The following is a 428,225-nucleotide window of genomic DNA, read 5'->3' on the forward strand; positions in this document are numbered from 1 at the left end:
CGTGATCCCGGTTCGATCGGCACTTCGACTTTGCGAGCTTCAATCCATAAGCGTGCTGATATACGCGCCATAATCATTCTTTGCGAACCGCTCGGCACGGTCGACAAGAGCCTTCTTGTCGATCCAGCCATGCCGGAACGCGATTTCGTCAGGGCTCCCGGTTTGCAGGCCTTGCCGAGTTTGAAGCGTCCGCACGAAATTACCCGCATCAAGGAGGCTGGCGTGGGTTCCGGTGTCTAGCCAGGCATAGCCACGCCCCATCGTCTCAACCGTAAGCGCGCCTTCTTCCAGGTACATCTGCAGGAGTGCGGTAATCTCCAGCTCACCGCGCGCAGAGGGCGTGACGCGCGCGGCCTTCTCGGGTGCCGTGCCATCGAGGCAATAAAGCCCAGTCACCGCGTAGTGCGACGGCGGGTCCTTTGGTTTTTCGATAATCCCCTGCACGGTGCCTTTGGCATCAAAGTCAACTACGCCGTAACGTTCCGGGTCCGCCACGCGGTATCCGAAGACGGTGCCGCCTGCGTCACGTGTCGTAGCGCTTTTTAATAACTCGGGCAGGCCATGGCCAAAGAAGATGTTGTCACCAAGAACCATGAGCGAAGGCGCTCCATCAAGGAAGCCTTCAGCCAGAGTATACGCCTGCGCCAAGCCATCGGGGCTTTGCTGGGTTATGTAGTTGAGCTCGATACCCCACTGACTGCCGTCGCCCAGCACGCGTCGGAACTGCTCACTGTCCTGGGGCGTGGTGATTACCGCGATCTCGCGGATTCCCGCCAGCATGAGGACCGACAGCGGGTAATAAACCATCGGCTTGTCGTAAATCGGCAGTAATTGTTTCGACACGCCGATGGTAACGGGATAGAGCCGTGTGCCGCTCCCACCGGCCAGAATTATGCCTTTTCGATTTGTCATGCTGAAATCTCTCCGAGTTCTGTCAAAACATCCACCAAGCCGGAGCGCCAGTCGGGGCGCGGCAAGCCAAAAACCATCTCCGTGGTGGTGCAATCAAGCCGGGAATTGAGCGGCCTTTGCGCCGGTGTCGGGTATTTGGTCGTGGGAATGCCCGTGACGGTTGCATCACGCCCCGCCATGGTGAGGATTTCTTCGGCGAAGCCCTTCCAGCTAATGTCCGGCGCACCTGTATAATGGTATGTGCCAGTCTTGTCGTGATCGGACTTTAGCTGAGCAGCCATCGACAGACAGGCAGCGGCGATGTCAGCCGCAGGCGTCGGGCCGCCAACCTGATCATCGACGATACGCAATACCTCATGTGTCTGCGAAAGACGCAGCATGCTACGCACGAAATTGTTCCCATGAGCCGAGAACACCCATGCAGTGCGCAGGATTGCGTGGGGCCCCCTCGCTTTGGCGATCGCCTGCTCTCCGACCAGTTTCGACCGACCATAGGCATTTTTTGGCGTGGGAATGCCATCCAGATGCCATGGCGTGCTCCCACAGCCATCGAACACATAGTCGGTCGAGATATGGATCATTGGGATGTCGAGCGCGGCGCAAGCGTGGGCCATCTCCGCTGGCGCATACCCATTGACCCGCGTCGCAAGCTGCTCCTCACCCTCGGCACGGTCGACAGCGGTGTAGGCGGCGGCATTGATCACCGCGTCGGGGATGTGAGTACGGATCGCGCTTGCGCAGGAGACCGGATTGGCTAGGTCGGCCTGTTCGCGCCCGAGGAAAACGGCTTCGGGCGCCCGGCGCGCCAGTTCCGTCGCCACCTGGCCGGTTTGTCCAAAGACCAACAGCCTCATGCGGTGAGACCCAGCCTCTGACCTACGCCGGCGCGGTCCTGCAACGCCCGCCACCAATCTTCGTTGGCCAGATACCAATCGACCGTGCGCGCCAGCCCCTGTTCGAGCGTGACCGATGGCCGCCAACCCAACTCCTCCCGGATTCGGGTTGGGTCGATAGCATAGCGCGCGTCATGGCCTGGCCGGTCGGCGACGAACGTGATCAGGTCGGCGTAGGGGCCTTCCGCACGCGGGCGCTTTTCATCAAGTATCGCGCAGATCATACGCACCAGATCAAGGTTGCTGCACTCGTTCTCGCCACCGATATTGTAGCTGCGTCCCACACTGCCCTGTTCCAGCACCATCAGCAGCGCGTCGGCATGATCTTCGACGAATAGCCAGTCCCGTATGTTCGATCCATCACCGTAGATCGGCAGCGGCTTGCCCGCCAGTGCGTTCAGGATGATCACGGGGATCAGCTTTTCCGGGAAATGATAGGGACCGTAATTGTTGGAGCAATTGCTTAGGAGCACTGGCAGGCCGTACGTCTCGCCCCAGGCGCGGACCAAATGGTCGGAGGCCGCCTTTGAAGCCGAGTATGGGCTGCGCGGGTCATAAGGCGTATCCTCGGTGAACTGTCCTTCGATCCCAAGCGACCCATAGACCTCGTCAGTGGAGATATGGTGAAAACGAAATGCTTCAGGTTTGCCTCGCTCCACCCAATTGGCGCGGGCGGCCTCCAAAAGCTGGTAGGTGCCCGCGATGTTTGTCTCAATGAAGGTACCTGGCCCGTCGATTGAACGGTCGACATGAGATTCAGCTGCCAGGTGCATCACCGCGTCGGGGGCGTGGGTAGCAAAGATCCTGTCAAGTGCGGTTCGATCGCGGATATCCGCATGTTCGAACTTGTAGGCCGGGTCTTGCGACACCTCGGCCACGTTCTCGGCGCACGCAGCATAAGTCAGTGCATCGAGGTTAACCACTTGATGCCCTCGCGCGACCGCAAGACGCACAACCGCGGAACCGATGAAGCCGCATCCCCCTGTGATGAGAAGTTTCAATCCCTTTCCCCCTCCCATTCGAAATATGCGGGTAAATCGCGCAGCCGCGGCGCGGCAGCGTCCTTCTCCGACAGCACCGGTGATGCCTCAAGGCCCCAGTCTATGCCGATGTCCGGATCATCGTAGCGCACGGCTGCATCGCAGTCGGGGGCGTAGTAATTGGAGCATTTATAGATGATCTCGGTATCCGCCTGCCGGGTCACGAACCCATGCAGGAAGCCTTCGGGCACCAGCAATTGCCGACCGTCGTCAAAGCTCAACTCGACGCCCACCCAGTGGCCGTAGGTCGGACTCCCGTGGCGAATGTCGACGGCCACATCGAAAAGCGCGCCGCGGCCGCAGCGCACCAGCTTGGCCTGAGCATGCGGTGGGGTTTGGAAATGCAGCCCCCGTAACGTTCCAGCCTCGTGCGACAGCGAGTGGTTGTCCTGAACGAAATCGATGTCGATTCCGAGGTCGGCCAAGCGCTGCCGGTTCCAGCTTTCGGAGAAAGACCCACGATGATCACGAAAGCGCGGTGGAGTCAGGATGACGACGCCTGACAGTGGGGTTTGTTCGATTTCCATGTAGGTTGCCTCTTATTTAAGGGTCGCCACCGAAGGTCACAATCTGTCAACCTAAGGAAAGTACGACCGGCAGGCCGTAGGTCTCGTGCCAGGCGCGCACCAGATGATCGGAACGGGCCTTGCAGGCAGAGTTGGGGCTACGCGGATCATATGGCGTCTCTTCTGTGAACTGGACTGCAGAATCCGCGGGGAGTGATCCGAACGCCTCGTCGTCGAGATGTGGTGAAAGCGGAAGTCTTTGGGTTTGTCGCGGATCTCGCAGGGTTTGCGCACCGCCTCCGGCATGTTGAAGGTCCCAACAATATTCGTTTCAATGAAATCCGCAGGTCCGTCGATCAAGCGATCAACATGAGATTCAGCTGCCAGGTGCATGACGAGATCAGGAGTGTGGGTCGCAAAAATCCGATCCAACGCGGCACGATCACGGAAAACTACTTGTTCGAAAGTGGAGAGTGGGCTCTCCGCAACCTCTGCGACATTGGCAAGCCATGCAGCGTAGGTCAGTGCATCGAGGTTGATCACCTGATGTACACGCCCGATCGCTTGGCGCACCACAGCAGATCCGATGAAGCCTGCGCCGCCGGTTACTAGGATTCATATGTATTCCCGTCCCATGAGAAGGTTGAGTCAATATCTCCAAGCAGCGGTGCCTTTGCGCCTTTTTCCGACAGAGCCAGTGCGATGCCTGAGAGAGGCCACTCAATGCCGCAGCTGTCCCAACGCACGGCACCATCACACTCGGGGCGCATAATAGTCCGAGCACTTGTAGATGATTTTGGTGTCTGGCTCAAAGATCATGAACCCGTGCAGAAACCCCGTCGGGAGCGGCAACTGCTTGCCGTTCTCGAAGCTCAGTTCAATGCCAAACCATTTGCCATAAGTTGGGGAGCCATTACGAACGTCGACGGCCACGTTAAACAGGCGCCCTCTTGCACAGCGAACCAGCTTGGCTTGGGCGTGCGGCGGTGCCTAGAAATGAAGCCGCGCGCCGTCCCAACCTCGTCGCAGAGGGAGTGATTGTCCTGCACGCACTCAATATCGACACCAAACTCGGAGTAGTCTCAACGTTTCTGCAAAGAAGCCACGATGATCTCCGAAACGTTCAGGATCGAATAAAAGTATGCCCGCCAAGCCGGTCTCTTGGACGGTTGTCATCTACTACTCCCTTTCGGTAGCTCAGGGTGGACGTCAGCCATATTGCCTTGCGCCGTCAGCCTGTTCCGATCTGATAAGGCACCCAATATCGGGAATGGGTCGCAAAATTGAGCCAGACGAATAGGATTGCGGCATAGTACGCCAGGATCAGAGCTACTATGGCTTGATTTCGTCTACCAAAGACACCGATCGCATCTGGTAGATGCGCAAACACCACTAGTTGCAGCGGGATTATGTATAGCGCCATGCGATCAAGCGCAGTACTCAGATTAGTTGGAAAGAACGCGAGAAACATGCAAAGCGCAATAAGCGATAGGATCAGCCAAAGCTTTCTCTCGTGGGGGGATAAAGCGAAGCGCTTGCCATAAAGCAAGAACACAGCAGCCGGAACTGCGTTCATGGCAAGACGAATGAAAGCACCCGCAGACTCAATATTCTGATCGACATAGGTCTGGATCAGGCGGGAAGCACTGTCCGCCAATAAGACCACGTAGCCAACCGCCGTCGCCGCCGTGACAAGTGACAAGGTCAAGAAACGGTTCTTCGAAATGGTCAAACCCGCAATCGGTAGCAACACGACGGCAGACCTGTGGAACAGCGCTCCGGCCAGCACCCAAAGTGCAAAAGCCACAAACCTTTGATGGCCTAGCATGACGAGACCGATCATCACCAAACCCAAGGCAATAGCTTGACGCGTATAGCCCATTGCAACAACGGTGACGAGATAGGGCATAGCGCAGGCCAGTGCCAACCATGGGCGGGGCATACTTCGACAGAATAGCACAAGGCCGATCGTGAAGAGGAAAGCACCAAAGGTGTTCACCCCTGTGATGCCTAGGCCGAGGTGTGTCGAGAGAATATTTAGCGCCCAATAGCCTGGATCGTCCTTGGTAATCAGATCCGCGAAGTTTAGGCTTTGAGCCGCCAATAGATACCGGAAGTAATTTTCCCAGTCACCACCCACTTCATAACGAAATCCGACGACAAAAGTGAGCGCAACAATCACTAGCATCCACGTGACATTTGGCCGTAGCGGGCGCAACCCATCAGCCCGTAACCTCATTTTTGGGGAGGACGAGAGAGCCACCATTGCAGGAACGCTGAAGAAAATCCAATAAGGCAGCATCAGTTCTTTTCCGCTAACATGCTGCAGCCTGATTGCCGGCGATCATTCCATCCGCAAGGTAATGACGATAGTGTGCCAGCCAATCGAGAAGCATAAGGATAGTCCAGAGTTTAGTCCCGTTGTTTGAGGAGGCGTTTCGATGGCGGGCCCACAGTTCACGCACCAAGGCAGGTTCAAGACCCGCCAGATCAAGAAGCTCACCATCTGAAAGGCGTTTGTCAGCCCAACCGCGCAGGTCTCCGCGCAGCCATCGATCGAGAGGAATAGAAAAGCCTTGCTTCGGGCGTTCGATGAGGTCTCTTGGCACGTGTCGATCAAGCAGGGACCGGAGTACCTGTTTGCCTTTGCCGTCAGCGATCTTCATCTCGAGTGGTAATCCCCAGGCGGCTGCAACCACGCGCGCATCTAAAAAAGGCGCCCGTGTCTCAAGCGATGCCGCCATCGCTGCACGGTCCACCTTCACCAATATATCACCAGGTAAGTATGTGGCACTGTCCATTGCCATCATCCATTCTGCTCCCTCGACAGGGAAAGGCGGCACTGTGAAGTTCGCGCCTCTAGCTTCACGCATTAGATTCTCGGGATCGTAGATGCTCCGGGTGAAATGTTGATAGAGAGCAGATAGATCATTGATATCGCCTAGGTGCGGTGCGAGCTTAGTGGCCTTGTCCAGTGCTGTTATTGGCAGACGCATCCTTGAAGCCATGCGGCGCGGCCAGCCATCCTCTGCAGTTACCGCCGAACCGAAAGCCGAAACGATCCGTCCAGTTGAACGGCGAAAGCCACGCGGCATGCGTTGAATTCTGGACAAGAGCTTCGGCCCAATTACGTGGCGGTTGTAGCCTCCAAATACTTCGTCGCCACCGTCCCCTGTCAGGGCCACCGTGACCGCTTTGCGAGCCTCGCGGCACAAAAGGACAGTTGGGATTTGTGATGAGTCGGCGAAGGGCTCATCATAGATTTTTGGCAAGTCAGGAATCACGTCGAGCGCGTCCTGCTCGGACAAGATAAATTCCGTGTGGTCTGTTCCAAGATGCTGGGCAACAGCGGCAGCATGTGGCGCCTCGTTAAACCGCGCCTCGTTAAAACCAATGGCGAATGTGCGCACCGGTTGCACGCTGCGGCTCTGCATCAAAGCAGCGATAAGCGAAGAATCCACGCCTCCTGAAAGGAAGCAGCCCAACGGGACATCGCTCAGCATCTGCTCTTCGACAACCTGCCCGAGTGTTGACTCAAGATGATCGAGCGATTTCGCATTGTTTGACAAGCGGGAAGCAAGGCCAGCATCAAGGAGATCGCTAAAGGTCTCAAAGGGCAGAGTTGTGTCCATCGCGTCGACCAACGACAAGCTAGTCACATGTCCAGGCTGCACTTTGCGCACGTTCTGAAAGATGCACTGCGTTTCAGGAACATAGCCATAGGCAAGATAGCTCGAAACGGAGTCACGACATAGGCGTGCCTCAAAGCTTGGTACAGCGAGCAATGCTTTCAGTTCAGACCCAAATGCCCAGAAACCATCGGGAAGCCGCGCAAGATAGAGCGGCTTTTCGCCCATGCGGTCACGTGCGAGATGAAGCTGCTGTGCGTGCCGGTCCCAAAACGCCAGAGCAAACATGCCATTGGAGCGCTGCAGGGCCTCACGAAGGCCCCAGTGCGTGGCTGCCGCGAGCAGGGTTTCGGTGTCTGAACTCCCTTTCCATGCAGGTGCCGCGCCAATGGTTTCCAGCTCGTCACGTAGAGCGAGATGATTATAGATTTCACCATTGAAGGCAATGACATAGCGCCCGCAAGGCGACATCATCGGCTGCGCGCCAGCCGGGCTGAGGTCAATGATTGAAAGCCGGCGGTGTCCCATGGCCACACCTGCTTCAGGATCGGCCCATACACCGACAGCGTCTGGACCACGGTGGTTCAAGGAGTCGGCCATTATGCGTGCAGTTCCCTCCAGAGAGGGCTCTGGCCCGGACGACAAAAGTCCACAAATCCCGCACATCTCAGCCAGCCTTACACATGTTGATCCGTGTTACACATTATTTGCCTTACCTTTGATCAACTCTGCCGCAGCAGCGAGGAAATCATCCCGGTAGAGCGGTTTCGCTTGCCAATACTCGGCCGCCGCAAAAGACATACGCTTATAGCGATCCGGGTCCGCTAATAGGGCCATTACGGCATCGACAGCAGCGTTATCTTCTTGAACGAGAATCGCATTCTTACCATCAGTACAGTAGCGCGCAAGTTCGCCAACCGACGTGACAATAGGAACAAGGCCAGACTGCATTGCCTCGACAACCGAAAGAGCCATACCTTCGTCGACGCTGGTCTGCAGATAGAAGGAAGCTTGCGAAGCCATGGTACGAATGTCCGCCCGAGATCGTGCGCCAATGAAGGTAATGTTTTCTGAAATTCCCAATTGCTCGACCAACGCTTTCAAATCATTCTCCGAACCACCATCAGGGCCAATGATTTTGAAATCGGCTTCTGGAACATGACGCACGATCTTTGAAAAAATCTTGAGCGCGCGCTCAAGACCCTTTTGTGGGCTGAGGCGTCCCCAAAAAATGAATTCTGGGGTCGGATCTGAAACCTTAGGCAAGGAGTGGCGTTCAAGCAGAAACGAAATCACCCGGCCCTTGTGACGTAGGTTGGGTGAAATGCGCTGGTCCATCGTCGCGGCAGAATCCGCCCAAATACCATCAGCAAGGCGCATGGCGATCCGGTTCGCGATGCGGTCAAACCAATGCACATCATGGGCTAAGTGCAAGAAAAGAATAGCCTTTTGTTTGGGTCGCGCCATCTTCAGTACGATCAGCACCAACGCGGAGCGCCAAAGGGAAGCGACCAGCAGATCTGGCGGCTTGCGGTAGAGTCGAAAGAAGGCGTGCAGATAGGGGCGCGGATCATAGAGACTGCGATAGGGACCGTGATAGTCCGCAGGCCCACACGCGCTCCCTTTGCGATTGACGAGATATTGGCGTTCGAAGCGCAGGTCGCCATCGGCTCGGTTATGATCACCGGCATAAATGGACTTCGCCGCCACTTCGACGCCTCCGATCGCATCATACGGGATCAACTGTAAGACGCGCTTCATATCCCTAGCAGCCGGAAATGCTCGGTCAGAACGGCGTCCTCTTGAAAGGGTTTGATTGCTTCTGCCAAAACCTCGGCCGGGACAGGTTTGCTCAGGGCGCTCTCAATGCCTGCGGCTAGCGCTTGGGGATCCTGTACGGACACCAGATAGCCATATCGCCCACTCTCGAGAATTTCACGCGGCCCAGTGGGGCAATCCGTGGCCACGGGGGTGCAACCCGCCATCATGGCCTCAATCAAAACGTTTGGCATGCCCTCAAGTAGCGAAGACAGCACAAAAACATTTGCATTCGCAAAATATTTGAGCGGATTATCGACGTGCCCTTCAAGGGTGATGCTGTCACTCATCCCCAGCTGGTTAATGAGCGCTTGCAGCTCCGCTCGCTGTGCACCTTCGCCAAAGATCGACAGCCGAACGGGCCGCTTTTGGGCTACAATGTGAACAGCGCAAATCAGATCCGAAAAGCCCTTCCAAGGCCCCAATTGCCCCGCAGCGACTAGAATGGGGATAGTGGGATCGTTAAACCAAGGGTGGTCTACCTCCTCCGCAATCCGAGCACGGGCGGCCGGCGTATCCACGATGTTGTAAGCGCATACATGTGGCGCATTTCGAAACAGGGTACGGTATTGATCGACCATCGCTTTCGAAACACAGGTCAAAGCGGTTGCCCGCCACATAATTAAACCCATGATTTTCTTTAGAAACCATTGTTTGGAATGGATCTTCGTGCTGTAAGTGTCGAACGGGTTCACGCGGGATGAGCCACTAATTTTAGCCTTCGAACCTGAAAGGATCGCGCTGACAATAACAATTGCATTTAGGTGATCTTCTGCGGAGAAGATCGCATCCGGTTTCGTTTTGCGCAGATAACGCATCATTTCGAACAGGATGTTACGTGCCTTTGGCCTGTTGAAGTTGAGTACGGTCACACCGTCCAGTTCCGGCACCGGCAGGCCTTCAGCGACATATCCGATGACTAGATCAACTTCATGGCCGCGTGCGGCCAAAGCGCTGGCCAGCCGGGCCTGAGCGAGTGGAACGCCGGTGATGGCGTAGCGTGCGACAATGACGGTGAATTTCATAGTATTCTTGCTGGTACGGTGCGTGAGCGTGCTTTCGAGATATCTTGTTCTTCAAGTTATCTTGTGACGACACGCATTTTCGAGAATTCTTTTGAGCGTTGCACGCATCGAATCTCCCGAATGATACTGGACATAGCGTCTGCGCAATTCAGGATCAAACCCCGCTTCAACTGAAACAGCCCCCTGCAAGACCCCCAGGAAATCTGCGGGCGTCGTACAGCAGTCGAGCCCTTCGTCCGCCACAAGATCATAACCTTCGAAAGCTTCGGCAGTACCTGCGATTGGTTTGCCGTGCATGAGAGCTTCGGCTACCTTAGTTTTCATGCCCGAGCCTGACAAAATGGGGGCAACAATGATTTGCGCGTGGGCATACCAGATTGCCATTTCATCAACCTCACCGACGACATGCACTCCGCCCCATCGCTCCAGACGGGTGCGGTGCACATTCATTCCCCGACCTATGACAACCGTATCGAGCGGCGCGTAAGGGGCAACCTTTTCAGCATACCAGGCCATCCCTTCGAAATTGGCGTAGAAGCCACCGCCCACAAATAGAGCATACGGCTTGTCCCAAGGGCGTTCGGCCATTGCGGCTGTGGGATCATATTGATCACGCAGCGCCATGGGCAGGAGATCGGTTCCTGCGCGGCGATACAGGCGGGCGTGTAGCCGTGCATCTCTTTCATTTAGAAGGACGCGACGATGAGAGTATTTTGCGGCCCATCGTTCCCCCATGGTATTAGCGAAAAGCACCCCCAAGGCACGTACCGATGGTGCGGCTCTCAGCGCATCGAAAAAGAAACGGGCCTCAACGTTATGGTAAAAGGTCACGATCGGCAGCGTGATGCCAGATTTGCGCAGTAATCTTGCAAGCCGCCCCAAATTGGAGCCATCTATGAAAATACAATCTGGCGAGATTTGGGATAGGCGTTTGAGCAGATACGCTTCGGTCTCCGCCGTGATTCCGTCAATCCGACCCGACAGCCGTTCTAGCATACGCGTCTTGACCTGAAGGCGGGGGAGGCGAAATACTTCGATCCGGTTCGCCGTGACGTTACGCAAACTTTCCTCCATCAAGCGTGACAACTGCTCGCGCCCGCCTCGTTCCTTTGAGTCAGGCGTGATCAGAAATACGCTTATGTCGGTTCTTGATTCGGGTGCTATTGTGTGCATTCCCATAAAGAATTATTCGTTAAAGAACGCGATGTTCGAAATTATATACCATACTCAACAGGAATTCCCTTCTTCCAACACGCGCCGTTGAATAGATGCGAACGCCAGCCTCAACGCACCGTCTAGTAAGATCAAGTTCTTGCAGAACACACATTGCCTTCAGGGTCAAATGACTTCGTGATGCGCGTTGGGAGCCGTGCCAACCAAGTGAAGGGTCGGCTGGTCTTAGCCAATCCTCGACTCGCCGCCGAACAACCTCAGGAATGTCTTTTGAAAGTACGAAATTACCATCCCCATCGACATTTACCATCGACACTATTTCACTTTTTGATAGCGCGACACCACTAGTCTTTTTTGCTGCCTCGGTTGATATAGCAAATATGTGGGTCCTTACCCACTTTAGTACACACTTTTCCCTTCTCATTATAAAATTATGGTTTATGTGCCAGTGCAAATCTCCAATAAGATAAGATCTTGTATGCGACCTGGCTTTTACCAGTTCTTCAAGGAATCTTCTTTCTTCCTCTTCACCAAAGGCTCTTCTCGTATTGAAAGTATCATTCGCACAGATAAATATATCATATTCTTCATAATCCTCGTCACAAATGCCCTCTTCCCATCCAGAGAACTCGGCGCAATCGTTACTGCCGACTATATCGCCCTTAATGCCGGGGTGGTTAGTTACTACTCTGATACAATGGTCTGAAAATGAATTGGCGATAAAATCTTTAAAACGCGCTACTGCAGACGATGCCCTCAATGGATCATAAACAACAATCACGCCTAAGCATCGTCCCATAATCAAAGACATACGCTAATCATCCTTGCCCCGCACCGAGATCGTACGCGCGGGAACACCGCCAACAATAGTGCCGGGCGCAACCGAGCCTGTAACGACTGCGCCTGCGGCTACAATGCAGCCCTTGCCCAGTACAACGCCGTCCAGGACCCGGGCGCCGGCCCCGATCCAGACATCTCCTTCGATCAGGATGCCTTCTTGGCGTAGGCCCTGATCCCTGATTGGAATGTCTGGGTCCGAAAAAACATGATTAGACGGAACGATGACCGTATGAGATGCGATCCGGGTGTCATTCCCAACGCGCAGATTTCCACCACCTTGTAAGACCGAATAGGCATTAACGGAGCAATCGTCACCAATCTCAATCGTTCCTCCCAAACCGCGTAGGATAACGCCATGGTCGATAAACGTTCTTGCCCCGATAACAATTTTCCCGCCCGATGGCTCGATAATAGCACCAGGGTGAATTGCTGCGCTCGAATCGACCAAAACGCCGCGCAGCCGAAGATCAGCTATCTTGAGACGCCGACGCATCAATCGCAGAAATCGAACAATTCCATAAGGAAGCGTTAGAAGAGCATTCATCCGAGTTTTTCCTAGCACCAAATTGAGGAAGCATGGAAACGCAGTGGTTCAGAGACATAATTTGTGCAGCATATCATTGCTTTGCATCTTTCTGGCGAAAATAACCTGCCATGAACTTAAAGGCTAGAAAAAGACGCCTTGGCATCAACCGAGGAAATGCCCATCTAAGAAGAGTCCGTTCCATTTTGGGAAGTGCCATCAATCTCTGCTGCGAATTCATATTCCACCAATTAGCGACCAGTCGCTGATTATTCATATCCCTCTTAATTAATTCAATGTCGATCCTTGGTTCCTCGCCTTGATTCATACGACGATGAGATTCCAATATGAATGCGCACCTGTTAGAGCTAGACCGGGCATACATTGCGATCGTTTCTTCTGCTTTGATCAGTTTAGACCATGAAAGTCGCCGCCTGGTCGAGTTGGTGAGAGAGTAATCGTGTTTTCTGTATTCCACCAGCGGCGCGCCAATATATGTGACGTCTTTGTCTAGAATGTGGAGCAACAAGCTTAATGCACCATCCTCGGCCAGAATGTAGTCGTCCTCGGGCAGTGTAATGTATTCAAATACTCGCCTGTCATAAGCAGAAGTCGCGCCATGAACTATATTGTGCTCCTTTGTGCGCCCTTTAATGTAGGATGCTAACCCGTGCCTTTTTTCACCAATCGCCTCAAACTTACTGTGCTCCTTGGTGACCTTACCTGTGTAATCAATATCTGCGAAATCTGAGAAGATTGCCCAGCTGCCTTGGCTGCTCCAGGCATCGTAGAGCTTTTCCACTCTGTTTGGGCGTGACACGTCATCCCCGGCGGCAAGAACAATAAAAGCACCCTTTGCTTCATCTACAGCCAATTGAAGATGGCGAAGCGTTCCAGAATTTTTGGTATTTTGCCTTACATGGACGCGATGCGGACCGTCGTAACTTTCGGCGAGCTCTTTCAAAATATCAAATGTTCGATCATTTGAGCAATCATCGGACAGAATAATCTCCAATGGCTCGTAATTTTGCGCAAATGCTCCCTCTACAGCCGAGCGAATATAATCCTCTTGATTATATGAAATAAGCAAAAACGTCACCAGAGGCCGACTTGTCGCGTTATCAGGCATTTTATCTGACGTCTCTGTCATAAGACTTTTATCTTTCGTTCAAACCGGAGCCTTGATCGGCCATCCGATCCGATCAAACAGGCCATAAAGTTGTGTCGGCAGGCGTCCTTCTTTCCCGATCTTCGCCAGCACGACCCGCAGTCCGAAGACGCCGGTCCCCAGCGCCAAAACCATCGAGACCGCTGCGGCAATATGGGGCAAAGTCTGGGCAGCCAGCAGGAGGCCCGTCGCGAGCGAGACGTGGAGCAGGAGCAGTGCCAACGACAGACCCTGCCACCGAAACCCCTGAAGCGTGTGCGCCAGGATATTCACGGCTGCAAAATACACCATGTACCCGGCAAGAAAGGCGATGGCCGTCACCATCAACCCAAGAACAGGAAGGAGCCACCAGGTTAATGTCAGGAACACAGTGTTAAAGCTGAGTTCCATGAAAAAGAACGTTTTAGATCGCGCCGCCGCCACAACCGAAAACGACAGAGGCCAACTGGCTAGCTTGAAAACATTGCCCACCGTTTGCCACTGCAGCAGGGACACAGCTGGGGCGAAATCCGCCGAGTAAAGAAGCGTGATGACCCAGGGCGCCGAGCCTATCAATAGCAAGAGCACCGGTCCGCCGATTGCCAGGCCGAGTTGCGCCTGATCGTTCATCAGCCGGATTGCGGTAGGACGATCCTTGATGACCTCCGTCAGGCGTGGGTAGTAATCCGCCCCCATCGCTCCCAGCAGGAACCCGACATAGGTCATCGTGATGCCCCAGGCTGCCGCGAAATGTCCCGCCGCCTCCAGCCCCAGCTCCTGCGTGATACGGCGGCGGACCAGCAGCAATGTTGCTGTCGTGACGAGCCCGCCCAGCATGAAGGCTGCCCCGAGCTTGGCCATGGGCTTCCAGATCTCCCAGGTTTCGGCGAGGCGTGGGCGTTTCGATGAGGGTGGTGGCAATCGACGCGTGTACCGCAGGGCAACCAGGATCGTCGCCAGGGGCTGAATGAGCACAAACCAGATGAGGCCGTTCTCGCCCCAGATCCCGACTGCTGTGAGGCCAACAATAGTGGCCGTCAGAGCACTGAACACAGTGATGCGCCCCAGATCGCCAATCCGGCGCATACCTTGCAGGAGCGCAGTTTGGGCTGTTCCAAGGAGTCCAAGCAGTATTGCAACGCCAATCAATCCCACCGCTGTGGTGTATGCCGGATCTCCGATCAGCCATTTAGCAAGTGGCTCGCGGAGCGCCCACACGGCCACCATAGCCAATCCGCCCTGAACGATGTGCGCAGCCAGCAGCACGCGGCGCACTCTGCTCAAGGCCTGTTCCTCGCCCTTCACGCTGGCAATTTGGCGCACGCCACTTGACCCCATGCCGAGGCCTGCCGCGGAGGACGCCATGGACAACAGGTTGTTGTAGATACTGAGCAGGCCCACCCCCGTTGGACCGAGGAGAAGCGCGAGCACCTTCATCCGTATAATGGATAAGAGGATGTTGATCGCCTGGGCACCACCGATCACCATCATGGACCGGAACAAGCCGCGTGAATTCTCGGACACCGGTTCGTTCAGACTCTTTGATTGAGAATGTCGCAAACATGCGCGACCTGGCTCGCGTTAAGATGTGGCCCCATGGGCAAGCTCAGGACCTCGTCTGCCAATTTCCGCGCAACTGGATATGTGTCAGCAGGAAATGCAAGCCGTACATAAGCCTCCTGCATATGTGGCGGGATTGGATAGTGGATCAGTGTTTCAATCCCGGCCTCACCAAGTCGCGCTTGAAGTGCGTCCCGCGCAGGGGATCGCACCACATACAGGTGCCAGACCGGCTCCGCGCAGTCTGGCACCGTCGGCAATGTGAGTAAGTTCCCAGACAACTGATCTTGATAAGTCGCTGCGACCGAGCGCCGTCGCTCTGTCCATTCATCGAGATGGCTCAGCTTGGCGCGCAAAACCGCCGCCTGGATAGGGTCCAAACGGGAATTCACACCCTGTTCTACGTGCACATATTTCTGCTCTGAGCCATAATTTCCAAGTCGGCGAACACGGTCCGCAATTTCGGGGGTGTTCGTGGTAATGGCGCCCGCATCCCCCATGGCCCCTAGGTTTTTGCCAGGGTAAAAACTCCAACACGCCACGTCGCCATGCGCGCCGATCCGCTTTCCCTTGTAACGCGCCCCATGAGCCTGAGCTGCGTCCTCGATGACCTTGAGAGAATGTCGCTTTGCGATCTCCGAGATGGGGTCAAGATTGCAGGGTTGGCCATAGAGGTGGACGAGCAGGATCGCGCGTGTCGCCGATGTTATTGCACCTTCGATGCGCTCGACATCCATGTTGAATGTCTCGGGGTTTGGCTCAACAGGCTTGAGCGTTGCGCCAACGGCCGACACGGCGAGCCAGGTTGCTACATACGTATGGGAAGGCACGAGAACTTCATCACCCGGGCCGATATCGCACGCCCTTAGAGCCAAGGTGAGTGCATCAAGACCGTTGCCCGTCCCGACGCAATAGTTGGCCCCACAATAGGCTGCCCACTCCTCTTCGAACGCTGTAACCTCGCCGCCGCCAATGTACCGGCCACTGTCGAGAACGCGGCTGACAGCCGCGTCAATCTCGGGCTCAAGCTCGAGATACGCTGCTTTCAGGTCCAGGAATGGGACCGAGGTCATGACTTTTCTAGGGCCAGTTGCGCGGTTCTTACGAACTCATCGTAGTCGCGGATGTAGTCGGCCTCATCATAAGAGTGGGATGCCAGTACCATGCACACCGCCCCCTGGCTGAACCGGTCCATCTCACGCCAGATGAGGCGATCGATCAACACGCCCTTTCGCGGATCTCGCAGCCAGTATTCTTCCTGGCGGGTGCCATCGTCGACTGTGATCCGGAAACTGCCCGAAAGAGCGAAGACGATTTGCTGCAGCTCCTTGTGCGCATGGCCGCCGCGCTCAGCGTCCACAGGCACGTTGTAGAGGTAGTAGACCCGGGCAATATCAAACGGGACATGGTTCTTGCCTTCGACAAATGTCAGGTCGCCACGTGGGTCCGTGACAACAGGGAGATCGATCAATTTGGCCATACCCGGCATTGCGTCGTCGCCCAAACTCATCAGTCTGCTCCTGCCATCAGAATTTTCAGATATTTGTCACGATCCGCTTCATATCGCTCGAATGGATATTCAAAAAAAATGTCGAGGTCATCGGAACGAACTTGGAACATGCACAGGCGTCTATAAAACGCAAGAGCACGAACGTTACCGCGCCGCACGTCAACTAGGGCCCTCCGTTTCCCAAGTGCCTCAAAGCCAATGCCAAACGACAAAACTGCGCTCTCAAGTGCTGCCTTCGGCGTCTTGTTCTCACCCAGAATCCAGCTGCCCCACGTGAAGTGATCGCCCTCGATATCGTAGAGGCGGACAACTCCGCAGCGCTGACCATCCGCGCGACGTTCGATCACGTAATAATACTCGAGGCCGACGCTCTCCCTCGTCTTATACTTTTCGATCCAAGCGCGCTGATCCGCAACAGTGCCCGACACCGGCGAGAGGTGCGTGTTGTAATCTGGATTTGTCCGCAATTCATAAACGTAGTCCGCGTCGCCTGGCTCGATGAGACGCAGCACGAGGTTCGGGCCCTCGACACGGAATATGCTGGCGCTCTCGCTCACAGCTGCAACTCGACGTCATGGTCAGGGAAAAGGTGCTTCAGGTCATAGAGCACGTGCGCTTCACGCCCCAATTTGCGGATTTTTTCGCGGCCCATCTCACGGAATTCATCATGCGCTACCGCAAGGACGATGCCGTCATAGGCACCCGTCTCCGGCGCAGCAACCAGCTCTAACCCGTATTCCTCTTGCGCCTCAGCCGGATCCGCCCACGGATCGAACACGTCGACGTTGACGCCGTATTCCCGCAGTTCTGTCACCACGTCCACCACGCGCGTGTTGCGCAAGTCCGGGCAATTTTCCTTGAAGGTGAGCCCCATCACCAGGACCCGGGATCCATCCACATGGATACGCTTGCGCAGCATGGCCTTGACCACCTGCCCCGCCACATAGGCACCCATGCCGTCATTGATGCGCCGCCCTGCCAGGATCACCTGCGGATGATAGCCCAACGCCTCTGCCTTGTGGGTGAGGTAGTAAGGATCGACCCCGATGCAGTGCCCTCCCACGAGCCCGGGGCGGAAGGGGAGGAAGTTCCACTTGGTCCCTGCGGCTTGGAGTACGGCGTCCGTATTGATGCCCATCTTGTTGAAGATGATGGCGAGCTCGTTGACGAGCGCGATGTTGAGGTCGCGCTGGGTGTTCTCAATCACCTTGGCGGCTTCGGCCACACGGATACTCTCGGCCTTGTAGGTTCCGGCCTCGATGATGTTGGCGTAGAGCGCGTCAATCTGGTCCGCCACCTCCGGGGTGGACCCGGACGTGACCTTCAGGATGGTGGTCAAGCGGTGCTGCTTGTCACCCGGATTGATTCGCTCAGGGCTGTAGCCACAGAAAAAATCCTTATTGAAGGTCAGGCCGGAGGTGCGCTCTAGCACGGGCACACAGTCCTCCTCCGTGGCGCCGGGGTAGACCGTGCTCTCGTAGATGACGATATCGCGAAGCTTAAGCACCGCCCCCACCATCTCCGAGGCTTTGATCAGAGGTGTGAGATCGGGCCGCTTGTGGGGGTCGATGGGCGTCGGTACCGTGATGATGTAGATCTTCGCTTGCGCGAGGTCCGCGCTATCATCCGTAAACGTGAGGTTCTGCGCCGCGGCCAACTCCTCCGCCTCGACCTCGCGCGTGGTATCCCGGCCCGCCCGTAGCGCGGCAATCCGCTCGGCGTTGATGTCAAAGCCAATGACATGGCGGTGCTTGCCGAACTCCACCGCAAGCGGCAGGCCGACATAACCCAACCCGATCACAGCGATTGTGGCGGTTTTATCAATCATTAAGTCACTTCCCATAATAGTCCCGGAACCAGGTGACAAAGCGGTCAATCCCGTTCCGGAAATCCGTCTGCGGCCGGTAGCCCGTCAGGCTGTGTAGAAGCGAGGCGTCGGCCCAAGTCGCGGGCACGTCGCCCATCTGCATTGGCATGTAATTCCGAATGGCGGTCTTACCGAGGCGCGCCTCGATGGCGTCGATGAAGTCAACGAGCCGCACCTTCTCGGAATTGCCAATATTGACGATGCGGAAGGGCGCCACCGGAGAGAGGCTGTCCCCGGGCTCGATGTCCTCGGGCGATGCGGGCCGTTCCGGGACAGTGTCGATCAGCAGGCGGATCCCCCGGACGAGATCATCCACGTAGGTGAAGTCGCGATACATGTCACCGTGATTATAGATGTCTATGGGGCGGTCATCGAGGATGGCGTCGACGAACTTGTAGAGCGCCAGGTCGGGCCGACCCCAGGTCCCGTAGACGGTGAAGAAGCGGAACATGGTGGTGGGCAGGTCCCAGAGATGCGCGTAGGCGTGCGCCATGCTCTCACTGGCCTTCTTTGTGGCTGCGTAGATCGTGAGCTGCGTGTCGGCCTTCTCGGTCTCGGTGAAGGGCATGTCCTCATTGGCACCGTACACCGACGACGTCGAGGCCATCAGCAGGTGCTTCACTTCACGGCGACGGGCGGCTTCCATCACATTGAATGTGCCAATGACATTGGCGTCAAGATAGGCGCGCGGGTTTTCCAAGCTGTAGCGCACGCCGGCCTGTGCGGCGAGGTGGACGATGACGTCCGGCTGGACCTCGTCCACCACGCGGTCGAGGGTATCCTGATCCTCCAGCATGGCCTCGGTGGCAGAAAACCCCGGCTTTTGAAGGAGCGAGGCATGGCGGCGCTGCTTGAGGCGAACGTCGTAGTAGTCCGTCATCCCGTCAAAGCCGTGTACCTCGAAGCCCTCATCGAGAAGGAGCTTGGCAAGGTGGAAGCCGATGAAGCCGGCCGTGCCGGTTATAAAGACCCGTGTCATTCTTCTCTGCCTATTCTGAGGATGTATGTATTCATGCCCCCAGCTGCCCATTGGGGACCACGTCCCGGAGGGCGGCGCGGTAGGCGTCGACCACGATCGCCTGGTCGAACTCGGCTTCCATTTTCGCGCGACCGGCCTGACCCATCGCCGCGCGCTGGAGGTGGGGCAGCGCTAGGACCCTCGCGCAGGCGGCAGCCAGGCTTTCGCCGCTGCGCACGTCGCAGAAAAATCCCGTGCGCCCCTCGTCAAGCACAGTACGGCAGCCCGGCACATCCGTCGCGATAACGGGCCGCGCCATGGCGGCCGCCTCGATCAGCGTGCGTGGCGCGCCCTCGCGGTAGGAGGGCAGGACCACGCAGTGTGCCGCCGTGATCGCTGGACGCACGTCATCGACCGTGCCGAGATACTCGATGACGCCCTCCTCCTCCCAGCCCTGTACTGTCGCGCGGTCAATGGCCGTGCGGTTGATCGCATCCGTCGCACCAAGGACCTGGAAGCGCGCCTCGGGATGGTCGGATCGCACGCGGCGGGCCGCCTCGACATATTCCAGCACGCCCTTGTCGCGCAGCAGCCGCGCTATCATCAGGAAGACCGGCGCGGTGCTCTCCGCCGGGAACGCGGCAGGGGCAAAGCGCGCAAGATCAATGCCAGATCCGGGTAGGAGCTGCGCCTGTTTCTGGGACACGAGGCCCAGTTCCAGGAACAGCGCGCGGTCGTCTTCGTTCTGGAAGAAGACCACGGGCAGGTTGCGGAAGGCGGTGCGGTAGAGGGCCACCGCGACACTCCGGAGAAGGCCCCCGGAGAGGAAAGCGGTCCCGAGCCCGGTAACGTTGGGCACAAAGGGAATGCGTGCTGATTTCGCGGCAAGCGCGCCGAAGATGTTGTTCTTGATGGTGAAGCTCAGGATCACGTCCGGGCGCTGTTCGGCAAAGACACGAGCGAAGCGACGCTGGAGCCCGTAATCCTGAAGGGGGTTGAGCCCCTTCACGCTCATCTTCAGGTGCCGCACGCGACAGCCCATGGCTTGCAGGCGTGGCACCGTGTCATCCTCCGGCGCAAGGATGGTGACCTCGTGCCCCGCCGCGAGCATCGCCTCCACGAGCGGGCGCCGGAAATTCCACACATTCCAGGCAGCATTCACAGAGATCAGGATTTTGAGTCTTCTGTCGACGTGGCCCATATCGTGTCTTTTACCGAGCGGCCAGTGTGTAGGCCGCGCGGGCAATCCATTCGGGCAACCCTATGCTCAGCATGTCGAGATTGCCCGGAAATGCCAGCCCAAAGTGTACAAGCGCCGCGTCCCCGCCGATCCCGAGAGGATCGAGAAAATGTTGCTGGCACTCGTACCACCATCTGTTCAGGGGGGCCGTCCCTCGCTCAACGTCGTTCTTAAAGCAAAGGATCGCAGGTCGCGCATCGCGTCCGTTTGCCTGACATCTCGTCTCACTCCACCGTCACCGATTTAGCGAGGTTTCGCGGCTGGTAAACATCCGTGCCCTTTTCCACGGCGGTGGATCTACTCAGGAAGCTCCTCCTTGCCCGCCTAACTCGACTCCCTATCAAGCTCGTAGTTTGCATAGAAGTGATCCTCAATGGCCCTTTTCGTCTGACCCGTGACAAAAATGACATCCGTCATCCCGGCTGCGATCACATCCTCCACAGCATACTGGAGGATCGGCTTGTCAGAAATTCCTTCGGCATGGCTTTTGTGGCCGGCAGGAATCGCGTGCCCATGCCCTCCACGGGAAAGACGGCCTTGCGTATGTCAGTTGGAGCGGTCGTGGTCATGATCGATTGTGCTCAAAATTCATGTTTCGATAGGATGTCTTAGTAAGCATATGAAATATTTAACCCTAATAGCGCCTAGACTTCTCTCTTTAAGCGATTCAGCAGCCCCAAACCCCCGATAACGCAAAGAGTTGACTTCCGTCGAATTGCATGGTCCTGGCCTGCCGACGCACACCACCAATAACGCAAACTCGCGTCATCCCGGATCCCCCTCCCCCGCCTCCGAGGCCGCGACGTCCGTCTCCAGCGTCTCGATCTCCGCCTTCAGCGCCTCGAACTCCGCCTTCTTGCGGGCGAGGAACTTTCGCGTGAGCTCGGCCTTGGCGGCGAGGCCGCGGGGCGTGAGGATGTAGGCGTAGCGGCGTTTGTCGGGGCTTGCCTGGAAGTTCGACAGCTTCACGTGGCCCTTCTCGACCAGCGCGTGGAGCAGGTAGTGGGTCGCGCCGCTGCTGATCCCCACGGCGGCGGCGATCTCGCGTTGGCTGAGTTCGGGGTTGTCGGCCAGGAGCCGCAGGATGCGGAACCGGGCCTCTTCGCGCAAGGTGTCGCGTTTTGCCACGGCTACCGCAGAAGAACCGGCGTCACGCCAATTCCCCAAGCTTCAAGGACAACAAAGCGCGCAAGTCGCTCATGCGTGAACGATATCCGATGGTGCGGAATGGTCAACCGTCGGCGAAGGGCTCGGGCGAGTTTCTTTCGGAGGTAGATCCCCTGCCCCGGCGGGCGTCGCGCGGATCCTGGGGGATGGTGGCGGAGAGACAGGGATTCGAACCCTGGAGACGGTTTCCCGCCTACACGCGTTCCAGGCGTGCGCCTTCGACCACTCGGCCACCTCTCCGTGCCGGGGCTATGTATCCGCTCACCGCACCGGCTTGCAAGGCCCGATTTGCGCCCCGCTCGAAACTCTTTTCGCCCGTCGCTCAGTCGCCGTCGGCGCCCTCGTCGGCTTCCGGCGTCGCCTCATCCTGGGGATCGCGGTTGGGGTCGTCCGGTGCACGTTCGCGCACCCGGTTCACCTCGCGCTGCTCGCGCGGCTCGGGGCGCAGCGCCTCGGGGTTGCGGATCCACAGGTCGCGCTGGACGAAGGGGATCTCGACGCCTTCCTCGGCGAAGCGGCGTGCGATCTCGTGGTTGATCTCGTCGCGCACCACGAGGACGAAGAAGACGTCCGACAGGATCGCGCGGATCTGGAACATGAGGGCGCTGTCGCCGAACTCCATGAAACCGACCTGGGGCTCCGGGTTCACCGTGACCATCGGGTGATCCATGACGATCTCCGTCAGGATCTCCTTCACGCGCTTGGTGTCCGAGCCATAGGCGACGCCCACGTCGATCACCAGCCGGCCCACGCGGTTGCCTTGGGTGTAGTTCGTCACGACGCCCGAGATCAGGTCGGAGTTCGGGATCACCACGTCGGTGCGGTCGAAGGTCTCGATCGTGGTCGAGCGCACCGAGATGTCCTTCACGATCCCCATGTGCCCCCCGGTGTCGATCCAGTCGCCTTCCGAGATCGGGCGCTCGATCAGCAGAATGATCCCCGAGACGAAATTCGACACGATGTTCTGGAGGCCGAAACCGATGCCGACCGAGAGCGCACCGGCGACGACGGCGAGCGAGGAAAGGTTGATCCCGACGGACGTGATCGCGACCACGGCGGCAAGGAAGATGCCCACGTAGCCGATACCCGAGGTGATCGCGTTGCGCCCCCCGATGTCGATGCGCGTCTTGGGCAGCACCGTGGTCTTGAGCATGCCCTGGATCAGGCGGGTGAGCGCCACGCCCAGCAGGAAGACGATGATGAGAAGCAGCACGTCGGTGGGCGAGATCACCGTCTCGCCCAGCGTGACGCCGCGCATGATCGTGCCCCAGATCTCGCGCAGGTCGGTCTCGCGCGCGCCCCAGATCAGCGCGAAGATGGGCGTCGACAGGATCAGCATCGCGAAACTCGCGAGCACCGGCAGAAGCGCCTCCGAGGCCTCCTGCTGCGTGAGCCTGCGCACCATGCCGTAAAGGTCGACGAAGAAGCCGTGGAGCACGAGGAGCACGCCCACGGCCCCGAAAGTCAGCGCGGTGTTGAAGATCGCGTTGCCCGCAAGCTGCGAATAGCCCACGAAGGCCAGGAGCGGCCCCACCACGCCCACGATCATCAGGAGCCGGCCCGCGAACGACAGCGAGCGGTCGATGAAGCTCGGCCCCTCTTCGCTGTCGTCATCCTCGATCGACTGGCGGTGGTTGAGAAGAAGCCGGCCCATGCGCACCATGAGCACGCCGGCAAGGAGCATCGGCCCGATCTCGAGCACCGCGACGGTGGCGGCGTCGTATTGCTCGAACTCCGACATCGTCTGGACGGCCGCGTAGAGGCCGTAGGCAAGCCCCAGGAGCGTGGCTTCCACCCGGCCCTCGATGCGCGCCGTGGTGTCGAGTTGCAGAACCTGCGCTTCGCCGATCCCGGCGCCGAAGACGCGCACACCAAGCCAGCGCGCGACGATCAGGCTGATCCCGATGGAGAGCGCCATCGCCGAGACGACCTCGGCACGAAAGCCCATGACGCCTGTCATGGAGAACGCCACGACCGCGGCGGCCAGACCGATGACCGGCACCACCACCTGCCCCAGCGAGATGAGGAAGCTCCACACGCCGCGTGACGGGCCATCGCCGCGTTCGCGCACACGGTCGCCCGCGCGCATCACCCAGGTGCGGCCGCGCCAGAGCAGCACGAAGGCCACGACGAGCAGGAGCAGCACCGGCACGATGGTGCGGCGCAGCTCCGCCCGCTGCTCGGACGAATCGAAGGAGGTCGTGAGCGCCCGCCCCGCCATGCGCGCTGTGGATTGCAGCTGCGCCAGCGCGTCGGGCCAGACCGCGGGGTTGAGCGGGCTGGGCCCGGCCGCGAAGAGCTCTTCCGTCTGGCGCGAGCGCAGCGTCGCGTCGATTTCCTCGATGATCGCGTCGGCGCGGGCATAGGCCACTTCGGCCGCGCGCACCGGGGTCTCAACCTGCGCCAGCGCATCGGTCAGCTCCTGGCGCTGGCTTGCGAGCGTCCGGGATTCCGTTTCCCCATCGGCGGGCGGTTCGGGAAGGGCCGCGATCTGGTTGCGCAGCGTGGTGATGCGCACCTTGTTCTCGTCACGCGCTGCCGCGAACTCCTCGCGCCAGCGGTCGATTTCCTCGCGCAGCCGCTGGAACACCGCGTCCGAGGCACGGCCGACCTCGAGCACCTGTTCGGCGCGCGCCGCGACCTCGGCCCAGTCCTGGTAGTCCGGCGCACCCTCCGGTGCGTCGATACCCTGCATCATCTCGGCGGCGATGGAGCCCGACGGGTCGGTGTCGACGCGGGCGGCCTGCTCCTTGGGCGGCGCGTCCGCGTCGCCGGCCGCGCCATTGTCCTGCGCCACAGCGACGCCCGCCGCCAGCAGAAGCGCCGCGACGCTCAGCCAGAGCGTATGAGCCCAGGCGCGGATCATGCGTCGGCGAAGACCGTCGGGATGTCGCGCTTGTCGCGGTCGAGGAAGCCCGGCACCGGAAGCCCCTTCTCGCGCAGGAATTCGGCGTTGTAGAGCTTCGCCTGGTAGCGCGTGCCGTAGTCGCACAGGATCGTCATGATGGTGTGGCCCGGCCCCATCTCGCGCGCCATCTGCACGGCGCCCGCGATGTTCACGGCGGACGATCCGCCGACGCAGAGCCCTTCGTGCTCCAGCAGGTCGAAGGCGTAAGGCAGCGCCTCGGCGTCCGGCGCGCGGTAGGCCATGTCGGGGGTGATCCCCTCGAGGTTGGCCGTGATGCGCCCCTGCCCGATCCCTTCGGTGATCGAGGAGCCTTCGGACTTGAACTCGCCGGTGGTGTAGTAGCTGTAGAGCGCCGCGCCTTCGGGGTCGACGAGCGCCACCTTCACGCCCTTGGGCTGGAGCGCCAGCGCCACGCCGCCCAATGTGCCGCCCGAGCCCACGGCGCACACGAAGCCATCGACCTTGCCGTCGGTCTGTTCCCAGATCTCCGGGCCCGTCGTCATCTCGTGCGCGCGCCGATTGGCCACGTTGTCGAACTGGTTGGCCCAGATCGCGCCCTTCGGGTCGGTCTTCGCGATCTCCTCGGCCAGGCGGCCTGAGTATTTCACGTAGTTGTTCGGGTTCTTGTAGGGCACCGCCGGCACCTCGACGAGCTCCGCGCCCGCGATCCGGATCATGTCCTTCTTTTCCTGGCTCTGGGTTTCCGGGATCACGATGATCGACCGAAAGCCCATCGCGGACGCCACGAGCCCGATGCCGATACCGGTGTTGCCCGCGGTGCCTTCCACGATCGTGCCACCCGGCGCCAGTTCGCCGCGTTCGATCGCGTCACGGATGATGTAGAGCGCGGCCCGGTCCTTGACCGACTGGCCCGGGTTCATGAATTCGCACTTGCCGTAGATGTCGCAGCCGGTCTCCTCGGACACCTTCTTCAGCTTCACCAGCGGCGTGTTCCCGATCAGGTCCACCAGATCCTTGCGCATGTCCATGTGCCAGCCTCGTTTTCTCAATTGTTCCGGTCTTTGGTATGTGACCACCGGGCGGGTATCAAGCGTCTCCGCGCAGTGTGGCACGGTTCAGCGCGAGCCAGAAGGCCGAGATGACCAGAGGCCCCGCCCCCGCCTCGCCGGTCTCCACCAGCGACATGAGCGTGTCAAAGCTCACCACGTGCGATCGGATGTCCTCGCCTTCGGTGTCGAGCCCCGCCACGGTGCCGTGCTGTCCGGACAGGTCCGCCTCGGCGACATAGGCATAGACGAACTCGGTGACGGCCCCCGGGCTCGGGTAATGACCGTTCACGAAATGCAGCCGGCCGAGCGTGAGCCCCGCCTCTTCCAGCGCCTCGCGCCGCGCCGTGGTCTCGATCGCTTCACCCGGATCGACGCGGCCCGCGATGGGCTCGAGCACCCAGGGCATCACGTCGCCGCGCGCGAAGGGGCCCATGCGGAATTGCTCGACCAGCAGCACTTCGTCGCGCACCGGGTCGTACGGCAGCACCGTGACCGCATCGCCGCCCGCGAAGCCCGCGCGGGTGAGCACCGGGCTTTGCCGGTCGTTGAACTGCCGGAAACTGAGGTCCGCCTCGAGGACGGCGAAGTAATCGGCATAGGGCCGGCGCAGCGCCTTCACGGCGACATCCGTCTCGGCCCGCCGGGCGCTGCGCACGGTCGCCGGTCCGGGTTGCTCGGCCCGCAGCCGGCTGCCGGCGCGCATCCGGATCATCGGCATGCGCCCCGCAAGCGTCGCACCGTCGATCTCGCCGAAATACGCCATCGCCTCCTCGGCGGCCGCGACCCAGAGAGGCGCGTGATGGTCGGCCCAGTCTTCGAGGCTCCAGGGCCCGGCCGGTTCGGCCGCGTCGTCGTGGAGATAGCGCAGCGCGCGGCGCGGACCCGCGTCGGTCTCCACCTCGACCGGCACCAGGTCGTAACCGAAGCCCCCCTCGAAGTAGTCGAGCCGCGCGCGATGCACCTCGCTCAACCCCTCGAGCACGAGCCCTTCGGCCCGGCCATCGGGGTCCTCGACCAGCATCGGGTAATCAGCCCCTTCGACCCAATGCGCCCGCGCGCCCGACAGGACGGCCGGGACCGCGTGCACGCCGCCCGCGTCGCCCAGGACCGTGGCCCGCAGACCGTCGTGGCGCAGCGTTCCGAAGACGAAGACCGGATCCATGCTCATCGCGTGTGCCGCGCCACCCAGGCTGTCAGGAGGCCCACGACCGCGCCGCCCAGCACGATCGCCCCGATGATCTCCACGTGCACGATCTTGTCGGAGTAATCCATCATCGCCTCGAACACGCCGACCACCGCCTCCATCACGGTGCGGTAGGAATTGCGCAGCGCACGCTCGGTCATCAGCACGACCGCGAAGGTGAAGAGCACGAGAAACGCCTGCGCCACCGACGAGGTGATGCCGATCGCCACGGGCCCGCCCTTCTTGAGGTGCAGCCGGGGCCCGGTGAAATACCACCCGATGACGACCCCCATGAAGGCCGCGACCGGGTGCAGCCAGGTCAGGGGCGTGCCTTCGAGAAAGTAGGGTCGCGAGAGTTCCGAGACACCGACACCGAGCGCCGCGAGCAGGATCGCGGCGGACAGTCCGGTGAAGGTGGGCATGCGTCTGGCCATGATCTCCCGTCTCAGGCTGGTCGTTGCACCGTGACCTGCACCACGTCGCAGTTGCCGGCGTGGAACGCCGCGGCGCAACCTGCGAGGTAGAAGTTCCACATGCGGCGGAACCGGTCGTCGAACCCCATCTGCGACACCTGTCCCCATGTGTCGTTGAAGGTCTGGTACCAGCGCCGAAGCGTCTGGCTGTAGCTTTCGCCGAAGGCGATCTGGCCCCGGAACGCGAGGCCGGAACGGTCGATCTGCTCGCGCAGAACCGTCTTAGACGGCAGCATGCCCCCCGGGAAGATATACTTCTGGATGAAGTCCACGCCCTTGCGGTAGCGCTCGTAGCGCCGCTCGGTCAGCGTGATGATCTGGAGCGTCGCCTGCGCCCCGGGCTTGAGGCATTTCTCCAGCGTCTCGAAGTAGACCGGCCAGTATTTCTCGCCCACCGCCTCGAACATCTCGATGCTGGCGATGCCGTCGTATTGCCCGGTCTCGTCGCGGTAATCCTGGAGCTTGAACGTCACCTTGTCGGAAAGCCCGGCCTTTTCAATGCGCTCCACGGCGTAGTTGTATTGTTCGCGGCTGATCGTGAGGCAGGTGACCTTGAGGCCCCGCTCGCGGGCGGCATATTCGGCGAAGCCGCCCCATCCGCAGCCGATCTCGAGCACGTGGTCGCCGGGCTTCGCGCCCATCTGGTCGATCATGCTCGCGTATTTCTGTTCCTGCGCCTTTTCAAGGCTTTCCTGCCCGGTCTTGAAGTAGGCCGAGCTGTAGGTCATCGTCTCGTCCAGCCACAGCGCGTAGAAATCGTTGCCCAGGTCGTAATGGGCCGCGATGTTCTTCTTCGCCTGTCGCTTGGAGTTGCGTTGCAGAAGATGGCGCAGCCGCTCGTAGGCGCGTACCAGTCCCGCGCCGCTGAACCCGGTGTAGAGCGCGTCGTTGCCATCCTGGATGAAATCGAGAAACGCCTGCAGGTCCGGCGTGCTCCAGCCGCCCTCGATGTAGCTGTCGCAGAACCCCAGGTCGCCCTCGCGGATCAGGCGCGCGAAGACGTCGTTGGAGTGGATGTGGACCTCGGCCACCTGCCCGGGCTCGCCGCCCTCGACCCGGAAACGGCGGCCGTCGGGCACCACGAGATCGAGGCGTCCCTTGCCGATCTTCTGGGCGACCTGGAAGACCTGCGGGAAATAGCGGGGCAGATCGTGCTGCCCCTTCGTGGTGGTCAGGATCATGTGTCGTCTCTATCTTTCTGACAGGTGAGCGGATTTTGCGTCCGACGGCAAGGGGTCAGCCCGTCTCCGCCCATTCGCGATGCGCGTAAGCCTCAAGCGCGGCCTCGCGCCCTTCCTTCAGGCCCACGACGGGACGCCCGGGATAGGCATCCTCGGGCGACAGGCCCCAGCGTCGCGGGATCGCCGCGAAGTAATCCGTCGCCGTCTCGGGCGGGCGCGCCTGGCCTTCCGCGATCCAGCGCTTGAGGTAGTGGTGCCGGGGGTCGAACTTCTCGGCCTGCGTCTCCGGGTTGAAGACCCGGAAATAGGGCGCCGCATCGGGCCCGGACCCCGCCGTCCATTGCCACCCCAGCGCGTTCGACGCCGGGTCCCAGTCGATCAGGCAGTCGTCGAACCAGCGCTGGCCCACGCGCCAGTGGATCATGCAGTGCTTCGTCAGGTAACTCGCCACGATCATGCGCGCGCGGTTGTGCATGTAGCCGGTGACGTACATCTCGCGCATCGCGGCATCTACGAAGGGTACCCCCGTGCGCCCCTGCTTCCATGCCTTCACCTCGGCAAGCCGTTCGTCGTCGCGCCACGGGAAGGCATCCCACTCGGGCCGCCAGTTGTCGGTCATGATCTGCGGCGTGTGATAGACGAGGTGATAGGCGAACTCGCGCCAGACGAGCTCCTTCAGGTAATGCTCCGCGCCCTTCTTGCCGTCTTCCATCGCCCGCGCGCCGGCGGCCCAGCATTGGCGCGGCGAGATCTCGCCGTAGGTCAGGTATTCCGACATCCGGCTGGTGGCATCCTCGGCCGGCAGGTCACGGTCGGTCTTGTAGGCGTCCACCTTGTGGGCCATGAAGGCCCCGAGCCGCGCGGTCGCGGCCTCCGCCCCCGGCTTGCAATGCTTGGCGAGGATCGCGGCGCCCCGCTTCATGGCCTCGCCCAGCCGCCAGTCCTCCAGCACGTCACTGTCGGGCCATGTCACGGGGGCCGTCACCTCGGGCGTCGGCAGCGGCTCGTCGATGTGCCGGTCCTTCACCGCGCGCCAGAAGGGCGAGTAGACCTTGTAGAAGCCACCGTCCTTCGTCTCGACCGTCCACGGCTCGAACAGCAGGTGGCCGGTGTGGCTTTCGGCCGTGATCCCCGCGTCCTTCAGCGCAGACTTCACCTCGGTGTCGCGCTCGATCGCCTCCGGGTCGTAGAGCCGCGACCAATGCACCTCCCGCGCACCGGTTTCGTCCACCAGCTCGCGCAGCACGTCGCGGGCGTTGCCCCGGCGCAGGATGAGCCGCAGGCCGCGCGCCTCGAGCGTTTCGGCGAAGGCGCGCAGCCCCTCGCCCAGCCGCCAGCGCGCCGCGGCGCCCAGGCTGTCGACCGAATGGTCGCGGATGAACACGGGTATGACGGGGCCCGCCTTGGCGGCGGCGGTCAGGGCGGGATGATCGGCCAGCCGCAGGTCACGGCGCAGCCACAGGATAACGGGTGTCTCACTCATGCTTGATCTACGCCGGGCGGGCCCCCGCGGTTCACTGGCGTTCCGCGAAATCCTTGAACGCTTCCATGTTCTTGCGCGTCTGCTTGCGAAAGAGCCCCGGCATCACCAGCGTCATGACCCTGAGCGTCAGCGACGTCGGGCGGAATTCGCACAGCATCGTCCACTCGGTGTTGCCGTCCTCGGTTTCCTCGAAGTGGTTCTCGTTGCAGTTCCACATGCCCGCCGCCTCGTAGACCGCCGTGAAACGGTCGGGCATCGCGCGCTCCTCGATCGTCTCGGTCATCTCGATGGTGCGCTTGCCCATCTCGAAGACGAGCTTCGATTGCGCCCCTTTCGTGCCGGGCGCCCCGGACAGGTGGGTGAAGGACACGAGCCCGTCCTGCCATTTCGCGAGATTGTCGGGATCGTCGAACAGGCGGATCACCGCGTCACGCGACCGTTCGATGAGGATGCTTTCGACGTATTTCATGGGATCGCCCTTTCCGGAAAAAGGAAAGGCTGCAAATGTCCCGCCCGTCAAGCGGCGGGGCAGCCCCCGGCGACCTGCGCCGCCGGGGACCCTGTTCTTACTCGGCCGCGGCCAGCTTGACCGACTGGCGTTCGGCCACGAGACCGCGCCAGATCGAGAAGCACATGATGAGCAGCACCACGGTGAACGGAAGCCCCGTCGAGATCACCATGGATTGCAGCGAACTGAGCCCCCCGGCCGAGAGCAGCAGCACGATGGCCACGGCGCCCTCGAAGATGGCCCAGAACACACGCTGCGGCACCGGCGCGTCGACCTTGCCGCCCGCCGTGATCGTGTCGATGACCAGCGAACCGGAGTCCGACGAGGTCACGAAGAACACGATCACCAGGACGATCCCGACGAGCGAGGTGAGGCCGGCCAGCGGCAGAACGTCGAGCATCTTGAAGAGCTTGAGTTCGAGCGCCGCGTCCTGCGCGACGGTGTAGCCGTCCTGCACGACCTGCTGGATCGCGGTGCCGCCGAAGACGGCCATCCAGAGCACGCAGACGAGCGAGGGGATCAGAAGCACGCTGACGATGAACTCGCGCACCGTGCGGCCACGGCTCACGCGGGCGATGAACATGCCCACGAACGGCGACCAGGAGATCCACCAGGCCCAGTAGAACGAGGTCCAGCCCTGCATGAAGTTCACGTCTTCACGGCCCACCGGGTTCGACAGCGCCGGCAGGTACTGGAAGTACGCCACCAGGTAGTCGACGAAGCCCGTGAGCACGGCGACGGTCGGCCCGACGATCAGCGTGAAGAGCAGCAGGAGACCCGCGAGGCCCATGTTGATCTCGGACAGGAGCTTCACGCCACCGTCCAGGCCCCGGATGATCGAGACCAGAGCCACCGCCGTGATCCCGGAAATCAGGAGCACCTCGGCCGTGTTGTTGACCGGAATCCCGAAGAGCTCGTTCAGACCGGCATTGGCCTGCGTCGCCCCGAGCCCCAGCGAGGTCGCGAGACCGAAGAGCGTCGCGAACACCGCCAGCGTGTCGATGATGTGGCCCCACCAGCCCCAGACGCGCTCGCCCAGGATCGGGTAGAAGGCCGAGCGGATCGAGAGCGGCAGGCCCTTGTTGTAGCTGAAGAGCGCCAGCGACAGCGCCACCACCGCGTAGATCGCCCAGGGGTGCAGACCCCAGTGAAAGATCGTCGCCGCCATGCCCAGCCGGATCGCCTCCTGCTGGTTGCCCTCGGCCCCGCCGAGCGGCGCCCAGTCGGTGCGCACCCCGTTCTCGACGGTCGTCCCGCCCATCGCGGTCGAGAAGTGCGTCATCGGCTCGGACACGCCGTAGAACATGAGCCCGATGCCCATGCCGGCCGCGAAGAGCATCGCGAACCATCCGACGTAGCTGTAGTCCGGTGTCGCGTCGACGCCACCGAGCCGCACGTTGCCGAGCGGCGTGATGATGAGGAGCAGGCAGAAGATCACGAAGAGGTTCGCGGCCCCGAGGAAGAACCAGTCGAACCCTTTCGTCACCCAGGAAAACATCGCCGAGAACGCCGAGCCCGCCTGATCGGGCAGCGCCAGCGTGTAGAACACGAAGGCGATGACCGAGAGCCCGGAGATGAGGAACACCGGGTTGTGGATGTCGAGCCCGAAGGGCCCGATATTCGTTTCGATATTGTCCTGACCGATTTCGTAATCGGTCTCGATCAGGTCGGAATGGCCCGTCGGTGACGGGATCCCCTGGTCGTCGGTATCTGTCATGTCACGTCCTTCCCTGTTCGCTGTTCAATCGCCGCGCACGACCAGAACGGAGCATTTCGCATGCCCCGCGACCTTGCCGCCGTTGGAGGGCCAGATGTAGTCCATCAGCCCCGGCACATGGCTCTGCATGACGACGAGGTCGGCCCCGGTCTCGTCGACACCCTTCATCAGCGCGTCGTCGAGCTCCGTGGTCGGGTCATGCGAAGTCATCGCGTGGCCCTTGGTCTTCAGTCCGTGGAGTTCACCCTGCTGGGCCGCGAATTCCGCGACCTTGCTGCGGAACTCGTCAGGGTTGTGGCCCAGCTTGCCGGGCGTGTTGGCCGCGACGCCCACGTAGGTCACGTCGCAATCATAGAGCTTGGCGATGTCGGCCGTGACCTTCAGCGCATGCTCCAAACCGTCCAAATGCGCCAGATCGACCGGCGCCATGATGTGTTTGAACATGGTCCCCCTCTCGCGCGCGGGTACTGGCCCGCGTCTTGTTCTTGCCCATGGGGGGCGATGCGGCGCCTCCGCATCGCGTCCGCCCGTAAGGATAGGTTAGCGCGAAATGGGTGTTTTTCCAATGTCTTTCGCCATTTGCGACACCGGGGTCGCAAATGGGACGAGGACGGTCGGTCGTGGGTTAGTCGGCGTTCACGTCGACGACCACCCGGCCCTTCACCTGGCCGTTGAGGATATCGGCGCCCAGCTTTGGCAGATCGGAGAGCGTCGCGGGCTGAACCATCGATTCGAGCTTCTCCATCGGAAGGTCGCGTGCGACCCGCTCCCAGGCGCGCAGCCGGTTCTCGTATGGCTGCATCACGCTGTCGATGCCCAGGAGGTTCACGCCGCGCAGAAGGAACGGCACCACCGTGGCCGGGAGAGCCGCGCCCCCCGCCAGCCCGACGGCCGCGACCGAGGCGCCGTATTTCATCTGGCCCAGCACGCGCGCCAGCATCTCGCCGCCCACCGCATCGACACAGCCCGCCCAGGTCTCGGATTCGAGCGGCCGCTTCACGGTCTCGTTGAGCTCCACGCGCGGGACGATCCGCGCGGCCCCCAGGTCCCGCAGGTAGTCGGCCGTCTCCGGCCGCCCGGTGACACCCGCGACCGAATAGCCGAGATTTGCGAGAATCGCCGTCGCGACCGATCCGACACCGCCGGCCGCGCCCGTCACCAGCACCTCGCCGTGGCCGGGGGCGAGCCCGTGGTCCTCGAGCGCCATCACGGCCAGCATCGCGGTGAAGCCCGCGGTGCCCACCGCCATCGCCTGTTTCGTGGTCAGCCCCTCGGGCAGCGGGACGAGCCAATCGGCCTTCACCCGCGCCTTCTGGGCATAGCCGCCCCAATGCGCTTCGCCCACGCGCCAGCCCGTGAGAACCACCTTGTCGCCCGGCTTGTAACGGTCGTCGTCCGACGCCTCGACCGTGCCCGCGAAGTCGATCCCCGCCACATGCGGGTAATGACGCACCAGCCCGCCGCCCTTGGGAGAGAGGCACAGCCCGTCCTTGTAGTTGACGGTGGAATACTCGACCGCGACCGTCACGTCCCCGCCCGAGGGCAGATCGTCTTCGGACAGCTCGGTGATCGCGGCACTGGCGACGCCGTCGTCGTTCTGGGTGAGCAGCAGGGCTTTGAACATGGGGATCCTCCTCTGGTTCCCTTGGGTGTAGGACAGGCACGCAGGTGTGGGAAGGCCCCGCTTGAGCGTCCGTTGACCACTTTGCGGGCAGGATGGCCTGCATGGAAAGCCCCGGACCGTTCTCTGCCGACGACTGGCCACGCCGTTTTCGACGCGCAAGCAGCGGCGCGCCTCCTTCGCGCGGTGCGCAACGGGGCGCAGGTGGTGGTTTTCCGCGACCGCGAGCCCGGGGCGCCGCCCTGCGACCCTGAAACCCCATTTTCGACGCCGAAATCGCCCCGGACCCGAATTCGTCGCACGATTTCGCATCAAAATCCGCGCCGGATTTAGCATCCACCCCCTTCTCAAACCGGTGACGCCGCCCTATATCTCGGGTGTCCCGCAAGGGACTATGGACATAAACGCGCTCGTAATAAGCGGATCGGACCCGGGGGCGGTACCCGGCGGCTCCACCAAATATCCCATCGTTGGGGGATCAAGGGGCCGAAACAGGATCGACGAACGTCTAAAGGGGTTAGCTTTGTCCCGGTGAGATACCACCGTTATCGGTTCACTATGCATAATTGCCAACGACAATCGTGCTCCGGTTGCTCTTGCCGCCTAAGCGGTAAGAAAGACCGAAATTTAAGCCCAGTCGTCTAGCAACGGCTGGCGGGGTTCGCAGGCACCTGGCAACAGAAGCCTGCATTTTCATGTCTTGCTGCCGTTGTCTTTTTGCGGTCCCACTCGCGGACATGACCCCCGTTGCTCTCGCCCCTCTCACGCGTAGTTTCCTGAAGATCGGTCTTTTGTCCTTCGGCGGGCCGGTGGCCCAGATCGGCGTGATGCACCGCGAGCTGGTCGAAACGCGCGGGTGGCTCACCGACACCGTTTTCACCCGGGCGCTCAGCTTCGCCATGCTCCTGCCCGGCCCCGAGGCCATGCAGCTGGCCACCTACGCCGGCTGGCGGCTGCGCGGCGTGCCCGGCGGGCTTCTGGCCGGGGCGCTCTTCGTGCTGCCCGGCGCCGCGATCATGGCGCTTCTCGCGTTGGCCTACCTGGAATGGGGCCAGCTCCCCGGCGTCGAGGCCGCCTTCCTCGGCATCAAGGCCGCCGTCATCGTGGTGGTCGCCACAGCGCTCCTGCGCCTGGGCACCCGCGTGCTGGGCGACTGGCGCGCCGGGGGGCTCGCCCTGGCCGCCTTCGTGGCGCTGGCCGCGTTCGACCTCCCTTTCCCCGTCGTGGTGCTCGCGGCCGCCCTCGCGGGCTTTCTCGTCTCCGGCGACGACACCCGCGCCGAGGCCCATGCCCCGCCGCTGCGCGCCACGGTCCTCACCGCGGCCGCCTGGACGCTGATCTGGCTCGCCCCCCTCGCCCTCGCCTGGCTCGCGGGCGAGGCCCGGCTGACAGAGATCACCGCTTTCTTCTCGCGCCTCGCCATCCTGAGCTTCGGCGGCGCCTACGCGGCGCTCGCCTGGATGGCGCAGGCTTTGGTCGAGACCCAGGGATGGCTCACGCCCGAACAGATGGCCGACGGGCTGGGGCTGGCCGAGACCACGCCGGGCCCGCTCATCCTCGTCACCCAGTTCGCCGGCATGGTCGCCGCTGCTCCGCTGGGCCTCGGTGGCATCCTCGCGGCGGGCGTTCTCACGCTCTGGGCGATCTTCGCGCCCTGTTTCGGGCTCGTGTTCACGCTGGGGCCGCACCTCGACCGGCTGACCGCGCAGCCCCGCCTCGCCCGCGCGCTGGAGGCCGTCAGCGCCGCCGTCGTGGGCGTGATCGCCGCGCTTGCCCTCTTCTTCGCGCGCCACGTCCTCTTCGCGGGCGGCACCATTGCGCCGGACACCCTGTCCCTGCCGGCGCTCGGCCTCACCGCCCTTGCCGCGCTGCTTCTCGCGGCCCTGCGCCTGCCCCTCCTCGCGGCCCTGCCGCTCCTCGCGGCCGCGGGTCTGGCCATCGGCGCCATCCTGTGAAAAAAGCGCCATCCGGCTTTTCATCGCCTTCGAATCCCTTATGGTGAAGGCAACAGACCATGGGAACCTACATGTCGCGGTCGATCGATTACGGAAACCTGATGCACGACGCCATGCGGAGCCTGATCCGCAAGGTGCTTACCGACGTGTCCGAAAACGGGCTGCCCGGCGCGCATCACTTCTTCATCACCTTCGACACCATGCATCCCGACGTGGAAATCGCCGACTGGCTGTCGGACCGGTTTCCGGAGGACATGACGGTGGTCATGCAGCATTGGTTCGAGGATCTGGAGGTCACCGAGGACGGCTTCGCGGTGACGCTGAACTTCGGCGATGCGCCGGAGCGCCTCTACATCCCCTTCGACGCGATCCGCACCTTCGTGGACCCGTCCGTCGAATTCGGCCTGCGTTTCGAGACGCAGGACGACAGCGACGCGGACGAGGACGCGGAGATCGAGGAGCTGGGCGAACGCCCCGCGGCCGAGACGAAGGACGACGACACCGACGACGACGCGCCCCACAAGGACGCCGAGGTCGTGAGCCTCGACAGCTTCCGCAAGTAGGCTGCGCGCGGGCCCCCGCCCGCGCTTTGCATTCCATCGTATACAGCAAGGCCGTTGCACCGCCCGCGCGACTTGGTATGAAGGCCCCGACAGCATCTGGAGGCCTTTTGCCATGACCGAGACCCGCACAGAAACCGACAGCTTCGGCCCGCTCGAGGTGCCCGCAGACAAGTACTGGGGGGCCCAGACGCAGCGCTCGCTGATGAACTTCCCGATCGGCTGGGAAAAGCAGCCCGTGGCCATCGTCCGCGCGCTGGGCGTCATCAAGCAGGCCTGCGCAGAAGCCAACAAGGCCTCCGGCGCGCTCGACGCGAACCTTGCAGACGCGATCATCCAGGCGGCCTCCGAGGTCGTGGCGGGCAAGTTCGACGACAACTTCCCGCTGGTCGTGTGGCAGACCGGGTCGGGCACCCAGTCCAACATGAACGCCAACGAGGTCATCGCGAACCGCGCGATCGAGATCCTGGGCGGCCAGATCGGCACCAAGGACCCGGTGCACCCCAACGATCACTGCAACATGGGCCAGTCCTCGAACGACACTTTCCCGACGGCGATGCACATCGCCACGGCCATGTCGGTGCGCGACGTGCTCCTGCCGGGGCTGGAGAAACTCGCCGCCGGGCTCGAGGCGAAGTCCGAGGAATTCAAGGACATCATCAAGATTGGCCGTACCCACACGCAGGACGCCACGCCGCTCACCCTGGGACAGGAATTCTCGGGCTACGCCCACATGATCCGCCAGGGGATCGAACGCGTGAAGGCCGGCCTGCCGGGCATCTACGAGCTCGCCCAGGGCGGCACCGCCGTGGGCACCGGGCTCAACACCCGTCCCGGCTGGGGCGAAGAGGTCGCGGCCAACATGGCGCGCATCACCGACCTGCCCTTCGTCACCGCGCCCAACAAGTTCGAGGCGCTCTCGGCCCATGACGCGATGGTCTTCCTGTCCGGCGCCATCGCGACCGTGGCGGGCTCGGCCTACAAGATCGCCAACGACATCCGCTTCCTGGGCTCGGGTCCCCGCTCGGGCCTTGGTGAGCTCATCCTGCCGGAGAACGAACCGGGCTCCTCGATCATGCCGGGCAAGGTGAACCCGACGCAGGCCGAGGCGCTGACCCAGGTCGCGGCCCACGTGATGGGCAACGACGCGGCGATCAAGTTCGCGGGCAGCCAGGGCCACTTCGAGCTCAACGTCTACAACCCGATGATGAGCTACAACCTGCTCCAGTCGATCCAGCTCCTGGGCGACGCGGCCGACAGCTTCACCGAGCGGATGCTGAACGGCATCCAGGCCAACGAGGAGCGCATCGAGAAGCTCATGCGCGAAAGCCTGATGCTGGTGACCGCGCTCGCGCCCACGATCGGTTACGACAACGCCACCAAGGTGGCCAAGACCGCGCACAAGAACGGCACCACGCTCAAGGAAGAAGCCATCAATCTCGGCTTCGTGGACGAAAAGACCTTCGAAGAGGTCGTGCGCCCCGAACAGATGATCGGCCCCAAGGCCTGATCCTGTGCCGCCGGGCCCGGCGCCCGGCGGCACGTCCCCTTTTCATCTTTCCGAAAATACGCATGCGGCATTGCCGAACGCGCCGCATCGCGCCATCCTTGTCCCATGTCCAAGGTCACCAACCTGAACCAGGCCCGCAAGGCACGCGCCCGCGCCGAGAAACGCGCGCAGGGCGACGAGAATGCCGCGCGGTTCGGGCGCACCAAGGCCCAGAAGGCCCGCGAGGCAGCCGAGGCCGCGAAGGCACGCAGGACGCTCGACCAGCACCGCAAGGATGACTGACGCCCGCCCCCGCAAGCACTCGGTGACGCTCCGGGGTCACCGGACCTCGATCTCGCTCGAGGACGAGTTCTGGGACGCGTTCCGCGAGATTGCCGAGGCCCAGGGCAAGGGAATCAACGAACTCGCCGCCGAGATCGACGAAGCGCGCGGCCTCTCCTCGGGGCTGGGCTCCGCGATCCGGCTCTACGTGCTGCGCCATTACCGCGGGTGAAGGTCGCAGAGCTCCCGGATTTCCTCTTCCTTGTCCTTGACCATGCGCCGCCCCTCGGCGATCGCCTCGTCGCCGCGAAAGAGCTCAAGGACCGTGAGGTCGTCGAAGGCCGCGTCGAGCACCACGTGCGGCGGCTCGCCCGCGAAACGGGCGCGGCGGATCTGCTCGGTCATGATGTCGATCGAGGCGTTAAGCACCGTGAAGTAATTCGGCGCGTCGCGGCCTGCCTCCGACCCGTTCAATCCCAGCGCCTCCGAGATCGCCGGCGGCAGCATCTCGAGCCAGCTGCCCGCCTCGTCCTCGCGCGCCTCGTCCTTCCACGCCCGTCCGGGGCGCTTGGCGTTGGGGTTCACGGCGATGATGAACTCGGCCCGCTTGGCGAAGACCGCCGAGACCGGCACCGGGTTCACCAGCCCGCCGTCGAGCAGCCACATGCCCTCGTGCCAGAGCGGCGTCATCACGCCCGGGATGCCGACCGAGGCGCGCACCGCCGGGTAGGTCGGGCCCTCGTCGAACCAGATCTCCCGCCCGGTACGCATGTCGGTGGCCACGGCGGTGAACGGGAAGTCGAGGTCCTCCAGCCGCTCGGGCACGCCGATGTCCGCCAGCATCCGGGTGATTTCCTGCGCCTCGACCAGCCCGCCCTTGAAGCGCGGGTCGATGAGGCCGAGGAACCGGCGCGGCGTGAGTTCGCCCACCCATTGCTTCAGCGCGTCGAGCTTGCCCGAGGCCCAGGCGACGCCCACCAGCGCCCCCATCGACGTCCCCGCGATCACGCCGGGGCGCACGCCGATCCGGTCGAGCTCTTCCAGCACGCCGATATGGCACCAGCCCCGCGCGCCGCCCGAGCCGAGCGCCAGCCCGATCACCGGCTCATGTCCCATGCGATCCCTCCTTCGTCTCCTTCGACCGCCATTCGGCGATGCCGCCCGTGATGATATCATCACGTTAACGGGAACGACTCGCCCGCGCACGGGCGGAATTGAACCAATCCGTCCGGGCACACGTTTTCCGTTCAAAAACAAGGAGCACAGATCATGCGTGCATTATCCATCCTGCTTTTCGTCGCGGCCGTGGCCTTTGCCCTCGGCCCCTTCACGACGCCGGGCTTCGGCGGCTTCGACCCGAACCTCTACCCAAACCCGCAGACCGATCCGCCGGTGCAGCCCGCGGGCTATGCCTTCGCGATCTGGGGGCCGATCTACCTGTGGCTGGTGATTTCGACCGGCTTCGGGCTGTTCAAGCGTCACGACGACCCGGACTGGAACCGGCACCGCCTGCCCCTGCTCATCTCGTTGGTGATCGGCGCGGCCTGGTTGCCGGTCGCGATGGTGTCGCCGATCTGGGCGACGATCCTGATCTTCGCGATGCTGTTCACCGCCGCCATAGCGCTCGCGCGCGCCCCGGCCCGGGACCGTTGGCTCGGCAAGGCGCCGATCGCCTTCTACGCCGGCTGGCTCACGGCGGCGAGCTATGCCTCGCTGGGTCTCACCGGCGCCGGGTTCGAGATCGCCTACGGCGAAGTGACCTGGGCCTATATCGGCATCGTTCTTGCCTTCGCCACCGCGCTCGTGGTGCACGGGATGCGGCGCGATGAGCCGATCTACTTCCTCTCGACGGTCTGGGCGCTGGTCGCCATCGCCGTGAAGAACTGGGGCGACGTGCAGACGGTCGCCTGGCTGGCGCTCGCGGGCGCGGGGCTTCTTGCCATCATCATGGTGGCAGAGTTCATCCGCTTCCGCCCGGCGCGCACCGGCGCGGCCTGATCAGCCGAGCGCGAGCCTGAGCACCCCGTCCACGTCCCGGCTCATCGGCCGGGACCGCGCCAGGACTTCGTGTGCGGGGACCCATTCGGCGGCGGAGACGTCATCGGCCGGTGCGGGTGTCCCGGTGACGTAGGAACACAGGTGCGCGTGCAGGTCGAAGGCGAAGCCCTCCTGGCGCACCTCGATCAGCGTGAGCGCGCGCGACGGGCGCGCCTCGACCCCGGTCTCTTCCCGCAATTCCCGGATGGCGGCCTCGGCCGGCGCTTCGCCGGGCTCGACCCGCCCGCCGGGATAGCCCCAGAGCCCCGCGTCAGGCGGGTTGCGGCGACGCACGAGCAGCACGTGGTCGCGATGCACCACGACCGCGAGCGCCGCGTCGACGACCGTCATTCGGCCGCCGTGCGCCGCGCGTTCAGCATGTCCTTGAGGTAGCGCCCGGTGTGCGAGGCGCCGACCTCGGCCACGTCCTCGGGCGTGCCGGTCGCCACGAGCGTGCCACCGCCGTCACCGCCCTCGGGTCCGATGTCGAGGATCCAGTCGGCGGTCTTGATGACGTCGAGGTTGTGCTCGATCACCACCACCGTGTTACCGGCGTCCACGAGCTCGTGCAGCACCTCGAGCAGCTTCTTCACGTCCTCGAAATGCAGGCCCGTGGTCGGCTCGTCGAGGATGTAGAGCGTGCGGCCCGTCGAGCGCTTCGACAGCTCCTTGGACAGCTTCACACGCTGCGCCTCGCCGCCCGACAGCGTCGTGGCCTGCTGGCCCACCTTGACGTAGCCCAGGCCCACGCGCATCAGCGCGTCCATCTTCTCGCGGATCGACGGCACGGCCTTGAAGAAGTCCTGCGCCTCCTCGACCGTCATGTCGAGCACGTCCGCGATCGACTTGCCCTTGAATTGCACCTCGAGCGTCTCGCGGTTGTAGCGCTTGCCCTTGCAGGTCTCGCACTCGACGTAGACGTCGGGCAGGAAGTGCATCTCGATCTTGATGACACCGTCGCCCTGGCACGCCTCGCAGCGCCCGCCCTTCACGTTGAAGGAGAACCGCCCCGGCTTGTAGCCGCGCGCCTTGGCCTCCGGCAGCCCGGCGAACCATTCGCGGATCGGGGTGAAGGCCCCGGTGTAGGTGGCGGGGTTCGAACGCGGCGTGCGCCCGATGGGCCGTTGATCGATGTCGATGACCTTGTCGAGATGCTCGAGCCCCTTGATCGTCTCGCAGGGCGCCGGCGTCTGGCGGGCACCGTTGAGACGCATGGAGGCCGCCTTGAACAAGGTCTCGATGGTCAGCGTGGACTTGCCGCCACCGGACACGCCGGTCACGCAGACGAAGCGGCCCAGCGGGAAGTCGGCCGTCACCTCCTTGAGGTTGTTGCCGGTCGCCTTCACCACCGACACCGACTTGCCGTTGCCCGGCCGCCGCTCCGGCGGCACCGCGATCTCGCGCGTGCCCGCCAGGTACTGCCCGGTGAGCGAGGCGGGGTCGGCCGCGATGTCCTCGGGCTTGCCCTGCGACACGACCTGCCCGCCGTGAACGCCCGCCCCGGGACCGATGTCGAAGACGTAATCCGCCTCCCGGATCGCCTCTTCGTCGTGTTCGACCACGATCACGGTGTTGCCCTGGTCACGCAGGTTCTTGAGCGTCGTCAGAAGCCGCCCGTTGTCACGCTGGTGCAGGCCGATGGACGGCTCATCGAGAACGTAGAGCACGCCCGTCAGGCCGGAACCGATCTGGCTGGCCAGCCGGATGCGCTGGCTCTCACCCCCCGACAGCGTGCCGGAATTGCGGCTCATGGTCAGGTATTCGAGCCCGACATTGTTGAGGAAGCCAAGACGTTCGCGGATTTCCTTGAGGATGGCGCGCGCGATCTCATTCTTCTGGGCGGTCAGGTGCTCGGGCACCGTCTTGCACCATTCGTAAGCTTCCTTGATCGACATCTCGACCACGTGGCCGATGTGCAGACCGGCGATCTTCACCGCCAGCGCCTCTTCGCGCAGCCGGTAGCCGCCACAATCGCCGCACGGGCGGTTGTTCTGGTAACGCTCAAATTCCTCGCGCACCCAGTTCGAATCCGTCTCGCGGTAGCGCCGCTCCATGTTCGGGATCACGCCCTCGAAGGGCCGCGTCACCTCGTAGACCCGGCCGCCTTCGTCGAAGCGGAACTTGATCTCCTCGTCACCCGAGCCGTGCAGGAAGACCTGCTGGACGTGGGCCGGCAGGTCCTTCCACGGGGTCTTCATGTCGAAGTCGTAGTGCCGCGCGATCGACTCGATCGTCTGGCGGAAATACGGCGACTTGCCCTTGCGCCACGGCGCGATCGCCCCGTCATAGACTTGGAGCGCCGCGTCGGGGACGACGAGGCGTTCGTCGAAGAAGAGCTCCTGGCCCAGACCGTCACAGGTCGGACAGGCCCCGAAGGGCGCGTTGAACGAAAACAGGCGCGGCTCGATCTCGGGGATCGTGAAGCCCGAGACGGGACAGGCGAAATTCTCGGAGAAGGTGATGCGCTCCGGCTCGCCCTCCTTCGGCGCGGTTTCCAGCACCGCGATCCCGTCGGCGAGGTCCAGCGCGGTGCGCAAGCTGTCGGCCAGCCGGGTTTCGAGCCCTTCGCGCACGACGATCCGGTCGACCACCACGTCGATGTTGTGGCGGAACTTCTTGTCGAGCGTGGGCGGTTCCTCGAGCTCGTAGAAGGCGCCGTCCACCTTCACGCGCTGGAAGCCCTGCTTGCGCAGCTCGGCGAATTCCTTGCGGTACTCGCCCTTCCGGTCGCGTACCATCGGGGCAAGAAGGTAGGCGCGTGTGCCCTCTTCCATCTTCATGATCTGGTCGACCATGTCCTGCACCTGCTGCGCCTCGATGGGCAGCCCGGTGGCGGGCGAATAGGGCGTACCGGCGCGCGCGAAGAGCAGGCGCAGGTAGTCGTAGATTTCGGTCACCGTGCCGACGGTGGAGCGCGGGTTCTTCGACGTGGTCTTCTGTTCGATCGAGATCGCCGGGCTCAGCCCCGCGATGTGGTCCACGTCCGGCTTTTCCATCATGTCGAGGAACTGGCGCGCATAGGCCGAAAGCGACTCGACATACCGGCGCTGCCCCTCCGCGTAGATCGTGTCGAAGGCCAGCGACGACTTGCCCGAGCCCGACAGGCCGGTGATCACCACCAGCTCGTCGCGCGGAATGTCGACGTCGACCGACTTCAGATTGTGTTCGCGCGCGCCGCGCACTTCGATGAACTTGAGTTCCGGCATTTCACACCTCGGGAGGGACGCCCCAATAGATAAGGCAAACATGGCGAGGCGCAAACCGAAAATGCGAACGAAGTGTGAACACGGCGTTCCGGCGGCGTGCCTCGGCAAGGACCTGCTCTCCCCCTACGCGCAGCCCCCGGGTCTGGATCCATTGCACCCGGGACGGCCAAGCCTCTGTCTTCGTTCGGTCCCGCCGCGCGCCCTGCCCGGTCGCGGCCATCCCACGCCGCTCCCGGCAGCCGCCGGATCGCCCCCGCGCGCACCGGGTTCACGCGCGAAGTTGTGACCGGAGCGGCGGTTTTCCCCGCCCCGTGCGGCGGGGTCTTGTCATATGCATTTTTACGAATATATTTGCGTCAACCACGAACAAGAGGACATGTTCCATGTTGAAAGCAATGTTTGGAGGGCACACCATGCCCGCAATGAGTGCCAAGGACGCCGTCGAACGCGCGGCGAAGGGCGAAGTGACCGTCGTCGACGTGCGCGACGCCAACGAACTCGCCGTTTCCGGCAAGGCGAAGGGCGCGGTGCACATGCCGCTCGCGACCCTGCGCATGCAGGCCGACCCGCGCAGCCCGGATTTCCACCCGGCGCTCAAGGACGGAAAGCCCATCGCGGTCTACTGCGCCTCGGGCGGGCGTTCGTCGATGGCCGCGCAGGTGTTCCAGGGCTTCGGCCACGACGTGTCGAACATCGGCGGCCTGGGCCATTGGCAGATGGCCGGCGGCGAAGTCGAACGCGCCTGAGCGCGCCACGCAACCGCACATGAAAACGGGGGCCGAGCGGCCCCCGTTTCGCGTTTCAGGATCGCGGTCCGATCAGAAGTGGATCGCGCGCCCGTAAGCGTCCAGCACGCTCTCGTGCATCATCTCCGACAGCGTCGGATGCGGGAAGACCGAGGCCATGAGGTCTTCTTCCGTGGTCTCGAGCTGGCGGCCCACGACGTAGCCCTGGATGAGCTCGGTCACCTCGGCCCCGACCATGTGGGCGCCCAGAAGCTCGCCGGTCTTGGCGTCGAAGATCGTCTTCACCAGCCCCTCCGGTTCGCCAAGCGCGATGGCCTTGCCGTTGCCGATGAAGGGGAACTTGCCGACCTTGATCTCGTAGCCCAGCTCCTTGGCCTTTGCCTCGGTGTAGCCCACGCTGGCGACCTGGGGGTTGCAGTACGTGCAGCCCGCGATGCTTTCGGGCTTGACCGGGTGCGCATGCTGGCCCGCGATCAGCTCGGCCACCATGACGCCCTCGTGGCTCGCCTTGTGGGCCAACCAGGGCGCGCCGGCGATGTCGCCGATGGCATAGACGCCGTCGACGCCCGTGCGGCAGTATTCGTCGGTGACGACATGGGTGCGGTCCACCTTGACCCCGAGCTCTTCGAGCCCGAGCCCCTCGACATTGCCGACGATGCCCACGGCCGAGATCACGGTATCGAACTCTTCGGTCTCGGTCTTGCCGTCCTTCTCGATATGCGCGGTGACCTTGCCCTTGCCGCGGTCCAGCTTCTTGACCGTCGACTTCTCGCGGATCTTCATGCCCTGCTTCTCGAACTGCTTCTTGGCGAAGGCCGAGATCTCGGCGTCCTCCACCGGCAGCACGCGGTCCATGACCTCGACCACCGTCGTGTCGGCGCCGAGCGTGTTGAAGAAGCTCGCGAACTCGATCCCGATTGCGCCCGAGCCGATGACGAGCAGCTTCTTGGGCATCCGCACCGGCTTCAGCGCGTCCTTGTAGGTCCAGACGAGATCGCCGTCGGCCTCGAGCCCCGGCAGCTGGCGTGCACGGGCGCCGGTGGCGAGGATGATGTTCTTGGCGGTAAGCTCCTCGGTCCCCTTGTCGGTCTTGACCGAAACCTTGCCCTTGGCCGGGACCGACCCCTCGCCCATGAAGACCGTCACCTTGTTCTTCTTGAGCAGGTGCTGGACCCCGGAGGAGAGCTGCTTGGCCACCCCGCGCGAACGGTCCACGACCTTGCCCAGGTCGAAGTCGGGCTTCTCGACGGACAGGCCGAAATCCTTGGCCCGGTGCATCAGGTGGAAGACTTCCGCGGTGCGCAGGAGCGCCTTGGTCGGGATGCAGCCCCAGTTGAGGCAGATGCCGCCCAGATGATCGCGCTCGACCACCGCGGTCTTGAGCCCGAGTTGCGCGGCGCGGATCGCGGCGACGTAGCCGCCCGGGCCGGAACCGACCACGATCACGTCAAAGCTGGTGTCAGCCATCGAATTCTCCCTCGCGAAAAAGTAGTTTACCTTTAAACTATTTCCGCAGGCGCTTCAATCGCCGCAGAAAACCGTGCAAAAACAACGCCCGGCGGCAGAACCACCGGGCCCTGTCACCCTAGTCGATTCGGATCGCCCGGTCAGGCGGACATTTCCCGCAGCATCGCGCCGTAGCCACCCTCGGCCACGAAGGCCGCCTCGGGGCCGGTGGTTTCGCGCGACAGCGCCTCGTTGCGGTAGGGGAAGCGGCCGAAGCGGCGGATCACCTCGCGGTGGACCTTCGCGTGCAACAGGTTCTGCTTGCCGGTCTCCGGCATCCGCGTGAGCATCAGGCGCACGCAGCGGTCCTGGTCGATCAGGCTCTCGGAATGCATGAGCGGCATGTAGAAGAACTGGCGGGCCGGCTCGTCGATCTTCATGTCCCAATGCTTGTCGATCGCGCATTTCGCGGCCGCCAGCGCCACCCGGTCCGTGGCGAAGGCCTTGCCCTGCCCCCGGAACATGTTGCGCGGAAACTGGTCCATGAGAATGATGTAGGCGAGCGTGCCACTGGGATAGGTCAGCCAGAGCGAATAGGCGCCGTCGGTCGCCTCGCGCCAGGCTTCACCAAATCTCTCGGTGATCTCGCGGTCCAGCTCGTCGGAGCCTTCGTACCAGCCCTTCGGCCCGACCTCGTCCAGCCAGAAGCTCAGTATCTCTTCGGGTTTGGCCATCGTACCCTCCTCGGCCGTCACCTGTCCTCAAGATCGACGCTTGCAAAATTTCTACATCGTATCAAGCGGACTCCGCGTCAACGCATTGTCGATGACGCATGTGTGTCTTCGGTGTCGGGTTCCGCGGCTTCCGCCTCGTTCGCCTCGGCCACTTCCTCCAGCGCGTCGGCGTAGTACTCGGTCGCGAGCTCCATCGCGACCGGGGAGGTCTGGCTGAAGACCGGGGCGTAGCTCGCGGTCTCGTCGACCGGCACCGACGGACGCCGCGTGGTGCGCCACAGGCCATAGAGCATCACCGCGGTGCACAGCACGGCCAGCACGACGAAGAACCCCTGCGAGCCCAGGGGTCCCATGATCCAGCCGACGGCCAGCGGGCCGGCGATGGCGCCGATGCCGTTGAGGAACATCAGACCTGCCGCCCCGGACGCCATGTCCTCGTTGTCGAGGAAGTCGTTGGTGTGCGCGATCAGCAGGCCGTAGAGCGGCCCCAGCATCCCGCCGATGAAGAAGGCCGCGGTCAGGAGCAGCACGAACTGCGGCAGGAGCCACCCGGCCAGCGACGCGGCGATCGCCACCGCGGCCGCGCCGATGATGACGAGCCGCCGGTCCACGCGGTCGGACACGAAGCCGATCGGCACCTGCAGCACCAGCCCGCCTACGTAGAACATCGCAACGAAGAGCGACAGCTGCGACACCGGAAGCCCGGCCTCGGTGCCATAGACACCGGCCATGCCGAACACGGCCGCGTTCGCCCCGCCCACGAGTATCATGCCCACGGCCCCCAGCGGCGAATTGCGGAAGAGATCGCGCAGCGTCATGCGCCGCGCCGTGTCGAAGGCGGGCGTGGGCGAGATCGACAGGAGGATCGGCGCGAAGGAGATCGACACCAGCACGGAGGGCAGGATGAAGAGAATGAAGCCCGACGGATCGCCCACGGCCACGAGGCCCTGCGCCGCGATCACGCCGATCATCTGCACGATGAGGTAGAGCGCCAGCGACGTGCCCCGCGTTTCGTTCGTCGCCTGGTTGTTGAGCCAGCTCTCGGCGGTCACGTAGACGCCGGAAAAGCAGAAGCCCACGAACAGGCGCAGCGCCGACCACGCGATCGGGTCGGTCAGCGTGGGATAGAGGATCAGCACCGCCGAGATGAACGAACACAGCGCGGCGAACACCCGCACGTGGCCCACCCGCCGGATCAGCTCGGGTGCAAGGCGCGAACCGAACAGGAAGCCCACGAAGTAGCTCGACATGACGATGGACATCTCGAAGGTCGAAAAGCCCTCGATGCCGCCACGAATACCCAGGAGCGTGCCCTGGATACCGTTACCGACCATCAGAAACATGATCCCGAGCAACAGGGCCCAGGAGTTGCCAAGTACCTGAATCATCGCGCGCTCCTTGCGATCAGTGCCAATCGCCTAGCAGCCCCCGCGCCGGGATGCGAGCCTTGTGCGCGCCCTCGGCGGCAAATCCCGTCAGAGGGACGTCACCCACAGGATCGTCGCGTCCTCCGGGCTGGTCGAGATCACGTTGTGCCCCATCGACGCGTCGTAATAGGCGCTGTCGCCCCGGCGCATGTCGACGGGCTCGTAGAACTCGGTGATGAAACGGATCTCACCGGTGAGGACGTAGAGGAATTCCTCGCCATCGTGGCGCACCCAGCCGTCGAATTCGTCGAAGCTGCGCGCACGCACGCGGGCGCGGTAGGGCAGCATGGATTTCTTGGTCAGGGCCCCTGCCAGCAATTCGTGTTCGTAGGTCGCCGTGGGATGGGCCTGCCCCTCGCCGCTCTTGGTCACCGTCATGCGCCCCGACACGCGCGGGTCCTCGGGCGGGGTGAAGAGCTGCGGGACCGAGATCTCGAGCCCCACCGCCAGCTTCTTCAACGCCTCGAAGGTCGGCGACATCTGGCCGTTCTCGATCTTGGACAGGGTCGAACGGGCAAGCCCCGCCTGCGTCGCGGCCTGTTCAAGCGTCCAGCCGCGCGACTTGCGCAGTTCGCGCACGCGCTCCCCCAGGTCGAGCGGCTGGGGATCGGGCGCCGTGCCGCCGCTTTCGCGGGCCAGCCGGATCAGGCTGGGGATCTTGGGGTCGGTGTCGGTCATGCGATGTATTAGGCGCGAATGGTGCCCTATTGCAACTGCGCGCACGGCGGGACTAGGTGTCGCCATGATCGCCGAAACCGCCCCCGGCCCCGCGCTGCCGCCGCCGCCCGCCGCCTTCAACATGGCCCGTTACGTGCTGACCGACGCCCGGGCCGCGCCGGACAAGCTGGCACTGTCGGTGCTGGGCTCTCCGCGCGACGACTGGAGCTACGCGCGGCTCGAGCGCGCGGTGCGGGGGATCGCGGGCGGTCTCCTTGCCCGCGGCCTCGCCCCCGGCGACCGGGTGCTTCTGCGGCTGGGCAACAGCGTCGAGTTCCCGCTGGCCTTCCTCGGCGCGATCGCTGCCGGGCTCGTGCCCGTGCCGACCTCGGCCCAGCTGACGGCGCGCGAGATCACCGGGATGGCCGCACAGATCGGCCCGGCGCTCATCGTGGCCGGCGACGGCATCGCCCTGCCCGACCCGCTGCCCTGCCCGGTCCTGCCCGAGGCCGCCCTTCACGACCTCGCGGATGGCCCGGCGGCCGCGTACCACCTGGGCGACCCGAACCGCCCGGCCTACGCGATCTTCACCTCCGGCACCTCGGGCACGGCGCGCGCGGTGCTGCACGCCCACCGGGCGATCTGGGCGCGCCGGATGATGTGGGACGGCTGGTACGGGCTCACCCCCGACGACCGGCTGATGCATGCGGGTGCGTTCAACTGGACCTACACGCTGGGCACCGGGCTCATGGACCCATGGTCACGCGGCGCCACTGCGCTGATCCCCGCCCCCGGCACGAAACCCGCCGACCTGCCTGCGCTGATCGCCGCGGAGCGCGTCACCATCTTCGCGGCCGCCCCCGGCGTCTATCGCCAGTTGCTGCGCGCCGGGATGCCCGCGACGCCCGCCCTGCGCCACGGGCTCACGGCGGGCGAGAAGCTGGCCGACCCGATCCGCGCGGCCTGGGAAGAGGCGACCGGCACCACGCTCCACGAAGCTTTCGGCATGTCCGAGTGCTCAACGTTCGTCTCCGGCAACCCGTCGCACCCCGCGCCCGCTGGCACGCTGGGCTATCCGCAGCCGGGACGCCACGTGGCGGTCCTGGGAGACGACGGGCCGGTCGCGCGCGGCGAGGCCGGCGTGCTCGCCGTCCACCGCGACGACCCCGGCCTGATGCTGGGCTACGTGGGCGCCGAGGACGAGACCCGCGCGCGCTACCGCGGCGACTGGTTCCTGACCGGCGACACCGTCGAGATGACCGATGACGGCGCGATCCGCTATCTCGGCCGCGACGACGACATGATGAACGCGGGCGGCTTCCGCGTCTCCCCGGTCGAGGTCGAAGCCGCCCTGCTCACCCATCCCGAGGTGCACGAAGCCGCCGCGGTGGAGATCGCCATCAAGGACACCGCGAAGATCATCGCGCTCTTTTACGTGGCCGAACCGGGCACGCAGCCTGACGCGGCGGAGCTTGCGGCCCACGCCGCCGACCGGCTCGCCCGCTACAAGTGCCCGCGCGTCTTCATCCCGCTCGAAGCCCTGCCGCGCGGGGCGAACAACAAGGTGCTGCGCCGCGATCTGCGCCGCCGCGCCGAGGCGGGAGAGTTCGACGGGCATCTGCGCACCGGCTGAGCGCTCACGCCTGCGCGAGCCCGGTGACATTTCCCCCGCATGGAGCTAGGAGAGGGCCATGATCAAGCTCTACATCTTCTCCGACCCGGTCTGCCCGTGGTGCTACATCGGCAAGGCCCGGCTCGACGCCGCGCTGCTTCAGCGTCCGAACCACCCGTTCGACATCGAATGGCACCCCTTCATGCTGAACCCCGACATGCCCCGCGAAGGCATGGACCGGCGCGCCTATCTCGAGGCCAAGTTCGGCGGCAAGGAAGGCGCGGTGCAGGCCTATCTCCCGGTCCAGAAAGAGGCCGAAGCGAGCGGGCTGGAGATCAACCTCGACGGCATGGCGCGCACGCCCTCGACCATCGACGCGCACCGGCTCATCCACTGGGCGCATCTCGAGGGGCGCCAGACCGCCATCGTCTCCAAGCTCTTCCACGCCTACTTCGTGGACGGACGCGACATCGGCGACCGCGCGGTGCTGGCCGACATCGCCGAAGATGCGGAGATGGACCGGGCGATGGTGGAGCGGCTTTTCGAGACCGAGGCCGACACCGACGACATCCGCGCCCGTGACATCGACGCGCGCGAAAAGGGCGTGAACGCGGTCCCCACCTTCGTGATCGCCAACCAGCACGTGGTGCCCGGCGCGCAGCCCACGGACCTCTGGCTCAACGTGATCGACGAGCTCGCGGGACAGGTCGAAGGCGAAGCCTGAGCGCACAGCGGATGTGCCCGGGGGGGGCTCTGGCCATCCCGGGCGGAAAATCGTATGCCATGCGCACGTAATTACCGCAGGCACATGTCCCAGGACGCTTCCCAGATACGCCGCATCGGCACGATCGAACTCGTCGCCCTCCTCGCCGCGCTCATGTCGCTCATGGCGTTCTCGACGGATTCGATCCTGCCGGCGATGACCGAGCTCGCGGCCGAGCTCGCCCCCGACGACAAGTCGAAGACCCAGTTCCTCGTGAGCATCTTCCTTCTGGGCGGCGGTGCCGGGATGCTCGTCTTCGGGCCGCTCTCCGACAGTATCGGGCGCCGCGCGGCACTCACGGCGGGGATCGGGCTCTACGCGGCCGCCGCCATCGGCGCGGCCTTCGCCACCTCGCTCGAGATGCTCGTGTTCTTCCGCTTCGTGATGGGTGCCGGCGCCGCGGCCGCGCGCACCGTGTCGCAGACCGTGACCCGCGACCTCTTCAGCGGCGCGCAGCAGGCGCGCGTGGCTTCGCTCATCTTCATGTTCTTCGTGGCGGTGCCCGCGCTCGCCCCACTCATGGGCCAACAGATCATCTTCGTCGTTGGCTGGCGGGGACTTTTCGGCGTCTACGTGCTTTTCGGCACCGCCATCCTCACCTGGTTCCTGCTGCGCCAGCCCGAAACGCTCGACCCCGCGCACCGCCGCGCCTTCCGCCTGAAGCCCGTGGCCGCGGCCGCGCGCGAAGTGCTGACCACGCCCGTCTCCGTCCGCTACCTGCTGGTCCAGGTGATGATGTACGGCCAGTTCATCGCCTATCTCAGCACCGCGGAACAGCTCTGGGTCGACGCGATGGGCGTGGGTGACGCCTTCCCGCTCTACTTCGCCGGCGTCTCGGTGCTGGCCGCGCTTGCCGGTTTCGTCAACTCGCGGCTCGTGATGCATGTCGGCATGCGCCGGATGCTGATCGCCGCCTTCGGCTCCCAGGTGCTCTTCGCGGGGGTCGCGCTTGGCTTGTGGGTCTTCGGGCACATGGAACAGGCAAGCGACGGCACGCGGATCGCCGTCTTCATGATCTGGTCGACCTCGCTTTTCTTCATCAACGGCCTCACGCTGGGCAATGTCACCGCGCTCGCGATGGAACCGCTCGGGCATGTCGCGGGCACCGCGGCGGCGGTGATCGGCGCCTTCGGCATGGGGCTGGGCATGCCCATCGCGGCGACCCTGGGCCAGCTCTTCGACGGCACGCCCCGCCCGCTCATGGCCGGCGCGGTGGCGTGTTCCTTCATCGCCCTGATGCTGGTCGTCACCGACATGGGCCGCGAGCGGCGTCAGCGCGAGAGATAGACCTCGCGCGCACCGCGCGCCGAGTTCCACATCGTCCCGAGCGCGTGGTGCGGCGATCCGAAGGAATAGATCCCGTCCGAGCGCCGGCTGCCCGCCCCGAAGGTCCAGGCGAATTGCGGCGCCACGTTCATGTCGCAGCCCAGCACCAGCCCGAAATCATCGACCGAAACGTCCACCGCGTGGGCGGCTTTCGGCAGGGCCTTCCCTTTCAGGAAGTCATAGCGCAGCGCCTTGCGCGTGCCGTGCACCGGCCTCAGCTCCGCCTTGCGGGCACCGTCCGAGATGTAGAGGCGACCGTTGTTCATCGAGATGGTCATGGTGAAGGTCTGCACCCCCATCGTCACGCCGATCCCGGGGGCCGTCCCGGTCCATTGCCCGGTGATGTGCGGGCCGATTTTCGAGACGTCGAACCTGAAGCTGTCCGGCCCGCAGACCGGGTTGTCGTCCTGCGCCGCGGCCGGCGTCGCGAGCGCGCAGATGGCAAGGGCGGCGGCCAGGGGGCGAAACAGGTGTCGTGCAATCATTGTCGCAAAATCTCCTCTCAACAGCGCGGCATGCCCGGTCGGCCGGGACGGCCGCGCGATCCTCGTACAAATGCCGGAAACTGAACCACGGCGCCCCCCGCCGGGTCAACGGCGGGGGGCGCGGGGGTTCCGACGCCGAAATCGCGTCGAGATCATGCGATGGTTACAACGCGGGGCAGGACATCCCCGCCGGAGGGCGCTCAGGCCTTGGCCTTCGCCTTCTTCTTCTCGGCCACGACCTTCTCGGCCAGGTCGCGCGCGATGGCGAAGGCGCCCTTGATCTTGTCGGAGTCTTTCTTCCAGTCCCGGCGCACGACGATCTTGTTGTCCTTCACCTTGGCGAGCCCACGCTGGTCCTGCATGAACTCCACCAGCCCCGTGGGCGAGGCGAACTTGTCGTTGTGGAACTGGATCGTCGCGCCCTTCGGCCCGCCGTCCAGTCGCGCGATCCCGGCCTTCTTGCACATCGCCTTGATGCGCACGATCAGGAGCAGCGTGTTCACCTCCTTCGGCAATTTGCCGAAGCGGTCGATGAGTTCGGCCGCGAAGCCCTCGAGCTCCACCTTGGTGGTCAGGTCGGACAGCCGGCGGTAGAGGCCCAGGCGCACGTCGAGATCGGGCACGTATTCTTCCGGGATCATGACAGGGACGCCCAGGTTGATCTGGGGCGCCCAGGTTTCCTCGTATTCCGTGAGCCCTTCCATCTCGCCCGAGCGGATCTTGGCGATCGCGTCCTCGAGCATGTTCTGGTAAAGCTCGTAGCCCACCTCGTTCATCTGGCCCGACTGCTCTTCACCCAGCAGGTTGCCGGCCCCGCGGATGTCGAGGTCCTGGCTTGCCAGCATGAACCCTGCGCCCAGGCTGTCGAGCGATCCCAGCACCTTGAGCCGCTTCTCCGCACCCGCAGTCAGCGGCACGCGCGGCTTGGTGGTGAGGTAGCAATAGGCCCGCGTCTTCGCGCGGCCCACGCGGCCCCGGATCTGGTAGAGCTGGGCCAACCCGAACATGTCCGCGCGCCACACGATCATGGTGTTCGCGGTCGGGATGTCGAGACCCGATTCCACGATGGTCGTCGCCACCAGCACGTCGTACTTGCCGTCGTAGAAAGCGTTCATCCGGTCATCGAGCTCGCCCGCGGCCATCTGGCCCGTGGCGGTCACGAAACTGACCTCGGGCACCTGGCTTTCGAGGAAGGCCTGCACCTCGGCCACGTCCTTCACGCGGGGCACGACGAAGAAGCTCTGCCCGCCCCGGTAATGCTCGCGCAGAAGCGCCTCGCGGATCGTCACCGTGTCGAACTCCGACACGTAGGTGCGAATCGACAGGCGGTCGACCGGCGGCGTGCCGATGATCGACAGATCGCGCACCCCCGACAGGCTCATCTGGAGCGTGCGCGGGATCGGCGTGGCGCTGAGGGTGAGCACGTGCACGTCCGAGCGCATGGCCTTGAGCCGTTCCTTGTGGGTCACGCCGAAGCGCTGCTCCTCGTCGATGACGAGAAGTCCGAGGTCCTTGAACCGCACGCTCTTCGACAAGAGCGCATGGGTGCCCACGACGATGTCGACGGTGCCGTCCTTGATGCCCTCGCGGGTGCGCTGCGCCTCGCCCTGGCCGACGAAGCGGCTCAGCTGACTGACCTGGATCGGAAAGCCCCGGAAACGCTCCGCGAAGCTCTTGTAATGCTGGCGGGCGAGCAGCGTGGTCGGCGCGATCACCGCGACCTGCATGCCCGTCATCGCCGCCACGAAGGCCGCGCGCATCGCCACCTCGGTCTTGCCGAAGCCCACGTCGCCGCAGATCAGCCGGTCCATCGGCGTGCCCGCCGACAGGTCCTCGATCACGTCGCCGATGGCCGAGAGTTGGTCGTCGGTCTCGGTGTAGGGGAAGCGCGCCGAGAATTCCTCCCAGGCGTGATGCGGCGCCTCGAGCACCGGGGCCTTGCGCAACGCGCGCTCGGCGGCCAGCCGGATGAGCTTGTCGGCAACCTCGCGGATGCGTTCCTTGAGCCGGGCCTTCTTGGCTTGCCACGCACCGCCGCCCAGCTTGTCGAGAAGCCCCTCTTCATGGCCGTACTTGGACAGAAGCTCGATGTTCTCGACAGGCAGGTACAGCCGGTCGCCGCCGGCATATTCCAGGAGCACGCAATCATGCGGCGCACCGAGCGCCTCGACCGTTTCGAGCCCGCGATAGATGCCCACGCCGTGGTCGACGTGCACGATCAGCTCGCCGGGGCTGAGCGACTGGTGCTCCGTCAGGAAATTCTCGGCCCGGCGCTTGCGCTTCGGTGCGCGGATCAGCCGGTCACCCAGCACGTCCTGTTCGGAGATCACCGTGAGGCCGGGGGCCTCGAAGCCGTGTTCGAGCGGCCAGACCGCGAGGTAGAGCCCGCCCTTGGCGTCCGGCACGTCGCGGAAATCGGCGACCTCGGTCTGGGCCGTCAGGTCCTCGTCCGACAGAAGCCCGGCGACGCGTTCGCGGGCGCCCTCGGAATAGGAGGCGACGACAACCGGCCCCTCTTCGCGTCGCGCACGAATATGTGAGGCCAACACCTCGAAAAGGTTGATCTTTTCCTGCTGTCGCTCCGGCGAGAAGTTGCGCCCGATGCGCCCGCCGCCGTCCACCACGCCGGGCCCCGTGGGCTGCGGCAGCGCCACGAGCTGCAGCACCCGCATGTCGGCCAGCGCCGCGTCCCAGGCGGCATCGTCGAGGTAGAGCATCCCCGGCGGACAGGGCTTGTAGACCGTGTCGAGCCGGTTCCTGTCCAGCATCGCCTCCCGTCGGGCCTGGTACTGGTCCTCGATCCCCTCCCACCGGGCGACGCGGGCCGCGTCGACCTGGTCGTCGAGCATCACGGAGGCGCCGGGGAGGTAGTCGAAGACCGTCTCGAGACGTTCGTGGAAGAAGGGCAGCCAATGCTCCATGCCCGAATGCTTGCGCCCCGCGCTCACCGCCTCGTAGAGCGGGTCGTCGGAGCCGCCCGCGCCGAACTCGACGCGGTAGTTCTGCCGGAACCGCGTGATCGCCGCCTCGTCGAGGATCACCTCGGATACCGGGGCAAGCTCGATCGCCGACAGAGTCTCGGTCGTCATCTGGCTGACCGGGTCGAAGCGGCGCGCGCCGTCGAGCACGTCGCCGAACAGGTCGAGCCGCACGGGCCCGGCTTCACCGGGCGGGTAGATGTCGATGATCCCGCCGCGCACCGCGAAGTCGCCAGGTTCGGTGACGGTCGGGGCCTGCGAAAAGCCCATGCGCACCAGGAAGGCACGCAGCCCGCCCACGTCGATCCGGTTGTCGACGGTGGCCGACCAACTCGCCTCCGCCAGCACCTCGCGCGCAGGCACGCGCTGGGTCGCGGCGTTGAGCGTCGTCAGCAGGATGAAGCGCCCCGGCATGCCGTGGGCCAGTGCGGCCAGCGTGGCCATGCGCGCGGCCGATACGTCCGCGTTGGGCGACATCCGGTCGAAGGGCAGCACGTCCCAGGCCGGGAAGGTCAGGACCGTGACATCGGGCGCGAAGAAGGACAGCGCGGCCTGCATCGCCGCAAGGCGCTTGTCGTCGCGCGCCACGTGGATGACCGGCCCGCCGGTCTTTTCCAGTTCGCGTGAGACGAGAAGGGCGTCAAAGCCTTCGGGCGCCCCCGAAAGGGTGATGTGGTCGCGGCGCGTCATGACGGGGAAGTAACCTTGCAGTCCTGACTGTCAACCGCTCATTGCCCGAGGGCCCCGTAGGTCATGTTCTGATACATGCCCCAGAGCGCGGTGACGAAGATGGCGAGCATGCCGATGAACTGGGTCAGCGTGCGGTGGCGGCGCATCAGCCGGCGCAGGGGCCGCCCGTCAAGCGCCTGGTCGCGGATCACCCCGGCCGTGTGGACCGACAGCCCCCCGACCGCGATCATCGGCACGCCCAGCAGAAACACGGCCTGGGCGAATTCCATGTCGTAGTAGAACCCGAGGAGCGCCAGCATCGTGACCAGCATCGCGCCGATCCCGATGAGCCAGAGGCCCGACACCCCCGCGACGTAGAGCAGCCGGTTGCAGTTGATGCGCACGAGCTCTTCCATGTCCGCCTCGGCCTGCCCGCCGTTGCGTTCGGCCCGCTGGATCATGTCGTAGGGGACCCCCAGCACGTAGCGACTGGCCTGCGACCAGACCGCCGCGAGCGCGATCCAGTACCACAGGTTGGAAAAACTCCTCATATCGATGAGTTCGAATACGGCTGAGTACCAGTCCACCGCGCTGCCTGTCCCCGTTTTGGGTCTGTTTGGCGCGACCATACGCGCCTCGTTCCGGGGGCGCTACCCCTTGAGGGGCGGGATTTGGCGTGGCAATGAATGCGGGCAGCCGAAAAGGAAGGCCCATGACACGCACCCTCGCCCCCTATCCCGCGACCCGCCTGCGCCGCAACCGCCGCTCGCCCGCCCTGCGCGCGCTCGTGCGCGAGACGACGCTGACGGTCGACGACCTGATCTGGCCGGTGTTCCTGATGGAGGGCGAGAACGAGGTGTTCGACGTGCCCTCGATGCCGGGGGTGCAGCGCATGACCACCGACCGGGTCGTCGCGGCGGCGAAGGACGCCGCCTCGCTGGGCATCCCGGCGATCTGCCTGTTTCCCTACATCGAGCAATCGGTGAAGACCGAGGATTGCGCGGGCGCCTGGGACCCCGACAACCTGTCGAACCGCACCACGCGCGCGATCAAGGACGCCGTGCCGGAGATCGCGGTGATGACCGACATCGCGCTCGACCCCTACAACATCAACGGCCATGACGGCTTCGTCGTGGATGGCGAGATCGTGAACGACCGCACGGTCGACGCGCTGGTGAAGATGGCGCTGGCGCAGGCCGAGGCGGGCGCCGATATCCTGGGCCCGTCGGACATGATGGACGGCCGGATCGGCGCGATGCGCATGGCACTCGAGGCCGAGGGCCACCAGAACGTCTCGATCATGTCCTATTCCGCGAAATACGCGAGCGGCTTCTACGGCCCCTTCCGCGACGCGGTGGGTGCCTCGGGCGCGCTCAAGGGCGACAAGAAGACCTACCAGATGGACCCCGCCAACACGGACGAGGCGCTGCGGCTTGTGGAGCGCGACCTCACCGAGGGGGCCGACATGGTGATGGTGAAACCGGGGATGCCCTATCTCGACGTCTGCCGCCGGGTGAAGGACACCTTCGGCGTGCCGACCTACGCCTACCAGGTGTCGGGCGAATACGCGATGCTTCAGGCGGCGTTCCAGAACGGCTGGCTCGACGCGGAGAAGGTCATGATGGAAAGCCTGGGCGGGTTCAAACGCGCGGGCTGCGACGGGATCCTGACGTATTTCGCGCCGGAGGCGGCGAAACTTCTGAACGGGTAACGGCGGGAGCCTGTCGGCCGGCGTCGCGGGGTGGCCTGGCGCGGGCGCGTGGGCTGTGGCCGCATGTCGGCTCTAGAATCCTAGAATCCTAGAATCCTAGAATCCTAGAATCCTAGAATTTTATTGGATACCAGCCCTTTAGGAACAGGAATTGACCCGAAACGTGAGCACGGCGCGCCGCGGCGCTCAATGTCCATCGCCCGACGAACGCCCCTTGCTTTCGGCCTTGAGCGCCCAGCGACCCGTCTCCTGGCTCCAGTATTTCGCCACCACGCCCGCGTCCGACATCGCCTTCCACTGGCCGCGCGCCACATTGACCGCGTCGGGGTCGTTGCCGTCGAACAGGATCATCACCCGTGTCGCACCCGCCGTCTCGTCCGGGCTGACATCGGCGCCGTCGACGGACACCACGCATTCGGCCACCTCCGACCCCGCGCTGAGCAGGATCGGCTGGTCCGCGTCATGCGGCCCCCCGGCCAGGCCGTGCGGCAGGAATCCGTCCCCCATCCACAGCCGTTCGTCGAGCCACTTGAGCCGGCCCGCGTCCCGGCCGCGCACGACGACGCGCCAGCCGGCCTCGCGCGCCTTCCCCAGGAGCGCGGGCAGCGTCTCTTCCAGCGGCGTGCGCGTCATGTGGTAGAAATACGCCTCGCCCAAGTCAGCCCTCGTAGCGCTCCGCGACAAGCCGGTCGAGCGCGCGCACGCCCCAGCCGGTCGCGCCCTTGGGCGCCAGCGCCGTGTCCGCCTTGACGTCGGCCACCCCGGCGATGTCGAGGTGGATCCACGGCACGTCCTCCTTGATGAACCGCTGCAGGAACTGCGCGGCCGTGATCGAGCCCGCCGGGCGTCCACCCACGTGCTTGAAGTCGGCCTTCGCGCTTTCGAGCAGCTTGTCGTAGGCCTCGCCCAGCGGCAGGCGCCAGGCGCCTTCTTCCTCCGTCTGCGCGGCCTTGAGGAAGCCTTGGCAGAAGTCGTCGTCGTTGGAGAAGACCCCCGCGTTCTCGTGCCCCAGCGCGATGACGCAGGCGCCGGTCAGCGTGGCAAGGTCGACGACACCGGCGGGCTTGAAGCGTTCCTGCGCGTACCAGAGCACGTCGCAGAGCACCATGCGCCCCTCGGCGTCGGTGTTGATGATCTCGACCGTGTCGCCCTTCATCGTCTTCACGATGTCGCCCGGGCGCTGCGCCCGTCCGTCCGGCATGTTCTCGACCAGCCCGATGAGACCCACGACGTTGGCCTTGGCCTTGCGCCTGGCGAGCGTCTTCATCACGCCGGTCACGGTGCCCGCGCCGCCCATGTCCATCGTCATGTCTTCCATGCCCGCGCCCGGCTTGATGCTGATGCCACCGGTATCGAAGACCACGCCCTTGCCGACGAGCGCCAGCGGGGCATTGCCTTTCGCGCCGCCGTTCCACTGCATCACAACGACCTTCGAGGGGCTTTCCGACCCCTGCCCGACGCCCAGCAGCGCGCGCATGCCGAGCTTTTCGAGCTCGTCCTCCTCGAGCACTTCCACCTCGACCCCGAGGTCGGACAGCGCCTCGGCGCGGGCGGCGAACTCGGTCGTCGTGAGCACGTTGGCGGGCTCGTTCACGAGGTCACGGGTCAGGAACACGCCCTCGGCCACGGCCAGGATGCCGTCGACGCTGTCGGCCCATTCCTCCGACTGGTTGGTCAGGAGCGTCAGGCTGCGCGCCTTCACCTCGCCCGCCTCGCCGGTCTTGTGATCCAAGAAGGAATAGGCGCGCAGGACCGCGGCAAGAGCCAGTTGGTCGAGGTGCTTGTGGGACCCGGCGATCACCGTGGCGGATGCGCTTCCCAGCGCCTTGCCCACGATCGCGCCCACCTTGCGTGCGGCCTCGGGCGTGAGCCGCTTGTCCACCTTCACCACTTCGACGGCCTCGGCGGCCATGCCCGCGGGCCAGGCGAGCGTGCCGGATTGCCCCGGCTTCATCTTCCCGAACGCCTCGCTTTCCAGGTAACGCTCGAGCGCACCCTTTGTCAGCCGGTTCACCCGCCGCGCGCCCTTGTCCATCGGGCCACCGTCCACGGCGAGCACGACGACCCGGCCCTCGGCCTCGGCCAGGGTGTCGATGTCGAGGGGCGCGAAGGTCGGTTTGATCACGTCGGTCATGCTGTCTCCTGTCGGCGAAAATGGGTCTGGGCGATCTCGCGCCCGGTCGGGGTCACGTAAGCACCAAGCGGGGGGCGGTGCAACCGGGACCCGGCGGCGCGACGGGCCGTCACCGGGGAATCGGGCGCGCCAGATGTGGTGGACGCCGCGCGCCTCCCCACCGCATATCGCCGGAATCGCGTCGGATCGGCGGCGAAAACCCGGCGCGCGGCGAGATTCCCCCTCGCACCGTCGCCGAGTTCCGACTAATGTGACGCGTGAACCGGGGGGTGGAGCCACGGCTTCCGGCCTGCGAGAACGACACGACAAGGTTGGGCGGTATGAGACAGAGCATGGCTTGGACGCAACTTACGAAGCTGGGACGCGGTGTCGGGCATTCGATCGCCGTCGCAACGCTGGCGCTCGGTGCCAGCCTCGCCCCGGCCACGGCCCAGAACCTGTTCGAACCCGTGGCCAAGGTGAACAACGAGGCCGTGACCGCCTACGAACGCAACCAGCGCATGGCCTTCATGACGCTGCTGCGCGCGCCCGGCGACGTGCGCGAACTGGTCATGGACCAGCTCATCAACGAAAAGCTCCAGCTGGCCGAGGCCGAGCGCCTGGGTGTCGAGCCCGACCCCGAGGCGGTGCGCCAGGGCATGGAGGAATTCGCCTCCCGCGGCAACCTGAGCGTGGAGCAGTTCCTCGAGATGATCGGTCAGGCGGGCATCGCCGCCGAAACCTTCCGCGACTTCGTCACCGCCGGGATCACCTGGCGCGAGGTGGCCCGCGAGCTCTTCCTCGAAAAGGTGACGATCACGGAGAGCGAGATCGACCGCGCCTATGCCGAGGCCGAGCCGACCCCGGGCCAGAAGTTCCTGCTCACCGAGATCGTGCTGCCCGCCTCGTCCGCCGCGAGCCTCAAGGCCTCGCGCATGCGCGCCGAGCGGCTGGCGCAGATCCAGACGGCCGACGAATTCTCGGACGCCGCCAAGCGCTTCTCGATCGCCCCCACCCGCCTCAACAACGGCGAACGCGACTGGGTCGACCTGCAGGCGCTGCCCGCCCCGGTTCAGGCCGCCATCCGCAACGTCGGCGAAGGGGCCACGAGCCGCCCCGTCGTGCTGGGCGAAGACGGCGTGGCCGTCTACTTCGTGCGTGACCGCGAAACCGTGCGCACGACCAACGTGGGCACGGTCATCGACTACGCTGCCTTCTTCATCCCCGGCGGACGGTCCCAGGCCGCGCTCGCCGAAGCGGCCGAGATCCGGGCCGAGGTGCAGGTCTGCGACGACCTCTACCCGATCGCGCGCGGCCTGCCGACGGAGCAGCTCGTGCGAGAGGAAATCCCGTCCGGCGCCGTGCCCGCGAACTACAAGGCCGAGCTCGACAACATGGACCCGGGCGAGATATCGACGAACCTGACGACCTCGAGCGGCTCGCTCGTGGTGCTGATGCTGTGCAACCGGCGCAACGACGTGCCCGACAGCGTGAGCCGCACGCAGGTGGCCGAGTCGCTGCGCAACCAGCGCATCGGTGCGCTCGCCAACGATTACCTGGCCGAGCTGCGCGCGAACGCCGTGATCGAGTATTACGACTGAGCCATGCCATTCACACCGGATGACGCGGTACCGGGCGCCTTGACGCGACCCGGCCGCGAAAGGACCCATGCCCCGCTCTGACGCCCCCATCGCCCTGTCCATCGGCGAGCCCGGCGGGATCGGGCCGGAAACCATCGCCAAGGCATGGGACCGGCTCGGCGCCGAGCTGCCGTTCTTCGTGATCGGCGACCCGACCCATATCGACGGACCGGTCGAGGTGATCGCGCATCCCGGCGAGGCGCCGCGCGCGCTCCACCGGGGCGTGCCCGTGCTGGCGCGCGACTTCGGCGCCCCCCGGATCCCCGGTACCGCGCAGCCCGCCCATGCCCAGCCGGTGATCGACGCGATTCGCGACGGCGTGGCGCTGGTCATGGCCGGCGAGGCGGCGGCCCTGACCACGGCCCCGATTCACAAGAAGGCGCTGATGGACGGCGCGGGCTTCGCCTACCCGGGGCACACGGAATACCTGGCGCATCTCGCGGGTGTCGAGGACGTGGTGATGATGCTCGCCTGCCCCGAGCTGCGCGTGGTGCCCGCCACGATTCACATTCCGCTCGCCGACGTGCCCGCCGCGCTCACCCGCACGCACCTGACACGCGTGATCCGCATCACGCATGCCGCGCTCATGGCGCAGGGCCACGCCAACCCGCGCATCGCCGTCGCGGGCCTGAACCCGCACGCGGGCGAAGGCGGCGCGATCGGGCGCGAGGAGATCGAGACGATCATCCCGGTGCTCGACGCCCTGCGCGCCGAGGGGCTGGCACTCGCCGGCCCCCTGCCCGCCGACACGATGTTCCATCCAGCCGCGCGCGCGGGCTACGACGTGGCGATCTGCATGTACCACGACCAGGCGCTGGTCCCGATCAAGACCATCGACTTCGCCGGTGGCGTGAACGTGACGCTGGGTCTGCCCTTAATCCGAACCTCGCCCGACCACGGCACCGCCTTCGACATTGCCGGGACCGGGCGCGCCGACCCGACCTCGCTCATCGCCGCGCTGCGCATGGCGCGCGACATGGCCCAGGGGACCGGTGCGTGAGCGCGATCGACGGCCTGCCGCCGCTGCGCGAGGTGATCGCCACCCACGGGCTGGTTGCGAAGAAATCGCTGGGCCAGAACTTCCTGCTCGACCTCAACCTCACCGCCAAGATCGCGCGCAAGGCCGGCGACCTGACGAAATGCGACGTGCTCGAGGTGGGCCCCGGCCCCGGCGGGCTGACCCGTGGGCTGCTGGCCGAGGGTGCGCGCCGCGTGCTCGCCGTCGAGAAGGACGCGCGCGCGATGGCGCCCCTGGCCGAGATCGCGGCACATTATCCCGGGCGGCTCGAGGTGGTGAACGCCGACGCGCTCGAGATCGACCCGCTGGAACATCTCACGCCCCCGATCCGGATCGTGGCCAACCTGCCCTACAACGTGGGCACCGAGCTCCTGACCCGCTGGCTCACGCCGCCCAGCTGGCCGCCGGTCTGGGAGAGCCTGACGCTCATGTTCCAGAAGGAGGTGGCGCAGCGCATCGTGGCGCAGCCCGGCTCCAAGACCTATGGCCGGCTCGCGATCCTCGCGCAATGGCGCTGTGACGCGCGCATCGTGATGGAACTGCCGCCCGAGGCGTTCACGCCGCCGCCCAAAATCCACTCCGCCGTGGTCCACCTCACCGCGCTGCCGGAGCCGCGTTTTCCGGCCAACGCCGCGACGCTGCAAAAACTGACCGCCACCGCGTTCCAGCAGCGACGCAAGATGCTGCGGGCGTCCCTGAAGGGGCTCCACCCGCGGATCGAGGACCTGCTCGAGAGCGCGGGAATCAAGCCCACGTCGCGCGCCGAGGAGATCGGGCTCGAGCATTGGTGCGCGCTGGCGCGCGCGCTCGACGCGGCCTAGCGGTTTCGGGCCGGGCCGACGCCCGTCCCGACCCGCGCGGGGGCACTGCCCCCGCACCCCCGAAGTATTTTCGGAACGATGAAGGGGAGCCGGGTCAGCCGTCCGGCCGCGAAATCCGGCCGCCGCCGACATTCGCCGCGACGCCGGTCGTGGAGGGACAGGACGTGGCGAGGCCGCGCGCCACGCGCACGGCGAGGAAGGCGAAGGCCTGCGCTTCCAGCATGTCGCCGTCGAGGCCGACCTCTTCGACGGGAACGGCGGGTACGCCTGCGCGCATTTCGATCTGCGTCACGAGTGCCGGGTTCTTGCGCCCCCCGCCGCACAGGAGCAGGCGGTCGGGTGGCGACGGGCAATATTCCAGCCCAAGCGCTACGGCGGCCGCGGCGCAGGCGGTGAGCGTCGCGGCGGCGTTTTCGTCCGAGAGATCCGAAACCGCGCCCGCGAGATCCGTGAAGGCGTCCCGGTCGAGCGACTTGGGCGGCATGCGGTAGAAATAGGGATGCGCGAGGAAGGCGGTGACGATGTCCTCGTCCACCGTTCCCCGGGCAGCGCGCGCGCCGCCTGTATCGAAGGATTGCCGGTGTCGGGCCCACATGAGGTCATTGATCGGGGCGTTCGCGGGCCCGGTGTCGAAGGCCAGCAGCGCGCCGTCGTCCTCGGGCCGGGTCCGGGACGGGTCGACCCAGGTCAGGTTGCCGACGCCGCCGAGGTTGAGGAAGGCCAGCGGCGCCCGGGCCCCGATCCATTTGGCGAGCGCGAAGTGGAAGAAGGGTGCGAGCGGCGCGCCCTCCCCCCCGAGCGCCACGTCCGCCGAGCGGAAATCCCAGGCCACCGGCAGCCCCAGCGCCCGGGCGAGCCGGTCGCCGTCACCCGCCTGGTGCGTCGCGCCGCGCCCGCGCGGGTCGTGGGCGAGCGTCTGGCCATGAAAGCCCACGAGTTCGGCGCCGTCGAACCGCGACAGAAGCGCGACATGCGCCGCCTCGATCACACCGGCCGCCGCCTCCACCCCCGGCTCGCCCGGCCAGTGGCCGAGCGCCGCGCGCAGGACGCCCGCCTCGTTCTCGGAGAAAGCCGCGTACCGGCTCTCGCCGAAGCCCAGGATGGTTTCCCCGTCGGTGTGCACCATCGCCGCATCGACGCCGTCAAGCGACGTGCCCGACATCGCGCCCAACGCCCAGATCGCCTGCGCCTCCAACATGGCTTTCCCTCTGCCCGTGCCCCCGATATAGAGGCTCCATCAGGCGACAATGGACAGAAAAGCGATGACCTACCACCCGAAATCAGACTTCATGCGCGTGATGATCGAGCGCGGCTACCTGGCCGACTGCACCGATTATCAGGGGCTGGACGAGGCCCTGAATGCCGGCGTGGTCACCGCCTATATCGGCTATGACGCCACCGCCAAGTCGCTGCACGTGGGCCACCTGCTCAACATCATGATGCTGCGCTGGTTCCAGAAGACCGGCAACAAGCCGATCACGCTGATGGGCGGGGGCACCACCAAGGTGGGCGACCCCAGCTTCCGCTCCGACGAGCGCCCGCTTCTGGGACCCGAGCAGATCGACGAGAACATCGAGGGCATGAAGCAGGTCTTCGCCAAGTACCTCAGCTACGGGGACGGGGCGACCGACGCGCTCATGCTCAACAACGCCGAGTGGCTGGATGATCTCAACTACCTGGAGTTCCTGCGCGACATCGGGCGGCACTTCAGCGTGAACCGGATGCTGTCCTTCGAGAGCGTGAAGTCCCGGCTCGACCGCGAGCAGAGCCTGTCGTTCCTCGAGTTCAACTACATGATCCTGCAGGCCTACGACTTCCTGGAACTCAACCGCCGCTACGGCTGCACGCTGCAGATGGGCGGGTCCGACCAGTGGGGCAACATCGTCAACGGGATCGACCTGACGCGGCGGGTGCTCGACACCGAGATCTACGGCCTGACCTCGCCGCTCCTGACCACGTCGGACGGCAAGAAGATGGGCAAGTCCGCGGGCGGTGCCATGTGGCTCAACGCCGACATGCTGAGCCCGTACGAGTTCTGGCAATTCTGGCGCAACGTGACGGACGCCGACGTGGGCCGGTTCCTCAAGCTCTACACGGAGCTGCCGGTCGAGGAATGCGAACGGCTCGCGGCCCTGCCCGGCAACAGGATCAACGACGCCAAGATCGTGCTCGCGAACGAGGTGACGACGCTGTGCCACGGGGCCGAGGCGGCGGCCGCCGCGGAGGCGACCGCGCGCGAGGTCTTCGAGAAGGGTGGCGCGGGCGACGACCTGCCCACGCTGACGCTCACGGCAGAGGAGATCGGCGAAGGCATCTCGATCACCCAGCTCATCACGCGCTCGGGGCTCGCGAAGTCCGGCAAGGAAGCCAAGCGCCTCATCGCCGACAAGGGGGCGAAGATGAACGACGCGGACGTGACCGATGCCGGTCTCATGATCACCGCGGACGACCTGGGCGAGCCGATCAAGCTTTCGGCGGGCAAGAAGCGGCATGCCCTCGTGACCCTGGGGTAAGGTTTCGACGCGGGCGTGGCCCGCGCCGACCCCTCGGGGGGACGCTGTCCCCCCGCCCCCCTGAGGTATTTTCGAAACGAAGAAGGGGACCGGGCGGCTTTCGATGAAACGCTATCGCACGATCATCCTCGGGGCCGGTGCGGCTGGCCTGATGTGTGCGGCGCATGCGGGGCCCGACACGCTGGTGCTGGACCACGCCAGGAAACCGGGCGAGAAGATCCGGATTTCCGGTGGCGGGCGGTGCAATTTCACCAACCTCGACGTGACGCCCGCGAATTTCCTGTCCGAGAACCCGCATTTCCACAAGTCGGCGCTCGCGCGTTACACCCAGTGGGATTTCATCGAGCTCGTGTCGCGCCACGGCATCGCCTGGCACGAGAAGACGCTGGGGCAGCTCTTCTGCGACGGGAAATCGACGCAGATCATCGACATGCTGCTGGAAGAGATGCGCGCGGCCGGGGCGGAGCTCAGGCTGGAGACGCAGATCACGGACGTGCGCCACGCGGACGGACGTTTCATTGTCACGACCGACCGGGGCGCGGAGACGGCCGAGACCCTCGTGCTCGCAACGGGGGGCAAGTCGATCCCCAAGATGGGAGCGTCCGGGTTCGCCTATGACGTGGCCGGCCGGTTCGGCCATGACATCGTCACCCCGCGCCCCGCGCTCGTGCCCTTCACCTTCGGCGACCGTTTCGCGCCGCTGGCCGGCGTGTCGGTGCCGGGCCGGGCGTTCAACGACCGGATCGCCTTCGCCGAGAGCCTGCTCTTCACCCATCGCGGCCTGTCCGGGCCCGCGATCCTGCAGATCTCCTCCTACTGGCGCGAGGGCGAGCCGATCACGCTCGACATCTGTCCACCGGGGCTTGTCGAGACGCTGCGCGACCAGCGGCAGGCGCAGGGGCGCCACGCGCTCACCACCGAACTCGCCCGCCACCTGCCCGCCCGGCTCGTCGAATACCTGACGCCCGTGCTGGGCCTGTCCGGCAACCTCGCGGATCAGTCCGACGCGCGGCTGCGCGAAATCGGGGAAGCGCTCGCCAACTGGACGCTTACCCCTGCGGGGACCGAGGGCTATCGCACCGCGGAAGTCACCGCCGGTGGCGTGTCGACCGCGGGTCTTTCCTCGCAGAGCATGGAATCGAAACACGTCCCGGGTCTTTACGTCATCGGGGAAGCCGTCGACGTGACCGGCTGGCTCGGCGGTTTCAATTTCCAGTGGGCCTGGGCCTCGGGCCATGCCGCGGGGCGCGCCATCGCCGACAGGGCGCACGCCTGACCCTTTCATCTTTCTCCAAATACGCAGGCGGCATCGCGGCCTGGGCCCACGCATGCAACAACCCGCTGGTCCCCGGGTCGCACGCCCGCTACCTTCGGGCCAAATCGAGGAGCGCCCATGAAGATTGCCAGTTTCAACATCAACGGGATCAAGGCCCGGCTGCCCGCCGTCACCGACTGGATCGAGGAGGCCCGGCCCGACGTCGCGATCTTCCAGGAGATCAAGTCGATCGACGAGAACTTCCCCCGCGAGCATTTCGAGGACCTGGGCTACAATGTCGAAACCCACGGGCAGAAGTCGTTCAACGGGGTCGCGCTGATCTCGAAGTTCCCGCTCGAGGACGTCGTGCGCGGCCTGCCCGGCGCCGACGGCACCGGGCGCGACGGGGCCGATGACGCCGAGGCGCGTTATATCGAGGCGACCGTGGTGGGTGACGCGGGCGCGGTGCGCATCTGCGGGCTCTACCTGCCCAACGGCAACCCGGTGGGGGACGAGAAATTCGCCTACAAACTGCGCTGGATGGAGCGGCTCGAGGCGCGGGCGCGTGCGCTTCTGGCGCTTGAAGAGCCCTTCCTCATGGCGGGCGACTACAACGTGATCCCGCAGGCCGAAGACGCCGCGCGGCCCGATGCCTGGCGCGATGACGCGCTGTTCCAGCCGGAAAGCAGGGGCGCGTTCTGGCGGCTTCAGAACCTCGGGCTCACCGATGCGTTCCGCGCGGTGAACCAGGCGCCGGAGCAATACACCTACTGGGATTTCCAGCGCGGTGCGTGGCAACGCAACGACGGCATCCGGATCGACCATTTCCTGTTGTCGCCGCAATGTGCGGACCTGCTTGAGGATTGCCGGATCGACAAGGAGGTCCGGGCACGCGAAAAGCCCTCGGACCACGTTCCGATCTGGGTGAAGCTCGCCGCGTGAGCCATTGACATGACACGAAAGATCATCATCGACACCGACCCGGGTCAGGACGACGCGGTCGCGATCCTCCTGGCGCTGGCAAGCCCCGAGCTCGAAGTGCTGGGCATCACCGCCGTGGCCGGCAACGTGCCGCTTGCGCTGACCCAGAAGAATGCGCGCATCGTCTGCGAACTGGCCGGGCGACCCGACATGCGGGTCTTCGCGGGCTGCGAGGCCCCGATGACGCGCACGCTCGTCACCGCCGAGCACGTGCACGGGCGCACCGGGCTCGACGGGCCGACGCTGCCCGACCCGACCATGCCGCTCGACGCCACGCACGCGGTCGATTTCATCATCGAGACCCTGCGCGCGGCCCCCGAGGGCGAGGTGACGCTGTGCACGCTGGGCCCGCTCACGAACGTGGCCACGGCCTTTCGCGCGGCGCCCGAGATCATTGCGAAGGTGCGCGAGATCGTGGCGATGGGCGGCGCCTATTTCGAGGTGGGCAACATCACCCCGGCGGCGGAATTCAACATCTACGTCGACCCGCAAGCCGCTGATATCGTGTTCCGATCCGGCGTTCCCATGACCGTCATGCCGCTCGACGTGACGCACAAGGCGCTGGTCACCCGGCCCCGCAACGAGGCGTTTCGCGCCCTGGGCAACCGCGTCGGGGTCGCCACGGCCGAGATGACCGATTTCTTCGAACGCTTCGACCGGGAGAAATACGGCTCCGACGGAGCGCCGCTGCATGATCCGACGGTGACGGCCTTCCTGTTGCGGCCGGACCTGTTCGAGGGGCGCCACGTGAACGTGGAGGTCGAGACCGGTTCCGAGCTCACGCTGGGCATGACGGTCGCGGATTGGTGGCGGGTCACGGACCGCGCGCCCAACGCCACCTTCATGGGCAACCTCGACGCCGACGGGTTCTTCGGGCTCCTGACCGAACGCCTTGCCCGGCTGCCCTGAGATGCCTACCTGATGGGCATGAGCATCGCCTTCGACAATTCCTATGCCCGCCTGCCCGACACGTTCTACAGCCGGCTTTCGCCGGAACCCGTGTCGCGGCCCGAGATCGTCGCACTGAACCGGCCCCTGGCCGACGAACTGGGCATCGACCCGGACGCGCTGACGGCCGACATCCTCGCGGGTAACGCCCTGCCGGACGGGGCCGAGCCGCTGGCGCAACTCTACGCCGGCCACCAGTTCGGCAACTTCGTGCCGCAGCTCGGCGACGGCCGCGCGATCCTGTTGGGCGAGGTCATCGACACCAACGGCAAACGCCGCGACATCCAGCTCAAGGGCTCGGGGCGTACACCCTATTCGCGGGGCGGCGACGGCCGGGCCTGGCTGGGCCCCGTTCTGCGTGAATACGTGGTGTCGGAAGCGATGCACGCGCTCGGCATCCCGACGACCCGCGCGCTGGCGGCCGTCACCACCGGTGACGACGTGATCCGGGAGGCCATCCTTCCCGGTGCCGTAATGACGCGCGTGGCCTCGAGCCACCTGCGCGTGGGCACGTTCCAGGTCTTCGCCTCGCGCGGGCAGTTCGACGCGCTGCGCGACCTAACCGACCACGCCATCGCGCGCCACTACCCGGACGCCCAGGGCCCGCTGGACCTTCTCTCGGCCGTGACCGAGGCTCAGGCGGAGCTCATAGCGGCCTGGATGTCGGTGGGTTTCATCCACGGCGTGATGAACACCGACAACATGGCGATTTCGGGTGAGACGATCGATTACGGCCCCTGTGCCTTCATGGACGCCTATCACCCGAACACCGTGTTCTCGTCCATCGACCAGATGGGGCGCTATGCCTACCAGAACCAGCCCAACATGGCCGTGTGGAACCTGGCGCAACTGGCCTCGTCTCTTCTGCCGCTGATCGAGGGCGGCGAAGATGCCGCGATCGAGGCGGCCGAGGATCGGCTGCACGCCTTCCCCGACCTCTTCGGCGCGGCGTGGATACGCCGCTTCCGCGCGAAGATCGGCCTCACCACCGAGGAAGAGGGCGACGGCGCGTTGATCCAGGGGCTTTTGCAGCGCATGGCCACGTCCGGCGCCGATTTCACCAACACGTTCCGGGCGCTGGCCGATGGCGACGCCTCGGAATACCTGGCCGAACCCGGCGCCTGGGAAAGCTGGGCCGCCGACTGGCGCGCGCGGCTTGAACGCCAGGGACATGACGGGCGTGACGTGATGCGGGCGGCGAACCCCGCTGTCATCCCGCGCAACCACCGGGTCGAAGAGGTGATCCAGGCGGGCATCGACGGCGACTTCGCGCCGCTTCACCGGCTGAACGCCGTGCTGGCGGAGCCGTTTTCGCACAACGCCGACACGGACCACTTCGCCAAGCCGCCGGCCCCGGAGGAACGCGTCACGCGGACGTTCTGCGGGACCTAATCGCGCGCGGCCTCTTCCTCGGCGATCCGTGCCTTCAGCGCGTCGCGCTTTTCCCGCAACCGTTCGGTCTTGCGCTCGATCTTGTCGACCTTGTGCTCCGCCGCCCGCCGGAAGTAGCGGCGGTTGTTCAGCACGAACTGCGCGACGATCCCCGACAGGCCGTAACGTGACCGCCCCCGCAGGAAGGCATAGCCCGACGCCGCCCCCAGCGCGGCCCCGAGGCAGTCGACCATCAGGTCGGTCATCGTGTCGTCGAGCCCGGATTTCTGCATGTTGAAGCCGAAGACCTGGTCGACCGCGTACTCGAAGATTTCCCAGGTCACGCCGATCGTCACGGCGAAAGCGAAGGCGATACCGGCCACGGCATAGGCGGGTGCGGCATACCGGTCGCCCTCGAACATCAGAAGCGTGAGCACCACGCCCACGATGCCGAACCCCACGGCCGAGGTCGCGTGCAGGAACAGGTCCCACCACCAGAACCGTTCGTAGAAGTCGAAGGCTTCGCCGAGAAATACGGTGCCGAAGAGGAAAAGCACGATGCCGGCGTAGAAATAGACCGGGATCTGAAGGTGGAGCCGTTCGGCCATGATCGCGGGCGCGATGGACAGGCCCAGCGTGGCCAGCCCGACGGCGCCGATCATCCAATCCCCCAGGGCGAAGGCCCATATGCTGGCCCCGATGAGGATCACCCAGACCGCGTAGGTCACGATGGAATGGCGACGCAGGAACATCAGGTGCATTTAGTCGCAGGGCGCCAGAGGTTCAATTGCGACGCGGGGGTCCCCATATCTGGATCAGGCATGAAACTGGCGAGTTACAATATCCGCAAGGCGGTGGGACGGGATCGGCGCCGTGACCCGGGCCGCGTGATCGAGGTGATCAACAGCCTCGGCGCGGACGTGGTCGTGCTGCAGGAAGCCGACCGGCGGCTCGGTCCACGCCCCACGGCACTGCCGCGCAAGATGCTGGAGGATCACAGCGATTACATCCCCGCGCCGCTCGCGGCCAACGACGTGTCACTGGGCTGGCATGGCAACGCGGTGCTGGTGCGCCGGGGCCTCGAGATCACCGACACGCAGCGCATCGAACTTCCGTCGCTCGAACCGCGCGGGGCCGTCAGCGTGGAGATCGACGGAAAACTCCGGATCGCGGGCACGCACCTGGCGCTGATGCGCCGCTATCGCCACCCGCAGATGCGTGCCCTGCGCGCGGCGCTGGCGCGCGGCGAGACGCCGACGGTGGTGCTGGGCGATTTCAACGAGTGGTCGCTCACACTGGGCATGGAGGAACTGCACCACGGGTTCGAAACGAACGTGCCCGGGGCCACCTACCCCACCTTCCGGCCCGTGGCGGCACTCGACCGCATCGCGCTCAGCCCCGAGGTCAAGCTCAAGCGCAGCGGCGTCCACGTCACCGAACTGTCGCGCATCGCCTCCGACCACCTGCCGATCTGGGCCGAGGTCAGCCTGCCCGCCGCGGCGGTGCCGGAGCCTCGCTCGGCGGTTGAACATGCGCCCGGGGCGCCCGGTTGATCAGCAGGATGCCCACTGCCACCAGCGCGAGTTGGGCGAAAAGCGCCACGCTCACGGGCTCGTTCAGGATGAGCCAGCCCATGCCCACCCCCACCACCGGCGACAGGAAGGCGAAAGAGGCGATGCTCGACGCCTTGTAGGTGTTGAGAAGCCAGAACCACACCATGAAGGCCGCGGCCGCCACGACGATGGTCTGGTAGGCCAGCCCCGCCCAGTGCCACGGCTGAAGGTCCCGGATGAAGGGGCCGAAGAACGGGGCCGCGATGATCAGGAGCGGGCCGGAGACGGAGAGTTGCCAGAACATCTGCATGTTCGAGCTCACCTCGCGCACCCGGGTGATCCGCGCAAAAAGCGCCAGCGCCGTCCAGCCGAGCGCACCCACGAGCGCGAAGATGTCGCCGCGCAGGGACGCCGTGCCGCCGCCGCCCTGGTCCGCGATGGCCCAGGCCACGCCGAAAAAGGCCAGCGCCAGCCCCGTGACCTTGAGCACCGTGAGGCGTTCGCCGGGCAACAGGAAATGCCCCGCGAGCCCCAGCCAGATCGGCATCGAGTAGAAGATGATCGAGGTGCGCGTCACCGTGGTCAGGTCGAGCGCGAGGAACAGCCCCAGGAACTCGATCGTGAAGCACAGGCCCAGGATCACGCCGGGCCAGCGCGTGCCCGCGCGGAAGTTCAGCCGCTCGCCCCGCACCCGCATCCACAGCCACACGCAGAACGCCGCGCCGAAGCTGCGCAGGGCGGCCGCGAAGACCGGCTGAAGCCCGTCGTTCACGAGCTTGATGACAACATGGTTGAAACCGAGCGCCATGGAAATGGTGATCAGCATGCCGGCCCCGGCCAGGGTGAGATTTTGCTTTTCTTCCATGGCGGTGAAAGGACGTGGACGGCGCCGGGAAGTCAACCCCGGCGCCCCTCTCTTTCGCGACTTTGCCCGCGCCGGGCGCCCATGCTACCGTCGCGAAAACGCGCAAGGGACAGCCATGACCTTCCTCCAGATCGCCTCGCTCCTGATCGTGATGGCGGGGCTCTTCGGCGCCATCAACTACCTGTTCCTGAAGCTTCCCTCCTCGATCGGGATCCTGATCGTGTCGCTCACCGCGTCCATCCTGATCCTGCTGGTCGAGGCGCTGACCCCGCAGGTCTATTTCGCCGATACCGTCACCTCGATCGTGCGCGACATCGACTTCTCCGACGCGCTGCTCGAAGGGATGCTGGGGCTGCTGCTTTTCGCCGGGGCGCTCCACGTGCGCACCTCGGACCTGCGCGCCCAGTGGCGGCTGGTCTTTCTCATGGCCACCTTCGGCGTGGCGCTGTCGACGATGATCGTGGGGACCGGGTTCCACTGGCTCACCGGCATGCCCTTCCTCGTCGCGCTGGTCTTCGGCGCGCTGATCTCACCCACCGACCCGGTGGCGGTGCTGGGCGTGCTGCGAGACGCGAGCCTGCGCAAGTCGCTCGAGGTCAAGATCGCCGGCGAGTCGCTCTTCAACGACGGGGTCGGATACGTCGTCTACCTGGTGCTCGTCGGGCTCGCCTTTCCGCTGGCCACGAGCCACGGGGGCGACGCGGACCACACTGCCACCTTCGCGGACGCCGCCCGCCTCTTCTTCGTCGAGGCCGGCGGCGGCGCGCTCCTGGGGATCGTGCTGGGGTGGCTCACCTTCCGGATCATGCGGCTGATCGACGATTATTCGCTCGAGGTGCTGCTCACCCTCGGGCTCGCCTTCGGCGGCTACGAGCTTGCCGTCGCGCTCCACGTCTCGGGGCCGATCATGGCGGTGTGCGCCGGGCTCCTGATCGGCGAAGTGGGCACGAAGCACGGGATGAGCGAAGAAACCGGGCGCTATGTCGACGCGTTCTGGAAACTGGTCGACGAAATCCTGAACGCGGTGCTCTTCCTGATGATCGGGTTCGAGGTCTTCCTCGTGGCCTTCACGCTCGACACCGTGATCGCCGGGCTCTGTGCCATCGTGCTGGCGCTCCTCGCGCGGCTGGCGGCGGTGGCGATCCCGGTGGTGATCCTGAAACCGTTCCGCGAATTCTCTCCGGGCGTGATCCCGATCATGACCTGGGGCGGTCTCAAGGGCGGCATTTCGGTCGCCCTGGCGCTTGCCCTGCCCGAGAGCGAATGGAAACCCCTCATTCTCACCGCGACCTATATCGTTGTCATCTTCTCGATCATCGTGCAGGGCCTCACCGTGAAGGGCCTCGCCACACGGTTGGGCCGCGAACCGGAGCTGATGTGATGACCGATTACCTTGTCTACGACGTGTTCACGGACCGCGCCTTCGGGGGCAATCCGCTGGCCATCATCCCGAACGCGGTCGAGCTGCCGGAAGCGCAGCTGCAGAAGATCGCGCGGGAGTTCAATTTCTCGGAGACGGTGTTCCTCTACCCGCCCGAGGGCGCCGGTGTCGCCCGGGCGCGCATCTTCACGCCGACCGCCGAGATCCCCTTCGCCGGCCACCCGGTCATCGGCACGGCGGTCATGCTGGGCGAGGCCGGGCTGGGACCCGAATTCGTGCTCGAACTGGGCGTGGGGCCAATGCAGGTCGGCGCGGGCGCAGGCGAAGGCCGCTTCATAAACGAGGTGCCGCTCGAGCGCCTGGCGGAGCCGGACCGCGCGCTGGTCGCCCGGGCGCTGGGCACGCCCGAGGAAACCATCGTCGGGCAACCCGTCATGGCCGGCGTCGGCCTGCCCTACACGTTCACGGAGCTGGTGGACCGGGCCGCGCTCACCGATCTCGTGCCCGACACGGCCGCGTTTCGGGAGGGCAACGCGCGCTACCCGTCGGCGGTGGCCTTCGCGCAGGCCGCCTTCGTGCGCGACGGCGACGAGATCCACCTGCGCATGTTCGCACCGCTGGACGGCACGCCCGAGGACCCGGCCACCGGCTCGGCCGCGGCCGCGCTGGGCGCGCTACTGTGCGAAGAGGCCGGCGAACCGGTGCGCCGCCTCATCCGCCAGGGCGAGGACATGGGCCGCCCCTCGCGTATCATGGTCGACGCCACGGCGGGGCGGGTCACGGTCGCAGGTCAGGCCGTGCGCGTGATGGAAGGCAAGCTGGTCGCATGAACACCTGGGTCGTCCTGCTGCGCGGCGTGAACGTCGGCGGGACGGGGCGGTTGCCGATGGCGGACCTGCGCGCGCACATCGCCGCGCTGGGCGGGCACGCACCCGAGACCTACGTGCAATCGGGCAACGCGGTGTTCTCGGGCGCGGTCGACCCGGATGCGTTCTCGCGATCACTCTCGGACCGGATCGCGCAGCACCACGGCCACACGCCCCGCGTGCTGGTCCTGCCCGCCGAGACGCTCATCCGTGCGCTGGCGGCCTTCCCGTTTGCCGAGGCGCGTGACCGCCCGAAGACGGGGCACGTCTGGTTCTGCGCAGAGGACCCCGTTTCGCCGGACCTGGAGGGCCTGGCGGCGGTGGCCGGGCCGCGGGAGCGCTTTGCGCTCGAGGGGCGCTGGTTCTTCCTCGATGCACCCGGTGGGATCGGGCGATCGAAGCTCGCGGCGAAGGTGGAACGCAGCCTCGGCGTGGCCGCGACGGCGCGCAACCTGAACACGGTCATGGCATTGGAGCGGATGGCCGCGGCGCGGTAATGCCCGGATCGCCGCAAGCCGGGGGATTCCGGTTTTCCGGTTTTCCGGTTTTCCGGTTTTCCGGTTTTCCGGTTTTCCGGTTTTCCGGTTTTCCGGTTTTCCGGTGAAGCCGAACTCNGGCCCTCAACCCACTGTCAATGAATGATTTTTCACGCCAGGACGGCCATCGCCTCGTCGATCAGGCTGGCGTCCGCCTCCGCCTTGTGGGCGTTCTCCGACAGGACCCGGCGCCAGTGTCGCGCCCCGGGGCGCCCGGCGAAAAGCCCCAGCATGTGGCGCGTGACCTGCGCCAGCTTGCCACCATCCTCGAGATGGCGGGTGATATGCGGCTTCATCGCCTGGGCGACCGCCACCGGGTCGTCCATCGGATCGGCGCGCCCGAAGATCCGGCTGTCCGCCTGCATCAGGATACCGGCCGGGTCGTGGTAGGCCGCGCGCCCGATCATCACCCCGTCCATCCCCGCCGCAAGCTGCGCCTCGGCCGCGTCGAGCGACGCGATGCCCCCGTTGATCGACAGGTGCAGGTCCGGGCGCGTGGACTTCATGCGGTGCACGAGGTCATAGTCCAGCGGCGGGATGTCCCGGTTCTCCTTGGGGCTGAGCCCGGCCAGCCACGCCTTGCGCGCATGGATGATGAACCGCCCGACCCCGGCGTCCGCGACGCGGTCGAGGAAGTCCGGCAGCACCACCTCCGGGTCCTGGTCGTCCACGCCGATCCGGCATTTCACTGTTACCTCGACATCGCCGGCCGCCGCGATCATGGCCGCACAGCATCGGGCCACCAGGTCCGGGTCGCGCATGAGCACGGCGCCGAAGGTGCCCGATTGCACACGGTCCGAGGGACAGCCCACGTTGAGGTTCACCTCGTCATAGCCACGGTCCACCGCCATGCGGGTGGCCTCTGCCAGCTCCGCGGGGTCGGATCCGCCCAGCTGCACCGCGACCGGGTGCTCGGCGGGCTCGAAGTCCAACAGGTGGGTCGCCCCGCCCCGCACCAGCGCGGGGGCCGTCACCATCTCGGTGTAAAGCAGCGTCTCGCGGCTCATCAGCCGGTGGAACACCCGGCAATGGCTGTCCGTCCAGTCCATCATCGGGGCGACGGACAGGCGGGCGGCCTTGCGCACTCTCATCTTGGGATCGTCGTTCATCACCGCACCCGGGTCCCTGGGCCAAGCGTTCCATCCACCCGCGGACATCTGCGCGGGACCGTTGCGGCGAGCTATACCACCGCGGGCGCGAAATCAAACCCTGGGTGGTGTGGCGTGCCCCGCCACGTGGGGGCACGCCGGGGGTCTTACTGCTCGATGAGCTCCATGACGTTGCCGAGCGCGGCCGCGTCCTGCTCGATCTGGTCGGCAGCCGCATCGGCCCCCTGCCAGTAGACCAGCGCGCCGGTTTCCGCCGACAGCTCTTTCGCCGCGTCCGATTCCACGACCTTCTGCGCGACCGCCGCGATCTTCTCGCGCACGTCCGCGGGCACGTCCTTGTGCACGAAGAGACCGTTCCACAGCGCGAGTTGCAGGTCGTCCTCAAGCTCGCCCACCGTCGGCGTGTCGGGGGTCAGCGGGATGCGCTGCCCGCCGATCGAGGCGAGAACCGTCATGTCGTCGAGGCACGGCATGATCAGCTGGAGCGTGGTGTTGATCACGTCGGCATCACCCGAGGCGACCGTGTTGCAGTCGAGCGCGTCGAAGGCGGCTTCCGAGCCGTATTCGAAGCCCATCTTGTTGGCGAGCGCCAGCGTCACCTGCGTCGGGATCAGGAAGGTGCCGAAGTGACCCAGCGCCACCTCGTTGTCCTGCGCGTAGTCGGCCAGCTCCTGCATGGTGCCGTAGGGCTTGTCGGCCGACGTGGCGATCACGAAGGGATAGGTCAGGAAGATGCCGATCGGCTCGAACGGGTTGGGCGACAGCGCCGGGATGCCCACCTCGGGCCCGATCAGCGGGATGTCGACGACGAAGGAGCCGATGGTGTAGCCGTCGGGATCGGCATTGGCGACTTCGGCTGCGCCGGGGAACGGGCCGCCGCCCCCGCCGGGCTTGTTCACGACGGCTGCGGGCACGCCGTAGGTCGCCTGGAACTCGTCGGCGATCATGCGCGTCAGCACATCCTCGAGGTCGCCGGGCGGGAACGGCACCACGAATTCGACCGGCTTTTCCGGGTACTCGGCCTGCGCGGCCATCGGGATGGCCAGCGCGCAAGCGGTGGCGAGAAGCAGTTTCTTCATGTCTCAGTCTCCTGTTGGATTGGTTTCTCGGTTTGCGAAATCCGGGTCTCGGCCCGGGCGATGGCGTTCTGGGCGCCATGTTCGAATGTCGTGATCCCCCGTCCCAGCTTCTTCACGGGACCGGGGCGGCGCAAGGGGGCGGGCGCGCCGTGGGCCACGCGCAGGCCCCGCATGCACCCGTCCCCCTTCATTCGTCCGCACGGGGCACGAGGCCCTGCTCGACCCAGGCATCGAAGATCTCGAGCGCGAGGTCGGTGAAGGCCGCGTCGTTGATGTGCGCGTCGAGCTCGGTCGCGGTGATTTTCGGGTCCACCGTGCGCGTGAGCTCGTCGAGGAACGCGGCCAGCCCATCCGGGTCGTGGCAGTCGCCGCCGGGCCGGTCCCATTCCTCGATCCCGCCCTTCGGGATGATGAGGTGCGTGGGCGTGTCCGTCTCCGCGATCCGCAGGTTGAGCTCGCGGGCGATCTCGCGGCGCTCCTCGGGGTTGTAGAAGGTGTTCTTCACCAGCTTGTTGTGCGTGTGGATCGGCCGGTCCGCGAATTGCTCGGGGATGTCCTGCCAACCGGCGAAGTCGATCAGGTCCATGCAGCCCGGCGCCACGATCTGGGGAATGCCGGCCCGGCCCGCCGCGCGGTGCCGGTCGCGGCCGGCGTTGACGACGGAGCCCGCCAGCAGGTTCCCCAGCTCGCAGCCCGCGAAATCCATCACGCAGACGAAGCCGTTCTGCGCGGCGATCTGTTCGAAGGCCATGCCGCCCATGCCCATCGCGTGGAACACCGCCACCTCGTAGCCGCGCGCCTCGAGCGCGGGCTTGAGCGCCTTGATGTAGCTCAGGCAGGAGGTGCCCAGCGACGTGATGCCGACCACCGGCCGGTCGCTCGTGGCCGGTTCGGCGGCGCGTGCGGCGCCCAGCACGGCGCCCGCCGCCTGCGACAGCGACGCCTTGCAGATCGCGTTCAGGCCGTAGAGCCCGCCCGCCCAGAGGATCATTTGGATGTCGGGCGACAGACGCTCGGCCGGGATCAGGGCCGAGAAGGACACGGTCGAAACCACGTATTTCGGAAAGCCCAGGGGCAGCGCCTGGCACACGTCGAGCGCGAGGTCGGTGCCCATCGTGCCGCCCAGGATGATGACGCCGTCGATCCGGCCCTCTTCCTGCAACCGCCTGGCCGTGGCGCAGGCGCCGGCCGACATGATGTTCATCGCCACATGTTCGCTGCCCGAGTCGATCGCCGCCTCGATCGAACTACCGCCAGCCTTCGCCACCTCTTGCTTGGAGATGTCGGTCGGCTTTTCGGGGTCGCCAAGGACGCTCACGTCGAGAGTGAGCGTCCCGCCCCCCTGCGCGCGGATCTTGTCCGCGATGAACGCGAGCTCGTCGTTCTTGGTGTCGTAGGTGCCGATGACCAGGATGGTCTTGTCAGCCATGTCGTTCTCCCTGTCTCTCAGATCTCGTCAGGCCCGCACCCCCAGGAGGTCGAGCGCCCGGGCGTAGCTCGTGCCCGGGTCGGTCACGTCGAACTGGACGCCGCGCATCCCCGCGTCCTCCGCGCCGCGTATGTTGCGCGGCTGATCGTCCACGAAGACGCAGGCCTCGGGCGGCAGGCCGAGGGCCTGGGTCACGAAGCCATAGGCGCGCGCGTCCGGTTTGAGCACCCCGGTGTGGGTCGCGTCCACGATCACGTCGAAGTCCTTGAGGAAGGGCAGCTTGTCGCGAAACCCTTCGCCGTAGAACAGGTCGAGCTCGTTCGACAGGATCGCGAGCTTGCAGCCCGCCGCCTTCGCATGCGCGATGGCCTCGCGCGCCTCGGGGCGGATCACCGCCTCCGGGTCGTCGCCGCGCACGCGGCCCACGAACTGCGCGAACTGGGTCCAGGTCTCCCCGACCAGCTCGCCCGTCTCGGCCATGCGGTGCGCCCAGTAGTCGCGCTCCGTGATCTCCCCGGCCTGCATCCTGCGCCAGACCGGATCGCCCTCCGGCGCGAACGGCCCGCGCCACGTGAGCGTGCCGGGGTCGAGCCCCAGGGCGCGTTCGCTGAGGTCGTGGGTCTCGAACAGCGTGCGCGAAATCACCCCGCCGAAATCCAGGACGAGCGCCTGCGCGGTATCCGCCCCCTGCCCGCTCACAGCTTGATCCAAGCGGTCTTGAGGTCGAGGTACTTGTCGAAGGCGTGGAGCGACTTGTCGTGTCCGTTGCCCGACTGCTTCACGCCGCCCAGCGGCACGGTCGCATCGGCCCCGCCGTAGGTATTCACGTGCACGACCCCGGCCTTCACCGCGCGCACCATCCGGTGGGCGCGTGACAGGTCGGCGGTCCAGACGGCCGCGGCCAGCCCGTAATCGGTGCCGTTGGCGATGGCGACCGCCTCGTCTTCCGTGTCAAAAGGGATGACGGCCAGGACCGGGCCGAACACCTCGTCACGCGCCAGCCGGTCCTCGGGCGAGACGCCGGTCACGATCGTCGGCGCCATGTAGTAGCCGCCCGTTTCTTCCAGGATGCGCCCGCCGCCGGTCACGACCTCGCGGCCTGCGGCGCGCGCCTCTTCCACGAAGGTCAGGTTCTGTTCGAGCTGGCGCTGCGAATTCACCGCCCCCGCCTGCGTCGCCGGGTCGAGCGGGTCGCCCACCTTCATGTCGCGCGCATAATTCGCGAGCGCCTCGACGAAAGCGTCATGCACCGAGCGTTCGACCAGCAGGCGCGACCCCGCGACGCAGACCTGCCCGGAATTGCGGAAGATGCCGTTGGCCGACACCTTCACCGCCTCCATAAGGTCGGGGGCGTCGGCAAACACGATGTTGGGGCTCTTGCCCCCAAGCTCGAGGTAGACGCGCTTGAGGTTGGAGCGCGCGGAATATTCCAGAAGCCGCCGGCCCACGCCGCCGGAGCCGGTGAAGACCAGGACGTCGACATCCATCGACATCCCGATCGCCTCGCCCACCACCGCGCCCGCGCCGGTGACCACGTTGAATACCCCGGGCGGCACGCCCGCCTCCACCGCGAGTTCCGCGATGCGCAGGAGCGTGAGCGACGCGGTCTCGGCCGGTTTCAGAACCACCGAATTGCCCGCGGCCAGCGCGGGGGCGAATTTCCAGGCGCCGATCATGAGCGGGAAGTTCCACGGCACGATGGCCCCCACGACGCCCACCGGCTCCCGGTGGACGAGACCCAGCACCGACGGGTCGGTGGGTGCGATCTCGCCGTAGATCTTGTCGAGCGCCTCGGCGTAGTAGCGTATCGTTCCCGCGGCCGAGAGCGGTTCGGCCTTCAGCGCCATGCCGATCTCGGTCCCGTTGTCGCGCACGCCCAGCACGGCGAGTTCGAGTGCGTTCTCCTCGACCAGATCGGCCCACTTGAGCATGATCTTCTTGCGCGCGGCCGGCGCGAGCCCGGACCAGCGCCCGTCGTCGAAGGCGGCGCGCGCGGACCGGATCGCGTGTTCGGCGTCCTGCGCCGTTCCCGCGGCCACCGTCGTCAGCACCCGCCCGTCGAGCGGCGACAGCACGTCCATCGTCCCCCCGTCCGAGGCCGGCGTCATCCGCCCGTCGATCACGTGGCCCATCGGCGGCACGTCCGCCGTGCGCAGCGCCTCGATCCGGGAACGGTCCAGCATGGTCTTCTCCTCTTACCGCGTGTGGCTGTCGTGAATGTCGTGGTCGTGCTCGTTCTCGGGGATCGCCGCCCGCTTCTCCCGGATCAGGCCCACGAAGTGACCTACGATCAGGAGCACGATGAGCACCGCCAGGGTCGCCGCGATCGGGCGGTCGACGAAGTCGATGGGATCCTTCACCCGCGCCATCGCCGAGCGCAGCTTCACCTCCATGATCCCGCCCAGCACCATGCCCAGCACGATCGGCACCACCGGCAGGTTCATGCGCTTGAGAACCAGCCCGAGGATGCCGAAGGCGGCCGCGATGGCGCAGTCGATCACCGAGTTGCGCAGCGAATAGACGCCCACGAAGCTCAGGGTCAGGATCATCATGCCCAGGAAGCGCGTAGGCACACGGATGATCCGGAGCAGCCAGTTCGACGCGACCAGCACGAAGGCCACGACGAAGACGTTGAGCAGGATCATCGCCGCGTAGAGCGCGTAGACGAAGTCGAGGTCGTTCTGGAACAGCCCCGGCCCCGGCACGACGTTGTGGACGTAGAACACCGCCAGCATCATAGCCGTCAGCGCCTCGCCCGGGATGCCGAGCGCCAGCAGCGGGATCATCGCGGCGGCCGGCACCGCGTTGTTGGCGCTTTCGGAGGCGACGAGCCCCTCGGGGCTGCCTTTGCCGAAATCCTCCGGCGTCTTCGAGGTCTTCTGGGCGTAGGTGTAGGTCAGGAACTGCGCCGTGAACTCGCCCACCCCCGGGATCATGCCCATGAGCACGCCGAAGCCCGCGCCGGCGCCCGCGATGCGCTTGAAGCGGAAGACGCCCTTCATGGCGGTGAACATGTTGCCTTCCACCCGCTGGGTGACGGGCGCGCGCTCGGAATCCGTGAGGAGCACGAAAGCCTGACTCAGGGCGAAGAGGCCCAGCACCACGACGATCAAGTCGATGCCGGAGGAGAGCCACTCCTGCCCGAAGGTGAAGCGCTGTGTGTAGCGCACGGGCTCGAGTCCCACCGTGTTGATCAGGATACCGAAGGCGACGAGCGAGCCTGCGACCAGCGTCTGGCCCCGGTGCGCGATCACGACCAGCACGATGCCCAGGAGGGCCGCGAGGAAGATCTCGCGGCTGCCGAACATCGGCGCGATCTTGGCCAGCACCGGCGCGAAAAGGATCAGCGCGAGGATCGACAGGATGCCGCCCACGAAGCTCGCCCCGTAGGCCAGGCCCAGGGCGCGCAGCGCCTCGCCCCGCTTGGTCATCGGGTGGCCGTCATAGGTCGTCAGCGCGTTCACTGCCGTGCCCGGCGTGTTGATCAGGATCGCGGGAAGCGAGCCGCCGTACATCGACGAGCCGTAGATGCCCAAAAGCATGGTGAGCCCCACCAGCGGCTCGAGCGAGAAGGTCGCGGGCAGCAGGATCGCGATGGCGACCGCCGCGCCCACGCCCGGGATCGCCCCGATGACGACGCCGCCGATCGACCCGATCAAGAGGGCGGCGAGAACCGCGGGATCGGCCAGAAGCGCGAGTCCGGATGCAAGATCACTCATGTCGCCCTCACAACCAGATCATCGCGAACAGGCGGAAATCGCCTGCCGGCAGTAGGGAATAAAGGTCGCCCGCCGGGATCTTCACCTGCAAGAACCCCTTGAAGATGATGACCACCGCCACCGAAAACACCGTCGCGGCCGCGAACCACACCCACCGGCGGTACCCCAGCCGGAAGGCCAGGAGGTTCGTGAAGATCAGCGTCGATGGCAGGTAGCCGAGCTTCGGGACCAGGAGGACGTAGGCGATGAACCACGCCGCGAACTCGATCGAGCGCAGCCAGTAGAGCACCTCTTCACCGCGTCCGTGGATGCGCTCGGACACCATCGCGCCGACCAGGTGAAGGGCCGAGAAGATCGCCATGGCGTAGACCGCCACGCGCGGCCAGAAGGACGGCTGAGCGTAGAACGGCTGGCGCGGCACCCACTCGGTCTGGGTCGGAAGGCTGATCAGCAGGAAAAGCGCGAAGAACAGCGACAGGAGCGAGATCACGAAATCGCCGGGACGGCGATAGCGCTTGAACAGGTCCTGGAAGGTCTTGGTCCGCGTCATTGCGCCTCCCGCCCCTGCGGAGCGGCGAACGCGGCGGTGGCCCGTGACAGCATCTTGTCGGTCTCCCTGCGGCGGTTCATTATTCAAACCATCGGTTGCAATTATTGTTGCAGTCGAAATGATAATCTGTCAACGATGGACTTGTCCCGGACGACGAATAACCGGGAGCAAGAGGTGAAACGCGATGGGAACGATCACCAAAGCCTTGGATTTGCTCACGTTTTTCTCACGTGAACGGCCCGCCCTGGGATTGGGCGATTTCGTCCGCCTGTCGGGCCGCGACAAGGCCACCGTCCATCGTCACCTCGTCGAACTGGCCGAGAACGGCTTTCTCGAACAGGACCGCGACAGCCGCGCCTACCGGCTGGGCCCCGCGATTCTCCGTCTGACCGCGGTGCGCGAGGCGACCGCGCCGGTGCGCACGGTGGTCACGCCGCTGATCGAGGCGATGGCCCAGGAGGTGGGCGAGCTGGTCCACTTCTCGCTCCTGCACGGTGAGCAGCTCTCGCCGGTATGCCACCTCGACCCCGGCCGCCACGGCACGCACGTGCATTTCGACGAGGCCGAGATCCTGCCGCTCCACGCCACCGCGTCGGGCATCGCGGTGCTGGCCTTCGGCGACCCGGCGCTGCGCGAACATGTCTTCGCCGGCCAGCTGACCACCTATGCCGCCAACACCCCGACCGACCCGGACGCCCTGCGCGCCCTCGTGACCGAGGCGCGCGAAACCGGGATCGCGCAGGCCTTCCGGTCCTTCGACAACGAGGTGTCCTCGCGCGCCGTGCCGATCTTCGGGGCGGACGGCACCGTCACCGGCGCGCTGGCCGTGGCAATGCCCACGAGCCGGATCGGCGAGCACAGCGAAGCGGACATCCAGCGCGTCCTACGCGACGGCGCGGCGCGCGTCACGAATTCCATCGGCGGCACGGTGCCCGCGCATTACCGCGACACCCTCGCCCGAAACAACGCATGACAGGAGACCCCATGAAAGACGCGAATTTCCTGAAGGAGCACAACGCCCGTCACCTGTGGCACCCGATGGCCCACCCGGCCGACAGCCTGGCCAACCCGCCCGACATCATCGTCGAGGGCGAAGGCGTCCACATCACGGACGTGGACGGCCACCGCACTGTCGACGGGGTCGGCGGCCTGTGGAACGTCAACCTTGGCTATTCCTGCCAGCCGGTGAAGGACGCGATTGCCGCGCAACTCGACCGCCTGCCCTATTACTCGATCTTCCGGGGCACCACGAACGACAACGTCATCGAACTGGCCGAACGCCTGCGCGACTTCTTCGCCCCCGACGGGCTGACGCGCGCCTTCTACACCTCCGGCGGCTCGGACAGCGTCGAGATCGCTCTCCGGCTCGCGCGCCAGTATCACAAGATCCGGGGCGAGGCCGGCCGGGTCAAATACCTGTCGGTGAAGAAGGGCTACCACGGCACCCACACGCTGGGCGCCTCGGTCAACGGCAATGCCAATTTCCGCACACAGTACGAGCCCCTGATGCCCGGCTGCTACCACGTGCCCTCGCCCTACACCTACCGCAACCCGTTCGGCGAGACGGACCACGAGAAGCTGGCCCAACTCTGCCTGTCCGCCATCGAGGACGAGATCAAGTTCCAGGATCCCTCGACCATCGCCGCCTTCATCATGGAGCCGGTGCTGGGCGCCGGCGGGGTGATCCCGCCGCATGAAAGCTTCATGCCCGGCGTGCGCGAGATCTGCGACAAACACGGCATTCTTCTGATCGCCGACGAAGTCATCACGGCCTTCGGGCGCACCGGCGACTGGAGCGGCTCGCGTCACTGGGGCGTGAAACCCGACCTCATGTGCACCGCCAAGGCCATCACCAACGGTTACTTCCCCTTCGGCGCGGTGATGATCTCCGAGGGCGTGGCCGAGGTCTTCGAACAGGATACCAGCGGCAAGGGGGCGATCGGCTCGGGCTACACCTATTCCGGCCACCCGGTCGGCGCCGCCGCCGCCATCGCCTGCCTTGCCGAGACCGAGCGGCTCAACGTCAAGGACAACGCCGCCGCGCGCGGCAAGCAGCTCTTCGACGGGTTGAACGCGCTCAAGGACAAGTACGACCTGATCGGCGACGTGCGCGGCGGCCACGGGCTGATGCTCGCGCTCGAATTGGTCTCCGACCAGGGGGCCAAGACGCCGATCGACAAGAAGACCATCGGCGCCATCCACCGCGCCACCTACGAAGCAGGTGCGATGGTGCGGGTGTCGGGCAACAACATCATCCTGTCCCCGCCGCTCGTGCTGCCCGAAGCGGACGCCCGGACGATCCTCTCGGCGCTCGACGCGGGCTTCGCCAGCGTCGGCTGAGGTGCCCCGCGGCGCGAAGAGCAGCACCGGGGCCCGCCCCGGTCCGGCCTTCGCGCGCCGAAGCGCTTGCCCAATTCACCGCGTTCCATAGTGTCGACCCATGTCGATCCGCCGAACCTGGATAATCGCGCTCGCCCTACCGCTCGCGATCCTGCTCGTCTTCCTCTTGTGGGGATGGTCGCGCCTGCTCGAAGCCCCGCTGGCGTGGCTTGGTTTCTACGGCAGCGTGGCCCTGCAATACGGGGCCGGCATCATCCTGATGGCCCTGCGCCTGCGCCACGCGGGGCGCGGCGTGTTGATCCGGAACCTGGGCCTGCTGGCGCTCGCCTATGCCGCGATGTTCCTGCCGCTCCTTTTCCTGTCGATGGCGCTTGCCTGCACGTTCCTGGATGTCTGCATCTAGGCGCCCCCGCCGGATGCCCCCCTTGTTTACAGGCCCCGCATATCGCACCCTCGGGGCGACGCACACGATCTCGAGAGACCCGGACCCGTCGGCGCAAGGCAGGCGTTGGTATCGCAAGAGCGTTCCGAGACTTACATGCAAAGGAGCTTTTCATGAGCGCGCAATTGATCACTTTCCTGATCCTTGTGCCCTTCGCCCTGGCCTTCATCTACGCGGCCTATCACGAATACCGACGCTACAAGACCGAGGGCCGCGCAAGCTACGGGCTTGTCTACAACGAAGAGACCGGGACGACCCACGTCACGGGGATCGCCGACGAGGAAGAGGCCTACGACCCCGAGGATTACGATCCGAACGACTACAACGACCCCGATATCGCGTCGGATCCCGACGAGGACGACACGTCCAAGAGCTGAACCGCGACGCCTTCGCGGGCTCAACGATCGTGACCCGCCTTCCCCCGATCAAGAAAATACCCCCGCAGAACACTGCGAGGGCATGTATCCTGCAACGCGTGGACCTCAGTGGCCGACGGTCTTGGCTGCTTCGAGCGCCGCGTCCAGCACGGCCCGGTCGCCCACCTGGTTGGCAAGCAGCAGGATCAGCCGCGCGTTCAACGCCGCGCTTTCATCGTCCGACAGCCCCTCGTGCGCCTCGATGAGCTTGGCGTAGAACCCGTCCGGGTCCGCGATGTTCGGGTCGAGGTTGAGATCGCTCATGGTCACTCCTTTCCGCAGGCCTTGCGCAGGGCCGCCCGCAGCGCTTGTTCGTCGTAGGCATCCCAGCGTGCCGCGACATGCTGATCGGGCCGCACGAGGTAGACGGCCGCCTCCGCGTCGCCCAGGTAACGCTCCGCGATCAGGCCGGTCGCGTCCTCCGCGGCGGACACCGCCACGCGCGTGGCCGTCACCCCGTCCTCGGTCAGCGCCTCCGGCGCCTCCGCGTTGATCGTCAGGATCGTGAAGCCGCCGCCCAGCTTGGGCAGCAGGAACCCGTCGCCCAAGGGCGCGTCCGGGCACGGTGCACCCACCCGCGTGCGCGCCGGCCCGCCGTTCAGCGCGTCGGGGCCGTTCAGCGACAGCCCGTCATAGACACAAGGCACCGACAGGCGGCCCGAGTTCACCAGCGGCCGCGCGAAGGCGTATTGCTCGGCCAGATCCAGCACCGCGTTGCGGAACGTGTGGCTGATCTTCGACTTGGGCGTGATGAAGTCCGTCGACCGGGTCGAGTTCAGGATGTTCTCATCCGCGCCGTGCTTGCGCTCCTCGTCGTAGCTGTCGAGCAGGCTCTCGGGCGCCTTGCCCTCGATCACCAGCCCGAGCTTCCAGCCCAGGTTGTCCACGTCCTGCATGCCGGAGTTCGCCCCGCGCGCCCCGAAGGGCGACACCTGGTGCGCCGCGTCGCCCGCGAAGATCACGCGGCCGTGGCGGAAATCCTTCATCCGGCGGCACTGGAACGTGTAGATCGAGGTCCAGACGATGTCGTAGGACACGTCCGGCCCCAGCATCGCGTCGAGCCGCTTGCGGATGTTCTCTTCCTTGAGCTCTTCCTTGCGGTCCACGTCCCAGCCAATCTGGAAATCGACGCGCCAGACGTCGTCGGGCTGCTTGTGCAGGAGCGTGGAGGCCCCCGCCTTGTGCGTCGGCTCGAACCAGAACCAGCGCTCGGTCGGGAAGTCCGCGTGCATGCGGATGTCGGCGATGAGGAAGCTGTCCTCGAACACCCGGCCCTCGAAGTCGAGCCCGAGCATCCCGCGCAGGGGCGAACCCGCGCCGTCGGCCCCGATCACCCAGTCCGCGGTGATCTTGTAGCTGTCCTCGGGCGTGGTGATGTCGATCGCGACGCGGTCGCCCTTGTCCTCGACCGCGTCGACCCGGTTCTTGCCCCGGATCTCGATCGGCGCGCCCTGGGCCTGCGCCTCGCGCACGCGGTCCACGAGAAAGCGTTCGAAATAGGGCTGCTGGAGATTGATGAAGGCCGGGTACTGGTGTCCCTCCTCGGGCAGCAGGTTGAATTCGAAGACCTTCCGATCCTCGTGGAACACCTTGCCCAGGTTCCACACGACGCCCTTCTCGACCATCTCCTGGCCACAGCCATAGCGGTCGGCGATCTCGAGGCTGCGCTTGGCGAAGCAGATCGCCCGGCTGCCCATGCCGATCCCCTCGTGGTCGTCGAGCACCACCACCGGGATGCCCTGCAGCCCGAGGTCGAGCGCGGTGGCCACGCCGATCGGCCCGCCCCCGATCACCACCACGGGGTGGCGAACCGGCGTCTCGGCGTCCTGGTCGGCGGAGCGTTCGTACGGATACAGCTTGAACGCCAGCGAATAACGATCGTCCAGCATCTTTCCCTCCCTCTGGAGCGGCCGGGGCGCGCGCTTGCGCCCCGGCCCGTGCGCCTCACCCCTGAAGCGCGTTCCACATTTCCTGGTCGCGCTCGGCGGTCCAGACACGCGGCGTGTCGATCCCGCGCGCCTCGTCGAAGGCGCGCGCGACGTTGAACGGCAGGCAGTGCTCGTAGATCGCGTAGTCGGCGAACTTCGGGTCGCACTCGGCGCGGATCGCGTCCCAGGCGTCCTTGAGCGTGCCGCCCTGCGCGGCCACCTTCACGGCCGGCTTGTAGGTCGAGGAGACGAAGTCGCGCGTGTTCTCGATCGCAGCGTTCACCATCTCGGACCCCACGAGCGCATCGCCCCGCCCCGGCGCGATGGCCGCGAGGTCATAGGCCTTGATCGCGTCGAGCGTGGTCGACCAGTCCTTCAGGTGCCCGTCGCCGCAGTAGCAGGCGGAGTGGTATTCCACGATGTCGCCCGTGAACATCACGTTCTGGTCGGGGACATAGACCACCGCGTCGCCCGCCGTGTGGGCGCGGCCCAGGTGCATGATCTCGACCTTCCGGTTGCCCAGGTAGACGGTCATCTTGTCGTTGAACGTGAGGGTCGGCCAGGTCAGCCCCGGGATTTCCTCGTGCCCCTGGAAAAGACGCGGGAAACGGCCGAACTCGCTGTCCCAGTCCTCCTGGCCCCGCTCCACGACCTGGGCGCGGGTGGTGTCGGTCATGATGATCTCGCGCGCGCCGTAGGCGGACGCGCCCAGCACGCGCACGGCGTGGTAGTGGGTGAGCGCGAGATGCGTGATCGGCTTGTCGGTCACCGAGCGCACGCACTCGATCACCTTGCGCGCAAGACGCGGGGTCGCCTGCGCCTCGACGATCATGACGCTGTCGTCGCCGATGATCACGCCGGTGTTGGGGTCGCCCTCGGCGGTGAAGGCGTAAAGCCCCTCGCCCACCTCGGTGAAGCTCACCTTCTTTTCTTCCATGTCGCCTTGCGACGCGAATGCCTTAGCCATGTTCTCTCACTCCTTGGCCCAGTCGGGGATCGGTCGGGCGGGCAGAACCTTGCCCACGCAATCGCCGAACCCGATCGTGTATCCGTCCCCCCGCGCGTTGGCGCGCAGGGTCAGCGTGTCTCCGTCCTCGAGGAAGCTGCGCTCCTCACCGGTGTCGAGTTTCACCGGTTCCTTTCCGCCCCAGCCCAGCTCCAGGAGCGACCCGCGCGCGCCCTTCTCGGGGCCCGAGATCGTGCCGGAGCCCAGGAGGTCGCCCACGTTCATCGGGCATCCGCTCGTGGTGTGGTGGCACAGCTGCTGCGCGGCGGAATAGTAGAGTTCCTTGTAGTTCGTGCGGCTGAGCGTGGTCGCATCCTTGCCCTCGGGCGCCAGCGCCACCTCAAGGTCGATGTCGTAGGACATCGGGCCCGGCTCGCGCAGGTAGGGCAGAAGCGGACGCTCGCGCTCCGGCGTCGACGTGCGGAACGGCTCCAGCGCCGCCTTGGTCACGATCCAGGGGCTGATCGAGGTCGCCGTCGCCTTGGACTGGAACGGCCCCAGCGGCTGGTACTCCCAGGCCTGGATGTCGCGCGCGGACCAGTCGTTCAGGATGACGTAGCCGAAGATCGCGTCGTCGGCCTCCTCGACCGAAACCATGTCGTCGGATGCGCGCCCCACGATCGCCCCGAACTCGAGCTCGAGGTCGAAGCGCCTGGACGGCGCGAAATGCGGAAGCTCGTCGTCCGGCCCCTTGAGCTGGCCCAGCGGCCGGCGCACGTCGGTGCCCGACACGACGACCGACGAGGCGCGCCCGTTGTAGCCGATCGGGATCGACAGCCAGTTGGGCGGCAGCGCGTTCTCGGGACCGCGGAACATCGAGCCCACGTTGAAGGCGTGGTTCTTGGCGGCGTAGAAATCGGTGTATTCCATCACCTCGATCGGCAGGTGCATGGTCACGTCCGCCTGCGGGACGAGATACTCGGCGAAGGTCACCGCCTTGTCCGACCCCTCGCCCAGGCTCTCGATCAGGAAGACCCGGAACTCGGCCCAGGTCTCGGCCCCCAGCTCCATGAAGTCGTTCCAGCTCTCGCAATCGAAGACCGGGTGATCGCCCAGCTTGACGTGGCCGTCCTCCTCGAGCCCGGTCACGTCGAGGATCTGGTCCCCGATCGCCACGCCGCAGCGCCCCTCGTCGCTGCCCGCGACGGAAAAGACGCCATAGGGCAGGTTGTTCAGCGGAAACGGACAATCGGCGGAGTTCGCGCTCTCCACCCAGCTTTTCATCAATGCCAAACCGGCACCTCCTGTCGGGGTACACGTCCCCTGTTCATCGTTCCAAAAATACTTCGGGGAGGTCTGGAGGGGCAGCGCCCCTCCAGCGGGTCGCCCGAAGCCTGCTTCGGGCGAAACCTATTTCAATCCCGGCGTGCCGTCGAACTTCTTCTCGAGATCGTCCCAGCAGTCGATGTAATCGTCCTGGAGCGGCGCCTCCTTGCCGGCGAACTCGGTCAGGTGCTGCGGGAAGCGGGTCTCGAACATGAACGACATCGTGTTCTCGAGCTTGGTGGGCCCGAGGTTCGAGTTCGACGCCCCCTCGAAGGCCTCGCGGTCGGGGCCGTGCGGCAGCATCATGTTGTGCAGCGACATGCCGCCCGGGACGAAGCCCTGGGGCTTGGCGTCGTACTGGCCATAGATGTTGCCCATCAGCTCGGACATGATGTTCTTGTGGTACCACGGGGGACGGAAGGTGTTCTCGGCCACCATCCAGCGTTCGCGGAAGAGCACGAAGTCGATGTTCGCGGTGCCCGGCACGCCCGAGGGTGCGGTGAGCACGGTGAAGATCGACGGGTCCGGGTGGTCGAAAAGGATCGCGCCGACCGGGCAATAGGTGGTCAGGTCGTACTTGAAGGGCGCGTAGTTGCCGTGCCAGGCGACCACGTCGAGCGGGCTCTGGCCGATCTTCGTCTCGTGGAACTGGCCGCACCACTTGATGGTGAGCGTCGAGGGCACCTCGCGGTCCTCGAAGGCCGCCACGGGCGCCTTGAAGTCGCGCGGGTTGGCCAGCGCATTGGCCCCGATCGGGCCGCGCGCGGGCATCTCGAACTTCTGGCCGTAGTTTTCGCAGACGAAGCCGCGGCACGGACCTTCCAGCACCTCGACCCGGTAGACGAGCCCGCGCGGGATGATCGCGATCTCCTGCGGCTCGATGTCGATGATGCCGAGCTCGGTGGCGAAACGCAGCTTGCCTTCCTGGGGGACGACCAGGAGCTCACTGTCTGCGGAGTAGAAATACTCGTCCACCATCGAGGTGGTGACGAGATAGACATGCGCGGCCATGCCGACCTGCGTGTTCACGTCGCCCGCGGTGGTCATCGTGCGCATGCCGGTGAGCCAGGTGAGCTTCTCTTCCGTCTGCGGCACCGGATCCCAGCGGTACTGGCCCAGGCTGATCACGTCCGGGTCCACGTTGGGCGCGGATTTCCAGTACGGGAGGTCGATCTTGGTGTAGCGCGTCGAATGCTTCACGCTCGGGCGGATCCGGTAGGTCCAGGTCCGCTCCGGCGGGTGCGCGGTGAAGGCGGTGCCCGACAGCTGTTCGCCGTAGAGGCCGTAATTGCATTTCTGGGGCGAATTCATCCCCTGCGGCAGGGCGCCGGGCAGCGCCTCGGTCTCGAAATCATTGCCGAAGCCGGGCATGTAGCCTTCGTGCGTGCCGGTCGTGTCGGTCGCGCGGATCATGCCCTTGGGCAGCTCGTGACGGGTCATGGCGTTTCTCCCGATTCCTGTTGCGCGGCTTTCCTACCAAACATTCGTTGCAGATGCAACGTTACCATGTCGCCCGTCGCGATTGACAGCCGCGCGCGGATCGGGCCTTTGGCCCCATGCGCCTGTTTCTCGCAACCGCTCTCACGATGGTCGCCTTCGCGGCCAATTCCATCCTGAACCGCATGGCGCTTGCCGCGGGCAGCATCGACGCGGTGAGCTTCGGGGCGATCCGGCTGGCCTCGGGCGCGGCGATCCTGGTGCTCGTGGTACTGGTGACGCGCGGGCGGATTCGCCTTGCGAAAACCGGCCGCTGGGTCGGCGTGGCCGCGCTTCTCACCTACATCTTCGGGTTTTCCTTCGGCTACGTCTCGATCGACGCGGGCCTCGGCACGCTTATTCTGTTCGGCACGGTGCAGATCACGCTCTTCACCGCCGCGATCCGCGGGGGAGAGCCGGTGGCCACCACGCGCAAGCTGGGCGCAGCCATCGCGCTGGCGGGCCTCGCGCTCGTCCTGTGGCCGACCGAGGGGCTGAAGGTCGACCTCCTCGCCGCCGCCTGCCTTGTCGCGGCCGCCGTGGGCTGGGGCTTCTACACGCTGAACGGGCGGCGCTCGACGGATGCGATCGGGGCCACGATGACCAGCTTCGTGATCGGCGCCCCGGTGGGCATCGCCCTGGCGCTCGCCCTGCCCCTTTTCGGTCAACCGGCCCTCATCACCCCCTACGGGATCGGACTGGCCATCCTGTCGGGCGCCGTGACCTCGGGCCTGGGTTATTCGATCTGGTACGCGGTGTTGCCGCATCTCGCGACGACCACGGCGGCCATCGCGCAGCTCGCCGTGCCGATCCTGGCGATGGCCGGCGGGATCGCCTTCCTGGGCGAACCGCTGACCCCGCTCTACGTGGTGGCCACCGTCCTCGTGATCGGCGGCGTCGCGCTGTCGCTCCGGCGCTGAGACCTCAGTTGCGCCTGCGCTCGTCGAGGCCCAGTCCACGCCCGATGATCTCGCGCATGATCTCGCTCGTCCCGGCGTAGATCCGGCTGATGCGGGCATCGCGGTACAGGCGGCTGATCTCGTATTCCTCCATGTAGCCGGCCCCGCCGTGGAGCTGGACGCATTCGTCCACCACGCGCCCCTCGACCTCCGAGGTGTAGAGTTTCGCCTCGGCCGCCAGTTCGGCGGAGAGCTCGCCTTTCAGATGCTCGCGCACGCAATGATCGACCAGTGCCTGCGCCGCGTCGATCTCGGTGCGCATCGAGGCCATCTTGAAACGCGAGTTCTGGAACGTGCCGATCGGCCGGCCGAAGGCACGCCGTTCCATGATGAATTCCATCGTGATCTCGAAGGCACGCTCGGCGCGCGCCACGAACCCCACGGCGCCGTTCAGTCGCTCTTCGGCGAGGTTCAGCATCATGGTCTTGAAGCCGCTCTTCGGGTCGCCGATGACATTCTCCTTCGGGACTTTCACGTCGTCGAAGAAGAGCTCGGCGGTGTCCTGGCTCTCGAGCCCCATCTTCTTGAGATTGCGACCGCGCGAAAAGCCTTCCATCCCGTCTTCGACGAGGAAGAGCCCGACCTCGTGGCTGGCCTCCGGGTTGGTCTTGGCCGCGACGATGACGAGGCCCGCGAGGAAGCCGTTGGAGATGTAGGTCTTCGACCCGTTGAGGACCCAGTGATCCTCCATCTCGACCGCCCGGGTCTTGATGCCCGCAAGGTCCGACCCGGTGCCGGGTTCGGTCATCGCGATGGCCAGGATAGTGTCGCCGGAGACGCAGCCGGGCATGTACTTGTCGCGCTGCGCGTCGGACGCGTAGTGCTGCAAGTAAGGCCCAGCGATCCGGTTGTGCAGCCCCAGGAAGAAGCCCGCCTCCCGCGTGCCGATCTCTTCGACCAGGATCATGTCGTAGCGGAAGTCCTCGACCCCCAGCCCGCCGTACTTCTCGTCGGCGTACATGCACAGGAAGCCCTCGTCGCCGGCCTTCTTCCAGATCTCGCGGCTCACGCAGCCGTCCTCGCGCCATTTCTCCGAGTGCGGGAAGACCTCCTTCTCGGCCCAGCTCCGCACGCTCTTGCGGAAAATCTCGTGTTCTTCGTCATAGATCGTGCGTTTCAGCATCGGACCCTCCGGCTGATTGGTGTGTTTTTCGGATTTGAGATCAAGGGGTTGGCGGGACGCCGCAGCGCCCCGCCGGGGTCAGATCACTCGAGCGTCTGAACCAGCGTCCACGAGCCGTTCTCGATCCGGCTCACGAAGACCTCGTCCGCGCCCACGTGGTCGTCGGCGGAATAGTCGACATGGTTGCCGCTGATCACGTCGTCGTAGTCGAGGGTTTCCATCGCGGCGATGAAGCTCTCATGCGTCAGGTCGGGACCCGCCGCCTCGAGCGCACGCACCAGCGTGGTGGCCCCGCCGTGGCCCAGGAGCGCCCCGGTCGACGGCAGGTCTTCCCCGGTCGCTTCCTTGTAGGACGCGATCCATTCGGCCACTTCCGGCTCGCCCGCACGCGCCTCGAGGTCCTGCCAGCCGGCGCCGGCATAGACGCCTTCCATGACGCCCTGCGCGGCCAGGCCCTTGGCCACGACCGTGTGGAAGCCCGCCCCCGACAGCATGAACTTCACGTCCATGTCGAGCTTGCGCGCGGTGGTGATGGCGTTGATCTGCTGGCTCACGCCAAGGGCCATGCCGACCGTGTCACAGCCCGATTCCGCCACCTTGCCGAGCGCGCCGGTGAAGTCGCTCTCGTCCGGCTTGTGGCTGATCTCGGCGCCCATCTCGATCTCGCCCGCTTCGGCGAGCTCGAGCACGGCGGCCTCGATTTCCTTGCCGAAGTCGGTGGGCAGGATCATCAGGCAGAATTTCTCGGCGCCCTCCTCGGCCACCATGTACTCGGCCGTCGCCTTGATCGCCTCGTAATAGGACGAGGTGCCGGCGAACTTCCACGGCGCAGGAGGTTCGACCATCTGGCGCGCGGCGGTGATCGGCGAAATGTTCGGGATGCCCTTGGGCTCCATCAGCTGGAACATGGCCAAGTTGTGCGGCGTGCCGAGGTTCAGAAGCATCGCGAACACCTGGTCGCGGTTGATCAGCTTGTTGGCCGCCTGCGCCGCGCGCGGCACCTGGTAGCCGTGATCCTCGACGATGTAGTTGATCTTGCGGCCGTGGATACCGCCGTTCGCGTTCACTTCGTCGAAGACGAGGTTGGCCGCGGTCACGGCGGGGACCGAGAAGGGCGCGAAAATGCCCGACAGGTCGTGCGCGCCACCGATCTTGATCTCGTCGTCGGTGACACCCTGTGTCTGCGCCATCGCGGAACCCGCGACGGTCATGGCAGCAACGGCTGCCAAGGCTTTGAACTGTTTCATTTATTCCTCCCTGTTAAAGCCTTGTTGTCAGTACATCTCGTCGATCAATGCCTTGTGGCGGGTTTCGACGAAATTCCGCTTGAGCTTCATCGTCGGCGTCAGTTCCTCGTCCTCCGCCGTAAGCAGGATGTCGATCAGCCGGAAATCCTTGAGCTGCTCGACCTGTGCGAATTGCTTGTTGGTCTCGGCCACCACCCCCGCGATCAGCTCGCGCACTTCCGGTGCGCGGGTGAGCGAGGCGAAGTCGGAGAACGGGACCTGCCGGTCCTGGGCGAATTTCTCGACGTTCTCCTGGTCGATCATGATCAGGCAGGTAAGATACTTGCGCTTGTCGCCGATCACGACCGCGTCCGAGATGTAGGGGCTGAACTTCAGCTTGGACTCGATCTCGGCCGGCGTGATGTTCTTGCCGCCCGCCGTGATGATCACGTCCTTCATGCGCCCGGTGATGGTCAGGCAGCCGTGGTTGTCGATCCGCCCGATGTCGCCGGTGCGCAGCCAGCCGTCCTCGGTCAGCGTCTCGGCGGTCTTTTCGGGCTTGTTCCAGTAGCCCTTGAAGACCAGCGGCCCGCCCACCAGGAGCTCGCCATTGTCGTCGATGCGCAGCTCGCAGCCCGGCAACGGCTTGCCCACCGTACCGATGTGGTTGTCATCGACCGTGTTGACCGTGGCCACGCCCGCCGTTTCGGTCATCCCGAAGCCTTCGACCAACGGCACGCCGATGGCGGCGAACCAGTCGATGAGTTCGGGCGAAATCGGCGCGGCACCGGAGGTCACGCGGCGCGCGTTGGCAAAGCCCAGCATCCGGCGCAGGTTGCGCAGCACGAGGACCTCGGCCACCACCTTGCCCAGCTTCTGGCCCAGCGTGGGGTTTTCGGCCTGCGCGTAGCGGTTGCCCAGGTAGAGCGCGAGGTCGAAGGACCGCGCGCCCACCGGCCCCGCCTCGGCGCGCATGATCATCACGCGGGAATAGATTTTCTCCCAGATCCGCGGCACACCCGCGAAGGTATCCGGGTTCACCTCCTGGAGGTTCTCGAAAACGGTTTCCGGGCTCTCGGCGAAATTCACGGTCGACCCGTTGGCGATCGGCGCGTCGACCGACACGAGCCGTTCGAGCACGTGACACAGCGGCAGGAAGCAGAGCTGTTCGTCGGTCTCCTCGAAGTCGAGCATCTGTTCGCCCGCCACCAGCTGGAAGATCATGTTGCGGTGCGTGAGGATCGCGCCCTTGGGCGGGCCGGTGGTGCCGGAAGTGTAGATCAGCATGCGCGGATCGTCCGGCGTCACGGCGTAGAGCGCTTCCTCGAACCCGTCCTGGTGGGATACGGCCGCGCCCTTCGCGTAGAGTTCATCGAGGAACATGACCTTTTCATGGGAAAAGGTCGCAAGCCCTTCACGGTCGAAGACGATCACGTGCTCGACCCCGGGCATGTCGCCGCGCGCCTCGAGCCACTTGTCGAGTTGTTCGTCGTTCTCGACGAAAACCACCCGCGCCCCGGAATCGTTGGCGAGATAGGCAAGCTGGCCCGCGCTGTCGGTCGTGTAGACGCCCGAGGGCACGGCACCGATGGCGGCGGCGGCGATGTCGCAGTAGACCCATTCCTTGCGATCCTCGGACAGGACCAGGACAGGCTCGCCCTTCTGCACGCCCAGTTCCAGGAGCGCGAGACCGATCTTCTTGGCGGCGGCGTAGTAGTCGTTCCACGAATGCGCCTGCCAGATCCCCAGCTTCTTCTCGCGGTGGCAGACCCGGTCGCCGTATTTGCGGCACCGGTCGGCCCAGAGCGCCACGATGGTCTCGTGCCCCTCGAAGGCAATCGGTTCCATGCTGACCGGGCTCATCTCCATGTCTTGCGCCTCTTCCACCGTTTCTGTCCGCGCTCGGTCTCGTCGGTGCGCCCCAGGTAGAACTCCTGGATGTCGTCGGACGCGGCGAGCTGGTCGCACGGCCCCGTCATCACGATCCGCCCCATCTCGAGCACGTAGCCCCGATGCGCGGTCTCGAGCGCGATGTGGGCGTTCTGCTCGACGAGCAGCATCGTCACCCCCTCGTCGGCATTGAGCCGGGCGATGATGCCGAAGATTTCCTGCGTGAGAAGCGGCGAGAGCCCCAGGCTCGGTTCGTCCAGCATCAGAAGCTTCGGGTCCGACATCAGGCCGCGCCCGATGGCGAGCATCTGCTGCTGCCCGCCCGACAGGAACCCGGCCGCCTGCTTGCGCCGCTCCTTCAGGATCGGGAAATACTGGTAGACGAGGTCGAGGTCGCCCGACGCATCGCCCCGGCGCGTGAAGGCGCCGAGCCGCAGGTTCTCCTCGATGGTGAGATAGGGGAACACCTCGCGCCCCTCGGGGACCAGGCTGATGCCCTTGCGCACGACCCGGTCCGGTTCGAGCCCCGCGATGTTTTCACCCATGAAGGTGATCTGGCCCTTCTCCGGGTCCATGAGACCGGCGATCGTCTTCATCAACGTCGTCTTGCCCGCGCCGTTGGCGCCGAGGATGGTGACGATCTCGCCCTCCTCAACGTCGATCGACACGCCGCGCAGGGCCATGATCGCACCGTAGAAGGTCTCGAGGTTGCGGACCGACAGGACTGCGCTCATGCCGCGTCCTCCACCGCCGTGCCCAGGTAGGCCGCCTGCACCTGCGGATCGGCCTGCACCTCGGACGGCGTGCCCATCGCGAGCGGCTTGCCGTTCGCGACCGCGAGCACCCGGTCGGAGACCTGGTTCACGAGGCTCATGTCGTGCTCGACCATCAGGACCGTGAGCCCCATGTCGCGCCGCATGTCCTCGATCCAGAAAGCCACGTCCTGCGTTTCCTCCACCGACAGGCCCGATGCGGGCTCGTCCAGCAGGATCAGCTTCGGTCCGATGGCCAGCGCCCGCCCGATCTCGACCACCTTGCGCACGCCGTAGGGCAGGCCCGCGATCATCTTCGTGCGGTAGGCTTCGAGCTCCAGGAACTCGATCACCTCCTCGACCCGCAGGCGGTGGGCGCGCTCCTCGCGCCGGACCTTGGGCAGAAACAGGATGTCCTGGATGAAATTCGTCGCGCGGTGCGTGTGGCGCCCCATGAGCAGGTTGTCGAGCACGGTGGAGTGATCGAAGAGCTCGATGTTCTGGAACGTGCGCGCGATGCCGAGGCGCGCGATGTCATGCGCCTTCAGCCCCGTTATGTCCTTCCCGTCGAAGCGCAGCGTGCCGCGCGTGGGCTCGTAGATCCGGCTGATCAGGTTGAAGATCGTGGACTTGCCCGCCCCGTTGGGGCCGATGATCGCGAAGACCTCGCCGGGCGAGACGTCGAAGGACACCCCGTCCACCGCTTTCACGCCGCCGAAATGCACGGCCAGGTCCTTGACCTCGAGAAGGCTCATTTCATGCGCTCCGTCTTGAGATAGGATTTCTGGCGGCGGAACATGTCGCGCCGGGCGAGCGGGAAGATCTCGAACCAGGTCCGGATCTTGAGCCATCGGCCGTAGAGCCCGGTGGGCTCGAAGATGATGAACAGGATCAGGATCACCGCGAAGATCATCGTGTCGAGGCCGGGGATACCGCCCAGGTCGATGCCGAAATTCGCGTTCAGCCCGTCGCGTGCGATGGCGATGACCTGCGGCACGGCCGTGATCAGGAGCGCGCCCAGGAATGCGCCCTGGATGAAGCCCAGCCCCCCGATGGTCACCACGAGCAGCAGGTTGATCGAGATGAAGATCGAGAAGAGCTCGTAGTTGTAGAATCCGATGTAGTGCCCCATCAGCGCCCCGGCGAGGCCGGTGACACCGGTCGACAGGCCGAAGGCCAGCGACCGGGTCCGCGTCACGTTGATCCCGAGCGCGCGTGCCGACACTTCGCTGTCGCGTACGGCAAGGAAGCTGCGCCCGGTGGGCGAGCGCATGAGGTTCGCGTAGCCCCAGGTCACCAGCGCCACGATGGCGAGGATCAGCCAGTAGAAGTTGTCGAGCGCACCGTAACGGTCGAAGCTGATGCCGAAGATCTGGATCGAGGGCGCCATGATGCCGCCCACCCCGCCGGTGATCGGTTCGAGCAGGATCACCAGCTCTTCCACGATGGCGAAGACGGCTAGCGTGGCGATGGCCAGGTAGATACCCGACATGCGCACCGCCGGGATCGCGATGATCGCGCCGAAGATGCCGGTGACGATGCCCGCGATTGGGAAGGACAGAAGGAACGGAAGCCCCGCGTTCATCAACGCCGAGTCGGTGTAGGCCCCGATGGCCAGGAACGCGGCGTGCCCGAGGCTCACCTGCCCCGTGTGCCCCACGGCGACCATCAGCCCCATCCCCGCCAGCGCCCAGATGAGCGTGTTGGCGGCCTCGGCCAGGTAATATTCGCCCACGAAGAACGGCAGCAGCACCATGATGGCGGCCAGCACCGCGATCTTGGCGCGCGACCAGCCGTGTTCGTGAAGGTCGATGTCCTTGTCGTAGCTCGTCTTGAATACGATCCGCATGGGTCAGACCTTCTTCATCTGGATCTGGGCGAAGAGCCCCCCGGGACGGGCGACGAGAACGACCAGCATGATGATATAGGGCGACATCTTCGCGAGTTCGCCGGGGGCGTAACGGCCCGCGATCGGCTCCACGACCCCGATGATGAGACCGCCCAGAAGCGCGCCCGGAAGGCTGCCCAGCCCACCGATGACGGCCGCCGCGAAGGCCTTGATGCCCAAAAGCCCGATGTTCGGGTCGATCGCGCCCTTGGTGGCGTAGAGCACGCCCGCCACGGTGGCGACCGCGCCCGAGAGGCCCCAGATCAGGCTGTTCACGCGCATCACCGGCACGCCGACGATGTAGGCCGCCATCTGGTTCTGGCTCGCCGCCTGCGCGGCCAGCCCGATCCGGGTGAAGGCGAAGAAGGCCCAGAGCCCGAGCGTGAGCAGGATGGTGACGCCGATCGTGACGAGGTCGGCCAATCCCACGACGATGCCGCCCGCGCGCAGGTTCTGCCCCGCGAAGGGGGTCTCCAGCACCAGCGGGGAGTAGCCCCAGATCGAGCCCGCGACGAAGCGGAAGACGAAGCCCATCGCGATGGTCAGGATGACCAGCGCGAATTGCGGCTGGCCGAAGATCTGGCGCACGACGACGCGTTCGACGCCCCAGCTCAGCACGAACATGATCGCCATCGCGCCGATCACGGCGATGCCGAATGGCAGGCCCAGCTCATCGGCGTTGCCCAGCCCCAGCGCGATGAACGCGCCCAGCATCATCATGTCGCCCTGCGCGAAGTTGACCCCTTCGCTGGCCTTGTAGATAAGGACGAAACCGAGCGCGACGAGGCCGTAGATACAGCCGTTCGCAAGCCCCCCGATCACAAGTTGCATGAGCTCCATCAGCGGAGCCCGGGCGCAATCGCGCCCCTCCTGCACGTCGTCATTGCCGTCTCCTCCCTGTCGGCGATGAACGTTGTTGACACGATTTAAACACTCGTGTTCAATTTCAGTCAATATAGTTTTTCAGGGCCCCTCGGAAAAGATGAACACCGCCACGCTGCGCATCCATGAAGCCGCCATGCGAATCTTCGCCACCGAGGGCGGCACCACCATCGCCGTCAGCGACCTTGCGCGCGAAGCGGGCCTGTCGCGGGGCACGATCTACAACAACGTGGACGACCCGGCCGCGCTCTTCGCGTCGGTCTGCGAAACGGTTGCCAACGAATTCCGCGAGTCGATCAACAAGGCCTGCCAGCACATGGACGACCCGGCCGAGAAGATCGCGGCCTCCATCCGGCTCTGCGTGCGCCGGGTGCACGATGACCCGCATTGGGGGCGTTTCATTGCCCATTACGCGATGATGGAGCCCAAGCTCGGCAGCTTCTGGGCCGAGATGCCGGCCGTGGAACTGCGCCGTGGCCTCATCTCGGGCCGGTTCAACTTTCACCGCGACCAGGTCGCCTCGATCACTGCAACGGCGGGCGGCGCGACCTTCGGGGCCATGTCGCTCGTCATCGACGGGCGGCGCACCTGGCGACAGGCCGGATCGGACACCGCCGAGATCATCCTACGTGGCGTCGGACTTGACCGCTCCGAGGCCAGAGACATCACTCAACGCGACTTGGATCCCCTGCCCCGACTGGCCGTCTTCGACGCAGCCTGACACCGGCAGGATCAACGGGAGGACTACCGATGGCTGAAACGGCCTATATCTACGACGCGATCCGCACGCCGCGGTCCAAGGGCAAGGGCGACGGCACGCTGCACGAGGTGAAGCCCATCCACCTGGTCACAACGCTTCTGGACGAGATGCGCACGCGCCACGACCTCGACACCGCGCGGGTGGACGACGTGATGCTGGGCTGCGTGTCCCCGGTCATGGAACAGGGCGCCGTGTTGCCCAAGATCGCGCTTCAGAAGGCGGGCTGGGATGAAAGCGTGCCGGGCGCGCAGGTGAACCGCTTCTGCGCATCGGGCCTCGACACGTTCAACACGGCCGCCGCCAAGGTCGCCTCGGGCTGGGAGGACCTGGTCTGCGCCGGTGGCTTCGAATCGATGTCCCGCGTGCCGATGGGCGCCGACGGCGGCCCCTTCGCGGAAGACCCCGAGACCGCGCTCGACACCGGATTCGTGCCTCAGGGCATCGGGGCCGACCTGATCGCGACGATCGAGGGCTGGAGCCGCGACGACGTGGACGCCTTCGCGCTGGAAAGCCAGAAACGCGCGGCCCATGCCCGCGACAACGGATGGTTCGACCGCTCGGTCATCCCGGTGCGCGACGAGAACGGGATCGTGATCCTCGAGAAGGACGATTTCATCAAGCCCGACACCGACATGCAGAAACTTGGCGCCCTGCGCGCCTCGTTCGAGCAGCCGGGCGCGATGGGCTTCGACGCGGTCGCGCTGGCCAAGTACCCGATGGTGGAGCGCATCAACCACGTTCACACGCCGGGCAATTCCTCGGGCATCGTGGACGGCGCCTCGCTCACGATGGTGGGCAGCGAACAGGCGGGCAAGGACCTTGGGCTGGAGCCGCGCGGGCGCGTCGTGTCCATCGCGCTCACCTCGACCGAGCCCACGATCATGCTCACCGGGCCGGGACCGGCCTCGAAGAAGGCGCTCGCAAAGGCGGGGCTCACCATCGACGACATCGACCTGGTCGAGATCAACGAGGCGTTCGCCTCGGTCGCCCTGCGGCTTCAGCGTGACCTCGACGTGCCGGACGAGAAGCTCAACGTGGTGGGCGGCGCCATCGCGATGGGGCACCCGCTGGGGGCCACCGGCGGCTGCCTCGTGTCGACCATGCTGGACGAGCTCGAGCGCCGGAAGCTCAAGCGCGCGCTGATCTGCATGTGCGTCGGCGGCGGCATGGGCATCGCCTCGATCATCGAGCGTCTGTGAGGGAGGGGATCATGGAAGATTTTCGCTACGAGAAGGATGCCGATGGCATCGTGACCATCACGATGGACATGCAGGGCCAGGGCGCCAACACCATGAACGCGCGGTTCGAGCCGGGCATGCGCGATGTCTGCGACAAGCTCGAGGCCGAAGAGGGGCTGACCGGCGTCGTGTTCGCCTCCGCCAAGTCGACGTTCTTCGCGGGCGGCGACCTGCACGACATCCTCGCCACCAAGGTGGTGGACGAGAGCACCTTCGCCTTCATCGAGGCCAACAAGGCGACCTACCGGCGGCTCGAGAAGCTGCCCGTACCGGTCGTCGCCGCGATCAACGGCGCCGCGCTCGGCGGCGGCTACGAGCTATGCCTGGCCTGCAACCGCCGGATCGTCGTGGACGACCCCAAGGCCGTCACCGGCCTGCCGGAAGTGACGCTGGGCCTTCTGCCCGGCGCCGGCGGCGTCGTGCGCCTGACGGCCAAGCTGGGGCTCGAAACCGCCCTGCCCCTGCTCCTCGAAGGCAAGCAGGTGCCGCCGCAGAAGGCGCTCAAGATCGGCATGGTGGACGACATCGTCGCGACCCGTGACGAGCTCGTCCCTGCCGCCAAGGCCTGGATCAAGGCGAACCCGGAAGACGCCGTGCAGCCCTGGGACCGGAAAGGGTTCCGCTACCCGGGCGGGGACGCGGTTCACCCGCGCATCCGCCAGACCGCGATGGGCGCGAGCGCGATGCTCTACCAGAAGACCCGTGGCCTCCTGCCCGCACCCGAGAAGATCCTCGACGTGGCGGTGAACTCCATGCGCATGACCTTCGACGCGGCGCTCCGGATGGAGACCCGGCGCTTCATCGGCCTGATGGCCACGAAGGAATCCAAGGCCGCGATCAGCACCTTCTTCTTCGGCATGAACGCGATCAAGTCCGGCAAGGTCCGCCCGGAGGGAGATCGTTGGAAAGCGACATCCGCTGCCGTATTGGGCGCAGGCATGATGGGGTCCGGCATCGCCTATGCCCATGCCAAGCGCGGGCTGAAAACCATGCTCAAGGACACCGAAATGGCCAATGCCGAAAAGGGCAAGGGCTATTCCGAGAAGCTCTGCGACAAGGCGATCGGACGCGGCCGTATGGACGAGGACGCGAAGAACGCGCTTCTTTCACAGATCGAACCCGTGACCGAGAACGCCGCGCCCGGCAGCGTGGACATCGTCATCGAGGCGGTGTTCGAGGACATCGATCTCAAGGACAAGGTTATCGCGGACACCTGGCCGATGCTGTCGGAGGACGGGATCTATGGCTCGAACACCTCGACGCTCCCGATCTCGATCCTCGCCGAGAGCTGCCCGGAGCCCGAACGCTTCATCGGCCTGCACTTCTTCTCGCCCGTCGACAAGATGAAGGTCGTCGAGATCATCATGGGCGAGAAGACGAGCGCCGACACGCTGCGCAAGGCCTACGACTACGTGCAGCAGATCGGCTACATGCCGATCGTGGTGAACGACTCGCGGGGGTTCTTCACGTCCCGCGTTTTCGGCACCTTCATGGACGAGGGCTGCCAGCTCCTGGTCGACGGGCTCGCCCCCTCGGCGATCGAGCGCGCCGCGTGGCTCGCCGGGATGCCCGTGGGTCCGCTCCAGGTCTTCGACGAGGTGTCGCTGATCCTCGGTCAGAAGGTTCGCAAGACGCACAAGGCGCTGGATGAGCGGCTCGGCGTCGACAGCCAGTTCGGCCACCACAACACCGCCACCGTCGAGGTCACGGACCCGATGATCGAGATGGGGCGCGGCGGGCGACAGTACGGCGGCGGGTTCTACGACTACGACGCGGAGGGCACCCGGCGGCTCTGGGACGGGCTGGCGCAGTTCGCCCGCGGCAACGCCGAGATCCCGATGGAGGATGCCATCGACCGCATTCTCTACCGCCAGGCGATCGAAACGCTGCGCTGCCTCGACGAGGGCGTCCTGAACACCGAGGTCGAAGCCAACCTCGGCGGCATCTTCGCCATCGGCTTCCCGCATCACACCGGCGGCGCGATCCAGTTCATCCGGGGCGAAGGGGTCGAGACCTTCGCAGCCCGGGCCCGCGAGCTGGCCGAGAAATACGGCGAGCGCTTCGCGGTGCCCGATGAGATGTACGACCGGCTGCGCGACACGGCGGCGGTGGCGGCATGAGCGGGCCGCTCGCCGGTCTGAAAGTCGTCGAAATGCAAGGACTTGGCCCCGCCCCGCTGGCGGGCCAGTTCCTGGCCGACCTCGGTGCGGACGTGGTCCTCGTCACGCGCAAGTCCGGTCCCGACGACCCGACCGACATCAACAACCGCGGCAAGCGCTCGGTCGCGCTGAACCTCAAGGCGCCGGAGGGCGTCGAGGCCGCGCTGACGCTGATCCGGTCCGCCGACGTGCTGATCGAGGGCTTCCGCCCCGGCGTGATGGAGCGCATGGGACTGGGCCCCGACGACTGCCACGCGGTGAACCCGGGCCTCGTCTTCGCGCGCATGACCGGCTGGGGCCAGGACGGCCCCTGGGCGCAGACGGCGGGCCACGACATCAACTACCTGGGCCTGACCGGTTTCCTGCACGCCATCGGCCCCGGCGACGGGCCCCCGCCCCCGCCCCTCAACATCGGTGCGGATTACGGCGGCGGCACCATGTTCCTGCTCTTCGGCATCATGGCGGCCCTCTTCGAGCGCCAGACCTCCGGCAAGGGCCAGGTGGTCGATGCGGCGATGGTCGATGGCGCCTCGGCGATGATGGGGCTGATCCACACGTTCATCGCCCGCGGCCAGTGGAGCGAAACGCGTGGGGCCAACCTGCTCGACGGTGGCGCGCCGTTCTACCGGACCTATGAATGTGCGGACGGCAAGTTCTTCGCCGTCGGTCCGCTCGAGCCGCAGTTCCACGCGGAACTCGTGAGGCTGGCCGGGCTCCCGGAGGATCACCTCGCCACGCAGATGTCGACGGGCGACTGGCCCGCCCGACGCGACGCCTATGCCAAGGTCTTCCGGCAGAAGACCCGCGACGAATGGGCGGCGATCTTCGAAGGGTCGGACGCCTGCGCCACGCCGGTCATGACGTGGTCGGAGGCCCCCAAGCATCCCCACATGGCCGCGCGCGGCACCTTCACCGAGGTGGACGGCGTCACGCAGGCCGCCCCGGCCCCGCGCTTCAGCCGCTCGACCCCCGCCGACCCGGTAGCCCCGCCCGCGCCCGGCGCGGATACCGAGACCGTGCTGACCGAACTTGGCTTCGATGCCGGCCAGATCGCGAAACTGCGCGACGCCGGCGTGCTGACCTGAAAGGAACCCCATGTCCGAACCGATCCTCTACGAGACCGACGGGCCCATCGCCCGCATCACCTTCAACCGGCCCGAGGCCTTCAACGCGATGGACCCGGGCCTGCGCGCCGGCCTGCGCGAGGCGATCCTCAAGGTCCACGAAGACGACGCGGTGCGCGCGGTCGTCATGTCGGGCGCCGGGCGCGGCTTCTGCTCCGGCACCGACCTGAAGGAAGGGCTGTCGCGCAACACCGGCATGTTCCTCGAACAGGAATACCGGCCGATCCTCGCGATGATCGCAGCCTCGCCCAAGATCTGGATTTCGCAGGTCCACGGCTCGGCGGCCGGGATCGGCGCCGCGGTCGCGATGAACTGCGACATGATGGTGATGGCCGAAAGCGCCAACATCTACATGGCCTTCGCCGCGATCAACCTGATCCCCGACGGTGGCAACACCTGGCTTCTGCACCGGGGGCTGGGCTACAAGCGCGCGCTGCAGGCGGTGCTCGAGGGGCGGCGCATCCCCGCCTCCGAAGCGGTCGCGCTGGGGCTCGCCAACGAGCTGCACCCGGACGACGATCTTGCAGCCGAGACCACGGCGCTCGCGACCCGCATCGCCGCCGGCCCGCCGCTGGCCACCGCCGCCGCCAAGCGGCTGATGCGGGCGATGGACGGCATGTCCTATGCCGATGCCATCGGCGCGGAGGCCAGCGAGCAGACCACCCTCGCCGAAGCCAACGACACACGCGAAGGCGTCGCGGCCTTCTTCGAGAAACGCAAACCGAACTTCACAGGCACCTGACATGTCCCTTCCCCCCGTTTTCGACACCATGCGCCTGCCCCTGATCGGCGCCCCGATGTTCATCGTCTCCGGCCCCGAGCTGGTCATCGCCCAATGCAAGGCCGGCATCGTCGGCGCCTTCCCCGCGCTCAACGCCCGGGAGAAGGAAGGCGAGCCGATCCAGCTCGAGGAATGGCTCGTGCGGATCAAGGACGAGCTCGCGGCCCACGACGCGGCCCACCCGGAAGCGCCCGCGGCCCCCTTCGCGGTGAACCTGATCGCGCATCGCACGAACGAACGCCTCCAGCGCGACGTGGAAATCCTGAAAAAGCACGAGGTGCCGATCTGGATCACCTCGCTCGGCGCGCGGCCCGAGATCAACGCGGCCGCCCACGAGGTCGGCGCGGTGGTCCTGCATGACGTGATCAACGTGAAATTCGCACACAAGGCGATCGAGAAAGGGGCCGACGGCCTCATCACGGTCGCCGCGGGCGCGGGCGGGCACGCAGGCACCTGGTCGCCCTTCGCGCTGGTGCAGGAGATCCGAGAATGGTTCGACGGCCCCCTCTTCCTCTCGGGCGCGCAAGCCACCGGCGACGCGATCCTGGCCGCCCTCGCGATGGGGGCGGACGGCGGATATGCCGGCTCGATGTTCATCGCGACGGAGGAAGCGAACGCGGCCGCGGGCTACAAGGACATGGTCTGCGAAGCCGGGGCCGACGACATCCTCTACACGGACCATTTCACCGGCGTGATGGGGAACTACCTGATCCCGTCCATCACGCAGGCCGGGCTCGACCCGACCAACCTGGGCGGTGAGAAGGGCGATGTCTCGAAGGTCGCGGCCGGGGAGAAGTCTAAGGCCTGGCGCGATATCTGGGGCGCGGGCCAGGGCGTGGGGCCGGTACGCAAGGTCGAGCCGGTGGCCGATGTCGTCGCGCGGCTCGAGCGGGAATTCGACGCGGCGCGCGCACGGCTCGACAAACGCCTCGCCTGACAGGACGACGCCCCCGGATCTCTCCGGGGGCGCGTCGTTCGATCACTCCGCGGCGAGCTTGGGCTTCAACCCGTCCACCGGCCCCAGCGCCATCACGGCGCCGTAGTGGGTGAGGAAGACCTGCCCCGTGATCTCGTCGAGGAAATGGGTCTTCTGCAGCCGGTCCATCACCGGCCCCTTCACCTCCGACAGGTGCAGCTTGATGCCCATGTCGTCGAGCCGCCGGTTCAGCTCCTCGAGGCTTTCCAGCGCCGACAGGTCGATCACGTTCACCGCGATGCAGTTCAGCACGACGTGGCGGATCGGCTGGTCATGGGCGAGCCTGTCGAGCACGTAATCCTCGATGAAGCGCGCGTTGGCGAAATAGAGGTTCTCGTCCAGGCGCAGGCTCAGAAGCTCGGGATGGGTGAGCACCTTGTGCCGGTCGATGTTGCGGAAGTGCTCGGTCCCCGGCACCAGCCCGATCTCGGCGATATGCGGGCGCGACGTCTTGTAGAGGTAGAGGAAGATCGACAGGATCACGCCCGAGGACACGCCCGCTTCCACCCCGAAGACCAGCGTGAGCACGATGGTCGCGGCCACGGCCGAGAAGTCGGCCTTCGAATAGCCCCAGGTCCGCTTCAGGATGCCGAAATCGACAAGGCTCAGCACGGCGACGATGATCGTCGCGGCCAGCGTCGCGGTCGGCAGGAAGTAGAGAAGCGGGGTCAGCAGCAGCGCGGCCAGCGCAATGCCCACGGCGGTGAAGGCCCCGGCCGCCGGCGTCTCGGCGCCCGCGTCGAAGTTCACCACGGAGCGCGCGAAGCCGCCCGTCACCGGGTAGCCACCCGAAAGCGACGCCGCGATGTTCGAGGCCCCGAGACCCACCAGCTCCTGGTCCGGCGTGATGCGCTGGCGCTTCTTGGCCGCAAGCGTCTGGGCCACGGAGATCGATTCCACGAAGCCGATGATCGAGATCAGGATCGCGGGGCCGATGAGCTGGCCCATGAGGTCGAGGTCGAAGGTCGGGAAGGTCAGCGGCGGCAGGCCCTGCGGCACGTCGCCCACGATGGAGACGCCATGTCCGGCGAAATCGAAGGCAAACGACAGGAGCGTCGTCACCGCGACCGCGGCCACCGGCCCGGCCTTGGCCAGGATGTCGGCCAGCCGCGGCGGAAGCCCCATCTTCATGAGAAGCGGCTTCAGCCCCTTGCGCACCCAGAACAGGAACGCGATGGAGCCCGCGCCGACGGCCAGGGTGATCAGGTTGGTGTCGCCCACGTGCGAGATGAGCGTCGCGAGCCGGTCGAAAAGCGCTTCTCCATGCGCCTCGACGCCCAGGATGTGCTTGGCCTGCGACGTGGCGATCAGAAGGCCCGAGGCCGTGATGAAGCCCGCGATGACCGGGTGCGACAGGAAGTTCGCGAGGAACCCCAGCCGGAAGACGCCCATCACCAGCAGGATCAGGCCCGACAGGAAAGCCAGCGTGATCGCAGCGGCCGCGTATTCGGCCATGCTGTCGAGGCCGAGATTGCCGATCGCCGCCGCCGTCAGCAGCGACACGACCGCCACCGGCCCCACGGCCAGCGCGCGCGACGTGCCGAAGATCGCATAGGCCACGAGCGGCAGGATCGAGGCGTAGAGGCCCATCTCGGCCGGCAGGCCCGCGAGCAGCGCGTAGGCCAGCGATTGCGGGATGAGCATGATGGTGACGATCACGGCCGCCACGAAGTCGGACAGGAACGTATCCTTGGAATACGCCGAGCCCCACTCGAGAATCGGGAAAAAACGCCTCAGTGACGCCGCCCGGCCTTTAAGCCCGCGTGCCATAACTATCCCTTTCACTTTTGAAGTCGGTTCGGCGGGCCGCCCGCGGGCGGCCTGCCGGGTGCGATCGGATCAGACGCGTGCCTTGGCCGCGTTCCAGATCGCCGTACAACGTGCGCCCGAGCGGCAGTAGGCGAAGACCTTGCCGTCCGTCTCGGACATCGCCTTGGCGAAGCCGTCGGCGGTGTCCGCCGGAACCTCGCGAGAGGCCATCGGCAGGTAATAGGTCCTGAGCCCCGCCGCCTTGGCGGCCGCTTCGACCGATGCCCAGTCGGGCTGCCCCGGCTCTTCGCCGTCCGGGCGATTGCACACGATGGCCTTGAACCCTTCGGCGGCGATCGTTTCGACGTCTGCGGGTTGGATCTGGGGCGAGACCCAGACCTGTTGATCGAGTTGTTGCATATCCTGTTCGCCTTCCTGTCTGGATCAGAGCTTGTTGACCGGGACCTTCAGGAACACGTCGCCCTGTTCGTCCTTCGGCGGCATCTGACCCGCTCGCATGTTGACCTGCAAGGAGGGAATGATCAGCCGCGGCATGTCGAGCTGCGCGTCACGCTCGGTGCGGAACTTGACGAAGTCCTCCTTCGTCTTGCCGCCGCCCACGTGGATGTTGTGCTCCTTCTCGTCGGCGACCGAGGTCTCCCACTGGATGTCGCGCCCGTTGGGGCCGTAGTCGTGGCACATGAAGAGCTTGGTCTCGTCCGGCAGCGACAGCACCTTCTGTATGGAGTCGTAGAGAATGCCCGCGTCGCCGCCCGGGAAGTCGGCGCGCGCCGAACCGCCGTCGGGCATGAACAGCGTGTCGCCCACGAAGGCCGAGTCGCCGATCACATGCGTCATGCAGGCCGGCGTGTGGCCCGGCGTGTGCATCGCGAAGGCGGTCATTCCGCCGATCTGGTACGTGTCGCCTTCCTTGAAGAGGCGGTCGAACTGCGACCCGTCGCGCTGGAACTCGGTGCCTTCGTTGAAGACCTTGCCGAAGGTGTCCTGCACCACGGTGATGTTCTCGCCGATGCCGATCTTGCCGCCCAGCTTCTGCTGGATGTAGGGCGCGGCCGAGAGGTGGTCGGCGTGCACGTGCGTCTCGATGAGCCACTCGACCTTCAGGTCGTTGTCCTGGACGTACTGGATGATCTCGTCGGCGTTGTCATAGGTGATGCGCCCGGCCGCGTAGTCGATGTCCATCACGCTGTCGACGATGGCACAGGACTGCGAATTCGGATCCTTCACGACGTAGGAGATCGTGTTGGTCGCCGGGTCGAAAAACGCTTTCACGTCCGGTTTGACCGAGGTGTCCACGGGATAGCTCTGGGTCATGTCCTTCATAACTCCCTCCAGATTGACCGGGTCGGCGGCCGTGCCCCGCCCGGTGGGGTCAGTTTGCCCTGAATTCGCGCCGCGTGCACGTATTCAAGCCGTTGAAGGTGAAATAGGCGTCCTGTGTGGCTCCGTAAACCCCTCATATTCGTTTTTTTGAATTTAATTTGTCGCGCCTCCGTGCTGTCGCCCGAATGTCACGGGTGGCGGATACGAAAAAGGCCGCACCAGGGCGGTGCGGCCTTCCGTCTTGTCGTTGTGTGGCCGGCTCAGGCGGCCTGCATCGCGTCGCGCCGGGCGGCGGTGATCTTCATCGCGCCCTTGGCGATCAGGATGCCGCCGATGAGCGCCGCGGTGAAGATCAGGACGTCGGGGTTCAGCGTCGAGAGCACCGGGATCGAGGCGCCCGGGCAGAAGCCCGCGATGCCCCAACCGACCCCGAAGACCGCCGAGCCGCCGATGAGGCGCGCGTCGAGCTTGCGGTTGGTGGGGACGTTGAACGCCGAGCCGAACACCGGGCGCCCGCGCTTGAAGACCAGCCAGTAACCCGGCGCGCTCACCAGGAGCGCCCCACCCATCACGAAGGCCAGGGACGGGTCCCAGACGCCCGCGACGTCGAAGAAGTTCTGCACCTTCGCCGGGTTGGCCATGCCGCCGATGGACACGCCGAGGCCGAAGAGAAGGCCGGAGATGTAGACGAACAGCTTTTCCATTGGGTCAGCCTCCGATCACGTGACGCAGGATGTAGACGGTGATGCCGGCGGTCAGCATGAAGGTGAGCGTCGCGGTGATCGAGCGCGGCGAGAGGCGCGAAATCCCGCAGACGCCGTGGCCCGAGGTGCAGCCCGACCCGTAGGTCACGCCGATGCCCACGATCAGCCCGCCGATGATCATCATCCAGCGGTTCACCGGCACCTCGATCGTCGGGAAGCCGCCCGTGAACAGAAGGATCGCGATCGGACCGCTCAGCATCCCGGCGATCATCACCGCGCGCCAGCCCCAGTCGGAGGAGGACGAGGGCGTCATGAAGCCCGCGAGAATCCCGGTCGCGCCCAGCACGTTGCCGCGCATGGCCATGAGGAGCACCGTCCCCAGCCCGATCAACAGCCCCCCGATCAATGAGGCCCAGGGGGTAAAGGCCGTTTCTATCACTTCCATGGTCGCCTCACTCGGTCATGGTTATCCTTGGGTATCGGACATAAACGGTCCGTCCCCGCCTCACAAGCGATACATTCAAATAAATGATTATATTTTCGTGAGAAGCGCGCGTTGGGAACAGTTTCCCACGCCGCGAACCAGAGTCACGACGTTGTCACGCGAAATTCCGGAAATTCCGGGGCGGCCAGAACATTGTTCTCCCGCCCCGGTTGTGGGATCAGTTGCCCAACGCGTCCTGCACGATCGTGTCGAGCAGCGCCTGGACCTCCTGCATCGGGCCGTCGGGATAATTGCGGTAACCGATCATCACCTCGCCATCGCGTTCGGCCACGAAGACGCCGTAGGGGCAATGGGCGATGTTCATCGGATCGGCTTCCATCACCTTGCGGCTGACCACGGCCGAGCAGAACAGGAACACGTCCGCCGCCTCGAAGAGCTTCACGTCGGAGCCCACGTCCTCGCCTGTACGGGCGAGCATGTCGCCCACGTGCGAGGTGTAATCGACCACGAGCCCCTGCCCCACGATGGCATTCTCGACCGCGAAGGTCGCATCGTCGAAGCTGCCGTCGAAGGTATAGGTGGTGGCCTGGTCGCCGCCGTGACTGGCCGCCATCGCGGCACTGGCCGCGAACACGGCCGTGACGGCCGAAATGAGCATCCGTTTCATGAAATCCTCCCGGTCTGGGCGGACCGATTCGACACGGTCCGAAATGACATTCGATAATCCGAATATAACAGAGCCGCGAGACGCAATCCAGTCTGGCGACTGCGGCATAACCCCGCCCCCGAAATGCGACCGGCGCCGCACGGAAAACCGCACGACGCCGGGGCACAGGGAGGACCGATCCCTTATTCGAAGGTCGAGAGATAGGCGATGACAGCCTTGATCTCTTCCTCGTCGCGCAGGCCGACGAAGGACATCTTGGTCCCGCGCATGTAATCGCGCGGCTTGGCGAGGAAGGCGCCCAGTTCTTCCGGCGTCCAGACCAACCCGTCCGCGGCCGCGTCCTGCATGGCGTTCGAGTAACGGAAGCCCTCGACCGCGCCGGCCGGGTGGCCGACGATGCCGTTGAGGGCCGGACCGGTGCCGTTGCGCGCGCCTTCGCCGACCTTGTGGCAGGCCTTGCACTTGCGGAAGACGCCCTCGCCTTCCTCGACCAGTGCCGGATCCGGCTCGGCCATCGCGACCTCGGTCTCTTCGGCCGGGGCCTCGGCGGCCGTGTCTTCGGCCGCGGCTTCCTCGGACGCTGCGGCCTCTTCGGCGGCGGTTTCCTCCGGCGTCACGTCCAGGATCGTGGCACGCATCGTGATCTCGACCGGCGCGTCCTTGCAGTTCTCCATGCAAGGCTCGTCCTTCCAGAAATGCGCTTCGGCCTCTTCGCGGTTGTCCACGATGAACCCGTCGGCATTCGGCATCTCGATCTCCGAGAAGGTCTCGTTCGAGAGCACTTCGTCGTATTCCATGATGCTGTTGGAATAGAGGATGTAGGCCGTGAGCGCGTAGACGTCGTCGTCGGACATGGTCTGCGCGGCGCCGAAGGGCATCGAGCGGCGCACGTAGTCGTAGACCGTCGACAGGTAGGGCCAGTAGGAGCCCACCGTCTTCACCGGGTCCATGCGGTCGAGCGTTCCGAAACCGCCCGCCAGCACCGGCCAGCGCCCCACGCCCTCGGCGAATTCGCCGTGGCAGGCCGCGCAGCTCTCGGAGAACAGCATCTCGCCGTCTTCCGCCGTGCCGGAGCCTTCGGGCAGCCCCGTGCCATCGGGCGCGATGTCCAGGTTCCAGGCCGCGACCTCTTCCGGCAGCGCTTCGCGCCCCAGTCCGAAGGGCCCGGCCAGCGCGGTGCCCGCGATCAGGGTGGCAACCGCCGTTCCCGCGATAAGCTTAGGAAACTTCGACATTTTCCGCCTCCCCGTTCTCTTTCACATGCCAAGTCTGGATGCAGTTGTTGTGGTAGATCGAATTCTCGCCCCGCACCTCGCGCAGCGCGTCCTTCGTGGGCTGGACGTAGCCCGTTTCGTCCGTCGCGCGCGACTGGATCAGCATCTCGGAGCCGTCCCAGTCGATGTCGAGGTAGAAGCGGGTGAGCGCCTTGGAATCGCCCGCCTTGCCCAGGCGCGCGGGCTGCCACGTCATGCCGCCATCGAGCGACACGTCGACCCGCGTGATGGCGCCCCGGCCCGACCAGGCCATGCCGGTGATGACCAGCGGGCCGGCCCCGTGGGTGATCGGCATCTGCGGCGAGGGCGAGGTGATGACGGATTTCGCATCCATCACCCAGGTCCACTTGCGCGAGATGCCATCGGCCAGCGTGTCGGTGTATTTCGAGGTTTCCTCGCGGCTTTCGATCGGTTGGTCGGTGACCTCGATGCGGCGCAGCCACTTCACCCACATGTTGCCTTCCCAGCCCGGCACGACGAGCCGCACGGGATAGCCATGCTCCTTGCGAAGCGCTTCGCCGTTGGCCTTGAAGGCCACGAGCACGTCGTCGAGCGCCTTCTCCATCGGGATCGAACGGCCGTTCGAGGACGCGTCCGCCCCCTCGACGTAGATCCACTTGTCCGAAAGGTCGCCCGCGGTGTCGAGCCCGGCCTCTTCCAGCAGCGTGCGCAGCGGCACACCGGAATATTCCATGTTGTGGATCATGCCGTGCGTGAACTGCGCCCCGTTGAGCTGCGCGCCCGCCCATTCCATGCCGGTGTTGGCGGCACATTCGAGGAAATAGGTGTGGATCTCGCGCGGGAAGCGCTCGAGGTCGGCATAGGTGAAGACCAGCGGCGTATCGACCAGCCCGTTGATCATCAGCCGGTAGTCTTCCTTGCGCAGCTCGATCGCGCCCGAATGGTGACGCTCGAAGGCGCAGCCCTGCGGGGTGATCGTGCCGTCGAGCGCGTGGATCGGCGTGAAATTGATCGAGCTGATCGTGTCGGCGGTAAGCCAGTCCACGTTGCGCCGGACCACGTCGTCCTCGTACTTGATCGGCAGACCATACGGCGTGGCGTCCACGCCTTCGCCCAGGCCGCTGGCCCAGGGTTGCACTTCGGTGATCAGCGGGTCGGGCGCGGTCTGCGCGCGCGCGGCCGTCGCGGCCAGAAGCGCGGCGCCGGATGCGGCCGTTCCCGTCAGGAACCCGCGCCGCGACGGGCCTTTTCGTTCAGGAGTATCGTCCACTTTGTTCTCCCTAGTCATATTAGCTCATTCACCTATGTGAATGAAATGGTTAACAAAAAAGCCGTCCGGACCCACGCCCGGACGGCGTTCAGGATCAGCCCTGGATCACCTCGACCGAGGTATTCGGATCGAGCGTGACATTGCCTTGTTTCCTGATGTGGCTCTCCACCACGTCCCAGATGGGCGGTCCCTCGGTGCCCTCGTTCACGCTGGCCCAACCGGCGACCGTGTAGGTCTTGGCCGGGTCGATCGCCTCGCCGGTCTTGAGCAGCGTCATCTCGGTGATGCGGCTGCCCTGCGGCTTGGTGATGTCGATCCGGTAGCCCATGCCCCCGATGCGCACCATGTCGCCGCCCTGCTGGTAGTAGGGATCGGGGTTGAACAGGTTGTCGGCCACGTCCTCGAGGATCGTGTGTATGAATTCGCCCGTCATTTCCGTGCGGTAGGCGTTCGGGTACGTCATCGAGGTGACGTTCCAGATATCCTCGCGCGTGATGTTGTCGCCGGGCACCAGGCTCGGCCCCCAGCGCACGCCGGGCGACATGGCGATGTCGGCCTCGCGCTCCGAGATCAAGGCGTCGCAGATCAGGTCGTCCCAGGACCCATTGAAGTTGCCGCGACGATAGAGCTCGGTGTCGGTCGTGCCGATCACCTCGGCCATCTCCTCGGCATAGGGCGCGCGCTGCTCGTCGATCAGCGCAGTCATCTCGGCGTCCGGGGCGATCACGTCCGAGAAGATCGGGATCAGCTTGTGCCGGAAGCCCATCATCTGGCCGTTGCGCACGTCGAGGTCGACGCGGCTGACGAACTTGCCGTTGCTGCCGCTGGCCACGATGATCGTGTCGCCGACCACCACCGGCTCGGGCAGCGCGTCGTGGGTGTGGCCCGACAGGATCACGTCGAGCCCGGTCACGCGGCTCGCCATCTTCTTGTCGACGTCGAAGCCGTTGTGGCTGAGGCAGACGACCAGCTCGGCCCCCTGCGCGCGGACCTCGTCGACCATCGCCTGCATGTTCTCGTCGCGGATGCCGAAGCTGTAGTCGGGGAACATCCAGCCGGGGTTGGCGATCGGCATGTAGGGGAACGCCTGGCCGATAACGGCGATCTTCACGCCGCCGCGTTCGAAGAACTTGTAGGGCTCGAAATGCTCGGCCGGCTCGTCCCACATGGCGTCGAAGATGTTCTGGCCGAGGGCGGCGAAGGGCAGCCCGTCGACGATCTCGCGCACGCGTTCCTGGCCCAGCGTGAATTCCCAGTGGAAGGTCATCGCGTCGGGCTTCAGCCCGTTCATCACGTTGACCATGTCCTGCCCCTCGGTGTGGTAGCAGGTGTAGGAGCCGTGCCAGGTGTCCCCGCCGTCGAGCAGCAGCGCATCGGGCCGGGCCGCGCGGATCGCGTTGACCACGGTCGCGACGCGGTCGAGCCCGCCGACCTTGCCGTATTCCTTCGCGAGCGCCGAAAAGTCGTTGTAGGTCAGCGCATAGGCACTGGGCGACCCGTCGACGATGCCGTAGCGCGCCTTGAACTCGGCCCCGGTGATGTGGGGCACCTGCCCCTTGTTCTCGCCGACGCCCAGGTTGATCTCCGGCTCGCGGAAATAGATCGGCTTCATCTGGGCATGGATGTCGGTGACGTGGATGAGCGAGACGTTTCCGAACGTCTCGAACTCGAGCAGCTGGTCCTGCGTCAGCGTCTGCTGCGCGGCCAGCCTGGCCCAGTTACCGAAGCCGGAGGCCCCCAGCATTGCGCTGGCGGCCATGCCGACTTGCAGGAAATCACGGCGAGAAATCATGCGGGTCTCCGTATTCTTCCGTCTCTCATTCCAAAAACGGAATATGTATAAGTAAGAAAACCCCGCGCGGCAAGACACCGCGCGGGGCGATTGGTTCAGTTCCTTACGGCGGGACCTTCGACCGAAAGCCCGTTGCCGCGCGACGCCACGTACATCTCGAGCGCCACGAACTCCGGCGAACCGGGGCTGTAGGTCTCGGCGCGGGTGTCACGCACGCAGCCCTTGAAGCGGCTGTGGACGCCGTTGAGCTTGGTGTTCTTCAGGCGATACGTCGGGAAACCGTTGATCTGCCCCTGGGACAGGTGGTCGGCCCGGATCATGTTGCCGTAGTTTTCCTCGTGACAGGACGCGCAGGACAGGTCGAGCTGCCCGGTGCGGGCGTAGTAGAGCTCCTTGCCCTGCTCCCAGGTCGATTGACCGGGACCGTCGATGGCCACGTCGACCGGCATGCCACGGCTGACCGACGAAAGCAGAGCCTCCATCGCCAGCGCGTCGGCCGCGTCGTATTTCCACGGCTCGGCGCCCATGCGGTTCTCGCGGCAGTCGTTCATCTGCATCTGCATGGTGCGGACTTCGCCGGCGTCCTCGTTCCACTTCGGATAGACCGGCTTCACGCCCGCCATGTCCTCGGGTTCACCGTGACAATCGGCGCACGACTTGTCTTCGGAGCCGACCGGGGTCGACCACTTCTCGCGCGCGTCTTCGACGGCCAGCATCGCCGGGTTGTCGAAGTCGTCCATCTCCATCATCTGCGTGGTGGAGTCGCGGAAACGCCAGCCCGACATGATCGTGCTCATACCGTCCATATGCGCGGGCGCATCCGTCTTGGTGACGATCTCGATCTCGCCGTTGATGACGAGCTCTGCGTCCTCGTCGGCCAGGGCCGCCCCCGCGCCGAACGCGAGAGCAGCTGCCGCGATACTTTGAAGCAGTTTCGCTTTCATTCTGTCTCCTCCCTGCTGGGCGTGGATCAAGCGACCTCGATCGCCTTGGCTTCTTCGTAGACCGAGCCGTCGTCGTCGTACCAGGTGAACTTGAATTCACCCGAGGCGTCGACCTTGGCTTCGAACTCGAAATACGGGTTCGTCGAAATCGCCGGTTCCAGCGTGACGTCGATGATCATGTTGTCGTTCAGTTCGCAGGTGAAGCGATTGATGATCGACCGCGGGATCGTGTTCCCGTCCGAGTCCTTGCGCTGGCCCGATTCCATCGGGTGGCTGATGAGCGTCTTGATCGTCACGACCTCGCCCGCAGACGCGGAAGAGGGAGACTTGACGCGGGGTTTAACACCAGATGCCATTGGTAATACTCCTTGTTCCGCTGTTAGCCGCCGCAGCCGCCGATGGTGACCTTCACGGTCTTGGCGGTCTGGATGTAGCTGCCATCTTCCATCTTGGCGACGGCGATGACGTCCTGCGTGCCGGCGAGCCGGATCCGGGTCGAGGCGTATTGGCTGCCCGCGGCCGGTCCGAAGTTGAAGGTGACCACGTTGGGCGTCGGGTTGCCCGCGGCGAACACGCTGATGGCGGCCGCGCCCGGCGCCGTCACCGAGATCGGAACGGTGTTGCCGTTCTCCGCGATCTCCGGCGCGTCGAGGGTGATGTCGCCCTCGCCCGCTTCGGCCCCGCCGGTGAAGGCCGCGATCGCGTCCTCTGCGGCGGCGAAGGCGCGCATGGGCAGCATGGCGACAGCGGTCGCGCCAAGCCCCATGGCCAATGCATCACGTCGATTGAGTTTCATTGTTATCTCCTGTTTCTCTGGTCCTGCCCGCATCACTCGTCGTAGGTGAGCGTTTTCAGGTAGGCGACCACGTCCTCGACCTCCTGGGCCGTGAGGAGCGGTTCGACGGGCTTGTCTTCCGGGTGGGCCTTGCCGGTGAACCCGTCGCCCAGTCGGTTGAAACCCTCGGTCTTGTAGAAGGCCGGCATCACCGTGCCTTCGAAGGCCATCTTGGCGTTGACCACGAGCCCGCGAAGCTCGGCTTCGCTCCAGCGCTCGCCGACACCGTCGAGCGGCGGGCCGACCTCGCCGTGGAACGGCACGTCTGCGTAATCCTCGGCCGCATGGCACGAAACGCAGTTGCCCATGGACTTCGTGGTCATGACCTTGCGGCCTTCTTCGGGATTGCCCGGCGTTCCGGTAAGGGACTGCTCGACGGCGTAGCCGTCGAAGGTCACCTCGCTCGGGGGCACGACCTCGGCCATTGCGACCGAACCCGTGAGACACGCCGTGGCTAGCGCGATCATCCGCTTCATGATTCCTCCCATCACATTTTGTGAATACGACTGTATGCCTGCGGGGCGCGAATGCCAATCATAAATTCGCCTTCTTGAATTTTTTGCCGGCTAACACGCTGACCGCAGGCGCTATTTTGTTTTTCCGCCCGTTTCAATCCTCGATCGCGTCGCCGGCCGCCTGTTCCTCGTTGAACCGGCGCGCATGGTACTTCTGGAAGTTTTCATCGCCCTTGTAGCCCTCTTCCAGCACCCAATCGAGAAGGTGGTTGGTGGTCGACTTGCCGAAGGCGCCCGGCATCGTGACCACGGCCGCCTCGCGCGCCGTGGCGCCCTCCGGCACCTCGTCCGCGGGCGGGAAGAACATCATCGTGGGCGTGAACATGACGCCCCATTTCATGGCCATGTCACGCTCCGACAGGGATTCCCCGTCGAAATCGGTGACCTCCACGTCGCCGAAGAGGTTGAGCTGCACGACGAAGAAGTCCTCGTTCAGCGTCTCGGCGATGGCGGGCGTGGGAAACACCTCCTCGTGCATCTTGGTGCAGTAGATGCAGCCGCGCTGTTCCCAGATCACCATGAAGCGCTTGCCCTCGGCCTCGGCCTCGGCAAGGTCGTCGCCCATGTCCTTGAACGTGTCGTGCATCCAATCGGTCTTGTGCAGCCCGTCGTCGCCCAGGGTCGCCGCGTGCAGCGGCAGGGCGAACGCGACCGTGGCCGCCAGGGTGGCAAGGATACGCATGTGAATTCCTCCTCTCAGCCCAGCCGGGAAAAGCCGGGGAACGTTTCGATCATCCAGTTCGAGATCGCGTTGATCGATCCCGTGGCGATGAGAACCGCGAATATGATCAGCATAGCCCCGAGAACCTTCTCGACATAGGGCATGTATTTGCGGTTGCGTGCCATGAAGCCGAGAAACGGCTTGGCGAAGACCGCCGCGACCACGAAGGGCGCGGTCATGCCGAGCCCGAAGGTGATCAGCAGGCTGCCACCCTGCACGAGCGTGTCCTTCATCGCGGCAATCATCAGGATCGAGGCCAGCACCGGCCCCACGCAGGCCGTCCAGCCGAAGCCGAAGGCAAGCCCCATGACGTAGGCGCCCAGGATCGTGGACGGATCCATGTCCGACTGCACCCGCGCCTCGCGCATCAGGAAGGGGATCCGGATCACGTGCAGGAAATGCAGCCCGAAGACGAAGATCACGGCGGCCGCGACCCAGCTCAGCTCCTGCTTCCATTGCGCGAAAGCCTGGCCGGCCGCCGTGGCCCCGAGCCCGAGGAGCCCGAAGATCGTGGTCACACCGAGCGCGAAGAAGAACGCGGAGATGACCAGCCGCCGCTGCGCGCCGGGCGCGATTTCGCCGTCTCCCTGAAGCTGGGTCATTGAAATCCCGGCCATGTAACTCAGGTAGAAGGGCACCATCGGCAGAATGCAGGGTGTGAAGAAGGCGATGAGGCCCGCCAGGGCCGCCCCGCCGTATGAAATATCGCCGAACATAAAACCTCCGATCGCGACCCATGCATCTTGCGCGGATCGCATCGACGAATTATGTTTTTTGAAATCGTCTGGTCAACGGGATTTTGCATGCGACTGACCGCTATCATTGCCGCGGCCCTTCTCTGGATGGCCGCCCTGCCCGCTTTTGCGGCCGAACTCGTCATGGTCGAGCAGCCCGGCTGTGTCTATTGCCGGCAGTGGAACCAAGAGATCGCGGAGACGTATCCGAAAACGCCCGAGGGGCGCGCGGCGCCGCTCGTCCGCGTTCAGCTGACGGATGCGCAGGACGGCGATATCGACTTCGAAACGGCGCGGCCGGTGAACTTCACGCCGACCTTCATCCTGGTCGAGGACGGCACCGAACTGGCCCGGATCGAAGGCTACCCGGGCGAAGACTTCTTCTGGGGCCTGCTGACGATGATGCTGAAGGCCCAGGTCGGTTTCGATCCGGCAACACACGCTGAAGGTTGAAGACTGAGACGAACCTTAATATTTGCATGGGGTCCCACGATGGACGTACACTCGAACGAACCGAAGGTTGCACAAGGCCCGAACATGGCGCTCCCCGTCATCACCGAGGACATGTCCGAAGAAGACATGGACAAGATGGTTGCTTCCGCCTGCGACGCTTCCACGTTCCTCAAGGCGATCAGCCATGAAGGGCGGCTGATGATCCTGTGCCACCTGGTCACCGGCGAAAAATCTGTCACCGAACTCGAAGAACTGCTCTCGGCCCGCCAGGCGGCGGTGAGCCAGCAGTTGGCGCGCCTGCGCCTCGAGGGGCTGGTGACGCCGCGCCGCGAAGGCAAGGCGATCTACTACTCCCTGGCCGACGACCGACCCAAGCGGGTGCTCGAGGTCATCTACGACATGTTCTGTTCGACCGACCAGGGCCAGGCCAAGGCCGCGGAGTGACGCTGTCGCGCCGGGTGCACGACCAAAACCCTTGCACCGTATAAGCACATTCGATTGACTGAATGAGCCGGGACCGGGCCGCCCCGGCACGGGAGGATCGTGGCCCGCGGAGGTTTTTCATGCTCGAGATGTTGGGGGAATCCAACGCCGCGGCCCTCGTCGGCCTGATCGGCGGCACGATGCTGGGCCTCGCGGCGCGACTGGGGCGGTTCTGCACCCTCGGCGCGATCGAGGACATGCTCTACGCAGGGTCCTCTCTCAGGCTTCGGATGTGGGGCATCGCCGTCGGCGTCGCCGTCATCGGCAGCTTCGCCCTGATGCAGGCCGGGATGCTGGACGCGCCGCAGGCGGTCTATTTCCAGGCCGGCTGGGTGCCCTGGGCCTCGGTGATCGGCGGCCTCGTCTTCGGTTACGGCATGGCGCTTGCGGGCAATTGCGGCTTCGGGGCGCTCGCGCGCCTGGGCGGCGGCGACCTGCGCTCCTTCGTGATCGTGCTCGTCATGGGGCTCGCCGCCTATGTCGCGATCTCGGGCCCGCTGGCAAGCCTGCGCTTGATGCTCTTCCCCGTCCGCCCCCTCGACCCCGGCGAAACCGTCCCGGGGCTCGCCCATCTCGCCGAACGGCTCACCGGGCTGCCTGCCCCGGTGATCGGTATGAGCGTGGGCGTCGTGATCCTCGGCGCCATGTTCACGTCGGCCGAGATGCGGCGCGACGCGCGCAAGATCTTCTGGTCCGTGGTCGCGGGTCTCGCGATCGTCGTGGGCTGGGCAGGCACGAACTGGATCGCCCAGACGGGGTTCGCCCCGATCCCGGTCGAGAGCCACACCTATTCCGCACCGCTGGGCGACTCGATCCTCTACCTGATGACGGCGTCCGGCAATTCGCTCAATTTCGGCGTCGGCTCGGTCGTCGGCGTGCTCGCGGGCGCCTTCATCGGCTCGGCCCTGAAGGGCCATTTCCGGTGGGAGGCCTGCGAGGATCCGCGCGAGCTCAAGCGCCAGATCGGCGGGGCGGTCCTCATGGGGTTCGGCGCGGTGGTGGCCTTCGGCTGTTCCATCGGCCAGGGCCTGTCGGCCTTCTCGCTTCTCTACCACGGCGCGCCGGTCACGCTGGCGGCGATCATGGCGGGCGCGGCCTTCGGCCTGCGCCAGCTCATATCGGGTTTCGCGCCGGCGGAATGACCCCCTTCACCACCCGGTGAACAGCCCCTGTGCGGGCGGGATTTCGGCTGGCCCCCCACCGGCCACGCGGGTAGGGTCGCGCCCGAACGAGCAGGTGAGACATGACCGACAGCTTCATCCCCGCCCCCGGCACCGAAGCCGAGATGCGCAAGGCCCTTGGCCTGTTCGCGACCGGCGTGACCGTGGTCACCTGCATGAGCCCGCGCGGGCCACTGGGCATCACGGTGAACAGCTTCACCAGCGTGTCGATGGACCCGCCGCTGATCCTGTGGTGCCCCGCCAAGTCGTCACGCCGCCACGACGCGATGGCCGCCGCCGGACACTTCGCGCTCCACATCATGGGCGAGGACCAGGACGACGTCGCGCTGGGTTTCACCAAGTCCGGCGAAGCGTTCGAGGGGTTCGACTGGATCAGCTCGGAGCGTGACGTGCCGCTGATCGAGAATTGCCCGGCCCGGTTCGAATGCCACATCCGCGACCGGATCGACGCGGGCGATCACACCGTGATCATCGGCCATGTCGACCGCGTCACCGTCACGGATTCCGCCCCGCGCGTTTTCATGGCCGGCCAGTGGGGCCAGTTCCAGCACCGGGGCTGACCGCGCTTCAGCGGATCAGAACCTTCGCGCGCTCGTAGTCCGCCGAATCCGTGCTCCCGTCGGGATAGGACACTTCGACCGCAACGCTCTCGACCGATCCCAGCGGATACGCGACGTACGGAAGGATGTCTTCCGAGTAGAGCGCGTTCGGCGCGGCTTCGTCCTCGTGACAGGGTTCGTGCTCCAGCCGGTCCAGGCGTTCGCCATTCACCGCGAACCGGATCCGCTCAACGCCGCAGCGCCAGGCCAGAAGGTTGGTGAAATACAGCAGATCCTGCCCATCGTATTCGCGCACGGCGATCCAGTTGGGCTTCGTCATCGTGAGAATCTGCTTGGCATCCTGCGCGGCTGCCGCACCCGCCGAGGCGCACAGCATGGCCGCACCGAGAATTGCCCGTCTGATCATGGGCCTGCTCCTTCTCCGGCCCGCGTGGCGCTTGCGCGCTTTTCCTGTCGGGCTCTTGTCCTATAGTGACAGAAACTCGGGCAGCGGGCAAAGACGGCGATGGCAGCCAGGACCAGATCAGCGAAAAACCGTGCAGGCGCGCCACGCTCCTTCAATATCCTCGTCGTCGGACAGGCCGGGCGCGTGGGATACGAGGCGCTTTTGTTCGCCGCCTCCCTGCGCCGGCACGACCCGGACTTCGCCGGTCGCGTGATCGTCGCCGAACCGCAGCCCGGCCCCCTCTGGACCTCGGATCCGCGCATGGCCGACGACGTGCGGGGCGCACTGGCCGATCTCGGGGCCGAGATCGTGCCGTTCGATGCGACGCATTTCGGGGAGAGCTATCCGAACGGCAACAAGATCGAAGCGCTGACCTGCCTCCCCGAAGGCGAGCCTTTCATCTTCTTCGACAGCGACACGGTGGTCACCGGCCCCCTGTCGCACCTGCCCATCGACTTCGACCGCCCGTCGGCCTCGATGAACCGCGAAGGCACATGGCCCACGATCGAGCTTTACGGCCCCGGCTACACCGAGACCTGGAAGGCGCTTTACGACCGGTTCGGGCTGGATTTCGAAAGCTCGCTCGACCTGACGCAGCCGGACGAATACTGGGGCCGCTACCTCTATTTCAATGCGGGCTGGTTCTTCGGCCCCGACCCCGCGCGCTTCCACCGGCTCTTCCTCGACACCGCCCTCGCCATCCGCGACGACCGGCCCGAGGCGCTGGTCTGCCAGGAGATCTTTCCCTGGCTCGACCAGATCGCCCTGCCCCTCGTGATCCACGCGCTGGGGGGTGGACGGCCCGGCCCGGAGCTGGCGGGGCTCGACGGCGACGTCACCTGCCACTGGCGCGTCCTGCCGCTGGCCTACGCGCGCGAAACGCAGGCAACGCTCACGGCGCTGGAAGCCGCCGCGGCGCCGAACCGGATCAAGAAGGTGCTCAAGGACTACGACCCGATGCGCCGGATGATCTACCAGGGCCGCGGCCACGCGGTGCGCGCGCTGTTCGACCGCGACGACCTTCCGCGCCAGGAAAAGATGCTGCGCAACCGGATCAAGCGCGAAGGGTTCTGGATGCGCTGAGGCTCACAACGGCGTCGCCCCCAGCGCTGCCGCCCAATGGGCCAGCCGCGCCTTGACCCGCGTCTCGCGCGCCATCGCGCTGAAGTCCGGGTCGAGCGTCTCGACAACCTCGAGCGACAGCTCTCCCGCCTCGGCGAAGGCCGCCGCCATCCCCGCCGGCGCACCACGCCCCCGTCCGTGGCGCAGAACGAAGCTCATGCGCCGTTCGAGCGCGGCCGGGTCCGCCACGCATTTCACCCAGGCCCGCGCACCGACCCTGAGCACGCAGATCGCCCACTCCGGGTCCCGGTCGCGATACGCGGCGCGCGCCGCCCGCTTCTCGTCGTTGGAAATCACGCCTTGCTCCATTTTTACCCGGGTGTTAAATGTTTCATACAGACTTTTACCCGGGTGTAAATATGGATGACGAAATCTACACCGTGTTCCAGGGCACGAAGCGGCTCGATTCGGGCACGCGGTCCGAGCTCGAGGCCCGCCTCGCCCCCCTTGGGCCGCATCCCGACCAGCTGGCCGTGTTCTCGGACGAGACCGGGCGCGAAACCGACCTGAACCTGTCAGGGATCGAGACGCCCCCGCCGCGCGGACGACCGAAACTCGGCGTGCGGGCGCGCGAGGTGACGCTCCTGCCCCGGCACTGGGACTGGCTGTCGCGCCAGAGCGGCGGGGCCTCGGCCATGCTGCGCCGATTGGTGGACGAGGCGCGCAAACGGGACACGGAAGACAGCGCGTTGCGGGCCGACCGCACCTTCCGCTTCCTCACCGCGCTGGCCGGCGACCTGCCGCGCTTCGAAGAGGCGATCCGCGCACTCTACGCGGGCGACACCGCGGGGTTCTCCGAGGCGATGGAAAGCTGGCCGGGGGACATCCGGGCCCACGCGCACCGGCTGGCGGGCACGCCATGAGCCACGTCGCCCCCACCGACAAGACGGCCGGCGCCCTGATCGCGCGCGGGCTCGACAGCCCCGTGGTGATGCTGAACCTCCTCAAGTTCCGCGACATCGCGGATTACGGCGGCGCCCCGCCCGGACTTGCCCCCACGCACCCGATCAGCGGCGCGGCGGCCTATGACCTCTACGCCGCGGCCATCGCGCCGCGCCTCGATGCCTCGGGCGGCGAAGTCCTGTTCGAAGGGATTGGCGGGGAGTGGTTCATCGGGCCCGAGGGCGACGGCTGGGACCGCGTGCTCCTCGTGCGGCAAGCGAGCGTCGGGGCCTTTCTCGCCTTCGCGCAGGACCCCGAGGCCGCGCGCGCCGGCCATCACCGGACGGCCGCGCTGGCGGACAGCCGCCTCTTGCCGCTCAGCCCGCGAACACCCCCGAGAGATCCGCGAACCCCTTGATCTCGATCGGGTTTCCGCACGGGTCGCGGAAGAACATCGTCCACTGCTCGCCGGGCTCCCCCTCGAACCGCACGGACGGCGCGATGATCCAGTCGGTCCCGGCCGCCTCAAGCCGGTCGGCGAGCGCGCGCCAGTCCCCGAGCGCCAGCACCAGCCCGAAATGCGGCATCGGCACGTCGTGCGCCCCGACCTTCCCGGTGGCCCGGGTCCCGAAGGGCCGGCCCCGGTGCAGGCTCAGCTGATGACCGAAGAAATCGAAGTCCACCCAGGTGTCGGTCGACCGCCCCTCGGCGCAGCCCAGCACGCCGCCATAGAAGGCGCGCGCCTCCTCGAGGTCGTCGACATTGATGGCCAGGTGAAACGGTGTCGGCATTCTTGCCCCTCCTTCGATCCGCGCGCCGATGCTAGCCCAGCCCGGCGGCGCGCGCCACCCATCTAACAAAATGAATATGAACAATATGAGGGACTTAGCCGGATTGCCCAAACCAGTGAATTGACCTAGCTTGACGCAGCCATTCCTTGGAGGACTTCATGACAGACGCTCAGATGAACGGGTTCGACACGCTGCAGGTTCACGCCGGCACCGAACCCGACCCCGCCACCGGCGCGCGCCAGGTGCCGATCTACCAGACCACGTCCTATGTGTTCAAAGACGCCGATCACGCCGCCCGGCTCTTCAACCTCGAAGAGGTCGGCTACATCTATTCGCGCCTCACCAACCCGACCGTCGGCGCGCTCGCCAATCGCATCTGCGCGCTGGAAGGCGGCGCGGGCGCGGTCTGCACCTCGTCGGGTCACGCGGCCCAGATCATGGCGCTCTACCCGCTGATGGAACCGGGGCGCAACATCGTCGCCTCGACGCGCCTCTACGGCGGCACCTACACGCAGTTCACGCAGGTCTTCAAACGCTTCGGCTGGTCGTGCACCTTCGTCGACTTCGACGACCCGGCGGCGGTCGAAGCGGCCATCGACGACGACACCCGCGCGCTCTTCTGCGAGGCGATCGCCAATCCCGGCGGCGTGGTCACCGACCTCGACGCCATCGCCAAGGTGGCCGACAAGGCGGGCATCCCGCTGGTGGTCGACAACACCTCGGCCTCGCCCTACCTGTGCCGCCCGATCGAACACGGCGCCACCTTGGTGGTGCATTCCACGACCAAGTACCTGACCGGCAACGGCACCGTCACCGGCGGCTGCATCGTGGATTCGGGCAAGTTCGACTGGTCGGCCTCGGACAAGTTCCCGTCGCTGAGCCAGCCGGAACCGGCCTACCATGGCATCACCTTCCACGAGGCGCTGGGGCCGATGGCCTTCACCTTCCACTCGATCGCGATCGGGCTGCGTGACCTCGGCATGACGATGAACCCGCAGGCCGCGCATTACACGCTCATGGGGATCGAAACCCTGTCGCTGCGCATGGCCAAGCACACCGAGAACGCCCAGAAGGTCGCCGAATGGCTCGAGGCGCATGACGCGGTCGAGAAGGTGACCTACGCGGGTCTTAAGTCCTCGCCCTACTACGAGATCGGCAAGAAGATCTGCCCGCGCGGCACCGGCGGGCTCTTCACCGTGACGCTGAAGGGCGGCTACGACACCTGCGTGAAGCTGGTGAACAGCCTCAAGCTCTTCTCCCACGTGGCCAACCTGGGCGACACGCGCTCGCTCGTGATCCACTCGGCCTCGACCACCCACCGCCAGCTCACCGACGAGCAGCGCGAGGCGGCGGGCGCCGGCAACAACGTGGTGCGCTTCTCGATCGGGATCGAGGACCCGGACGACATCATCGCCGACCTCGACCAGGCGCTCAAAGCCTCTGCCTGATCCAATAAAAGGAAGCGCGCCCAGACCCTTGGGCGCGCTTCTTGATGAAGTCTCTCAACGTTCCGGCCGACGAAAGTGCCGAGAGGTGGAGGCCGGCCCTCGCGGGGCCGCGTGGCCCGAACGCCATGCAATCATGCGCGCCCGCGCGCACCTGATCCTCACTCGTCCAGAAGCACCGCCGACACCGGGGCGAAGTTCACGCTCTGCGCCCGGTTGCCGAGCGTCCATTCCAGGAGCGCCTGGATCGAGCCGGGCTTCACCCGCGCGACAGCGATCACGCCATCGACGTTGCGCGCCCGGAAGGCCACGTTGTCGAGGAACCGGCGGATCACGTCGCCTTCCTGCCCCTCGCCGTCGAGATCGCGAAACACCTGCGCTGCCGGCACGTCGTCGCGCACGGCGATCTTGTGGCCTGTGTTGAGCCCTTCCGGGTAGGTCACGAGACCAAGCCCGCGTTCGTCGAGGATGGTCACGACCTGCTCGGCCGCGTCGCCCAGCCCCTGGAAAGCCTCGTCCTGCGGGAACATCACGCCGACCACCCGCTCCAACAGCGGCTCGTAGGCCTGGAAGGTGACTTCCACGTCCATTGCCGTCGGCGCCTCGGGCAAGGGCACGATCAGCACCACCTCCGCGCCCACGGAGCGGTAGAAGTCGATTGCCGCCTCCGCGTCCGGGGCCGAGGCATCGACCGCCACCGACAGCGGGAAGGGCATGACCGCCAGGTCGCCCACGTCCTCGCGCCCGGGGCCGGTGTCGATCAGCAGAACGGCCATCTCGGGCAGATCGCCCACGGGCTCGTATGCCACGGCGTTGGCCTTGATCGGCGGCTGCGGACCGGCCGATGCCGCGTCTTCCTCCGCCTCCTCCGTCTCATCCCCGATCGAGGGCAGACGACCGGTGATCACAGGAAGTTCCTCGGTCGGCTCCTCGAGCGAATCCTCTTCCGATGGAAGCGGCGGCGGGGCGAAGCTGCCCTGCCCGGCACGGATCGTGTCGCCATCGGTCGAAGGCATCCGCACATCGGGCTCGACGGGGTCGGCCGGCGCCACCACGGTGGGCAGCTGCGCCATCTCTTCCTCCTCGACCTGCGCCTCCGGCGCGGCCACCACGGGCTCGGGCTCGTCCGTGGTGTCAGTCTCGGGCGCCAGCGACGCGTCCGGCTGCTCCGTCGGCTCCGTCTCCGTTGCGTCCTGTGCGGGCTCGGTCGTATCGGGCGCCTCGGACGGCTCCGCCTCGTCTTCGCTCTCGGTCTCGGACGCCGGCTCCGCCGCGCCGTCGGCCGGCGCACTGTCGGCCGGCGCCGTCCCCGTCGTTTCGGAGGCGGCTTCAGTCTCCGGCGCTGCCTCCTCCTGCACGGGTGCGGTGTCGGATGATCCCGCAGGCTCCGTCTCGACGGCCTCTTCGGCCGGCGCGGCGTCCGCCGGAGCCTCGACCGCGTCTGTCTCTTCTTCCGGGGCCGCGTCACCGGCCTCCGGCATGACGGTCTCGACCTCCGCGCCCGCGTCGACCGGCGCGACGCCCCCGATTTCCACGCGCTCCAGCGTCAGCGAGGCGGTCACAAGTCCCGCGCCCGCCACGATCACACCCGTCACCAGTCCCGAGATCACTCCGCGTGCCAATTCTGCCTCCCGGCTGTTGCGACGTCCCATTTGCGCGGCGCGCGGCCGCGCCCCGGCGGCCCTTGACCCCCGGCTTTGGCTCTGACCATGTATACCGCGACACAGACACGAGAAAAGCCCCAAGGCCCGGCCATGATCCTGCTCATCGATAACTACGACAGTTTCACCTACAACCTCGTTCATTACTTCGGGGAACTGGGCGCGGACATGAAGGTCGTGCGCAACGATGCGCTGGACGTGCAGGCGGCGATGGCGCTCAAGCCCGAGGCGATCGTTCTGTCGCCCGGCCCCTGCGATCCCGACCAGGCCGGCATCTGCCTGCCGCTCACGCTGGCCGCAGCCGAGGCGAAGATGCCGCTTCTGGGCGTGTGCCTTGGCCACCAGACCATCGGGCAGGCCTTCGGCGGCAAGGTCGTGCGCCACTCCGAGATCGTGCACGGCAAGATGGGCGAAATCCACCACGCGGGCCTGGGCGTCTTCGCGGGCCTCCCCTCGCCGCTCAAGGGCACGCGTTACCACTCGCTGGTGGTGGAGCGCGACAGCCTGCCCGACTGCCTCGAGGTCACCGCCTGGCTCGAGGACGGCACGATCATGGGCCTGCGCCACCGCGCGCTGCCCATCGAGGGCGTGCAGTTCCACCCCGAAAGCATCCGGTCCGAACACGGGCACGCGATGATCCGAAATTTCCTCGACAGCGTGAAGGTGCCGGCATGAGCGACACGATGAAACCCCTGATCTACGCGGCCTCCGAAGGGCCGCTGTCGCGCACCCAGGCCGAGCTCGCCTTCGCCGAGCTGTTCGAGGGCACGGCGACCCCCGCCCAGGTGGGCGGGCTTCTCATGGCGATGCGCGCGCGCGGCGAATCCGTGGACGAATACGCGGCCGCGGCGGCCGTGATGCGCGCCAATTGCGTGGGCGTGACGGCGCCCGAGGGCGCGATCGACATCGTCGGCACCGGCGGCGACGGGATGGGCACGCTCAACATCTCCACGGCCACCGCCTTCGTCGTGGCAGGCGCGGGCGTGCCGGTCGCCAAGCACGGCAACCGCAACCTGAGCTCGAAATCCGGCTCCGCCGACGCGCTCGGCCAGATGGGCATCGACGTGATGGTCGAGGCGGCCGTGGTCGAACGCGCGCTGGCCGAGGTGGGGATCGGCTTCATGATGGCGCCGATGCACCACCCGGCGATGAAACACGTGATGCCGGTGCGCACGGAACTGGGCTGCAAGACGATCTTCAACATCCTGGGCCCGCTCACCAACCCGGCCGGCGTCAAGCGCCAGCTCACCGGCGCCTTCGCCGTCGACCTGATCTTCCCGATGGCCGAGGCGCTGAAGGACCTGGGGTCGGAAAAGGCCTGGCTGGTCCACGGCTCCGACGGCACGGACGAAATCTCGATCTCCGGCCCCACCGCGGTCGCGGCCCTCGAGGACGGAAGGATCACCGGGCGCGAGGTTCACCCGGAGGACGCGGGCCTGCCCGTCCACCCGTTCCGCGATATCCTCGGCGGCACGCCGGAGGAGAACGGCCGGGCCTTCTCCGCGCTGCTCGACGGGGCGCCGGGCGCCTACCGGGACGCGGTGTGCCTGAACGCCGCCGCGGCCCTCGTGGTGGCCGACAAGGCCGGCACCCTGCGCGAAGGGACCGAGATCGCCCGCGCATCGATCGACAGCGGCGCCGCGCGCGCCAAGGTCGATGCGCTGGCCGCCCTGACCCGGACGCCCGCGTGATCGTCAACCCGGCCCTTGCCGCCACCCGGCCCTCGCCGGTCGTCGAGGCGAAGCGCTGGATCGCGGACAAGACCTTCGCGCCCGACCTGCCGCTTCTGAACGTGAGCCAGGCCGCGCCGGTCGACCCGCCGCCCGTGCCCCTGCGCGAAGCGATGGCGGAAACCGCGCTCACCCTGCCCGCGGCCCATGTCTACGGCCCCGTCCTCGGCCTGCCGGCCCTGCGCGAAGAGGTGGCGGCGCAATTCTCCACCGCTTACGGCGGCACGATCACCCCGGGCAACGTGGCGATCACCCAGGGCTGCAACCAGGCCTTCTGCGCTGCCGTCGCCACGCTCGCGGGCCCGGGCGACGAGGTCATCCTGCCGACACCGTGGTATTTCAATCACCAGATGTGGCTGACGCTGTCCGGCGTGACGCCGGTCGCCCTGCCCGCCGGCGAAGAGATGCTGCCGACGGTGGCCGAGGCCGAAGCCCGCCTCACCGACCGCACCCGCGCGATCGTGCTGGTGACCCCGAACAACCCCGCCGGCGTCGAATATCCCGCCGACCTCGTCCACGCCTTCGCCAACCTCGCCCGGCGCGCCGGCATCGCGCTCATCGTGGACGAGACCTACCGCGACTTCGACTCGCGCCCCGGCGCGCCGCACGATCTCTTCACCGCGCCAGACTGGTCCGACACGGTGATCCAGCTCTACTCCTTCTCCAAGGCCTACCGCTTGACCGGCCACCGCGTGGGCGCGATGGTGGCCAGCCCCGAGCGTCTCCTCGCGGCCGAGAAGTTCCTCGACACGGTGGCGATCTGCCCCAACCAATTGGGCCAGCACGCCGCCCTTTGGGGCATGCAGAACCTCGGACGCTGGCTCGCCGGCGAACGCGACGAGATCCTCGCGCGCCGGGCCGCGGTCGAGGACGGGGTCATCGCTCTCCCCGGCTGGGAGATCGCCGGGGCCGGCGCCTATTTCGCCTACGTGCGCCATCCGTTCGACGAAAGCTCGGCCAGCCTCGCGCGGCGCATGGTCGACGACATCGCCGTCCTGGCGCTCCCGGGCACCATGTTCACCCCCGACGACGACCCGGCGGGCGCGGCCCACCTGCGCATCGCGTTCGCCAACATCGACCGCGATGGCATCGCCACCCTGATGGAGCGCCTCGCGCGCCTGTCCTGATCCTTCATCGTTCCGGAAATACTTCGGGAGAGCGCGAGAGGGCAGCGCCCTCTCGCCCCCGCGCGGGCCCGCCGGCAGGAGGGACAGCGCCAGACCTGCGCGCGCGCCCGCGCGCGCCGTTTTCCCGCCACGGATCGCGCTCAAAACCGCTGTTGGCATTCACCCATGCGACGGCTACAACCCACTGAACCAAGCAAGGACAACAGGCCATGTTCTCGAACATTTCGCGGTTTTTCGTGTGGATCATCATGGGGCTCGTGATCATCGGCCTCGTCGGATTCGGCTCGGTCAATTTCGGCGGCTCGGTCAACTCGATCGGCTCCGTCGGGGACACGGAAATCGACGCCTCGACCTACTTCCGCGAGCTCAACGCCGAGCTCAACGCCTACCAGGCCGAAACCGGCGAACGCCCGACGATGGCCGAGGCCAAGGCGCTCGGACTCGACCAGCAGGTCCTGTCGCGCGTGATCGCGATCACGGCGCTCGAGAACGAAACCGACCGTATCGGGCTTTCGGTGGGCGATGAAACGCTCGCCAACCGCGTGACCGAGATCCAGGCCTTCCAGGGCCCCAACGGCCGCTTCGACCGCGACACCTACGACTTCGTGCTCGAACAATCCGGCCTGACCGCACAGGAGTTCGAGGAAAGCATGCGCGCCGAAGTGGCCCGCACGATCCTGTCGGATGCCGTGACCTCGGACCTGGCCGTGCCCGATGCCTACACCGACACGCTCTTCGCCTATGCCCGCGAAACCCGCGACTTCACCTGGGCCCCGGTGACGCGCGCGGCCCTCGAAGAGCCGGTGGCGGAGCCGACCGAGGCCGAGCTCAAGACCTATTACGAGGAAAACCCGGCCGAATTCACCTTGCCCGAGACGCGCCAGATCACCTACGGCTGGCTGCGCCCCGAAGAGGTCATCGACGAGATCCCGGCCGACGACCAGATCCTGCGCGACCTCTACGAGAGCCGCATCGACGAGTTCCAGGTGCCCGAGCGCCGGCTGGTCGAACGCCTCGTCTTCGGCTCCGAGGAAGAGGCGCAGGAGGTGGCCGACCGCATCGCAGCCGGGGAAACGACCTTCGACGCCGCCGTCGAGACGCGCGGCCTCAGCCTGTCGGACGTCGACATGGGCGACGTGACCCGTTCCGAGCTCGGGCGCGGCGGCGACGCGGTCTTCGCGCTCGAGGAGCCGGGCGTCACCGGCCCCGTCCCGACCAACCTCGGCCCCGCGCTCTACCGCGTGAACGCCACGCTCGCGGCCCAGGAAACCAGCTTCGAGGACGCCCGCGACCAGCTCTTCGAGGAATACGCCGCCGACGCCGCGCGCCGCTTGGTGCGCGACCGCGCCACCGAGATCGACGAAAGCCTCGCCAGCGGTGCGACGCTCGAGGAACTGGCCGAGAACGACCTCTGGACCGTCGGCAAGATCGGCTGGTTCGAGGGCATGGAAGACGGCATCGCCGCCTACGCGCCCTTCCGCGAAGCTGCGCGCGAGGTCGGGCCGAACGACTTCCCCGAGGTGATCGAACTCGAGGACGGCTCGGTCTTCGCGCTGCGCCTCGACGAAATCCGCGAGCCCGAACTCCAGCCCTTCGCGGACGTCCGCGACGAGGTCCGGGCAAGCTGGGAAGAGCAGGCCCTGACCGAGGCGCTCGTCGCGCGCGGCGAGGCGCTCCTGCCCGAATTCGAAAGCGGGGCCGAGGCGCCCTCGACCGTCGGCCTCACCCAGGTCGTGGAAGAGAACATCGACCGCGCGGGCTTCATCCAGGGCACGCCGCAGGCGCTGATCGAGACCGTCTTCGCGATGGATGAAGGCGCATGGCGCGTGGTCTCCGGCAATGGCCAGGTGGTGGTCGTGGGCCTCGACGACATCAACGCCCCCGACCAGGACAGCACCGAGGCGCGGCAGGTCAAGTCGACCTTCGCGCAGCGCGTGTCGCAAGGCATGGCGCTCGACCTCCAGGACGCCTTCTCCTCGGCGCTCGAGACGCAGGCGGGCGTCACGCTGGACCAGGCGATGATCAACGCCGTCCACGCCAACTTCCCGTGAGACCCAGATGGCGCTGACCCCGGATTTCGCCAGCTTCGAGCAAGCCTGGAACGCCGGCCTGAACCAGGTCGTGTACACCCGCCTCGCGGCCGACCTCGACACGCCCGTCTCGCTCATGCTCAAGCTGACCGAGGCCCGCACCGACAGCTTCATGCTGGAAAGCGTGACCGGCGGCGAGGTGCGCGGGCGCTACTCGATCGTCGGCATGAAACCGGACCTGATCTGGCAGTGCCACGGCGAGACCTCGCGCGTGAACCGGCAGGCGCGCTTCGACCCGGACGCGTTCGAGCCCTGCGAGGACGACCCGCTGACGGCCCTGCGCGCGATTCTCGCCGAAAGCGCCATCGACCTGCCCGACGACCTGCCCGCCGCCTCGGCCGGCCTCTTCGGCTACCTGGGCTACGACATGATCCGGCTTGTCGAACACCTGCCGGACGTGAACCCGGACCCGCTGGGCCTGCCCGACGCGGTGATGGTGCGTCCCTCGGTGGTCGCCGTTCTGGACGGGGTGAAGGGCGAGGTGATCCTCGTCTCCCCGGTGTTCCAGTCCTCGGGGCTGTCGGCCAGGGCCGCCTACGCGCAGGCCGCCGAACGGGTGCAGGACGCGCTGCGCGACCTCGAACGCCAGCCGCCCACGCGCCACGACCTGGGCGACGCGACCCCGATCGGCGCACCGGTGTCGAACTTCGCCCACGACGCCTATCTCGAGGCCGTGGAACGTGCGAAGGAATACATCCGCGCGGGCGACATCTTCCAGGTGGTCCCCTCGCAGCGCTGGACGCAGGACTTCCCGCTCCCGCCCTTCGCGCTCTACCGCTCGCTCCGGCGCACCAACCCGTCGCCCTTCATGTTCTTCTTCAACTTCGGCGGCTTCCAGGTCGTGGGCGCCAGCCCCGAGATCCTGGTGCGGGTCTTCGGGCGCGAGGTGACGATCCGACCCATCGCCGGGACCCGCCCGCGCGGCGCCACGCCCGAGGCCGACAAGGCGTTCGAAGACGACCTGCTGGCCGACCAGAAGGAACTCGCCGAACACCTCATGCTCCTCGACCTCGGGCGCAACGACGTGGGCCGGGTCGCGAAGATCGGCACCGTGCGCCCGACCGAGGAATTCATCATCGAGCGCTACAGCCACGTGATGCACATCGTTTCCAACGTGGTGGGCGAGCTTTCCGAGGACCACGACGCGCTTTCCGCCCTTCTCGCGGGCCTGCCCGCCGGCACCGTCTCCGGCGCGCCCAAGGTGCGCGCGATGGAGATCATCGACGAGCTCGAGCCGGAAAAGCGCGGCGTCTACGGTGGCGGGCTGGGCTATTTCTCGGCGAACGGCGACATGGACATGTGCATCGCCCTGCGCACCGCGGTCGTGAAGGACCAGAAGCTCTACATCCAGGCCGGCGGCGGCGTGGTCTACGACAGCGACCCGGAAGCCGAATTCCAGGAAACCGTGAACAAGTCCAAGGCAATCCGACGCGCGGCCGAGGACGCGGGCCTCTTCGCGCGCACGGGCAATTCCTGACCGCGCGTCCCCCGTTCTTCGTTTCAAAAATACCTCGGGGGGTTCGGGGGGCTGGCCCCCCGACCGGGTCGGCGCAGGCAACGCCCGCGCCGACACCCCTCAGTCGATCGACATCGCGGTGACCTTGCCGCCCTGCATGAGCGGAACGAGCACCATTTCGCCCATCACGCCGATGTCGGCGGCCCCGGCCTCGGTGGTGGCCAGTACGTTCAGGCTGCTTCCGTCATAGGCCACGATCTCGCCGGTCGGGTTGTCGGAATAGACCAGTTTGCCGTTGACCTCGACGACCCCGTCGATCGCCCCGGTTTCGCCCGCGCCGTCCAGCACCGTGACCTCGCCGGAGCCGTAATCCACGGCGAGCAGCGCGCCCGCGCCCTCGACCCGGCCTTCCTCCATGACGAATTTCTCGCCCATCGAGCCCACGATCAACCGGTCGTCCTGGGCCCAGATGCCGTTGGGCAGGCTCATGGACCCGGCTTCCACGAAGACCTCGGCGCTGCCGTCCATGACCTTGTAGAGACCGCCGCCAAACATGTCCGTGACGTAGATCGCCCCGTCGGGCCCCGCGGCCACGTCGTTGGGGAACTGCGCCCCGTCCAGCTCGATCGTCTCCTCGAGCGTGCCGGTGGCGATGTCGACCACGTGGAGCCCGACCGCGTCGGCCACATAGAGCGTGCCGTCGACCGAGGCCATGCCCTTCGGGTCCATGAGCCCGGTGATCCAGTCCGCCGCGATCATCTCGCCTTCCGGCGAGACCAGCGACAGGCGCCCGTCCATGCCGCCATCGGGGCCGAAGGTGCCGATGTTGGAGACGATGATCTGGTTCGAACCGGCATCGAAATAGGCCGATTCCGGCGCGCTGAAACCTTCGAGCGTCCAGCCGCCACCGTGACTGCCCGCAAGCGCCATGCCGGCGGAGAAGAAAAGCGCGCTTCCGATGATGTATCGCATGTGATCCTCCCTATTGGATGGACCACAGGGTCGCACGCTCTCCGATCCAAACCTTCAATAGGCTAGATTGACGGCGCCAATCCGCCGACGATCGGTCTCAGCGCGCGGCTTCCTCCAGCGCGGGGCGGATGATGTTCTCCGGGATCTGGCCGGTGATCGGGCCCGCGAAGCGCTTCACGATGATGCCGTCGCCGTCGATCACGAAGGTCTCCGGCACGCCGTAGAGACCCCAGTCAAGCCCGGTGCGCCCGCTCTTATCCGACACCACCGCGACGAAGGGATTGCCCAGTTCGTCCAGGAACGCCCGGCCCTTCGCCGGCTCGTCCTTGTAGTTGATCCCGTAGATCGGAATGCCCTCTTCGGCGAAGGCCATGAGGTTCGCGTGTTCGGCGCGGCAGGGGGCGCACCAGCTGGCCCAGAAGTTCACGAGCTTCACCTCGCCGTCCGCGAGCGCCTCGATGGTGAAGCCCTCCTCGCCCGGGAAGCTTTCCACCGTCATCGGCGGCACCGGCCCGCCCTCGCGGGTGGATTCCAGCTGATCGGCGCCCTCGCGGTTCATGCCGAAGAAGAACAGGGCCGCGAGCGCGAGGAAGACCAGCGGCGGCAGGATCATAAGGGGTTTCATGTCAGCGTTCCTTGCGACGCGCCTCCGCGGCGTCCAGTTTGCGGCGCGCCCGCGCCGATTGCCACCACGTGATCGCGATCAGCGCCGCGACCAGAACAAGCGTCGCGGCCCAGGAGGTCACGACCGCGCCGGCGTATTTTCCCAGATCAGGCATCCGACATCCGCTCCCGCATTTCCAGCGCGTGCACCCGCCGCTTGCGAACCTCGGTGCGCGTACGCACCAGGAGCAGCAGCACGAACAACGCCACGAAGCCCACAAGGCAGATCACCAGCGGCTGCCAGTAGACGTCCGAGACATTCTCCTCGGCATCGAGCGACAGGCTCGCCCCCTGGTGCAGACCCTGGTTCCAGAAGTTCACCGCGTAGCGGCTGAGAAGCGCGAAGACCGAGCCCACGATCGCCAGCACGCTGGTGAGGTCGGCGGCCGTGTCCGGGTCCTCGATCGCGGCCCAGAGCGCCATGTAGCCGAGGTAGAAGAGAAAGAGCACCAGGAACGACGTCAGGCGCGGATCCCAGGCCCAGTAGGTGCCCCACATCGGCTCGCCCCAGATCGCCCCCGTGATGAGCGCGATCACGGTCATCACCACGCCCACGAGCGCCGCCGCCTTGGCCGCCAGCGCGCTCACGTGGTGGCGGCGCACCAGCCAGATGAGCGAGGCGACGAGCATCATCACCCAGATGTTGATCGCCATCATGGCCGAGGGCACGTGGACGTAGATGATCTTCACCGAAGAGCCGAACTTCGCGGCCTCCGGGGTGAAGAAGAAGCCCCACACGAGCCCCACGACCAAGGTCACGACGGTGATTGCCGTCACCCACGGCAGGGCCCTGGCGGACAGCGACATGAACTTCACAGGGTTGGCCCATTCCCAGAGCCAGTTCCAGCGGTCGTTCGCCTGTTTGGTGCGCGTCGTAGTCATGCCGTTTTTCCTATGTGTCCCTGCCGTCCCCGGCAAGAGGGCGCCGTTCACATTACCGCAGATTGATACGCAATGCCGCAGCGGCCGCGAAGGGCAGAAGCGCGACGCTGCCTGCCGTGATCCCGGCGACCATAAGGAGCGGCGTGGAATTGGCCAGCCCGGCCATGCCGCGCGCCGCCGCCTCGGCCCCGAAGATGAGCGTGGGCACGTAAAGCGGCAGCACCAGCAGGGACAGGAGCAGCCCGCCCCGTTTCAGCCCCACGGTGAGCGCCGCGCCGAAGGCGCCGATCATCGACAGCGCGGGCGTGCCCAGGAGCAGCGTCACGAACATCCACCAGTGCCCCGGCGCCTGCATCGACATGAGCCCGCCGAAGAGCGGCGCGGCCAGCGTGAGCGGCAAGCCCGTGACCAGCCAGTGCGCCAGCGCCTTGATCGCGACCGCGCCTTCCATGGGGACAGGCGCCGTGGCCAGCAGGTCGAGCGAGCCGTCCTCGAAGTCGAGCTGGAAGATCCGGTCGAGCGAGAGGAGGCAGGCCAAGAGCGCCCCCACCCACAGGATACCCGGCGCGATCCGCGCAAGGATCTCGGCCTCCGGCCCGACGCCGAAGGGCACGAGCACCGTGACGATCAGGAAGAACGCCAGCCCGAGGCCGAAGCCCCCGCCGGCGCGCACCGACAGGCGCAGGTCGCGCATCAGGAGCGCGATCACAGGAAGGCCTCGTCGAAGGCGCCCTGCACACGCGCGGCGTCCGGGTCGGCCCGGAAGGGCGTCACGTCGAGGATCTCGGCCTCGAGGCCGAGGTCGATATGGGTCGCGATGAGGGCCGCCCCGCCGTCGGCCACGTGGGCGCGCACGCAATCGGCGAAGAGCCCGACCGAGGCGGTATCGAGCGACACGGTCGGCTCGTCGAGCAGCCAGATCGGGCGCCCGGTGACGAGAAGCCGCGCCAGCCCCAGCCGCCGCTTCTGCCCCGCCGACAGGTTCGCTGCCGGCCGGTCACGCAGGGACACGAGGTTCATGCGCGACAGCGCCGCGTCGATGTCGCCGGTGCCATAGACCCGCGCCCAGAACATCAGGTTCTCCGTCACGGTGAGTTGGGCCTTCAGCCCGTCGGCATGGGCGCCGTAGGCGATGGTTTCGGGCGGCAGGCTGATTTCACCCGCCTGCGGCGGTTGAAGCCCTGCCAGCGTGCGCAGGAGCGTCGTCTTGCCCGACCCGTTCGGCCCGCGCAGCACCAGCACCTCGCCCGCCTTCAGGGAAAAGCCCAGCCCCTCCAGAACCGGCACGCCGCCGCGCGCCACGGTGAGGCCCTCGACCCGCAGCTCCATCAGACCGGGAGCACCGCAAGCGCCACGCGGCGCCCTTCGGACAGCGTGATGTTGTAGGTGCGGCAGGCGGCGGGCGAGGACATCGCCTCGATCCCGATCCCGGCGGCGTTCAGCCTTTCGCTGAGGCCCTTGGGGGCGAAATCCATTTCCGGACCCGTGCCGAGGAACAGGACGTCGATCTCGTCCTTGAGAGCCAGCAGCGCGGCCTCGTCCTCGAGCCCGCCCCAGCTCACCGCGCGCTTGCCGGTGGCCAGCATCGGCCCCTCGATCACGTCGCCCGCCACGCGGAAGAACCCGGGGCCGTAGCCCTCGACCGGCATCGCCTGCCCGTATGTGATCTCGTGCATTTCCATGGCCCCTCCCTACCCTGTCAGAAGACCGGGGAAAAGGCCCTCGCGCCGGCAGGCCCGAGTGCCCCGGTCCCACGGTCCGCGCGCGCGGTTGAGCCGCCTCCCGTTGACCAGCTTTGGGAAAAAGCGCGGCCGCCCACGGCGGGCGGCCTGCGCGCTGTCAGCTTTCGGCGGACCCGAACTGCGTGCCCGCCTCGGCGTCGGGCTTGGACCAGTCGCGCTTCACGCCGAGGCGCAGAAGGATCGCGGAGGCCACGAAGACGGACGAATAGCTGCCGACGACGACGCCCCAGATCATCGCGAAGACGAAGCCGCGGATCACGTCGCCGCCCAGGATGAACAGCGCGATCAGCGCGATCAGCGTCGTGACCGAGGTCATGACCGTCCGGCTCAGCGTTTCGTTGATCGAGAGGTTGAGGACCTCCTGCAACTCCAGCTTCTTGTAGCGGCGCAGGTTCTCGCGCACCCGGTCGAAGACGACCACGGTGTCGTTCAGCGAATAGCCCACGATGGTCAGCAGCGCCGCGATGATCGCCAGGTCGAACTGGATCTGCAAGATCGAGAACACCCCGATGGTGAGCACGACGTCATGGACCAGCGCGATCACGGCCCCCAGCGAGAACTGCCATTCGAACCTGAGCCAGATGTAGATCAGCACCGTCGCGATGGCGGCCAGAACCGCCTCGACGGCGGTCCAGATCAGTTCGCCGGAGACCTTGGGGCCCACGCTTTCCACGCTCGGGAAGGTGATATCGGGGTCCACGGTCTGGAGCGCGTCCTCGACGGCCCGGATCGTCTCGACCGAGATCGCCTGGTCGCCGTCCTGTGCCTGGATGCGCACCATCGCGACGTTCTGGTCGGGCCCGAAGTTGGGGTCGAAGACCTCGCTGATCGACACGTCGCCCAGCCCCAGGGGGGCCAGCGCGTCACGGTATTCGCCCACGTCGACGGCCTGCGTGCTCTCGGTGCGGATCGTGGTGCCGCCCCGGAAGTCGATGCCGAAGTTCAGGCCGATCACGAAGAACGCGATGATCGAGGCCACGACCAGCAGCCCGGAAAAGCCGAGCGTCAGTTTCGAACGCGAGAAGAAATCCCACGACGTCTCCTTGGGAACGAGTCTCAGGCGCATATCAGACCTCCAACGTCTTCGGGCGGCGGCGTTCGAACCAGATCACGACCATCAGGCGCGTGACGAAGATCGCGGTGAACACGGATGTCAGGATGCCGAGACCAAGGGTCACGGCGAAGCCCTTGACCGGTCCCGACCCCATCAGGAACAGGATGCCGGCGGTCAGGAACGTGGTGATGTTGGCGTCGATGATCGCCGAAAGCGCCTTCTCGTAGCCCAGGTCGATGGCCCGCGCCGGACCGCGCCCGGCCTTCGATTCCTCGCGTATGCGTTCGAAGACCAGCACGTTCGCGTCCACGGCCATACCGATTGTCAGCACGATCCCCGCGATCCCCGGCAGGGTCAGCGTCGCGCCGATGGCGGAGAGCAGGCCGAAGAGCAGCCCGACGTTCAGGATCAGCGCGATGTTGGCGAGGATACCGAACCAGCCGTAGCTCAGCCCCATGAAGAGCAGAACGCCGGCGAAGGCCACGAGCGATGCGATTTCACCCGCCGCGATGCTGTCGGCGCCCAGCTCGGGCCCGATGGTGCGTTCTTCGAGGAACGTCATCTCGGCCGGCAGCGCGCCCGCGCGCAGGAGCACGGCGAGGTTGGTCGATTCCTCGACCGTGAAATCACCGGTGATGATGCCGGAGCCGCCCGGGATCGCCTCGTTGATCCGGGGGGCCGAGATCACCTCTTCGTCGAGCACGATTGCGAAGGGGCTGCCCACGTTCTCGGCGGTGTAGTCGCCGAAGAGCCGCGCGCCGTGCGGGTTGAAACTGAAGTTCACCGCGGGGCGGCCGTTCGTGTCGAAGGTCGGTTGCGCGTTGGTCAGGTCCTCGCCGGTGACGACCGGCGTGTCCTCGAGGATGTAGTAGACGCCTTCCTGGTCCACCGACGGGTAGATGACGTTGTTCGGCCCCGGCGCCTGGTCGGCGTCGCTGGTGCGGCCGACGACCGGCTGGAAGGTCAGCTGCGCGGTGGTGCCGATCAGCGCCTTGAGTTCGTCGGCCGAGCCGAGACCGGGGACCTGGATCAGAACCCGGTCCTCGCCCTGGCGCTGGATCGTGGGTTCGCGCGTGCCGACCTCGTCCACCCGGCGGCGGATGATCTCGAGCGATTGCTGGATCGTGCGGTCGTCGGTGGCGAGCTTCTCGGCGTCCGACAGCTGCGCGACGATCTCGCTCCCCTCGACGGCGACCTCGATGTCCGTGGCCCCGGCCCCGGTGAGCGAGGTCACGGGCTGGGCCAGCTGACGCACCAGTTCGGCGGCGTCGTCGATCGCCTCGGTGTTGCCGATGCGCACGCGCAGCGTGCCGTCATCGGTGGGCACGCGGCGGATGGTGCCGACGACCGAGCGCGCCTCGCGCAGGATCGGGAAGACCTCCTGCCACAGCGCGTCCATCCGCGCCTCGTAGACGTCCTCGACCTGGACCTCGGCCAACAGGTGCGCGCCGCCGCGCAGGTCGAGCCCGAGGTTGACCAGCCCGGAGGGCAGCCATTCGGGCCAGGCCGACAGGTCGGCTTCCTGTTCCGGCGTCGGCGTCTCGGCGCCCGAAAGCTCGATCGCGGCAGCCGCGTCGTTGTGCCGCTCGACCTGTCCGTAGAACAGGTTCGGAAGGGCGTAGACCAGCCCAGCCACCACCACGAGGATGATGACGACCCGCTTGAAGATGGAAATGTTCAGCATGTGGTGCTGCCCCGCCCCTGTTGGTGGTGGTGTTGGCTCAGCTCTTGGCTTCGGCCGGCTCGGTCTTCGACATGACTTGCAGGATCGCGGACTTGGTCACGCGCACCTTCACGCCGTCGGAGATCTCGACCTCGACCTCTTCGCCTTCCTTCACCTTGGACACCTTGCCGATGATGCCGCCCTGGGTGACCACCTGGTCGCCGCGGCGCAACCCCTCGCGCATCTTCTGGTCTTCCTTCATCTTCTTCTGCTGCGGGCGGATGAGGAAGAAGTACATGATCCCGAAAACCAGGATCATCGGGATGAGCATTCCGTTCAGGAGGCTGCCACCGGGTGCGGCGGCCTGCGCGAAAGCGGGCGATACGAGCATGGATTGGTCCCTTGATTGTCAGGGCCCTGTGGCCCCCTTTTGGCTGGCGCGGACCCTATATGGGCACCCATGTGTTGGCAAGCAATGGACGGCGCGAAATCGACACAGGGGGTGGCGCGGCGTCACCCGCGCCGGGGCGGCTTGGTCCCGGGCGTCTTGCGGGTCTCGCGCTTTGCCGCGCGCATCCGCCGCGCCTCGAACCGCTTGAGCCCCTGGCGCGCGACATCGTGGCCGACCGCCGCGAGCCCGCGGGGCGTGAACGGGTAGATGCGCACCGCCGTGGTCGGCACCGCCTTGTCGGTCCACTTCTTCTTGTAGGCCGCCAGGTGCCCCTGCATCTCGATGCGCGACACGCCACGTTCCGCTAGGTGGGCGGTCAGGTGGTTTTGCATCATGGCGCCGGGGCCGAACTTCGCGACCGACTCGTCGTAGCCGATCTTGTAGTGCCAGAACACGTTGTCCCGGATCTCGCCGATGCTCATGGCCACCGCCGCGCCGTCGAGGCGCAGGAACGCCATGTGCAGCCGACCGGCCCACGCCGCGGTCCTGGCGTAGTCGCGGAAGAAGGCCTGCTGGCGGTGGTCGTGGGACAGCGCCGTGCCGGTTCGGTCCTTCCAGCCCTTCGCCTCGACCGCGACCGCCGTGTCGAGGAGCCCGTCCACCGCCTCCGGTTCCGGCTCGATCACCTCGAACGTCACCTCGCCCAGTTCGCGCAGCCGCCGTTCGTTGCGGCGCAGGGACTGGCGCGTGTTGCGGCTGAGATGCGTACCCGGCTCCGCCCAGGAGGCGTCGAGGTCGAGCCACGGGGCCGACGGCGTCTCCTGCGGCTTGAGCACCACCACCGCCCGGCCGCGCGCCGCGCGCCGGATCGCGGGAATGAAGGGGTCGTCGGAGGGGTAGAACCCCAGGTCGACGGGCTTGCCCAGCCCGATCACGCCGGCCGCCAGGTCGCCCAGCACGGCATCGTCCCGGCGCGCCACGGCCAGGCCCCCGTCGTCATTGGCGATGAAACCGTGACGCCGGAGCCAGCCCTCCCCGACGCTGAGCGGCAGAAGGGCCTCGGGCGCGGAGCGCGGGCCGACCGCGACCACCCGGAGCTTTCCGCCCCGGCTGTACTGGCGGGCCATCGCGGCCGCCCAGTCATGCAGGAGTTTCGGCTTTCGTTGCCCGGGCGAAACAACCGCGTCCCAGGCGGACGGCGCAATGTCGTCCTGCGTTACGATCTGAACCTGTCGGGACACGCTCACCACACCCGTTCTACCAACGCGCCCCACCCCGACGTATTGTGACCGCACGATAACATGTTTCGAGGATAAATCGAGGGCGCGGGGCGATTTTCCTGTCGCCGTCACGCGCGCCGCGGCCGGACCGTTTTCGCCCTTTGCGCCCCTTCGTGTAATCGGGCATAACCGCGCCGAACGCAGTTGAGGGACCCGAGCCATGCACGACATCCGCACCATTCGCGACAACCCCGAGGCTTTCGACGCCGCAATGGCGCGCCGCGGCCTGTCGGGCGTGTCGGCGGAGGTCCTGGCGCTGGACGAGGCACGCCGCGCCGCGATCCTCGAATCCGAGACCGCGCAAGCGGAGGCCAACAAGGCCGCCAAGGCGATCGGGGCGGCCAAGGCCTCGGGCGACGAAGCGGAGTTCGAGCGCCTGCGCGCCGAGGTGGCCGACAAGAAAAAGCACATCGCGCGGCTCAACGACGAGGCGAAGGCCAAGGACGAGGCGCTCACCGCCCTTCTCATGACCCTGCCCAACGTCATCGCGGACGACGTGCCCGACGGCGAGGACGAGGACGACAACGTCGAGATCCGCCGCTGGGGCACCCCGCGTGAATTCTCCTTCACGCCGAAGGAGCATTACGAGCTCGCGGCCGTGCAGGACGGGCTCGACTTCGAGACCGCCGCGAAACTGTCGGGTTCGCGATTCGCCGTGATGACCGGCGCCGTGGCGCGCGTGCACCGCGCGCTCGCCCAGTTCATGCTCGACACCCATGTCGAGGAGAACGGCCTTTCGGAGACCATCACCCCCGTGCTCGTGCGCGAGGAGATGATGATGGGCACCGGGCAGCTCCCGAAATTCGGCGAGGACAGCTACAAGACGACCAACGGCTGGTGGCTCATCCCCACCGCCGAGGTGACGTTGACCAACATGGTGAACGGCGAGACGGTCGAGGCGTCCACCCTGCCCCGCCGCTACGCCGCCCACACCCAGTGCTTCCGCTCCGAAGCCGGGTCCGCCGGCAAGGACACCGCCGGGATGCTGCGCCAGCACCAGTTCGAGAAGGTCGAGATGGTCTCGATCACGCGCCCCGAGGACAGCGAGGCCGAGCACCAGCGCATGACCCGCTGTGCCGAGGACATCCTGGAGCGCCTGGGGCTGCCCTACCGCACCGTCGTGCTGTGCACGGGCGACATCGGCTTCGGCGCCCGGCGCACCCACGACATCGAGGTCTGGCTGCCCGGCCAGGACACCTACCGCGAGATCTCGTCGGTCTCCACGACCGGGGATTTCCAGGCCCGCCGCATGAACGCGCGTTTCCGCCCCGAGGCGGGGGCCAAGCCCGAGTTCGTCCACACGCTGAACGGCTCCGGCCTCGCCGTCGGGCGCTGCCTGATCGCCGTGCTCGAGAACGGGCAGGAAGAGGACGGCTCGGTCACGCTGCCCGAGGCGATCCGTCCCTACCTGGGCGGCCGGTCGTGGATCACGGCAGAGGGCGTTCTGGCCTGAGGTCGGGGTGTGGAAGCGGGGGGCCAGCCCCCCGCGCCCCCCGAAGTATTTGTGGAACGATGAAGGGGATCATGCCCCTGACGGAAAACGGCGCGGGATGTCCCGCGCCGTTCTTCATCGGGCCTGCCGGTGTCGCCTACTCGGCCGGGGCCATCGCGGGCGACGTGCGGCGGTCTTTCGGGAACGGCACGAGCTGGTCGGTTTCCTCGTCCCAGAGCTTGAGCGTGAAGGCATGGAGCGCTTCGCGGAACGAGATGCGGCGCAGCGGGAAGATGTCCTCGAGTTCCCGGTGCGCCTGGCGCAGCCGGTAGCAGGGGATCGAGGCGTTCAGGTGGTGGATGTCGTGCTTGGTGATGTTGGCCACGGCCTCGTCGAACCAGGTGCCGAAGGACAGGCAGGACGCGCCCTGAAGCGCCGCCTGGTCGAAGCTGAGGTCCGGGCGCCGGTCCCAGTAGGTGTCTTCGAAATTGTGCTGCAAGTAGACGAGGAAGACGCCCAGGCAGCCCGCGACGAAGATCGACACCCAGATGGTGATCACGCCGATCCAGCCCGAGAGCGCATAGACCAGGCCCCACCAGGCGAACAGCACGATGTTGTGGATCAACACCGATTTCGGCGCGATCTTCATCGTGTTCTTCGGGAAGCGCCACACCAGGAAATAGGTGACGAACGCGCCCAGCGGGATCATCACGAAGGGGTTGCGGTAGAGCCGGTAGTGCAGGCGCTTCCAGAACCCCGCCTCGTTCCATTCACGAAGCGTCATGGTGAAGATCTCGCCCGCCTCGCGGTGTTCGAGGTTGCCGATCTGTCGGTGATGCTCGTCGTGGTTGTACTGCATCGTGTAGAATTCGGCGAGCGTGAAGGGCGACACGAGGTGCCCGCCCAGGATGTTCCACTTGCGCCTGGAGAAGAAGCTCAGGTGGCCGAAATCGTGTTCCAGCACGTAAAGACGGCCGGCCGCGAGGGCCAGCACGACCACGAGCGGGGCATAGAGCCACCACAGGTCGAGTTGCGCGGCGCGAATCGCGAGGTAGAGCGACCCGAAATACACCACGAAGTTCGCCCCGAGGCTGAAGAGGGCCAGCGCGTCGTTCTTTTCGTTGTAGGCGCGGGACGCCTGCCGGACAGTCAGATCATCCATCGTCATTCCCCAGTTCCCAGATCGCCGCCTGTCTGCGCGACCTGATACCTTACGTCGCAAGGTATATTCCGGTTCGATTTTTGCAAGGTTGCGCGCGTGCGCGGGGGCGTCATTGTGGCACCTGCACCCCATGCCGCCCGGCGAGGTCGAGGAAGAACTGCCAGGCCACCCGGCCCGAGCGCCCGCCGCGCGTCGCCTGCCATTCGATCGCCTCGGCGCGCAGGTACTCGTCCGCGATATCGACCCCGTGGGCGTCGCAATAGCCGCGGATCATGGCGAGGTACTCGTCCTGCGAACAGGGGTGGAAGCCCAGCCACAACCCGAACCGGTCCGACAGCGACACCTTCTCTTCGGTGGCCTCCGAGGGGCTGATCGCGGTGGAGCGTTCGTTCTCGATCATGTCGCGCGGCATCAGGTGGCGCCGGTTCGACGTGGCGTAGAGAACCACGTTCTCCGGCCGCCCCTCGATCCCGCCGTCGAGCACGGCCTTGAGCGACTTGTAGTGCTCGTCGTCGTGGGAAAACGACAGGTCGTCGCAGAACAGGATGAAGCGGTGCGGGGCGCCGCGCAGGTGCGTCAGCAGGCGCCCGACGCTGGGAAGGTCCTCGCGCTGGAGTTCCACGATCTTGACCGGGTGCTCGGCGTTGACCGCCGCGTGGACGGCCTTCACGAGCGAGGATTTCCCCATCCCGCGTGCGCCCCACAAAAGCGCGTTGTTGGCCGGCAGGCCGCGCGCGAATTGGCTGGTGTTGGCCAGCAGCGTGTCGCGGGCGCGGTCGACCCCGATCAGGAGGTCGATCTCCACGCGGTTCACCTGCGCGACCGGGGCGAGCCGGTCGGGGTCCACGTGCCAGACGAAGCCGTCGGCCGCGTCGAAGTCAGGGGTCGCGCGCGGCGCCGGCGCCATACGCTCCAGCGCCTCGGCGATGCGGATGAGCGGATCGGTCGACATCAGTCCTTTTTCGGCGCGTCCGGATCGACGTCCTCGTCGTCCGGCTCCGGTTCGCCGTCATCCTCGTCGAACTCGGCGAGAAGTGGGTCGTCGTCCTCTTCCGGCTGCGCCGGCGTGGACGCCGCCTTCGTGGCCGGGGTGGTCGCACCGCCCTCTTCCTCGTCGTCGTCCTCGAACCACAGCCCCTCGGCCCGCAGGCGTTCTTCGCGCTTGCGCTCGACCCGTTTCACGAGCTGGATCGAGATCTCGTAGAGGCCGTAGACCACGACGAACAGGATCACCTGGGTGATGACGTCCGGCGGGGTGACGAGCGCGGCCAGCACAAGGATGCCGACCACGGCGTACTTGCGCACCTGCCCCAGCCCAACGGCCGAGACGAGACCCGCCTTGCCCATGAGCGTGAGCAGCACGGGCAGCTGGAAACACAGGCCGAAGGCGACGATGAACTTGATCGTCAGCTTGAGGTATTCCTGCGCGGAGCCCTGGAAGGCGATGCCGGCGGTGGTGTTGCGGACCTCGTCCTCGGTGATCAGCGTGCCTTCCTGCTGGAAGCCCAGGAAGAAGTCGAAGGCCAGCGGCGTGACCACGTAGAACGCGAAGGCCGCGCCCAGCACGAACATGAGCGGCGACGAGATCATGAAGGGCAGAAAGGCCGATTTCTCGTTCTTGTAGAGCCCCGGCGCCACGAAGCGCCACATCTGGTAGGAAATCACGGGGAAGGCCAGGAACAGCCCGCCCAGGAGCGAGATCGACACGGCGAGGAAGAAGCCTTCCTGAAGCTTGATGAGGATCAGGCCGCAATCCGCGCCATCGGCGACCCGCGCGCTGCACAGCGGCTGGGTCAGGAAGTTGAAGATCGGGTTCCAGACGGTGAAGCAGATCACCATCGCGACGATGAAGGCGAGAACCGAGTAGATCAGGCGGGTGCGCAGCTCGGCAAGGTGTTCGATCAGCGGTGCCGCGCTGTCTTCGATCTCGTTCGTGTCGCTCATTCAGAGGCAGCCTTCTTGGCGGGCGCTTTCTTGGCCGGGGCTTTCTTGGTCGCGGTCTTGGCCGCGCCGGTCGACTTGGCCCCTGCCGTCGTCTTGGTTCCGGTCGATTTCGGCGACGATTTCGCGGCCGTCTTGGTCGCCGCGGTTTTCGTCCCAGTTGCCTTGGTTCCGGTCGACTTGGTCCCGGTGGACTTGGTGGTCTTGGGCTTCGTCGCCGTCTTCGCCGCGCCGGTGCTTTTCGCGGCCGGTTTCTTCGCTGTGGACTTGGTGGTCGAGGCCGACTTCGCCGTGGTTTTCTTGGCCGCCGGCTTTTTCGCAGGGGTCTTCTTCGCCGCCGGCGTCTTGGCGGACGGTTTGTCCGTCGCCGCGTCCTCGGCCGGCACATCGGCTTCGGCGGCCGCGGCCTTCTCGGCGTCAAGCTTGGCCTGCCCGCTCTTCTGGGTCGCCTCGCGGATCTTGGCCACGTCGGCCTCACGCTCGGGGTCGGGCTGCTTGCGGCCGTGTTCGGGCGGCTTGCCGGTCGACTTGGAGGGATCCCACTTTTCGAAGTTGCTGGCCGCCTCGTTCAGCTTGTCCATGCCGAACTTGCGCGGGTTCGACACGCCCTTCAGGCTGTCCGCCGCGTCCTTCATGCCGGACTGGTCGGCGGCGTCGTTCATCGCCTGCGTGAACTGGCGGCCCAGCTGGCGCGCACGCGCCGTGAACCGGCCCAGCGTGCGAAACATGCCGGGCAGGTCTTTCGGCCCCACCACGATCAACGCGACGATGCCGATGAGCAAAAGCTCGGTCATACCGATGTCGAGCATGGACGGCGCCTCTCAGAGGACGAAGAAGTGGCTCAAGCCTTGTCTTTCTCGCCCTCGGGCGTGACGTCCTTGGCATCTTCCGAGGACTGGTTCTCGATCTCGGCCTTGCCGTCATCGATACCCTTCTTGAAGGAGGTGATGCCCTTGCCCACCTCGCCCATCAGCGACGAGATCTTGCCGCGTCCGAAAAGCACGAGCACGACGACCGCGATGAGAAGAAGGCCAGGAAGCCCGATATTGTTCAGCATAGGAATTCTCCCTTTCGGGGCGCACATCGTCCGCGCCCCATTCCGTCCATCGTATTTATTGACTTCGGGCGAAAGATCAAACCCCCAAAGCCGTTCGTTCGGCAATAAAATGCACGGGTTTGTTCACCCCTGCGCGCTTTTGCCGCCGGCTGGGAACACGAAACAGCGATCTCGGCGGATCGCGATCCACAACGTGGTACCCGGACGCGGCAGAAAGACATTGGGGATCGTCGCCTTGAGCGTCGAGGCGTCCTCCATCACGAAATCGACGATCGATTCCGTGCCCACGAATCGCGCGCGGCTGACCGTGGCGGGGGCCCAGACGCCGTGTTCGGGCGTGGGTGCCGGGGCCTGCCCGTCGCGGTAGAAATCGATGCTGAGGTGCTGGGGGCGGATCACGATCTCGACCTCGGCCCCGTCCGCGTAACCGGGCGTGAGGAACTGGCCGAAGGCGGTCTGTGTCAACGCGCCCTGCACGGTTCCCTCGATCACGTTGATGTCCGAGAAGAATGCCGCCGCCTCGCGGTCGGCGGGGGCGTTGTAGATGTTGTAGGGCGCCCCCCGCTGCACGATCCGCCCGCCGCGCATCAGCGCGATCTCGTCGGCCATGCGCATCGCCTCTTCGGGTTCGTGGGTGACGAGCAGGACCGCCGTGCCCTCTTCCTTCAGGATGGCGAGCGTTTCGTCGCGGATGCCGTCGCGAAGCCGGTTGTCGAGACCCGAGAACGGCTCGTCCATCAGCATGATCTTGGGACGTGGGGCGAGGGCACGGGCCAACGCAACGCGCTGCTGCTCCCCGCCGGACAATTCATGCGGGAAGGTGTCGACGTAGCGCGCAAGCCCCACCTTTTCGAGCAGCTCGTGAACGCGCAGGCGTTTCTCGGTCCGCGTGCCCTTGAGCCCGAAGGCCACGTTGTCGGACACCGACAGGTGCGGGAACAATGCGAAATCCTGGAAGATGAGCCCGGTGCCGCGCGCCTCCGGCGGCACCATCGTGGACCCGCCCGCCATCAGCGCGCCGTCCATCCGCACCTCGCCCGCGTCGGGGCGATCCACCCCGGCGATGAGGCGCAGCGTGGTCGACTTGCCGCAGCCCGAGGGGCCGAGAAGGCAGGTCACCTGCCCCGGCATGACGGTCAGCGACACGTCATTGACCACGACCCGGCCACCGAAGCTTCGGGTCAGATTCGATACCTCAAGACGGGGCAATTCGGTCACGTTTGGCCTCTCGGAACCTGATGAAAACGCTCAGGCTTGGGCCGCTCGATAGCAGCGCCGGGCGCGGGCGGCAAGCAGGCCGCCCGCCCGGGATCGTGGGCGGGCGCGCGCGCTCAGAGCGTCGCGTTCACCTCGCCGCCGTCGGCCAGGATGTTCTGTCCGGTGATGAACGCCGCCTGCTTCGAGCACAGGAAGGCACAGGCCGCGCCGAACTCCTCGGCCGTGCCGTCACGGCCCATGACCGAGCCCGCCAACCGCTTCTTGCGGGCTTCGTCGAAGCTGATGCCCTGCGTGTCGGCCGCGTTCTGGTCGAGCTTCTTGACCCGGTCGGTGTCGTGCATCCCCGGCAGGAGGTTGTTCATCGTCACGCCGGAGCGCGCGATCTGGCGCGACGTGCCGGCGACGTAGCCGGTCAGCCCCGCGCGGGCCGAGTTCGACAGACCGAGCGCCGGGATCGGCGCCTTCACGGCGCGCGAGGTGATGTTGACCACCCGGCCCCAGCCGCGCTCCATCATCCCCGGGACCATCGCCTTGATGAGCGCGATCGGGGTCAGCATGTTCGCGTCCAGCGCCTTGATGAAATCCTCGCGTTCCCAATCGGTCCAGGTGCCCGGCGGCGGGCCGCCCGCGTTGTTGACGAGGATGTCCGCCTCACCCGCGGCCTCGAGAAGCTTGGCGCGCCCCTCTTCGGTGGTCACGTCGGCGGCGACGGCCGTCACCTCGACCCCGAAGCGCGCGCGCAAATCAGCCGCGGTGGCCTCCAGCGTCTCTTCGGTGCGCCCGTTGATGACGAGGTTCACCCCCTCGCCCGCCAGCGCCTCGGCGCAGCCGCGCCCGAGCCCGGCCGAGCTTGCGCAGACCAGCGCCGTCTTGCCCTTCAAACCGAAATCCATCTGTTTCTCCCGTGTCGTTTGACGTTTGGCTAGCACCACCCGCACGATTCGCCCATGCCTGCCGGCTGCGTCCAATACGGGCGCGGATGGCGGATTGGCGCGCCACGCGCGACAATCATCCGGCCCGCGCGGCCCGAAACCCTTGCCGATCAAGCCCTTGTTGACCGGTTCGAGCCCCGTGGAGTAGCGTTTCCTCGGCGGTGGGGACGCCAAGGGAGAGCCGGGTGCGCAGGCGCCCGCCGGGGAAACGACAATGACCCAGGACATGCAAGCGGACTGGCCCGTGCGCCAGTTGATGGTCCATCGGGCCGAGAATCTGCGCGTGGTGCACGGGGTCAACGAGGGCGAGCCGTTGGCCGACGCGGCCGAGTTGCTGCCCGAGGATGTCTACGAACTGTCCGACGACGCGAGACCCCGCCCGCTCGCGCTTGCCCAGGTCCCGGGCGGCGCGTTCGCGGTGGGCGCGCGCACCGATGCCGGTACGCCCGGCGCCAAGATCTGCCTCGACAGCCTCGTCACGTTCATGTCGGCGGACGGCAGCACGGTCGAGGCGGTGATCCTTGTCGAACTGGAACCCGGCACGGACCTCATCGCGGCCGTCCACGTCCACCCCTTCGCCCCGATGATGCCGAAAGTCCCCTACACGCTTGTCACCATCGACCGCGACGGGGCGCGGGCGCGGCTTGCCGAAAGCGCCACCGTGTCGTTCACCCGCGGCACCCGCATCACGATGGCGGACGGCCGGCAGGTGCCGGTCGAGGATCTGGCGCCCGGCGACCGGGTCCTGACCCGCGATTCCGGGCCGCAGGAGGTGCGCTGGACGGGAATGCAGACCGTGCGCGCCGAGGGCGACTTCGCCCCGATCCGCATCCGGGCAGGCGCGCTTCACAACATGGGCGACCTCGTGGTGAGCCCGAACCACCGGCTCTTCATCTACCAGCGCATCAGCGCCCTGGGCGCGGGGCAGCGCGACCTGCTGGTGCGCGCGGGCCTCCTGGTGAACGGGACGAGCGTGACACGGACCCCGGGCGGCTTCGTGGATTACGTGCAGGTGCTCTTCGACCACCATGAGATCATCTATGCCGAAGGGATCGCCGCCGAAAGCCTGTTCGCGGACCCCGCCACGCGCGGCGCCCTGCCCGACGCCATCGCCCGTGAACTCGATGCGCGGCCGCTGCGCGACGCGGTCCAAGGGGCTTTCGAACTGCGCGAATCCGACCTCCTCGCCCGGGGCGACGCGGTCGAGGTGCTGCGCCGGATCTCGGCCAACTGAAACGAAAACGGCGGCCCCGGGGGACCGCCGCTGACGTTCGGTTGGGGACGCTTTACTGTCCGTTGAACTCGAACGCGGAGCCGGTGGGGTTGCTCCCGTTGCGCTTGATGATGAAGCCGCTGCCATCGTTCAGCTTCACGGCCGTCGCGCCGTTGCCGAGATATTCCCCGGCCAGCCCGCCGGACACCACGTACTTGTCGCCATCCATGTTGAGCGTGCCGTCCGCGTTCCCCGTAAGCGCCGCCCCGATGTTGGAGGCATTGATGTTGACCTGGCCGGAAGCGCTGCTCGCGGCGAACAGGATGCCTTTGGGGATATCACCGTTCTGGAGCGCCTTGCGCTGTGCGTCGGTCAGGGTGATGCCGTTGATGTCCGTGACCGCCCCGGTCAGGTCGTCATTGGCGAAATCCGCGACGAGAGCACCGTCGCCCAGGAAGACGACGTTGTCGTTGTTGCCGTACTCGGCCCCCATGAGGGCAATGCCTTCGTAGGTGGCGAAGCCGCTGGTGGGCACGTTGGTGGCAGTATTCATCTTGTCCACCGCTTCCTGCTGCTTGGCGAAGTCGCGGGCATCGAGCCCAAGGCTGACCAGCGAACAGCCGGACAGAAAGACGGAGGCGCCGATGGCCGCCGTGATCGCGCCGATACGTTTCATGAGTATTCCCTCGTTGACCTGTATTTTTGCGGACCCTTGTCAAAATGGACCGATCGGTCAACTGCCGATCATCCACCGCCCGCCGATTTCGCGCGTGCGTTGCACGAATGACGGGACGCCCGCCCCCTTTTCGCCCCCGGCACGGCGCCCCGCGCGCTCTCCGCCATTGTCGTGGCCCGGAGGCGCGGATATATGGCGCCCATGCTCGACGCACAGACCCCGAACCGCCCCGACCTGCCGGCCGAAATCGCCCGGCGCCGCACCTTCGCGATCATCTCGCACCCGGATGCGGGCAAGACGACCCTGACCGAGAAATTCCTGCTCTACGGCGGCGCCATCCAGATGGCGGGCCAGGTCCGTGCCAAGGGCGAAGCGCGGCGCACGCGCTCGGACTTCATGAAGATGGAGCAGGACCGCGGCATCTCGGTCTCGGCCTCCGCCATGTCGTTCGACTTCGAGAAGTACCGCTTCAACCTCGTCGACACGCCCGGCCACTCGGACTTCTCAGAGGACACCTATCGCACGCTGACGGCGGTGGACGCCGCGATCATGGTGATCGACGGGGCGAAGGGCGTGGAAAGCCAGACGCGCAAGCTCTTCGAAGTCTGCCGGATGCGCGACCTGCCGATCCTGACCTTCTGCAACAAGATGGACCGCGAAAGCCGCGATACCTTCGAGATCATCGACGAGATCCAGGAAACGCTGGCCATCCACGTCACGCCGGCCTCCTGGCCGATCGGCGTCGGGCGCGATTTCCTGGGCTGTTACGACATGCTCAACAACCGGCTCGAACTGATGGACCGGGCCGACCGCAACAAGGTGGCGGAATCGATCAAGATCGAGGGGCTCGACGACCCCAAGCTCGCCGAACACATCCCCGCCCACCTGCTCGAACAGCTCACCGAAGAGGTCGAGATGGCGCGCGAACTGCTGCCGCATCTCGACCCGGCCGAGGTCATGGCGGGCCAGATGACGCCGATCTGGTTCGGCTCCGCGATCAATTCCTTCGGGGTGAAGGAACTGATGGACGGCATCGCCAACTACGGCCCCGAGCCGCAGCCACAATCGGCCGAGCCGCGCCAGATTTCTCCTGAAGAAACAAAGGTTTCTGGCTTCGTCTTCAAAGTTCAGGCGAACATGGACGCCAAGCACCGCGACCGCGTCGCCTTCGTGCGCATGGCCTCCGGCCACTTCAAGCGCGGCATGAAGCTGACCCATGTGCGCACCAAGAAACCGATGGCGATCTCCAACCCCGTGATGTTCCTCGCCTCCGACCGGGAACTGGCCGAAGAGGCCTGGGCCGGCGACATCATCGGCATCCCGAACCACGGCCAGCTGCGCATCGGCGACACCCTGACCGAGGGCGAGGCGCTGCGCGTGACCGGCATCCCCTCCTTTGCGCCGGAGCTTCTGCAGGGCGTGCGCGCCACCGACCCGATGAAGGCCAAGCACCTGGAAAAGGCGCTCATGCAATTCGCCGAGGAAGGCGCGGCCAAGGTGTTCAAGCCGAATATCGGCTCGGGCTTCATCGTGGGCGTCGTGGGCCAGCTCCAGTTCGAGGTTCTGGCGAGCCGGATCGAGCTTGAATACGGCATCCCGGTGCGCTTCGAGGCCACGCAGTTCACCTCGGCGCGCTGGATACACGGACCCAAGGACGCGATGGAGAAGCTGATCAACGCCAACAAGCAACACATCGGGTACGACAATGACGGAGACCCGGTGTTCCTGACCCGTCTGCAATGGGACATCGACCGGGTCGAACGCGACTATCCCGACCTGACGCTGTCGGCGACCAAGGAACTCCACGGCGACTGAGGGCACCCCGCGGCCAGGCAGGGGCCTGCCCCCATACCCCGGGATGTTCGACGACCGGAAAGGTTGAACAGATGAGCGACATACCCCGATCCCGCGTCGCCCAAGCCCTTGGCGTGGCGCCCGACGCGCTGCCGCCGGGCGACCTGCCCATGGACCGCTTCGCCGCGCGGTACCTGGACTTCCTGCGCGCGACCTTCGAGACCGAAGCCTTCGACGCGCATCCGGATTACTGGACCGACCTGCTGCTCGCCCGGCTGATGGAGGAGGCGCCGGACACGGCGCTCGAGGCCATCTGCGCGGTGCTGGCACGGGTCGAGGATGTGGAGGAACTGGAGCTTGTCGCGGCGGGGCCGCTGGAAGAACTCCTCACGGCCCAGGGGGCGGCGCTGCTGGACGCGCTGGACGGGCGCTCGGCCCAGAGCCCGCGCTTCCGGCTGGCGCTGGCCGCGCTCTGGCGGGAAGGCGGCGGACCGCCCCTCCTTGTGGCGCGGGTACGGGCCGTTGCGGCCGACCCGGCGATGCTGGAGACCGAAGACCTGCCGGGCCCCGAAGGCCTGTAACCCCGGGGCGTGGAACCGCCTCAGGCGACCTTCGCGTCCATCGTGATCTCGCAATCGAGAAGCTGGGACACCGGGCAGCCTTCCTTGGCCTTGCCGGCGGCGTCCATGATCCGGCTTTCGTCCGCATCCGCCTTGATCGTCACCTCGATATGCGCCTTCACGATCTTCGGACCATCCGACATGTCGAGGTGAATGGTCGATTTCGCGTCGATCTTGTCGGGAACGATGTCGTCTTCGCCCATGATGTTGGACAGCGCCATCGCGAAACAGGCGGCATGCGCCGCGCCGATCAGTTCTTCCGGGTTGGTCCCCGGTTCGTCCTGGAAGCGCTTGTTGAACCCGTATTGCAGCGCGTCCAGCGCCCCGCTCTGGGACGAGATCGTGCCGGTGCCGTCCTGGAGGCCACCCGACCATTGCGCGGTGCCGAATTTCTTGATCATGACTGTCATCCTTTCCCTTGTTTCGTTGCAACTGCGCGTCAACGCGCCACCGCGCCGGCCGGTTCCTACACGCTTTCTTGACCTTTCGCGCGGCGCGGCGTAGAGAACCGCCCAAAGGATATTCGACAATCCGGTCGAATGGGCCGCGCGGGAACCAGCGGCCAGTCAGCCGCTTCTCACGCAAAGGATCCCTTTTGACCAAATTCTCCGAACTGAACCTCAGCCCCAAAGTCCTCAAGGCCGTCGAGGAGGCGGGCTACGAAAGCCCCACCCCGATCCAGGAGGGCGCCATTCCGCCCGCGCTCGAAGGGCGCGACGTGCTGGGGATCGCGCAGACGGGCACCGGCAAGACCGCGTCCTTCACCCTGCCGATGATCACCATGCTGGCCCGCGGCCGCGCCCGGGCGCGCATGCCCCGCTCGCTGGTCCTGTGCCCGACGCGGGAACTGGCCGCCCAGGTGGCCGAGAACTTCGACACCTATGCAAAGCACGTGAAGCTGACCAAGGCGCTCCTCATCGGGGGCGTCAGCTTCAAGGAACAGGACGCGCTGATCGACCGCGGCGTCGACGTGCTGATCGCCACGCCCGGCCGCCTGCTCGACCATTTCGAACGCGGCAAGCTGCTTCTCACCGGCATCGAGATCATGGTGGTCGACGAAGCCGACCGGATGCTCGACATGGGCTTCATCCCGGACATCGAGCGCATCTTCGGCCTCGTGCCCTTCACGCGCCAGACGCTGTTCTTCTCGGCGACCATGGCCTCCGAGATCGAGCGCATCACCAACACCTTCCTGTCGAACCCGGCCCGAATCGAAGTCGCGCGCCAGGCCACGACCGGCGAGAACATCGCCCAGGAAGTCTGCCTCTTCAAAGCCTCGCGCCGCGACCGGACGGCGACCGAGAAGCGGGCGCTCCTGCGCGCGCTGATCGACAAGGAAGGCGATGCCTGCACCAACGCGATCATCTTCTGCAACCGCAAAATGGACGTGGACGTGGTGGCCAAGAGCCTCAAGACGCACGGCTACGACGCGGCCCCGATCCACGGCGACCTCGATCAGTCCAAGCGCATGGAAGTGCTGCAGGGCTTCCGCGACGGCACGCTGCGCTTCCTCGTGGCCTCCGATGTTGCGGCCCGCGGGCTCGACGTGCCGGCGGTGAGCCACGTGTTCAATTACGACGTGCCGGGCCATGCCGAGGATTACGTCCACCGCATCGGCCGCACCGGCCGCGCGGGGCGCAACGGCAAGGCAGTCATGATCTGCGAACCGCGCGACGAGAAGAACCTCGACGCGGTGGAAAGCCTGATCGAGAAAGAGATCCCGCGCATCGACAACCCGCTGGGCACGGGCAAGGCGCAGGACGACGATACGCCGAAGCCGGAAAAGAAACCCGCCCGCAAGAAGGCCCCCCGCAAGGAGGACGCCCCCAAGGCAGCCCCGGAAGACAAGGCCGACACGACGCCCGCCCCCAAGGCGGACGACAAGCCGAAATCCGAGGACAAGCCCAAGCGCAAACAATCGGGCCGCGGCAGCCGCCGCGACGACGCGCCGAAGGGCATGGGCGATCACCTGCCCGACTTCATCGCGAAAAGCTTCGACGAACGCCGGTCCTGACCGGCGCGCCCTTCTTCGTTTTCGAAATACCTCGGGAGGTCCGGAGGGCTGGCCCTCCGGACGCGGCGCAGCCGCGTGCCCTCGCGCCGGCCCGCCAGCGGCGGGACGGCGCAAGACCTGCGCGGGGCCGCCGGCCCCGCACCGCCTGACCCCGCTTATTCCTCCAGCCGCGACACCACGACCGTGACCTCGGCCTTCTTGCCGATCTCGTCCTGGGTCACCTTGCGCGTGATGCGCCTCAGCTCGTCCTCGAGCTTGTCGTCGTCGCGCAGTGTCTTGTCGGCGGCGCGCATCAGGAACTGGTTCAGGTCCTCTTCCAGCACGTCCGCCAGCGGCGCGCGGCTCGTGCCGACCTCGGGCAGGCCCATGATCTCGACCCAGGGCTCGCCCAGCGGCGCGTCGTCCTCGAGGATGACATTGACGATGACGTGGCCGTTCAGCGCCATACGGATCCGGTCGCGCACGATGCCGTCGAGCGCCCCGATGATGACCTTGCCGTCGAGGTAGACGCGGTCCGCCTCCACGTGTTCGACCACGTGCGGGGTCGCCTTCGTCAGGTCCACCATCGCGCCGTTCACGGCCACGACCGACTGGAACCCGCCCTCCTTCGCGACCTTCGCATGTTCGCGCAGGTGACGGTGTTCGCCGTGCATCGGCACCACGGTTTCGGCCCCGACGATCCGGTGCATGCGCTCCAGGTCCGGGCGGTTGGCATGGCCCGAGACGTGGTAACGGTCGTCGTCGGACACGATGTCGACGCCCATCTCGGAAAAGGCGTTGAGGATGCGGATCACGCCGCGCTCGTTGCCCGGAATGGTCTTCGAGGAGAACAGGAACATGTCCCCTTCGTGCATCTCGAGGCCCAGGTACTTGCCCCGCGCGAGCTGCGCGGTGGCGGCGCGGCGTTCGCCCTGGCTGCCGGTGACGATCAGCATCAGGTTCTCGCGCGGGACGTCGCGGGCGTCCTCGGGGGGAATGGTCTTGGGGAAATCCTCGAGCACGCCGGTTTCGACCGCGGCCTCGATCATGCGGCGCATCGCCCGGCCCAGGAGGCAGACGGAGCGGCCCGCGGCCTGCCCCGCCTCCGCCAGCGTCTTCACCCGCGCCACGTTCGAGGCGAAGGTGGTCGCCACGACCATGTGCGGCGCGCCCGCGACCAGCTTCTCGATTTCCACGCCCAGGTCGCTCTCGGAGCGGCCCGGATGCATGGAAAAGACGTTCGTGGAATCGCACATGAAGGCGCGCACGCGGCCCGCCGTGGCCTCGCGCCACATGGCTTCGTCGAAGGCTTCACCGACCCCGGGCTCGAGGTCGATCTTGAAGTCGCCGGAATGGACGACGCGGCCCGCCGGCGTGTCGATGACGAGCCCCGCGCTTTCCGGGATCGAGTGGCTGATCGGCACGAAGGCCACCTTGAAGGGCCCCGCTTCGACCGTTTCCGGCCAGGGCTCCACGGTGAGCACCTCGTCGGGGTCCTGCCCCGCCTCTTCCATCTTGCGCCGCGCGTGGTTGGCCGTGAAGGCACGGGCATAGACCGGCGCGCGCAGCTCCGACCAGAGGCGGCCGACGGCGCCCACGTGGTCCTCGTGCGCATGGGTGATGAAGATCGCGTCCAGCCGGTCACGGTTCTCCACCAGCCACGTCATGTCGGCCATGATGAGGTCGACCCCTGGGGTGGTTTCCATGTCCGGGAAGGTCACGCCCAGATCCACGAGGATCAGGCGTTCCTGGCCCACGGGTCCGTAGCCGTAGACATAGGCGTTCATCCCGATCTCGCCGGCGCCCCCGAGGGGGACATAGATCAGACGGTTCTGGCTCATAGGTTGCCCTGTTCCTTGTTGTGTTCGTAAATGACCCTGAGCCCGTGCATGGTCAGGTTGTCCTCGAACCGGTCGAACACGGGCGCATGGCTCTGGAACAAGGGCGCAAGGCCCCCGGTTCCGATCACTTTCATGTCGCGGGCCCGTTCGTCCATGATCCGGCCCGAGATCTCCTTGATGAGGCCGACGTAGCCCCAGAAGATCCCCGACTGCATGCAGGCCACGGTATTGGTGCCGATCACCTTGTCCGGGTGCGTGATGTCGACATGCGGCAGCGCGGCCGCCGCCATGTGCAGCGCCTCGAGGCTCAGGTTCACGCCCGGCGCGATCACGCCGCCGATATAGGCCCCGTCGCTGTCGGCCACGTCGAAGGTCGTCGCGGTGCCGAAATCGACGATGATCAGGTCACCGCCGTACTGGCTGTAGCCGGCCACGGTGTTGACCAGCCGGTCGGGGCCCACCTGCGTGCCCGCGTCCACGCGCACGTCGATCGGCAGCAGGCAGTCGGGACGGCCCACCACGAGCGGGCGCAGGTTGAAGTAACGGTCGGTGAAGACGCGCAGGTTGAAGACCACGCGCGGCACCGTGGACGAGATGATGACCCCCTCCACGTCGGGTTCGATTCCGTGATGGCGGATCAGTGTCGAGAACCACACCCAGTAGGCATCGGCCGTGCGCTGATGCGCGGTCGAGGTCCTCAGCGTGCACAGCACGGTGTCGCCGTTCCACAGGGTGAAGACGGTATTGGTATTTCCACAGTCGATGGTGAGCAGCATCGCGCACCCCCTTGCCGGTCAGAAAAACACGTCCCCCGCAGCGATGCAGCGTTCGCCTTTCGGGGTTGATAGAACAAGCTGCCCGGTGGCGTCCACCGTGCGGAACGTGCCGGTGATCTCCTCGTTGGGCAGCCGCGCCGTCACCTGGTCGCCCAGCCGGGCGGCCCGGGCGAGCCATGCGGTGCGCAACGACTCGAACCCGTAGGTCGCGAGCTGGCCCTCCCAGCGGGCATAGGCGGGCGCGAGGGCCTCGAGGAAGTCCTCGGGGCTCACCGCCAGCCCCGTCTCGCCCATCAGGGAGACGGGCGGGAGCGCCCCGGGCTCGACCGCGTCGCCCCCCGGCGCATGGGCCAGGTTGACGCCGATCCCGATCGAAAGGCCGGTGAGCCGTCCGCGCGTCGTCAGGCTTTCAAGCAGGATGCCCGCCACCTTGCCGCCGTTCAGGAGCACGTCGTTGGGCCATTTGAGCGCGAAGGCGTCCGCGCGGCCGGTGAGCATGGTGAAGGCCTCGTCAAGCGCGAGCGCGGCCACGAAGGAGCGGAGCGCCGCGCTGTCCGGGTCATCGAGACGTGGCAGCACCAGGGTCGCCGCGAAATTTCCCGCGGGGTGGGCCCAGGCCCGGCCCCGGCGTCCGCGCGCCTGCGTCTGGTGCGTGGCGGTGATCCAGGTCGGCCCCGTCATCGCGCCCGCACGTGCCCGGCCCTCGTCCAGTGTGGACGTGACCTCGCCCAGGGGGAGGTAGCCGTAGCCCGGCGGCCAGGTGCCGCTCATCGGGCGCTCACCGGCATTGGGGCGTCACGAACGGGCGACGGGCGGCACTTCGGCCGCCCGGCCCCGGAAATGCCGCGCATTTCCGGCGCGAGGCCCGCGCCGGGCCCCGCCCCTGTCACGGGATCAATTGACAAGCGCCTGCGCCGCGGCGGCCGCCGCCGTGTCGATGCCGAAGAGGTTGATGACGCCCAGCACCATGATCGCGGCCGAGCCCATCAGCGCCACCCAGGCGGCTGGGGACATCGGCGCCTGCGCCTGGCCCTCGGTTTCGCCGAAGTACATGAAGTAGACGATCCGCAGGTAGTAGAACGCACCGATCACGGAGGCGATCACGCCGCCCACGGCAAGCCACGTCAGGCCCCCGTCCACGGCCGCGCGCAGCACGTAGAGCTTCCCGAAGAAGCCCACCATCGGCGGCACGCCCGCGAGCGAGAAGAGAAGCACAAGCATCGCCAGCGCCTTGAGCGGTTCGGCCTTCGCGAACTGGTTCAGCGACGCGATCTCGACCACCGGCTTGCCGTCGCGCTCCATCGACATGATGAAGGCGAAGGTGCCCACGTTCATGGTCAGGTAGATCGCCATGTAGACCAGCATCGCCTCGACGCCGATCGCGGTGCCCGCCGCGAGTCCCATGAGCGCGAAGCCCATGTGCGCGATGGACGAGTAGGCCATCAGGCGCTTGATGTTGGTCTGACCGATCGCCGCGATCGCGCCCAGGAACATCGACAGCACCGACATCAGCGCGATGATCTGCTGCCAGTCGCCCACGGCGCCGCCGAAGGCGTCGAAGAGCACGCGGGCGAAGAGCCCCATCGCGGCCAGTTTCGGCGCGGTGGCGAAGAAGGCGGTGACCGGCGTCGGCGCGCCTTCGTAGACGTCCGGCGTCCACATGTGGAACGGCACCGCGGACACCTTGAAGGCCAGACCGGCGGAGACGAAAACGAGCCCCACGAGCAGGCCGAGCCCGATTTCACCATCCGAAGCCGCGCCGATGATGCCCGAGAAGAGCGTCGTGCCGGCGTAGCCGTAGACAAGCGAGGCGCCGTAGAGCAGCAGGCCCGAGGACAGCGCGCCCAGCACGAAGTACTTCATGCCGGCTTCCGTCGACTTCACGCTTTCGCGGTTCATCGCGGCCACCACGTAGAGCGCGAGCGATTGCAGCTCCAGCCCCATGTAGAGCGCCATCAGGTCGCCCGCCGACACCATCATCATCATGCCCACGGTGGCGAGCGCGATGAGGAGCGGGTACTCGAAGCGGCCCAGCCCCCGGCGCGCCACGGCCTCCTGACCGGCCAGGAGCACGGCGGCGGCGGCGATCAGGATCGCCACCTTGGCGAAGCGGGCGAAGGGGTCGGCGATGAACATGCCGCCGAAAGCCTCGCCCATCGTGGCGTTGCCCGTGCCGATCCACAGCGCGAGCGCGGCCATGATCGCGGCGGTGAGCCAGGTGATCGGGCCGGTGAGGTTGTCCTTGCCGGTATAGACCGCGCCGACCAGCGCGAGCATCGCATAGACCGCGAGGATCAGTTCCGGAAAGATGGTCTGAAGATCAGTCGTCATGGTCCCGTCCTCAATGCGCTGCGGCCTGGGCCACTTCCGTGGCCGTGCCATCCGCGGGCAGCGCCGCGTGATATTGGTTCAGAAGGTTCTCGACGCTCGGCCCGATGATGTCGGTCACGAGGCTCGGATAGACGCCGAGGATCAGGGTCATCGCCACCAGCGGGGCGAAGATCCATTTCTCGCGGCTCGTCATGTCGGTGATCGCCTTCAGGCTCTCCTTGATCAGGTCGCCCATCACCACCCGGCGATAGAGCCAGAGCGCGTAGGCGGCCGAGAAGATCACGCCGGTCGTTGCGACCGCGGCGACCCAGGTGTTGGCCTGGAACATGCCGACGAGCGTCAGGAATTCACCCACGAAGCCCGAGGTGCCCGGCAGGCCCACGTTGGCCATCGTGAAGAACATGAAGATCAGCGCGTAGGCCGGCATCCGGTTCACGAGCCCGCCGTAGGCGTCGATCTCGCGGGTGTGCATCCGGTCGTAGATCACGCCCACGCAGAGGAAGAGCGCGCCGGAGATGAAGCCGTGGCTGATCATCTGGAAGATCGCGCCATCGACGCCCTGCTGGTTGGCCGCGAAGATACCGGCGGTCACGTAGCCCATGTGCGCGACGGAGGAATAGGCGATGAGCTTCTTCATGTCCTCCTGCACGAGTGCCACCAGCGACGTGTAGACGATCGCGATCGCCGACAGCCACAGCACGAAGGTGCCCATCACGTCCGCCCCGACCGGGAACATCGGCAAGGAGAAGCGCAGGAAGCCGTAGCCGCCCATCTTAAGCAGGATCGCCGCCAGCACGACCGAGCCCGCGGTCGGCGCCTGCACGTGCGCGTCGGGAAGCCAGGTATGGACCGGCCACATCGGCATCTTCACCGCGAACGAGGCGAAGAAGGCGATGAACAGCATCGTCTGCGCCCCGCCGACCACGGTGATCCCGAGTATGCGCAGGGTGTTCGAATCGAAGGCGTGGTTCAGGAGCGTCGGGATGTCCGTCGTCCCGGCCTCGAAGTACATGTAGACCATCGCCACCAGCATCAGCACCGAGCCGAGGAAGGTGTAGAGGAAGAACTTGAACGCCGCGTAGATGCGCTCCTTGCCGCCCCAGATGCCGATGATCAGGAACATCGGGATCAGGCCCGCCTCGAAGAACAGGTAGAACAGGACCAGGTCCAGCGCCATGAAGACGCCCAGCATGAGCGTTTCCAGCACGAGGAAGGCGATCATGTATTCCTTCACCCGCGTGGTCACGTTCCAGCAGGCCGCGATGGTGAGCGGCATGAGGAAGGTCGTGAGCATCACGAACAGGACCGAGATCCCGTCGACCCCCATCTTGTAGCTCATCCCCATCAGCCAGTCGGCCTCTTCCACGAACTGGAAACCCGTGTTCGAGGGGTCGAAGCCGAACAGCACGCCCAGCGAGATCAGGAAGGTCGCCGTGGTCGCGGCCAGCGCCAGCCACTTGGCGTTGCGCTGCGCCGCCGGATCGTCACCGCGCAGGAACAGCGCGAGGATCAGCGCCGCGACGAGCGGCAGGAAGGTAATGATGGAAAGCAGGTTGTTCATCAGTTCGCACCGCCGGTCAGCGTCATGAGGGTCACGAAGGCGACGATGCCGAGCACCATCGCGAAGGCGTAGGTGAAGAGGTAGCCGGACTGCCAGCGCCCCGCGAGCTTGGTGAACCAGGGCACGATGCCCATCGACAGGCCGTTGATCGCCCCGTCGATGGTCGCCCCGTCACCGCGCTTCCACAGGAAGCGGCCGATGGCCTTGGCGGGCCGCACGAAGACGTAGTCGTAGATCTCGTCGAAGTACCACTTGTTCAGCAGGAACTGGTAGAGATGCGGCTGGTTCTCGGCCAGGCGCTTGGGCAGCGCCGGGTTCACGATGTAGAAGACATAGGCCGTGATGAGACCGATCAGCATCGCGATGAACGGCGAGATCTTCACCCAGGTCGGCGCATGGTGCGCGTCGTCGATCACGTGGTTTTCGGGACCGAAGAAGACCGCGCCGCCCGCATAATCTGCCGCGTGGGCCGCGTCCGCCGCACCCTCCATGCCGTGGCTGTCGGTGGGTTCGGTCACCGCCTCGCCGGCGCCTTCGACATCGCCCTCGGCCAGTTCCTCGACCGCCTCGCCGACGCCCTCGCCGTGATCCGCGGTGGCCGCGGCGTGGCTGTCGGGGATCCCGAAGAACCGGTTGATCGAAGCGTGGTCGCCGAAGAACGAACCGTACCAGACCATGCCCGAGAAGATCGCGCCGATCGCCAGGACACCCAGCGGAATGGTCATGACGCTCGGGCTTTCATGCGCGTGGTCGTGCGTGTGCTTGTCGCCACGCGGCGTGCCCCAGAAGGTCAGGAACATCAGGCGCCAGGAGTAGAAGCTGGTGAAGAGCGCCGCGATCACGAGGAGCCAGAAGGCCACGCCGCCCGCGGTGCCCGCATAGGCGCTCTCGATGATGGCGTCCTTCGACAGGAAGCCCGCGAAGCCGATGTGGGTCAGCGGAATGCCGACACCCGTGATCGCGAGCGTGCCGATCAGCATCGCCCAGAAGGTCAGCGGCATCTTGGTGCGCAGACCGCCGTAATTGCGCATGTCCTGCTCGTGGTGCATCCCGTGGATGACCGAACCCGCGCCCAGGAAGAGCATCGCCTTGAAGAAGGCGTGGGTCAGCAGGTGGAACATCGCCACCGGGTAGGCGCCGACGCCCGCGGCCACGAACATGTATCCCAGCTGCGAACAGGTCGAGTAGGCGATCACGCGCTTGATGTCGTTCTGCACCAGGCCCACGGTCGCCGCGAAGAACGCGGTGATCGCGCCGATGCCGACCACGACCGACAGCGCCCAGGGGGCGTATTCCATCAGCGGCGACATGCGGCAGACAAGGAAGACCCCCGCGGTGACCATCGTCGCGGCGTGGATCAGCGCCGACACCGGGGTCGGGCCTTCCATCGCGTCCGGCAGCCAGGTGTGCAGCAGGAGTTGGGCCGATTTGCCCATCGCGCCGATGAACAGCAGGAAGGCGATCAGGTTCGCCGCGTTCCAGTCGCGCCACAGGAAGGTGATGTCCGTCTCGGCCAGCGACGGCGCGGCCGCGAAGATCTCGTCCAGCTGGATCGAGTCGGTGAGAAAGAAGAGCCCCATGATCCCCAGCGCGAAGCCGAAGTCGCCCACGCGGTTCACGATGAAGGCCTTCATCGCCGCGGCGTTGGCGGACGGCTTGCGGAAGTAGAAGCCGATCAGGAGGTAGGAGGCGACGCCCACGCCCTCCCAGCCAAAGAACATCTGCAGCAGGTTGTCCGACGTCACCAGCATGAGCATCGCGAAGGTGAAGAAGCTCAGGTAGGCGAAGAACCGGGGGCGGTAGCTCTCGTTCTCCGAGAACTGGGCGTCATGGGCCATGTAGCCCATCGAGTAGAGGTGGACGAGGCTCGACACCGTGGTGACGACGATCAGCATGATCGAGGTCAGCCGGTCCAGCCGGATCGACCAGTCGGTCGACAGCGTCCCGCTTTCCACCCATCGCATGATCTGGACGTGCTGCGTCTGGGCCGGGTCGTGCGTCAGGAAGACGATCCACGACAGGACCGCGGCCAGGAACAGGAGCGCGGTGGTCACGACCTGCGCGCCCTTGTCGCCGATGATCCGGTGGCCGAAGCCCGCGATGATGGCGCCGATCAGGGGCGCGAAGAGGATGATGGTGGTCATGGTCCGTCAGCCTTTCATCACGTTGACGTCTTCGACCGCGATGGTGCCGCGGTTGCGGAAGAACGAAACAAGGATGGCAAGGCCGATGGCCGCTTCGGCGGCCGCGACCGTGAGCACGAACAGCGTGAACACCTGCCCGACCAGGTCGCCGAGATAGGACGAAAAGGCCACCAGGTTGATGTTGACCGACAGCAGCATAAGCTCGATCGACATCAACAGGATGATCACGTTCTTGCGGTTCAGGAAAAGACCGAAGATGCCGATGACGAAGAGTGCCCCCGCCAGTCCCAGGTAATGTTCAAGTCCTACCATCTTGTCCCTCTGGGCCTTCGCCCTTGGTTTGTTTGACCGGGCCTCGGGGGCCCTTGGTTCCCCCGGGCGGTCCCCCGCCCGGATCGTTCTCGCGCTCAGCCGCGGGTCAGAGCCCCTGCCCCGGCTTCACGTCGCGCAGTTCCATCGCCTTGGCCGGATCGCGGTACATCTGTGCCAGCACGTCCTGGCGCTTGATGTCCTTGCGGTGGCGCAGCGTCAGCGTGATCGCCCCGATCATCGCCACCAGCAGGATCAGGCCCGCCAGTTGGAAGAGCAGGAAGTAGTCGTCGTAGATCAGCATCCCGAGCGCCGCGGTATTCTCCACCTCGGCGACATCCGGCGTGATCGCGGCGCGCGCGGCTTCGGCCCCGTCCGCGAACTGCCAGGAGCCGTAGATCAGGCCCATCTGCATCAACAGGACCACGGCGATCAGAAGCGCCAGCGGCATGTACTTTGCCATGCCCGCCTTGAGCTCGGCGAAGTCGACATCGAGCATCATGACCACGAACAGGAAGAGCACGGCCACCGCGCCCACGTAGACGATCATCAGAAGCATCGCGATGAATTCGGCCCCGAGAAGCACGAACAACCCCGCCGACCCGATGAAGGCCGAGATCAGCCAGAGCACCGAGTGCACCGGGTTGCGGGCCATCACGGTGAAAAGGCCGCCGACCAGCGTGGTCAGCGCGAAAACGTAGAATGCGAAATCGGCAACGCTCATGCGTCGTCCTCCTCGTCGTGTTCGGCAAAGACGCCCTGCGCGAGCGCTAATGCCTTGTTCATGGCCGGAATGCCACCCAGCATCGACATCTGGTAGATGACTTCCGCGATTTCCTTTTTCGTGGCGCCCGCCTCGATGAGGTGGCGCACGGTGTACTTGATCTGCGGCTCGGCGGTCGCGCCCACGGCGACGAGGCCGGCGAGCGTGATCATGAGCCGCGTCTTCGCGTCCAGCCCGTCCTTGTTGAAGGAATTGCCGAACATCGCCTCCATCCAGTCGCGCGGCATGGTCGGCATGAGCTTCTCGAAGCCCTCGGGCGTGTAATCCTCCAGCGCGGGGTTGAAGGCTTTCACCATCGCGGTCCCCTGCTGCATCATCTGGGCGTACATCCGGGCGAAATCGTTCATCTGAGCCTCCTGCGCAGATCGTTGAGCGCGGCGACCCAGTCCGACTGGTGGTCCCCTTGGGTCCAGGCCTCGTGCAGTACGGAATTCTCCGAGATCAGGCGTTCGAGCGCGGCACGCGCCCGGCCCTTGGGATCGGCCATCGCGCGCACGTCGGACCCGTGGGCGTTGAGCGTGGCGAGCTGGTCGGAGTTGATCTCTTCCGGCAGGTCGCCGCAGGCCACCGCGACCACTTCGGCCGCCGCGCGCGCCCGCGCGCCTTCGTCCCGCTCGAGAACCTCGGTCACCGGGCGACCGGCCGCCGTGTCGAGGGCGTCGGCCACGGCGCTGGCCCCGGAGGTGGCGTAGTCGCCCTCCAGCCAGTTCACCGAGGCGGTGTCCTCGAACACGTCTGCGCCCTGTGCGCCCATTCTCGTCCTTCTCCTTACCGGTACGGAGCGTCCAGCTCGAGGTTGCGGGCGATCTCGGCTTCCCACCGGTCGCCGTTCTCCAGGAGCTTCTGCTTGTCGTAGAACAGCTCTTCCCGGGTCTCGGTCGCGAATTCGAAATTCGGACCCTCGACGATCGCATCCACCGGACAGGCTTCCTGGCAGAAGCCGCAGTAGATGCACTTCGTCATGTCGATGTCGTAGCGCGTGGTGCGGCGCGAGCCGTCGTCACGCGGTTCCGCGTCGATGGTGATGGCCTGCGCCGGGCAGATCGCCTCGCACAGCTTGCAGGCGATGCAACGCTCTTCCCCGTTGGGGTAGCGGCGCAGCGCGTGCTCGCCACGGAAGCGGGGCGACAGCGGCCCCTTTTCGTGCGGGTAGTTCAGCGTCGCCTTCGGTTTGAAGAAGTACTTGATGCCCAGCTGGAAGCCTTTGATCCAGTCGGTGAGCAGGAAGTATTTCGCCGCGCGGGTGTAGTCGAGTGCCATGATTAACCTCCGACGGTCCAGCGCGCGTAGGTGCCCCAGAACGCGCCGTATTGAGCAAAGAACGCCACCAGCACGACCCAGATCAGCGACAGCGGCAGGAACACTTTCCAGCCGATACGCATGAGCTGGTCATAGCGGTAGCGGGGGGTGATGGCCTTCACCAGCGCGAAGATGGTGAAGAAGAAGAACATCTTGCCGACGAACCACAGCGCGCCGTCCGGGATGCCCTCGATCGGGGACAGCCAGCCGCCGAAGAAGAGCAGCGACACCAGCGCGCACATCAGCACGATCGCCACGTATTCGCCGATCATGAAGAGCAGGAAGGGCGTCGAGGAATATTCCACCTGGTAGCCCGCGACGAGCTCCGATTCCGCTTCCGGAAGGTCGAAGGGCGGGCGGTTCGTCTCGGCCATCGCCGAGATCAGGAACAGGAACACCATCGGGAAGTGCGGCAGCCAGTACCAGCTGAAGATCCCGGCCCCGTCCTGCGCGCGCACGATGTCGCCGAAGTTCATCGACCCCGTGGAGATGATCACGCCGATGATGATCAGGCCGATCGACACCTCGTAGGAGATCATCTGCGCAGCGGACCGGAGCGAGCCCAGGAACGGGTATTTCGAGTTCGACGCCCAGCCGCCCATGATGACGCCGTAGACCTCGAGCGAAGAGACCGCGAAGACGAAGAGGATCGCGACGTTCACGTCGGCCAGCACCCAGCGGTCGTTGAACGGGATCACCGACCAGGCGATCATGGCGAGCACGAAGCTCAGCATCGGGGCCAGGAAGAAGACGAACTTGTCCGCCCCTGCCGGTACCACGATCTCCTTGAGCACGTATTTCAGGAAGTCCGCGAAGGACTGAAGCAGGCCGAAAGCGCCCACCACGTTCGGGCCGCGGCGCAGCTGCACGGCCGCCCAGACCTTGCGGTCGTAGTAGAGCAGGAAGGCCAGTGCGACCAGCAGCGGGACCACGACAAGGAGCACCTGCCCCACGATGGTCAGCGCGATCCCAAGGTTGGTCGTCGTGAAGAATTCATACATCAGCGTCTTGCCTCAGATCGTCGGTATTCCGTTTTCCTCGCAGGCCGCGACGACGACTTCCGCGTCGATCGTGGCCAATCCGTCGGGGAGCGCGTCGGAGATCACGTAAGTGGCGTCCCCTTCCCACACTTCGCCGCGTTTATCCACCGCCGTTCGCACGTGGCGGGCAAATCCGTAGCCGCGGATCAGCGCATAGCGCGCCGCGGCGCATTCCGCATAGCGCGCAACGTCGGCATTGCCGCGCGCGCCGGTCATCTCCACGTCGAAAGCGACGAGATCACCGTCCAGAAGCCGCGTGCCGATGCCGAGGTATTCGGGCGCATAGGGCGTGGTCGCGCGCTCGGCGCTGGCCACCGCCCGGCTCACCTCGGCGTCCTGGCTGCAGGCCGCGAGCGCGGCCACCGCCGCGCCCAGATATGCCACGCGGGCGATCACTCGGCCGCCACCGGCGTCTCGCGGCGCGCCTTGGCCATCGCCGACAGCTCGGCCATGACTTCCGAGGCGCGGGCGATCGGGTTGGTGAGGTAGTGGTCGGCGATCGCCAGCTTGAACGTGGCCTTGCCCGGCGCTTTCACCTCGAGCGGCTGCCATTCGTTCTCCGGCACCGTGTCGACCTGGGCCAGGTGCGGCACGGCCTCGACCATCGCGCGGCGCAGGCCGGCTTGCGTGTCCCAGGGCTGCGTCGCGTCCATCTCGGCCGACAGCGCCCGAAGGATCGCCCAGTTCTCTTTTCCTTCGCCCGGCGGGAACGAGGCGCGCAGTGCAAGCTGCGGGCGGCCCTCGGTGTTCACGAACAGGCCCGATTCCTCGGTATAGGCCGCACCCGGCAGGATGATGTCGGCGCGGTGCGCGCCGCGGTCGCCGTGGCTGCCCATGTAGATCACGGTCGGGCCGGCTTCGATGTCGACCTCGTCGGCGCCCAGGTTGAAGATCACCTCGGCCCCTTCGGTCGCGGCTTTCATGCCGCCGTCGGTCGTGGCGTCCACGTCCATCGCGCCCACGCGGCCCGCGGCGGTGTGCAGCACCAGGAGCTTGCTGTTGGAGCGTTCGGCCGCCTTCATCGCCTGGCTCAGCACGGCTTCGCCGTCGGCTTCGTTCAGCGCGCCCTGGCCCACGATGATGATCGAGTTCTTGCCCGTCACGTCGCCGAAGTCGTAATCGGCGAGCTTGAGCAGCGCGGCGCGGTCGTCGCCCATCGAGCTGTATTCGTAGGTCAGGTCGCCCGACACGCCGATGGCGCCCACCTCGGCGCCCTTGAGCCACGCCTTGCGGATGCGCGCGTTCAGGACCGGTGCCTCGTCACGCGGGTTGGTACCGATGAGCATGATGTACTCGGCGCTGTCGATCTCTTCGATCGCGGCGTTGCCGACATAGGCCGACCGGTTGCCCGCGGGCAGCTTCGCGCCGTCCACGCGGCATTCGACCGTGCCGCCCTGCCCCTCGATCAGCTGCTTGAGGCTGAAGGCCACTTCCGTCGAAACGAGATCGCCGATGAGACCCGTGACCTTCTTGCCCTTCATCGCCTCGGCCGCGGCCGAGAGCGCCTCGGGCCAGGTGGCGGGCTTGAGCTTCCCGTCCCGGCGCACGTAGGGGCGGTCGAGCCGCTGGCGGCGCAGGCCGTCCCACACGAAGCGCGTCTTGTCGGAAATCCATTCCTCGTTCACGCCGTCATGGTTGCGCGGCAGGATGCGCATCACTTCGCGGCCCTTGGAATCCACCCGGACGTTGGAGCCGAGCGCGTCCATCACGTCGATGGTCTCGGTCTTGGTCAGCTCCCACGGACGCGCCTGGTAGGCATAGGGCTTCGACGTCAGCGCGCCCACCGGGCACAGGTCGATGATATTGCCCTGAAGGTTCGAATCCAGCGTCTGGTTGAGGTAGCTGGTGATCTCCGCATCCTCGCCGCGACCGGTCTGGCCCATCTGGTGAATGCCCGCGACTTCCGTCGTGAAGCGTACGCAGCGGGTGCAGGAGATGCAGCGCGTCATCTGCGTCGACACCAGCGGTCCGAGGTCCAGATCCTCGGTCGCCCGCTTGGGTTCGCGGTAGCGGCTGAAATCCACGCCATAGGCCATCGCCTGGTCCTGAAGGTCGCATTCGCCGCCCTGGTCGCAGATCGGGCAGTCCAGCGGGTGGTTGATGAGCAGGAACTCCATCACCCCTTCGCGGGCCTTCTTGACCATCGGGCTGTTGGTCTTGACGACCGGCGGTTCCCCCTCGGGTCCCGGGCGCAGGTCCTTGACCTGCATTGCGCAGGAGGCGGCGGGCTTGGGCGGGCCGCCCACGACCTCGACCAGGCACATCCGGCAGTTGCCCGCGATCGACAGCCGTTCATGGTAGCAGAAGCGCGGCACCTCGATCCCCGCCTGCTCACAGGCCTGGATCAGGGTCATCGCCCCGTCCACCTCGATCTCGTTTCCGTCGATGACGATTTTCTTCAGATCGCTCATGCGTCTCTCACTCATCCTGCCGGAACCCCGGCTGTCTTCGAATTCCCAATCAGGCCCTAGTCGCAGATCTCCGAGAAGATCACCTTCCCGTCCTCGATCACGACCCCGTCGCCGTAGATCGTGTCGCGGCGGAATTGCGGGTTCTCCGCGCAATAGGCCTTGGCGACGCCGCGCGCCGCCAGAATGTCGTCCGCGACCAGCATCGTGCCGTCCGCCCGGGCGACCGTGATCTGCGGTGCGCCCACTTCGGGGCCGGCGGTGCCGCTGGCATCGCGCCAGAGCCCGTTGGCCCGGTATTCCACCACGTAGTCGACCCCGCCCGCGCTCATCACGTCGCTGTCCTGCGCCGCCGCACCGACCGCGTCGGCCGGACGCTCGGGCGTCGTCCGCGCGCTCACGCGGTCGATCACCGCGCAACCCGACAGCGCGAGTGCCGCGCCGACGAAAAGGATATGCGACAGGCGGATCACCGGGTCACTCGGCCGCCACGGCCGCCGAGATCCGGCCGGTCTTCTGCGCCTTGATGCGATCCTCGATCTCCCCGCGGAAGTTCTTGATCAGGCCCTGGATCGGCCAGGCCGCGGCATCGCCGAGCGCACAGATCGTGTGGCCCTCGACCTGCTTGGTCACGTCGAACAGCATGTCGATTTCCTCGAGCTCCGCCTCGCCGCGCACAAGCCGGTCCATGACCCGCATCATCCAGCCGGTGCCTTCACGGCACGGCGTGCACTGGCCGCAGCTTTCGTGCTTGTAGAACTTCGACAGCCGCCAGATCGCCTTCACGATGTCGGTCGACTTGTCCATCACGATCACCGCCGCGGTCCCCAGGCCCGAGCCCAGCTCGCCGCGCAGGTAGTCGAAATCCATGATCGCGTCGCGCATGTTGTCGCCGCGCACGCAAGGCACGGAAGAGCCGCCCGGGATCACCGCGAGCAGGTTGTCCCAGCCGCCCCGGATGCCGCCGCAATGCTTGTCGATCAGTTCCTCGAACGAGATCGACATCGCTTCCTCGACGACGCAGGGCTGGTTCACGTGGCCCGACACGGCGAAGAGCTTGGTGCCCGCGTTGTTGGCGCGCCCGAAGCCCGCGAACCATTCCGGCCCGCGGCGCAGGATGGTCGGCACCACCGCGATCGACTCCACGTTGTTCACCGTGGTGGGGCAACCGTAAAGGCCCGCGCCCGCCGGGAACGGCGGCTTCATGCGCGGCATGCCCTTCTTGCCCTCGAGGCTTTCGAGCAGCGCGGTTTCCTCGCCACAGATGTAGGCGCCGGCGCCGTGGTGCAGGTAGAGATCGAAATCCCAGCCCGACCCGGCCGCGTTCTTGCCCAGCAGGCCCGCGTCATACGCCTCGTCGATCGCCGCCTGCAGCGCCTCGCGCTCGCGGATGTATTCGCCACGGATGTAGATGTAGCAGGCATGCGCGTTCATCGCGAAGGACGCGATCAGGCAGCCCTCGATCAGCGTGTGCGGATCGTGGCGCATGATCTCGCGGTCCTTGCAGGTGCCCGGCTCGGATTCGTCCGCGTTCACCACAAGGTAGGCCGGGCGCCCGTCCGATTCCTTGGGCATGAACGACCACTTGAGGCCGGTCGGAAAGCCCGCGCCGCCCCGGCCCCGGAGCCCGGAGGCCTTCATCTGGTCCACGATCCAGTCACGGCCCTTCTCGATGATGCCGGCCGTCCCGTCCCAGTGCCCGCGCTTCTTGGCGCCGGCAAGGGTGCGGTCGTGCATCCCGTAGAGGTTCGTGAAGATCCGATCCTGATCCTTCAGCATGCCTGTTTATCCTTCGCTGTTGCGTCCACCCAGCCAGAGCCGGATGGCCACGATCAATCCGAATGCGAAACCCGCCATCGCGGCGAGCCCGATGAGACCGAGGATGCGGTTGGGCCACCCCAATTCCTCACCCAGCCAGGTGAGCCCGATGAAGCCCAGGCCCGACACGGCGATCACGATGGCGGCGAGCCGCCCCTGCCGTGCCCTGGCAAGCCTGTCCTGTTCGGCGCTCATCTCGTCCCTTCGGCCTTACGTTACTTCTTTTCGTCGTAGCGCCCCGAGGACGAGGCTTTCTTCGAGAACTCGGTTTCCTCGCCGGACGCCAGCGACTTGGCCTGGGTCACCCAGTCGTCGCGCTTGATCCGGCCCCGGAAGCTGAGCATGTCGTCCATCTTCTCGATGTCGGCAACGCTCCACGCCGCGATCTGCGCGAAGGTCGTGATGCCCGCATCGTTGAGCTTCTTCTCGATCCCGGGCCCCACGCCCTTGATCATCTTGAGGTCGTCCGCGCCGCCGGCGGCCGGGGCGGCCTTCGCCGCGGGCTTGGCCGACTTGGTGGCCTCGGCGTCGCCGCCTTCGTATTTCCATTCGCCCTTCTTGGACTCGAGCTCGCGCTGGCCCGGCAGGTCCTTGGACGGCGTGATGAACGGGTCCGGCGACGGTTCGGCCTCCTGCGCCTCGGCGCTGGCCTCGGTCGCCGGGGCGGGTTTCGCCGCCGCCGCGTCCATGTCGCCGGTGCCGGCCGAGCTTGCAGCCGCCGCGGCGGGCTCCGAGGTGTCGGTCTTGGCCGCAGGCGCCGGCGCGGCGCCCGTGCCCACCGTCGACCCGGCGCTTGCCGGCACGTCCGAGCAGAACATCCGTTGCAGGATCAGCGCCACGGCCACCGCGACCACGATGCCCGCGATGATGGCCCAGATCCACGGGCTGTTGATGAGGAGGAGCACCACGAGGCCGACGAGGCCCCCGACGATCCAGCAGGTGTTGCGGCACGAAAACAGGCCGCTGTCGTTATTCGCCATATCCCGACTCCCTGTTGTTGCGGGGTTTACCCGAGACAACGGGACCGCGGTCTGATGCCGCGCGCGGTTCTGCGTATCCCATTGCCAACCTCATGCCGTCTTCGACGCCCGTGGACGCCGCCTTCCTTCTTCAGTTCTTCTTGTCGTTGCCTTCGGCCAGCGACCGGGCCTGTTCGACCCAGTTGTCGCGGCTCACGCGTCCCTTGAACCCTTCGAGGTTCTGGTCGACCCACGCGACCTCGTCCGCGGTCCAGCCCGCGATCTGGTCGAAGTGGAAAAAGCCCATGCCGTTCAGCATCTTCTCGAGCTTGGGGCCGACGCCCTTGATCTTCTTCAGGTCGTCCGCACCGCCCGACTTGGGCGCATCCAGCGTCTCGGGCTTGGTGCCCTCGCCCGCCGGGGCCGATCCGTTCGAGGATCCGCCGGGCTTGGAGGCCGCGCCGGCGTGGTTCGTCTTGGCCGGCGCCGCGTCCGCCTTGGCGCGCGGCTTGCCCGTCTCGTTCTTGTCGGACAGCGCCGCCTCGGCGTCGCCGGGCTTCGTGACCTTCTTGCGCGCCTTGACGCCGATCTTGCGCCCCTGCTCCTTGCCGAGCCAAGGCGCAGTCAGGTCCACCTCGGAGCCGTCGATGCGCTTGAGCGTGTCGCCCAGTTCGGCGGCCAGCGCGACCGAAGCGTTGTGCTCGGGCTTGTCCGCCTCGTAGTCCTTCAGGCTCGTGAGCCCGCCCGACGGCTCGGAAGTGTAACGGCCGTTCTGCGGGCCCGGCAGCGGGGTCTCGCCCTTGGCCATGCGGTCGATCAGGTCGCCGAAGCTCTCGGTCGTGAGGTCCTCGTAGTAATCCTTGCCGATCTGCGCCATCGGCGCGTTCGCACAGGCGCCCAGGCATTCGACCTCTTCCCAGGAAAACTTGCCGTCCGCCGACAGTTCGTGCGGGTTCGGCGCGATCTTTTCCTTGGCGATCGCGATCAGGTCCTCGGCCCCCATGATCATGCAGGACGTGGTGCCGCAGATCTGGAAATGCGCAACGGAACCAACCGGTTGCAGCTGGAACATGAAGTAGAACGTCGCCACCTCGAGCGCGCGGATGTAATCCATGCCGAGCATGTCGGCCACGCCTTCGATCGCGGGCTTGGTCAGCCAGCCTTCCTGTTCCTGCGCCCGCCACAGCAGCGGAATGATCGCCGAGGCCTGCCGGCCCTCGGGGTACTTGGTCATCTGCGCTTCCGCCCAGGCCTGGTTCTCAGGCGTGAAGGCGAAGCTGTCGGGTTGTTCGTGGTGCAGACGGCGCAGCATTAACGGTCGACCTCTCCGAAAACGATATCCATTGTGCCGATGATCGCGGCGACGTCGGCCAGCTGGTGCCCGCTCGCCACGTGGTCCATCGACTGAAGATGAAGGTAGCCCGGCGCGCGCAGCTTGGCGCGGTAGGGTTTGTTGGTCCCGTCCGAGACGAGGTAGACGCCGAATTCGCCCTTGGGCGCCTCGACGGCGGCATAAGCCTCGCCTTCCGGGACGTGGAAGCCCTCGGTGTAGAGCTTGAAGTGGTGGATGAGCGCTTCCATCGACGTCTTCATGTCACCGCGCTTCGGCGGCGACAGCTTGCCGCGCGCCATCACGTCGCCCTGGGCATCCGGGGCGCGCAGTTTCTCGATCGCCTGGAGCATGATCTTCACGCTTTCGCGCATCTCGGCCATCCGGACGAGGTACCGGTCGTAGCAGTCGCCGTTCTTGCCCACGGGGATCTGGAAGTCGAATTCGTCGTAGCACTCGTAGGGCTGCGCACGGCGCAGGTCCCAGGCAAGGCCCGAGCCGCGCACCATGACGCCGGAATAGCCCCATTCGAGGATCTCTTCCTCGGTCACGACGCCGATGTCGACGTTGCGCTGCTTGAACACCCGGTTCTCCGTCAGAAGCCCGTCGATGTCGTCGAGCACGGCCGGGAACTCGCCGCACCACGTCTCGATATCGTCGAGCAGTTGCGGCGGCAGGTCCTGGTGCACCCCGCCCGGGCGGAAGTAGGCCGCGTGCAGGCGCGCGCCACAGGCCCGCTCGTAGAAGATCATCAGCTTTTCACGCTCTTCGAAGCCCCACAGCGGCGGGGTGAGCGCGCCCACGTCCATCGCCTGCGTGGTGACGTTCAGAAGGTGGTTCAGGATGCGCCCGATCTCGCAGTAGAGCACGCGGATCAGCTGCGCCCGGCGCGGCACCTCGACCTTGCAGAGCTTCTCGATCACGAGACACCAGGCGTGTTCCTGGTTCATCGTGCCGACGTAGTCGAGCCGGTCGAAATACGGCAGGTTCTGCAGGTAGGTGCGGCTTTCCATCAGCTTCTCGGTGCCGCGGTGAAGCAGCCCGATGTGCGGATCGCAGCGTTCCACGATCTCGCCGTCGAGCTCGAGCACCAAGCGCAACACGCCGTGCGCCGCCGGGTGCTGGGGCCCGAAGTTGATGTTGAAGTTGCGGATCTGCTGTTCGCCGGTCTCGGCGTCCTGAAATCCCTTGGAGCCGTCCATCATGCCGTCACCATTCGCTGGGTCCACTCCACGGGCAGGGTGCCCATGGTGCGTTCGATGAAATTGTATTGCGGGCGCAGGGCATCCTGCAGCCGCGCGCGCCGCGCCGCGTCGAGCGGGGCCTCGGGGGACCGATGCACCGGCTTGTCGAAGGCGGCCGGGATCATGTCGATCCCGAGAAAGTCGCAGATCCCGCCGAGCGCATCCTCGGTGAAGAGACGCTCGTAGAATTCCACGTGCAGGCGATCCTCGGGGACCGCCTCGGCCAGGCGCGTGAGCGTGCGGCGGTAGTTCGAACGGCGCGCCACGTCGCGCTCGCCGCCGTCCAGGAACCCGTCCGCCATGCAGGCCGCCGCCGCGCCGTCGCCGCCCGCGTTCATGCGGAACTGCGACCAGATCCGGTCGACCGGCTCGCGCAGGAGATAGAGGAAACGCACGTTCTCGTGCACGCGCGCCATCTCGGCGAACCACTCCGGCGGCAGAAGCGCGTAGCCCGGGGTGAAATCACCCACAAGCCGCGCATCCTCGAGCCCCGCGCCGATGAAGCCCAGGTAGGCCTTGTCGTCACGCGTCTTGCCGTCGAATGTGACCAGCCACTCCTCGATGTCGGCCATGTTCTGAAGCTGGTAGGCGCGCAGGTCCTCGTCCGTCGTCGTCGCGTGACGCGCGGCGATTTCGCCCTTCCGGTCCTCGAGGGTGCCACGGTAGAACCCGCCCTTCCCCATCGCGACCGAGTTCCAGTAGTTCAGCTCCTTGACCGTCGGGAAATAGGTCTGAGGATGGCCGTAGAGGTAATCGAACAGCCAGCTGGTGCCGGCCTTGGCCGCGCCCACGCAGTATATGAGCGTCTGGGTCGCCATCGATCAGGCCTTGCCTCCGTCCGCTTTCTCGTCGCCGGGCAGCAGGTACTCGGCCCCTTCCCACGGGCTCATGAAGTCGAACTGGCGGTATTCCTGCACGAGGCTCACGGGTTCGTAGACCACGCGCTTCTCGACCTCGTCGTAGCGCACCTCGGTGAAACCGGTGGTCGGGAAGTCCTTGCGCAGCGGATGACCGCGGAAACCGTAGTCGGTGAGAATGCGGCGCAGGTCCGGGTGGCCTTTGAAGATGATCCCGAACATGTCGAAGATCTCGCGCTCGAACCAGTTCGCGGCCGGGTAGACGGCGACGATCGAGGGGACCATGTCGCCCTCGTCGACCGCCGCTTTCACGCGGATGCGGTGGTTCTGGTACATCGACAGGAAGTGGTAGACCACGTCGAAGCGCTCTTCACGCTCCGGGTAATCCACCGCCGTGACGTCCACGAGCGTCGAGAACCGGCAGCCCCGGTCCGTCTTCAGGAACTCCACGAAGGCCGGCAGCGCCTCGGGCCGCACGGTGACGTTGAGCTCGCCGAAGGCGACCTCCCACCCCACGACGACGTCGCTCTGCTTGGCCTCGATGAGCGCACCAAGCTCTTTGAGGGTCTCGTCAGCCATGTCGGTTACCTCACGATGGTGCCGGTACGGCGGATTTTGCGCTGAAGCTGAAGGATGCCGTAGACGAGCGCCTCCGCGGACGGAGGGCAGCCCGGCACGTAGACATCCACCGGCACCACGCGGTCGCAGCCGCGCACCACCGAGTAGGAATAATGGTAGTAGCCGCCGCCGTTGGCGCAGGACCCCATCGAGATCACATAACGCGGCTCCGGCATCTGGTCGTAGACCTTGCGCAGCGCGGGGGCCATCTTGTTGGTCAGGGTGCCCGCGACGATCATCAGGTCCGACTGGCGCGGGGAGGCGCGCGGCGCGGTCCCGTAGCGCTCCAGGTCGTAGCGCGGCATCGAGGACTGCATCATCTCGACGGCGCAGCAGGCCAGGCCGAAGGTCATCCAGTGCAGCGACCCGGTGCGCGCCCAGTTGATGATGTCGTCGGTCGTCGTCAGCAGGAACCCCTTGTCCTGAAGCTCGTCCGACAGCTGGCGCGTCGCGACCTCGCGGTCACCGCCAGCGGTGTTGGCGCCGGTCATCACTCCCATTCCAGAGCTCCCTTCTTCCATTCATAGGCAAACCCGATGGTCAGTACGGCGAGGAACACCATCATGGACCAGAAACCGATCATGCCCACGTCCTTGAAGGCTACGGCCCAGGGGAACAGGAAGGCGATTTCCAGGTCGAAGATGATGAACAGGATCGAGACGAGATAGAACCTCACATCGAACTTCATCCGAGCGTCGTCGAACGCGTTGAACCCGCATTCGTAGGCCGACACCTTCTCGGGGTCCGGGTTGCGGACGGCGAGGACGGCGGCGGCGAGAACCAGGACAAGGCCCAGCCCGACGGCGACGGCAAGGAAAATGACGATGGGGAGGTATTCACGAAGAAGGTCTTCCACGTTGGCTCCTTTGTCGGGCGCAGACCCGCGACAGTTTGGCTCAAATCGGGGTCTACCCCCAACGCCCCCGAGGGTCAACCAAGCCTACCCCTGTTTTGAACAAGTTGAACAAAGGGTTCCGGGGCCTCCCGGGAAGGCCCGAAACCGTTGGTATACGATTGTTTACGAAGCCGTCGGGGGGTGGCGGGCGGCGCCTGCCCGACGGGGTTTGGGTCAAAAAATCGCGCGTCGATGCTGCAGGTGCGCGCAGGCCCGACTCAGGCGCGCACCGCGACCAGGATCAGGGCCAGGAACATGATCACCGTGACCGGCCCCCAGAGCCGCCGCTCGGGTCGCGAAGGCGTGATGTTGTTCATCAGGGTCGACAGGCCCATGACCGCCACGGCGACCCAGATCAGCCAACCGGGGCCGACCGGCACGAGAAGCCCGGACGCCCCCGCCGCGACCCGCGCCATCGCCACCATCACGCCGCCCTGGATCACCGCGCCCGCGCGCAGCGCGACCGGCAGACGGCCGGTCCAGCGGCCGCCCATCGCGAGGTGCCCCAAGGGCGCGCCGAGTGCCAGCGCCATCTGGAAGAGTTCCACAACGAGGGCCAGCAGGCAGAAGACGGCCCCGGCGAGCGTCACGAGGCTCATCGGGCGGCCCAGCCCGGCTTGCGCTTGTCGAAGAAGGCGCCGATGCCCTCTTTCGCCTCGTCGCCTTCCCAGCAGGTGACCAGCGCCCCGATCGTGTCGTCGATCACGTCATCGGTGATCGGCGGTCCCAACCGCCGCGCGAGCGCCTTGGCCGCTGCGACCGCGCCCGGCGCGCAGGACAGGTACGGCACCACCTCTTCCTCGACGGCCGCGTCGAGCGCGTCCTCCGGCACCGCGTGGGCCACGATCCCGAGCCGCTGCGCCTCGGCCGCGCCGAAGATACGCGCGTTCATGAAGACCCGGCGCGCCATCGCCTCGCCGATCCGGGCCAGCACGTAGGGGCCGATGGTGGCAGGGATGAGGCCGAGGCGCGTTTCGGTCAGCCCGAACTTCGCGCGATCCACCGCGATCGCCACGTCGCAGACGCAGCACATGCCGATGCCGCCGCCGAAGGCCTGCCCCTGCACCCGGCCGATCAGCGGCTTGGGCATCTCGTTGAGCGCCTTGAGCATTTCGGCCAGCTTGCGCGCCTCGACGAAGCGCGTGTCCGGGTCCGCGGCCATCTGGTCCTGCATCCAGCCCAGGTCACCGCCGGCGCAGAAGCTCTTGCCCGCCCCGGTCAGCACCACGACACGCACGTCGTCGTCTTCGCCCAGCACCCCGGCCGCCTCGGTCAGTTCGCGGATCATCGTGGCCGACAGGGAATTGTGCTTTTCGGCCCGGTCGAGCGTCAGCGTCGCCACGCCACGCGTGTCGGTCTCGATGGAAATCGTCTCGTACATCCTCACCTCTTCTGCAGGCGAAATGCGGCGCGCATTTCGCATCGAAGTCCGACGCGGGCTTCGGGGTCTTCGAACCGCGGGTCCGCGGATCGGGACCTGAACCCGCGTTTCCGGCGTCCGGAAACGCTCACCCCCGCATCCCGCGCGCGATCTCTGCCGCCGCCTCGAGCGCGGCGCGATCAAGCCCGGTCGCCAGCCCCAGCGCAACCAGCCGGTCGTGCACGTCCTCGGTGGCCACGTTGCCCGCGGCCCCCGGCGCATAGGGGCAGCCGCCGAGCCCCCCGACCGAGGCGTCGAAGACCCGCACCCCGAGCTCCAGCGACATCTCGATGTTCTCGAGCGCCCGCCCGCCGGTGTCGTGGTAATGGCCCGCGAGCTGTTCGGCCGGCACATGGTCGAGCACGGCGAGCAGCATGTCGCGGATCTTCTCGGGCGTCGCGGCCCCGATCGTGTCGCCCAGCGACACCTCGTAGCAGCCCATCGCCATCAGTTCCTGCGCGACCTGTGCTGCCTTGGCGGGCGGCACGTCACCGTCGTAGGGGCAATCGGTGACGCAGGAGACGTAGCCGCGCACCTTCACCTTCGCGGCGCGCGCGGCCTCCATCACGGGCACGAACCGTTCAAGGCTCTCGGCGATCGAGCAGTTGATGTTGGCCTGGCTGAAGCCTTCGCTGGCGCTGGCGAAGATCGCGACCTCGTCCGCGCCCGCCGCCATCGCCCGCTCGAACCCCTTCAGGTTCGGCGTGAGCGCCATGTAGGACACGCCTTCGGCGCGCTTGATGCCCGCGAGCACCTCGGCCCCGTCGGCCATCTGCGGCACCCACTTGGGGCTGACGAACGAGGCGACCTCGATACGCCGGAACCCGGCCTGCGACAGGGCGTCGACCAGCGCGATCTTCTCTTCGGCCGGGATCAGCCGCTTTTCGTTCTGGAGCCCGTCGCGCGGGCCCATTTCGACAAGCTCGACCTCATCCATCGGGCACCTCGTAGAAGTCCTTCCTGTATATCGTATCGGGCCCCTGCGCTGCCAGCGCCGTCTGGTAGGCCGGGCGCTGCGCGAGCCGCTCGGAATAGGCACTGAGCGCGGGGAACTTCGCGGCGTGGACGTAGTGGAACGCCGCCTCGACTCCGAAGCCGAACATGATGTCGGCGGCCGAGAAACCGCTCGCCAGCAGGAAATCCTGCCCGCCAAGATGCCGCTCCAGGGGCTTGAGCGACCGTGCGAGCCTGCGCGTTTCGATCCCGATCACGGTGGGCGAACGCATCGCGGCGTCCGGCAGGAACACCTGTTGGAGATTGAGGTTCTGGATGCAGGTCGCCACCGTTTCGGAATAATGCACCCAGACCAGGAACTCCGCGCGCTCCACGTCGCCGGGCAGCGGCGCGAGCCCGTGTTCGGGGCGCGTTTCGCACAGGTACTCGATGATCGCGCCGCTTTCGATCAGCGTGCGACCGTCGATCTCAAGCGCGGGAACGCGGCCGGCCGGGTTCATGTCGCGGTAGCTGTCGGTGTCGAGCGATCCGTCGGCGATCCGGTAGTTCTCGATCTCCGGCTCCAGCCCCATTTCGGCCAGCAGCCAGTGGACGCGGAACGAACGCGAGCCGGGAACGGCATGCAGGCGGATCATGCCTCTTCCTCGAGCGCGATGAGCGCGGCACCGGCCTCGACCTGCGCGCCCTCGTCTGCCAGGACCTCGGCCACCACGCCGTCGCGCGGGGCGGTCAGGGTGTGTTCCATCTTCATGGCCTCCATGATGGCGAGTTTCTGGCCCGCTTCAACCGCGTCGCCCGGCGCGACGAAGACCGCGCGCACGAGACCGGGCATCGGCGCCTCGACGACATCGCCCCCGGCGGCGTCCGGCGAGAGGATGGCCAGCGGATCGGGCACGCGGAACCCGAAGCCCGCGCCGGAGAAGACGGTCACGCGGTCGCCGGTGACGGCCACCTCGGGCGCGCGGCGGCCATCGAGCCGCCAGCCGTCGGCGGCGCGCGTGGCCGTCACCACCCGGTCGCCCAGGCTCACATGCGCGCGGTCGGGCCCGGCGAGTTCGATCACGGGCTCCAGCACGTCGCCGTCCCATTCCACAAGGATCCGCCGCCGAAGCGGCGTCCAGAGCGTGAACCCGGTCGCGGGCGCGGGTGCGCCCAGCAGACCGGCCCCCGCCAGCGCGGCGAGCGCGATGTCGGCGGGCGCCGGGTCCGGCGTGTCGGCCAGCGTGGCGAGGTCACGGTCTATCAGCCCGGTATCGACATTGCCGGCGGCGAAGCCCGAATGCACGCAGAGCGCCGACAGGAAGCCGAGGTTCGTCACGGTGCCCGCCACTTGCGTCTCGCGCAGCGCCTTGCGCATCAGGCCCAGCGCGATGTCACGGGTCGCGCCGCGGGTCACGATCTTGGCGATCATCGGGTCGTAATAGGGGCTGATCTCGTCGCCAGTGCGCACGCCGGTTTCGGCCCGGCAGCCTTGCGGGAACGCGAGGTGCGCGAGCCGTCCGGTCGCGGGCAGGAAGCCCGCCGGCACGTCCTCTGCATAAAGGCGCGCCTCGAAGGCGTGACCCTTCAGCGGGATCTCGGACTGTCCCATGAGAAGCCCCTCGCCCGCCGCAACGCGCAGTTGCCATTCGACCAGGTCGATGCCGGTCACCTCTTCGGTCACCGGATGTTCGACCTGCAGGCGCGTGTTCATCTCCATGAACCAGAACCCGTCGGGCCGGAGCCCGTCCGAGCCGTCGACGATGAATTCCACCGTCCCGGCCCCGGAATACCCGATCGCCTCGGCCGCACGCACGGCCGCCTCGCCCATCGCCGCGCGCATCTCCTGCGTCATGCCCGGCGCGGGGGCTTCCTCGATCACCTTCTGGTGGCGACGCTGGAGCGAGCAGTCGCGTTCGTAAAGGTGCACGGCTTCCGTCCCATCGCCGAAGACCTGCACCTCGATGTGGCGGGGGGAGGTCACGAACTTCTCGATCAGCACGTCGGGGTTGCCGAAGGCGGTCTTCGCCTCGGACCTTGCCGAGGCGAGCGCGTCGGCGAAATCCGCCTTGCGCTCCACGAGCCGCATCCCCTTGCCGCCACCACCCGCGACGGCCTTGATCAGGACCGGGTAGCCTATCCGGTCGGCCTCGCCCGCCAGCAGGTCGTCGGACTGGTCCGTGCCGTGATAGCCGGGCACGACCGGCACACCGGCCTCTTCCATGAGCTTCTTGGCGGCGTCCTTGAGCCCCATCGCCCGGATCGCCTTGGCCGACGGCCCGATGAAGGTGAGCCCGGCGGCCTCCACGGCTTCGACGAAGCCCGGGTTTTCCGACAAGAAGCCGTAACCCGGGTGGATCGCCTGCGCGCCGCGCGCCTTCGCGGCCTCGATGATCACGTCCCCGCGCAGGTAGCTGTCGGCCGGCTGCGGCCCGCCGATGTGGACCGCCTCGTCGGCCATGTCCACGTGCCGCGCGCCCCGGTCGGCGTCCGAGAACACGGCCACGGTCGCCACGCCCAGGCGCCGGCAGGTGTCGATCACCCGGCAGGCGATCTCGCCCCGGTTCGCGATCAGGATCTTGTCGAACATCAGTTTCCTCCCATCGCACGCCGGTGCGCGTCCGCGCTGGCGTCGGAAAAGCAGCACAGGATGATGCGGCCGGGCTGTCCCTGCCAGGCGCTCGTCTCACGGACCGCGATCTCGGCCGCCTGGTCAGCCGGGTAGCCGTAGACGCCCGTGGAGATCGCCGGGAACGCGATGCTTTCGCAGCCCGCCTCCTGCGCGAGCCGCAGGCTTTCGCGGTAGCAGGAGGCAAGAAGCTCCGGCTCCCCCTTGTCGCCGCCATGCCAGACCGGTCCCACCGTGTGGATCACGTGCCGCGCGGGCAGGCCGTGTCCCCCGGTGATCCGCGCCTCGCCCGTCGGACAGCCGCCGATCTCGCGGCATTCCTCGAGAAGCCCCGGCCCGGCGGCCCGGTGAATGGCCCCGTCCACGCCCCCACCGCCCAACAGCGACTCGTTCGCTGCATTGACGATGGCGTCCACGTCGAGCGTGGTGATGTCGGCGGTGATGATTTCGACGCTCATGTGCACCAGCTCCCGCGTCGACCGCCGCCATAACGGCGCGCGTACCCTGTTGCGATCATGATGTCCGCCACGTCACGACCATCGAGGAACATGCGCACCAGTCGCCGCCCGTAGCGGTCGGTCCCCTTGAGTTGCACCTGCATCTCCTCAGCCTCCCATATACTCTTGCGCAACAGCCAAGTGGCCGTCACCGCGTCCCGCGCCTCCGCAACGCAGCGGGATTTCTTCTCCGGCGTGTCGAACCCGAGAAGCCGCGCCCGGAACACCCCTATTCCCGTGCAGCGCATCGTGACCGTGTCCCCATCGACATACCGCAGCACACGACATTGATCGTTGCCCCGCAGAGCCATCGGCCGCATCACCGCAAGCGTGCTGTCGGCGAGAAACGGAAGGACGACAAGCCCCGCGAAGGCCAGCACGATCACGGCTTTGAGGTAGAAGCGCGGGTCCGCGATCCGCCGCCATGTCCGACGCCGGGCCGTGCGTCGCCGGGCCTTGTGCGCACGCTTCACCTTGGCGCGCGCATTCGCCGCCACGATGCGGCGCCATCGCCGCTGTAGCCTGCGTTTCTCCCTCTCCGTGACCACGGAGCCGCTCCCTCTCAACCTCCGGTTCAGCGCCTGCCATCCCGGCCCCCATCACATCCGGAACACGCCGAAGCGCGTCTCCTCGATCGGGGCGTTCAGGGCGGCCCGCAGCGACAGGTAGAGCACGTCGCGCGTCTTGCGCGGGTCGACGATGCCGTCGTCCCAGAGCCGGGCGGAGGCATAAAGCGGATGGCTCTGGCGTTCGAACATCTCGATCGTGGGGCGCTTGAACTCCGCCTCGTCCTCGGCCGACCAGCTCTCCCCCGACCGCTCGATCGCGTCGCGCTTGACGGTGGCCAGCACGCCTGCCGCCTGCTCACCCCCCATGACGGAGATCCGGCTGTTGGGCCAGGTCCACAGGAAGCGCGGCTGGTAGGCGCGACCGGCCATCCCGTAGTTCCCCGCCCCGAACGAGCCGCCCACGAGCATCGTGACCTTGGGCACGCTCGTGGTCGCGACCGCCGTGACCATCTTGGCCCCGTGACGCGCGATGCCCTCGTTCTCGTACTTCCGGCCAACCATGAAGCCGGTGATGTTCTGCAGGAAAATCAGCGGGATACGCCGCTGGCTGCACAGCTCCACGAAATGCGCGCCCTTCTGGGCAGCCTCGGAGAACAGCACGCCGTTGTTGGCGATGATCCCCACCGGGCAGCCCTTCAGATGCGCGAAGCCGGTGACCAGCGTCTCGCCGAAGCGCGGCTTGAACTCGTCGAAGCGCGACCCGTCCACGACGCGCGCGATCACCTCGCGGATGTCGTAGGGCGTGCGCAGGTCTCCCGGCACGACGCCCAGGATCTCCTCGGGGTCGTAGGCAGGCTCTTCCGGCGTCTGCCATTGCACGGTGCCGGGCCGCGACCGGTTCAGGCTTTCCACAGCCCGGCGCGCCAACGCCAGCGCATGCGCGTCATCCTCGGCCAGGTAATCGGCCACGCCCGAAAGACGCGTGTGCACGTCGCCCCCGCCCAGGTCCTCGGCGCTCACCACCTCGCCTGTCGCCGCCTTCACGAGCGGCGGACCGGCCAGGAAGATCGTCCCCTGGTCGCGCACGATGATCGTCACGTCCGACATCGCGGGCACATAGGCGCCCCCGGCGGTGCAGGACCCCATCACCACGGCGATCTGCGGGATGCCCTTGGCGCTCATGTTCGCCTGGTTGTAGAAGATGCGTCCAAAATGGTCGCGATCCGGGAAGACCTCGTCCTGGTTCGGCAGGTTCGCGCCCCCGCTGTCGACGAGGTAGATGCACGGCAGGTTGCACTCCATCGCGATTTCCTGAGCCCGCAGGTGCTTCTTGACGCTCATGGGGTAGTAGGTGCCGCCCTTCACGGTGGCATCGTTGGCCACCACCATGACCTCCTGCCCGTTCACCTGTCCCACGCCCGCGATCACGCCCGCGGCCGGGGCCGCACCGTCGTAGAGCCCGTGCGCGGCGGTCGCCCCGATCTCGAGGAACGGCGAGCCGGGGTCGAGCAGCCCCGCCACCCGGTCGCGCGGCAGCATCTTGCCCCGCGACAGGTGGCGCTCCCGCGCCTTTTCCCCGCCGCCCGCCGCGGCCGCCTCGGCGGCCTGCGCGACCACGTCCAGCATCTCGAGATGCGCGGCGCGGTTGGCCTGGAACCCCTCCGAGCCGGTCATCACCTGCGATTGCAGTTTCATTCCACCTGTCTCCTCACTGCTCCGGTCGCGGCCACGGGCGCACCGGCGGCGGCGGATTGGCCCAGCCCGCATCGACCGCGCTCTCGGTGATCCCGAGATAGCGCCCCACCTGCCAGGCGAGGATCGCGCTGCGCAGCCGGGTGTTGGCCTCGCGCGCGGCGCACCACGCCTCCATCAATTCGTCGTTGCCGGCACAATCCGGCCCCGCCGACGACCCCAGCGCAAGCGCATGCGCCTGCCTGTAGAGCCGCCTGGCCCAACCCTCGTCCTGCGCACCCATGCTGTCCGGGTCGGGCAGACCCGCACGAACGGCCTCTGCCATATCGTCCTGTTCGGCCTCGAGCTCTTCCTGGCAGGCCACGCGCCGGTCGCTCCGATCGCAGCGCACGATGCCCACCGTGCCGCAATAATAGGTATCGGTCACCTGCCACAGCCCGCCCGCGACATCCTCGAGCGGGACCTCCGCGTGCATCGAAAGGCGCTGCTCGAAATGGGCGAGCTCGATGTCCATGCAGGTCTGGAAGTCCGGCAAGGCCGTGTCCTGCGCCAACGCAGCGCCCGCGCCCAGCGCCGGCACCAAGGCGAGCACCGTCACCGCCCCGCGCCGGGGCGCGAGAAAACGTCGGAGCATTGCCGCCTGTCGCATCGCCGGATCCTTCCCGTGCCACCCGGTCCGAGCCTACCGCATCCGCGCCATCAATTCGCGTCCCACGAGCATGCGCCGGATCTCGGACGTGCCCGCCCCGATCTCCATCAGCTTGGCATCGCGGAAGATGCGGCTCACCGGGGTTTCGTTCATGAAGCCCATGCCGCCCATCGCCTGCACCGCCTGGTGGGCGACCGTCATCGCCTCCTCGGACGCGTACAGCACGCAGGCCGCCGCGTCCTGGCGCGTGACCTCGCCCCGGTCGCAGGCCTTGGCGACTTCGTAGACGTAGGCGCGCGCCGAGTTCATCTTCGTGTACATGTCGGCGATCTTGCCCTGCATGAGCTGGAAGTCCCCGATCGACTGGCCGAACTGCTTGCGCTCGACCATGTAGGGCATCACCTCGTCCAGGCAGGCCGCCATGATGCCGGTCCCGATGCCCGAAAGCACCACGCGCTCGTAATCGAGCCCGGACATGAGCACCTTCGCCCCCTGCCCCTCTTCGCCCAGCACGTTCTCGAACGGCACCTCGACATCCTCGAAGAAGAGCTGCGCCGTGTTCGACCCGCGCATGCCGAGCTTGTCGAAATGCGGGCTGGTCGAGAACCCCTTCATCTCCTTCTCGACGAGGAAGGCGGTGATCCCCTTTGAGCCGGCCTCCGGGTCGGTCTTGGCATAGACCACGAGCGTGTCGGCGTCCGGCCCGTTGGTGATCCAGAACTTCGAGCCGTTCAGCGTGAAGTACCCGTTCCGTTTCTCGGCGCGCAGCTGCATCGAGACCACGTCGGACCCCGCCCCGGTCTCCGACATCGCGAGCGCGCCCACGTGTTCGCCCGAGATGAGGCGCGGCAGGTACCTGGCCTTCTGCTCCGGCGTGCCGTTGAGGTTGATCTGGTTCACGCAGAGATTGGAATGCGCCCCGTAGGACAGGGACACGCTGGCCGAGGCGCGCGCGACCTCTTCCACCGCCACCGTGTGGGCGAGATAGCCCATCCCGGCGCCGCCGTATTCCTCGGCCACCGTGATGCCCAGGAGCCCCAGCTCCCCCAGCTCCTTCCAGAGCCCGGCGGGAAAGTCGTTGGACTGGTCGATCTCGGCCGCCTGCGGCTTGATCCGGTCCTGCGCGAACCGGTGCACCATGTCGCGAAGCTGGGCCACGTCCTCGCCCAGGTCGAAATTCATCGACGCCATGAACATGGGCGCCCCTCCCTTTATTGAACACTTGTTCATTTCTAGGCACGCATGCCGAGTCGGGTCAAGCGGTCACGCGCGCCGGACGCCGACCCGTGCGAGGGGCGCTGCCCCTCGTACTCCCCGGGATATTTCCGGTCCGAAGAAGGAGGTAACGGACTGTTAAGGTTAATGCGGCATGGTTGAGCGGCGGTACAGGCTGGGAAGCCGATGACCGCGTCCGGAGAAGCCCCCGGGGCGACCCGGGGGTGGATCCCCCCTTCTTCGGACGGAAAATATCCTCGGGGGTGAGCGCGCAGCGCGAGGGGGCGGACAGCCCCCTGCCGGCGTCAGCCGGCCTGGTGGACGGCGGAGACTTCGGCCCGGATGATGCGCGCGACCTGGGCGCAATCGTCGAGCGTGAAGGTCAGCGGCAGGCGCAGGTCGAGGATGGCGCGCAGCACGCGGTCGGAGGCAGGCATCGGCGTCGACGGAGCGTAGCGCCAGCTGTCGTAGCGCGAGGTGAAGCCCGTGGGCTCCGGCGCGCCGAACCACTTGAGTTCGACCCCCTTGGTGCCGCAACGGCGCACCACCTCGGTGACGGCGTCTGCGGACCAGTCGAGAAGCAGGAACTGGAACGACGACATGACGTAGTCCTCGGCCGCCGGCCGCTCCACGATGGTGAGCCCCGGCGTATCGCGCAACCCCGTCTCGACGACCCGGTAGCGTTCGTTCCAGCGGGCGCATTGCCGGTCGAGGTCCTTCAGCTGCGGGCGCAGGATCGCCGCGCGCAGGTTGTCCATCCGGCCCGAGACGTTGGGCGTGTCGTATTTCACCCGCTCGAAGACCTCCGGGCCCGGCGCCGCGAGGTGGCGGCCATAGAGCATGTAGCTGCCCGAAAGCATCACCGCGCGCGCCGCCACGTCCGCGTCGTCGGTGACGATGAGACCGCCCTCGCCCGAGTTCATGTGCTTGTAGGTCTGGGTCGAGTAGCAGCCCACGTGCCCCGACCGTCCTGAAAGCACGCCGTTCCAGCGCGCGCCCATCGTGTGGGCGCAATCCTCGATCACCGTGAGCCCGTGCGCCTCGGCCAGCGCCATGAGCGCGTCCATGTCGGCGAGGTGCCCGCGCATGTGGCTGAGCATGAGCACGTCGGCCTGGTCCGCCTTCGCCGCGAGATCCTCCAGGTCGATCACGAGGCTTTCCGTCACGCCCACGAAGACCGGCACGGCACCGACGCCCGCGATGGCGCCCGGTACCGGGGCCAGCGTGAAGGCGTTGGTCAGCACCCGGTCGCCCGGCTTCACCCCCACCGCGCGCAGCGCCGTGGCGAGCGCGTAGCCGCCCGAGGCGACCGCGAGGCAGTAGCGCGCCCCCGACCAGTCCGCGAATTCTCGTTCGAGCAGGGAAACCTCGCTCTCCTCGCCCGGCGCGGTGTTGTAGCGGTGCAGCCGGCCCGTGCGCATGACCGCGACGGCGGCCTCGATCGCCTCTTCCGGGATCGGCTCCTGCTGGGTGAAATTGCCTTCGAAGATCTCGCTCATGGCGCGACATTGCGCCGGGGTCGACCGACCGTCAACCGATGAGGCGTGCCACCGCCGCGTCGAGGTCGTCGTAGCGGTCGAGGAGCCCTTCGGGCGAAAGATCCGCGACCTTGCGACCGTCCGGACCGAAGGTGATGAGAAGCGACGGCACGCCGGCCGCCCGGGCGGTGTCGCGGTCGGTGATCGTGTCGCCCACGAGAAGAGAGCGCGCGACCTCGCCGCCCGCCCGCTCGACCGCCGCGACGTAGGGCGCGGGGTCCGGCTTTCGCACCGGCAGCGTGTCGGCCCCGATGAGCGAGGCGAAGAGATCGCGCACCCCGAGCCGCGTCATCAGCGTTTCGGCGAGGGCCGCGGGCTTGTTCGTGCAGATCCCCACGCCGTAGCCCGCCGCGCGCAGCCGACCGATGGCTTCGACCGCGCCGGGATACATCACCGTGTGCCGGTCTATGTTGGCCCCGTAGCATTCGAGCAGGTAGGGGTATTCGCGGTCCACCGCCTCGGGTCCGAGACCCAGCCGGTCGCACCCCAGCGACAGCATCGCCCGGCCGCCGCGAAAGGCCGTGGCCGCGTCCGCCACTGGGTCCAGCACCGCGCCGTGGCCCAGCCGGACGAAGCAGGCGTTGGCTGCCGCGATCAGGTCCTTGGACGTGTCGGCCAGGGTGCCGTCGAGGTCGAAGATTACCGTTTTGATACTCATGCCCGGTCTTCCCCGCCTTCCCGTTGCGTGCTACGCGCCGAGAGGTAGACCGAAGTCATTGGCAAGAAAAGAGCACAACATGCCGAGCGCCCTCATCATCCTCGCCGCAGGCCAGGGAACGCGGATGAATTCCGACCGTCCGAAAGTCCTCCACGAACTGGGCGGGGTGCCGCTTTTCGCCCATGCGCTGATGGCCGGGGCGGCGTTCGATCCGGAGCGCATCGTGCTGGTCGCGGGCGACAACGCCGACGAGGTGGAAACGGTCGCGCACGACTACGACCCGCGCGTCGAGGTGGTGCTCCAGGGCGAGCGTCTGGGCACCGGGCACGCGGTGGCCCAGACCCGCGACGCGCTGGCGGGCTTCGAGGGCGATGCCATCGTGCTCTACGGCGACACGCCGTTCATCCGGCGCGAAACGCTGGACCGGATGGCCGAGGCCCGGGCGGGCGGCGCGGACGTGGTCATCCTGGGCTTCGAAGCCGCCGATCCCAAGCGCTACGGGCGCCTCGTCATGGAAGGCAAGGAACTGCGCCGGATCGTCGAGTACAAGGACGCCTCGGAAGAGGAGCGCGCGATCACGCTGTGCAACTCCGGCGTCGTGGCCGCCGATTGCGAGACGCTTTTCGACCTGATCGCGGGGCTCACGAACGAGAACGCCTCGGGCGAATACTACCTCACGGACATCGTCGAGGTGGCCCGCGCGCGCGGCCTGCGCGCCGAGGCCGTGACCTGCGACGAGGCCGAGACGCTGGGCATCAACACCCGCGCGGACCTGGCCGCCGCCGAGGCGCAGTTGCAGGCGTGGAAGCGTGACGAGGCGCTGAAGAACGGTGTGACACTGGTTGCGCCCGAAAGCGTCTTCTTCTCCGCCGACACCGTGGTCGGCCGCGACAGCGTGATCGAGCCGCACGTGGTCTTCGGCCCCGACGTCACGGTGGAGTCCGGCGCCCGCATCCGGGCGTTTTCGCATCTCGAAGGCTGCCACGTCAGCACCGGCGCGGTCGTTGGGCCCTATGCCCGCCTGCGCCCCGGCGCCGAACTTGCCGAACGCGCCAAGGTGGGCAATTTCGTCGAGATTAAGAACGCGCAGGTCGGCGAAGGCGCCAAGGTGAACCACCTGACCTATATCGGCGACGCCACCATCGGCGAGGCCGCCAACATCGGCGCGGGCACGGTCACCTGCAATTACGACGGCGTCTTCAAGCATCGCACCGAAATCGGGGCGCGCGCCTTCATCGGGTCTGACACGATGCTCGTGGCCCCGGTGAAGGTCGGCGACGATGCGATGACCGCCACCGGCACCGTCGTCACCCGCGACATCGAGCCGGGCGCGATGGGCGTCGGCCGCGCGCGTATGGAGGTGAAGCCGGGCTTCGCATTGAAATTGTTCGAGAAATTGCGCGCGAAGAAAGCGCAGAAGAAGGGTCATTGAGATGTGTGGGATTGTTGGGGTGCTGGGCACGCACGAAGTGTCGCCGATCATCGTCGAGGCGCTGCGGCGGCTCGAGTACCGCGGCTATGACAGCGCGGGCATCGCCACGGTGAATGCCGAAGGCGCGCTCGACCGCCGCCGGGCGGTGGGCAAGCTCGTCAACCTGTCGGACGTTCTCGTGCACGATCCCCTGCCCGGCAAGGCGGGCATCGGGCACACCCGCTGGGCCACGCACGGGGCGGCGAACGAGGGCAACGCCCACCCGCACCGCGCGGGCAAGGTGGCCGTCGTGCACAACGGGATCATCGAGAACTTTGCCGCCCTGCGCGACGAGCTGACCGCCGACGGCGTGACCTTCGAGAGCCAGACCGACACGGAAACCGTGGCCTGCCTCGTCGCGCGCCGGATCGACGCGGGCGCCACGCCGGTCGAGGCGGTGCGCGAGGTGCTGGGGCGGCTCGAGGGCGCCTATTCGCTTCTCTTCCTGTTCGAGGGCGAGACAGACCTGATGATCGCCGCGCGCAAGGGCAGCCCCCTGGCCATCGGGCATGGCGACGGCGAGATGTACGTCGGCTCGGACGCGATCGCGCTCGCCCCGCTCACCGACCGGATCACCTATCTCGAAGAAGGCGATTGGGCGGTGATCACCCGCGCGGGCGCCGAGATCTTCGACCGGAACGGCAACATCGCCAACCGCGAGGTGCGCAAGGTCGCCGTTGACGCCACGCGGATCGAGAAGGCGGGCTACAAGCACTTCATGATGAAGGAGATCGCGGAGCAGCCGACCGTGGTCGACCGCGTGCTCGACGCCTATCTCGACGCCGACGGCAGCATCGCGATGACGCTCCCCGACGTGGATTTCACCAAGGTGAGCCGCATTTCCATCGTGGCCTGCGGCACCGCCTATTACGCCGGGCTGGTGGCCAAATACTGGTTCGAGCATTACGCGCGGCTGCCGGTCGACATCGACGTGGCGAGCGAGTTTCGCTACCGCGAGCCGCCGCTGCCCGAGGGCACGCTCGCGGTCTATGTCAGCCAGTCGGGCGAAACCGCCGACACGCTGGCCGCGCTGCGCTACACCGACGGCAAGGCCAGCCGGATCGTGAGCCTCGTGAACAGCGCCGAAAGCTCCATCGCGCGTGAAAGCGACGTGGCGGTGCCGATCCATGCAGGCGTCGAGGTTTCGGTCGCCTCCACCAAGGCGTTCACGGCGATGCTCACCACCTTCGCGGTCATGGTGCTCAAGGCCGCCTCCGAGCGTGGAGTGATGGACGCGGACACCCTGGCCGGTCACATCCAATCGCTGCGCCAGCTTCCGGGCCTGATGAGCCACGCGATTTCGATCGACGGTGAACTCGCCCGCACCGCCCGCAAGGTCGCCCAGTCGCGTGACGTTCTGTTCCTGGGGCGCGGCCAGATGTTCCCGCTCGCACTGGAAGGCGCGCTGAAACTCAAGGAAATCAGCTACCTGCACGCCGAAGGTTACGCGTCGGGCGAACTCAAGCACGGCCCCATCGCGCTCGTGGACAAGAACACGCCGACGGTCGTGCTGGCCCCGCATGACGGGCTCTTCGAAAAGACCGTGTCGAACATGCAGGAAGTCATGGCACGCGGCGGCCGGGTGCTTCTGATCTCGGACGCCAAGGCGATCGCGGCGACGGGTGGCGGCGTGTGGCGCACGATCACCATGCCCGACGCGCCGGAACTGGTGCAGCCGATCCTCTACGCGATCCCGGCGCAGCTTCTGGCCTATCACGCCGCCATCGCCAAGGGCACGGACGTGGACCAGCCGCGCAACCTGGCGAAATCGGTGACCGTGGAGTAGACGCGAAGGAGACGCGACGTGGCCAAGCAGTTCGACGGGATCGGGGACGCCCACCGCGCCTTCATCGAGGACCAGCACATCTTTTTCGTGGGCAGCGCGGCCTCCGACGGCCGGGTCAACGTCTCGCCCAAGGGGCAGGACTCGCTGCGGATCATGGGACCCAACAGGATCGTCTGGCTGAACCTCACGGGCTCGGGCAACGAGACCGCCGGGCACCTGCGCGACGTGAACCGGATGACGCTCATGTGGTGCAGCTTCACCACCCGCCCGCTCATCCTGCGCTGCTTCGGCACCGCGCGCACGGTCCATCCGCGCGACGAGGACTGGGCGGAGCTTGCCGGTATGTTCGGCACACCCCTGGGCGCGCGGCAGGTCTACGACATGACCGTCGACATGGTGCAGACCTCGTGCGGCTATGGCGTGCCGTTCTTCGACAATCCCCGCCCCCGCGAGACGATCGCGACATGGGCCGAGGACAAGGGCGAAGACGGGCTTCTCGCCTACTGGGAAGAGAAGAACCGCACGACGATCGACGGGGCCGAAACCGGGATCTTCGAATGACTCCGGACGAGGCGCTCGACGCCCTGCGCGCGCATGTCGAACCGGGACGCGCCGAGGGCGCGGCAGCCTATCACAAGGTGGAACGCGAATACCTGGGCGTCCCCAACCCGGCGATCAACGACCTCACCAAGGCGTGGCGGCGAAGCCTGTCCGTCGACGAGCGCGTCGTGCTGGCCGACGCGCTGTGGAAGACCGACATCTTCGAGGCACGGCTCGCGGCCGCCAAGCTCCTGACGCAGGCGCGGCTCAGGCCGGACGAGGCCGCGTGGCGGCTCATCTTGTCCTGGGTCCCTGATTTCGACAGCTGGGCGATCGCCGATCACGCCTGCATGGCCGGACAGAAGCGGCTCGTCGCCGACCCGCGCCGGGTGGACGAGGTCGAGGACTGGACCGGGTCGGCGCACATGTGGACACGGCGCGCGGCCCTCGTCATCACCCTGCCATGGACGAAGCAGAACAATCCCAGGCCCGAGGAACTCGCGGTCCGTGACCGGGTCCTGGGCTGGGCGGCAGGCTATGTCGACGATCCGGAGTGGTTCATCCAGAAGGCCGTGGCGTGGTGGCTGCGCGATCTGTCCAAGCACGACCCGGAGCGCACCCGCGCCTTTCTCGCCGCCCACGGCGACCGGATGAAGCCCTTTGCGCGCCGGGAGGCCGGCAAGTACCTGTCATAGCTGTTGCAGCCCCCTCGCCCCCGCCATAGTTTCCACGGCAACGAAACGAGGAGGCTTCCATGACCAGACCCACCCCGCCCTTCCGCGCCGATCACGTCGGCTCGCTCCTGCGCCCGAAGGCGATCCAGGCGGCGCGCAAGAAGCATTTCGAAGACGGCACGCTGTCGGCCGAAGAGCTGAAGGCGGTCGAGGATGCCGAGATCCCGGCGCTCATCAAGATGCAGGAAGACGTGGGGCTGAAGGCCGTCACCGACGGCGAAGCACGCCGGTCCTTCTGGCACTACGACTTCATGGGGATGCTCACCGGCCTCGATCTCGACGAGCGCGAAGAGGGCGTGCAGTTCGCGGGGGTCAAGCTGCGCCCGATCTTCCCGACGATCACCCGGAAGCTCGATTTCCCCGACGACCACCCGATGCTCGACCACTTCAAGTTCGTCGACGCGCACACGAACGTGGTGCCCAAGATCTCGATCCCCGGGCCGTCGTCGCTCCATTTCCGCACGGCGCCGGAGGACATCCACGTCGCCGAGTACGAGGACACCGAGGCGCTCTTCGCCGACATCGCGGCGACCTACAAGAAAGCGGTCGCCAAGTTCTACGAGGCCGGGTGCCGCTACCTCCAGATGGACGACATCTTCTTCGCCTACCTGTGCGACCCCAAGCACCGGGCCGAGAAGAAGGCCAACGGGCAGGACCCCGACTGGCTGATCCAGAAATACAGCTGGATGATGCGCGAGGCGATCAAGGACCGGCCCGCCGACATGACCATCGGCATGCACATGTGCCGGGGCAACTTCCGCTCGACCCACGCCGCAGAGGGCGCCTATGACCTCGCCGCCGAGGCGATCTTCAACACCGGCGTCGATATCTTCTTCATGGAATACGACACCGACCGCGCGGGCGGGCTGGAACCCCTGGGCCTTCTGCCCAAGGGCAAGCAGCGCATCCTGCCGGGCTTCGTGACCACGAAGACGCCGGATCTCGAGAGCATGGACTGGCTCAAGTCGAAGTTCGACGAGGCGTCGAAATACGTCGACATCGACCAGCTCGGCATCGCGCCGCAATGCGGTTTCGCCTCGACCGAAGAAGGCAACGCGATCACCGAGGACGACCAGCGCAAGAAGCTCGAACTCATCGTGCGCTGCGCCGAGGAGATCTGGGGCGGCGTCTGAGGCCGGACAGCGCCACATATTCAAATAAGACGAAACGTGTCGCCGCGCCCCCGGGTGCGGCGACAGTGTTTCAGGGGTCGCCGCCCCTGCCGGATGCCTGTTTTGCCCGCACCGGGCCACCTTGGGAAATCGTTCCGCAACGCCCCGGTCCGGAGGCCGAATTTTCCCTTGAGTCAGGGCGTTTGCCGGTTCAAGAGGGCCAATCATTCCAATCTGGGGGAACGCGTGATGTTCGAGAACCTTGGTTTTGACACCCTGACCGCACCGCAGGCCGCCGTGATCTTCGGCGGGCTCGTCGGCGTGCTTTTCGGTCTTCTGGCCGAGCGCACCAAATTCTGCTTCCGCCGCGCGCTGGTGGGCGAGGATCGCCGGGCCGCCGCGGGCGTGTGGTTCATGGCGCTGGCCACGGCGCTCATCGGCACGCAGGCCGCGGTGGCCGCCGGGCTGATCGCGTTCGACGACCACCGCTTCTTCACCGCCGACATGCCGGTGCTCGCCATCCTCGTGGGCGGCGCGCTTTTCGGGGCGGGCATGGTGCTCACGCGCGGCTGCGCCTCGCGGCTCACCGTACTGGGCGGCACGGGCAACCTTCGCGCGCTCTTCGTGATCCTAGTCTTCGCCGTGATCGCCCACGCCACGCTCAAGGGCGTGCTCGCCCCGGTGCGCACGACGCTGGGCTCCGTCACCCTGCCGCTCGGCGACGCGGTGAGCCTGGCCGCCCTGCCCGGCGGCGCGCTCCTGTGGTCCGCCGTGATCGCGGTGGCGGCCCTGTTCGTCGCGCTGCGGTCGGGCAACACGCCCGGCATCCTGGTGCTGGCCGCCCTGCTGGGTCTGCTCGTGCCGCTGGCCTGGGTCGGGACCGGTTACGTCCTCTACGACGACTTCGACCCGATCGCCATGGAAAGCCTGTCGTTCACCTCCCCCGCGACCGAGGCGCTGTTCTTCACCATCGCCTCGACCTCGATCCCGGCGGGCTTCGGCACCGCCCTGGTGGGCGGCGTCCTTCTGGGCGCGCTGCTCTCGTCGCTCGTGTTCCGCAGCTTCAAGTGGCAGAGCTTCACCTCGCCGCGCGAAACCGGCCGCTACGCTGCCGGGGCCGCGCTGATGGGCGTGGGCGGCGTACTGGCCGGGGGCTGCACCGTGGGCGCCGGCCTGTCCGGCGTGCCGACGCTGTCGCTTGCCGCGATCCTTGCGCTGGCGTCCATCGCGGGCGGCGCGCTGGCCGCACGCTGGGCGATCGGGGATCGTAGTGGCGCGGGCGTTCCCGTCGCCGCCGAGTGACGGGACGACGCCGGGTCTTCGCCGGGCGGAGGGACAAGTCAGGACATGCGACAAGGGCCGGGTATCATCCCGGCCCTTCGTCTTTCGGGGAAACGGGAACTGCGGAATTCCAGGATTCTAGGATTCTAGGATTCTAGGATTCTAGGATTCTAGGAAAGCGGAACGCCAGGCACCGCCCCGCGTCAACGCCCGACCGCCGACCCGCGCCCGGCCGGCGCCGTCACCGCCGGACCAGCCGCCGGCGCACAGCGCGCCCGGCGAGCCAGACGACCAGAACCACGGGGATCACCAGCCCCGCCGTCCACACCGCCTTGTCGATGTGCAGCGCATAGGCGATCGGCGCGGTGAGGTAGGACAGAAGGCTCACGGCGTAATAGCTGATCGCCACCACCGACAGCCCCTCGACCGTCTCCTGCAGGCGCAGCTGCAGGTCCGCGCGCCGATCCATGCTCTCGAGCAGCGCCTGGTTCTGGGCCGAGCGGTCCACGTCCACCTTCGTGCGCAGAAGATCGCCCGCCCGGATCGCCCGCTCCGCCATGTCACGCAGCTGCCGCTCCATCGCCTTCACGGTGCGCATCGCCGGATCGTAACGGCGGGTCATGAATTCCCGGAACGTCTGGCGCCCGTCCCAGCGCTCCTCGCGCAGCACGTCGATGCGCTGGTTCACGATCGCCTCGTAGGCCCCCGTCGCGCCGAACCGGAACGAGGTCTGGGCGTTCAGCTTCTCGAGCTCCGCCGAGATGTTCAGGAGCTGCTGAAGGCGCGCCTCGGACGTGCCCCCGCTCCCCCCGATGCCCGAGACGAGTGCGGAGAGTTCGTCCCCGATCTCGCCCAGTCGCCCCTGGATCGACCGTGCGCGCGCGAGCCCCAGCATGGACATCTGCTTGTAGGTCTCGATCTCGCAGATCCGCTGCACGATGCGCCCGGTGCGCCGGGGCGAACATTCGGGGCCCGTGAAGACCGCGAAGCGGCTCTGCCCGCCCTCGTCGATCCGGAAATCTCCCGCGATGATCGCGTCCCGGTCGAGCACGTGGCTCACCGCGACGCTTTCGGGCACGAACCAGTCGTTGACCTTCTGGCGCATCTCGGCGTCGTCGGGTTTCTCCTCGACCCGGATCAGGACCGAGGTCACCAGAACCCCGGGCGCGTCCGCCAGCCAGTCGTCCGGAAACACGTCCAGCCGCTTGGGATCGAAGGGGGGCGTCCAGTTGCCTTCGCCGAAGATCGTGTAGGTCACGAACTCGGTATGGCTTTCCCACTTGAGCTTGTACTTGCCCAGGTCGCCGAAGAAATGGTTCGCCCCGGGCTTGGGGTGCGCCGTGCCGTAGCGGTCGAGGAGCGCGGTCAGATGCGCGACATCGGCCGACCGGTCCCGCCCGGCCGCGTTCTCCGGCTGCTTGATGGCGAGGTAGACCGCGAAACAGGGCGAGCGGAGCGACGGGAAGGGCCGCGCGTGCAGCTCGTTGGACAGCGCGTAGCGCAGCGGATGATCTTCGATGGTGGCCATGTCCGGTCCCGTTCTTCGCGTGTCTTCCCGAGAGGTTACGCGAAGTCAGGGCACCGAAACAGTGGTCGATTGTCGCGCGGGCGGTATTTCCGGCCCCGCCCGCGCCGGTCGATCAGAGGATGACCACGTCCAGCGGCGGGAAGCCGTTGAAGCCCACCGACGAGTAGGACGAGGTATAGGCGCCCGCGTTGCGGATGATCGCGCGATCACCGGATTTCAGCGTCACCGGCAGCATCATCGGGCGCTTCTCGTAGAGCACGTCGGCCGAGTCGCAGGACGGGCCGGCCAGGATGCAGGGGCCGACCGGGTCGCCGTCGCGCGGGGTCGCGATCTGGTAGCGGATCGCCTCGCCCTCGGTTTCGGCCAGGCCCGAGAAGCGGCCGATGTCGAGATAGACCCAGCGGTGCATGTCGTCGTCCGACTTCTTCGACACGAGCAGCACCTCCGCGATGATCGCGCCGCATTCGGCCACGAGACCCCGGCCCGGCTCCGCCATCACGCGCGGCACGTCGCCGAAGCGCGCGCCGACGAGTTCCATGACCCGCGCGGCGTAGGTCGAGGGCGCGTCGATCGCCTCGCCGTAGAAGGCCGGGAAACCGCCACCGATGTTGAGCAGGTCGAGCGCATAGCCCTCGGCCTGCGCCCGGTGCCAGATTTCGGCCACGGCGTCGAGCACGCCGGTCCACATCTCGGCCCGCTTGGTCTGGGACCCCACGTGGAACGACAGGCCGACGGGCTTGAGGCCCAGCTCGGTCGCGTAGGCCATGAGGTCGATCGCCTTCTCGCCCCGGCAGCCGAACTTGCGGCTGAGCGGCCAGTCGGCCTGGCTGTTCTCGACGATGACGCGGATGTAGACCTCGGCGCCCGGCGCGTGGGCGGCGATCTTGTCGAGCTCCTCTTCCGCGTCGGCGGCGAAGAGCGTGACGCCCGCGTGGTGCGCGAAGGCAATGTCGCCCACCTTCTTCACGGTGTTGCCGAACGAGATGTCCGCCGGGTCCGCGCCCTGGCTCAGGCACAGCTCGATCTCGGCGCGCGAAGCCGCGTCGAAATGCGAACCGATGTTGACCAGACGCTCGATGATCTCGCGCGTCGGGTTGGCCTTCACGGCATAGTGGATGTGGGCACGGCCCAGCCCCTGCTTGAGCTGGTGATACTGGAATTCGACGCGGTCCACGTCGAGGACGAGCGTCGGACGGTCCACGACCATCGAGCGGACAGCGGTTTCGATACGGGAAGCAGGCGCGAAGGCGCCCTGTGCAACGTAGGTCATGTCTATCTCCAATAGACAGGGGCGAAGCCCCAAGGTTCCAAGTGGAGACGTTACCGTCGCTGCGTTAACGCGTGCCGGTCCGTCATCGCGGGAAACCCGCTCCTTCGGACTGCCGGTCGTGGCCAGAGGCGCGTGCGTTGGCGTCTTGAGCGCGCATTTGGGGCAAAGGCCGAGTCGTTGCAAGAGTTTTTGAATCGCCGCGTGTATTTTTTCCCGATCCGTCCTATGCAACCCGCATGGCCCGGCTGATCCTGTTCAACAAACCCTTCGACGTCCTGTCGCAATTCACCGACGCGAAGTCGCCGACGAAACGCGCGACGCTGTCGGATTACATCGACGTGCCAAGGGTTTACCCGGCCGGTCGGCTTGATCGCGACAGCGAGGGGCTGATGATCCTGACGGACGACGGCCGCCTGCAGGCCCGCATCTCGGATCCACGCGCGAAAACGCCCAAGACCTACCTCGCGCAGGTCGAGGGCGCGCCGGACGAGGCCGACCTCGATCCGCTGCGCCAGGGCCTTGTCCTGAAGGACGGCCGCACGCGCCCCGCCAAGGCGCGCCTGATCGAGCCGCCGCGACTGTGGCCCCGCACGCCACCGGTGCGATACCGCAAGAGCGTGCCCGACCGCTGGATCGAGCTCACGATCACCGAGGGGCGCAACCGGCAGGTGCGGCGCATGACGGCGGCCATCGGTTTTCCGACCCTGCGCCTGGTGCGCTGGCGCGTTGGGGACTGGACACTCGACGGGCTGGAGCCCGGGCAGTGGCACGACGCCTGAGGGCCCGCATGAACCCTCATGGCGAAATGAACACAATTCGCCCGGGGGTTGCAGAATCTTGCCCGGATTCCGCCTCCGTATTGCACGGGTCCGCCCGAATTCCTGCCCCGTTCTCCCTATAGGTGTTCCGCGAACCACACATTCAAACGGGAAGTTTTGCCGTGTTGCCTTTCGCGAGTGCCATCAAGAAATTCGCCACCGATGAAACCGGGGCCGTCACCGTGGACATGGTCGTCTTCTGGGGCGGCAGCATCCTGATCGCCAAGACGATCGTGGGGGATGTCGCCGTCGGGGTCATGGACCTGAGCGACACGGTCAACGGCGCGCTGAGCGAAATCGCCGCCACCGACCTCAGCGTCGACCAGATCAAGGCGCTCGGGGCCACCACGGAACCGGCCGACGATGCCGACAGCGACGCCTCGGACGACGAGGACGGCGCCGGGAACCCGGGCAACGACAAGGACGTCGGCAACGCCGGCGAAAACCCGAACGGCAAGGGCGGCTGGGGCGACGGCTCGAACGGCCAGGGCGACACGAACGGGAACGCGGGCAGCGACGACGACGACAGCGGCAGCAGCGGCGCGGGCAATCCCGGCAACGGCAAGAACGTCGGCAACGCCGGGGAAACGCCGAACGGCGACAGCAAAAGCAGCTGGGGCGAGGGCACGAAGGGTCGCAGCGACGGCGACAAGGGGAACGGGAAGGGCAACGGCAAGGACTGAGCCTGCCCCGCCCGGATCGGAAGACGACGAAGCGCCCCGGCAACGGGGCGTTTTTCTTTGCCTGGATGTCGGCGCCCCCCGGACCGCCGCTCTGCTTCTCTAGGATTCTAGAATCCTAGAAAAGTGAAGCCCGCGCGTAGGCCGCCCGCCAGGACCTGCCTGCCGGATACCAGCCACACGGACGCAACACGCCGTCCGAAACGAAAAGGGCCCCGCCGAAGCAGGGCCCTTTCCCGGTTTTCCGTCCGGATCAGTCCAGCAGCGACAGGAGCTGCGTGACCGAGTCCTTGGCGTCGCCGTAGAACATCCGCGTGTTGTCCTTGTAGAACAGCGGGTTCTCGATGCCGGAGTAGCCGGTCCCCTGCCCGCGCTTGGACACGAACACGTCCTTGGCCTTCCAGACCTCGAGCACCGGCATCCCGGCGATCGGCGAGTTCGGGTCTTCCTGCGCCGCCGGGTTCACGATGTCGTTCGAGCCGATGACGATCACGACGTCCGTGTCCGGGAAGTCGTCGTTGATCTCTTCCATCTCGAGCACGATGTCGTAGGGCACCTTCGCCTCGGCCAGAAGCACGTTCATGTGGCCCGGCAGACGGCCCGCGACCGGGTGGATCGCGAAGCGCACTTCCTTGCCCATGCCGCGCAGCTTCTTGGTCAGGTCGCTGACCGCGTTCTGCGCCTGCGCCACGGCCATGCCGTAGCCCGGCACGATGATGACGCTGTCGGCATCCTTGAGCGACTGGGCCACGCCTTCGGCGTCGATCGGCTTCTGTTCGCCCTCGATCTCCATCTGCTCACCGGCCGGGCCGCCGAAGCCGCCCAGGATGACCGAGATGAACGACCGGTTCATCGCCTTGCACATGATATAGGACAGGATGGCACCCGAGGAGCCCACCAGCGCGCCGACCACGATCAGGAGGTCGTTGCCGAGGCTGAAGCCGATGGCCGCCGCCGCCCAGCCCGAGTACGAGTTGAGCATCGAGACCACGACGGGCATGTCCGCGCCGCCGATCCCCATGATCAGGTGGTAGCCGATGAAGAGCGCGGCCACGGTCATGATCGCCAGCGGCAGAAGCTCGCCCGACCCCACGTACCAGAACAGGCCGATGAGCGAGATGATCGCGGCCCCGGCATTGAGCACGTGTCCGCCCGGCAGCTTCTTGGCCGCCGAGGTCACCTTGCCGGCGAGCTTGCCGTAGGCGATCACCGAACCGGTGAAGGTCACCGCACCGATGAAGATGCCCAGGAACAGCTCGACCTTGAGGATGTTCAGCTCGGCCGTCGTCTTGTGCGAGATGAGCTTGCCGAAGGTGCCAAGCCCCTGCTCACCCAGCCAGGTGTCGAGCCCGGCCTCGTTGAGCGAGGTCGGCGCCACCGCCATGATCTCGGCCACGCGGCCGATCTCGATATGGGCGTTGTAGCCCACGAAGACGGCCGCAAGACCCACGAGCGAGTGCATCGCGGCCACGAGCTGCGGCATCTCGGTCATCTGCACGCGCTTGGCGACGTAGAAACCGATGATGCCCCCGGCCGCGACCAGCACGATCGACAGCAGCCAGAGCCCCGCGCCGGGGCCGATGAGGGTGGCGATGACGGCGAGCGCCATGCCGACGATGCCGTACCAGACAGCCCGTTTCGCGCTTTCCTGGCCGGAGAGGCCGCCCAGCGACAGGATGAAGAGGACGGCGGCGACCACGTAGGCCGCGGTGGTGAATCCGTATTCCATGATCCCCTACTCCTTAAGATTTCTGGAACATGGCGAGCATGCGCCGGGTGACGAGGAAGCCGCCGAAGATGTTGATCCCGGCCATGAAGACCGACACGGCCGCCAGCACGACGATGAGGACGGACCCCGATCCGATCTGCATGAGCGCGCCGAGGATGATGATCGACGAAATGGCGTTCGTCACCGCCATGAGGGGCGTGTGAAGCGAGTGCGAGACGTTCCAGATCACCTGGAAGCCCACGAAGACGGCGAGCACGAAGACGATGAAGTGCTGCATGAAGCTCGCGGGCGCGAACAGGCCCGCCAGCAGGATGAGCGCCCCGCCGATACCCAGGAGAGTCGCCTGGGTCTTCGTCTCTTTCTTGAAGGCCGCGATTTCCTGCGCCCGCTTTTCCTCGGGCGTCAGCTCCTTGGGCGGCTCGGGTTTCTTCTGCGCCGCGATCGCCTGTGTCTTTGGCGGTGGTGGCGGGAAGGTGATCTCGCCCTGGTGGGTCACGGTGGCCCCGCGGATCACGTCGTCATCCATGTTGACGTTGATCTGACCGTCCTTGTCGGGGGTCAGGTCCGTCATCATGTGCCGGATGTTGTTGGCATAGAGCGTGGACGACTGCGTGGCCATGCGGCTCGGGAAGTCGGTGTAGCCGATGATCGTCACGCCGTTCGGGGTCACGATCTTCTCGTCCATCTTGGTCAGCTTGCAGTTGCCGCCCTTCTCGGCGGCAAGGTCCACGATGACCGAGCCCGGCTTCATCGCCTCGACCATGTCCTCGGTCCAGAGCTCCGGGGCCTCCCGGTTCGGGATCAGCGCCGTGGTGATGACGATGTCCACCTCCGGGGCCAGTTCGCGGAACTTGGCGAGCTGCGCTTCGCGGAACTCGGGCGAAGAGACCGAGGCGTAACCGCCCGTCGCCGCACCGTCTTCCTGCTCTTCCTCGAAGTCGAGGTAGACGAACTCGGCGCCCATCGACTCGACCTGTTCGGCCACCTCGGGGCGCACGTCGAACGCATAGGTGATGGCACCCAGCGAGGTCGACGTGCCGATCGCGGCGAGACCGGCGACACCGGCGCCCACGACGAGCACCTTCGCCGGCGGCACCTTGCCCGCCGCCGTCACCTGCCCGGTGAAGAACCGGCCGAAGTTGTTGCCCGCCTCGATGACCGCGCGATAGCCCGCGATGTTGGCCATCGACGACAGCGCGTCCATCTTCTGCGCACGGCTGATGCGCGGCACCATTTCCATGGCGATGACGGTCGCGCCCTTGGACTTGGCGAGCTCCAGGCCCTCTTCGTTCCCCCCGGGGTTGAAGAAGGTGATGAGCGTCTTGTCCTTCGTCAGGCGCTTCAATTCCGTTTCGGTCGGAATGCGCACCTTGGCGATGATGTCGGCTTCTTTCCACAGGCTGGCGGCCGTCTTGATGATCTTGACGCCGGCGGCCTCGTAATCCTCGTCGTTGAATCCGGCGGCCTCACCCGCCTTCGACTGGATCAGGCATTCGTAGCCCAGTTTCTGCAGCATGCCCGCCGACTCCGGCGTCATGGCGACGCGGTTCTCCCCCGCGATGGTTTCCTTCGGAACACCAATCTTCACGATGTTTGTCCTTCTCCCACTCACGCCACGGGTGTCCCCCGTGATCTCCAGATGTTTCCTATATGCTCCATGGACGGAATGCGACCGAAACCATGCAGTTCGCGACGACATAAGTGCGCGACCGTGTTGACGTTACGTCACAGCACCGCGTGACCTTGTTTTTCCTCGCTCACCTCGTCCTCGCCGCGCGGTTTCGGCCCGATCCGGCCAGAATCTGCCGCGCAATTTTGTTTCTTCGAACACGGCATAATGAGGATGAATGTTACGGACGCAACCCCTCGCAGGTGCAGCATTGCCGCGACGTTGCGATTGCGTCGCGTTCCGCAGCCGGTAGCGTGGCCGAAACAGGGAGGAGACGACATGGATCTGACAGGCAAACATGCGCTCGTCACCGGCGGCGGCACCGGCATCGGGCTCGCCATCGCCACCGCGCTGGCCGAGGCCGGGGCCGAGGTCACGATCACCGGGCGCCGGGCGGACGTGCTGGACGAGGCCGCGGCCACCCACCCGCGCCTCCACGGCGCCGTGATGGACGTGACCGACGAAAGCGCGATCCGCGACGGCGTGGCCGCCGCCCGTGACGCACGCGGCCCGATCACCATCTGCGTCGCCAACGCCGGCGTCGCCACGGGGCGCAAGCTGTCGCGCACCTCCTACGACTTCTGGCGCCAGATCATGCAGGTCAACCTCGACGGCGTGTTCCTTACCGTGCGCGAATGCCTGCCCGACATGGAAGGGGCCGACTGGGGCCGCGTGATCGCGATCTCCTCGATCGCCGGGGTGAAGGGGCTGAAGGGCGCAGGCGCCTACTCGGCCTCGAAACACGGCGTGATCGGGCTCATCCGCTCGCTGTCGGAGGATTACCTGGGCGCGGGGCTCACCTTCAACGCGATCTGCCCGGCCTATGTCGACACTGACATCATCACCCGCAACGTCGACGCGATCTCCGAGAAGATCGGCGGCGACCGGGAAGCGGCGCTCGCGATGATGCGCGACGTGAACAAGCACAAGCGCCTGATCAAGCCCGAGGAAGTGGCGGCGGCCGCCATGTGGCTGGTCGGCCCGGGATCGGAAAGCGTGAACGGCCAGACGATCGAGATCGCGGGCGGCCAGATGTGATCCACCCCTGCGCGGGGCCCTAGCTCCGCGCGGGCCGCAACCCCTGCCCGATCAGCGTGGCCAGCCGGTCGAGATCTGCAAGCAGCACGTCGTAGTCGCGCGCGCTCATCACCACGCCGTGCAGCGCGTCATAGATCGTGGCCGCCGTTTGTTCGGCGCTGCCATAGGCCTCCAGCGACACGATCCCCTTTCCTTCCGCCCGGGCAAGCCAGTCGGCCAGCACCTCGACGATCCGCGCCTCCCCCGCGGCCGCCACGTCGGCGGCAACGGTGATCTTCGCATCCATCAGCTCTTCGCCATGCGGCGAGGTCATGAGCGCGTCGAAGGGCGCGGCTACCTTCACCGCGAACGCGCCGGCGAGCGCGTCCGCCGGGTCGCCGGCCGCGTCGAGCGCGGCCGTCATCTTGTCGACCGCATCGTCGAAATAGCGCTGCACGAGGGCGGAGAGGATCGCCTCCTTGTTCTTGAACTTGAGGTAGATGGAGGCCCGCGACATGCCCGCCCGGCGCGCGATATCCTCCATCGAGGCGCGGCGGAACCCGTAGGTCCGGAACGCGTCGAACGCCGCCATCAGGATCGCGGCCTGTTTGTCATCCGTCTGTCCGGCGCCCACCGTATCACTCTGCATGAATGTGTTCTGACAAAATTGACAGATAGTGTCAATTGACACACTGACATTCCGAGTGCATTTTGTCAGAAATGGCCAGACGCCAGTCAGGGAGACCAGCGATGAGTTACAAGATCACAGTCAACGGCACGTCCTACGACGTGGACCTGCCCGGGGAGGTGCCGCTCCTGTGGGTCCTGCGCGACGAACTGGGGCTCACGGGAACCAAGTTCGGCTGCGGCGTCGCCGCCTGCGGCGCCTGCACCGTGCAGGTGGACGGGATCGCGCAACGCTCCTGCCAACTGCCGCTCGACGCCGTCGAGGGCGCGGTCACGACGATCGAGGGCGTGGGCACGCCCGACAACATGGCCGCGATCCAGAAGGCCTGGGTCGATCACAACGTGGCGCAATGCGGTTACTGCCAGTCCGGCCAGATCATGCAGGCGGCCGCCCTGCTGGCCGAGAACCCGGACCCGACCGACCAGGACATCGACGACGCGATGTACGGCAACCTGTGCCGCTGCGGCACCTACCCGCGCATCCGCGCCGCGATCCATTCCGCGGCCGACGCGATGAAGGAGGCCTGATCATGGGCAAGCTCGGAAAGATCACCCGCCGCGTGTTCCTCGTGGGCGCCGTCGCCGTGACCGGTGGCGTGGCCGTGGGGGCCTATGCCGTCACCCGCGACCCGAAGAACCCGCTCAAGCCCGACGAGGGCGCCTCGCTCAACTCCTACGTGATCATCGACCAGGACGGCGTCACCGTCATCGTGCCGCGCGCCGAGATGGGGCAAGGCGTGCAGACCTCGCTCGCCGCCCTCGTGGCCGAAGAGCTCGAAGTGCCGATGGACATGGTGCGCGTGGAACACGGCCCCCCCGCCAAGGCCTATGCCAACAACAAGTTCCTCCTGCCGCGCGGCTACGACGCGGAGCCGCCCATGAAGATGGTCAACACGGTGATGGAGGCGATGCCGCGCATGCTTGGCATGCAGATCACCGGCGGCTCCATGAGCACGGTGGACGCCTGGGACAAGAACCGCATCGCCGGGGCCGCGGCGCGCGAGATGCTAATCTCGGCCGCCGCCGAGCGTCTTGGCGTGGGGCGCGACCAGCTCCGGGCCGAGAACGGGGCGATCGTGGCCACCGACGGCACCCGCCTGCCCTACGCCGAACTGGCCGAGGCGGCCGCGACCATGACGCCGCCCGACAATCCGCCGCTCAAGGACCCGGCGGACTGGAAGCTGATCGGCAAGCCGCTTCCCAAGCTCGACCAGCCCGCGAAGGCAACGGGCACCGCTCCCTTCGGGATCGACACGCGGGCCGACGGCATGAAATTCGCCACCGTGAAGATGGCGCCCCGGATCGAGGGCGAGATGGTCTCCTACGACGCCTCCGAGGCCGAGGGCATGGCCGGGGTCGAGAAGATCATCGACCTGGGCGACGGCGTCGCGGTGGTGGCCAGCAACACCTGGCTCGCCATCCAGGCCGCCGAGGCGATCCGCTTCGAATGGGGGCCCGCGCCCTACGGCGCCACGACGGACGAGATCTTTGCGGATCTCGAGGCCGCCTTCGACACCGAGCCCAACATCACCCCGCATGACCATGGCGAGGTGACGGAAAGCGACGACGACCTCGTCGCCGAGTACCGCGCCCCCTTCCTCAGCCACGCGCCGATGGAGCCGATGAACGCCACGGCGCTTTACACCGGCGACCGGCTCGAGATCTGGGCCGGCGTCCAGGGGCCGATCATCACGCAGCAGCAGGCCGCCGAGGCGGTCGGGCTGAAGCAGGACCAGGTCACCCTGCACACCACCATCATGGGCGGCAGCTTCGGCCGGCGCGGCTTCAACGAATACGCCATCTACGCGGCCCGCGTCGCCAAGGAGATGGAGGGCACGCCCGTCAACGTGACCTGGTCGCGCGAAGAGGACATGCGCCACGACCACTACCGCCCCGGCGCCATCGCGCGCATGCGCGGCCGGCTCGACGGTGACAGGATCGACACCTTCAAGGCCGACCTGTCGGCGGCCTCGGTGATGCGCGCCACGATGAAGGCCTTCATGGGCATCGACCGGCAGACCGCCGACGCGATGATCACCGAGGGCGTGGCCGAACAGCCCTATGGGTTCCCGAACGTGCTGATCCGCGGCTACGTCCCGGAACGCACGCCCCGCGTGGGCTTCTGGCGCTCGGTGGGCAACTCGCAGAACGCCTTCTTCATGGAGAGCTTCATCGACGAGCTCGCGCACAAGGCCGGCGCCGACCCGCTGGCCTTCCGCCTCGCCCATATCGAGGGCACGGACGCCGAGACCGCCGAGGTGCTGCGCACGGTGCGCGACATGGCGAACTGGACCGGCGAGACGCCCGAGGGCAAGGGGCGCGGCGTTGCCGTGACCTATTCCTTCGGCACGCCCGTGGCCGAGATCATCGAGGTCTCCGACCAGGACGGCGCGGTGAAGATCGACAAGGTCTGGATCGCGGCCGACCTGGGCAAGATCGTCGACCCCGGCAACGTCGAGGCACAGCTCATCTCGGGCGCGATCTACGGCCTGTCGGCCGCCATGCTGGAAGAGATCACCTTCGAGGACGGCAAGGTCGTCGAGGGCAACTTCTGGGACCATGACGCGCTGCGCATGAACAACACGCCGGACTTCGAGGTCACCGCCCTCGCGCTCGGCGGCGCGGTCGGCGGCGTGGGCGAACCGGGTACCCCGCCCGCGGCCGCCGCGCTCGCCAACGCGATCTACGACCTGAACGGCACGCGCCTGCGCCGCATGCCCTTCCGCCACGACATCGACTTCGTCACCTGACGAAAGCGGGGGCCGGACGCGAAGCCGCCCGGCCCCCTTTCATCTTGCTCCAAATACGCTGTCGCGACGCGGCCTCAGGCGCGGCCAAGGGACGGGTAGTCCGATACCAGCATCCGCGCGGCGGGCGCGTCCTCCTCGATCTCGGAGAAACGCGGCAGCGGCGGGTGGAAGACGTTGTCCGTCTCGTCGTCGTTGACCGTCGACACCTCGCCGATCAGCACGTCGCCGCCCTCGCCCCAGAACGCATGCCAGTCGCCCGGCATCAGGGTCACGCTTTCGCCGGGGGCGAGCCGGATCACCTCGCCGGCGGCGAAGTCGCGCGCGATGCCGTCGCAGAACACCCGGCCGCCCCGGTCCTCGGCGAAGCCGCCGTCCGCGTCCGAGCCATGCAGCCGGATCGCCAGCGTCGCGCCGCCCCGGTTGATGATGTCCTCGGCCTTCACGATGTGGCGGTGCATGGGCGAGAGCTGATCCTGGCGCGAGATCAGGAGCTTCTCGGCATAGCACATGCCCTGCCCGGCCCGCAGGTCCGACAGCCGCCCGTTGCGCAGGGTGAAGAGGAACAGGCCCATCCGGTCGAAATCGCCCTGCCCGTAATCCGTCACGTCCCAGCCGAGCCGCGACTCCCTGACGCCGCGCGCCGCCTCGGTCTCGAACTCCGCGCGGGACCAGTAGGCGAAGGGCGGCAGCACCACGCCGTGACGCGCGAGCATCTCTTCGGCGTGCTCGAGCACCGCGTTGACCCTGGATCGTTTCATGCTGTCCTCCCGGCCGCCCGGGCCGCGTGTCTTCACACTGCCTGCAACACCGGCTGCGGGCGCTTGCCATCCGCCCAGGCCCGCGCGGCGTCGCCGAAGGCCCCGAACAGCGGACGCGACACCGGGTCCGTCGCCGCGCGGTATTCGGGATGCCACTGCACGGCGAGCGTGAAGCCCGGCGCGTCCTTGACGTAGACCGCCTCGGGCGTGCCGTCATCGGCGTAGCCGTCGATCACGATGCGTGCCCCGGCGCTCTTGATCCCCTGCCCGTGCAGTGTGTTGGTCATCACCTTCTGCGCCCCCATGAGGCGGTGGAACACGCCGCCTTCGGTGAAGGTCACGGCGTGGCGGATCGCGAATTTCTCGTCCAGCGTGCCATCGGGCGGCATCCGGTGGTTCATGCGGCCGGGCAATTCGCGGATCTCGGGATAGAGCGAGCCGCCCATCGCCACGTTGACCTCCTGAAAACCCCGGCAGACGCCCAGGAAGGGCTGGCCCGCCTCGACGCAGGCGCGCACCAGGGGGAGCGTGATCGCGTCGCGGTTCCGGTCGAAGGCGCCGTGCGCCTCGGTCTCTTCCTCGCCGTATTCCTCGGGATGGACGTTCGGCCGCCCGCCGGTCAGCAGGAAGCCGTCGAAGGTCTCCATCAGCTCCTCGACCGACACGAAGGCCGGGTCGGCGGGGATGAGGAGCGGCAGGCCGCCCGCCACCTCGGCCACGGCTTCCGAGTTCATCGTGCCGCCCGCGTGGGCCGGGTAGGTATCACCGATCAGGGTCGGGTTGCCGATGATGCCGATTTTGGGTCGGGTCATGTCTCACCTGTGCGCTTGCCCCCTATCTAGCCCCTGCCGGGCGCGAGGGAAAGGGCGGGGACGCGGCGTCGCCCCGCGGCCCGTGCGGTCAGATGCGCGCGACAATCCCTTCGAAGTCGAGCCCGGTGATCGCCCCCGGCACCACGCCGCGCGCGCCGTCCACCCGCGTGGCGATCCAGCCGTCGGACACCGCGCCGTTTCCGCCCCGGATCAGGATCGAGGCGGCCAGCAACACGGCAAGCCGTTCGGCGAACCAGCGCGCCTCGCCCTCTTCGGGCAGGCCCGGCCAGCGCTCGAAATGCGCTTTCAGAGCTTCGTCGTAGCGCCGGTCCGCCCCCGTCGCGGCCTCGAGCTCGGCGCTTAGCGTTTCGCCCGCCAACGGCTCGCGACCCAGCGTGCGCAGGATGTCGACGCAGATGACATTGCCGGAGCCTTCCCAGATCGAATTGAGCGGCGCCTCGCGGTAGAGCATCGGCATCGGCGTCTCCTCGACATAGCCCATGCCGCCCAGGCACTCCATCGCCTCCAGGATCACCGGCCCGCAGCGCTTGTTCGACAGGAACTTGGCCAGTGCCACGCTGATCCGCGCGAAGGCCCGGTCCTCCTCGCTCTCGCCGTCGAAGGCGCGTGCCGCGCGCATCCCGAGGGCCAGCGCCCCTTCCCATTCGAGCGCGAGGTCGGCCATCACAGCGCGCATCAGCGGCTGGTCGATCAGGCGCTTCTGGAAGGCCGTGCGCCCCGCGACCCAGTGCTTGGCCTCCACCAGCGCCGCGCGCATGAGGCCCGCGGGCGCCATCGCGGTGTCGAGCCGCGTGTGGTGCACCATCTCGATGATCGTGGCCACGCCGCGCCCTTCTTCACCAAGCTTGTGGGCGCGTGCGCCATGGTACTCGATTTCGGACGACGCATTGGCGCGGTTGCCCAGCTTGTCCTTCAGGCGCTGGATCTGGATCGCGTTGCGCCCCGCCTCGGTCCAGCGCGGGACGAGGAAACAGGTCAGTCCGCCCGGGGCCTGCGCCAGCGTCAGGAACGCGTCCGACATCGGGGCCGAGCAGAACCACTTGTGCCCGGTGAGCCGCCACAGGTCGCCTTCCGGGTCGGCGCGCGTGGTGTTGGCGCGCACGTCGGAGCCGCCCTGCTTTTCCGTCATGGCCATGCCCATCGTGGCGGAGCGCTTGCGCTCCACCGGCGCGATCGCGGGGTCGTAGTCCCCGCCCTTGAGCTTCGGGGCCCACGTCGCCTGGAGGTCCGGATCGGCGGCCAGCGCGGGCACGGCAGCGTAGGTCATGGTGAGCGGGCAGCAGATCCCCGGCTCCACCTGGCTCAGCATGTAGACCATCGCGGCATGGGTCGCGTGCCCGCCCGGCGCACCGTCCCAGGCGATGTTGGCGTAACCCGCGGCCATGCCCGCTTCCATGATCCGGTGATAGGCCGGATGGAAGCGCACCTCGTCGAGCCGCCGCCCGCCCCGGTCGAAGAGCTTGAGTTCGGGCGGACAGGCCCGCGCCTCTTCCCCCGCTGCGCGCATGTCGGCACTGCCGAAGGTGGCGCCGGCGGCCGCGGCGGCCTCGCCCCGGGCGCCTGCCGCGAGCGCCGCGTCGCGCAGGGGCCGGTCGCTGTCCCACAGATCCTGCGCCGGCGGCGGCCCGGGCTGGTTCTCGACCTCGTGGGTGGCGAGCGAAACGCGGGGTTCGATGGTCATGGCTGGTCCTCCTCGCCCCGAATCCTAGCGCGCGCGCCCCGGTGACGGGAACCCGTCCCGTCACGGCATCCGCGGGAAATCGCGCGGGCCGTGCGAAAGGGATTCACACGGCGAATCACCTGTGTCATAGTCGTGTGCAGCGCCCGTCAGAGGCGCATCGAGGCAGAAAGAACGGTGAGACCCGTGCAGGCACCCCGCAAACATACCGGCTTGGGCGGCATGCTCTATTTTCTCGGGCTGATCGCCGCCGGGACCTACTTCACCTTTGCCGCCGTGCAGGGCGATTACGGCCTGTTCCACCGCGTGCGGATCGAAGCCGAGGCGCGCACGCTGGAGAAGGAGCGCGCGCGGCTGGCCTCCGAGATCGCGACGCTCGAGAACAAGACACACCGGATCTCGGACGATTACCTCGACCTCGACCTGCTCGACCAGCAGGCGCGCGACGTGCTGGGCATGGTGCGCGCCGACGAGATCGTCCTGCGCTGATCCGCGCCCCCCGTATCGTGATCCGAAAGGCGCCCCGGCGCCCGAAACGTTGCGTCAAATCCCCCCTCGCAATCGAGGGCATTTTCGTTTATTAGATAGTTTAATGCTAAACTACTTTCTGCACTGCGGAGGAGGCAGCCTATGGCGACCGCAAAAAGCGCCAAGAAATCAAACACATCCAAGGAAGAGCTTCTCGAGTATTACCGGGAAATGCTGCTCATCCGGCGATTCGAGGAAAAGGCCGGCCAACTCTACGGCATGGGCCTGATCGGCGGCTTCTGTCACCTCTACATCGGCCAGGAAGCGGTGGTCGTCGGGCTCGAGGCCGCGGCCGAAGACGGCGACAAGCGCGTGACGTCCTACCGCGATCACGGTCACATGCTGGCCTGCGGGATGGACCCCAAGGGCGTCATGGCCGAGCTCACGGGACGCGAAGGCGGCTATTCCAAGGGCAAGGGCGGCTCGATGCACATGTTCTCGACCGAGAAGGACTTCTACGGCGGGCACGGCATCGTGGGCGCGCAGGTGCCGATCGGCGCGGGCCTTGCCTTCGCCGACAAGTACCTGGGCAACGACCGCGTGACCTTCACCTATTTCGGTGACGGCGCGGCCAACCAGGGCCAGGTCGCCGAGACCTACAACATGGCCGAACTCTGGGACCTCCCGGTCGTCTTCGTGATCGAGAACAACCAGTACGCCATGGGCACCGCGGTGAAGCGTTCGACCAAGTCGAAGTCGCTGTGGGAGCGCGGCGCGGCCTACGGCATCGAGGGTGAGGAAGTCGACGGGATGGACGTTCTGGCGGTCAAGGCGGCCGGCGAGAAGGCTATCAAACACTGCCGCGCGGGCAAGGGCCCCTACATCCTCGAGATGAAGACCTACCGTTACCGTGGCCACTCCATGTCGGACCCGGCCAAGTACCGGACCCGCGAGGAAGTCCAGAAGATGCGCGACGAGAAGGACCCGATCGAGCATGTCCGCGACCTTCTGCTCCAAGGCAAGCACGCAACCGAGGACGACCTCAAGGCGGTCGACAAGGAGATCAAGGGGATCGTGAACGAGGCGGCGGATTTCGCCCGCGAAAGCCCGGAGCCGTCGGTCGACGAGCTCTGGACACATATCTACGCGTAAGCCCCAAGGGACGGAGACAGGAAGATGGCAACCGAAATTCTCATGCCCGCGCTGAGCCCGACCATGGAAGAGGGCACGCTGGCCAAGTGGCTCGTCAAGGAAGGCGATGAGGTTTCCTCGGGCGATATCCTTGCCGAGATCGAGACCGACAAGGCGACGATGGAATTCGAAGCCGTGGACGAAGGCACGATCGGCAAGATCCTGATCGACGCCGGCACCGAGGCCGTGAAGGTGAACACGCCCATCGCCGTGCTGCTCGAGGAAGGTGAGAGCGCCGACGACATCGACACCGCGTCCAAGGCCCCGGCCTCGGACGAGGGGTCGAACGGCGGCGACGGCGGCGGCGCCACGCTCGAGGACACCGACACCGCGAAACCGATGTCGACCCAGCCCGCAGCGGCCGTCCCGGAGCCCGAGACGCCGGAGGACCCGGAAATCCCCGAGGGCACCGAGATGAAGACCCAGACGGTCCGCGAAGCCCTGCGCGACGCGATGGCCGAGGAAATGCGCGGGGACGACGCCGTCTTCGTGATGGGCGAGGAAGTCGCGGAATACGAAGGCGCCTACAAGGTGACCCAGGGCCTGCTGGACGAATTCGGCTCCAAGCGCGTGATCGACACCCCGATCACCGAGCACGGCTTCGCCGGTCTCGCCACCGGCGCCGCGATGGGCAAGCTGCGCCCGGTCGTCGAGTTCATGACCTTCAACTTCGCCATGCAGGCGATCGACCAGATCATCAACACGGCCGCCAAGACGCGCTACATGTCCGGCGGCCAGATGAACGTGCCGGTCGTCTTCCGCGGCCCCAACGGCGCGGCCGCCCGCGTGGCCGCCCAGCACAGCCAGGATTACGCGGCGTGGTACGCCCAGATCCCCGGCCTGCACGTGGCGATGCCCTACTCCGCCGCAGACGCCAAGGGGCTGCTCAAGACCGCGATCCGCGGCGACACCCCGGTCGTCTTCCTCGAGAACGAGCTGCTCTACGGTCAGTCGTTCGAGGTGCCGGACATGGACGACTACACCGTCCCCTTCGGCAAGGCGCGCATCTGGCAGAAGGGCGATGACGTGACCATCGTGTCCTTTGGCATCGGCATGAAATACGCGCTCGAGGCCGCCGAGGTTCTGGCGGGCGAAGGCATCTCGGCCGAAGTCATCGACCTGCGCACCCTGCGCCCGATGGACACCAAGACCGTGATCGAGAGCGTGAAGAAGACCAACCGCTGCGTCACCGTGGAAGAGGGCTGGCCGACCCCGTCGATCGGCAGCTGGATTTCGTCGGTCCTGATGCAGCAGGCGTTCGACTACCTCGACGCCCCGGTCATCAACTGCACCGGCAAGGACGTTCCGATGCCCTACGCGGCCAACCTCGAGAAGCTGGCGCTCGTCACCACCGACGAGGTGGTCGAGGCGGCCAAGACCGTCACCTACAAGTAAGGAGAAAGCACGATGCCCACGGAAATCCTGATGCCCGCGCTTTCCCCGACGATGGAGGAAGGCACGCTGGCCAAGTGGCTGGTGAAAGAGGGCGACACGGTATCGTCCGGCGATCTCCTGGCCGAGATCGAGACCGACAAGGCCACGATGGAGTTCGAGGCGGTCGATGAAGGCACCATCGGCAAGATCCTCGTCGACGGCGGCACCGAGGGCGTGAAGGTCAACACGCCCATCGCGGTCCTGCTCGAAGAGGGCGAAAGCGCCGACGACATCGACACCTCCGGCGGCGGCAAGGGCGCCGACGAGAAGGCACCGACGGAAGCCGAGGCGAGCCCGGCCACCAAGACGCCCGAGGCCGGAAAAGGCGGGTCCGAGACCCCTGCCCCCCAAAGCACCGGCCCGATCCCGGCGCCCAAGGACGACAAGGGCGACCGCATCTTCGCCTCGCCGCTCGCGCGCCGGATCGCCAAGGACAAGGGTCTCGATCTCACCCAGATCAAGGGCTCCGGTCCCAAGGGCCGGATCGTGAAGGCCGACGTCCTGGACGCCAAGCCCGAAGCCAAGGCCGCCAAGGCCGAGGCCGCTCCGGCCGCCGCCGAGGGCGCCAAGGCGATGCCCGCCGGCATGGGGGCGGACACGGTGCTCAAGATGTACGAGGACCGCGAGTTCGAAGAGGTCAAGCTCGACGGGATGCGCAAGACGATCGCCGCCCGCCTGACCGAGGCGAAGCAGACGATCCCGCACTTCTACCTGCGCCGCGACATCAAGCTCGACGCGCTGCTGAAGTTCCGCTCGCAGCTCAACAAGCAGCTCGAGGGGCGTGGCGTGAAGCTGTCGGTGAACGACTTCATCATCAAGGCCTCAGCGCTCGCGCTGCAGGCCGTGCCGGACGCCAACGCCGTCTGGGCCGGCGACCGGGTGCTGAAGCTCAAGCCCTCGGACGTGGCCGTGGCGGTCGCCATCGAAGGCGGGCTCTTCACGCCGGTGCTCAAGGACGCGGACACGAAGTCGGTCTCCGCCCTGTCGGCCGAGATGAAAGACCTCGCCGCCCGCGCCCGCGACCGCAAGCTCGCCCCGCATGAATACCAGGGCGGCAGCTTCGCGGTGTCGAACCTGGGCATGTTCGGGATCGACAACTTCGACGCGGTCATCAACCCGCCGCACGGCGGCATCCTCGCCGTCGGCGCGGGCGTGAAGAAGCCCGTCGTCAACGACGAGGGCGAAATCGAGGTCGCCACGATCATGTCCGTGACGCTCTCGGTCGATCACCGGGTCATCGACGGCGCGCTCGGGGCGCAGCTGCTGGAGCAGATCGTCCAGAACCTCGAGAACCCGATGGTGATGCTGGCCTGATCCGGGTCACGGGAAAACGCATGAGGGCCGCGCGGGTGACTGCGCGGCCCTTTTCATGTCAGCATGGCGGCGCAAGACAAGGGAGGTGAACAATGGGCCATTTCATCGCGCTGTTCTTCGGCGGCGCCTTCGTCGCGAACATGCTGCCGCACCTGTTGGCCGGCATCCAGGGGCGTTTGTTCCCCTCGCCCTTCGCCAGCCCCCCGGGGCGCGGCATGTCGCCCCCGGTCGTGAACGTGATCTGGGGATCGGTGAACGGCGTGGCGGGCTGGGCGCTTCTGTGCCCCGTCGGGGCGCTCGACCCGGGCGCGCTGGCCGACCTGGCCGTGGCCGGGTCGGGCGGCTTCCTCATGGCGCTGATGCTCGCCTGGCACTTCGGGCGCGTCATGGCGGAGGCGGGCCGGGCCTGAAAAAGCCGGCCCCGAAAAAGAAAGGAGCGCGGGGACGGACCCCGACGCTCCTTTGTCTTTCCAGATGTGTCTGCGCTCAGGCCGCGATGGCCACCGCATACAGCGCCGCGAACCCGAGTACCGTGGCAATCCACATACGAAGCATTGTTCTGTCCCTTGTTGTCCTGTTGGTGGCCATACCTTTGATTAAAATGATCCGCGTGTCATGTCGTCTGGGTCCGGGTGCGCGATGTTTTGCCTATGGGACCCGAACCCTCGGATGTCGCGCCCGCTGCGCGAGATAGCCAAGCGACCTCAAGGCCTTGCCTCCGGCCCGGGACGGAGCCGGCAAAAAAATGACCCGCGCGGCGGGCCGCACGGGTCATCGTCTGTGGTGTCTGTCGGGTCACGCGATCAGGGCAAGGGTGCTGCCTGCGGCAAGCCAGCCGAGCGCGATGAAGGCAAAGTGTTTCATGGTCGTCTCCCAGGCGTTTCGAGTGCCCGATCCTGTCGGGCTGTTGCCTAAGAAACGGTAAACGCGGCGCGAAAGTTCCACGCCGCGCACGCTAAATGTTGATAAAATGAAAGCGGCCACCACTAACAGAGCCGCTTTCGGGGGATCACTGCGCGTCGCGCGTGCCCAGGAGCTGGTTCATGGACACGGACGGATGCGCGCAGCCCGCCTCGCCCACGACCTTGGCGGGCACGCCCGCGACGGTCTTGGCCGGCGGCACGTCCGACAACACGACCGAGCCGGCCGCGATGCGCGAGCAGCAGCCCACGGTGATGTTGCCCAGCACCTTGGCGCCGGCCCCGATCAGCACCTCGTCGGCGATCTTGGGGTGACGATCCTCTTCCTCCTTGCCGGTGCCGCCCAGCGTCACCGAGTGGAGCATCGAAACATTGTCGCCCACGACCGCCGTCTCGCCGATCACGATGGAATGGGCATGGTCGATCATGATCCCCTTGCCCATGCGCGCGGCCGGGTGGATGTCGATGCCGTAGACCTCGGAGCAGCGCATCTGGAGGAAATAGGACAGATCCTTGCGCCCCTTCTTCCACAGCCAGTGCGCCAGCCGGTGGGCCTGCATGCCCTGGAAGCCCTTGAAATAAAGGATCGGCTGCAGCATCCGGTGGGTGGCCGGGTCACGCTCGATCACGGCGTTGAGGTCGGCGCGCGCGGCTTCGGCCAGGCTGGGGTCGTCCGCCAGCGCCTCGTCCGCGACTTCGCGCAGCACCATCATCGACATCTCGTTCGAGCTCAGCTTGGCCGCGATGCGGTAGCTCAGCGCGCTTTCAAGCGACTTGTGATGCAGGATACAGGCATGGATCAGCCCGCCCATCAGCGGATCCTTCGCAACCGCTTCGTGGGCTTCCGAGGTGATCCGGTCCCACACCGGGTCGATCGCGCGGGGTTTGACTTTGGTCTCGGCCATGCGGGCCTCCATGCAAGTTGTGACGCCGTCTTACTGTAGATAGGGTCGAAATTCCAAACGCAAACCTGTGATGGGAAAGGTCACGCGCATGGATGAGACGCGCATCGCACGCTACCGCGCCGCGCTCGAGACCGCCCTGGCCGAGCTCGACAGCGACGACGACCTGGGCGCCGAGGGGCAGAAGACCGTCGATCTCGACCAGCAAGCTGTGGGCCGCCTGTCACGCATGGACGCGCTCCAGGGGCAGGCGATGGCCAAGGCGACCGCCGCCCGGCGCGAAACACAACGGCGCCGGATCGCTGCGGCGTTCGAGCGGATGGACGAGGGCGAATACGGCTACTGCGTCGACTGCGGCGAGGAAATCGCCGAGAAACGGCTCGACCTCGACCCGGCGGTGCCGACCTGCATTTCCTGCGCGCGTGGATAGGGATTTCCGGCCGATTTAGATGTCCGAAGCCGCCTAGGACGGCACGTCGATCCGCGCCGACGGACCCGGGCCGAAGCTCTGCGACAGCTGTGCCACCTCGACCTCGAACGGTGCGATCACTCCGTCGGCGGCCTGCGCTGCCGCGTCGTAGGTCCAGTGCGGCGCGCTCACCGTCAGCTCCCGCTTCACGGCGCCCCCCTGGCGCACGCGGACGCGGTAGAGCTCCGCCTCCTCGCCCAAGGGCACGTCCACGCCCTGCCAGCTGTCACCATCCACCCGCGTCCGGCGCACCCAGCTGACCGCCACGTCGCCGCCCGCCCGCGTGGCCCGCAGGTGCACCGGCGCGTAGGGCCGCAGCCCGACCCCTTGCGTCGTCACCACCGCGTGGTCGTAGGTCGCGTCGTCGATCGGTTCCGAGGCCGGGCCGTAACGGTAGTGGCGTTCGAGCCCGCGCGCCGACAGCGGCAGGTCGAGCGGCGTGACCGCACCGTCGAGGATGACCACGGTCGCCCCCACCGGCCATTCGTCCGGCATGACCCATTCGCTTCCCGCCTGCCCCCGCAGGCGGCCCGAGAGCGCGTAGACGCCCGCCTCGACAAGCTCGGCCTGGGCAAACTGGAACACCTCCCACCCGTCGGGCGTGCCGAAGCCGATGACGGCCACGTTCTCCCCGTCGAAGAGGCCATCGACCCCGGCCGAGGACAGGGCGCCCCCCAGCATCCGCACGCGCAGCGCAGGACCGCGGTCGATCAGCCCGGGGCGCGCCCGGGGCAGCACGCTTTCCGTGATCCCGACCCGCGCGCGCGCCGTCACCACCCGGTTCAGGCCGTAGCCGTTGTCGGTGGTCGAGGAGAACACCGCCACGGGCCCCGGCCAGGGGTCGGCGGTGACGGCCACGCGCGGCAGATGCGCGAGCACGTCGCCGGTGAGCGCCGGGAGGTCGAGGAAGATCGGATGCACCGGCACCGCAGGGGTGAAGGGGGCGAGCGCCGGGGCACGCTGCGGCGTCTCGGCGGGGGCCAGCACCCCCGGCTCCACGCGCACGGCCTCGACCATCTGCACCCCGGCCTGCTCCACGTGGTCGATCCGGTAGTGACCGCCCCCCGCCTCGGACGCGATTTCGACGACCTCGCCTGCCTGCCGTCCCAGCGCGGAGGGCGGCAGCGCGAAACGCGCCCGGTCGCGCGCGACCCGCGCCTCGGCGAGCCAGCGTTCCGCGGTCGCCTGCGCCTCGGCCCCGGTGAGGACCAGTGGCAGGTCCGAGGTCGAAACCGCCCGCGTTTCCTCGTCCGCGAAGACCGCTTCGGTCGCACGGATGTCATAGGCCGCGTCCGCCTCCGCATGGTTGATGCGCACCCGCCCGATCATCTCGGCCTCCGGCGCGCGGGTGAGCTCGAGGTCCCCGTCGATCTCGCCCGTCGCGGCGAGTGTCGCGGGATCGAGCGTCCCGTCCGGCGCGCCCGAGCGGGTGAAGAATTCAAGCCGCCCGCCCCGCTCGGCCGCCTCGAACCCGTAGGCCAGCATGAGGGGCTGCAGGGCCGCGCGCGCGTCGGTCACCTGGTCCACGTGATAGCCGCGCAGCAGACCGTGCAAGCGCGTCGTATCGACCCGGGTGACGCCAGAACGGCGGCAGATTTCGGTCACCACCGCGGCGAGCGACACGTTCGTCGCGCGGCCGTTCAGCCAGTGACCCCGCGCGTAATTCTCCCAGTCGCTCCACGTGTCCCGCAGGCCGGGAAACCACGGGAAGGGCCGCGCGTCCCAGGCCCAGGCGTGGGCGCGGGACATGTCGACCATCGTGACCCCGGTGATCGGATGGGTCGGGTTGTGCTCGGGATCGTCCCAGTACTCGCGCATCGCACGCAGGTACTGCATCTGCATGTAATCGTCGCGCCGCCCGTTCGATTGGCGCGGCAGCGCGCTCTCCGCGCTCTTGGGGTCGAGGAAGGCGTTGGGCTGGTTCGCCCCCTTGTCGATCGCCGCGCAGCCGTATTCCGTGAACCAGACAGGCTTCGATCCCGCCTGCCAGGCGGTGGGCGCCGTCTGCCGCACGCCGCCGATCCGCTCGTGGTGCTCATGCTCCCACCAGGACCGGATGTCCTTGTAGCGAAACACCCACGGCTCCCCGTGCGCGCCGTCGGTGATCGGCGTGCGCAGCTGGACCGCCCGCGCCTCGGGGGCGTGGTAGTACCAATCGTAGCCCTCGCCCCCGGCCACGTTCGCCTTGAGATAGTCGAGGTCGTAGATCGCCCCCCAGTGCGCATCCGCATGATCGGGGCCTTCGCGCCAGTCGGCGAGCGGCATGTAGTTGTCGATCCCGATGAAGTCGATCTCGTCATCCGCCCAGAGCGGGTCGAGGTGGAAGTAGACGTCCCCCGATCCGTCCTGCGGGTGGTACCCGAAATACTCGCTCCAGTCAGCGGCGTATGAGATCTTCACGTCGGGGCCGAGGACCTGGCGCACGTCGGCGGCAAGGCTGCGCAGCGCCGCGACCGCCGGGAACGTGCCGCCCGTGCCCCGGATCTGTGTCAAGCCGCGCATCTCTGAGCCGATCAGGAACGCATCCACCCCACCGGCGGCCGCGCAAAGGGCGGCGTAGTGGAGGATGAAGCGCCGGTAGGACCATTCGTCGGGGCCGGAATAGCTCACCGTCGCGCCGTCCACCGTGAAATGCTGCGGGCCGGCGGTGCCGAAGAACGCGTCGACCTCGGCATCGGCCGCCGCGGTGCCGTCTGGCGAGCCGTCCGTGCCCGGCGCTGCCGACAGGGTGATACGCCCGCGCCAGGGCAGCGCCGGCTGGTCCGCCGCCCCGCTCCACGGGTCCGGCAGGCCATTGCCCGCAAGCTGCTCCATCAGGATGAAAGGATAGAAGGTGACGGCCTGGCCCGCCTGCCGCAGCCGGTCGATCGCCTGCACGACGGATTGGTCCGTGGGCGTGCCGCCATAGACCGGCGCGCCGTCCTGCTTCGGCACCTCGCCAGCCTGCGTGCGGGTGAGCCCGGACACGGACCACGGCATCGCGGCACTGTCGCGCGCGCTCTGCTCCACCCTTGGGTGCAACCCGCAGGCGCCCGCCCGCAGGTCGGTCCCGAACCACGAGACGACCAGCGACACGGCCTCGCAGTTCGGCAGTTCGCCCTCGAGCATCGACACGGACGCCTCGAAATCCGAGGTCCCCAGCGGCGTGTGCTGGTTGACCGGCATTGCCTCGCCCGGCCGCCCCGAGAAGCGGACGATATCGGTGGCCAGCGCGTATTCTCCACAGCCCGGGATCAGCGCCACGGCGCGGGTGCCGCGCGCGATCCCGGGCGCCTGGTCGGGCTGCTCCGGGCGCATGACCTCGAAGTTCAGGACCGGGATACGGTTGCCATAGGCGTTGAGGTCGAGGTTCTCGATGACCACGTAGGCGGTGCCGCGAAACGCGGGCGTGTTCCCGGGGCCCAGCGCGGCCTCGAGCGCCGGGTCGGGCGCCTGGCTTTCGCTCCCCGGGTAGACGCGCATCGACAGGTGGCCGGGCTTCACTTCGGCCCCGTCCGCCCAGACCCGGCCGACCCGCGTGATCTCGCCCTCGCAGAGCGCGATCGCGAGGGTCACGGAATAGGAATACTCGGCCACCGTCGGGCCGGAGGCGGCGAAGCCCTTGCCCGAGCCGCCGCTTTCAGCCGCGTTCACGTGCCGGTTTTCGCGGATGCGGTCGGCCCAGATCACCTGGCCGCCGACGCGAAACCGCCCGTGGACCCGGCCGATCGGCGCGCCCTCGGACACGCCGGTGAGGCGCAGGCGACCCAGCTTGCCCGTCTCCACGGCGCGCGAGCCGCCGCCGACGAGCGTGTTGTCGATCATGCGCCCGGCGATCGCGCCGACCGCGCGGCCGATCACGACCGACGACAGGCCCAGGACCGAGCCGCCCACGGATGCGCCGACCGCGGCGCCCACGGCGGAAAGAACGATGGTGGCCATGTGCTACCCCCTTTCGGGAAACCTGAATGCGCCCACGATCCGGCGCCGCCACGGCGCGGAGAGCGAGCTTTCGACAACGCCGTGACCGGCGTAGGCGTGGATGAAGGTGGGCGCGGCTCCGGTGGCGGCGAGAATGCCCAGGTGCTTGGCCACCGCGCCGGCGCGCATGCGGAAAAGCACCACGTCGCCGGGGCGCGCGGCCTCGATGCGCAGCGCGACGAGGTGCGCGGTCGCGGCGCGCAGCAGGACCTCGTCGCGCGCGGGCTCGGACCAGTCGGCGGTGTAGGCCGGCACCGGGGCCGGCTCGTCCCCGTGAAGCGCGCGCCAGACACCGCGCACGAGCCCGAGGCAATCCGCCCCCGCGCCCCGGCAGGAGGCCTGGTGGCGATAGGGCGTGCCGAGCCAGGCGCGCGCCTCCGCCACGACCGCTTCGCCCCTCATTTGCCACCCCCGGTGGTATCCACCGTCGTGCCGGTGACGGGCACGGACAGCAGCCGATCCTCGCCCGGGACATGGGGGAAGCCGCGGAAGTTGACGATGTTGGCGAACCTGTCGCGGCAGGTTTCGAGCCGCTTGTCGCACCCGGCCTCGATCCGCACCCGGTCGCCGGGGGCGAGCGGCGCGCGCAGCGCCTGCCACAGCTCCACGTGGCGCCCCGCCGCGCCCGGCGCGTCGTTCTTGATCACGCCCGTCAGCCCGGCCGCCTCCCCGTCCAGCACGCGCAGGCGCCCCTTGGCGAACCAGCGTTCCGGCTGCGCGATTTCGCCCTCGAGCGTCAGGCGCACCTCGTCCTCCACGCGAAGGACCGTGCAGGTCTCGGAAAACCCCGGCTGATCCAGGTCGACGCCGCAGCGCGTGTCACCCAGCACCGCCGAACAGGCGGACTGGTAGACCCGCCCCTGCGGCTGGTTCAGCGCCTCGGACAGCCCGAGGAGCTCCGCGCGAAACGCGCCGCCCGCCCGCGTGAGTTCGCCCAACGTGCCATGGAGCTGGAGCACGCGTTCGGCCGGGTCGGCCCAGTTGACCAGCCACGCCTCGACCTCGGCCCCGTCGAAGCGTCCGGCGCGGATGTCCGCCTCGCTCACCGCCGCGTCCGACAGCGCGCCCAGCGCCTCGCTGTTGTCGATGGCGAGCCCGGTGGTCTGCATGATGGCGTGGGCGGTAAGCCCGGTCTCGGCGCGGAAGGTCACGCCGTCGAAGGCGAGATCCCGGTCGTGGTCGGTGAACCCGCGCACCCAGCCGTCCCGGCGGCGCAGAAGCCAGCAGCGCGCCAGCGTGGTCAGCCCGCCCTGGAGGTGGTCGAGGAATGCTTCGCTCATGTGCATCAGACCCGCACCTCCACCACCGGCACGTCGGGCACCTCGCCCGCCTGGAACGAGGCGACCGATGTCCGGATGCGGTCCGTGTCGAACCGCACCGGCACGTCGAACTCGAAGCCCGCGCTCACGGCCGCGCCCACGGGCGGCGGCGCGGCGAAGGTGATCGTTCCGGAGGTCGTGTCGACCTCGTAATCGACGGTCTCGACCTGCGGCACACCGGCGATCGCGACCGTCACGCTGCCCGCGACGGGTTTCACGATCGGGCGCGCGTAGGTGTTCGTCCCCGAAGCATAGACCTTGACCAGCTGGAAGACGTGTTCGACCCCGTCCCCCTCCCCAAGCGGCTGGTCGAGCGGGTCGATTTCCCGCGACGGTTTCGTGGACTTGTAATCGGCCCAGTCCTTCCACCGGAACCCATGAAGCTGCCCCTGCCGCGCCTCGAAGAAGGCGATCAGCGTCTCGATATCGTCGAGCGAGCGCATCCCCAGCCCCGCGTCGTAGCGCCGCCGCGAATGGGCCCAGGGGGTGTTGCGTTCCTCGAACCCGTTGGCCAGCGTCACCACCTCGGTGCGCCGCTCCGGCCCGCCGACCGAGCCGAAGCTCAGGGTGGGCGGGAATCTCACCTCGTGAAAGGACATGGGCTTCCTCCTCAGCTGTAGCGCGCGCCGCGCCCGAGGACACGGTTCACCTGCGCGGCAACCTGGCCCTGCGAGCGGCGGAAGCTTTCCGCGTCCGGCGTCGTGATGTTCATGACGATGGTGACCGGGTGCCCCCGCCCCTCGGCGCGCACGCCGAGCTTGCCGTCGGGCCCCCGGGTGAGCGGCATGATCGCCTCAGGCCCCGCCTCGCCCATGAGGCCCGTGGCCCCGCGCATGGGAAAGCTCACCGGCCCGTTCACCACGCCGCCATCGGCGAACGGCATCACCCGTCCCTGCGCGAAGGCGCCGCCATTGGCGTAGGGCAGGAAGGCGTTCATCACCGACCCCAGCCCCTGCCCGAGCAGCCCGCCCACGTGATCCACCATCGGCGAGACCGCCGCATCGTAGACGGTGTCGAGCATCGACCGGCCCAGCGCGCGCATCGCCTCCTCGGCGTTCATGGACCCGTGCACCAGGCCGTCGAGCGACCGGCGCAGCCCCTGCGTCATTCCCGAGGACAGGCCCGAGGCGTCCGTGCTCACCTTGTCGAAGGTGGCGCCCACCCGCGCGATCTCGGCGGTGAACTGCGCCGTGAGCGCGTTCGCGCCCTGAAGCGTGGCCTCGAGGGCCGCGACCTGGTCGTCGAACGCCTCGAGGCTGTCGAAATCATCCATCGTCATCTCCTGTCGTCGTGTCGGGAAAGGCGCGCGCGAGATCGTCGAGTCGCGCCCGGTCGAGCGCACCCGCCCCGTCGCGCCCCAGCATCAGCGTGAGTTCGGCCGGCGTGAGCGCCCAGAAGTCGCGCGGGGCAAGGCCCAGCCCGCGCACCCCCAGCCGCATGAGCCCCGGCCAGTCGAAACCGCTCACGCGCCCGCCTCCGGCAGGGTGAAGGCACGCACGATAAGCTGCCCCGCCACCCGGGCCGCCTCCATGGGGCCGCCGGCGATCTCGGCGCCGGCAAGGTCCACGCCCTCGTGACCGCCGCCACGCAACCCCGCCACCAGCACCGCGATCACGTCGCGTGCCGAGAAGCGGCCCGTTTCGAAGCGCCCCACGAGGTCCATCAGGCTGTCGGCCTCCAGCCGCGCCTCGAGCTCGGCCAGTGCGCCCAGCGTGAGCTTGAGCACCCGGCGCTCGCCATCCACGGTCAGCGCCACTTCTCCGGTCCAGGGATTGGCCATGATCAGAGCGCCGTGAAACCAAGTTCACCGGCCGAGGCCATCGACATCTCGAAGGTGGCCTCCCCGTTGTGGGTGCCGGCATACTCGATCGCGGTGATCATGAAGCGGCCCTGCAGGATGCCGAAATCCGGCACGATCACCTGGAACTCCGGCAACTCGCCGTCGAAGAAGATCTGGCGTGCACGCGCGTCGGTGGCTGCATCCTTGAAGATGCCCGAACCCGAGAGCGCGGCGGATTTGACGCCCGCGCCCCCCAGAAGCTCGCGCCACCCCCCGGCGCTGTCGAGCGAGGTGACATCCACGCTCTCGGCATTGAGGCTGAGCCGCGTAGCGCGCAGGCCCGCGAGGGTGGAAAAGTTGCCCGTGTCGTCCATGTCGAGCTTGATGAGAAGGTCTTTGCCGGTCTGTGCGGTCATGGCAGGTCTCCGTGATCTGGGGTTCAGCTGTCTTCGATCCGGGCGCGAAAGCGCAGGTCGATGCGCCGCATGTCGGCGTCCTGCACCCGGCGGGCCCGGGCGCGGTGGAAATCGAGCGACACGAGCGTGCCGCGGGCGAGCGTCAGCGGGGCATCGACGAGGGCATCGGATACGGCCACGGCGGCCTCCTTCGCGGTGGAAAAGCCGCCCGCGTCCGAGATCACGCTCACGGTCACATCGTGGCGCGCGCCCATCCCGGTCATGTCCGAGGCGTCGCGCACATCCTCGGGGCCAAGCGCGACATAGGTGCCGCCAGTGACCCCGGCGGGCACCGCGTCGAAGATCGCGTCTCCGACGAGCGCGGCCAGCGTCGGGTCGGCGGTGAGCGCCTCGTAGATCGCCTGTTGCAGGGCGAGCGCGGGTCCATAGCTCATGCCGACACCTCCTCGTGCGCGAAACAGGTCAGGTAGCGCCCTGCGCTGTCGGCCTCCGCCACCGCGAGAATGCGGAAGACCCGGGCACCTGCGCGGAACCGCTGGTCGGGGCGCGGGCGCGACGGCGCGCCATGCGGCGCGGCGCGCACCGTGATCTTCCAGGGCACCCGCGAGGCCGTCGTCGCCTCGACTGCGCGTTCGCGCCCGGTGCCCGCCCTGAGTTCGGCCCAGTGTTCACCCAGCGCGACCCAGGTGCGGCGGTGCCCCCCGGCCCCGTCCGCGATGTCCTCGGGCGCCTCCAGCGTCAGCTTGCGGTTCAGGTTCGGCCGTTTCATGCGCGCCCTCCCCCGAAAAGCCGCAGGTCGCGGTAGGTTTCGGTCAGGGCCGCCACGCTGTCGGGGAGCTTCGACGACCCCGGCATCGCGCGCGCCTCGTAATACTGCGCAGCCAGCAGGAACACGGCATGGGCCAGGTCCGGGGGCACGTCTTCCCAGCCGGACGCGAAGCCGGCCTCGAACACCATCTCCGCGCGCCCGTTCACCGGGATCTGCGGCAGGCAGAAGCCGGTCGACACGATCCGCGGACGATGGGTGTCGGGGATCAGCGTGTAGCGGGCCGGGTCGATCGCCTCGGTCACGCCCAGCCGGTCGACGATGGTGAGCGACGTGACCGCGCTCACCGGCGCGATCGGCAGGACCTGCGCCGACAGGTCGCGCCAGGCCCCCACGCTCCACTGGAACCCGCGGGCGAGGATCGCCTTGGACGTGCGCGCCTCGATCGCGGCAATGGCGGCACGCAGATGGGCCTCCAGCACGCCGTCCTGCACGTCGTCGTCGGCAAACCCCGTGCCGAGCCGCAGGTGGTCCTTGAACGCCTGGACCGGCAGGACACCGCTGGCGATCGTCGTCTGCTCGACTAACATCATGGATCAACTCCGAAATTCCGGCCCCTCGCGTACCTGGTGCGGGCGCGCGCCTCCCCAGTCGCCCGGACGGGAGGGGACACAACCAAGCGACACCGGGACACGGCGCGCACCCGTCGCCGCGCCGGCCCGGGGGCCGGCACGACATCCCGCTCGATCAGGAGATCGAGAACTTCAGAAGCTTGATCGCCGCGAAATCGCTCACGTCGCCGCCGACGCGCTTGGTCGCGTAGAACAGCACGTGCGGCTTGGCCGAGAACGGGTCGCGCAGGATGCGGGTGTCGGGGCGTTCGGCCACGGTGTAGCCCGCCTGGAAATCCCCGAAGGCCACGGGCGTGGTGCCCGAGCCGATGTCCGGCATGTCCTCGACGATGAGCACCGGGTACCCCGCAAGCCGCGCGGGCGTGTCCGCGGTCAGCCCGTCGGACCACAGGAAGCGCCCGTCGGCGTCCTTGAGTTTGCGCATGGCCCCCGCGGTGCGCGAGTTCATCACGAAGCTCGCGCCGGCGCGGTACTCGGCATCGAGCGCGTAGACCAGGTCGAACAGGCAGTCGACCGGGTTCAGCGCGTCGAAATCGCCGTCCGCGCCGGTGGGCACGTAGCCGATGTTGCCCCAGCTCCAGCTCGCGTCCGCGACCGCCGGATGGGTGAGGAACCCCGTGGGCTTGTCGACCCCGTCGCCCGACACGAAGGCGGCGGCCTCGGCCCGGGCGAACTTGTCGGCGATCCGGCCCGCGAGCCAGCTTTCGATGTCGAAGGCGGCATCGTCCAGCAGGCGTTGCGACGCCTTGGGCAGCGCCGACAGCTCATGCAGCGGGATGGTGATCCGCTCGATTGTCGGGGTGGCCGTTTCGGTCGCCGGATCGGTCTCGGTCGCCCAGCCGGAGCCAAGGTCCCCGTGGTCGATCAGCACATCGTAGGAGGTCGCCTCCACGTTCACCACGTTGGCCACGGCCCGGAGCGACGCGTTGGAGCGCAGCACGCTCTGGATCACGTCCGCCGTCTTGGGATCGACCAGGTAGCCCCCGTCACCGGCGACCGCCGTGGAGATGCTCTTTTCCTCGATGACGATGCCGCGCAGGGCGTCTTCGTCGCCCGAGCGCAGGTAGGCCTCGAACGCCTTCTGGTGCGGGGCTTCGGGGTCCGCGGTGGTGGCCAGCGCCGGGCGCGCGGGCGAGAGGGATTTACGATCCAGCATGGTCAGTCGCTCTTCCTGTTGTTGAAGTCGGGAATAAATGTCGTCGTTGAACGAATTGATATCGCTCACGAAACGGGTCAGGGCGGATTTGACCTCCGCGGTGGGATCCGCACCCGCGGGCGCGTCCGACGGCCCATGAGCCTTGGTCTCTTTCGTCATCACGTGATCCTTTTCATCAGAGGGTCGGATCGCCGCCCGAACCGTGCCGGGGCAGCATCAGGCGGGCATCCTCGATGATGCGCGCCAACTGGCGGAGCCCGGTCGCCGCGGGCCCGTCACCCTTGGCCCCGATCCGCGCACTGGGCAGCATGGGAAAGGTCACGAGCGACACCTCCCACAGTTCCAGTTCCTGCAAGAGCCGCCGGCCCTTGTCGGTCTTCGTGGCGCGCAGGGTCCGATACCCGATCGACAGCCCGTCGATGGCCCCGGCCCGGATCAGCCGCGCGGCCTCGCGCCCGGTGTCCACGTCGGTGAGGATCCGGCCCTTCACGTAAAGCCCGCGCGCATCCTCGCGCACGTCGTCCCACACACCGATGGGCCGGACCGGGTCGTGCTGCCACAGCATCTTCACCCGCCCCCCGTTCGCCGCCAGCGCCGCGAGGCTCTTGGCATAGGCCCCCGGGGCGACCACGTCGCCGCCGCGATCGGGCTTGCCGAACAAGCTGGCGTAACCGGCGATCTCGATCCCGTCGTCGACGGTGCGCGTGTCCCCGATCGCCGCGAACTTGTGTTCGAGCCCGGTGAGCGTGCGTTCCTCATCCATTCTGCGTCTCCTCGGTGTCGGGGGTCAGGGGCGGCAGGCCCAGAAGGGCGCGCTTCTCGTCGTCGGTCAGGAAATCGGCCGCGGTGACGCGCGCCCATTGCTGGTCGCGCTCGGCGGCAAGCGCGGGCACCTGGTCCAGATCGGGCTTCAGCGTGACCGTCTCACCGGCGAACCCGGACAGCCAATGCGCCAGCGTCGCCGCGACCCGGCTGGCCAGCGGCAGCACCGTCAGGCGATAGAACGCGCGGTTGGCCTCCTGGTAATTCGCGTAGGTCGCGTCGCCAGGGATGCCCAGAAGCATCGGCGGCACGCCGAAGGCCGTCGCGATCTCGCGCGCCGCGGCCTCCTTGGTTTTCTGGAACTCCATGTCCGAGGGCGAGAACCCCATCGGCTTCCAGTCGAGCCCGCCCTCGAGCAGCATCGGCCGGCCCGCGTTGCGCGCGCCCACGTGATGCGCCTCCATCTCGTTCAGCAGCCGGTCGTACTGGTCGGGCGTCAGCGTGCCCTGACCCTCGCCACCGGAATAGACGATCGCGCCCGAGGGCCGCGCGGCATTGTCCAGCAGCGCCTTCGACCAGGCCGTCGCGGCGCTGTGAACGTCGAGCGCGGTGGCCGCCGCCTGCATGGGCGAGAGACCGTAGTGGTCGTCCTGCGGATGGAAGGTGCGCACGTGGCAGATGGGCGACAGCCCCTCGCCGACATGGAAGCGGTGGCGTTTCGCCCCCACGGTGTAGTCATAGGCCACCGGCCACCCGTCCGGGCCCGGCACCAGGCTCATCCGGTCCGAGCGCAGGACGTGCAGTTCCAGCGGCACGCCGGCGTCGCCCCCCACCGCCTCGACATAGCCATTGCCGGACAGAAGCACCTGGCCGAAGAGCGCCTCGAACAGGTCCGCCCGCCCCTGCGCCGGGTTGGGACGCGTGACGAGGTCGAGGATTGGGTGCGCGTCGAAGCGCTGGCGGCTGTCCTGGAGCACCAGCGGCAGGGCCGCCGCGGCCTCGGCGATGAGCTTTACGGCCCTGAACCCCACCGGGTTCGCGGCGAAGCCGTTGCGCGTCAGGTTCACCGTGTCGCGCGGCCCCCAGACCACGCGGCCGGACCCGCGGTAGGCGATCACCGGGCCGGTCGCCGAGCTCTTTGTCTCGTCGGCCGTGTCGCTTGCGCGTTTCAGGAAATCCAGTACCGCCATTCTGTCACGCTCCTCGTGTGTCACCGGGAAACCCGGCCGCCCGTCCCGTGTCCGCACGCCGGGGCGCACGGGGGGCACGGTCGGTTTTTCGATTTCGGATCAGGGCCTTGCCTTCGGGCGCCGCCGGTCACCTCCGACGCTTTGCACCCTCGCAGGCAGGGTTAAATTTTCCTTTAAGGCAGCGTACGCACCTGCGGACGCCGAATGTCGCGGGCCGGCAGGATCATCAGGTCGTGGATCGCCCAGACCAGCGCGTCGAGCCGGTCGGGGCTGCCCGCCCCCTCGTAGCCGCGGATCGTCATCTGGCACATCTGGTCCTCCAGCGCGCCCAGGCCCCGCAGATGCGACACGCGGCCCTGCTCGTAGAGCGCCGCCACCGGTTCGGCCCGCGCGGCCTTGCCCTTCGCCGCGCGCACGGCGCGGTAGGGCACCAGCGCGTCGATCTGTCGGATCACGCTCTCCACCAGGTCGCCGCCCTGGTTCACCTCGGCCACCAGCCGGTCGGCCCCGTGCCGGGCGACCGCGTCCAGCGCAGCGCGCGCCCAGTCGGTTGGCTTGGCGGCCGAAACGCTCGCGTCCTCCAGCACCACCGCGCGCCATTGCGCCGGGGGCCCCTCGGTCAGCGCGCCCGCCACCACGATCCCGCATTCGTCCGACCCCGCGTGCCCCGTCACAGGCGGGTCGACCGCCACGACGACGCGCGTGAACGCAGGCGGCGCGTCGGTGCGCACGGCCTCCAGCCCCGCGGTGGTCCAGAGCGCCCCCTCCCGGTCCTCCAGCAGCAACCCCTCGAGCTCCTGGCGCCCGGTCCGCGTACCGCCGTAGCGCGCCTCCACCTCCTCTAGAAACCCGGGGGCGAGGTTCGCCCGGTTGGCCGCCGTCGCCGCGTGCGTCGACACCGTGGAGCGCGCACCCAGGATGGTGCGCAGGATCGCCACGTCTCGCGGCGTGGTCGTGACCACCTGGCGCGGATCGTCGCCCAGCCGCAGCGCGAACTGCAGCATGTCCCAGGCCACGTCGGCCTTCTTCCACTTGGCCAGCTCGTCCACCCAGGCCGCATCGAACTGCGGCCCGCGCAATGCTTCGGGCTCGGAGGCCGAAAAGGTCTGCGCCTCGGCCCCGTTGGGCCAGACCAGGCGCCGGCGGGTGGCCAGCCATTCGGGCCTTCGGTCGGGCGGCGAGCACGCCAGAATGCCGCTTTCGCCGAACACCATCACGTCGCGCGCCTGGTCGTATGTCTCGGCCACCAGCGCCACGCGCCGGGACCGCCCGGGATCAGAGGGCCGCGCGCCCTCGACACGGCCCCGCACCCACTCGGCGCCTGCACGCGTCTTGCCCGCCCCGCGCCCGCCGAGGATCACCCAGCTGCGCCACGCGCCCTCCGGCGGAAGCTGATGGTCCAGCGCCCAGAACTCGAACAAGAAGGGCAACGCCGCCAACGTCGCGTCGTCGAGGCCCTGCAGGACCTCAGTCCGGGTCGCTTTCGGCAGCGAGGCGATCCAACCGGCATTCAAGCGCCTGCCGCGCGTCGTCGAGGTCGAAGTCCTGGGTTTCGTCATCACCACCCTCTTTCAGGCACAAGGCATCCACGCGGCGGCGTTCTTCGAACAGGACCTGCATTGCCTTGCGCAGGTCCGACGCGCTGTCCTTCGCGGCGCGCGCCGTGTCGACCTCGCCCGCTTCAACCGCCCCGATCAGGGCGTTGAGCGCCCGCAGGGCCCGCTCGAAATGGTCGATCGCGATCCGGTGGATCGCCATGTCGTCCGTCGGCTCGTCCATCATGTTTCCGCCCGTTCTGCCCGCCACCCCGGCACCGCACCGAGGCCGGTCGTCATCATCCGAAGACTGTCCGAAAGGACGTCAACGGCGTGCCAAGCGGGCGTCCGCTGCATTAGGCGCCCGGGTGATTCTCCCATGATCCGCCGCTAAGCCCGTGAAACCGGTCGGTTTTCCCGAAACCATCGGCGAAAAGCCGCGATTGCGGGCCAAACAGCGCTCAGAGCCCGACAAACGGGCCGGCTTTCCCTTCCCATGACGGTGCGCCTGCTATAGTTTCCCAAAGACTTCCGGGACTTGGCCCGGGCAGGAACTGACATCGCACCGGGCAAAACACAGGCCATGAAGCCAAATTTCGCGCTCGACCTAACGCATGACGGGATCAGCCTTCTGTTCCGCGACAGGGGCGGCTGGGCGCGTGTCGGATCGGTCGCGCTGGACGATCCGAAGATGACGGATCATCTCAAGCAGCTGCGCGAGCTCGCCGAGGAGCTGGGCGATGGCACCGTGCGCACCAAGCTCGTGATCCCCGACAGCCAGATCCTCTACACCACGCTCGAGGCCCCCGGGCCCGACGACGTCGCCCGCGAGGTGCAGATTCGCGTGGCACTGGAGGGGATGACCCCCTACCCGGTGTCCGATCTTGTCTTCGACTGGCGCGCCGAGGGGGACGTGGCCCGCGTAGCCGTGCTCGCCAACGAGACGATGGAAGAGGCAGAAGGGTTCGCCAACCAGTTCGGCTTCAACCCGGTCAGCTTCGCCGCCCGCCCGACGAGCGGCCAGTTTTCCGGCGAACCGTTCTTCGGCAAGACCCGGTCGGCCGCGCGCATCCTCGGCTCGAACGAAAAGGTGGTGCCGGACGCGACCCCGGTGCCGCGCAATCCCCGCCAGCTCGACCTGCCGGGCGCCCCCGTGGCCGAAAGCGCGCCGCCCGAGCCGCCGCAGCCGGCCCCCGGCCCGATGGAGCCGCCCGCGCAAGCGGAGGCCGAGGTCGACCCGGCACCGGCGGCACCCGAGACGGAAAAGCCGGCGACCCCGCCGGAGCCTTCCGAGCCCAAGACAGAGAAACCCGCCGCCTCGCCGAAACCGGCGCAGCCCAAGGCCCCGGCGGCTTCGCGCAAGGCCCGTGCATCGTCCGAGGCCCCGGTGCTCGCCCCCTTCCCGCCGACGCCGGACGACCCGGCCGAGGGCGCCACCCCGACCTATCGCCCGGTCACGCGGACCGAACCGGGGACCACGCCCCCACCGCCCAAGCGGCCCAACGGCGCGGCCCCGCTCCGGGCCGACAATTCAGCCCCCGACGCCTCTGATGCGCCTCCCGCGCCCAAGGCCGCGCCTGCGCCTGCGGTCGACGCCCCGGCCTTTTCCTCGCGCCGGAGCGAACCGGCCACGGCGGAAGAGACGCCGCAGGTGACTCCGGAACCGGCCGCACCGGCACCCGAACCCGAAGCCCCCAAGGCCAAGGTCGCGGCGCCCGCCGCCCCGCAACCGGAGACCCCGGCCCAGCCGGAGGCCAAGACCGAGACGCCCAAGAAAACGCCGCCGGTCATCGACGACACCGGCCCCGGCCCCCGCATCCTGAGCGGAGAAGCCGAAACCCGCCGCCAGGCGATGGCCCGCGCCCTTGGCGCGTCGAACGACCAGCCGGAGAAGGCCAACGGGCTCCTGTCGCGCGTCACCACGGGGCTCGGCGGCATCAGCGCCGCCACCAACGGCCGGTTCAAGCGGCTGCGCACGAAGGAAGAGACGGAAGGTGCGCCCGCGCTCGACGCGGCCCCGGTTCCACCGAAACCTGCGAAAGAGCCCAAACCGGCGAAGGAGCCCAAGCCGGAAAAGGCGGCCAAGACCGACAAGCCCGCCGGACGCTTCAAGCGCAAGCCCAAGACCGAGGAGCCCGATCCTCGCGCCAAGGAAGCCGAGGCGCTCACGGTCTTTGGCGCGCGCCAGGCGCAGGCCTACGACCGTGGCCGTCCCCGCTACCTCGGCCTGATCCTGACGCTGGTGCTGCTTCTGCTGATGGCCGCCGCGGCGCTCTGGTCCACCGTATTCCTGGGCGACGAAGAGGTCGCGCTCTTCAACCCCGGTACCCCCGACGACATCGTCACCGAAGAGGCCCCCGCAGCCGAGCCCGCCCCCGAGGAGACGCCGGAGCCCGAAACCGCGAGCGTCCTTTCGGTCGAAGAGGCCGAGGCACAATATGCCGTGACCGGCGTCTACCAGCGCGCGCCGGAAGCGCTTGGCGAGCCCGAAACGGCGGCGGGCGACGAAGTCTACGTTGCCTCGATCGACCCCACGGTCGAAGCCACGGATGCCGTCGCGCTGCCTGCGACCCCGCGTCTTGCCGCGCCCACGGACACCGCCATTCCGCCGCCGCCGCCCGGCACGACATTCGACCTCAACGATGAGGGTCTCGTGGTCGCGACGCCGGATGGTGCCGTGTCACCCACCGGCGTGATCGTCACCCGGGGACGCCCGCCCGTGGTGCCCGCGCCACGCCCCGCCAACCTCGTGCCCGAACAGGCCGAAACGCAGGACGACGCCGCGCTCGATCTGCCGCGCCTCGACCCGCGGGAGCGGCCCGAGAACCTGAACGAGCTGGCTGAACGCGCACGGCTCGGCGGCCAGACCCGCGAAGAGTTGGCCGCGCTGCGTCCACCCAAGCGGCCCGAGGACCTCGCCGCCAGCATCGCGGAAGAAGAGGAAGCCGACTTGGCCGAAGCCGAGGCCCTCAACGACTCGATCGAGGACGCGGTGGCCGAGATCGCCATCGTCGACCCGACCGAGCTCGCCGTCGAAGCCTCGCGGCGCCCCGAAGACAAGCCGTCGAACTTCTCCGCCGTGGTCGCAGCCGCGCGCGAGCAGGAGGACAACTCGGACGGCAGCCAGGTCGTCGCGGCGGCCGCACGGCCCCAGCCGAGCATTCCCACGGCCGCCTCGGTCGCACGCACGGCCACGATGAAGAACGCGCTCAACCTGCGCGACCTCAACCTGATCGGCATCTACGGCTCGTCCGCCTCGCGCCGCGCGCTCGTGCGCATGGGCAACGGGCGCTACGTGAAGGTCTCGGTCGGGGACCGGCTGGACGGTGGCCGCGTCGTCGCCATAGACGACAGCCGCCTGGTCTACCAGAAAGGCAACCGCCAGCTCGCGCTCGAGGTTCTGCCGCTCGGCTGAGGCACGCTGACCGCCAGTCAAGGGACTTCCGGGACCCGATCGGCGAAAGGCCCACGCGATCCCGCATTTGCCCCCCGATCACGCCGAAGCTCCATTGCCATTCCCCGGCGCCGTTGCGAATATCGGGATCATGGAAACGTTCCTGCTCAATGCGACCATCTATCTCGGCGCGGCGGTCATCGCCGTGCCGATCGCCGCGCGCCTCGGGCTGGGCTCGGTGCTGGGCTACCTCGTCGCCGGCCTCCTGATCGGTCCGATCACCGGAATCGACGGCGGCGGGACCGAGGGGCTGATGCACTTCGCCGAGTTCGGCGTCGTCATGATGCTTTTCCTCATCGGGCTGGAGCTGGACCCGGGCGCCCTGTGGGACATGCGCCACAGGCTGATGGGACTGGGCGGCCTCCAGGTGCTTCTGACCACCGGCGTCGTGACCGGTGGCGTCATGCTCATGGGCGAAAGCTGGCAGGTCGCACTCGCCGTGGGCCTGATGCTTGCCTTAAGTTCGACGGCTATCGTTCTGCAAACGCTCACGGAAAAGGGCTTGATGCAATCGGCCGGCGGGCGCTCCAGCTTCTCGGTCCTGCTCACCCAGGACATCGCGGTCATCCCGATGCTCCTGATCGTGCCCTTCCTGGCCACCGGCGCGGCCCACCACGGCGGCGAGGATCACGGCGCGGTCTCCATCGTCGAGGGTCTGCCGGGCTGGGCCGTGGCGCTCGTCACGTTGGGCGCGGTCGCGATCATCGTGCTGGGCGGCCGTTACCTCGCCCGCCCGCTCTTCCGCTTCATCGAAAGCGCACGCCTGCGCGAAATGTACACCGCCGTCGCGTTGCTGATCGTCGTGGGCATCGCGACGCTGATGAACATGGTCGGCCTCTCGCCCGCCCTGGGCGCCTTCCTCGCCGGCGTGATGCTCGCCAACTCCGAGTTCCGCCATGAACTCGAGACCGACATCGAGCCCTTCAAGGGCCTGCTCCTCGGGCTCTTCTTCATCACCGTGGGCGCGGGCATGGACGTGGCCGGTTTCATCGCCGACCCGATCCGCCTGATCGCGCTCGCCGCCCTCCTGATGGTCGCCAAGGCCACGATCCTCGCTGGGCTCGGCTACCTGTTCGGGCTCAGGCGGCGCAACCTGTGGCTTTTCACCCTGGGCCTCGCCCAGGCCGGCGAATTCGGCTTCCTGCTCGTCACCTTTTCGCTCCAGCAAGGCGTCATCGGCAATGCCATCGCGCAGGACGTGCTGACCGTCATCGCGCTCTCGATGCTGCTCACCCCCCTCGCCTTCATCGGGTACGAGTTCTACTCGCGCCGCTCCGCCGAGCGTGCCGAGACCCACGAAGAGGACGAGATCGAGGAACAGACCAGCAGCGTGATCATCGTCGGCATCGGCCGCTTCGGCCAGGTGGTGAACCGGCTTGTGCGTTCGGTCGGGTTCAAGACGACCGTGCTCGACAACAACCTCCAGACCGTCCAGATGATGCGCAAGTTCGGGGTGAAGGGCTTCTTTGGCGACCCGACGCGCCCCGACCTGCTCAAAGCCGCCGGTCTCGACACGGCCAAAGTGCTCGTCGTCGCGGTCAACAACCCCGAGGCCTGCACCAAGATCGTGGCCCATGCCCGCGCAAAGCGTCCGGACCTCCACATCATCGCGCGCGCCCGCGACCGCACCCATGTCTACGGGCTCTACCAGGCGGGCGCGAACGACATCGTGCGCGAGATGTTCGACTCCTCGCTGCGCGTCGGGCGTTACGTGCTGGAGAACATCGGCCTGTCCGAGTTCGAGGCGAACGAAGCGGAGCGCATGTTCTACAAGCACGACCGCCACATGATCCGCGAACTCGCGAATTACTGGGATCCCAACCTGCGCGCCGACGAGAACGAGGCCTACCGCGAACGCGCCATCGCGCTCGACCGTGACATGGAAAGCGCCATGCTGACCCAGCTCCTCGCCTCCGACCAGGACCCCAAGCCCAGCCGGGACGACGACAAGGAAGACGATGACGGCGACGGCGGGCCGGAGGCCCGCAAGGCCTCCTAACCGTCGGAAACGCCGGCTTCCGCGAAGGTGGCCATGCCGGAATGGGTGGCCACGGCGCCCTTGAGCACGCCGATGGCCAGCGCCGCGCCGGAGCCTTCGCCCAGCCGCATGCCAAGCGACAGAAGCGGGTCCTTGCCCAGCTCCGCCAGCACCTGCGCATGCGCGGCTTCCGCCGACACGTGCCCGGCGACCGCGTGGTCGAGCGCTCCGGGCGCGACCTTTTCAAGGCAGGCGGCCGCGACCGAACAGATGAAACCGTCAAGGATCACCGGGATGCGCTCGACCCGCGCCCGCGCGATCGCGCCGGCCATCGCGGCCACTTCCCGGCCGCCCAGGCATCGCAGCGCCTCGAGCCCGTCGCGCCCCGCGCCGGCGTTGGCCTCGAGCCCCTCGGCCACCACGAGCGCCTTCACCGCGAGCCCGGCCTCGTCCACGCCGGTGCCGCGTCCGACCCAATCGCCCGGCGTGCCGCCGAAAAGCGCATGGGCGATCGCGGCGGCAGAGGTGGTGTTGCCGATGCCCATCTCGCCTGTGACGAACAGGTCGGCCCGGGGGTTCACCGCCTCCCAGCCGACCGAAAGCGCCTCGATCACCTCGTCCTCGCGCATCGCGGGGCCCTGGGTGAAATCGGCGGTGGGCCGGTCGAGCGACAGCGCGTGCACGTCCATCTTCGCCCCGAACGCCTCGGCGAGCTGGTTGATCGCCGCGCCCCCCGCTTCGAAATTCGCGACCATCTGCGCGGTCACGTCGGCGGGAAACGCCGAGACGCCACGCGCGGTCACGCCGTGATTGCCGGCGAAGACCACCACCTGCGGCGCCTCGATCCGAGGCCGCGCGTCACCGCGCCAGCCCGCGCACCAGATCGCCAGCTCCTCGAGCCGCCCAAGCGCCCCCGGCGGCTTGGTCAGCGCGCCGTTGCGCGCCCAGGCCGCGTCTGTCGCGGCCGCGTCCGGCGCGGGGAGATCCTGAAGGATCGCCCGGAACTCCTCGAGCGTGGCGAAGGGGGTGGTCATGGGGCGTCTCCTGTTGATCCGGTCTGCGCGAAGGCTTACCGAGATTGTGTCTTTGAGAACAGGACGAAAGTCATGGCCCGCACCGACCCAATCGCACAGCCGGGCGACATCGCCGTCGCGCTCGCCCTCCTGACCCGCCTGCCCGTCTCCGCCGACCATGCGCGCGGGGCGCACGCCTCCTGGGCGTGGCCGTTGGCCGGGCTCGCGGTGGGGCTTGGCGCGGCGGTGGTGGGCGGCCTCGGCCTGTGGCTCGGCCTGCCCGCCGCGCTGACGGCGGTCGCCATCCTGCTTACGCAGGTGATGCTGACCGGCGGGCTGCACGAGGATGGGTTGGCCGATATCGCGGACGGCTTCTGGGGCGGGCACGAAAAGGCGCGCAGGCTCGAAATCATGAAGGACAGCCGCGTGGGCAGTTATGGCGTCATCGCGCTGTGCCTGTCGCTGCTCGCCCGCTGGGCGGCTCTCACGGCGCTCCTGTCGGTGGGCGGCATCGCCTGGGCGCTGATCGCCGTGGGCCTGCTGTCGCGCGCGCCGATGCCGGTGCTCATGGCCGCGATGCCCAACGCACGGGGACAGGGCCTGTCCGCGCAGGTGGGCCAGCCCGGGCAGCCGACAGCGACCCTTGCCGTGATCATCGCGATCCTCGGGGCCTTCTTCTGCCTGGGCGCCGGCGCGCTCGCCCCGATCCTGTGGGCGACGCTCGCGACCATCGCGCTGGCCGGGATCGCCAAGGCCAAGATCGGCGGGCAGACCGGCGACGTGCTGGGGGCGAGCCAGCAACTGGCCGAGATCGCCGCACTCGCCGCGCTCACGGCCACTCTGGCATGAAAAAACCGCCGTCCCGGAAGGACGGCGGCCTTGAATTCTAACGGCGGGGGCCGATCAGGCGGCGCGCGAGGTCAGGACGTCGTCGACCTTCGCCTGTGCCGCGGCCTCGTCGCCCCCGGACACGGCAGCCACTTCGCGGGTCAGACGCTCCAGCGCCGCTTCGTAAAGCTGACGTTCGGAATAGCTCTGCTCACGCTGATCGTCGTTGCGATGCAGGTCGCGCACCACTTCGGCGATCGAGATCAGGTCGCCCGAGTTGATCTTCTGTTCGTATTCCTGCGCCCGGCGCGACCACATGGCGCGCTTCACGCGGGCCTTGCCCTTGAGCGTGTCCATCGCCTTCGACACGACGTCCGGCGACGACAGGCTGCGCATGCCCACTTCGGTTGCCTTGTTCGTCGGCACCCGCAGCGTCATCTTGTCCTTCTCGAAGGAGATGACGAAGAGTTCCAGCGTCAGCCCGGCGACTTCCTGCTCCTCGATCGAAACGATCTGTCCGACCCCGTGTGCGGGGTAGACCACGTACTCATTCGGACGGAAATCAAGCTTCTTGGCTTTGCTCATCGGTTTTGTTCCTTTCAGCACCTCGCAGCCCCAGCGACAAAAAAACGTGCCGTGCGGGGGTCTTGTCCCCCACAACGCACTGAATTGTCTGCATATCGGGCACGCCCAGAATAACCCCCACTGAGCGCTGGTCAGGTTCCATTGTTCACAGCGAAGTTCTATATAGCGCAGAATCGCCCGATTTCAAAGGGTTCACGGCGAATTCAGGTGAATTGAACCCGAATCCGCGCCCTTTGACTGTGTCGGCGGCATCGCGAAACGCGCTCGATCCCGCCGTTTTCGCTCGAATCAGCCCTCGCCCGGGGCCTCCGAGAAATACTTCTCGAGCTTGCCCTCTTCGCCGTCACGCTTTTCGGCGTCCGGCAGCGGATCCTTCTTCTCGATGATCACCGGCCAGAGCTCGGAATACTTGCGGTTGAACTCGACCCATTTCTCCGCTTCCGGCTCCGTATCGGGCCGGATGGCGTCGGCCGGGCATTCCGGTTCGCACACGCCGCAATCGATGCACTCATCCGGGTGGATGACCAGCATGTTTTCCCCTTCGTAGAAGCAGTCCACGGGACAGACCTCCACGCAGTCGGTGTATTTGCAGGCGATGCACTTGTCGTTGACGATATAGGTCATGGTCGTTCCAGCAACGGGGTATCAGCGCTGACCTAACGCCTTGTTCCGGCTCATTCAAGCCGCGACGGATCGTAAAGACGTGCGTTGCGTCTATCTTTTCCGCTGGGGCGCCCCTTTCCTTCGAAACCGGGGTTCTTCGGAACGTGCGTTTCTTCCGGCGTCAGGTCGTCGTAGAGCGCCTGCGCCTCGCTCGCCGGGCCGCGCCGCTCCGACAGGGCGGTGAGGCGCACCACGCGCACGCGCCGGGCCTGCGGGAAGGTCAGCACGTCGCCCGGGCCGATCCCGTGCGACGCCTTGGCCACCTTCGATCCGTTCACGCGCAGATGCCCCGCGGTGATCAGCCTTGTCGCCAATCCCCGGGTCTTGAAGAACCGCGCATGCCAGAGCCACTTGTCGGCCCGCATCGTGGCACGCGGATCGGTCACTTCTTGTCCTTGAGCCCCATGAGCGCCTGGGCGAAGGGGTTGTCGGGGTCGATCGCCTTTTCCTTCTTCGGCGGCTTCGACGAGAAGGACTTGGCCTTGCCCCCGCCACCGTCGCGGCGCGGCCCCTTGCCCTTGGCGCCCTTGGGCTTGCCGCCCTTCGGCTGGCCCTGCCCCTTGCGCGGGGCGCCGCCCTTCCGGCCGAACCCGGCCCAGGTGAAGGTGTAGAAAACCTCGACCTCCGGCTCGGCAGGCACGTCCGCATCCGGCGTCGCCTCGACCTCGGAGGCGCCCTCGCTCTCCGGGGCGGGCTGCGGGGTCTCTTCCCCGTCCGGTGTCGCCTCGGCCTCCGATGTCGGCTTGACCTTGGGCCGCTCGCCGCGCTCGGCCTTGTAGCCCAGCCCCTGCATCAGGTCGGCGAATTGTTCCAGCGTCATGCCGGTGATCGACAGCATGTCGGGGTTGGCCTCGAACCCGCCCTTCGTGTCCTGCGCGCGCAGCTGGTCGGCCAGCCGCTCCAGCATGTCGATGCGGATCGCCCGGCTGCCCGCCTTGCGGTAACCCGACAGGGTGTAGACCTCGTCCCCCACGCCCTCGATCACGGGAATGGTCACCAGCCCCGGCGGCGGCGCCTCGGGGAACTCGTCGAGCCCCTGGTAGAGGCTCCAAAGCACCAGCCTGAGCCGCGTGGGCGCGGGTTTCAGGAGGAGTGGCATGAAGATCGTGAACTGGCCGAAACGCACGCCGTGCTTGCGCAGGCTGCCGCGCGCGTCCTGGTCCAGGTCCTTGACCTCGCCGGCCACGAGGTGGCGCGGAATGATGCCCAGCGCCTCGACAAGCCGGAAGGCGAAGCCGCGCGGAAGACCGCTCAGCGCCTCGTCTTTCTGCATGGCGATCATCGGCTCGAAAAGGGCCGCGACCTTGCGGTCGATGAAATGCTGAAGCCGGCGCGCGACCTTCTCGGCCACCTCGGCCCCGGCCTCGTCATCGACGAAGGCCTCGACCCGCGGCTTGAGGATGTCGTCGCCCTTCACGAGCTTGCCGACCGCGTTCTCGCCCCACATGAGGCCGCCCTGCTCGGTGAAGTCGAGCTCGGTATCGGGCGCGTTGTAGAACCGGTCCGCACGCAGGTGGAACTCGGGCGCCAGCGCCGCGAGCGACGCGGTGCGCAGCGTCTTCGCCTCTTCCGGCGTGCTCGACGCATCCTGGCGGAAACGGAATCCTTCCAGCCGACCGACGAACTCGCCCTCGACGCTCACTTCACCCTTGTCGTTCACCTCGGCCACAAGGTTCTCCTTCTGCTTCAACCGGCGCAGAAGCACGGATGTGCGCCGGTCGACAAATCTCTTGGTCAGCGCCGCGTGCAACGCGTCCGACAGGCGGTCTTCTACCGCACGGGTTTCGCCGCGCCAATGGTCAACGTCGGCCAGCCACCCGTTTCTTTGGGCGACATAGGTCCACGTGCGGATATACGCCAATCTTTTCGACAACGCGTCGATATCGCCATCGGTTCGATCGATCCGCTTGACCTGGCGTGCGAACCAGTCTTCGCGCACCTTTCCATGTTCATGCAGATCCGTGAACAGCGAATGCAGCAGGTTGGCATGTTCCGTGTGGCTGATGCCGCGGAAATCCGGCACCCGGCACACGTCCCAAAGAAGCTGCACCGCCCGCGCATCCGAGGCACGCGCCCGGATCACCGGGTCGTCGGCCAGGTCCTTGAGCGCGACCAGGTCGTCGGCCTCGCGCGCCTTCACGAGCCACTCGTCCTCGACCCCGGCTTCGAGCGAGTCGATCAGCGCGTCGACGGATCCGAACCGCAGGTCCGAATTGCGCCAGTTGAGCTTGCGGATCGGTGTGAAGGAATGGCTGGTGATCGCCTCGACCACTTCTGGCTCGAGCGGCGGCGCCTCGCCGGTCACGCCGAAGGTGCCGTCGGTCATGTAACGTCCGGCCCGCCCCGCGATCTGGGCCAGCTCGTTGGGCGCGAGCCTGCGCATCCGCCGGCCGTCGAACTTGGACAGGGCGGAGAAGGCCACGTGGTTCACGTCGAGGTTCAGCCCCATGCCGATCGCATCCGTGGCCACGAGGTAGTCGACATCCCCGTTCTGGTACATCGACACCTGCGCGTTGCGCGTGCGCGGGCTGAGCGCCCCCATCACCACGGCCACGCCCCCCTTCTGGCGGCGCATGAGCTCGGCGATGGCATAGAGATTGTCGACCGAGAACCCGACGATGGCCGAACGGCCGGGCATCCGGCTGATCTTCTTCGAGCCCGAATACATCAGCTGCGAAAACCGTTCGCGCCGCATGAACTGCACCTTGGGAACGAGCGCCGCGATCGCGCCGCGCATCGTGTCCGAGCCCATGAAGAGCGTCTCGTGCAGACCGCGCGCACGCAGGAGCCGGTCGGTGAAGACATGGCCGCGTTCCGGATCGGCGCAGAGCTGGATCTCGTCGATCGCCACGAAATCGGCGCCCAGACCCTCGGGCATCGCCTCGACCGTGCAGACCCAGTACTGCGTGCGCTCCGGCACGATCCGCTCTTCGCCGGTGACGAGCGCCACCACCGACGGTCCGCGCAGCGCGACGATCCGGTCGTAGACCTCGCGCGCGAGCAGCCGCAAAGGCAGGCCGATCACGCCCGTGCGGTGCGCCAGCATGCGTTCGATGGCATAGTGAGTCTTGCCCGTGTTCGTCGGGCCGAGAACGGCCGTGATCCCCGGCATCCGCCCCCCTTGACGCGCGGCTGCGCCCTAGATGGATTTCCCCTGAAGCTCCCGCTCCAGGCGCTCCACGGCCCTAATTAGGGAAGGTCGGTGGGGATGTATAGAGAGCGCCTCGGAATAGGCCCCGAGCGCGTCGCGCTCATGCCCGGTTTCCTCCAGGATGCGCCCGAGCCCCGACAGCGCCCCGAAATGGCGCGGCTCCAGCTCCAGCGTGCGCGCGATGTCGTGCAGCGCCGGACCGATCAGCCCCGCGCCGAAATAAGCGGTCGCCCGCGCGTTCCAGCCCTCGGCGAAGTCCGGCGCATTCTCGACCAGCGCGGTGAGATGGGCGATCGCGGCCCTGTAGTCTTCCTGCGCCGTCGCCTCGCGCCCGCGCTCCAGAAGCAGGTCCATCGCGGGCGAACCCGAATCGGACCACTCGCGCCAGATCTTCTGCTCGATCTGCTCCCAGCTCGTCTCGTCCGCCGTCTCGAGCGCCGCGAAGAGCTCGTCGAGCCGCTCCTGGTCCGCCGCGAACAGGGGACCGGCGAGAAGGGCGAGGATCAGGGCAAGCCGTTTCATGGCCCCGACCCTAACGCCGCCCGGCCCACGCTGCCATCACCTTCGCGCGACCGGGCCATGACAGGGACATTCCCGCACGTCACATCCCCTGTTTCCCGGTTTCACCGTCACGCGGCGCTTGCTAAAGTTGACGGGAACGTCAACCAGGGCAATTCCCGCAAGTTCGAAGGATACGAAATATGAGCGACGTGATCGACGCGGCTGTGACCGCGCTGAACGAGAAACTCGAGGGCGAAGAGTTCGATTCGACCGCGAAATTCGTGATCGAGGACGAAGGCGCCGTCATGGTCGACGGCAACGGTGCGCGCGCCGGCGACGACGATGCGGAAGTGACCCTGACGGCCTCCGCCGACACCTTCGAGCAGATGATGAACGGCGACCTGAACCCGACCGCCGCCTTTATGGGCGGCAAGCTCGCCGTCGACGGCGACATGGGCGTCGCGATGAAGCTCGGCGGCATCCTGGGCTGATGGAAGAGGCCCCGTATTTCGCCGACATCGCCCGGGGGCCCGAGAGCGGCCGCGCGCTCTGGCTGACCTGTTCGGACGGCATGAAGATCCGGATGGGGCACTGGCCCCGGGCGGCCGGGCGCGACGCGCGCGGCACCGTGCTCCTGTTTCCCGGACGCACGGAATACGTCGAGAAATACGGGCCCGCCGCCCGGGTCTTCACCGACCAGGGCTTCGACATGATCGCGGTGGATTGGCGCGGCCAGGGGATCTCCGAGCGCGCGGCGCCCGACCGGCTCCTCGGCCACGTCGGCGACTTCGCCGACTACCAGGTCGACGTCGACCGTGTGATGGAGGCGGTGCGCGAACTGGGCCTGCCCGAACCCTACTACCTCGTCGGCCACTCGATGGGCGGCTGCATCGGCCTGCGCGCCCTGCACCGCGACCTGCCGGTGAACGCGGCCGTCTTCTCGGCCCCGATGTGGGGGATCAGCCTGTCCGGCCTCATGCGCCCCGTCGCCTGGTCGCTCTCCTGGTTCACCCACAGCTTCGGAAACGGCACCCGGCTCGCCCCCGCCACCAGCCGCGACCATTACGTGCAGGTCGCGCCTTTCGAGGACAACCAGCTCACCCGCGACCCGGACATGTGGGCCTTCATGCAGCACCAGCTCGAACGCGAACCCGACCTGGCGCTCGGCGGCCCCTCGGTGACCTGGCTCTACCTCGCGCTGCGCGAATGCGCGGCGCTCGAACGCATGGCGCCGCCCGCGACACCGGTGCTCACCTTCCTGGGCACCAACGAACGCATCGTGGCCACCCCGCCGGTGCAGAAGATCATGGGCGCATGGTCCAGCGGCGACCTGGTCATGGTGCCCGACGCCGAGCACGAGATCATGATGGAAGTCCCCACGACCCGCGAGATGTTCTTCGAGCGCGCCATCGGGCATTTCGGCGCGCATCCCTAGGATCGCGTCCCGCGTCCCTTCTTCGTTTCGGAAATACCTCGGAGGGGGTCCGGGGGAGGCAGAGCCTCCCCCGCCCGGTCGCCGCGGGCGCAAGCCCGCGGCGAAACCTCAATGCGCGGGGCGGATGAAGGTCCCGTTGCGCAGCTCCTGCACCGCCTGCATCAGCTCTTCGCGCGTGTTCATCACGATGGGGCCGTGCCAGGCCACCGGCTCCTGGATCGGCGCGCCGGAGATCAGGAGGAACCGAACACCCGCCTCGCCGGCCTGCACCGTCACCTCTTCACCGCTGCCGAAGCGGACCACGGTGCGGTTGCCCGACAGGTCGCGGATGTTGACCTCTTCGCCCATCACCTCCTTCTCGAGCAGCACGCCCGACGGTCGAGAGGCGTCCACGAAGGCCGCCGACCCCTGGAAGACATAGGCGAAGGCCCGGCGATAGGTGTCGATCTTGAAGGTCTTCTTCACGCCCGCCGGCACCGAGACATCGAGGTACTGCGGATCGGCCGCGATCCCGTCCACGGGACCCCGCTTGCCCCAGAACTCGCCGGCCACGACGCGCACCCGGGTGCCGTCGTCGTCGATCACCTCGGGGATCTCCATCGAGGGGACGTCCTGGTAGCGCGGGTCGGTCATCTTGAGCGAGGACGGCAGGTTGCCCCAGAGCTGGAAGCCGTGCATCTGGCCCTTCGCATTCCCGGTGGGCATTTCCTGGTGCATGATGCCGGAGCCCGCGGTCATCCACTGGATGTCCCCCGCGCCCAGCGTGCCCCGGTTGCCCAGGCTGTCGCCGTGCTCGACCGTGCCTTCCAGCACGTAGGTGATCGTCTCGATCCCCCGGTGCGGGTGCCACGGGAAGCCGCGGATGTAATCCTCCGGCACCTCGCCGCGAAAATCGTCGAAGAGCAGGAACGGGTCGAAGGCCTCGGGATCGCCGAAGCCGAAGCCGCGATGCAGTTTCACCCCGGCCCCCTCGAGGGTCGGTTGCGCCTGGGACGCGGACAGAACGGGTCGAATGGACATGAGCGTCTCCTTTCACCGTTGCATGTAGGGCGGCCGGGGCATCCGGGCAATCTTGGCGAGCGGCGCCGCGCGGCGCAAGCTCTGTGCGTCAGCGCGCAAATCCGGGGTCAGTCGCAGCCGTTCACGCCGGTCCAGCACAGCTGCGGTCCGAACCGCGGCTCGGTGATGACGGTGTCGATGAAGGTGTTGCGCTTCATGAAACCCCAGCCGTGATCGTAGCCGTCGCGCGCCACGGTCTTCAGCATCGGCGGGATGAAGGGCGGCGTGTAGTCGACGCTGGTCTCCACCACGATCGCGCGCTCGCCGTAGGCGAGAAGCGGCACCGTCTCGTTCAGCACGCCGGCCCCGTCCGTGTTGTCGTAGGTGTCCTGCCCGTCGGTCGCCCGCGACCAGTCCACCTTCAGCTCGCGCAAGGCGTTGTCGCCGCACTCGGCGGTGCAATAGACCTGCGTGACGCGCACCCAGGTCGTGTCGCCCCCCTGGGTGAGATAGGTGAACACCTCCTTCACCCCGTTGAGATAGGCCGTGTCGATCGAGGCGGTCTCACGCGACAGGAGGTCGGAGACCGCGTAATTGCCCTTGAGCGCCAGGTTGCGGGCCCGGAACACGTCGAAGATCGTGTAGACCGTGAGGAAGCCCCAGATCAGGAGCGGAAGGATCAGGATCATCTCGACCGAGAGCGAGGCGTCCTCGTCCCGCACGAAACGGGTCACGGCGCGGCGGAGCGTATGGATCGGCGATACCGGCATGCGCCCCTCCTATGGCTCGTTCACGAAGGTCGACGCCGCGACCACCGCGTACTGGTTCGACCCGTCCACCGGGACGAGGTCCAGGAGGTAGGGCGACGGCGCGAAGAACGGATCGACCTTGGCGCAGGCGCGCACGATCATCAGGTCGTTCGCCGTGCCGAAATTGGTCTCCACGCTCGGCTGGATGTCCGCCGACTTCTCGATGCACGACACCATGTCGGCCGGGAAGGTCCAGGTTTCCGTGGAGATCGGCTGAAGCTCGATCATCATCTGGTTCATGCAGTCGGGGATGATCGGCGTGCGGTCGCACAATTGCTTGCGCAGGCCGGCGGCGGTCGGATCGGCGACCCATCCCAGCCGCAGCTCGCGCACCGTGGTGTCGAGCGCCTTGTCGAGCATGACGGACCGCAGAAGCAGCACCGACACCTCGAAGGAGGACAGGAAGAGCGTCATCAGCGCCGGGAACAGGATGACGAATTCGATCGTCGCCGTCCCGTCCTCGCGCCGGACCGCCAGCCTCAGCCCGCGTTTGATCTTCGTCCAGATCCGCATGTCAGTTCACGAGCCTCAGCTTGGAAATCTCGCGCGCGATGGCCGCGAAGGCGTCGGAAATGTCGAGCCCGTTCACGTCGAAGTAATAGGACGGCGCCGAGGCGCAGTTGCGCATGATGTCGTCCTGGCTGTCGCTCACTTCGAAGCCGATGGCGAAGACCACCATGCCCTCCGCTTTCACGGCGTCGCAGATCGCGTCGAGATTGTTGTTCTTTTCATAATAATTGAAGGACGCGGCGGCATCGTTCAGGAAGCTCCACTGGTCGTACCAGGCGGTCGTCTTCTCGCGCCACAGCTCGGTGAAGGTAAGCTGCGTCGCCCCGTCGCCTTCGGCCACCATGTCGCAGCTTTCGACCCAGTCGTACTGCCACCAGTAGTAGCCGTAATATTCACGCGTCCAGCTGCATTCCTCGTGCTCGCCCTCGCCGTAGGGGTGGTCGAGCCACTGGCCGCCGTCGGCCCAGTAATAGCGGTCGTTCGCCGCGTCGTAGACCGACCAGTCGTCCGAGGAATTGGCCTTGTAGACGCCCGAGGGGCCGCTGTGGAAACCCTCGCGCAGGTAGTCCTGCGAGGTGTTTTCCCCGTCCGTCATCAGCACGATGACCTTCTCGATGCCGCGGCGCGAATAATTGTAGGGCCGGCCCTCGAAATCCTCGTGCACGTCGCCCGAGGCGATCATGCCGCTGATCGCGGGCTGCGCGGCCGGGTCGAGCAGCGCCGCACCCCATTTCATGCCGAGGTCGATCGACGTATTGCCGCTGGCGCGCAGGCTGTCGATCTTGGTGCGCAGCTCGGCGGCGGTGCGCCCGAACGCCAAAACCTCGCGCCAGGCATCCGTGCTGGTGCCGGAGTAATCGTTGTAGCAGGGCGAATAGGCGTCCGGGCGCGGCGTGTCGTTGCGCCCGCGCCGCGGGTCGAAATAGCCCGTCAGCTGCACCGGGTCGCCGAAGACCAAGGGCAGCGGGCGGCCGTTGTTGGCGAAATCGGAGGCCGAGTAGGCCGGGATCCCCACCGTGTCGAAATCATCCTCGTAGAAGGTGACGCAGGTGCTCTCGGTGTGTTCGGCCGTGTGGTTGAAATAGGACAGCAGGTTGTCGCCCAGCAGCACCTGTTCGGCATAGGGCACCACGTTGATCGAGATGCGCCCTTCCTCGACGATGCAGTTCGACGTCTCGTCCGGATCGGACGGGTCGCACAGCATCAGGTTCACGAAACGCTTCGCCGCGCGCTGGAGTTCGTAGAGCTTGGAGTAGCCGGAGTAGGACGAGCTGCCCATCGACCCGGACACGTCGAGCACCAGCGACACCTCGGTCAGCGACACGGCCTCTTCCGCCGCACCGGACGCGGGCATCCGAAACTCGGTCATGTCGGCCATGCGCAGGAACGTGGTCGGCACCGCCAGGTCGAGGTTCGCCCCGACCCTGCGCTCCGTGTAGACGCGCTGCGTTTCGCCATCGACCGTCTTCTCGACCCAGCTTTCGTCGATCGTGAGGTCGTCGGCCGAAATGATGTGCCCCAGCCCCGCCTTCGCGAAGTAGTCGAGCACCACCTCCTCGGACGAGAGCGGCTGATCGAGCGAGGCGGCGGCGAGCACGGCCCGGTCGAGCGTGTTCTGCACGTGGACCCGGTGCGTTTCGTAGCGCATCACGTCGACGGCCAGCCCCCCGGCCAGGCACATCATCATGAAAACGGCGAGGCCGAAGATGATGAACCCACCATCCTCGTCGCGCCGGAACCGGCTTGTCTGCGTGTCTGTCACATTCCGTTCTGGACCATGATCCAACATCGTTCCTCTCCCGCGCCGAACGGCGCATGCCCGCGCTTTCCACGCGGCGTGCCCCGAAGACTTTTCCACACCACGGGCGTGTCGATATTGAGGAAAATATTGGGAAACTCGCACGCGGCGCCCCGATTGGGCCCACAATGCGGCCACAGGTCGGCCTTTATCCTCACGAGTTAGACCAATTCGCCACAATCCCCGACGGGCACGGCCCGATCCGTCGCGCAGGCCCGGGGTGTTGTGACCCACCGGCCGGCGTCCTATGTCTGACGAAACAGGAGTGAAGGAGAGATCATGCGCACCCAAATCCGGCCCGCCCCGCTTTTCGATGCCGCCACCGATACCGCCGGAAGCGGCGGCAACCTGGGCGACCTGCCGGACTGGGATCTGACCGATCTCTACGCCAGCCCCGACGCGCCCGAGGTCACCCGCGACCTCGACCGGCTGAAGACCGCCTGCGCCGATTTCGCGGCCACCTACGAAGGCAAGCTCGCCGACCTGGACGCCGACGGCATGCTCACCTGCATCAAGGCGCATGAAGAGATCGACCGGCTCGCCGGGCGCCTCATGTCCTACGCGGGCCTGCGCTACTACCAGGTGACCACCGACGGCGAACGCGCCCAGTTCCTGCAGAACTGCCAGGAAAAGATCACGGACTACACCACGCCGCTCGTGTTCTTCTCGCTCGAGATCAACCGCATCCCCGACGACCGGCTCGACGCGCTGTTCGAGGCGAACACGGACCTCGCCCGCTACAAGCCGATCTTCGAGCGCCTGCGCGCGATGCGCCCCTACCAGCTGTCCGACGAGCTCGAGAAGTTCCTGCACGACCAGTCCGCCGTCGGTGCGGCCGCCTGGAACAAGCTCTTCGACGAAACGATGGCGCGCCTCACCTTCAAGCCCGAGGACGAGGAGCTGTCGCTCGAGGCCACGCTGAACCTGCTCTCGGAACAGAACCGCGACCGGCGCGAAGCCGCCGCCCGCGAACTGGCCCGCGTCTTCGGCGAGAACCTGTCGCTCTTCGCACGCGTGCACAACACGCTTGCCAAGGAAAAGGAGATCGAGGACCGCTGGCGCAAGATGCCCACGGCCCAGACCGCGCGCCACCTGGCGAACCACGTCGAACCCGAGGTGGTCGAGGCGCTGCGCGACGCGGTCGTCGCCGCCTACCCGAAGCTGTCGCACCGCTACTACGAGCTCAAGCGCAAGTGGCTGGGCCTCGACAAGCTCGAGGTGTGGGACCGCAACGCCCCCCTCCCGATGGAAGACGAGCGCATCGTCGACTGGCCCGAGGCGCGCCGCATGGTGCTGGACGCCTACGGGGACTTCGACCCGGAGATGGCGAAGATCGCCGAACCCTTCTTCGACCGCGGCTGGATCGACGCGGGCGTGAAACCGGGCAAGGCCCCGGGCGCCTTCGCCCACCCCACGGTCACCGACGTGCACCCCTACGTGCTCCTGAACTACCTGGGCAAACCGCGCGACGTGATGACGCTGGCGCATGAGCTGGGCCACGGCGTGCACCAGGTGCTGGCCGCCGACCAGGGCGAACTCCTGGCCGACACGCCGCTCACGCTGGCCGAGACCGCGAGCGTGTTCGGCGAGATGCTGACCTTCCGCAAGCTCCTGGCCCAGGCCCCGGACGACGCCCAGAAGAAGGTGCTTCTCGCGGGCAAGGTCGAGGACATGATCAACACGGTCGTGCGCCAGATCGCCTTCTACGACTTCGAGTGCAAGCTGCACGAAGCCCGCCGTACGCAGGGCGAACTGACCACCGACCAGATCAACGAGTTGTGGATGAGCGTCCAGGGCGAGAGCCTCGGCCCCGCCTTCAACTTCATGGACGGGTACGAGACCTTCTGGTCCTACATCCCCCACTTCGTCCACTCGCCCTTCTACGTCTACGCCTATGCCTTCGGCGACGGGCTCGTGAACGCGCTCTACGCGGTCTACGAGGAGGGCGACCCGGACTTCCAGAAGAAGTATTTCGACATGCTCAAGGCGGGCGGCTCCAAGCACCACACGGAGCTTCTCAAGCCCTTCGGCCTCGACGCCTCGGACCCGAAGTTCTGGGACAAGGGGCTGGGCATGATCTCGGGCATGATCGACGAGCTGGAAGCGATGGAAGACTGAGGGCTTCGCCGCGGGCTGCGCCCGCGACGACCCGCCGGAGGGGGCGCTGCCCCCTCCGGACCTCCCCCGGGATATTTATCGACCGGAGAAGGGAACGGCGCGGGCGCCCGGCCCGACCGTCACTTGAGCTGGCTGTCCTTGGACCCGCGCCGGTTGATCCCCGGCCGCGCCCGGAACGCCCCGTCCCGCTCTTCCTGGCAATCGATGCAGATCTTCACGCCCGGCAGCGCCTTGCGCCGGGCTTCCGGGATCGGCTCGCCGCATTCGGCGCACTCCGCCAGGCTCTCCCCCACCGGGGTGCGGCGCGCGCGCATCCGCTCGAGCTCCTCGTTGATCGAGGCGTCGATCTGTTCATTCACCGCTCCATCGCGGCTCCAGCCACCGGCCATGTTGCCCCCTTCCGCTACGTCGGGCATGTATTCCCCACCTAGGGTGCCATAGCCTGCGCGCCAAGTCTTCGGGAGGAATGCATGCGTATCGTGAAATGGGGGGCCGGGATCCTGGCCGTCATCGTCGTTCTGGGCCTCGTGGGCTTCATCACCCTGGCCCCCGGCATCGCCGAGCGCGACATGAACGTGGTCAAGGCGCATGACCCCTACCCCGTCTCGCCCGAGGCGACCGCATTTCACGACAGCCTCGTGATCGGCGACTGGCATTCCGACACCCTTCTGTGGAAGCGCGACCCGCTGAAACGCGCGGACCGTGGCCACGTGGACGTGCCGCGCCTGATCCAGGGCAACGTCGCGCTCCAAGTGTTCACGGCGGTGACCAAGTCGCCGGCCGGCCAGAACTACCAGGAGAACTCGGCCGAGGCCTTCGACAACATCACGCTGCTCGCCGTCGGCCAGCTCTGGCCCATGCGCACCTGGTCGAGCCTCAAGGAACGCGCGATCTACCAGGCCGAGCGTCTCTGGCGCGCCGCAGGCGACAGCGACGGGCGCCTGCGCGTCATCACCACCGAATCCGACCTCGACGCGGTGCTCGCGCTGCGCGACGCGGGCGAAGACGTGGTGGGCGGCATCCTGGGCCTCGAAGGCGGCCATGCGCTCGAGGCGGACATCGCCAACCTCGACCGGCTCTGGAACGCGGGCTACCGGGTCATCGGGCTTCAGCATTTCTTCGACAACGCGCTCGGCGGGTCGCTCCACGGCGAAGGCAACGCCGGCCTCACGGAATTCGGCCGCGAGGTGGTCGAGAACGCGGTGCGCCGCGGCATGATCATCGACCTCGCCCATTCCAGCCCGCAGGTGGCGCGCGACGTGCTCGACATGACCGACGTCCCGCTGGTGGTCAGCCACACGGGCATCCATTCCCACTGCCCGGTGAAGCGCAATTTCGAGGACGACCTGATGCGCGACATCGCGGCCACCGGCGGCGTGATCGGGATCGGCTACTGGGAGGACGTGACCTGCGACGACACGCCCCGGGGGGTTGCCGAAACGATCCGCGCCGCGATCGAGACCGTCGGCGAGGACCACGTCTCGCTCGGCTCCGACTACGACGGCACGGTGACCACCGCCTTCGACACCTCGGAACTCGCCGCCCTCACCCAGGCGATGCTCGACGTCGGCCTCACCGAGGCCCAGATCCGCAAGGTCGCGGGCGAGAACATGATCCGGGTCCTGCGCGCCCGCCTGAACTGACCCCCCGTCCCCTTCTTCGTTTGAGAAATACCTCGGGAGGTCCGGAGGGCTGGCCCTCCGGACGCGGCGCAGCCGCGTGCCCGCGGCGCCGGCCTGCCGCAGGCAGGACAGCGCAAGTCCTGCGGGCTCGGCCCGCGCCCATCGCGATCAGTCCGGGATGCCCCAGCGATCGAAGGGGAACGGCCGGTCCTCGGTCCCGCCGGTGATGTAGAGCGTCGCGCGCGCCATCCAGTCGGCCAGGTCCTCGCCGAACTCGGCGATGTAGTGGTTCTTCTCGGTGCCGAAGAGCATCCAGAAGAACTGGATCACGCCCGCGATGATCACCAGCGCCCGCGCCACCCAGAGCGCGGCCACGAAGAAAAGCATCCACAGCCCGCGCAGCCAGATGTTCTCGGGCAGCTTGTCCGCCTCGTCCGTCCCCGGCTCCTCGAGCACGGTGGGGTTCACGTCATCCTTTTTTCCGTCGTCCTCGGCCATCCGAGTCTCTCCCGTCGATTTGCGTCACCAACTGATATCGCGCGCCTGCGAAAACACCATATCAATCATCAATTGGGTGCCGCGGCTGAATTCCAGCGGCACGGGGTATGGCATTTCGCCGCGCACCGCGGCCGCGAAGGCTTCGACCTGCAGCACGTACTGGTTCACGCCGGGCCAGCGTTCGACGATCTCCGTGCCGTCGGCCCGGCGCAGGATCACCCGGGCCTCGCCGAAGAGCCCCGCGTTGAAGGGCGCCGGCAGGCGCAGGGTGGCGTCGGCGCCGTGAAACACCACCTCCTGGCGCGGGGCCAGCCGGGTCGAGGTCATGCCGGCATAGGTGAACTTGCCCCCCGGCCCCGTCATCACCGCGTCGGCCTGCGCCCAGGTGTCCACCCCGTTCTCCCGGCGGACCCGCGCGTCGAGCGCCTCGGGCTCGGCGCCCGTCACGTAGCGCACCGACCCATAGGCATAGACGCCGATGTCGCGAATACCGCCCCCGCCGGTCTCCGGCCGGTTGCGGATGTTCGTTTCGTCGGGGTTGTTGAAGCTGAACGCCACGTCGGCATGGCGCAGTTCGCCGATCGCGCCCGCCTCGACCAGCGCCTTCGCGCGCTGCCACTGGGGGTGGTGCAGGATCATGAAGGCTTCGGCCGCCAGAAGCCCGCTTTCGTCGCGCGCGGCGATCAGCCGGTCGATCTCGGCCGCCTCCATCGCCACGGGTTTCTCGCACAGCACGTGCTTGCCGGCCTCCAGCGCCTTGAGCGTCCATTCGAAGTGCAGGTGGTTCGGAAGCGGGATGTAGACCGCGTCGATGTCGTCCGAGGCCAGGAGCGCCTCGTAGCCATCGAACACCGCGATCTCGCCGGCCATCGCGCGGAACGGGTCCGCCTTGGCCGGTGACGAGGTCGCCAGCGCGGCCAACCGGTTGCCGGCGGCCGCGTGGATCGCCGGCCCCATGTGTTTGCGGGCGAACTCCGCCGCCCCGAGAATACCCCACCTGAGATCGTCGGCCATGCCCCCTCCGTCACAACAAAAAGCCCGGGCGCTTGGCCCGGGCGTCCTGTGGTCCGTGTTAGCGCGATCAGGCGGGTTCGGCCAACCCCTTCTCGGCGGCCAGTTCCTTCATGCGCTTCTGGAGCTTCTCGAAGGCGCGCACCTCGATCTGGCGGATGCGCTCGCGGCTCACGTCGTACTGGCCGGACAGATCCTCGAGCGTCACCGTCTCGTCCGAGAGGCGGCGCTGGGTGAGGATGTCCTTCTCACGGTCGTTGAGCACGTCCATCGCCTCGGCCAGCATCTCGCGGCGCACGGTCAGCTCGTCGCGCTCCTCGTAATCGGTCGCCTGGTCGGCGTCCTCGTCCTCGAGCCAGTCCTGCCACTGCATGGTGGAATCACCGTCGTTGGTGATCGTGGCGTTGAGCGAAGCGTCGCCGCCCGACATGCGCCGGTTCATCGAGATGACCTCATCTTCGGTGACGTTCAGGTCATGCGCGATCTGCTTCACCTTGTCGGGGTGCAGGTCGCCGTCCTCGAGCGCGCCGATGCGGGCCTTCGCCTTGCGCAGGTTGAAGAAGAGCTTCTTCTGCGCGGAGGTCGTGCCGAGCTTCACCAGCGACCAGGACCGCAGGATGTATTCCTGGATCGAGGCGCGGATCCACCACATGGCATAGGTCGCCAGCCGGAAGCCCTTTTCCGGGTCGAAGCGTTTCACGGCCTGCATCAGGCCCACGTTCGCCTCGGAAATCACCTCCGCCTGCGGCAATCCGTAGCCGCGGTAGCCCATCGCGATCTTGGCGGCGAGCCTGAGGTGGCTCGTCACCAGCTGATGCGCCGCCTCGGTGTCCTGGTGGTCCACCCAGCGCTTGGCCAGCATGTATTCCTGTTCCGGTTCCAGCATCGGAAAGCGCCGGATTTCCTGCAGATAGCGGTTCAAACCGCCTTCAGGGGTCGGCGCCGGCAAGGTCTGATAGTTGCTCATCGTGCTCGTCTCCACTGTCGCGCCCCAATGTTTCGGGGTTTAACATTCAATTTAGGGCGCTAACATCAACATTCAAGGGCTCTCACCCCTGAACCGTTAACGCAGTATGACGCCGCATCCGTCGCTTGTGCAGGGGCCTCACGCGCTTGTGCGGAGTGTTTCGATCAACCCTGCCATGTCATCAGGCAAACGCGCTTCGAAGCGCAGCTGTTCCTTTGTGACCGGGTGGATGAACCCCAACGTGGCCGCGTGAAGCGCCTGTCTGGCGAAGCTGCGGACGGCCTCGGCCGCCTCGACCCCGAGCGCCTTTTCACTGGGTTTACGGCGCCCCCCATATGTCGGATCACCGACCAGCCCATGCCCCACATGCGCCATGTGGACGCGGATCTGGTGCGTGCGCCCGGTCTCGAGCCAGCAATCCACCAGCGCCACCGAGGGCGGCACCCCGTAGATGTCCACCACCCGCGCCCGGGTCACCGCGTGGCGCCCGCCCGACCAGACAACCGCCTGTTTCTGCCGGTCGGTCTTGTGGCGGGCAAGCTGGGTCGTGATCTTGACCACGCCCCCCGTCTCGAAGCTCACGCCCCGCACGCCCTTCAGCCGCGGGTCCGCCCGGTCCGGCACGCCGTAGACAAGGGCGCGGTAGTGGCGCTCCACGCTGTGTTTTTCGAATTGCGCGGCAAGCCCGTGGTGCGCCGCGTCCGACTTGGCCACCACGAGGAGACCCGACGTGTCCTTGTCGATCCGGTGCACGATGCCCGGCCGCTTCTCGCCCCCGACGCCCGACAGCTCGTCGCCGCAATGGTGCAGGAGCGCGTTGACCAGCGTGCCACCAGGCGTGCCCGGCGCCGGGTGCACCACCATGCCGGCGGGCTTGTTGACCACGACGAGGTGCGCGTCCTCGTAGACCACCTCGAGCGGGATCGCCTCGGGCGCCATGTGGCTTTCCTCGGCCGCCGGCACCGTGATCTCGATTACGTCGCCCTCGGCGACCTTCGCCTTGGCATCGCTCAGCACCGCGCCGTCGCGCACCACGGCGCCTTCAGCGATCAGCCGGGCCAGCCGCGAGCGCGACAGGTTCGCTTCCTCTGGTACATCGCGGGCCAGTGCCTTATCAAGCCGGTTGGGCGGATTGGGCCCGATCGCGACGACGACAGGGACGGTGATGGACATGGACGAGACTCCCGGCCCGGGCGTTGATACCGGGCTCGTGCGCTACCTGAAATGGCTGGTGACGACACTGACCGTCACGATGATCGTCGGGCTTGTAGTCCTGATCACGCTGGTTGTCATGCGTTTCAATGCACCCGCCACCGTCGCGATGCCCGAAACCATCACCCTGCCCGAAGGCGTCTCGGCCCGCGCCGTGACACGCGGACCCGACTGGATCGGCGTGGTGACCGACGACGACCGCTTCCTGGTCTACGCCCCCGACGGCACCACCCTGCGCCAGAGCGTGGCGATCGCGACCGATTGACCGCCGGTCAGGACAGGCCCGGCCAAGTGGCCTTGAAGAACCGGGCCCGGACGCATCACGACGGCCCCGAACGGGGCCCCGGATCACGCGATGTGAGGGAGAGAATGGTACCGCCTCCCCGGCTCGAACGGGGGACCTCTTGATCCACAATCAAGCGCTCTAACCTACTGAGCTAAGGCGGCACTGGAGCGCCGTTTAGCGCTCTGATCCGGGCAATGCAAGAGGCCGGACTTGAAAAACGTCGGGCCCGGGCGTAACTCACGGCCAACCTCAGAGGAGCCGCGCCATGGGCATCAATTCCGAAACCGACATCTCCGCCAACCTGCAGATCGGGCCCACCACGCTGGGCATGGTGCGCATCTACATCGAAGGCACCGGCATCGACCTGCCGATGGACTTCGACCCCGACGAGGCGATCGAGATCGCCGAGGAAATCAAGGCCGCCGCCGAGCAGGCTCGACGCATGGGCAGCACCGGGAAATCAAAGCGCAAGGGGCGCTAGGCCCCGTCACGCTTCCGGCCCGGTCAACGCGGGCACGCCCGGATCCCGGTAGCCCTGCAGGCGCCGCGCCCCGTCGCGCGCGAACTTGAGCGTCAGCTTCTTTCGCCGCGCAGGCGCCAGCTTCGTTTCCGGCCCCATGCGCAGGATCTCGGCGTCATAGGAGTCGGCAATGATCAGCCCTGTCTCGGCGGGCAGAAGGTCCTGCGGGAAATCGCCATCCACCGCCCAGAAGAACCGGTCGCAGAACTCCAGGTAGCCCTGCCATTTCTGGTCCGACAGGTAATCGGCGCGCGACGACTTGCACTCGACCACCCAGATTTCGCCCCCCGGCCCCAACGCGTAGACATCGGTGCGCAGACCGCGCCGCGGCACGAATTCCTCGAGACAGGCGAAATCGTTGCGCCGCAGGTAGCGCGCCACGCCGCGCGCCAGGAGCTGGCCGGGTTGAAGCTGGGCATCGTCCATGGGCGCAGAATGAACAATTGGTGAACATTTCGCAAGGGGCGGCCAGCGCCCGCCCCGCCGCGACACGCCCCCTTGTGTGATCCGGACATGGGGCCTATTTGCAGTCTTGGCGGTCTGCCCTTCTCGTCAGACGGGAACATTCCAGTGGCCTTAAGCAAATCCGAGGGAGCTGGCTCTGTCCGGATCGTGGTTCGGTTACCCGGCGCCCACCTGTACATACAGGTCCTCGGGAATGCGCTTCCCAGACGGTTGCAGGCGGTCCCGCCACTTCACAGGCTCCTCCCGATCCTTCGGGGGGAGCCTTGTGTTTCCAGCACTTGAGAGACGAAAACGCGCCACCCCGGCCCTTCACGGACCCGGATGGCGAAGCGGCTGAAGGCCCGGCAGCCTACCGGCCGCGGCGCGTGGGCGCGACCGCCTCGACGCGGGCCGGGATGCGCGTGGCCACCGGCCGGCGCTTGCCGCCGCGCGGTCCCGCGTCGTCGCCCATGCGCATGATGGCGATGGCGAACTGCACGCCGGAAAACACGACCGCGTTGCCGAAGAACAGCATCGCGACGGCCATGATGCCCACGTCGGAATGGGTCACGAGATGCCAGAGGTTGCCCACGTTCATCCACAGGAGCAGCCCCACGAAGACTCCGGCAAGGCCGAAACCGATCAGGACATGGCGGATATACATCGAAACGAGCTTGGGCATGGCAGCACCTCCTGCCCATGAAGATAGCACTCGTGCGCCGGATTCCAAATGCACGGGTCTCGCACCCTGCCCGAATGGGCGTCGGTCCGCCCTTCTTCGTTTTGAAAATACCTCAGGGGAGTCGCGCCCGCGGCGCGACGGGGACAGCGTCCCCGGCGGCCCTTGCCTCAGAAGGCCTCGGGCCGGGCCTCGCGCGCCATGTGGTCGAGCACGGCGTTGGTGAACTTGGGCTCCTGGCCATCCGGGAAGAACGCCTTGGCCACATCCACGAACTCCACGATCACCACGCGCGGCGGTGTGTCCCCGATCATGAGCTCGGCCCCGGCCGCGCGAAAGAGCGCGCGCAGCGTCGGGTCGATGCGCGCGATCGGCCACTTGGCCACCAGGGCACGGTCGGTCATCTGGTCGATCTTCGCCTGGCTGTCGACGGCGGCCTCGAGCAACGCGCGGAAGAGATCCACGTCGCCCTCCTCGAAGTCGCCTTCCTCGTAGCTCGCCCCGAACCGGTGATCCTCGAACTCCTGGCGCACCCGGTCGAGCCCCTGCCCGGCCGCTTCCATCTGGAACAGCGCCTGCACGGCATAGAGCCGCGAGGCGGACCTCATCCGGCGCTTCAGGTTGTTGGAAATCTCGCGTTCGGTCATGTCACGGAGCCTCGGAGCAGATCAGAGCGCGCTTCTAGTGCAAGCCGGACCGGGGGGAAACCGGTTTTTGCACCGGACCCCCGAAAGTCTCAGGCATTCGGCGGACGGAAGCCGGCGGGCAGCGCGCCGCCCTTCCACTTGCGCGCAAGCGCCACGAGGTGGAGCGCCGCGGCCGCGGCCCCGCCACCCTTGTTCATCCGGTCGGGATCGGCCCGCACCTCGGCCTGCTCGCGGTTCTCCACCGTCAGGATGCCGTTGCCGATGCACAGTCCGGCAAGCCCCATCGTCGACAGCCCGCGCGAGCTGTCGTTGCAGACCGTGTCGTAATGCGTCGTCTCGCCCCGGATCACGCAGCCCAGCGCCACGTAGCCGTCGAAATCCGCCGTCTGGTCGGCGATGCGGATCGCGGTGGGCAGCTCCAGCGCGCCGGGCACCTCGACCAGCTCCCATTCGGCGCCGACCGCCTCGATCTCGGCCTTGGCCCCGGCGATCAGGTCGTCGGCGATGTCGCGGTAATAGGGTGCGACGACGATCAGGATCTTCACGTCCTCGTCGAAGCTCGGGCGGGGCAGCGTGTAATGCGTCTCGGAACCGGCCATCACTTGCCTCCCCGGATCGGATGGGTGCCCTCGATCGACAGGTCGTAGGCTTCGAGCCCGACCACCTTGGGGAGGGGGCTGTCGGAGAGCAGCGTCATGCGGTGAATGCCCAGCGCCGCCAGGATCTGCGCACCCAGCCCGTACTGGCGCAGGACCTGCGGGCTCACTTCCCCCTCGTCCGTGGCCAGCCGCATGGACGGGTCACGCAGGAGCACCACGGCCCCGCGCCCGGCCTCGGCGATGATCTCCATCGCGCGGGGCAGCTCGTCATGCGGATTGGGCCCCAGCCCCAGCGCATCCTCCAGCGGGTTCAGCGCGTGCATGCGCACCAGCACCGGCTCGTCGGTGGTCAGGTCGCCCTTGGTCAGAACGATATGCTCGGCGCCCTGGGTCTCGTCGGTGAAGATGCGCAGCATCCAGTCCCCGCCATAGGCCGATGTCACGCTCTTCACGGCGCTCTCGTTCACCAGGTTGTCGTGGCGGTGGCGGTAGGCGATGAGATCGCTGATCGTGCCGATCTTGAGATTGTGCTTCTGCGCGAAGGCCACCAGGTCCGGCAGGCGCGCCATCGTGCCGTCTTCGTTCATGATCTCGCAGATCACGCCGGCCGGGTTCAGCCCCGCGAGCCGCGCGATGTCCACCGCCGCCTCGGTATGGCCCGCGCGCACCAGCACGCCGCCATCCTTGGCGCGCAGCGGGAAGACGTGGCCGGGGGTGGCGATGTCGGCCGCGCCCCGGGTCGGATCGATGGCGACCGCGACGGTGCGCGCCCGGTCATGGGCCGAGATGCCCGTGGTCACGCCCTCGCGCGCCTCGATCGAGATCGTGAAGGCGGTCTCGTGGCGCGACGAGTTCTGGCTCGCCATCAGGGGCAGGCCCAGCGCGTCGACCCGCTCGCTCGTCATCGACAGGCAGATCAGGCCACGCCCGTGGGTCGCCATGAAATTGATCGCCTCGGGGGTCGCCATCTGCGCGGGGATCACGAGATCGCCCTCGTTCTCGCGGTCCTCGTGGTCGACGAGAATGAACATGCGCCCGTTGCGGGCGTCCTCGATGATCTCCTCGACCGGGGAAATCACCTTGCCCCATTCCCGCTCGACCGGGCCGGGTTCGTCATAGATCTTGGCGTCCGCCATCACGGGCTCCCTTCAAATTGCCCCCGCGAGATAACGCGGCCCGCGCGCCGATGCCAGAGGAACGTCGCACAGTGACGTCCCGATACGTGCACGACCCCGTGACGCCCCCCTTTCATCTTTCCGAAAATACGCCGGGGGTGCGGGGGCAGCGCCCCCGCCCGGGTCGCCGGCGCCAGCCGGCGATCCGCCTCAGAACCGCCAGAGCGCGGGCACGAAGCCGTAGGCGTCGCCGTCGCGCATCACGTGGCCCACGCCGGGGAACGGGAAGTGGTAGCCGACGACCGGGATCCGGTCCGTGGCGGCCATGTCGAGCAGCCGGCGGCGCGTGGCCACGGTCGCCTCGGGGTCCGTGTCGGTGGAGCCGTACCAGTCGGGATGGGCGAAATGGCCGTAGGCGTGGGTGATCGCGTCGCCCAGGATCAGAAGCTGCTGGCCGTCGCTTTCCACCATGATCGACATGTGCCCGGGCGTGTGCCCGTGGGTGGCCATGAGCCGCACTCCCGGCGCGACCTCGTGGCCGTCGGCGGCGAGCGTCCATTCGGCCCCGTCCACGTTGATCGAGTTCACGGCGCCCAGCACGAACTGCTGCTCTTCCGCCGCGACCCGGTTCACCAGGTCGTCCTGGGTCCAGTAATCGTGCTCGGTCTCGCCGATGATGAATTCCGCGTCGGGCAGGATCGCCTCGTCGAAATCGTCGCGCACGCCCCAGATGTGATCGGGGTGGGCGTGGGTGATGACCAGGTGGGTGACACCGTAGGGATCGAGCCCGGCGCCCTCCATGTTGGACAGGAGCCGCCCCGCGCTGTCGAAGAACCGGTTGCCGGAGCCGATGTCGATCAGCACCTTCGCCTCCGGCGTCTCGATATGGACGTGGTTGGTGTGGGCCACCAGCTCGTCACCGGCCAGGTAATGCGCCTCGAGGAAGGCAGCCTTCTCGGCCTCGTCCGCGTTCATGCCCAGCGCGCTCAGCGGCTGCGGGAACCAGCCGTCCGACACGATCGTGATCTTCTTGTCGCCCAGCTTGAAACGGAAGTGCGCCGGGTTTCCGTCCTCGGGCGGGGCGAGCTCGGCACGCATGGCGGCGGGCATGGCGAAAGCGGGCATCGCGGCGGCCAGGGCAAGCATCTGGCGGCGCGTGGGGCGAAGTAGCGTCATGGAATCCTCCCTATCGTTCGGGGAGCATCATATGCACGGCTTCGAATGATTGAAAGCCGCTCCGCGCCATCCGGACGCGCGGCCCCGCTCAGGCGGCGTAGTCGGTAAGCCGCGCCACGTAACGCGCGAGCGTGTCTATCTCGAGGTTGATCCGGTCGCCGACCGCCACGTCGCCCCAGGTCGTGACGTCTTTCGTGTGGGTGATCAGGTTCACCCCGAACGTGTCGCCCTCGACCTCGTTCACAGTCAGCGACGTGCCGTTGAGCGCCACCGATCCCTTGGGCGCGATGAAGCGGGCGAGCGCGCCCGGCACCTTGAAGGTGATCCGCGTGGAATCGCCCTCGTCGACGACGGAGGTGACCTCGGCCACCCCGTCCACGTGGCCCGACACGATGTGACCGCCCAGCTCGTCGCCGACCTTGAGCGCACGTTCGAGGTTGAGCCGCGTGCCCTCGCGCCAGTCCCCGAGGTTGGTCTTGTCCAGCGTCTCGCCGGAGACGTAGACCTCGTACCAGTCGGGCCCAAGCGCCGTGACCGTCAGGCACACCCCGTCCGAGGCGATGGACGCCCCCATGTCGATCCCGGCGGTGTCATACCCTGTGCGGATGCGCGCGCGCAGGTCGCCGTCGCGCGTCACCTGAACCACTTCGCCGATGTCGGTGATGATGCCCGTGAACATGTCGATCTCCTTTGCCCTCATGGCTAGCCGCATTCCCGGCGGATGCCAAGCAGGCCGACCCCACGGGCGGTCACAAAAACGCCCCGTTTTCATGGTTTGTATCGCACCGGGGGACAATGGCAGGACTTTCTTGCCCGCAGCCGCGTGATTGGGTGCGACAGGCAGGTAAATAACAGGTTAAATCAGGCGCATGAGAGCCATCGACGGGACAGACCGGGTCTTTCTTTTCCTGCAGGGGCCGCACGGCCCCTTCTTCCGCCGCCTGGGGGGCATGCTCCGGGCGGCGGGGGCCGAGGTCTGGCGCGTGGGCTTCAACATGGGCGACCAGGTCTTCTGGGCCGACCGCAGGAGCTACCTCCCCTTCACCGAGGAACGCGATGCCTGGGCCGCGCGCATCCGCGCGATCCTGGCCGAAAAGGGCGTGACCGACCTCGTGCTCTACGGCGACACCCGCACGGTCCACGCCGAGGCCGTCGCGGCCGCGCGCGAGGCAGGGATCGAGATCCACGTCTTCGAGGAAGGCTACCTGCGCCCCTACTGGGTCAGCTACGAGCGCGGCGGTGCAAACGGCCATTCCCGGCTCATGGACATGGACGTGCCCCAGATGCAGCGCGTGCTGGCCGATGCCGAGCTCGACATCCCGGAACCGCCTGCCCACTGGGGCGACATGCGCCACCACGTTTTCTACGGCGCGGCCTACCACTGGTTCGTGATGTTCCTGAACCGGCGCTACGCGGGCTTCCGCCCGCACCGCGCGCTGCCGGTGAGCAAGGAGTTCCAGCTCTACGTGCGCCGCCTTCTCCTGATGCCGTTCCAGTGGCTCGACCGCGTCATCGCCACGCGCCGGATCCGCAACGGCGGCTTTCCCTATCACCTGGCGCTCCTGCAACTGGCTCATGACGCGAGCTTCCTGGACCATTCGCCCTTCGCCGACATGACCGACTTCCTCGACGTCGTGATCGAGGGCTTCGCCACCGGGGCGGCGCGCCACCACCACCTCGTGTTCAAGGCCCACCCGCTCGAGGACGGGCGCGTGCCCCTGCGCCGCGAAATCCGCCGCCTCGCCCGCCGTCACGGCGTCGAGGACCGGGTGCATTACGTGCGCGGCGGCAAGCTCGCCCGCCTGCTCGACCATGCCCGCAGCGCCGTCACCGTGAACTCGACCGCCGCCCAGCAGGTGCTCTGGCGCGGCCTGCCGCTCAAGGTGTTCGGGCGCGCGGTCTACGAGAAGCCGGAATTCGTCTCGACCCAGCCGGTCGACGCCTTCTTCGCCCAGCCGACGCGGCCCGACAGCCGCGCCTACCGCGATTACCGCCACTACCTGCTCGAGACCTCGCAGATCCCCGGCGGCTTCTACTCGGCGCGTGGCCGGCGCCAGCTTCTGCGCCAGATCGTCGACATGATGCTGAGCCCGGACGACCCCTACGACGCACTCGAAAAGGGCACCGCTGCGCCCCGGCAACAGTTGAGACTCGTGAAGTAACGTCCCGAATCATCGCTGGATTTTTGCCGGCCCGACCTGTAGTTTGGCCGAAAAAGAAACTGAGGCAGACCTCCAAAAAGGAGCCCGGGCAGTGAAAATTCAGGGCATTTCATGGGCGCGGATCGCGCTCCTCTTGGCGCTTGTGATGGGTGTAGCCGCATGTGACGTGCTCCCCCGAAGTGGCCCGAACAAACAGGAAATCTTCTCCGGATCGGTGCAGCGGCAGGGCGACGCCTTCGTCGTCTCGGTCAACGACCGCGTGACGCGCGCCACCGCCATCACCCCGGCCCTGGGCTTCGGCCCGAACTTCCTGACGGCGGGCCAGGTCGGCTCGGACACGATCCGCCCCGGCGACGTGCTGGGCGTGGCGATCTGGGAGAACGTGGAGCAGGGCATCCTCGCCTCCGCCGGCGCCCCCGCGGCGCTCGAGGAGGTGCAGGTCGACGGCGCCGGCTTCATCTTCATCCCCTACGCGGGCCGCATCAGGGCCGCGGGCAACACGCCCGAGGCGGTGCGCCGCATCATCACCGAGCAGCTCGAAACCCAGACGCCGGACCCGCAGGTGCTCGTCACCCGTGTCGCGGGCGACGGGGCGACGGTGTCGGTCACGGGCGCGGTGAACGGCCAGGGCGTCTATGCCATCGAACGGCCGACCCGCACGCTGGGCGCGATGCTCGCGCGCGCCGGCGGAGTCGCGGTCAATCCCGAGGTCGCGGTGGTCAAGATCATCCGCGGCGGCCAGACCGGCCAGGTCTGGTACCAGGACCTGTTCGAGGACCCGCGCCTCGACATCGCGCTGCGCAACGGAGACCGCATCCTCGTGGAATCCGACACCCGCGCCTTCACCGCGCTCGGCGCCACCGGCACCCAGACCCGCGTCAACTTCCAGACCCAGACACTGTCGGCGATCGAGGCGATCGCGCAGGTCGGCGGCCTGAACCCGACGCTGGCCGACCCCACCGGCATCTTCGTCTTCCGCAACGAGCCCGCCGTGGTCGCCAACGCCGTGCTCGGCCGCAACGACCTGATCGGGCCGCAGCGCCTGATCTACGTGCTCAACCTGACCGAACCCAACGGCATGTTCATGGCGCGCGACTTTCTCATCCGCGACGGCGACACGGTCTACGTGACCGAAGCGCCCTACGTGCAGTGGACCAAGGTCATCACGGCGCTCACCGGCACGCTCGGCGCGGCCGAGTCGCTGGCCACCGCCGGCAGCACCTTCGGCCTCGTCGGCCCCTGAGCGCCGGGCCGTGACGCCCTACGACAGGATCAAGGCCGCCGCGACGGAGCCCCCCTCCTCGCGGCGGCTTTTCGTTTATTCGGGCGGCTTCCTGCGTGAACGCCGCCTGCGCCGCATCCTGCAACTCGCGGGCTGGGAGTTGCGCCTGGGCCGGCCCCGCCCCGAGGATCACGTTGCCGTCTGGGGCAACGCGCCCACCGCGAAACGCGGCGAAGCGGTCGCGGCGCGCACCGGCGCCGGGCTCGTGCGGGTCGAGGACGCCTTCCTGCGCTCGGTCCTGACCGGGCGCGCGGGCGAGCCGCCGCTGGGCCTTCTGATCGACCGATCGGGCGTGCATTTCGACCCGTCGACACCGTCCGACCTCGAACGGATGCTCGCGACCGCGCCCCTCGACGACAGCGCCCGGCTCGCCCGTGCACGCGACGCGGTCGACCGCATCCGTCACGCCCACCTGTCGAAGTACAATGCCTTCGACCCGGCGACCGAGCCGCCACGCGCGCCCTACGTGCTCGTGCTCGACCAGACCCGCGACGACGCCTCGGTCACCGCCTCCGGCGCGACGATGCAGACCTTCCGCGAAATGCTGGTCTTCGCGCAGGAAGAGCACCCGGGCCTTGACGTGATCATCAAGACCCATCCCGAAACCCGGGGCGGCCACCGGTCCGGCTATTACGGCCCCGAATACGCGCAGGGGCGCGTGCGTCTGCTCACCGATCCGGTCAGCCCCTGGGCGCTGATGGAAGGCGCGGTCGGCGTCTACACGGTGTCGTCGGGCATGGGATTCGAGGCGATCCTCGCCGGGCACAAGCCGCGCGTCTTCGGCCAGCCGTTCTATTCCGGCTGGGGGCTCACGCAGGACGAAAACCCGGTCCCCCGCCGCGAACGCCGCCTCACCCGCGCGCAACTCGCCTGCGCCGCGCTGATCGACTACCCGACCTGGTACGACCCTTACCACGACCGGCTGTGCGAGATCGAAGACCTGCTGGGCACGCTCGAGGCCCGGGCGCGCGCGCGCCGCGAAGACGCCTACGGCTACGTCGCCGCCGGCATCCGGCTGTGGAAACGCGCGCCGCTCACCCGGTTCTTCGGCACCGGGCGCGGCATGGTCTTCGCCGAGGGCTCCGCCGCCGTCGCCCGCGCCCGGAAAAGCGAGCGCCACCTCGCCGTCTGGGCCAACCGGGCGGAAACGCTGCCGGTCCCCGCGATCCGGCTGGAGGACGGCTTCATCCGCTCGCGGGGCCTCGGCGCGGCCCTCACCCCGCCCCTGTCGCTGGTGCGCGACGACCTGGGCATCTACTACGACCCGACCCGCGAAAGCCGCCTCGAGCGCCTGATCGCGGCCTCCGAACGTCTGCCCGAGGGCCCAAGGGCACGCGCCCGGCGCCTGATCGAGCGACTGCGCAAGGGCGGGGTGAGCAAGTACAACCTGGACGCGGCCGCACCCCCCGACCTCCCCCCGGGCCACCGCATCCTGGTCCCCGGCCAGGTGGAGGATGACGCCTCGATCCGGTGCGGCACCACGGACGTGGCCACCAACCTGGCGCTCCTGCGCCGGGCCCGGGCCGCGCACCCGGACGCGGTGCTGATCTACAAGCCCCACCCGGACGTGGAAGCGGGCCTGCGCGACGGCACGGTGGCCGAGGACGACCTGCGCGCCCTCGTCGACGTGGTCGCGCGCCACACGGATGCCACCGCCCTCATCGACGCCGTGGACGCGGTCTGGACCATGACCTCGACACTTGGCTTCGAAGCGCTGGTGCGCGACACGCCGGTCACCTGCCTCGGCACGCCCTTCTACGCGGGCTGGGGGCTGACCACGGACCTGGGCCCGGTACCGGAACGGCGCCAGGCGCGGCCGGACCTCGCGGGCCTCGTCCACGCGGTGCTCATCGACTACCCGCGCTACCACGACCCGGTGACGCGCACCCCCTGCCCGGTCGAGATCGTCCTCGACCGCCTCGAAGCGGGGGACACGGGCCACGCCCCGACCCTTTCACTCCTCGCAAAGGCCCAGGGCCTCCTCGCGCCCTACACGCGGTTCTGGCGCTAGGCCCTCCTTCATCGTTCCGGAAATACTTCGGGGGTGCGGGGGCAGCGCCCCCGCCCGTCGCGCCGGCCTGCCGCAGGCAGGGCGGCGCAAGACCTGCGCGCGGGCCCGGCCCGCGCTCCGTCAGTCGGCGCGGCGCCAGCGATGCATGACGTCGGCGCCGATCGCCCGGGTCTCCACCAGCACCAGCCGCGGCGCATCGGCCAGCGCGTCCACCCCCATCGCGGCGAGCGACGGGCGTCCCTCGGCGCCAAGCGCGAGCCCGGCCGTGAAACCCACGAATTCGTCCACCAGCCCTTCGGCCAGGAGCGAGGCGGCAAGCCCGCCGCCGCCCTCGCAGAACACCCGCGTGAGACCTGCCGCCCCGAGGGCCGCCAGCGCAGCGGGGGCATCGAGCTGCCCGCGCCGTACCGGCACCTCGAACAACTGCGCCCCGCGGGCCGTCCAGGCCTCGCGCAGCTCGGCCGGCACCCGGTCGCCGTGGACGAGCCACAGGGGTACCTCGGCGGCGGTGCGTGCCAGCACCCCATCTTCGGGCAGGTCGAGGTGGCGCGACAGCACCACACGGACCGGCTGGCGGCGCGCGCCCAGGCCCCTGACGGTCAGCGACGGGTCGTCGTCGCGCGCCGTGCCCGCGCCCACCATCACCGCGTCATGGGTCATGCGCAGGGCATGGACGTGGCGGCGCGCCTCCGGCCCGGTGATCCACTGGCTTTCGCCGGTCGCGGTGGCGATCCGCCCGTCGAGCGAAGCGGCGAGCTTGAGCGTGACCATCGGCCGGCCCAGCGTGACGCGTCGGAGGAACCCCTGCTGATCGGCGCGCGCGGCCCTCGCGCGCAGCCCGGTCTCGACCGCGATCCCGGCCGCGCGCAGCCGTTCGATCCCGCGCCCGTCGACCCGCGTGTCGGGGTCCTCGAGCGCGATCACGACGCGCGCCACGCCCGCCGTGACCAGCGCGTCCGCGCAGGGCGGGGTCTGTCCGTGATGGGCGCAGGGCTCCAAAGTGACGTAAGCGGTGGCACCGCGTGCCGCCGCGCCGGCCTGGGCCAGTGCAACGACCTCGGCATGGGGACGCCCCCCGGGCTGGGTCCAGCCCCGCCCGACGACCCGGCCGCCCTGCACGATGACGCAGCCCACGGCCGGGTTGGGCCAGACATGGCCCAGGCCCCGCCGCCCGAGCGACAGGGCCAGGTCCATGAACCGGGTGTCGCTCACGTCTCGTCTTCGGTGGGGATGTCCGGGCGCAGCTCGCTCATGAACTTCTCGAAGTCGTCCGCGGCCTGGAAGTTCTTGTAAACGCTCGCGAAACGCACGTATGCTACGGTGTCGATGCGGGCCAGACTCTCCATCACGATCTCGCCGATGGTCTTGGACGGGATGTCCGTCTCGCCCATGCTTTCCAGCCGGCGCACGATGCCCGAGATCATCTGGTCGATGCGCTCGGGCTCGACGGGCCGCTTCTGCATCGAGATCCGGATCGAGCGCTCCAGCTTCTCACGGTCGAAATCCTCGCGGCGCCCGTTCGACTTGATCACCACGAGGTCGCGCAGCTGGACCCGTTCATAGGTGGTGAAGCGACCACCGCAGGCCGGGCAGAAGCGCCGCCGCCGGATCGCGACGTGATCCTCGGCCGGGCGTGAATCCTTCACCTGCGTGTCGATGTTTCCGCAAAACGGGCAGCGCATGCCTCTTCCTTTTCTTAGCCTGTCACCTCTGATCGTGGGTCTGCGCCCACTTATCCACAGGCACTATAGGGGACGGGCAAGGTTTTGGGTAGGCTGAATGCGCCGCGCCCAGATATGGGCGGGCGGATTTGTGGCCTCAGCGCAGCAGCGCGGCCACCTGGCGCCGGTGCGGGCGGTCCCGGTGTTCGAAAAGGTAAATCCCCTGCCAGGTTCCAAGGCTCATTCGGCCGTCGATGATCGGGATCTGTAAAGAGATCGGCAGGAGCGACGCCTTGATGTGCGCCGGCATGTCATCCGGCCCCTCGTAGGTGTGCGTGAGGTAGGACATGGCCGGATCGGTGGTCGGCGGGACCAGCCGTGCGAAGAAGTTGGTCAGGTCCGTCTGCACCTCGGGATCCGCGTTCTCCTGGATGAGAAGCGAAGCCGAGGTGTGCCGGATCATCAGGGTGAGCAGCGCCTCGTCCACGTCCGCCCCCGCCACCCAGCGCGCTGCGTCGCGGGTGAACTCGTAGGGTCCCTGCCCGCGCGTCTCGATCTCGAAGATGGTGTTCATGGTTCCGCGTGCCCGCCGATGTCAGATGGATCCCACGCTTGGACGACCCGGCCCGGTCCGACCCATGAAAAAGGCGCCCGAAGGCGCCTTTTCCTTACTGGTCCAGGAACGACCGCAGCTTGCGGCTCCGGCTCGGGTGCTTGAGCTTGCGCAGCGCCTTCGCCTCGATCTGGCGGATGCGTTCGCGGGTCACGCTGAACTGCTGGCCCACCTCCTCGAGGGTGTGGTCGGTGTTCATGCCGATGCCGAAACGCATGCGCAGCACGCGTTCCTCGCGCGGGGTGAGCGAGGCCAGGACGCGGGTCGTGGTTTCCTTGAGGTTCTCCTGGATGGCGGAGTCCAGCGGCAGGACCGCGTTCTTGTCCTCGATGAAATCGCCCAGCTGGCTGTCTTCCTCGTCGCCGATCGGCGTCTCGAGCGAGATCGGCTCCTTGGCGATCTTCATCACCTTGCGGACCTTCTCGAGCGGCATCTGCAGCTTCTCGGCCAGTTCTTCCGGCGTCGGCTCGCGGCCGATCTCGTGAAGCATCTGGCGGCCGGTCCGGACCAGCTTGTTGATCGTCTCGATCATGTGGACCGGGATACGGATCGTGCGCGCCTGGTCGGCGATCGACCGGGTTATGGCCTGACGGATCCACCAGGTCGCGTAGGTCGAGAACTTGTAGCCCCGGCGATACTCGAACTTGTCCACGGCCTTCATCAGGCCGATGTTGCCTTCCTGGATGAGGTCGAGGAACTGGAGACCCCGGTTCGTGTACTTCTTCGCGATCGAGATCACGAGACGCAGGTTCGCCTCGACCATTTCCTTCTTGGCCGCGCGCGCTTCCTTCTCGCCCTTCTGGACCTGGCTCACGATGCGGCGGAATTCCGAGATGTCCACGCCCACGTACTGGCCCACCTGGGCCATGTCCGCGCGCAGGTCGATGACCTTGTCCGAGGAGCGCTCCACGAACGCCTGCCAGCCGCGGCCGGGCTTCTCGCTCATCCGGTCGAGCCAGGTGGGATCGAGCTCGGCCCCGCGATAGGCTTCGACGAATTCGCGGCGGTTGATGCGGGCCTGGTCGGCCAGCTTCACCATCGCGCTGTCGATCGACATGATGCGGCGGTTGATGCCGTAGAGCTGGTCGACCAGCGCCTCGATCCGGTTGTTGTGCAGGTGCAGCTCGTTCACCAGTTCGACGATTTCGGAGCGCAGCTTCTGGTAGGCCTTCTCTTCCTTCTCGCTGAACGACCCGTCCTCGTTCAGCGTGGCGGACATGCGCAGGTCCTGCATCTCGCTGAGCTTGGTGTAGTCGCGCGCGATCAGTTCGAGGGTCTCGAGCACGCGGGGCTTGAGCGCGGCCTCCATCGCGGCGAGCGACATGTTGGCCTGGTCGTCCTCGTCGTCCTCGTCATCGTCCTTGGCAATCGGGTTGCCGTCGGCGTCGAGCTCGGGGCCCTCGTCCTTCTTCTCGGTCTTCTGGGGGGTCGCAGCCGCCTCGCCCAGCCCGGTCACGACCTCTTCGGCATCCTCCTCCTCGCCCATCTGGCGCCCGAAGGTCGCGTCGAGGTCGATGACGTCACGCAGGAGAATGTCCTCGTTGAGAAGTTCGTCGCGCCAGATCGTGATGGCCTGGAAGGTCAGCGGGCTCTCGCAGAGGCCCGAGATCATGGTGTTGCGCCCCGCCTCGATCCGCTTGGCGATCGCGATCTCGCCTTCGCGGCTCAGAAGTTCGACCGAGCCCATCTCGCGCAGGTACATGCGCACCGGGTCGTCGGTACGGTCGAGCTTCTCGCTGTCGCCCGAGGAGACCGCCACCTCGCCCTTGGCGTTCTTGGCCACGACCTCGGTCGAGCCCTTCTGGTCGTCGTCCTCGGCCTCTTCGTCCTCGATGATGTTGATGCCCATCTCGGAGAGCATCGACATCACGTCCTCGATCTGCTCGGAGGACACCTGGTCGGGCGGCAGCACCTGGTTGAGCTGATCGTAGGTGATGTAGCCCTTCTCACGGGCCTCGGCGATCATCTTCTTGACGGCGGCCTGATCCATGTCCCCCATCGGGGTGGTATCGTCCTGCTCCGGCTTGTTCTGATCTTCGTTCGCGTCTTTCGCAGCCATGCGATTTCCCTTCGTCTCGGGGCGGTGTCACGGGGCGTGGGTGATCGGCCGAGTGATTCGCGTGATTCGGTTTGCGGAAGAATCCATTCGAATCACTGATTCGCCAACCCGTTTTGCCCTGTTTATCTTCGGTGTTCCCAAATTGTGATGGAATCAGGGTCTCTTGCGCCCGCCCTGTTGATCCTCGATCTGCTTCAGGAGCGCATCCAGCGCCTCCTTTTCCTCCCGCGCGATGAGCAGGCCGTTGTCGGCCCGGTCGAACAGCCCTTTGTCCTCGCCCTGGCCGCGCCGCGCCTCGTCAAGCACGCGGGCCGCCTCGGACAGTCGCCATGTCAGCCCCTCGTCGGCCAGAGCCCCGATTTCGGCGGCGGCGTCGTCCACTTCGTGACGCGCGCCGCGGGCCGCCTCCAGCTTGGCCAGCTCCTCGGCAAGACAGAGCGCGGCCAGATCCGCATCGTCCGGACGCCGGATCGGCGGGGCAATCTGCACATGGTTGAGTGCGAAGAGCTTTTCAAGGGCGCGCGGCCCCACCTCCGCCTCAATTTTCGAGGTGAGTTCGTCGCTGTCCTCGCCGGTGTAGGACAGGCACGCGCGCTGGATCGCAACGTGATCCTCGGTCGCCATGTCGACGCGTTCCAGCGCCGACTCGAACTTTTCGAGAAGACGGGGATGGGTGATCACGATGGCCAGGATCACCGCCTCGCGCAGCACCTCCTCGACCTGGCCCGAGGCCGCGGCGAGCAACGACCCCTTGGTCTCCGGGTGGAACGCGGGGCCACCGGGTTTCCAGCGCCCGCGGGACTGTTGGCCCGGCCGCGTCTGCACCGCCGCCCGGCGCGGATTGAACAGCTCCCAGCGCAGGCGGTTGATCTCTTCGCCGTAGTGGCGCCGGATCGACGGGTCCTGGATACGACTGATGGCCTGGCGCAGATCGTGGTCCAGTGCCGCGCGACGCTCGGGGCTGTCGAAGACCTTGCCCTCGGTCTCACGCTGCCACAGCAGGCTGACCATCGGGCGCGCGGCTTCGAGCACGGCCTGCATCGCCCCCGGCCCCTGCGCCTTGATCAGGTCGTCGGGATCCAGCCCCTCGGGCATGACCGCGAAGCGCAGGCTGCGCCCGGCCTCGATCAGCGGGAAGGCGAGGTCGATGAGCCGCATCGCGGCGCGCATGCCGGCCGTATCGCCGTCGAGCGCTATGATCGGCTCGGGCGCGATGCGCCACAGAAGCCGCAGCTGGTCCTCGGTGATCGCGGTGCCGAGGGGGGCGACCGTGGCGCCGAACCCGGCCTCCGAAAGCGCGATCACGTCCATGTAGCCCTCGGCCACGATGAGCGGCTGGCCCTTGCCCGCCGCCTCGCGCGCCGGGGCTTGGTTGAAGAGCGAACGGCCCTTGTCGAAAAGCTCGGTCTCCGGCCCGTTGAGGTATTTCGCCCGCGCGTTGGGATCGAGCGCCCGACCCCCGAGGCTGATCGCCCGCCCCCGCGCGTCGCGGATCGGGAAGATGATGCGGCCCCGGAACCGGTCGTAGGGCTGGCCGCCGTCGTCGGGGCGGATCGCGAGGCCGGAGGCCACGATCAGGTCGTCCGAGACGCCCTTTTCGCGCAGGTGGGTCAGGATGCCATGCCGGTTGTCGGGCGCGTAGCCGATGTCCCAGCGCTGCTGCGCATCCTCCTTGAGTCCCCGGCGGTCGAGGTAATCGCGCGCGCCGCTGCCCTGGTTGGTCTTGAGCTGGAGGCGGTAGTACTGCACCGCCTGCTCCATCACCTCGGCCAGCTCAGTGCGCCGGTCGGCCTTCTCCTGCGCCTTGGGATCGCGGGCCGGCATCTGCATCCCGGCCTCGCGGGCGAGGATTTCCACCGCTTCCATGAAATCGACATTCTCGGTGTCCTTCACGAACCCGATCGCGTCGCCCTTCGCGTGGCAGCCGAAGCAGTAGTAGAACCCCTTGCGGTCGTCGACGTGGAAGCTGGCGGTCTTTTCCTGGTGGAACGGACACGGCGCCCAGAGGTCGCCCTTGGCCTGGTTCGACTTGCGTTGATCCCATGTGACCTTGCGCCCGACCACCTGCGCAAGCGAGGTGCGGGTGCGAAGCTCGTCAAGGAATCCCGGGGGCAGCGCCATGGCGGCAATATAGACCCGCGGCGGGCCGGGTAACAGAGGCCATCGTCGGGTGTCGAACGCGACAGGCGGACGGCGGCGGTTTGGCGCGCGGGGTGGTTTCGGGACGTTCGGATGGACCAGCGGGGAGCGGACGACACGGCCCCGCACTCCACTTCTCTAGGATTCTAGGATTCTAGGATTCTAGGATTCTAGGATTCTAGGATTCTAGGATTCTGGGAAAACCGGGACCGCGCATCCGCCCGACCGTCAAGGCCTGCTCCCGGCAATAACGCCCGCGCCCTACACCGGCCCAAGGCCCCTGAACACCCCGCCCGCTCAGGCCGCCACCGATTTGCGCAGCATGTCCCAGTAGATCGTCTCCACCATCTCGCGCGACAGCGGGCCCTCGTCACGAAACCAGGTCGTGACCCCGTTCAGCATCGAGATCGCGGCCATCGCGGCCAGCTTCGGGTCCGGTACGTCGAAATCGCCCGAGTCGTTCCCGGCCTCCAGGATCTCCACCAGCCCCTGCTCGTAGCGCCGTCGAAGCGCCTCGATCTCGGCGAAGTTGTCGGGCTCCAGGTTGCGAAGCTCCATGTAGGCGATGAAGATGTTGTCCGGCCGGTCGAGGTGATAGGCAATGTGAAACCGCGCGAAGGCTTCGAGCCGCTCGGGCGGGGTCCCGCCCCGGTCGGCCTCGGCCCAAGCCGAGAGCAGCTCTTCCATGTGCGACTTCATCAGGTCGAACAGCAGCGTCTGCTTGTCGGGCGTGTAGAGATAGAGCGCCCCGGCCTGCACCCCCACCTCGGCGGCGATCTTGCGCATCGAGACCGCGGCATAGCCGTCGCGTGCGAAGAGCTTCAGGGCCGCTTCGCGCACTTTCGGGCCGGTGATGTCGGCGTGGGAGCCGGATTTACGCGCCATGCGGGCGAGATTAACTGAACACCCGTTCAGATCAAGCGCCGGCATGCGAAAACCGCCCCGGACGGGACCGGGGCGGTGTCCGGATCAGGCGGTCAGCCCTTCGGGCTCCGGCAGCCCGTTGGCCCGGCAGGTCGCGGTCAGCGTGTTGGCCAGGAGACAGGCGATGGTCATCGGGCCGACGCCGCCGGGCACCGGCGTGATGGCGCCCGCGACCTGCGACGCGCTCGCGAAGTCGACGTCGCCGACCAGCTTGCCCTTCGCGCCCTCCTCGGCGGGCGGCAGGCGGTTGATGCCCACGTCGATGACCACGGCGCCCTTCTTGAGCCAGTCGCCGGTCACCATCTCGGGCCGTCCCACGGCGGCGATGACGATGTCGGCGCGTTTCACCACCTCTTCGATGTCCTTGGTGCGACTGTGGGCGATGGTCACGGTGCAGCTGTCACGCAGCAGGAGCTGCGCCATCGGCTTGCCCACGATGTTCGACCGGCCCACGACGACGGCCTCCTTGCCCGAGAGCGAGCCGAAATGGTCGCGCAGCAGCATCAGGCAGCCCAGCGGCGTGCAGGGCACCATCGCCTTCTGCCCCGTCGCAAGCAGCCCGACGTTCGAGATGTGGAACCCGTCCACGTCCTTGGCCGGGTCGATCGCGTTGATGACCTTTTCCTCGTCGATGTGATCGGGCAGCGGCAGTTGCACGAGGATGCCGTTCACGGCCGGATCGTTGTTGAGCTTGTCGACAAGCGCGAGCAGATCTTCCTCGGACGTGGAAACGTCCAGCTTGTGCTCGAAGCTCTCCATGCCGGCCTCGACCGTCTGCTTGCCCTTGGAGCGGACGTAGACCTGGCTGGCCGGATCCTCGCCCACCAGGACGACGGCAAGGCCCGGGGTGATGCCGTGATCGGCCTTCAGCGCGGAGACGTGCTCGGCCACCTTGGCGCGCACCTCGGCGGCGAAGGCTTTCCCATCGATGATTTGTGCGGTCATTGTCCTCTCCTCAGAAATCGGTCTTGTCATAGGCGTCGCGGTAATGCTCCATCTGCATTCGCGTGGCCAGAGTGGCGTTCTTCATCAGCGTCGCGACCGTCACCGGCCCGACACCGCCCGGCACCGGGGTGAGCCAGCCCGCGACATCGGCGACGCTGTCGAAATCGACATCGCCCACCGTCTTGCCGTCGACCCGGTTGATCCCGATGTCGATCACCGCCGCCCCCGGCTTGATCATATCCCCGGTCACGAGGCCCGCGCGCCCCACGGCCACGAAGACCGCGTCGGAGGCACGGCTGTGCATCGCGACCGAGCGCGTCATGTGGTGGCAGACCGTCACGGTCGCCCCCAGCCCCATGAGCAGGAAGGCGATGGGCTTGCCGACGATCTCGCTGTGGCCGATCACCGTCACGGTCAGCCCCTCGAGCGACAGGGGCAGCGTCTTCAGGATCTCGACCGCCGCCACGGCGGTGCACGGCCCGAGCGCGAGGTCGTTGTAGACGATGTTGCCGATCGAGGCCGGGTGCATGCCCTCCACGTCCTTGAGCGGATGCACGGCCTTCTGGAGCACCTTCACGGGAATGTGGGCCGGCAGCGGGCGCTGGATGATGATCCCGTTCACCCGGGGGTCGTGGTTCAGCCCCTGCAGGATGCCGATCAGCTGCTCGAGCGAGGTCGTCTCGGGATAGGTCCGGGCCTCGAACTCGACGCCGGCACTCTCGGCGTTCTTCTTCTGGTTTCGCACGTAGATGTCCGAGGCCGCGGCGTCGCCCACCGAGATCGACACGAGGCGCGGCGACCAGCCGAGATCCGAGAGCGCCCTGGCCTCGGCCGCGACCTCCTCGCGCATCTTGGCGGCGATGGTCTTGCCGTCGATCAGGGCGGCGCGGTGCGCGGGTGTGGACATGCTCGTCTCCTTCATCGGTTCGGGCCGGACTGACGCCCGGCCCGGTTGCTGTTTCAAGACCCCGCGCGGTGCGGGGCGGGCGGGCTCAGAACAAGCCCTGGATGTCGCCCTGCGCGTCGAGACCGATCGACAGGGCGGCGGGTTTCGAGGGCAGGCCCGGCATCGTCATGATCTCACCGCAGATCACCACGACGAATCCCGCCCCCGCCGACAGCCGCACTTCGCGGATCGGAACCGAATGGCCCGTGGGTGCCCCGCGCAGGTTGGGGTCGGTCGAGAACGAGTACTGGGTCTTTGCCATGCACACGGGCAGGTTGCCATAGCCCGCCTCCTCCCACGCCTTGAGCTGGTCGCGGATCTTCTTGTCCGCCAGCACCTCGTCGGCGCGGTAGATGCGCTTGGCGATGGTTTCGATCTTGTCGAAGAGGCTCTGGTCGTCATCGTAGAGCGGGGCGAAATTGGCCGCGCCGGCGTCGGCGATCTCCGCCACGCGGGTGGCCAGCGCCTCGGTCCCTTCCGAACCCTTGGCCCAGTGCTGGCACAGGATCGCTTCGGAGCCGTGCTGCGCCACGTAGTCCTTGACCGCCTGCACTTCCGCGTCCGTGTCGGTGACGAAGTGGTTGATCGCGACGACCACCGGCACGCCGAAGGACTTCACGTTCTCGATGTGGCGGCCAAGGTTCGGGCAGCCCGCCTCCACGGCCTCGACGTTCTCCACGCCCAGGTCCGCCTTGGCGACGCCGCCGTTCATCTTCATCGCGCGCACCGTGGCGACCAGCACCACGCAGGAGGGCGAGAGCCCGCCCTTGCGGCACTTGATGTTCATGAACTTCTCGGCCCCGAGGTCCGCCCCGAAACCCGCTTCCGTCACCACGTAGTCGGCGAGCTTGAGCGCCGTCTTCGTCGCGATGAGCGAGTTGCAGCCATGCGCGATGTTGGCGAACGGGCCGCCGTGCACGAAGGCCGGGTTGTTCTCCAGCGTCTGCACGAGGTTGGGCAGCATGGCGTCATTCAGGAGCACCGTCATCGCCCCGTCCGCGCCGATGTCGCGGCAGGTGATCGGGTCGCGGTCGCGGGTGTAGGCGACGATGATGTCGCCCAGGCGCGACTGAAGGTCGGCGAGGTTCTTGGACAGGCACAGGATGGCCATCACCTCGGAGGCCACGGTGATGTCGAAGCCGGTCTGGCGCGGGAACCCGTTGGCGACACCGCCCAGGCTCGTCACGACGTCGCGCAGTGCCCGGTCGTTGAGGTCCACCACCCGGCGCCACGTCACGCGGCGCTCGTCGATGGACAGCTCGTTGCCCCAGTAGATGTGGTTGTCGATCATCGCCGCGAGCAGGTTGTGCGCGCTGGTGATCGCATGGAAATCGCCGGTGAAGTGGAGGTTCATGTCCTCCATCGGAACGACCTGCGCGTAACCGCCGCCGGCGGCGCCCCCCTTCATCCCGAAGTTCGGCCCGAGCGAGGCTTCGCGGATGCAGATCGCGGTCTTCTTGCCGATCCGGTTGAGGCCGTCGCCAAGGCCCACGGTCGTGGTCGTCTTGCCTTCGCCCGCCGGCGTCGGGTTGATGGCGGTGACGAGAATGAGCTTGCCGTCCTCCCGATCCTGCACGCTGTCGATGAAGGCCTGGCTGACCTTGGCCTTGTCATGGCCGAAGGGCAGCAGTTCCGCGTCCGGAATCTCGAGCTTGGCCCCGATTTCCTGGATCGGCCGCTTCTTGGCCTCGCGTGCAATTTCGATGTCCGACTTGTAGCTCATGGTCTCCTCCTTCGACCGCTGGCGATTTGGTCGGGACTGTGCGGAGGGTTACCCTATCGCTCAACGCGAGACGCGACGAAAATGCGCGACTTTGCGGCAACGCGAGGAAACCTGCGCGCCTTTCGGAAACGCGCGTTTCCGTTTGGGGTCAGAGCCCTGGCGTCAGGGGGTCGGATCCCAGCCGCGCTGGGTCGGCACGAAGAGCGTCAGCGCGTCGCCGAGGGCCAGCCGCCCCTCGCGTTCGACCCAGGCGGTGACACCGCGCAGGTCCATCGCGGCCGGTTTGAACTTGGCCCCGTAGCCCGGCAGGTATTCTTCGACCGAACGGCCCGCGAGCGTGCAGGGATGGTTGATCATGTCGATGGCCAGCGTCACCCCGTCCGGCCCCTGCAGGCGCGATCCCGGCGGCACGTGGGAGAAGTCGGGAATGCCCTCGACGACAAGCGAGGCACCGATCCACGCGGGGTCGAGCCGTTCGACCCCCATGTTCTCGGCGATCTGGCCCAGCTCCTCGGCCGACAGGATCGACAATTGCCGGGTGTTGCGGATCTCGGTCCCGCGCGGGTGGAGCATCTTGACCCGCGAACAGGCCGGGCGCGTCAGCCCGCCGTGATCCTCCCCCTCGATCCCTGCGAAGGTAAGCTCGGCCGCCCCTTGTGCGGTCGCCGCCAGTGCGGCGTCACGGTCGGGGACGTGGCCAAGGTAGGTCACACGGGCGTCGAAGGGCGCCTTGTCGAACATGTCCGGCATGATCCGTCCTCACGGTTTGTCTGTCTCGAGGACGAAGAAGACACGATTGAACGGAAAATGCACGCTGCCGTCCGGACGTAGCGGATACTCGCGTGCGAGCATCGTGTCATAGGCCGCGACGAAGCGCGCGCTCTCGCGTTCGCCCAACGCCGCAAGGAAGGGGCGCATCGCGGTGGAGCCCGTGAAATGGCGCACCGGGTGGCCTTCGTCGACGGCAGGCAGATCCTGCACGTAGCAGGTTTCCCACACCATCGCCTGGCCCAGCTCCGCCAGCATCCCGGCATAGGCGAGCGGGCGTGCGACCGGCGGCGTCCAGCCGGTGAAGTCGAAGCGATCGGGGAACATGTCTTCTGCCAGGTCGCGCAGGAGCCTGTGGGACGGCTCGTCGAACTGCCGCGGCATCTGGACGGCCAGCGTTCCGCCGGGGGCAAGGCAGGCCGACCAGCGGGCGAACAGCGCTTCGTGGTCGTCGAGCCAATGTGCGAGGGCATTGGAGAAGATCAGCGCGGGCGGCGTGGAGGGCACCCATTCCGCCGCGTCGTCGCGGGTCAGCTGGTCGTAGAGCCCGCCGGCCTCGGCCTCGGCCAGCATCGTCTCGGAGGTGTCCACGCCCACCAGCTCGCGGCCCGGGTAGCGCGCGCTCAGCGCCTCGGCCGCGGCCCCTGCCCCGCATCCCAGGTCGACCACCGGGCCGGGCGGCAACGCGCCCACCTGGGCGAGAAGCTCCAGCGCGGGGCGCAAACGAAGACCCCGGAACCGTTGATAGGCTCCGGGGTCCCAATCCTGCGCGGATGGATCGCTCACGCGGTCGGCTCCGGCTCCATGCCGCCGTCGCCCTTGGGTTTCTTGCGCGGCTTGGTCTTCGGGATCGACGCGACCGAGGGTTTCTCCTCGGCGCTCTCGCCCGCACCACCCTCGTCATCCTCGTCGATGTGGGGCGGCTCGCCGGCCATGACGCGCTTGATCTCCTCGCCGGTCAGCGTCTCGTATTCGAGCAGCCCCTCGGCCAGGCGTTCCCACTCGTCGCGGCGCTCCTCGAGGATGTTGCGCGCTGTGTCGTAGGCTTCCTGAACGAAGCGCTTCACCTCTTCCTCGATCAGCTCCTTGGTGTGGGCCGAGACCGAGAAGCCCCCGGTGTTGCCCTGGTAGCCTTCGGCGGCTTCGGCGTAGTCGATGTTGCCGACCTTGTCCGACATGCCCCAGCGCATCACCATGGCGCGCGCCAGCTGGCTGGCCTGCATGATGTCGCCGGCGGGACCGTTGGAGACGGAATCCTCGCCCCATTTCATGATCTCGGCGGCCTTGCCGGCCATCGTCATGGCAAGCTGTTGCTCGCACTGGTCCTTGTGCCAGTTCAGGCGGTCGATCTCGGGCAGCGACACGACCATGCCCAACGCGCCGCCGCGCGGAATGATCGTCGCCTTGTAGACCGGGTCGCACTTGGGAAGCGTCAGGCCCACGACGGCGTGCCCGGCTTCGTGGAAGGCCGTGTGCATCTTCTGCTCGTCGGTGAGAACCATCGAGCGTCGCTCGGCCCCCATCATGACCTTGTCCTTGGCGTTGTCGAAGTCCTCCATAACCACGAACCGTCGGCCCACGCGCGCGGCCATCAGCGCCGCTTCGTTCACGAGGTTGGCGAGGTCGGCGCCCGAGAAGCCGGGCGTGCCGCGCGCGATGATGCGCAGGTCCACGTCGGGCCCCAGCGGCACCTTGCGGGCGTGGACGCCGAGGATCTTCTCGCGGCCCTTGATGTCGGGGTTGGGCACCGTGACCTGGCGGTCGAAACGGCCCGGGCGCAGAAGCGCGGGGTCGAGCACGTCCTTGCGGTTGGTCGCGGCGATGATGATGACGCCCTCGTTGGACTCGAAACCGTCCATCTCCACCAGCAGCTGGTTCAGCGTCTGCTCGCGCTCGTCGTTGCCGCCGCCGTAGCCCGCGCCGCGCGACCGGCCGACCGCGTCGATCTCGTCGATGAAGACGATGCAGGGCGCGTTCTTCTTGGCCTGCTCGAACATGTCGCGGACACGGCTCGCACCGACACCCACGAACATCTCGACGAAGTCGGAGCCCGAGATGGTGAAGAAGGGCACGCCCGCCTCACCCGCGACGGAGCGCGCGAGCAGCGTCTTGCCGGTGCCCGGAGGGCCCACCAGCAGCGCACCCTTGGGGATCTGGCCGCCGAGGCGCGAGAATTTCTGCGGGTTGCGCAGGAATTCGACGATTTCCTGGAGTTCTTCCTTGGCCTCGTCGATGCCGGCCACGTCGTCGAAGGTCACGCGCCCCTCACGCTCGGTCAGCATCTTGGCTTTCGACTTGCCGAAGCCCATCGCGCCGCCACGGCCACCGCCCTGCATCCGGTTCATCATGAAGAACCAGAAGCCGATCAGGAGCAGCACGGGAAGCAGCAGCGACAGGAGCGACAGGAAGCCGGATTGTTCCTGCTTCTTCGCTTCCACGTTCACGCCTTCCTCGATCAGGCGCTCCGAGACATTCGCGTCACCCGGCACCACGGTCGAATAGACCGTCCCGCCGGAGCCGACATAGGTGACATTCTCGCCGTCCAGCGTGGCGCGTGTCACTTCGCCGTTTTCGATGTCTTCGATGAATTCCGAGTAGCTCACCGGGGTCGAGGCGATCGAGCCCTGACCGTTGGAGAACAGGTTGAAGAGGGCCAGGATCAGCAAAAAGAGCACGATCCAGAAGGCGAAGTTTCGCGCGTTACCCAAGGTTTTCTCCTCATGAAGCCGGATGGTCCGGGCGCGGCGGCTCCCCTCCGCGCGACGTTCCCCTTAAAATAGGGAACGTGCCCGTTTGTTCAATGCGATAGTCACCGTTTGTTCAACGGGACAAAAGCGCTGCGACAAAATCGCCCCGCTGCGGGCCGAGTTCCGCCGAATAGCCTTCGGATACGCCGGCAAGCGGCGCGGCGATCAATGTGTCGCCCGAAAAGACCGCCGGGCTGGCCAGGAGGCTGGTGCGCGGCAGGCCGCTGTCACGCCAGTCCGGGCAGGCCGAAAGCCCCGCCTCGCCAAGCGCGCGCACGGTCAGACCTTCGCCGGTTGTCCCTTCGGGCGGCCTGATCTGCCAGCGCCCGTCCCAGGCGGTGCCCAGCGGCGCGGTGAGCGTGGCCACCGCCCCGGGTTCGCGCGCCACGCGCAGCTGATCCGAACGGGCCGACAGCAGGCATCCGCCCAGCGTGGCCCGGCCGCCGCCGCGCAGCCCCGCCTGCACCGCCGTCAGAGCATCGTGGCGGGGACGATAGGTCGCACCCGACACCCACATGATCGCATGGGCCAGAAGCCGGTCGCGGGTCTCGTCCGGCAGCGCGTCCAGCGCGCCTTGGTCGAAGACCACGTCCCCCGCCTCGACCCGCGCCACCCGCGCGGCGGCCTCGGCCGCCCAATGCTCCAGCGCTTCACGCGCGACCGCCTGCTGCGCCGCGGTGGTCGTCAGCCTTTCGACCCCGAGGCCCAGCGGTGCGAGCGCTTCGAGCGCCCCGCGCGCCTTCACCCGGTCGAACCGTTCATCTTCGTTGGACGGGTCCTCGACCCAGCCCACGCCGCGCTCCCGCAGGACGTCGCGCAGCGCCTCGCGCCGGACATCCAGGAGCGGGCGCAGCCAGCGCACGCCGCGATCGGTCCAGTCCCCGCGCATCCGCGCCAGCCCGTCGACGCCGGATCCCCGCGCAAGCCGCATGAGAAACGTCTCGGCCACGTCATCGGCGGTATGGCCCAGAAGCACGATGCAGGCCCCGGGCCGCGTGCCAACATGCGCCGCGATCAGGTCGTAGCGCGCCGCACGCGCCGCCGATTGCAGGTTGCCGCCGCCACTCTCACGCCGCCATTGGAGGGTGTCGTGGCGCACGCCGAGCCCGTCGCACACCCCCGCGACCATCCGCGCCTCGTCCGCGGCCTCGGGGCGCAGTCCGTGGTCGACCGTCACGGCCTCGACCGCGACGCCCGCGCCCTGCCCCCAGTCACGGGCAAGGTGCAAAAGCGCCATGCTGTCGCCGCCGCCCGAAACGGCCACGATCATCCTGTCGAAAGATTGCCTCGCGCGCGCCTGCGTGAGCGCGTGTCCGAACGCCGCGTCGGGTGTCACGAACAGCCGAGCTGCTGACGCTCCGCGCTGGCTTCGCTCGCCGCCGCCGAGCCGGGGAAGCGGTTCGGCACTTCGCCCAGCGTCGCACAGGCTTCGGCCACCTGGCCCAACTGACCCAGCGCGGTGCCGAGTTGCAGGAGCGCGTTGGGCGCGGAATTGCCGGCCGGGTCGGCCGAGAAGGACGCGAGATAGGCGCGCGCGGCTTCCGCAACCATGTCCTGCGCGTTGAGCGCCTCGCCCCGCAGGAAGAGCGCGCGGCCGGTCATGGGCGTGCCGGGATAGGTGTCGACGAAGGTCTGGAACCGTTGGGCCGCATCCGCGAAGTCGCCGGAATCGAGCGCTGCGACGGCGGCGTCGAAATCCGCCTGCTCGCCGACGGCAAGCTGCGTGCCGCCGCCGTTCGACTCGGGAACCGTGGGCGCCATGCCACCGCCCGTGGCCGGGTCCGCCGCCACCGACTCGATCCCGCCCAGGGGCTTCGAGATGCCTTCGTTCATGATGTCGCAGTCGGACTCGAGCTCGCAAAGCCGGAACGACAGGTCGCCGATCCGGTTGGCCCCGTCCGTGGCGATCTTGTTCAGCCGGAACTCGAGCTCTTCGGTCTTGGCCGTGAGCCGCTGAAGCGCGCTTTCGATGGAATCGATCCGGTCGAGCGCCGAGCCGGGAGTGACCTGCCCGGGCGACCCGGTGGTGTTCAGCTCCCGCTTCAACTGCTTGATTTCCACGTTGAGAACCGTGAGCTCCTGGCGGACGTCCGCCAGCGTCTGGTCCCGGTTCTGGGCAAAGCCCGGGGCGGCCAGCGCGCTTGCGCAGACCGCCGCCATCACGATCGATTTCAGCCTCATGGCCCCCATGTCACCCCGTCAGGCCGGTCAGGTGCCGGCGCCGGTCGTCAGCACCGTCACCGCCCGGCGGTTTTGCTGGTAGCAGCTTTCGTCCGAACAGATCGCAAGCGGCCGCTCTTTACCATAGCTTACGGTCTTGAGCCGGTTGGGCGCAACGCCACGCTGGACGAGGAAGCTCTGAACGGCGCTGGCACGCCGGGCGCCGAGCGCCACGTTGTACTCGCGCGTGCCCTGTTCGTCCGCGTGCCCCTCGATGATCGCCGAGTAGGCGGTGTTCGAATTCAGCCACTGCGCCTGCTGGGCGAGGATGCGTTCTGCCTCCGGCGAAAGGGTCGACTGGTCGACGGCGAAGAGGACCCGGTCACCGATCGCCTGGTTGAAATAGGCGGCCGAGGTCGGGTCGTTGACGCTGCCCGACATGCCCGCGGCATTGGCCGAGCCGTCAGCGGCGTTGAAGCGATCCTGCGAACAGGCCGACAAGGCGACGGCACCGATCATCAGGGCGGTAAGGGTGATCTTTCTCATGAAATCCTTGTCCTGTCGTTATTCGTTTTGCTCGATGCCCCCACCCTAGCAGATCGGGGCACACTCTTCGCTGGTCTTCCTAGTTCTGCAGCGGGCCCCAGCTGGGATCCGACGCGGCGTCGGGGGTCGGCACGCGGCGCAGGTTGCGCCCGGAGATGTCGACCGAGTAGAGCGCGGGCGCGCCCGCGGCACCCTGGCTTTCGCGCGTGAACATGATGACACGGCCATTGGGCGCCCAGGTGGGCCCCTCGTCCAGGAAACTTGCCGTGAGGAGCCGTTCCTCGGAGCCGTCCGTGCGCATCACGCCGATGTGGAACCGGCCCGCGTTCTGCTTGGTGAAAGCGATGAGATCGCCGCGCGGCGACCAGACCGGCGTGCCGTAGCGGCCGGGACCGAAGCTGATGCGCTGCGCCTCGCCGCCGTTGGCGGACATGATGTAGAGCTGCTGGGTGCCCGAGCGGTCGCTCTCGAAGACGATGCGCGAACCGTCGGGCGAGAAGCTGGGCGCGGTCTCGATCGCCGGCGAATTCGTGAGCTGCGTGATCGAGCCGCCGTTCACGTCCATCCGGTAGATGTCCGAGTTGCCGCCCTGCTCGAGCGAGAAGATGATCGACTGGCCGTCGGGCGAGAAGCGCGGGCTGAACGCCATGTTGCCCCCGCCGGTGCCCAGGGCGCGGCGTTGGGCCGAGCCCACCTCGAGCACGAAGATCTGCGGCTGACCCGTCTCGTACGACGTGTAGAGCACGCGGTTGCCGTCCTTCGAGAACCGCGGCGCCAGCACGAGCGAGGCGCTGTCGGTGAGGTATTTCACGTTCGCGCCGTCGTAATCCATGATCGCGATGCGCTTCTGGCGCGCGTCCTTGGGGCCGCTTTCGGACACGAAGACCACACGGCTGTCGAAGTAGCCGGATTCGCCCGTGATGCGGGAATACACCGTGTCGGCGACCTTGTGCGCGATGCGCCGGATGCCGTCGACGGTGCCCGTGTATTGCAGCCCCTGGCCAAGCTCGGTGCCCGAAAAGACGTCGTAGACACGGAACTTCACGGTGATCTGCCCGCCCTGCTCCGAGACCGCGCCGGTGATCAGCGCCTGGGCGTTCACGGCCTTCCAGTCGGCATACTGGATCGGGGCGGAGAAGCTCGACACGTTGGCGATGAAGGCCGAGGACGGGATTTCGCGGAAAAGCCCGGTGCCCGACAGGTCCGCCGCGATCACGCGGGTGATTTCCTCGGCATAGGGGGCCGCCCCTGAGGTTTCGGCCTGGAAGGTCGGGACCGCGAAAGGCAGCGGTTCGATCACGCCTTCGGTGATCTCGATGCGAAGCCGGCCGTCCTGCGCCTGCGCTGCCGGGGCCGAGACGAATGGCGCGAGCGCCAGGAGCGCCAGTGCGAGGGCAAGAAGTTTGGTCGGTGTCATCGCAGCCTCATATTCTCCGGATTGAACGTCATTTCAATCTCGCGCCATTGTTCGTACTTCTCACTCGGCAAGTTATAGCCGTTGGTCCCGCAACGGATAATGGCTCGCCGCGCCGCTTGGAAGGCTGTTTGTGTCGCCTGGGCGTTCGGGCCGTCCGAGGACAGCAGTTCGATGCCCGACGGTCGCCCGTCCGGCTGCATCTGGACCAGCACCACCACAGTCGTGCGCATCGCATCCGTCGAGGACGAGCCCAGGTTCCAGCATTGCGACACCGAAATGCGCAGACCGTCGCGCTCCGCCGAGGTCAGCGGCGGACCGGTCGGGGCGGACTGGTCGCTCGCCCCGGGCTCGTTCAGCGCGTCGTTGACCGCGTCGGCCACGGCATCGGCGACCGGATCGCTTTCCGGCTCGGGCTCCTGCTCCGGTTCCGGCTCCGGCGTGGGCTCGGGGTCCGGCTCGGGCTCCGGCTGGGCGGTCTCGACCGGCGGCTCCGGACGCTCCGGGCGCGGTTGCGGGCGCACCGAGCTTGTCGGTGCCGCGCTCTGCGGCGTCTCGGCCTCGGTCACGATCTCCGTGGTCGAGGCATCGGGCTGAGTGGCCTCCTGCTCTTCGGCCGGCGCGTCGGCGGGTTCGTCGCTCGGCGCCACTTCCGGGGCCACCTCGGGCGCGATCTCGGCCTGCGGATCGGGCTCGGGCGCAATCTCCGGGGCCACCCGGTCGGCCTCCGGCGGGGTCGGGTCGGTGGTCTCGGGCGGCGTGTCCTCGGTCGGAAGCGCGGGCTCGGGCGTGGGCGGCTCGGGCTGTGGCGCGGGTTCGGGCTCCGGCGCAGGCTCGGGTTCCGGCTCGGGCTCTGGTTCCGGCTGCGGCTCCGGTTCGGGGCGCGCGGGCGGGCGGGCGCTCTCTTCGGGCGCGACCTCCGGCTCGGGCTCCGGGGTGCCCTGCGGCGGCGCGGTGAGCGCCGCGAATTCCTCTTCGCTCAGAAGCGAAACGTCGGCGACCGGCACGGGCGGCTCTTCGTCACGCATCTGAAACAGGCCCCCGAACAGGAGCCACAGGATCAGAAGTGCATGCCCGATCCCCGAGATATAATACCCGGTCTTCACGTCGTTGCCCCTACTGGGCCTCGCTGTCCATGTTGGGCCCGCCCGTGTCGGTCACCAGCCCAATGTCGTTGAACCCGGCGGCGTTCAGCGCCCCCATGATCTGGGCCACGTCGCCGTAGGGCACGCGCCCGTCGGCCCGCAGGAAGATCTTGTTGTCCGACCGTTCGGCCGCCACCGCGCGCAGGCGCGGGATCAGGTCGTCGCGGGATATCTCGGTCGTCATCAGCGTGACGGTCCCCTCGCCCGTGATCGTGACGGTCAGCGGCTCTTCCTCCACGGCCGGGAGCGGCGTCGCGGCGGTTTCGGGCAGCTGAACCGGAACGCCCACGGTCATCAGGGGCGCGGCCACCATGAAGATGATGAGGAGCACCAGCATCACGTCGACGAAGGGCGTGATGTTGATCTCGGACATCATCGCGCGATGACGGCCCCGGCGGCGACCCCGGCGGGCACGCGGCTTGGCTTGGGTGACGGTGCCTGCCATGTCAGCTGTCCAACTGGCGGCTGAGGATGGTCGAGAACTCGTCGGCGAAGCTTTCCCAGCCGGCGGCGAGGTTGTCGCTGTCCGAGGTGAGCTTGTTGTAGAAGATCAGCGCCGGGATGGCCGCGAGCAGGCCCAGGCCTGTGGCCAGAAGCGCCTCGGCGATGCCCGGCGCCACGACGGCGAGGTTGGTGTTCTGCTGCTGCGCGATCTCGGTGAAGGCATGCATGATGCCCCACACGGTGCCGAAAAGCCCGATGAAGGGGGCCGACGACGCGGTGGTCGCCAGGAACCCCAGGCGGCTGTTCAGCCCCTCGGCCTCCTTCGCGATCGCCACGTCCATCGAGCGGTCGATCCGGCTCTGCGCGCCCGCGATCAGGCGCCCGTCGGCCCGGTGCGAGCGGCGCCATTCCAGCATGCCGGCGGCGAAGACCCTCTCGGAGGCGCCGTCCGGCGTCGGCCCGATCTGGTCGAACAGCTCGTCCAGCGGCTCGCCCGACCAGAACGCCCGGTCGAACATGTCCGCCTCGCGGCGCGCGCGCCGGAACTGGAGGAATTTTGTCACGATGATCGCCCACGAATAGAAGGACATGGCGACGAGGATCACCATGACCAGCTTCACGATCAGCGTTGCGCGAAAGAAGAGCGCCCAGAAGGAGAAATCCATCTCTCCAGCCAGCGCGAGGGCTTCCTGTTCCATACTCGTCCCGTTCCTGCCTCGTGTCACCGTCTCTGTCGGACGGTTCTATTGCGCAGAAGGGTAGCGGAAATGAACCCCGAGGGCCAACAAAACCGCGTGTCCACCGCGTTTTCGCGGATTTTCAGTGCAAGGATTGGCGAATAATTGCCGGAAGCCGGGCCGGTGCGCCCGTTTCCGTGAGGGCAACGATCGTCACGGTCGAGGCGAAGAGCACGTCGCCGTCGCGTTTCACGTCCTGTTTGAGCACGATGCGCGCGCCCGTCATGGCCACCACCTCGGTCTCGACGGTGAGGTCGTCGTCGAATTTCGCGGGCGCGAGGTAGTCGGCCTCGAGATGGCGCACCGCGAAGACCACGCCGGTCTCTTCCTTCACCCGCGTCTGGTCGACGCCGCGCTCGCGGATCCATTCGGTGCGCGCACGTTCGATGAAGCGCAGGTAATTGGCGTAGTAGACGATCCCGGCAAGATCGGTGTCCTCGTAATAGACGTGGACGGGAAAGCGGTGGGTCATGGGGCCTCTCTTGTCATCCGGTCAGCAGGAACTCGGCGAGCGGTTCGTAGATCGCGCCCTCCTCGCGAAGGTGGGAGCGGTTGAGCGACACGCTGTCGGCGGTCTCCGGGGGCAGCGCGTAGGGGGCGTTGAAGGCCAGGAACCCGGCCAGCCCGCGCTCTTCCTTCGGCGTCATGTGTTTCTGGAACCGCGCGAGCGTGACATGCGGGCGGAAGCGGCGGCGTTCCATGTGGATGCCCGCATCCTGCGCCACGCGCCGCACCCGGTCCTGCAGGTTCACGAGCGCCTGCGTGGGCCGTGCATCCATCAGGACGAGGTTGGGCTTCCTGCCGCCCATCACGTCGAGCCCGGTCAGTTCAAGCTCGATCGGCCCGTCCGGCAGTTCGGCGAGCCCCGCAGCCACCTCGCGCGCCGTCGCGTCCGAGATGTCGCCCAGGAAGGCCAGCGTCAGGTGCAGGTTCTCCGGCTCGACCAATCGGCCGACCTCGAGCCCCGCTTGCAGCCGGGTGAGCGGCCGGATCAGCGCTTCCGGCAGGTCGAGCGCCACGAAACACCGCATCAGGCCCCCTTCCGAAAAACGCTGAACTGGAAATTCTGCCGGGTACCGCCGGGCGTGACATGCACGTGCCGGCGGCTTTCGAGCAGGGTGAACCGCCCCGGCGCGTGGCTCTCGATCTCCGCGTCGAGCGCCTCGGGCGAATAGCGCTGCACCGGCAGGCCCGAGCAACGCTCCGGACCGTCCTGCGCGAAGGTGCCGATCACGGCGATACCGCCGTCGCCAAGCGCCGCGTCCATCACGGCGATGTAGCGTGCGCGGTCCGCGGCGTCGGTCAGGAAATGAAACACCGCACGGTCGTGCCAGAGATCGAAGTGTCGGTCGGGCGACCATCCCGTCACGTCCGCGACGATCCATTCGGCATCTCCGGCCCTGTCGCCCAACCGGGTGCGCGCGGCCGCGAGCGCGGTTTCCGACAGGTCCAGAACCACAACGGGGCCATACGCGTCGGCCAGAAGGTGATCGACCAACCGCGACGCCCCGCCGCCGATGTCGACAACGGCACCGGCGGGCGCATGCGCCCGGATCAGGGCAAGCGACGGTTCGGGCACTTCCTCGAACCAGGTCAGGTCCGTCTCGTCCCTGTCGCCGTAGACCCGGTTCCAGTGCGCCCCGTTGGTCATGCCACGCTCATCCGGGCCGACAGGCGCAACGCGTGGCTGGGGTCGTCCGCGGCCACGGGCATCACCGGGTCATAGGCCGCGCGGATCAGCCCGGCCACGTCGGGCCGCAGGATCGTCGCCCCGGTTTCGGGGTGCAGCGCCAGCGGAGAGGTCTCGGAAAACGCGCGCTCGCCCCAGGTCAGGATCGCCATCACCGCCTGGGTGAGCGCGATCGTCTCGGCCGGCAGCTCTTCCATCCCGCCGCCCATGCGGATGAAGACGAAACAGGCCTGGATGCCGCCCGCGTCGTCGAAGCGGAAAGCGCGGTACTGGGTGGCCTGCGCGGCCTCAAGCCGGTCGATGAGCGGATGCAGGTCCGGGATCATCCGGTCGAGATCGGGGACCTCGCGCAGCTCGGCCCAGTCACGGAAGAAGAACACCATGAGGTTCGCGCCCAGCTCCGGGTCGGTCTCGGCCATCCTGTGGCCCGCGAGCGCGACCACCGCCTCGAACGCGCCTTTGATGGTTCCCAAGGTCGCATCCTCGACCCCGAAGACCACGGGCACGATGGGCCGGCCCCAACGGGCGAAGGCATACTGGCCGTCGCGGGTGAAATAGGCCTCGATCTCTTCGGGTGTCATGCTCTCCCCTTTCGCGGGCCGGAATAATGGCTCGCCCCGGCCGCTGCAACAGGCCCGGCGGGCGTCACCCCCCGCGCAGCGCCCGGCGCATGATCTTGCCGGTCGCCGTCATGGGCAGTTCGTCGACGAAGGCCACCTGCCGGGGGGCGACATGGGGCGAAACCTTGTCGCGCACCCGCTGGATCAACGCGTCGGCAAGCCCGTCGCGCGCCGCGCCCGCACGCAGCACCACGTAGGCCTTCACCACCTCCCCCCGCGTCTCGTCAGGCACGCCCACGGCCGCCGCCATCACCACGTCGGGATGACCCGTGAGGCAGGTCTCGATCTCTGTCGGCCCGATCCGGTAACCGGCCGAGGAAATCACGTCGTCGTCGCGGCTCACGTAGGTGAAGTAGCCGTCCGCATCCATCACGCCCAGGTCGCCGGTGCGCATCCAGTCGCCGATGAACTTCTCCGCCGTCTTCTCCGGCAGGTTCCAGTAGCCCAGGGACATGACCGGGTCCGGGCGCTTCACCGCGATCTCGCCCACCGTGCCGGGCGTCACCTCGCGCCCCTCGGCGTCGAGGATCGCCACGTCGTGGCCGGGCACCGCCTGCCCCATGCTGCCGGGCCGAACCTCCATCGATCCGGCGCAGGAAGCGAGCACCAGGTTGCACTCGGTCTGGCCGTAGAACTCGTTGATCGTGACGCCGAGCGCGTCGCGCGCCCAGTCGAGCAGGTCCGCCCCCAACGCCTCCCCGCCCGACCCGATGGTGCGGATATCGACGCCTTCCGGCACCTCCGCCTGGCGCATGAGCTTGAGCGCGGTGGGCGGCAGGAACAGGTTGCGCACCTTCTGGCCGGCGATCAGGCGGTAGGCCTCGGCCGCGTCGAACTTGCGCATCCGGCAGGAGACGAGCCGCACGCCGTGGTAGAGGCACGGCATCGCCATATCCATGAGCCCCCCGATCCAGGCCCAGTCGGCGGGCGTCCAGCCGACGTCGCCGGGCTGGGGAAAGCCCTCGTGGTGCAGTTCCACCGACGGCAGGTGGCCGACCAGGAAGCGATGCGCATGAAGCGCGCCCTTGGGCGGTCCGGTCGTCCCTGAGGTGTAGATGATGACTGCCGGGTCCTCGGCCCCCGCGCGCTCCGGCGCGACGGGCGTGGCTGCCTGAAGTTCCGCCCAGAAATCGCGGCCCTCGCCGTCGCCGACCACGAAGACCGCCTCGAGCGCCGGCAGGTCGCCGCGGATCGAGGCCAGCTTGTCGGCCCCCGCGGCATCCGTGACCACCACCCTGGCGCCGCTGTCGCCCAGCCGGAAGGCCAGCGCGTCCGGCCCGAAAAGCGAGAACAGCGGGATCGAGATCGCCGCGCGTTTCCAGGTGGCCAGGTGGGCGATCAGCGTCTCGGGCGACTGGCCCAGCAGCACGCCCACCCGATCGCCGCGCCCGATACCGGCCCGGGCCAGCACCGCGGCCATCCGGTCGGAGGCATCGGCAAGTTCGCCGAAGGTCCAGTCGCGCGTCTCGTCGCCCATGTGGGTGAGCGCAACGCGCCCGGGTTCGTCGCGCGCCCAGCTGTCACAGCACGCCTCGGCCATGTTGAAGTCATCCGGGATATCCCAGCGAAACCCGGCGCGCAGGGCGGCCCAGTCCCCCGGTCCCCCGACGACCCGCCGGTCCGTCATCGCGCGTAGACGGTCAGCGTGTGAAGCCCCGCCAGCCCGACCTCGAGCAGCCGCAGCGCGGGGAGCGAAATCCGGCTCCCGGCCGTCGGCGGCCCATCGAGCGGACGAAGCTCGAGCTGCACCGACTTGCCGTTCTCGGCCACCACGCGCCCCGGCGTCACCGCGGTGACGAGCGGCGTTGCCATCCAGATGCCCGGCTCCGTCGGGCTGCCCAGAGACGCGACGGTGGTCCCCAGTTCACGCTCGCCCGCGGGCTCCGGTGCGGCCAACGCGGCGCTGCGCTCTTCCTCCGTCGTGGTGTCGAGCGCGTCCTCGGTGTTCGCATCCGGCGGCGGCGCGTTGGGCGCACGGGCCTCGGGCGTGGTCACGTTTGCGGCAGGGCGCAGGAACTCGGGCATCGACGAACAGCCCGCAAGCCCCAGAACGGCAATCAGAACAAGGTGTTTCATGGGAAAAGCTTACGACCTAAGCCCCATCCGGCCAAGAGGGGATAACGCTTGCCCCGGCCGCAGCGCGCCCCTACGTTTGAGGGATGGAGACGACACCGCTCATCGACCCGTTCCAGCGCCCGATCACCTATCTCAGGCTGTCGGTCACGGACCGCTGCGATTTCCGCTGCACCTACTGCATGGCGGAGAACATGACGTTCCTGCCGAAGAAGGAGCTTCTGACGCTCGAGGAACTCGACCGCGTCTCGACCGCCTTCATCGGCCTTGGCGTGAAGAAGCTGCGCATCACGGGCGGCGAACCGCTCGTGCGCCGCGACATCATGGAATATTTCCGCGCCATGTCGCGCCACCTCGACTCGGGCGCGCTGGACGAGCTGACGTTGACCACCAACGGCTCACAGCTCGAACGGTTCGCCGGCGAACTGGCGGACGCGGGCGTGCGCCGCGTGAACATCTCGATGGACAGCCTCGATCCGCAGAAATTCGCCGACATCACCCGGCGCGGCGACCTCGCGAAGGTCATCCGCGGCCTCGACGCGGCGCAAGAGGCGGGTCTTCGCATCAAGATCAACGCGGTGGCGCTCAAGAATTTCAACGAGGACGAGCTCTTCACGCTGACCGAATGGTGCGCCGAGCGCGACATGGACCTCACCTGGATCGAGGTCATGCCGATGGGCGACATCGGCAACGAGAACCGGCTCGACCAGTACTGGCCGCTCACCGACCTGCGCGAGCGGCTTGAAGAGCGCTACACGGTCACGCCGCTGGCCGAACGCTCCGGCGGGCCCGCGCGTTACGTCCGGCTCGAGGAGACCGGGCAGAAGATCGGTTTCATCACCCCGCTCACGCACAATTTCTGCGAAAGCTGCAACCGCGTGCGCATGACCTGCACGGGCGAGCTCTACATGTGCCTGGGGCAAGAGGACCGCGCCGACCTGCGCCAGCCGCTGCGCGAACATCCGGACACCGACGAACCGCTCGTGGCCGCGATCCGCGAGGCGATCACGCGCAAGCCCAAGGGTCACGATTTCGACTATTCCCGCCAGCGCGCGGACGGCCAGGTCTCACGCCACATGAGCCACACCGGGGGCTGATCCCTCGCCTTGATGGCCTGAAGAACAAAAGAGCGTGCGACGCCAGCCGCACGCCTTTTTCTTGCGCAAGGCCCGCCTCAGGCGGCCGGCATCCGGCGCTCCACGATCTCGGCCCACCAGCTGCAGCCCGCCGGGATCGCCTCGTCGTTGAAGTTGTATTCCGGGTGGTGCACCGGCGCGGTGTCGCCATTGCCCACGAGAATGTAGGCCCCCGGCCGCGCCTCGAGCATGTAGGCGAAATCCTCGCCCCCCATGATCGGGTCCGCCTCGGCGGTTTCCTTCCCGGTGACGGCCTGCGCCACCTCGGCTGCAAAGGCCGTCTGCTCCTCGGAGTTCACCATCACCGGGTAGCCCGGCAGGTATGTGAAATGCGCCTTGGCCCCGAACCCGGACGCAATGCCCTCGGCCAGCGCGCGCACGCGTTCCGGGGCGGCCTCGCGCACGTCCGCGTCATGGGTGCGGATCGTGCCCTTCATGTGCACGCGCTGCGGGATCACGTTGTAGCTGTCGCCCTCGGTCTGCATCGCGGTGACGCTCACCACCACGTGCTTGACCGGGTCCACGTTGCGGCTCGCGATGGTCTGGAGCGCGGTGATCACGTGGCTTGCGACCACCGTCGGGTCGATCCCTTCGTGGGGCTTGGCGGCATGGCTGCCGGTCCCCTCGATCGTCAGGTCGAACTGGTCGGTCGCGGCAAAGAAGCCGCCCGCGCGGATCTGGAACTCGCCGGTCGGCACCCCGGGCCAGTTGTGCATGCCAAAGACCTCCTGGATGCCCCAGCGGTCCATCATCCCGTCCTCGACCATCTCGCGGCCCCCGCCGCCGCCCTCTTCGGCAGGTTGGAAGATCACCACGCAGGTGCCGTCGAAATTGCGGGTCTCGGCCAGGTACTGCGCCGCGCCCAGCAGCATCGAGGTGTGCCCGTCGTGCCCGCAGGCGTGCATCAAGCCTTCCGTGCCCGAGGCGTAGGGCAGCCCCGTCGCCTCCTTGATCGGCAGCGCGTCCATGTCGGCGCGCAGGCCGATCACCTTGCCGCGGGTGTCCGACCGGCCCTTGATGACGCCCACGACGCCGGTGCGCCCGATCCCCTCGACCACCTCGTCACAGCCGAAGTCCCGCAGCTTCTCGGCCACGAGGCCGGCGGTGCGGTGGGTGTCGAACAGAAGCTCGGGGTTGGCGTGAATGTCCTGGCGCCATGCGGCGATGTCGCCGTGCAATTCGGCGAAGCGGTTCTTGATGGGCATGAGGGTCTCCTTTGCACGGAATCTGTGCCCGGTCCCTCGGACAGTCAAGCGGCCTTACTCCTCGAAGAGCCGCCCCTGCCCCGACGTCCGCGGCGCCTCGAGCCCGAGGTGACGCCAGGCCAGATGGCCCAGCAGACGCCCGCGCGGGGTGCGCTGGATCAGGCCCTGCTGCAGGAGATACGGCTCGATCACCTCCTCGAGCGCATCGCGGCTTTCCGACAGCGCCGCCGCCATCGTCTCGATCCCCACCGGGCCGCCGCCGTAATGCTCCGCCATCAGCGTGAGATACCGCCGGTCGGCCCCGTCGAGCCCGAGATGATCGACCCCGAGGCGCGTGAGCGCGTTGTCCGCGATCTCGCGCGTGATGCGACCGTCGCCCTCGACCACGGCGAAGTCGACCACCCGGCGCAGCAACCGCCCGGCGATGCGCGGCGTGCCGCGCGCCCGTTTCGCGATCTCGAGCGCGCCTTCCGCCTCGGCGGGTGCCCCCATCTTGACCGCGTTCTTGGTCACGATCTGGTTGAGTTCCTCGACCGTATAGAACTGCAGCCGCGTTGGAATGCCGAACCGATCCCGCAGGGGCGTCGTCAGCAGGCCCAAGCGCGTGGTGGCGCCCACCAGCGTGAAGGGCTGCAACTCGATGCGCACGGTGCGCGCGGCCGGCCCCTCGCCGATGACGAGATCGAGCTCGAAATCCTCCATCGCCGGGTAGAGCACTTCCTCGACCACCGGGTTCAGCCGGTGGATCTCGTCGATGAAGAGCACGTCGCGCGCTTCGAGGTTCGTGAGAATCGCCGCCAGGTCGCCCGCTTTCGCAAGCACCGGGCCCGAGGTCATGCGGAAGTTCACGCCCAGCTCGCGCGCCATGATCTGCGCAAGCGTCGTCTTGCCCAGGCCGGGGGGGCCGTGAAACAGCGCGTGATCCATCGCCTCGCCCCTCCGCCGCGCGCTTTCGATGAAGACACGCAGGTTCGCGCGGGCCTCGGCCTGGCCGATGAAATCGTCCAGGAGCTGCGGGCGCAGCGCCCGGTCGGTATCCTCGGGCATCGGCTCGGGACGCAGGGTGGGGTCAGGCTCGGTCATGTCTCTCTCGCGGCCAGAGCGAAGTCGCCCGTCGGGCGGATGAGCGTTCCATCTTCCCTACCCCTTCGGCGCCAAGAGCTTCAAGGCCGCGCGGATGAGCCCGGCCGTGTCGAGGGCCGGGTCCTCGCCCAGTGCCGTGGCCACAGCGCCCGCCGCCTCGCCGGGCGCGTAGCCCAGGTTCGCGAGCGCCGAGAGCGCCTCCTGCTGGGCGGAGTTCGATGGCGCGGGCGCCGGGGCGGCGGTCGTCGGGGCCACGGGGGCCGTGTCGGTTTCGACCAGCGCATCGTCGTCCGGTGCGGCGGTGGCCGTCGGCCCCGCGCCCATCGCCATGACCGTGGGTGCCTTGTCCTTGAGTTCGTTGACCACCCGCTGCGCGGTCTTGGGCCCCAGGCCCTTCGCGGCCTTCACGGCGTTCCAGTCCCCCAGCGCGATCGCCCGGCTCACGCCGCCCGCGCCCAGCGTGCCCAGGATCGCGATCGCGGCCTTGGCCCCGATGCCCTGCACCGTCATCAGGAGGCGGAACCATTCCTTCTCCACGAGCGAGGTGAACCCGTGCAGCTGCATCAGGTCCTCACGCACGATCATGTCGGTGTAGAGCGCCACCGCCGCCCCGGGTCCCGGCAGCGCCGCGAGCGTGCGGTCCGAGACGTGGACGATGTAGCCCACGCCGCGCACGTCGATCAGCACGTGATCGTCGCCCTTGTAGTCGATCCGGCCCGACAGCTTTCCGATCATGCCCGCACCTTCGCGACCGCCTGCGCGAGCCGGTCGCCGGCGCGTGCATGGTGGGCATGGCAAAGCGCGATGGCCAAGGCGTCGGCCGCGTCCGGCCCCGCGATCTCGATCCCCGGAAGCTGCAGGCGCACCATGTGGTCGATCTGGCGCTTGTCGGCATGGCCCACGCCCACCACCGTCTTCTTCACGGTGTTGGGCGCGTATTCGCCCACCGAAATCCCGGCGCGCGCTGGCACCAGCATCGCGATCCCGCGCGCCTGGCCCAGCTTGAGCGTACCGGCCCCGTCCTTGTTCACGAAGGTCTGCTCGACCGCCGCCGTGTCGGGCGCGAGCCGGGTGATCACCGCGCTCAGCGCGTCGAAAAGCGCGAGCAGCCGGTCGGCCATCGCCGTGCCCGTGCCGTGACAGACACCGTTCTCCACGTGCGATATGCGCGAGCCCTCGACCTCGATCACGCCCCATCCGAGGTTTCGCAACCCCGGGTCGATGCCCATTACCCGCATGTTGACTGCCCTTCGTGTTCTTGTTGCCCGGAAACTAGCACGAAACGGGAACATCTGCCAAGAACCAAGGGCGTGGCCGTTCGCCATGCACGGGCGGCAAGGGTCCCATTCCCAAATGGCATTTGTGCGCACGCGGCCGCCCCCCTATTTCCCGCTGGTCCGCAGGATAGTTTTCAAACCGCCCAATTTCCGGGCAAGGAGCGCCACCATGGCCATCGAAGCCACCACTCACGGGCCCGCAGATCTGATGACGCGCGTGGCCCACCTCACCGCCGACCTGTGGGTCGCCCTCAAGCGTCGCCACGCCGAGCGCGAAACCCGGCGCATTCTCGCGTCGCTGTCGGACGCGCAGCTCGACGACATCGGGGTGATGCGCGGCGACCTGCTGCGCTGATCCGGTCCGCCGGTTCCATTGAAAAAGGCCGCTCCCCGGGAGCGGCCTTTTTTGTCGGTCTTCGCGGTGACAGGGGGCCGGTCGTCCGGCCCGCCCCGTCACTCTTCGACGGGCAGCGCCACGAAGCGCGGGTCGCCGCCCCGGCGCACCAGGAGCAGGATCGACTGCCGCCCGCCATCGCGCGCCGCTTCGATCCGGTCCTCGAGATCCCCGATCGTGGTGAGCCGTTCCTGCCCCGCCTCGGTGATCACGTCACCTTCGACGAGACCCTTTTCCGCGGCGGCACTGTTCGGGTCCACCGCCGTGATCACGATCCCTTCGGCGCCCGCATCGAGCCCGAGCTCTTCGCGCAGCGCGTCGGTCATCTCCGACAGGGTCAGGCCGAGCACGGTCTTCTCCGCAACCTCGGGCGCCGGCGCTTCCGGCTCCTCGGTCTGCTCGTCGGCGGCCAGCGCTTCTTCGCGGCGGCCCAGCGTCACGCGGACCGTCTGGGTCTGGCCGTCGCGCAGGATCACCACGCGCACGGTCTCGCCCACGCCGGAGTTGCCGACGATGCGCACCAGTTCCCGGGTGTCGGTCACGTCCTGTCCGCCGAAGCTCAGGATCAGGTCGCCGGCCTGGATGCCCGCGTCCATCGCGGGGCCTTCCGGCACGTCCGTGACAAGCGCGCCCTTGGTGGAGTCGAGCCCCATCGCCTCGGCCACATCCTCGGTCACGTCCTGGATGCGCACACCCAGCCAGCCGCGCCGCGTCTCGCCGTACTCCTTGAGCTGGTCGACCACGCGGGTCACCACGTTCGAGGCCATCGCGAAGCCGATCCCGATCGAGCCGCCATTGGGCGACAGGATCGCGGTGTTCACGCCCACGACCTGCCCCTGCATGTTGAACAGCGGCCCGCCCGAGTTGCCCCGGTTGATCGCCGCGTCGGTCTGGAGGAAATCGTCGTAGGTGCCCTGGAGCTCACGCCCCCGGGCCGAGATGATGCCCGCGGAGATCGAGAACCCCTGGCCCAGCGGGTTGCCCATCGCCAGCACCCAGTCACCGACCCGGATCGCGTCCGAATCGCCGAAGGCCACGTAGGGCAGCGGCTGGTCGGTCTCGACCTTGAGAAGCGCGATGTCGGTGTTGGGATCGGTGCCCACCACCTCGGCGTCGAGCTCGCCGCGATCACCGAAGAACTCGATGACGATCTCGTCGGCGCCCTCGATGACGTGGTTGTTGGTGACGATGTAGCCGTCCTCGGAAATCACGAAGCCGGACCCGAGCGCGGAAGAGCGGCGCGTGCGCGGCGGCTCCCCCTCCCCGTTGCGATCGAGGAAATCCCGGAAGAAATCCTCGAACGGCGAGCCTTCCGGCACCATCGGTGCGGGACCCGTGTCCTGGGCCACGACGGTCGCCGTGGTGATGTTGACCACGGCCGGGCTCACCTTCTCGGCCAGGTCCGCAAAGCTCGTCGGCCGGGTCTGCGCGTTTGCGGCGGCCGTCAGGGCCAGCACGGCCGCGGCCATCATGGCAAAGAACGTTGCGATCAATTTGGGGTTCGGACGGGCCTGGGCCCTTGCCTGCGCTTTCACTGCGGTCTCCTCTGACATCCTCGCCATTGGTTGTCTCCATCTTTCCAGATCGGACGCGGGCGGCGCAACGCAATCTTCATCGAGAGCCGTCACGCCCCCGTGACACGGCGACGCGCCGCCTATCCCCGCACGAGCCAGATCAGCACCACCCCGGCCGCCACGGCGAACAGCCCGATCAGCCGCCGCTGCTCACGCGACAGGGTCGCGATGGCGGCGAGCAGCTGATCCAGCCGGCCGGGCAACAGGGCGAAGACCAGGCCCTCGATCACGAGGACCAGGCCCAGCCCGGTCAAGGCCCAGGTCATTGACCGACGTTTTGCTCGGTCTCGTCCGGCTCACCGGGGGCCAGGTCGCCCTCCGGCGCAGCGTCCGCTTCGTCCTGCGTGGTCGACGCCTCGGCCTCCGGCTCGGGAAGCGTGGGCGCCACGCCCGTGTCCAGCGCCGCCCGGTCGGACTTCAGGTAGTTGAAGAACTGGCTGTCCGGCGAGATCACCATCGTCGAGTTGTCGCCCGTGAGCGAACGCTCGTAGGCCCGCATGGAGCGGTAGAAGGCGAAGAACTCCGGGTCGCGCCCGAACGCGTCGGCGAAGATCGCGTTGCGCTCGGCGTCGGCTTCACCACGGATGATGTCGGCCTGGCGCTGCGCGTCCGAGGTGGTTTCGACCACGGTCCGGTCGGCCTGGGCGCGCAGGCGCTGCGCGGCCTCGTTACCACGGGCGATCTCGTCGGCCGCCTCACGCTGACGCTCGGCCCGCATCCGTTCGAAGGTCGCGGCGAGGTTCTGCTCCGGCAGGTCCGCGCGCTTGATGCGCACGTCGATGACCCGGACGCCCAGCGCGGCCGCCTCGTCGCGCGACTGGTCGCGGATCTGGTTCATCAGCGCGACACGGTCGACCGACAGCACGGCGTCGGAGGGCACGCCACCCAGCACTTCGCGCAGCTCGGCGTTCAGGATCCGCTCGAGACGGTTACGCGCCCCGGTGATGCCCGACGCGCCAACGGCACGGCGGAACTGCGTGGCATCCTCGATCCGCCAACGCGCGAACGCGTCGACGACCAGGCGCCGGTCGTCCGCCGGCGTCACCTCGAGCGGCTGGGTGTCCAGCGGCAGGATGCGGTCGTCGTACTTGGCGATTTCGTGCAGCACGGGCACCTTGAAGTAGAGGCCCGGTTCGCCGATTTCGGCGGTCACTTCACCGAACCACAGGCGCAGGGCCTTTTCGCGTTCGTCCACGATATAGAACGAATTCAGGCCGATGAAGACGAGGACTGCGAGCAGCCCGAGAATGACATAGGAACGACGCATCAGTTCGAGCCTCCCGACGTGGTGGTGCTGTTGGTGGTGGACTGACGGCGCAACTCGTTGAGCGGCAGGTAGGGCACGACGCCCTGCTCCCCTCCGGCGCCTTCGTCGATGATGATCTTGTCGACATCACCCAGCACGCGTTCCAGCGTTTCGATGTAAAGGCGGCGACGGGTCACTTCCGGCGCCTTGGCGTATTCTTCGTAGACCGAGACGAAGCGCTGCGCCTCACCCTGGGCCTCGTTGACCACCTGCGCCCGGTAGGCTTCGGCCTGTTCGAGCGTCTGCGCGGCTTCACCACGGGCCTCGGCGACCACGCGGTTGGCGTAGGCGTCCGCCTGGCTCTGGAGCGTGTCGCGGGTCTGTTCGGCCGCCTGCACCTCGCGGAAGCTGTCGATGACCTCGCGCGGCGGGTCGGCGCGGTCGAAGTTGACACGCACGATGTTCACGCCGGAGTTGTAGCTGTCGAGCGTCGACTGGATCAGCTCCTGAAGCTCCTGGGCGATGACGCCCCGGTCGCGGTTCAGGATCGGCGCCAGCGACGAGCGCGAGATGATCTCGCGCATGGCCGATTCCGACACCGCGCGGATGGTGTTCACCGGGTCCGCGACGTTGAAGACGAATTTCTCGACGTCGCCGATGTTCCAGACCACCTGGTAGTCGATGTCGACGATGTTCTCGTCGCCGGTGAGCATCAGCCCCTCGTCGGTGCCGACCCCGATGTCCTCGGTGTTCTCGCGCGTGACGGGGTAGATTTCCTTGGTCACGATCGGCCACGGGGCGAAGTTCAGACCCTCGTTGCCGACCTGGTACCGCTCACCGAAGAGAAGTTCGACCGATTGCTCGGAGGTGTCGACGCGGTAGAAGCTCGCGAAGAGCCACATCGCGACCAGCGCCAGCACCACGATCAGGATCGAGGACCGCGTGAAGCGCGGGCCCTGCGAGCCGCCGTCGCCCCCGCCGCCCCGGTTGTTTCCCTTGCCGCCCATGAGCACGCGGAGCTGTTCCTGCCCCTTGCGCATCAGGTCGTCGAGCTCGGGAACGTTGCCGCCCTGTTGCCCGGGGCGCCGGTTGCCGCCCCGCTGTCCGTTGCGGTCATCGTGTCCGTTCGATCCACCATTCTGTCCGCCGCGGTTTCCACCGCCACCCCAGGGTCCGCCGCTATCGCTGGCCATATGTTCGAGTTCCTCCAAAGACTGTCCGCCCATAACTGGCGGCTGAGGGCTTGTTTTTCAAGCCGGATCACGGGGCGATCACGGCCGCTTTTCCCGTGGTCAGGTGCTGCGCGTGGGCGTCTTCATCAGCACGATCTCCTCGGCCATCGTGGGATGGACCGCCACCGCGGCGTCGAAATCCGACTTGGTCGCACCCATCTTTACCGCCACGCCGGCGATCTGGATCATCTCGCCCGCCCCGTCCGCGACGATGTGGCACCCCAGCACGCGCTGGGTTTGCTGGCTCACGATGAGCTTGAAGAGCGCCTTCTCGTCGCGGTCGATGAAGCTCTTCTGCATCGGGCGGAAGCTGGCGACGTAGACATCGACCGGCTCCTGCGCGCGTGCTTCTTCCTCGGTCAGCCCGACGCAGCCGTATTCCGGCTGGGTGAAGACGGCCGAGGCGACGAGTTCGTGGTCCGGCCTGGTCGGGTTGCCCTTGAACACGGTCTCGACGAAAGCCGCGCCCTCGCGGATCGCGACCGGCGTGAGCGCGATGCGGTCGGTCACGTCGCCCACCGCGTAGATCGAGGGCACCGAGGTCTGGGAATACGCGTCCACCACGATCTCGCGGTTGCGGCCCAGTTCGACCCCGGCGTCCTCGAGCCCGATGCCTTCGGTGTTGGGCGCGCGGCCCGTGGCCCACAGAACCTCGTCCACCATGACCTTGTGCTCGTTCGTGCCCAGCGCACGCACCCGGCCCTCGGCCTTCTCCAGCGCCTCGGGCGACACGCCCACGCGCAGGTCGATGCCCTGGGCCATCATCATTTCGGCGATGTGCCCGCGCACCTCGTCGTCGAAGCCGCGCAGGATCTGCGGGCCCCGGTGCCACTGCGTCACCTCGACACCCAACCCGTTCAGGATGCAGGCGAATTCACAGGCGATATAGCCGCCGCCGACGATCAGGATCTTCTCCGGCAGGTGGTCGAGGTTGAAGATCTCGTTCGACGTGATCCCCAGCTCGGCCCCCGGAAGATCGGGAATGAAGGGCCGCCCGCCGGTCGCCACGAGAATGTGCTTGGCGGTGTAGCTGCGCCCGTTCGACAGCTCGACCGTGTGCGGGTCGCGGATCACGGCGCGCGCGTCGAAGATGTCGGTGCCGGGACGGGCGAGGTTCGTGCGGTAGATGTTCTCGAGCCGGCTGAGCTCGGCATGGAGCTTGGGGCGGAAGGCGAGCCAGTCGAAGGTTCCGTCGCCCATCTCCCAGCCGAAATCGCGCGCCTCGCCCACGGCCGGGCCGAACTTGGAGGCGAAGACCATGAGCTTTTTCGGCACGCAGCCCCGGATCACGCAGGTGCCCCCCATCCGGAACTCCTCCGCCAGCGCAACGCGCGCCCCGGTTTCCGCCGCCACCCGTCCCGCGCGCACGCCGCCGGACCCGCCACCGATCACGAAGAGGTCGTAGTCGAATGTGCTCATCTGTCTTCCCTTCCGAACCTGTCGGGGGGCGATATTCCACACATTGCAATGGGATGCCAGCCGCCCGCGCACACGGAGCCGTCAGCGCACCACTCGGGGGGCCAGCCCCCCGAACCCCCAGAGGTATTTTGAAAACAGAGAAAGGGACCGCCCCTTCATCTTTCGGGAAATACGCCGGAGGGGGTGCGGGGGAGGCAGCGCCTCCCCCGCCCGAGTCGACGCGGGCCGCGCCCGCGGCGATCAGATGTCGGTGAAGAGGTTCTCGGCGTCGGCGAATTCCACGAAACCGTCGTCGCGGGTGCCCTCGTTGATGTCGATCACCTCGACCTTGCCGTCCTGGTGGCCGATCACGACCTTGTCGCAGATGTCTATGAAGAGCCCGTTCTCGACCACGCCGGGGATCTGGTTGAGCACCATCGTCAACTGGCGGGGATCGCCGATGCGCTGCAGGTGCAGGTCGATGATGTGGTTGCCTTCGTCGGTGACGAAGGGCGCCTCGCCGTTCATGCGCAGCGAACCGGTCTGCCCCAGCACGTCGAGGGCCGCGAGCGTCTCCTCGATCAGCGCCTTCGAGGTCTGCCAGCCGAACGGGATGACCTCGACCGGGAGCGGGAAGGCGCCCAGGTGCTCGACCTGTTTCGACGGGTCGGTGATCACGACCATCATGTCCGAGGCGGTCGCCACGATCTTTTCCTGCAGGAGCGCCCCGCCCCCGCCCTTGATGAGGTTGAGATCGGCGTCGAATTCGTCGGCCCCGTCGATGGTCACGTCGAGCCAGCGCGCCTCGTCGAGGCTCACGACCTTGATGCCCACCTGGCGCGCGAGCTCGGCGGTGCGCGTCGAGGTGGGCACGCCGGAGATCTTCAGACCCTCCTCGCGGACGCGCTCGCCCAGGCAGCGCACCATCCACGCGGCCGTGGACCCGGTGCCCAGCCCCACGCGCATCCCGTCCTCGACGAAATCCACGGCGCGCTTGGCGGCGACGAACTTGGCGGTATCTATGGGAGAGAGGTTCGAGGGCATGGCAATTCCTGTAGGCAAAGCGGATTCCCCGGCCTTATAGGCAAAAGCCCGCCGCGCGGCGAGAGTGAAAGCGCGGGAGCGCGAGGCTTGCGCCCTGCCCCGGCCGGGGTCATATCGGCGCGGCGGGGCGATGCGCGCCACGCGCAACGGCAACGCAACGCGGATCGGGCAGCCCCGGGATCATGAAACGCTTCGGATACCTCGTACTCGGCTGGGCCGCCGTCGCGCTGGGCGGGCTCGGCGTCGTGCTGCCGGGACTGCCCACGACGCCCTTCCTGCTGGTCGCCGCCTTCGCCTTCGGCAAGGGCAGCCCGCGCATGCGCGCCTGGCTGGTGGACCATGCCCATCTCGGCCCGCCGATCCGCAACTGGGAAGAGCGCGGCGCCATTTCGCGCCGGGCCAAGGTGTTGGCCGTCTCGATGATGGCCGCGCTCTTCGTCCTGTCGATCGTCCTCGGGCTCGCGCCATGGATTCTGGTCGTCCAGGGCCTGTGCATGGGCGGGGCGGCCGTCTTCGTGCTCACCCGGCCGGAGTGAGCATCTCCATCGCGAGGCAGGCCTCGATCGCCGCATCGAGGTGCTCGACCGGCATTATGACCAGCAGCCCGGGGCCGGAGCTTTCGATCTCGACCCGCCCCGCCGCCGCGTTCGACGTGCCGACGCGGCCGAGCGGCGACAGGACGATGTCCTCGAAGGACCAGCGCAGGCCCGCAAGCCGGACCCGCAATTCGGCCAGCGGGAAGACCGACACCCGCGTCCCCTCCGGCACGTCGAGCGTCACCGCGCGTGGCACGTGGAAGCAGATGTCCTGTTCGCCCACGAGAATGCAGCGCCGGTGCGCCCAGCGCACGAGCGCATTGTAACAGGCAAGCTCGTGGTCCAGCCGCTTGCCCATGAACCCGGCCCCCAGCACCAAGGGCGCGTCGATCGCCAGGAGCGCCTTGTCGAAATCCGTGGTATCCTGGTCGTCGACGAAATGGATCGTCTCGGGAGCGAGCCGCGCGCGCGTCACGTCGTCGAGCGAGTCGAGATCCCCGATCACCGCGTCGGGCGTCAGCCCCGCCGCCAGCGCCGGACGCGCGGCCCCGTCGCAGACCACCAGATTCGGCGCGCGCGCCAGCAGAAGCTCCAGAACGCCCGCGGTCAAGTTGCCCCCACCTAGCAAGGTGACTTTTTCCGCATACGGTGAAATACCGGGAATTATGGCCATATTTGTATCCATGTTGGAAACTCTTCACATTTCCGTCTCGAAAAAATACCGCCTTTATCGCGGTTTTGTGCAATTTCGCGGGACGGGCCGTGATACACCCTTCTTTGCTGGATCGGGGGAGAAAGCGAGTATTAGATGGTGAGTTCGAGCAGGATCCTCACTGTATCATACGGCACGTTCAGCTGCACGCTGGAGGGATTCGACGATCCCTTCTCGACGATGCGCTCGATTGCCGAGTATTTCCGCGACCTTGCGGCCGACGACCGGTATTTCGGGGCCGAGCCGCCGCAGCCGGATGCCGAGATGCTGCACCAGATCGCCGAGCGCGAGATCAAGCGCCGTGTCGAGGCGCAGGTGAGCGACAACGGCGTCATTCTGCGCCAGGCGCAGGAAGAACCCAAAGCCGCGGCCGGTCTGCTCACCGGTGGTGCGGCCCGGACCGACACCCGCGACGACGCGACCGCTGAGGAGGCCCGCCGGCAGGAGGCCGAGGCGGACGCCGAACGCCGCGCCGCACAGGCCGAGCGCGAGGCCGAGGAACGCCGCGCGGCCCGCGAGGCCGCCGAAGAGGCTGCGCGCCGCGAGGAAGAAGAGGCCGCGCGCAAGGCCGCCGAAGAGGAAGCCGCCCGCCAGGCGGAAGAGGCAGCCGCACGCAAGGCGGCCGAAGAGGCCGCGGAACAGGCGCGCCTCGAAGAGGAAGAGGCCCGCCGCGCCGCCGAGGAAGAGGCCGCGCGCCAGCGCGCCGAGGCCGAGGCGGAAGCCGCCACCAGCGAGCGCATCAGCCGTATCCACGCCGTCGTCGACAACACGACGGACGACGAGGCGGAGTACGACGACGATTACGCCGAGGACGAGCACGCCGAGGATTACTTCGGCGCGACGGCCGATGACGACGGGCTCGACGACATTCTCGAACAGGCGATGGTCGCCGAGGAAGAGGACGAGGCCGCGCCGACCGAAGCCGAGGCGGAGACAGCCGAGGACGAGGACGACGATATCTCGGCCATGCTGGACCGCCTGTCGGCCGAGGACGAAGACGACACCGCGCCTGAACCGGAAACCACGCCGGAGCCTGCCGCGCGCGCGACCGACGAGGCGCCCGCGAAGCCCCGCCGCCCCGTGGCGCGCGTGGTGCGCGTGCGCCGTCCTTTCGGTCGTGACGCCGAGACCACGCCGCGGCCCGCCGCCAACGCGCAAGCCGCCGACGAGACCGCCGAGGAGCCGGAGGATTTCACCGTTCCCGGCGACAGCACGCTCGACCCGGACGCCGAAGCCGCCCTCGCCGCCGAGCTGGCCGCCGTCGAGCGCGACTCGGGTGCGACCGAGTACGCGACCGATCTTGGCGAGGACGAGGACTGGTTCGAGGCGGACGAGACCGCGGAAGCCGAAGAGGCGTTCGAGGACGAGGACGACTGGGACGAGGACGATGCCCAGGACGACGACATCCAGCCGCGCGGACACCGCAACGCCTTCGACGATGTCGACATGGGCGAAACCGACCGCGCCATCGACCGCATCCTCGAGAAGACCAACACGCAGCTCGCCTCCGGCGAAAGCTCGCGCCGCCGCAACGCGATCCAGCATCTCAAGGCGGCCGTGCAGGCCAAGCGCGCCGACAAGGACGAGGTGGACGACGCGCTCGAATCGATCGATCCGACGCCGCTGCGCGGAGACGATTACCGTGACGACCTCGCCCGCGTGGTCCGCCCGCGCCGCCCGCAGCAGGACGGGGGCAAGCCCAAGCGCCGCCTCGCGCCGCTGGTGCTGGTGTCCGAGCAGCGCATCGACGAAGACGACCGCGACGATGGCGAAACCATCGCCCGTCCGGCCGCGGCGACCCGCCCGGCCCGGCCCGTGCGCCCCGTGCGCCCGCGCCGCGTGGGCAAGTCCAACCTGGCCATGCAGGCCCGCAGCGAAGACGCGCAGGAAGACGAGGGCGAGGCCGCGAGCGCGGACATGTCCACCGGCTTCCGCGCCTTCTCGGCCGACCTGGGCGTTGAAGGGATCGAGGATGCGCTGGAAGCGGCGACCGCCTTCGTGACGCAGGAAGTGGGCCGCCCGTGGGCCACGCGTCCGCAGATCCTGTCGCTGGCCCTCGCCGTCACGCATGACGTCGACCGGGAAGAGGCGCTGGCGAGTTTCGCGCAGCTCCTGCGCTCGGGGGCGATCGAGAAGATCGACCGGGGCCAGTTCGTGCTGACCGAGAACAGCTTGTATTACGAGTGATCGGCACCCTTGTTGCCGAGCGTTAAGCGGGGCCCTCGTGGCCCCGTTTTTTCATGTCCGCCTCAGAGCCGCCGCGCGGAGACCATCGTTGCCGGGAACGGCACGCGCCACGTGCCCGCGCCCGCCCCGAATACCTCCCGCACCTGCCCGGTCATCGCGTCGCGGATGGCCGCGCGGGCCTCCGGGTCCTGGGCCTGGAGCAGCATCGCGGCGCGCACGGTGGCGGTTTCGAAGATGTCGGGGAAATGCCCCGGATCGGACAATTCGAACGCCGCGTCGAGGTCGGCGAAGACCGGCGCGTCGAACCCGGCAGCCGCGAGCACGTCCGTCGCCGCCGAACGGCGCGAGAACAGGTGGAAATCGGGGGCCGGCGGGGCGCGTGACGGGTCGCCATGCGCCTTCATCGCGCCGAAGAAGACCTGGAAGGTGGGCGACACCTCGGCTTCGCGCCAGGACGTGAGGGCCGCGACGCCCCCGGGACGCAGGACGCGCGCGATCTCGGCCAGGGCTGCCGCCGGGTCCGGCAGATGGCCGAAGCCCACGTTGCACACCACCGCGTCGAACCGGTCGTCGGCAAAGGGAAGATCCGCCGCGTCGCCTTCCACGAAGTCCGCCTCCGGCACGTGGCGGCGCGCGCGGTCCAGCATGGCGGGTGAGAAATCGAGGCCCGTGACCTCCATCCCGGCATCGACAAGATGGCGCGTCGCGTTTCCGTGCCCGCAGCACAGGTCCAGGACCGGCCCGGCGCCCGTCACCGCGGCGACGAGCGGCGGGATCAATTGGTCGGCGGCGGGAGCGAAGAGCGCGATGTAAGCGTCGGCGCGTCCGTCATCGGACCATCCGGACTTCTCGGCGGCGGCAAAGTCGTCATAGTCCATCGGCCCGTTTCCCTTCCACGCAATGCCCGAGCATACCACAAGACAGGCAATCGGCAGAAGTGCGGCGGGACGGCCGCCCCCGAAACGCGAAGCGGGGCCTGACCGGCCCCGCTCTTCACGTCCCGTCGTCCTCGTCTTCCGGCGGGGCCGCGGCCACGCCTTTGAAGAGGTTCTTGAACGGGAAGATCCAGACCACGCCCAGCACCACGAAGACGGCCAGCTCCACCAGCACGTTGTCGCGGCTCACGAGGTCGGCGAGGTTCACCGCGATGATGATCCAGATCGGCAGACCGACCACCAGCACGAAGATCGCCCAGCGCTTGCGGGCTTTGTGGGACAGGGCCATGTGCGTTCTCCTTCGCAGGGGCTACGCGATCAGTCGGCGAACGGATCGGTTACGAGGATCGTGTCCTCGCGCTCCGGGCTCGTCGAGAGAAGCGCCACGGGGCATTCGATCAGCTCTTCGACCCGGCGCACGTACTTGATCGCCGCCGCAGGAAGGTCGGCCCAGCTGCGCGCGCCCTCGGTCGATTCGCTCCAGCCTTCGAGCTCTTCGTAGATGGGCTGGCAGCGCGCCTGCTCCTCGGCCGCCGTGGGGAGGTAGTCGAGCCGCTTGCCGTCAAGCTCGTAGGCCACGCAGATCTTCAGCGTCTCGAACCCGTCGAGCACGTCGAGCTTGGTGAGGCAGATGCCGTTCATGCCCGAGATCGCGCAGGTCTGGCGCACGAGGGCGGCGTCGAACCAGCCGCAGCGGCGCTTGCGCCCGGTGGTGGTGCCGAATTCGTGGCCCCGTTCGCCCAGCCGCTGGCCGTCGTCGTCGAAAAGCTCGGTCGGGAACGGCCCCTCGCCCACGCGGGTGGTGTAGGCCTTCACGATCCCCAGCACGTAGTCGATGCCGCCGGGTCCCACGCCCACGCCGGTCGCCGCCTGCCCCGCGATCACGTTCGAGGAGGTGACGAAGGGATAGGTGCCGAAGTCGATGTCGAGCAGCGCGCCCTGCGCCCCTTCGAAGAGGATGCGCTTGCCGGCCTTGCGCTGCTCGTTGAGCACCTTCCAGGCGGGCGCGGCGTATTGCAGGATCTCCGGGGCGATCTGCTTGAGCTTGGCGATCAGCGCCTCGCGGTCGATCTCTTCGACACCCAGCCCCTTGCGCAGCGGGTTGTGGTGCTGGAGCGCCCGGTCGACCCGCGCCTCGAGCGTCGCGTCGTCGGCGAGGTCGGCCACCCGGATCACCCGGCGCCCCACCTTGTCTTCATAGGCCGGGCCGATGCCACGCCCGGTGGTGCCGATCTTCGTGCCCTTCGATGCGGCCTCTTCGCGCGCCCGGTCGAGTTCGCCGTGGAACGGCAGGATGAGCGGGGTGTTCTCGGCGATCATCAGCGTCTCGGGGGTGATGTCGACGCCCTGCCCGCGGATCGTCTCGATCTCGGACACCAGGTGCCAGGGGTCCAGCACCACGCCGTTGCCGATGACCGAAAGCTTGCCGCCGCGCACCACGCCGGAGGGCAGCGCGTGCAGCTTGTAGACATTGCCGTCGATGACGAGCGTATGGCCGGCGTTGTGCCCGCCCTGGAACCGGCAGATCACGTCGGCCCGTTCGCTGAGCCAGTCGACGATCTTACCCTTGCCCTCGTCACCCCACTGGGCACCCACGACAACAACGTTGGCCATGCTTCTCTCCTGCGCTGAACCGGCCCCCGTATAGCGACCGCCGCGGGGACATGAAACAGGCTTTTCTGACGCGCCCGGGCGCGTGTTCGGCCTGCTTGCAGGACGGCCACGGGCGGCGTCCCGGCGCCGGCGGTTCCGGCCTGTCCCGGCCGGCGGGCGGGATCGGGGGTTGCGACCGCGCGCCGTTCCTCCTAGATAGCGCCATCGAAACACTGACACCGGAAGCCCCATGGAAAACGTCCTTCTCGTCGTCCTTCTCCTGCTCGCGCTGTCGCTGATCGGCGTCGTGCTCCTGCAACGCTCCGAAGGCGGCGGGCTTGGCATGGGTGGTGGCGGCGGCGGCGGCGCGATGTCCGCGCGCGGCGCGGCCACGGCGCTGTCGAAGCTGACCTGGATCCTGGGCATCGCCTTCCTGGCCTGCTCGCTCGCGCTGACGATCATCTCGGCGCGCAGCACCGCGGACAGCTCGGTCACCGATCTGATCTCGACCCCGGCCAACGAACCGGCGGATGAGACGGCCCCGGCCGCACCGGCGCTTCCGGACGTCACCGACATGATGCCGTCGCAGTCGGGCGACCAGCCCACCGACGCTCCGGCCGCCCCGCCGCGCGCCGACTGAACCGATCTTCGCTGACCCCGCCCGACCCGGGCGGGGCGCTTTCGCACCACTCTACAACCTGTTGATAGGCCGGAAAAACCGGCCACAGCATATTGCGGTTTGCTTGTCAGACAGCGGGGAATCGGCTATTCCGGAGTCCCGTGATGATGGGTTTTTGGGCCGGTGTCCGCGACACCCCCGAACCGCATCCAACCAAAAACATCACGGGGGCAGCCCTTTCATGGCACGTTACATCTTCATCACCGGCGGCGTCGTTTCCTCGCTTGGAAAAGGGCTGACGGCGGCGGCGCTCGGCGCGTTGCTCCAGGCCCGCGGCTTCACGGTCCGCATGCGCAAGCTCGACCCGTACCTCAACGTCGATCCGGGCACGATGTCGCCCTTCGAGCACGGCGAGGTCTTCGTGACCGACGACGGGGCCGAGACCGACCTCGACCTCGGGCATTACGAACGCTTCACCGGCGTCTCGGCCCGGGCCACGGATTCGATTTCGTCGGGCCGGATCTACACCAACGTGCTCGAGAAGGAGCGCCGGGGCGACTACCTGGGCAAGACGATCCAGGTCATTCCGCACGTCACCAATGAAATCAAGGACTTCATCGAGATCGGCGACGACGAGGTCGATTTCATGCTCTGCGAGATCGGCGGCACGGTCGGCGACATCGAGGCCCTGCCCTTCTTCGAGGCCATCCGCCAGTTCAGCCAGGAACGCCCGCGCGGCCAGTGCATCTTCATGCACCTGACGCTGCTGCCCTACCTCGCGGCCTCCGGCGAGCTGAAGACCAAGCCCACCCAGCACAGCGTGAAGGAGCTGCGCTCGATCGGCATCGCGCCCGACGTGCTGGTCTGCCGCGCCGAGCACCCGATCCCGGAGAAGGAACGCGCCAAGATCGCGCTCTTCTGCAACGTGCGCCCCGACAGCGTGATCCCGGCCTACGACCTGAAGTCGATCTACGAAGCGCCGATGGCCTACCACAACATGGGGCTGGACCAGGCGGTGCTCGACGCCTTCCAGATCAGCCCGGCCCCGAAGCCCGACCTCAGCCGCTGGGAGGATGTCGAGGACCGCATCCATAACGCCGAGGGCGAAGTGAAGGTCGCCATCGTCGGCAAGTACATCCAGCTCGAGGACGCCTACAAGTCCATCAAGGAGGCCCTGACCCACGGCGGCATGGCCAACCGGGTGAAGGTCACGACCGAATGGGTCGATGCCGAGATCTTCGAGAAGGAAGACCCCGCCCCGCACCTCGAAGGCTACCACGCGATCCTCGTCCCCGGCGGCTTCGGCGAACGCGGAACCGAGGGCAAGATCCGCGCCGCGCAATTCGCGCGCGAGCACAAGGTCCCCTACCTCGGCATCTGCCTGGGCATGCAGATGGCCGTGATCGAAGCCGCGCGCAACGTGGTCGGGATCAAGGACGCGGGCTCCGAGGAATTCGACCACGAGGCCGGGAAATCGCGCTTCACGCCGGTCGTCTACCACCTCAAGGAATGGGTGCAGGGCAACTACACCGTCAAGCGCAAGGTTTCCGACGACAAGGGCGGCACCATGCGCCTTGGCGCCTACACCGCCGCGCTCACCGAGGGTTCGAAGGTGGCCGAGGTCTACGGCAGCACCTCGATCGAGGAACGCCACCGCCACCGCTACGAGGTCGACATCAAGTACCGCGAGGAGCTCGAGGCCAAGGGGCTCGTCTTCTCCGGCATGTCGCCCGACGGCCGCCTGCCCGAGATCGTCGAGTGGAAGGACCACCCGTGGTTCATCGGCGTGCAGTATCACCCGGAGCTGAAGTCGAAACCCTTCGCCCCCGCGCCGCTCTTTGCCGACTTCGTGCGCGCGGCGATCGAACAGGAAAGGCTCGTGTGATGGCGAAAGGATACTGGATCGGACGCGTCGACGTGCAGGACGACGAGGCTTACGGCGCCTACATCGCGGCCAACAAGGCCGCCTTCGACAAGTTCGGCGCGCGCTTCCTGGTGCGCGGCGGGCAGTTCGAAGCCCGCGAGGGCACGCCGCGCTCACGCAACGTCGTGATCGAGTTTCCCAGCTACGCCGACGCGATCGCCTGCTACGACAGCCCCGAATACCAGACCGCCAAGGCCCTGCGCGACCCGGTGTCGGAGGGCGACCTGGTCATCATCGAGGGCTACGACGCCTGAGCGCGGGGCCGGGAACAACCTTGCCGCGCCGGGCGTAGATCCTGCACGATGGCGTGAAACGCTGGAAAGCGCGCCACGACCGGATTATGTGAGGATCATGTTCGACCGATTGATGAAATCGCTCTTCGGCGCACAGCCCGAAGAACTCCCCGCCGAGGACGCGCGCGTCGCGCTGACCGCGCTGCTCGTCCGTATCGCGAAATCCGATGGCCATTACGACGACGCTGAGCAGGACCAGATCCGCCAGATCGTCGCCGAGCGTTACGAGCTGACGCCGGAGCTCGCGCAGGATCTGATGTATCACGCCGCCGAGCTCGAGGCGCAGGCCCCCGACACGTTCCGCTTCACCGAGGCGATCAAGAACGCGGTGCCCTACGAGGATCGCAACAGCGTCGTCGCTGCCGCCTGGCGCGTGGTGATGGCCGACGGCGACCGCGCGGACGAGGAAGACGCGCTGATGCGGCTCATCGCCAAGTTCCTGGGTGTGTCCGACCGCGACTCCCACCTGGCGCGCCAACGCGCCGCGGGCTGACCGCGCTGCCCGATTTCCCGGCACTTTCCCCCACGGCAGCGCCCATGCGACGTCCGAAGGGTCAATCAATCATTGCAAACAGCCCCGATGTCGTCCTTACTCGGGCCTTGCAACCATGTGACCAAATGTCGTGCAAACCGAGCAACCGCCCGTCATAGAAATCCGCGATCTGCACAAGAGCTTCGGCGCCCTCGAGGTGCTGAAGGGCGTGAGCCTTTCGGCCCCGCGCGGCCACGCGATCTCGCTCATCGGCTCGTCCGGCTCGGGCAAGTCGACGCTTCTGCGCTGCTGCAATCTTCTGGAGGACAGCCAGTCGGGCGAGATCCTTTTCGAGGGTGAACCGATCCGCTGGACCGGCACCGGCGCTCACCGCCGGCCCGCCGACCGGGCGCAGGTCACGCGTATCCGCACGAACCTGTCGATGGTGTTCCAGTCCTTCAACCTGTGGTCCCACATGACGATCCTCGAGAACGTCATGGAGGCGCCGATGACGGTGCTGGGCCGCCCCAGGGCCGAGGTCGAGGAGGCCGCGCGCGGCTATCTCGACAAGGTCGGCATCGGCGACAAGTGCGACGCCTACCCGGCACAGCTTTCGGGCGGGCAACAGCAACGCGCGGCCATCGCGCGCGCGCTCTGCATGGAACCCAAGGCGCTGCTCTTCGACGAACCCACCTCCGCGCTCGACCCCGAGCTCGAACAGGAAGTGGTCCGCGTCATCAAGGCTCTCGCCGCCGAGGGACGCACGATGATCATCGTCACGCACGACATGCGCATGGCCCACGACGTGGCCGAACACGTGATCTTTCTCCACCAGGGCAAGATCGAGGAGGAAGGGCCACCCGAGGCGCTTTTCTCCAACCCCAAATCGGAACGGTTGCGGCAGTTCCTGTCCGCCACCGCGCCGGCATAAAGAACCAGCAAGGGAGCTACACTGATGAAAAAAATCGTCCTTTCCGCCGCCGCGCTCGCGATGACCGCAGGCATGGCGATGGCCGAGAGCCATTCGATGACGGTGCGCATGGGCACCGAAGGCGCCTACCCTCCGTTCAACTACCTCAACGATGACGGCGAGGTCGACGGTTTCGAGCGTGAGCTTGGCGACGCGATCTGCGAAACCGCCGAACTCACCTGCGAATGGGTGACGAACGAGTGGGATTCGATCATCCCGAACCTCGTTTCGGGCAACTACGACACGATCATCGCCGGCATGTCGATCACCGACGAGCGCGACGAGGTCATCGACTTCACGCAAGCTTACTTCCCGCCGGACCCCTCGGCCTTCGCCGCCATGTCCGACAGCTTCGACGGCACCGGCGTGATCGCGGCCCAGACCGGCACGATCCAGGCCAGCCACGTGGCCTCGATGGACGGCGCGCAGCTGGTCGAATACGCCACGCCGGATGAAACCATCGCGGCCCTGCGCAGCGGCGAGGCCGACGCGGTGCTCGCCGACAAGTCCTTCCTCGAGCCGATCGTCGCGGAAGACGCCGACCTGGTCTTCTCGGGCGGCGACGTCATGCTCGGCGGCGGTATCGGCATGGGCGTGCGCGAAAGCGACACCGAGCTCAAGGAAAAGCTCGACGCGGCCATCGCCAAGCTGAAGGAAGACGGCACCGTGAACACGCTCATCGAGAAGTGGTTCGACGGGATGGAAGCGCCCTATTGATCCGGACACGGGGCGGGCTTCGGCCCGCCCTGACTTCCCATGTTCGCAAGCTGCGCTGACCCAGAAACGCTGACGGGCCTCAACTGGCTGGCCTGTTACCTGACGAACGGCAAGCACCTGCTGTTCTACCAGTCCTTCGGGACTGTCATGCTCCTGCTCGTCATCACGGCCCCCGTCGCGCTCGCCTTCGGCTTTCTCGGCGCCAGCGCCGCGCGCTCGCACGTCGCGCCGTTTCGCTGGCTGGGCAAGAGCTACACCTCGATCGTGCGGGGCGTGCCCGACATCGCCTTCTTCCTCTTCTTCGTCATCGCGCTCGACCAGGCGTTCGAGTGGCTGCGCCACCAGGTGAAGTGCCCCGACTGGGGCCAGCCGATCCGCCAAGGGAGCGATTTCGTCGTGTGCGACGCGGCCAAGCTGCCGCTGTCGTCTTCGCCGCAATGGGTGCATGAGACCTACGGTTTCGCGCTCGCGGTCCTGACCTTCGCCATCGTCTTCGGCGCCTTCGCGGCGAACGTGCTCTTCGGCGCCATGCGTTCGGTCCCGCACGCGCAGATGGAAACCGCCGAGGCCTATGGCTTCTCGTCACGCCAGGCCTTCTGGCGCATCCTCGTGCCGCAAATGTGGCTCTACGCCCTGCCCGGCCTGTCGAACCTTTGGATGATCCTCATCAAGGCCACCCCGCTTCTGTTCCTGCTTGGCGTCGAGGACATCGTCTACTGGGCGCGCGAACTGGGCGGTTCCAAGACCGCGCGTTTCTCGGACTATCCGCACGGCGACTGGCGCATGTGGTATTTCGGCGCGCTGCTCGTGTTCTACCTGCTGCTCACCAAGGTCTCCGAGGTAGCCCTCGACCGCCTCATGACCCGCCTCAGCCACGGCCAGGCGACCTCGGGCGGCGAAGCCCAGAGAAAGGCCGCCGCATGAGCTGCTGGGAAACCATCGCGGATTACGGCCTGCGCTCGCTCGGCATCGGTGAAAGGCTCCTGCCGCGCTCCGACTTCACGCTGTGCCAGCAGTTCACCCTGATCGGGTCGGGCATGCTGTGGAACATCTACTTCGGCGTCCTGGCGCTGGCCTTCGGCTTCTTCCTGTCGATCGCGGTCGCGCTCGGAAAGGCGGCGCACAACCCGCTCCTGCGCAAGGCGGCGGAATGGTTCATCTTCCTTTTCCGCGGCTCGCCGCTCTTCATCCAGTTCTTCTTCGCATATTTCGCGTTCCTGTCGCTGAAATCGGTCCACCCCGTCTTCGACCCGTTCACCTCCGCCTGGCTCGGCGCGCTCATCGTGCTGTTTCTCAACACCTCCGCCTACGCCGGCGAGATCTTCTTCGGCGCGCTCAAGGCGATCCCCAAGGGCGACCTCGAGGCCGCGGATGCCTACGGCCTGATGGGCTGGAAACGCTTCCGCCGGATCACCTTTCCCACCATGCTGCGCCTGGCCTGGCCCGCCTACACGAACGAGGCGATCTTCCTCTTCCACGCCACCGCGCTGGTCTTCTTCTCGGGCTTTCCCGCCTGGCAGCAACGCGGCGACGCGCTCTATTATGCCAGCTACTTCGCGGACAAGACCTTCAATCCCTTCGTCCCCTACCCGATCCTGGCCTTCTATTTCATCCTGCTGACGCTCTGCGTGATCGGCGTCTTCGGCGCGATCAACCGGCGCCTGACGCGCCACCTCCCGCAGGACCGGCGGCCGAAGATGCGCCTGCGCCCCATGCTGGTGCGCTGACCGGACACCTCGGTCGGGGGACGATTGCACCCCCCGCGCGATGCGCCCCCAAGACCCCGCTTGCCGCCCCGCCGGACCTCCGGTAGGCTCGCGCCAAAATTTGATCAAATCGAGGCATCATGCTCATCGGCATCCTTCAGACCGGCCACATGCCGTACGCGCTCGTCGGCCAGACGGGCGATTACGCGGACATGTTCGAACGGCTCTTCGCGGGCTTCGGCTTCACCTTCCGCACCTGGAACGTGGTCGACGGGGACTTCCCCGAGGGCGCGGACGCGGCTGACGGGTGGCTCATCACCGGCTCGCGCCACGGCGCCTACGAGGAGCATGAGTGGATCGCGCCGCTGGAGCGGCTGATCCGCGAGATCTCGGAAAGCGGTCGGCCGATGGTCGGCATCTGCTTCGGCCACCAGATCATCGCCCAGGCGCTTGGCGGCAAGGTCGAGAAATTCCGCGGCGGCTGGTCGGTCGGGCGCCAGGTCTACGACTTCGGCGACGGTGAGCTGGCGCTCAACGCCTGGCACCAGGACCAGGTCACCGAACTGCCCCCGGGCGCGCAGGTCATCGCGGAGAACGATTTCTGCAAGAACGCCGGGATGGTGATCGGCAAGTCGATCTTCACGGTCCAGCCGCACCCGGAATTCGACCGCGATGTCGTCGCGGGCCTGATCGAGCACCGCTCGGCCGCCGTGCCGGGCGAACTCGTGGAAGGCGCGCGCGAGCGCCTGCACCAGCCCACCGACAGCGCCGAGCTCGCCACGCGCATGGCGGAGTTTCTCAAGAAAGGGGCCAAGTGATGGCCAAGGACTGGACCGCTACCCTCCCTGACGCCGCGCGCGCCTACCTGGAAAACCGACGGCTGGACGAGGTCGAATGCATCATCTCCGACCTGCCGGGCATCGCGCGCGGCAAGGCGGTGCCGGCCGCCAAGTTCGCGCGGCAGGACTACTTCCACCTGCCGGATTCGATCTTCTACCAGACCATCACGGGCGATTGGGGCGAGGCCGCGGGCGACGAGGGGTTCATCGAGCGCGACATGATCCTGAAGCCGGACATGTCCACCGCGAGCGCGGCGCCCTGGACCGGGGACTGGACGCTCCAGGTGATCCACGACGCCTATGACCGCAACGACGACCCGATCCCGTTCTCGCCGCGCAACGTGCTCAAGCGCGTGGTCGACCTCTACCACAAGCAGGGGTGGAAACCGATCGTGGCGCCCGAGATGGAATTCTTCCTCGTGGCGCGCAACCTCGACCCGGCCAAGAAGATCGAGCCCATGATGGGGCGTTCGGGCCGCCCGGCCGCCGCGCGCCAGGCCTATTCCATGACGGCAGTGGACGAGTTCGGACCGGTGATCGACGACATCTACGATTTCGCCGAGGCCCAGGGCTTCGAGATCGACGGCATCACCCAGGAAGGCGGGGCCGGTCAGCTCGAGATCAACCTGCGCCACGGCAACCCGGTGAAGCTTGCCGACGAGGTGTTCTTCTTCAAGCGCCTGATCCGCGAGGCCGCGCTGCGCCACGACTGCTTCGCCACCTTCATGGCCAAGCCGATCGCGGAGGAACCGGGCAGCGCGATGCACATCCACCATTCGGTGGCGGATCTCGAGACCGGCAAGAACATCTTCTCGGGCCCCAACGGCGGCGACACGGATGCCTTCTTCACCTTCATCGGCGGGCTTCAGACCCACCTGCCCGGCGTGATCGCCGTGATGGCGCCCTACGTGAACAGCTACCGGCGCTACGTCCGCGACAACGCGGCCCCCATCAACCTCGAATGGGGCCGCGACAATCGCACGACAGGCATCCGCATCCCGATCTCCGGCCCCGACGCACGCCGGATCGAGAACCGGCTCACCGGCATGGACGCCAACCCCTACCTCGCGATGGCCGCCTCGCTCGCCGCGGGCTACCTGGGCATGATGAACGAAACGCGCGCCGAGCCGCAGTTCCGCGGCGACGCCTACGACGGGGACGAGGCGATCCCGCGCGACCTGTGGTCCGCGCTCGACCTCTTCGATGCGGCCACGGACATGCACGAGATTCTGGGACCCGAATTCGCCCGCGTCTATTCCATCGTGAAGCGTACGGAATACGAGGGCTTCCTGTCGGTCATCAGCCCTTGGGAACGCGAGCACCTGCTGCTCAACGTCTGACGCCAGGACGGTCAGGATACCCCGACCGGGGCCCCCGCTTATTTTTCTTTGCAGGCTTTCATGCCGGTGTTACAGTTTTCCCGAATATCATCTTCGGGAAAACCGAAAAGGATACGAGCATGACCCTGGGCCCCAACGTATACGACGCCGAACCGATCCCCGAGGCCGCCCGCGCCGAGATCGACCGGCTGCTGCAATCCGGCGACCTGTTCCGCTACACCGCGCCCGAAAACGCGCCGGTGTCGCTGCTGGAGCGGGAATTCGCCGACATGATGGGCGTGAAATACGCGCTGGCCGTCAGCTCCTGCTCTGCCGCGCTCTTTCTGTCGCTGAAGGCCCTGGGCCTGCCGCGCGACACCAAGGTGCTCATCCCGGCGTTCACCTTCGCCGCGGTCCCCTCTTCGGTCGTGCACGCGGATTGCGTGCCGGTGCTGGTCGACGTGCAGGACAACTACCGCGTCGACATGACCGATTTCGAAGCCAAGCTCACGGACGAGATCGGGGCGGTCATCATCAGCCACATGCGCGGCCACACGTCGGACATGGACGCGATCATGGCGCTCTGCGACGCCAAGGGCGTGCCCGTGGTCGAGGACGCGGCCCACTCGCTCGGCACGCTCTGGCACGGGGAGAAGATCGGCACGATCGGCAAGATCGGCTGTTTCTCGTTCCAGTCCTACAAGATGCTCAACGCCGGTGAAGGCGGTGTCCTGATCACCGACGATCCCGACGTGATCGCGCGGGCCGTGATCATGTCCGGCGCGTATGAGCACAACTGGAAGAAGCACAAGGGCCCGCACGGCGACAACACCTCGGAACTCGAAGACGCCTTCGCGCGCTGGCAGAACAAGCTGCCGCTCTACAACACGCGCCTGTCGAACCTGTCGGCGGCCGTGATCCGGCCCCAGATCCCGGAACTCGAGCGCCGGGTGACCGACGGGCTGCGCAACCACGATTACGTGGCCGAGAAGCTCAACACGAGCCCCTGGATCGACGTGCCGGCCGCGCTGGCGCCCGAGACCCGCGCGCCCGACTCGATCCAGTTCAACCTCGTGGGGATGTCCGAGGCCGAAACCCGCGCCTTCATGGACGCCGCCAAGGCCCGCGGCGTATCGGTGCAGGTCTTCGGCCTGCACACCGACAACGCGCGCGCCTACCGCAACTGGGGCTTCCTGGGCGACCCGGGTCCGCTGCCGGGCACCGACCAGATGCTCACCAAGGCCTGCGACACCCGCCTGCCCGTCCGGCTGAAGAAGCCGGAACTGGATTTCATCGCCGATGCGCTGATCGCGGCGGCGGCGGACGTCAAAGAGGCCGCCTCGGTCGCCGCCGAGTAAGGCGCGCCACGGAAAAGGCGAAGGGCCGTCCCGCAGGGCGGCCCTTTTTCATGCGCGCTCAGGCCGTCAGGCCGTCGGCAAACCGCGCCGGCTGATCCACCACGAAGCGCGCGCGCAGCGCGATGGCCGTGACGATGGGCAGGACCGCGGCGCCCAGGAACATCACGGCAAAGCCCGGCCCGTCGACGACCAGCCCCGCCAGCGCAGGCCCCGACAGGTTGCCCGCCGCGGTGGCCAGCAGCGCCGCCGTGAAGGCGCGCGACGGGCAGCCGGGGAACAGCCGTTCGGACCAGATGGCCAGCACGGCGCTCGTCATCATCACGTTCATGCCCTGGAGACCCGCCGACAGGACAAGTCCCGCCCACCCCCCGGACAGGAGCCCGACGGATGCCAGCGACCCCGCCCCGGCCAGCATGAGCAGGCGCAGGAGCGCGGTCAGCCCGATCCGGTCGCGTATCCGTCCGGTGGCAAGACCCGCGAGCCCGAAGAAGCCGTAGAATATGAAGACCAGCGCCGGCGTGGTGCCGCCCGGCATGCCGGGCACGCCCGCCCGCGCGAAGGCGTCGGCGGCGAACGAGATGTAGATCGCGGACGTGACACCGAAAACGAAGGCCACGGCGAAAAGAGGGGCGGCCGGCCACCGTAGAAGCGCGCGCCACCCGTGCTTCGGGGGAGGATCCTGCGACTTGTCGATCCCGCGCAGCACCGCCCAGTTCGCCAGGAGTGCCAGCGCGGACCCCACCGCGAAGATCGTCCAGCACAGGCGCCAGCCGAATCCGGCGAACGCCATGCCGAGCGCGATGAGGCCGGCAACGGCGATCCCGGCGCTGGTGCCCGTGCTGATCTCGGACAGGGCCGTCTTGCGATCGACCTCGCGCACCTTGCGGTGAACGGCGTCATTGAAGGGCGTCCAGGCGAACCCGGCGCTCGATGCGGCAAGGAAGACGCCCGGGGCGAGCACCCAGACGCCAGGGGCCAGCACGATGGTCAAGATGCCGAGTGTCGCCGCGGCAAGCCCGCTCACGACCGGGATCGCCGGTCCCCGGCGCTCGAGCAGGACCTGCGCGATGAGCAGCCCGACGAGGAAGCCCGCGAAGCCGAGGCTCGAGACGAGTCCCACGGCGGTGGACGACATCGAGAACGCCGCCTGGAACTCCGGCACGAAAAGACCGAAGCCCATGCGCGCAGGCCCGAAGCTCACGGCGGTGGCCGCGAACCCGGCAGCGGACAGGCGTTGGGCATCGGTCAACATCGCGCCCCCTCGGTCGCATGGCGTTCGGAGGGGAAACGCGGCAGTCCGGGCGGATGTTCAACCTGCCCTCGGGCTCTCGCTCAGAGCACCCGCATCTTGTCGGCAAGCCACGGCATGCGTTCGTGGAACGGCGTGATGATCATTTCGCCCAGGTGACGCTTCATGCGCCGCGCCACGTCGCCCGGCAGATCGCCCAGCACGCCGCGTCGCGCGGTCAGGGTGATGCGGCGCGTGAAGGTCGGGAACGGCAGCTCGATGATGTCGACATCGCCAACGAACCGCTGCGCGCGGAGCACGCCCAGCGGTGTCAGGATCGTCCACCCGGCCCCGGCGGCGACCATCGACAGGATCGCGTGGTAGCTGTCGAGTTCGAACCGGTGGCTCAGGCGCAGGTCCTGCGTGGCGAGGTGCGAGGCGATCTGGCGGCCCATGAAATGGCGCGCCGAATACTGAACGAGCGGGAGCGCGCGCAGCTCTTCGAGCCGGTTCTCGCCCAACCGCCCGCGCGGGACGGCGGCCACGAAAGGCTCTTCGAGAAGCGGGTGAACCTCCTGCCCCTCGGCCGCCTCGCCCATGTCCGCCGACACGACGAGATCGAGCGCGCGCGCCTCCAACTGGTCGAACAGGCGGTGCGAGGCGCCGGTTTCCAGCAGGAACTGCGTGCGCGGCCAATCATGCGCAAGCTCGGTCAGAAGCGCGGGCGTTACGTCGGCATCGAAATCCTCGATCATCCCGATGCGGAACCGGCTGAGGCGCGTCATGTCGGCCGCGGCAAGCTCGGCCCTTGCCTGCTCGGCCTCGTTCAGGATGGCGAGCGCCCTGCGGCGGAACAGCTCGCCTGCCGGCGTGCATGTCAGGGGTCGCGCCGACCGGTCGATCAGCGACGTGCCCACGGCGGTTTCGAGATTGGCAAGCTGCTGGCTCACGCTCGAGGGGCTGGCCCCCAGCCGCCGCGCGGCCGCGGAAATCGAGCGTTCATCGGCGATGGCCGCGAAGACCTCGACCCCCCACAACGTGATGCGGCCCGTCGTTTCTCCCACGTTTCGCTCCACGTGCGGTGACCGGTGCCGGGGCCGGGATTACAGCCCCGAGAGTTTCTTCTGCAGGTCGGCGAGCTGCTTCTTGATCTCGTCGAGCTCCTCGCCCTTGTCGGAGCCGGCGCTCTCGTCGCCCTCGTCCGGCTGCGGGCCCGAGGCCGCGCCCGGCCAGCTCGACATCATCGCTTTCATGAAAGCCTGCTGCTGGGCCTGCAACGCGTCGAACCCGGGCATCTGCGACATCGGGTTCGGGATCGACTGCATGTTCTCCATCATCTGCGATTGCTGCTGGCGCAGCATTTCGAAGGAATTGGCCAGGAACTGCGGCACGATCGACTGCGCCTGCGTGGTGTAGCTGCGCACGAGATCGGTCAGCACGTCGACCGGCAGGACGTTCTCGCCCCGGCTTTCGTGCTCCGCGATGATCTGGAGAAGGTATTGCCGCGTCAGGTCGTCGCCCGACTTGAGATCGACGATCTGAACCTCGCGCCCCTCGGCAATGAACCCGGCGATGTCTTCGAGCGTCACGTAGTCCGAAGTCTCGGTGTTATAAAGCCGTCGGCTCGCGTAGCGCTTGATGAGGAGCGGTTCTGTGCTTTCGGCCACGTGGTCCTCCCAACTCTTTGACGGCGCAGGTTACTTTGCCGGCGCAGAAAAAACACTACGCCAGTGCAGAAACGAAAAGCAAGCCTTCATGGGAACGGGATGCGTGCACGGGGTTCGCGCACAAAAAAGGCGGGCCCGTCGGGGCCCGCCAGGGTGTTCTTGCCGGCAGGGAGGAGGAGGCCGGCCAAGAAATCCTTACTTGGAAGCGGCTTTCGTCGCCTTGGACACCTCGTCGGTGGCCTTCTTGACGTTCTTCGACGCTTCTTCGCCCATGTCCTTGCCAGCGGCGAGCATCAGCTCGACGGTGTCCATCTGGACCTTCTTGGCGACTTCGGCGAAGGCCGACATGTGCTCGGCGGCCGATTCAGCCTGGGCCGAAGCGAACTCGGTCATGGCTTTGGTGTAGTCGGCCGGGTCGGCTTTCGTGGACGACAGGTCGCCCATCTTCGAGATGGTCGTCTTGGTCCAGGCGGTCGAGATTTCGGTCGACTTGTCAGCGGCTTCGAGGGCGACTTTCGTCATCTTCTCGCCGAACGCCTGGCTGGACTTCATCGCGCCTTCGAAGGCGGACATGTCCATCGGGAACGAGCCCATCATGTCTTGCATCATCTTGGTGTAGTCGTTGGTGGCTTTGGCCATTGGTCTGTCTCCAGTCTTCCCGAGATTGACCCCGGGGTGAATTTCTGCGTGTGCAAAGAATATGCGTGCTGCAGTGCAGAAAATCAAGACTTTTTCTGCACTGCAGCATAAATTGCGGCTGGAGACGGAAAATCCTTTTGGATCAGACCTTTGGGCAGCCGATCACGTAGGTTCCGGGGGCTTTTTCCATCGGCGGATGGTCCGAATCGCCCACCTCGCGGGCCTCGATCTTCTTGCCGGAACGCTTGGCGAGCCACTTGCCCCAGCGGCCCCACCAGGTGCCGTCGTGGCGCGTGGCGCCGGCCTGCCAGTCCTCCGGCGCTTCCGGCCAGTCCTCGTTCGTGTAGTGGCCGTACTTCTTCTTGGCCGGCGGGTTCACGATGCCGGCGATGTGCCCCGACTCCGACAGGATGAACGTCTTGTCCTGGGACCCCATCTTGCGCATGCCCCGGTAGGAGCTGCGCCAGGCCGCGATGTGGTCGGTTTCGCAGGCGATGGCACAGATCGGAACGTCGACGTCCTCGATCCGGAGCCGCGTACCCAGAAGCGGGAAGCCCTTGCCCTCCCCCGCGAACTTGTCCTGCTGGCACAGGCCGCGCAGGTACTCCATCGCCATGCGCCCGGGCAGGTTCGTGGAATCCCCGTTCCAGTAGAGCAGGTCGAAGGCGGGCGGCGCCTTGCCCATCATGTAGGACTTGATCGCGGGGCCGTAGATCAGGTCGCGCGAACGCAGGAAGCTGAAGGTGCGCGACATGAAGATCGAGGGCAGAACGCCCTTGTCCCCCACTTCCGCCTCGATCCCGTCGACGAAATCGTCGTCGAGGAACACCCCCACTTCGCCCTGGTCCGAGAAATCGGTGAGCGCGGTGAAGAAGGTGGCGGAATGGATCGGATCCTCGCCCCGCTTCTTCAGAAGCGACAGGGTGAGCGCCAGTGTCGTGCCCGCGATGCAGTAGCCCACCACGTTGACCTTGTCCTGCCCGGTCATCGCGCGCACTTCGTTGATCGCGGTGAGATAGCCGTCCTCGACGTAATCCTCGAGCCCGGTGTCGGCATAGCTCGCATCCGGGTTGATCCAGGACACGACGTAGAGCGTGAAACCCTGCTCCACGATCCAGCGGATCAGGCTGTCTTCCGGCTTCAGGTCGAGGATGTAGAACTTGTTGATCCAGGGCGGGAAGATGACCAGCGGGCGTTCGTAGACCTTGTCGGTCTGCGCCTTGTACTGGATCAGCTCGAACATGTGGTTGCGAAAGACCACGTTGCCCTCGGCCGTGCCCAGGTTCTCGCCCACCTTGAAGGCGTCGGGGTCGGACAGCGTGACGACCAGTTCGCCGTCGTTGGCCTCCAGGTCCCGGATCATGTTCTCGAGCCCGTCGACCAGCGACTGCCCCTCGGTCTGGATCGCGTGCTCCAGCGCGTCGGGGTTGGTCGCCAGGAAGTTCGTGGGCGACATCAGGTCGATGATCTGCTGGGTGAAATACGTCACCCGCCGCCGGTCCCGGTCATCGAGGTTCTCGAGCGACTCGACCGCCTCCTGCATCGCCTCGGACGTGATCAGGTACTGCTGCTTGAGGTAGTTGAAATAGGGGTGCGACTCCCACAGCGGGTTGCGAAAGCGCGGATCGGGGCCGGTCATGTCCTCGGGCGGCGCATGTTCCGTGAACAGCGCCTGCTGTGCTTCGACGGCGTGCTTGAGCGTCTTGCCCCAGTACTCGACCTGGTTTTCGAGCACCTTGCCGGGGTTCTGCATCATTTCCGACCAGTAGGCGCCCATCGTCTTGACGTAGAAGTCCTGGCCGGGGCCCTGAAGTGAAGGTCGAATCGCCTGCTTTTTCGCAAGTGCAGCAGCGAAGCGTTCGGAGAGCTCCTCGATCCGTTCCATGTTTTTCTGAAGCTTTTCGGTGCTTTCCCGCGTGTTCACTTCGTCCGTTGCCATGCAGAATATTCCACCCTATCGTGCTTTGCACTTGCAGCATCGCCGCGATGCTCTTCCGTCAGAAGCGTAACGGACGAGTGGTGCGCGACGCAAATGAAAGGCTTACCATGCGTTACCTTCCGACCTACGACCTGATGGAAACGGTTCGCAATACCAACCAGTGGCTTGGTGCGACGGCGCAGGCGATGGGGGCCTACCCGGCCGTCCAGGCGCTGCCCAACCCGTTCTTCCAGTGGCTCTCCGCCTGGGGAGAGGTGACCGAGCGCAGCTTCGCGCGCATGGTGGCCAAGCCCGATTGGGGCATCTACACCGTTGTCGGCGAAGACGGACGCGACCACGTGGTCAACGTCGAGAAGCTGATCGAGAAGCCCTTCGGCGACCTGATCCACTTCGACGTGGTCGGCCGTGCGCCGAAAGAGCGCCGCGTCCTGCTGGTGGCCCCGATGTCGGGCCACTACGCCACGCTCCTGCGTTCGACCGTCGCCTCGCTCCTGCCCGATTGCGAAGTCTACATCACCGACTGGCACAACGCGCGCGAGATCCCGGTGTCGCAGGGCAAGTTCGACATCGAGGATTACACCCTCTATCTCGTCGACTTCATGAAAGAGCTGGGGCCCGACATCAACGTCGTGGCCGTCTGCCAGCCCGCGCCCCTCGCGCTTGCCGCGACCGCCTATCTCGCAGACATCGACCCGGACGCGCAGCCGCAGACGCTGACGCTCATCGGCGGGCCGATCGACCCGGACGCCAACGCCACCGACGTGACCGACTTCGGCAACCGCGTGACGATGGGCTATCTCGAGGAAACCGCGATCCAGCGCGTGGGCTTCAAGTATGCCGGCGCCGGGCGCATGGTCTACCCGGGCCTTCTGCAATTGTCGTCCTTCATGGCGATGAACGCGGACAAGCACGCCAAGGCCTTCACCGACCAGATCATGGCGGTGGCGCGCGGCGAGGCCGGGGATCACGACAAGCACAACAAGTTCTACGACGAATACCTCGCCGTGATGGACATGACGGCCGAGTTCTACCTCTCCACCGTCGAGCGCATCTTCAAGGGACGCGAGATCGCGACGAACGACTTCGTCGTCGCCGGCCGGCAGGTCGACATCGGCAAGATCACCAACGTGGCGGTAAAGACGGTCGAAGGCTCGAAGGACGACATCTCGGCCCCTGGCCAGTGCAGCGCCGCCCTGCCCCTTCTGACCGGCCTGGCGGAAGAGAAGAAAGCGCAACACATCGAGGACGGGGCGGGCCATTACGGCATCTTCGCCGGCAAGTCCTGGCGCAACAACATCCGCCCGCTCGTGCTTCGGTTCATGGATAGCCACGCCGGCGAACATGCGGGCAAGGCCAAGTCGGGCAAGGGCCCGGCGCTCAAGGCGGTCTGAGGATCAGGCGACCGGCGGAAGATCGAGCCACGCGTTGAGCGCGAGCGAGGTCTTTTCCGGCGTCTCGAGCGTGGGCAGATGGCCCGCGTCGTCGATCACCGCGAGTTCCGCGTAAGGCATCAACTCGGCCAGGAAGCTGTGGCGCTTGACCGGCGTGATCTTGTCGTGCTCGCCGCACAGGACGAGCGACGGCACCCGCAGATGGGCCAGCGCGGCCTGCCCGTCGGGGCGGCGCTGAAGCGCGCGGGACTGGCGCACGAAGACCTCGATGCCCTGCGCGCGCGCCATCTCCGCCACCGTGGCCATCGTGGCTTCCCGGTTCGGACCCGGTGCGAAGGTATCCTCGGGCAGCGCGTCCGCCATCGCCTCGTCGAGCTGTCCGGCCTGCGCCTTCACGATCTGCGGTTCGCGCCACACGGCCTGTTCGGGCGTTTCCACCAGCGGGAGGCTCGAGATCAGGCAGAGCCGCGTCACGCGCTCCGGCACCCGTCGCAGCATCTCGATCGCCACGATGGCCCCCATCGCCACGCCGCAGAGCGCGAAGCGCGGCGGCGCCTGGTGCAGCACCTCGGCCGCGATCTCGCGGATCGAGTGGCCGCGCGAGATGTTGGCGACGTGAACGGGATGCCGGGCCGAAAGGTCTGCGATCTGGGGCGCGAAGACCCGGGCGTCGGACATCATGCCCGGGACCAGCAGCACCGGCTCCTTCATGCCAGCACCTCCTCCACCGACTGGATGAGGAGCGCGAGGCACGCCTCGTCGGAAAAGCGGTGGTCGGCGCCCTTCACGAAGGTCAGCCGCACGTCGTCGCCCCGGATGTTGTCGAGGAGGTTGAGCGCAACCTGCCGCTCCACGTCCGCGTCCGCGGTGCCCTGGAGCAGGCGCACCGGGAACGGCATCTGGAGCGGTTCGCGCAGGACGAGGTTCCGGCGGCCGTCCTCGATCAGCTTTCGCGTGATCGGATAGGGGTCTCCGTAATCGGAGGGCAGGAAGATCTGGCCCTCGCGCTTCAGCTTGGCGCGCTCGATCTCGTTCAGGTCGCGCCACATGCTGTCCTCGGTGAAATCCGGGGCCGCGGCGACGCCGACGAAGCCCGCGCATTTCTTGCCCAGCTCACGGATGAGAAGCGCGCTGATCCAGCCGCCCATCGAGGAACCGACCAGGACCTGCGGGCCCTTGGTGACCGCCTCGATCACGGACCGCGCATCCTCGGCCCATTCGCCGATGCAGCCATCGGTGAAAGCCCCCGAACTCTGGCCGTGGCCGGAATAGTCGAACCGGAGGAAGGACCGGCCCGCCTGCTTCGCCCAGGCCTCGAGCGCGAGGGCCTTTGTGCCCTCCATGTCGGATTTGAACCCGCCGAGAAAGACGACACCCGGTCCTTTGCCCTCGGTTTTGTGATACGCGATCCGCCGTCCCGCGGCGGTGTCGTGAAAGCTCGGTTCAACCACGCGAGTGCCCCCTTGTTCGTGTTTCGCGCGATCCTGCATCAAGGTCACCCTGTTTGAAAGGGGTGTCACGCGCCCTCGGCTTCGGTCAGCCCAAAGGACAGCCCGGCCCCGATCAGCGCCATGATCGCGAAGCCCGCAAGGGCCGCGGCAGGCCCAATGAAACTGAGCCCGCCGCCGATCGCGCCGGAAACCAGCAGAAGACCGCCGATCAGCGTGTTGGCGGTCGCGGCATAGGCGGCCCGGTCGGCGTCCTTCGCGAAATCCACGAGATAGGTCGACCGCCCCTGCCGCACGCCGTGGTGCGCGATCATCAGGACGAAGAGCGCGGCCGGCATCGCCCAGATCGTCTGAGCGAGCCCCAGCACCTCGGCCCCCACGGCCGCCCCCATCGCGAGCGCGCCCAGGACGCCCGCAAGGATGAGAACCCGGCGCGAGGACCAGTCGGCCACCTTCCCCCAGGCATAGGAGGCAAGGAACGCCGCGGCCGAGGAGGCCACCACCAGCGCGCCCAGTTGCCCCAGCCCGCGGCCCTCGCCGCCCGAGAGCAGGACGAGGTAGGGGGGCGCGAGCGCGGTGGCGGTCAGGAACCCGCGCGCAGCGACGAAGCGCGCGAAGACCCCGTCCTCGCGCAGGAGCTTCCAGGGCCGCAGCGCATCGCCGTTGCCCTCGGCCGGGCTCGGGTCTTCTTCCAGCGTGGCGAAGACGAGCGCGGCGGTGACCCACAGAAGCGCGGCAACGCCGACGGCGGCCGCCAGCACCACGGTGCCACTGAGCCAGCCGGACACGAGGAGCAGCGCGAAGGCGAAGACGCCCGCCGAAGCGACCGAACCGGCCAGCCCGGTCACCGAGCCGCGCCGGCGTTTCCCTACGGTCTTGCCCAGGATGTCCTTGAAGCTCACCGAGGCGGCCGAGCGCGACACGGCGAGGAGCGTGATCGCCGCGACGAAGGCCCAACCGGCCGCCGCCCCCTCGAGCGTGAGGGCCGCCAGCGCGATGAGGGCGGCCGCGATCCCCTGCCCCACGCTGCCCGCGACCCACATCCAGCGCCGCATGCGCATGCGTTCCAGCCGGTGCGCGAGCAGCACCTGGGGCAGAAGCGCCCCCGCTTCGCGGATCGGAACCAGCGCCGAGACCAGCACGGCCGGCGCGCCAAGGGCGTTCAGCAGGTAGGACAGGACCAGCTTGGGGTCGATCAACCCGTCGGCCAGCTTTGTCATCGACAGCGACACCACGTGGCGCAGCCCGTTGCGCGCCTCGGCCGGTGTTTCGGGATCTCCGGCGAGCGTTTCGAAGGCCCGCTCGCCCAGTGTGGATTTGCTCATTTTCCGCCTTTCTGGCTGTGTCGCGCCCCGAACGGGCGCATCACTGGCTTGACTTGGGCGTCGACCCGCGCCAAACCGCCCCCACGACATATACCCGCAACCGGGCGTTCCGTGGGCGCCGAACCGACGAGGAGACTGGGCCGATGAGCCACATTTCCCTTACATTCCCTGACGGCAATACGCGTGTCTATGACGCCGGGATCACTCCCGCCGCCATTGCCGCCGATATCTCGAACTCGCTTGCGAAGAAAGCGATTTCGGCGACCGTCAACGGCGCGCACTTCGACCTGCAATGGCCGATCAACGAAGACAGCGAGATCGCCATCCACACGATGAAGGACGACGCGCAGGCGCTCGAACTCATCCGTCACGACGCGGCCCATATCATGGCGCGCGCGGTGCAGGAACTGTGGCCGGAGACCAAGGTCACCATCGGCCCCGTCATCGAACACGGCTGGTATTACGACTTCGACCGCGAAGAGCCCTTCACGCCCGAGGACCTGGGCGCGATCGAGGCGAAGATGAAGGAAATCGTCAACGCCCGCGATCCCGTCCGCACCGAGGTGTGGGACCGGGCCGACGCGATCGCGCACTATGAGAAGACCGGCGAGCCCTACAAGGTCGAGCTCGTGAACGCGATCCCGGATGACGGCCAGCCGATCCGGATGTACTGGCACGGCGACTGGCAGGATCTGTGCCGCGGCCCGCACCTGCAGCACACCGGCCAGGTGCCCGCGGACGCCTTCAAGCTGATGAAGGTGGCCGGTGCCTACTGGCGCGGCGACTCGACGCGCCCGATGCTCCAGCGCATCTACGGCGTGGCGTTCAAGAACCGCGACGACCTGAAGAAGCACCTGACCTTCCTCGAAGAGGCCGAGAAGCGCGATCACCGCCGCCTGGGCCGCGAGATGGACCTCTTCCACATGCAGGAAGAGGCGCCGGGCCAGGTGTTCTGGCACCCCAACGGCTGGACGATCTACACGACGCTTCAGGATTACATGCGCCGCCAGCAGCAGGCGGGCGGCTATGTCGAGGTGAACACGCCGCAGGTCGTCGACCGCAAGCTGTGGGAAGCCTCTGGCCACTGGGACAAGTACCAGGAGAACATGTTCATCGTCGAAGTCGACGAGGAGCATGCGCGGGAGAAGGCGGTCAACGCGCTCAAGCCGATGAACTGCCCCTGCCACGTGCAGATCTTCAACGTCGGGCTGAAATCCTACCGCGACCTGCCGCTGCGCATGGCCGAGTTCGGGTCGTGCAACCGCTACGAGCCCTCGGGGGCGCTGCACGGCATCATGCGCGTGCGCGGCTTCACGCAGGACGACGCGCACATCTTCTGCACGGAAGACCAGATCGAGGCGGAGACCGAGAAGTTCATCAGCTTCCTCGCGAACGTCTACCGCGACCTCGGCTTCCCGACCTACAAGATCAAGTTCTCCGACCGCCCCGACACCCGGGCGGGCTCGGACGAGATCTGGGACAAGGCCGAAAAGGCCCTGCTCGACGCCACGCACAAGGTGACGAACGACGTGGAGCTGAACCCGGGCGAAGGCGCCTTCTACGGCCCGAAGCTCGAGTTCGTGCTGACCGACGCCATCGGGCGCGATTGGCAGTGCGGAACGCTGCAGGTGGACTTCGTCCTGCCCGAGCGACTGGACGCGAGCTACATCGGCGAGGACGGCGCCAAGCACCGCCCCGTCATGCTCCACCGCGCGACCCTGGGCTCGTTCGAGCGCTTCATCGGCATCCTGATCGAGGAGCACGCGGGCAAGCTGCCCTTCTGGATCGCGCCGCGCCAGGTGGTCGTCGCCTCGATCGTCTCGGACGCCGATGACTACGTCCACGAGGTCGTGGCCGAGTTGCGCGCCAAGGGCGTGCGCGCCGAGGCCGACATCCGCAACGAGAAGATCAACTACAAGGTCCGCGAACACTCCGTGGGCAAGGTTCCGGTCATTCTCGCCATCGGGATGAAGGAGGTCGAGGACCGGAGTGTTACACTGCGCCGCCTGGGCGAGAAGCAGACCCGGGTCGTCGCGCTGGACGAAGTGGTGCAGGAACTCTCGTCTGAGGCGACACCGCCGGACCTGGCCTGAACCAAGCCTTTGATATTGCACGAGACGGGCGGCCCATTCGGCCGCCCGTTTCACGTTCAACTCACGAAAGCGTTTGTTTCACCGCGTCACACCGCCGCGCGGCACGGGCGCGTGAATGGTCCGTGACGAGGTTGCGGGATTAGCAATGGATCACCGCAAGGAGCGGATCTGAACGCAACTCGGAGGAGGACAGACACATGACCCGGAAACTCACACATGCCGCCGTGGCCGGCGCGGTCGCGACCGCGCTCGCCTCGCTCACCCTGCCGGCGCACGCCCAGGAGCAGGAGAAATGCTACGGCGTCGCCAAGGCCGGCGAAAACGGCTGCGCGGCCGGCCCCGGCACCACCTGCGCGGGCACCTCGTCCGTCGACTGGCAGGGCAACGCCTGGACGCTCGTTCCCGCGGGGACCTGCGAAGACATGACCATCGAGGCATCCATGACAGAGGACGGCATGAAGCGCATGGGCTCTCTCGAGCCGCTGGAGCGCGACCTGCCCGGCGACATGATGATGGACGACGAGATGGACAGCGACGCGAGCTGACCGGACCGGGCGCGGGCGGCCCCGGTGCCGCCCCGCCCCCCGTTCGAGTCGGGAGGGGACGGATGCTCGACATGACGCGACACGGATTGCCACCCGCGCCGGGCGTGGGCTTCAAACCGCAACATTACGCCGAGATCATCACGGACAGCGGCGCGGTCCGCTGGCTGGAGATCCACGCGGAGAACTACATGGGCGACGGCGGCCGACCGATCGCACAGCTTGCGGCCCTGGCCGAACGCTTTCCGATCTCGGTCCACGGCGTGGGCCTTTCGATCGGCGGCGAGGGCCCGCTGGACCCCGTTCACCTGGACCGTCTCAAACGCCTGGTCGGCTGGCTGAAACCGGCGAGCTTTTCCGAACACCTCGCCTGGTCGTCGCACGGCGGGACCTACTTCAACGACCTGCTGCCGCTGCCTTACAACGCGGCGACGTTGGCACGCGTCGAGCAGCACATCCACGAGGTGCAGGAAACGCTTGGGCGCCGGATGCTGCTCGAGAACCCGGCGACCTACCTGGCCTTCGCCGAGACGACGATGGCGGAGACCGACTTCCTGGCCGAGCTCGTGCGGCGCACGGGCTGCGGTCTGCTGCTCGACATCAACAACGTGTTCGTCGCCTGCACCAACCAGCAGACCGATCCGCGCGCCTACCTGGCCGCATTCCCGCTTCAGGCGGTGGGAGAGGTGCACCTGGGCGGACACGATGCACAGACGGACGATGACGGCGCGCCGCTGCTGATTGATGCGCATGGGTCCGAAGTGGCCGATCCGGTCTGGACCCTGTGCCGCGAGACGATCCAGCGGATGGGCCCGAAGCCTGTGCTGATCGAATGGGACAACGACGTGCCGGACTGGGACATGCTCGAGGCGGAAGCGGCGCGTGCGGCGGCCCTTCTGGGACGGGTGAAGGCATGACCAAGACGCAAAACATCGCTTTTTCATGGTATTGTGCGGCATTCTTCATCCGGGATTTCAGCATTGGCGCCCCGCCATGGATACCGCTTTTCCGAAAAGCCGGTTTTTTGGAAAAGCGGAAAACCGGAAAAGTGAAATTAGCCGGATTGAATGAAGCCGCGCCCCGGAAAACCCGTCCCTCGGGGTGCGCGCCATGACCTTCGCGGACGCGCTTCTCGACCCGGATCGCACGCCCTCGGGCCTTCGCGGCCCCACGGGCGCCCAGGCCGGCCGCCGCTTCGACGTCTACCGAAACAACGTGATGGCATCGCTCGTCCAGGCGATGCGCGACGGGTTCCCGGTGACCCAACGGCTGGTGGGCGAAGATTTCTTCGCCGCCCTCGCCGCTGCCTTCGTGCGCGCGCACCCGCCGGACTCCCCGGTTCTGGCGACCTACGGCGCGGCGTTCCCGGCGTTCATCGCGGATTTCCCGCCTGCTGCCGGGCTCCCTTATCTCGCCGATACCGCGCGGCTCGAGTTCGCCCTGCGCCGCGCCTACCACGCCGCCGACACGCCGCCGCTTGCCCCCGAGGCGCTCGACAGGCCCGACATCCACCACGCGCGCCTGACGCTGGCCCCGGCCGTCACCGTCCTGCGCTCGCCCTACCCGATCCACGCGATCTGGCGGGCCAACGTCGACCCGTCCGCCCCCAGGCCCGCGGCGGGCGCGCAATCGGTGCTCGTCACCCGCCCGGACTGGGACCCGCTCGCCGAACCGATCCCCGAGGCCGAGGCCCTGTTCCTCACGGCCCTCGCCACCCGATCGTTGGGCGAGGCCGCTGCGGCCGCGCCGGATCTCGACCTGCCCGCCGCGCTCGCCCGGCTCATCGGCCGCAAGGCCCTCGTGCATCTGGAGGTGCCTGCATGATCCACGCCATCCTCACCCGCCTCGACGCCGCCGGTCCGCCCGTGCTCGGCACCCTCGCCCGGCTCACCTTCTCGCTCACGCTCGCGGGGTATTTCTGGGCCTCGGCCCTGACCAAGCTGGAGGGCGCGGGGCTGTCGCTCAACGCCTATGCGCAGATCTTCCCCCGCGCGATGGAGGCCGCGGGCTACGACGTCACGCAGCTGACGCTGTTCCACACGGTAATCGTCGCCGCGGGCACGCTGGCAGAGTTCATCCTGCCCGCCCTCTTGGTCCTGGGGCTCGCAACCCGGCTGGCCGCCCTCGGGATGATCGGTTTCATCATCGTCCAGACGCTGACCGACCTCATTGGTCACGGCGCGCTGTCGCAGCCTGCGACCCTTGGCGGGTGGTTCGACCGGGTGCCCGACAGCGCGATCCTGGACCAGCGGCTCCTGTGGGTGACGATGCTCCTTGTCCCGGTCTTCACCGGGCCGGGTCCCTTGTCACTGGACCGACTGATCGCACGCCGCGCTCAGAGCCAGACCGCCTTGGCCGCCTGATCCCAACCCAGCGTGCGCCGCCCGCCGTCCTCGACCACCGGGCGCTTCATCAGGGCCGGATGAGCAGAAATCAGCCCAACCGGGTCGCCTTCACGCTCCTCCGCCGACAGCCCGCGCCACGTCGTCGACCGGGTGTTCACGAGTGCCGCGCCGAAGTCGTCGTAGAAGGCCCGGAAAACCGTCTCGTCCTGCGGCTCGGCGCGGATATCGACCAGTTCCGGGGCGTGTCCGGCCGCCGAAAGCTCCTTCATCGCGCGGCGCACCGTGTCGCATGATTTGATCCCGTAAACCCGCATACCTTGGCCCTTCATGAAATCTTCGCTTGAGTTTTTCCCTGTTTGGTCCACCATGACCGTGTGAGACAAGTACTTCCAGACCAATGCTCCTTCCGGGGCAGCTGAAGACCTGGCTGCACCATCCCGCCGCAATACCGCGGGCGGACAAGACGAAGGAGATACGGCATGCCCACCGGCACCGTGAAATGGTTCAACACCACCAAAGGCTATGGCTTCATCGCGCCCGATGACGGCGGCAAGGACGTGTTCGTCCACATTTCCGCTGTCGAGCGCGCCGGGATGACCGGTCTCGCCGACAACCAGAAACTGTCGTACGAGATGATCCCGGGCCGGGACGGCCGCGAAAGCGCGGGCGACCTCAAGTCGATCTGAACCGACCCGACAGAATGACGAACCCCCGCGCGGTCCGGCCGCGCGGGGGTTTTTCTTTGCCCTGCGCGGGGACGCGTTTCAGGTCACCGCGCGCGTGATCATCACGCCCGCCCAGGCGGTGAAGCCGGTCAGGACCGTGCCCCAGATCACGTCCGTGGCCACCATCTGCGGCGCCCAGAGCTTCAGCGTCGCGTAATTGGTGAACTCGTAGGTGCCATAGGCCATCGCGCCGACGACCGCGCCGCCGATCAGCGCCTGCACCGGCGTGTCGCTTTTCAGCGCCGGGAGCGAGATCAGCCAGACCAGCCCCGCCACGTAGAACAGGTAGAAGACCGCCGCCGGGGCGATGCGGATCGGCATTTGCAGCCAATCGCCGAGATGGCTTTCGAACAGGGGTTTCATCACCCGGTTCAGCATCACCGCGTCGATGCCAAGAAACATCACGGCGGTCACGAGGTACAAAACGATCGTCTGCATCACGGTCCCTTGTTGGAGAAATGTACAAGGGATACGCGGCCCCGTCACCGCTGGATGACAAAAATCAGCAGCCCGGGCGCAGGTCCTGCCGCATGCGGCCCAACGGCGAGAGGCTCCAGTCCGCGAGCTCGGTCTTGAGCGTCGCCGGCTGCCGCTCCAGCGCGCCGGTCAGCGCGTCGCGCACCAGCCCGAGCCGCCGCTTGAGGTCGGCGGCCAGAAGGTCGCGCCGCCGGGGCGGTTCGTCGACGATGATGCGCACCCGTTCGAGCCGCCCGTCGTCCGTGATGAAGATGCGTTGCTGCAAGGCGGCCTCACGCTGCGCCTCGACCTGCACGAGCTCCGAAACGTCCGAGAAGCCGCAGCTCCACGCGCTTTTCGCCGTCGCACTCGTCGGCAGGGTGATCGCCACGGCCACCGCAAACGCCGCAGCCCCCAAAAAGTTCCACTGTCCCATGAAAAAAACCTAGGTCAGCGCCCGGCCCCGCACAATAGGGCCATAGCGCGCCCCGGCGCGGCATGGCAGATCGGCAACGGGGGTCAGCGCAGGCGCACGAGTTCGCGCAAGGTGCAGGCCGGGTCGGCGGCGCGCAGCGGTGTCTCGGCCAGCACCCGCCAGCCGGACTCGTCGACCTGCGGGAAGAACGCGTCGGCCCCCTCGACGTCGAGGTCCACCTCGGTCAGGAGCAGCCGGTCGGCGAGAGGCAGAAGGTCGCCGTAGATCCCCGCACCGCCGATGCCGTAGATCCGGTGGTAGCCCGCGTTGCGCGCCACGCCGATCGCCTCCTCGACCGAGGGCACGACGTGCTCGGCCAGGTCCGGGTTGCGCGAGACCACGATATTCATCCGGTTCTTCAAAGGCTTGACCGGAAGGCTCTCCCAGGTGCGGCGCCCCATGATGAGCGCGCCCCCGGTGGTTTCGCGCTGGAACATCTTCAGGTCTTCGGGCGCGCTCCACGGGATGTCATTGTCCTTCCCGATGGCCCCGCCCCGGGCCCGCGCGACGATCAAGGTGAGCATGTCAGACCGCCACCGGCGCCTTGATCGCAGGGGCCGGGTCGTAGCCCGGGAAGGCGAAATCGTCGTATCGGAAATCGAAGATCGAGGACACGTCGCGCTTGAGCTCGATCTGCGGCAGCGGGCGCGTCGTGCGGCTCAGTTGCTCGTGCACCTGGTCCATGTGGTTCGAATAGATATGCGCATCGCCGATGGAATGGACGAAATCGCCCGGCTCGTAGCCCGTCACATGCGCCAGCATCACTTGCAGCAGCGCGTAGGAGGCGATGTTGAACGGGACGCCGAGGAACATGTCGGCGGAGCGTTGGTAGAGCTGCAGGTGCAGCTTGCCGCCGATGATGCGCACCTGCCACAGCGTGTGGCACGGCGGCAGGGCCATGTCCGGCACGTCACCGGGGTTCCAGGCCGACACGATCAACCGCCGGCTGTCGGGGCTCTTCCGGATCTGCTCCACGAGGTCGGCGATCTGGTCGACCTCGCCGATCACCGGCGCGCCGTCGGGCCCGCGCTCCAGCTTAGGGAAATGGCGCCACTGGTGGCCGTAGACCGGGCCGAGGTCGCCGTTCTCGTCGGCCCATTCGTCCCAGATCGAGACGCCGTTTTCCTTGAGATACCCGATGTTCGTGTCGCCGGAGAGAAACCACAGAAGCTCATGCACGATGGAGCGCAGGTGGAGCTTCTTGGTGGTCACCAGCGGGAAGCCTTCCGACAGCGGATAGCGGCACTGCATGCCGAAATAGGACAGCGTTCCGGTGCCCGTCCTGTCGCTCGAGGCCACGCCCTTGTCGAGCACGGTCTGCAGCGCATCCAGGTATTGACGCATGGCGATCCTCCCCAAGCCCGATTCCGGGCGTTCGACCTCTCCGCCACCATATGTTGCGCCATCCCGGCACACAACCACGGCTGCTTGACAGGAAGATGCCGGGCTGACCTACTCGCCCCGAGGCAGCGGGACGACGGACAGGGCAGCCATGCAATCAGGCAACGCAGGCGCAAATACCCCGAACGGGGGGATGAGTCCGGCCCAGCCCCGGCGTAGACACGCGGCCATGTGGGGACGCAGAATCATTGCCGTCGCGGCCGCCTGCCTTGCGATCGGGCTGGGCGACGGGGCGAAGGCACAGGACGCGCAGGCGGGCCTTCCGGCCGCGCTCGAGGCGTTGCAGGCGGGCGACGGGCGCACCGCGCTGGCGCTCACGAACCGGGTCATTGCGCAGAACCCCCGCAATATCGACGCGCTTCTTCTGAAATCGCGCATCCTCTTCCTGTACGGTCAGGCCCGCGAGGCGCGCGACGTGGCGCGCGCGGCGTTCGAGGCGTCGGGCGACCTTGCCCCGGCGCGCTATGCCTCAGCGCTCAGGCTGGCCGAGCTCAATGCCGCCGACGGGAATTACCCGCTGTCGCAATTCTGGATCCGCCGCGCTCTGCCCTATGCCCGCAGCGATGCCGAGGTGCAGCAGCTGTCGCAGGTCTACCAGACCGTGAAGGACCGCAACCCCTGGCGGTTCAGTTTCTCGGCCGGGATCGCACCGAATTCGAACATCAACAACGGCTCGTCCGAGGACCTGATCTATCTCTACGGGCTGCCCTTCGTGCTGTCGCCGACCGCGCAGGCGCTGTCGGGCTACACCGGGCAGGCCGACGCCACCCTGCGCTACCGGGTGTCCCAGACCGACCGGTCGCAGACCTGGATCGGGATCGAGGGCGCGGGCAAGGTCAACTGGCTCGACCGCACGTCGCGCGCCGCCGCGCCGGGGGCACGGGGGAGCGATTACAATTTCTATTCGCTCGGCATCACCGCCACGCACATCCAGCTCGTGGGTGAAGGCACGCGGCTCGAGTTCACCGGGCGCGCCGGGCGCAACTGGTATGGCGGGTCGAAACTGTCGGATTTCTTCGGGGCCGGCGTGTCGGCGACGGTGCCGATCGCGGAGGGGCGCGACGCGCTGACCCTGTCGGCGCGTGGCGACCGGGCGCTTCTGGTTCAGGGCGGGCTTTCGCCGGAGACCACGCTGCGCGCCGCCGCGACCTATGCCCACCAGCTGTCCTGGGGCGACCGGGTGAGCGCGGAGCTGTCCTATGCCAAGACCTTCTCGGCCAACGCGCCGCAGGTCTACGGCCTGCCCCGCGTCGAGCTCGAATATGATTTCGGGCGCCCGATCATGGGCGCGCACTTTGAGATCGGGGCCAGTTACGGCTACAAGGATTACAGCGTCTCGCCCTACACGGCGAGCGGGCGGCAGGACCACATTCTCGCGGGTCATGTCTCGGCCGAGTTCCGCAACTTCTCGGTGCTCGGCTTCGCCCCCGTCGTGACGGTCGAGGGAAAACGGGTGTGGTCGAATGTGCCGCTCTATTCTCAGACGTCGCTCTCGGGCGGCATCAGCTTCGAGTCGCGTTTCTAGCGCGCTCTTCGCGCTGTTGGGCCTGTTCGCGCCCGTGGACGCCACGGCGCAGGAGGCGGACTGCCGACAGGCGCTTGTCCTTGCGCTCGACGTGTCCGGCTCGGTCGATGCGGGCGAATACCGGCTCCAGATGGACGGGCTGGCCCAGGCGCTGACCGCGCCGGAGGTGGCCGCCGCGATCCTCGCCCCCGGGGCCGCGCCCGTCGCGTTCTACATCTTCGAATGGAGCGGGCCGCAGTTCCAGAACGTGCTGGTCGATTGGACGCGCGTGGCCGACCGTCCGACGCTCGACAGCATCGCGGGCACGCTGCGGGCCACCCGGCGCAGCCCCTCGCCCCCGTCCACGGCGCTCGGCACCGCGATGGCGGTGAGCGCGCAGGCGCTGGCCGACGGGCCGGAGTGCTGGAAACGCACCATCGACATTTCGGGCGACGGCAAATCGAACACCGGGCCGCGCCCCCAGGATCTTTCGGGCCTCGACAATTTCGACGAGGTGACGGTGAACGCGCTCGTCATAAACACGATCGACAGCATGGGCGCGGGCCCCGGCGACGAGGACCTGATGAGCTATTTCCGGTCGGTCGTCATCCGCGGCCCCGGCGCCTTCGCGGAGCCCGCCGACGGGTTCGAGGACTATGCCCGCGCCATGAAGAAGAAGCTCCTGCGCGAGATCACCGCGCTCGCGGTGGGACGCCTCGACCTGCCCCACGCCCCGCGCCCGCCCCGGATTCAGTAGATGTACCGGATCTGGTCGGTCCAGTAACGCTCGACCCGGCGCAGCGCACCGTTCATGTCGTCCATCGCCGTGAGCGACAGCACCCCGCGCTCTTCGATCCCGCGGGCATGGCGCGCGAAGAGGTCGGCCACCACGTCGCGCACCCCGCGCCCCTTGTCCGTGAGCCGGACGCGCACCGACCGGCGGTCGATGTCCGAGCGTTGGTGGTGCATGTAGCCCAGTTCCACCAGCTTCTTGAGATTGTAGGACACGTTCGAGCCCTGGTAATAACCGCGCGTCTTGAGTTCCCCGGCGGTCAGTTCGTGGTCGCCCACGTTGAACAGCAGCATCGCCTGCACCGCGTTGATCTCGAGCACGCCGAGGCGTTCGAACTCGTCCTTGATCACGTCCAGCAACAGCCGATGAAGCCGCTCCACGAGCGACAGAACTTCAAGATACTGGGTGAGGAACCCGGTCTCGGATCCCGTGACGATCGGTCCGTGGATCGACATGCCTGCCTCCGTCCTTTGCGCGGTCGGAGGCAGTGTCGATCAAAAGTCGGAATATTCCGTTAAGGGCGTCTGAGCCGTGTCAGGCGCGCTGGGTGTGGCCCGTGATCGTCTCGATCAGCGCCGCGAACCGCTCCGGCACCGGCGCCTGACCCGACACCCATTGATAGAGGTCCTGGTCGTTCTCCAGCAGCAGCGCGTCGTAGAGCTCGAGCTCGGCGGGCGAGAGGGAAGCCAGATGCGCGTCGGCGAAGGGGCCGAGGATCATGTCCATCTCCTTCGTGCCACGCCGCCATGACCGCATGCCCAGCCGCTTGAGCCGGTGTTCGGCTGTCTCGCTCACGTCGGTGCCTCCTCGAGAAGCTTGCGCAGGCCCTTCTCGAGCCGCGCCATGCGCTTGGTCGCGTCCGTGATGTCCGACTGCACCTCGCGCAGTTCCATCAGAAGCGCCTTGGCGTCGCGGGTGAGCTCGTTGCCGGCACCCGGCGGATCGACCCCCTCGCCCTCGCCGGTCAGGAGCCAGCGCAGCGACACGCTGAGCAGCCCCGAGAGCATCTGGAGCCGGTTGGCGCGGGGTTCCGACACGTCGTTTTCCCATGCCGCCAATGTCTTGACCTTGACCCCCAGCTTCTTTGCCAGGTCCTTCTGGCTCAGACCGACCGCATCGCGCGCGGCGGCCAGACGGTCGCCGAAGGTCGCGTTTTCGTCGGAATACCAATTGTCGTCCATGACGCCTCCCAGACGCTTGATCGCATGCCGTGCCGAGCGTAGGACGGACCGGACCCATGATCTGAGCCGGATGCGACCATGACGATCCTCTCCGCGACGCTCGCGCGCGTCAAACCTTCGCCCACGGTTTCCGTAACAACTCTGGCGCAGGAATTGAAGGCCGCGGGGCGCGATGTGATCGGCCTTGGCGTCGGGGAACCCGATTTCGACACACCCGATCATATCAAGGCCGCCGCGATCGCCGCGATCGAGGCGGGCAAGACCAAGTACACCGCCCCCGACGGGATGCCCGAGCTCAAGGCCGCGATCTGCAAGAAGTTCGCCCGCGAGAACGGGCTGAGCTACACGCCGTCGCAGATCAGCGTGTCCTCGGGCGGCAAGCAGGTGCTCTACAACGCCCTGATGGCGACGCTGAACCCGGGCGACGAGGTGGTGATCCCCGCCCCCTACTGGGTGAGCTACCCGGACATGGTGCTTCTGGCCGGCGGCACGCCGGTGGTGGTGGAATGCGGGATCGAGGCGGGCTTCAAGATGACGCCCGAACAGCTCGAGGCCGCGATCACGCCCAAGACGAAGTGGCTGATCTTCAATTCTCCCTCGAACCCGACCGGCGCGGGATACACGCGCGGCGAGCTCAAGGCGCTCACGGACGTGCTGATGCGCCATCCGCATGTCTGGGTGATGTCGGATGACATGTACGAACACCTGGTCTTCGACGATTTCACCTTCGCCACCCCGGCCGAGGTCGAGCCCGGCCTTTACGAGCGCACCCTGACCGTGAACGGGGTCTCCAAGGCCTATGCCATGACCGGCTGGCGCATCGGCTACGCGGGCGGACCGGAAGAGCTGATCGCGGCGCTGCGCAAGATCCAGTCGCAGTCCACCACGAACCCCTGCACGATCAGCCAATGGGCCGCCGTCGCCGCACTCGAGGGCCCGCAGGATTTCCTTGCCGGGAATGCGAAGATCTTCCAGCGGCGCCGGGATCTTGTCGTGTCCCTGCTGAACGAGGCGCCCGGCGTGAGCTGCCCGGTGCCCGAGGGTGCGTTCTACGTCTACCCGTCAATCGCCGGCTGCATCGGCAAGTCCGCCCCCGACGGCACCTTGATCACGGATGACGAAACCTTCTGCCGCGCGCTTCTGGAGGCGACGGGGGTGGCGGTGGTCTTCGGCGCGGCCTTCGGCGTGAGCCCGAATTTCCGGGTGAGCTACGCCACCTCGGACGAAGAGCTCACCACCGCCTGCACCCGTATCCGGGAGTTCTGCGCCGCGCTCACCTGACAGCCCGCGCTGGCCCCGGATGCACGAACCCGTTACAACGGAGGCGGGCAGGAGCAAACGAGAACCCATGTCGACAGAGCTTCCCGAGTATTATTTCCGCGTACGCGAGAACGGCGCCTTCGTGTTCAAGGTGGACACCCAGAACCGCCATCGCCGGATCGAGATGGACCAGATCGCCGTGGTCAACACCCGCACGGGCGAAATCAAGCCCAACGGCGAGCGCACGCTGTCGAACCAGGACATGGCGGCGATCTCGGACTGGCTGGACGAACGCCAGGAGCTGCTCGACGCGCGCCAGATCGATGACATCCTGCGCACCGTGGACTCGCTGAACCATACCGCGAACTGGGTGCAGAAGGACGCCGAGGATCACCAGCTCGACATGGTGACGGATTCGCTTCTCATGGCGATGCACGACCTGCGCACGCTGCTCGTGCGCAAGAAGGCCGAACGCATGATGCGCGAGGAGTGACGCCGCCTCAGGCGGGCACGGCCTGCGACAGGCGGCGGAAGCGCACCATGAGAAGCCCGGCCGCGCAGGCAAGGCCCAGCACGAGGCCGAGCCAGACCCCGATCCCCTCCCAGCCCAGCAGGATACCGAAGACGTAGGTCGTGGGCGCGCCGACGAGCCAGTAGCTCACCGCGGCATAGAGCAGCGGGCGGCGCGTGTCCTGCATCCCGCGCAGGATCGAGATGCCCAGCACCTGGGCGGAATCGACGAACTGGAACAGTGCGGCCATCACGAGAAGCGTCGCCCCGATCGAGACGATGCTGTCCTTCAACGGGTCGGCGGGGTCCACGAAGAGGCCCATGAGAGTCTCCGGGATGGCCAGGAAGACCACGAGCGAGATCAGCGCGAAACCGAAACCGAGGAGCCAGACCGCGACCGCCCCGTCGACCAGTGCCCGCCCGTCGCGCCGGCCGAAGGCCCGGCCCGCACGCACGGTCGCGGCATTGGACAGCCCCAGCTGCACCATGAAGGCGACGGTGACGATCTGGAGCGCGACACCGTGGGCGGCCAGTTGAACGGTGCCGATCCAGCCCATGACGAGCGATGAGAAGTTGAAGAGCCCGACCTCGGCCACCGTTGTCAGACCGATCTGCCAGCCCATCGCGAAGACCTCGCGCAGGGCCTCCCAGTCCGGGCGCCAGAGACGCACGAAAAGGTCGTGCTCCGGGAAGGTGCGCATCGCGTAGATCACCAGCCAGATCGCCGAGATGGCGTTCACGCTGAACGACGCGATGGCCGCGCCCCGGATACCCAGCTCGGGAAAGCCCCAATTGCCGAAGATCAGGAGGTAGTTCACCACCACGTTGGCCAGCGCCGCCCCCAGCGTGACGCGAAACTGCACGCGGGTCTTTTCGAGCGCGGAAAGATAGCCCTTGAGCACCATCACGATCAGCGCGGGCAGCATGCCGACGCCGGCGATGCGAAGATAGGTCTGCGCCAGCCCGGAGATCTCGGGATCCTGGCCGAGCGCGACCAGCAATGGCCCGGACCAGATGAAGATCGGCATGGCGAGCATGCCCACGCCCAGACACACCCAGAGCCCCATGCGCGTCACGCGACGAATGCGCACCTCGTCGTCGGCTTCCGCGGCTTCGGCGACCAGCGGGACCACGGCCCAGGCGAAGCCGGAGATCAGCAGGAACAAGATGAGGTAGAGCGACGTGCCGAGGACCAGCGCGGCAAGTCCGCGCACGTCGTACCAACCCATCATCAACGTGTCGGTCGTCTGCACGGCCACCTGCGCCAGCTGGCTGCCGATCAGTGGCAGGCCGAGCGCGAGGTGCGCGCGGGCGTGGGTGCGATATGCGGCGAGCCGGGTCATGAAGCCCCTTTGCCACGGGCGGCGCGGCGGGAAAAGTGATTTGATCAAACGGTCGAAAAAGAGGCGGCCCGCCGGGCTGCGATGCGGCCAGAGCATCACGCCGAGATGGGGCGCGCAACGTCAAGGATTGGCGATTTTCCAGGTCGGCGAAACGCCGGAAAACCGGAAAACCGGAAAACCGGAAAACCGGAAAACCGGAAAACCGGAAAACCGGAAAACCGGAAAACCGGAAAACCGGAAAACCGNTTTTCATATTGTTATTTCATGTCAATGCTTTAAACGGCATTTTTCATGCAAAACCTCAAGCGGGTTTGCGCGCGATCAGGTCGATCAGCGCCGACATCCCCGAATGGCCCGGCCCCTCGTCCAGCTCCCGCTCGTAGGCTTCGAGCCGCAGGATCTCCCACCCTGCGTAGGCGTCCGCCAGCATTTCCTCCGTGTAGAGGTTTTCGACCGCTTTCGGCCCGCCGGTGCCGTACTCGATCTGCTTGGGCGTGTAGCCGTGGATCATGATCAGCCCGCCCGGGGACACGGCGCGGCCCATTCCGTCGAAGACCTGGTCACGCTCCGCGGGCGTCAGGAATTGGAAGAAGATGCCGGCGACGATGTCGAATTGCGTGGCGTCCCAGTCCCAGTCGAAGATGTCCGCCTCCACGAAATTCACCGTCACCCCGCGTTCGTCCGCCAGCGCGCGGGCCTTGGCGATGGCGTTGGGCGCGGCTTCCATCGCGGTCACCTCGAGCCCCTTCTGGGCCATGAAGACCGAGTTTCGCCCCTCGCCGTCGGCCACCGCCAGCGCGCTGAGACCCGGCTCGAGGTAGTCCTGCTGGGCCACCAGGAATTGCGACGGCGCCTTGCCGAAGACGAAATCATCGGTCGCGTAGCGGTCGTTCCACATTGCGCAAACTCCTTTCAGACAGCTGCACGGCCCGCTTGGCGGATCGGGCGAACCTCGTCACACTGGCAAAAGCGGAAAGGTTTGGCGATGGACGATTTCGGCAATCTCACCTCCGACGCGCGCGGCTTCCTGTCGCGGCTCGCGGCGCACAACGACCGCGACTGGTTCCAGGCGCACAAGTCCGACTACGAGGCGCAAGTCAAGCGGCCGGCGGAGCTTATGCTCGAGACGCTGCGCGACAGGTTCGCGCGCGACCTCGGGTGGGAGACGGTGCCGAAAATCTACCGCATCTACCGGGACGTGCGCTTTTCGAGGGACAAGACGCCCTACAAGACCCACCTGCACCTGCAATGGAGCCAGCGTGACGCGCCGCTCGCCTGCTATTTCGGCGTCTCCCGCGAATACTGCAAAGTCGGCGTGGGCACCTTCGCCTTCGACAAGGCGGCCCTGCCCCGATGGCGCGCCCGCGTGGCCGATGGGCACCCGGTCATCGAGGAAGCCGCCGCGCTCGAGGCCGCCGGGTGGCAATTGTCGGAGCCGGAGCTCAAGCGCGTCCCCGCGCCCTATGGCGCCGATCACCCGGCCGGGGCGCACCTCAGGCGCAAGGGGCTCGTGCTCTGGCACGACCTCGATGACGATGAGGAAACGCGCCTCGCCCCGGTTCTTCTGGAGCGCGTGGGGGAAACGGACGGCCTGCGGCGGGCGCTCGCCGACGCGCTCACCTGAGGGATCACGCGCGCGGGGTGCCGCCCAGCCGGCGCAGAAGCGCCTTCGTCGCGACCCCGGTCGAGGGCAGCCCGTTGGCCGCTTCGTAGGCCCGGATCGCCGCTTCCGACTTGGCCCCGATCACGCCGTCCGCCCCTTCGGTATCGAATCCGCGCGCGGTCAGCCGCCGCTGGATTTCCTTGCGGTCCTCGAGCGTGAGCCCCTGCGGATCGGGCCCGAAGGACGTCCGGATCGGCCCGCCGCCCGCGATCCGGTCGCCCAGGTGCCCCACCCCGATCGCGTAGGACGTCGCGTTGTTGTAGCGCTTGATGACATCGAAGTTGCGAAAGACCATGAAGGCGGGTCCACCGCTTTCCGGCTCGATGACCCGCGCGGGGCCGTGGTCTCGGATACGCCCCCCGTCCATGTCGCGCACGCCCATCGCGGTCCAGTCTGCCACGCTGCGCGTGTTGGAAAAGCCCGCCCGCGCGCGGTCGAACCCCTGGGGCAGGCGCACCTCCAGCCCCCAGGGCTGGCCCCGGGTCCAGCCGAACTTGGCCAGGTAATTCGCGGTCGAGGCCAGCGCGTCGGTCGGGTCCTCGGCCCAGATATCGCGCCGCCCGTCGCCGGTGTGATCGACGGCATAGGCGAGATACGAGGTCGGCATGAATTGCGTATGGCCCATCGCGCCGGCCCAGGAGCCGCGCATGTTCTCGGGCGTGGTGTCCCCGGCCGCGAGGATCTTCAGCACCGCGAAGAGCTGTTTCTCGAAGAAGTCCTTGCGCCGCCCGTCGAAGGCGAGCGTCGACATCGCGCTCACGATATGCACGTCGCCCCGGCGTTCGCCGTAGGAGCTTTCCATGCCCCAGACGGCCGTGACGATCTTCTTGTCGACCCCGTAGCGCGCCTCGATCCCGTCGAGGGTGCGCGACAGGCTGGCGTATTTCGCGCGGCCGTTGCGCACGCGTTCGTCGCTGGCGGCAATGGCGAGGTAGTCTTCCAGCGTACGGGTGAACTCGGTCTGGTCGCGGTCGCGCTCGATCACCTTGGGCAGGTAGCCCGCGCCGCGAAAGGCACGCTCGACCACCGCGCCGGAATGCCCCGCGGCCACCGCGCGTTTCTTGAAGCTCGCGACCCAGGCGTCGTAGTCGGCGTTGGGCACCGCGCGCATCGTGCTCGAGGCCGGCGCCGTGGCCGATCCGGCAAAACGCGCCGGTCCCCGCCCGCAGGCCGCGAGGCCGGTCAATGCCAGCCCGCCTGCCGCGAATCCGCGCCGTGTCAGAAGAAGTCCGCTCATGCCTGCACCCGTTCCCGTCTTTTTTTCGTTCCGGGGAGAATAGCGCCGGGCGGCCCCTGCTCAAAGGAAAGGATTTCCCCCAACCGGCGGATGCGCGCGCTTTTGCCGAGGGCGCGATCAACCGGTCGGGGCCGGCTCAGATCGGCTTGTCGCAGCGCACCGTGACATGCACCGTTCCCCGGCAGGCCTCGGGCCAGACGAGCTGGACGAACTTGTTCTGCGCCCCCTGGTTCACGCGGACCTGCGGCATCGCCGCGACCCGGGCATTGCCGGCATCGCGGATCTCATCCTCGGCGACCACGGCAGTCACCGTGCGGGCGTTGCCTCCGAAGGGCAGGAAGCCCGAGGGGTCGAGCGTCCAGGTCGTCGCGTTCGAGCCCTGGTTGAACTCGAGGCAGACCGGGCACATCGTGCGTTGGGTCACGCCGTTGAAGTTGTTGCGCTCGAAGGTGATGTTGCGAAAGCGCCAGTAATCCGCCCCCGCGATGCTGTCATCGAAGGCCTCGACCCGGTCGATCGTGCCGTTGGCGGCGTAGAACGAGTTCTCGTTCACCTGCAGACCGGACAGGAAATGGCCCGTCCCGTAGGGTTTCAGGCGGATGAACCGGAAGGACGAAATCGCGCTCGAGCAATAGAAGATATTGCCGGTGATCGTGAGACCGCCGAAACCGTACTCGGACCCGAAATCGGGGCTCGCGTCGTGTTCGTTGGTCCACTCGATCGCGCAATTGTCGATGTAGTTGCCCGTGACCGTGGACACGCAGGCCTCGCGCGTGAAGACAAGCCCGGCCACGCGCGGCGCGTTCGAGAAATCGTCGCCCTGGAAGACATGGGTGCCGGTGACGTTGTGGCCCGTGCCGTTCAGGATGCCCGACAGCCCCATGCGCTGGAACCGGCAGTCGCGGATCTTGGAGTCGTTCGCGTTCACGTTGAAGCCCACGCTGATCCGCTGGTCGGCCGCGAGTCCCTGCTCGTTCGAGATCCACTGGCACTGCTCGAGATGCAGGTCCTGGCAGGCCCGCCCGGCCGAGGTGATGCCCTTGTGACGCGGCTTGATGAAAAAGCAGTCCTTGAACTGCATGTTCTCACCCTGGCGCGACAGGATCACCCCGTTGCAATAGCCGTTCATCTGGAACTCGACCTCCGAGAACGTGAGCCGGCGCAGGTTCTCGAACCCCATGAAATCGAGAATGTACTTGTAGCGGGTGAAGGTAAAATCCTGTGTCGGATCAGGCCCGTAGAGCGGCTGGCTCAACTGCAGCGTCCCCGCCGCCACGTTCACGGAGGTCACGTAGACCTCGCGGCCCACGCCCTTGCCGGTCACCTGGCTGCCCGGCTGAATCTGGGCGGCATTGGCGAGCCCGGTGATCTGGAGCGGATTGTTGGGGTTGTAGCTGCCCTGGCTGGTGGCGACGTCCGGGGACCACGCGGGCCCGTCCTCGGCGTAGAACTGGCCATTGCGGATCACACGGCGGATCAGGAACGTGTCGCCGGTGGCGAGCGCGGCCTGCATGTCGATCGGCGCGTCGAGGTTGATGGTCCGCCCGCCCAGGTCGAACCCGTCGTGATCCGAGAAATGCATCAATGCCTGGAAGCCCTTGCCGAAGGCCGTCACCTCGTCGCCGAAGGCATCGATATAGGTGGGCAGGTCGAAGTTCCGGATGAGCGACAGGCGGGCCTCGGCCGGCATCGTGAGCGTGCCGTCGAAGCGCACCTTGTTGCGGATGGTGAGGCTCGCGCCGATCCGGTAGCTTCCGTCCGGCACCACCACCGTGCGCCCGTCGGCCGCCGCATCCGCCGCGGCGAAGGCGGCGTGGTCGTCGGCCACCCCGTCGCCCACCGCGCCGTAGTCGCGCACGTCCACCACGTCGAGGATGTCGCGCAGGAAGATGCCGGTCACGTCTTCGACCGTGAGGTCGTCGATGCGCACCACGCCGCCCGAGGCGCCGGTGAGGTCGATCCCGAAATGCCCGTGGGCCGGATCCGCACCCCAGATCATGTCGACGCCGTCCCGGTTGCCCGGCGCCACGATGGCGCTGACCGCGACGACCTCGCCATAGGTGTCGAGCGCGACCGCCGGCCCGGTCTCATCCAGCCCCGCGACATGGGCGCCCGCCCCGTCGACCGGATGGCCCGCGACACGCACGGACGGAAACGCCCCGCTCATCGCCTTCACCTTCGCGGTGATCCGCAGGTAGGTGCCCGGCAGGATCGGGGTCTCGCCCGTCCAGCGCAGACGCTGCGTGGTCTCGGTCTTCACGAGTTCGAGGCAGCCGCCGAAATCCGGGTCGGCGGGCACGAAGGCCGCGTTCGCCGCCCCGTCGTAGGTCGCCGATCCGGCCGTGCCGTTTTCGCTGGACCATTGGTCCAGCCCGTCGACGAAGGGTGACGGCATCAGGTCGAGAGTGCTGCTCATGGGGTCCCTTTCGGCTTGGGCCCGGGGCACACCGCGTGCCCGGCCCGTCGCGAGAAGGGGTAGCGGCCGGGTCTTAAGCCGGCTCTAGCCCACCGTACGCTGCCCCGTGGCGGGGCCGTGCGCGCCGAGGGCGCGCGCCGGTCTGGCGCCGTCCCACCTGCCGGTGGGCCGGCGCGGGGCGAGAGGGCGCTGCCCTCTCGCGCTCTCCCGAAGTATTTCGGGAACGATGAAGGGGATCAGTCGAGCACGAAACGGAAGGCGCGCCGCAGCTCGGCCGTGCCGTCCCGGTCGTACCAGCGGCCGTGGGCCAGGATCACGCGCTCGGGCGCCCAGGCGATCATGCGCCCGACATCCTCGCGCAGCGCGTCGCGGTCGCGGAAGGTCGCGCGCATGTCGCGCGGCATCCGGCCATCCGGGTCGGCCACGCCCACGAGTTTCGGAATCCAGCGAAACCACCGGGGCAGTTTCCGGGGCTCGAAATTCTCGATCAGGTCGGTGAGGACCAGGGTCCGGCTCTTGCGGTGGAAGAACACCGCCTCCCGGTGGACGGTCGAGCCGCGCACGATCATCTGGTCGATCTGCCCGGCCCAGGCCGGCGGGGCCACCTGCGCCAGGTCGTGGTCGAAGGCCAGGTCGAGCCCGTGGCGCGCGGCCCTGCGCGCGACGTTGGGCGCCGCCCAGGTGCGCGCCTCGGGGAAGCGGGCCTTCCAGTCGGCGATGTAGGCGTAGTGGATCCAGTTGGGCGCGACGAGGTGGGCGGGCGCGCCCAGCGCGGCAACGCGATCGGCAAGCTCGTCGGTCATCCGCGTCGGCGAGTGCACCCAGAGCGAGCCGTCCGCGAGGCGCACCAGCGTGGCGCGCGTCGAGAACGGCATGCCGTAGAAGCGGATCGCGGGGCCATCCACGATCCAGATGTCCGGGGCGACCGGTTTCGGCCGGTCGAGCGGTTCGTAGCCGGTGGTCATGCCACCAGTCTTCGGCCCGCTCCCGGGCCCGGTCAAGCGACCCGGTCAGGCCCCGACGCCGGCCTCGCGGATCAGCTGCACGCCGGCGATGCGCCACATGCCGTCGAGTTCCACCATCCGGTAGTCGAGCAGGTGGTAGGTCCCGGCGCCGTCGCGCACCAGAACGCGCTGCCACAGGTCGCCGTTCATTTCGCGCAGGTCGAGAAAACGGGTCTCGCTCGGCGCGTAGACCATCGGGTAGCCCTGCTCCACCATCGCGCCGAAGCGTCCGGGCGAGCCGAACATGGCCTGGATACCGGGCGAGGCATAGGTCCAGGCCTCGTCCACGTCCTCGGCGATGAAGGCATCGAACTGGCGGGTGATGACGTCCTGGATGGCCTCGCCGGGTTCCACCTGGGCGGTGACCGGTCCGGCCAGCGCGGCCGAGAGGGCCAGCGCGGTTGCGAATAGGATCTGTTTCATCTCTGATCTCCCTTCGTTTCCAAGATACGGGCGAGGGGCCGAATTGGTTTCACCGAACCGTGAAAAAGCCGGACCCCCCTTGGAACAAGGGCCCCGCGTGCCGCGTTGCCGCTTCGAGGCCGGCGGTCGCGGCCGCCGCGGCGAATTGTCCAATCCAAACCGCGCGCCGCGCCCCCAAATCCCTATCCGTGACATAGGTTTTGACGCGCGCACCACGCGCGACCAGACGGAGAGGGTCATGTTCGACACGATCGACGCGGTGCTCCTTGCCCGCATACAATTCGCTTTCACGGTCTCCTTCCACTTCCTGTTCCCCGCCTTCACGATCGGCCTGGCGTCGTTCCTGGCGGTGCTCAACGCGTTGTGGCTCTGGAGCGGGAAGCAGAAATACCTCGACCTCTTCCGCTACTGGGTGAAGATCTTCGCCCTCGCCTTCGCGATGGGCGTGGTGTCGGGGATCGTCATGTCCTACCAGTTCGGGACCAACTGGTCGGTCTTCTCCGACAAGGCGGGACCCGTGATCGGGGCGCCGATGGCCTACGAGGTGCTGTCGGCCTTCTTCCTGGAGGCAGGCTTCCTGGGCATCATGCTGTTCGGGCGCGACCGGGTCGGACCGGGGCTGCACATGGCCGCAACCGCGATGGTCGCCTTCGGCACCTTCCTGTCGGCCTTCTGGATCCTGTCGGTGAACTCCTGGATGCACACGCCCGCGGGCTTCGCGATCGATCCCGAGACGCAGCAGTTCGTGCCGACGGATTTCTGGCAGGTGATCTTCAACCCGTCGTTCCCCTACCGGCTCGCCCACACGGTGACGGCGGCCTACCTCACCACCGCCTTCATCGTGGGTGGCGTGGGCGCCTTCCACCTGCTGCGCCACCGCAGGCGGGGTGAGCACCCCACGCCCGCCACGCGCACGATGTTCTCGATGGCGATGTGGATGGCCGCGATCGTCGCCCCGGTCCAGATCTTCCTGGGCGACCTGCACGGTCTCAACACGCTCGAACACCAGCCGGCAAAGGTCATGGCGATGGAGGGCCACTACGAGAGCCACCCGGAGGGCGCGCCGCTCTACCTCTTCGGCATTCCGAACGATGCCGAGCAGCGCCTCGACTACGCGTTCGGCATCCCGAAACTGTCGTCGCTGATCCTGAAGCACGACCTCGACGCACCGCTCGCCGGGCTCGACACGATCCCGGACGAGGACCAGCCGCCGGTCGGCATCGTCTTCTGGTCCTTCCGCGTCATGGTCGCGCTCGGCTTCGCCATGCTGGGGCTCGGGCTCTGGTCGCTCTGGGCGCGCTGGCGGGGGCGGCTCTACGACATGCCCTGGCTCCACCGCGCGGCGGTGACGATGGGGCCGTCGGGGCTGATCGCCGTTCTCGCGGGCTGGATCACCACCGAGGTCGGACGCCAGCCCTTCACGGTCTACGGCCTGTTGCGCACGGCCGACAGCGCGGCCCCGCTCGAAGCGCCCGCCGTCGGGGCCTCGCTCATCGCCTTCATCGTCGTCTACTTCGCCGTCTTCGGCGCGGGCACCTATTACATCCTGCGGCTCATGGCGCATTCGCCCAGCTCGCGTGAACCGCGCCTCAAGGACAGCTCCGAGGGGCCGGTACGCGCCGCGGGGCTCACGCCGGGCCGCCAGGGCCACCAGCCGGGAGAATGACCATGCCCATCGTTTCAGACATCTCCTTCGACCTCACCACGATCTGGGCCTTCGTGATTGCCTTCGCGGTGCTGACCTACGTGGTGCTGGACGGCTTCGACCTGGGGCTCGGGATCCTCTTCGCGACCGAGCGGCGGCGCCGCGACCGCGACGTGATGATGAATTCCGTGGCGCCGGTCTGGGACGGCAACGAGACCTGGCTCGTACTGGGCGGCGGCGGGCTGTTCGCGGCCTTCCCGCTGGCCTACTCGATCATCCTGCCGGCGCTCTACGCGCCGCTGGTCGCGATGCTCCTGGCCCTGATCCTGCGCGGCGTCTCCTTCGAATTCCGGTGGAAGGCGCAGGGCGGCCGGTGGATCTGGGACGCGGCCTTCATCGCGGGCTCCACGATCGCGTCGTTCATGCAGGGGGTGGCACTCGGTGCGCTTCTCCAGGGCATCACGGTCGACAAGGCCGCGCGCGCCTATGCCGGGGGCTGGTGGGACTGGTTCACGCCCTTCTCCGCTTTCGTGGGTCTCGCGGTCGTGGTGGGCTACGCGCTTCTCGGCGCGACATGGCTGGTGTCCAAGACCACCGGCGACCTGCAGGAAAGGATGCGCCGGCGCGCCTGGTTCCTGGGCCTTGCCACGGTCGGCTTCATCGCGGCCGTGTCGCTCTGGTCGCCCTTCCTGCAGGACGGGTATTTCTACCGCTGGTTCGAGGGCACCCACATCCTGTGGGCCGCGGGCGTCGCCGCGCTCGTGGCCGGGCTCAACTGGGCGCTCTTTCACGCGCTCCACGTCCACCGGCACGACCACTGGCCCTTCCGGGCCGCGCTGGGGCTCTTCGTCGTGAGCTTCATCGGGCTGGGGCTGACGATGTATCCCTACATCATCCCCACCGAGATCACGATCTACGAGGCCGCCGCGCCACGTGCTTCGCAGGTCTTCATGCTGGTGGGCGCGGGCGTCCTGATCCCCGTGATCCTGGCCTACACCGCGTACGCCTACTACGTCTTCAGGGGCAAGATCGACGAGGACACGGGGTATCACTGATGGCGAAGAGTCCGCAGAACACCCGGCCGGCCTGGAAACGCGTCCTGTGGTTCGTCGCGATCTACGCCGCGAGCGTCGCGGTGATCGGCGCGGTCGCCTACCTGATCCGCCTCTGGATCGTCTAGGCGCGCCTGCCCCCTTCTCCGGTCCTCAAATATCCCGGGGGTCCGGGGGCTGGCCCCCGGCGGGTCGCCGCGGGCGCAAGCCCCCGGCGAAACCGGTCATTTCACGAGCTCACCGGCCAGCGCCCGGTCGATCAGCGCGACCGTCTCATCCACGCCGTAGAGCGCGATGAACGACCCGAAACGCGGACCCTGGTCGGCGCCCAGGAGCACCTGATAGAGCGCCTTGAACCAGTCGCGCATCGGTTCGAAACGCTCCCGGCCACAGGCGAAGACCTCGCCCTGGAGCCCTTCGGCGTCGTTGCCCCCCTCCCAGGCCGCGAGCCGCCCGCGCAGGTCCTCCAGCGCTTCACGCTCCAGATCCGTGGGCAGGCGGTAGGCCTTCGTGGGGGCCACGAAATCCTCGTAGTACTTGATCGCGTAGCCCGCGGCGGCGTCGAGGTCCGGGTGCGTCTCGGGCGTCGCGTCCGGCGCGTAGTTGCGGATGAAGCCCCACAGTACCGACTTGTCGTGAGCCGAGGCCACGGAGGCCAGGTTCAGGAGCATCGAGTAGTTCACCACCATCTTACTCTCCGGCACGTCGCCGGAATGGATGTGGTGGACCGGGTTGTTGAGCTGCTGCTCCAGCGTCTGCCGGGGATAGGCCGCGAGCTGCTGGTGATACTCGTCCATCGCCCGCGGAATCACGTCGAAGAACATGCGCTTCGCGGTCTTGGGCTTCTGGTACATGAAATAGGCCAGGCTCTCGGTCGAGGCATAGGTCAGCCATTCGTCGATCGACAGACCGTTGCCCTTCGACTTCGAGATCTTTTCGCCCTTATCATCGAGGAAGAGCTCGTATGTGAAATGCTCCGGCGGGCGCACGCCGAGCGTGCGGCAGATCCCGTCGTAGATCGGCGTGTTGGTCGAGTGGTCCTTGCCGTACATCTCGAAATCCACGCCGAGCGCGGCCCAGCGCGCGCCGAAATCGGGCTTCCACTGGAGCTTCACGTTGCCGCCGGTCACGGGCAGCGTCCATTCGCGCCCGTCCTCGTCGTCGAAGGTGATGGTGCCGTCCTTGGCGTTGACCTCCTTGAGCGGCACGTAGAGCACGCGGCCGGTCTCCGGATGGATCGGCAGGAAGATCGAATAGGTCTGCTGACGCTCCTCGCGAAGGCTCTTCAGCATGATCTTCATCAGGTCGTCGTATTTCTCGGCGGCCTTCAGCAGCGTCTCGTCGAAGGCGCCGGACTTGTAGAACTCGGTCGCCGAGTAGAACTCGTACTCGAACCCGAAGGTGTCGAGGAACCGGCGCAGCATGGCGTTGTTGTGATGCCCGAAGCTCTCGTATTCCCCGAACGGGTCGGGCACCGCGGTCAGCGGCTTTTGCAGGTGCTCGCGCAGCATGTCCTGCTGCGGCACGTTGTCGGGCACCTTGCGCATGCCGTCCATGTCGTCGGAAAAGCAGATGAGCCGCGTCGGGATGTCGCTGATCGCCTCGAAGGCGCGCCGGATCATCGTGGTGCGCGCCACTTCCCCGAAGGTGCCGATATGCGGCAGGCCGGACGGCCCGTAGCCGGTCTCGAACAGCACGTGGCCCTTCTCCGGCGGCGCCTTTTCGTACCGTTTCAAAAGCCGGCGGGCCTCTTCGAAGGGCCAGGCTTTCGAGGTCATCGCAGCGTCACGCAGTTCGGACATGGTTCTTTCCCGTGATATGGGCGCAATCGCCCGGTGAAGCGCCTACCTATTGAAGCACCGCCACGCGGTCAATATTCTGCAACCAACCCACCATTCAAGGAGCCCAAGGTGCCCGACCTGCCCCATTCGCTGACCCCCGAAGACTGCCTGATCGCCGTGATGCTCGCCGTCTCCCTCTCCGACGGCCAGATCCGCACCTCGGAACTGCTGCGCATCGAGGAGATCGTCGACCACCTGCCGGTCTTCGCGCAATACGACGCGGACCGGATCAAGTCGGTGAGCCAGACCGTCTTCGACCTGATGAGCGAGGAGGACGGGCTCGACGCGCTCTTCGGCCTCGTGCGCGACAACCTGCCCGAACGGCTCTGGGAAACCGCCTACGCGATGGCCTGCGACGTGGCCGCGGCCGACGCGGTGATGCGCGAAGGCGAGCTCCGGCTGCTCGAGGAGATCCGCTTCGAGCTCAACATCGACCGGCTCCACGCCGCCGCCATCGAACGGGGCGCCCGGGCACGCCACATGACGCTGTGACGCACCTGTGAACGAGGGATGTGCGCCCCTGCGGGTGGCGTCCCGGCCCGGAACCTGAAACCCTGCGACCGAACACCGAAGCGCCGCCCCTCCCGGCCGGCGCGGAAAGGATGCATCATGCTTGAAGATTTCGAGATCACGAAACGCTGGCCCGCGACGGACCCGTCGAAGATCCAGCTCTACTCGCTGCCGACCCCGAACGGGATCAAGGTCTCGGCCATGCTCGAGGAAACCGGCCTCGCCTACGAGCCGCACCTCGTGAACATCATGGAGGACGACCAGCACACGCCCGAGTTCCTCTCGCTCAACCCGAACAACAAGATCCCGGCGATGATCGACCCGGATGGCCCGGGCGGCAAGCCGATGGGCCTGTTCGAGACCGGGGCGATCCTGATCTACCTGGGCGAGAAGACGGGCAGCTTCCTGCCCTCGGACCCGGCGGAGAAATACGAGACGATCCAATGGCTCATGTGGCAGATGGGCGGGCTCGGCCCGATGCTGGGGCAGTTCGGCTTCTTCTACGCCTTCGGCGGCAAGGACATCGAGGACCCCCGTCCCCGCGAGCGCTACATCGGCGAGGCCAAGCGCCTCCTGGGCGTGCTCGACAAGCGGCTCGACGGGCGCGACTTCATCATGGGCAGCGACTACACCATCGCCGACATCGCGAGCTGGCCCTGGGTGCGCGGCATTTCGAGCGCCTACAAGGCCGACGACGTGCTGGAACTTGCGAGCTTCGAGAACGTGGTGCGCTGGCGCGCCGCCTGCATGGCCCGCCCGGCCAGCGAGAAAGCCGTCAACATTCCCGCGGTCGAGTGAGGCCGCAGGTGGCCCGCGTCATCCCCGTCCCGGGGGCGGCGCGGGCGGCACGCGGTGCCAGTGCGTATTTTCGGAAAGATGAAAGGGTTCAGGCGTAGACCGCCATCCAGCGGTTGATGAGCTGCTGCTGGAGACGACGGGAGCGGCCGGCCCAGGCGCGCGCGCCGCGCGGACGTTCGCGTTCGGCCCGGCTGAGCGAGGCGCGCCGTTCCAGGTCCCCCGTGAAGATCGCGAAGGACAGGGACCGCCCGTCCTGCGCCGTCACGTAGCCCGCGAGCGAGGAGACGAAGTTGAGCGTGCCGGTCTTGGCATGGATCACGTGGCGCGCCTCGGGCAGGATGCGCCCCTCTTCGTCCTTGACCGGCACTTCCTTCATGTGTTCGTGGAGCCGCCCGTCCGGCCCCTCGCGCACGAGCATCTTCACCATGTCGCCGGCCGAGACGCGGCTCTTGTCCCCGAGACCGGAGTGATCCGCGAAGCTGGCGTTCGTCGCGTCCATCTCCGTGCGCATCCATTCCGACATGGCCGCGGCCGACGCCGCGAGGGTGTCGGGGTTCACCCCGCGCGCCCGGCTCGCAGCCAGCCCAAGCGCCTCTGCGGTTATGTTGGTGGAATATTTCAGCATGCCGCGCGCGATCTCGGAGAGCGTGTCCGAGCGGTGGATCACGATGGTGTTGCCCTCCGGCGCGCGCTCCTGCGGACTGGGTTTGGGCAGGGCCACGCCGTGCACGCGCGCCAGGGCCTGGAACACCTCGCCCGCGTAAAGATCGGGGCGGCGCACCGGCAGCCAGCGCGAGCCGCCCTTGCCCAGCGCCCCGCGCGCCACGGTCCATTCATCCACGCCGCCGTTTCCGGCGGTGTAGGTGTAGGTCGGCAGGTCGCGGTTCACCACGCGCATCTTGGCCATGTCCACGGGAGGTCGGTAGCGCTCAGAGCGGGCGTCCATCTCGACCGCATAGCCGTCGTCGTCGCGCGTCCACTGGAAATGTACGCGGTTGAAATTGAGGTTCAGCCCCGAGATCGCCGGGTTGTAGCCCAGGTGATCGGGCTGGCCGGGGTCGATCCATTTCGCGTAGGGCAGCGCGCCCGCATAGACCTTGAAGGCCCCGGTCACGCCGGTGATCCCCAGCGCCTTGAGCTGTTGGGCCATGCCGGCCAGCGCATCAGTGTCGAGCGTCGGGTCGCCGGAGCCCGCGAGGATCAGATCGCCCTGGATCTTGCCCCCGTCGAGGATGCCGGTGGCGATGAGCCGGGTCTCGAACACGTGCGACAGGCCCAGCGCCTCGAACGCGTAGAGCGCGGTCACCGACTTGGCCACGCTGGCAGGCGGCATCGCGAGATCGGCGTTGCGCGCCTCGAGCAGCTCGCCCGTGTCGCTGTCGGCGACGACGAAGCCCACGCGCCCGCCCAGGCGGGCCTCCTCGATCAGGGTGTCGATGTCGGCAGGCACACGGTCGGACGCGAGGCGGCCCGCGTCGGCGCGCGCCTTGGGCCGGATCGAGGTGAGAGGTGCGTTCGCCCAGGCCGTGCCCGCAAACGCGGACGCCGCACCCGTCAGAAACAAACGCCTCGAAACACCCCCAGCCATGCGGACGAGTAAATCCAAATGCAACCGCGCGGACAAGAGCGATTCCGGAAACAATCACGGCGCGACCGCATCACGGTGCCGAGAGGCTCAGTCGCCCCATTCCCCGCGCGCGCGGATTTCGGAGGACGAATGCGCGCGCATCGGAACATTGATCAAGGTCCAGGCCGGCGGGTCGAGCTGCATGATGCGGCGCGCCTGGTGCCCCGGCACCCGGCGGTTACGGTAGACCTGCGCGGCCGGAGAGGCCCGCGCGGCGGCGCGTTCCCCGGGCCGGGCGATCACCCCCACCGGCACCGCCTCCATGATCCAGTCCCAGTTCTCCCAGCGGTGGAACTGGGCCAGGTTGTCGGCCCCCATGAGCCACAGGAAGTGCACCTGCGGATAGAGGTGGAAGAGCGCGCCCAGCGTCTCGGCGGTGTAGCGCGTGCCCAGCCGCGCCTCGATGTCGGTGATCGTCACGCGCGGGTGCTGCATGACGGCGCGGGCGCGCGCGAGGCGCGCCTCCATCGGCCGGGGACCGTTCTCTTTCAAGGGGTTGCCGGGGCTCACGAGCCACCACACCTCGTGGAGGTCGAAGCGCTTGAGCGCCTCGCGCGTGATGTGCGCATGGCCTTCGTGGGCCGGGTCGAAGGACCCGCCCAACAGCCCGACGCGCCGCCCGGGGCGCCCTATGGGGTGTTCGTACCGCATCGCGCCTGATTGACCCGGCGTTCGCCGCGCTGTCAACGCCAATCGGACCCGATCGCTTGACCGGGGTGCGGTTGCCTGACAGAAGTCAGGCAGTTTACCTGACCGAGGTCCGACACCATGACACCGAGCGCCATCGACCGCATCCGCCGCTTCCACCGCGCCGTCACCCGCGAGGCGGGCGTGCTGGACGACAGCTTTCTGGGGCGCGGCAGGCCGCTGGGTGCGGCGCGCGTTCTCAACGCCATCGGGCGCGGGATCACCGAGGTGGGGGCGATCCGGGCCTACCTGGGGCTCGACAGCGGGCTGATGAGCCGCCTTCTGCGCGGGCTGGAGGAGGAAGGGCTGGTGGTCACGGGGGCCGACCGGGGCGACGCGCGGCGACGGGTGGCGCGACTGACGCCCGCGGGCCGGGCCGAGTTCGACGCCTACGAGGCGCTGTCGGACGACCGGGCGCGCCGGCTGCTCGAGGACCACCCGAAGGCCGACGACCTGCTGGAGGCGATGGACCTGATCGCCTCGGCGCTCGGACGTGACGCGGTGACCTTCGAGGAGGTCGATCCGCGCACCGACACGGCCGTGCATTGCCTCACGGAATATTACGGCGAACTCGCACGGCGCTTCGACACCGGCTACGACGTGCACCTGTCGAGCGATCCGGAGGCCACCGACATGATGCGCCCGCGCGGCGCCTTCTTCGTGGCCACGTCGGACGGTGTGCCCATCGGCTGCGGCGGCCTCAAGGGGCACGGCGACTGGGGCGAGGTGAAGCGCCTCTGGGTGGCACCGACCGCGCGCGGCCTGAAGCTCGCGACCCGGTTGATGGACCGGATCGTGGCGGCGGGCCGGGAGATCGGGCACAGCCACCTGCGGCTCGACACCAACAGCCAGCTGCCCGAGGCGGTCCAGATGTATCGCCGCCTGGGTTGGCGCGAGATCGACCGGTTCAACGACGACCCCTACCCCGACGTGTTCTTCGAAAAGCGCCTCTGAGCGAATGGGCCCCCGCGCTCACGCCCGGTTGCCCCGCCCCGCCCGTCGGACTATCTAGGCGCAAACCCAGAACACGAGGGCATCATGGCCAGCTACCAATACGTCTACCACATGGATGGCGTTTCCAAGACCTATCCGGGCGGCAAGAAATGTTTCGAGAACATCCGCCTGTCCTTCCTGCCCGGCGTCAAGATCGGCGTCGTGGGCGTGAACGGCGCCGGTAAATCCACGCTGATGCGGATCATGGCGGGCCAGGACAAGGACTTCACGGGCGAGGCCTGGGCGGCGCAGGGCGCCAAGGTGGGCTACCTGAGCCAGGAACCCGAGCTCGACGAGGGCCTCACGGTGCGCGAGAACGTCATGCTGGGCGTGGCCGCGAAGAAGGCCAAGATCGACCGGTTCAACGAACTGGCGATGAACTATTCCGACGAGACCGCCGACGAGATGGCGCAGCTCCAGGACGAGATCGACAGCGAGAACCTGTGGGATCTCGACGCGCAGGTCGACGTGTCGATGGAGGCGCTGCGCTGCCCGCCGGACGATGCCGACGTCTCTACGCTCTCGGGCGGGGAACGCCGCCGGGTCGCCCTGTGCAAACTGCTGCTCGAAGCGCCCGACATGCTGCTCCTCGACGAGCCGACCAACCACCTCGACGCCGAGACGATCGCGTGGCTCCAGCAGCACCTGATCGAGTACAAGGGCACGATCCTGATCGTCACCCACGACCGGTATTTCCTCGACGACATCACGGGCTGGATTCTCGAACTCGACCGGGGCCGCGGCATTCCCTACGAAGGCAACTATTCCGCCTGGCTCGAGCAGAAGGCCAAGCGGCTGGAGCAGGAAGCGCGCGAGGACAAGTCGCGCCAGAAGACCCTGCAGCGGGAACTGGAGTGGATGCGCCAGGGTGCCAAGGCGCGCCAGTCCAAGCAGAAAGCCCGGATCGAGCGCTACAACGAACTGGCGGGACAGTCCGAACGCGAGCGGATCTCGAACGCGCAGATCGTCATCCCGCGCGGCCCCCGGCTTGGCTCCAAGGTGATCGAGGTCGAGGGGCTGAAGAAGGCGATGGGCGACAAGCTCCTGATCGAGAACCTGTCGTTCTCCCTCCCCCCGGGCGGCATCGTGGGCGTCATCGGCCCGAACGGCGCCGGTAAATCGACGCTCTTCAAGATGCTCACCGGGCAGGAACAGCCCGATGAAGGCACGGTCGAGTACGGCGACACCGTGGACCTGGCCTATGTCGACCAGAGCCGCGACGCGCTCGATCCCGACAAGACGGTGTGGGAGGAGATCTCCGGCGGGGCCGAGGTCATCGACCTGGGCGATGCCCAGATGAATTCCCGCGCCTATTGCGGGGCGTTCAACTTCAAGGGCGGTGACCAGCAGAAGAAGGTGGGCCTGCTCTCCGGCGGTGAACGCAACCGGGTCCACATGGCCAAGCTGCTGAAATCCGGCGGCAACGTCATCCTGCTCGACGAACCGACCAACGACCTCGACGTCGAAACGCTGCGAGCGCTCGAAGACGCCCTGGTCGATTTCGCGGGCTGCGCCGTGGTCATCTCCCACGACCGCTTCTTCCTCGACCGCATCTGCACGCACATCCTGGCCTTCGAGGGCGAGGCGCACGTGGAGTGGTTCGAGGGCAACTTCGAGGACTACGAAGAGGACAAGAAGCGCCGGCTGGGCCCGGACGCGCTTGAGCCGAAGCGCTTGAAGTACAAGAAGTTTTCGCGGTGATCCAAGATGTGTAGGGTGGGTGCAAACCCACCCTTACGCGTTACATCCGGTGGGTTTGCACCCACCCTACTTCCAAATCCCGGTGAAACGACGAATAGGGCCAATCGGCCGGATCGGTGACGAAGCCGTGTTTCACCGGGTTCGTCCAGCAATACCTGAGATGCTCGGCCAGGTCGGAAGGACTGCAGATCGTATGCTCCCAGAACCGCCGCTGCCAAATGCCGACCTCACCCTTTTCCCGCTTGCTCGCCGAAATACGTAGGGTGGGTGCCAACCCACCCGTCGCGGGCGACCGCAGGATGGACTTCGAAAAGCCGGTCTTGATCTTCTTCCACCTTGTCGAGAAATCGCTGTCGCCGTCCAGCAAGGTCCAGACCGCATGGATATGGTCGGGCATCACGACGATTGCATCTGTGCGAAACGGAAGCTCCGCCTGCACCGCACCATAAGCTGTTCGCAAGTCCGCGATACGCTCGACAAGCAAATGCGACCCGCGTTCGGCAAGATTCACGGTGAAGAAAAACGTGCCGCCCGACAGCGACACGCGACGGTAACTGGACATGACGCCGGTCATGCCCTGACGTGGTAAATTTCGGGTTAATACGAGAAAGGTGGGTTGGCACCCACCCTACCCCAACATCTCATCCGCCTTGGCGTAATGCCCCGCGTCCAACCGGTTCCCGAAGGACAGGAGCGCGGCCAGGATCACCACCAGGTCATCCGTGAACCCCAGCCCCGCGATCACGTCCGGCACGGCATCCACCGGCATAACGAGGTAGGCCAGCGGCGCGACCAGCGCGGCCCGTGTCAGCATCGGCACATTCGGATCGAGCATCGCGTAATAGGCTGCTGCCGCATCGCGCACGAAGGGGATGCGCTTGCCGAAGCGGCGCACCTTGGCGGCGAAGCCGTCGCGCACCAGGCGCTCCTGTGCACCGGCATCCATTCCGTCGAGGTGTTTGGCGTAGGTCTCGTCCATCATGCTCCCTCCCCCGGCCGGACCGGGATGAGCACCAGATATCGGGGCGCGCGGGCCCCGTTTCAATCGCGGCCCTGTCCCGCGGGGCTCACTCCGTCTCCGTCCGCCGTCCCAGAACACCGGTCACGTAGCGGCCGAAGAGGTCGGCAAAGGCGCGGATGTCGTCTTCGCTCCAATCCGCGAACATCTCGACCATGTGGGTCCAGCGCAGGTCGCGCACGGTTTCGAAGGCCGCCGTCCCCTTCTCGGTGATCAGGAGCACCGACTTGCGCCCGTCGTCCTGCGCGGCCGCGCGTTCGACGTAGCCGCGCGCGATCAATTCGCTCGCGATCCGGCTGGCGCGCGAAGGGTCGATCGCCATCTCCTCGGCCACGAGCCCCACGGTGGGCTCCTGCGGTTCGGGCCGGCCGACGCCGTGGGTGATCCGCTTGACCGCCATCAACCCCTGGAACAACGCGGGCTCCAGGTCGAGCCCGGTCTCGGCCAACAGGCGGCCGGTAAGCTCGCCCTTGGCCAGCATGCGGTGCCACTGGAACATCGCCGCGTCGAGATCCATCAGCGCCGCCTTCGACGTGGACGAGAATTCGGCACGTTCAAGCGGCGGTGCAATGGGGAAGGGTTTGAAGGGCGTATTGGACATGTCCCGGATATGACGTGCGGCAGCGCACAGGTCAAGTATGTGTTAGTCACATTTGTATGCTATTGACACATAAACCCGCGATGACCTATCTGGCTCCCAAACGACAGGAAAGCGCCATGACCGCCACAGACAGTCCAGACAGGTCCCAGACCTACGACCCCGCCCGTATCCGCCTGATCATCGCCTCGATCGGGCTTCTTCTTTTTCTCGCCGCCCTCGACCAGACCATCGTCTCGACCGCACTGCCCACGATCGTGGCGGACCTGGGCGGGCTCGAGCACCTGTCCTGGGTGGTGACGGCCTATATCCTCGCCTCCACCATCGCGGCCCCGCTCTACGGCAAGCTGGGCGACCTCTACGGGCGGCGCAACATCGTGTTCGTCTCGGTCGGGCTGTTCCTGGCGGGCTCCGCGCTGGCGGGGGCCGCGCAGAGCATGGCGTGGCTCATCGCCTCGCGCGCGCTGCAGGGCCTGGGCGGCGGCGGGCTCTTCGTGCTCGCGCTCTCCGTCATCGGCGACGTGATCCCGCCCAAGGACCGGGGCAAGACGCAAGGCGTCTTCGCCGCGACCTTCTCGGTCGCCTCCGTGATCGGGCCGCTCATCGGCGGCTGGTTCGTGGAGGAGTTCTCCTGGCACTGGATCTTCTACATCAACGTGCCCATCGGCATGGCCGCCGTGCTGGGCTTCGCGACCGCGTTCAAACCCACCGGCATCCGCCACAAGCACGTGATCGACTGGGGCGGCGCGGCCGCGCTGTCGGTGACGCTCGCCTCGATCACGCTGGCCACGTCGCTGGGCGGGGCGACCTTCGCATGGGACAGCGTCCAGATCCTGGGTCTCGCCGTCCTGGCCATCGCCGCGGGCATCGCTTTCGTCTTCATCGAGCGCCGCTCGGCCGAGCCGATCCTGCCGCTGGGGCTCTTCCGCATCAACGTGTTCTGGGTGACGTCGTTCATGTCGGCCATCACCGGCGCGGCCATGTTCGGCAGCATCACCTTCATCCCGATCTACCTCCAGATCGCCAAGGGCATGACGCCGACGGAATCGGGCCTGCTACTGATCCCCATGACCGCGGGCATCCTGACCTCGTCGATGATCTCGGGCCGCTTCATGGGCCGCACCGGTCGCTACCGGGTGCTGCCGATGCTTGGGATGGGCTCGCTCACCGTGGGCTTCCTGCTCCTGACCGGGCTGACCGCCGACACGCCGATCTGGTCCTTCGCCGCGCGGCTCGTCTTCGTGGGCCTGGGCCTGGGCGCGATCTTCCCGGTGCTCACCACGAGCGTGCAGAACGCGGTCGACCGCAGCATGCTGGGCACCGCCACCGCCTCGGGCCTGATGTTCCGGCAGGTGGGCGGCTCGATCGGCGTCGCGGCCTTCGGCGCCCTCTTCGCCACGCGCATGGCCAACGAGGTCGGCGCGGCGGGCGAAGCGTTCTCGGGCGGTGCCGGGCTCGAGCTGGGGCCGCAGACGCTCGCGGGCCTGCCCGACGCGGTGCGCACCATGATCGGCGAGGCCGTCTCGACCGCCATCCACCCGATCTTCTTGATCGCGGCGGGGCTGGCCGTGACCGGCTTCCTGTTCTCGCTCATCCTCGAGGAGATCAAGCTGGCCAACCGGATGGTTCCGTAAGGCGAGTGAGGCTTGCGTCCCGCGACAAGGGATGAATGATGCCGGGTATGGACCTCGACAGTCGATACCCGGCCCTCGCCGACCTGAAAGACCGCGCGAAACGCCGCATTCCGCATTTCGCCTGGGAATATCTCGACAGCGCGACGGGGGACGAAGCCGTGCCCCGCCGCAACCGCGCCGCGCTCGACCGGGTGCTGTTCCACCCCGCGATCCTCGCCGGCGACCTGTCGCCGGACACCGCGACGCGCTTCCTCGGCCGCGACTATCCCCTGCCCTTCGGCATCTCGCCCGTCGGCATGTCCGGGCTCTTCTGGCCCGGGGCCGAGGTGACGCTGGCACAGGTGGCACGGGCCCGGGGCATCCCCTACTCTCTCTCGACCGTCGCCGCACAGACGCCCGAGACGCTGGCCCCGCATATCGGGGACCAGGGCTGGTTCCAGCTCTATTGCCCCCGCGACCCCGAGATCCTGGCCGACATCCTGGGCCGCGCCCGCAAGGCGGGGTTCCACACGCTGATCGTGACCGCCGACGTGCCCGCCGCCTCGCGCCGCGAACGGCAGGTGCGCGGGGGCGTGACCAACCCGCCCCGCATCACGCCCCGGCTTCTGAGCCACGTGGCCACCTGCCCTGCCTGGGCCATCGGCACGCTGCGCCAGGGCATGCCGCGCCTGCGATTGATGGAGAGCTATGCCACCGCGGCCGCGGGAACATCCTCGACCGCGCACGTCGGGTATCAACTGCGGGTGAACCCCGACTGGGCGTACCTCGCCCGCCTGCGCGAGGCCTGGGACGGGCCCGTGATCGTGAAGGGCGTCACCGACGCGACCGAGGCCCCGCGCCTGGCCGAGGCCGGGGTGGACGCGATCTGGCTGTCGAACCATGCCGGTCGGCAATTCGACGGCGCACCGGCCGCACTCGACGCGGTGACCGGGATCCGGGCCGCCCTGCCCGACATGCCGCTCATCTATGACGGCGGGATCGCGTCGGGCCTCGACGTGGTGCGCGCGCTCGCGCTCGGGGCGGATTTCGTGATGCTGGGCAAGGCCTGGCACTGGGGCCTTGGCGCCTTCGGGGCGGCCGGCGCCCACCACGTCGCCCATATCCTCGAAGCCGACATGCGCGCCGTGATGGCCCAGATCGGGGCCGCGACGCTGGCCGACCTGCCCGACAGGCTGGTCCGGTCCACGCCGGATTCGTGACTCAGCGCCCAAGAATTGATCACCTTGCGCCGCGATGCAGCATCGCCTAGCGTCACGTCCAATCAATAAACCAAATGGTCGGGGAGACGCGCATGGCCGACTTCGAAAAGATCCTCGTTGCGAACCGGGGCGAGATCGCGATCCGGATTCTCCGGGCGTGCAACGAGATGGGCAAGCGGACCGTCGCGGTCTATGCCGAGGAAGACAAGCTGGGGCTGCACCGGTTCAAGGCGGACGAGGCCTACAAGATCGGCGAAGGCCTGGGCCCTGTGGCGGCCTATCTCTCGATCGAGGAGATCATCCGGGTCGCCAAGGAAAGCGGCGCGGACGCGATCCATCCGGGCTACGGCCTCCTGTCGGAAAACCCCGAATTCGTCGACGCCTGCGACGAAGCCGGCATCGTCTTCATCGGTCCCAAGGCCGAAACCATGCGCCGGCTGGGCGACAAGGCCTCGGCGCGCAAGGTGGCGATCGAGGCGGGCGTGCCCGTCATCCCGGCGACCGAGGTGCTGGGCGAGGACATGAAGGCCATCGCCAAGGAGGCCGAAGAGATCGGCTATCCCCTGATGCTCAAGGCGTCCTGGGGCGGCGGCGGACGCGGCATGCGCCCGATCGAGAACGCCGACGAGCTCGAGACCAAGGTCAAGGAAGGCCGGCGCGAGGCCGAGGCGGCCTTCGGCAACGGCGAAGGCTATCTCGAGAAGATGATCACCCGCGCCCGCCACGTCGAGGTGCAGATCCTGGGCGACCAGCACGGCAACATCTACCACCTGTGGGAGCGCGACTGCTCGGTCCAGCGCCGCAACCAGAAGGTCGTCGAACGCGCGCCCGCCCCCTACCTCTCCGAGGCGCAGCGCGAGGAGCTGTGCAACCTCGGCCGCAAGATCTGCGAACACGTGAACTACGAATGCGCCGGCACGGTCGAGTTCCTGATGGATATGGACACCGGCAAGTTCTACTTCATCGAGGTGAACCCGCGCGTGCAGGTCGAGCACACGGTGACGGAAGAGGTCACCGGCATCGACATCGTGCGCGCCCAGATCCTGATCGCCGAAGGCAAGACGCTGACCGAGGCGACCGGCGTGGCCAGCCAGTACGACGTGAAACTGCAGGGCCACGCGCTGCAGTGCCGCATCACGACGGAAGACCCGCAGAACAACTTCATCCCGGACTACGGCCGCCTCACGGCCTACCGGACGGCCACCGGCATGGGCATCCGGCTCGATGGCGGCACGGCCTACGCGGGCTCGGTCATCACGCGCTACTACGACTCGCTTCTCGTGAAGGTCACGGCCCACGGCCAGACGCCCGAGCAGGCGATCAAGCGGATGGACCGGGCGCTGCGCGAGTTCCGCATCCGGGGCGTCTCCACGAACATCGACTTCGTGATCAACCTGCTGAAACACCCGGTCTTTCTCAACAACGAGTACACGACCAAGTTCATCGACACGACGCCGGAGCTGTTCAACTTCAAGAAGCGGCGTGACCGGGCGACGAAGATCCTCACCTATCTCGCCGACATCACCGTGAACGGGCACCCGGAGACGGAAGGCCGGCCCACGCCGCGCGCCGACCTCAAGCCCCCGCAGATACCGCATCACGCGACCGAGACGCCGGCCCCGGGCACGCGCAACCTGCTCGAGGCCGAGGGGCCCGAGGCGGTCGCGAAATGGATGAAGGAGCAAAACCAGCTCCTGATGACCGACACGACGATGCGCGACGCGCACCAGTCGCTGCTCGCCACCCGGATGCGCTCGATCGACATGATCAAGATCGCGCCCGCCTATGCCCACAACCTGCCGCAGCTCTTCTCGGTGGAATGCTGGGGCGGCGCGACCTTCGACGTGGCCTACCGGTTCCTGCAGGAATGCCCCTGGCAACGCCTGCGCGACATCCGCGAGAAGATGCCCAACATCATGACGCAGATGCTTCTGCGGGCCTCGAACGGCGTGGGCTACACGAACTACCCGGACAACGTGGTGCAGTTCTTCGTCAAGCAGGCCGCCGAAACCGGCGTCGACGTGTTCCGCGTCTTCGACAGCCTCAACTGGGTCGAGAACATGCGCGTCGCGATGGACGCGGTGGGGGACAGCGGCAAGGTGATCGAGGGCACGATCTGCTACACCGGCAACGTGCTCGACCCCGAGCGGTCGAAATACGACGTGAAGTACTACGTCGACATGGCCAAGCAGCTCGAGAAGGCCGGGGCGCACGTGCTGGGGCTGAAGGACATGGCGGGGCTGCTCAAGCCCGCCGCCGCCAAGGTGCTGATCCCGGCGCTGAAGGACGCGGTGGACCTGCCGATCCACTTCCACACCCACGACACGGCCGGCATCGCCTCCGGCACGATCCTCGCGGCCTCGGACGCGGGCGTCGATGCCGTCGACTGCGCGATGGACGCGCTCTCGGGCAACACCAGCCAGGCGACGCTGGGCACCGTCGTGGAAGCGCTTCAGTTCACCGAGCGTGATACCGGGCTCGACATCAGCGCGATCCGCGAGATCTCGAACTACTGGGAAGCGGTGCGCGGCCAGTACGCGGCCTTCGAAAGCGGGCTCCAGGCCCCGGCCTCGGAGGTCTACCTGCACGAGATGCCCGGCGGCCAGTTCACCAACCTCAAGGCCCAGGCGCGCTCGCTCGGGCTCGAGGAGAAGTGGCACGAGGTGGCGCAGGCCTATGCCGACGTGAACCAGATGTTCGGCGACATCGTGAAGGTGACGCCGTCCTCCAAGGTCGTGGGCGACATGGCGTTGATGATGGTGAGCCAGGGTCTCACCCGCGCCGAGGTCGAGGACCCGAAGGTGGACGTGAGCTTCCCCGACAGCGTCATCGACATGATGAAGGGCAACCTGGGCCAGCCGCCCGGAGGCTTCCCGAAGGGCATCGTCAAGAAGGTGCTCAAGGGCGAGAAGCCCGACACCGAGCGCCCCGGCAAGCACCTGGAGCCGGTCGACCTGGAAGCGACGCGCGCGGAGCTTTCGAAGGAGCTCGAGGGCTTCACCGTCGATGACGAGGACCTGAACGGCTACCTCATGTATCCCAAGGTGTTTCTCGACTACATGGGCCGCCACCGGATGTACGGCCCCGTGCGCTCGCTTCCGACGCTGGCCTACTTCTACGGCATGGAACAGGGCGACGAGGTCGAGGCCGAGATCGACCCGGGCAAGACGCTGGTGATCCGCTGCCAGGCGGTGGGCGAGACCAACGAGGAAGGCGAGGTGAAGGTCTTCTTCGAACTCAACGGCCAGCCGCGCACGATCCGCGTCGCCGACCGCTCGTCGACCGCCGCGCAGGCGGCCCGGCCCAAGGCGGACAACGGCAACCCGCTGCACGTGGGCGCGCCGATGCCCGGCGTGGTGGCGACCGTCGCCGCGCAGGCGGGCAAGAAGATCAAGCAGGGCGACCTGCTTCTGACCATCGAGGCCATGAAGATGGAAACCGGCATCCACGCCGAGCGCGACGCGACCGTGAAAGCGGTCCACGTCACCCCCGGCGCGCAGATCGACGCCAAGGACCTGTTGGTCGAATACGAGGAATGACCTCGCGCGGGCGCGGCACGCGGTTGCGTGCAGCGCCCGTTTTCCCTCACGCGGGGACGGCGGCGGGCCGGGGCGTCCGCCGCAGCCAGAGTTCCGCGACCACGAGGTTGGGCAGCCACGACAACCAGGCGAGCCAGACGATCGCCTCCACGTAGGTCATCCCCGCCGCCATCATCGGAAAGAGCCCGAGCCGAAGCGTCACCGCCGCGAAGGTCAGCGCGAAGGAGCGGATCATCCAACGCCGGTGCGCGCGCACATTGCCGGCGCGCACGTTCGCGATACCAATCGCCGTGGTCGTGATCCACAGGAGGCCGAGCAAGCCGAAGCCAAGGCTCGCCACCGGCCCGCCGTTCGCGCCCGGCGCCATTGCCAGCGCCCCTGCCCCGCCGACGAACACAGCGACCCCGTAGATGCGCCCGCTCCAGCGGTGGAGCGCCGGGCGGCGCGCGCGCAGCCGGGGCATCAACTGGAACGCCGCGAGCCCCAGCGCGACCGGCGCCGCGCTCACGTGGGCGAGGAAGGCCAGACGGCTCGCCTCGATATGCACGATCATCTGCGGAAAGGCCGGAACGAGCCCGAGGGCGGCGAACCGGAAGGACATCAACGCGATGAGAACGCCCAAGAGCGCGGCAGCGGGCAGGAACAGGCGGGTCATCGGGATCTCCTGGCTTAGAACTTTACACCGTCAAGTTTGGCTGATTCCTTGACGCTGTCAAGTTGTGCGGGCAGATTGCCTGCATGAGCCAGAAAAAATCCCATCACCACGGCAACTTGCGCGCCGCCCTCGTCGACGCCGGGCTGGCGCTGGTGCGTGACGGCGGCCCCGATGCGCTGTCGATTCGCAAGGTCGCGGCGGCCGCGAACGTCAGCCACGCGGCCCCGGCCCACCACTTTCCCACGCTCGCCCACCTGCGCACCGCCGTGATCGCGGAGGGCTACCGCCGGTTCAGGGCATTCATGGAAGAGGCGATCGCCCAAGCCCCCGACACCGCGCATGATCGGGCGCTCGGCGCCTGTTTCGGCTACCTGCGCTTCGCCCGCGCCTACCCGGGCCTGTTCGACCTGATGTTCGGCACCCATGCGCATGACCACGAGGACGCCGAGCTCTGCGCGGCCTCCGACGAATCCTACGCCGTCCTCGCCCGCGTCTCGGCCCCCTTCGCGGGCAACGACCCGGCCGACACGGAGCTGGCGATCTGGTCGCTGGTCCACGGATTCGCGAGCCTCGCGGTGGGCGGACAGAAGATGCTGGCCGACCAGGAGACCGCCGAGGCTTTCTTCACCCGGCTTTTCGCCCGGCTCGACCTTGTCGAAACCGCCCCCGCAACCCCGCGCCCGGCCCCGGAAATCTGAGACCGGCAACTTTTTTTCGAAGAAGTCGAATTTCGGGCTTGCAGCCCCCGGCCGGCTTTTATAAATCAGCGCTCACCACAGGATGCGGGTGTAGCTCAGGGGTAGAGCATTACCTTGCCAAGGTAAGGGTCGTGAGTTCGAATCTCATCACCCGCTCCAAGTGGACCTCCCAAAAATCGGGACGACAGACCGCCGGCGAACGCCGGGTCATTCGTCGTGCGCTCAGCCCAGCCGGCCGAGCTGGACCATCGGCCTGACGCCGAAGGCGGTGCGGCAGACGCGGGAGTCATGGCCGGGGCTCTACCATCGTGTCTGAAGCAGCACGTGGCGTGCGCGGGCGATATGGGGCAGGTCTTGTGGGTTTTCCTTGCTGGAGCCGTCATCATCCGGGCCGACATCAAGGGACGCGGCAGGCCCTGGCGGGTCCGCGACACGCAAAAGTATTTTCAATACACTCCTTGCAGCCTTAGGTTGTGCTCAGCCCACCCGTATGTCGCGCGGCGGGCTGAACGGACAACGGGGCATTATGATCGCAATCCGCATGGCCCGCCGGATCTGGCACGCGCCGGGCCTGATGTGGGGCGCGAGCATCGTCACGCGGCTCGCGGGGCTCGCGCTCCTGCTGCCGGTCGCGCTGCGCATGCTTCCCCCGGCCGAGGCCGGGCTGTGGTTCCTGCTCTCCACGCTGATCAGCCTTCTGTCGCTTGCGGATTTCGGATTCGGCCAGACCTTCATCCGGGCGGTGGCCTATACCCGTGCGTCCGAGGGCGGCATGGCACCGGCCGAGCGCACCGCCGTTCTGGCCACGATGCGCCACATCTACGACCGGATCGGGCTGGGCGTCCTCCTGATCGGCGGCACGCTGGGCACCCTCGCACTCCTGCGCCCCGTTGCCGCGACCCAGGCGCCGGGCATGTCGTGGGTTTGCTGGGGCTTCGTCCTGTCGGTCGCCGCCGTCCACATCCGTTGCGGGATGTACGCGGCCTACCTGCAGGGCGTTGAGCGGATCGCCCCCTTCCGGCGCTGGGAACTCCTGTCGAGCGCCGGGTCGATCCTGGCCGCCCTCGTGGCCCTCGGCGTGGGCGCCGGGTTGGTCGGGCTGGTCCTGACGTTTCATGCGGGGCTTCTGGTCAACGCCCTCGTCAACCGCCACCTCGCCCGCAGCGGCCCGGACCGGCAGCGCTGGCGCGCACCGGCGCGGCGCGACCCCGAGACGTGGCGGCGCGTCTGGCCGGCCGCCTGGCGCAGCGGGCTGGGCGTGCTGATGATGTTCGGGACCGTGCAGGCTTCGGGCCTGTTCTACGCGCAGGTGGGCGCCGTCGGCCAGGTGGCCGCCTACCTGCTGGCGCTGCGTCTGGTCGATGCGCTGATGATGATCGCGCGGGTGCCCTTCTACGTGCAGATCCCCGGCTTTGCGCGCCTCTTCGCCGCGGGCCACGAGAGCGAGCTGGTGAGCCGGGCCCGCAGCGCGATGGCATCGTCGGCTTGGGCCTTCGCGCTCGGCAGCCTCACGCTCGGCCTGGCCGGCCCCCAGGCGCTGGCGATGATCGGGAGCGAAACGCCGTTCGTGTCACCCCCCGTGTGGTGGACGCTGGCCTTGGCCAACATGCTCATGCTCGCCGGCGCCATGCACATCCAGCTCTACACCGTCACCAACCATGTGGTCTGGCATATCTCGAACGGCATCAGCGGCGCGGTGATGCTCGCCCTCATGCCCCCGTTCTTCGCAGCCCTGGGGCTCGTGGGTCTGCCGCTGGCCACGATGACAGGCGTCGCGGTGTTCTACCTGCCTTACGCGGCGACGAAGGCGCGAAGGCGGTTCCGGATGGCGTTCGACACCCGGGACGTGGTCGGGTGGGTCACTCCGGCACTGATCCTGGGCGCTCTGCTGGCGGTGTCGGTGGGGACGCAGGGGCACTGGTAGGCGTACCGGCAGGCGGTAACAGCCCGAATGCCCGCCGCAGGCGACCGAAGCGGAAATAGGCGGGTGGCAAGCCATCTGGCAAGGCCCGCAGAACCTTCCGCCTATGCTCCAAGGGCTGCCGGAATCGAAAACGGAACCGGGAGCGGGCGGCATTTCGGCAGAACTCCTCGAACGAGTTCGCATCCTGCACCACCAGCGCACCAATCAATGATGCGTCAGGATCCCCAGTACGGGCTCGCTGAAAGATCCCGCCAAGCGATGTTTCGCGTGCCTGTACATTCATAGGTCGTGACAAAGCGAACAGGACCTCCAAGAGACTTCCCTGCTCTCGTCTCGGCACGTCCTTCTGATCTTCAAGAAAACGCCGCAGCGCATGTTTTGCCTGACGATTGTCGCCTCGACGGAACGTCTCGTTTATCCGGCTGAGCGGATAAAGATTATTGATCGGATCGTGTGCGTGAGCATTCGACAACGCACGCACAGCATCCTCATGCGATAGGGCGGCGCCATACACATCGTACAAAGCCCAGTAGGCATGGGCCTTCTGCAACGCCCTGACGGGCGCACGGGCCGTGGTACCGCCCAGTATTAATTCCCGCGCGGCACTTGCTTCGAATTGATCGTAGCCATTCACTTTTTCGACGGTCCCGATCCATGACGCCATTTCGGAAAAGGAACTGAAGCTCCCGGTTGTGATCGCTTCGCACCTGGCCATCAAAGCGACTTCGAAAAACCAGGCCTCGGGTCCGGCCTGCATCTCGTTCGGGACAAGCTGTTCCGCCAACCGACCGCCGGAGGCATCGCAGAGCAGGCCAAGAACTTCAGGGTCCTGCCCAAAAATGATCACGTCATGGCCAGCGAGACGCGCCGAACGAGCCAGATCGATGGCGAGCGGAAACGCGAGAACCTTGCGTCCGAAGCGTCCACCGAACCGGAAGTGCTTCTCAATGACATCGCCGGCCCGGATATGGAAAGCACGCGTATTTTTTGCGAGCGGAACCTGGTTTGCACGTTCAATGGCGGCCTGAATAGGCGGGGCAAATTCAATGCGATTGAACAATTCTCGATAAATATCGTCTTTTAATTTCAGGGCCGGACGCAAATCCTGAAACCATGCGGTGTACCATTCCACCGGCGCAGCCCTGCCCGCCAGGAAGTCATCGACTCTCTCTGACGTCATTGACAATGACAGGTCGTGCCCCGCTTTTTCCAGCATGTCCGCCAGGCCGGGTCGGAAATGCCGTTCCAGGAATGCACGCGTGAAGAATTTTTCCGCCGGCCCCAACGTATCTCCAGATCCCGTGTTCGGGTTATCGGGCCAGTCGAATACGAAGTCGGAACCGAAACGCTCGGAAAGCGCCATCGCGTTCAGCAGGACCTGGATGCGGGCCCCCAACCCGTCACGGCGGATTGATGCAAACTGAAATTCCGTGTTGAGTTCATTCATGCGTTGCATCGCCTATGTGGCCATCGCCGACGAGAATGTACGCGGATGGCAATACACGCAACCCAGTCCCAACTCACACCCGAAAGGCTCCCCATGTCCCGTCACGACACGTCGACCGAAGAGGACCAGTCCAACGCCACCCAGCGCCGGGCGCGTGGCGAGTTCGTGCGGGGGGTGAGCGGGTTTCGTGCCGCGTTGGGCGATCCGGACCATCCGGCTCAGCCGGGGCGTTATCACCTGTTCGTGGCGCTCAACTGCCCCTGGTGCCACCGCGTGACGCTCGCGCGCAGCGTCCTGGGGCTTACCGACAGCATCACGATGGACGTGGTCTTTCCGAACCGCACGGACGAAAGCGACCCGGCCGGGCCCGGCCTGTGGCAGTTCGCGCCGGACAAGCCTGCCACGCTTTCCGGCGCGCCCCTGCCCGAATGCACCGCAGAGACCGCGACGGGCGCGGGTCGGCGGCTGGTGAAGGAGATCTACACCGACAACGGGTCCGAGGAGCAATCCGTGCCGGTGCTCTACGACAAGGCGTCCCGGACCATCGTGAACAACGAAAGCGCCGAGATCCTGCGGATGCTGAACGCCCATGCCAGCGCACTCGGAGGCGCGCAGGCGGCGCCCGACCTCTACCCCGACGACGCGACGCTCAAGGCAGAGATCGACGCGCTGAACGACCGGATCTACACGACCATCAACAACGGCGCCTACAAGGCCGGGTTCTCGTCGGACCAGGCGGTCTATGCCGAGGCGTTCGGTGCCTATTTCGACACGCTCGCATGGCTCGAAGAGCGGCTCTCGGACGGTCGGCCCTTCCTGACCGGCGACCGGTTCACCGAGGCCGACCTGCGGCTCTTTCCCACGCTCTTTCGCCATGACCCGGTCTACTATCTTCGCATGAAGCTGAACGGGGCCAAGATCCTCGACTATCCGCACCTTTGGCGCTGGTTGTGCAGGGTCCATGCCCTGCCCGGCGTGCGCGAAGCCGGGTCGCTCATCCATTGCAGGCAGGGGTATTTCGGGCGCTCGTGGAACAATGTCATCCCGCTGGGGCCGTTCCGCCCGATGCCCTACCCGGAGGCCTACGATCACCCGGAACTGGTGGACTGAGCCCGTCGCGCGGCGCCCGCGTCGCCGCATTGCGCCTCGACCAGCCGCACGAGGTGGCGGAAATCCTCGCCGATGCGGGCCGGTGACACGTGCATCTCGATCTCGGCCAGCCCCAGCGGCGGCAGGCCCAGCCGATCGCCCGCGTCGTCGCAACCCGGCGGCACGCTGCGCGGCGTCTTCACGGTGAGCGCGAGGCCGGACTGCACAGCGACGTTGATGCCGGTCGGTGACTGGCTCAGGTAGGGTTCCGACCAACCGCGCCCCATCCGCCCGATGGCGGCCAACGCGTGGGCGCGAAAGAGGCACCCCTCGGGATTGAGCGCCAGGGGCAAGGGCGTGTCCTCGGGCAGTTCGAACCCGGACTGCGCGACCCAGATCATCCGCTCGACCCCGAGCACCCGGCCCGTTCGCGTGGGTCCGTGACGCACGGCGAGCACCAGGTCCAGCCGCCCTTCCTGGAACAGGTCGACGAGATCCGATGAGATCGCGCAGACGATTTCGACCCGCGTCTCCGGATGAGCCGCCCGCAGGCGCGAAAGCAGCGCCGGCAGATGCGCGGCCGCGTGTTCTTCGGTCAGGCCGAAGCGGATGCGCTCGCCTTCGACGGTGCCGGTGAGCTGGGCCTGCGCCTCGTCCTCGAGATCGAGGAGGCGGCGCGCGTAGGGCAGTAGCCGGGCCCCGTCCGCCGTCAGTTTCACCGACCGGCTCGTGCGGTCAAAAAGCGTCGCGCCGAGCCGCTCCTCCAGCCGCTTGATCTGGAGGCTCACCGCCGATTGCGTGCGGTTGAGCAGCTTGGCCGCCGCCCCGAAGCCCCCGGTTTCCGTCACCGCCACGAAGGCGCGCAGTAGGTCGCTGTCCATCCGGTTCCCTCCTCATTGCGCGATCCATGAGAAACCGCAATCAATCAGATATCAACAACTCGTTTTTGTAATGCGCGACGATGCCCTAGCCTCCGGCTGAACCACATGCACGGAGAGAAGGCGATGACCACCACGCACGCACACGCGCCGACCCTGTCGGATTGCCTCGACCTCGACCGATACCCGGTCGACCGGCTGGACAGCCCGGAGGGAAAGGCGCTGATCGACACCTGCCGCCGCCAGCTGGCCGATGACGGCTGCGTCGTGCTGGCCGATTTCGTGCGCCCCGACATGCTGCGCCGGCTCGAGGCCGAAACCGAGCGGCTGTCGCCGGACGCGCACATCAACGCGACCGAAACCAACCCCTACAACTCCGCCGCCGACCCGGCCCTTCCGCCGGAGCATCCGAAGAACCGCTTCGACGACCGGACCAACGGCTTCGTCGCGGGCGACCGGATCGGGGCGGACACGATCATCCGGACGATCTACCACGACCCGGCATTCAAGGCCTTCATCGCCGCCGTCGTGGGCGAGGACGAGATCCACGAATACGCGGACCCGTTGGCCGATCTCGTGGTGAACGTTCTGAAGGAGGGCCGCCAGCACCCGTGGCATTTCGACAGCAACGATTTCATCGTCACGATGCAGACCCGCAAGCCCGAGGGCGGCGGCGTATTCCAGTACGCGCCCAACATCCGCGGCCCGCAAGGCGAGAATATCGAAGGCGTGCAGCGCCTTCTCGACGGGGATCACGCGGCGCTCAAGACGCTGGAACTGACCCCCGGCGACCTGCAGATCTTCTTCGGCCGCAACGCGCTGCACCGCGTGACCCCGGTGGTCGGCCCGCGCGAACGCCACACGGTGATCTTCGCCTATGCCCGCGAGCCGGGCTTCGTCGGGCGCCCGGAGCGCGCGAAGGCCATCTTCGGCCGCATGGCGCCGATTCACGAAGAGATGCTGACGCGCGACATCGTGCGCAGCGACAGCCTCGCAGATTGAGAGGACACCCATGAGTATCGTCGAGAATGACGCCCTGACCGACAGCGAGCCGGACGACATCCCCATCGTCCCCTCCGCCCCCACCGGCAACACCGACCCGATCCCGCAGGCCTTCGATCCGAAGCGCCTGCGCGCCGGTCGCCTGGCCCGGTTACGGCAGATGATGGTGGACGAGGATTACGCGGCGCTGGTCCTGTTCGATCCGAACAACCAGCGCTATGCCACCGGGTCGCGCAACATGTTCGGGTATTTCCTGCGCAACTCGACGCGCTACATCTACGTGCCGGTCGAAGGGCCGGTCATCCTGTTCGAATACCCGGGATCCGAACATGTCTCGATGTGGCTCGAGACGATCGACGAGCACCGGGTGTCCAAGGTCGTGTGGTCGGCGGTGAACCAGCGCGACGACCTGTCCTCGGACCCGTTCGGCGCGGAGATCGCCGAGCTGGTGCGCGCGCAGGGCTCCGGTGGCCGGAAGGTGGGCCTCGACCGGGCCGCGGTGAACCTCGTGCGCTCGCTCGAGGCGCAGGGGCTCGACGCGGTGGACTGCATGCAGGACACGCTGCACTGCCGCCGCATCAAGACGCCCGAAGAGATCGCCTGCCTCGCGCAGTCGGTCGCGGGGACCGAGGCCGCGGTCTACGAGGTCGAGCAGGCCATCAAGCCGGGCGTGACGGAGAACGAGCTTTTCGCGGTGCTCTACGGCAACGTGATCCGGCAAGGCGGCGAATTCATCGAAACCCGGCTTCTCAACTCCGGCCCGCGCACCAACCCGTGGTTCAACGAGGCATCAGACCGTGTCGTGCGCCCCGGCGAGCTCATCGCGCTCGATACGGACACGATCGGCTGCCACGGCTATTACTGCGACTTCTCGCGCACCTTCCACGCGGGCCCGGGACGTCCCAGCGCCTACCAGAAGGAACTCTACCGGATGGCCTATGACCAGATCCATCACAACATGGACCTGCTCGGCCCCGGACTGGCCTACCGCGACCTGGCCGAACGCGCCTGGCAGATCCCGGAACGGTTCAACGACCGCCGCTACCCGTCGATCATCCACGGCGTGGGTCTTCATGGCGAGACACCGCTGGTGGCCCACCGGGACAGCTTCGATCTTTATTCCAAGGACGGGGTGCTCGAGCCGGGGATGGTCGTCTCGGTCGAAAGCTACATCGGCGAGGTGGGCGCGATGGACGGCGTGAAGCTCGAGGAGCAGGTGGTGATCACCGAGACGGGGATCGCGAAAATGTCGCGCTATCCCTATTGCGACACGCTGCTCGACCGGGAATTCTGAACGCACCCCGACCGGAGGACCAATGGGCCGATACCTGACCGTCGCCGCCGCGCAATTCGCCAACGTGGTGGGCGACATCGCCGCGAACATGGATAAACACCGGGACCACATCGACCGGGCGCGCGCGGCCGGCGTGGACGTGCTGGTCTTTCCCGAGCTGTCCCTGGTCGGACACAACGGGGCCGAGAACCTGCTCGACGTCACCATGCGCTCGGACGACGACCGGCTGAAGGCGCTCAGCCGCGAGGCGGGCGACATGGAGATCGTCGTGGGCTTCGTCGAGGAAGGTCCGGCCGCACAGTTCTACAACGCTGCCGCGATCCTGAAGAACGGCGCGCTTCAATACATCCACCGCAAGATCAACATCCCCTCCTACGGGCGGCTGGTGGAGACGAAATACTACTCCCACGGCCGCTTCGTGGACATTCACCGGGTCGACCCGGACTGGGCGATGGGGCTCTTGATCTGCGCCGATCTCTACAACCCCGCGCTCACGCACCTCGCCTTCCTGCACGGCGCGACGATGCTTCTCGCCCCGATCTCGAGCGGGCGCGAGGCGGTGGGCGACGAGTTCGACAACCCGGCCTCCTGGGCGACCACGATGAAGTTCTACACCATGATGTACGGCGCGCCCGGCGTGATGGCGAACCGCGTGGGCGTCGAAGGGGACCTGACTTTCTGGGGCGGATCGCGCATACTCGACGCATTCGGCAACGTACTGGCCGAGGCGGGCGACGGCGAAGAAATGATCTCCGCCCGGCTCGATTACGCCGACACGCGCCGGGCGCGCGCGCTCCTGCCGACCGTGCGCGATTCCAATATCTCGCTCGTCCACCGCGAGACGACGCGGCTGATCGACAACCTGGGCGTCCCGACGCTGGTGCGCGACGACTGACCGGACCCGACCCGGCCCCGGGCAGACTGACGCGACGCTCAACGCGGTCGTGATGGAACATCCTTTCGAGAAAGGACTTTTGCTAGGACGAGCCACGCGACAGCCGCGCGCCGCCCCCTGGAAGGAGAAGCCGATCATGCCCCAGGAGAGTGTCCAGTTTCTCCTGACTGCCGAAGAAGCCTATCCGGCGTTCGAGCGCATGGTGCTCGGCGCGCGGCGCCACGTGTCCGTGTCCATGCGCATGTTCGACCCGGCCACCCGGCTCTTCAGCGACGCGGGGCGCAGGATCGGGGACACCTGGGCCGACCTGATCCGGCACAAGCTTGACGAAGGCGTGCAGATCACCATCGTGATCACGGATTTCGACCCGGTCGCGCGACCGTCTCTGCACCGCTATTCCTGGGCCTGCCGCGCCGCCTGCTTGGCCGCCGCCGAAGCCTCGCAGCATCCCGAGAAGCTGGACATCTCGGTGCACATGCACGCCGCGCGCGTCGGCTGGCCGCATCGGCTGCTGTTCATGCCGGTGACGCGGGGCAAGCTGCGGGTGGAGTGCGACCGGCTGTCGGGGCTGGAGCGCGACGAGTGCGAGGCCTGCCTCGACACCATGCCCGGATTTCGCCGTCTCGTGCGCTGGCGGCGCGAGCGGCTGTCGCCCCGGGCCTGGCCGCCTGCCCCGCTCGTCCCGGCGACGCATCACCAGAAGATGGCGGTCGTGGATGGCGAGATGCTTTACGTCGGCGGGCTCGACCTGAGCCCGCGCCGCTATGACGGCAAGGACCACGAACGCCCGCCGGAGAAGACATGGCACGATGTTCAGATGATCATGACTGGCCCGGTCGTGCAGGCCGCGCAGCAACACCTCGACGAGTTTCGCGAGGTCACGGCGGGCCGCTCGGCGCCGGCGCGCTTCAACGGGCTTTTGCGCACGATTTCCGCAGACGTGCCGGGGGGTCGGCGGCTTGCCCCGCAGAACATCCTGCGCGAGCTCGAGGAAGCCTACCTGCGCCTGATCCGCACCGCGCGCCACTACATCTACATCGAAACGCAGTTCCTGCGTTCGAGCGCGATCACGGATGCGCTCCTGACCGCCGCCGAGGCCCAGCCGGAGCTGCAACTGATCGTGCTGATGCCGGCCGCGCCGGAAGATATCGCCTTCGACCGCAGCGACAACCTCGACGCGCGGTTCGGCGAGCAATTGCAGAGCGACGCGGTTACCGCGCTGTACGATGCCTTCGGCGACCGGGCGTTCTTCGGCGCCCCGGCCCAGCCGCGCGCGCAGGAGACCGGGCATCGCGACAGCCACTACGGCGCGCCGATCGTCTATGTCCACGCCAAGGTGATGGTGGTCGACGGGCGCGCCGCGCTCGTCTCGTCGGCCAACCTCAACGGCCGGTCGCTGCGTTGGGACACGGAAACCGGCGTCGAGGTGCGCGACACCTACGCGGTCGGACGTTTCTTCGCGCGCTGTTGCGAGCACTGGTTCGCCGGCACGCCGCACGGCGACTGCGAACGGGCCGAAAGCTGGACCGCTGTCGCGCGCGAAAACGCGCGACTGGACCCCGATGCACGCACCCATTTCATCCTGCCCTACAACGTGGAACCGGCCGAGGAATTCGGCACGCCCATTCCCGGCATCCCCGAGGAAATGGTCTAGCGCCCGAGCGGCGCATCCTCGATTTTCGCCCAGATCGCGTCGATCAGGTCGTCACCCAGTGCCAGCGTGAAATCCTCGCGCAGCACCTGGGCCAGTTCATCGCGTGTTTCGATCACGTGGCGCGTCTGCTCGGGCGGCAAACCCCGCGTCAGGGCGCGGTTGAACAATGCCACGCGTCCATCGGGGCCGTGGAACGCGGCCATCAGGTTGGAGCGGAACGGCGCCTTGTCCCAGCAGGCCGTCACCACGTTCGCCGCCTCGATATCGACCGGGCGGACGGGGTGATCGTCAAAGCCCCACAGCGACACCCAGGCCCCGCCCGCACGCCGCTCCAGCACGCGTTCATCACTCTGCGGGTCGCGCGTGAAGCGGTAGGTCCCGTTCGGCGCCTCGAACGCCGCGCCCGCGACAAGCGGCACGGGATCGATCGGGGCGTGGCCGCCGAAGCCCACGTCCGTCACCAGCGTCGCCCCGTCGACATCGACGAGGAACGCCTGGTGCGTGCGCGCCCCGCCCTCGGGCGCGCCGTTGCGCACGCGGGCCAGCACCGGCGTCGCCGCGTAACCCAGCGCGCCGAGCGCTTCACCGAAAAGCCAGTTGTGCTCGAAGCAATAGCCGCCCCGTCTGCGCCGGACGAGCTTGTCCATCTGGGCGTCGGGGTCCAGCGACGGAACCCGCCCCGTCAGCGGGTCGATGTTCTCGAACGGGATCGCCCGCATGTGCGCCCTTGTCAGCGCCGTCAGGCCCGCCGCCCCCGGCGGCACGTCCGACAACCCGAGGCGGTCGAGATAGGCATCCAGGTCGAACGACATCAGAACAGCCTGAAATACTCGGCTTGTTCCCAGTCCGAGACATGAGCAAGGTACCGGTCCCATTCGGCGCGCTTCAGCGTGGCGAGATGCGTGACCGTCTCGGCCCCGAGGACGCGCGCGTATAGGGGCGAGGCCGCGAACGCCTCGATCGCGGCGCCCAGCGAGGCGGGCAGCGCCGGGGCCTCTTCGGCGTAGGGCGACGTCACGGGGGCGGGCGGCGCAAGCCCCGCGTCCATCCCGGCCAGGCCCGAGGCGATCTGTGAGGCGAACAGAAGATAGGGGTTCGCCGCCGGGTCGGCGACCCGGTTCTCGAGCCGACTGGCAGGGTCCCCGGGCGCGATCAGCGCGCGCAGCATGGCGCCACGGTTGTCGCGGCCCCAGGCGATGCGGTCCGGGGCGAGCTGGAACTGCGTATAGCGCTTGTAGCCATTCACCGTGGGGGTGGTGAGCAGGCAGCTCTCGGCCGCATGGGCCAGGATGCCCGCGATCCACTGGCCGGCCAGGTCGGTCAGCTCACCGCTGTCGCTCATGAACCGGTTCTCGCCGCTCTTCCTGTCGAGAACCGAAGCATGCACGTGCCAGCCGGAGGCGGCCGCGTTGGCAACCTTCGGGCGGCACATGAAGGTCGCGTGCTTGCCCTCCTGCGCGCAGACCTCTTTGGCGAGCGTGCGGAACATCACCATCGCGTCCGCCTGCGTCACCGGATCGGCTGGGTCGAAGGTGAACTCCACCTGCCCCGGCCCCATCTCGACCTCGGTCGTGCGCACCGGCAGCCCCATCTCCTCGCAGACCCGCCGCAGGCGGTCCATGATCGGCTCGAGCTGGGCATAGATCGTTTCGGTGAGGAACTGGTAGCCCGGCGCGGGCGCGCGCGTCTCGGGCGGTGCGGGCGGCATGGTCGTGTCGGCATGGTCGAGCTTCGGGTCCACGACGTCGAAGACGTGGAACTCCACCTCGAGCCCGATCCGCATCTCGAGCCCCTGTTCGGCCAGCCGCTCCACCTGCGCGCGCAGAAGGTCGCGCGGCGCGAAGGGGATGGGTCCGCCGTCCTGCCGGCGCGCGTCGCAGAGGATCCAGCCGGAATGGTCCGACCACGGCAGACGCCGGAAGGTCGCGGGGTCCGGCACGAGCAGGATGTCCGACGCCCCGGCCATCGGCGCGTCTTCGTCCCCGGTCCAGATCGGGAAAGCGGTGCGGTGCGACGTGTCCTTCAGAAGCAGCGTCGAGGGCACCTTCATCCCGTCGGCCATGATCGACGGCAAGGCGCGCGCCGCGACGGTCTTGCCGCGCAGCACGCCGTGCATGTCGGCGAACAGCACGCGCACGGTCTCCAGCCCGTCCGCCGCAACCCGGTCGATCATCTCCGCGGCCGCCGCGATCCCGTCGGCATCGCGCAGACCCAGCCGCGCCAATGTCCCCTCGCCCAACCGGGCCTTGTCTCCTCCCCTCACGCGCGCCTCATTCCACCTTGGCGTTCCAGCCGGTGCAGGCCGCACGGCGTGCCGCGTCGCCCTCGGTATAGGCACGCTGCCAGTCACCGTCGTTCGAGATGGTGTCGTTCGCGAGCGGCCCGGTGAGCGCGGCGACGTCGGTGCCGTTCTTCATCGGCAGCGCGTCCTCGTTGCCCTCCTCGAGCGCCTTGATCGCGGCGCGCAGGCGGCGGCGGTTGGCGATGATCGCCTTGTCGGTCTTGCCCAGGTGCTCCTGCGTGCGGTCCTGGATACGGCCCATCGACTCCACCGCCCACTGGTCGTGCACGTTGATGTCGAGCCCCATGCCCGTGTAGGTCAGGCTTTCCTGCTCGTCCGGGTCGTAGCCGTAGTTGTTGCGCTTGTTCTTGAGCGGCGCGTAGTCCGGCAGCCGGTGCTCGGCCAGCCGCTGCTCACGCATGAGCTCCTTGTTCACCGGTTCCCCGAAGCTCGTGAACATCGAGTACCAGTAGCAGGTCTCGTCATCGATCGGCACGTGCCACTGGGTGATGATCATTTCCCGGCTCATCGGGATGGTGATCGCCTCGGGGAAGATCTGGTTGGTCACGCGCACGTGGGTGCGCCCGTCATCGAGATGACGCAGGGCGATGACGCGCATGCCGTACTCGGTTTCCTCGACCTCGATCTCGGGGCGCGGGTAGTCGCGCAGGAGCTGGGTCATCGGGATCTCGGTATTGGCCGCCTTGTCGCGGAACTGCTTGCCGTAGCTGTCCTCGGGGTCCTCGTCCTGGAGGAAGCGGTGCAGGAACGAGGCGTGCGCGGGGTCGATCCCGACCTCGAGCGCCTGGAGCCAGTTGCACTCCCACAACCCCTTGAAGGCGAAGACATGGCTTTCGGGGGCGCGGAAGCAATCGAAATTCGGAAATTCCGGCGGATCGCCCGGGCCCATGTACGCGAAGACGATGCCGTTCTTCTCCACCACCGGGTAGGAGGTCGTCTTGATGCGTTCGTGCATGCGCGAGCCTTCGGGCTCTCCCGGTTGCTCGACGCACTGGCCGGTACGGTCGAAATGCCAGCCGTGGAACGGGCAGCGCAGACCGTTGTCCTCGAGCCGGCCATAGCACAGGTCGGAGCCGCGATGCGGACAGTGACGACCGATCAGTCCAAGCTCGCCATCTTCGTTGCGAAAGAGCACGAGCTCCTCGCCCAGAAGCGTCACCGGCACCACCGGGCGCTTGCCCTCCAGTTCGTCGGTGAGCGCGGCAGGCTGCCAGTACCGGCGCAGCACGTCACCCGCCGGTTTGCCCGGCCCGACCTGCGTGATCGTGTCGTTGAGTTGCTGGCTGATCATGGTGCCTCCTCCCCTGCCTTTTCGTTGCCGGCGCAATGGTTACAGAATTTGACCAGAAGGCCAAACGGTTTGACAATGCCGTGACGGAGGCCGCATCGCATGATCCGAAACGCCATCCTGGCAAGCATTCTGACCCTGCTCCCGACCATTTGCGGGGCAGATCCCGGCTGGCGACCGGCGCCCGAAATGCCCGTGGCCGCACAGGAAATCTACGGTGCCGTCCGTGCGGACCGATTCTACACGCTCGGCGGATTCGGGGCGGACGGCGCGCCCGTCGCGGCCGCGCAGGTCTTCGACGCCCGGGCCGGCACCTGGAGCATGCTCCCACCCCTGCCCGAGCCGCGCCACCACGTGGGCGTCGCCATCGCGGGCGGGCGCCTCTACGCCATCGGCGGCTTCACCGGGACGCCGCCCGAATGGCGCGCCACCGATGCGGTTTCGGTCTTCGATTTCGAAACGGAGGAATGGAGACCCGGACCTTCGCTCCCGGTTGCGCGCGGCGAACACCTGACAGTCGTGGTGGCGGACGAGATCGTCGTGATCGGCGGCCGCGTGCCCCGCGCCCCCGGTGCGGCCCGCTTCGCCGACCACGCGGACACGTCACGCGTCGATATCCTCGACACGGCGACAGGAACCTGGCGGCGGGGCGCCAACGCCCCCACGGCCCGCAACAGCGCGGCAGGTGGCGTGATCGACGGACGGGTGCACGTGGTGGGGGGACGGCAGTTCGATCCCGGCGCGGCGGTGTCCCTCAGCAACGTGGCAATCCACGAGGTCTACGACCCGCAGCGCGACAGCTGGAGCCGCCGTCCCCCGATGCCACAGGCGCAGGGCGGGCTCTCGGCCGCGGTTCTGGACGGACGGCTCCACGTCTTCGGCGGCGAAGCGTTCAGCCCCCGCCCCCATGTCTTCCCGGACACCTGGGCGTTCGACCCCGAAAGCGGCGACTGGCGCCCTCAACCGTCGATGCGCACGCCCCGCCACGGCACCGCCGCCGCAACCCTGAACGGCGCCCTTCACGTCTTCGGCGGCGCGACCCGGGCCGGCCTCGGGGCCGTGGCAACGGTGGAACGGCGCACCCCGGACTGAAAAAGCCCCCGCCGCGGGGGCGAGGGCTTCCTTCTTCGGCGATCGAGCCGAATTACGTGCGGTCGTCGACCACGACCTGAACGATGCCTTCGGAGGTCATGAAGACGTAGAGAACGTCACCGGCCTCGAAGCCTTCGTCTTCAACCGTCTCGTTGACTTCGGCATTGGCTTCGACGTCGGCCTGGAACTCTTCGATGTCTTCACCGGTCTTCGCGACCGCCTGGTCCAGCGCCTCGGCATTCTCGGCCGCGTTGCCTTTGACCTCGGTCACGCCGGTCACATCGATCTCGGTCTCCGAATCGACTTCCGACCAATCGAAGTTCGAGAAGTTGTCAGTGTTCATCTCCGACACGATGCGCCCAAAGGTCAGGCCATCTTCGTCCTTGTCGGTGGCGACTTCGGAATACATCCCGGTTTCGGAATCGGTGGTCGCCTCGGCAGCCATGTCCTGGCCGTTCGCACCGTTGTCCCCGGCGCTCACGCTCGCCTCGGCCCCGACGCTCGCATCGGCATCAGCGCTCTGGGCAAGGGCCGCCCCGGAAACGGTGGTGGTCAGGATCGCCGCGAGTGCGGCAGTGGTCTTGTAAAAGGTCATGTCAGCCTCCTTCGGTTCTGACACGGGCCACCAGGGCCCGCTCTGACCTCTCAATGCGAGACCCCCCGTCTCGCGTTCCGAACCGCGTCGAGACGAGCAGATTCCCGCCAAACGCTGATATGCGCTGGTGCCATGCAGGATCGGATATGTCCGGAGGGGGAGTGGTGGGCGACCCTGGAATCGAACCAGGCATGGGTCTCCCCGGCGGAGTTACAGTCCGACGGAACTCTTTGTTTTCATAAGAGTTTTATGTAAACGGACACGGTTTGTTCACCACGAAAAATCAATGGGTTACCGGGCATGTGTAAACGGCTTTTGCTCGAAAGTTGCAATCTCCTTTCGGCCAGCCTCACTCCAGCGTTGCATCAAATTCTATCAAGCGACGATCGCCGTTGGAGCCCGGTGCGACGATGATTTTCGCGTTGGAAATCCCAGGACCGGAGAAATCAATCGAACGGTTCACAAGCTGGTCGGATTCTTGAGTGATGCGGTATCCGTTTTCGTCCAAAAGCTCCTCCCATTGGGTCAGAAGGGTGTCCACGTCAGCTTCTGTCGAAAACGAAAACAGTCTGATGCTGGATCCAAGCGATCGATCCATAACGATTTCGGCATCTTTCGGGAACTCGAGTACGTCCGGGATCCAGGCTTGGATATGTTCTTCGGCATAGCCTACCATTGTACCTGCGAACGTAAGAACCAAGGCGAACGTGAGCATATCGTGTGTGATCTTGCGCAGGTACCGAAGTAGGTTTCGGGATGGTGCACAGGTTCCGGAGATGGTCGGGGCAGAGACGTACTGCGAAGCAACGAGGTCCATGAGTGACGTGTTATCAGCGATGTCCCAACCGTCAAGCTTTCACACAGGCCGGAGCGTTTCATGCCGTACGCTCGCCCCGCTCAAGATCAACATGTTTGCATGCTACCGCGCTCACGATGCGAGCGAGTTGCAAACCAAAATTTGAGCCTGAACGGCATCTAGACTAACTCCTGTGGCAAGTGTCGAAGACAACCCGACTCATGTCCGCGTTTCTCAAAGCAACATGAACGTCACCGCCGATCAACTTGAGCGTATGTGGCTTCCCGCTCTCATTGGATCGGTCCGCACACTGTACATCTGTCCATGCCCTACGTTGAAGTACGATCTAAAGAGCGAGGGAAGCACAATCGGATCTGTCGCCCGTGCAAGGGTGAGATCGGGATGTTGGGGTGATTGGACGATGACGCTAACGATTTCGGATGACTCCATCGGATATTGAAACCGTGCAACTATTCTCTGATGACAGAGATTCGTTTGCCTATTTCAATCACCTACGAGACCGAGGGACCGGTCGCTATTGGCGACGTGATCGTCGCATTGCAGGCAGCCGAGGCCATCGCGGACGACGCCGTGGCGCTGCTGCCGAGCTTGATCGACGGTTTACAGATCAACGGAAGTTCTCTAAATGTTCGCTCCCTCGAGCAAGGTTCATTGAGGGAGGCCTTTTTCCTTGCCCTGCTCTTCACTTATCAGGGCGCTTTGGAGGAAGAAGTGCCTCCCATGATTGAAGACCTCTTCAACATAACCGTGAGCGATCAATACGATACGCTCGCGACACTCGTCTTCCTGATCGTGATTTTCTACGGTGCTGGGCTCGCTATTGATGTCGTGAAGAAAGCTTTCAGCGACAGCCTTCCGCGCGCCAAATTCGAGGAACTAGTAAAACTGCTGGCCGCCGAAACGGGAAAACCGGCCGCGGATATTCGGGACATTATCGAGGCCAAGTTCCAGAAGCCTGCTGCTGCAAAGCGCGTGGTGCGGAATGCCGGAAAGTTCTTCCTTCCGAGCCATAAAGGGTCGAACGCGCCACTCAAGGTGGATCGCGACACGATTTCGTCGGAAGTCGTTCGGCAAATCCCGTTCGACGGGAGCACCGACAAGGAAAATGATTTCGACCGGTACAAGCCCTATGAAGCTGTTGAGCTGGAAATCCACGCCCAAGACAAAGACAAGAGTTCGACCGGCTGGGCCGCTGTCGCGCGTGGGATTTCGGACAAGCGACTGAAGGTGCGGGTCGTGGAACCTGTGCATCCTGCGGACATCTGGCAGAAGGACGTGGTAACGGCCGATATCGTCTTAGTGCTCAAGCTCACTTCGGATGGATATGTCCCAGCCGAAATCCAGGTCACTCGCCTCGTGGAGCCGGGGGAAAACTAATGCAGTTATCTGACAACGATCTTCGTTTTCTAAAGAAGGTGGCACACGAAAATCCTGGGAACGTAGAATTCCAAGACCTGACTATCACCAAACCAGAAGACCGAGAAGCTTTTAGAAAACTCAAACCGCTCGGGTTGATCCATGGCGCCGAGACAGCCGATGGCGTTATGGCATCATTGACCGCTGATGGTGACCAAGCGCTCCGCGACGCACGTCCAGCCGCGACAGCCAAACGGTATGCGCTTAGGAAGGTCGACCTCGTGATCAATCAGTCGCTTTCACATCTCGTCGCGTTTCTGGTCGGCGGCGCCATAGGCTGGCTGGCTTCACTCTTGTTTTCATAGCGCCCGCTGGAAGGCGCACCACGGATCGGCTACGATCGAAGGTGCATTTGGAAATGGAAATTTGAGGATATCGGATGGGTAAGGCTGCAAGTGGAGCTGTGCAGAACGTCCTAGAACGGACCGGGAAAACACGCGCTGAATACCTTGAGGAGCATCGGTTCTTTAACGACAAGACGATTGAGACCTCGAAGGTGGTCTTGCGCAGCGAAATGCTGATCAACGGCGCGGCCGCGGTCGCAGTCTTGGGCTTCGTGGCGTCTATCGGTAGCTGGGATGTAGAGCGCGGTGCGCAGGTTCTTCAGGGCGCAAGCGGTGCATTGATGAGGTATGTCTTTGGGGTATCGGCGGCGATCGCTGGCCTCATGTTCTCGTACTTCACCCACTATTCGCAGGTGCAGTTAACCAACAACCCGATAAGCGCTGGATGGCGGCGCGCCAACATTTGCTTTCATGTCCTCGGGATGGCGTCCGCAGTGTCCGCCCTAGGCCTTTTCATCTGGGGTGCCTACGTCCTCCAAGCCTCCTTCTCGACGATTTTCTAGCTTCACGCACCAGACGGTGGCATCCTGCCGCGGCGCTGTGTAGACCCCTGCGAAGGACCGGGATACTAGGCGGCCCGGCGGCGTACCCCGTATCCGGGTCAATCCCGCCAGTGACCCACATTCGGAAACTAAAAAGCCCCGCGTGGTTTTTACCGGCGGGGCTTTCTCTTATCCGTAACATCGCTAGTGCGGATGCTGCCTCAGTCACCGCTTCGTTCGATCCGCTCCAGGCGCGCGTCGATCCTCGCGAGCATGTTCAAGATGCTTGTCAGGCGCTCGTCTGATCTAGCGGTTGCGGTCTCGAGGGCGCGCAGTCGACCCTCCATTTGGCCCTGCGCATCCATGGCGCGAACGACGGATTTTTCGTTCGCTGTAATGCGTGCATCAAACGTGGCCCAGCCGATGCCAGCGGCCGCGACGAGCATCGCGATCTGAATGACGTGGCCCAGTGAAATCTGCCATTGGAAGGTCGGTCTAGTCATCATCACCCCTTACACACTCGCGATCCCAGGTCGCGTTCGTCTTAAAGTCCCTGCGCAGGTTCCAGGGCGCATGTTCCGCGCGCCAGTCGATTTCCTCCTGCGAGAAGCGGCGCGCCTCCTCCACGTCACAGAAAAGCGGTCCCGCCGGTTCAACGGGCGGGGTCGGGGAGCATCCACTCAGGGCGAACATGATCGCGAAGATCACTGTCAGAGATCGCATCAATGTCATCGTCAGAATCCTTGTCCTTGAGAATGTCCTCGACCCGCCCGGTGCAGGCGGAGAGCGCCGCTTGCGAGACCTCCTGAGCGGCCCGGAGAGCGCCATTCCGCTCGATCAGCACCCAGACAGCGGCGGAGAAGCCCAAGATCGCCACAGCGGCGCCCACGGCGGCGTAGCGCAGCATTACAGCCCCACCATGCAGAGCTCGGTCTCGGCCGCGCGCCGGTTCACCAGCCCGCGCAGGACGCGGCCACCCTGCTTATTCCACCAGCCCAGAGCTTCGCACGCGCCCTCGACCCACCCCGCGTTCAGGCGCTTTGCCGCGGTCGACCCCCCTGCCCCGGCGATGCCGACGTTGAGCGGGAACGAGATGAACGCGCAGTCCCGGGTGATCGGCAATCGGTTCTCGACCGTGTCCTCGGTCCAATAGCGGTGCATGCCGGCGCGGTAATAGCGCAGGTGATCGTCCAGGAGCTTGTAGGCCTGTTCCATCGTGATCTTGTCGCCCATTTTCACCGGAACGCCCCCGATATGCGTGGCGCCGAACCCGATGGTCGGCCGGTCGTTGGGCGTCGGCATGTAGGCGCGCAGGCGCACGCCCTCCCACTCCATCACGAACGGCCCGCAGAATTCGGCGCTCTGGTCCTCGGTCGGCACCGGGATCGACGGAAGGTCGGGGTAGACCGCGACCTTCTCGGACATGGCGTGGACGCGCGAGCCCCAGGCGATGAGCCCGATGGTGATCGCGAACAGGGTCCCGTATTTCGCCAGAGTCCGTTTCCAGGGCCGCTCCCAGAGGCGAGTCCACAGACCCTGGTCGATGACACGGCCCCAGATGCCCCAGGCGGCGATGCCAAAGCCGATGATCGTCCAGACCCATGGCGCCGGATCCCGGCCCATGACCAGGTAGGCGATGTCGGGGCCCCAGGCGACCAGCGTCGCGAGCATGAAGAGCGCGATCGCCGAATTGGCGTGGATCACGACCTGTTTCCAATTGGGAATAAGCATGGCCTCTCCTTTTGATTGCATGCGTGAGAACCCGGGGCGACGAGATAGCGATGTCAGGGGTTCACGCCGCGGCGACGGGCGCACGCGGCGGGACGGCGGAAGCCGCGCCGGCGGTTTTCGCTACGCCAGCGTCAGGAGACGGCGCGCTATTTTCGTCTGGGGGCTAGATTAGCGTGGGCGCATTACTGAAACGCAGGACCCGCCTCAGCATTCGGAAGTAACCGCGAAGCCAACTAGCAAGATTTTCGGAAGACATTGTGCTCGAACCGCTTTTTCGTTTTCTCGAGCTCCATCCCTGCGATCATTATTTCGGCAATCTCGTTGTAGGAGGACCACCAAGCGGCGACTAGAATTTTTCGGTTCTTGTTCGGCAGAAACTCGATCATCGTGCTCAAGAAGATCTCGCCAAAAACCGCGAAGTATTCCCTCTTCACGCCCGCATGGGCGTGCATCCTCCCAAATTCGATGAGGTCGCGGTCCGGTGACTTTCCATTCATCATCGAGCGTTCGATGTTGGCGATTGCGTGAAAGAGAAGTTTCTCTTGCTGCGATCGATCACTCACGAACAGCTTTTTTGCCTGCGGCAGCGCGACAAACATGTTGTCATAAAAGCGGGCCGAAAACTCCGAGCGTCGCGGGTAGATGAATTCCAGGCACTTCGCGACGATGACATGGGGCGACTTTCTCAAACCAAACTTTACCTTTGCACGCGCCCCCTACCCATGCGGTGCAAACCTATACATGAAATTGAATATTACGTAAGGGAAGTTGCACAAAAAACTTGCATACGGTCCATTTCCTTATCGGAAACAAGGCGGTCCGCTTCGCGCGCTTCGTGCAAGCAGGCCGAGACGCGGTCAAGGCCTGCTTTCGCTATTGGCTGATGCACAACGGGTCCGCGTTTACAGCCCGACGACCTGGAAGCGATCGTTCGCGCCATCATACCAGAGGGTATAGGCCCCTCCCGACACGAGATCCCCGCCAGACAACGCGGTCCCGGCAGCCTTCACAACCGACTTTGCCCCGACGCCATCGATATCGAGCGTCACCGCCCCGGTGTTCGCCGCGGCCGTGACCAGCAGCACGGTCGTCAGCTCCGCATAAGCAGTGAGCGTCGGCGTCAGCGTCGCGGTGATGGCGTCGGTGCCAGCGACCGAGCCCAGCACATTCGACGAGCCCGACCGGATGTTGATCGGCCAGTCGTCCGTCCCATCGAACAGATACCAGACGCCGTTCGCGGAATCGTGCCAGGTCATGCCGGCGACGGCGTAGGCCGGCCGCGCGGTGCCCGAGTTGTTCGACAGCAGCGCGTCGAGGCTGTCGTCGACCCGATCGGCGACCTGCTCCGGCGTTTGCGGGGCATCCGCAGCGCGCGGGCACCCCCAAGTGGTGGGTTGGCTCATATCCGTCTCCTTCGGTTACATGGGATTTTCGTGGAAATCGGCCCAGCGCGGCCCGTAAGAGCGCGCGCCAGGAGCGCGGTCAGAGTTCTGTCCGCGTCAGGTTCGAGACATCGATGGTGCCCTCGGTATCCGGCCCCCAGACATACGAGTGCGAGATCGTTCCGAGCGACACCCACGTCGAGCCATCGTCGGAATATTCCAGCTCAGTGAACCCGTCCTTCATCGAGTCGAGGTCATAGGCGTCGTAGTAGATCGCATCGACGCGCGCGTCGTTGCCATCCCCGAGATCGATCGCGAACCAAGCGCCCTGGTTGTCGCCGGTGCCGGCCTGCCAGATGGTCGCCGGGTCGTCGTCGTAGGCCCGCGATGGCACGTTCGAAAACCGCGCCGACGAAGCCGACAAGGTCCCGGGCAGCTTCACCCCATCGCCGTCGAGGAAATGGCACTCCCGGGCCGAGGCGCGCCCGCCGGTCGCGAATTTGTTGATCCGCCAATACCGCGCGACGATGTCGAGGTAAGTCGGCCCGCTGCTGCCGGTCGAGGCGCCGGAGATCACATATTTCGCATCGGACACAATCTCCACGCCGCCGAAGCTCGCACCGACCGCATACCAGTAGCCGACGCCCTCAGCCGGTAGATCTTCGTAGGAGAACACGCCCGGGTCGACCGTGTCATAGACCGCCGGTAGGTTGGCCCGCGTGAACGGCTGGTCCGAGCGATAGATGTTCTGCGGCGCATCCGGCGCCCACCAATTGCGCCAGGTCAGAAGCACGGCCATTACAGCGTCTCCCCTTCCAGATCCGGCGCCCGCGCCACCTTCACCTGCGTCGCCGGCGTCTGCCAGCTCTCGTAGCCGTCCCGCTCCGCGCGCACCCGGAACTCGGCCATCACGGCCCGGCCGATCACCGTGGCGAAGAAGTCGGGATAGTTCAGAGCGTCGAACATCTCCACGAAGCCGAAGAATTGGGGCAGACCGTCGAAGCCGAACACGTCGCCCAGCGCGAAGAAATCCGGACCGAGATCGAAGAAGTCGGCCGACACGCCGGTCGCCAGGAAATCGAAACCCGCGCCCCTCGCCTGACCCACTGCCTGCTCAGGCAGCACCAAAACCGGATCGCCGGTGAACAGGTCAGGCACCACGCCGAAGAAATCCGGCCCGATCGCGAAAAAGTCGGCTCGGCCGGGCACGGCGTAGACCGACAGATGATAAGACACACCGCTCTCCGGCCCGATGTTGCCATCGGCGAAGTCGGTCACGCTCGCGCTGGTCTGCGCGGTGCGATCGCGATGCGCCCAAGTGACCCCCACCGGATCGACCCACGGATCGGCCGCAGGCGCCGGCCAGTAGGAACCGGCCGATTTCAGGTTGCCCGGCGGATATGGCCGGATCGCGCGACTGCCAAAGATGACCTCCGAGCTCGGCGCCAGGGTGAGCGACAGCGTATCGGTCGGCGTTTTCGTGAGGAACCGCACCTCCGGGCTCTCGGTCGCCACATAGAGCACCGAATTGGAGCCGGTCGCGCCGTCCCAAAACACGATTGACGAGCCCAGCGCATGCGCCTCGGGCACCGTATCGAGACAGCCCCGGCCGATGGTCAGCAGCACATCCGCGCCGTCCATCGCCATCGCGTCCACGCGCACGATCTCGTTGTTGATCGACGCCAGGCGACCGACCCGCACGTCGCCAAGATCGGTCGAATACGAGACCCGCACGGTCGTGTCATCGGCCGCGGCCGAAATGCTCTCCTGCAGCGTCGCCACCGGCGCGAGCGGGATGGATGGCCCGCGCGCCCACAAGGTCTCGCCATCATCGCGATAGGCCAGCAGGAGCCCGGTGTGCTCGTCGGCCGGCTTGCCCGCCGCCGCATGCCAAAAGCCGGTGTCGGCGTTCTTCACGAGCTGAGCGTCAGCCTCCTCCTGCGAGGCCCGCAGCACCATCTCGTAGTAGGGCATTTCCTCGAGGAAGAGATCGGTCGGCGCGACGGCCGTCGACTCATCCGGGCGATCGGCATCCGCCACCGAGGCGACGGCATAGTCGTAGTCGAAGGCGAACCGATCCTCGACGAATTGCACGGTCACGGCGTTGTCGCGCCCATCGCTGTCGGAGATCTCGGTGATCCGCACGACCGTTTCAGGGATGCCAAGATCCGCGTTCTTGATCTTGATCGCGTCGCCAAGGTTGAGCGTCGCCGGCAGCGCGGTGAGCTTGAGGCCCCCCGAGAGCAGCGGCAGGGAGTGGGACCGCAGCTCGCGCATCGCGACCTGCGCGGCAAGCTCGCCGTCATAGATCCCCTCGAAAGTTACCTTCTTCGGGATCACCCGGCCGACTTCCTGCACCGCGGCCACGTTGGTAACCGTCACCGACGCGTCCGAGCCATCGAGCCGCTTCCGATAGATCAGCGTGATCTGGTTGGGCAGCTCCGACTGCATCGGGCGATTGATGTTCGTCCACGCCACCACGTTTGTCGGATCGAAGAGCTCGAGATCCGCCTCGACGTAGTCGTCGCGAATGAGCTTGAGCTCCCACTTGCCGGTGATCCGGTCGATGTAGGCATAGCCATCGATGTGGCGCTCGATCAGCTCCTTGAACTCGGCCCGGCTCTGCGGGTTCTTCCACAAAAGCGAGATCCCGAACTGCTCGGCAAAGAGCGTCTCGGCCGCGGCCGCGAAAGTGTCACCGATCTCCGAAGTGTCCCCGCTGCCATCCGACACCGGCGCAATGAGCACCGCGCGCATGATGTGCGCCGGGTTCATGTCCTGCCAGCTCTTGAAGGCGCTCGCGAACACGTCGCGCATCGCATCGGCGTCATCGCCCGAAATGACCGGCACGCCGTCGCTCGCAGTGTTGTCGAGCAGCTCGGTATAGGTGGTGTCGGTGAGATTGATGTTGAAGCAATAGACCTCGGCATCCTCGATGCTGGCCAGGGTCGTGGCAGCATCGTCCGCGGTCGAAAGCGGCTGGGGCTCGCCATCGGTCGTGAAGATCAGGATCCGGCGCTTCTCGCGCTCGCCGTCGGTGGCCCCGACATCGCTCTCCGATCCGGTATCGAGCGCCGGGTCGCCCTTGTCCCACTCCTCGGTCGGAGGCGCGGTGTTCGCGAACCAGGTATCCGCCTCGGAAACGCCGATATCGTAATTCGTGCCGCCGCCGGGCAGAGAACGCGACTCGACCCAAGACGCGAGCGCCTCATAATCCGCGTCCGACATGTCGGTGTAAGACTTGGTCCCGTGGACCACATCGCTCCACACAACCACCTTCACATCGTTCATGGCCCCTTTGAGCCCGCGGATGAAGGTCGCGACCGCGGATTTCTGGTTGTCCCACGGCGCGCCGGCCATCGAGCCCGAACCGTCCATCGCGATATAGATCGAGTTGCCCTGCACCGCCCAGCGCAGCCGGATCGCCGCCCGCGTCGGCATCCAATCGTCGAAATGCTTTCGCACGTTCGACACCTTGGCCGCGACGGGCTTGATGTAGGGATTGCGACCCCACAGGAACTTGCGAAAGACGAGCGACAGCACGCCGCGGAATGCCGGCACGGTGCCGAGCCGCTTCGCCAGGTAGCCATTCGGCCCCTGCGAGCTGGCCCCCGAGAGCACGTCGATGCGGCCGTTCACCCCGCCCTCATGCTCGCCGAAGAGAAACGGCTGATCGATCCGCACCCGGCCGGATTCGACGACACCCTCCCACGCGAGGCGATCCTGCCAGCGCAGCGCGAGCACCGCATCCACTGGCCCCTGACACAGCACCAGATGCATCCCGAGCTGGTAGTCGTAGCCGACCGGCGTGCCCTTCTTCTTTTGCTTGATGTTATCCATCGAGCCCCATCCGTTTCCGCGCCGCCGCCTCGAGCTGGTCGATCAGGTCGAGCTGGTCGCCCGTCGCCCGGCAGGCATCCACCGAAATGCCCTCGCGCACGAACTCGCGCCAATCGAGCCCATGTCGATCGAAGAACGCCTGCTTCACGTTCGGGCAGATCCCGCACGCGCGCAGATCCGCGACCGTGATCCGCACCCCGTCCCTCATTTCTTCTTGTTCGAATCCGGGTAGACCGGACGCGCGTCAAAGTCGCCATACCAAGCGACGCTCGGGCTCTCGATCCACATGGTGCCGAACACGATGCCGATCTCGGTCCCCTCGTCCACGCGCGGGATATCGAGATCGTCGAACGTCGCCGCCTTCGGCGGCTCCGGCTTCGGTTTCAGAAGAACGGAAAGCGCGGTCAGCGCAACACCGACCGCGAGCTGGATAAGCCAAGTAGGCATGCTTCACCTCACCACAGAGCGCGGCCGTCAAACGGGTTTTCGCTCATCCACGGGAACCCGCCGTAGTTGTCGGTGTTGGAGAACCGCAACTCGCACGTCGCCAGGGAAAGATCGCAGCCGGGCGCGATCTGCACGTCCGCAGAGCCCCACTCGGAGATCTCGCCCTCGAGCCCGGGCAGCGCGCCGATCAGCGTGAGCGACGAGCCCACATGCTTTGCGACCATCTGCCGGGCGCCATTGAAGGTGAGCACCCCGCCGGTGTAATACCCGTCCGCTTGGCTCGCCGCCTCGGCGACCGTGACCGTGGCCCCGGAAATCGCGGTCGCGGTGCCAGACACCTCGAAATCCGCGATATTGAGCCCGCAGCCGGTGTGGTAGACCGCATGCCGGCACGGCCGCTGCATAATCGCCGACAGACCCTTCCGGCGCATGCTGGTCAGCCCGTTCTCGCAGGCGAGCGTGATGGTGGTCTGCTCGGGCTTCACGCCCATCACCCGGCCGCGGAATTTCACCACGAACTCGCCGTCGCCTTCGAAGCCATGCCAGATGGTCACGCTGTTCTCCACGATCCCGATCGAGCCGAGATAGTTACGCGCGAAGGCATCGGAGAGCGGGAACACCAGATCCACATCGTTTCGATCGATGCGCGCCGACACCGGGATCCGCGAGTGGCGCACCGGCGACGCGGTGTAGGTCTGCTGGAAGAACCCCTCGTTCGCGAAGAGATCCGGCCCCAGGTCGAAAAAGTCGCTGTGCGGCAGGTCGAAGTCGGTCGCGCGCGACGCCAGGAAAGCGGTCTGCGACCCGAGCACGATCTTGTAGAGCCAGAGCGGCCGCTTGCCGCTGATCAGGGAGAGAAACGACGAATAGCTCACGCGACCACCTCCACAACCGGCGCCGACACCCGCGAAATGAAGCCCGCCTCATGGTTGACGGTCAGCTGGTCGGCATCGAGGCGCGACTTCACCATCAACGACACCACCGCGTCGGCGCCCAGCGCGACGCCCGGCGCCGCGATCGTCAGGCTGTGGTTGAACCCGGAAACCGCGGCCGCGGTCACCTCGCGATGCAGGAGCCCGGCGCCATAGTCGATCTGCAGATGCCGGCCGACGAGATCCGCGACATTGGCATCGTCGACGATCGGATCGACGAGAAGCTCGGTGTCGGTATCGGCGACGGCCGCGGCCAGCACCAAGTCGCGTGCGCCGCTCGGCATCCAGAAGGCGCCATCCCGGCCGCGCAGATGGTGCAGCCACTTACGACGCTCCCAGCGATCCGCGATCGTGTTGTCGACGAAGTAGAGCATCGACTTCTCCTCCACCACGTCGCGCACCGATTCCATGACCACCGGCCCGAAGCCGTTGTCGACGAGCTGGACGCCCTGCGACATGCCGCCCGACACCGGCTGCGTCACGACCACCGGATCGGTCAGCACCGGCAACGAGTCATGCGACGGATAGCTGTGGCCCCCAAGATCAATCTGGTCGCGCAGCGCGAACTCGCCGGTCAGCGTGGAATAGCCCCGGAACGCCCGCGACTCCTTCAGCCCGGCCGGCAGGTAAGCCACCCGCGCCGGCGCCACCACCACCGGCTGCACAGCGCTGCCCGTAAGCGTCACCCCGACCGGCGCCGCCAGGTTGATGACCCCCGAGCCGACCGTGTCGACCTGCAGGAGCGCGAAGCTCTCGTCGTCCAGCAGCGCCAGCGCATAGCCGCCGGCGCGATAATCCGCGTCGGTGTTCACCGCGATCGAGGTATCGGTCGCGGCGAGCTCGCCAGCGATAAGCGTCCGATCCGGCCAGAACGGCAGATACCAGTCGCCAAGGATGTTGGAGCGCAGGAGCTCGAGCGCCCGCGCCCGCTGCTGGTCGTCCACGGAGAAGGAAAGCGCCAGCTTCTGCCGGCCATCGCGCAGCGAGTCGCGCATCTCGCCCTGCGGCGTGATCCGCACATCGGTGAGCCACGCGAGCGTCTCCTTGATGTCGGTGCTCGGGAAGAACGGCCAGACTTCAGGCATTGAGCAGATCCCGGTTGCGCCGGATGGTGTTGATGATGAGCCGCTCGCCCGGCTCGGTCGCCAGGTAGTCGCCGACCACGCCCGGATCCAACACGTTCACGATCTTGGGCGCCATGCCGCCCAGCGTTTCGCCGACCTCATGGTTCGGCACCACCTGCGAACCGCGTGGCAGGTTGACCAGCTCCGGGCCGCGCTCGCCGACAACGGCCATGCCGCCGGGCGCGTAGCTCGTGCCGGTCGCGAAGCCCGGGAAGATCCCGCCCATCAGACCGGAAATCGCCTTGTCGATGAGCATGCCACCGATCTGGCCCGCCAGATCCGCCAGAGCGTCGCGGAGATTGAAGGTACCCTTGATCGCGTCCTTGATCCAGCTCGAGAAGGTCGAGGCCAGCGTCGAACCGATCTGCTGCGCCAGGCTGTTGACCTTGCCCGCGGTTTTCTCGACGGCGCCGCTCACCTGATCCAGACCGTTGACCGCCTTGTTCGGGTCGATCGCGATCGCATCCGACATGCGCGTCGAAGCCGCGCGCAGCTTGCCCGCGCCCTGATCCAGACCGTTGACCACGCCGTCGACGATGTAATCGGCCAGGCGCATGAACAGCCGCGACGGCGACTGGATCTCGGCCTTCGCGCTGAACCCACCGCGCACCGCGTCGACGAGGCTGGACCCGGCGTTCTTCACCGCCTCCCAGCCCGACTGCACGCCCGACCGGATCCCTTCGGCGATGTTGCGGCCGAGCTGCGTGACCGCCTCGCGCGCTTCGGCCCACTTCTGCTGCAGCCCATCGATCACCCGCTGGACCAGATCATGGCCGAGCTGCAGCATGTCCTGTGTCCATTGGGCGAACGACGCCTTGATCTCCTGCCATTTCATCGCCAGCGTCTCGCGCCATTGGCCCATCTTTTCGGCGATCACGACCTTGATCTGTTCCCACTTCTCCGCGGTGATCGTCTTGATCTGCTCCCACTTCTCCGCGAACCACGGCCCGACCGTTTCCCAATTCTGGTAGATCAGGTAGGCTCCGCCGGCGAGCGCAGCGACAGCCGCGACGACGAGCCCGATGGGCGACAGGATCGCGCCGAGGATCGCCAGCAACGGCGCCATCGCCGACACGACCAGACCCAGCCCGAGCACCACCGGCCCGAGCGCGGCCGCGAGCGCCGTTCCGATCGCGACGAACCGCTGGGTCTTCGGATTGAGCCCGGTGAACCACTCGGCCAGGTTGGCGATTCCCTCCGACAGCTTGGTCAGCGCCGGCAGCGCCGCAGATGCGAGCTGCGTGAACGCCGGCAGGAGCTGCGCGAGCGACGCCTGCAGCTTGGTCTTCAGGATCTCGGCGACGAGCGCGAACTCTTCGCGGCTCTTGCGCGCGGCCCGGATGGTGTCCCCGTCCAGCACCAAGCCCAGCTCTTCGGCCTTCTTCGCCATTTCCTCGATCGCCGCGCCGTTCTTCTGGAACATGGGCAGCAGGAGCGTGGCGTCGGAGGCGAGCGCCTCCATGTAGAAGGTCATCTCCTGCTGGGACACGCCCGCCTTCTCGAGCGACCGGATATAGAGGCCCAGCGCCTCGTCGGAGGAAAGCCCTTTGAACGCGTCGGCCGTGATGCCGATCTTCGGCGCGATGTTCTCGAAGAAATCGGCCAGCGGCCCGGCGCCGGTCTGGAAGTAATCGCCGAATTTGTCGTTCACGTCCTTAAGGATATCGGCCAGCTTGTCCTGCTCGATGCCGAACTGGCCCGCCGTGAGCTCAAGCACCTTGAACTTCTGCGTGGTCACGCCGGCGACCCGCGCCAGGTTCTCGAGCTCGATCAGAGAGTCCGTCGATTTCACCGCAAGCGCGGAAAGGCCGGCGATCGGCGCGGTGATGCCGGCCGTCATGAGCGCGCCGGCACGCTGCATCCGCTGGCCCATCCGGTCGATCTTCTTCTGGAAATCCGCGACCCGCTTCTGAGCCTTCGAAAGCCCGCGCTCGAAAGCCGCGGAATCGAGGCTCATCACCGCGCGCAGAGCACCAATCACCGCTGCCATTTAGCCACCCTTCCGTCTCTTCTCCACGGCCTCGATGGACGCGGTGTAGCCCTTCATCGCGCGCAGCATGTCCTCCGGCGACTGCTTCTCGCGGTCGCGGAAGAACTCCCGGTAGCGCGGGAATTTCGCCTTCTTGGAGAGGTTCGACGCGATGGCGTGCTGCACCAGCACCCCGCTCGAGTAGACCAAGAGCTTCTCCAGCTCCGCATCCGCCTCGATCCGATCCATCGCGCCGCCGGAAATCACCTCAAGCTCGCGCGGCACGCAGCGCCAGAACAGGTCTGGATCCAGCCCCAGCGCCACCCACTGCCGCAGGAGCGACGGCCAATCGACTAGGCCCCCGCTCCCTTCTTCTTTTTTCCGGTGCTGCCCTTGCCCGAACCGGCCTCGTCCGCCTCCTCGGGAAACGCCTTCTCAAACGCCTCCCCGATCAATTCGGCCGACCGATTGAGCCCGAGCTCGTCCATGATCTCGCCCGCCTCTTCGACCGTGACCTGCGGCTCGAGCGCGCCCCAAAACATCGCGCGAATGTCCTGCAGTTTCGCGTTCGCGCCGATGTTAGCCAGCTCGGCAATCGGCTTGCCGGTCGATTCCTCGATCCGGCAGATCGCGTTGATCGAGAAGCGCAGCGTCCGCAGCTCGCCCAGCGCCCGAAATTCAATGCCTCCACGCATGTGAGGTGCCTCCCTTGGTTAGAATTAGGCCCAGACCGGCGCGCCGGTGACCTTGAGCGTGACCGTCGCGGCCATCTTGTCGTCGACCGGAGCCGAGCGCTCATAGCCGGTGAGGTAGCCCCGGAAGGTGCAGGTCGCCGTGCCGCCGCCGGTGAGCGCAAACGTCAGCTTGTAGTCGCGCGGCAGATCCTCGACGCCGATGCCCTGCAGGAGCGAGTCGGTCGCGTTCTGCGGGTTCCAGTTGATCTCGAACTGGCACTCGCCGTAGTCGATCAGCCCGACGATGAACTCGCGCGCCGTGTTGGGCGAGCCCATGTGGGTCACGTCGATGATATCGCGCGTGGGCGAAGGCGGCGTGATGTTCACCACCTCGCCGATGCTGTTCGCGTCGGGGCTTGCCAGATCCGTGTCCGAGCAGCTGATCGACGCACCGTAGCCGATTTGTCCCATCTTTAGGTCTCCTGATAGATGATCCGAAAGTCGAGCGAGACGCGGAACAGCGACTCGCCCATCGATGTGTCAGGAGGCAGATCGACCTCCGACACGAGAAAGGCGCCCTCGATAACGGGCAAGGAACGCCACCCGGAGAGCGCGGCCTCGACCGACCCCGCCGTGGATTTCGCTTCGCCGTAGGAATTGCCGTAGGAGACGGCCTGCACGCGCGCCTCCTTCATCCCCGACGCGCCGCCCATGTGGTAATCCACCGACCCCGCGATGGTCAGCAGCACGACCCGCGGCGCCTCGTCCGCGCGTGCCGATTGACCCCACGCGACAGGCACGCCGGTCTGCGCGGCGAGCCGCGCCCGAACGAGTTGTTCCATGAGTTAGCCCCTCGCCTTCGCCGCCTTGCGCGCGGCGCGCGCCGCTGCCTTCTCGAGCTCTTCGCCGAGCTGCTTGGACAGCTTCGCCAGGACGCGCCCCTTCGTGGCCTCCCACGATCGGCGCATGAACGGGTTGGCCGGCATTTCGCCGACATACCGCCCGGTGGATTTCTGCCAGCGCGGCCCGGTGCCGAACTCGACCAGATGCGCGTGCGGCGCCTCCTTGGTGGCCCCCGCATACATCTGCGTCACCGACCGCGACACAGACCCGCGCAGCTCGCGGCGCTGGTTCTGCGTCAGCTTTGTGCCGACAGCGATGTTCTCCGAGAGCTCGCCGGTGAAGCCGACCGGCGCCGCGCTCTTCGCGGCCGCAACGAACGGCTCGAATGCCTTTTTCATGGAGCGCCGCGCGACGCCCCGCGCGGTGCTCGTCTTCATTTCCTTCAAAGCCCGGTCGAACTCCCGAAGGCCCTCGACCTTGAAGCCGGCCTTCACGATGGTTGCCCGGCCGTGATCTCGAACGCCCGGCTCCGATCAATCTCCTTGACCCCGAAGATCGCGTAGACCGTGCTGCCGATCTTCACCCGGTCTTTGGTCGAGAGATCCCACAGCGTCGGTTGCCATCGGATGAGCGCCCGGAACTTGACCTGCACGCCCACTTGGCCCGCGCGCCAGCGCTCCTCGTCGGAGATCTCGCGCACATCGGCCCACACCACCGCCAGGTCGGACCACTGATACTTCTCGCCCCCGTAGCCATCCAGCGCGACTGACGCGCGCTGGATGGTCAGCAGGCGATCCATTTTGCCCGCCTCGAGGCGCATCAGAACTCCAAGAGCTGGGCGACGATCCCGGTGCCGCCGGAAATGGTGACGGCGCCGGCGAGGTATTCCTCGATCGAGCGCAGCGGTATCGCCACCACCTCGCCGTCCGCGATCGAGCCGACCGAGAAGCCGCCCGACAGATCCACCGCGCCGACGCCCGACACGTTGATCGAGCTGGCTTCGTCGCCGGTGATCGTCGGCGTCAGCGCGCCGCCGGTGCTGTTCGCCAGGACGAGAAGCGGATCCTTGGCCGCGTTGTAGGTCAGCGCGTCGGTCGAGCCATCGAGCGTGGTCTCGTTCACGGCCGCGGCGCCCGCGCCGCTCATGTCAGTTGCAGTAATGCTCGGCATAGCGAAGTCCTTTCATGATGCCCAAGGTTCAGGCGCCCACCACCCCACGGCGGTGCGAGCGCAAGATGAGATCGACCCCGATCGGCACCGACGCGGCACTGGTGCCAACGATCACCGCCTCGCGGTTTTCATACCAATGCCCGACGAGCATCCTGACGGCCTGCAGAAGCGTCGCATCAACGGCCGCGGAAGCCGCCTCGCCGAGCACGTAATCGATCCAGATCGCGCCCGGCCGGTCCTTCACCACCGGCCACGCGTTCACTGGCCACACCCGCGCCGGCTCGGCATTGGCATCGAGCTCGTAATTCGCGGCCGCGAAGGTCTGCGTCACACCATCCCGGTCGATGTAGCCGACCTCGGCGATCGACTTCACCGGCGCGCCGGGCAGCTTCACCACGTCCTCGATCCGATCGAAGGACCGGCGCCAGGTCTGCTCCATCAGCGCGACACCGATACCGCCCGGCCCGTCGATCATGCCGACCGCGGCATCGACGAGCCCCTCGATATAGGTGTCCTCCTCATCGTGGCGCACACGCAGATGCGCCTTCATCGACGCAAGCGAAATCGGCCGCTCGGTCGGCTTGCTGATGACGCTCACGCCCTCCCACATATCAGTCGGCCTTCTTCGCCGCCGCCGCGCTGCGCTTCTCGGCCTTCTTCTTCGGCACGGCCTTTTCGCGCGGCTCGCCGCGCACCGGCACCGCCTGCTGCGCCTCGATCATCCGCTTCGCGGTCGCGTCGGGCACATCGACCACCTCGCCGCGGTTCTGCGCGCCGTCCGCGCTTGCGCGCGCAATCAACAGTTTCACTTTCATGGTGCTCTCCTCGTCGGCTTAAGAAGCGAGCCGACCGAAGCCGGCTCGCCAGGAAGCCGAGGATTAGGCAGCGGCCAGAGCCAGCGCCTTGACGGCCGCGGTATCGGCGAGCGCACCGTCGAAACGGATGTAGCCCGCGATGCCGAAGCCCGGCCAGAAGTCCTTGTCCTGAATGGCGCCGATCAGCGGCTGGCCGACCTTGCGCACGTAGAAGTTGGACATGTCGCCGAAGAGCATGACCTTGGAGCTAACACCCGAAGTGAGATCGGCCATGTCGTCGTTGATCCAGTAGGGGCGGCCGTTGATGGTCGCCGGGATCCCCGCCTGCACATTGCCGGCCTGCCACAGGTAGTTGCCATCACCATCCTTCAGCTTCCGCACCGCCAGTGCGGTCTGGTCGGACAGCATGTAGCCGACGCTCGGGTTGTTGGTGCGGTAGGCCCGGTTCACCGAATGCTCGAGATCGAGGATCTCGTCATAGGTGATCGCGTTGTTCGCCGCGGCGACCTTGCCCGCGACGGCCGCAGCCGCGATGCCCTCGACATCGCTCGAGCCCGAGCCCGTGGTGAGCTTGGCGTTCGCCAGGCGCGCCAGACGCTTGCCGAGAAGCTTACCGATGAAGCGCTCGAGCGCGAGGAACGAGTCGTCCGCGAGCTCCTTGGAGACACGCAGCCACTCGGTATCGAACGCATAGGCGTTGAGCACCTTCTCGCCGAAGGTCACGTCCGACCCACCATCATCGGTGAGCGTGGCCCCCTCGGTGTGGGCAACCGCGGTGCCCGCGGTGTCGTCCACGGTCGGGAACGGCATCGGGTTGCCGCCATCGGTCGGGATGACGGTGAACGGCCCGTTGTCGTCATACATCGGCCCGAACGCAGCCATCGTCTCGACGACACGTTGCAGCATGGTCTCGGGGATGGAGTACCCACCGGCCGCGGCCGTGGTGGTCTGCGCCCGCTTCTCCTTGTCCACGTCGACCTTCTGATAGCCGCGCTCGAGCACCGAACGCGCCTCGGCCGACATGGCACCGACATTGCCCTGCGCCCGGAGATACTCCTGAAACGCCTCGCGGTAATCGATACCTTCCGGCTGCTCGCCGCCGCGCTGCTCGCCCTCGTAGGACGGCCGGCGACGTTCATCGACCTCCTCGAGCTCGGCCTGCGCGCGCTGCAGCTTCAGCTCGCGCTCGATTTCCGACCCGAGCTTGTCGTAGTCGGCCATCATCCGGTCGAACTCGCGGTCGATTTCCGCCGCGCGCTCTTCCGGGGTTTCGTCCGTGACCTCGTCACGCTTCGCGCGCGCATTCTCGAGAATCCGCGCCTGCCGCTCACGCAGCTCCTTAATTTTCGACATGATCTGTCTCCGATTTCGTGAAAAATTCCGCCCGGAGGCGGCTCGTTTGAGGCGCGGCGCGGTGCCGTCAGCCCTCCCGCTCGCGAAGAGCGAGGTTCATGCGCATGCGCCGGCGAACACGCTCGGCATATGCGGCCATTCCATTTTCGGCGCGCTCGGCTTTGCGATGCGCCTCGAGGCTGCGAAGCCCGATCTCGGTGCCCTTGTAGGCCGGCTCGGTCACGATCGAGACGTCGAAGATCCGGTCGAACTCGAGGATCTTGCGCAGCGGCGTCTCCCCGGTCTCGTCCCACTCCTGCCGCGCGACCGTGAAGGCGAACGACATCTTGTCCAGATCGCCCCGGCGCATCTTGCCGACGATCGACTGAACATCGGGATCGTCGGGATCCAGCTCGGTCGCGATTTTCAGCCCCCGCTCGTCGATCGAGAGATCGAGCGTGCCCGACCCGGTGCGCGCGAGTGGCAGACCATCGTGGTTGATGAGGAACGGCACATCGCTCTCGGAGAGCGCGCCGTCGAAGGCGCCCGGCTGGATCACTTCGCGGAAGAACCCGCCGATATCGGCCTCTTCGCCGAACACCGCCGCGTAGCCTTCGACCTTGATCGCGCCGCCGTCATCGGCCTCGCGGATTTCGACGGGAACACCCGCCCGGATTTCAAAATCCATGTTTCACTCCTGCGCTTTAGGTTGCTTGCCGATCGGCACCGTCGCCCCCTGAATCATGAGATCGTTCCCGACCGGATCGGGCGCCAGGTTCTCGCGCTGACGCGCCTCGTTCGGTTTGAGAACGCCGTTCTGGATGCCACTGGCGTAGCCATCCATCCGGGTCTTGAAGTCGCCGCGCAGAAGGCCGTCGAGGTTGACCTCGATGAAGAGCTGGGAGGTGCGGCCCAACAGCTTCAGGTTCAGCTCCTGCTCAAATTGCGTGACCCACCGCCGCAGCGTGTGCTTCACGAAATGGAGATCCTGCTGCTCGGTGTTCGAATAGGTGCCCTTCGACAGATCCTGCAGAAAGGTCGGAGGCAGCGAGAAGATCCGCGCAATCTGCTCGATGAGGAACTGCTGCAGCTCGACCATCTGCGCCTTATCGGGATCGACGCCCAGCGACTTGATGGTGTGGCCCGCCGGCAGGACCAGCGCCTGCCGCTTCTCCTTCGCGGCCTTCTTCACCGCCTCCTCGAGATCCGCGCCGGCACGCTGCATGCCGGCCGGCGACTCGAATGGCCCCTCGATCGCGAAGGGCGGAACACCGCCATTCTCAAAAAACTTGCCGCCGTATTTCGTCGCCGCCTGCGCGAGCCCAACGGTCTCCTTGTTCGACATGAGCGGGCTCACGGCCGTGAGCATGTCCGACCCGAGCATGAAGGTCAGGTCGATGATCTCGTCGGCCGCATAGACCACCTCGGTGCCGTCGCCGCGCGCGTAATGGTATTTCTTGCGGCCGGCCGACATCTTGACCGTCACCTTCTCCGGCTCGAGCGGCCAGAGGTTCGCCACGCGGCCCGCCTTGTTGCGCTCGATGTAGGTCAGCCCGCGACCCGAGGTGAACACCTGATCGAACAGATACTTCCGCCACTGGAAGCTGGTCAGCTCCGGGTTCACAGCGCCCGTCAGGAGAGAACCCACGCCGGTGCGCAGGCGCGCGCGGCCGTCGCCATCGCGTCGATAGGTGTGAACCGGCAGAGACGCCATCGTCCCGGCCAGGAAATTGACCGCCGCCCAAATCGCCGGCACGCCGAGCGCCGACTTGATGGTCACGTTCTCGCCCGCCGTCGCCTCACCCCAGCCCAGCACCTCCACGAGCCGCGGCGACGACTGCGTGTATTGCGCCTCGACGCGCTCTTCCGGCTCGCGATCCGGCCGGCGAATTTCAAGCCCGAACAGACGCATCAATCATCCCCCAAGAGTTTGAAGTCGGGATCCTCCCACGGCGAGCGCCTGACCGGCGTGCTCGCCTGCTCGATCGCGGCGCCGACACCCATCGCGGATGCCACCGCCAGGTCGATGCGCGCCGTCGCACGGTTCTTCTCGAACCGCCGCAGACCGGCCGGGCTTTCCCAAAAGGTCGATGACGCCACCGCCGAGCGGAGCGCCGGGTTCACTTGGATCCGAATGCGCTTCTCGAGCAGGAGCTGCTCGAATTGGTTGATCGAATCCGGCATCCAGAGCGGGGAGTCCTTGCGCCGGTTCGTGCCCTGCGGGTGCTCGATGAGCGGCAGCGTGGCCCCCAGCTCGTCGAGCGCTGTCTCGAAATTGCGGATCAGCCATCTGTCGTAGGCGACCGCGGCAATCTCAAACTCCTGCGCCAGCTCGACCAGGTCGGCCGCGACGAAGTCGAAGCGCACCACCTTTCCCGGCGTCGCGGTCAGGAAGCCCTGATCGACCCATACCTCGTAGGGTGCCCGATCCTCACGCGCCCGCTCGGTCAGCGTATCGCCCGGCGTGTAGCCCTGCGCGAAGAGAGCGAACTTCGGCCGGTTCTCGCTGTCCACGCCATCGGGGAACACCATGACCCGGCCGGTCATGTCCCGCGTGGCCCCGAGATCGAGCCCGACGAAGCACGTCTGCCCGGCGAAATCCTCGAGCGTCATGTCGGGATCTTCGCACGCCTCCCAAGTGTCCCGGCCGATCCACGCGGACTCGGCGTCGGTCCATTGGCAGAAGTGAAGCCGCCGAATGTTGTTCGCCTTGCCCGGAATGGCCCGCGCCTGCGCCGCCACGTCCCCAAGATACTGCTCGGTGATCGTGACCCCGATCAGCGGGTTCGCCTTCACCCAGCAGGACGGATCCTCGAGCGGATCGTCGCCTTCATCGAGCGCGCAGACATAGGAGAAGGTCGTGTCGTCCTCGACCTCGCCATGCGCCACGTTCACCGCGTGCTCATGCTCCTCCCAACACACCGAGTTTCGATCCGACCCCGAGTTGGTGATCATGAAGATCAGCGGCTGACGCCGGAATTTGAAGCCGCGCTCGAGCAGCTCGAGCGTGTCGCGGTTCGGATGCTCATGCAGCTCGTCGAGCAGCACGAAATGCGGCCGGAGCCCCGAGCCGGTTTTCCCGGTGTCCCGCCCGACCGGCCGGAAATAGGAGCCCATCCGAAGGTAGGCCAGGTTGTTGACCGGGTTCACACCGGACGGCGTGATGCGCTCCTCGAGATCCGGCGACTGGCGAACCATGTTCACCGCGTCGTTGAAGAGGATGCGCGCCTGATCCATCTTCGCCGCCGCGGCATAGATCTGCGCGCCAGGCTCGCTGTCGGCCACCAAGCCGTAGAGCCCGATGCCGCCCGCGAGCGGCGACTTTCCGTTCCCTTTCCCCTGCTCGATGTAGGCCCGGCGAAAGCGCCGCGACCCGTCTGACCGTTTCCACCCGAACACGGAGCCGACGATGAACGCCTGCGCCGGGTGCAGGTTGAACGCCTGCCCTTCGAATTGCCCGTCCGACAGCCGGAGCACGTCAGGGAAGAACCCCAGCACACGCGCAACCGCGTCCAGATCCCAGACCAGACCGCGCTCGGCGCCGGTTTCCAGATCGCGCAGATGCCGCTCACAGGTGGCCCGCACATGCGGCCCCGCGACAATTTCGCCCTCGACGACCGACCGCGCGTAGGCGGTGACCGGGTCAGCCGAAGTATTTGTCGGCCGGGTTCTTTTTGCCATCGTCACCAGACGTGCGGATACGCGTGCGTGCACTCGGCGTCATGCCGAACTCCGCTGCAAACCGCACCATGTCAGCCATTGCCTTGTTAGCGGCCCCCACGAGCGGGTTCTGGATCGCGTTCCCGGACACCGTCGTGATCATGATCCCCCGCGTGTCGGGATCTTCCTCAGCCATCCTGGCAAGTGCGCGCTCCGCATCGACCCAACGGCCGTAGGCGGCGCAGTAGGCAGCAAGCGCAGCTACATCCAAGTCCGACATGATGCCGAGATTGAAGAGCTGGTCGACAACGCGATTCCACTCAGCTTTCGCCGGCTTCGAAAGGTGAACCGGAGGCTTCGGCCGGCTCACTTCCGGCTTCGGCTCGCTCTCATTCCGTCGATCGGCGCGCTCGGTTCCGGCCACGACCTTCAGGTTCGACGGCTTCGGCTTGCGACCACGCGCCATGCTATCGCCTCCCACGTTTTGCAGATTTTCAGAGCCGGCGCTGCGCGATTATCAGGCGAGCAAGCCAAGAGCCCATTTCGACCCCCGGTTCGAATTTCGGCACGCACGAAAAAAAGGTTCCCCCGCCGGTTGTATGTCCAACCATTCCAGGGACTTGACCACCCCCCGGGGAGGCGGAACGCGGTCAAGGTGCTCAAGAGAAACGAACGTGGCTACAGCGGCCATCCATCGACGCCGATGTCGTGTTGCCTCGACTTCGCCCGGGCAATCGCCTCAGCGTCGCCTGCGTGCCGGCGCTCGATGCGTTGGCAGTCCGTGTCGTGGCAGCGCTTGCAGATCGCTCGCGTGTTCTCGGGATCGTAGAACAGATCAGGCCGGAGAACGGCCGGGCGAATGTGGTCGACGACTGCGGAGCGATGATGCTTCCGCCCCACGACCAGCGCCGCACCGCACATCTGGCAGACGCCCATGTCCCGCCGGATGATCGCGGCCTTGAAACGCGCCCAGCGCGGTGTGGTGTATTCGTTGGATTGTGCCATGGGAAGGATCGCTACGGCCTTGCGGCGGGGCACATTTCCGACCTTCGCGCATCGGGTGGTCGGCGATTGCCTATAACCCGAGCTTTGGTCCCTTTGGGCCGTCGCGTGACCGGAGCGGTCCAGGTGCACGCATCCACCTGTTAGGCGGTTCACGTTACCGTGCCACATGTCGCCCTGCCTCGCAACATGTAGACAGCGAATTCAGGCTCGCATCAGTTCTCGCGGTAAAACCAGATGAACTTTTGCTCTGAGCTATTGTCGATCTTGCAGCCGTGCTCGCGCGCAAACTTGTACGCGCGTTCTCTGGCTCCCTGGTCCGGCTCACCGGGCGGAAAAAGCATTTCGTAAGAACTATGCCGCATGAAAGCACCTTGCCCTGGCTCAAGCCCGCCCAGGATTCTTCCAAATTCGTCCAGAGTCATAGGTTTCCCTTCATTAACAACTTCAATTTTATCAAATCACCTATGAAATTCAGGTGCAATATTGCGTTCCCGCAATATCTAGCCTGCGCCCCGCACATCGAGCGGGTCGAGCTGCAGTCTCAGGCCTCCGACATCCGCCTCGAGTTTCGGGAAGAGCTGGTTCGAGCGCTCTACGATCCGGCGGAACGTCCCGATCTTGTCAGCGAAGGGCCCGCCGATGATCTCGATCTCCTGCCCAGGGTCGAATTCGGCTTTGGGCATTTCGGCGTTGCGCCGGATCCGATCCTGCTTCTCGAACTCCGCCTCGACGATCGCTTGGAACTTTGCCAGATCACGCCGATCAGCCGGCCCAAGCATGACCAGGGTATTCGCCAGAAAGCGCACCCGAAGCGCGGAGTGAAAAGTCCGGTCATCCAACGCCATGAACACGTAGTTGGGCAGCACCGGTTCCTCGTGCGGGTCCGGGTGCCGTTTCTTGCCCGATCGCTTCCAGCGGATCACCCGGCCCGCCCAAGCCTCGATGCCCTGCCCCTCGAGTTCCTCGCAGACCTCGAACTCGTGCCCCGTCTTCGCGTATCCGAGATAGTTGATCGCTGTCTTCATGCCCTGCCCCATGTGCTTGAACGAAGGTGGTCGGCGGGACGCCGGGATAAGCGCCCCGCCATGCTGGTCGGTATGCCATGTGAGCATGGCCTCCCGGTCGAATTAGTCCTGTTCTCCCGTGCCCACGCCGCGCCGCCTTCGCGGTGACCGGCCGGGTGTTGATGCTGGCGGATGGTGTTCATGCTTGGACCTCTCCTTGTCTCAACGCGTCGTGGCAGCCCTGATCTCTTCGTCGCTCACCAACCCAGCAGCTCGACACCTGGCGGCCATTTCGTCCGACAGCCCAAAGGCCTTGCCGCCCTTGATCTTGCTCGCCCAGAAATCGAGGATTTCTGCCTCGTCGTGCGCTTTCGCGGTCTTTGGCGGGTATCGCCGCCAGGTGCCCTCGGACAGCCAGTTGTCGGAGAACTTGACCTTGTCCGGGTCGAAGGACCTCGCCACGTCGGCGTATCGCCTTGCCGCATCGATCAAGCTCTCCGGGCTGTTGCCGGCGTTGACGGCATCCTGCCACGCCTGCTCACCGCGTGCCGTCTCCCGTGGCTTCGGATGGGCCTCGAGAAATTGCTGATAGCCGTCGTCGTCCCGCGCCAAGCGCGCAGATAACAACGAAGAAGATTTATCTTCTGAGTTGTTATCTCTCTGGCTTCTGGCTTCTGGACTCTGGGGCTTATCCAGACCTTTATCCGGTGGCTTAACCGACTTCGATTTTCCCTTTTTATTTCCGAGGCTTGGGTTGCCTCCCTTCTTCCCGTTTTTTCGCGCTTTCGCGCTCTTAGACTTCATGCGAACCAGTTTCCGCGAGTAGATCACGCCCTCCCTCGTCGTGCTGAACACGCCCATGCGCTCAAGCTCCCCGAGGTATTCGGTGAGCTCTGCGATTGGGATGCCAGTCAGTGACGCAAGTTGCGCTTCATTCGGGGGCTGCCCATGAACTAAGAGGTGGCCATACGGGTTGGCCTCGTGCATGAGGCAGATCATTTCGATCCAAACCCCACGCGCTCCGGCTGAACACATCTTCAACCGGGGATCCGACCTCCAATCGGAGGTGAAAAATTTGAGGAACGGTTCAGCCATTCGCTAAACCGCGTCTTTGCCGCGCATGACGGCGCCGGCATTGACCAAGGTATCCTCACTACAGTTGCCTTCGGCCTCCGGCTTCGGAGGAAAGGAGCCAATGGACAGATAACCTTGAGGTGTCAGGCTCACCTCCCCATCCACGATCGTTACGCCGCCGACCTTCGACAAGCGGCGAACCAGGCTCTGGGTGAGCTTGAGATCCCGCCCCAACCCGTGGTTGAGATCAGCCACAGTCATCGGCCCGTTCATGCGTAGAAGGTTTATGACTTGCAGACGCTCGAGCGTGACACTGAAAGACATTCTTCACACCTCTCTGATCTCGATACCCATGGCGGCTAGAACAGCGCGCTTGACCTTGAACTCCTTGGTCGGATGACCCTTGGCGTCCTCGACGACCTGTGTGCCCGTGGCGGCATCGGTGTAGACGAAGTCGGCGACGTAGCGCATGACGCGGCCTTTCGGCGTCAGAAGCGGCCCGTCGCGGCCCTTGAGTTCGATCGACACCTGGCGCTGCAAGCCGGTGATGAAGCCGAGCCGCTGCTCCTGCTTGAGGGCGGCCCAGCGGCGCGCTTCACGTTTCGAGTCGAACGAGAAGCCGTCTAATTCCACCCGCTCTGCGCCGAACTTGTTCTTTGCGCGCATTCGGTGATGCATCGCCTGGAACTCGGCGGCGGTGAGGCGACCCGGCATGGAGGTGATATCCGCCATCACGTTGCCCCGCTCATCATTGCCACCCGACCCCGCCGCTCGGCAGCGCGGGTCAACAAATCCCGGACGCCAGCTGCTAGCCCGACGCCAGTGCACGAACGCGCTCGAAAAGGGGAGAAAAAGCCGGGAGCGACAGCTCGGCCGCCCCCGGTAGTGAGCCAGACTCCGCCCACATGGGAGGCGGAATCGACAGGGAATTCATCGGTACGGTTTGAGGCCCGGATGCTCAACGCGAATTCCGGAGGGAGGTCCATGCTGGCAGACGAATGTGGCGTGAGTTTGGTCTCGGGGTCGGCCCAGATTTGACCTGGGAAGGCGTAAGTGGTCTGGTGCTGCCCTTGCCAGGAGAAACACGAAGGGAATGCGATGACTGACCTGAGAGCCCGCCATATCCGCGTCCTTGAGAGCCTGCTGGAGGTTCTCGAGATGCGCGCTGAACAAGCTGAAGAACAGAATGACGACGATGGTGCCGAACGCATACGAACGCAAATGGCGGCACGTGCAGAAGAGCTGGCCGCTCTCTTGGAGGAAGATCTCGAAGAATGACGCCGTGCTGCAGATGCGCTCACACCATTTTGCGAACTGCCGAAGCACGACTGCAGATCCGCACGACCTGTGACCGTGTTGTGCCGAAGGCGACGCGGTAACAAGCTGCGGGAAGAATACCCGACGAGAAACCTACCCGTGTCGTATTGGGCGTTGGCGGCCGCATCCCTCGGGGACATTAAGAGGGTACTTTGCCGAAGGATGCGGCCTGAGCCGTGTGCGGAACCGATCAGGGTGGTTGTAACGGCCCCTGCACGGCCCAATAAGGAAACGCGCTGGAGAATATTCCACAAAAATCGCTGTTTTTGAAGGGTGGATTTGGTGGCCGCACCCTCCCCGGAAGACTGTGGGAATGCACGGGAAAGGTGCGACCAGAGAGGAACTGTGAACAAAACATTGAACCTAGCGAACGCAACCCCTCCCGAAGTTGCGACGCACCAGGCACGGTCACACATATTTGGGCTTACTGGAAGTATGGATTTCATCAGCGTGCCTCCCGCGCTGACGGCTTCGCGAACAAGGCTTGTCCCAGGCCGCGCACGAACCCCTCGCGGATTGCCGCTGTGGCGACCGACTTGGTCCCCTTGCAGGGGCACGGTTGCAGCGCGACGCGTAGGCTCTGGACCTCGTCACCCGGAATACGCACTATCACGTCATCGCCTTCTGCGCGGTAGGTCATCGCCATCACGCACCCTTCCGGCTCAGGGGCACGGTATTGTCGGCTCGCGCCAGCGGTTCCAGAACCTCGATCAGCGCTTGGGCGACGGGCCGGATTTCAGCGGCTTCGCGATGATCGACATGCCCATCCTCGACTGCGTCGGCCACCATCGAGGTCAGGCGGCCAAGCTCGCACAGAACGCGCATGTGCTCGGGATCGTCTTCACGGCCATCCCGGGCGTTCTGGCCGCACACTCCAAGGACGTCGCTGGTGAATGAGGGGCCGAGGACTGCGCAGATAGACAGGAGACCCGAGAGGCCTGGTGTCGCGCCCTGCACGTAGCTCTCAAGAGTTCGGGTCGGGATGCCCGTGGCGTCTGAAAGACCCGCAAACGAGTGACGCTTGCCACGGCCGACACGAATGCGCAGGGCGTCCTCTATGACGCGAGCCGCAAGATCATGGGGGATGATCGGTTCGTTCTTCATGGTCTACTCCCAAGTGGTTCCCCATGCTCGAGGCATGGAAAACGGCGGTTCAGGACTGATTGGCGAAAATGCGGGCCGAGGCTTTACCGGAACCCCGGACCGCGCCACCATCGGCGGTGCCAACCGAACCGATGGAGATTTCGAAATGATCAGTGATTTGCCCGATGGTCTCACGAGCACGGTGATATGCGGCCTTTGCGGCGGCGAAACCGACGACCTTGTCGACAGCGACGACTGCGTGCATGTGCGGTGCAACTTTTGCGACAACCAGGCAACGCTCGAAGAGGCGCGAGGCGAGATTGCACAATTCATCGAGGATTATCAGATGAACCAGATCAAGGCATTCGCGCGGGATGTCGGAGAGCGGCACCGATGGATAGACGTGGACACAGACCCGGTCCCGGAGCCCGCGTTTCGCTTCGTACTCAAGCCTACACAAAGCTGAGAGTTCGACACGCTTATGCATCGCCCGCTCCCGACCCAAAGCCGGCTGCGAGCCGGAAGGCCCCTTCCCGCTGTTTCTTCAAACATTCCAACAAAGGGCCCTGAAGTCGCGTCAGCGTATGATTTTGCGCCTGTGTGTTCGGCATCGATACCTCATTTCTTTGCTCGCCTGCGCGCCCAGCAGAATTCAGAGCGCCATGTTGTTATCGAAGAGGAAGGAGACGCTCGGGTGCTAAGACGACTCGCTCACTATTGCTTTGAAGCTGAATGCATCGCGTGGGCACTCGACCCCAGCGGCTCGGCACAAGTCGTCCAGCTCAGCATACCAACTCGCAGGAAAACGCCCTGCCGTGACGGCGTTGGATATCGCCGTTTTGCCAACGCCAAGCCTGTGCATAATCACATCACGACCAAGGGTGTCGCATATCGCAGAAACAGTGCTCATACACTGATCTATAGTCCATTTTTTATGTACTATCAAGGTCCACAAATCAGATACGTTCATTTTTTCTGTATTAGGGTTAGAACACGGTCATGGAAGCGCGCCTAAAGACCGAGTTAGCCCGTACAGGCGACGAGAGCGCCGAAGCCGCGGCACTTCGGCTTCGCGCGGCCCGTGAAGCAATACAAATGAGCCAGATCGAGCTCGGCGCGGCAGTTGGCCGAGGCAAGTCGGCGATCAGCAATATGGAGAAGGCACGCTCATTTGTGAGCATGGATGTGATGCGTTACCTGTTTCGGGAGCACCGCATCGACTTTAACTTCATGATGGCCGGTCTATACGCGCAGCTGCCAGGCGACGTTCAGGATCGTCTTTTCGCCGAGCTAGCAACTTTAAACAGTGGCACGGGGCAAAAGCCCAGTTCAGATTGAACCCTAGCCGGGTCAATATCGACGCAATGCGCCACGGCAGCCAAGTCCGCATCACGATCCCCTCTTCCTAAAATTAGAACATTTAGCGAACACACAGCTTTTTTTGTAGCCGCCAAATCAAGCGCATAAAGCCTGCCGGAAGCACAAGACTTTGCGCGCCGCTCTATGTCTCGGTGGCATCCGCACGATTCGCCAGACAGATAGTCCATATTTTTTGGACTTTTTCGTTGCATGAGTCCATTTTTTGTGTATTCCTTCTTCACCGAAAGGGGAGAAGCCGATGCAAACGCAAAGCCCAGAGCGCCTACTTATCGACGCCGACGACTGGTGCCGCGCGTGCGGCGGCCACGGCGGCACCCTCGAGGACAACGGCTACGGCCAGAGCAAATTCTCACCCTGCCACATTTGCCGGGGATCCGGCACCAGGACGGTGCGGGTCGCGAGCTACGAGCCGCCGGCGGGGTGCATGTGATGCTCCCCTTCCACGAGACCCTCCCTGTCGGTGCGCCGTTGCCTGTAGCGGCGCGCGACGGACTGACCGGCGGCGCGTATCTGACTCCGCCCGCCGGTCCTTTTTACAACCCCTCGGCCGATTTCCCCGCCGAGGCACCGCGCCCGGGCGCCACCGCTCACGGCATCCCAAGTATACCCGGGCGCGGCCATTTCTCCGGAGGCCATCATGAAGCTTGATCACGGCCCTTGGGCTTATCCCCCGCGTCGGCGTCCATCGACGGCGACCCGCATCCTTACCAGCGGAAAGTTGGTCCTCGCGATCATTCTCAGCCTGATCCTGGCACACGCAGCGACGACGACGATGGGTGAGGTCATCCACGTGCAGATCGGGGGCCTGCAATGAAGGAACGAGAGCCTCTACCCGCCGGCGTCCACGACATTCCGGGCGACCGTTACCACGCAGACCCATGCGAGAAGCCGTCGCTTTCGAGCACGCTCGCTAAGACACTGCTCGCGAAGTCGCCGCGTCACGCCTGGACCGAAAGCCCGAGGCTGAACCCGGATTGGGAGCCGACCGAGAAGAAGACATTCGACATCGGCCGTGCGGCCCACCGGGCAGTTCTCGGCAAGGGGGGAGACTACGTCGCGATCCCCGATCACCTGCTCGCCACCAACGGCGCGGCCAGCACCAAGGCCGCCAAGGAATTCATCGATGATGCCCGCGCGGCCGGCCTTGTTCCGTTGAAATCCGAAGAAGTCGAAGCGATCGAAACGATGCGCGACGTCGCAGCGCTACGCCTGGCTGAAAACAGGATCGATTTCGACCCGGATCGTTCGGAACTGTCCGCGCTGTCTGAGATCGATGGCGTTCATTGCCGCGCCATGCTGGATCACGTGCCGTTGGCAGCCAGCGATCCAATCTACGACTTCAAGACCTGCGAGAGCGCGGCACTCGACGCCTGCGAGCGCGCGATCCTGAACTACGGCTACGACGTGCAGGCCGAACATTACCGGCAGGTCTGGAAGGCCGCCACGGGCGAAGATCGGGTGTTCCGGTTTGTTTTTCAGGAGAAGACAGCGCCGTTCGAGATCTCGGTGGTCGAAGTCGGCCCGGACACCCTTAGCCTCGCCTGCAAGAAGATCGCCCGGGCCCGCGAGATTTGGCGCCTCTGCCTGCGCGAGGACCGGTGGCCTGGCTACCCGGCCGGCGTCCATCGCATCGAATTGCCGGAGTGGCATCACGCTCGCTGGCTGGAGCGTGAAAGCGTTGAGGCGGATTACCGCCGCCGCACAGGGAAAGACATCATCGAGTTTGCGATGCGCATGCAGGCGCCTGAAACCAAGGAAGGAGCCCTGACGTGAATATTCGCTTCATCCCAGTGACCGACATCCACGACCCGCTGACGCTGTCGATCGGCCTGTCTGGTGGCAGCGGGACTGGGAAGACCTACTCCGCGCTCCTGATCGCACGAGGCATCGCTGAAACCGTGACAGGACGCCTGGGCGCGCCCATCGGCTACGTCGACACCGAGAACCGCCGGGCGCTGCACTACAAGCAGGCGTTTCCGGAAATGATGCACTTCGACTTTCAGGCAGTCGACGATCGCGGCGATGTGGTTGGCTTCGGCCCGGAGCGCTGGATCGAGGTCATTGATGCGGCCGAAGACGCCAACTTGCCGGTCGTCATCCTCGATAGCTTCTCGCATGCTTGGGAAGGTGTGGGCGGGGTACTCGACCTTCATGCGACCACGCTTGAGCGCCTGACCGGCGGCAATAACCAACTAGCGGACAAACGCTCCCAGCTCGCTTGGGCTGAGGTAAAGCCGCGGTACCGCCGGCTGATTGACCGGATCGTACGGGCCAAGACGAACATCATCATCTGCACGCGAGCGAAGCCCGTGATGCAAGATTTCAAGACTGGGCAGAACGCGCGCAAAACCAAAACACGCCGCCCGGATGTGCCATGGGATCCCGCTGCCGACGGCGATCTCATGTTCGAAATGACGACGATGGTCATCCTTGACCCGGCCGCGCCCGGGTGCCCGGTTCACCAGATCAAGGTCGCCGACCAGTTTAAAGGCCTGCTCGATCCAAAGCGCCCACTTGGGATTGAGACCGGGCGCGCAATGGCGGAGTGGGCCCACGGCCAAGGAGACGCCCAGGCGCAGAAGGACATCCTCGACAAAGCTCGAAACGAGGCCCGGAAGGGCAAGAATGCGTTCACCGCATTCTGGAACAGCGACGAAGGCAAGCAACACCGCCCACTGCTGCGCAATGTCCTCGAGGAGTGCCAGCGTCTGGCAAGCGATGCCGACACGGCCGAAAAGCTCGACGACGATCCCTTCCAGGATGACACGCCAGAACCAGACGCCGAACAATTCTCGGCCCTGGCCGCAACGATCAAGCGGGAGCTAGCAAACGCGGACCCCGGGCGAGTTGGCGAAGTCATGGAGCTGTATGGGCCGCAGATCGAGCAGATGAAGACTGTGGCACCGCACTCGCACGCAGAACTCCACGCCGAGATCGAAAAAATCCACATGACCCACGAAGAGCGGGCATGATTTGGTACGTCGAAATCCGCTCGCCCCTCGGCAAATGGGTGCCACATCTGGTACATGGAGATCGACCGGAACGTGTTAGCCCAGATGGCAGGCGCAACTTTCGTCACGACCCTGTGCCCGTGATCGCAAGACTATCCCGTTACCCAGTGGAGGCGATCAGCGCGGTCGTCTCGCCCGCCGGCAGGCTCTACGGCCACGTAACACAAGAGCAGCTCGCGGAATTTCTCGAACACCCAACGAAGCAGTTAATGGTGGTGACCACATGAGCCGAAGCCCTCGCAAATCCCTGGCCAAGACGCCCGATGCCCAGATCGATGCGGCCCTCGGTGAAATGTCATGGTCGCATGTGAAGGAGCGGATCGCACAAATGGACCATTGCGCCACCGAGCGTGACAGCGCTTCAGGTACACTGATTGCCTCCCTGGTCGAGCGACTAGTCGACGTCCATGGGCGTCGCCCAAAGATCCCGCAAGGACAAATGAGCGTCACGGAAGCACGGAAGCGCTGGAATGAGTTGCGGCGCCAGGCGGCCGCCTCCGGCGACCCGAACATGCTCGATGCAGTGCAGAAGTTCGAAGGCGTTGCCGATCTCATGTTGAACCAGTGGGGAGGTCAGTGATGCGACACGATTTTTCAGAGGTGAAGATTAATGGCGTGTCCTTGGTTCGCGCTCATGTCTGGACCAGCAGCGGGTATTCCACACGCACCTTCCACAACGTGACAGAGGCAAAGCGCTGGGTGGCTGAAATAAGGGCCTTCACCCAGCCACAGGAGACGTGAGCGAAAGCCATGAACGATCTGACGCTGATATCGACCGAGGAACTGGCCCGCCGGGTCGGCTACGACGGCCCGACGAACGCGTTCAGGTCCTGGTGTGCGGCCATGCGCATCCAGCCGGTCCCTGGCCGGCGCGGCTACTACGACCCGAAGCTGGTCCGTCGCCGATTGGACGAAGCCCAGGGCCTTGTCAGCGAACCGATGGCTCCCGCATCATCCAACAACGACCTGATCGGGCAGCGGAGGGCGCGACGTGGCGAGGGTTAACTTATCCGGGATCCATCGTGTGCGGCGGAAGCTGGCCAACGGCACCTATCGCCAGCATCACTACGCATGGCGCGGTGGCCCGAAGTTCTGGGACAGCGAAAGCGGCATCAAGGAAAATTCCCCTGCGTACCTGGCGGCCCTGGCTGAGGTCGCCCAGACACCGAAAGCCAATGACTACATGACGCCGCAGCTCGTCGATGAGTTCCTTTCGAGCGCGGACTTCCGAACGAAGAAGCCGAGGACGCAGAGCGACTACCGCAGATGGGCGCTGCGCTTCGCGAAGGAATTTGCTGACGATCCGGCCCGCATCTTTGAAGACCCGAGGTCACGCGGCGAGGTCAACGCTTGGCGCGACGACTGGTCCCATTCGCCGAAGCAATACGACTACGCCGGGACGGTCGTGACGGTGATCCTGAACTGGGCGCGTGATGCGGGGAAGATCCGCGAACATCATTGCGACCGGTTGCGCAAGGTCTACAGCAGCGATCGCGCCGAGATCCTATGGACCCCGGCCGACATCGAGGCGTTCAATTCCAAGGCCCCGCGTTGGGTACGCCGCATTCTAGCGGCAGCCGTGGAAACAGGGCTACGCCCGGGCGACCTGATTGGGCTTAACCGAAGCCAGGTTGAAACAACGAAGGCCGGTCGGCGCCTCACTGTGCGCACCAACAAACGCGGCAGAATCGCCGCGATTCCAGTTACTCCCAGGCTCGCGTCGCTGATTGACGAGACCCCACGGGACCGACTGTTAATCCTGGCGAATTCCCAGGGGCGCCCATTGACCGAGGAACGTGCCTCAAAAGCGGTCACCGAATGGCGCCGCGCGGCTGGGCTATCCGACGACCTGCGCCTCTATGATGCTCGCGGTACGGCTGCCACAAGGCTCCTTCGCGCCGGCCTAACACTCAGCCAGATCGCCGCTCACATGGGGTGGTCTTTGGATCATGCGTCGAAGGTCATCGAAAAGTACGCCGCCGTTTCACCGGAAGAGTCGGACGCCGTCCTGAGCCTCTTAGCACATATGGATACTAGGGGCTGACTGCCGACCGTGCCTTCACACCCACCGACCGATAAATGCATGGCGCGACTAGATAAGAGTTTTTGTGAGTAGCCGCGCACCTTATTCACTCGAAAGCGTCTTTTCGAGGCTTATCCGACCCCAGCATTTAGCCATGCGAGCGCCTGCGTCTCGGTATCAAAGTCCTCGACTTCCTCTACCTTTTCTCGCTCGCCTCCGATCTCGACGTATTCTTCGCCCCTGTACTGGGCCAACTCTGTGCCATCTGCCTCGTAGCTGAGTTTCACCCAAACCTCGCGCGCGCCTTGTCTTTTTAGCAGTTCCCAATGAGCAGACGTCATTTTGTGCCTCTCGTTGATGTGGCCTCACGGCAATACCGATGGATATGTAAGTCGTGCTTCAATTTCTTTCCCATGTGCGCTCAGCGCCTGGCAACCAACGCTTTATCGAAGCAAAGAAGGCCGGACGACACGCCCGGCCCTCTTGTGTCGTGTCTCGGTATGATCAAGTGTCGAGTTCGAAGGTCACTTGCATGTTGACCTTGTACTCGGTCACTTTGCCGTCTTCGACATTCACGTTGTTTTCCTTGACCCAAGCGCCCCGAATATTGCGGAGCGTCTTGCTGGCGCGGTCGATGCCCTGTTTCACGGCATCGTCAAAGCTTTCGGTCGAAGTTGCGGAAATCTCTGTCACTGTTGCGACTGACATATGTTTGGCCTCCTTTCGCGGTTGCCTAATGTATCAACGTGCCCCCAACCGGCGTGGTTCCCCCATCCTTTCCGCCGCAACCCGTATTTTTTTTGGTCGAAACGAATTCGGTTGGTGCTCCACGTAGCTGCCTGGAGGCCGAAAGAAGTACTAATGCGCGATTGTGATCCGTGCTTCGGGCCGAGTGTGTTACCGTGAAGATGCCTGCGGCACCGACACAGAAGTGCCTCGGGGCCGCGCGGGCCAAGCCAAGGGAGAGACCTATGCTTATGCGTCCAATTCTTGCGGCCACATTCCTACTTCTTGCGAGCCCTGCTCTTGCCTTTGAGTGTCCGAACCTCATGGCAGAAGTTGAGGCCGCGCTGGCCGAAACCAGTCTTACCGATGATCAGAAAGCTGAGGTGGAGGCACTGCGCGCCGAAGGGGAAGAACTCCACACTGCTGGCGAGCACGCCGCCTCGATCGCCAAGCTTAACGAGGCAAAGGAAATCCTCGGCCTCTGATTTTTTTGGTAGAGGACGGGTCAAGTGGCGCCAAACCTGGCCGATCGAAAAAGGGGCCTCCCAACTGGAGGCCCCTTTCAGTGACAGGTTGCGCCGCGCTTAACGCGACAGAATGGACGTCAACCGCCGGGCGTCAGCTTGTGGATGGTGCCCGCGCCGTCCATGGCCGTGTAGAGGCTGCCGTCGGGGCCTTGAACAAGCGCGCGGAACCGGCCCGACTGCATCGGCAAGGTCATCTCGGTCACGTCGACCACCGACAGGTCATCGTCCAGCTCGATCACGTCGATGCGCTGACCCAACGGTGTCCCGCCGAAGCCGATGCCCATCAGCCCGACGACCATGTTGCCGTTC

The 428,225-nt window shown here is 66.6% G+C and carries 438 protein-coding genes, 3 tRNA genes, 1 other RNA gene and 4 pseudogenes; 143 read left to right on the plus strand and 303 right to left on the minus strand.

Annotation, left to right across the window (positions count from 1 at the left end; translation table 11 throughout):
• Positions 1 to 39 precede the first annotated feature (39 nt).
• From rfbA to acuI, 33 genes and pseudogenes are all read right to left on the minus strand, one after another.
• Positions 40 to 912, minus strand: a complete 873-nt coding sequence (gene rfbA, locus GQE99_RS12415; protein ID WP_161351955.1) for a glucose-1-phosphate thymidylyltransferase RfbA — start codon at positions 910 to 912, stop codon at positions 40 to 42.
• Complete coding sequence (rfbD, locus tag GQE99_RS12420) at positions 909 to 1,766, minus strand: dTDP-4-dehydrorhamnose reductase (protein WP_161351956.1); 858 nt, start codon at positions 1,764 to 1,766, stop codon at positions 909 to 911. Before rfbD ends, rfbA begins: the two co-directional genes overlap by 4 nt.
• A complete protein-coding gene (rfbB, locus tag GQE99_RS12425) occupies positions 1,763 to 2,806 on the minus strand; it encodes a dTDP-glucose 4,6-dehydratase (protein WP_161351957.1) in 1,044 nt (347 codons plus the stop codon). Before rfbB ends, rfbD begins: the two co-directional genes overlap by 4 nt.
• On the minus strand, positions 2,803 to 3,372 hold the full coding sequence (gene rfbC / locus GQE99_RS12430) for a dTDP-4-dehydrorhamnose 3,5-epimerase (RefSeq protein ID WP_161351958.1): 570 nt from the start codon (positions 3,370 to 3,372) through the stop codon (positions 2,803 to 2,805). The genes rfbB and rfbC overlap by 4 nt, the downstream gene beginning before the upstream one ends.
• A 55-nt stretch (positions 3,373 to 3,427) precedes the next feature.
• A pseudogene (locus tag GQE99_RS12435) lies at positions 3,428 to 3,966 on the minus strand (dTDP-glucose 4,6-dehydratase); the annotation flags it as partial.
• Positions 3,960 to 4,527 (minus strand): annotated as a pseudogene (locus tag GQE99_RS12440) (dTDP-4-dehydrorhamnose 3,5-epimerase family protein). The pseudogenes GQE99_RS12435 and GQE99_RS12440, both read right to left, overlap by 7 nt.
• 55 nt (positions 4,528 to 4,582) lie before the next feature.
• Positions 4,583 to 5,539: an EpsG family protein gene (locus tag GQE99_RS12445; RefSeq protein WP_235917225.1), complete on the minus strand. Its 957-nt coding sequence runs from the start codon at positions 5,537 to 5,539 to the stop codon at positions 4,583 to 4,585.
• Positions 5,540 to 5,666: 127 nt separating this feature from the next.
• On the minus strand, positions 5,667 to 7,646 hold the full coding sequence (asnB, locus tag GQE99_RS12450; protein ID WP_161351961.1) for an asparagine synthase (glutamine-hydrolyzing): 1,980 nt from the start codon (positions 7,644 to 7,646) through the stop codon (positions 5,667 to 5,669).
• Positions 7,647 to 7,676: 30 nt separating this feature from the next.
• On the minus strand, positions 7,677 to 8,723 hold the full coding sequence (locus GQE99_RS12455; RefSeq protein ID WP_161351962.1) for a glycosyltransferase family 4 protein: 1,047 nt from the start codon (positions 8,721 to 8,723) through the stop codon (positions 7,677 to 7,679).
• Positions 8,724 to 8,737: 14 nt separating this feature from the next.
• The gene (locus GQE99_RS12460; protein WP_161351963.1) at positions 8,738 to 9,823 is read right to left on the minus strand and encodes a glycosyltransferase; all 1,086 of its coding nucleotides are present in this window, start codon (positions 9,821 to 9,823) and stop codon (positions 8,738 to 8,740) included.
• A 51-nt stretch (positions 9,824 to 9,874) separates the two neighbouring features.
• Positions 9,875 to 11,002, minus strand: a complete 1,128-nt coding sequence (locus GQE99_RS12465; protein ID WP_235917226.1) for a glycosyltransferase — start codon at positions 11,000 to 11,002, stop codon at positions 9,875 to 9,877.
• Positions 11,003 to 11,015: 13 nt separating this feature from the next.
• Positions 11,016 to 11,807, minus strand: a complete 792-nt coding sequence (locus GQE99_RS12470; RefSeq protein WP_161351965.1) for a hypothetical protein — start codon at positions 11,805 to 11,807, stop codon at positions 11,016 to 11,018.
• A 3-nt stretch (positions 11,808 to 11,810) separates the two neighbouring features.
• The gene (locus GQE99_RS12475) at positions 11,811 to 12,380 is read right to left on the minus strand and encodes an acyltransferase (protein ID WP_235917227.1); all 570 of its coding nucleotides are present in this window, start codon (positions 12,378 to 12,380) and stop codon (positions 11,811 to 11,813) included.
• 73 nt (positions 12,381 to 12,453) lie between these two features.
• Positions 12,454 to 13,509, minus strand: a complete 1,056-nt coding sequence (locus GQE99_RS12480; RefSeq protein WP_161351966.1) for a glycosyltransferase — start codon at positions 13,507 to 13,509, stop codon at positions 12,454 to 12,456.
• Positions 13,510 to 13,527: 18 nt separating this feature from the next.
• Positions 13,528 to 14,997: an O-antigen translocase gene (locus GQE99_RS12485; protein WP_202530795.1), complete on the minus strand. Its 1,470-nt coding sequence runs from the start codon at positions 14,995 to 14,997 to the stop codon at positions 13,528 to 13,530.
• A 41-nt stretch (positions 14,998 to 15,038) separates the two neighbouring features.
• Positions 15,039 to 16,139: a DegT/DnrJ/EryC1/StrS family aminotransferase gene (locus tag GQE99_RS12490; RefSeq protein WP_161351967.1), complete on the minus strand. Its 1,101-nt coding sequence runs from the start codon at positions 16,137 to 16,139 to the stop codon at positions 15,039 to 15,041.
• Positions 16,136 to 16,576 (minus strand): sugar 3,4-ketoisomerase, encoded by a 441-nt coding sequence (locus GQE99_RS12495; RefSeq protein ID WP_161351968.1) that lies wholly within the window; start codon positions 16,574 to 16,576, stop codon positions 16,136 to 16,138. Before GQE99_RS12495 ends, GQE99_RS12490 begins: the two co-directional genes overlap by 4 nt.
• Positions 16,576 to 17,133, minus strand: a complete 558-nt coding sequence (locus tag GQE99_RS12500; protein ID WP_161351969.1) for a GNAT family N-acetyltransferase — start codon at positions 17,131 to 17,133, stop codon at positions 16,576 to 16,578. The genes GQE99_RS12495 and GQE99_RS12500 overlap by 1 nt, the downstream gene beginning before the upstream one ends.
• Positions 17,130 to 18,404 carry a Vi polysaccharide biosynthesis UDP-N-acetylglucosamine C-6 dehydrogenase TviB gene (tviB, locus tag GQE99_RS12505; RefSeq protein ID WP_161351970.1) on the minus strand — a complete coding sequence of 425 codons (1,275 nt, stop codon included), beginning with the start codon at positions 18,402 to 18,404 and terminating at the stop codon, positions 17,130 to 17,132. The genes GQE99_RS12500 and tviB overlap by 4 nt, the downstream gene beginning before the upstream one ends.
• 4 nt (positions 18,405 to 18,408) lie before the next feature.
• Positions 18,409 to 19,422 (minus strand): NAD-dependent epimerase/dehydratase family protein, encoded by a 1,014-nt coding sequence (locus GQE99_RS12510; RefSeq protein ID WP_161351971.1) that lies wholly within the window; start codon positions 19,420 to 19,422, stop codon positions 18,409 to 18,411.
• 31 nt (positions 19,423 to 19,453) lie between these two features.
• Positions 19,454 to 20,602, minus strand: coding sequence for a glycosyltransferase family 4 protein (locus GQE99_RS12515; protein WP_161351972.1), 1,149 nt, complete (start codon positions 20,600 to 20,602; stop codon positions 19,454 to 19,456).
• Between the two features lie 804 nt (positions 20,603 to 21,406).
• A complete protein-coding gene (locus GQE99_RS12520; RefSeq protein WP_161351973.1) occupies positions 21,407 to 21,769 on the minus strand; it encodes a MarR family EPS-associated transcriptional regulator in 363 nt (120 codons plus the stop codon).
• 189 nt (positions 21,770 to 21,958) lie between these two features.
• Positions 21,959 to 22,048, minus strand: a tRNA-Ser gene (locus GQE99_RS12525).
• An 82-nt stretch (positions 22,049 to 22,130) separates the two neighbouring features.
• Entirely contained in the window at positions 22,131 to 24,674 is a 2,544-nt protein-coding gene (locus GQE99_RS12530; RefSeq protein WP_161351974.1) for a DUF3772 domain-containing protein, read from the minus strand.
• On the minus strand, positions 24,671 to 25,705 hold the full coding sequence (locus GQE99_RS12535; RefSeq protein ID WP_161351975.1) for a cysteine synthase A: 1,035 nt from the start codon (positions 25,703 to 25,705) through the stop codon (positions 24,671 to 24,673). Before GQE99_RS12535 ends, GQE99_RS12530 begins: the two co-directional genes overlap by 4 nt.
• Positions 25,706 to 25,763: 58 nt before the next feature.
• Positions 25,764 to 26,894: an NUDIX domain-containing protein gene (locus tag GQE99_RS12540; protein ID WP_161351976.1), complete on the minus strand. Its 1,131-nt coding sequence runs from the start codon at positions 26,892 to 26,894 to the stop codon at positions 25,764 to 25,766.
• A complete protein-coding gene (locus GQE99_RS12545; protein ID WP_161351977.1) occupies positions 26,891 to 27,343 on the minus strand; it encodes a TrgA family protein in 453 nt (150 codons plus the stop codon). The genes GQE99_RS12540 and GQE99_RS12545 overlap by 4 nt, the downstream gene beginning before the upstream one ends.
• Positions 27,344 to 27,354: 11 nt before the next feature.
• The gene (locus GQE99_RS12550) at positions 27,355 to 28,563 is read right to left on the minus strand and encodes an SAM-dependent methyltransferase (protein WP_161351978.1); all 1,209 of its coding nucleotides are present in this window, start codon (positions 28,561 to 28,563) and stop codon (positions 27,355 to 27,357) included.
• 55 nt (positions 28,564 to 28,618) lie between these two features.
• On the minus strand, positions 28,619 to 30,046 hold the full coding sequence (locus tag GQE99_RS12555; RefSeq protein WP_161351979.1) for a cryptochrome/photolyase family protein: 1,428 nt from the start codon (positions 30,044 to 30,046) through the stop codon (positions 28,619 to 28,621).
• Positions 30,047 to 30,077: 31 nt separating this feature from the next.
• Positions 30,078 to 30,515 (minus strand): SRPBCC family protein, encoded by a 438-nt coding sequence (locus GQE99_RS12560; protein WP_161351980.1) that lies wholly within the window; start codon positions 30,513 to 30,515, stop codon positions 30,078 to 30,080.
• Positions 30,516 to 30,612: 97 nt separating this feature from the next.
• Entirely contained in the window at positions 30,613 to 32,271 is a 1,659-nt protein-coding gene (locus GQE99_RS12565) for a BCCT family transporter (protein ID WP_161351981.1), read from the minus strand.
• A 24-nt stretch (positions 32,272 to 32,295) separates the two neighbouring features.
• Positions 32,296 to 32,715 carry a universal stress protein gene (locus GQE99_RS12570; protein WP_161351982.1) on the minus strand — a complete coding sequence of 140 codons (420 nt, stop codon included), beginning with the start codon at positions 32,713 to 32,715 and terminating at the stop codon, positions 32,296 to 32,298.
• A 181-nt stretch (positions 32,716 to 32,896) separates the two neighbouring features.
• A complete protein-coding gene (gene acuI, locus GQE99_RS12575; RefSeq protein ID WP_161351983.1) occupies positions 32,897 to 33,895 on the minus strand; it encodes an acryloyl-CoA reductase in 999 nt (332 codons plus the stop codon).
• 337 nt (positions 33,896 to 34,232) lie between these two features.
• Between acuI and ssrA the strand changes: the two genes are divergently transcribed.
• The 6 genes from ssrA (at position 34,233) to GQE99_RS12605 (ending at position 38,410) form a co-directional block, all read left to right on the plus strand.
• Positions 34,233 to 34,584, plus strand: a transfer-messenger RNA (tmRNA) gene (gene ssrA, locus GQE99_RS12580).
• A 45-nt stretch (positions 34,585 to 34,629) separates the two neighbouring features.
• Positions 34,630 to 35,847, plus strand: coding sequence for a chromate efflux transporter (chrA, locus tag GQE99_RS12585; protein ID WP_161351984.1), 1,218 nt, complete (start codon positions 34,630 to 34,632; stop codon positions 35,845 to 35,847).
• 71 nt (positions 35,848 to 35,918) lie between these two features.
• Complete coding sequence (locus tag GQE99_RS12590) at positions 35,919 to 36,410, plus strand: SspB family protein (RefSeq protein ID WP_161352369.1); 492 nt, start codon at positions 35,919 to 35,921, stop codon at positions 36,408 to 36,410.
• Between the two features lie 112 nt (positions 36,411 to 36,522).
• Positions 36,523 to 37,917 carry a class II fumarate hydratase gene (fumC, locus tag GQE99_RS12595; protein WP_161351985.1) on the plus strand — a complete coding sequence of 465 codons (1,395 nt, stop codon included), beginning with the start codon at positions 36,523 to 36,525 and terminating at the stop codon, positions 37,915 to 37,917.
• Positions 37,918 to 38,022: 105 nt separating this feature from the next.
• Entirely contained in the window at positions 38,023 to 38,199 is a 177-nt protein-coding gene (locus tag GQE99_RS12600) for a DUF4169 family protein (RefSeq protein WP_161351986.1), read from the plus strand.
• Positions 38,192 to 38,410 carry a ribbon-helix-helix domain-containing protein gene (locus GQE99_RS12605; protein WP_161351987.1) on the plus strand — a complete coding sequence of 73 codons (219 nt, stop codon included), beginning with the start codon at positions 38,192 to 38,194 and terminating at the stop codon, positions 38,408 to 38,410. Before GQE99_RS12600 ends, GQE99_RS12605 begins: the two co-directional genes overlap by 8 nt.
• On the opposite strand, the gene GQE99_RS12610 is transcribed toward GQE99_RS12605, so the two are convergent.
• A complete protein-coding gene (locus GQE99_RS12610; RefSeq protein ID WP_161351988.1) occupies positions 38,398 to 39,294 on the minus strand; it encodes a patatin-like phospholipase family protein in 897 nt (298 codons plus the stop codon). The two genes, GQE99_RS12605 and GQE99_RS12610, sit on opposite strands and share 13 nt — an antisense overlap.
• Before the next feature lie 153 nt (positions 39,295 to 39,447).
• Here GQE99_RS12610 and GQE99_RS12615 point away from each other — a divergent pair, with 153 nt between their 5' ends.
• The gene (locus tag GQE99_RS12615) at positions 39,448 to 40,176 is read left to right on the plus strand and encodes a hypothetical protein (protein WP_161351989.1); all 729 of its coding nucleotides are present in this window, start codon (positions 39,448 to 39,450) and stop codon (positions 40,174 to 40,176) included.
• Here the strand turns inward: GQE99_RS12615 and GQE99_RS12620 are convergent, their stop codons facing one another.
• Positions 40,177 to 40,566, minus strand: coding sequence for an NUDIX hydrolase (locus GQE99_RS12620; RefSeq protein WP_161351990.1), 390 nt, complete (start codon positions 40,564 to 40,566; stop codon positions 40,177 to 40,179).
• A complete protein-coding gene (gene uvrA, locus GQE99_RS12625) occupies positions 40,563 to 43,421 on the minus strand; it encodes an excinuclease ABC subunit UvrA (protein WP_161351991.1) in 2,859 nt (952 codons plus the stop codon). Before uvrA ends, GQE99_RS12620 begins: the two co-directional genes overlap by 4 nt.
• Before the next feature lie 422 nt (positions 43,422 to 43,843).
• On the opposite strand from uvrA, the gene GQE99_RS12630 reads away from it, so the two are divergent.
• A complete protein-coding gene (locus GQE99_RS12630; protein ID WP_235917228.1) occupies positions 43,844 to 44,167 on the plus strand; it encodes a rhodanese-like domain-containing protein in 324 nt (107 codons plus the stop codon).
• 72 nt (positions 44,168 to 44,239) lie between these two features.
• On the opposite strand, the gene lpdA is transcribed toward GQE99_RS12630, so the two are convergent.
• From lpdA to GQE99_RS12650, 4 genes are all read right to left on the minus strand, one after another.
• Positions 44,240 to 45,634: a dihydrolipoyl dehydrogenase gene (gene lpdA, locus GQE99_RS12635; RefSeq protein ID WP_161351993.1), complete on the minus strand. Its 1,395-nt coding sequence runs from the start codon at positions 45,632 to 45,634 to the stop codon at positions 44,240 to 44,242.
• A gap of 140 nt (positions 45,635 to 45,774) precedes the next feature.
• On the minus strand, positions 45,775 to 46,347 hold the full coding sequence (locus GQE99_RS12640) for a DUF924 family protein (protein WP_161351994.1): 573 nt from the start codon (positions 46,345 to 46,347) through the stop codon (positions 45,775 to 45,777).
• Positions 46,348 to 46,424: 77 nt separating this feature from the next.
• Positions 46,425 to 47,735: an MFS transporter gene (locus GQE99_RS12645; RefSeq protein ID WP_161351995.1), complete on the minus strand. Its 1,311-nt coding sequence runs from the start codon at positions 47,733 to 47,735 to the stop codon at positions 46,425 to 46,427.
• A gap of 87 nt (positions 47,736 to 47,822) precedes the next feature.
• Positions 47,823 to 48,452, minus strand: a complete 630-nt coding sequence (locus GQE99_RS12650; RefSeq protein ID WP_161351996.1) for a helix-turn-helix domain-containing protein — start codon at positions 48,450 to 48,452, stop codon at positions 47,823 to 47,825.
• Positions 48,453 to 48,516: 64 nt separating this feature from the next.
• On the opposite strand from GQE99_RS12650, the gene GQE99_RS12655 reads away from it, so the two are divergent.
• The 3 genes from GQE99_RS12655 to GQE99_RS12665 all read left to right on the plus strand — a co-directional run bounded on the left by GQE99_RS12655 (position 48,517) and on the right by GQE99_RS12665 (position 52,093).
• Positions 48,517 to 50,064 carry a class I adenylate-forming enzyme family protein gene (locus GQE99_RS12655; RefSeq protein ID WP_161351997.1) on the plus strand — a complete coding sequence of 516 codons (1,548 nt, stop codon included), beginning with the start codon at positions 48,517 to 48,519 and terminating at the stop codon, positions 50,062 to 50,064.
• 58 nt (positions 50,065 to 50,122) lie between these two features.
• Positions 50,123 to 50,767: a DsbA family oxidoreductase gene (locus GQE99_RS12660; protein WP_161351998.1), complete on the plus strand. Its 645-nt coding sequence runs from the start codon at positions 50,123 to 50,125 to the stop codon at positions 50,765 to 50,767.
• An 84-nt stretch (positions 50,768 to 50,851) separates the two neighbouring features.
• A complete protein-coding gene (locus tag GQE99_RS12665) occupies positions 50,852 to 52,093 on the plus strand; it encodes a multidrug effflux MFS transporter (protein ID WP_161351999.1) in 1,242 nt (413 codons plus the stop codon).
• Here the strand turns inward: GQE99_RS12665 and GQE99_RS12670 are convergent.
• The 3 genes from GQE99_RS12670 to GQE99_RS12680 form a co-directional block, all read right to left on the minus strand.
• On the minus strand, positions 52,078 to 52,617 hold the full coding sequence (locus tag GQE99_RS12670; RefSeq protein WP_161352000.1) for a hypothetical protein: 540 nt from the start codon (positions 52,615 to 52,617) through the stop codon (positions 52,078 to 52,080). The two genes, GQE99_RS12665 and GQE99_RS12670, sit on opposite strands and share 16 nt — an antisense overlap.
• Before the next feature lie 200 nt (positions 52,618 to 52,817).
• Entirely contained in the window at positions 52,818 to 56,285 is a 3,468-nt protein-coding gene (gene mfd, locus GQE99_RS12675) for a transcription-repair coupling factor (RefSeq protein WP_161352001.1), read from the minus strand.
• 38 nt (positions 56,286 to 56,323) lie between these two features.
• Complete coding sequence (locus GQE99_RS12680; RefSeq protein WP_328794099.1) at positions 56,324 to 56,851, minus strand: component of SufBCD complex; 528 nt, start codon at positions 56,849 to 56,851, stop codon at positions 56,324 to 56,326.
• Positions 56,852 to 56,976: 125 nt separating this feature from the next.
• Here GQE99_RS12680 and hemB point away from each other — a divergent pair, with 125 nt between their 5' ends.
• Positions 56,977 to 57,975, plus strand: a complete 999-nt coding sequence (gene hemB, locus GQE99_RS12685; RefSeq protein ID WP_161352003.1) for a porphobilinogen synthase — start codon at positions 56,977 to 56,979, stop codon at positions 57,973 to 57,975.
• A gap of 186 nt (positions 57,976 to 58,161) precedes the next feature.
• Here hemB and GQE99_RS12690 read toward each other — a convergent pair whose 3' ends face one another.
• Together GQE99_RS12690 and GQE99_RS12695 are read right to left on the minus strand one after the other, a co-directional pair.
• Positions 58,162 to 58,632: a DNA polymerase III subunit chi gene (locus GQE99_RS12690; RefSeq protein WP_161352004.1), complete on the minus strand. Its 471-nt coding sequence runs from the start codon at positions 58,630 to 58,632 to the stop codon at positions 58,162 to 58,164.
• Position 58,633: 1 nt separating this feature from the next.
• The gene (locus GQE99_RS12695) at positions 58,634 to 60,109 is read right to left on the minus strand and encodes a leucyl aminopeptidase (RefSeq protein ID WP_161352005.1); all 1,476 of its coding nucleotides are present in this window, start codon (positions 60,107 to 60,109) and stop codon (positions 58,634 to 58,636) included.
• Positions 60,110 to 60,441: 332 nt separating this feature from the next.
• Between GQE99_RS12695 and GQE99_RS12700 the strand changes: the two genes are divergently transcribed.
• The 3 genes from GQE99_RS12700 to rsmA all read left to right on the plus strand — a co-directional run bounded on the left by GQE99_RS12700 (position 60,442) and on the right by rsmA (position 63,567).
• Positions 60,442 to 61,689, plus strand: a complete 1,248-nt coding sequence (locus GQE99_RS12700) for a SurA N-terminal domain-containing protein (RefSeq protein WP_161352006.1) — start codon at positions 60,442 to 60,444, stop codon at positions 61,687 to 61,689.
• A 67-nt stretch (positions 61,690 to 61,756) separates the two neighbouring features.
• Positions 61,757 to 62,728, plus strand: coding sequence for a 4-hydroxythreonine-4-phosphate dehydrogenase PdxA (pdxA, locus tag GQE99_RS12705; protein ID WP_161352007.1), 972 nt, complete (start codon positions 61,757 to 61,759; stop codon positions 62,726 to 62,728).
• Positions 62,725 to 63,567, plus strand: a complete 843-nt coding sequence (rsmA, locus tag GQE99_RS12710) for a 16S rRNA (adenine(1518)-N(6)/adenine(1519)-N(6))-dimethyltransferase RsmA (RefSeq protein WP_161352008.1) — start codon at positions 62,725 to 62,727, stop codon at positions 63,565 to 63,567. Before pdxA ends, rsmA begins: the two co-directional genes overlap by 4 nt.
• A 94-nt stretch (positions 63,568 to 63,661) precedes the next feature.
• On the opposite strand, the gene GQE99_RS12715 is transcribed toward rsmA, so the two are convergent.
• Complete coding sequence (locus tag GQE99_RS12715) at positions 63,662 to 64,765, minus strand: anhydro-N-acetylmuramic acid kinase (protein WP_161352009.1); 1,104 nt, start codon at positions 64,763 to 64,765, stop codon at positions 63,662 to 63,664.
• A 64-nt stretch (positions 64,766 to 64,829) separates the two neighbouring features.
• Here GQE99_RS12715 and tyrS point away from each other — a divergent pair, with 64 nt between their 5' ends.
• From tyrS to GQE99_RS12740, 5 genes are all read left to right on the plus strand, one after another.
• The gene (gene tyrS, locus GQE99_RS12720; protein ID WP_161352370.1) at positions 64,830 to 66,080 is read left to right on the plus strand and encodes a tyrosine--tRNA ligase; all 1,251 of its coding nucleotides are present in this window, start codon (positions 64,830 to 64,832) and stop codon (positions 66,078 to 66,080) included.
• A gap of 103 nt (positions 66,081 to 66,183) precedes the next feature.
• Positions 66,184 to 67,356: a BaiN/RdsA family NAD(P)/FAD-dependent oxidoreductase gene (locus GQE99_RS12725; protein ID WP_161352010.1), complete on the plus strand. Its 1,173-nt coding sequence runs from the start codon at positions 66,184 to 66,186 to the stop codon at positions 67,354 to 67,356.
• 117 nt (positions 67,357 to 67,473) lie between these two features.
• Positions 67,474 to 68,277, plus strand: a complete 804-nt coding sequence (xth, locus tag GQE99_RS12730) for an exodeoxyribonuclease III (RefSeq protein ID WP_161352011.1) — start codon at positions 67,474 to 67,476, stop codon at positions 68,275 to 68,277.
• Positions 68,278 to 68,286: 9 nt separating this feature from the next.
• Positions 68,287 to 69,225, plus strand: a complete 939-nt coding sequence (locus tag GQE99_RS12735; RefSeq protein ID WP_161352012.1) for a nucleoside hydrolase — start codon at positions 68,287 to 68,289, stop codon at positions 69,223 to 69,225.
• A 12-nt stretch (positions 69,226 to 69,237) separates the two neighbouring features.
• Positions 69,238 to 70,656: a protein adenylyltransferase SelO gene (locus tag GQE99_RS12740; protein WP_202530799.1), complete on the plus strand. Its 1,419-nt coding sequence runs from the start codon at positions 69,238 to 69,240 to the stop codon at positions 70,654 to 70,656.
• Here the strand turns inward: GQE99_RS12740 and GQE99_RS12745 are convergent.
• Positions 70,653 to 71,387: a hypothetical protein gene (locus tag GQE99_RS12745; protein ID WP_161352014.1), complete on the minus strand. Its 735-nt coding sequence runs from the start codon at positions 71,385 to 71,387 to the stop codon at positions 70,653 to 70,655. The genes GQE99_RS12740 and GQE99_RS12745 overlap by 4 nt on opposite strands.
• A 69-nt stretch (positions 71,388 to 71,456) precedes the next feature.
• Between GQE99_RS12745 and GQE99_RS12750 the strand changes: the two genes are divergently transcribed.
• A complete protein-coding gene (locus GQE99_RS12750) occupies positions 71,457 to 72,188 on the plus strand; it encodes an endonuclease/exonuclease/phosphatase family protein (RefSeq protein ID WP_161352015.1) in 732 nt (243 codons plus the stop codon).
• Here GQE99_RS12750 and GQE99_RS12755 read toward each other — a convergent pair.
• Positions 72,118 to 73,053: a DMT family transporter gene (locus GQE99_RS12755; protein WP_161352016.1), complete on the minus strand. Its 936-nt coding sequence runs from the start codon at positions 73,051 to 73,053 to the stop codon at positions 72,118 to 72,120. The genes GQE99_RS12750 and GQE99_RS12755 overlap by 71 nt on opposite strands.
• Before the next feature lie 115 nt (positions 73,054 to 73,168).
• Here GQE99_RS12755 and GQE99_RS12760 point away from each other — a divergent pair, with 115 nt between their 5' ends.
• The 3 genes from GQE99_RS12760 to GQE99_RS12770 are packed head-to-tail and all read left to right on the plus strand — an operon-like array spanning position 73,169 to position 75,797.
• On the plus strand, positions 73,169 to 74,434 hold the full coding sequence (locus tag GQE99_RS12760) for a cation:proton antiporter (RefSeq protein ID WP_161352017.1): 1,266 nt from the start codon (positions 73,169 to 73,171) through the stop codon (positions 74,432 to 74,434).
• Entirely contained in the window at positions 74,434 to 75,264 is an 831-nt protein-coding gene (locus GQE99_RS12765) for a PhzF family phenazine biosynthesis protein (protein ID WP_161352018.1), read from the plus strand. Before GQE99_RS12760 ends, GQE99_RS12765 begins: the two co-directional genes overlap by 1 nt.
• A complete protein-coding gene (locus GQE99_RS12770) occupies positions 75,261 to 75,797 on the plus strand; it encodes a DUF1697 domain-containing protein (RefSeq protein WP_161352019.1) in 537 nt (178 codons plus the stop codon). Before GQE99_RS12765 ends, GQE99_RS12770 begins: the two co-directional genes overlap by 4 nt.
• 149 nt (positions 75,798 to 75,946) lie before the next feature.
• On the opposite strand, the gene dusA is transcribed toward GQE99_RS12770, so the two are convergent.
• The 7 genes from dusA to GQE99_RS12805 form a co-directional block, all read right to left on the minus strand.
• The gene (dusA, locus tag GQE99_RS12775) at positions 75,947 to 76,945 is read right to left on the minus strand and encodes a tRNA dihydrouridine(20/20a) synthase DusA (RefSeq protein ID WP_161352020.1); all 999 of its coding nucleotides are present in this window, start codon (positions 76,943 to 76,945) and stop codon (positions 75,947 to 75,949) included.
• A 146-nt stretch (positions 76,946 to 77,091) separates the two neighbouring features.
• Positions 77,092 to 78,024: a tripartite tricarboxylate transporter substrate binding protein gene (locus GQE99_RS12780; RefSeq protein ID WP_161352021.1), complete on the minus strand. Its 933-nt coding sequence runs from the start codon at positions 78,022 to 78,024 to the stop codon at positions 77,092 to 77,094.
• A gap of 187 nt (positions 78,025 to 78,211) precedes the next feature.
• Positions 78,212 to 79,453 carry a Tm-1-like ATP-binding domain-containing protein gene (locus tag GQE99_RS12785; RefSeq protein ID WP_161352022.1) on the minus strand — a complete coding sequence of 414 codons (1,242 nt, stop codon included), beginning with the start codon at positions 79,451 to 79,453 and terminating at the stop codon, positions 78,212 to 78,214.
• A 27-nt stretch (positions 79,454 to 79,480) separates the two neighbouring features.
• A complete protein-coding gene (locus tag GQE99_RS12790; RefSeq protein WP_161352023.1) occupies positions 79,481 to 80,152 on the minus strand; it encodes an HAD family hydrolase in 672 nt (223 codons plus the stop codon).
• A complete protein-coding gene (locus GQE99_RS12795) occupies positions 80,149 to 81,636 on the minus strand; it encodes an aldehyde dehydrogenase (protein ID WP_161352024.1) in 1,488 nt (495 codons plus the stop codon). The genes GQE99_RS12790 and GQE99_RS12795 overlap by 4 nt, the downstream gene beginning before the upstream one ends.
• A gap of 12 nt (positions 81,637 to 81,648) precedes the next feature.
• Positions 81,649 to 83,172 (minus strand): tripartite tricarboxylate transporter permease, encoded by a 1,524-nt coding sequence (locus GQE99_RS12800; RefSeq protein WP_161352025.1) that lies wholly within the window; start codon positions 83,170 to 83,172, stop codon positions 81,649 to 81,651.
• A gap of 7 nt (positions 83,173 to 83,179) precedes the next feature.
• A complete protein-coding gene (locus GQE99_RS12805; RefSeq protein ID WP_161352026.1) occupies positions 83,180 to 83,722 on the minus strand; it encodes a tripartite tricarboxylate transporter TctB family protein in 543 nt (180 codons plus the stop codon).
• Between the two features lie 250 nt (positions 83,723 to 83,972).
• On the opposite strand from GQE99_RS12805, the gene GQE99_RS12810 reads away from it, so the two are divergent.
• From GQE99_RS12810 to GQE99_RS12825, 4 genes are all read left to right on the plus strand, one after another.
• Entirely contained in the window at positions 83,973 to 84,695 is a 723-nt protein-coding gene (locus GQE99_RS12810; protein ID WP_235917229.1) for an IclR family transcriptional regulator, read from the plus strand.
• A gap of 11 nt (positions 84,696 to 84,706) precedes the next feature.
• Entirely contained in the window at positions 84,707 to 86,062 is a 1,356-nt protein-coding gene (locus GQE99_RS12815) for an aminotransferase class III-fold pyridoxal phosphate-dependent enzyme (RefSeq protein WP_161352028.1), read from the plus strand.
• 100 nt (positions 86,063 to 86,162) lie between these two features.
• Entirely contained in the window at positions 86,163 to 86,465 is a 303-nt protein-coding gene (locus GQE99_RS12820; protein ID WP_161352029.1) for a hypothetical protein, read from the plus strand.
• A gap of 152 nt (positions 86,466 to 86,617) precedes the next feature.
• A complete protein-coding gene (locus GQE99_RS12825) occupies positions 86,618 to 86,881 on the plus strand; it encodes a hypothetical protein (protein WP_161352030.1) in 264 nt (87 codons plus the stop codon).
• Positions 86,882 to 86,986: 105 nt separating this feature from the next.
• On the opposite strand, the gene GQE99_RS12830 is transcribed toward GQE99_RS12825, so the two are convergent.
• The 5 genes from GQE99_RS12830 to hmgA form a co-directional block, all read right to left on the minus strand.
• Positions 86,987 to 87,184 (minus strand): DUF2783 domain-containing protein, encoded by a 198-nt coding sequence (locus GQE99_RS12830; RefSeq protein ID WP_161352031.1) that lies wholly within the window; start codon positions 87,182 to 87,184, stop codon positions 86,987 to 86,989.
• A 2-nt stretch (positions 87,185 to 87,186) separates the two neighbouring features.
• Positions 87,187 to 88,809, minus strand: coding sequence for an FAD-dependent oxidoreductase (locus GQE99_RS12835; RefSeq protein WP_161352032.1), 1,623 nt, complete (start codon positions 88,807 to 88,809; stop codon positions 87,187 to 87,189).
• A 55-nt stretch (positions 88,810 to 88,864) separates the two neighbouring features.
• Positions 88,865 to 89,815, minus strand: coding sequence for an MBL fold metallo-hydrolase (locus GQE99_RS12840; RefSeq protein WP_161352033.1), 951 nt, complete (start codon positions 89,813 to 89,815; stop codon positions 88,865 to 88,867).
• A gap of 6 nt (positions 89,816 to 89,821) precedes the next feature.
• Positions 89,822 to 91,087: a fumarylacetoacetase gene (fahA, locus tag GQE99_RS12845; protein WP_161352034.1), complete on the minus strand. Its 1,266-nt coding sequence runs from the start codon at positions 91,085 to 91,087 to the stop codon at positions 89,822 to 89,824.
• 117 nt (positions 91,088 to 91,204) lie between these two features.
• Positions 91,205 to 92,560 (minus strand): homogentisate 1,2-dioxygenase, encoded by a 1,356-nt coding sequence (gene hmgA / locus GQE99_RS12850; protein ID WP_161352035.1) that lies wholly within the window; start codon positions 92,558 to 92,560, stop codon positions 91,205 to 91,207.
• A 116-nt stretch (positions 92,561 to 92,676) separates the two neighbouring features.
• Here hmgA and GQE99_RS12855 point away from each other — a divergent pair, with 116 nt between their 5' ends.
• Positions 92,677 to 93,516 carry a DMT family transporter gene (locus GQE99_RS12855; RefSeq protein ID WP_161352036.1) on the plus strand — a complete coding sequence of 280 codons (840 nt, stop codon included), beginning with the start codon at positions 92,677 to 92,679 and terminating at the stop codon, positions 93,514 to 93,516.
• Between the two features lie 4 nt (positions 93,517 to 93,520).
• Here the strand turns inward: GQE99_RS12855 and GQE99_RS12860 are convergent, their stop codons facing one another.
• The 7 genes from GQE99_RS12860 to GQE99_RS12890 form a co-directional block, all read right to left on the minus strand.
• Positions 93,521 to 94,678 (minus strand): acyl-CoA dehydrogenase family protein, encoded by a 1,158-nt coding sequence (locus GQE99_RS12860; RefSeq protein ID WP_235917230.1) that lies wholly within the window; start codon positions 94,676 to 94,678, stop codon positions 93,521 to 93,523.
• 83 nt (positions 94,679 to 94,761) lie between these two features.
• Positions 94,762 to 95,925 (minus strand): ABC transporter substrate-binding protein, encoded by a 1,164-nt coding sequence (locus GQE99_RS12865; protein ID WP_161352037.1) that lies wholly within the window; start codon positions 95,923 to 95,925, stop codon positions 94,762 to 94,764.
• Positions 95,926 to 95,952: 27 nt separating this feature from the next.
• Complete coding sequence (locus tag GQE99_RS12870; protein ID WP_161352038.1) at positions 95,953 to 97,773, minus strand: AMP-dependent synthetase/ligase; 1,821 nt, start codon at positions 97,771 to 97,773, stop codon at positions 95,953 to 95,955.
• The gene (locus tag GQE99_RS12875; RefSeq protein ID WP_161352039.1) at positions 97,764 to 98,528 is read right to left on the minus strand and encodes an ABC transporter ATP-binding protein; all 765 of its coding nucleotides are present in this window, start codon (positions 98,526 to 98,528) and stop codon (positions 97,764 to 97,766) included. Before GQE99_RS12875 ends, GQE99_RS12870 begins: the two co-directional genes overlap by 10 nt.
• A complete protein-coding gene (locus GQE99_RS12880) occupies positions 98,525 to 99,301 on the minus strand; it encodes an ABC transporter ATP-binding protein (RefSeq protein WP_161352040.1) in 777 nt (258 codons plus the stop codon). Before GQE99_RS12880 ends, GQE99_RS12875 begins: the two co-directional genes overlap by 4 nt.
• Entirely contained in the window at positions 99,298 to 100,395 is a 1,098-nt protein-coding gene (locus GQE99_RS12885) for a branched-chain amino acid ABC transporter permease (protein WP_161352041.1), read from the minus strand. Before GQE99_RS12885 ends, GQE99_RS12880 begins: the two co-directional genes overlap by 4 nt.
• 3 nt (positions 100,396 to 100,398) lie before the next feature.
• Complete coding sequence (locus GQE99_RS12890) at positions 100,399 to 101,274, minus strand: branched-chain amino acid ABC transporter permease (RefSeq protein ID WP_161352042.1); 876 nt, start codon at positions 101,272 to 101,274, stop codon at positions 100,399 to 100,401.
• A gap of 142 nt (positions 101,275 to 101,416) precedes the next feature.
• Between GQE99_RS12890 and GQE99_RS12895 the strand changes: the two genes are divergently transcribed.
• Genes GQE99_RS12895 through GQE99_RS12920 form a run of 6 tightly spaced genes read left to right on the plus strand, consistent with a single transcriptional unit; the run spans position 101,417 to position 108,315 of the window.
• Positions 101,417 to 102,037: a TetR/AcrR family transcriptional regulator gene (locus tag GQE99_RS12895; protein WP_161352043.1), complete on the plus strand. Its 621-nt coding sequence runs from the start codon at positions 101,417 to 101,419 to the stop codon at positions 102,035 to 102,037.
• Between the two features lie 29 nt (positions 102,038 to 102,066).
• The gene (locus GQE99_RS12900; RefSeq protein WP_161352044.1) at positions 102,067 to 103,275 is read left to right on the plus strand and encodes an acetyl-CoA C-acetyltransferase; all 1,209 of its coding nucleotides are present in this window, start codon (positions 102,067 to 102,069) and stop codon (positions 103,273 to 103,275) included.
• Between the two features lie 11 nt (positions 103,276 to 103,286).
• Complete coding sequence (locus GQE99_RS12905; RefSeq protein WP_161352045.1) at positions 103,287 to 105,434, plus strand: 3-hydroxyacyl-CoA dehydrogenase NAD-binding domain-containing protein; 2,148 nt, start codon at positions 103,287 to 103,289, stop codon at positions 105,432 to 105,434.
• Entirely contained in the window at positions 105,431 to 106,558 is a 1,128-nt protein-coding gene (locus tag GQE99_RS12910) for a CaiB/BaiF CoA transferase family protein (RefSeq protein ID WP_161352046.1), read from the plus strand. Before GQE99_RS12905 ends, GQE99_RS12910 begins: the two co-directional genes overlap by 4 nt.
• 10 nt (positions 106,559 to 106,568) lie before the next feature.
• Positions 106,569 to 107,339, plus strand: coding sequence for an enoyl-CoA hydratase/isomerase family protein (locus GQE99_RS12915; protein WP_161352047.1), 771 nt, complete (start codon positions 106,569 to 106,571; stop codon positions 107,337 to 107,339).
• A 1-nt stretch (position 107,340) separates the two neighbouring features.
• On the plus strand, positions 107,341 to 108,315 hold the full coding sequence (locus GQE99_RS12920; RefSeq protein ID WP_161352048.1) for an NAD(P)H-dependent flavin oxidoreductase: 975 nt from the start codon (positions 107,341 to 107,343) through the stop codon (positions 108,313 to 108,315).
• A 42-nt stretch (positions 108,316 to 108,357) separates the two neighbouring features.
• Here the strand turns inward: GQE99_RS12920 and GQE99_RS12925 are convergent, their stop codons facing one another.
• The 15 genes from GQE99_RS12925 to GQE99_RS12995 form a co-directional block, all read right to left on the minus strand.
• On the minus strand, positions 108,358 to 110,124 hold the full coding sequence (locus GQE99_RS12925; protein ID WP_161352049.1) for a SulP family inorganic anion transporter: 1,767 nt from the start codon (positions 110,122 to 110,124) through the stop codon (positions 108,358 to 108,360).
• Positions 110,125 to 110,193: 69 nt separating this feature from the next.
• Positions 110,194 to 110,523 carry a TIGR01244 family sulfur transferase gene (locus GQE99_RS12930; RefSeq protein ID WP_161352050.1) on the minus strand — a complete coding sequence of 110 codons (330 nt, stop codon included), beginning with the start codon at positions 110,521 to 110,523 and terminating at the stop codon, positions 110,194 to 110,196.
• A 24-nt stretch (positions 110,524 to 110,547) separates the two neighbouring features.
• Positions 110,548 to 111,447 carry an MBL fold metallo-hydrolase gene (locus GQE99_RS12935; RefSeq protein ID WP_407943794.1) on the minus strand — a complete coding sequence of 300 codons (900 nt, stop codon included), beginning with the start codon at positions 111,445 to 111,447 and terminating at the stop codon, positions 110,548 to 110,550.
• Positions 111,448 to 111,707: 260 nt separating this feature from the next.
• On the minus strand, positions 111,708 to 112,151 hold the full coding sequence (locus tag GQE99_RS12940; protein ID WP_161352051.1) for a DUF6691 family protein: 444 nt from the start codon (positions 112,149 to 112,151) through the stop codon (positions 111,708 to 111,710).
• Between the two features lie 4 nt (positions 112,152 to 112,155).
• A complete protein-coding gene (locus tag GQE99_RS12945; protein ID WP_161352052.1) occupies positions 112,156 to 112,596 on the minus strand; it encodes a YeeE/YedE family protein in 441 nt (146 codons plus the stop codon).
• Between the two features lie 217 nt (positions 112,597 to 112,813).
• Positions 112,814 to 113,263, minus strand: a complete 450-nt coding sequence (locus GQE99_RS12950; RefSeq protein ID WP_161352053.1) for a DUF302 domain-containing protein — start codon at positions 113,261 to 113,263, stop codon at positions 112,814 to 112,816.
• A gap of 182 nt (positions 113,264 to 113,445) precedes the next feature.
• Positions 113,446 to 114,498 carry a c-type cytochrome gene (locus tag GQE99_RS12955; RefSeq protein ID WP_161352054.1) on the minus strand — a complete coding sequence of 351 codons (1,053 nt, stop codon included), beginning with the start codon at positions 114,496 to 114,498 and terminating at the stop codon, positions 113,446 to 113,448.
• Positions 114,482 to 115,768 carry a sulfite dehydrogenase gene (gene soxC / locus GQE99_RS12960; protein WP_407943795.1) on the minus strand — a complete coding sequence of 429 codons (1,287 nt, stop codon included), beginning with the start codon at positions 115,766 to 115,768 and terminating at the stop codon, positions 114,482 to 114,484. Before soxC ends, GQE99_RS12955 begins: the two co-directional genes overlap by 17 nt.
• A 94-nt stretch (positions 115,769 to 115,862) precedes the next feature.
• The gene (soxB, locus tag GQE99_RS12965) at positions 115,863 to 117,560 is read right to left on the minus strand and encodes a thiosulfohydrolase SoxB (protein WP_161352056.1); all 1,698 of its coding nucleotides are present in this window, start codon (positions 117,558 to 117,560) and stop codon (positions 115,863 to 115,865) included.
• A 95-nt stretch (positions 117,561 to 117,655) separates the two neighbouring features.
• Positions 117,656 to 118,504 (minus strand): sulfur oxidation c-type cytochrome SoxA, encoded by an 849-nt coding sequence (gene soxA, locus GQE99_RS12970; RefSeq protein WP_161352057.1) that lies wholly within the window; start codon positions 118,502 to 118,504, stop codon positions 117,656 to 117,658.
• Positions 118,505 to 118,530: 26 nt separating this feature from the next.
• A complete protein-coding gene (gene soxZ, locus GQE99_RS12975; protein WP_161352058.1) occupies positions 118,531 to 118,860 on the minus strand; it encodes a thiosulfate oxidation carrier complex protein SoxZ in 330 nt (109 codons plus the stop codon).
• A 23-nt stretch (positions 118,861 to 118,883) separates the two neighbouring features.
• A complete protein-coding gene (soxY, locus tag GQE99_RS12980; RefSeq protein ID WP_161352059.1) occupies positions 118,884 to 119,300 on the minus strand; it encodes a thiosulfate oxidation carrier protein SoxY in 417 nt (138 codons plus the stop codon).
• Between the two features lie 32 nt (positions 119,301 to 119,332).
• Complete coding sequence (soxX, locus tag GQE99_RS12985) at positions 119,333 to 119,815, minus strand: sulfur oxidation c-type cytochrome SoxX (protein WP_202530801.1); 483 nt, start codon at positions 119,813 to 119,815, stop codon at positions 119,333 to 119,335.
• 133 nt (positions 119,816 to 119,948) lie between these two features.
• The gene (locus tag GQE99_RS12990; protein ID WP_161352060.1) at positions 119,949 to 120,536 is read right to left on the minus strand and encodes a thioredoxin family protein; all 588 of its coding nucleotides are present in this window, start codon (positions 120,534 to 120,536) and stop codon (positions 119,949 to 119,951) included.
• 14 nt (positions 120,537 to 120,550) lie between these two features.
• Positions 120,551 to 121,291, minus strand: a complete 741-nt coding sequence (locus tag GQE99_RS12995) for a cytochrome c biogenesis CcdA family protein (RefSeq protein WP_161352061.1) — start codon at positions 121,289 to 121,291, stop codon at positions 120,551 to 120,553.
• 51 nt (positions 121,292 to 121,342) lie between these two features.
• Here GQE99_RS12995 and GQE99_RS13000 point away from each other — a divergent pair, with 51 nt between their 5' ends.
• The 4 genes from GQE99_RS13000 to GQE99_RS13015 all read left to right on the plus strand — a co-directional run bounded on the left by GQE99_RS13000 (position 121,343) and on the right by GQE99_RS13015 (position 123,986).
• A complete protein-coding gene (locus tag GQE99_RS13000; RefSeq protein ID WP_235917231.1) occupies positions 121,343 to 121,762 on the plus strand; it encodes a thioredoxin family protein in 420 nt (139 codons plus the stop codon).
• 84 nt (positions 121,763 to 121,846) lie between these two features.
• The gene (locus tag GQE99_RS13005) at positions 121,847 to 122,206 is read left to right on the plus strand and encodes an ArsR/SmtB family transcription factor (RefSeq protein ID WP_161352062.1); all 360 of its coding nucleotides are present in this window, start codon (positions 121,847 to 121,849) and stop codon (positions 122,204 to 122,206) included.
• 119 nt (positions 122,207 to 122,325) lie between these two features.
• A complete protein-coding gene (locus tag GQE99_RS13010) occupies positions 122,326 to 123,387 on the plus strand; it encodes a YeeE/YedE family protein (protein ID WP_161352063.1) in 1,062 nt (353 codons plus the stop codon).
• 101 nt (positions 123,388 to 123,488) lie between these two features.
• The gene (locus GQE99_RS13015) at positions 123,489 to 123,986 is read left to right on the plus strand and encodes a flavin reductase family protein (RefSeq protein WP_161352064.1); all 498 of its coding nucleotides are present in this window, start codon (positions 123,489 to 123,491) and stop codon (positions 123,984 to 123,986) included.
• Positions 123,987 to 123,993: 7 nt separating this feature from the next.
• On the opposite strand, the gene GQE99_RS13020 is transcribed toward GQE99_RS13015, so the two are convergent.
• On the minus strand, positions 123,994 to 124,392 hold the full coding sequence (locus GQE99_RS13020) for a hypothetical protein (protein WP_161352065.1): 399 nt from the start codon (positions 124,390 to 124,392) through the stop codon (positions 123,994 to 123,996).
• Positions 124,393 to 124,491: 99 nt separating this feature from the next.
• On the opposite strand from GQE99_RS13020, the gene GQE99_RS13025 reads away from it, so the two are divergent.
• Positions 124,492 to 125,514 (plus strand): hypothetical protein, encoded by a 1,023-nt coding sequence (locus GQE99_RS13025; RefSeq protein ID WP_161352066.1) that lies wholly within the window; start codon positions 124,492 to 124,494, stop codon positions 125,512 to 125,514.
• A gap of 3 nt (positions 125,515 to 125,517) precedes the next feature.
• Here the strand turns inward: GQE99_RS13025 and GQE99_RS13030 are convergent, their stop codons facing one another.
• A complete protein-coding gene (locus tag GQE99_RS13030) occupies positions 125,518 to 125,850 on the minus strand; it encodes a GIY-YIG nuclease family protein (protein WP_161352067.1) in 333 nt (110 codons plus the stop codon).
• A gap of 62 nt (positions 125,851 to 125,912) precedes the next feature.
• On the opposite strand from GQE99_RS13030, the gene GQE99_RS13035 reads away from it, so the two are divergent.
• Together GQE99_RS13035 and GQE99_RS13040 are read left to right on the plus strand one after the other, a co-directional pair.
• A complete protein-coding gene (locus GQE99_RS13035; protein WP_161352068.1) occupies positions 125,913 to 126,416 on the plus strand; it encodes a DUF2239 family protein in 504 nt (167 codons plus the stop codon).
• The gene (locus tag GQE99_RS13040) at positions 126,413 to 126,853 is read left to right on the plus strand and encodes a DUF1330 domain-containing protein (protein WP_161352069.1); all 441 of its coding nucleotides are present in this window, start codon (positions 126,413 to 126,415) and stop codon (positions 126,851 to 126,853) included. The genes GQE99_RS13035 and GQE99_RS13040 overlap by 4 nt, the downstream gene beginning before the upstream one ends.
• Here GQE99_RS13040 and GQE99_RS13045 read toward each other — a convergent pair.
• A complete protein-coding gene (locus tag GQE99_RS13045) occupies positions 126,813 to 127,226 on the minus strand; it encodes a VOC family protein (RefSeq protein ID WP_161352070.1) in 414 nt (137 codons plus the stop codon). The genes GQE99_RS13040 and GQE99_RS13045 overlap by 41 nt on opposite strands.
• Positions 127,227 to 127,384: 158 nt before the next feature.
• On the opposite strand from GQE99_RS13045, the gene GQE99_RS13050 reads away from it, so the two are divergent.
• Positions 127,385 to 128,674, plus strand: a complete 1,290-nt coding sequence (locus tag GQE99_RS13050) for an O-acetylhomoserine aminocarboxypropyltransferase/cysteine synthase family protein (RefSeq protein ID WP_161352071.1) — start codon at positions 127,385 to 127,387, stop codon at positions 128,672 to 128,674.
• Positions 128,675 to 128,832: 158 nt separating this feature from the next.
• Here GQE99_RS13050 and GQE99_RS13055 read toward each other — a convergent pair whose 3' ends face one another.
• Positions 128,833 to 130,293 carry a divergent polysaccharide deacetylase family protein gene (locus GQE99_RS13055; RefSeq protein WP_161352072.1) on the minus strand — a complete coding sequence of 487 codons (1,461 nt, stop codon included), beginning with the start codon at positions 130,291 to 130,293 and terminating at the stop codon, positions 128,833 to 128,835.
• Positions 130,294 to 130,425: 132 nt separating this feature from the next.
• On the opposite strand from GQE99_RS13055, the gene GQE99_RS13060 reads away from it, so the two are divergent.
• The 5 genes from GQE99_RS13060 (at position 130,426) to trpE (ending at position 136,756) form a co-directional block, all read left to right on the plus strand.
• Entirely contained in the window at positions 130,426 to 131,007 is a 582-nt protein-coding gene (locus GQE99_RS13060; RefSeq protein ID WP_161352375.1) for an anthranilate synthase component II, read from the plus strand.
• Positions 131,004 to 132,023: an anthranilate phosphoribosyltransferase gene (trpD, locus tag GQE99_RS13065; RefSeq protein ID WP_161352073.1), complete on the plus strand. Its 1,020-nt coding sequence runs from the start codon at positions 131,004 to 131,006 to the stop codon at positions 132,021 to 132,023. The genes GQE99_RS13060 and trpD overlap by 4 nt, the downstream gene beginning before the upstream one ends.
• Positions 132,020 to 133,189 carry an aminotransferase gene (locus GQE99_RS13070; protein WP_161352074.1) on the plus strand — a complete coding sequence of 390 codons (1,170 nt, stop codon included), beginning with the start codon at positions 132,020 to 132,022 and terminating at the stop codon, positions 133,187 to 133,189. Before trpD ends, GQE99_RS13070 begins: the two co-directional genes overlap by 4 nt.
• A gap of 209 nt (positions 133,190 to 133,398) precedes the next feature.
• The gene (locus tag GQE99_RS13075; protein WP_161352075.1) at positions 133,399 to 135,240 is read left to right on the plus strand and encodes a SurA N-terminal domain-containing protein; all 1,842 of its coding nucleotides are present in this window, start codon (positions 133,399 to 133,401) and stop codon (positions 135,238 to 135,240) included.
• A gap of 7 nt (positions 135,241 to 135,247) precedes the next feature.
• A complete protein-coding gene (gene trpE / locus GQE99_RS13080; RefSeq protein WP_161352076.1) occupies positions 135,248 to 136,756 on the plus strand; it encodes an anthranilate synthase component I in 1,509 nt (502 codons plus the stop codon).
• Between the two features lie 99 nt (positions 136,757 to 136,855).
• Here the strand turns inward: trpE and GQE99_RS13085 are convergent, their stop codons facing one another.
• The 11 genes from GQE99_RS13085 to GQE99_RS13135 form a co-directional block, all read right to left on the minus strand.
• Entirely contained in the window at positions 136,856 to 137,707 is an 852-nt protein-coding gene (locus GQE99_RS13085) for an SMP-30/gluconolactonase/LRE family protein (protein ID WP_161352077.1), read from the minus strand.
• Positions 137,708 to 137,804: 97 nt separating this feature from the next.
• Positions 137,805 to 138,332: a DsbE family thiol:disulfide interchange protein gene (locus GQE99_RS13090; RefSeq protein ID WP_161352078.1), complete on the minus strand. Its 528-nt coding sequence runs from the start codon at positions 138,330 to 138,332 to the stop codon at positions 137,805 to 137,807.
• Between the two features lies 1 nt (position 138,333).
• The gene (ccmD, locus tag GQE99_RS13095) at positions 138,334 to 138,486 is read right to left on the minus strand and encodes a heme exporter protein CcmD (protein ID WP_161352079.1); all 153 of its coding nucleotides are present in this window, start codon (positions 138,484 to 138,486) and stop codon (positions 138,334 to 138,336) included.
• On the minus strand, positions 138,479 to 139,252 hold the full coding sequence (locus GQE99_RS13100; RefSeq protein ID WP_161352080.1) for a heme ABC transporter permease: 774 nt from the start codon (positions 139,250 to 139,252) through the stop codon (positions 138,479 to 138,481). The genes ccmD and GQE99_RS13100 overlap by 8 nt, the downstream gene beginning before the upstream one ends.
• A gap of 52 nt (positions 139,253 to 139,304) precedes the next feature.
• The gene (gene ccmB / locus GQE99_RS13105) at positions 139,305 to 139,961 is read right to left on the minus strand and encodes a heme exporter protein CcmB (protein ID WP_161352081.1); all 657 of its coding nucleotides are present in this window, start codon (positions 139,959 to 139,961) and stop codon (positions 139,305 to 139,307) included.
• A complete protein-coding gene (gene ccmA / locus GQE99_RS13110; RefSeq protein WP_161352082.1) occupies positions 139,958 to 140,581 on the minus strand; it encodes a heme ABC exporter ATP-binding protein CcmA in 624 nt (207 codons plus the stop codon). The genes ccmB and ccmA overlap by 4 nt, the downstream gene beginning before the upstream one ends.
• Entirely contained in the window at positions 140,581 to 140,934 is a 354-nt protein-coding gene (locus GQE99_RS13115) for an Mth938-like domain-containing protein (protein ID WP_161352083.1), read from the minus strand. The genes ccmA and GQE99_RS13115 overlap by 1 nt, the downstream gene beginning before the upstream one ends.
• A 157-nt stretch (positions 140,935 to 141,091) precedes the next feature.
• A complete protein-coding gene (secF, locus tag GQE99_RS13120; RefSeq protein ID WP_161352084.1) occupies positions 141,092 to 142,060 on the minus strand; it encodes a protein translocase subunit SecF in 969 nt (322 codons plus the stop codon).
• 1 nt (position 142,061) lies between these two features.
• Positions 142,062 to 143,732, minus strand: coding sequence for a protein translocase subunit SecD (secD, locus tag GQE99_RS13125; RefSeq protein WP_161352085.1), 1,671 nt, complete (start codon positions 143,730 to 143,732; stop codon positions 142,062 to 142,064).
• 37 nt (positions 143,733 to 143,769) lie between these two features.
• A complete protein-coding gene (gene yajC, locus GQE99_RS13130; protein WP_161352086.1) occupies positions 143,770 to 144,102 on the minus strand; it encodes a preprotein translocase subunit YajC in 333 nt (110 codons plus the stop codon).
• Positions 144,103 to 144,224: 122 nt separating this feature from the next.
• Positions 144,225 to 145,343, minus strand: coding sequence for a GNAT family N-acetyltransferase (locus GQE99_RS13135; RefSeq protein WP_161352087.1), 1,119 nt, complete (start codon positions 145,341 to 145,343; stop codon positions 144,225 to 144,227).
• Positions 145,344 to 145,542: 199 nt separating this feature from the next.
• Here GQE99_RS13135 and serS point away from each other — a divergent pair, with 199 nt between their 5' ends.
• Positions 145,543 to 146,835, plus strand: a complete 1,293-nt coding sequence (gene serS / locus GQE99_RS13140; protein WP_161352088.1) for a serine--tRNA ligase — start codon at positions 145,543 to 145,545, stop codon at positions 146,833 to 146,835.
• A gap of 136 nt (positions 146,836 to 146,971) precedes the next feature.
• On the opposite strand, the gene GQE99_RS13145 is transcribed toward serS, so the two are convergent.
• The 7 genes from GQE99_RS13145 to GQE99_RS13175 form a co-directional block, all read right to left on the minus strand.
• Entirely contained in the window at positions 146,972 to 147,967 is a 996-nt protein-coding gene (locus GQE99_RS13145) for a fatty acid desaturase (protein WP_161352376.1), read from the minus strand.
• Positions 147,968 to 148,085: 118 nt separating this feature from the next.
• Positions 148,086 to 148,928 carry an ATP-binding protein gene (locus GQE99_RS13150; RefSeq protein WP_161352089.1) on the minus strand — a complete coding sequence of 281 codons (843 nt, stop codon included), beginning with the start codon at positions 148,926 to 148,928 and terminating at the stop codon, positions 148,086 to 148,088.
• Positions 148,928 to 149,920, minus strand: coding sequence for a twin-arginine translocase subunit TatC (gene tatC / locus GQE99_RS13155; RefSeq protein ID WP_161352090.1), 993 nt, complete (start codon positions 149,918 to 149,920; stop codon positions 148,928 to 148,930). The genes GQE99_RS13150 and tatC overlap by 1 nt, the downstream gene beginning before the upstream one ends.
• Complete coding sequence (tatB, locus tag GQE99_RS13160) at positions 149,917 to 150,726, minus strand: Sec-independent protein translocase protein TatB (RefSeq protein ID WP_161352091.1); 810 nt, start codon at positions 150,724 to 150,726, stop codon at positions 149,917 to 149,919. The genes tatC and tatB overlap by 4 nt, the downstream gene beginning before the upstream one ends.
• Before the next feature lie 32 nt (positions 150,727 to 150,758).
• Positions 150,759 to 150,974 carry a twin-arginine translocase TatA/TatE family subunit gene (locus GQE99_RS13165; RefSeq protein WP_161352092.1) on the minus strand — a complete coding sequence of 72 codons (216 nt, stop codon included), beginning with the start codon at positions 150,972 to 150,974 and terminating at the stop codon, positions 150,759 to 150,761.
• Between the two features lie 123 nt (positions 150,975 to 151,097).
• Positions 151,098 to 152,192 carry an ABC transporter ATP-binding protein gene (locus tag GQE99_RS13170; protein WP_161352093.1) on the minus strand — a complete coding sequence of 365 codons (1,095 nt, stop codon included), beginning with the start codon at positions 152,190 to 152,192 and terminating at the stop codon, positions 151,098 to 151,100.
• A gap of 113 nt (positions 152,193 to 152,305) precedes the next feature.
• Positions 152,306 to 153,085 (minus strand): SDR family oxidoreductase, encoded by a 780-nt coding sequence (locus GQE99_RS13175; protein ID WP_161352094.1) that lies wholly within the window; start codon positions 153,083 to 153,085, stop codon positions 152,306 to 152,308.
• A gap of 253 nt (positions 153,086 to 153,338) precedes the next feature.
• On the opposite strand from GQE99_RS13175, the gene GQE99_RS13180 reads away from it, so the two are divergent.
• Positions 153,339 to 154,358, plus strand: coding sequence for a Hint domain-containing protein (locus tag GQE99_RS13180; RefSeq protein ID WP_161352095.1), 1,020 nt, complete (start codon positions 153,339 to 153,341; stop codon positions 154,356 to 154,358).
• 52 nt (positions 154,359 to 154,410) lie between these two features.
• Here the strand turns inward: GQE99_RS13180 and GQE99_RS13185 are convergent, their stop codons facing one another.
• Entirely contained in the window at positions 154,411 to 155,013 is a 603-nt protein-coding gene (locus GQE99_RS13185) for a HupA family protein (protein ID WP_161352096.1), read from the minus strand.
• Between the two features lie 201 nt (positions 155,014 to 155,214).
• Here GQE99_RS13185 and GQE99_RS13190 point away from each other — a divergent pair, with 201 nt between their 5' ends.
• Positions 155,215 to 156,828: a peptide chain release factor 3 gene (locus tag GQE99_RS13190; protein WP_161352097.1), complete on the plus strand. Its 1,614-nt coding sequence runs from the start codon at positions 155,215 to 155,217 to the stop codon at positions 156,826 to 156,828.
• Between the two features lie 71 nt (positions 156,829 to 156,899).
• Positions 156,900 to 157,388, plus strand: coding sequence for a DUF6869 domain-containing protein (locus GQE99_RS13195; protein WP_161352098.1), 489 nt, complete (start codon positions 156,900 to 156,902; stop codon positions 157,386 to 157,388).
• Between the two features lie 20 nt (positions 157,389 to 157,408).
• Here GQE99_RS13195 and GQE99_RS13200 read toward each other — a convergent pair whose 3' ends face one another.
• A complete protein-coding gene (locus GQE99_RS13200; protein WP_161352099.1) occupies positions 157,409 to 157,828 on the minus strand; it encodes an OsmC family peroxiredoxin in 420 nt (139 codons plus the stop codon).
• Positions 157,829 to 158,022: 194 nt separating this feature from the next.
• Here GQE99_RS13200 and GQE99_RS13205 point away from each other — a divergent pair, with 194 nt between their 5' ends.
• On the plus strand, positions 158,023 to 159,441 hold the full coding sequence (locus tag GQE99_RS13205) for a DEAD/DEAH box helicase (protein ID WP_161352100.1): 1,419 nt from the start codon (positions 158,023 to 158,025) through the stop codon (positions 159,439 to 159,441).
• Positions 159,442 to 159,596: 155 nt separating this feature from the next.
• Here the strand turns inward: GQE99_RS13205 and GQE99_RS13210 are convergent, their stop codons facing one another.
• The 36 genes from GQE99_RS13210 to GQE99_RS13385 all read right to left on the minus strand — a co-directional run bounded on the left by GQE99_RS13210 (position 159,597) and on the right by GQE99_RS13385 (position 193,374).
• The gene (locus GQE99_RS13210; RefSeq protein ID WP_161352101.1) at positions 159,597 to 161,261 is read right to left on the minus strand and encodes a ribonuclease J; all 1,665 of its coding nucleotides are present in this window, start codon (positions 161,259 to 161,261) and stop codon (positions 159,597 to 159,599) included.
• Positions 161,258 to 162,037, minus strand: a complete 780-nt coding sequence (locus tag GQE99_RS13215) for a type III pantothenate kinase (protein ID WP_161352102.1) — start codon at positions 162,035 to 162,037, stop codon at positions 161,258 to 161,260. The genes GQE99_RS13210 and GQE99_RS13215 overlap by 4 nt, the downstream gene beginning before the upstream one ends.
• Before the next feature lie 18 nt (positions 162,038 to 162,055).
• Positions 162,056 to 162,808, minus strand: a complete 753-nt coding sequence (locus tag GQE99_RS13220) for a biotin--[acetyl-CoA-carboxylase] ligase (RefSeq protein ID WP_161352103.1) — start codon at positions 162,806 to 162,808, stop codon at positions 162,056 to 162,058.
• A gap of 123 nt (positions 162,809 to 162,931) precedes the next feature.
• On the minus strand, positions 162,932 to 164,368 hold the full coding sequence (gene nuoN / locus GQE99_RS13225; protein WP_161352104.1) for an NADH-quinone oxidoreductase subunit NuoN: 1,437 nt from the start codon (positions 164,366 to 164,368) through the stop codon (positions 162,932 to 162,934).
• Positions 164,369 to 164,378: 10 nt separating this feature from the next.
• Complete coding sequence (locus tag GQE99_RS13230; RefSeq protein WP_161352105.1) at positions 164,379 to 165,929, minus strand: NADH-quinone oxidoreductase subunit M; 1,551 nt, start codon at positions 165,927 to 165,929, stop codon at positions 164,379 to 164,381.
• Positions 165,929 to 168,073, minus strand: a complete 2,145-nt coding sequence (gene nuoL / locus GQE99_RS13235) for an NADH-quinone oxidoreductase subunit L (protein WP_161352106.1) — start codon at positions 168,071 to 168,073, stop codon at positions 165,929 to 165,931. Before nuoL ends, GQE99_RS13230 begins: the two co-directional genes overlap by 1 nt.
• 6 nt (positions 168,074 to 168,079) lie before the next feature.
• Positions 168,080 to 168,385 (minus strand): NADH-quinone oxidoreductase subunit NuoK, encoded by a 306-nt coding sequence (gene nuoK / locus GQE99_RS13240; protein ID WP_161352107.1) that lies wholly within the window; start codon positions 168,383 to 168,385, stop codon positions 168,080 to 168,082.
• Between the two features lie 106 nt (positions 168,386 to 168,491).
• Complete coding sequence (locus GQE99_RS13245) at positions 168,492 to 169,106, minus strand: NADH-quinone oxidoreductase subunit J (RefSeq protein WP_161352108.1); 615 nt, start codon at positions 169,104 to 169,106, stop codon at positions 168,492 to 168,494.
• Positions 169,103 to 169,513, minus strand: coding sequence for a carboxymuconolactone decarboxylase family protein (locus tag GQE99_RS13250; RefSeq protein WP_161352109.1), 411 nt, complete (start codon positions 169,511 to 169,513; stop codon positions 169,103 to 169,105). Before GQE99_RS13250 ends, GQE99_RS13245 begins: the two co-directional genes overlap by 4 nt.
• The gene (locus tag GQE99_RS13255) at positions 169,510 to 169,920 is read right to left on the minus strand and encodes a DUF4259 domain-containing protein (protein ID WP_161352110.1); all 411 of its coding nucleotides are present in this window, start codon (positions 169,918 to 169,920) and stop codon (positions 169,510 to 169,512) included. Before GQE99_RS13255 ends, GQE99_RS13250 begins: the two co-directional genes overlap by 4 nt.
• A 14-nt stretch (positions 169,921 to 169,934) precedes the next feature.
• Positions 169,935 to 170,429 (minus strand): NADH-quinone oxidoreductase subunit NuoI, encoded by a 495-nt coding sequence (gene nuoI / locus GQE99_RS13260; protein WP_161352377.1) that lies wholly within the window; start codon positions 170,427 to 170,429, stop codon positions 169,935 to 169,937.
• Complete coding sequence (nuoH, locus tag GQE99_RS13265; protein WP_161352111.1) at positions 170,429 to 171,466, minus strand: NADH-quinone oxidoreductase subunit NuoH; 1,038 nt, start codon at positions 171,464 to 171,466, stop codon at positions 170,429 to 170,431. Before nuoH ends, nuoI begins: the two co-directional genes overlap by 1 nt.
• A gap of 12 nt (positions 171,467 to 171,478) precedes the next feature.
• Positions 171,479 to 171,898: a hypothetical protein gene (locus GQE99_RS13270; RefSeq protein WP_407943798.1), complete on the minus strand. Its 420-nt coding sequence runs from the start codon at positions 171,896 to 171,898 to the stop codon at positions 171,479 to 171,481.
• Positions 171,898 to 173,916 (minus strand): NADH-quinone oxidoreductase subunit NuoG, encoded by a 2,019-nt coding sequence (gene nuoG, locus GQE99_RS13275; RefSeq protein WP_161352113.1) that lies wholly within the window; start codon positions 173,914 to 173,916, stop codon positions 171,898 to 171,900. The genes GQE99_RS13270 and nuoG overlap by 1 nt, the downstream gene beginning before the upstream one ends.
• Before the next feature lie 56 nt (positions 173,917 to 173,972).
• Entirely contained in the window at positions 173,973 to 174,386 is a 414-nt protein-coding gene (locus GQE99_RS13280) for a hypothetical protein (protein ID WP_161352114.1), read from the minus strand.
• A 4-nt stretch (positions 174,387 to 174,390) separates the two neighbouring features.
• A complete protein-coding gene (gene nuoF / locus GQE99_RS13285) occupies positions 174,391 to 175,692 on the minus strand; it encodes an NADH-quinone oxidoreductase subunit NuoF (RefSeq protein WP_161352115.1) in 1,302 nt (433 codons plus the stop codon).
• A gap of 6 nt (positions 175,693 to 175,698) precedes the next feature.
• The gene (locus GQE99_RS13290) at positions 175,699 to 175,926 is read right to left on the minus strand and encodes a DUF5337 domain-containing protein (RefSeq protein WP_161352116.1); all 228 of its coding nucleotides are present in this window, start codon (positions 175,924 to 175,926) and stop codon (positions 175,699 to 175,701) included.
• Between the two features lie 20 nt (positions 175,927 to 175,946).
• Positions 175,947 to 176,711 (minus strand): helix-hairpin-helix domain-containing protein, encoded by a 765-nt coding sequence (locus tag GQE99_RS13295; protein ID WP_161352117.1) that lies wholly within the window; start codon positions 176,709 to 176,711, stop codon positions 175,947 to 175,949.
• A 130-nt stretch (positions 176,712 to 176,841) separates the two neighbouring features.
• Positions 176,842 to 178,002 (minus strand): NADH-quinone oxidoreductase subunit E, encoded by a 1,161-nt coding sequence (locus GQE99_RS13300; RefSeq protein ID WP_161352118.1) that lies wholly within the window; start codon positions 178,000 to 178,002, stop codon positions 176,842 to 176,844.
• Positions 178,002 to 179,222 (minus strand): NADH-quinone oxidoreductase subunit D, encoded by a 1,221-nt coding sequence (locus GQE99_RS13305; protein WP_202530830.1) that lies wholly within the window; start codon positions 179,220 to 179,222, stop codon positions 178,002 to 178,004. Before GQE99_RS13305 ends, GQE99_RS13300 begins: the two co-directional genes overlap by 1 nt.
• Entirely contained in the window at positions 179,222 to 180,082 is an 861-nt protein-coding gene (locus GQE99_RS13310) for a sulfotransferase (RefSeq protein WP_161352119.1), read from the minus strand. The genes GQE99_RS13305 and GQE99_RS13310 overlap by 1 nt, the downstream gene beginning before the upstream one ends.
• Positions 180,083 to 180,085: 3 nt before the next feature.
• Positions 180,086 to 180,700 (minus strand): NADH-quinone oxidoreductase subunit C, encoded by a 615-nt coding sequence (locus GQE99_RS13315; protein WP_161352120.1) that lies wholly within the window; start codon positions 180,698 to 180,700, stop codon positions 180,086 to 180,088.
• A 5-nt stretch (positions 180,701 to 180,705) separates the two neighbouring features.
• Complete coding sequence (locus tag GQE99_RS13320) at positions 180,706 to 181,230, minus strand: NuoB/complex I 20 kDa subunit family protein (RefSeq protein WP_008327896.1); 525 nt, start codon at positions 181,228 to 181,230, stop codon at positions 180,706 to 180,708.
• Positions 181,230 to 181,595, minus strand: coding sequence for an NADH-quinone oxidoreductase subunit A (locus GQE99_RS13325; protein ID WP_161352121.1), 366 nt, complete (start codon positions 181,593 to 181,595; stop codon positions 181,230 to 181,232). The genes GQE99_RS13320 and GQE99_RS13325 overlap by 1 nt, the downstream gene beginning before the upstream one ends.
• Before the next feature lie 257 nt (positions 181,596 to 181,852).
• The gene (locus tag GQE99_RS13330; protein ID WP_161352122.1) at positions 181,853 to 182,233 is read right to left on the minus strand and encodes a hypothetical protein; all 381 of its coding nucleotides are present in this window, start codon (positions 182,231 to 182,233) and stop codon (positions 181,853 to 181,855) included.
• Positions 182,230 to 183,015: a crotonase/enoyl-CoA hydratase family protein gene (locus GQE99_RS13335; protein ID WP_161352123.1), complete on the minus strand. Its 786-nt coding sequence runs from the start codon at positions 183,013 to 183,015 to the stop codon at positions 182,230 to 182,232. Before GQE99_RS13335 ends, GQE99_RS13330 begins: the two co-directional genes overlap by 4 nt.
• Positions 183,016 to 183,142: 127 nt before the next feature.
• The gene (locus GQE99_RS13340) at positions 183,143 to 183,991 is read right to left on the minus strand and encodes a hydroxymethylglutaryl-CoA lyase (RefSeq protein ID WP_161352124.1); all 849 of its coding nucleotides are present in this window, start codon (positions 183,989 to 183,991) and stop codon (positions 183,143 to 183,145) included.
• Positions 183,984 to 184,643, minus strand: coding sequence for a glutathione S-transferase family protein (locus tag GQE99_RS13345; protein ID WP_161352125.1), 660 nt, complete (start codon positions 184,641 to 184,643; stop codon positions 183,984 to 183,986). Before GQE99_RS13345 ends, GQE99_RS13340 begins: the two co-directional genes overlap by 8 nt.
• Positions 184,640 to 186,577 (minus strand): acetyl/propionyl/methylcrotonyl-CoA carboxylase subunit alpha, encoded by a 1,938-nt coding sequence (locus tag GQE99_RS13350; protein WP_161352126.1) that lies wholly within the window; start codon positions 186,575 to 186,577, stop codon positions 184,640 to 184,642. The genes GQE99_RS13345 and GQE99_RS13350 overlap by 4 nt, the downstream gene beginning before the upstream one ends.
• Positions 186,577 to 187,074 (minus strand): O-acetyl-ADP-ribose deacetylase, encoded by a 498-nt coding sequence (locus GQE99_RS13355; RefSeq protein ID WP_161352127.1) that lies wholly within the window; start codon positions 187,072 to 187,074, stop codon positions 186,577 to 186,579. Before GQE99_RS13355 ends, GQE99_RS13350 begins: the two co-directional genes overlap by 1 nt.
• Positions 187,071 to 187,661 (minus strand): thermonuclease family protein, encoded by a 591-nt coding sequence (locus GQE99_RS21865; RefSeq protein ID WP_161352128.1) that lies wholly within the window; start codon positions 187,659 to 187,661, stop codon positions 187,071 to 187,073. The genes GQE99_RS13355 and GQE99_RS21865 overlap by 4 nt, the downstream gene beginning before the upstream one ends.
• A 51-nt stretch (positions 187,662 to 187,712) precedes the next feature.
• Positions 187,713 to 189,317, minus strand: coding sequence for a carboxyl transferase domain-containing protein (locus GQE99_RS13365; RefSeq protein ID WP_161352129.1), 1,605 nt, complete (start codon positions 189,315 to 189,317; stop codon positions 187,713 to 187,715).
• A gap of 13 nt (positions 189,318 to 189,330) precedes the next feature.
• Entirely contained in the window at positions 189,331 to 189,948 is a 618-nt protein-coding gene (locus GQE99_RS13370; RefSeq protein WP_161352130.1) for a hypothetical protein, read from the minus strand.
• A 48-nt stretch (positions 189,949 to 189,996) separates the two neighbouring features.
• Positions 189,997 to 191,160 (minus strand): isovaleryl-CoA dehydrogenase, encoded by a 1,164-nt coding sequence (locus tag GQE99_RS13375; protein ID WP_161352131.1) that lies wholly within the window; start codon positions 191,158 to 191,160, stop codon positions 189,997 to 189,999.
• Between the two features lie 323 nt (positions 191,161 to 191,483).
• Positions 191,484 to 192,677, minus strand: a complete 1,194-nt coding sequence (locus GQE99_RS13380) for a DegT/DnrJ/EryC1/StrS family aminotransferase (RefSeq protein WP_161352132.1) — start codon at positions 192,675 to 192,677, stop codon at positions 191,484 to 191,486.
• Positions 192,678 to 192,708: 31 nt separating this feature from the next.
• Positions 192,709 to 193,374, minus strand: coding sequence for an HAD-IA family hydrolase (locus GQE99_RS13385; RefSeq protein WP_161352133.1), 666 nt, complete (start codon positions 193,372 to 193,374; stop codon positions 192,709 to 192,711).
• 79 nt (positions 193,375 to 193,453) lie between these two features.
• Between GQE99_RS13385 and glmU the strand changes: the two genes are divergently transcribed.
• The 6 genes from glmU to GQE99_RS13415 all read left to right on the plus strand — a co-directional run bounded on the left by glmU (position 193,454) and on the right by GQE99_RS13415 (position 200,319).
• Complete coding sequence (glmU, locus tag GQE99_RS13390; RefSeq protein ID WP_161352134.1) at positions 193,454 to 194,806, plus strand: bifunctional UDP-N-acetylglucosamine diphosphorylase/glucosamine-1-phosphate N-acetyltransferase GlmU; 1,353 nt, start codon at positions 193,454 to 193,456, stop codon at positions 194,804 to 194,806.
• A 1-nt stretch (position 194,807) separates the two neighbouring features.
• Positions 194,808 to 196,631: a glutamine--fructose-6-phosphate transaminase (isomerizing) gene (glmS, locus tag GQE99_RS13395; RefSeq protein ID WP_161352135.1), complete on the plus strand. Its 1,824-nt coding sequence runs from the start codon at positions 194,808 to 194,810 to the stop codon at positions 196,629 to 196,631.
• 18 nt (positions 196,632 to 196,649) lie between these two features.
• Positions 196,650 to 197,192 (plus strand): pyridoxamine 5'-phosphate oxidase family protein, encoded by a 543-nt coding sequence (locus GQE99_RS13400; RefSeq protein WP_161352136.1) that lies wholly within the window; start codon positions 196,650 to 196,652, stop codon positions 197,190 to 197,192.
• Positions 197,189 to 197,866, plus strand: a complete 678-nt coding sequence (locus tag GQE99_RS13405; protein ID WP_161352137.1) for a DNA alkylation repair protein — start codon at positions 197,189 to 197,191, stop codon at positions 197,864 to 197,866. Before GQE99_RS13400 ends, GQE99_RS13405 begins: the two co-directional genes overlap by 4 nt.
• 59 nt (positions 197,867 to 197,925) lie before the next feature.
• On the plus strand, positions 197,926 to 199,038 hold the full coding sequence (locus tag GQE99_RS13410) for a 5-methyltetrahydropteroyltriglutamate--homocysteine S-methyltransferase (RefSeq protein ID WP_161352138.1): 1,113 nt from the start codon (positions 197,926 to 197,928) through the stop codon (positions 199,036 to 199,038).
• A 228-nt stretch (positions 199,039 to 199,266) separates the two neighbouring features.
• On the plus strand, positions 199,267 to 200,319 hold the full coding sequence (locus GQE99_RS13415) for a YeeE/YedE family protein (protein WP_161352139.1): 1,053 nt from the start codon (positions 199,267 to 199,269) through the stop codon (positions 200,317 to 200,319).
• Between the two features lie 220 nt (positions 200,320 to 200,539).
• On the opposite strand, the gene GQE99_RS13420 is transcribed toward GQE99_RS13415, so the two are convergent.
• Positions 200,540 to 201,826 carry a DUF3422 family protein gene (locus GQE99_RS13420; protein ID WP_161352140.1) on the minus strand — a complete coding sequence of 429 codons (1,287 nt, stop codon included), beginning with the start codon at positions 201,824 to 201,826 and terminating at the stop codon, positions 200,540 to 200,542.
• A 112-nt stretch (positions 201,827 to 201,938) separates the two neighbouring features.
• Positions 201,939 to 203,096, minus strand: coding sequence for a type III PLP-dependent enzyme (locus tag GQE99_RS13425; protein ID WP_161352141.1), 1,158 nt, complete (start codon positions 203,094 to 203,096; stop codon positions 201,939 to 201,941).
• 236 nt (positions 203,097 to 203,332) lie between these two features.
• Between GQE99_RS13425 and GQE99_RS13430 the strand changes: the two genes are divergently transcribed.
• Both GQE99_RS13430 and GQE99_RS13435 read left to right on the plus strand, forming a co-directional pair.
• Entirely contained in the window at positions 203,333 to 203,875 is a 543-nt protein-coding gene (locus GQE99_RS13430) for a pseudouridine synthase (protein ID WP_161352142.1), read from the plus strand.
• 164 nt (positions 203,876 to 204,039) lie between these two features.
• Positions 204,040 to 204,597: a hypothetical protein gene (locus tag GQE99_RS13435; protein ID WP_161352143.1), complete on the plus strand. Its 558-nt coding sequence runs from the start codon at positions 204,040 to 204,042 to the stop codon at positions 204,595 to 204,597.
• Between the two features lie 250 nt (positions 204,598 to 204,847).
• Here GQE99_RS13435 and GQE99_RS13440 read toward each other — a convergent pair whose 3' ends face one another.
• Both GQE99_RS13440 and GQE99_RS13445 read right to left on the minus strand, forming a co-directional pair.
• Entirely contained in the window at positions 204,848 to 206,323 is a 1,476-nt protein-coding gene (locus GQE99_RS13440; RefSeq protein WP_161352144.1) for an NAD(P)(+) transhydrogenase (Re/Si-specific) subunit beta, read from the minus strand.
• Positions 206,324 to 206,336: 13 nt separating this feature from the next.
• Positions 206,337 to 207,911, minus strand: a complete 1,575-nt coding sequence (locus GQE99_RS13445; RefSeq protein WP_161352145.1) for a Re/Si-specific NAD(P)(+) transhydrogenase subunit alpha — start codon at positions 207,909 to 207,911, stop codon at positions 206,337 to 206,339.
• A 360-nt stretch (positions 207,912 to 208,271) separates the two neighbouring features.
• Between GQE99_RS13445 and GQE99_RS13450 the strand changes: the two genes are divergently transcribed.
• Complete coding sequence (locus GQE99_RS13450; RefSeq protein ID WP_161352146.1) at positions 208,272 to 209,030, plus strand: SDR family NAD(P)-dependent oxidoreductase; 759 nt, start codon at positions 208,272 to 208,274, stop codon at positions 209,028 to 209,030.
• Positions 209,031 to 209,049: 19 nt separating this feature from the next.
• Here GQE99_RS13450 and GQE99_RS13455 read toward each other — a convergent pair whose 3' ends face one another.
• The gene (locus GQE99_RS13455) at positions 209,050 to 209,658 is read right to left on the minus strand and encodes a TetR/AcrR family transcriptional regulator (RefSeq protein ID WP_161352147.1); all 609 of its coding nucleotides are present in this window, start codon (positions 209,656 to 209,658) and stop codon (positions 209,050 to 209,052) included.
• Between the two features lie 101 nt (positions 209,659 to 209,759).
• On the opposite strand from GQE99_RS13455, the gene GQE99_RS13460 reads away from it, so the two are divergent.
• Together GQE99_RS13460 and GQE99_RS13465 are read left to right on the plus strand one after the other, a co-directional pair.
• Positions 209,760 to 210,224, plus strand: coding sequence for a (2Fe-2S)-binding protein (locus tag GQE99_RS13460; protein WP_161352148.1), 465 nt, complete (start codon positions 209,760 to 209,762; stop codon positions 210,222 to 210,224).
• 2 nt (positions 210,225 to 210,226) lie between these two features.
• Entirely contained in the window at positions 210,227 to 212,446 is a 2,220-nt protein-coding gene (locus GQE99_RS13465) for a xanthine dehydrogenase family protein molybdopterin-binding subunit (protein WP_161352149.1), read from the plus strand.
• Between the two features lie 74 nt (positions 212,447 to 212,520).
• Here GQE99_RS13465 and GQE99_RS13470 read toward each other — a convergent pair whose 3' ends face one another.
• The 3 genes from GQE99_RS13470 to GQE99_RS13480 all read right to left on the minus strand — a co-directional run bounded on the left by GQE99_RS13470 (position 212,521) and on the right by GQE99_RS13480 (position 215,718).
• Complete coding sequence (locus tag GQE99_RS13470) at positions 212,521 to 213,204, minus strand: D-lyxose/D-mannose family sugar isomerase (RefSeq protein ID WP_161352150.1); 684 nt, start codon at positions 213,202 to 213,204, stop codon at positions 212,521 to 212,523.
• A gap of 32 nt (positions 213,205 to 213,236) precedes the next feature.
• A complete protein-coding gene (locus GQE99_RS13475; RefSeq protein ID WP_161352151.1) occupies positions 213,237 to 214,016 on the minus strand; it encodes a gamma-glutamyl-gamma-aminobutyrate hydrolase family protein in 780 nt (259 codons plus the stop codon).
• An 88-nt stretch (positions 214,017 to 214,104) separates the two neighbouring features.
• On the minus strand, positions 214,105 to 215,718 hold the full coding sequence (locus tag GQE99_RS13480; RefSeq protein ID WP_161352152.1) for an acyl-CoA dehydrogenase family protein: 1,614 nt from the start codon (positions 215,716 to 215,718) through the stop codon (positions 214,105 to 214,107).
• A 219-nt stretch (positions 215,719 to 215,937) separates the two neighbouring features.
• Here GQE99_RS13480 and GQE99_RS13485 point away from each other — a divergent pair, with 219 nt between their 5' ends.
• From GQE99_RS13485 to GQE99_RS13505, 5 genes are all read left to right on the plus strand, one after another.
• Positions 215,938 to 216,204, plus strand: a complete 267-nt coding sequence (locus GQE99_RS13485) for an FtsB family cell division protein (protein ID WP_161352153.1) — start codon at positions 215,938 to 215,940, stop codon at positions 216,202 to 216,204.
• 141 nt (positions 216,205 to 216,345) lie between these two features.
• Positions 216,346 to 217,335, plus strand: coding sequence for a pyruvate dehydrogenase (acetyl-transferring) E1 component subunit alpha (gene pdhA / locus GQE99_RS13490; protein ID WP_161352154.1), 990 nt, complete (start codon positions 216,346 to 216,348; stop codon positions 217,333 to 217,335).
• Between the two features lie 24 nt (positions 217,336 to 217,359).
• Positions 217,360 to 218,769 carry a pyruvate dehydrogenase complex E1 component subunit beta gene (locus GQE99_RS13495; protein ID WP_161352155.1) on the plus strand — a complete coding sequence of 470 codons (1,410 nt, stop codon included), beginning with the start codon at positions 217,360 to 217,362 and terminating at the stop codon, positions 218,767 to 218,769.
• Positions 218,770 to 218,781: 12 nt separating this feature from the next.
• On the plus strand, positions 218,782 to 220,122 hold the full coding sequence (locus tag GQE99_RS13500) for a pyruvate dehydrogenase complex dihydrolipoamide acetyltransferase (protein ID WP_161352156.1): 1,341 nt from the start codon (positions 218,782 to 218,784) through the stop codon (positions 220,120 to 220,122).
• A gap of 92 nt (positions 220,123 to 220,214) precedes the next feature.
• Positions 220,215 to 220,532: a hypothetical protein gene (locus GQE99_RS13505; RefSeq protein WP_161352157.1), complete on the plus strand. Its 318-nt coding sequence runs from the start codon at positions 220,215 to 220,217 to the stop codon at positions 220,530 to 220,532.
• Positions 220,533 to 220,917: 385 nt separating this feature from the next.
• Here the strand turns inward: GQE99_RS13505 and GQE99_RS13510 are convergent, their stop codons facing one another.
• Together GQE99_RS13510 and cysE are read right to left on the minus strand one after the other, a co-directional pair.
• A complete protein-coding gene (locus tag GQE99_RS13510; RefSeq protein ID WP_161352158.1) occupies positions 220,918 to 221,106 on the minus strand; it encodes a hypothetical protein in 189 nt (62 codons plus the stop codon).
• Positions 221,107 to 221,131: 25 nt separating this feature from the next.
• On the minus strand, positions 221,132 to 221,947 hold the full coding sequence (cysE, locus tag GQE99_RS13515; protein WP_161352159.1) for a serine O-acetyltransferase: 816 nt from the start codon (positions 221,945 to 221,947) through the stop codon (positions 221,132 to 221,134).
• A gap of 88 nt (positions 221,948 to 222,035) precedes the next feature.
• On the opposite strand from cysE, the gene GQE99_RS13520 reads away from it, so the two are divergent.
• Positions 222,036 to 222,374 carry a TraR/DksA family transcriptional regulator gene (locus GQE99_RS13520; RefSeq protein WP_235917232.1) on the plus strand — a complete coding sequence of 113 codons (339 nt, stop codon included), beginning with the start codon at positions 222,036 to 222,038 and terminating at the stop codon, positions 222,372 to 222,374.
• A gap of 33 nt (positions 222,375 to 222,407) precedes the next feature.
• Here GQE99_RS13520 and GQE99_RS13525 read toward each other — a convergent pair whose 3' ends face one another.
• The 16 genes from GQE99_RS13525 to GQE99_RS13600 form a co-directional block, all read right to left on the minus strand.
• Positions 222,408 to 226,334: a baseplate multidomain protein megatron gene (locus GQE99_RS13525; RefSeq protein WP_161352161.1), complete on the minus strand. Its 3,927-nt coding sequence runs from the start codon at positions 226,332 to 226,334 to the stop codon at positions 222,408 to 222,410.
• Between the two features lie 3 nt (positions 226,335 to 226,337).
• Positions 226,338 to 226,775, minus strand: coding sequence for an NlpC/P60 family protein (locus tag GQE99_RS13530; protein ID WP_161352162.1), 438 nt, complete (start codon positions 226,773 to 226,775; stop codon positions 226,338 to 226,340).
• Positions 226,772 to 227,659, minus strand: a complete 888-nt coding sequence (locus tag GQE99_RS13535; protein WP_407943796.1) for a DUF2163 domain-containing protein — start codon at positions 227,657 to 227,659, stop codon at positions 226,772 to 226,774. The genes GQE99_RS13530 and GQE99_RS13535 overlap by 4 nt, the downstream gene beginning before the upstream one ends.
• The gene (locus tag GQE99_RS13540; RefSeq protein ID WP_161352164.1) at positions 227,659 to 228,291 is read right to left on the minus strand and encodes a DUF2460 domain-containing protein; all 633 of its coding nucleotides are present in this window, start codon (positions 228,289 to 228,291) and stop codon (positions 227,659 to 227,661) included. The genes GQE99_RS13535 and GQE99_RS13540 overlap by 1 nt, the downstream gene beginning before the upstream one ends.
• Positions 228,292 to 228,302: 11 nt before the next feature.
• A complete protein-coding gene (locus GQE99_RS13545) occupies positions 228,303 to 228,965 on the minus strand; it encodes a phage tail tape measure protein (RefSeq protein WP_161352165.1) in 663 nt (220 codons plus the stop codon).
• Entirely contained in the window at positions 228,958 to 229,158 is a 201-nt protein-coding gene (locus GQE99_RS13550; protein WP_161352166.1) for a rcc01693 family protein, read from the minus strand. Before GQE99_RS13550 ends, GQE99_RS13545 begins: the two co-directional genes overlap by 8 nt.
• Positions 229,155 to 229,472: a gene transfer agent family protein gene (locus GQE99_RS13555; RefSeq protein WP_161352167.1), complete on the minus strand. Its 318-nt coding sequence runs from the start codon at positions 229,470 to 229,472 to the stop codon at positions 229,155 to 229,157. The genes GQE99_RS13550 and GQE99_RS13555 overlap by 4 nt, the downstream gene beginning before the upstream one ends.
• A 2-nt stretch (positions 229,473 to 229,474) precedes the next feature.
• The gene (locus tag GQE99_RS13560; RefSeq protein ID WP_161352168.1) at positions 229,475 to 229,888 is read right to left on the minus strand and encodes a phage major tail protein, TP901-1 family; all 414 of its coding nucleotides are present in this window, start codon (positions 229,886 to 229,888) and stop codon (positions 229,475 to 229,477) included.
• A 23-nt stretch (positions 229,889 to 229,911) separates the two neighbouring features.
• Positions 229,912 to 230,322: a DUF3168 domain-containing protein gene (locus GQE99_RS13565; protein ID WP_161352169.1), complete on the minus strand. Its 411-nt coding sequence runs from the start codon at positions 230,320 to 230,322 to the stop codon at positions 229,912 to 229,914.
• A complete protein-coding gene (locus GQE99_RS13570) occupies positions 230,319 to 230,657 on the minus strand; it encodes a head-tail adaptor protein (RefSeq protein WP_161352170.1) in 339 nt (112 codons plus the stop codon). Before GQE99_RS13570 ends, GQE99_RS13565 begins: the two co-directional genes overlap by 4 nt.
• A complete protein-coding gene (locus GQE99_RS13575; RefSeq protein ID WP_161352171.1) occupies positions 230,654 to 231,247 on the minus strand; it encodes a head-tail connector protein in 594 nt (197 codons plus the stop codon). Before GQE99_RS13575 ends, GQE99_RS13570 begins: the two co-directional genes overlap by 4 nt.
• A 154-nt stretch (positions 231,248 to 231,401) precedes the next feature.
• A complete protein-coding gene (locus GQE99_RS13580) occupies positions 231,402 to 232,601 on the minus strand; it encodes a phage major capsid protein (RefSeq protein ID WP_161352172.1) in 1,200 nt (399 codons plus the stop codon).
• Between the two features lie 16 nt (positions 232,602 to 232,617).
• On the minus strand, positions 232,618 to 233,205 hold the full coding sequence (locus tag GQE99_RS13585) for an HK97 family phage prohead protease (protein WP_161352173.1): 588 nt from the start codon (positions 233,203 to 233,205) through the stop codon (positions 232,618 to 232,620).
• On the minus strand, positions 233,198 to 234,394 hold the full coding sequence (locus GQE99_RS13590) for a phage portal protein (RefSeq protein WP_161352174.1): 1,197 nt from the start codon (positions 234,392 to 234,394) through the stop codon (positions 233,198 to 233,200). The genes GQE99_RS13585 and GQE99_RS13590 overlap by 8 nt, the downstream gene beginning before the upstream one ends.
• Before the next feature lie 173 nt (positions 234,395 to 234,567).
• Positions 234,568 to 235,953, minus strand: a complete 1,386-nt coding sequence (locus tag GQE99_RS13595) for a DNA-packaging protein (RefSeq protein WP_161352175.1) — start codon at positions 235,951 to 235,953, stop codon at positions 234,568 to 234,570.
• A complete protein-coding gene (locus tag GQE99_RS13600) occupies positions 235,862 to 236,176 on the minus strand; it encodes a hypothetical protein (RefSeq protein ID WP_161352176.1) in 315 nt (104 codons plus the stop codon). The genes GQE99_RS13595 and GQE99_RS13600 overlap by 92 nt, the downstream gene beginning before the upstream one ends.
• Positions 236,177 to 236,512: 336 nt before the next feature.
• Here GQE99_RS13600 and GQE99_RS13605 point away from each other — a divergent pair, with 336 nt between their 5' ends.
• Complete coding sequence (locus GQE99_RS13605) at positions 236,513 to 239,344, plus strand: hypothetical protein (protein WP_161352177.1); 2,832 nt, start codon at positions 236,513 to 236,515, stop codon at positions 239,342 to 239,344.
• 130 nt (positions 239,345 to 239,474) lie between these two features.
• The gene (locus GQE99_RS13610; protein ID WP_161352178.1) at positions 239,475 to 241,382 is read left to right on the plus strand and encodes a monovalent cation:proton antiporter-2 (CPA2) family protein; all 1,908 of its coding nucleotides are present in this window, start codon (positions 239,475 to 239,477) and stop codon (positions 241,380 to 241,382) included.
• Here GQE99_RS13610 and cobT read toward each other — a convergent pair.
• A complete protein-coding gene (gene cobT / locus GQE99_RS13615) occupies positions 241,379 to 242,395 on the minus strand; it encodes a nicotinate-nucleotide--dimethylbenzimidazole phosphoribosyltransferase (protein WP_161352179.1) in 1,017 nt (338 codons plus the stop codon). The genes GQE99_RS13610 and cobT overlap by 4 nt on opposite strands.
• Before the next feature lie 72 nt (positions 242,396 to 242,467).
• Between cobT and cobS the strand changes: the two genes are divergently transcribed.
• Positions 242,468 to 243,223, plus strand: a complete 756-nt coding sequence (cobS, locus tag GQE99_RS13620; protein ID WP_161352180.1) for an adenosylcobinamide-GDP ribazoletransferase — start codon at positions 242,468 to 242,470, stop codon at positions 243,221 to 243,223.
• Positions 243,224 to 243,277: 54 nt separating this feature from the next.
• Here cobS and GQE99_RS13625 read toward each other — a convergent pair whose 3' ends face one another.
• From GQE99_RS13625 to GQE99_RS13645, 5 genes are all read right to left on the minus strand, one after another.
• The gene (locus GQE99_RS13625) at positions 243,278 to 243,787 is read right to left on the minus strand and encodes a CarD family transcriptional regulator (protein ID WP_161352181.1); all 510 of its coding nucleotides are present in this window, start codon (positions 243,785 to 243,787) and stop codon (positions 243,278 to 243,280) included.
• A 288-nt stretch (positions 243,788 to 244,075) separates the two neighbouring features.
• Entirely contained in the window at positions 244,076 to 244,411 is a 336-nt protein-coding gene (gene fdxA / locus GQE99_RS13630; protein WP_161352182.1) for a ferredoxin FdxA, read from the minus strand.
• Between the two features lie 50 nt (positions 244,412 to 244,461).
• Entirely contained in the window at positions 244,462 to 244,836 is a 375-nt protein-coding gene (locus tag GQE99_RS13635; protein ID WP_407943797.1) for an RNA-binding S4 domain-containing protein, read from the minus strand.
• Entirely contained in the window at positions 244,833 to 247,562 is a 2,730-nt protein-coding gene (locus GQE99_RS13640; protein WP_161352183.1) for a helicase-related protein, read from the minus strand. Before GQE99_RS13640 ends, GQE99_RS13635 begins: the two co-directional genes overlap by 4 nt.
• 27 nt (positions 247,563 to 247,589) lie before the next feature.
• Complete coding sequence (locus tag GQE99_RS13645; protein ID WP_161352184.1) at positions 247,590 to 248,123, minus strand: tetratricopeptide repeat protein; 534 nt, start codon at positions 248,121 to 248,123, stop codon at positions 247,590 to 247,592.
• 179 nt (positions 248,124 to 248,302) lie between these two features.
• Here GQE99_RS13645 and GQE99_RS13650 point away from each other — a divergent pair, with 179 nt between their 5' ends.
• Together GQE99_RS13650 and GQE99_RS13655 are read left to right on the plus strand one after the other, a co-directional pair.
• Positions 248,303 to 248,593, plus strand: coding sequence for an SCP2 sterol-binding domain-containing protein (locus GQE99_RS13650; protein WP_161352185.1), 291 nt, complete (start codon positions 248,303 to 248,305; stop codon positions 248,591 to 248,593).
• Complete coding sequence (locus GQE99_RS13655) at positions 248,593 to 249,537, plus strand: alpha/beta hydrolase (protein WP_161352186.1); 945 nt, start codon at positions 248,593 to 248,595, stop codon at positions 249,535 to 249,537. The genes GQE99_RS13650 and GQE99_RS13655 overlap by 1 nt, the downstream gene beginning before the upstream one ends.
• Before the next feature lie 108 nt (positions 249,538 to 249,645).
• On the opposite strand, the gene GQE99_RS13660 is transcribed toward GQE99_RS13655, so the two are convergent.
• From GQE99_RS13660 to GQE99_RS13675, 4 genes are all read right to left on the minus strand, one after another.
• Complete coding sequence (locus tag GQE99_RS13660; protein WP_161352187.1) at positions 249,646 to 250,557, minus strand: pirin family protein; 912 nt, start codon at positions 250,555 to 250,557, stop codon at positions 249,646 to 249,648.
• Between the two features lie 107 nt (positions 250,558 to 250,664).
• Positions 250,665 to 251,306, minus strand: coding sequence for a TadE/TadG family type IV pilus assembly protein (locus GQE99_RS13665; protein WP_161352188.1), 642 nt, complete (start codon positions 251,304 to 251,306; stop codon positions 250,665 to 250,667).
• A 9-nt stretch (positions 251,307 to 251,315) separates the two neighbouring features.
• Positions 251,316 to 251,858, minus strand: coding sequence for a TadE/TadG family type IV pilus assembly protein (locus tag GQE99_RS13670; protein ID WP_161352189.1), 543 nt, complete (start codon positions 251,856 to 251,858; stop codon positions 251,316 to 251,318).
• Position 251,859: 1 nt separating this feature from the next.
• On the minus strand, positions 251,860 to 253,617 hold the full coding sequence (locus tag GQE99_RS13675; protein WP_161352190.1) for a pilus assembly protein TadG-related protein: 1,758 nt from the start codon (positions 253,615 to 253,617) through the stop codon (positions 251,860 to 251,862).
• 315 nt (positions 253,618 to 253,932) lie between these two features.
• On the opposite strand from GQE99_RS13675, the gene GQE99_RS13680 reads away from it, so the two are divergent.
• Positions 253,933 to 255,771 carry a M3 family oligoendopeptidase gene (locus tag GQE99_RS13680; RefSeq protein ID WP_161352191.1) on the plus strand — a complete coding sequence of 613 codons (1,839 nt, stop codon included), beginning with the start codon at positions 253,933 to 253,935 and terminating at the stop codon, positions 255,769 to 255,771.
• Positions 255,772 to 255,890: 119 nt separating this feature from the next.
• Here the strand turns inward: GQE99_RS13680 and GQE99_RS13685 are convergent, their stop codons facing one another.
• The gene (locus tag GQE99_RS13685; protein WP_161352380.1) at positions 255,891 to 256,160 is read right to left on the minus strand and encodes a DksA/TraR family C4-type zinc finger protein; all 270 of its coding nucleotides are present in this window, start codon (positions 256,158 to 256,160) and stop codon (positions 255,891 to 255,893) included.
• Positions 256,161 to 256,241: 81 nt separating this feature from the next.
• Between GQE99_RS13685 and GQE99_RS13690 the strand changes: the two genes are divergently transcribed.
• The gene (locus tag GQE99_RS13690; protein ID WP_161352192.1) at positions 256,242 to 257,414 is read left to right on the plus strand and encodes a dipeptidase; all 1,173 of its coding nucleotides are present in this window, start codon (positions 256,242 to 256,244) and stop codon (positions 257,412 to 257,414) included.
• 147 nt (positions 257,415 to 257,561) lie between these two features.
• Here GQE99_RS13690 and GQE99_RS13695 read toward each other — a convergent pair whose 3' ends face one another.
• From GQE99_RS13695 to GQE99_RS13710, 4 genes are all read right to left on the minus strand, one after another.
• The gene (locus GQE99_RS13695) at positions 257,562 to 257,891 is read right to left on the minus strand and encodes a DUF4389 domain-containing protein (protein WP_161352193.1); all 330 of its coding nucleotides are present in this window, start codon (positions 257,889 to 257,891) and stop codon (positions 257,562 to 257,564) included.
• 24 nt (positions 257,892 to 257,915) lie between these two features.
• Positions 257,916 to 258,905, minus strand: a complete 990-nt coding sequence (locus GQE99_RS13700) for a Gfo/Idh/MocA family protein (protein WP_161352194.1) — start codon at positions 258,903 to 258,905, stop codon at positions 257,916 to 257,918.
• A 67-nt stretch (positions 258,906 to 258,972) separates the two neighbouring features.
• Positions 258,973 to 259,869 (minus strand): RNA polymerase sigma factor RpoH, encoded by an 897-nt coding sequence (rpoH, locus tag GQE99_RS13705; protein WP_161352195.1) that lies wholly within the window; start codon positions 259,867 to 259,869, stop codon positions 258,973 to 258,975.
• Positions 259,870 to 260,007: 138 nt separating this feature from the next.
• A complete protein-coding gene (locus GQE99_RS13710) occupies positions 260,008 to 261,042 on the minus strand; it encodes an RluA family pseudouridine synthase (RefSeq protein WP_161352196.1) in 1,035 nt (344 codons plus the stop codon).
• On the opposite strand from GQE99_RS13710, the gene GQE99_RS13715 reads away from it, so the two are divergent.
• Positions 261,041 to 261,346 (plus strand): DUF6476 family protein, encoded by a 306-nt coding sequence (locus tag GQE99_RS13715; RefSeq protein ID WP_161352197.1) that lies wholly within the window; start codon positions 261,041 to 261,043, stop codon positions 261,344 to 261,346. The genes GQE99_RS13710 and GQE99_RS13715 overlap by 2 nt on opposite strands.
• 105 nt (positions 261,347 to 261,451) lie before the next feature.
• On the opposite strand, the gene GQE99_RS13720 is transcribed toward GQE99_RS13715, so the two are convergent.
• Positions 261,452 to 261,528: transfer RNA gene (locus GQE99_RS13720), tRNA-His, on the minus strand.
• 104 nt (positions 261,529 to 261,632) lie between these two features.
• Here GQE99_RS13720 and GQE99_RS13725 point away from each other — a divergent pair.
• Positions 261,633 to 261,848 (plus strand): DUF6324 family protein, encoded by a 216-nt coding sequence (locus tag GQE99_RS13725; protein WP_161352198.1) that lies wholly within the window; start codon positions 261,633 to 261,635, stop codon positions 261,846 to 261,848.
• A 6-nt stretch (positions 261,849 to 261,854) separates the two neighbouring features.
• Here GQE99_RS13725 and GQE99_RS13730 read toward each other — a convergent pair whose 3' ends face one another.
• The 7 genes from GQE99_RS13730 to GQE99_RS13760 all read right to left on the minus strand — a co-directional run bounded on the left by GQE99_RS13730 (position 261,855) and on the right by GQE99_RS13760 (position 267,226).
• Complete coding sequence (locus GQE99_RS13730) at positions 261,855 to 262,313, minus strand: MmcB family DNA repair protein (RefSeq protein WP_161352199.1); 459 nt, start codon at positions 262,311 to 262,313, stop codon at positions 261,855 to 261,857.
• 388 nt (positions 262,314 to 262,701) lie between these two features.
• The gene (locus GQE99_RS13735) at positions 262,702 to 263,013 is read right to left on the minus strand and encodes a hypothetical protein (RefSeq protein WP_161352200.1); all 312 of its coding nucleotides are present in this window, start codon (positions 263,011 to 263,013) and stop codon (positions 262,702 to 262,704) included.
• A 167-nt stretch (positions 263,014 to 263,180) separates the two neighbouring features.
• Positions 263,181 to 263,657 carry a transcription antitermination factor NusB gene (gene nusB, locus GQE99_RS13740; RefSeq protein WP_161352201.1) on the minus strand — a complete coding sequence of 159 codons (477 nt, stop codon included), beginning with the start codon at positions 263,655 to 263,657 and terminating at the stop codon, positions 263,181 to 263,183.
• Positions 263,658 to 263,746: 89 nt separating this feature from the next.
• Positions 263,747 to 264,256 carry a 6,7-dimethyl-8-ribityllumazine synthase gene (locus GQE99_RS13745; RefSeq protein WP_161352202.1) on the minus strand — a complete coding sequence of 170 codons (510 nt, stop codon included), beginning with the start codon at positions 264,254 to 264,256 and terminating at the stop codon, positions 263,747 to 263,749.
• A complete protein-coding gene (gene ribB / locus GQE99_RS13750; protein ID WP_161352203.1) occupies positions 264,256 to 265,392 on the minus strand; it encodes a 3,4-dihydroxy-2-butanone-4-phosphate synthase in 1,137 nt (378 codons plus the stop codon). Before ribB ends, GQE99_RS13745 begins: the two co-directional genes overlap by 1 nt.
• Before the next feature lie 189 nt (positions 265,393 to 265,581).
• A complete protein-coding gene (locus GQE99_RS13755) occupies positions 265,582 to 266,547 on the minus strand; it encodes an MBL fold metallo-hydrolase (protein WP_161352204.1) in 966 nt (321 codons plus the stop codon).
• 88 nt (positions 266,548 to 266,635) lie between these two features.
• Positions 266,636 to 267,226, minus strand: a complete 591-nt coding sequence (locus GQE99_RS13760; RefSeq protein ID WP_161352205.1) for a riboflavin synthase — start codon at positions 267,224 to 267,226, stop codon at positions 266,636 to 266,638.
• Positions 267,227 to 267,416: 190 nt separating this feature from the next.
• Here GQE99_RS13760 and GQE99_RS13765 point away from each other — a divergent pair, with 190 nt between their 5' ends.
• From GQE99_RS13765 to GQE99_RS13775, 3 genes are all read left to right on the plus strand, one after another.
• Positions 267,417 to 268,709, plus strand: coding sequence for a capsule biosynthesis protein (locus tag GQE99_RS13765; RefSeq protein WP_161352206.1), 1,293 nt, complete (start codon positions 267,417 to 267,419; stop codon positions 268,707 to 268,709).
• Positions 268,710 to 268,800: 91 nt separating this feature from the next.
• The gene (locus GQE99_RS13770; protein ID WP_456237987.1) at positions 268,801 to 269,952 is read left to right on the plus strand and encodes a polysaccharide biosynthesis/export family protein; all 1,152 of its coding nucleotides are present in this window, start codon (positions 268,801 to 268,803) and stop codon (positions 269,950 to 269,952) included.
• A gap of 10 nt (positions 269,953 to 269,962) precedes the next feature.
• Positions 269,963 to 272,002 carry a capsular polysaccharide biosynthesis protein gene (locus GQE99_RS13775; RefSeq protein ID WP_161352207.1) on the plus strand — a complete coding sequence of 680 codons (2,040 nt, stop codon included), beginning with the start codon at positions 269,963 to 269,965 and terminating at the stop codon, positions 272,000 to 272,002.
• 120 nt (positions 272,003 to 272,122) lie between these two features.
• Here the strand turns inward: GQE99_RS13775 and ribD are convergent, their stop codons facing one another.
• From ribD to GQE99_RS13900, 25 genes are all read right to left on the minus strand, one after another.
• On the minus strand, positions 272,123 to 273,196 hold the full coding sequence (gene ribD, locus GQE99_RS13780; protein WP_161352382.1) for a bifunctional diaminohydroxyphosphoribosylaminopyrimidine deaminase/5-amino-6-(5-phosphoribosylamino)uracil reductase RibD: 1,074 nt from the start codon (positions 273,194 to 273,196) through the stop codon (positions 272,123 to 272,125).
• A 14-nt stretch (positions 273,197 to 273,210) separates the two neighbouring features.
• Positions 273,211 to 273,684 carry a transcriptional regulator NrdR gene (gene nrdR / locus GQE99_RS13785; protein WP_161352208.1) on the minus strand — a complete coding sequence of 158 codons (474 nt, stop codon included), beginning with the start codon at positions 273,682 to 273,684 and terminating at the stop codon, positions 273,211 to 273,213.
• A gap of 136 nt (positions 273,685 to 273,820) precedes the next feature.
• Positions 273,821 to 274,237, minus strand: coding sequence for a secondary thiamine-phosphate synthase enzyme YjbQ (locus tag GQE99_RS13790; RefSeq protein ID WP_161352209.1), 417 nt, complete (start codon positions 274,235 to 274,237; stop codon positions 273,821 to 273,823).
• 94 nt (positions 274,238 to 274,331) lie between these two features.
• The gene (rpoD, locus tag GQE99_RS13795) at positions 274,332 to 276,335 is read right to left on the minus strand and encodes an RNA polymerase sigma factor RpoD (RefSeq protein WP_161352210.1); all 2,004 of its coding nucleotides are present in this window, start codon (positions 276,333 to 276,335) and stop codon (positions 274,332 to 274,334) included.
• Positions 276,336 to 276,488: 153 nt separating this feature from the next.
• Positions 276,489 to 278,456, minus strand: a complete 1,968-nt coding sequence (dnaG, locus tag GQE99_RS13800) for a DNA primase (protein WP_161352211.1) — start codon at positions 278,454 to 278,456, stop codon at positions 276,489 to 276,491.
• Between the two features lie 315 nt (positions 278,457 to 278,771).
• On the minus strand, positions 278,772 to 279,359 hold the full coding sequence (locus tag GQE99_RS13805) for a TetR/AcrR family transcriptional regulator (RefSeq protein ID WP_161352212.1): 588 nt from the start codon (positions 279,357 to 279,359) through the stop codon (positions 278,772 to 278,774).
• A gap of 84 nt (positions 279,360 to 279,443) precedes the next feature.
• Entirely contained in the window at positions 279,444 to 280,343 is a 900-nt protein-coding gene (gene folD / locus GQE99_RS13810; RefSeq protein ID WP_161352213.1) for a bifunctional methylenetetrahydrofolate dehydrogenase/methenyltetrahydrofolate cyclohydrolase FolD, read from the minus strand.
• Between the two features lie 10 nt (positions 280,344 to 280,353).
• Entirely contained in the window at positions 280,354 to 281,250 is an 897-nt protein-coding gene (locus GQE99_RS13815) for a bifunctional 5,10-methylenetetrahydrofolate dehydrogenase/5,10-methenyltetrahydrofolate cyclohydrolase (RefSeq protein ID WP_161352214.1), read from the minus strand.
• An 85-nt stretch (positions 281,251 to 281,335) separates the two neighbouring features.
• Positions 281,336 to 283,012 (minus strand): formate--tetrahydrofolate ligase, encoded by a 1,677-nt coding sequence (locus tag GQE99_RS13820; protein WP_161352215.1) that lies wholly within the window; start codon positions 283,010 to 283,012, stop codon positions 281,336 to 281,338.
• Positions 283,013 to 283,174: 162 nt separating this feature from the next.
• Positions 283,175 to 283,762, minus strand: coding sequence for an MOSC domain-containing protein (locus tag GQE99_RS13825; RefSeq protein WP_161352216.1), 588 nt, complete (start codon positions 283,760 to 283,762; stop codon positions 283,175 to 283,177).
• Between the two features lie 9 nt (positions 283,763 to 283,771).
• A complete protein-coding gene (locus GQE99_RS13830) occupies positions 283,772 to 284,566 on the minus strand; it encodes a methyltransferase domain-containing protein (RefSeq protein WP_161352217.1) in 795 nt (264 codons plus the stop codon).
• A complete protein-coding gene (gene ftsH, locus GQE99_RS13835; protein ID WP_161352218.1) occupies positions 284,563 to 286,488 on the minus strand; it encodes an ATP-dependent zinc metalloprotease FtsH in 1,926 nt (641 codons plus the stop codon). Before ftsH ends, GQE99_RS13830 begins: the two co-directional genes overlap by 4 nt.
• A gap of 112 nt (positions 286,489 to 286,600) precedes the next feature.
• Positions 286,601 to 287,797: a tRNA lysidine(34) synthetase TilS gene (tilS, locus tag GQE99_RS13840; protein WP_161352219.1), complete on the minus strand. Its 1,197-nt coding sequence runs from the start codon at positions 287,795 to 287,797 to the stop codon at positions 286,601 to 286,603.
• A gap of 62 nt (positions 287,798 to 287,859) precedes the next feature.
• Entirely contained in the window at positions 287,860 to 288,708 is an 849-nt protein-coding gene (gene ybgF / locus GQE99_RS13845) for a tol-pal system protein YbgF (protein WP_161352220.1), read from the minus strand.
• A 27-nt stretch (positions 288,709 to 288,735) separates the two neighbouring features.
• Positions 288,736 to 289,233, minus strand: a complete 498-nt coding sequence (pal, locus tag GQE99_RS13850; protein ID WP_161352221.1) for a peptidoglycan-associated lipoprotein Pal — start codon at positions 289,231 to 289,233, stop codon at positions 288,736 to 288,738.
• A 79-nt stretch (positions 289,234 to 289,312) separates the two neighbouring features.
• Positions 289,313 to 290,650 (minus strand): Tol-Pal system beta propeller repeat protein TolB, encoded by a 1,338-nt coding sequence (gene tolB / locus GQE99_RS13855; RefSeq protein WP_161352222.1) that lies wholly within the window; start codon positions 290,648 to 290,650, stop codon positions 289,313 to 289,315.
• Positions 290,647 to 291,753 (minus strand): hypothetical protein, encoded by a 1,107-nt coding sequence (locus tag GQE99_RS13860; RefSeq protein WP_161352223.1) that lies wholly within the window; start codon positions 291,751 to 291,753, stop codon positions 290,647 to 290,649. The genes tolB and GQE99_RS13860 overlap by 4 nt, the downstream gene beginning before the upstream one ends.
• 10 nt (positions 291,754 to 291,763) lie before the next feature.
• The gene (gene tolR / locus GQE99_RS13865; RefSeq protein WP_161352224.1) at positions 291,764 to 292,237 is read right to left on the minus strand and encodes a protein TolR; all 474 of its coding nucleotides are present in this window, start codon (positions 292,235 to 292,237) and stop codon (positions 291,764 to 291,766) included.
• Position 292,238: 1 nt separating this feature from the next.
• Positions 292,239 to 292,934 (minus strand): protein TolQ, encoded by a 696-nt coding sequence (gene tolQ / locus GQE99_RS13870; RefSeq protein WP_161352225.1) that lies wholly within the window; start codon positions 292,932 to 292,934, stop codon positions 292,239 to 292,241.
• Between the two features lie 121 nt (positions 292,935 to 293,055).
• Positions 293,056 to 293,445, minus strand: coding sequence for a tol-pal system-associated acyl-CoA thioesterase (gene ybgC / locus GQE99_RS13875; protein ID WP_161352226.1), 390 nt, complete (start codon positions 293,443 to 293,445; stop codon positions 293,056 to 293,058).
• 13 nt (positions 293,446 to 293,458) lie between these two features.
• Positions 293,459 to 294,004: an RNA 2',3'-cyclic phosphodiesterase gene (gene thpR, locus GQE99_RS13880; protein ID WP_161352227.1), complete on the minus strand. Its 546-nt coding sequence runs from the start codon at positions 294,002 to 294,004 to the stop codon at positions 293,459 to 293,461.
• A complete protein-coding gene (locus tag GQE99_RS13885; RefSeq protein WP_161352228.1) occupies positions 294,004 to 294,624 on the minus strand; it encodes a class I SAM-dependent methyltransferase in 621 nt (206 codons plus the stop codon). Before GQE99_RS13885 ends, thpR begins: the two co-directional genes overlap by 1 nt.
• Positions 294,621 to 295,244: a hypothetical protein gene (locus GQE99_RS13890; protein WP_161352229.1), complete on the minus strand. Its 624-nt coding sequence runs from the start codon at positions 295,242 to 295,244 to the stop codon at positions 294,621 to 294,623. Before GQE99_RS13890 ends, GQE99_RS13885 begins: the two co-directional genes overlap by 4 nt.
• Positions 295,245 to 295,308: 64 nt before the next feature.
• The gene (locus GQE99_RS13895; RefSeq protein WP_161352230.1) at positions 295,309 to 296,910 is read right to left on the minus strand and encodes an AMP-binding protein; all 1,602 of its coding nucleotides are present in this window, start codon (positions 296,908 to 296,910) and stop codon (positions 295,309 to 295,311) included.
• Positions 296,907 to 297,359 (minus strand): D-galactarate dehydratase, encoded by a 453-nt coding sequence (locus tag GQE99_RS13900; protein ID WP_161352231.1) that lies wholly within the window; start codon positions 297,357 to 297,359, stop codon positions 296,907 to 296,909. The genes GQE99_RS13895 and GQE99_RS13900 overlap by 4 nt, the downstream gene beginning before the upstream one ends.
• A gap of 83 nt (positions 297,360 to 297,442) precedes the next feature.
• Here GQE99_RS13900 and moaA point away from each other — a divergent pair, with 83 nt between their 5' ends.
• On the plus strand, positions 297,443 to 298,453 hold the full coding sequence (gene moaA / locus GQE99_RS13905; protein WP_161352232.1) for a GTP 3',8-cyclase MoaA: 1,011 nt from the start codon (positions 297,443 to 297,445) through the stop codon (positions 298,451 to 298,453).
• A gap of 77 nt (positions 298,454 to 298,530) precedes the next feature.
• On the opposite strand, the gene GQE99_RS13910 is transcribed toward moaA, so the two are convergent.
• From GQE99_RS13910 to ruvC, 4 genes are read right to left on the minus strand one after another with little or no spacing between them, the layout of a single operon-like run.
• Complete coding sequence (locus GQE99_RS13910) at positions 298,531 to 299,697, minus strand: M20 aminoacylase family protein (RefSeq protein WP_161352233.1); 1,167 nt, start codon at positions 299,695 to 299,697, stop codon at positions 298,531 to 298,533.
• 54 nt (positions 299,698 to 299,751) lie between these two features.
• The gene (gene ruvB, locus GQE99_RS13915; protein WP_161352234.1) at positions 299,752 to 300,780 is read right to left on the minus strand and encodes a Holliday junction branch migration DNA helicase RuvB; all 1,029 of its coding nucleotides are present in this window, start codon (positions 300,778 to 300,780) and stop codon (positions 299,752 to 299,754) included.
• Between the two features lie 57 nt (positions 300,781 to 300,837).
• A complete protein-coding gene (gene ruvA, locus GQE99_RS13920; RefSeq protein WP_161352235.1) occupies positions 300,838 to 301,515 on the minus strand; it encodes a Holliday junction branch migration protein RuvA in 678 nt (225 codons plus the stop codon).
• Complete coding sequence (gene ruvC, locus GQE99_RS13925; protein ID WP_161352236.1) at positions 301,512 to 302,018, minus strand: crossover junction endodeoxyribonuclease RuvC; 507 nt, start codon at positions 302,016 to 302,018, stop codon at positions 301,512 to 301,514. The genes ruvA and ruvC overlap by 4 nt, the downstream gene beginning before the upstream one ends.
• A gap of 208 nt (positions 302,019 to 302,226) precedes the next feature.
• Between ruvC and GQE99_RS13930 the strand changes: the two genes are divergently transcribed.
• On the plus strand, positions 302,227 to 302,412 hold the full coding sequence (locus GQE99_RS13930) for a DUF1127 domain-containing protein (protein WP_202530807.1): 186 nt from the start codon (positions 302,227 to 302,229) through the stop codon (positions 302,410 to 302,412).
• A gap of 98 nt (positions 302,413 to 302,510) precedes the next feature.
• Here the strand turns inward: GQE99_RS13930 and GQE99_RS13935 are convergent, their stop codons facing one another.
• The 6 genes from GQE99_RS13935 to rpiA all read right to left on the minus strand — a co-directional run bounded on the left by GQE99_RS13935 (position 302,511) and on the right by rpiA (position 308,945).
• A complete protein-coding gene (locus GQE99_RS13935) occupies positions 302,511 to 304,013 on the minus strand; it encodes a DegQ family serine endoprotease (RefSeq protein WP_161352237.1) in 1,503 nt (500 codons plus the stop codon).
• A gap of 92 nt (positions 304,014 to 304,105) precedes the next feature.
• Positions 304,106 to 304,291 (minus strand): DUF2065 domain-containing protein, encoded by a 186-nt coding sequence (locus GQE99_RS13940; protein ID WP_161352238.1) that lies wholly within the window; start codon positions 304,289 to 304,291, stop codon positions 304,106 to 304,108.
• Positions 304,288 to 305,292, minus strand: a complete 1,005-nt coding sequence (gene hflC / locus GQE99_RS13945) for a protease modulator HflC (protein WP_161352239.1) — start codon at positions 305,290 to 305,292, stop codon at positions 304,288 to 304,290. The genes GQE99_RS13940 and hflC overlap by 4 nt, the downstream gene beginning before the upstream one ends.
• On the minus strand, positions 305,292 to 306,464 hold the full coding sequence (gene hflK / locus GQE99_RS13950) for an FtsH protease activity modulator HflK (protein ID WP_161352240.1): 1,173 nt from the start codon (positions 306,462 to 306,464) through the stop codon (positions 305,292 to 305,294). The genes hflC and hflK overlap by 1 nt, the downstream gene beginning before the upstream one ends.
• 99 nt (positions 306,465 to 306,563) lie before the next feature.
• Positions 306,564 to 307,922: a glutathione-disulfide reductase gene (gene gor / locus GQE99_RS13955; RefSeq protein ID WP_161352241.1), complete on the minus strand. Its 1,359-nt coding sequence runs from the start codon at positions 307,920 to 307,922 to the stop codon at positions 306,564 to 306,566.
• A gap of 240 nt (positions 307,923 to 308,162) precedes the next feature.
• Positions 308,163 to 308,945, minus strand: a complete 783-nt coding sequence (rpiA, locus tag GQE99_RS13960; RefSeq protein ID WP_161352242.1) for a ribose-5-phosphate isomerase RpiA — start codon at positions 308,943 to 308,945, stop codon at positions 308,163 to 308,165.
• Between the two features lie 182 nt (positions 308,946 to 309,127).
• Here rpiA and GQE99_RS13965 point away from each other — a divergent pair, with 182 nt between their 5' ends.
• Positions 309,128 to 309,481 (plus strand): YbaN family protein, encoded by a 354-nt coding sequence (locus GQE99_RS13965; RefSeq protein WP_161352243.1) that lies wholly within the window; start codon positions 309,128 to 309,130, stop codon positions 309,479 to 309,481.
• Here GQE99_RS13965 and GQE99_RS13970 read toward each other — a convergent pair.
• Complete coding sequence (locus tag GQE99_RS13970; protein ID WP_235917234.1) at positions 309,465 to 310,091, minus strand: thiamine diphosphokinase; 627 nt, start codon at positions 310,089 to 310,091, stop codon at positions 309,465 to 309,467. The genes GQE99_RS13965 and GQE99_RS13970 overlap by 17 nt on opposite strands.
• 198 nt (positions 310,092 to 310,289) lie before the next feature.
• Between GQE99_RS13970 and GQE99_RS13975 the strand changes: the two genes are divergently transcribed.
• Positions 310,290 to 312,380 (plus strand): hypothetical protein, encoded by a 2,091-nt coding sequence (locus tag GQE99_RS13975; protein ID WP_161352245.1) that lies wholly within the window; start codon positions 310,290 to 310,292, stop codon positions 312,378 to 312,380.
• A 62-nt stretch (positions 312,381 to 312,442) separates the two neighbouring features.
• On the opposite strand, the gene GQE99_RS13980 is transcribed toward GQE99_RS13975, so the two are convergent.
• The 3 genes from GQE99_RS13980 to GQE99_RS13990 form a co-directional block, all read right to left on the minus strand.
• On the minus strand, positions 312,443 to 313,258 hold the full coding sequence (locus GQE99_RS13980) for a class I SAM-dependent methyltransferase (protein WP_161352246.1): 816 nt from the start codon (positions 313,256 to 313,258) through the stop codon (positions 312,443 to 312,445).
• Positions 313,259 to 313,373: 115 nt separating this feature from the next.
• Positions 313,374 to 313,604 (minus strand): DUF2842 domain-containing protein, encoded by a 231-nt coding sequence (locus GQE99_RS13985; protein WP_161352247.1) that lies wholly within the window; start codon positions 313,602 to 313,604, stop codon positions 313,374 to 313,376.
• Between the two features lie 29 nt (positions 313,605 to 313,633).
• Positions 313,634 to 314,929, minus strand: coding sequence for an adenylosuccinate synthase (locus GQE99_RS13990; RefSeq protein ID WP_161352248.1), 1,296 nt, complete (start codon positions 314,927 to 314,929; stop codon positions 313,634 to 313,636).
• Positions 314,930 to 315,158: 229 nt separating this feature from the next.
• Here GQE99_RS13990 and secG point away from each other — a divergent pair, with 229 nt between their 5' ends.
• From secG to GQE99_RS14045, 11 genes are all read left to right on the plus strand, one after another.
• Positions 315,159 to 315,548, plus strand: a complete 390-nt coding sequence (gene secG, locus GQE99_RS13995) for a preprotein translocase subunit SecG (RefSeq protein WP_161352249.1) — start codon at positions 315,159 to 315,161, stop codon at positions 315,546 to 315,548.
• A 220-nt stretch (positions 315,549 to 315,768) separates the two neighbouring features.
• Positions 315,769 to 317,412 (plus strand): CTP synthase, encoded by a 1,644-nt coding sequence (locus GQE99_RS14000; protein WP_161352250.1) that lies wholly within the window; start codon positions 315,769 to 315,771, stop codon positions 317,410 to 317,412.
• Complete coding sequence (locus GQE99_RS14005; RefSeq protein ID WP_161352384.1) at positions 317,412 to 317,705, plus strand: DUF1330 domain-containing protein; 294 nt, start codon at positions 317,412 to 317,414, stop codon at positions 317,703 to 317,705. Before GQE99_RS14000 ends, GQE99_RS14005 begins: the two co-directional genes overlap by 1 nt.
• Before the next feature lie 97 nt (positions 317,706 to 317,802).
• The gene (locus GQE99_RS14010; protein WP_161352251.1) at positions 317,803 to 318,237 is read left to right on the plus strand and encodes a tellurite resistance TerB family protein; all 435 of its coding nucleotides are present in this window, start codon (positions 317,803 to 317,805) and stop codon (positions 318,235 to 318,237) included.
• 130 nt (positions 318,238 to 318,367) lie between these two features.
• Positions 318,368 to 319,147 carry an ABC transporter ATP-binding protein gene (locus GQE99_RS14015; RefSeq protein ID WP_161352252.1) on the plus strand — a complete coding sequence of 260 codons (780 nt, stop codon included), beginning with the start codon at positions 318,368 to 318,370 and terminating at the stop codon, positions 319,145 to 319,147.
• Between the two features lie 24 nt (positions 319,148 to 319,171).
• Positions 319,172 to 319,903: a transporter substrate-binding domain-containing protein gene (locus GQE99_RS14020; protein ID WP_161352253.1), complete on the plus strand. Its 732-nt coding sequence runs from the start codon at positions 319,172 to 319,174 to the stop codon at positions 319,901 to 319,903.
• 39 nt (positions 319,904 to 319,942) lie between these two features.
• Positions 319,943 to 320,827, plus strand: a complete 885-nt coding sequence (locus tag GQE99_RS14025) for an ABC transporter permease (protein ID WP_161352254.1) — start codon at positions 319,943 to 319,945, stop codon at positions 320,825 to 320,827.
• The gene (locus GQE99_RS14030) at positions 320,824 to 321,630 is read left to right on the plus strand and encodes an ABC transporter permease (RefSeq protein WP_161352255.1); all 807 of its coding nucleotides are present in this window, start codon (positions 320,824 to 320,826) and stop codon (positions 321,628 to 321,630) included. Before GQE99_RS14025 ends, GQE99_RS14030 begins: the two co-directional genes overlap by 4 nt.
• A 119-nt stretch (positions 321,631 to 321,749) precedes the next feature.
• The gene (locus GQE99_RS14035) at positions 321,750 to 322,427 is read left to right on the plus strand and encodes a type 1 glutamine amidotransferase (RefSeq protein ID WP_161352256.1); all 678 of its coding nucleotides are present in this window, start codon (positions 321,750 to 321,752) and stop codon (positions 322,425 to 322,427) included.
• Entirely contained in the window at positions 322,427 to 323,788 is a 1,362-nt protein-coding gene (locus tag GQE99_RS14040) for a glutamine synthetase family protein (RefSeq protein WP_161352257.1), read from the plus strand. Before GQE99_RS14035 ends, GQE99_RS14040 begins: the two co-directional genes overlap by 1 nt.
• A 119-nt stretch (positions 323,789 to 323,907) precedes the next feature.
• Positions 323,908 to 325,125 carry a DegT/DnrJ/EryC1/StrS family aminotransferase gene (locus tag GQE99_RS14045; protein ID WP_161352258.1) on the plus strand — a complete coding sequence of 406 codons (1,218 nt, stop codon included), beginning with the start codon at positions 323,908 to 323,910 and terminating at the stop codon, positions 325,123 to 325,125.
• A 58-nt stretch (positions 325,126 to 325,183) separates the two neighbouring features.
• Here GQE99_RS14045 and GQE99_RS14050 read toward each other — a convergent pair whose 3' ends face one another.
• The 5 genes from GQE99_RS14050 to GQE99_RS14070 all read right to left on the minus strand — a co-directional run bounded on the left by GQE99_RS14050 (position 325,184) and on the right by GQE99_RS14070 (position 330,598).
• Positions 325,184 to 326,377 (minus strand): MFS transporter, encoded by a 1,194-nt coding sequence (locus GQE99_RS14050; protein WP_161352259.1) that lies wholly within the window; start codon positions 326,375 to 326,377, stop codon positions 325,184 to 325,186.
• Positions 326,378 to 326,457: 80 nt separating this feature from the next.
• Entirely contained in the window at positions 326,458 to 327,417 is a 960-nt protein-coding gene (locus GQE99_RS14055) for a LysR family transcriptional regulator (protein ID WP_161352260.1), read from the minus strand.
• 39 nt (positions 327,418 to 327,456) lie between these two features.
• Positions 327,457 to 328,020, minus strand: coding sequence for a polyhydroxyalkanoate synthesis repressor PhaR (phaR, locus tag GQE99_RS14060; RefSeq protein ID WP_161352261.1), 564 nt, complete (start codon positions 328,018 to 328,020; stop codon positions 327,457 to 327,459).
• Between the two features lie 195 nt (positions 328,021 to 328,215).
• A complete protein-coding gene (locus GQE99_RS14065) occupies positions 328,216 to 328,659 on the minus strand; it encodes a phasin family protein (RefSeq protein WP_161352262.1) in 444 nt (147 codons plus the stop codon).
• Positions 328,660 to 328,801: 142 nt separating this feature from the next.
• Positions 328,802 to 330,598 (minus strand): PHA/PHB synthase family protein, encoded by a 1,797-nt coding sequence (locus tag GQE99_RS14070; protein ID WP_161352263.1) that lies wholly within the window; start codon positions 330,596 to 330,598, stop codon positions 328,802 to 328,804.
• 107 nt (positions 330,599 to 330,705) lie between these two features.
• On the opposite strand from GQE99_RS14070, the gene phaZ reads away from it, so the two are divergent.
• Positions 330,706 to 331,989, plus strand: coding sequence for a polyhydroxyalkanoate depolymerase (gene phaZ / locus GQE99_RS14075; RefSeq protein ID WP_161352264.1), 1,284 nt, complete (start codon positions 330,706 to 330,708; stop codon positions 331,987 to 331,989).
• A 3-nt stretch (positions 331,990 to 331,992) separates the two neighbouring features.
• Here the strand turns inward: phaZ and GQE99_RS14080 are convergent, their stop codons facing one another.
• The 3 genes from GQE99_RS14080 to GQE99_RS14090 form a co-directional block, all read right to left on the minus strand.
• Complete coding sequence (locus tag GQE99_RS14080) at positions 331,993 to 332,700, minus strand: alpha/beta fold hydrolase (protein WP_161352265.1); 708 nt, start codon at positions 332,698 to 332,700, stop codon at positions 331,993 to 331,995.
• A complete protein-coding gene (locus tag GQE99_RS14085) occupies positions 332,697 to 333,440 on the minus strand; it encodes an alpha/beta fold hydrolase (protein WP_161352266.1) in 744 nt (247 codons plus the stop codon). Before GQE99_RS14085 ends, GQE99_RS14080 begins: the two co-directional genes overlap by 4 nt.
• Before the next feature lie 65 nt (positions 333,441 to 333,505).
• The gene (locus GQE99_RS14090) at positions 333,506 to 334,762 is read right to left on the minus strand and encodes an MFS transporter (RefSeq protein ID WP_161352267.1); all 1,257 of its coding nucleotides are present in this window, start codon (positions 334,760 to 334,762) and stop codon (positions 333,506 to 333,508) included.
• 143 nt (positions 334,763 to 334,905) lie between these two features.
• On the opposite strand from GQE99_RS14090, the gene thrS reads away from it, so the two are divergent.
• The 6 genes from thrS to GQE99_RS14120 all read left to right on the plus strand — a co-directional run bounded on the left by thrS (position 334,906) and on the right by GQE99_RS14120 (position 339,760).
• Positions 334,906 to 336,855, plus strand: coding sequence for a threonine--tRNA ligase (gene thrS / locus GQE99_RS14095; protein WP_161352268.1), 1,950 nt, complete (start codon positions 334,906 to 334,908; stop codon positions 336,853 to 336,855).
• A gap of 197 nt (positions 336,856 to 337,052) precedes the next feature.
• On the plus strand, positions 337,053 to 337,400 hold the full coding sequence (locus tag GQE99_RS14100) for a BufA1 family periplasmic bufferin-type metallophore (RefSeq protein ID WP_161352269.1): 348 nt from the start codon (positions 337,053 to 337,055) through the stop codon (positions 337,398 to 337,400).
• Positions 337,401 to 337,462: 62 nt separating this feature from the next.
• Positions 337,463 to 338,314 (plus strand): MNIO family bufferin maturase, encoded by an 852-nt coding sequence (gene bufB / locus GQE99_RS14105; RefSeq protein ID WP_161352270.1) that lies wholly within the window; start codon positions 337,463 to 337,465, stop codon positions 338,312 to 338,314.
• Complete coding sequence (locus tag GQE99_RS14110; protein ID WP_161352271.1) at positions 338,311 to 338,511, plus strand: hypothetical protein; 201 nt, start codon at positions 338,311 to 338,313, stop codon at positions 338,509 to 338,511. The genes bufB and GQE99_RS14110 overlap by 4 nt, the downstream gene beginning before the upstream one ends.
• Complete coding sequence (locus GQE99_RS14115) at positions 338,508 to 339,221, plus strand: HvfC/BufC N-terminal domain-containing protein (RefSeq protein WP_161352272.1); 714 nt, start codon at positions 338,508 to 338,510, stop codon at positions 339,219 to 339,221. Before GQE99_RS14110 ends, GQE99_RS14115 begins: the two co-directional genes overlap by 4 nt.
• On the plus strand, positions 339,218 to 339,760 hold the full coding sequence (locus GQE99_RS14120; protein ID WP_161352273.1) for a DoxX family protein: 543 nt from the start codon (positions 339,218 to 339,220) through the stop codon (positions 339,758 to 339,760). Before GQE99_RS14115 ends, GQE99_RS14120 begins: the two co-directional genes overlap by 4 nt.
• Here GQE99_RS14120 and GQE99_RS14125 read toward each other — a convergent pair.
• Positions 339,733 to 340,140 (minus strand): arsenate reductase family protein, encoded by a 408-nt coding sequence (locus GQE99_RS14125; RefSeq protein ID WP_328794121.1) that lies wholly within the window; start codon positions 340,138 to 340,140, stop codon positions 339,733 to 339,735. The two genes, GQE99_RS14120 and GQE99_RS14125, sit on opposite strands and share 28 nt — an antisense overlap.
• 81 nt (positions 340,141 to 340,221) lie before the next feature.
• Here GQE99_RS14125 and GQE99_RS14130 point away from each other — a divergent pair, with 81 nt between their 5' ends.
• Entirely contained in the window at positions 340,222 to 340,428 is a 207-nt protein-coding gene (locus tag GQE99_RS14130; protein WP_161352274.1) for a cold-shock protein, read from the plus strand.
• Between the two features lie 78 nt (positions 340,429 to 340,506).
• Here GQE99_RS14130 and GQE99_RS14135 read toward each other — a convergent pair whose 3' ends face one another.
• From GQE99_RS14135 to GQE99_RS14150, 4 genes are all read right to left on the minus strand, one after another.
• Positions 340,507 to 340,905, minus strand: a complete 399-nt coding sequence (locus tag GQE99_RS14135) for a DUF2177 family protein (protein ID WP_161352275.1) — start codon at positions 340,903 to 340,905, stop codon at positions 340,507 to 340,509.
• 64 nt (positions 340,906 to 340,969) lie between these two features.
• Complete coding sequence (locus GQE99_RS14140) at positions 340,970 to 341,359, minus strand: hypothetical protein (protein WP_161352276.1); 390 nt, start codon at positions 341,357 to 341,359, stop codon at positions 340,970 to 340,972.
• Positions 341,360 to 341,442: 83 nt separating this feature from the next.
• Positions 341,443 to 341,922, minus strand: a complete 480-nt coding sequence (locus GQE99_RS14145) for a dihydrofolate reductase (protein ID WP_161352277.1) — start codon at positions 341,920 to 341,922, stop codon at positions 341,443 to 341,445.
• Position 341,923: 1 nt separating this feature from the next.
• Positions 341,924 to 342,742, minus strand: a complete 819-nt coding sequence (locus tag GQE99_RS14150; RefSeq protein WP_161352278.1) for a thymidylate synthase — start codon at positions 342,740 to 342,742, stop codon at positions 341,924 to 341,926.
• A gap of 226 nt (positions 342,743 to 342,968) precedes the next feature.
• Between GQE99_RS14150 and GQE99_RS14155 the strand changes: the two genes are divergently transcribed.
• The gene (locus GQE99_RS14155; RefSeq protein WP_161352279.1) at positions 342,969 to 344,324 is read left to right on the plus strand and encodes a tetratricopeptide repeat protein; all 1,356 of its coding nucleotides are present in this window, start codon (positions 342,969 to 342,971) and stop codon (positions 344,322 to 344,324) included.
• A gap of 16 nt (positions 344,325 to 344,340) precedes the next feature.
• Positions 344,341 to 345,060, plus strand: a complete 720-nt coding sequence (locus GQE99_RS14160) for a DUF1194 domain-containing protein (RefSeq protein WP_235917235.1) — start codon at positions 344,341 to 344,343, stop codon at positions 345,058 to 345,060.
• Here the strand turns inward: GQE99_RS14160 and GQE99_RS14165 are convergent.
• The 3 genes from GQE99_RS14165 to GQE99_RS14175 form a co-directional block, all read right to left on the minus strand.
• Positions 345,054 to 345,551, minus strand: a complete 498-nt coding sequence (locus GQE99_RS14165; RefSeq protein WP_161352281.1) for a MarR family winged helix-turn-helix transcriptional regulator — start codon at positions 345,549 to 345,551, stop codon at positions 345,054 to 345,056. The genes GQE99_RS14160 and GQE99_RS14165 overlap by 7 nt on opposite strands.
• A 79-nt stretch (positions 345,552 to 345,630) precedes the next feature.
• Entirely contained in the window at positions 345,631 to 345,852 is a 222-nt protein-coding gene (locus GQE99_RS14170) for a succinate dehydrogenase assembly factor 2 (RefSeq protein ID WP_202530847.1), read from the minus strand.
• A gap of 35 nt (positions 345,853 to 345,887) precedes the next feature.
• The gene (locus GQE99_RS14175; protein ID WP_161352283.1) at positions 345,888 to 346,277 is read right to left on the minus strand and encodes a helix-turn-helix domain-containing protein; all 390 of its coding nucleotides are present in this window, start codon (positions 346,275 to 346,277) and stop codon (positions 345,888 to 345,890) included.
• A 78-nt stretch (positions 346,278 to 346,355) separates the two neighbouring features.
• Between GQE99_RS14175 and GQE99_RS14180 the strand changes: the two genes are divergently transcribed.
• Positions 346,356 to 347,558 carry a pyridoxal phosphate-dependent aminotransferase gene (locus tag GQE99_RS14180; RefSeq protein ID WP_161352284.1) on the plus strand — a complete coding sequence of 401 codons (1,203 nt, stop codon included), beginning with the start codon at positions 346,356 to 346,358 and terminating at the stop codon, positions 347,556 to 347,558.
• Between the two features lie 67 nt (positions 347,559 to 347,625).
• A complete protein-coding gene (locus GQE99_RS14185; RefSeq protein WP_161352285.1) occupies positions 347,626 to 348,030 on the plus strand; it encodes a hypothetical protein in 405 nt (134 codons plus the stop codon).
• A gap of 7 nt (positions 348,031 to 348,037) precedes the next feature.
• Here GQE99_RS14185 and GQE99_RS14190 read toward each other — a convergent pair whose 3' ends face one another.
• Together GQE99_RS14190 and GQE99_RS14195 are read right to left on the minus strand one after the other, a co-directional pair.
• Positions 348,038 to 349,390: an MATE family efflux transporter gene (locus GQE99_RS14190; RefSeq protein WP_161352286.1), complete on the minus strand. Its 1,353-nt coding sequence runs from the start codon at positions 349,388 to 349,390 to the stop codon at positions 348,038 to 348,040.
• 301 nt (positions 349,391 to 349,691) lie between these two features.
• Positions 349,692 to 350,288 (minus strand): SAM-dependent methyltransferase, encoded by a 597-nt coding sequence (locus GQE99_RS14195; protein WP_161352287.1) that lies wholly within the window; start codon positions 350,286 to 350,288, stop codon positions 349,692 to 349,694.
• A gap of 87 nt (positions 350,289 to 350,375) precedes the next feature.
• Here GQE99_RS14195 and GQE99_RS14200 point away from each other — a divergent pair, with 87 nt between their 5' ends.
• Entirely contained in the window at positions 350,376 to 351,014 is a 639-nt protein-coding gene (locus tag GQE99_RS14200; RefSeq protein ID WP_161352288.1) for a TIGR02453 family protein, read from the plus strand.
• A gap of 4 nt (positions 351,015 to 351,018) precedes the next feature.
• Here the strand turns inward: GQE99_RS14200 and GQE99_RS14205 are convergent, their stop codons facing one another.
• The 4 genes from GQE99_RS14205 to GQE99_RS14220 all read right to left on the minus strand — a co-directional run bounded on the left by GQE99_RS14205 (position 351,019) and on the right by GQE99_RS14220 (position 356,133).
• Positions 351,019 to 352,290, minus strand: a complete 1,272-nt coding sequence (locus GQE99_RS14205) for a lytic murein transglycosylase (protein WP_161352289.1) — start codon at positions 352,288 to 352,290, stop codon at positions 351,019 to 351,021.
• A 136-nt stretch (positions 352,291 to 352,426) separates the two neighbouring features.
• Positions 352,427 to 354,706 carry a glycosyl hydrolase family 28-related protein gene (locus GQE99_RS14210; protein ID WP_161352290.1) on the minus strand — a complete coding sequence of 760 codons (2,280 nt, stop codon included), beginning with the start codon at positions 354,704 to 354,706 and terminating at the stop codon, positions 352,427 to 352,429.
• 236 nt (positions 354,707 to 354,942) lie between these two features.
• Positions 354,943 to 355,671, minus strand: coding sequence for a DUF4336 domain-containing protein (locus tag GQE99_RS14215; protein ID WP_161352291.1), 729 nt, complete (start codon positions 355,669 to 355,671; stop codon positions 354,943 to 354,945).
• Positions 355,672 to 355,716: 45 nt separating this feature from the next.
• On the minus strand, positions 355,717 to 356,133 hold the full coding sequence (locus tag GQE99_RS14220) for a DUF4864 domain-containing protein (RefSeq protein WP_161352292.1): 417 nt from the start codon (positions 356,131 to 356,133) through the stop codon (positions 355,717 to 355,719).
• A 238-nt stretch (positions 356,134 to 356,371) separates the two neighbouring features.
• Between GQE99_RS14220 and GQE99_RS14225 the strand changes: the two genes are divergently transcribed.
• From GQE99_RS14225 to GQE99_RS14235, 3 genes are read left to right on the plus strand one after another with little or no spacing between them, the layout of a single operon-like run.
• Positions 356,372 to 357,799: a cytochrome ubiquinol oxidase subunit I gene (locus GQE99_RS14225; RefSeq protein WP_202530810.1), complete on the plus strand. Its 1,428-nt coding sequence runs from the start codon at positions 356,372 to 356,374 to the stop codon at positions 357,797 to 357,799.
• A 2-nt stretch (positions 357,800 to 357,801) separates the two neighbouring features.
• Positions 357,802 to 358,833 carry a cytochrome d ubiquinol oxidase subunit II gene (cydB, locus tag GQE99_RS14230; protein WP_202530812.1) on the plus strand — a complete coding sequence of 344 codons (1,032 nt, stop codon included), beginning with the start codon at positions 357,802 to 357,804 and terminating at the stop codon, positions 358,831 to 358,833.
• Entirely contained in the window at positions 358,833 to 358,958 is a 126-nt protein-coding gene (locus GQE99_RS14235; protein WP_161352293.1) for a DUF2474 family protein, read from the plus strand. Before cydB ends, GQE99_RS14235 begins: the two co-directional genes overlap by 1 nt.
• A 96-nt stretch (positions 358,959 to 359,054) precedes the next feature.
• On the opposite strand, the gene GQE99_RS14240 is transcribed toward GQE99_RS14235, so the two are convergent.
• Positions 359,055 to 360,632 carry a lysine--tRNA ligase gene (locus tag GQE99_RS14240; RefSeq protein WP_161352294.1) on the minus strand — a complete coding sequence of 526 codons (1,578 nt, stop codon included), beginning with the start codon at positions 360,630 to 360,632 and terminating at the stop codon, positions 359,055 to 359,057.
• A 159-nt stretch (positions 360,633 to 360,791) separates the two neighbouring features.
• Here GQE99_RS14240 and GQE99_RS14245 point away from each other — a divergent pair, with 159 nt between their 5' ends.
• The gene (locus GQE99_RS14245; protein ID WP_202530849.1) at positions 360,792 to 361,163 is read left to right on the plus strand and encodes a tellurite resistance TerB family protein; all 372 of its coding nucleotides are present in this window, start codon (positions 360,792 to 360,794) and stop codon (positions 361,161 to 361,163) included.
• A 117-nt stretch (positions 361,164 to 361,280) separates the two neighbouring features.
• Positions 361,281 to 361,979: a glutathione S-transferase N-terminal domain-containing protein gene (locus tag GQE99_RS14250; RefSeq protein WP_161352296.1), complete on the plus strand. Its 699-nt coding sequence runs from the start codon at positions 361,281 to 361,283 to the stop codon at positions 361,977 to 361,979.
• 88 nt (positions 361,980 to 362,067) lie between these two features.
• Here GQE99_RS14250 and dacB read toward each other — a convergent pair whose 3' ends face one another.
• Complete coding sequence (gene dacB / locus GQE99_RS14255; protein ID WP_161352297.1) at positions 362,068 to 363,567, minus strand: D-alanyl-D-alanine carboxypeptidase/D-alanyl-D-alanine endopeptidase; 1,500 nt, start codon at positions 363,565 to 363,567, stop codon at positions 362,068 to 362,070.
• An 87-nt stretch (positions 363,568 to 363,654) separates the two neighbouring features.
• Complete coding sequence (locus GQE99_RS14260; protein ID WP_161352298.1) at positions 363,655 to 364,257, minus strand: nicotinate-nucleotide adenylyltransferase; 603 nt, start codon at positions 364,255 to 364,257, stop codon at positions 363,655 to 363,657.
• 117 nt (positions 364,258 to 364,374) lie between these two features.
• On the opposite strand from GQE99_RS14260, the gene GQE99_RS14265 reads away from it, so the two are divergent.
• Both GQE99_RS14265 and ettA read left to right on the plus strand, forming a co-directional pair.
• Entirely contained in the window at positions 364,375 to 365,247 is an 873-nt protein-coding gene (locus GQE99_RS14265; protein WP_161352299.1) for a bifunctional helix-turn-helix transcriptional regulator/GNAT family N-acetyltransferase, read from the plus strand.
• A gap of 84 nt (positions 365,248 to 365,331) precedes the next feature.
• Positions 365,332 to 366,987: an energy-dependent translational throttle protein EttA gene (gene ettA / locus GQE99_RS14270; protein ID WP_161352300.1), complete on the plus strand. Its 1,656-nt coding sequence runs from the start codon at positions 365,332 to 365,334 to the stop codon at positions 366,985 to 366,987.
• Positions 366,988 to 367,027: 40 nt separating this feature from the next.
• On the opposite strand, the gene GQE99_RS14275 is transcribed toward ettA, so the two are convergent.
• The 3 genes from GQE99_RS14275 to GQE99_RS14285 all read right to left on the minus strand — a co-directional run bounded on the left by GQE99_RS14275 (position 367,028) and on the right by GQE99_RS14285 (position 368,606).
• The gene (locus GQE99_RS14275; RefSeq protein WP_235917236.1) at positions 367,028 to 367,561 is read right to left on the minus strand and encodes an REP-associated tyrosine transposase; all 534 of its coding nucleotides are present in this window, start codon (positions 367,559 to 367,561) and stop codon (positions 367,028 to 367,030) included.
• 54 nt (positions 367,562 to 367,615) lie between these two features.
• Positions 367,616 to 367,969, minus strand: coding sequence for a YkvA family protein (locus GQE99_RS14280; RefSeq protein ID WP_161352301.1), 354 nt, complete (start codon positions 367,967 to 367,969; stop codon positions 367,616 to 367,618).
• 85 nt (positions 367,970 to 368,054) lie between these two features.
• Positions 368,055 to 368,606 (minus strand): MarR family winged helix-turn-helix transcriptional regulator, encoded by a 552-nt coding sequence (locus tag GQE99_RS14285; protein WP_161352302.1) that lies wholly within the window; start codon positions 368,604 to 368,606, stop codon positions 368,055 to 368,057.
• Between the two features lie 116 nt (positions 368,607 to 368,722).
• On the opposite strand from GQE99_RS14285, the gene GQE99_RS14290 reads away from it, so the two are divergent.
• From GQE99_RS14290 to pyc, 3 genes are all read left to right on the plus strand, one after another.
• The gene (locus tag GQE99_RS14290) at positions 368,723 to 370,237 is read left to right on the plus strand and encodes an MDR family MFS transporter (RefSeq protein WP_161352303.1); all 1,515 of its coding nucleotides are present in this window, start codon (positions 368,723 to 368,725) and stop codon (positions 370,235 to 370,237) included.
• 47 nt (positions 370,238 to 370,284) lie between these two features.
• Positions 370,285 to 371,436, plus strand: coding sequence for an alpha-hydroxy acid oxidase (locus GQE99_RS14295; RefSeq protein WP_161352304.1), 1,152 nt, complete (start codon positions 370,285 to 370,287; stop codon positions 371,434 to 371,436).
• A gap of 92 nt (positions 371,437 to 371,528) precedes the next feature.
• Complete coding sequence (pyc, locus tag GQE99_RS14300) at positions 371,529 to 374,975, plus strand: pyruvate carboxylase (protein ID WP_161352305.1); 3,447 nt, start codon at positions 371,529 to 371,531, stop codon at positions 374,973 to 374,975.
• A gap of 46 nt (positions 374,976 to 375,021) precedes the next feature.
• Here the strand turns inward: pyc and GQE99_RS14305 are convergent, their stop codons facing one another.
• On the minus strand, positions 375,022 to 375,630 hold the full coding sequence (locus GQE99_RS14305) for a DUF2306 domain-containing protein (RefSeq protein ID WP_161352306.1): 609 nt from the start codon (positions 375,628 to 375,630) through the stop codon (positions 375,022 to 375,024).
• Between the two features lie 83 nt (positions 375,631 to 375,713).
• Between GQE99_RS14305 and GQE99_RS14310 the strand changes: the two genes are divergently transcribed.
• The 3 genes from GQE99_RS14310 (at position 375,714) to GQE99_RS14320 (ending at position 378,252) form a co-directional block, all read left to right on the plus strand.
• Positions 375,714 to 376,328, plus strand: coding sequence for a TetR/AcrR family transcriptional regulator (locus GQE99_RS14310; RefSeq protein WP_161352307.1), 615 nt, complete (start codon positions 375,714 to 375,716; stop codon positions 376,326 to 376,328).
• Positions 376,329 to 376,412: 84 nt separating this feature from the next.
• A tRNA-Gly gene (locus tag GQE99_RS14315) sits at positions 376,413 to 376,487 on the plus strand.
• Positions 376,488 to 376,854: 367 nt separating this feature from the next.
• Entirely contained in the window at positions 376,855 to 378,252 is a 1,398-nt protein-coding gene (locus GQE99_RS14320) for a polysaccharide biosynthesis protein (protein ID WP_161352308.1), read from the plus strand.
• Here the strand turns inward: GQE99_RS14320 and GQE99_RS14325 are convergent.
• Complete coding sequence (locus tag GQE99_RS14325) at positions 378,188 to 379,699, minus strand: hypothetical protein (protein ID WP_161352309.1); 1,512 nt, start codon at positions 379,697 to 379,699, stop codon at positions 378,188 to 378,190. The genes GQE99_RS14320 and GQE99_RS14325 overlap by 65 nt on opposite strands.
• A 93-nt stretch (positions 379,700 to 379,792) precedes the next feature.
• On the opposite strand from GQE99_RS14325, the gene GQE99_RS14330 reads away from it, so the two are divergent.
• The gene (locus GQE99_RS14330; RefSeq protein ID WP_161352310.1) at positions 379,793 to 380,809 is read left to right on the plus strand and encodes a glutathione S-transferase C-terminal domain-containing protein; all 1,017 of its coding nucleotides are present in this window, start codon (positions 379,793 to 379,795) and stop codon (positions 380,807 to 380,809) included.
• Here the strand turns inward: GQE99_RS14330 and GQE99_RS14335 are convergent.
• On the minus strand, positions 380,788 to 381,669 hold the full coding sequence (locus GQE99_RS14335) for a LysR family transcriptional regulator (protein ID WP_161352311.1): 882 nt from the start codon (positions 381,667 to 381,669) through the stop codon (positions 380,788 to 380,790). The genes GQE99_RS14330 and GQE99_RS14335 overlap by 22 nt on opposite strands.
• 123 nt (positions 381,670 to 381,792) lie before the next feature.
• Between GQE99_RS14335 and GQE99_RS14340 the strand changes: the two genes are divergently transcribed.
• The 4 genes from GQE99_RS14340 to GQE99_RS14355 all read left to right on the plus strand — a co-directional run bounded on the left by GQE99_RS14340 (position 381,793) and on the right by GQE99_RS14355 (position 386,511).
• On the plus strand, positions 381,793 to 382,668 hold the full coding sequence (locus tag GQE99_RS14340; RefSeq protein ID WP_161352312.1) for a HalD/BesD family halogenase: 876 nt from the start codon (positions 381,793 to 381,795) through the stop codon (positions 382,666 to 382,668).
• A 10-nt stretch (positions 382,669 to 382,678) separates the two neighbouring features.
• Positions 382,679 to 383,962 (plus strand): M24 family metallopeptidase, encoded by a 1,284-nt coding sequence (locus GQE99_RS14345; protein ID WP_161352313.1) that lies wholly within the window; start codon positions 382,679 to 382,681, stop codon positions 383,960 to 383,962.
• A 22-nt stretch (positions 383,963 to 383,984) separates the two neighbouring features.
• Positions 383,985 to 384,857 carry a nitrilase-related carbon-nitrogen hydrolase gene (locus GQE99_RS14350; RefSeq protein WP_161352314.1) on the plus strand — a complete coding sequence of 291 codons (873 nt, stop codon included), beginning with the start codon at positions 383,985 to 383,987 and terminating at the stop codon, positions 384,855 to 384,857.
• Positions 384,858 to 384,993: 136 nt separating this feature from the next.
• Positions 384,994 to 386,511, plus strand: a complete 1,518-nt coding sequence (locus GQE99_RS14355; RefSeq protein ID WP_161352315.1) for a phospholipase D family protein — start codon at positions 384,994 to 384,996, stop codon at positions 386,509 to 386,511.
• On the opposite strand, the gene GQE99_RS14360 is transcribed toward GQE99_RS14355, so the two are convergent.
• The 3 genes from GQE99_RS14360 to GQE99_RS14370 form a co-directional block, all read right to left on the minus strand.
• A complete protein-coding gene (locus GQE99_RS14360) occupies positions 386,508 to 387,323 on the minus strand; it encodes an arylamine N-acetyltransferase family protein (RefSeq protein ID WP_161352316.1) in 816 nt (271 codons plus the stop codon). The two genes, GQE99_RS14355 and GQE99_RS14360, sit on opposite strands and share 4 nt — an antisense overlap.
• Positions 387,323 to 388,684: a glutamine synthetase family protein gene (locus tag GQE99_RS14365; RefSeq protein WP_161352389.1), complete on the minus strand. Its 1,362-nt coding sequence runs from the start codon at positions 388,682 to 388,684 to the stop codon at positions 387,323 to 387,325. Before GQE99_RS14365 ends, GQE99_RS14360 begins: the two co-directional genes overlap by 1 nt.
• A gap of 97 nt (positions 388,685 to 388,781) precedes the next feature.
• A complete protein-coding gene (locus tag GQE99_RS14370) occupies positions 388,782 to 390,104 on the minus strand; it encodes an aromatic ring-hydroxylating dioxygenase subunit alpha (RefSeq protein WP_161352317.1) in 1,323 nt (440 codons plus the stop codon).
• 99 nt (positions 390,105 to 390,203) lie between these two features.
• Between GQE99_RS14370 and GQE99_RS14375 the strand changes: the two genes are divergently transcribed.
• Complete coding sequence (locus GQE99_RS14375) at positions 390,204 to 391,193, plus strand: Kelch repeat-containing protein (RefSeq protein ID WP_161352318.1); 990 nt, start codon at positions 390,204 to 390,206, stop codon at positions 391,191 to 391,193.
• A 52-nt stretch (positions 391,194 to 391,245) separates the two neighbouring features.
• Here GQE99_RS14375 and GQE99_RS14380 read toward each other — a convergent pair whose 3' ends face one another.
• Positions 391,246 to 391,788, minus strand: a complete 543-nt coding sequence (locus tag GQE99_RS14380; RefSeq protein WP_161352319.1) for a hypothetical protein — start codon at positions 391,786 to 391,788, stop codon at positions 391,246 to 391,248.
• A gap of 349 nt (positions 391,789 to 392,137) precedes the next feature.
• Complete coding sequence (locus GQE99_RS14385; protein WP_161352320.1) at positions 392,138 to 392,605, minus strand: hypothetical protein; 468 nt, start codon at positions 392,603 to 392,605, stop codon at positions 392,138 to 392,140.
• 459 nt (positions 392,606 to 393,064) lie between these two features.
• Here GQE99_RS14385 and GQE99_RS14390 point away from each other — a divergent pair, with 459 nt between their 5' ends.
• The 3 genes from GQE99_RS14390 (at position 393,065) to GQE99_RS14400 (ending at position 394,868) form a co-directional block, all read left to right on the plus strand.
• The gene (locus GQE99_RS14390) at positions 393,065 to 393,982 is read left to right on the plus strand and encodes a hypothetical protein (RefSeq protein ID WP_161352321.1); all 918 of its coding nucleotides are present in this window, start codon (positions 393,065 to 393,067) and stop codon (positions 393,980 to 393,982) included.
• Complete coding sequence (locus tag GQE99_RS14395) at positions 393,982 to 394,326, plus strand: hypothetical protein (protein WP_161352322.1); 345 nt, start codon at positions 393,982 to 393,984, stop codon at positions 394,324 to 394,326. The genes GQE99_RS14390 and GQE99_RS14395 overlap by 1 nt, the downstream gene beginning before the upstream one ends.
• Before the next feature lie 74 nt (positions 394,327 to 394,400).
• On the plus strand, positions 394,401 to 394,868 hold the full coding sequence (locus tag GQE99_RS14400) for a hypothetical protein (protein WP_161352323.1): 468 nt from the start codon (positions 394,401 to 394,403) through the stop codon (positions 394,866 to 394,868).
• A 200-nt stretch (positions 394,869 to 395,068) separates the two neighbouring features.
• Here the strand turns inward: GQE99_RS14400 and GQE99_RS14405 are convergent, their stop codons facing one another.
• The 32 genes and pseudogenes from GQE99_RS14405 to GQE99_RS14555 all read right to left on the minus strand — a co-directional run bounded on the left by GQE99_RS14405 (position 395,069) and on the right by GQE99_RS14555 (position 418,581).
• The gene (locus GQE99_RS14405) at positions 395,069 to 395,350 is read right to left on the minus strand and encodes a hypothetical protein (RefSeq protein ID WP_161352324.1); all 282 of its coding nucleotides are present in this window, start codon (positions 395,348 to 395,350) and stop codon (positions 395,069 to 395,071) included.
• 149 nt (positions 395,351 to 395,499) lie between these two features.
• Positions 395,500 to 395,754, minus strand: coding sequence for a hypothetical protein (locus tag GQE99_RS14410; RefSeq protein WP_161352325.1), 255 nt, complete (start codon positions 395,752 to 395,754; stop codon positions 395,500 to 395,502).
• Complete coding sequence (locus GQE99_RS14415) at positions 395,754 to 396,578, minus strand: lysozyme (protein ID WP_161352326.1); 825 nt, start codon at positions 396,576 to 396,578, stop codon at positions 395,754 to 395,756. The genes GQE99_RS14410 and GQE99_RS14415 overlap by 1 nt, the downstream gene beginning before the upstream one ends.
• 233 nt (positions 396,579 to 396,811) lie before the next feature.
• Positions 396,812 to 397,267, minus strand: coding sequence for a globin domain-containing protein (locus GQE99_RS14420; RefSeq protein ID WP_161352327.1), 456 nt, complete (start codon positions 397,265 to 397,267; stop codon positions 396,812 to 396,814).
• A 213-nt stretch (positions 397,268 to 397,480) separates the two neighbouring features.
• Positions 397,481 to 397,981: a hypothetical protein gene (locus GQE99_RS14425; protein ID WP_161352328.1), complete on the minus strand. Its 501-nt coding sequence runs from the start codon at positions 397,979 to 397,981 to the stop codon at positions 397,481 to 397,483.
• A 79-nt stretch (positions 397,982 to 398,060) separates the two neighbouring features.
• Positions 398,061 to 398,759, minus strand: a complete 699-nt coding sequence (locus tag GQE99_RS14430; protein WP_161352329.1) for a discoidin domain-containing protein — start codon at positions 398,757 to 398,759, stop codon at positions 398,061 to 398,063.
• Positions 398,759 to 401,800, minus strand: coding sequence for a vWA domain-containing protein (locus tag GQE99_RS14435; protein WP_161352330.1), 3,042 nt, complete (start codon positions 401,798 to 401,800; stop codon positions 398,759 to 398,761). The genes GQE99_RS14430 and GQE99_RS14435 overlap by 1 nt, the downstream gene beginning before the upstream one ends.
• Positions 401,793 to 402,008, minus strand: coding sequence for a hypothetical protein (locus GQE99_RS14440; RefSeq protein WP_161352331.1), 216 nt, complete (start codon positions 402,006 to 402,008; stop codon positions 401,793 to 401,795). Before GQE99_RS14440 ends, GQE99_RS14435 begins: the two co-directional genes overlap by 8 nt.
• The gene (locus tag GQE99_RS14445; RefSeq protein ID WP_161352332.1) at positions 402,005 to 402,247 is read right to left on the minus strand and encodes a hypothetical protein; all 243 of its coding nucleotides are present in this window, start codon (positions 402,245 to 402,247) and stop codon (positions 402,005 to 402,007) included. Before GQE99_RS14445 ends, GQE99_RS14440 begins: the two co-directional genes overlap by 4 nt.
• 8 nt (positions 402,248 to 402,255) lie before the next feature.
• Positions 402,256 to 403,122, minus strand: a complete 867-nt coding sequence (locus GQE99_RS21870; protein WP_161352333.1) for a phage BR0599 family protein — start codon at positions 403,120 to 403,122, stop codon at positions 402,256 to 402,258.
• On the minus strand, positions 403,119 to 404,264 hold the full coding sequence (locus GQE99_RS14455) for a hypothetical protein (protein WP_161352334.1): 1,146 nt from the start codon (positions 404,262 to 404,264) through the stop codon (positions 403,119 to 403,121). Before GQE99_RS14455 ends, GQE99_RS21870 begins: the two co-directional genes overlap by 4 nt.
• On the minus strand, positions 404,257 to 406,293 hold the full coding sequence (locus tag GQE99_RS14460) for a phage tail tape measure protein (RefSeq protein WP_161352335.1): 2,037 nt from the start codon (positions 406,291 to 406,293) through the stop codon (positions 404,257 to 404,259). The genes GQE99_RS14455 and GQE99_RS14460 overlap by 8 nt, the downstream gene beginning before the upstream one ends.
• Positions 406,294 to 406,611 (minus strand): annotated as a pseudogene (locus tag GQE99_RS14465) (hypothetical protein); the annotation flags it as partial.
• 14 nt (positions 406,612 to 406,625) lie between these two features.
• The gene (locus GQE99_RS14470) at positions 406,626 to 406,967 is read right to left on the minus strand and encodes a hypothetical protein (RefSeq protein WP_161352337.1); all 342 of its coding nucleotides are present in this window, start codon (positions 406,965 to 406,967) and stop codon (positions 406,626 to 406,628) included.
• A gap of 24 nt (positions 406,968 to 406,991) precedes the next feature.
• Positions 406,992 to 407,417: a phage tail tube protein gene (locus tag GQE99_RS14475; protein WP_161352338.1), complete on the minus strand. Its 426-nt coding sequence runs from the start codon at positions 407,415 to 407,417 to the stop codon at positions 406,992 to 406,994.
• Positions 407,418 to 407,419: 2 nt separating this feature from the next.
• Complete coding sequence (gene gp17, locus GQE99_RS14480; protein WP_161352339.1) at positions 407,420 to 407,788, minus strand: tail completion protein gp17; 369 nt, start codon at positions 407,786 to 407,788, stop codon at positions 407,420 to 407,422.
• A gap of 3 nt (positions 407,789 to 407,791) precedes the next feature.
• Positions 407,792 to 408,283, minus strand: coding sequence for an HK97-gp10 family putative phage morphogenesis protein (locus GQE99_RS14485; protein ID WP_328794129.1), 492 nt, complete (start codon positions 408,281 to 408,283; stop codon positions 407,792 to 407,794).
• Positions 408,280 to 408,609, minus strand: coding sequence for a phage head closure protein (locus GQE99_RS14490; RefSeq protein WP_161352341.1), 330 nt, complete (start codon positions 408,607 to 408,609; stop codon positions 408,280 to 408,282). Before GQE99_RS14490 ends, GQE99_RS14485 begins: the two co-directional genes overlap by 4 nt.
• On the minus strand, positions 408,609 to 408,935 hold the full coding sequence (locus GQE99_RS14495; RefSeq protein WP_161352342.1) for a hypothetical protein: 327 nt from the start codon (positions 408,933 to 408,935) through the stop codon (positions 408,609 to 408,611). The genes GQE99_RS14490 and GQE99_RS14495 overlap by 1 nt, the downstream gene beginning before the upstream one ends.
• 52 nt (positions 408,936 to 408,987) lie before the next feature.
• Entirely contained in the window at positions 408,988 to 409,557 is a 570-nt protein-coding gene (locus tag GQE99_RS14500; protein ID WP_161352343.1) for a head-tail connector protein, read from the minus strand.
• A 13-nt stretch (positions 409,558 to 409,570) separates the two neighbouring features.
• Entirely contained in the window at positions 409,571 to 409,774 is a 204-nt protein-coding gene (locus GQE99_RS21310) for a hypothetical protein (RefSeq protein WP_202530814.1), read from the minus strand.
• Between the two features lie 63 nt (positions 409,775 to 409,837).
• Entirely contained in the window at positions 409,838 to 411,127 is a 1,290-nt protein-coding gene (locus GQE99_RS14505; protein WP_161352344.1) for a phage major capsid protein, read from the minus strand.
• 67 nt (positions 411,128 to 411,194) lie between these two features.
• Complete coding sequence (locus GQE99_RS14510) at positions 411,195 to 411,794, minus strand: HK97 family phage prohead protease (RefSeq protein WP_161352345.1); 600 nt, start codon at positions 411,792 to 411,794, stop codon at positions 411,195 to 411,197.
• Positions 411,795 to 411,797: 3 nt separating this feature from the next.
• Entirely contained in the window at positions 411,798 to 413,018 is a 1,221-nt protein-coding gene (locus tag GQE99_RS14515) for a phage portal protein (protein WP_161352346.1), read from the minus strand.
• Positions 413,018 to 414,787 (minus strand): terminase large subunit, encoded by a 1,770-nt coding sequence (locus GQE99_RS14520; RefSeq protein ID WP_202530816.1) that lies wholly within the window; start codon positions 414,785 to 414,787, stop codon positions 413,018 to 413,020. The genes GQE99_RS14515 and GQE99_RS14520 overlap by 1 nt, the downstream gene beginning before the upstream one ends.
• Positions 414,750 to 415,232 (minus strand): phage terminase small subunit P27 family, encoded by a 483-nt coding sequence (locus tag GQE99_RS14525; RefSeq protein ID WP_161352347.1) that lies wholly within the window; start codon positions 415,230 to 415,232, stop codon positions 414,750 to 414,752. The genes GQE99_RS14520 and GQE99_RS14525 overlap by 38 nt, the downstream gene beginning before the upstream one ends.
• A 212-nt stretch (positions 415,233 to 415,444) precedes the next feature.
• Entirely contained in the window at positions 415,445 to 415,771 is a 327-nt protein-coding gene (locus GQE99_RS14530; RefSeq protein ID WP_161352348.1) for an HNH endonuclease, read from the minus strand.
• A 212-nt stretch (positions 415,772 to 415,983) separates the two neighbouring features.
• Positions 415,984 to 416,193: a hypothetical protein gene (locus tag GQE99_RS14535; RefSeq protein WP_161352349.1), complete on the minus strand. Its 210-nt coding sequence runs from the start codon at positions 416,191 to 416,193 to the stop codon at positions 415,984 to 415,986.
• 78 nt (positions 416,194 to 416,271) lie between these two features.
• Entirely contained in the window at positions 416,272 to 416,796 is a 525-nt protein-coding gene (gene nusG, locus GQE99_RS14540; RefSeq protein WP_161352350.1) for a transcription termination/antitermination protein NusG, read from the minus strand.
• Between the two features lie 201 nt (positions 416,797 to 416,997).
• Entirely contained in the window at positions 416,998 to 417,870 is an 873-nt protein-coding gene (locus GQE99_RS14545) for a hypothetical protein (RefSeq protein ID WP_161352351.1), read from the minus strand.
• Positions 417,871 to 417,873: 3 nt separating this feature from the next.
• Positions 417,874 to 418,173 (minus strand): hypothetical protein, encoded by a 300-nt coding sequence (locus tag GQE99_RS14550; protein ID WP_161352352.1) that lies wholly within the window; start codon positions 418,171 to 418,173, stop codon positions 417,874 to 417,876.
• Between the two features lie 3 nt (positions 418,174 to 418,176).
• Entirely contained in the window at positions 418,177 to 418,581 is a 405-nt protein-coding gene (locus GQE99_RS14555; protein ID WP_235917237.1) for a DUF1064 domain-containing protein, read from the minus strand.
• Between the two features lie 366 nt (positions 418,582 to 418,947).
• On the opposite strand from GQE99_RS14555, the gene GQE99_RS14560 reads away from it, so the two are divergent.
• Positions 418,948 to 419,127 carry a hypothetical protein gene (locus GQE99_RS14560; RefSeq protein WP_161352353.1) on the plus strand — a complete coding sequence of 60 codons (180 nt, stop codon included), beginning with the start codon at positions 418,948 to 418,950 and terminating at the stop codon, positions 419,125 to 419,127.
• Between the two features lie 484 nt (positions 419,128 to 419,611).
• On the opposite strand, the gene GQE99_RS14565 is transcribed toward GQE99_RS14560, so the two are convergent.
• Both GQE99_RS14565 and GQE99_RS14570 read right to left on the minus strand, forming a co-directional pair.
• Positions 419,612 to 419,812, minus strand: coding sequence for a hypothetical protein (locus tag GQE99_RS14565; RefSeq protein WP_161352354.1), 201 nt, complete (start codon positions 419,810 to 419,812; stop codon positions 419,612 to 419,614).
• Positions 419,812 to 420,270, minus strand: coding sequence for a hypothetical protein (locus GQE99_RS14570; protein ID WP_161352355.1), 459 nt, complete (start codon positions 420,268 to 420,270; stop codon positions 419,812 to 419,814). Before GQE99_RS14570 ends, GQE99_RS14565 begins: the two co-directional genes overlap by 1 nt.
• A 34-nt stretch (positions 420,271 to 420,304) precedes the next feature.
• Between GQE99_RS14570 and GQE99_RS14575 the strand changes: the two genes are divergently transcribed.
• The 9 genes from GQE99_RS14575 (at position 420,305) to GQE99_RS14615 (ending at position 426,684) form a co-directional block, all read left to right on the plus strand.
• Positions 420,305 to 420,715 carry a hypothetical protein gene (locus GQE99_RS14575; RefSeq protein ID WP_235917238.1) on the plus strand — a complete coding sequence of 137 codons (411 nt, stop codon included), beginning with the start codon at positions 420,305 to 420,307 and terminating at the stop codon, positions 420,713 to 420,715.
• 533 nt (positions 420,716 to 421,248) lie between these two features.
• Entirely contained in the window at positions 421,249 to 421,587 is a 339-nt protein-coding gene (locus tag GQE99_RS14580; protein WP_161352357.1) for a helix-turn-helix domain-containing protein, read from the plus strand.
• 280 nt (positions 421,588 to 421,867) lie between these two features.
• Positions 421,868 to 422,059: a hypothetical protein gene (locus GQE99_RS14585; protein ID WP_161352358.1), complete on the plus strand. Its 192-nt coding sequence runs from the start codon at positions 421,868 to 421,870 to the stop codon at positions 422,057 to 422,059.
• A gap of 207 nt (positions 422,060 to 422,266) precedes the next feature.
• A complete protein-coding gene (locus tag GQE99_RS14590; protein WP_161352359.1) occupies positions 422,267 to 422,443 on the plus strand; it encodes a hypothetical protein in 177 nt (58 codons plus the stop codon).
• Positions 422,440 to 423,402 carry a PD-(D/E)XK nuclease-like domain-containing protein gene (locus GQE99_RS14595; protein ID WP_161352360.1) on the plus strand — a complete coding sequence of 321 codons (963 nt, stop codon included), beginning with the start codon at positions 422,440 to 422,442 and terminating at the stop codon, positions 423,400 to 423,402. Before GQE99_RS14590 ends, GQE99_RS14595 begins: the two co-directional genes overlap by 4 nt.
• Positions 423,399 to 424,601, plus strand: coding sequence for an AAA family ATPase (locus tag GQE99_RS14600; RefSeq protein WP_161352361.1), 1,203 nt, complete (start codon positions 423,399 to 423,401; stop codon positions 424,599 to 424,601). The genes GQE99_RS14595 and GQE99_RS14600 overlap by 4 nt, the downstream gene beginning before the upstream one ends.
• 262 nt (positions 424,602 to 424,863) lie before the next feature.
• Entirely contained in the window at positions 424,864 to 425,220 is a 357-nt protein-coding gene (locus GQE99_RS14605; RefSeq protein WP_161352362.1) for a hypothetical protein, read from the plus strand.
• A 170-nt stretch (positions 425,221 to 425,390) separates the two neighbouring features.
• Positions 425,391 to 425,645: a hypothetical protein gene (locus GQE99_RS14610; protein ID WP_161352363.1), complete on the plus strand. Its 255-nt coding sequence runs from the start codon at positions 425,391 to 425,393 to the stop codon at positions 425,643 to 425,645.
• Between the two features lie 19 nt (positions 425,646 to 425,664).
• Positions 425,665 to 426,684: a tyrosine-type recombinase/integrase gene (locus tag GQE99_RS14615; RefSeq protein WP_328794130.1), complete on the plus strand. Its 1,020-nt coding sequence runs from the start codon at positions 425,665 to 425,667 to the stop codon at positions 426,682 to 426,684.
• A 110-nt stretch (positions 426,685 to 426,794) separates the two neighbouring features.
• On the opposite strand, the gene GQE99_RS14620 is transcribed toward GQE99_RS14615, so the two are convergent.
• Both GQE99_RS14620 and GQE99_RS14625 read right to left on the minus strand, forming a co-directional pair.
• Positions 426,795 to 426,950 (minus strand): hypothetical protein, encoded by a 156-nt coding sequence (locus GQE99_RS14620; RefSeq protein ID WP_161352364.1) that lies wholly within the window; start codon positions 426,948 to 426,950, stop codon positions 426,795 to 426,797.
• Positions 426,951 to 427,167: 217 nt separating this feature from the next.
• Entirely contained in the window at positions 427,168 to 427,371 is a 204-nt protein-coding gene (locus GQE99_RS14625; RefSeq protein WP_161352365.1) for a dodecin family protein, read from the minus strand.
• A gap of 341 nt (positions 427,372 to 427,712) precedes the next feature.
• Here GQE99_RS14625 and GQE99_RS14630 point away from each other — a divergent pair, with 341 nt between their 5' ends.
• Entirely contained in the window at positions 427,713 to 427,874 is a 162-nt protein-coding gene (locus GQE99_RS14630) for a hypothetical protein (protein ID WP_235917239.1), read from the plus strand.
• Between the two features lie 119 nt (positions 427,875 to 427,993).
• On the opposite strand, the pseudogene GQE99_RS14635 reads toward GQE99_RS14630, so the two are convergent.
• Positions 427,994 to 428,225: pseudogene (locus GQE99_RS14635) on the minus strand (PQQ-dependent sugar dehydrogenase); the annotation flags it as partial.

Origin of the sequence: Maritimibacter harenae (genome assembly GCF_009882975.1) — a bacterium.
Taxonomy (GTDB): Bacteria; Pseudomonadota; Alphaproteobacteria; order Rhodobacterales; family Rhodobacteraceae; genus Maritimibacter; species Maritimibacter harenae.

Coding starts and splice junctions, on each gene's coding strand:
- rfbA (WP_161351955.1), bottom strand. CDS start 912: ATGACAAATCGAAAAGGCATAATTCTGGCCGGTGGGAGCGGCACACGG.
- rfbD (WP_161351956.1), bottom strand. CDS start 1,766: ATGAGGCTGTTGGTCTTTGGACAAACCGGCCAGGTGGCGACGGAACTG.
- rfbC (WP_161351958.1), bottom strand. CDS start 3,372: ATGGAAATCGAACAAACCCCACTGTCAGGCGTCGTCATCCTGACTCCA.
- GQE99_RS12445 (WP_235917225.1), bottom strand. CDS start 5,539: ATGCTAGTGATTGTTGCGCTCACTTTTGTCGTCGGATTTCGTTATGAA.
- asnB (WP_161351961.1), bottom strand. CDS start 7,646: ATGTGCGGGATTTGTGGACTTTTGTCGTCCGGGCCAGAGCCCTCTCTG.
- GQE99_RS12460 (WP_161351963.1), bottom strand. CDS start 9,823: ATGAAATTCACCGTCATTGTCGCACGCTACGCCATCACCGGCGTTCCA.
- GQE99_RS12465 (WP_235917226.1), bottom strand. CDS start 11,002: ATGGGAATGCACACAATAGCACCCGAATCAAGAACCGACATAAGCGTA.
- GQE99_RS12470 (WP_161351965.1), bottom strand. CDS start 11,807: ATGTCTTTGATTATGGGACGATGCTTAGGCGTGATTGTTGTTTATGAT.
- GQE99_RS12475 (WP_235917227.1), bottom strand. CDS start 12,380: ATGAATGCTCTTCTAACGCTTCCTTATGGAATTGTTCGATTTCTGCGA.
- GQE99_RS12480 (WP_161351966.1), bottom strand. CDS start 13,509: ATGACAGAGACGTCAGATAAAATGCCTGATAACGCGACAAGTCGGCCT.
- GQE99_RS12485 (WP_202530795.1), bottom strand. CDS start 14,997: ATGATGGTGATCGGTGGTGCCCAGGCGATCAACATCCTCTTATCCATT.
- GQE99_RS12490 (WP_161351967.1), bottom strand. CDS start 16,139: ATGACCTCGGTCCCATTCCTGGACCTGAAAGCAGCGTATCTCGAGCTT.
- GQE99_RS12495 (WP_161351968.1), bottom strand. CDS start 16,576: ATGAGTTTGGGCGACGACGCAATGCCGGGTATGGCCAAATTGATCGAT.
- tviB (WP_161351970.1), bottom strand. CDS start 18,404: ATGATTGATAAAACCGCCACAATCGCTGTGATCGGGTTGGGTTATGTC.
- GQE99_RS12510 (WP_161351971.1), bottom strand. CDS start 19,422: ATGACACGGGTCTTTATAACCGGCACGGCCGGCTTCATCGGCTTCCAC.
- GQE99_RS12515 (WP_161351972.1), bottom strand. CDS start 20,602: ATGGGCCACGTCGACAGAAGACTCAAAATCCTGATCTCTGTGAATGCT.
- GQE99_RS12530 (WP_161351974.1), bottom strand. CDS start 24,674: ATGATCCGCGCCTGGGCTCATACGCTCTGGCTGAGCGTCGCGGCGCTT.
- GQE99_RS12535 (WP_161351975.1), bottom strand. CDS start 25,705: ATGGACATGCGCAAGGATCTGGTGGACCTGATCGGGAACACGCCGCTG.
- GQE99_RS12540 (WP_161351976.1), bottom strand. CDS start 26,894: ATGAGCATGGATCCGGTCTTCGTCTTCGGAACGCTGCGCCACGACGGT.
- GQE99_RS12545 (WP_161351977.1), bottom strand. CDS start 27,343: ATGGCCAGACGCATGCCCACCTTCACCGGACTGTCCGCCGCGATCCTG.
- GQE99_RS12550 (WP_161351978.1), bottom strand. CDS start 28,563: ATGATCCTGACCACCACGAAGGGGCAGCACGATCTGCCCCGCTATTTC.
- GQE99_RS12555 (WP_161351979.1), bottom strand. CDS start 30,046: ATGAGTGAGACACCCGTTATCCTGTGGCTGCGCCGTGACCTGCGGCTG.
- GQE99_RS12560 (WP_161351980.1), bottom strand. CDS start 30,515: ATGAAATACGTCGAAAGCATCCTCATCGAACGGTCGCGTGACGCGGTG.
- GQE99_RS12565 (WP_161351981.1), bottom strand. CDS start 32,271: ATGACAGATACCGACGACCAGGGGATCCCGTCACCGACGGGCCATTCC.
- GQE99_RS12570 (WP_161351982.1), bottom strand. CDS start 32,715: ATGTTCAAACACATCATGGCGCCGGTCGATCTGGCGCATTTGGACGGT.
- acuI (WP_161351983.1), bottom strand. CDS start 33,895: ATGTTCAAAGCCCTGCTGCTCACCCAGAACGACGACGGCGTCGCCAGT.
- chrA (WP_161351984.1), top strand. CDS start 34,630: ATGACCCCCGTTGCTCTCGCCCCTCTCACGCGTAGTTTCCTGAAGATC.
- GQE99_RS12590 (WP_161352369.1), top strand. CDS start 35,919: ATGTCGCGGTCGATCGATTACGGAAACCTGATGCACGACGCCATGCGG.
- fumC (WP_161351985.1), top strand. CDS start 36,523: ATGACCGAGACCCGCACAGAAACCGACAGCTTCGGCCCGCTCGAGGTG.
- GQE99_RS12600 (WP_161351986.1), top strand. CDS start 38,023: ATGTCCAAGGTCACCAACCTGAACCAGGCCCGCAAGGCACGCGCCCGC.
- GQE99_RS12605 (WP_161351987.1), top strand. CDS start 38,192: ATGACTGACGCCCGCCCCCGCAAGCACTCGGTGACGCTCCGGGGTCAC.
- GQE99_RS12610 (WP_161351988.1), bottom strand. CDS start 39,294: ATGGGACATGAGCCGGTGATCGGGCTGGCGCTCGGCTCGGGCGGCGCG.
- GQE99_RS12615 (WP_161351989.1), top strand. CDS start 39,448: ATGCGTGCATTATCCATCCTGCTTTTCGTCGCGGCCGTGGCCTTTGCC.
- GQE99_RS12620 (WP_161351990.1), bottom strand. CDS start 40,566: ATGACGGTCGTCGACGCGGCGCTCGCGGTCGTGGTGCATCGCGACCAC.
- uvrA (WP_161351991.1), bottom strand. CDS start 43,421: ATGCCGGAACTCAAGTTCATCGAAGTGCGCGGCGCGCGCGAACACAAT.
- GQE99_RS12630 (WP_235917228.1), top strand. CDS start 43,844: ATGAGTGCCAAGGACGCCGTCGAACGCGCGGCGAAGGGCGAAGTGACC.
- lpdA (WP_161351993.1), bottom strand. CDS start 45,634: ATGGCTGACACCAGCTTTGACGTGATCGTGGTCGGTTCCGGCCCGGGC.
- GQE99_RS12640 (WP_161351994.1), bottom strand. CDS start 46,347: ATGGCCAAACCCGAAGAGATACTGAGCTTCTGGCTGGACGAGGTCGGG.
- GQE99_RS12645 (WP_161351995.1), bottom strand. CDS start 47,735: ATGATTCAGGTACTTGGCAACTCCTGGGCCCTGTTGCTCGGGATCATG.
- GQE99_RS12650 (WP_161351996.1), bottom strand. CDS start 48,452: ATGACCGACACCGACCCCAAGATCCCCAGCCTGATCCGGCTGGCCCGC.
- GQE99_RS12655 (WP_161351997.1), top strand. CDS start 48,517: ATGATCGCCGAAACCGCCCCCGGCCCCGCGCTGCCGCCGCCGCCCGCC.
- GQE99_RS12660 (WP_161351998.1), top strand. CDS start 50,123: ATGATCAAGCTCTACATCTTCTCCGACCCGGTCTGCCCGTGGTGCTAC.
- GQE99_RS12665 (WP_161351999.1), top strand. CDS start 50,852: ATGTCCCAGGACGCTTCCCAGATACGCCGCATCGGCACGATCGAACTC.
- GQE99_RS12670 (WP_161352000.1), bottom strand. CDS start 52,617: ATGATTGCACGACACCTGTTTCGCCCCCTGGCCGCCGCCCTTGCCATC.
- mfd (WP_161352001.1), bottom strand. CDS start 56,285: ATGACGCGCCGCGACCACATCACCCTTTCGGGGGCGCCCGAAGGCTTT.
- hemB (WP_161352003.1), top strand. CDS start 56,977: ATGACACGCACCCTCGCCCCCTATCCCGCGACCCGCCTGCGCCGCAAC.
- GQE99_RS12695 (WP_161352005.1), bottom strand. CDS start 60,109: ATGACCGACGTGATCAAACCGACCTTCGCGCCCCTCGACATCGACACC.
- GQE99_RS12700 (WP_161352006.1), top strand. CDS start 60,442: ATGGCTTGGACGCAACTTACGAAGCTGGGACGCGGTGTCGGGCATTCG.
- pdxA (WP_161352007.1), top strand. CDS start 61,757: ATGCCCCGCTCTGACGCCCCCATCGCCCTGTCCATCGGCGAGCCCGGC.
- GQE99_RS12715 (WP_161352009.1), bottom strand. CDS start 64,765: ATGTTGGAGGCGCAGGCGATCTGGGCGTTGGGCGCGATGTCGGGCACG.
- tyrS (WP_161352370.1), top strand. CDS start 64,830: ATGACCTACCACCCGAAATCAGACTTCATGCGCGTGATGATCGAGCGC.
- GQE99_RS12725 (WP_161352010.1), top strand. CDS start 66,184: ATGAAACGCTATCGCACGATCATCCTCGGGGCCGGTGCGGCTGGCCTG.
- xth (WP_161352011.1), top strand. CDS start 67,474: ATGAAGATTGCCAGTTTCAACATCAACGGGATCAAGGCCCGGCTGCCC.
- GQE99_RS12735 (WP_161352012.1), top strand. CDS start 68,287: ATGACACGAAAGATCATCATCGACACCGACCCGGGTCAGGACGACGCG.
- GQE99_RS12740 (WP_202530799.1), top strand. CDS start 69,238: ATGGGCATGAGCATCGCCTTCGACAATTCCTATGCCCGCCTGCCCGAC.
- GQE99_RS12745 (WP_161352014.1), bottom strand. CDS start 71,387: ATGTTCCTGCGTCGCCATTCCATCGTGACCTACGCGGTCTGGGTGATC.
- GQE99_RS12750 (WP_161352015.1), top strand. CDS start 71,457: ATGAAACTGGCGAGTTACAATATCCGCAAGGCGGTGGGACGGGATCGG.
- GQE99_RS12755 (WP_161352016.1), bottom strand. CDS start 73,053: ATGGAAGAAAAGCAAAATCTCACCCTGGCCGGGGCCGGCATGCTGATC.
- GQE99_RS12760 (WP_161352017.1), top strand. CDS start 73,169: ATGACCTTCCTCCAGATCGCCTCGCTCCTGATCGTGATGGCGGGGCTC.
- GQE99_RS12765 (WP_161352018.1), top strand. CDS start 74,434: ATGACCGATTACCTTGTCTACGACGTGTTCACGGACCGCGCCTTCGGG.
- GQE99_RS12770 (WP_161352019.1), top strand. CDS start 75,261: ATGAACACCTGGGTCGTCCTGCTGCGCGGCGTGAACGTCGGCGGGACG.
- dusA (WP_161352020.1), bottom strand. CDS start 76,945: ATGAACGACGATCCCAAGATGAGAGTGCGCAAGGCCGCCCGCCTGTCC.
- GQE99_RS12780 (WP_161352021.1), bottom strand. CDS start 78,024: ATGAAGAAACTGCTTCTCGCCACCGCTTGCGCGCTGGCCATCCCGATG.
- GQE99_RS12785 (WP_161352022.1), bottom strand. CDS start 79,453: ATGGCTGACAAGACCATCCTGGTCATCGGCACCTACGACACCAAGAAC.
- GQE99_RS12795 (WP_161352024.1), bottom strand. CDS start 81,636: ATGCTGGACCGTTCCCGGATCGAGGCGCTGCGCACGGCGGACGTGCCG.
- GQE99_RS12800 (WP_161352025.1), bottom strand. CDS start 83,172: ATGAGTGATCTTGCATCCGGACTCGCGCTTCTGGCCGATCCCGCGGTT.
- GQE99_RS12805 (WP_161352026.1), bottom strand. CDS start 83,722: ATGACGCGGACCAAGACCTTCCAGGACCTGTTCAAGCGCTATCGCCGT.
- GQE99_RS12815 (WP_161352028.1), top strand. CDS start 84,707: ATGAAAGACGCGAATTTCCTGAAGGAGCACAACGCCCGTCACCTGTGG.
- GQE99_RS12820 (WP_161352029.1), top strand. CDS start 86,163: ATGTCGATCCGCCGAACCTGGATAATCGCGCTCGCCCTACCGCTCGCG.
- GQE99_RS12825 (WP_161352030.1), top strand. CDS start 86,618: ATGAGCGCGCAATTGATCACTTTCCTGATCCTTGTGCCCTTCGCCCTG.
- GQE99_RS12830 (WP_161352031.1), bottom strand. CDS start 87,184: ATGAGCGATCTCAACCTCGACCCGAACATCGCGGACCCGGACGGGTTC.
- GQE99_RS12835 (WP_161352032.1), bottom strand. CDS start 88,809: ATGCTGGACGATCGTTATTCGCTGGCGTTCAAGCTGTATCCGTACGAA.
- GQE99_RS12840 (WP_161352033.1), bottom strand. CDS start 89,815: ATGGCTAAGGCATTCGCGTCGCAAGGCGACATGGAAGAAAAGAAGGTG.
- hmgA (WP_161352035.1), bottom strand. CDS start 92,560: ATGACCCGTCACGAGCTGCCCAAGGGCATGATCCGCGCGACCGACACG.
- GQE99_RS12855 (WP_161352036.1), top strand. CDS start 92,677: ATGCGCCTGTTTCTCGCAACCGCTCTCACGATGGTCGCCTTCGCGGCC.
- GQE99_RS12860 (WP_235917230.1), bottom strand. CDS start 94,678: ATGCTGAAACGCACGATCTATGACGAAGAACACGAGATTTTCCGCAAG.
- GQE99_RS12865 (WP_161352037.1), bottom strand. CDS start 95,925: ATGAAACAGTTCAAAGCCTTGGCAGCCGTTGCTGCCATGACCGTCGCG.
- GQE99_RS12870 (WP_161352038.1), bottom strand. CDS start 97,773: ATGGAGATGAGCCCGGTCAGCATGGAACCGATTGCCTTCGAGGGGCAC.
- GQE99_RS12875 (WP_161352039.1), bottom strand. CDS start 98,528: ATGAGCGCAGTCCTGTCGGTCCGCAACCTCGAGACCTTCTACGGTGCG.
- GQE99_RS12880 (WP_161352040.1), bottom strand. CDS start 99,301: ATGAGCCTTCTCGAGGTCAAGGACCTGGCCGTGCATTTCGGCGGCGTG.
- GQE99_RS12885 (WP_161352041.1), bottom strand. CDS start 100,395: ATGCGGATCGTATTCAAGACGAGCTACGACAAGGACATCGACCTTCAC.
- GQE99_RS12890 (WP_161352042.1), bottom strand. CDS start 101,274: ATGGAGCTCATGCAACTTGTGATCGGGGGGCTTGCGAACGGCTGTATC.
- GQE99_RS12895 (WP_161352043.1), top strand. CDS start 101,417: ATGAACACCGCCACGCTGCGCATCCATGAAGCCGCCATGCGAATCTTC.
- GQE99_RS12900 (WP_161352044.1), top strand. CDS start 102,067: ATGGCTGAAACGGCCTATATCTACGACGCGATCCGCACGCCGCGGTCC.
- GQE99_RS12905 (WP_161352045.1), top strand. CDS start 103,287: ATGGAAGATTTTCGCTACGAGAAGGATGCCGATGGCATCGTGACCATC.
- GQE99_RS12910 (WP_161352046.1), top strand. CDS start 105,431: ATGAGCGGGCCGCTCGCCGGTCTGAAAGTCGTCGAAATGCAAGGACTT.
- GQE99_RS12915 (WP_161352047.1), top strand. CDS start 106,569: ATGTCCGAACCGATCCTCTACGAGACCGACGGGCCCATCGCCCGCATC.
- GQE99_RS12920 (WP_161352048.1), top strand. CDS start 107,341: ATGTCCCTTCCCCCCGTTTTCGACACCATGCGCCTGCCCCTGATCGGC.
- GQE99_RS12925 (WP_161352049.1), bottom strand. CDS start 110,124: ATGGCACGCGGGCTTAAAGGCCGGGCGGCGTCACTGAGGCGTTTTTTC.
- GQE99_RS12930 (WP_161352050.1), bottom strand. CDS start 110,523: ATGCAACAACTCGATCAACAGGTCTGGGTCTCGCCCCAGATCCAACCC.
- GQE99_RS12935 (WP_407943794.1), bottom strand. CDS start 111,447: ATGAAGGACATGACCCAGAGCTATCCCGTGGACACCTCGGTCAAACCG.
- GQE99_RS12940 (WP_161352051.1), bottom strand. CDS start 112,151: ATGGAAAAGCTGTTCGTCTACATCTCCGGCCTTCTCTTCGGCCTCGGC.
- GQE99_RS12945 (WP_161352052.1), bottom strand. CDS start 112,596: ATGGAAGTGATAGAAACGGCCTTTACCCCCTGGGCCTCATTGATCGGG.
- GQE99_RS12950 (WP_161352053.1), bottom strand. CDS start 113,263: ATGAAACGGATGCTCATTTCGGCCGTCACGGCCGTGTTCGCGGCCAGT.
- GQE99_RS12955 (WP_161352054.1), bottom strand. CDS start 114,498: ATGTCGAAGTTTCCTAAGCTTATCGCGGGAACGGCGGTTGCCACCCTG.
- soxB (WP_161352056.1), bottom strand. CDS start 117,560: ATGATTTCTCGCCGTGATTTCCTGCAAGTCGGCATGGCCGCCAGCGCA.
- soxA (WP_161352057.1), bottom strand. CDS start 118,504: ATGAAAGCGAAACTGCTTCAAAGTATCGCGGCAGCTGCTCTCGCGTTC.
- soxZ (WP_161352058.1), bottom strand. CDS start 118,860: ATGGCATCTGGTGTTAAACCCCGCGTCAAGTCTCCCTCTTCCGCGTCT.
- soxY (WP_161352059.1), bottom strand. CDS start 119,300: ATGAAACTCAATCGACGTGATGCATTGGCCATGGGGCTTGGCGCGACC.
- soxX (WP_202530801.1), bottom strand. CDS start 119,815: ATGAAGCGGATGATCGCGCTAGCCACGGCGTGTCTCACGGGTTCGGTC.
- GQE99_RS12990 (WP_161352060.1), bottom strand. CDS start 120,536: ATGCGTATCCTTGCCACCCTGGCGGCCACGGTCGCGTTCGCCCTGCCG.
- GQE99_RS12995 (WP_161352061.1), bottom strand. CDS start 121,291: ATGTTCGGCGATATTTCATACGGCGGGGCGGCCCTGGCGGGCCTCATC.
- GQE99_RS13000 (WP_235917231.1), top strand. CDS start 121,343: ATGTTTTTTGAAATCGTCTGGTCAACGGGATTTTGCATGCGACTGACC.
- GQE99_RS13005 (WP_161352062.1), top strand. CDS start 121,847: ATGGCGCTCCCCGTCATCACCGAGGACATGTCCGAAGAAGACATGGAC.
- GQE99_RS13010 (WP_161352063.1), top strand. CDS start 122,326: ATGCTCGAGATGTTGGGGGAATCCAACGCCGCGGCCCTCGTCGGCCTG.
- GQE99_RS13015 (WP_161352064.1), top strand. CDS start 123,489: ATGACCGACAGCTTCATCCCCGCCCCCGGCACCGAAGCCGAGATGCGC.
- GQE99_RS13020 (WP_161352065.1), bottom strand. CDS start 124,392: ATGATCAGACGGGCAATTCTCGGTGCGGCCATGCTGTGCGCCTCGGCG.
- GQE99_RS13025 (WP_161352066.1), top strand. CDS start 124,492: ATGGCAGCCAGGACCAGATCAGCGAAAAACCGTGCAGGCGCGCCACGC.
- GQE99_RS13035 (WP_161352068.1), top strand. CDS start 125,913: ATGGATGACGAAATCTACACCGTGTTCCAGGGCACGAAGCGGCTCGAT.
- GQE99_RS13040 (WP_161352069.1), top strand. CDS start 126,413: ATGAGCCACGTCGCCCCCACCGACAAGACGGCCGGCGCCCTGATCGCG.
- GQE99_RS13045 (WP_161352070.1), bottom strand. CDS start 127,226: ATGCCGACACCGTTTCACCTGGCCATCAATGTCGACGACCTCGAGGAG.
- GQE99_RS13050 (WP_161352071.1), top strand. CDS start 127,385: ATGACAGACGCTCAGATGAACGGGTTCGACACGCTGCAGGTTCACGCC.
- GQE99_RS13060 (WP_161352375.1), top strand. CDS start 130,426: ATGATCCTGCTCATCGATAACTACGACAGTTTCACCTACAACCTCGTT.
- trpD (WP_161352073.1), top strand. CDS start 131,004: ATGAGCGACACGATGAAACCCCTGATCTACGCGGCCTCCGAAGGGCCG.
- GQE99_RS13075 (WP_161352075.1), top strand. CDS start 133,399: ATGTTCTCGAACATTTCGCGGTTTTTCGTGTGGATCATCATGGGGCTC.
- trpE (WP_161352076.1), top strand. CDS start 135,248: ATGGCGCTGACCCCGGATTTCGCCAGCTTCGAGCAAGCCTGGAACGCC.
- GQE99_RS13085 (WP_161352077.1), bottom strand. CDS start 137,707: ATGCGATACATCATCGGAAGCGCGCTTTTCTTCTCCGCCGGCATGGCG.
- GQE99_RS13090 (WP_161352078.1), bottom strand. CDS start 138,332: ATGAAACCCCTTATGATCCTGCCGCCGCTGGTCTTCCTCGCGCTCGCG.
- ccmD (WP_161352079.1), bottom strand. CDS start 138,486: ATGCCTGATCTGGGAAAATACGCCGGCGCGGTCGTGACCTCCTGGGCC.
- GQE99_RS13100 (WP_161352080.1), bottom strand. CDS start 139,252: ATGACTACGACGCGCACCAAACAGGCGAACGACCGCTGGAACTGGCTC.
- ccmA (WP_161352082.1), bottom strand. CDS start 140,581: ATGGAGCTGCGGGTCGAGGGCCTCACCGTGGCGCGCGGCGGCGTGCCG.
- GQE99_RS13115 (WP_161352083.1), bottom strand. CDS start 140,934: ATGGAAATGCACGAGATCACATACGGGCAGGCGATGCCGGTCGAGGGC.
- secF (WP_161352084.1), bottom strand. CDS start 142,060: ATGCGCCTGAGACTCGTTCCCAAGGAGACGTCGTGGGATTTCTTCTCG.
- secD (WP_161352085.1), bottom strand. CDS start 143,732: ATGCTGAACATTTCCATCTTCAAGCGGGTCGTCATCATCCTCGTGGTG.
- yajC (WP_161352086.1), bottom strand. CDS start 144,102: ATGCTCGTATCGCCCGCTTTCGCGCAGGCCGCCGCACCCGGTGGCAGC.
- serS (WP_161352088.1), top strand. CDS start 145,543: ATGCACGACATCCGCACCATTCGCGACAACCCCGAGGCTTTCGACGCC.
- GQE99_RS13150 (WP_161352089.1), bottom strand. CDS start 148,928: ATGTCGACCGATCCGCTCATCCGCATCGCCGAGGCGCTGGAGCGTATG.
- tatC (WP_161352090.1), bottom strand. CDS start 149,920: ATGAGCGACACGAACGAGATCGAAGACAGCGCGGCACCGCTGATCGAA.
- tatB (WP_161352091.1), bottom strand. CDS start 150,726: ATGCTCGACATCGGTATGACCGAGCTTTTGCTCATCGGCATCGTCGCG.
- GQE99_RS13165 (WP_161352092.1), bottom strand. CDS start 150,974: ATGCTGAACAATATCGGGCTTCCTGGCCTTCTTCTCATCGCGGTCGTC.
- GQE99_RS13175 (WP_161352094.1), bottom strand. CDS start 153,085: ATGGATTTCGGTTTGAAGGGCAAGACGGCGCTGGTCTGCGCAAGCTCG.
- GQE99_RS13180 (WP_161352095.1), top strand. CDS start 153,339: ATGACCCAGGACATGCAAGCGGACTGGCCCGTGCGCCAGTTGATGGTC.
- GQE99_RS13185 (WP_161352096.1), bottom strand. CDS start 155,013: ATGAAACGTATCGGCGCGATCACGGCGGCCATCGGCGCCTCCGTCTTT.
- GQE99_RS13190 (WP_161352097.1), top strand. CDS start 155,215: ATGCTCGACGCACAGACCCCGAACCGCCCCGACCTGCCGGCCGAAATC.
- GQE99_RS13195 (WP_161352098.1), top strand. CDS start 156,900: ATGAGCGACATACCCCGATCCCGCGTCGCCCAAGCCCTTGGCGTGGCG.
- GQE99_RS13200 (WP_161352099.1), bottom strand. CDS start 157,828: ATGATCAAGAAATTCGGCACCGCGCAATGGTCGGGTGGCCTCCAGGAC.
- GQE99_RS13210 (WP_161352101.1), bottom strand. CDS start 161,261: ATGAGCCAGAACCGTCTGATCTATGTCCCCCTCGGGGGCGCCGGCGAG.
- GQE99_RS13215 (WP_161352102.1), bottom strand. CDS start 162,037: ATGCTGCTCACCATCGACTGTGGAAATACCAATACCGTCTTCACCCTG.
- GQE99_RS13220 (WP_161352103.1), bottom strand. CDS start 162,808: ATGAGCGGCACCTGGCCGCCGGGCTACGGCTACCTCCCCCTGGGCGAG.
- nuoN (WP_161352104.1), bottom strand. CDS start 164,368: ATGACGACTGATCTTCAGACCATCTTTCCGGAACTGATCCTCGCGGTC.
- GQE99_RS13230 (WP_161352105.1), bottom strand. CDS start 165,929: ATGAACAACCTGCTTTCCATCATTACCTTCCTGCCGCTCGTCGCGGCG.
- nuoL (WP_161352106.1), bottom strand. CDS start 168,073: ATGACCACCATCATCCTCTTCGCGCCCCTGATCGGCGCCATCATCGCG.
- nuoK (WP_161352107.1), bottom strand. CDS start 168,385: ATGGTAGGACTTGAACATTACCTGGGACTGGCGGGGGCACTCTTCGTC.
- GQE99_RS13245 (WP_161352108.1), bottom strand. CDS start 169,106: ATGAGCGTTGCCGATTTCGCATTCTACGTTTTCGCGCTGACCACGCTG.
- GQE99_RS13250 (WP_161352109.1), bottom strand. CDS start 169,513: ATGAACGATTTCGCCCGGATGTACGCCCAGATGATGCAGCAGGGGACC.
- GQE99_RS13255 (WP_161352110.1), bottom strand. CDS start 169,920: ATGGGCGCACAGGGCGCAGACGTGTTCGAGGACACCGCCTCGGTGAAC.
- nuoH (WP_161352111.1), bottom strand. CDS start 171,466: ATGTATGAATTCTTCACGACGACCAACCTTGGGATCGCGCTGACCATC.
- nuoG (WP_161352113.1), bottom strand. CDS start 173,916: ATGAGCGATCTGAAGAAAATCGTCATCGACGGAAACGAGATCGAGGTG.
- nuoF (WP_161352115.1), bottom strand. CDS start 175,692: ATGCTGAAGGATCAGGATCGGATCTTCACGAACCTCTACGGGATGCAC.
- GQE99_RS13290 (WP_161352116.1), bottom strand. CDS start 175,926: ATGAGCGCCGAACAGGACAGGCTTGCCAGGGCACGGCAGGGGCGGCTC.
- GQE99_RS13295 (WP_161352117.1), bottom strand. CDS start 176,711: ATGGCGAATAACGACAGCGGCCTGTTTTCGTGCCGCAACACCTGCTGG.
- GQE99_RS13300 (WP_161352118.1), bottom strand. CDS start 178,002: ATGCTGCGCCGTCTGCACCACGAACAACCCGACAGCTTCGCCTTCACG.
- GQE99_RS13305 (WP_202530830.1), bottom strand. CDS start 179,222: ATGGACGGCTCCAAGGGATTTCAGGACGCCGAGACCGGCGAACAGCAG.
- GQE99_RS13310 (WP_161352119.1), bottom strand. CDS start 180,082: ATGGCGACCCAGACGCTCATATACTGCGTGGGCGCGGCCAAGGCCGGC.
- GQE99_RS13315 (WP_161352120.1), bottom strand. CDS start 180,700: ATGGCTGACGAGACCCTCAAAGAGCTTGGTGCGCTCATCGAGGCCAAG.
- GQE99_RS13320 (WP_008327896.1), bottom strand. CDS start 181,230: ATGACCGGCGCCAACACCGCTGGCGGTGACCGCGAGGTCGCGACGCGC.
- GQE99_RS13330 (WP_161352122.1), bottom strand. CDS start 182,233: ATGAGCCTCGTGACGCTCGCCGGGGCCGTCTTCTGCCTGCTGGCCCTC.
- GQE99_RS13335 (WP_161352123.1), bottom strand. CDS start 183,015: ATGTACGAGACGATTTCCATCGAGACCGACACGCGTGGCGTGGCGACG.
- GQE99_RS13340 (WP_161352124.1), bottom strand. CDS start 183,991: ATGGATGAGGTCGAGCTTGTCGAAATGGGCCCGCGCGACGGGCTCCAG.
- GQE99_RS13345 (WP_161352125.1), bottom strand. CDS start 184,643: ATGATCCGCCTGCATGCCGTTCCCGGCTCGCGTTCGTTCCGCGTCCAC.
- GQE99_RS13350 (WP_161352126.1), bottom strand. CDS start 186,577: ATGTTCGACAAGATCCTGATCGCGAACCGGGGCGAGATCGCCTGCCGG.
- GQE99_RS13355 (WP_161352127.1), bottom strand. CDS start 187,074: ATGAGCGTCGAAATCATCACCGCCGACATCACCACGCTCGACGTGGAC.
- GQE99_RS13365 (WP_161352129.1), bottom strand. CDS start 189,317: ATGAAACTGCAATCGCAGGTGATGACCGGCTCGGAGGGGTTCCAGGCC.
- GQE99_RS13370 (WP_161352130.1), bottom strand. CDS start 189,948: ATGCTCCGACGTTTTCTCGCGCCCCGGCGCGGGGCGGTGACGGTGCTC.
- GQE99_RS13375 (WP_161352131.1), bottom strand. CDS start 191,160: ATGTTCATGGCGTCGATGAATTTCGACCTGGGCGAGGACGTGGCCCAG.
- GQE99_RS13380 (WP_161352132.1), bottom strand. CDS start 192,677: ATGAGCGAGATCTTCGAAGGCAATTTCACCCAGCAGGAGCCGATCCCG.
- GQE99_RS13385 (WP_161352133.1), bottom strand. CDS start 193,374: ATGAGTATCAAAACGGTAATCTTCGACCTCGACGGCACCCTGGCCGAC.
- glmU (WP_161352134.1), top strand. CDS start 193,454: ATGCCGAGCGCCCTCATCATCCTCGCCGCAGGCCAGGGAACGCGGATG.
- glmS (WP_161352135.1), top strand. CDS start 194,808: ATGTGTGGGATTGTTGGGGTGCTGGGCACGCACGAAGTGTCGCCGATC.
- GQE99_RS13405 (WP_161352137.1), top strand. CDS start 197,189: ATGACTCCGGACGAGGCGCTCGACGCCCTGCGCGCGCATGTCGAACCG.
- GQE99_RS13410 (WP_161352138.1), top strand. CDS start 197,926: ATGACCAGACCCACCCCGCCCTTCCGCGCCGATCACGTCGGCTCGCTC.
- GQE99_RS13415 (WP_161352139.1), top strand. CDS start 199,267: ATGTTCGAGAACCTTGGTTTTGACACCCTGACCGCACCGCAGGCCGCC.
- GQE99_RS13420 (WP_161352140.1), bottom strand. CDS start 201,826: ATGGCCACCATCGAAGATCATCCGCTGCGCTACGCGCTGTCCAACGAG.
- GQE99_RS13425 (WP_161352141.1), bottom strand. CDS start 203,096: ATGACCTACGTTGCACAGGGCGCCTTCGCGCCTGCTTCCCGTATCGAA.
- GQE99_RS13430 (WP_161352142.1), top strand. CDS start 203,333: ATGGCCCGGCTGATCCTGTTCAACAAACCCTTCGACGTCCTGTCGCAA.
- GQE99_RS13440 (WP_161352144.1), bottom strand. CDS start 206,323: ATGGAATACGGATTCACCACCGCGGCCTACGTGGTCGCCGCCGTCCTC.
- GQE99_RS13450 (WP_161352146.1), top strand. CDS start 208,272: ATGGATCTGACAGGCAAACATGCGCTCGTCACCGGCGGCGGCACCGGC.
- GQE99_RS13455 (WP_161352147.1), bottom strand. CDS start 209,658: ATGCAGAGTGATACGGTGGGCGCCGGACAGACGGATGACAAACAGGCC.
- GQE99_RS13460 (WP_161352148.1), top strand. CDS start 209,760: ATGAGTTACAAGATCACAGTCAACGGCACGTCCTACGACGTGGACCTG.
- GQE99_RS13465 (WP_161352149.1), top strand. CDS start 210,227: ATGGGCAAGCTCGGAAAGATCACCCGCCGCGTGTTCCTCGTGGGCGCC.
- GQE99_RS13470 (WP_161352150.1), bottom strand. CDS start 213,204: ATGAAACGATCCAGGGTCAACGCGGTGCTCGAGCACGCCGAAGAGATG.
- GQE99_RS13475 (WP_161352151.1), bottom strand. CDS start 214,016: ATGACCCGACCCAAAATCGGCATCATCGGCAACCCGACCCTGATCGGT.
- GQE99_RS13480 (WP_161352152.1), bottom strand. CDS start 215,718: ATGACCATCGAACCCCGCGTTTCGCTCGCCACCCACGAGGTCGAGAAC.
- GQE99_RS13485 (WP_161352153.1), top strand. CDS start 215,938: ATGCTCTATTTTCTCGGGCTGATCGCCGCCGGGACCTACTTCACCTTT.
- pdhA (WP_161352154.1), top strand. CDS start 216,346: ATGGCGACCGCAAAAAGCGCCAAGAAATCAAACACATCCAAGGAAGAG.
- GQE99_RS13495 (WP_161352155.1), top strand. CDS start 217,360: ATGGCAACCGAAATTCTCATGCCCGCGCTGAGCCCGACCATGGAAGAG.
- GQE99_RS13500 (WP_161352156.1), top strand. CDS start 218,782: ATGCCCACGGAAATCCTGATGCCCGCGCTTTCCCCGACGATGGAGGAA.
- GQE99_RS13505 (WP_161352157.1), top strand. CDS start 220,215: ATGGGCCATTTCATCGCGCTGTTCTTCGGCGGCGCCTTCGTCGCGAAC.
- cysE (WP_161352159.1), bottom strand. CDS start 221,947: ATGGCCGAGACCAAAGTCAAACCCCGCGCGATCGACCCGGTGTGGGAC.
- GQE99_RS13520 (WP_235917232.1), top strand. CDS start 222,036: ATGGATGAGACGCGCATCGCACGCTACCGCGCCGCGCTCGAGACCGCC.
- GQE99_RS13525 (WP_161352161.1), bottom strand. CDS start 226,334: ATGGCCACCATCGTTCTTTCCGCCGTGGGCGCCGCGGTCGGCGCATCC.
- GQE99_RS13530 (WP_161352162.1), bottom strand. CDS start 226,775: ATGAGGGGCGAAGCGGTCGTGGCGGAGGCGCGCGCCTGGCTCGGCACG.
- GQE99_RS13535 (WP_407943796.1), bottom strand. CDS start 227,659: ATGCACATGAGCGAAGCATTCCTCGACCACCTCCAGGGCGGGCTGACC.
- GQE99_RS13540 (WP_161352164.1), bottom strand. CDS start 228,291: ATGTCCTTTCACGAGGTGAGATTCCCGCCCACCCTGAGCTTCGGCTCG.
- GQE99_RS13545 (WP_161352165.1), bottom strand. CDS start 228,965: ATGGATGATTTCGACAGCCTCGAGGCGTTCGACGACCAGGTCGCGGCC.
- GQE99_RS13555 (WP_161352167.1), bottom strand. CDS start 229,472: ATGGCCAATCCCTGGACCGGAGAAGTGGCGCTGACCGTGGATGGCGAG.
- GQE99_RS13560 (WP_161352168.1), bottom strand. CDS start 229,888: ATGACCGCACAGACCGGCAAAGACCTTCTCATCAAGCTCGACATGGAC.
- GQE99_RS13565 (WP_161352169.1), bottom strand. CDS start 230,322: ATGAGCTATGGACCCGCGCTCGCCCTGCAACAGGCGATCTACGAGGCG.
- GQE99_RS13570 (WP_161352170.1), bottom strand. CDS start 230,657: ATGAAACGGCCGAACCTGAACCGCAAGCTGACGCTGGAGGCGCCCGAG.
- GQE99_RS13575 (WP_161352171.1), bottom strand. CDS start 231,247: ATGATGTTAGTCGAGCAGACGACGATCGCCAGCGGTGTCCTGCCGGTC.
- GQE99_RS13580 (WP_161352172.1), bottom strand. CDS start 232,601: ATGACGAAAGAGACCAAGGCTCATGGGCCGTCGGACGCGCCCGCGGGT.
- GQE99_RS13585 (WP_161352173.1), bottom strand. CDS start 233,205: ATGGATGAGGAACGCACGCTCACCGGGCTCGAACACAAGTTCGCGGCG.
- GQE99_RS13590 (WP_161352174.1), bottom strand. CDS start 234,394: ATGGCGGTACTGGATTTCCTGAAACGCGCAAGCGACACGGCCGACGAG.
- GQE99_RS13595 (WP_161352175.1), bottom strand. CDS start 235,953: ATGACGAAACCCAGGACTTCGACCTCGACGACGCGCGGCAGGCGCTTG.
- GQE99_RS13600 (WP_161352176.1), bottom strand. CDS start 236,176: ATGATGGACGAGCCGACGGACGACATGGCGATCCACCGGATCGCGATC.
- GQE99_RS13605 (WP_161352177.1), top strand. CDS start 236,513: ATGAAGCCAAATTTCGCGCTCGACCTAACGCATGACGGGATCAGCCTT.
- GQE99_RS13610 (WP_161352178.1), top strand. CDS start 239,475: ATGGAAACGTTCCTGCTCAATGCGACCATCTATCTCGGCGCGGCGGTC.
- cobT (WP_161352179.1), bottom strand. CDS start 242,395: ATGACCACCCCCTTCGCCACGCTCGAGGAGTTCCGGGCGATCCTTCAG.
- cobS (WP_161352180.1), top strand. CDS start 242,468: ATGGCCCGCACCGACCCAATCGCACAGCCGGGCGACATCGCCGTCGCG.
- GQE99_RS13625 (WP_161352181.1), bottom strand. CDS start 243,787: ATGAGCAAAGCCAAGAAGCTTGATTTCCGTCCGAATGAGTACGTGGTC.
- fdxA (WP_161352182.1), bottom strand. CDS start 244,411: ATGACCTATATCGTCAACGACAAGTGCATCGCCTGCAAATACACCGAC.
- GQE99_RS13640 (WP_161352183.1), bottom strand. CDS start 247,562: ATGCCGGGGATCACGGCCGTTCTCGGCCCGACGAACACGGGCAAGACT.
- GQE99_RS13645 (WP_161352184.1), bottom strand. CDS start 248,123: ATGAAACGGCTTGCCCTGATCCTCGCCCTTCTCGCCGGTCCCCTGTTC.
- GQE99_RS13650 (WP_161352185.1), top strand. CDS start 248,303: ATGAGCGACGTGATCGACGCGGCTGTGACCGCGCTGAACGAGAAACTC.
- GQE99_RS13655 (WP_161352186.1), top strand. CDS start 248,593: ATGGAAGAGGCCCCGTATTTCGCCGACATCGCCCGGGGGCCCGAGAGC.
- GQE99_RS13660 (WP_161352187.1), bottom strand. CDS start 250,557: ATGTCCATTCGACCCGTTCTGTCCGCGTCCCAGGCGCAACCGACCCTC.
- GQE99_RS13665 (WP_161352188.1), bottom strand. CDS start 251,306: ATGCCGGTATCGCCGATCCATACGCTCCGCCGCGCCGTGACCCGTTTC.
- GQE99_RS13670 (WP_161352189.1), bottom strand. CDS start 251,858: ATGCGGATCTGGACGAAGATCAAACGCGGGCTGAGGCTGGCGGTCCGG.
- GQE99_RS13680 (WP_161352191.1), top strand. CDS start 253,933: ATGCGCACCCAAATCCGGCCCGCCCCGCTTTTCGATGCCGCCACCGAT.
- GQE99_RS13685 (WP_161352380.1), bottom strand. CDS start 256,160: ATGGCCGGTGGCTGGAGCCGCGATGGAGCGGTGAATGAACAGATCGAC.
- GQE99_RS13690 (WP_161352192.1), top strand. CDS start 256,242: ATGCGTATCGTGAAATGGGGGGCCGGGATCCTGGCCGTCATCGTCGTT.
- GQE99_RS13695 (WP_161352193.1), bottom strand. CDS start 257,891: ATGGCCGAGGACGACGGAAAAAAGGATGACGTGAACCCCACCGTGCTC.
- GQE99_RS13700 (WP_161352194.1), bottom strand. CDS start 258,905: ATGGCCGACGATCTCAGGTGGGGTATTCTCGGGGCGGCGGAGTTCGCC.
- rpoH (WP_161352195.1), bottom strand. CDS start 259,869: ATGAGCAACTATCAGACCTTGCCGGCGCCGACCCCTGAAGGCGGTTTG.
- GQE99_RS13715 (WP_161352197.1), top strand. CDS start 261,041: ATGGACGAGACTCCCGGCCCGGGCGTTGATACCGGGCTCGTGCGCTAC.
- GQE99_RS13710 (WP_161352196.1), bottom strand. CDS start 261,042: ATGTCCATCACCGTCCCTGTCGTCGTCGCGATCGGGCCCAATCCGCCC.
- GQE99_RS13725 (WP_161352198.1), top strand. CDS start 261,633: ATGGGCATCAATTCCGAAACCGACATCTCCGCCAACCTGCAGATCGGG.
- GQE99_RS13730 (WP_161352199.1), bottom strand. CDS start 262,313: ATGGACGATGCCCAGCTTCAACCCGGCCAGCTCCTGGCGCGCGGCGTG.
- GQE99_RS13735 (WP_161352200.1), bottom strand. CDS start 263,013: ATGCCCAAGCTCGTTTCGATGTATATCCGCCATGTCCTGATCGGTTTC.
- nusB (WP_161352201.1), bottom strand. CDS start 263,657: ATGACCGAACGCGAGATTTCCAACAACCTGAAGCGCCGGATGAGGTCC.
- GQE99_RS13745 (WP_161352202.1), bottom strand. CDS start 264,256: ATGGCCGGTTCCGAGACGCATTACACGCTGCCCCGCCCGAGCTTCGAC.
- ribB (WP_161352203.1), bottom strand. CDS start 265,392: ATGGCGGACGCCAAGATCTATGACGAACCCGGCCCGGTCGAGCGGGAA.
- GQE99_RS13755 (WP_161352204.1), bottom strand. CDS start 266,547: ATGACGCTACTTCGCCCCACGCGCCGCCAGATGCTTGCCCTGGCCGCC.
- GQE99_RS13760 (WP_161352205.1), bottom strand. CDS start 267,226: ATGTTCACGGGCATCATCACCGACATCGGCGAAGTGGTTCAGGTGACG.
- GQE99_RS13765 (WP_161352206.1), top strand. CDS start 267,417: ATGAGAGCCATCGACGGGACAGACCGGGTCTTTCTTTTCCTGCAGGGG.
- ribD (WP_161352382.1), bottom strand. CDS start 273,196: ATGGACCTGGCCCTGTCGCTCGGGCGGCGGGGCCTGGGCCATGTCTGG.
- nrdR (WP_161352208.1), bottom strand. CDS start 273,684: ATGCGCTGCCCGTTTTGCGGAAACATCGACACGCAGGTGAAGGATTCA.
- GQE99_RS13790 (WP_161352209.1), bottom strand. CDS start 274,237: ATGAACACCATCTTCGAGATCGAGACGCGCGGGCAGGGACCCTACGAG.
- rpoD (WP_161352210.1), bottom strand. CDS start 276,335: ATGGCTGCGAAAGACGCGAACGAAGATCAGAACAAGCCGGAGCAGGAC.
- dnaG (WP_161352211.1), bottom strand. CDS start 278,456: ATGGCGCTGCCCCCGGGATTCCTTGACGAGCTTCGCACCCGCACCTCG.
- GQE99_RS13805 (WP_161352212.1), bottom strand. CDS start 279,359: ATGGCGCGTAAATCCGGCTCCCACGCCGACATCACCGGCCCGAAAGTG.
- folD (WP_161352213.1), bottom strand. CDS start 280,343: ATGACCGCACAAATCATCGATGGGAAAGCCTTCGCCGCCGAGGTGCGC.
- GQE99_RS13815 (WP_161352214.1), bottom strand. CDS start 281,250: ATGTCCACACCCGCGCACCGCGCCGCCCTGATCGACGGCAAGACCATC.
- GQE99_RS13820 (WP_161352215.1), bottom strand. CDS start 283,012: ATGAGCTACAAGTCGGACATCGAAATTGCACGCGAGGCCAAGAAGCGG.
- GQE99_RS13825 (WP_161352216.1), bottom strand. CDS start 283,762: ATGCCGGACATGTTCGACAAGGCGCCCTTCGACGCCCGTGTGACCTAC.
- tilS (WP_161352219.1), bottom strand. CDS start 287,797: ATGATCGTGGCCGTTTCGGGCGGCGGCGACAGCATGGCGCTTTTGCAC.
- ybgF (WP_161352220.1), bottom strand. CDS start 288,708: ATGAGGCTGAAATCGATCGTGATGGCGGCGGTCTGCGCAAGCGCGCTG.
- pal (WP_161352221.1), bottom strand. CDS start 289,233: ATGAGAAAGATCACCCTTACCGCCCTGATGATCGGTGCCGTCGCCTTG.
- tolB (WP_161352222.1), bottom strand. CDS start 290,650: ATGACACCGACCAAACTTCTTGCCCTCGCACTGGCGCTCCTGGCGCTC.
- tolR (WP_161352224.1), bottom strand. CDS start 292,237: ATGGCAGGCACCGTCACCCAAGCCAAGCCGCGTGCCCGCCGGGGTCGC.
- tolQ (WP_161352225.1), bottom strand. CDS start 292,934: ATGGAACAGGAAGCCCTCGCGCTGGCTGGAGAGATGGATTTCTCCTTC.
- ybgC (WP_161352226.1), bottom strand. CDS start 293,445: ATGACCCACCGCTTTCCCGTCCACGTCTATTACGAGGACACCGATCTT.
- thpR (WP_161352227.1), bottom strand. CDS start 294,004: ATGCGGTGTTTCGTGGCGCTCGACCTGCCGGAAGCGCTGATCCGGCCG.
- GQE99_RS13885 (WP_161352228.1), bottom strand. CDS start 294,624: ATGACCAACGGGGCGCACTGGAACCGGGTCTACGGCGACAGGGACGAG.
- GQE99_RS13890 (WP_161352229.1), bottom strand. CDS start 295,244: ATGACACCCGAAGAGATCGAGGCCTATTTCACCCGCGACGGCCAGTAT.
- GQE99_RS13895 (WP_161352230.1), bottom strand. CDS start 296,910: ATGACGGACCGGCGGGTCGTCGGGGGACCGGGGGACTGGGCCGCCCTG.
- GQE99_RS13900 (WP_161352231.1), bottom strand. CDS start 297,359: ATGAAACACCTTGTTCTGATTGCCGTTCTGGGGCTTGCGGGCTGTTCG.
- moaA (WP_161352232.1), top strand. CDS start 297,443: ATGGAGACGACACCGCTCATCGACCCGTTCCAGCGCCCGATCACCTAT.
- GQE99_RS13910 (WP_161352233.1), bottom strand. CDS start 299,697: ATGCCCATCAAGAACCGCTTCGCCGAATTGCACGGCGACATCGCCGCA.
- ruvB (WP_161352234.1), bottom strand. CDS start 300,780: ATGACCGAGCCTGACCCCACCCTGCGTCCCGAGCCGATGCCCGAGGAT.
- ruvA (WP_161352235.1), bottom strand. CDS start 301,515: ATGATCGGAAAGCTGTCGGGCCGGATCGACTACAAGGGCGACGATCAC.
- ruvC (WP_161352236.1), bottom strand. CDS start 302,018: ATGCGGGTAATGGGCATCGACCCGGGGTTGCGAAACCTCGGATGGGGC.
- GQE99_RS13930 (WP_202530807.1), top strand. CDS start 302,227: ATGGCCATCGAAGCCACCACTCACGGGCCCGCAGATCTGATGACGCGC.
- GQE99_RS13935 (WP_161352237.1), bottom strand. CDS start 304,013: ATGGCGAGGATGTCAGAGGAGACCGCAGTGAAAGCGCAGGCAAGGGCC.
- GQE99_RS13940 (WP_161352238.1), bottom strand. CDS start 304,291: ATGACCTGGGCCTTGACCGGGCTGGGCCTGGTCCTCGTGATCGAGGGC.
- hflC (WP_161352239.1), bottom strand. CDS start 305,292: ATGCGTCGTTCCTATGTCATTCTCGGGCTGCTCGCAGTCCTCGTCTTC.
- hflK (WP_161352240.1), bottom strand. CDS start 306,464: ATGGCCAGCGATAGCGGCGGACCCTGGGGTGGCGGTGGAAACCGCGGC.
- gor (WP_161352241.1), bottom strand. CDS start 307,922: ATGAGCACATTCGACTACGACCTCTTCGTGATCGGTGGCGGGTCCGGC.
- rpiA (WP_161352242.1), bottom strand. CDS start 308,945: ATGCCCTCGAACCTCTCTCCCATAGATACCGCCAAGTTCGTCGCCGCC.
- GQE99_RS13965 (WP_161352243.1), top strand. CDS start 309,128: ATGAAACGCTTCGGATACCTCGTACTCGGCTGGGCCGCCGTCGCGCTG.
- GQE99_RS13975 (WP_161352245.1), top strand. CDS start 310,290: ATGGTGAGTTCGAGCAGGATCCTCACTGTATCATACGGCACGTTCAGC.
- GQE99_RS13980 (WP_161352246.1), bottom strand. CDS start 313,258: ATGGACTATGACGACTTTGCCGCCGCCGAGAAGTCCGGATGGTCCGAT.
- GQE99_RS13985 (WP_161352247.1), bottom strand. CDS start 313,604: ATGGCCCTGTCCCACAAAGCCCGCAAGCGCTGGGCGATCTTCGTGCTG.
- GQE99_RS13990 (WP_161352248.1), bottom strand. CDS start 314,929: ATGGCCAACGTTGTTGTCGTGGGTGCCCAGTGGGGTGACGAGGGCAAG.
- secG (WP_161352249.1), top strand. CDS start 315,159: ATGGAAAACGTCCTTCTCGTCGTCCTTCTCCTGCTCGCGCTGTCGCTG.
- GQE99_RS14000 (WP_161352250.1), top strand. CDS start 315,769: ATGGCACGTTACATCTTCATCACCGGCGGCGTCGTTTCCTCGCTTGGA.
- GQE99_RS14005 (WP_161352384.1), top strand. CDS start 317,412: ATGGCGAAAGGATACTGGATCGGACGCGTCGACGTGCAGGACGACGAG.
- GQE99_RS14010 (WP_161352251.1), top strand. CDS start 317,803: ATGTTCGACCGATTGATGAAATCGCTCTTCGGCGCACAGCCCGAAGAA.
- GQE99_RS14020 (WP_161352253.1), top strand. CDS start 319,172: ATGAAAAAAATCGTCCTTTCCGCCGCCGCGCTCGCGATGACCGCAGGC.
- GQE99_RS14025 (WP_161352254.1), top strand. CDS start 319,943: ATGTTCGCAAGCTGCGCTGACCCAGAAACGCTGACGGGCCTCAACTGG.
- GQE99_RS14030 (WP_161352255.1), top strand. CDS start 320,824: ATGAGCTGCTGGGAAACCATCGCGGATTACGGCCTGCGCTCGCTCGGC.
- GQE99_RS14035 (WP_161352256.1), top strand. CDS start 321,750: ATGCTCATCGGCATCCTTCAGACCGGCCACATGCCGTACGCGCTCGTC.
- GQE99_RS14040 (WP_161352257.1), top strand. CDS start 322,427: ATGGCCAAGGACTGGACCGCTACCCTCCCTGACGCCGCGCGCGCCTAC.
- GQE99_RS14045 (WP_161352258.1), top strand. CDS start 323,908: ATGACCCTGGGCCCCAACGTATACGACGCCGAACCGATCCCCGAGGCC.
- GQE99_RS14050 (WP_161352259.1), bottom strand. CDS start 326,377: ATGTTGACCGATGCCCAACGCCTGTCCGCTGCCGGGTTCGCGGCCACC.
- GQE99_RS14065 (WP_161352262.1), bottom strand. CDS start 328,659: ATGGCCAAAGCCACCAACGACTACACCAAGATGATGCAAGACATGATG.
- GQE99_RS14070 (WP_161352263.1), bottom strand. CDS start 330,598: ATGGCAACGGACGAAGTGAACACGCGGGAAAGCACCGAAAAGCTTCAG.
- phaZ (WP_161352264.1), top strand. CDS start 330,706: ATGCGTTACCTTCCGACCTACGACCTGATGGAAACGGTTCGCAATACC.
- GQE99_RS14080 (WP_161352265.1), bottom strand. CDS start 332,700: ATGAAGGAGCCGGTGCTGCTGGTCCCGGGCATGATGTCCGACGCCCGG.
- GQE99_RS14090 (WP_161352267.1), bottom strand. CDS start 334,762: ATGAGCAAATCCACACTGGGCGAGCGGGCCTTCGAAACGCTCGCCGGA.
- thrS (WP_161352268.1), top strand. CDS start 334,906: ATGAGCCACATTTCCCTTACATTCCCTGACGGCAATACGCGTGTCTAT.
- GQE99_RS14100 (WP_161352269.1), top strand. CDS start 337,053: ATGACCCGGAAACTCACACATGCCGCCGTGGCCGGCGCGGTCGCGACC.
- bufB (WP_161352270.1), top strand. CDS start 337,463: ATGCTCGACATGACGCGACACGGATTGCCACCCGCGCCGGGCGTGGGC.
- GQE99_RS14110 (WP_161352271.1), top strand. CDS start 338,311: ATGACCAAGACGCAAAACATCGCTTTTTCATGGTATTGTGCGGCATTC.
- GQE99_RS14115 (WP_161352272.1), top strand. CDS start 338,508: ATGACCTTCGCGGACGCGCTTCTCGACCCGGATCGCACGCCCTCGGGC.
- GQE99_RS14120 (WP_161352273.1), top strand. CDS start 339,218: ATGATCCACGCCATCCTCACCCGCCTCGACGCCGCCGGTCCGCCCGTG.
- GQE99_RS14130 (WP_161352274.1), top strand. CDS start 340,222: ATGCCCACCGGCACCGTGAAATGGTTCAACACCACCAAAGGCTATGGC.
- GQE99_RS14135 (WP_161352275.1), bottom strand. CDS start 340,905: ATGCAGACGATCGTTTTGTACCTCGTGACCGCCGTGATGTTTCTTGGC.
- GQE99_RS14140 (WP_161352276.1), bottom strand. CDS start 341,359: ATGGGACAGTGGAACTTTTTGGGGGCTGCGGCGTTTGCGGTGGCCGTG.
- GQE99_RS14145 (WP_161352277.1), bottom strand. CDS start 341,922: ATGCTCACCTTGATCGTCGCGCGGGCCCGGGGCGGGGCCATCGGGAAG.
- GQE99_RS14150 (WP_161352278.1), bottom strand. CDS start 342,742: ATGCGTCAATACCTGGATGCGCTGCAGACCGTGCTCGACAAGGGCGTG.
- GQE99_RS14155 (WP_161352279.1), top strand. CDS start 342,969: ATGTGGGGACGCAGAATCATTGCCGTCGCGGCCGCCTGCCTTGCGATC.
- GQE99_RS14165 (WP_161352281.1), bottom strand. CDS start 345,551: ATGTCGATCCACGGACCGATCGTCACGGGATCCGAGACCGGGTTCCTC.
- GQE99_RS14170 (WP_202530847.1), bottom strand. CDS start 345,852: ATGCGGTCATGGCGGCGTGGCACGAAGGAGATGGACATGATCCTCGGC.
- GQE99_RS14175 (WP_161352283.1), bottom strand. CDS start 346,277: ATGGACGACAATTGGTATTCCGACGAAAACGCGACCTTCGGCGACCGT.
- GQE99_RS14180 (WP_161352284.1), top strand. CDS start 346,356: ATGACGATCCTCTCCGCGACGCTCGCGCGCGTCAAACCTTCGCCCACG.
- GQE99_RS14185 (WP_161352285.1), top strand. CDS start 347,626: ATGTCGACAGAGCTTCCCGAGTATTATTTCCGCGTACGCGAGAACGGC.
- GQE99_RS14190 (WP_161352286.1), bottom strand. CDS start 349,390: ATGACCCGGCTCGCCGCATATCGCACCCACGCCCGCGCGCACCTCGCG.
- GQE99_RS14195 (WP_161352287.1), bottom strand. CDS start 350,288: ATGTGGAACGACCGCTACGCGACCGATGATTTCGTCTTCGGCAAGGCG.
- GQE99_RS14200 (WP_161352288.1), top strand. CDS start 350,376: ATGGACGATTTCGGCAATCTCACCTCCGACGCGCGCGGCTTCCTGTCG.
- GQE99_RS14205 (WP_161352289.1), bottom strand. CDS start 352,290: ATGAGCGGACTTCTTCTGACACGGCGCGGATTCGCGGCAGGCGGGCTG.
- GQE99_RS14210 (WP_161352290.1), bottom strand. CDS start 354,706: ATGAGCAGCACTCTCGACCTGATGCCGTCACCCTTCGTCGACGGGCTG.
- GQE99_RS14215 (WP_161352291.1), bottom strand. CDS start 355,671: ATGACCACCGGCTACGAACCGCTCGACCGGCCGAAACCGGTCGCCCCG.
- GQE99_RS14220 (WP_161352292.1), bottom strand. CDS start 356,133: ATGAAACAGATCCTATTCGCAACCGCGCTGGCCCTCTCGGCCGCGCTG.
- GQE99_RS14225 (WP_202530810.1), top strand. CDS start 356,372: ATGTTCGACACGATCGACGCGGTGCTCCTTGCCCGCATACAATTCGCT.
- cydB (WP_202530812.1), top strand. CDS start 357,802: ATGCCCATCGTTTCAGACATCTCCTTCGACCTCACCACGATCTGGGCC.
- GQE99_RS14235 (WP_161352293.1), top strand. CDS start 358,833: ATGGCGAAGAGTCCGCAGAACACCCGGCCGGCCTGGAAACGCGTCCTG.
- GQE99_RS14240 (WP_161352294.1), bottom strand. CDS start 360,632: ATGTCCGAACTGCGTGACGCTGCGATGACCTCGAAAGCCTGGCCCTTC.
- GQE99_RS14245 (WP_202530849.1), top strand. CDS start 360,792: ATGCTCGCCGTCTCCCTCTCCGACGGCCAGATCCGCACCTCGGAACTG.
- GQE99_RS14250 (WP_161352296.1), top strand. CDS start 361,281: ATGCTTGAAGATTTCGAGATCACGAAACGCTGGCCCGCGACGGACCCG.
- dacB (WP_161352297.1), bottom strand. CDS start 363,567: ATGGCTGGGGGTGTTTCGAGGCGTTTGTTTCTGACGGGTGCGGCGTCC.
- GQE99_RS14260 (WP_161352298.1), bottom strand. CDS start 364,257: ATGCGGTACGAACACCCCATAGGGCGCCCCGGGCGGCGCGTCGGGCTG.
- GQE99_RS14265 (WP_161352299.1), top strand. CDS start 364,375: ATGACACCGAGCGCCATCGACCGCATCCGCCGCTTCCACCGCGCCGTC.
- ettA (WP_161352300.1), top strand. CDS start 365,332: ATGGCCAGCTACCAATACGTCTACCACATGGATGGCGTTTCCAAGACC.
- GQE99_RS14275 (WP_235917236.1), bottom strand. CDS start 367,561: ATGACCGGCGTCATGTCCAGTTACCGTCGCGTGTCGCTGTCGGGCGGC.
- GQE99_RS14280 (WP_161352301.1), bottom strand. CDS start 367,969: ATGATGGACGAGACCTACGCCAAACACCTCGACGGAATGGATGCCGGT.
- GQE99_RS14285 (WP_161352302.1), bottom strand. CDS start 368,606: ATGTCCAATACGCCCTTCAAACCCTTCCCCATTGCACCGCCGCTTGAA.
- GQE99_RS14290 (WP_161352303.1), top strand. CDS start 368,723: ATGACCGCCACAGACAGTCCAGACAGGTCCCAGACCTACGACCCCGCC.
- GQE99_RS14295 (WP_161352304.1), top strand. CDS start 370,285: ATGGACCTCGACAGTCGATACCCGGCCCTCGCCGACCTGAAAGACCGC.
- pyc (WP_161352305.1), top strand. CDS start 371,529: ATGGCCGACTTCGAAAAGATCCTCGTTGCGAACCGGGGCGAGATCGCG.
- GQE99_RS14305 (WP_161352306.1), bottom strand. CDS start 375,630: ATGACCCGCCTGTTCCTGCCCGCTGCCGCGCTCTTGGGCGTTCTCATC.
- GQE99_RS14310 (WP_161352307.1), top strand. CDS start 375,714: ATGAGCCAGAAAAAATCCCATCACCACGGCAACTTGCGCGCCGCCCTC.
- GQE99_RS14320 (WP_161352308.1), top strand. CDS start 376,855: ATGATCGCAATCCGCATGGCCCGCCGGATCTGGCACGCGCCGGGCCTG.
- GQE99_RS14325 (WP_161352309.1), bottom strand. CDS start 379,699: ATGAATGAACTCAACACGGAATTTCAGTTTGCATCAATCCGCCGTGAC.
- GQE99_RS14330 (WP_161352310.1), top strand. CDS start 379,793: ATGTCCCGTCACGACACGTCGACCGAAGAGGACCAGTCCAACGCCACC.
- GQE99_RS14335 (WP_161352311.1), bottom strand. CDS start 381,669: ATGGACAGCGACCTACTGCGCGCCTTCGTGGCGGTGACGGAAACCGGG.
- GQE99_RS14340 (WP_161352312.1), top strand. CDS start 381,793: ATGACCACCACGCACGCACACGCGCCGACCCTGTCGGATTGCCTCGAC.
- GQE99_RS14345 (WP_161352313.1), top strand. CDS start 382,679: ATGAGTATCGTCGAGAATGACGCCCTGACCGACAGCGAGCCGGACGAC.
- GQE99_RS14350 (WP_161352314.1), top strand. CDS start 383,985: ATGGGCCGATACCTGACCGTCGCCGCCGCGCAATTCGCCAACGTGGTG.
- GQE99_RS14355 (WP_161352315.1), top strand. CDS start 384,994: ATGCCCCAGGAGAGTGTCCAGTTTCTCCTGACTGCCGAAGAAGCCTAT.
- GQE99_RS14360 (WP_161352316.1), bottom strand. CDS start 387,323: ATGTCGTTCGACCTGGATGCCTATCTCGACCGCCTCGGGTTGTCGGAC.
- GQE99_RS14365 (WP_161352389.1), bottom strand. CDS start 388,684: ATGATCGACCGGGTTGCGGCGGACGGGCTGGAGACCGTGCGCGTGCTG.
- GQE99_RS14370 (WP_161352317.1), bottom strand. CDS start 390,104: ATGATCAGCCAGCAACTCAACGACACGATCACGCAGGTCGGGCCGGGC.
- GQE99_RS14375 (WP_161352318.1), top strand. CDS start 390,204: ATGATCCGAAACGCCATCCTGGCAAGCATTCTGACCCTGCTCCCGACC.
- GQE99_RS14380 (WP_161352319.1), bottom strand. CDS start 391,788: ATGACCTTTTACAAGACCACTGCCGCACTCGCGGCGATCCTGACCACC.
- GQE99_RS14385 (WP_161352320.1), bottom strand. CDS start 392,605: ATGGACCTCGTTGCTTCGCAGTACGTCTCTGCCCCGACCATCTCCGGA.
- GQE99_RS14390 (WP_161352321.1), top strand. CDS start 393,065: ATGACAGAGATTCGTTTGCCTATTTCAATCACCTACGAGACCGAGGGA.
- GQE99_RS14395 (WP_161352322.1), top strand. CDS start 393,982: ATGCAGTTATCTGACAACGATCTTCGTTTTCTAAAGAAGGTGGCACAC.
- GQE99_RS14400 (WP_161352323.1), top strand. CDS start 394,401: ATGGGTAAGGCTGCAAGTGGAGCTGTGCAGAACGTCCTAGAACGGACC.
- GQE99_RS14405 (WP_161352324.1), bottom strand. CDS start 395,350: ATGACTAGACCGACCTTCCAATGGCAGATTTCACTGGGCCACGTCATT.
- GQE99_RS14410 (WP_161352325.1), bottom strand. CDS start 395,754: ATGCTGCGCTACGCCGCCGTGGGCGCCGCTGTGGCGATCTTGGGCTTC.
- GQE99_RS14415 (WP_161352326.1), bottom strand. CDS start 396,578: ATGCTTATTCCCAATTGGAAACAGGTCGTGATCCACGCCAATTCGGCG.
- GQE99_RS14425 (WP_161352328.1), bottom strand. CDS start 397,981: ATGAGCCAACCCACCACTTGGGGGTGCCCGCGCGCTGCGGATGCCCCG.
- GQE99_RS14430 (WP_161352329.1), bottom strand. CDS start 398,759: ATGGCCGTGCTTCTGACCTGGCGCAATTGGTGGGCGCCGGATGCGCCG.
- GQE99_RS14435 (WP_161352330.1), bottom strand. CDS start 401,800: ATGGATAACATCAAGCAAAAGAAGAAGGGCACGCCGGTCGGCTACGAC.
- GQE99_RS14440 (WP_161352331.1), bottom strand. CDS start 402,008: ATGAGGGACGGGGTGCGGATCACGGTCGCGGATCTGCGCGCGTGCGGG.
- GQE99_RS14445 (WP_161352332.1), bottom strand. CDS start 402,247: ATGCCTACTTGGCTTATCCAGCTCGCGGTCGGTGTTGCGCTGACCGCG.
- GQE99_RS14455 (WP_161352334.1), bottom strand. CDS start 404,264: ATGCCTGAAGTCTGGCCGTTCTTCCCGAGCACCGACATCAAGGAGACG.
- GQE99_RS14460 (WP_161352335.1), bottom strand. CDS start 406,293: ATGGCAGCGGTGATTGGTGCTCTGCGCGCGGTGATGAGCCTCGATTCC.
- GQE99_RS14470 (WP_161352337.1), bottom strand. CDS start 406,967: ATGCGTGGAGGCATTGAATTTCGGGCGCTGGGCGAGCTGCGGACGCTG.
- GQE99_RS14475 (WP_161352338.1), bottom strand. CDS start 407,417: ATGGGACAAATCGGCTACGGTGCGTCGATCAGCTGCTCGGACACGGAT.
- gp17 (WP_161352339.1), bottom strand. CDS start 407,788: ATGGAACAACTCGTTCGGGCGCGGCTCGCCGCGCAGACCGGCGTGCCT.
- GQE99_RS14490 (WP_161352341.1), bottom strand. CDS start 408,609: ATGCGCCTCGAGGCGGGCAAAATGGATCGCCTGCTGACCATCCAGCGC.
- GQE99_RS14495 (WP_161352342.1), bottom strand. CDS start 408,935: ATGAGCGGCGCGGGCGCCGCGGCCGTGAACGAGACCACGCTCGATGGC.
- GQE99_RS21310 (WP_202530814.1), bottom strand. CDS start 409,774: ATGAAAGTGAAACTGTTGATTGCGCGCGCAAGCGCGGACGGCGCGCAG.
- GQE99_RS14505 (WP_161352344.1), bottom strand. CDS start 411,127: ATGTCGAAAATTAAGGAGCTGCGTGAGCGGCAGGCGCGGATTCTCGAG.
- GQE99_RS14510 (WP_161352345.1), bottom strand. CDS start 411,794: ATGGATTTTGAAATCCGGGCGGGTGTTCCCGTCGAAATCCGCGAGGCC.
- GQE99_RS14515 (WP_161352346.1), bottom strand. CDS start 413,018: ATGCGTCTGTTCGGGCTTGAAATTCGCCGGCCGGATCGCGAGCCGGAA.
- GQE99_RS14520 (WP_202530816.1), bottom strand. CDS start 414,787: ATGGCAAAAAGAACCCGGCCGACAAATACTTCGGCTGACCCGGTCACC.
- GQE99_RS14525 (WP_161352347.1), bottom strand. CDS start 415,232: ATGGCGCGTGGTCGCAAGCCGAAGCCGTCGAACCTGAAGGTCGTGGCC.
- GQE99_RS14530 (WP_161352348.1), bottom strand. CDS start 415,771: ATGGCACAATCCAACGAATACACCACACCGCGCTGGGCGCGTTTCAAG.
- GQE99_RS14535 (WP_161352349.1), bottom strand. CDS start 416,193: ATGACTCTGGACGAATTTGGAAGAATCCTGGGCGGGCTTGAGCCAGGG.
- nusG (WP_161352350.1), bottom strand. CDS start 416,796: ATGAAGACAGCGATCAACTATCTCGGATACGCGAAGACGGGGCACGAG.
- GQE99_RS14545 (WP_161352351.1), bottom strand. CDS start 417,870: ATGGCTGAACCGTTCCTCAAATTTTTCACCTCCGATTGGAGGTCGGAT.
- GQE99_RS14550 (WP_161352352.1), bottom strand. CDS start 418,173: ATGTCTTTCAGTGTCACGCTCGAGCGTCTGCAAGTCATAAACCTTCTA.
- GQE99_RS14555 (WP_235917237.1), bottom strand. CDS start 418,581: ATGGCGGATATCACCTCCATGCCGGGTCGCCTCACCGCCGCCGAGTTC.
- GQE99_RS14560 (WP_161352353.1), top strand. CDS start 418,948: ATGACTGACCTGAGAGCCCGCCATATCCGCGTCCTTGAGAGCCTGCTG.
- GQE99_RS14565 (WP_161352354.1), bottom strand. CDS start 419,812: ATGGCGATGACCTACCGCGCAGAAGGCGATGACGTGATAGTGCGTATT.
- GQE99_RS14570 (WP_161352355.1), bottom strand. CDS start 420,270: ATGAAGAACGAACCGATCATCCCCCATGATCTTGCGGCTCGCGTCATA.
- GQE99_RS14575 (WP_235917238.1), top strand. CDS start 420,305: ATGGAAAACGGCGGTTCAGGACTGATTGGCGAAAATGCGGGCCGAGGC.
- GQE99_RS14580 (WP_161352357.1), top strand. CDS start 421,249: ATGGAAGCGCGCCTAAAGACCGAGTTAGCCCGTACAGGCGACGAGAGC.
- GQE99_RS14585 (WP_161352358.1), top strand. CDS start 421,868: ATGCAAACGCAAAGCCCAGAGCGCCTACTTATCGACGCCGACGACTGG.
- GQE99_RS14590 (WP_161352359.1), top strand. CDS start 422,267: ATGAAGCTTGATCACGGCCCTTGGGCTTATCCCCCGCGTCGGCGTCCA.
- GQE99_RS14595 (WP_161352360.1), top strand. CDS start 422,440: ATGAAGGAACGAGAGCCTCTACCCGCCGGCGTCCACGACATTCCGGGC.
- GQE99_RS14605 (WP_161352362.1), top strand. CDS start 424,864: ATGAGCCGAAGCCCTCGCAAATCCCTGGCCAAGACGCCCGATGCCCAG.
- GQE99_RS14610 (WP_161352363.1), top strand. CDS start 425,391: ATGAACGATCTGACGCTGATATCGACCGAGGAACTGGCCCGCCGGGTC.
- GQE99_RS14625 (WP_161352365.1), bottom strand. CDS start 427,371: ATGTCAGTCGCAACAGTGACAGAGATTTCCGCAACTTCGACCGAAAGC.
- GQE99_RS14630 (WP_235917239.1), top strand. CDS start 427,713: ATGGCAGAAGTTGAGGCCGCGCTGGCCGAAACCAGTCTTACCGATGAT.